The organism is Streptosporangium sp. OZ121 (assembly GCF_051918885.1).
Taxonomy (GTDB): domain Bacteria; phylum Actinomycetota; class Actinomycetes; order Streptosporangiales; family Streptosporangiaceae; genus Streptosporangium.
In genome coordinates this window covers 1-351408 of the sequence record NZ_JBPXMC010000006.1, presented here as the reverse complement: position 1 = coordinate 351408, position 351408 = coordinate 1, and the positions used below count along the sequence as shown (strand labels likewise).

General features: G+C 71.8%; 275 protein-coding genes, 1 tRNA gene, 1 other RNA gene and 3 pseudogenes. 167 read left to right on the top strand and 113 right to left on the bottom strand.

The window, feature by feature from the left end:
- On the bottom strand, positions 1 to 461 hold a 461-nt coding region (locus ACTOQ1_RS15270), incomplete at its 3' end, for a biotin carboxylase N-terminal domain-containing protein (protein WP_440067601.1).
- 556 nt (positions 462 to 1017) lie between these two features.
- Between ACTOQ1_RS15270 and tnpB (ACTOQ1_RS15265) the strand changes: the two genes are divergently transcribed.
- Both tnpB (ACTOQ1_RS15265) and ACTOQ1_RS15260 read left to right on the top strand, forming a co-directional pair.
- Positions 1018 to 2364: an IS607 family element RNA-guided endonuclease TnpB gene (gene tnpB, locus ACTOQ1_RS15265; protein WP_440067599.1), complete on the top strand. Its 1347-nt coding sequence runs from the start codon at positions 1018 to 1020 to the stop codon at positions 2362 to 2364.
- A gap of 254 nt (positions 2365 to 2618) precedes the next feature.
- Positions 2619 to 2891: a WXG100 family type VII secretion target gene (locus ACTOQ1_RS15260; RefSeq protein ID WP_329090315.1), complete on the top strand. Its 273-nt coding sequence runs from the start codon at positions 2619 to 2621 to the stop codon at positions 2889 to 2891.
- A 237-nt stretch (positions 2892 to 3128) separates the two neighbouring features.
- Here ACTOQ1_RS15260 and ACTOQ1_RS15255 read toward each other — a convergent pair whose 3' ends face one another.
- Complete coding sequence (locus ACTOQ1_RS15255; protein ID WP_440067596.1) at positions 3129 to 7769, bottom strand: FtsK/SpoIIIE domain-containing protein; 4641 nt, start codon at positions 7767 to 7769, stop codon at positions 3129 to 3131.
- A gap of 578 nt (positions 7770 to 8347) precedes the next feature.
- On the opposite strand from ACTOQ1_RS15255, the gene ACTOQ1_RS15250 reads away from it, so the two are divergent.
- The 12 genes from ACTOQ1_RS15250 to ACTOQ1_RS15195 all read left to right on the top strand — a co-directional run bounded on the left by ACTOQ1_RS15250 (position 8348) and on the right by ACTOQ1_RS15195 (position 19495).
- Positions 8348 to 9049: a hypothetical protein gene (locus ACTOQ1_RS15250; protein WP_362839076.1), complete on the top strand. Its 702-nt coding sequence runs from the start codon at positions 8348 to 8350 to the stop codon at positions 9047 to 9049.
- Between the two features lies 1 nt (position 9050).
- Positions 9051 to 9893, top strand: a complete 843-nt coding sequence (locus ACTOQ1_RS15245) for a hypothetical protein (RefSeq protein ID WP_440067594.1) — start codon at positions 9051 to 9053, stop codon at positions 9891 to 9893.
- Positions 9890 to 11191, top strand: coding sequence for a CpaF family protein (locus ACTOQ1_RS15240; RefSeq protein WP_440067592.1), 1302 nt, complete (start codon positions 9890 to 9892; stop codon positions 11189 to 11191). Before ACTOQ1_RS15245 ends, ACTOQ1_RS15240 begins: the two co-directional genes overlap by 4 nt.
- A complete protein-coding gene (locus tag ACTOQ1_RS15235; protein ID WP_440067590.1) occupies positions 11188 to 12075 on the top strand; it encodes a type II secretion system F family protein in 888 nt (295 codons plus the stop codon). The genes ACTOQ1_RS15240 and ACTOQ1_RS15235 overlap by 4 nt, the downstream gene beginning before the upstream one ends.
- A complete protein-coding gene (locus tag ACTOQ1_RS15230; RefSeq protein WP_440067588.1) occupies positions 12068 to 13003 on the top strand; it encodes a type II secretion system F family protein in 936 nt (311 codons plus the stop codon). Before ACTOQ1_RS15235 ends, ACTOQ1_RS15230 begins: the two co-directional genes overlap by 8 nt.
- A gap of 2 nt (positions 13004 to 13005) precedes the next feature.
- Positions 13006 to 13260, top strand: a complete 255-nt coding sequence (locus tag ACTOQ1_RS15225) for a Flp family type IVb pilin (RefSeq protein ID WP_440067587.1) — start codon at positions 13006 to 13008, stop codon at positions 13258 to 13260.
- Positions 13247 to 13780: a TadE/TadG family type IV pilus assembly protein gene (locus tag ACTOQ1_RS15220; RefSeq protein ID WP_440067586.1), complete on the top strand. Its 534-nt coding sequence runs from the start codon at positions 13247 to 13249 to the stop codon at positions 13778 to 13780. The genes ACTOQ1_RS15225 and ACTOQ1_RS15220 overlap by 14 nt, the downstream gene beginning before the upstream one ends.
- On the top strand, positions 13771 to 14184 hold the full coding sequence (locus tag ACTOQ1_RS15215; RefSeq protein WP_440067584.1) for a TadE/TadG family type IV pilus assembly protein: 414 nt from the start codon (positions 13771 to 13773) through the stop codon (positions 14182 to 14184). The genes ACTOQ1_RS15220 and ACTOQ1_RS15215 overlap by 10 nt, the downstream gene beginning before the upstream one ends.
- 260 nt (positions 14185 to 14444) lie before the next feature.
- Positions 14445 to 14852, top strand: a complete 408-nt coding sequence (locus tag ACTOQ1_RS15210) for a flp pilus-assembly TadE/G-like family protein (RefSeq protein WP_440067582.1) — start codon at positions 14445 to 14447, stop codon at positions 14850 to 14852.
- 52 nt (positions 14853 to 14904) lie between these two features.
- Positions 14905 to 17832: a BTAD domain-containing putative transcriptional regulator gene (locus ACTOQ1_RS15205; RefSeq protein ID WP_440067580.1), complete on the top strand. Its 2928-nt coding sequence runs from the start codon at positions 14905 to 14907 to the stop codon at positions 17830 to 17832.
- 101 nt (positions 17833 to 17933) lie between these two features.
- Complete coding sequence (locus ACTOQ1_RS15200) at positions 17934 to 18563, top strand: hypothetical protein (protein WP_440067579.1); 630 nt, start codon at positions 17934 to 17936, stop codon at positions 18561 to 18563.
- Complete coding sequence (locus tag ACTOQ1_RS15195; protein WP_440067577.1) at positions 18560 to 19495, top strand: hypothetical protein; 936 nt, start codon at positions 18560 to 18562, stop codon at positions 19493 to 19495. The genes ACTOQ1_RS15200 and ACTOQ1_RS15195 overlap by 4 nt, the downstream gene beginning before the upstream one ends.
- Positions 19496 to 19562: 67 nt before the next feature.
- On the opposite strand, the gene ACTOQ1_RS15190 is transcribed toward ACTOQ1_RS15195, so the two are convergent.
- The 5 genes from ACTOQ1_RS15190 to ACTOQ1_RS15170 all read right to left on the bottom strand — a co-directional run bounded on the left by ACTOQ1_RS15190 (position 19563) and on the right by ACTOQ1_RS15170 (position 24561).
- The gene (locus tag ACTOQ1_RS15190; protein WP_440067576.1) at positions 19563 to 20099 is read right to left on the bottom strand and encodes a methylated-DNA--[protein]-cysteine S-methyltransferase; all 537 of its coding nucleotides are present in this window, start codon (positions 20097 to 20099) and stop codon (positions 19563 to 19565) included.
- A complete protein-coding gene (locus ACTOQ1_RS15185; RefSeq protein ID WP_440067575.1) occupies positions 20096 to 21505 on the bottom strand; it encodes an AlkA N-terminal domain-containing protein in 1410 nt (469 codons plus the stop codon). The genes ACTOQ1_RS15190 and ACTOQ1_RS15185 overlap by 4 nt, the downstream gene beginning before the upstream one ends.
- A 202-nt stretch (positions 21506 to 21707) precedes the next feature.
- Complete coding sequence (locus tag ACTOQ1_RS15180) at positions 21708 to 22652, bottom strand: NYN domain-containing protein (protein ID WP_440067574.1); 945 nt, start codon at positions 22650 to 22652, stop codon at positions 21708 to 21710.
- A gap of 101 nt (positions 22653 to 22753) precedes the next feature.
- Entirely contained in the window at positions 22754 to 22960 is a 207-nt protein-coding gene (locus ACTOQ1_RS15175; RefSeq protein WP_440067573.1) for an acyl-CoA carboxylase subunit epsilon, read from the bottom strand.
- A complete protein-coding gene (locus ACTOQ1_RS15170; protein WP_440067572.1) occupies positions 22957 to 24561 on the bottom strand; it encodes an acyl-CoA carboxylase subunit beta in 1605 nt (534 codons plus the stop codon). The genes ACTOQ1_RS15175 and ACTOQ1_RS15170 overlap by 4 nt, the downstream gene beginning before the upstream one ends.
- A 101-nt stretch (positions 24562 to 24662) precedes the next feature.
- Between ACTOQ1_RS15170 and ACTOQ1_RS15165 the strand changes: the two genes are divergently transcribed.
- The 4 genes from ACTOQ1_RS15165 to ACTOQ1_RS15150 all read left to right on the top strand — a co-directional run bounded on the left by ACTOQ1_RS15165 (position 24663) and on the right by ACTOQ1_RS15150 (position 30377).
- Positions 24663 to 25451, top strand: a complete 789-nt coding sequence (locus tag ACTOQ1_RS15165; RefSeq protein WP_440067570.1) for an ABC transporter ATP-binding protein — start codon at positions 24663 to 24665, stop codon at positions 25449 to 25451.
- A gap of 128 nt (positions 25452 to 25579) precedes the next feature.
- Positions 25580 to 27136: a hypothetical protein gene (locus tag ACTOQ1_RS15160; protein ID WP_440067568.1), complete on the top strand. Its 1557-nt coding sequence runs from the start codon at positions 25580 to 25582 to the stop codon at positions 27134 to 27136.
- Positions 27137 to 27270: 134 nt separating this feature from the next.
- Positions 27271 to 29907 (top strand): phosphoenolpyruvate carboxylase, encoded by a 2637-nt coding sequence (locus ACTOQ1_RS15155; protein ID WP_440067566.1) that lies wholly within the window; start codon positions 27271 to 27273, stop codon positions 29905 to 29907.
- On the top strand, positions 29904 to 30377 hold the full coding sequence (locus ACTOQ1_RS15150) for a GNAT family N-acetyltransferase (protein ID WP_440067565.1): 474 nt from the start codon (positions 29904 to 29906) through the stop codon (positions 30375 to 30377). Before ACTOQ1_RS15155 ends, ACTOQ1_RS15150 begins: the two co-directional genes overlap by 4 nt.
- A 195-nt stretch (positions 30378 to 30572) precedes the next feature.
- Here the strand turns inward: ACTOQ1_RS15150 and fdhD are convergent, their stop codons facing one another.
- Entirely contained in the window at positions 30573 to 31499 is a 927-nt protein-coding gene (gene fdhD / locus ACTOQ1_RS15145; protein WP_440067563.1) for a formate dehydrogenase accessory sulfurtransferase FdhD, read from the bottom strand.
- A 162-nt stretch (positions 31500 to 31661) separates the two neighbouring features.
- Between fdhD and ACTOQ1_RS15140 the strand changes: the two genes are divergently transcribed.
- From ACTOQ1_RS15140 to ACTOQ1_RS15100, 9 genes are all read left to right on the top strand, one after another.
- Positions 31662 to 32486, top strand: a complete 825-nt coding sequence (locus tag ACTOQ1_RS15140) for a biotin--[acetyl-CoA-carboxylase] ligase (RefSeq protein ID WP_440067562.1) — start codon at positions 31662 to 31664, stop codon at positions 32484 to 32486.
- Positions 32487 to 32519: 33 nt separating this feature from the next.
- A complete protein-coding gene (locus ACTOQ1_RS15135) occupies positions 32520 to 33038 on the top strand; it encodes a PH domain-containing protein (RefSeq protein WP_440067560.1) in 519 nt (172 codons plus the stop codon).
- A gap of 3 nt (positions 33039 to 33041) precedes the next feature.
- Entirely contained in the window at positions 33042 to 34079 is a 1038-nt protein-coding gene (locus tag ACTOQ1_RS15130) for an adenylate/guanylate cyclase domain-containing protein (RefSeq protein ID WP_440067558.1), read from the top strand.
- A gap of 76 nt (positions 34080 to 34155) precedes the next feature.
- On the top strand, positions 34156 to 35241 hold the full coding sequence (locus tag ACTOQ1_RS15125; RefSeq protein WP_440067630.1) for an S-(hydroxymethyl)mycothiol dehydrogenase: 1086 nt from the start codon (positions 34156 to 34158) through the stop codon (positions 35239 to 35241).
- Positions 35238 to 35855 (top strand): MBL fold metallo-hydrolase, encoded by a 618-nt coding sequence (locus ACTOQ1_RS15120; RefSeq protein ID WP_440067556.1) that lies wholly within the window; start codon positions 35238 to 35240, stop codon positions 35853 to 35855. The genes ACTOQ1_RS15125 and ACTOQ1_RS15120 overlap by 4 nt, the downstream gene beginning before the upstream one ends.
- 272 nt (positions 35856 to 36127) lie before the next feature.
- Positions 36128 to 36349 (top strand): (2Fe-2S)-binding protein, encoded by a 222-nt coding sequence (locus ACTOQ1_RS15115; protein WP_440067554.1) that lies wholly within the window; start codon positions 36128 to 36130, stop codon positions 36347 to 36349.
- Between the two features lie 15 nt (positions 36350 to 36364).
- The gene (gene bfr / locus ACTOQ1_RS15110; RefSeq protein ID WP_362679010.1) at positions 36365 to 36847 is read left to right on the top strand and encodes a bacterioferritin; all 483 of its coding nucleotides are present in this window, start codon (positions 36365 to 36367) and stop codon (positions 36845 to 36847) included.
- Between the two features lie 251 nt (positions 36848 to 37098).
- Complete coding sequence (locus ACTOQ1_RS15105; protein WP_012888073.1) at positions 37099 to 37767, top strand: response regulator transcription factor; 669 nt, start codon at positions 37099 to 37101, stop codon at positions 37765 to 37767.
- A gap of 3 nt (positions 37768 to 37770) precedes the next feature.
- Complete coding sequence (locus ACTOQ1_RS15100) at positions 37771 to 39048, top strand: ATP-binding protein (protein ID WP_440067551.1); 1278 nt, start codon at positions 37771 to 37773, stop codon at positions 39046 to 39048.
- 135 nt (positions 39049 to 39183) lie between these two features.
- On the opposite strand, the gene ACTOQ1_RS15095 is transcribed toward ACTOQ1_RS15100, so the two are convergent.
- Positions 39184 to 39753, bottom strand: coding sequence for a GtrA family protein (locus ACTOQ1_RS15095; RefSeq protein ID WP_440067549.1), 570 nt, complete (start codon positions 39751 to 39753; stop codon positions 39184 to 39186).
- 296 nt (positions 39754 to 40049) lie between these two features.
- Between ACTOQ1_RS15095 and ACTOQ1_RS15090 the strand changes: the two genes are divergently transcribed.
- The 5 genes from ACTOQ1_RS15090 to ACTOQ1_RS15070 all read left to right on the top strand — a co-directional run bounded on the left by ACTOQ1_RS15090 (position 40050) and on the right by ACTOQ1_RS15070 (position 43891).
- The gene (locus ACTOQ1_RS15090) at positions 40050 to 40994 is read left to right on the top strand and encodes a hypothetical protein (protein WP_440067547.1); all 945 of its coding nucleotides are present in this window, start codon (positions 40050 to 40052) and stop codon (positions 40992 to 40994) included.
- 327 nt (positions 40995 to 41321) lie between these two features.
- The gene (locus tag ACTOQ1_RS15085; protein WP_440067628.1) at positions 41322 to 42407 is read left to right on the top strand and encodes a 5-(carboxyamino)imidazole ribonucleotide synthase; all 1086 of its coding nucleotides are present in this window, start codon (positions 41322 to 41324) and stop codon (positions 42405 to 42407) included.
- 131 nt (positions 42408 to 42538) lie between these two features.
- Entirely contained in the window at positions 42539 to 43042 is a 504-nt protein-coding gene (gene purE, locus ACTOQ1_RS15080) for a 5-(carboxyamino)imidazole ribonucleotide mutase (protein ID WP_440067545.1), read from the top strand.
- Between the two features lie 96 nt (positions 43043 to 43138).
- On the top strand, positions 43139 to 43264 hold the full coding sequence (locus ACTOQ1_RS15075) for a hypothetical protein (RefSeq protein ID WP_440067544.1): 126 nt from the start codon (positions 43139 to 43141) through the stop codon (positions 43262 to 43264).
- Between the two features lie 390 nt (positions 43265 to 43654).
- Positions 43655 to 43891 (top strand): DUF397 domain-containing protein, encoded by a 237-nt coding sequence (locus tag ACTOQ1_RS15070; RefSeq protein WP_440067540.1) that lies wholly within the window; start codon positions 43655 to 43657, stop codon positions 43889 to 43891.
- A 655-nt stretch (positions 43892 to 44546) separates the two neighbouring features.
- Here ACTOQ1_RS15070 and ACTOQ1_RS15065 read toward each other — a convergent pair.
- Positions 44547 to 45848, bottom strand: coding sequence for a UDP-glucose dehydrogenase family protein (locus ACTOQ1_RS15065; protein WP_440067626.1), 1302 nt, complete (start codon positions 45846 to 45848; stop codon positions 44547 to 44549).
- A gap of 163 nt (positions 45849 to 46011) precedes the next feature.
- On the opposite strand from ACTOQ1_RS15065, the gene ACTOQ1_RS15060 reads away from it, so the two are divergent.
- The 5 genes from ACTOQ1_RS15060 to ACTOQ1_RS15040 all read left to right on the top strand — a co-directional run bounded on the left by ACTOQ1_RS15060 (position 46012) and on the right by ACTOQ1_RS15040 (position 51036).
- Positions 46012 to 47175 (top strand): acyl-CoA dehydrogenase family protein, encoded by a 1164-nt coding sequence (locus ACTOQ1_RS15060; protein WP_440067539.1) that lies wholly within the window; start codon positions 46012 to 46014, stop codon positions 47173 to 47175.
- Between the two features lie 158 nt (positions 47176 to 47333).
- Positions 47334 to 47963: a TIGR00725 family protein gene (locus ACTOQ1_RS15055; RefSeq protein ID WP_440067537.1), complete on the top strand. Its 630-nt coding sequence runs from the start codon at positions 47334 to 47336 to the stop codon at positions 47961 to 47963.
- Positions 47964 to 48604: 641 nt separating this feature from the next.
- Positions 48605 to 48892 carry a hypothetical protein gene (locus tag ACTOQ1_RS15050; protein WP_440067535.1) on the top strand — a complete coding sequence of 96 codons (288 nt, stop codon included), beginning with the start codon at positions 48605 to 48607 and terminating at the stop codon, positions 48890 to 48892.
- A 190-nt stretch (positions 48893 to 49082) separates the two neighbouring features.
- On the top strand, positions 49083 to 49496 hold the full coding sequence (locus ACTOQ1_RS15045; RefSeq protein ID WP_440067533.1) for a YchJ family protein: 414 nt from the start codon (positions 49083 to 49085) through the stop codon (positions 49494 to 49496).
- Between the two features lie 313 nt (positions 49497 to 49809).
- On the top strand, positions 49810 to 51036 hold the full coding sequence (locus tag ACTOQ1_RS15040) for a glycosyltransferase (protein ID WP_440067531.1): 1227 nt from the start codon (positions 49810 to 49812) through the stop codon (positions 51034 to 51036).
- 201 nt (positions 51037 to 51237) lie between these two features.
- On the opposite strand, the gene ACTOQ1_RS15035 is transcribed toward ACTOQ1_RS15040, so the two are convergent.
- Complete coding sequence (locus ACTOQ1_RS15035; protein ID WP_440067530.1) at positions 51238 to 54237, bottom strand: galactose-binding domain-containing protein; 3000 nt, start codon at positions 54235 to 54237, stop codon at positions 51238 to 51240.
- A 366-nt stretch (positions 54238 to 54603) separates the two neighbouring features.
- Between ACTOQ1_RS15035 and ACTOQ1_RS15030 the strand changes: the two genes are divergently transcribed.
- The 3 genes from ACTOQ1_RS15030 to ACTOQ1_RS15020 all read left to right on the top strand — a co-directional run bounded on the left by ACTOQ1_RS15030 (position 54604) and on the right by ACTOQ1_RS15020 (position 59792).
- Positions 54604 to 55953, top strand: a complete 1350-nt coding sequence (locus ACTOQ1_RS15030; RefSeq protein ID WP_440067528.1) for a DUF1996 domain-containing protein — start codon at positions 54604 to 54606, stop codon at positions 55951 to 55953.
- 265 nt (positions 55954 to 56218) lie between these two features.
- Complete coding sequence (locus ACTOQ1_RS15025; RefSeq protein WP_440067526.1) at positions 56219 to 58735, top strand: glycoside hydrolase family 3 C-terminal domain-containing protein; 2517 nt, start codon at positions 56219 to 56221, stop codon at positions 58733 to 58735.
- A gap of 7 nt (positions 58736 to 58742) precedes the next feature.
- A complete protein-coding gene (locus tag ACTOQ1_RS15020; protein WP_440067525.1) occupies positions 58743 to 59792 on the top strand; it encodes a LacI family DNA-binding transcriptional regulator in 1050 nt (349 codons plus the stop codon).
- A gap of 50 nt (positions 59793 to 59842) precedes the next feature.
- Here ACTOQ1_RS15020 and ACTOQ1_RS15015 read toward each other — a convergent pair whose 3' ends face one another.
- The 3 genes from ACTOQ1_RS15015 to ACTOQ1_RS15005 all read right to left on the bottom strand — a co-directional run bounded on the left by ACTOQ1_RS15015 (position 59843) and on the right by ACTOQ1_RS15005 (position 62476).
- Positions 59843 to 60238, bottom strand: coding sequence for an STAS domain-containing protein (locus tag ACTOQ1_RS15015; protein ID WP_440067523.1), 396 nt, complete (start codon positions 60236 to 60238; stop codon positions 59843 to 59845).
- A gap of 342 nt (positions 60239 to 60580) precedes the next feature.
- Positions 60581 to 60949 (bottom strand): STAS domain-containing protein, encoded by a 369-nt coding sequence (locus ACTOQ1_RS15010; protein WP_440067521.1) that lies wholly within the window; start codon positions 60947 to 60949, stop codon positions 60581 to 60583.
- Positions 60950 to 61006: 57 nt separating this feature from the next.
- Positions 61007 to 62476 (bottom strand): LCP family protein, encoded by a 1470-nt coding sequence (locus ACTOQ1_RS15005; protein WP_440067519.1) that lies wholly within the window; start codon positions 62474 to 62476, stop codon positions 61007 to 61009.
- A 93-nt stretch (positions 62477 to 62569) separates the two neighbouring features.
- On the opposite strand from ACTOQ1_RS15005, the gene ACTOQ1_RS15000 reads away from it, so the two are divergent.
- On the top strand, positions 62570 to 63601 hold the full coding sequence (locus ACTOQ1_RS15000; protein WP_440067624.1) for an ExoA family glycosyltransferase: 1032 nt from the start codon (positions 62570 to 62572) through the stop codon (positions 63599 to 63601).
- A gap of 135 nt (positions 63602 to 63736) precedes the next feature.
- Here the strand turns inward: ACTOQ1_RS15000 and ACTOQ1_RS14995 are convergent, their stop codons facing one another.
- Positions 63737 to 65269, bottom strand: coding sequence for an SDR family NAD(P)-dependent oxidoreductase (locus ACTOQ1_RS14995; RefSeq protein ID WP_440067517.1), 1533 nt, complete (start codon positions 65267 to 65269; stop codon positions 63737 to 63739).
- A 155-nt stretch (positions 65270 to 65424) separates the two neighbouring features.
- Here ACTOQ1_RS14995 and ACTOQ1_RS14990 point away from each other — a divergent pair, with 155 nt between their 5' ends.
- From ACTOQ1_RS14990 to ACTOQ1_RS14960, 7 genes are all read left to right on the top strand, one after another.
- A complete protein-coding gene (locus tag ACTOQ1_RS14990) occupies positions 65425 to 67038 on the top strand; it encodes a CDP-alcohol phosphatidyltransferase family protein (RefSeq protein WP_440067516.1) in 1614 nt (537 codons plus the stop codon).
- A 71-nt stretch (positions 67039 to 67109) separates the two neighbouring features.
- On the top strand, positions 67110 to 67745 hold the full coding sequence (locus ACTOQ1_RS14985) for a DUF5941 domain-containing protein (RefSeq protein WP_440067514.1): 636 nt from the start codon (positions 67110 to 67112) through the stop codon (positions 67743 to 67745).
- Positions 67746 to 67851: 106 nt separating this feature from the next.
- Positions 67852 to 68586, top strand: a complete 735-nt coding sequence (locus tag ACTOQ1_RS14980; RefSeq protein WP_362679110.1) for a phosphocholine cytidylyltransferase family protein — start codon at positions 67852 to 67854, stop codon at positions 68584 to 68586.
- Positions 68587 to 68591: 5 nt separating this feature from the next.
- A complete protein-coding gene (locus tag ACTOQ1_RS14975; RefSeq protein ID WP_362679113.1) occupies positions 68592 to 69632 on the top strand; it encodes an iron-containing alcohol dehydrogenase family protein in 1041 nt (346 codons plus the stop codon).
- Positions 69610 to 70377: a CDP-alcohol phosphatidyltransferase family protein gene (locus ACTOQ1_RS14970; RefSeq protein ID WP_440067511.1), complete on the top strand. Its 768-nt coding sequence runs from the start codon at positions 69610 to 69612 to the stop codon at positions 70375 to 70377. Before ACTOQ1_RS14975 ends, ACTOQ1_RS14970 begins: the two co-directional genes overlap by 23 nt.
- Positions 70378 to 70572: 195 nt before the next feature.
- Positions 70573 to 71454, top strand: coding sequence for a glycosyltransferase family 2 protein (locus ACTOQ1_RS14965; protein ID WP_440067622.1), 882 nt, complete (start codon positions 70573 to 70575; stop codon positions 71452 to 71454).
- A 13-nt stretch (positions 71455 to 71467) separates the two neighbouring features.
- Positions 71468 to 72343, top strand: coding sequence for a sugar kinase (locus ACTOQ1_RS14960; protein WP_362839252.1), 876 nt, complete (start codon positions 71468 to 71470; stop codon positions 72341 to 72343).
- 36 nt (positions 72344 to 72379) lie between these two features.
- Here the strand turns inward: ACTOQ1_RS14960 and ACTOQ1_RS14955 are convergent, their stop codons facing one another.
- The 5 genes from ACTOQ1_RS14955 to ACTOQ1_RS14935 all read right to left on the bottom strand — a co-directional run bounded on the left by ACTOQ1_RS14955 (position 72380) and on the right by ACTOQ1_RS14935 (position 80127).
- A complete protein-coding gene (locus ACTOQ1_RS14955) occupies positions 72380 to 73117 on the bottom strand; it encodes an acetoacetate decarboxylase family protein (RefSeq protein ID WP_440067509.1) in 738 nt (245 codons plus the stop codon).
- A complete protein-coding gene (locus ACTOQ1_RS14950; protein WP_440067507.1) occupies positions 73102 to 74187 on the bottom strand; it encodes a glycosyltransferase in 1086 nt (361 codons plus the stop codon). Before ACTOQ1_RS14950 ends, ACTOQ1_RS14955 begins: the two co-directional genes overlap by 16 nt.
- Positions 74188 to 74287: 100 nt before the next feature.
- Positions 74288 to 76396 (bottom strand): acyltransferase family protein, encoded by a 2109-nt coding sequence (locus ACTOQ1_RS14945; RefSeq protein ID WP_440067505.1) that lies wholly within the window; start codon positions 76394 to 76396, stop codon positions 74288 to 74290.
- A gap of 440 nt (positions 76397 to 76836) precedes the next feature.
- Positions 76837 to 78456 (bottom strand): LCP family protein, encoded by a 1620-nt coding sequence (locus ACTOQ1_RS14940; RefSeq protein WP_440067503.1) that lies wholly within the window; start codon positions 78454 to 78456, stop codon positions 76837 to 76839.
- A 159-nt stretch (positions 78457 to 78615) separates the two neighbouring features.
- Entirely contained in the window at positions 78616 to 80127 is a 1512-nt protein-coding gene (locus tag ACTOQ1_RS14935) for a hypothetical protein (protein ID WP_440067502.1), read from the bottom strand.
- Positions 80128 to 80324: 197 nt separating this feature from the next.
- On the opposite strand from ACTOQ1_RS14935, the gene ACTOQ1_RS14930 reads away from it, so the two are divergent.
- From ACTOQ1_RS14930 to ACTOQ1_RS14915, 4 genes are all read left to right on the top strand, one after another.
- On the top strand, positions 80325 to 82451 hold the full coding sequence (locus ACTOQ1_RS14930; protein ID WP_440067500.1) for a hypothetical protein: 2127 nt from the start codon (positions 80325 to 80327) through the stop codon (positions 82449 to 82451).
- Positions 82452 to 82781: 330 nt separating this feature from the next.
- The gene (locus ACTOQ1_RS14925; RefSeq protein ID WP_440067498.1) at positions 82782 to 83630 is read left to right on the top strand and encodes a permease-like cell division protein FtsX; all 849 of its coding nucleotides are present in this window, start codon (positions 82782 to 82784) and stop codon (positions 83628 to 83630) included.
- Between the two features lie 105 nt (positions 83631 to 83735).
- Entirely contained in the window at positions 83736 to 84629 is an 894-nt protein-coding gene (locus tag ACTOQ1_RS14920; RefSeq protein WP_350973122.1) for a glycosyltransferase family 2 protein, read from the top strand.
- A complete protein-coding gene (locus tag ACTOQ1_RS14915) occupies positions 84629 to 85708 on the top strand; it encodes a glycosyltransferase family 4 protein (RefSeq protein WP_440067497.1) in 1080 nt (359 codons plus the stop codon). Before ACTOQ1_RS14920 ends, ACTOQ1_RS14915 begins: the two co-directional genes overlap by 1 nt.
- On the opposite strand, the gene ACTOQ1_RS14910 is transcribed toward ACTOQ1_RS14915, so the two are convergent.
- Positions 85672 to 86628 carry a lysylphosphatidylglycerol synthase domain-containing protein gene (locus ACTOQ1_RS14910; RefSeq protein ID WP_440067495.1) on the bottom strand — a complete coding sequence of 319 codons (957 nt, stop codon included), beginning with the start codon at positions 86626 to 86628 and terminating at the stop codon, positions 85672 to 85674. The genes ACTOQ1_RS14915 and ACTOQ1_RS14910 overlap by 37 nt on opposite strands.
- Before the next feature lie 290 nt (positions 86629 to 86918).
- On the opposite strand from ACTOQ1_RS14910, the pseudogene ACTOQ1_RS14905 reads away from it, so the two are divergent.
- From ACTOQ1_RS14905 to ACTOQ1_RS14860, 10 genes and pseudogenes are all read left to right on the top strand, one after another.
- Positions 86919 to 86996, top strand: a pseudogene (locus ACTOQ1_RS14905) (helix-turn-helix domain-containing protein); the annotation flags it as partial.
- A gap of 7 nt (positions 86997 to 87003) precedes the next feature.
- A pseudogene (tnpB, locus tag ACTOQ1_RS14900) lies at positions 87004 to 88260 on the top strand (IS607 family element RNA-guided endonuclease TnpB); the annotation flags it as partial.
- Between the two features lie 161 nt (positions 88261 to 88421).
- The gene (locus ACTOQ1_RS14895) at positions 88422 to 89261 is read left to right on the top strand and encodes a class I SAM-dependent methyltransferase (protein ID WP_440067493.1); all 840 of its coding nucleotides are present in this window, start codon (positions 88422 to 88424) and stop codon (positions 89259 to 89261) included.
- Positions 89262 to 89409: 148 nt separating this feature from the next.
- The gene (locus ACTOQ1_RS14890; protein ID WP_440067491.1) at positions 89410 to 90327 is read left to right on the top strand and encodes a lysylphosphatidylglycerol synthase transmembrane domain-containing protein; all 918 of its coding nucleotides are present in this window, start codon (positions 89410 to 89412) and stop codon (positions 90325 to 90327) included.
- Between the two features lie 91 nt (positions 90328 to 90418).
- Positions 90419 to 91540 (top strand): glycosyltransferase family 4 protein, encoded by a 1122-nt coding sequence (locus tag ACTOQ1_RS14885; protein ID WP_440067489.1) that lies wholly within the window; start codon positions 90419 to 90421, stop codon positions 91538 to 91540.
- Positions 91541 to 91572: 32 nt separating this feature from the next.
- On the top strand, positions 91573 to 92652 hold the full coding sequence (locus ACTOQ1_RS14880; protein ID WP_440067487.1) for a sugar phosphate nucleotidyltransferase: 1080 nt from the start codon (positions 91573 to 91575) through the stop codon (positions 92650 to 92652).
- 23 nt (positions 92653 to 92675) lie between these two features.
- Complete coding sequence (locus ACTOQ1_RS14875) at positions 92676 to 93581, top strand: DNA-3-methyladenine glycosylase family protein (RefSeq protein ID WP_440067485.1); 906 nt, start codon at positions 92676 to 92678, stop codon at positions 93579 to 93581.
- A gap of 379 nt (positions 93582 to 93960) precedes the next feature.
- Positions 93961 to 96570 (top strand): bifunctional FO biosynthesis protein CofGH, encoded by a 2610-nt coding sequence (locus tag ACTOQ1_RS14870; RefSeq protein ID WP_440067483.1) that lies wholly within the window; start codon positions 93961 to 93963, stop codon positions 96568 to 96570.
- A gap of 111 nt (positions 96571 to 96681) precedes the next feature.
- Entirely contained in the window at positions 96682 to 98412 is a 1731-nt protein-coding gene (locus tag ACTOQ1_RS14865) for a substrate-binding and VWA domain-containing protein (RefSeq protein ID WP_440067481.1), read from the top strand.
- A 104-nt stretch (positions 98413 to 98516) separates the two neighbouring features.
- A complete protein-coding gene (locus tag ACTOQ1_RS14860; protein WP_440067480.1) occupies positions 98517 to 99377 on the top strand; it encodes a tetratricopeptide repeat protein in 861 nt (286 codons plus the stop codon).
- 200 nt (positions 99378 to 99577) lie between these two features.
- On the opposite strand, the gene ACTOQ1_RS14855 is transcribed toward ACTOQ1_RS14860, so the two are convergent.
- Positions 99578 to 100897 (bottom strand): coenzyme F420-0:L-glutamate ligase, encoded by a 1320-nt coding sequence (locus tag ACTOQ1_RS14855; RefSeq protein WP_440067478.1) that lies wholly within the window; start codon positions 100895 to 100897, stop codon positions 99578 to 99580.
- Positions 100894 to 101907: a 2-phospho-L-lactate transferase gene (gene cofD, locus ACTOQ1_RS14850; RefSeq protein ID WP_440067477.1), complete on the bottom strand. Its 1014-nt coding sequence runs from the start codon at positions 101905 to 101907 to the stop codon at positions 100894 to 100896. The genes ACTOQ1_RS14855 and cofD overlap by 4 nt, the downstream gene beginning before the upstream one ends.
- Before the next feature lie 251 nt (positions 101908 to 102158).
- Here cofD and ACTOQ1_RS14845 point away from each other — a divergent pair, with 251 nt between their 5' ends.
- The 4 genes from ACTOQ1_RS14845 (at position 102159) to ACTOQ1_RS14830 (ending at position 109735) form a co-directional block, all read left to right on the top strand.
- Entirely contained in the window at positions 102159 to 104648 is a 2490-nt protein-coding gene (locus ACTOQ1_RS14845) for a hypothetical protein (RefSeq protein WP_440067475.1), read from the top strand.
- 228 nt (positions 104649 to 104876) lie between these two features.
- Positions 104877 to 105137: a WhiB family transcriptional regulator gene (locus ACTOQ1_RS14840; RefSeq protein WP_037969494.1), complete on the top strand. Its 261-nt coding sequence runs from the start codon at positions 104877 to 104879 to the stop codon at positions 105135 to 105137.
- A 303-nt stretch (positions 105138 to 105440) separates the two neighbouring features.
- The gene (locus ACTOQ1_RS14835; RefSeq protein WP_440067473.1) at positions 105441 to 108323 is read left to right on the top strand and encodes a glycosyltransferase; all 2883 of its coding nucleotides are present in this window, start codon (positions 105441 to 105443) and stop codon (positions 108321 to 108323) included.
- Positions 108320 to 109735: a DUF5719 family protein gene (locus ACTOQ1_RS14830; protein ID WP_440067471.1), complete on the top strand. Its 1416-nt coding sequence runs from the start codon at positions 108320 to 108322 to the stop codon at positions 109733 to 109735. Before ACTOQ1_RS14835 ends, ACTOQ1_RS14830 begins: the two co-directional genes overlap by 4 nt.
- Before the next feature lie 228 nt (positions 109736 to 109963).
- On the opposite strand, the gene ACTOQ1_RS14825 is transcribed toward ACTOQ1_RS14830, so the two are convergent.
- Positions 109964 to 110419, bottom strand: coding sequence for a metallopeptidase family protein (locus ACTOQ1_RS14825; protein ID WP_440067469.1), 456 nt, complete (start codon positions 110417 to 110419; stop codon positions 109964 to 109966).
- A gap of 240 nt (positions 110420 to 110659) precedes the next feature.
- Between ACTOQ1_RS14825 and ACTOQ1_RS14820 the strand changes: the two genes are divergently transcribed.
- From ACTOQ1_RS14820 to ACTOQ1_RS14800, 5 genes are read left to right on the top strand one after another with little or no spacing between them, the layout of a single operon-like run.
- On the top strand, positions 110660 to 111028 hold the full coding sequence (locus ACTOQ1_RS14820; RefSeq protein WP_329090499.1) for a DUF3499 domain-containing protein: 369 nt from the start codon (positions 110660 to 110662) through the stop codon (positions 111026 to 111028).
- A gap of 48 nt (positions 111029 to 111076) precedes the next feature.
- A complete protein-coding gene (locus ACTOQ1_RS14815; protein ID WP_440067466.1) occupies positions 111077 to 112432 on the top strand; it encodes a phosphomannomutase/phosphoglucomutase in 1356 nt (451 codons plus the stop codon).
- Between the two features lie 4 nt (positions 112433 to 112436).
- A complete protein-coding gene (locus ACTOQ1_RS14810) occupies positions 112437 to 112610 on the top strand; it encodes a Trm112 family protein (RefSeq protein WP_012888128.1) in 174 nt (57 codons plus the stop codon).
- On the top strand, positions 112607 to 113713 hold the full coding sequence (locus ACTOQ1_RS14805) for an SIS domain-containing protein (protein ID WP_440067464.1): 1107 nt from the start codon (positions 112607 to 112609) through the stop codon (positions 113711 to 113713). The genes ACTOQ1_RS14810 and ACTOQ1_RS14805 overlap by 4 nt, the downstream gene beginning before the upstream one ends.
- A 47-nt stretch (positions 113714 to 113760) precedes the next feature.
- Positions 113761 to 114702: a cation diffusion facilitator family transporter gene (locus tag ACTOQ1_RS14800; RefSeq protein WP_440067462.1), complete on the top strand. Its 942-nt coding sequence runs from the start codon at positions 113761 to 113763 to the stop codon at positions 114700 to 114702.
- 237 nt (positions 114703 to 114939) lie between these two features.
- Here ACTOQ1_RS14800 and ACTOQ1_RS14795 read toward each other — a convergent pair whose 3' ends face one another.
- Positions 114940 to 115281 (bottom strand): MerR family transcriptional regulator, encoded by a 342-nt coding sequence (locus tag ACTOQ1_RS14795; RefSeq protein ID WP_440067461.1) that lies wholly within the window; start codon positions 115279 to 115281, stop codon positions 114940 to 114942.
- Positions 115282 to 115502: 221 nt separating this feature from the next.
- Between ACTOQ1_RS14795 and ahcY the strand changes: the two genes are divergently transcribed.
- Positions 115503 to 116930, top strand: a complete 1428-nt coding sequence (ahcY, locus tag ACTOQ1_RS14790) for an adenosylhomocysteinase (RefSeq protein ID WP_440067459.1) — start codon at positions 115503 to 115505, stop codon at positions 116928 to 116930.
- A gap of 145 nt (positions 116931 to 117075) precedes the next feature.
- Positions 117076 to 118317 carry an adenosylhomocysteinase gene (locus ACTOQ1_RS14785; protein WP_440067458.1) on the top strand — a complete coding sequence of 414 codons (1242 nt, stop codon included), beginning with the start codon at positions 117076 to 117078 and terminating at the stop codon, positions 118315 to 118317.
- 155 nt (positions 118318 to 118472) lie between these two features.
- Here the strand turns inward: ACTOQ1_RS14785 and ACTOQ1_RS14780 are convergent, their stop codons facing one another.
- Positions 118473 to 119102: a DUF305 domain-containing protein gene (locus tag ACTOQ1_RS14780; protein WP_440067456.1), complete on the bottom strand. Its 630-nt coding sequence runs from the start codon at positions 119100 to 119102 to the stop codon at positions 118473 to 118475.
- A gap of 182 nt (positions 119103 to 119284) precedes the next feature.
- Here ACTOQ1_RS14780 and ACTOQ1_RS14775 point away from each other — a divergent pair, with 182 nt between their 5' ends.
- Complete coding sequence (locus tag ACTOQ1_RS14775) at positions 119285 to 120718, top strand: LVIVD repeat-containing protein (protein ID WP_440067455.1); 1434 nt, start codon at positions 119285 to 119287, stop codon at positions 120716 to 120718.
- Positions 120719 to 120997: 279 nt separating this feature from the next.
- Positions 120998 to 122392, top strand: coding sequence for an LVIVD repeat-containing protein (locus tag ACTOQ1_RS14770; RefSeq protein ID WP_440067453.1), 1395 nt, complete (start codon positions 120998 to 121000; stop codon positions 122390 to 122392).
- A gap of 168 nt (positions 122393 to 122560) precedes the next feature.
- Here the strand turns inward: ACTOQ1_RS14770 and ACTOQ1_RS14765 are convergent, their stop codons facing one another.
- The gene (locus ACTOQ1_RS14765) at positions 122561 to 123652 is read right to left on the bottom strand and encodes an RDD family protein (protein WP_440067451.1); all 1092 of its coding nucleotides are present in this window, start codon (positions 123650 to 123652) and stop codon (positions 122561 to 122563) included.
- Between the two features lie 37 nt (positions 123653 to 123689).
- Between ACTOQ1_RS14765 and ACTOQ1_RS14760 the strand changes: the two genes are divergently transcribed.
- Positions 123690 to 124685, top strand: coding sequence for a stage II sporulation protein M (locus ACTOQ1_RS14760; protein WP_440067450.1), 996 nt, complete (start codon positions 123690 to 123692; stop codon positions 124683 to 124685).
- 12 nt (positions 124686 to 124697) lie between these two features.
- On the opposite strand, the gene ACTOQ1_RS14755 is transcribed toward ACTOQ1_RS14760, so the two are convergent.
- The 5 genes from ACTOQ1_RS14755 to ACTOQ1_RS14735 all read right to left on the bottom strand — a co-directional run bounded on the left by ACTOQ1_RS14755 (position 124698) and on the right by ACTOQ1_RS14735 (position 130351).
- Entirely contained in the window at positions 124698 to 126062 is a 1365-nt protein-coding gene (locus tag ACTOQ1_RS14755) for a DUF58 domain-containing protein (RefSeq protein ID WP_440067448.1), read from the bottom strand.
- A 2-nt stretch (positions 126063 to 126064) separates the two neighbouring features.
- Positions 126065 to 127027 (bottom strand): AAA family ATPase, encoded by a 963-nt coding sequence (locus tag ACTOQ1_RS14750; protein ID WP_440067620.1) that lies wholly within the window; start codon positions 127025 to 127027, stop codon positions 126065 to 126067.
- A gap of 71 nt (positions 127028 to 127098) precedes the next feature.
- Positions 127099 to 128436, bottom strand: a complete 1338-nt coding sequence (locus ACTOQ1_RS14745; RefSeq protein ID WP_440067446.1) for a DUF4350 domain-containing protein — start codon at positions 128434 to 128436, stop codon at positions 127099 to 127101.
- Entirely contained in the window at positions 128433 to 129074 is a 642-nt protein-coding gene (locus tag ACTOQ1_RS14740; RefSeq protein WP_440067444.1) for a DUF4129 domain-containing protein, read from the bottom strand. Before ACTOQ1_RS14740 ends, ACTOQ1_RS14745 begins: the two co-directional genes overlap by 4 nt.
- Positions 129059 to 130351, bottom strand: coding sequence for a hypothetical protein (locus ACTOQ1_RS14735; protein ID WP_440067443.1), 1293 nt, complete (start codon positions 130349 to 130351; stop codon positions 129059 to 129061). The genes ACTOQ1_RS14740 and ACTOQ1_RS14735 overlap by 16 nt, the downstream gene beginning before the upstream one ends.
- Positions 130352 to 130693: 342 nt before the next feature.
- On the opposite strand from ACTOQ1_RS14735, the gene mtrA reads away from it, so the two are divergent.
- The 6 genes from mtrA to ACTOQ1_RS14705 all read left to right on the top strand — a co-directional run bounded on the left by mtrA (position 130694) and on the right by ACTOQ1_RS14705 (position 137909).
- Positions 130694 to 131371, top strand: coding sequence for an MtrAB system response regulator MtrA (gene mtrA, locus ACTOQ1_RS14730; RefSeq protein WP_030907316.1), 678 nt, complete (start codon positions 130694 to 130696; stop codon positions 131369 to 131371).
- Between the two features lie 25 nt (positions 131372 to 131396).
- Positions 131397 to 133118: an MtrAB system histidine kinase MtrB gene (mtrB, locus tag ACTOQ1_RS14725; RefSeq protein WP_440067440.1), complete on the top strand. Its 1722-nt coding sequence runs from the start codon at positions 131397 to 131399 to the stop codon at positions 133116 to 133118.
- Between the two features lie 172 nt (positions 133119 to 133290).
- Complete coding sequence (locus tag ACTOQ1_RS14720) at positions 133291 to 135039, top strand: LpqB family beta-propeller domain-containing protein (protein ID WP_440067438.1); 1749 nt, start codon at positions 133291 to 133293, stop codon at positions 135037 to 135039.
- A 188-nt stretch (positions 135040 to 135227) separates the two neighbouring features.
- Positions 135228 to 135932 (top strand): ComF family protein, encoded by a 705-nt coding sequence (locus ACTOQ1_RS14715; RefSeq protein ID WP_440067436.1) that lies wholly within the window; start codon positions 135228 to 135230, stop codon positions 135930 to 135932.
- A gap of 518 nt (positions 135933 to 136450) precedes the next feature.
- Positions 136451 to 137110, top strand: a complete 660-nt coding sequence (hpf, locus tag ACTOQ1_RS14710) for a ribosome hibernation-promoting factor, HPF/YfiA family (protein WP_440067434.1) — start codon at positions 136451 to 136453, stop codon at positions 137108 to 137110.
- Between the two features lie 94 nt (positions 137111 to 137204).
- On the top strand, positions 137205 to 137909 hold the full coding sequence (locus ACTOQ1_RS14705) for a response regulator (protein WP_440067432.1): 705 nt from the start codon (positions 137205 to 137207) through the stop codon (positions 137907 to 137909).
- Positions 137910 to 138083: 174 nt separating this feature from the next.
- Here the strand turns inward: ACTOQ1_RS14705 and ACTOQ1_RS14700 are convergent, their stop codons facing one another.
- Both ACTOQ1_RS14700 and ACTOQ1_RS14695 read right to left on the bottom strand, forming a co-directional pair.
- Positions 138084 to 139274 (bottom strand): winged helix-turn-helix domain-containing protein, encoded by a 1191-nt coding sequence (locus ACTOQ1_RS14700; protein WP_440067430.1) that lies wholly within the window; start codon positions 139272 to 139274, stop codon positions 138084 to 138086.
- 182 nt (positions 139275 to 139456) lie between these two features.
- A complete protein-coding gene (locus ACTOQ1_RS14695) occupies positions 139457 to 139774 on the bottom strand; it encodes an HGxxPAAW family protein (protein WP_440067428.1) in 318 nt (105 codons plus the stop codon).
- Positions 139775 to 140026: 252 nt separating this feature from the next.
- On the opposite strand from ACTOQ1_RS14695, the gene secA reads away from it, so the two are divergent.
- Positions 140027 to 142840: a preprotein translocase subunit SecA gene (gene secA / locus ACTOQ1_RS14690; RefSeq protein WP_440067426.1), complete on the top strand. Its 2814-nt coding sequence runs from the start codon at positions 140027 to 140029 to the stop codon at positions 142838 to 142840.
- A gap of 58 nt (positions 142841 to 142898) precedes the next feature.
- Here the strand turns inward: secA and ACTOQ1_RS14685 are convergent, their stop codons facing one another.
- From ACTOQ1_RS14685 to ACTOQ1_RS14675, 3 genes are all read right to left on the bottom strand, one after another.
- Positions 142899 to 143471: an Rv3235 family protein gene (locus tag ACTOQ1_RS14685; protein WP_440067425.1), complete on the bottom strand. Its 573-nt coding sequence runs from the start codon at positions 143469 to 143471 to the stop codon at positions 142899 to 142901.
- A gap of 290 nt (positions 143472 to 143761) precedes the next feature.
- Positions 143762 to 145171 carry a PTS transporter subunit EIIC gene (locus tag ACTOQ1_RS14680; protein WP_440067423.1) on the bottom strand — a complete coding sequence of 470 codons (1410 nt, stop codon included), beginning with the start codon at positions 145169 to 145171 and terminating at the stop codon, positions 143762 to 143764.
- Between the two features lie 252 nt (positions 145172 to 145423).
- On the bottom strand, positions 145424 to 146164 hold the full coding sequence (locus ACTOQ1_RS14675; RefSeq protein ID WP_362837563.1) for a GntR family transcriptional regulator: 741 nt from the start codon (positions 146162 to 146164) through the stop codon (positions 145424 to 145426).
- A 159-nt stretch (positions 146165 to 146323) separates the two neighbouring features.
- On the opposite strand from ACTOQ1_RS14675, the gene ACTOQ1_RS14670 reads away from it, so the two are divergent.
- From ACTOQ1_RS14670 to ACTOQ1_RS14640, 7 genes are all read left to right on the top strand, one after another.
- Positions 146324 to 147358: an SIS domain-containing protein gene (locus ACTOQ1_RS14670; protein ID WP_440067420.1), complete on the top strand. Its 1035-nt coding sequence runs from the start codon at positions 146324 to 146326 to the stop codon at positions 147356 to 147358.
- 62 nt (positions 147359 to 147420) lie between these two features.
- Positions 147421 to 147657, top strand: coding sequence for a PTS glucose/sucrose transporter subunit IIB (locus ACTOQ1_RS14665; protein WP_329090552.1), 237 nt, complete (start codon positions 147421 to 147423; stop codon positions 147655 to 147657).
- Positions 147658 to 147848: 191 nt separating this feature from the next.
- On the top strand, positions 147849 to 148304 hold the full coding sequence (locus ACTOQ1_RS14660; RefSeq protein WP_440067419.1) for a PTS sugar transporter subunit IIA: 456 nt from the start codon (positions 147849 to 147851) through the stop codon (positions 148302 to 148304).
- Between the two features lie 75 nt (positions 148305 to 148379).
- A complete protein-coding gene (locus ACTOQ1_RS14655) occupies positions 148380 to 149090 on the top strand; it encodes an HAD family hydrolase (protein WP_440067417.1) in 711 nt (236 codons plus the stop codon).
- A gap of 28 nt (positions 149091 to 149118) precedes the next feature.
- A complete protein-coding gene (locus ACTOQ1_RS14650) occupies positions 149119 to 149376 on the top strand; it encodes an HPr family phosphocarrier protein (protein WP_440067415.1) in 258 nt (85 codons plus the stop codon).
- The gene (gene ptsP / locus ACTOQ1_RS14645) at positions 149373 to 151073 is read left to right on the top strand and encodes a phosphoenolpyruvate--protein phosphotransferase (protein WP_440067413.1); all 1701 of its coding nucleotides are present in this window, start codon (positions 149373 to 149375) and stop codon (positions 151071 to 151073) included. The genes ACTOQ1_RS14650 and ptsP overlap by 4 nt, the downstream gene beginning before the upstream one ends.
- A gap of 144 nt (positions 151074 to 151217) precedes the next feature.
- A complete protein-coding gene (locus ACTOQ1_RS14640) occupies positions 151218 to 152585 on the top strand; it encodes a glycoside hydrolase family 3 protein (RefSeq protein WP_440067412.1) in 1368 nt (455 codons plus the stop codon).
- A gap of 128 nt (positions 152586 to 152713) precedes the next feature.
- Here the strand turns inward: ACTOQ1_RS14640 and ACTOQ1_RS14635 are convergent, their stop codons facing one another.
- Positions 152714 to 152839, bottom strand: a complete 126-nt coding sequence (locus ACTOQ1_RS14635; protein WP_440067410.1) for a hypothetical protein — start codon at positions 152837 to 152839, stop codon at positions 152714 to 152716.
- A 66-nt stretch (positions 152840 to 152905) separates the two neighbouring features.
- A complete protein-coding gene (locus ACTOQ1_RS14630; RefSeq protein ID WP_440067408.1) occupies positions 152906 to 157546 on the bottom strand; it encodes an HAD-IC family P-type ATPase in 4641 nt (1546 codons plus the stop codon).
- Between the two features lie 81 nt (positions 157547 to 157627).
- On the opposite strand from ACTOQ1_RS14630, the gene ACTOQ1_RS14625 reads away from it, so the two are divergent.
- The gene (locus ACTOQ1_RS14625; protein WP_440067406.1) at positions 157628 to 158839 is read left to right on the top strand and encodes a hypothetical protein; all 1212 of its coding nucleotides are present in this window, start codon (positions 157628 to 157630) and stop codon (positions 158837 to 158839) included.
- 454 nt (positions 158840 to 159293) lie between these two features.
- Here ACTOQ1_RS14625 and ACTOQ1_RS14620 read toward each other — a convergent pair whose 3' ends face one another.
- Positions 159294 to 160496, bottom strand: coding sequence for an acyl-CoA dehydrogenase family protein (locus tag ACTOQ1_RS14620; RefSeq protein WP_440067618.1), 1203 nt, complete (start codon positions 160494 to 160496; stop codon positions 159294 to 159296).
- Between the two features lie 82 nt (positions 160497 to 160578).
- Between ACTOQ1_RS14620 and ACTOQ1_RS14615 the strand changes: the two genes are divergently transcribed.
- The 5 genes from ACTOQ1_RS14615 to ACTOQ1_RS14595 all read left to right on the top strand — a co-directional run bounded on the left by ACTOQ1_RS14615 (position 160579) and on the right by ACTOQ1_RS14595 (position 165985).
- The gene (locus tag ACTOQ1_RS14615; protein ID WP_440067404.1) at positions 160579 to 161232 is read left to right on the top strand and encodes an HAD family hydrolase; all 654 of its coding nucleotides are present in this window, start codon (positions 160579 to 160581) and stop codon (positions 161230 to 161232) included.
- Positions 161233 to 161463: 231 nt separating this feature from the next.
- Positions 161464 to 161970, top strand: coding sequence for a DUF6912 family protein (locus ACTOQ1_RS14610; RefSeq protein WP_440067616.1), 507 nt, complete (start codon positions 161464 to 161466; stop codon positions 161968 to 161970).
- A 141-nt stretch (positions 161971 to 162111) separates the two neighbouring features.
- The gene (locus ACTOQ1_RS14605; protein WP_440067402.1) at positions 162112 to 162744 is read left to right on the top strand and encodes an HAD family hydrolase; all 633 of its coding nucleotides are present in this window, start codon (positions 162112 to 162114) and stop codon (positions 162742 to 162744) included.
- A 246-nt stretch (positions 162745 to 162990) separates the two neighbouring features.
- Positions 162991 to 163725 carry an HAD family hydrolase gene (locus ACTOQ1_RS14600; RefSeq protein WP_440067614.1) on the top strand — a complete coding sequence of 245 codons (735 nt, stop codon included), beginning with the start codon at positions 162991 to 162993 and terminating at the stop codon, positions 163723 to 163725.
- A 265-nt stretch (positions 163726 to 163990) separates the two neighbouring features.
- Positions 163991 to 165985, top strand: a complete 1995-nt coding sequence (locus tag ACTOQ1_RS14595; RefSeq protein WP_440067401.1) for an acetoacetate--CoA ligase — start codon at positions 163991 to 163993, stop codon at positions 165983 to 165985.
- Positions 165986 to 166097: 112 nt separating this feature from the next.
- Here the strand turns inward: ACTOQ1_RS14595 and ACTOQ1_RS14590 are convergent, their stop codons facing one another.
- From ACTOQ1_RS14590 to ACTOQ1_RS14565, 6 genes are all read right to left on the bottom strand, one after another.
- On the bottom strand, positions 166098 to 167630 hold the full coding sequence (locus ACTOQ1_RS14590) for an FAD-binding oxidoreductase (RefSeq protein WP_440067399.1): 1533 nt from the start codon (positions 167628 to 167630) through the stop codon (positions 166098 to 166100).
- A gap of 102 nt (positions 167631 to 167732) precedes the next feature.
- The gene (locus ACTOQ1_RS14585; RefSeq protein ID WP_440067398.1) at positions 167733 to 169190 is read right to left on the bottom strand and encodes an NADH-ubiquinone oxidoreductase-F iron-sulfur binding region domain-containing protein; all 1458 of its coding nucleotides are present in this window, start codon (positions 169188 to 169190) and stop codon (positions 167733 to 167735) included.
- Positions 169187 to 170008, bottom strand: a complete 822-nt coding sequence (locus ACTOQ1_RS14580) for a hypothetical protein (protein WP_440067397.1) — start codon at positions 170006 to 170008, stop codon at positions 169187 to 169189. The genes ACTOQ1_RS14585 and ACTOQ1_RS14580 overlap by 4 nt, the downstream gene beginning before the upstream one ends.
- A gap of 140 nt (positions 170009 to 170148) precedes the next feature.
- Complete coding sequence (locus ACTOQ1_RS14575) at positions 170149 to 171582, bottom strand: DUF1996 domain-containing protein (RefSeq protein WP_440067612.1); 1434 nt, start codon at positions 171580 to 171582, stop codon at positions 170149 to 170151.
- A 5-nt stretch (positions 171583 to 171587) separates the two neighbouring features.
- Complete coding sequence (locus tag ACTOQ1_RS14570) at positions 171588 to 172256, bottom strand: DUF4142 domain-containing protein (protein ID WP_440067395.1); 669 nt, start codon at positions 172254 to 172256, stop codon at positions 171588 to 171590.
- 15 nt (positions 172257 to 172271) lie between these two features.
- Positions 172272 to 172403, bottom strand: coding sequence for a hypothetical protein (locus tag ACTOQ1_RS14565; RefSeq protein WP_440067393.1), 132 nt, complete (start codon positions 172401 to 172403; stop codon positions 172272 to 172274).
- A 159-nt stretch (positions 172404 to 172562) separates the two neighbouring features.
- Between ACTOQ1_RS14565 and ACTOQ1_RS14560 the strand changes: the two genes are divergently transcribed.
- From ACTOQ1_RS14560 to ACTOQ1_RS14550, 3 genes are all read left to right on the top strand, one after another.
- Positions 172563 to 173102 carry a sigma-70 family RNA polymerase sigma factor gene (locus ACTOQ1_RS14560; protein ID WP_329090583.1) on the top strand — a complete coding sequence of 180 codons (540 nt, stop codon included), beginning with the start codon at positions 172563 to 172565 and terminating at the stop codon, positions 173100 to 173102.
- Entirely contained in the window at positions 173102 to 173305 is a 204-nt protein-coding gene (locus ACTOQ1_RS14555; RefSeq protein ID WP_440067391.1) for a zf-HC2 domain-containing protein, read from the top strand. Before ACTOQ1_RS14560 ends, ACTOQ1_RS14555 begins: the two co-directional genes overlap by 1 nt.
- A gap of 548 nt (positions 173306 to 173853) precedes the next feature.
- The gene (locus ACTOQ1_RS14550; protein WP_440067390.1) at positions 173854 to 178734 is read left to right on the top strand and encodes an NAD-glutamate dehydrogenase; all 4881 of its coding nucleotides are present in this window, start codon (positions 173854 to 173856) and stop codon (positions 178732 to 178734) included.
- A gap of 105 nt (positions 178735 to 178839) precedes the next feature.
- Here ACTOQ1_RS14550 and ACTOQ1_RS14545 read toward each other — a convergent pair whose 3' ends face one another.
- A complete protein-coding gene (locus ACTOQ1_RS14545) occupies positions 178840 to 179907 on the bottom strand; it encodes a hypothetical protein (RefSeq protein ID WP_440067389.1) in 1068 nt (355 codons plus the stop codon).
- Between the two features lie 103 nt (positions 179908 to 180010).
- On the opposite strand from ACTOQ1_RS14545, the gene prfB reads away from it, so the two are divergent.
- On the top strand, positions 180011 to 181129 hold the full coding sequence (gene prfB / locus ACTOQ1_RS14540) for a peptide chain release factor 2 (RefSeq protein WP_362837605.1): 1119 nt from the start codon (positions 180011 to 180013) through the stop codon (positions 181127 to 181129).
- Positions 181130 to 181330: 201 nt separating this feature from the next.
- Here the strand turns inward: prfB and ACTOQ1_RS14535 are convergent, their stop codons facing one another.
- A complete protein-coding gene (locus ACTOQ1_RS14535; RefSeq protein WP_440067387.1) occupies positions 181331 to 181522 on the bottom strand; it encodes a hypothetical protein in 192 nt (63 codons plus the stop codon).
- A gap of 236 nt (positions 181523 to 181758) precedes the next feature.
- On the opposite strand from ACTOQ1_RS14535, the gene ftsE reads away from it, so the two are divergent.
- The 5 genes from ftsE to ssrA all read left to right on the top strand — a co-directional run bounded on the left by ftsE (position 181759) and on the right by ssrA (position 186603).
- Positions 181759 to 182448, top strand: coding sequence for a cell division ATP-binding protein FtsE (ftsE, locus tag ACTOQ1_RS14530; RefSeq protein WP_012888192.1), 690 nt, complete (start codon positions 181759 to 181761; stop codon positions 182446 to 182448).
- Positions 182449 to 182479: 31 nt separating this feature from the next.
- Positions 182480 to 183388 (top strand): permease-like cell division protein FtsX, encoded by a 909-nt coding sequence (ftsX, locus tag ACTOQ1_RS14525; RefSeq protein ID WP_440067384.1) that lies wholly within the window; start codon positions 182480 to 182482, stop codon positions 183386 to 183388.
- 124 nt (positions 183389 to 183512) lie between these two features.
- The gene (gene smpB, locus ACTOQ1_RS14520) at positions 183513 to 183980 is read left to right on the top strand and encodes an SsrA-binding protein SmpB (protein WP_362679364.1); all 468 of its coding nucleotides are present in this window, start codon (positions 183513 to 183515) and stop codon (positions 183978 to 183980) included.
- Between the two features lie 2 nt (positions 183981 to 183982).
- Entirely contained in the window at positions 183983 to 185878 is a 1896-nt protein-coding gene (locus ACTOQ1_RS14515; protein ID WP_440067381.1) for a penicillin-binding transpeptidase domain-containing protein, read from the top strand.
- Positions 185879 to 186218: 340 nt separating this feature from the next.
- Positions 186219 to 186603, top strand: a transfer-messenger RNA (tmRNA) gene (gene ssrA / locus ACTOQ1_RS14510).
- A 115-nt stretch (positions 186604 to 186718) separates the two neighbouring features.
- On the opposite strand, the gene glpK is transcribed toward ssrA, so the two are convergent.
- Together glpK and ACTOQ1_RS14500 are read right to left on the bottom strand one after the other, a co-directional pair.
- On the bottom strand, positions 186719 to 188236 hold the full coding sequence (glpK, locus tag ACTOQ1_RS14505) for a glycerol kinase GlpK (RefSeq protein ID WP_440067379.1): 1518 nt from the start codon (positions 188234 to 188236) through the stop codon (positions 186719 to 186721).
- A gap of 86 nt (positions 188237 to 188322) precedes the next feature.
- A complete protein-coding gene (locus tag ACTOQ1_RS14500; RefSeq protein ID WP_440067377.1) occupies positions 188323 to 189153 on the bottom strand; it encodes an MIP/aquaporin family protein in 831 nt (276 codons plus the stop codon).
- A 346-nt stretch (positions 189154 to 189499) separates the two neighbouring features.
- Between ACTOQ1_RS14500 and ACTOQ1_RS14495 the strand changes: the two genes are divergently transcribed.
- A complete protein-coding gene (locus tag ACTOQ1_RS14495; RefSeq protein ID WP_440067375.1) occupies positions 189500 to 190570 on the top strand; it encodes a polysaccharide deacetylase family protein in 1071 nt (356 codons plus the stop codon).
- Positions 190571 to 190651: 81 nt separating this feature from the next.
- Here ACTOQ1_RS14495 and ACTOQ1_RS14490 read toward each other — a convergent pair whose 3' ends face one another.
- Together ACTOQ1_RS14490 and ACTOQ1_RS14485 are read right to left on the bottom strand one after the other, a co-directional pair.
- Positions 190652 to 191773 carry a S1C family serine protease gene (locus ACTOQ1_RS14490; RefSeq protein ID WP_440067373.1) on the bottom strand — a complete coding sequence of 374 codons (1122 nt, stop codon included), beginning with the start codon at positions 191771 to 191773 and terminating at the stop codon, positions 190652 to 190654.
- Positions 191774 to 191792: 19 nt separating this feature from the next.
- Entirely contained in the window at positions 191793 to 193313 is a 1521-nt protein-coding gene (locus ACTOQ1_RS14485; protein ID WP_440067371.1) for an AMP-binding protein, read from the bottom strand.
- 134 nt (positions 193314 to 193447) lie between these two features.
- On the opposite strand from ACTOQ1_RS14485, the gene ACTOQ1_RS14480 reads away from it, so the two are divergent.
- The 8 genes from ACTOQ1_RS14480 (at position 193448) to ACTOQ1_RS14445 (ending at position 206717) form a co-directional block, all read left to right on the top strand.
- Positions 193448 to 194704, top strand: coding sequence for a hypothetical protein (locus ACTOQ1_RS14480; RefSeq protein ID WP_440067369.1), 1257 nt, complete (start codon positions 193448 to 193450; stop codon positions 194702 to 194704).
- A gap of 203 nt (positions 194705 to 194907) precedes the next feature.
- Positions 194908 to 197145 carry an acyl-CoA dehydrogenase gene (locus ACTOQ1_RS14475; RefSeq protein WP_440067367.1) on the top strand — a complete coding sequence of 746 codons (2238 nt, stop codon included), beginning with the start codon at positions 194908 to 194910 and terminating at the stop codon, positions 197143 to 197145.
- A gap of 122 nt (positions 197146 to 197267) precedes the next feature.
- Positions 197268 to 198038: an FkbM family methyltransferase gene (locus tag ACTOQ1_RS14470; RefSeq protein ID WP_440067365.1), complete on the top strand. Its 771-nt coding sequence runs from the start codon at positions 197268 to 197270 to the stop codon at positions 198036 to 198038.
- On the top strand, positions 198038 to 199597 hold the full coding sequence (locus tag ACTOQ1_RS14465) for a hypothetical protein (RefSeq protein ID WP_440067363.1): 1560 nt from the start codon (positions 198038 to 198040) through the stop codon (positions 199595 to 199597). Before ACTOQ1_RS14470 ends, ACTOQ1_RS14465 begins: the two co-directional genes overlap by 1 nt.
- Positions 199598 to 199736: 139 nt before the next feature.
- Positions 199737 to 199868: a hypothetical protein gene (locus tag ACTOQ1_RS14460; RefSeq protein ID WP_344745256.1), complete on the top strand. Its 132-nt coding sequence runs from the start codon at positions 199737 to 199739 to the stop codon at positions 199866 to 199868.
- Between the two features lie 214 nt (positions 199869 to 200082).
- Entirely contained in the window at positions 200083 to 201378 is a 1296-nt protein-coding gene (locus ACTOQ1_RS14455; protein WP_440067361.1) for a glycosyltransferase family 4 protein, read from the top strand.
- Complete coding sequence (locus tag ACTOQ1_RS14450; RefSeq protein ID WP_440067359.1) at positions 201379 to 205731, top strand: alpha-(1->3)-arabinofuranosyltransferase domain-containing protein; 4353 nt, start codon at positions 201379 to 201381, stop codon at positions 205729 to 205731. It abuts the gene before it with no gap.
- Complete coding sequence (locus ACTOQ1_RS14445; RefSeq protein ID WP_440067357.1) at positions 205728 to 206717, top strand: DUF3068 domain-containing protein; 990 nt, start codon at positions 205728 to 205730, stop codon at positions 206715 to 206717. The genes ACTOQ1_RS14450 and ACTOQ1_RS14445 overlap by 4 nt, the downstream gene beginning before the upstream one ends.
- Here the strand turns inward: ACTOQ1_RS14445 and ACTOQ1_RS14440 are convergent.
- The gene (locus ACTOQ1_RS14440; RefSeq protein WP_440067355.1) at positions 206635 to 207840 is read right to left on the bottom strand and encodes an acyltransferase family protein; all 1206 of its coding nucleotides are present in this window, start codon (positions 207838 to 207840) and stop codon (positions 206635 to 206637) included. The two genes, ACTOQ1_RS14445 and ACTOQ1_RS14440, sit on opposite strands and share 83 nt — an antisense overlap.
- Positions 207841 to 208002: 162 nt before the next feature.
- Here ACTOQ1_RS14440 and ACTOQ1_RS14435 point away from each other — a divergent pair, with 162 nt between their 5' ends.
- The 3 genes from ACTOQ1_RS14435 (at position 208003) to ACTOQ1_RS14425 (ending at position 212118) form a co-directional block, all read left to right on the top strand.
- The gene (locus ACTOQ1_RS14435) at positions 208003 to 208917 is read left to right on the top strand and encodes a DUF3068 domain-containing protein (RefSeq protein ID WP_440067353.1); all 915 of its coding nucleotides are present in this window, start codon (positions 208003 to 208005) and stop codon (positions 208915 to 208917) included.
- Between the two features lie 198 nt (positions 208918 to 209115).
- Complete coding sequence (locus ACTOQ1_RS14430; RefSeq protein ID WP_440067351.1) at positions 209116 to 210231, top strand: NAD(P)H-dependent flavin oxidoreductase; 1116 nt, start codon at positions 209116 to 209118, stop codon at positions 210229 to 210231.
- 69 nt (positions 210232 to 210300) lie between these two features.
- On the top strand, positions 210301 to 212118 hold the full coding sequence (locus tag ACTOQ1_RS14425; RefSeq protein WP_440067349.1) for a hypothetical protein: 1818 nt from the start codon (positions 210301 to 210303) through the stop codon (positions 212116 to 212118).
- A 74-nt stretch (positions 212119 to 212192) separates the two neighbouring features.
- Here the strand turns inward: ACTOQ1_RS14425 and ACTOQ1_RS14420 are convergent, their stop codons facing one another.
- Both ACTOQ1_RS14420 and ACTOQ1_RS14415 read right to left on the bottom strand, forming a co-directional pair.
- The gene (locus ACTOQ1_RS14420; protein ID WP_440067348.1) at positions 212193 to 213413 is read right to left on the bottom strand and encodes a cysteine desulfurase-like protein; all 1221 of its coding nucleotides are present in this window, start codon (positions 213411 to 213413) and stop codon (positions 212193 to 212195) included.
- 81 nt (positions 213414 to 213494) lie between these two features.
- Positions 213495 to 214310: a crotonase/enoyl-CoA hydratase family protein gene (locus tag ACTOQ1_RS14415; RefSeq protein WP_440067346.1), complete on the bottom strand. Its 816-nt coding sequence runs from the start codon at positions 214308 to 214310 to the stop codon at positions 213495 to 213497.
- A gap of 367 nt (positions 214311 to 214677) precedes the next feature.
- On the opposite strand from ACTOQ1_RS14415, the gene ACTOQ1_RS14410 reads away from it, so the two are divergent.
- The 8 genes from ACTOQ1_RS14410 (at position 214678) to ACTOQ1_RS14375 (ending at position 224297) form a co-directional block, all read left to right on the top strand.
- Entirely contained in the window at positions 214678 to 216228 is a 1551-nt protein-coding gene (locus ACTOQ1_RS14410; protein WP_440067344.1) for an acyl-CoA synthetase, read from the top strand.
- The gene (locus ACTOQ1_RS14405; protein ID WP_440067342.1) at positions 216218 to 217129 is read left to right on the top strand and encodes a Zn-ribbon domain-containing OB-fold protein; all 912 of its coding nucleotides are present in this window, start codon (positions 216218 to 216220) and stop codon (positions 217127 to 217129) included. Before ACTOQ1_RS14410 ends, ACTOQ1_RS14405 begins: the two co-directional genes overlap by 11 nt.
- Positions 217130 to 218149, top strand: coding sequence for a thiolase domain-containing protein (locus ACTOQ1_RS14400; protein ID WP_440067340.1), 1020 nt, complete (start codon positions 217130 to 217132; stop codon positions 218147 to 218149).
- An 88-nt stretch (positions 218150 to 218237) separates the two neighbouring features.
- Positions 218238 to 219389, top strand: coding sequence for a thiolase domain-containing protein (locus tag ACTOQ1_RS14395; RefSeq protein WP_440067338.1), 1152 nt, complete (start codon positions 218238 to 218240; stop codon positions 219387 to 219389).
- A gap of 19 nt (positions 219390 to 219408) precedes the next feature.
- Positions 219409 to 220995 carry an acyl-CoA synthetase gene (locus ACTOQ1_RS14390; protein WP_440067336.1) on the top strand — a complete coding sequence of 529 codons (1587 nt, stop codon included), beginning with the start codon at positions 219409 to 219411 and terminating at the stop codon, positions 220993 to 220995.
- A gap of 189 nt (positions 220996 to 221184) precedes the next feature.
- Complete coding sequence (locus ACTOQ1_RS14385) at positions 221185 to 221631, top strand: hypothetical protein (RefSeq protein WP_440067334.1); 447 nt, start codon at positions 221185 to 221187, stop codon at positions 221629 to 221631.
- Positions 221632 to 221729: 98 nt separating this feature from the next.
- Positions 221730 to 222461, top strand: coding sequence for a hypothetical protein (locus ACTOQ1_RS14380; protein ID WP_440067333.1), 732 nt, complete (start codon positions 221730 to 221732; stop codon positions 222459 to 222461).
- Between the two features lie 369 nt (positions 222462 to 222830).
- Complete coding sequence (locus ACTOQ1_RS14375) at positions 222831 to 224297, top strand: aldehyde dehydrogenase (NADP(+)) (protein ID WP_440067332.1); 1467 nt, start codon at positions 222831 to 222833, stop codon at positions 224295 to 224297.
- A gap of 293 nt (positions 224298 to 224590) precedes the next feature.
- Here the strand turns inward: ACTOQ1_RS14375 and ACTOQ1_RS14370 are convergent, their stop codons facing one another.
- Both ACTOQ1_RS14370 and ACTOQ1_RS14365 read right to left on the bottom strand, forming a co-directional pair.
- The gene (locus ACTOQ1_RS14370) at positions 224591 to 225919 is read right to left on the bottom strand and encodes a pectate lyase family protein (RefSeq protein ID WP_440067330.1); all 1329 of its coding nucleotides are present in this window, start codon (positions 225917 to 225919) and stop codon (positions 224591 to 224593) included.
- A 118-nt stretch (positions 225920 to 226037) separates the two neighbouring features.
- Positions 226038 to 227174, bottom strand: coding sequence for a Gfo/Idh/MocA family protein (locus tag ACTOQ1_RS14365; protein WP_440067329.1), 1137 nt, complete (start codon positions 227172 to 227174; stop codon positions 226038 to 226040).
- Between the two features lie 264 nt (positions 227175 to 227438).
- On the opposite strand from ACTOQ1_RS14365, the gene ACTOQ1_RS14360 reads away from it, so the two are divergent.
- Positions 227439 to 228410 (top strand): LacI family DNA-binding transcriptional regulator, encoded by a 972-nt coding sequence (locus ACTOQ1_RS14360; protein ID WP_440067327.1) that lies wholly within the window; start codon positions 227439 to 227441, stop codon positions 228408 to 228410.
- Positions 228407 to 229360, top strand: a complete 954-nt coding sequence (locus ACTOQ1_RS14355) for an aldose epimerase family protein (protein ID WP_440067325.1) — start codon at positions 228407 to 228409, stop codon at positions 229358 to 229360. Before ACTOQ1_RS14360 ends, ACTOQ1_RS14355 begins: the two co-directional genes overlap by 4 nt.
- 52 nt (positions 229361 to 229412) lie before the next feature.
- Here the strand turns inward: ACTOQ1_RS14355 and ACTOQ1_RS14350 are convergent, their stop codons facing one another.
- Together ACTOQ1_RS14350 and ACTOQ1_RS14345 are read right to left on the bottom strand one after the other, a co-directional pair.
- Complete coding sequence (locus ACTOQ1_RS14350) at positions 229413 to 230057, bottom strand: LysE family translocator (RefSeq protein ID WP_440067323.1); 645 nt, start codon at positions 230055 to 230057, stop codon at positions 229413 to 229415.
- A gap of 82 nt (positions 230058 to 230139) precedes the next feature.
- On the bottom strand, positions 230140 to 231036 hold the full coding sequence (locus ACTOQ1_RS14345; RefSeq protein ID WP_440067321.1) for a LysR family transcriptional regulator: 897 nt from the start codon (positions 231034 to 231036) through the stop codon (positions 230140 to 230142).
- Between the two features lie 75 nt (positions 231037 to 231111).
- Here ACTOQ1_RS14345 and ACTOQ1_RS14340 point away from each other — a divergent pair, with 75 nt between their 5' ends.
- Positions 231112 to 231636 (top strand): cysteine dioxygenase, encoded by a 525-nt coding sequence (locus tag ACTOQ1_RS14340; protein ID WP_440067319.1) that lies wholly within the window; start codon positions 231112 to 231114, stop codon positions 231634 to 231636.
- 218 nt (positions 231637 to 231854) lie between these two features.
- Here the strand turns inward: ACTOQ1_RS14340 and ACTOQ1_RS14335 are convergent, their stop codons facing one another.
- Entirely contained in the window at positions 231855 to 233201 is a 1347-nt protein-coding gene (locus ACTOQ1_RS14335; RefSeq protein ID WP_362837683.1) for a M20/M25/M40 family metallo-hydrolase, read from the bottom strand.
- Positions 233202 to 233482: 281 nt separating this feature from the next.
- Between ACTOQ1_RS14335 and ACTOQ1_RS14330 the strand changes: the two genes are divergently transcribed.
- Positions 233483 to 234877: an aspartate aminotransferase family protein gene (locus tag ACTOQ1_RS14330; protein WP_440067318.1), complete on the top strand. Its 1395-nt coding sequence runs from the start codon at positions 233483 to 233485 to the stop codon at positions 234875 to 234877.
- 208 nt (positions 234878 to 235085) lie between these two features.
- Positions 235086 to 236201, top strand: coding sequence for an alanine dehydrogenase (ald, locus tag ACTOQ1_RS14325; protein WP_440067317.1), 1116 nt, complete (start codon positions 235086 to 235088; stop codon positions 236199 to 236201).
- 146 nt (positions 236202 to 236347) lie between these two features.
- On the opposite strand, the gene ACTOQ1_RS14320 is transcribed toward ald, so the two are convergent.
- From ACTOQ1_RS14320 to ACTOQ1_RS14290, 7 genes are all read right to left on the bottom strand, one after another.
- Complete coding sequence (locus ACTOQ1_RS14320; RefSeq protein WP_440067315.1) at positions 236348 to 237760, bottom strand: tetratricopeptide repeat protein; 1413 nt, start codon at positions 237758 to 237760, stop codon at positions 236348 to 236350.
- Positions 237761 to 237925: 165 nt separating this feature from the next.
- Positions 237926 to 239083: an urease accessory protein UreH domain-containing protein gene (locus tag ACTOQ1_RS14315; protein ID WP_440067314.1), complete on the bottom strand. Its 1158-nt coding sequence runs from the start codon at positions 239081 to 239083 to the stop codon at positions 237926 to 237928.
- A gap of 227 nt (positions 239084 to 239310) precedes the next feature.
- Entirely contained in the window at positions 239311 to 240513 is a 1203-nt protein-coding gene (locus ACTOQ1_RS14310) for a hypothetical protein (RefSeq protein WP_440067312.1), read from the bottom strand.
- Positions 240510 to 241028, bottom strand: coding sequence for an RNA polymerase sigma factor (locus ACTOQ1_RS14305; protein WP_440067310.1), 519 nt, complete (start codon positions 241026 to 241028; stop codon positions 240510 to 240512). Before ACTOQ1_RS14305 ends, ACTOQ1_RS14310 begins: the two co-directional genes overlap by 4 nt.
- Positions 241029 to 241169: 141 nt before the next feature.
- Positions 241170 to 241793: a Uma2 family endonuclease gene (locus tag ACTOQ1_RS14300; RefSeq protein WP_440067308.1), complete on the bottom strand. Its 624-nt coding sequence runs from the start codon at positions 241791 to 241793 to the stop codon at positions 241170 to 241172.
- A gap of 93 nt (positions 241794 to 241886) precedes the next feature.
- The gene (locus tag ACTOQ1_RS14295; protein WP_440067307.1) at positions 241887 to 242534 is read right to left on the bottom strand and encodes a response regulator; all 648 of its coding nucleotides are present in this window, start codon (positions 242532 to 242534) and stop codon (positions 241887 to 241889) included.
- Complete coding sequence (locus ACTOQ1_RS14290; protein ID WP_440067305.1) at positions 242531 to 243658, bottom strand: sensor histidine kinase; 1128 nt, start codon at positions 243656 to 243658, stop codon at positions 242531 to 242533. The genes ACTOQ1_RS14295 and ACTOQ1_RS14290 overlap by 4 nt, the downstream gene beginning before the upstream one ends.
- A gap of 130 nt (positions 243659 to 243788) precedes the next feature.
- On the opposite strand from ACTOQ1_RS14290, the gene ACTOQ1_RS14285 reads away from it, so the two are divergent.
- Entirely contained in the window at positions 243789 to 245555 is a 1767-nt protein-coding gene (locus ACTOQ1_RS14285; protein WP_440067303.1) for a gamma-glutamyltransferase family protein, read from the top strand.
- A gap of 183 nt (positions 245556 to 245738) precedes the next feature.
- Here ACTOQ1_RS14285 and ACTOQ1_RS14280 read toward each other — a convergent pair whose 3' ends face one another.
- On the bottom strand, positions 245739 to 247196 hold the full coding sequence (locus ACTOQ1_RS14280; protein WP_440067301.1) for a flavin-containing monooxygenase: 1458 nt from the start codon (positions 247194 to 247196) through the stop codon (positions 245739 to 245741).
- Positions 247197 to 247513: 317 nt separating this feature from the next.
- Entirely contained in the window at positions 247514 to 247690 is a 177-nt protein-coding gene (locus ACTOQ1_RS14275) for a hypothetical protein (protein WP_350971244.1), read from the bottom strand.
- A 132-nt stretch (positions 247691 to 247822) separates the two neighbouring features.
- Here ACTOQ1_RS14275 and ACTOQ1_RS14270 point away from each other — a divergent pair, with 132 nt between their 5' ends.
- Positions 247823 to 248701 carry an SURF1 family cytochrome oxidase biogenesis protein gene (locus ACTOQ1_RS14270; protein WP_440067299.1) on the top strand — a complete coding sequence of 293 codons (879 nt, stop codon included), beginning with the start codon at positions 247823 to 247825 and terminating at the stop codon, positions 248699 to 248701.
- 29 nt (positions 248702 to 248730) lie between these two features.
- Positions 248731 to 249042 (top strand): DUF3817 domain-containing protein, encoded by a 312-nt coding sequence (locus tag ACTOQ1_RS14265; protein ID WP_440067297.1) that lies wholly within the window; start codon positions 248731 to 248733, stop codon positions 249040 to 249042.
- Positions 249043 to 249114: 72 nt separating this feature from the next.
- On the opposite strand, the gene ACTOQ1_RS14260 is transcribed toward ACTOQ1_RS14265, so the two are convergent.
- From ACTOQ1_RS14260 to ACTOQ1_RS14245, 4 genes are all read right to left on the bottom strand, one after another.
- On the bottom strand, positions 249115 to 249306 hold the full coding sequence (locus ACTOQ1_RS14260; protein WP_440067296.1) for a hypothetical protein: 192 nt from the start codon (positions 249304 to 249306) through the stop codon (positions 249115 to 249117).
- A gap of 126 nt (positions 249307 to 249432) precedes the next feature.
- Complete coding sequence (locus ACTOQ1_RS14255) at positions 249433 to 250461, bottom strand: LLM class F420-dependent oxidoreductase (protein WP_440067294.1); 1029 nt, start codon at positions 250459 to 250461, stop codon at positions 249433 to 249435.
- Complete coding sequence (locus tag ACTOQ1_RS14250; RefSeq protein WP_440067292.1) at positions 250458 to 251627, bottom strand: acetyl-CoA C-acyltransferase; 1170 nt, start codon at positions 251625 to 251627, stop codon at positions 250458 to 250460. Before ACTOQ1_RS14250 ends, ACTOQ1_RS14255 begins: the two co-directional genes overlap by 4 nt.
- 35 nt (positions 251628 to 251662) lie before the next feature.
- Positions 251663 to 253114 (bottom strand): carotenoid oxygenase family protein, encoded by a 1452-nt coding sequence (locus tag ACTOQ1_RS14245; RefSeq protein WP_440067291.1) that lies wholly within the window; start codon positions 253112 to 253114, stop codon positions 251663 to 251665.
- 258 nt (positions 253115 to 253372) lie between these two features.
- Between ACTOQ1_RS14245 and ACTOQ1_RS14240 the strand changes: the two genes are divergently transcribed.
- Positions 253373 to 254290 (top strand): winged helix-turn-helix transcriptional regulator, encoded by a 918-nt coding sequence (locus ACTOQ1_RS14240; RefSeq protein ID WP_440067289.1) that lies wholly within the window; start codon positions 253373 to 253375, stop codon positions 254288 to 254290.
- 30 nt (positions 254291 to 254320) lie between these two features.
- Here the strand turns inward: ACTOQ1_RS14240 and ACTOQ1_RS14235 are convergent, their stop codons facing one another.
- The 4 genes from ACTOQ1_RS14235 to ACTOQ1_RS14220 form a co-directional block, all read right to left on the bottom strand.
- On the bottom strand, positions 254321 to 255655 hold the full coding sequence (locus ACTOQ1_RS14235; protein WP_440067288.1) for a hypothetical protein: 1335 nt from the start codon (positions 255653 to 255655) through the stop codon (positions 254321 to 254323).
- 174 nt (positions 255656 to 255829) lie between these two features.
- Positions 255830 to 257392 carry a serine/threonine-protein kinase gene (locus ACTOQ1_RS14230; protein ID WP_440067286.1) on the bottom strand — a complete coding sequence of 521 codons (1563 nt, stop codon included), beginning with the start codon at positions 257390 to 257392 and terminating at the stop codon, positions 255830 to 255832.
- Entirely contained in the window at positions 257385 to 259361 is a 1977-nt protein-coding gene (locus ACTOQ1_RS14225; RefSeq protein WP_440067284.1) for a hypothetical protein, read from the bottom strand. The genes ACTOQ1_RS14230 and ACTOQ1_RS14225 overlap by 8 nt, the downstream gene beginning before the upstream one ends.
- Positions 259358 to 260926, bottom strand: coding sequence for a serine/threonine-protein kinase (locus ACTOQ1_RS14220; protein ID WP_440067282.1), 1569 nt, complete (start codon positions 260924 to 260926; stop codon positions 259358 to 259360). Before ACTOQ1_RS14220 ends, ACTOQ1_RS14225 begins: the two co-directional genes overlap by 4 nt.
- Before the next feature lie 144 nt (positions 260927 to 261070).
- Between ACTOQ1_RS14220 and ACTOQ1_RS14215 the strand changes: the two genes are divergently transcribed.
- Positions 261071 to 262744: a class I adenylate-forming enzyme family protein gene (locus ACTOQ1_RS14215; protein ID WP_440067280.1), complete on the top strand. Its 1674-nt coding sequence runs from the start codon at positions 261071 to 261073 to the stop codon at positions 262742 to 262744.
- Positions 262745 to 262846: 102 nt separating this feature from the next.
- On the opposite strand, the gene ACTOQ1_RS14210 is transcribed toward ACTOQ1_RS14215, so the two are convergent.
- Positions 262847 to 263695, bottom strand: a complete 849-nt coding sequence (locus ACTOQ1_RS14210) for an arylamine N-acetyltransferase family protein (RefSeq protein WP_440067278.1) — start codon at positions 263693 to 263695, stop codon at positions 262847 to 262849.
- Between the two features lie 190 nt (positions 263696 to 263885).
- On the opposite strand from ACTOQ1_RS14210, the gene ACTOQ1_RS14205 reads away from it, so the two are divergent.
- From ACTOQ1_RS14205 to ACTOQ1_RS14190, 4 genes are all read left to right on the top strand, one after another.
- Positions 263886 to 264890, top strand: a complete 1005-nt coding sequence (locus tag ACTOQ1_RS14205) for a helix-turn-helix transcriptional regulator (RefSeq protein WP_440067276.1) — start codon at positions 263886 to 263888, stop codon at positions 264888 to 264890.
- A 118-nt stretch (positions 264891 to 265008) separates the two neighbouring features.
- On the top strand, positions 265009 to 265980 hold the full coding sequence (locus tag ACTOQ1_RS14200; protein WP_440067274.1) for a GNAT family N-acetyltransferase: 972 nt from the start codon (positions 265009 to 265011) through the stop codon (positions 265978 to 265980).
- Positions 265981 to 266143: 163 nt separating this feature from the next.
- Complete coding sequence (locus ACTOQ1_RS14195) at positions 266144 to 266833, top strand: response regulator transcription factor (RefSeq protein WP_362837737.1); 690 nt, start codon at positions 266144 to 266146, stop codon at positions 266831 to 266833.
- A 154-nt stretch (positions 266834 to 266987) separates the two neighbouring features.
- A complete protein-coding gene (locus tag ACTOQ1_RS14190) occupies positions 266988 to 270674 on the top strand; it encodes a DUF4153 domain-containing protein (protein ID WP_440067271.1) in 3687 nt (1228 codons plus the stop codon).
- A 734-nt stretch (positions 270675 to 271408) separates the two neighbouring features.
- Here the strand turns inward: ACTOQ1_RS14190 and ACTOQ1_RS14185 are convergent.
- Positions 271409 to 273127 carry a glycosyl hydrolase family 8 gene (locus ACTOQ1_RS14185; RefSeq protein ID WP_440067269.1) on the bottom strand — a complete coding sequence of 573 codons (1719 nt, stop codon included), beginning with the start codon at positions 273125 to 273127 and terminating at the stop codon, positions 271409 to 271411.
- Between the two features lie 205 nt (positions 273128 to 273332).
- Between ACTOQ1_RS14185 and ACTOQ1_RS14180 the strand changes: the two genes are divergently transcribed.
- From ACTOQ1_RS14180 to ACTOQ1_RS14165, 4 genes are all read left to right on the top strand, one after another.
- The gene (locus tag ACTOQ1_RS14180; protein ID WP_440067267.1) at positions 273333 to 274856 is read left to right on the top strand and encodes an N-acyl-D-amino-acid deacylase family protein; all 1524 of its coding nucleotides are present in this window, start codon (positions 273333 to 273335) and stop codon (positions 274854 to 274856) included.
- A gap of 168 nt (positions 274857 to 275024) precedes the next feature.
- A complete protein-coding gene (locus tag ACTOQ1_RS14175; RefSeq protein ID WP_440067266.1) occupies positions 275025 to 276134 on the top strand; it encodes an alanine racemase in 1110 nt (369 codons plus the stop codon).
- Positions 276135 to 276167: 33 nt separating this feature from the next.
- Positions 276168 to 276554 (top strand): Rid family detoxifying hydrolase, encoded by a 387-nt coding sequence (locus ACTOQ1_RS14170; RefSeq protein ID WP_440067264.1) that lies wholly within the window; start codon positions 276168 to 276170, stop codon positions 276552 to 276554.
- A 31-nt stretch (positions 276555 to 276585) separates the two neighbouring features.
- Positions 276586 to 277797 carry a hypothetical protein gene (locus ACTOQ1_RS14165; RefSeq protein ID WP_440067262.1) on the top strand — a complete coding sequence of 404 codons (1212 nt, stop codon included), beginning with the start codon at positions 276586 to 276588 and terminating at the stop codon, positions 277795 to 277797.
- A 150-nt stretch (positions 277798 to 277947) separates the two neighbouring features.
- Here the strand turns inward: ACTOQ1_RS14165 and ACTOQ1_RS14160 are convergent, their stop codons facing one another.
- Positions 277948 to 278502, bottom strand: a complete 555-nt coding sequence (locus ACTOQ1_RS14160; RefSeq protein WP_440067260.1) for a TetR/AcrR family transcriptional regulator — start codon at positions 278500 to 278502, stop codon at positions 277948 to 277950.
- Between the two features lie 100 nt (positions 278503 to 278602).
- Here ACTOQ1_RS14160 and ACTOQ1_RS14155 point away from each other — a divergent pair, with 100 nt between their 5' ends.
- A complete protein-coding gene (locus tag ACTOQ1_RS14155; RefSeq protein ID WP_440067258.1) occupies positions 278603 to 279331 on the top strand; it encodes an alpha/beta fold hydrolase in 729 nt (242 codons plus the stop codon).
- Between the two features lie 59 nt (positions 279332 to 279390).
- Here ACTOQ1_RS14155 and ACTOQ1_RS14150 read toward each other — a convergent pair whose 3' ends face one another.
- Complete coding sequence (locus tag ACTOQ1_RS14150) at positions 279391 to 280011, bottom strand: LysE family translocator (protein WP_440067256.1); 621 nt, start codon at positions 280009 to 280011, stop codon at positions 279391 to 279393.
- Between the two features lie 155 nt (positions 280012 to 280166).
- On the opposite strand from ACTOQ1_RS14150, the gene ACTOQ1_RS14145 reads away from it, so the two are divergent.
- Positions 280167 to 282941: a helix-turn-helix transcriptional regulator gene (locus ACTOQ1_RS14145; RefSeq protein ID WP_440067254.1), complete on the top strand. Its 2775-nt coding sequence runs from the start codon at positions 280167 to 280169 to the stop codon at positions 282939 to 282941.
- Positions 282942 to 283047: 106 nt separating this feature from the next.
- Here the strand turns inward: ACTOQ1_RS14145 and ACTOQ1_RS14140 are convergent, their stop codons facing one another.
- Positions 283048 to 283470 carry a hypothetical protein gene (locus ACTOQ1_RS14140; protein ID WP_440067252.1) on the bottom strand — a complete coding sequence of 141 codons (423 nt, stop codon included), beginning with the start codon at positions 283468 to 283470 and terminating at the stop codon, positions 283048 to 283050.
- A gap of 314 nt (positions 283471 to 283784) precedes the next feature.
- On the opposite strand from ACTOQ1_RS14140, the gene ACTOQ1_RS14135 reads away from it, so the two are divergent.
- Positions 283785 to 284498, top strand: a complete 714-nt coding sequence (locus ACTOQ1_RS14135; protein WP_440067250.1) for a TetR/AcrR family transcriptional regulator — start codon at positions 283785 to 283787, stop codon at positions 284496 to 284498.
- Between the two features lie 23 nt (positions 284499 to 284521).
- Positions 284522 to 284653 (top strand): annotated as a pseudogene (locus ACTOQ1_RS14130) (IS481 family transposase); the annotation flags it as partial.
- Here the strand turns inward: ACTOQ1_RS14130 and ACTOQ1_RS14125 are convergent.
- The 10 genes from ACTOQ1_RS14125 to ACTOQ1_RS14080 form a co-directional block, all read right to left on the bottom strand.
- Positions 284647 to 285864 (bottom strand): Cmx/CmrA family chloramphenicol efflux MFS transporter, encoded by a 1218-nt coding sequence (locus tag ACTOQ1_RS14125; RefSeq protein WP_440067248.1) that lies wholly within the window; start codon positions 285862 to 285864, stop codon positions 284647 to 284649. The pseudogene ACTOQ1_RS14130 and the gene ACTOQ1_RS14125 sit on opposite strands and share 7 nt — an antisense overlap.
- A 350-nt stretch (positions 285865 to 286214) precedes the next feature.
- Positions 286215 to 286595: a response regulator transcription factor gene (locus ACTOQ1_RS14120; RefSeq protein ID WP_440067611.1), complete on the bottom strand. Its 381-nt coding sequence runs from the start codon at positions 286593 to 286595 to the stop codon at positions 286215 to 286217.
- Positions 286596 to 286841: 246 nt separating this feature from the next.
- Entirely contained in the window at positions 286842 to 287843 is a 1002-nt protein-coding gene (locus tag ACTOQ1_RS14115) for a serine hydrolase domain-containing protein (RefSeq protein ID WP_440067247.1), read from the bottom strand.
- A 160-nt stretch (positions 287844 to 288003) separates the two neighbouring features.
- Positions 288004 to 288525 carry a hypothetical protein gene (locus ACTOQ1_RS14110; RefSeq protein WP_440067245.1) on the bottom strand — a complete coding sequence of 174 codons (522 nt, stop codon included), beginning with the start codon at positions 288523 to 288525 and terminating at the stop codon, positions 288004 to 288006.
- Between the two features lie 200 nt (positions 288526 to 288725).
- Positions 288726 to 289532, bottom strand: coding sequence for an SAM-dependent methyltransferase (locus ACTOQ1_RS14105; RefSeq protein ID WP_440067244.1), 807 nt, complete (start codon positions 289530 to 289532; stop codon positions 288726 to 288728).
- Between the two features lie 112 nt (positions 289533 to 289644).
- On the bottom strand, positions 289645 to 289755 hold the full coding sequence (locus tag ACTOQ1_RS14100; RefSeq protein WP_440067242.1) for an RICIN domain-containing protein: 111 nt from the start codon (positions 289753 to 289755) through the stop codon (positions 289645 to 289647).
- Between the two features lie 189 nt (positions 289756 to 289944).
- Complete coding sequence (locus tag ACTOQ1_RS14095) at positions 289945 to 292764, bottom strand: ATP-binding protein (RefSeq protein ID WP_440067240.1); 2820 nt, start codon at positions 292762 to 292764, stop codon at positions 289945 to 289947.
- A gap of 421 nt (positions 292765 to 293185) precedes the next feature.
- The gene (locus ACTOQ1_RS14090; RefSeq protein WP_440067239.1) at positions 293186 to 293386 is read right to left on the bottom strand and encodes a DUF397 domain-containing protein; all 201 of its coding nucleotides are present in this window, start codon (positions 293384 to 293386) and stop codon (positions 293186 to 293188) included.
- Positions 293373 to 294218 carry a helix-turn-helix domain-containing protein gene (locus tag ACTOQ1_RS14085; RefSeq protein WP_440067238.1) on the bottom strand — a complete coding sequence of 282 codons (846 nt, stop codon included), beginning with the start codon at positions 294216 to 294218 and terminating at the stop codon, positions 293373 to 293375. Before ACTOQ1_RS14085 ends, ACTOQ1_RS14090 begins: the two co-directional genes overlap by 14 nt.
- 167 nt (positions 294219 to 294385) lie before the next feature.
- Entirely contained in the window at positions 294386 to 294664 is a 279-nt protein-coding gene (locus ACTOQ1_RS14080; protein ID WP_440067236.1) for a GntR family transcriptional regulator, read from the bottom strand.
- Between the two features lie 870 nt (positions 294665 to 295534).
- Here ACTOQ1_RS14080 and ACTOQ1_RS14075 point away from each other — a divergent pair.
- The 5 genes from ACTOQ1_RS14075 (at position 295535) to ACTOQ1_RS14055 (ending at position 300264) form a co-directional block, all read left to right on the top strand.
- Positions 295535 to 295876, top strand: coding sequence for a hypothetical protein (locus tag ACTOQ1_RS14075; protein WP_440067235.1), 342 nt, complete (start codon positions 295535 to 295537; stop codon positions 295874 to 295876).
- Positions 295873 to 296193, top strand: coding sequence for a hypothetical protein (locus ACTOQ1_RS14070; protein ID WP_440067233.1), 321 nt, complete (start codon positions 295873 to 295875; stop codon positions 296191 to 296193). Before ACTOQ1_RS14075 ends, ACTOQ1_RS14070 begins: the two co-directional genes overlap by 4 nt.
- Before the next feature lie 173 nt (positions 296194 to 296366).
- The gene (locus tag ACTOQ1_RS14065) at positions 296367 to 296561 is read left to right on the top strand and encodes a hypothetical protein (protein ID WP_440067609.1); all 195 of its coding nucleotides are present in this window, start codon (positions 296367 to 296369) and stop codon (positions 296559 to 296561) included.
- Positions 296562 to 296785: 224 nt separating this feature from the next.
- The gene (locus ACTOQ1_RS14060; RefSeq protein ID WP_440067231.1) at positions 296786 to 297532 is read left to right on the top strand and encodes a hypothetical protein; all 747 of its coding nucleotides are present in this window, start codon (positions 296786 to 296788) and stop codon (positions 297530 to 297532) included.
- The gene (locus ACTOQ1_RS14055; RefSeq protein ID WP_440067230.1) at positions 297526 to 300264 is read left to right on the top strand and encodes an outer membrane protein assembly factor BamB family protein; all 2739 of its coding nucleotides are present in this window, start codon (positions 297526 to 297528) and stop codon (positions 300262 to 300264) included. Before ACTOQ1_RS14060 ends, ACTOQ1_RS14055 begins: the two co-directional genes overlap by 7 nt.
- Before the next feature lie 143 nt (positions 300265 to 300407).
- Here the strand turns inward: ACTOQ1_RS14055 and ACTOQ1_RS14050 are convergent, their stop codons facing one another.
- From ACTOQ1_RS14050 to ACTOQ1_RS14040, 3 genes are read right to left on the bottom strand one after another with little or no spacing between them, the layout of a single operon-like run.
- On the bottom strand, positions 300408 to 300710 hold the full coding sequence (locus ACTOQ1_RS14050; protein ID WP_440067228.1) for a hypothetical protein: 303 nt from the start codon (positions 300708 to 300710) through the stop codon (positions 300408 to 300410).
- 4 nt (positions 300711 to 300714) lie between these two features.
- Complete coding sequence (locus tag ACTOQ1_RS14045) at positions 300715 to 301284, bottom strand: hypothetical protein (protein ID WP_440067226.1); 570 nt, start codon at positions 301282 to 301284, stop codon at positions 300715 to 300717.
- A gap of 26 nt (positions 301285 to 301310) precedes the next feature.
- Complete coding sequence (locus tag ACTOQ1_RS14040; protein WP_440067224.1) at positions 301311 to 303263, bottom strand: hypothetical protein; 1953 nt, start codon at positions 303261 to 303263, stop codon at positions 301311 to 301313.
- A gap of 887 nt (positions 303264 to 304150) precedes the next feature.
- On the opposite strand from ACTOQ1_RS14040, the gene ACTOQ1_RS14035 reads away from it, so the two are divergent.
- The 3 genes from ACTOQ1_RS14035 (at position 304151) to ACTOQ1_RS14025 (ending at position 306323) form a co-directional block, all read left to right on the top strand.
- A complete protein-coding gene (locus tag ACTOQ1_RS14035; protein ID WP_440067222.1) occupies positions 304151 to 304846 on the top strand; it encodes a C40 family peptidase in 696 nt (231 codons plus the stop codon).
- A gap of 423 nt (positions 304847 to 305269) precedes the next feature.
- Positions 305270 to 305344 (top strand) — tRNA-Arg (locus ACTOQ1_RS14030).
- A 403-nt stretch (positions 305345 to 305747) separates the two neighbouring features.
- The gene (locus tag ACTOQ1_RS14025; protein ID WP_440067220.1) at positions 305748 to 306323 is read left to right on the top strand and encodes a dihydrofolate reductase family protein; all 576 of its coding nucleotides are present in this window, start codon (positions 305748 to 305750) and stop codon (positions 306321 to 306323) included.
- Here the strand turns inward: ACTOQ1_RS14025 and ACTOQ1_RS14020 are convergent.
- Positions 306305 to 307015, bottom strand: a complete 711-nt coding sequence (locus ACTOQ1_RS14020) for a helix-turn-helix domain-containing protein (RefSeq protein ID WP_440067218.1) — start codon at positions 307013 to 307015, stop codon at positions 306305 to 306307. The genes ACTOQ1_RS14025 and ACTOQ1_RS14020 overlap by 19 nt on opposite strands.
- 296 nt (positions 307016 to 307311) lie before the next feature.
- On the opposite strand from ACTOQ1_RS14020, the gene ACTOQ1_RS14015 reads away from it, so the two are divergent.
- Entirely contained in the window at positions 307312 to 307938 is a 627-nt protein-coding gene (locus tag ACTOQ1_RS14015) for a class I SAM-dependent methyltransferase (protein ID WP_440067217.1), read from the top strand.
- 106 nt (positions 307939 to 308044) lie between these two features.
- Complete coding sequence (locus tag ACTOQ1_RS14010) at positions 308045 to 308194, top strand: hypothetical protein (protein ID WP_440067215.1); 150 nt, start codon at positions 308045 to 308047, stop codon at positions 308192 to 308194.
- On the opposite strand, the gene ACTOQ1_RS14005 is transcribed toward ACTOQ1_RS14010, so the two are convergent.
- The gene (locus ACTOQ1_RS14005; RefSeq protein WP_440067213.1) at positions 308181 to 308966 is read right to left on the bottom strand and encodes a DeoR/GlpR family DNA-binding transcription regulator; all 786 of its coding nucleotides are present in this window, start codon (positions 308964 to 308966) and stop codon (positions 308181 to 308183) included. The two genes, ACTOQ1_RS14010 and ACTOQ1_RS14005, sit on opposite strands and share 14 nt — an antisense overlap.
- A 334-nt stretch (positions 308967 to 309300) precedes the next feature.
- On the opposite strand from ACTOQ1_RS14005, the gene ACTOQ1_RS14000 reads away from it, so the two are divergent.
- Together ACTOQ1_RS14000 and ACTOQ1_RS13995 are read left to right on the top strand one after the other, a co-directional pair.
- Positions 309301 to 310170: an SIS domain-containing protein gene (locus ACTOQ1_RS14000; RefSeq protein ID WP_440067211.1), complete on the top strand. Its 870-nt coding sequence runs from the start codon at positions 309301 to 309303 to the stop codon at positions 310168 to 310170.
- A gap of 64 nt (positions 310171 to 310234) precedes the next feature.
- On the top strand, positions 310235 to 311098 hold the full coding sequence (locus tag ACTOQ1_RS13995; RefSeq protein ID WP_440067210.1) for a class II fructose-bisphosphate aldolase: 864 nt from the start codon (positions 310235 to 310237) through the stop codon (positions 311096 to 311098).
- 130 nt (positions 311099 to 311228) lie between these two features.
- On the opposite strand, the gene ACTOQ1_RS13990 is transcribed toward ACTOQ1_RS13995, so the two are convergent.
- The 3 genes from ACTOQ1_RS13990 to ACTOQ1_RS13980 all read right to left on the bottom strand — a co-directional run bounded on the left by ACTOQ1_RS13990 (position 311229) and on the right by ACTOQ1_RS13980 (position 314931).
- The gene (locus tag ACTOQ1_RS13990; protein ID WP_440067208.1) at positions 311229 to 312377 is read right to left on the bottom strand and encodes an NAD(P)/FAD-dependent oxidoreductase; all 1149 of its coding nucleotides are present in this window, start codon (positions 312375 to 312377) and stop codon (positions 311229 to 311231) included.
- Between the two features lie 69 nt (positions 312378 to 312446).
- Entirely contained in the window at positions 312447 to 313412 is a 966-nt protein-coding gene (locus tag ACTOQ1_RS13985; protein WP_440067207.1) for a TIGR03557 family F420-dependent LLM class oxidoreductase, read from the bottom strand.
- A 130-nt stretch (positions 313413 to 313542) separates the two neighbouring features.
- Positions 313543 to 314931 (bottom strand): NAD(P)/FAD-dependent oxidoreductase, encoded by a 1389-nt coding sequence (locus tag ACTOQ1_RS13980; protein WP_440067205.1) that lies wholly within the window; start codon positions 314929 to 314931, stop codon positions 313543 to 313545.
- Positions 314932 to 315371: 440 nt separating this feature from the next.
- On the opposite strand from ACTOQ1_RS13980, the gene ctaD reads away from it, so the two are divergent.
- Positions 315372 to 317039, top strand: a complete 1668-nt coding sequence (ctaD, locus tag ACTOQ1_RS13975; protein ID WP_440067607.1) for an aa3-type cytochrome oxidase subunit I — start codon at positions 315372 to 315374, stop codon at positions 317037 to 317039.
- A 153-nt stretch (positions 317040 to 317192) separates the two neighbouring features.
- Here the strand turns inward: ctaD and mshB are convergent, their stop codons facing one another.
- The gene (gene mshB, locus ACTOQ1_RS13970; protein ID WP_440067204.1) at positions 317193 to 318044 is read right to left on the bottom strand and encodes an N-acetyl-1-D-myo-inositol-2-amino-2-deoxy-alpha-D-glucopyranoside deacetylase; all 852 of its coding nucleotides are present in this window, start codon (positions 318042 to 318044) and stop codon (positions 317193 to 317195) included.
- 73 nt (positions 318045 to 318117) lie between these two features.
- Entirely contained in the window at positions 318118 to 319128 is a 1011-nt protein-coding gene (locus ACTOQ1_RS13965; protein WP_440067202.1) for a hypothetical protein, read from the bottom strand.
- Positions 319129 to 319725: 597 nt separating this feature from the next.
- Between ACTOQ1_RS13965 and mshA the strand changes: the two genes are divergently transcribed.
- Positions 319726 to 321009, top strand: coding sequence for a D-inositol-3-phosphate glycosyltransferase (gene mshA, locus ACTOQ1_RS13960; protein ID WP_440067200.1), 1284 nt, complete (start codon positions 319726 to 319728; stop codon positions 321007 to 321009).
- A gap of 104 nt (positions 321010 to 321113) precedes the next feature.
- Here the strand turns inward: mshA and ACTOQ1_RS13955 are convergent, their stop codons facing one another.
- Positions 321114 to 321896, bottom strand: coding sequence for a tyrosine-protein phosphatase (locus ACTOQ1_RS13955; protein WP_440067198.1), 783 nt, complete (start codon positions 321894 to 321896; stop codon positions 321114 to 321116).
- A 151-nt stretch (positions 321897 to 322047) separates the two neighbouring features.
- Complete coding sequence (locus ACTOQ1_RS13950) at positions 322048 to 323511, bottom strand: hypothetical protein (RefSeq protein ID WP_440067197.1); 1464 nt, start codon at positions 323509 to 323511, stop codon at positions 322048 to 322050.
- A 480-nt stretch (positions 323512 to 323991) separates the two neighbouring features.
- On the opposite strand from ACTOQ1_RS13950, the gene ACTOQ1_RS13945 reads away from it, so the two are divergent.
- Together ACTOQ1_RS13945 and ACTOQ1_RS13940 are read left to right on the top strand one after the other, a co-directional pair.
- Entirely contained in the window at positions 323992 to 330750 is a 6759-nt protein-coding gene (locus ACTOQ1_RS13945; protein WP_440067195.1) for an amino acid adenylation domain-containing protein, read from the top strand.
- Positions 330751 to 330846: 96 nt separating this feature from the next.
- The gene (locus ACTOQ1_RS13940; protein ID WP_440067193.1) at positions 330847 to 331221 is read left to right on the top strand and encodes a phosphopantetheine-binding protein; all 375 of its coding nucleotides are present in this window, start codon (positions 330847 to 330849) and stop codon (positions 331219 to 331221) included.
- A gap of 83 nt (positions 331222 to 331304) precedes the next feature.
- On the opposite strand, the gene ACTOQ1_RS13935 is transcribed toward ACTOQ1_RS13940, so the two are convergent.
- Both ACTOQ1_RS13935 and ACTOQ1_RS13930 read right to left on the bottom strand, forming a co-directional pair.
- Positions 331305 to 332135, bottom strand: coding sequence for an MBL fold metallo-hydrolase (locus tag ACTOQ1_RS13935; RefSeq protein WP_440067191.1), 831 nt, complete (start codon positions 332133 to 332135; stop codon positions 331305 to 331307).
- 50 nt (positions 332136 to 332185) lie between these two features.
- Positions 332186 to 333034 carry a LysR family transcriptional regulator gene (locus ACTOQ1_RS13930; RefSeq protein WP_440067605.1) on the bottom strand — a complete coding sequence of 283 codons (849 nt, stop codon included), beginning with the start codon at positions 333032 to 333034 and terminating at the stop codon, positions 332186 to 332188.
- Between ACTOQ1_RS13930 and ACTOQ1_RS13925 the strand changes: the two genes are divergently transcribed.
- Entirely contained in the window at positions 332945 to 333901 is a 957-nt protein-coding gene (locus ACTOQ1_RS13925) for a hypothetical protein (RefSeq protein WP_440067631.1), read from the top strand. The genes ACTOQ1_RS13930 and ACTOQ1_RS13925 overlap by 90 nt on opposite strands.
- A 121-nt stretch (positions 333902 to 334022) precedes the next feature.
- Here the strand turns inward: ACTOQ1_RS13925 and ACTOQ1_RS13920 are convergent, their stop codons facing one another.
- Together ACTOQ1_RS13920 and ACTOQ1_RS13915 are read right to left on the bottom strand one after the other, a co-directional pair.
- Positions 334023 to 334916: a serine/threonine-protein kinase gene (locus ACTOQ1_RS13920; protein WP_362849110.1), complete on the bottom strand. Its 894-nt coding sequence runs from the start codon at positions 334914 to 334916 to the stop codon at positions 334023 to 334025.
- A gap of 25 nt (positions 334917 to 334941) precedes the next feature.
- Complete coding sequence (locus ACTOQ1_RS13915; RefSeq protein ID WP_440067188.1) at positions 334942 to 336906, bottom strand: HsdM family class I SAM-dependent methyltransferase; 1965 nt, start codon at positions 336904 to 336906, stop codon at positions 334942 to 334944.
- 84 nt (positions 336907 to 336990) lie between these two features.
- On the opposite strand from ACTOQ1_RS13915, the gene ACTOQ1_RS13910 reads away from it, so the two are divergent.
- Positions 336991 to 337794 (top strand): PP2C family protein-serine/threonine phosphatase, encoded by an 804-nt coding sequence (locus ACTOQ1_RS13910; protein ID WP_362679730.1) that lies wholly within the window; start codon positions 336991 to 336993, stop codon positions 337792 to 337794.
- Between the two features lie 159 nt (positions 337795 to 337953).
- On the opposite strand, the gene ACTOQ1_RS13905 is transcribed toward ACTOQ1_RS13910, so the two are convergent.
- The 5 genes from ACTOQ1_RS13905 to ACTOQ1_RS13885 form a co-directional block, all read right to left on the bottom strand.
- Positions 337954 to 338784 carry a phosphoribosylaminoimidazolesuccinocarboxamide synthase gene (locus tag ACTOQ1_RS13905; RefSeq protein WP_440067187.1) on the bottom strand — a complete coding sequence of 277 codons (831 nt, stop codon included), beginning with the start codon at positions 338782 to 338784 and terminating at the stop codon, positions 337954 to 337956.
- Between the two features lie 182 nt (positions 338785 to 338966).
- Positions 338967 to 344048 (bottom strand): DNA repair ATPase, encoded by a 5082-nt coding sequence (locus tag ACTOQ1_RS13900; protein WP_440067185.1) that lies wholly within the window; start codon positions 344046 to 344048, stop codon positions 338967 to 338969.
- Entirely contained in the window at positions 344045 to 346216 is a 2172-nt protein-coding gene (locus tag ACTOQ1_RS13895; RefSeq protein WP_440067183.1) for an SPFH domain-containing protein, read from the bottom strand. Before ACTOQ1_RS13895 ends, ACTOQ1_RS13900 begins: the two co-directional genes overlap by 4 nt.
- Positions 346217 to 346229: 13 nt before the next feature.
- Positions 346230 to 346844 (bottom strand): hypothetical protein, encoded by a 615-nt coding sequence (locus ACTOQ1_RS13890; RefSeq protein WP_440067182.1) that lies wholly within the window; start codon positions 346842 to 346844, stop codon positions 346230 to 346232.
- Positions 346845 to 347562: 718 nt separating this feature from the next.
- Positions 347563 to 348324 (bottom strand): PP2C family protein-serine/threonine phosphatase, encoded by a 762-nt coding sequence (locus ACTOQ1_RS13885; RefSeq protein WP_440067603.1) that lies wholly within the window; start codon positions 348322 to 348324, stop codon positions 347563 to 347565.
- Positions 348325 to 348577: 253 nt separating this feature from the next.
- On the opposite strand from ACTOQ1_RS13885, the gene ACTOQ1_RS13880 reads away from it, so the two are divergent.
- Positions 348578 to 350161: a peptide chain release factor 3 gene (locus tag ACTOQ1_RS13880; RefSeq protein ID WP_440067180.1), complete on the top strand. Its 1584-nt coding sequence runs from the start codon at positions 348578 to 348580 to the stop codon at positions 350159 to 350161.
- A gap of 114 nt (positions 350162 to 350275) precedes the next feature.
- Positions 350276 to 351256 carry a Gfo/Idh/MocA family protein gene (locus ACTOQ1_RS13875; RefSeq protein WP_440067178.1) on the top strand — a complete coding sequence of 327 codons (981 nt, stop codon included), beginning with the start codon at positions 350276 to 350278 and terminating at the stop codon, positions 351254 to 351256.
- Positions 351257 to 351408: the final 152 nt, after the last annotated feature.

Below are 351408 nucleotides of genomic sequence, written 5' to 3'. Positions count from 1 at the left end.
ATCGGCAGGCCGTGCTCGCGCGCGAAGGCGACGACCTCCTCGCTCCCGGAGACCGGATCCCTGGTGCCCGCCACCAGCGGCGCGCCGACCTTCTGGGCGATGTGGCGGGCCTGCACCTTGTCGCCGAGCGCGGTGATCGCGGCCGGCGGCGGGCCGATCCAGGTCAGGCCCGCGTCGATCACGGCCTGGGCGAAACCGGCGTTCTCGGCCAGGAAGCCGTAGCCGGGATGGACCGCGTCGGCGCCGGCCTCGGCGGCGACGGCGAGCAGCTTGCCGACGTCGAGGTAGGTCTCCGCGGGAGTCCGGCCACCGAGCGCGCGGGCCTCGTCCGCGGCCCGGACATGGAGCGCGTCCAGGTCCTGGTCGGCGTAGACGGCGACGCTGGCCAGCCCCGCGTCCTTGCAGGCGCGGGCGATCCGCACCGCGATCTCACCACGATTGGCGATCAGGACCTTGTGCACGGACGTCGTTCCCTTCAGCTACGTGCCAGTACGTGCGGACGGAGGACTGGCGGGCCTTCAACGGAGTGTAGGCGCCCTTTGATCGTGAGGGTTGGAAGCAGTTGGTGGTGGAGCATGTATCAGGATGTGTGAGTGAACATGAAAGAGTGGGTTAAGGCGCAGGGTGTCCACCCGATCATCGCTTACCGGTGGTTATCGGGAAAACGCCTGGCCCGTGCCCGTTCGTAAGGTGGGACGGCTGATCCTGGTCGCAGACGTCGAGCCCGTCGCCTCGCACGGCGCAACCACCGTGGGGTACGCCTGCGTCTCTTCTGTGGAGGGGTCTTCCTTGGCGTGCCCGCCTGCGCCGGCCCCAGCTCGGCGGTCGCGGGCGGTTGCGAGATCCAGTTCGACGCCACCGCCACCGACACCGCCACCGCTGACAAGGCCGCTGGCGCCCTCTGCGGCTTCCTGCGCTCCCGAGGCAGGCGCATGGCTGTTCGCCGATCGGGGAGTTATTGATCATGACTCCTACGCTACGTTAACCGTCGACGACGTACCGTGACGGGGAGGGTTGATGCGGGTCCACCAGGCCTACCGCTACGCCCTGGACCCCACCCCCGAGCAGGCGCGCCTGCTCGCCTCCCACTGCGGCGCGGCGCGATTCGCCTTCAACTGGGGCCTGGCCCACGTCAAGGCCGCGATGGACCAGCGTGCGGCCGAGCAGTCCTACGGGGTGCCCGATGAACACCTGACCGAGGTGGCGTGGTCGTTGTACGGCCTGCGCCGGGCCTGGAACACCGCCAAGGGCGACGTCGCGCCGTGGTGGGCCGAGCACTCCAAAGAGGCCTACACCACCGGCCTGGACGGTGTGGCACGGGCGCTGAGGAACTGGTTGGCTTCGCGTCACGGCACGCGGGCGGGGCCGAAGATCGGGTTTCCTCGGTTTAAGTCCAAGCACCGCGCCGCCCTTTCGTGCCGGTTCACCACCGGCGCGATCCGGGTGGAGGCCGACCGCCGCCACGTGACGCTGCCCCGCCTGGGCACCATCCGCACCCACGAATCCACCCGGAAACTCGCCCGCCACCTGGAGCGCGGCACGGGGCGGATCCTGTCGGCCACCGTCCGATGCGAGGGAGGGCGCTGGTTCGTCGCGTTCACCTGCGAGCTCGACCGCGCCGACCGCGCCCCGGCCCAACCGGAGGCCGTGGTCGGCGTCGACCTGGGCGTCAAAGAACTCGCGGTGCTGTCCACCGGGGAAGTCGTCGCCAACCCCAGGCATCACCGCTCGGCGCTCAAACGGCTACGCAGGCTGAACAAGCAGCTCGCCCGCCGAACCGGGCCACGCACCCCCGACGGCGGCAGGCGACAGGCCTCCGCCCGCTGGGCCAAGACCAAGGCCGCCCTGGGCACGGCACATGCCCGGGTGGCCAACCAGCGGCGCGACGGCCTGCATAAGCTCACCAGCCGCTTGGCGGCCACCTGGGGCACGGTGGTGGTCGAAGACCTCAACGTGGCCGGGATGGTCCGTAACCGTCGCCTGGCCCGCGCCGTCTCCGACGTCGCCATGGCCGAGGTGCGGCGGCAGCTGTCCTACAAAACCGCATGGAGCGGCGGCAGGCTCGTCGTCGCCGACCGGTGGTTCCCCAGTAGTAAGACCTGTTCGGGTTGCGGCGCGGTGAAAGCCAAGCTCGCCCTGTCCGAACGCACCTACGCCTGCGCCGGGTGCGGCCTGGTCGCCGACCGGGACCTCAATGCCGCGCTGAATCTGGCCGCGCTCGCGGCCGACGTCGCCCAGAGTCGCGGGGAGACGCGAAACGCCCGTGGAGGAGCGGTAGGACCCGGCACCCGTGCCGGGCGCGCACCGGCGAAACGGGAACCCCGGAAACGGGGAACGCTCCGGCGCAAGCCGGAAGCTGCCTGAGAGTGTGCTCACCACAGCACACTCACAAGCAACGGAGTGCTGGGTCCTGCCCGCCCGGGAGCGGGTCGCGGTCTCACTTACCGCTTACCTCTCCCTGAATTACCGAAAATCAAGACAATGGAGAACGTTTAGCCTCTTGGCGACCGAGGGAACGTCCATAGCCGCTCGGCATAACCCGGATACCTCTGTGATCCTTACGCCTATCGTGATTTCGTTTGGCGACTCCCCCCGACACCGATCCAAAGGAGACTGGCATGAGCCAGAACTTGCTCGGCGGCAATCCCGCGGAAATGCAGCAGATGGCCACCCAGTTCACCCAGCAGGCCGACCAGGTCAGGGCCACCGTGGCCGCCCTCGACCGGGAGGCCGCGAAAGTCGGCACCGCCTGGACGGGGCCCGGTGCCCAGCGTTTCAGCGAGGCCTGGCAGAACTATCGGGCCGCTTTCCAGCGCATGTCCGAGGAACTCGCCGAGGCCTCCCGGGTCATCAACACCTATCGCGGCAATATCGAGTCCGCCACGCGATAGGAAACGGTCCGCCGAAATGCCCCGGCCCGCGAGGGCCGGGGCATTTCTCATTGACGGCACGGGGCGGCACGGGGCGGCACGGTCGGTGTGGTCGGCGCGGGGCGCGCGAAGCGCACAAGACGCGGACACACGAGGCGCGGGTACACAAGGCGCGGACGCACAAGACACGCAGGGCGTACAGGACGGCGTGCGGCGGTGGTCCTCATGCGGCGGGCGGCCCTTGCGCGACCACGGCCCTCAGGTGACGGCGGCCTGGACGGGGACCACCGAGCCCAGGGTCACCAGCAGGCCGCGGCCGGGGGGCCCGCCGACCGCGCCCCGCGGCAGGCGGACGGTGAACAGGTCGCCGTCGGCGGGGCTCTGGACCGACAGCAGCAGACCCGTGCGGCCCTTGCGCGCCTCGGCCGCGAAACCGCGGTAGGCGGTGGTCAGGTCCCCGGTGGTGCCACCGATGATCATGCCGTGCTCGCCGTCCCTGCCGCTGCGCAGCACCTGCTCCAGGGCGGTGCCCAGGGGAGAGTCCGCGGAGATCAGCTCCGCGTCGTCGACGATCACGACGTAGCGGTCCTGCCCCGCGACGGCCTCGTGCAGGTCGCCGCCCGCGTCCAGCACGGCCAGCACGCCCGGGGTGTCCACCAGCGTGCACAGCGGGCTGCGCCGGGGGGTCACCAGGACCGCGGGGGTGCCGTGGGAGAGCAGCGAGTGGGTGGCGGTCAGCAGTGCCGTGGACCTGCCCGACCTGGGCGGGCCCGCGACGACCGCGGCGGGACCGTGGGCGAGCAGGTCGACGCCGAGCGGTGCCAGCGAGTCGCCTCCGGCGCCGAGCAGCGCCCACAGCGGGGACGGGGGCCGGAAGGAGGGCACCAGATCCAGGACCTGCGCCGCGGTGACGCGCATCGGCAGCGCGTCCACCCGCAGCGGCGGGTCGGCGGCGATCTCCGGCGCCGAGCGGGCCAGCGCCTGGAGGGCGGCGACCTGCGCGGGCCCCGAGGGGTCGTCGCACAGCAGCGCGATCTGGCTCTCGGTCGTGCCGTGCTCGCCGGTCGACAGCGCGCGGCCCGGCGCGAGGGTCGCCGGCAGGTCCTTGACGGGCAGTCCGGCCAGGCCGTAGTCGGAGGGGTCGGCCAGCCGCAGGATCAGCCGGTCGTCGAAGACCGTGGAGATCTGCCCGATCAGCGCGGACCTGTCGCCGGTCAGCACGGCCCGCAGCCCGACCGCGGGCCCCTCGCGCAGCAGTTGCATCAGCGACTCGATCAGCCGCCCGTAGTCGTACGCCTCGAACGCGGCGACGAACCCCTCCCACCGGTCGAGCATCAGGACCAGCCACGGCAGCCGCGGGCCGTCCGTGGCGGCGCGCAGCTCGGCCAGCGAGGCGTACCCGGCCTCGGCGAGGAGCTGCTGGCGCCGCCCGACCTCCGCGCGCAGCCGGGTCAGCAGCCGCTCCACCCGGTCGAGCTGGTCGCGGGTCACCACCGCTCCGCAGTGCGGCATCGCCATCAGCGGCAGCAGCGATCCCGAGCCGCAGTCGATCGCGTGCACGTGTACGTCGTCGGGGGAGGCCCCGGCGGCGATCGCCCCCGCCAGCGTGCGCAGCGCGGTGGACCGCCCGCTGCGCGAGGCGCCCGCGACGAGCAGGTGCCCCCCGTGGGCGAGGTCGAGTGCCAGCGCCCGCCGGTCCTGCGCCCAGGGAAGGTCGGTGATCCCGAAGGCCAGCGGCGGCACCTCCTCGACCCCCGCCCGGTACGGCAGCCCGCCGGGCGCGTCACCGGGCAGGACGGGCGGCGCCGGGAGAACGGGGACGGTCACGAGGTCGGGAAGCGGATCGAGCCAGGGACTCGGCTGCTCCGCGACCCCGGCGAGGCGGGCCGCCTCGACCATGGCGTCGGCGAGCAGGGACAGGTCGGTGACGTGGCCGCTCTCGGCTCCGGCGTGGACCGTCCTGGGGTGCCCCAGGGCCTGCCAGCCGACCTCCGTCACCCGTACCCTCATCTCGCCGCCCGAGGCGCCGGGGCTCCGGCCGCCGATCCGCGCGGTCTGCACGGCCGTCGCCGCCCCCGCGCCCGACTTCACGTAGCACCGGCCGGGAGCGGACTTGGGGATGTACGAGGCGTCGGGGCGGCCGATGACGTCGGCCGACTCCGACGCCTCGGTGACCCGCAGGGCGATCCGCAGGGAGGTGTTGGCCTGGATGTCGGCGGTCACCACGCCGCCGGGCCGCTGAGTGGCGAGGATGAGGTGGATGCCGAGCGAGCGTCCCCGCCTGGCGATGTCGACCAGCCCGGTCATGAAGTCGGGCAGCTCGCTGACCATGGCCGCGAACTCGTCGATGACCAGCACCAGCCGGGGCAGCGGGGCCGGGGGCTCCAGGGACGCCGAGGACACCGAGGACACCGAGGACGCCGAGGACGCCGAGGACACGGTGGATCCCGGGCGCCCGCGCAGCGGCCTGACCTGCGGGCCGCCCCCGGCGACGAGCAGGTCGCGGGAGGCGCGGGCCGTACGGGCGTCGCGCAGCTCGTGGTAGTCCTCGATGTCCTTCGCCCCCGCGGCCAGCAGCAGGCGCTCGCGGCGGCGGATCTCCGCGGCCAGCGAGGCCAGCGCCCGCTGGGTCAGGTGGCCGTCGAGGTCGCTGACCATGCCCACCGTGTGCGGCAGCCGCACGCACTCCTTGAACGCGGCGCCGCCCTTGTAGTCGATCAGCACGAACGTCATCTCGTCCGGCCGGTTGGCCACCGCCAGCGAGCAGATCAGGGTCTGCAGCAGCTCCGACTTGCCCGCGCCCGTGGTGCCCGCGATGAGCGCGTGCGGCCCGTCCCTGCGCAGGTCGACGGAGAACGGCCCCTCCGGGCCCGCTCCCACCACGGCCTCGGTGGCCCGGCCCCAGCGCTTGGCCAGGGCGGCGCCGGAGACCGACGGCAGCTCCAGCAGGTCCAGCAGCCGCGCGGAGTCCGGCAGGGCGACTCCGGCGTCGTCGCGGCTGACGTCGCGGATCGGCGCCAGCGAGCGGGCCAGCCTGTCGCACCAGGCGGCCGTCACCTGGTCGGCCAGGATCTCCCCGAGGTCGTCCAGGCCGCCGCCGCGCAGCCGCACCGTGCCGTCGGCCTCCACGGCGGCGACGGTGGCGCACTCCTCGGGCAGCAGCCGCTGGTCGCCGTCGATGGCCAGGGTGTAGACGCCCGCCCTGGGGCCCTGGCGCAGCACCTGGGGCATGCCCGGCAGGGCGCGCAGCACCTGCGCGCCGTCGAGCACGACCAGCACGTCGTAGGGGCGCTCGTCGTAGATGGGGGCGGCGTACGGCTGCTCGGCGCCCGTGCCCGTGGCTCCGCCCAGGTCGCCCCAGCCGGCCGGGATGCGGCCCAGCTTGGCCGCGGGGCCCGCGGCGGCGTCGTCGCCGAGGCGCTCGTCGATCAGCGCGGCGAGCTCGCTCACCCGGCGGGCCGCGGTGTCCGGGTCGGCGCCGACCAGGGCCACGCAGTCCTCGCCGCCGCGCGGGGCGCAGTGCGGCAGCCAGCGGACCCAGTTCCAGCGTTCCTCGCCGTCACCGTGCGCGGACAGGACGACGATCGCCAGGTCGCGCGGGCTGTGCAGGGCGGCGGCCTGGCCGACCAGCCAGCGCGCCACCCCGGCCGCCGTGTTCCTGGGCCCGGTCAGGCCGGCGACGCCCAGGCGGCGCATGGCCAGCGCCACCGGCACGGCCTGGCAGGTGGGCGGGACGGGCAGCGGGGCGTCGACCGGCGCGGAGCGCTCGGGGGCGAACTCCAGGTCGGCGGGGAGGTCGGCGAGGCCGACCCGCAGCCGCAGCGCGTCGGGGTCGTGGTCGCGCCGCTCCCAGAGCCGCCGCCGGGGGCCGGTCACGGTGAGCAGCACCTCGGCCGGGTCGGGCGCGGCGGCGCGGCGGGCGGTCTCGTCGTCGGCGCGGGCGCGCTCCACGGCCGCCTCGAAGACCTTCAGCCGCGCTTTGTACTCCTTGAGCTGCTGGCGGTACTGCTTGCGGCCGTGCCGCCTGTCGCTCCACCACTGGCCGATCATGATCAGTGGCGTCATGAACGCGAACAGCAGGAAGTACGGCGATTTGAGGGCGATGGCCAGGCCCACCCCCAGCGCGGCGGGCAGGAAGGCGGTGAGCAGTTGCAGCCGCATGGTCTCGGCCCGCTTGGGCTCGGCCGGGACCTCGAAGCGCCGCGCGCCGCCCGGCGGCCGGAACCTGGGCGGCCGGTTGTAGGCCAGCCCGCCGTCGGGCTGTGCGTCCAGGTGGGCGTCGGGCGGCTCCACCGCCTTGAGGGTGAGCACGGTCCCGCCGCAGCTCAGCAGGGCGTGCTCGGGCCAGGGCAGCGGACCCTCCAGGGGGTCGCGGTCCAGCAGGGGGGTCGTGCCCTCCCCGGGCTCCACGGTGATGGCGTCCGGGGTGAGCCGCACCACCGCGGCGCGCGCGGGCAGCCGGGGGTCGGTCACGGCCACCGAGCAGGCGGGGTCGGAACCGATGGTGTGGACACCCAGGCTGAGGCGGTGCACAGAGCCGGCGGCGGGCCCGCCGACCACCCGGATCTCCACGATCCCGCCGGGCTCCTCGGCCAGCGTGGCCACCGCGAGGGAGCGGTCGAGGGTGACGAGGTCGCCGTCGCGGAGCAGGCCGAGCGCGGGGGCGGCCGGGTCGAGGGGGCGGCCGTCCATCCAGAGCGTCGGAGGTTCGGCCCCGGCGGAGTCGCGATCCAGCCCGTACGGGGCCTTGCTGCGTGTCAGCCGCACCACGTTGCTCGGCCGCTCGCCTCCCTGGCCCGCCAGGGACTCCGCGAGCCGTGCCACCGTGGTCGTTTCGTCGCCCTCGACCACGACATCGCGGTCGGCGTGCTCGTCGAGCACGGTGAGCATGATCCGCATCGCCGCTCTCCTCGGGTCAGGCCCCGGATCCACCGTACAGAGTGAAAACCGTCCCCGAGAGAGTGTTCGCGGCAATGTCCTGACTCGCGACCGGTATGTGGAAAACGGCAAAACCTGTGGATAACTGTCCGGGGGTGTCGACCGGTCATGCCGCCCGAGGTGGGCATTCGGCGGTGCGAGGGCGTGCGGGCGGTGGCCTGCCCGCGACGCCCGGCTGTGGAAAACCTGTTCGGAGAACCGGGGGGAACGGCGGGTTCCGGCCGGCGCCCGGAGCGCGCCGGAGGCGGGGCGGGCGAAGGGAGCGGGCGAGGACGGCCGAAGCCGGACAGGTGAATGAGGTGTGAAAAAGGTGAGGTGATTGGTACGAGAGTTAATTACCGTCCTTATCACCCAGATAAGTCTCCCGTCATCTAGCCAAACAGCCATTTTCTTCTGAAGTGGCGTTGACAGACGTGTTCCTATCAAACGAGCATGGGTCCTGGCTTTTGTCCGACAGCCCGTCGGCATGGTGCGCATAATGGCGTAAATTCGACCAGTAGTTCCCCATATTTATGATCACTCTGGGAGTCCCCCTACCCATGAGGACCAGTGAGAAGCCAACGGGCCGCGTCCCGGTCAACGCCGAGCGTCAGACCTCGGCGGGCACCCTGTCGGGCCCGGCGTCGCGCAAGCTTCCCGTGCCCCCACGCGAGCGCAAACCAGCCCTCGCCGCCCTCGCCGTCCTCCTCATCCTGGGCGGCGCCCTCGCCACCACGCTGCTCGTCCTGCGCAGCGGCGACCGCGTCTCGGCGATCGCCATCTCACAGCAGGTCGGCGCCGGACAGCCCTTCACCGAGGCGATGCTGAGGGAGGTCCAGATCGCCGACACCGGCATCGGCTACGTGGCCTGGTCCCAGCGCGCCCGCGTCACCGAGAACTTCGCCCGCGTCACCCTCATCCCCGGCACGCTCCTCACCCGCGACATGGTGGTCTCCGCAAGCAGGGAGCTCGGCCCCGGCAAGGCGCAGGTCGGCCTGTCGCTCAAACCCGGCCAGACACCGGGCACCCTGGAGCGCGGAGACCGGGTCCAGGTCGTCCACGTGCCGAGCAGGGGCGCCGGGGGCGACCGGGAGAGCCGGGTGCTGGCGCAGAGCGCCCTGGTCCACCAGATCGGCACGCCGGGCAGGACCGGGGCGAACGGCCTGGTCACCATCATCGTGGACAGCACCATCTCGCCGGAGATCGTCGCGTACGCCTCCACCGGCGAGATTGCCCTCGCCGAGCTGCCGGGAGCGCGCTGACGTGGCGCTCATCGTGCTGGCCGCCGACAAGGGCGCACCCGGCGTGACCACGGCGGCGACCGCGCTCGGCGCGATCTGGCCGCGCCCGGTGCTGCTCGCCGAGTGCGACCCGGCGGGCGGCGACCTCGCCTACCGCCTGCCCGCCGCCGACGGCGGCGTGCTCAACCCCGCCAGGGGCCTGCTCACCCTGGGGGCCACGGCCCGCCGGGGCCTGCACCCCGACCAGATCCACGAGCACACCCAGAAGATCATCGGCGGCCTGGACGTGCTGGCCGGGCTGACCCACGGCGAGCAGGCGGCCGGGCTGACCTGGCTCTGGGGCCCGCTCGGCCGGGCGCTGGCCACGATGCCCGACGCCGACGTGCTGGCCGACTGCGGGCGCATCGGCGGGCACCCCCAGCTCGCCGAGCTGACCACCGAGGCCTCGCTGGTCGTGCTGTTCACCAGGGCCAGCCTCGACCACGTCGCCCACCTGCGCGAACGCCTGCAGATCATGCCGCGCGAGCCCCAGGTGGGGGTGGTCGTGATCGCCGACCCCCGCCAGTACCGCACGACCATCGACGAGGTGCGCCGGATCGTCACGGGCACCGGCAGGCACGTCGCCTTCGTGAGCGGGCTCGCGCACGACCCCAAGGGCGCGGAGCTGCTGCGCGGCCAGTGGGGCGGGCGGCTGGACCGCTCCCTGCTGATCCGCACCGCCAGGGAGCTGGGCGGTCGCCTCGACGCCCAGCTCCGCGCCCAGGAGTCGGCGGAGTCGGCCTTCCGCGCCCGGGAGCAGGCAGCCCGCCTGCCCACCGAGCCGTCCCGCTCGCCCGTCGAGCCGTCGGGCGGGGCGAGGCCGTGACCATCGACCACACGCTGGTGAAGCGCTTCCGGCAGGACGTCGGCGACAGGCTGGCCCACCAGCGCCGCCTCGACCAGGCCAGCGGCCTGCCGCCGATGACCGGCGAGGACGAGCGCCAGTTCGCCCGTGCCCTGATCGCCCAGATCCTGGAGGAGTTCGCCCGCGGCGAGATCGGCGTCGGCAGGACGCCGCCGACCGCCGAGGAGGAGGAGGCGCTGGCCGCGGGGATCCACGCCGCCCTGTTCGGCGTCGGCCGCCTCCAGCCGCTGCTCGACGACCCCGAGGTCGAGAACATCGACATCAACGGCTGCGACCGGGTGTTCGTCGGCTACGCCGACGGCCAGGAGCTCATGCGCGACCCGGTGGCCGAGTCCGACGAGGAGCTGGTCGAGCTGATCCAGATCCTCGCCGCCTACAGCGGCCTGTCCAGCAGGCCGTTCGACACCGCCAACCCCCAGCTCGACCTGCGCCTTCCCGACGGCTCCCGTCTCTCGGCCGTGATGGACGTGACGGTGCGCCCGTCCATCTCCATCCGCCGTTCCCGGCTGGGCAAGGTGTTTCTCACCGATCTCGTGGGAAACGGCAGCCTGACCCCGGAATTGGGGCGTTTTCTCTCGGCCGCGGTGGCGGCGAGGAAGAACATCATGATTTCCGGTTCGACCAACGCCGGGAAAACGACGCTGTTGCGCGCCCTCGCCAATGAGATTCCACCGTCCGAGCGGCTCATCACCGTCGAGCGCGCCCTCGAACTCGGCCTCGACCAGTTTCCCGAACTCCATCCCAATGTGGTCGCCTTCGAACAAAGGCTCCCCAACTCCGAGGGGCAGGGCGAGATCACCATGGCGGAGCTGGTCCGCCGCTCCCTGCGCATGAACCCGTCCCGGGTGATCGTCGGAGAGGTCCTCGGCGACGAGATCGTCACCATGCTCAACGCGATGACCCAGGGCAACGACGGCTCGCTGTCGACCATCCACGCCAACTCCTCGATGGAGGTCTTCAACCGCATCGCCACCTACGCGCTCCAGGCCACCGAGCGGCTGCCGATCGAGGCCACCCACATGCTCATCGCGGGCGCGATCGACTTCGTGGTGTTCATCGAGAAGCGCAACGACTACGCGGTGGGCGGCAGGCTGCGCCGCTTCGTGTCGAGCGTGCGCGAGGTGGCCGGAGTCGACGGCCGGGTGCTCTCCTCCGAGGTGTTCGCGATGGCCCCCGACGGCCGGGTGGTGCCGCACGCGCCGCTGTCGTGCCTGGAGGAGCTGGCCCACTTCGGCTACGACCCGGGAGGCTGGGCATGACCTCCCTTCCGCCGGGCCTGTTCGACCCGCTGGTGCTGCTCTCCGGCCTCGCGCTCGGCGCCGGGCTGTTCCTGCTCTTCCTCTCCCTGTACGGGGTGCCCGCCAGGCCGGCCGCCCCCGGCAGGACGGCGGGCAGGCGCGAGTTCCTGCGCGCCCTGTCCACCCGGACCGCGGTGGGGGCGATCGCCGGGGTGGTCGTGCTCGTGGTGACCGGGTGGCCGGTCATGGCGGTGGGAGCCGTGCTCCTCGCGATGGCCTGGCGGGGCCTGTCCGGCGGCGCCGCGGAGGAGCGGACCGCGATGCGGCGGCTGGAGGCCCTGGCCGCCTGGACAGAGTCGCTCCGCGACACCATCGCCGGAGCGGCCGGGCTGGAGCAGGCGATCCCGTCCTCGATCCGGGCGGCGGCCCCCACGCTCCGCCCGCACCTGCGGTCCATGGTCGACCGCCTGCACACCAGGATGGCGCTGCCCGACGCGCTCAGGCTGTTCGCCGACGAGCTCGACGACCCCTCCGCGGACCTGGTCGTGGCCGCCCTCATCCTCAACTCCAAGCTGCGCGGCCCCGGCCTGCGCGACGTCCTCGGCGCGCTGGCGGTGTCGGCGCGCGAGGAGCTCGACATGCGCCGCCGGGTCGAGGCCGAGCGCCGCTCCACCCGCCGCAGCGTGCAGATCGTGGTCGGTACGGCCGTCGCCTTCGCCGTGATGCTCGTCGTGTTCAACCCCTCCTACGTCGAGGAGTACGACAACACGCTCGGCCAGGCCGTGCTCGTGGTGGTCGCCGGGCTCTTCGGCGCCGGGTTCGCCTGGATGCGCCGCCTGGCCCGCTTCGACAAGCCCGCCCGCCTGCTCGGCCTGCCCTCCGGAGGTGAGGTGCGCGATGACTGAGGCGCTGCTCGCCGGCTCGGTGCTCGGGACAGGCCTGTTCCTGCTGCTGCGGGCGTTGTTCCCGGCCCGTCCCGGGCTGGTGACACGACTGCTGGCCCTCGACGCGGCCAGGGAGGGCACCGACGCGCCCCGAGCCCGGCTCATCCTGCCCGACGAGGAGGTCAGCGCGTTCCGGCGCGGCCTGGGCGAGCGGATGGCCCGCTTCTACGCCGCCAGGGGCTGGGAGGCGCGCTCGGCCAGGGCCGACCTCGCACTGCTCGGCAGGTCGTTCGAGGGTTTTTTGGCCACCAAGGTGCTGCTGGCGGTCTCCGGGCTGCTGGCGTTCCCGCTGCTGGTCGGCTGGCTGGTGCTGATGGAGTGGGGCGTCTCCCTCACCGTCCCGCTGTGGGCGGCGCTCGCGGTCGCCGGGGTCTTCTTCGTCCTGCCGGACCTGCAGGTCAAGCGGGACGCCTCGCGGATGCGCCGCGACTTCCGGCACGTCGTCGGCTCCTTCCTCGATCTCGTCGCGATGAACCTGGCGGGCGGGCGTGGGGTGCCGGAGGCGCTGATGATGGCGGTCTCCGTGGGCAGCCCGGGTCCCGACGACGAGGGGGCCAACTGGGCGATGTCCCGCATCCGTGAGGCGCTCGGCAACGCCAGGATCGTCGGCATCACCCCCTGGCAGGCACTCGGCCAGCTCGGTGACGAGATCAACGTCGACGAGCTGCGCGACCTGTCCGCCGCGCTCGGCCTGGTCGCCGACGACGGCGCCAAGGTCCGCTCCTCCCTCACCGCCCGCGCCGCGACCATGCGGCGCCGGGAGCTCGCCGAGATCGAGGGGCAGGCGGGCGAACGCTCCCAGTCGATGCTCGTCGCCCAGCTCCTGCTCTGCGCGGGCTTTGTGATCTTTCTGAGTTTTCCGGCCGCTATGAAGATGTTGGGGTCCTGACCATGCTGAGCCATCCGTGGATCGTCTACGCGGTCGCCGTTCTGAGCGTCCGGATCGAGAAGGCGCGCAGCGCCCCCACCCGGGGGGCCTCCGCCGTCGAATGGGTCATCATCACGGCCATCATCGCCGGGGTGGCGCTCGGACTCGCCACCCTCATCAAGACCCTCGTCGAGGGGAAGCAGGCCGAGATCTCCAACCAGTTCGGCGGGGGCGGCGGAGGCGGCGGGGGCGGGGGCGGCGAACTTGGCGACCCGTGATCGCTCGCGGTACCGCGACCGGGAGAACCGGAAGAACCGGGAGAGGGACGGCGAGCGCGACCGGGCGGGAAGGCCGCGGCGCTGCGGGCGCTGCGGGCGCTCCGGCGCCGGAGACCGGGGCGGCGAGCGCGGCGCCACGGTCGTCGAGCTGGCGATCATCATGCCGGTGCTGCTGGTCGTCATCCTGCTCATCGTGCAGACCGCCCTGTGGTTCCACGGACGCCAGATCGCCGACGCCGCGGCCAGGGAGGGGGCGCGGCTCGCCCGGGTCGACACCGAGTCCTGGCAGCAGGACGCCGAGTCCCGGGCCCAGGAGCTGATCCGGGCCGTCGGCCCGAAACTTCTCGAGGGCGCCACGGTCACGGCCTGGGAGGAGGGCGACCGGCGGGGTGTCGAGGTGACCGCCTCGGCGGTCCAGGTCGTCCCGCTGCTGCCGTCCACCACGTTCACCGTCACCGCGCGCTTCGGCGGTCCCATCGAGTGCTTCCGGCCGGACGACGGGAGCGAAGGGTGCGAGTGATCTCCTTGATCTCCAGGACCGACGGCGACCGCGGGTCGCTCAGCACCGAGACGGTGCTGCTCGCCCCGGTCTTCCTGCTGTTCCTGCTGTTCCTGGTGGGCGCGGGAAGGGTGGTGGAGGCCCAGGGCGAGGTCAACGGCGCCGCCAGGGACGCCGCCAGGGCCGCCTCCGTCGAGCGCACCCTGTCCGACGCCGAGGCCGCCGCGGACGAGGCGGCCCGCGGCGCCCTGTCGGGCGAGTGCGAGCCGGAGGTCAGCCTGTCCGGGGACTGGGAGGAGGGCGGCCAGGTCCACGCCGAGGTGACCTGCTCCCTGGACCTGGAGTTCCTGGGCTTCGGAGCGGCCAAGGAGATGAAGGGCGACTCGGTGGTCCCGCTGGAGCAGTTCCGGAGAGTCGAGGAGTGATCCCCGTGGACCCGCCGCCCCCGGCCGTCAGAGCGCGCCGGAGCCCCGCCCGCCCGGCCGCCGCGCGGAGCGGACCCGTGCGCCCGCCGGCGTGCCGGAGGCTCCCGTGCCCGGCGGCGTGGCGAGGACTCCCGGGCCCGGCGGCGCGACGGAGGCTCCCGCGCTCGCCGATGGCGTGCCGGACGGCCGGGCATCCGGTGTGTTCGGCCGGTGGGAGGGGGCGCCGCGCGCGGCCGGGCGGGCTCGGCGAGCGGGGGTCGATGTCGATCTTCACGGTGATCTTCTCGGTGGTGGTGTTCCTGCTGGCCGGGCTGCTCGTCGACGGAGGGGCCGCGATCAACGCCCGGCTGCGCGCGGCCGACGTCGCCGAGCAGGCCGCCAGGGCCGCCGCCGACCAGATCGACGTCGAGCACCTGCGCGCCACCGGCGAGGCCCGGCTGCTGGGGGAGGGGGAGACCTGCGGGAAGGCCGAGGAGATCGTCTCCGCTCACGGCGGCGGCGACGTACGGCTCACGGAGTGCACGCTCGGCGGCGACCAGACCGAGGTCACCGTGAACGTCTCCGTCACCTGGAAGGCGTTCTTCCTGGCCGCCTTCGGCTTCCCCGGCTCGGACATGGAGGCCGAGGCCACGGCCGGGCCGGACATCGGGGAAGACCAATTGCCGTGAATCGCTGGCCCACCGGTTGACCGACGACGAATCTGGACGGGGAGGGAGACGAATGCCCACGCGACAGCCCGCGCGCATCAAGGCCAGGCGCACACCGGGAGACCTGCTGGCGGGTCTCGGCGCGCTGGCCGTCCTGGTCGCGCTCATCGCGGGGGTCCCCTACGCGCTGTTCCGGCTGGCCGGGCCGCCGCTCCCGCCCGAGCTGCTCAACCTCGACCTGCTGACCAGCCAGGTGGGCACGAGCACGATCATCGCGATCCTCGTGCTGCTGGTCTGGCTCGCGTGGCTGCAGCTGGTCGTCTGCGTGCTGGTCGAGATCTACGCCGGGCTGCGCCGGGTCGGCATGCCGGCCCGGGTTCCGCTCTCCGGCGGCACGCAGATGTTCGCCAACCGGCTGGTCTCGGCGGCCATGCTGCTGTTCACCGTCTCGGCGGTGGCCCTGCCGATCGCGAAGCTGACCAGCCTGCCGCCCGCCGCTCCCGGCATCGTCTCCACCGGGCTCTCCACGACGTCCGGCCCGGCCTCCGACGAGCGGGCCGAGCTGGAGCCGGTGCAGAAGGCCAAGAAGGTCTACGTGGTGCAACCGCCGCACGGGCGCCACCACGAGAGCCTGTGGGAGATCGCCGAGAAGTGCCTCGGCGACGGGCGCCGCTACCCGGAGATCTACCGGCTCAACCAGCACAAGGAACAGCCCGACGGCAGCCGCCTCCACATGGCCGACCTGATCAGGCCCGGCTGGGTCCTGGACATGCCGGACGACGCGCGCAACATCCACCTCGTCCCGGCCTCCCAGCCGCGCGACGACACCCTCAAGGACCACCGGGACAAGCCGGTGGAGTTGGACGGCCGTACCCAGACCTTCACCCCCGGCCGCGCCGACCTTCCTGCGGAGCCCGCGCCCGAGGTCGCCGCCCCCCGCGACAGGGCCGGTGACAGGGCCGTTGACAGGAGCGGCGAAAGGGCCGGCGAGAGGATCGGTGCCGACGGGGCGCGGGAGACCGGTACCGGTAATGGACAGGCGCGCCACGACGCGACCGAGCGCCCGTCGCACACCGTGCCCGACAGCGGGCGGCAGGACCCCGGACAGGTGGAACGGCGAGACCCTGCGGCGGTGGCGGAACCCCCCGGTAGCGGGCAGGACGCGGGGCAGGAGGCCGGGCTGGGGATGCTCGACTACCTGGCGGGGGCCTCGCTCGCGGCGGCCGGGCTGCTGGCGGCGCTCGGACGCAGGCGCAGGCAGCAGCTCTGGCACCGGGCGTTCGGGCACCGGATCACCCGGCCCAGGGACGACGCCGCCCAGGCCGAGCTCGCGCTCAGGCTCGGTGCCGACGCCCCCGGCAGCCGGATGCTCGACGTCGGGCTCCGGCTCCTCGGCAGGTCCCTCGCCGCCCAGAACCGCGTCCCGCCCACGATCTACGCCGCCCACCTGTCGCCACAGACCCTCGACCTGTGGATCCACCCGCCCGACCCCGACGCCCCCGCCCCCTGGACCGCCCACGACGGCGGCCAGGTCTGGCGGCTTCCCGCGCACGAGGGCCGGATGCTCGACGAGCGGGCGCTCGCCGACGCGCCCGCCCCGTACCCGGGGCTGGTCTCGCTCGGCTCCAACGGCGAGGGCCGAGTGCTCGTCGACCTGGAGGCCGCCCACGGGCCGATCAGCATCAACGGCCCGCAGGTCACCGCCGCCCTGGCCGCGCTCGCCGTGGAGCTGGCCACCAACCGCTGGTCGGACCGGATGCGCGTCACCCTGGTCGGCTTCGGCGAGGAGCTGACCGTGATCGCCTCCGACCGGATCAGGTACGTGGGCGGCCTGGCGGAGATCCTGCCCGAGCTGGAGGCCGGGGCCGGGGGGCGCGCTCATGGCGGTGAGGTGCTCACCGGCCGGATCCACGGGCGCGCCGCCGACCCGGTCTGCACCCCGCACTACCTGCTGTCCGCGATCGCCCCCACCCCCGAGGAGGGCCGCCGGCTGGCGCTGCTCGCCAGGAAGGGCGTCAGGACGGCCGCCGGGTACGTCATCGCGGGCGACGTGCCGCACGCCACCTGGAACTGGACGATCACCGAGGAGGGCCGCGCCGAGATCGACGCGCTCGGCTTCGACGTGGCCGCGCAGCTGCTGCCCCGCCGCCAGTACCGGGCGCTGGTCGACCTGTTCCTGGCGACCGAGCGGCTGGAGGGAGAGCCGCTTCCCGACGAGCCGGAGCCGGTCACGCACACGCCCTCGGTCGAGGTGCGCGTCCTCGGCCCCGCGGAGGTCGTCGGCCCCCCGCCCATGGAGGAGGGGCGGGCCGTGATCGCCGTCGAGATGGCCGTCTACCTGGCGACGCACCCCGGCGGCGTCCACCCCGTGGTGCTCGGCGGCATCCTCTGGCCGAGGGGCGTGCAGCCGGTGGTCAGGGACGCCACGATCGCCAGGGTCGTCGCCTGGCTGGGCACCGACAGCCAGGGGCGGCCCAACCTCTACGCCGACGAGTCCGGGCGGCTGCGGTTCGGCCCCGAGGTGCGCACCGACTGGATGCTCTTCCGCGACCTCGTCCGCCAGTCGCACGCCAACCCCGCCGGGCGCCCCGCGCTCCTCGAGCGGGCACTGAGCCTGGTGCGGGGCCCGCTGCTGAACGGCCGCCCGCGTGGCCGCTACGCCTGGCTGGCCGCCGACGACCTGGAGTACAACGTGACCGCGGGCGTCGCGGACGCCGCGCACCGGCTCTGCGAGGTGCGGCTGGCCCGCGGCGAGACCGACCAGGCCGTGGCGGCGGTGCGTGCCGGGCTGCTGCTGGCCGCCGACGACGAGGGGCTCTGGCGCGACCTGCTGCGGGCCACCCACCTCACCGCCGACCCCGTCCGCCTGCGCGCCGTGGTCGACGCCCTGCACCGGCGGGCCGCCTCCCACCCCTACGGCGGCGGGATGGCCCCCGAGACCGAGGCCCTCATCGACGAGCTGCTGCCCTCGTGGCGGATGCGCTCGGCCCCGACGGCATGACGGCCCAGGTGAACCCATCACGCTTGGAGAATGCGCGAGGAACCATGCCGAATCGTTCATACCGGTGGTCCGGCAAGGCGGGCGCTTCTAGCGTCGTCGGTGTGCGTGCCATGATCGCCCTGGCCCTGGTCATGCTGACGGGCTGCGCCTCACCGGAGGCTCAGCCGTTCGTTCCCGCCGACCTCCCCGCGGAGGAGGCCTCACCGGGCACGTCACGGCAGGCGGCGCCGGCTCCGCGGACGGAGACGGTCCGGGTCGCCTCGGGGGTCAAGGTGCTGGTCGAGTGGCCCGCCGCGCCGAACGCGGACACGACCGCGATGATCGAGGTTTTCCGCGACTTCTACGCGGGGTCCCTCAAGGCCGTCGTGAGCGGGGGTGAGGACACCGCCTACCTTGACACGCTGGAGGGCGAGGCGGGCAAGGGCTCACTCTCCTGGGTGCAGGAGTTCCTCGACGAGCGCCGCTCGGTACGCGGAACCGCGCGGCTCTACGCGCCGAACGTCAGCTCGGTCGTCGGGCGTGGTGCCCAGCTGGACGTGTGCGTCGACCAGAGCGGGCTGCGTCTGGTCGACGCGGCGACCGGCAGGAAGGCGCCCCGCCAGTCCAAATGGATGCGCGAGCCCTTCTTCCAGGCCGCGGGCATGCGGCGCGGCGGCGACGGGATCTGGCGCATCAAGGTGTTTCGTCACGCCGTACTTCCCAGCGAACGCGCGAAGGGATGTCTTCGATGATCGCGAATATCGTCATCGCGGGGTTGCTGCTGCTCGATCCCGGGCCACCCAGTGGCGAGGGTTTTCAGGACGGGCCGACCGCCGGAGTCCGTCTGCAGAACTCCCAGATCATCATCACCGGGACCGGGCTCAGCGGCAGGAGCGACGGTTACCGGATCAAGCGTCCCTGCTGGTACGAACCGGGAGCCGACGCCGCCGAGATGCTGGAGAACCAGGAGGCGGTGCGGGAATGGTGGTTCCGCTTCACCAAGGACGCCACCGAGGAGAAGTTCCAGGAGTTCCTCAAGCAGTTCCGGGACAAGGTCGGCCAGGAGGGCCGCTGGTGGACACCCGCCTACAACGGGGCCGATCCGGACGGCATGGCCTGCTGGACCGCCCTGGACGCGTTCGTTTGGGCGCCGCCCGGCACCACCCCGCCCAACGGGATCACCATGGCCGAGCTGGTCGACATAGCCCGCGCCGCGCTGACCGTGCCCGAGCCGAAGGTCGAACTCAACCCGGACGCCAAGAGTTACGTCAACCTGCCGACCTGGGTCTGGCTGGGCGACGTCGGCGAGACCACCAGGTCCGTGACCGCGACGCTGCCCGGGGTCATGAGCGCCACCGTGACCGCCACCCGCGGGCAGATCGAGATCGACCCGGGCACCACCGAGGAACGGGCGGAGGTCAAGGACAGCGGGTGCGAAACGGGCGGCACGCCGTACCAGAAGGGCGCCGCCGACGACGACCTCACCTGCGGGGTGATCTATCGACGGGCCTCGATCGACCAGCCACGCGGCGTCTACGTGCTGGAGGTCACCGCGCTCTGGGACATCGGGGTCGAGGGCGTCGGGGGTGACGTGGCGCCCTTCGTCTACGACCCGGTCGAGGCCGGGGCCACCCGTGACGTCCCGGTGGGCGAGGTGCAGAGCACGGTCAGGAAGACCGGCTAGCCGTCCGGGCCGGTCACGGGTCCGTGACCGGCCACGGCGGCGTGCGGAGCACGGCGGGGAAGGCCGGTCAGCGGCCCTCCCGCCGGGTCCTGAGCCGTTCGGCGGCCGGTGCCCCCTCGTGGGTGAGCAGCCACTGCTTGACCGGGGTGCCGTAGTAGTAGCCGCCGTACCCGCCGGTGGACGGCAGGATGCGGTGGCAGGGGACGAACGGCGCGATCAGGTTCCGCGCGCACGCGCTCCCGGCGGCCCTGGCCGCGGTCCTGGGCAGCCCCGCCCGCTCGGCGAGCTCGGCGTAGCTGATCGTGACGCCCGCGGGCACCTGGCGCAGGGCGGTGAGCAGCCGCTGCCGGACGGGCGTGCCCGGCTGTTCCACCGGCACCGCGTCGAGGGCGGTCAGGTCGCCGTCCAGGTAGTCGCGTACCGCCCGCGCGGGCAGGCCCAGATCGTCGGTGAGGGTCAGCCCCTCGGCGCGCAGCTCCGGGGAGAGCCGGGCGAACATCTCGTCCGGCCCCGTGGTGGTGAAGCCCGCCGCCAGCAGCACGCCCTCGCGGGCGAGCATGGCCAGCGGGCCGACCGGGGTGTCGAGAACCTGTGCCTCTATCATTCCGAGCTCCAAAGGTGCAGCGCGGCGTACGCCCGCCAGGGGCGCCACCGCTCGATGTGATCTTCGGGGATGCCCAGGCAGGCCATGGCCCGCCGCAGGCCGAGGTCTCCGCCCGGCCAGGCGTCCGGGTCGCGCAGCGCCCGCAGCGCGATGTAGCCGGAGGTCCACGGCCCGATCCCGGGAACCTCCAGCAGCCCGGCGACCGCCTCCGCGGGCTCCTGCGCGCCGTCCAGGTCGATCTCGCCGCCCGCCACCCTCGTGGCGAGCGCCTTCAGCGTCGCCACCCGCCGCCCGGTCAGGCCCAGTCCGCCGAGGTCGGCCTCGGCGAGCTCCTCCGCGGACGGGAACAGGTGGGTCAGCCCCTGCCCGCCGGTGGGGCGCCCGGCCCGGGCCGCGACGCGGCCGAGGATGGTACGGGCGCCCGCGACGGAGATCTGCTGGCCGATCACGGCGCGGACGGCCACCTCGAACCCGTCCCAGGCGCCGGGCACGCGCAGTCCGGGGCGGGCGGCGACGAGCGGTCCCAGCGAGGTCTCGCCGAGGGCGGAGGAGATGGCCTCGGGGTCCGCGTCGAGGTCGAGGAGGCGGCGGCAGCGGGCCACGATCCTGGCCAGGCGGCGGGTGTCGTCGACGCTCACGTCCAGCCGTACGTGGCCGGGCCCGGGGGTGAGGGTGATCGTGCCGCCGGGGACGGCCCGGCTGTAGGACGTGTCGTCCGCGCGCTCCAGGCCGGGGATCGCCCTCGCCCCGAGGAACCGCATCAGGGTCGCGGCGTCGTAGGGCTCCCTGCGGTGCAGCCGCAGGGTCAGGGCGTCGCCGCACATCCCGGGCCTGCCTCCCGTCGTCGCCCGCAGCTCGCCGGGGGTGAAGCCGTAGGTGTCCTTCATGGTCGCGTTGAACTGCCGGACGCTGCCGAAGCCCGACGCGAACGCCACGTCGACGATCGGCAGCCCGGTCTCGGTGAGCAGCTGCTTGGCCAGCAGCAGGCGCTTGGTCCTGGCCACGGCGAGCGGACCCACGCCGATCTCCGCGGTGAACAGCCGGTGCAGGTGCCGTCCGGTGATGTGCAGCCGCGCGGCCAGCCGGGTCATCCCGCCGTCGTCCGCCACACCCTCGTCGATCAGCCGCAGTGCCCGGCCGACCAGGTCGCCCCGGTGGTCCCAGCCGGGATCGCCGGGGCTCAGCTCCGGCCGGCAGCGCTTGCACGGCCGGAACCCGGCCGCCTCGGCGGAGGCCGCGTGACGGTAGAACCGCACGTTGCGGGTGGACGGGGTGCGTGCCGGGCAGATGGGCCGGCAGTAGATGCGGGTGGAGGTGACCGCCGTGTAGAACCGCCCGTCGAACCGGGCGTCCCTCGCGGCCACCGCGCGGTAACAGGAGTCGAAGTCGAGCTCTTTCACGGACACGCCGACGACGTTACCCGCGGCGCACGGGGTACGGCTGGCGGGAATCGGACGTGGCCGTGGCGGTCCGTCACGGGGAGGGGGCCGGGAATCGGGCGTGGCCGTGGCTGCCCCGTCACGGAAGGAAAGGCCGGGGACGGGCACGTGGCCGTGGCGGTCCGTCACGGGGAGGGAAAGCCGGGGACGGACGTGGCCGTCACGACCGTCACTTGGAGGAGACGCCGACCCCGATCTCGAACTCCCGGTAGACGCGGGCCCAGAATCCGTCGCGGAGCCAGACGCGTGCCTCGGGGTAGGGGCGCAGGGAGTGGCCCAGCTCCTTCTCCGCCTCGATGAGCAGCTCGGTATCGATCACCGTGGGCAGGATCGGCCCCGGCAGCAGGTCGCGGATGTTGTCGCGGCCGCGGGTGAGGATCCACTTCTGGGCCACGTGCTCGCCGACCTCCTCGACGCGCGGGCGGCTCGGGCCCAGCTTGGTGACCTGGCCCACCGGGGCCTTGGGCTTGGCGGCGGCGGTGCGCCCGGCGAAGACCTGGGCGGGGGAGGGGGCGATCGGGGGGACCGGCACCGGCACCGGCGCGGGGGCGCGGCTGAAGAAGGACCGCAGGAAGTCGGCGCTGATGATCTCGACGGTGTCGGACTCCCAGACCAGGCGCTCGGCCTGGTTGGTGCCGTAGGGGGGCTCCACACCCCACAGGTGGATCCGCACCCCGTAGGCCTGGGCGGCCTCGACGGCGGGGACCATGTCCTCGTCCCCGGCCAGCAGTATCGTGTCGCTCACCGCGTGGTGCCTGGCCAGTGCCTCCAGGTCGCTCCTGATCTGCGCGTCCACGCCCTTCTGCTGGCCCCGCGCGTTCAGGTTGCCCAGGCGCACCTTGACCCAGGGAAGCTGGGCGATGACCCGCTGGTCCACGGTCGGCACCCGGTCGCGGGCGGCGTCGTACCAGTAGATCCGGAGCAGCTCGCCGTGGATGCGCTCCTCCGCGTGCTTCTGCAACGCCTGGATCAGCTCGTCGGCCGCCACCCGGTATTCCTTGCGCTCCTTGGCACTCAGGAGCACCTCCCCTGCCGCCGCGTACAGATAACCGACGTCGACCAGGACGGCGTACTTCGCGGCGATGGGACGTGACGTGAGGTCCAGGATGGTCATGTCGTCCTCCAGGCCTCGGAACTAGCTGATCGGCTGACTATATGCGCCCATTTCTTAGATGGTCCCAACTCTCGCGCAACTTGACACCCTGTTCCCGGGATCTATCTCGGCAGTGCGCTCGATCGCCATGCGCCTTGCCCGACAGGAAGTGCTTTTCGCATGCGATGTGCGTGATTGCTCCAGGATTTCGATGTCTGTGAGGCTTTCGACGCCGGACTCGCCGGTGCGGCACGCGTCGAGAGGGCGATCACCACCGCGGCGATCTCCTCGGGTGTCGCATCTCCTTTAATGATCTTCAAATGTCTCATAGCGGGATGTTCCCGTGCTTCTTCGGAGGCAGGGTCGCGCGCTTGTTGCGCAGGGTCCGCAGCGCCTTGACGATCTGGACCCGGGTGTCGGAAGGGCGGATCACGGCGTCCACATACCCACGTTCGGCCGCGAGATACGGGTTGGCGAGCGTGTCCTCGTACTCGGTGACGAACCTGGCCCGCTGGACGTCCGGATCCTCGGCCGCGGCGAGCTCGCGCCGGTAGAGGATGTTGACCGCGCCCTGCGCGCCCATCACCGCGATCTGCGCGGTCGGCCAGGCCAGGTTGACGTCGGCGCCCAGGTGCTTGGACCCCATGACGTCGTACGCCCCGCCGTACGCCTTGCGGGTGATGACCGTGACCAGGGGCACGGTCGCCTCCGCGTAGGCGTAGAGCAGCTTGGCGCCGCGCCGGATGATCCCGTTCCATTCCTGGTCGGTGCCCGGCAGGAATCCGGGGACGTCGACGAATGTCAGGACGGGAATGTTAAAGGCGTCGCACGTACGGACGAATCTCGCGGCTTTCTCGGAGGCCGCGATGTCCAGCGTGCCGGCGAAACTCATCGGCTGGTTGGCGACGATCCCCACGGAGCGCCCCTCGACCCGGCCGAAACCCACGAGGATGTTGGGCGCGAATTGCGCGTGCACCTCCAGGAATTCGCCGTCGTCCAGGACGTGTTCGAGAACCGTGTGCATGTCGTAGGGCTGGTTCGCCGAGTCGGGGATCAGCGTGTCGAGCTCGCGGTCGGAGTCGGTGGTCTCCAGCGGCGGATCGGCGTCGAACGCCGGGGCCTCGTCCATGTTGTTGGACGGCAGGTAGGACAGCAGCGCCCTGGCGAACTCCAGGCAGTCGGCCTCGTCGGACGCCTCGTAGTGGGCCACGCCCGAGCGGGAGCTGTGCGTGTGCGCCCCGCCGAGTTCCTCGAACGTCACCTCCTCGCCGGTGACCGTCCTGATCACGTCGGGGCCGGTGATGAACATGTGCGACTTCTCCGACACCATCAGCACGAAGTCGGTGAGCGCGGGCGAGTAGACGGCGCCGCCCGCGCAGGGGCCCATGACCAGCGAGATCTGCGGGATCACCCCGGAGGCGTGGACGTTCCGCTTGAAGATCTCGGCGTACAGGCCCAGCGAGACGACGCCCTCCTGGATGCGGGCCCCTCCGGAGTCGTTGATCCCGATCACCGGGCAACCGGTCTTCAGCGCGTGGTCCATGACCTTGACGATCTTCTCGCCGAAGACCTCGCCCAGGGAGCCGCCGAAGACGGTGAAGTCCTGGGCGAACACCGCCACCGGGCGGCCGTCGACCGTGCCGTACCCGGTCACGACCCCGTCGCCGTACGGCCGCTCGCGCTCCAGGCCGAAGCTCGTGGACCGGTGCCTGGCGAGCTTGTCGAACTCCACGAAGCTGTCCTCGTCGAGGAGGGCGAGCACCCGCTCCCTGGCGGTCATCTTCCCCGCGGCGTGCTGCTTCTCGACGGCGCGCGCCGAACCCGCGTGGGCCGCCTCGCCCAGGCGGCGCTCCAGGTCGGCCAGCTTCCCGGCCGTGGTGTGGATGTCGGGTCCGGGATCCAGTGGTTCGGCGCTCAGGGACTCGCTCATCCCAGCAGGGTAACCGTCGTCTCACATCGCGAACTATCGGGGGCGATCGTTCGTTTCCCGTGCGAGGCGGCCGATCGCGCGGGCCGCGGAAGGGAGGCGCCATGCCGGAGGTCACGGAGGCGGTAAGGACGCGGGGGCTGCTCAAGAGGTTCGGGCAGCAGGTGGCCGTGGGAGGTGTCGACCTGGTGGTGCCGCAGGGCAGCTTCGCCGGGCTGGTCGGCCCCAACGGCGCCGGGAAGACCACCACGCTCAGCATGGTCACCGGTCTCCTGCGTCCCGACGGCGGTTCGGCCCACATCGGCGGCGCCGACGTCTGGCGCGACCAGGTCGCGGTCAAGGGCCGCATCGGCGTGCTCCCCGAGGGGCTGCGCCTGTTCGAGCGGCTGTCGGGCAGGGAGTTGCTCTCCTACAACGGCCAGCTCCGCGGCATCCCCAGGGACGAGGTGGGGCGGCGGGCGGAGGAGCTGCTGAAGGTCATGGACCTGACCGAGTCTGCCGACAAGCTCGTCGTCGACTACTCCACCGGCATGCGCAAGAAGATCGGCCTGGCCGCGGCGCTGCTGCACAATCCCGGGGTGCTCTTCCTCGACGAGCCGTTCGAGGGCATCGACCCGGTCAGCGCCAACACGCTCGTCGAGGTGCTCAGGCGCTACACCGCCTCCGGGTCGACGGTGGTCTTCTCCAGTCACGTCATGGAGCTCGTCGAGCGGCTGTGCGACTGGGTCTCGGTGATGGACCGCGGGCTGATCGTCGCCCAGGGGCCGCTGGACGAGGTCAGGGCGGGCCGCGGCCTCAACGAGGCCTTTCTCGGCCTGGTCGGCGCCCGGGGCGGTGGCGACGGCCCGGAGGGACGGGAAGGCCTGTCGTGGCTGGGGGCGAGCCCCTCGTGAGCGCGCCGGACGGGACCGGGCGGCAGGGAGACGGAAGGGGTGACGGAGTGGGCGCGGGCGTGCGGGGAGACGCCGTTGCGAGAGGCGCGGGAGGCGCGGGAGGCACGGGTGCCGTGCGGGTGGGGCCCATGGTGTTCGTGCGGCTCAAGCTGCGGCTCGTCGCCGGGAACCTGAGCGGCAGCACCCAGCGCCTGCTGGGGTTCGTCTTCACGGCGATCGCCGCGTTCCTCTTCGGCACCCTCGGTTTCCTGTCGGTGTCCACGCTGCGCCTGGCGCCCGCCGACATCGCCCTTGAGGTCGTGACCGTGCTGTTCACCGCCTTCCTGGTGGGCTGGGCGGTCGTGCCGCTGCTGGCGTTCGGGCTGGACGACACGCTCGACCCGTCGCGCCTGGCGCTGTTCCCGCTGCGGACCGGCCGGCTGGCCGCCGGCATGTTCGCCGCCTCGGTCACCGGCGTGTGGCCGCTCGCCTCGCTGGCCGTGATGGCCGGGGCCGTGGCCGGCCTGGCCGGCGGGATCGGCGGGGTGGTCCTGGGCGCGGTCGCGGTGCTGCTCCACTTCGCGCTCTGCGTCGTGCTCTCCCGGCTGGTCACCACGTCGCTGTCGGGGATCCTGCGCACCCGCAGGGGCCGCGACGTGCTGGCCGTCTCGATGATCTTTCTCATCCTGGCGGCCCAGCTGCCCAACCTGCTGCTCAACGGCGGCCTGGCGGCCGACCCCAGGGCCGTGCTGCACGGTCTCGCCTCGGTGCTGAGCTGGACCCCCTCCGGCGTCGCGGCCCGCTCCGTCGCCGACGGCGGCCTCCTGGCGGTCGCGGGATCGGCCCTGCTCGCGGTCCTGGTCGCCGGCGCAGGGTGGCTGTGGATCGCGGCGCTGCGCCGCGCCCTGGTCTCCCCCGACGCCTCCACCCAGGGCGCGTCGGTGCGCAACTCCCGGGGCCTGATGGCCAGGATCCTGCCCGACGGCCCGCTCGCCGCGGTCGCGGGCAAGGAGCTCAAGTACGCCCGGCGCGACCCGCGCGGCAGGGTCGGCTGGTTCGCCGCCATCGCGATCACCGGCATCCTGGCCTTCTCGCTGTACGGCAACGACGACACCACGGCGGGGGGCGTCCTGGCGGTCACCCTCGCCTGTGTCGGCGCGCTGATGATCAGCATCCAGTGGTGCAACGCCTTCGGCATCGACGGCCGCTCCCTGTGGATGAACGTCGTCGCCTACGGCAGCGACCGCGACTGGCGCACCGACATCGCCGGTCGGCATCTGGCCGTGGCGACGATCGCGGCCCCGCTGCTGCTCCTGCTCGCCACGGTCGCGGCACTACTGGGCGGGGACGTCCTCTGGGCGGTCCCTGCCGTGCTCACCGCCTGGGGCGTCCTCGGGGCCGGGTTCGCCGTGGGCGCGCTGACCAGCGTGCTGATGCCCTACACCGTGCCCGAACGCCTGAACGCCTTCACCGGCGCGGCCCCCGGGCAGGGCGGCATCGCCTTCGTGGCGTCGCTCGGCGCGCTGATCGGCACCGGCCTGCTCGCGCTGCCGATCGTCCTGCCGGTCCTGTTCGGCCTCACCTGGATCAGCGTGCTGGCGGTGCCGTACGGGCTGCTGCTCTCCTGGGGCGGGCGCAGGGTCGCGGGGAAGATCGCCTTCGCCAGGTATCCGGCCCTCCTGGAGGCGACCTCCGCGGCCACCTGACGATCATCCGGCGGGCCGTCAGGACGGCCCGCCGGAGGCTGTGGGAACGGCCCGCGAACGGTCTCCCGAATGGTCTAGTCCAATGGGTGAGACCGGTCTCCGTTCGACAAAACGGACTGGGTACGCTGGCGGGCATGCCCGCCACCGTGTCCCATCAGGCAGAGCGTTCCTCCGCTGTCACCGAGATGCCCGACGAGCTGCGCGCGGACGTGCGACTGCTCGGTGAGCTCCTGGGGCAGGTCATCGCCGAGCATGGCGGCGATGACCTGCTCGCCGATGTCGAACGGCTGCGCAAGGCCGTCATCGGGGCCCGCAGAAAGCAGGTGTCGGTCGACGAGATCACCGCGATGGTGGCCGAGTGGCCGATCGAGCGCGCGGTGCAGATCGCCCGCGCGTTCACCTGCTACTTCCACCTGGCGAACCTGGCAGAGGAACACTTCAGGATCCGCATCCTCCGGGTCCGCGACACCGGCGAGGAGCCGCTGCCCGAGTCCCTGGCCCAGGCCGTCCAGGAACTCGGCGACGGGAAGGTCGCCGACCTGGTCGAGGGACTGCGCCTGCACCCGGTGCTGACCGCGCACCCCACCGAGGCCCGCAGGCGTGCCGTGGTCACCGCGATCCAGCGCATCAGCGGCCAGCTCGCCGCGTACAACAGCTCCGACAGGGGCGCGGCCGAGCGGGCGGAGACCCGGCGGCGGCTGCTGGAGGAGATCGACCTGCTGTGGCGGACCGCCCAGCTGCGGTCCACCAAGCTCGACCCGCTGGACGAGGTGCGCACCGCGATGGCGGCCTTCGACGAGACCCTCTTCCGGGTGGTCCCGCAGGTCTACCGCGCCCTGGACGCCGCGCTCGGCGGAGGGGCCGGCACCGGCAGGCCCCGGGCCCGCGCCTTCATCAGGTACGGCAGCTGGATCGGCGGCGACCGCGACGGCAACCCGAACGTCACCTCCAAGGTGACCAGGGACGCCGTGCTCATCCAGGCCGAGCACGTGCTGATCGCCCTGGAGAACGCCACGCTCAGGATCGGCCGCTCCCTCACCCTCACCGCCGACTACACCCCCGCCTCCGCCGGGCTGCGGGCCGCGCTGTCGAGCGCCGTTCACGACCACCCCGACGTGGTCTCGGAGATGGCCACCCGCTCCCCGAGGGAGCCGCACCGGCAGTGGCTGATGTTCGTCGCCGCCCGCATCGCGGCCACCCGCCAGCGCGGCCTCGACCTGGCCTACCGCTCGCCGGAGCAGCTCCTGACCGACCTGCGCATCGCCCAGGACTCCCTGGTCGAGGCCGGCGCGAACCGGCAGGCGTACGGGGAGCTGCAGCACCTCATCTGGCAGGTGGAGACGTTCGGCTTCCACCTGGCCGAGCTGGAGGTCCGCCAGCACTCGCAGGTCCACGCCGCCGCGCTGGAGGACATCGCCGCCGGGCGCACCTCCGAGCGGACCGAGGAGGTCCTGGCCACGATCCGCACGATCGCCTGGATCCAGGAGCGGTTCGGGGTGACCGCCTGCTCCCGCTACGTCGTCTCCTTCACCCGCTCGGCCGACGACATCGCCGCCGTCCACGCGCTGGCCGCTCACGCGATGGGCGACCGGGCGCCGCTGCTCGACGTGGTCCCGCTGTTCGAGTCGGGCGCCGACCTGGCCGCCGCCCCCACGGTCCTGTCGGGGATGCTGGAGATCCCGGCCGTGCGGGCCAGGCTCGCCGCCGACCGGCGCCTGGAGGTCATGCTCGGCTACTCCGACTCCGCCAAGGAGCTCGGCCCGGCCGCCGCGACCCTGAAGCTGTACGAGGCACAGGAGGCGCTGGCCGCCTGGTCGGCCGAGCACGACGTGCCGCTGACGCTGTTCCACGGCCGGGGCGGCGCCCTGGGCCGGGGCGGCGGCCCGGCCAACCGGGCCGTGCTCGCGCAGGCCCCCGGCTCGGTCGGCGGCAGGTTCAAGGTCACCGAGCAGGGCGAGGTCATCTTCGCCCGTTACGGCCACGACGCCATCGCCCGCCGCCACATGGAGCAGGTCACCTCGGCGGTGCTGCTCGCCTCCACCCCGTCCATCGAGGCCCGTACGGCCGAGGCGGCGGGGCGCTTCCGCGGCGTGGCCGGGCGGGTCGCCTCCGCCTCGGAGAAGGCCTACCGGCGGCTGACCGAGGCACCGGGCTTCCCCGAGTGGTTCTCCCTGGTCAGCCCGCTGGAGGAGATCGGCTCGCTGCGCCTGGGCTCCCGCCCCGCCCGGCGCGGCCTCGGCGCGCCCCGGTCCCTGGACGACCTGCGGGCCATCCCGTGGGTGTTCGCCTGGGCCCAGACCCGGGTCAACCTTCCGGGCTGGTACGGCCTGGGCAGCGGCCTGGAGGCGGTGATCTCCGAGGCGGGCCTGGACGAGCTGCGCGCCGCCTACCGCGAGTGGCCGCTGTTCGCCTCGCTGCTGGACAACGTGGAGATGTCGCTGGCCAAGACCGACCGCGACATCGCCGCCCGCTACCTCGCGCTCGGTGCCAGGGACGACTTCGTCGAGCAGGTCCTGACCGAGTACGACCTCACGCGCCGGCTGGTCCTGGAGATCACCGGCCACACCCGCCTGCTGGAGGACCGCAGGGTCCTGTCCCGCGCGGTGCAGCTCCGCGACCCGTACGTGGACGCGCTCTCGCACCTGCAGCTGCGCGCCCTGTCCAGGCTCCGCGCGGACGAGGGACTGTCGGAGGACGAGCGCGAGCGGCTGTCCACGCTACTGCTCCTGTCGGTCAACGGCGTCGCCGCGGGCCTGCAGAACACCGGATGATCCGCGAGGCGAGGGCCGGGGACCTCCCGGCCGTGGAGAGCCTGGTCGAGGCGGCCTACCGGCCGTGGGCGGACCTCATCGGGGTCCGCCCCAAGCCGATGGACGACGACTACGCCGCCCACGTGGCGGCCGGCCGCCTGCACGTGCTGGACCTTCCCGGCGGCCTTCCCGGAGAGGGCGGGCACGCGGGGATCGCCGGGCTGATCGTGCTGGTTCCCGAAGAGGGCGTGCTGCTGGTGGACAACGTGGCGGTCGCTCCCGGCCTGCACGGCCGGGGGTTCGGCAGGCGCCTGCTGTCCTTCGCCGAGGAACGGGCCCGCGCCGCGGGCCTCGACGCCCTGCGCCTGTACACCCACGCCCGCATGGAGCCCAACATCGCCCTCTACCGGCGCCTCGGGTACGAGATCACCGAGCGCCGCGAGTCCGGCCCGCGCGATGTCGTCTTCATGGCCAAACGGCTCCCCGGCTGACGGAGACGGCTCCCCAGGATCCAATATGGGTGATTGTGGATGGAAGCGGACTAAGAGTGCCGAGGTGGACGTTCGGGGGCCGGAGCGGGCGGCTCAGGGGCCGCTACGAGGTGTCTCGGGCGGGACGGCCGGGACGGGATCGTTCGAGAAGCGGGGCGGCCGGGACGGGGTCGTTCGAGAAGCGGTGCGGGTGGCTCAGCGGCCGATGCGGTGCGCCCCCGCGTAGACGTTGAAGCGCTCCTCGCGCAGGAACCCGACCAGTGTCATCCCGAACTCCCTGGCGAGGTCGACGGCGAGGGACGACGGCGCGGAGACCGCGCAGACGACCGGCAGGCCCGCGGTGAGGGCCTTCTGCATGATCTCGTAGCTGGTCCGCCCGCTGACCATGAGCACGTGCCCGCCCAGCGGCAGCCTCCCGGTCATCATGGCCCAGCCGACCAGCTTGTCCAGCGCGTTGTGCCGCCCCACGTCCTCGCGGACCGCGAGAGGCTCACCCCCGGCGGTGAACAGGCCGGCCGCGTGCAGCCCGCCGGTCTTGCCGAAGATCCCCTGGGCGCTTCTCAGCCTGCCGGGAAGGCGGTACAGGACCTCGGGGGAGACGGGCACGTCCTCCTGGCCGGGCAGCGGAGAGCAGCGGCCGCGCAGGGCGTCGAGGCTGGCGGTACCGCAGACGCCGCACGCGCTCGACGTCATGAAGTGCCGGTCGAGTGAGGGCAGGTCGGGCAGCCCGCCGCGCAGCCGCACGGTCACCGTGTTGTAGCGCGCCTCCGGCGGCACGTCCTCGTCGGTGCAGTAGGCGATGGAGGCGATGTCCGCCGGTGCCGCGACGCCCTCGCCGTACAGGAATCCGGCGGCCAGCTCGAAGTCGTGGCCGGGGGTGCGCATGGTGATCGCGACCGTGCGGCGTTCCTCGCCCGCCTGGATGCGGATCTCCAGCGGCTCCTCGGTGGCCAGGTCGTCCCGGCGCTCATGGATCGTCCCCGCCCGCATCTGCCCGACCCGCGCCCGGGTGGTGGGCCCCGGCCTCCGCACGACCTCCACCGCCTCGAAGCCCGGACCCGCCTCCGAGCTCGGAGCGTTTTCCACGTCGGCGCCGTTGCGTGCGGGGAGATGTCTGCTCATGCGTTCATCATCTCTTTTCGCCTCTTTTCGCCGCCGCCTGAACAGGTCTCACCCCGGCCGAAAGCCGGACCTTGCCCGCCGCCCCAGACTTCGACAACAGTATTCCCTGGTCATTGGATTAATTCGGTAACAGGGGGTCGTTAGTGGAGGCAAGATGGCTAAGTGCTCGACTCGCCCTTCACTGATCTCGACCGCCCGCCGCTCTCCCAGGCGGCGCTCACCCGCGCGCTGGTCCGTCCCGGTGGACTCTGGTCCGGCATCTCCGTGGTCGAAAGGACCGGATCGACCAACGCCGACCTCGCGCACGCCGTCCGCGACGGCGCGCGGCAGGGCGCCGTCGTCGTCGCCGAGTCCCAGTTCGCCGGACGCGGCAGGCTCGGCCGCGTCTGGAGCGCCCCGCCGCGTTCCGGCCTGACGTTCTCGATCCTCCTGCGTCCCGACCCGCCCATGTCCGAGCAGGGGTGGCTGCCCCTGCTCGTCGGCCTGGCGGTCGCGTCGGCGGTGCGGAAGGTCGCCGAGGTCGACGTACGGCTCAAGTGGCCCAACGACCTGCTGATCGGCGAGCGCAAGCTCGCCGGGGTGCTCGCCGAGCGGATCGACAGCGCGGTGATCGTGGGCGTCGGGCTCAACGTGAGCGTGCGCCCCGAGGAACTCCCGGTGGAGACCGCCACCTCCCTGGCCATCGAGGAGGCCGCCTGCGTCGACCGCGATCCGATCCTGCGCGCGATGCTGCGGGAGATCGAGACCCACTACCGCGAGTGGTCGGAGGCGAACGGCGATGTCGAGGCCTGCGGCCTGCGGGCCGCCTACCTCGCGATCAGTGCCACGGTCGGGCGGGAGGTCCGGGTGGAGCTGCCCGGCGAGCGGGTGCTCACCGGCACCGCCACCGGTGTCGACCGCGCCGGACGCCTGCTCGTCGACGCCAAGGGGGAGGAGCACGCGCTCAGCGCGGGTGACGTCGTGCATGTTCGACCTCACAGCTCATGACGTGGGGCATGAAGGCATGCCACGATTTGCCCCATGGGTCTACCCGATCACCACATGACGGAGGGGGAGCGACGGATCAGGTCGTTCCACCCTCACTGGAAGCGACTTATCGGCCCGTTCCTCGCGTTGATCCTGATCATCGTGGGGTCCGGCGCCGCTCTTTTCTTCATGCCCGACTTCGAGTACCGGTCCCAGGCGCTCGTCGCGGTGGCCGTGGTCGCCGTCGGCCTGCTGACCGTGTGGTCGTTCATCCCGTACCTGCGCTGGAAGAACACCTCGTACGTCCTCACCTCGCACCGGTTCACCATCGGCACGGGGGTGCTGAACACGTCCGTCGACGACATCCCGATGACCAAGGTGAACACGGTCAGCGCCGACCAGACCCTCCTGGAGAGGCTCTTCGGCTGCGGCACGCTGGTCGTCGAGTCGGCGGGCGACCACGGCCGGATCACGCTGCGGGACATCCCCCGGATCCAGGAGGTGCGGGCCGAGCTGTTCCGCGCGATCGACGACGCGGCGGACGGGGAGCCCTCGGAACCCGGCGGGCGGTGACCCATGGGGCCTGACCTCCTGGGCCTGGGTGAGGGCGGGGACGATACGGAGGTTCCCGCCGGACGCCCGACGGCCGAGCAGATCAAGCGCCTCTTCGTCGGCGCCTCTCCCCGCCACACCCGGATCCAGGTGGCGAGCCTGGCCCGGTTGCCGCAGGAGCTCACCGAGCGGATCTGGCGCGCGCTGGGGTTCGCCACGCTCCCCGACGACACCGTGGCCTTCACCGACGCGGACGTGGCCGTGCTGGAACGGGTCCGGGCGATGATGGAGGGCGGCCTGCTGGACGACCAGACCGTCATCCGGATGGCGAGGGCACTGGGCCAGACGACGGCGCGGCTCGCCCAGTGGCAGGCCGAGATCATGATCGGCGCCATGATCGACCCCGGCCGCCGGCCCACCGACGAGGACCTGACGGCGGTCATGGAGACCTCGCGCCGGCTGCTCCCCGACTTCGAGCAGATGCTGGTGCACGTCTGGCGCGCCCAGCTCGCCGCCGCCGGGACCCGCCTGCTGGCGCTCGCCGACATCACCGACGAGATCGTGCCGGCCCGGCTCGCCCTCGCGGTGGGCTTCGCCGACCTGGTCTCCTTCACCCGGGTCTCCCGCGAGCTGGACGAGCGGGGCCTGGCCGAGCTGGTCGAGGGCTTCGAGTCGCGGGCCTCCGACGTCGTCGCCGAGCACGGCGGACGGATGGTCAAGACACTCGGTGACGAGGTGTTCTTCACCGCGGCCGACCCGCGGACGGCCGCGGTGATCGCCCTGGACCTGGTCGGCGCGATCCGCCAGTACGGGCCCGACGTGCGGATCGGGCTGGCGTACGGCCCGGTGCTGCCGATCATGGGCGACGTCTTCGGCACGACGGTGAACCTGGCGGCCAGGCTCACGGCCATCGCCCGCCCCGGCAGCGTCATCGTCGACGACAGGCTGGCCGAGGCGCTGAAGGACGCGCCCGGCGTCGAGGTCGGCCGGATCCGCCGGCGGCCGGCCCGCGGCCTGGGGGTCGTGCAGCCGTACGTGTTGCGCCGGGCTGGTAATCATTGAGGCTGGGCGCCCCAGGACCGTTCAACCGGTAAGCGGGCCCGCGAGGGTCGAAACCATGACAGATGAGGTGCAGGACATGCCGTACACCGTGCAAGGCGTGGTCGCGCGTGGCAAGGGCGAGCCCGTCTCGCTGGAGACCGTTATCGTGCCCGATCCGGGACCCGGCGAGGCCGTGGTGACGGTCCAGGCCTGTGGCGTCTGCCATACGGACCTGCACTACCGCGAGGGCGGCATCAACGACGAGTTCCCCTTCCTGCTCGGCCACGAGGCGGCCGGGGTGGTCGAGGCGGTCGGCGAGGGCGTCACCGAGGTGGCACCCGGTGACTTCGTGATCCTGAACTGGCGGGCCGTGTGCGGCAACTGCCGGGCGTGCCTGCGGGGCCGTCCCTGGTACTGCTTCAACACCCACAACGCCACCCAGAAGATGACCCTGGCCGACGGCACGCCGCTCAGCCCGGCCCTGGGCATCGGCGCCTTCATCGAGAAGACGCTGGTCGCGGCCGGGCAGTGCACCAAGGTCGACCCGGCGGCGCCGGCGCAGGTGGCCGGGCTGCTGGGCTGCGGCGTGATGGCGGGCCTCGGCGCCGCCATCAACACCGGCGGGGTGACCCGCGGTGACAGCGTGGCGGTCATCGGGTGCGGCGGCGTCGGTGACGCGGCCATCCTGGGGGCCCGGCTGGCGGGCGCCTCGAAGATCATCGCGGTGGACGTGGACGACCGCAAGCTCGACTGGGCCAAGGACTTCGGCGCCACCCACACGGTCAACTCCCGCACCTCCGACGTGGTCGAGACGGTCAAGGAGCTCACCGGCGGCAACGGCGCCGACGTGGTCATCGAGGCGGTCGGCCGCCCCGAGACCTACCAGCAGGCCTTCTACGCCCGCGACCTGGCCGGGACCGTGGTCCTGGTCGGGGTGCCGACCCCGGACATGACGCTGGAGCTGCCGCTGCTCGACGTCTTCGGCCGCGGCGGCGCGCTGAAGTCCTCCTGGTACGGCGACTGCCTGCCCAGCCGCGACTTCCCCATGCTCATCGACCTCTACCTCCAGGGGCGGCTCGACCTCGACCGCTTCGTCTCCGAGACGATCGGCCTCGGCGACGTCGAGGAGGCCTTCGCCAAGATGCACCGCGGCGAGGTCCTGCGCTCGGTGGTGATCCTGTGATCGACAGGGTCGTCACCTCCGGCACGTTCTCGCTGGACGGCGGGACGTGGGACGTCGACAACAACGTTTGGATCGTCGGCTCGGCCAGCGAGGTCCTCGTCGTCGACGCCGCGCACGACGCCGCCGCGATCACCGAGCGGGTCGGTGACCGCGAGGTCAAGGCCATCGTCTGCACCCACGCGCACAACGACCACATCGACGCGGCGGCCGATCTCGCCGAGCGGACGGGCGCGCCGATCCTGCTCCACCCGGCCGACCAGGTGCTGTGGGAGATGGTCTACACCGACCTGCCGTACACCCCGATCGAGGACGGGCAGGTGCTCTCGGCCGGGGGGATCGAGCTGACCGTGCTGCACACGCCGGGCCACGCCCCGGGCGCGGTCTGCCTCTACGGGGCGGACATCGGCGCGGTCTTCACCGGCGACACCCTGTTCAACGGCGGTCCCGGCGCGACGGGGAGGTCCTTCTCCTCCTTCGACACGATCATCGAGTCGATCAAGGGGCGGCTGCTCGCCCTGCCGCCGGGGACGGCCGTGCACACCGGTCACGGCGCCTCCACCACCATCGGCGCGGAGGCGGGGCACCTGGAGGAGTGGCTGGCCAGAGGCCACTGACCCACTGACCCGCTGACCCGCGGTTCACCGCACTCGGCCCGATCACGCGCCCCGGCCTTCGCCGGGGCGCGTTCGCGTGTTTCGGCGGGCGTGTCCCGTACTCGCACGGGTCCGTATCCGCGAGGTGTCCGCGGGCGCGGCCTGGGCCGCCGGGGGTGTTTCCGCACGCCGGGACGGGGTTTTCCAGGCAGGAAATTCGTGCTTGTGACGGAGGCATTAAGGCTTTGTGTCCTAGTTCACATAGGCAAGCCTAACCAAATGAGTTAGCTTAGGTGTGCCTAACCTATGGTAGTCTCCAGAAAGGTCACACCCCCGTGTACGTATGCGTCTGCCGCGCGGTCACCGAGAACGAGGTGCACGACTGCATCTCGGCAGGGGCCAGGAGCGCGCGCCAGGTCCGCGATGCCACGGGCGCCGGTGGCGACTGTGCTTCTTGCGTGCGCAAAATCTGTGCGATCCTAAAGCGGTCCGAAGATTTAATGCCGACCGCATAGCACGAGGAGCTCGCCATGCAGGGCGACAAGAAAATCATCGAACTGCTCAACGAGCAGCTGACCGCGGAGCTGACCGCGATCAACCAGTACTTCCTGCACGCCAAGATGCAGGAGAACTGGGGCTACACCAGGCTGGCCAAATACACCCGCGAAGAGTCCATCGACGAGATGCGCCACGCGGAGAAGCTGACCGATCGCATCCTCTTCCTCGAAGGACTGCCCAACTACCAGAAGCTGGGCACCCTGCACATCGGCCAGACCGTCGCCGAGCAGCTTCGCGCAGACATGGACGTCGAGCTCGAGGTGGTCACCCGGCTGAAGCCGGCCATCATCCTGATGCGGGAGAAGGGCGACGCCACCTCGGCCCGCCTGTTCGAGGAGATCCTTGAGGACGAGGAGCGCCACATCGACTACCTGGAGACCGAGCTCGGTCTCATCGGGAGCCTTGGAGAGCAGCTCTACCTCGCTCGCTACGCCGAGCCGCCGTCGGCCTCCTGACGCGAATCGAGCAGAACACGCCCGCCAGATCCCTTCTGGTAGGGCGTGTTGTGTTTTGTCGGTCGATACTTTGGTGAGCCTGTGCTTTCCAGGGACTTCCAATGCGGGAGACCTACTCCGTGGCCCTCGGCCGTTGCGGGATGACTATCCGGGATTTATCAGTGTTTGCCCAGGTCAATGGATAGGTCAACGACGAGTCAAACCGCGCGCTGTACCCGGGAAACGATCCCCTAAGGTCCTACGATCGCAACATGACCTGTGTACTACTCGCCGAGGATGACACCTCGATTTCCGAGCCACTGGCGCGAGCTCTGCGCCGCGAGGGTTATCAAGTAGAGGTGAGCCCTGATGGCCCGCAGGCTCTGGAGCGGGCGCTGTCAGGTGGCATCGACCTGATCGTTCTCGACCTGGGCCTGCCCGAGATGGACGGCCTGGAGGTGGCCCGGCGCATCCGCGCCGAGGGCCACGGAACTCCCGTGCTGATCCTCACCGCCCGTGTCGACGAGGTCGACACGGTGGTGGGCCTCGACGCCGGGGCCGACGACTACGTCACCAAACCGTTCCGCCTGGCCGAGCTGCTGGCGCGCGTCCGCGCGCTGCTGCGGCGCGGCACATCCGAGACGCCCGTTGTCCAGGGCGTGCGCATCGACGCCGACTCCCGTCGCGCGTGGATGGGAGACAAGGAGCTGCATCTGACCACAAAGGAGTTCGACCTGCTGAGGGTCCTGGTCCGCGACGCCGGAAAGGTGGTTACCCGAGAGCAGATCATGCGCGAGGTGTGGGACACCAACTGGTGGGGGTCGACCAAGACCCTGGACATGCACATCTCGTGGCTACGCCGGAAACTCGGTGACGACGCCGCCAAGCCCCGATACATCACCACCGTTCGAGGAGTCGGCTTCAGGTTCGAGCGCGAGTAGGAGATGCGCCGCCGTCTGCTCTCCTCAACTCTCCTCGTCGCGGTCATCGGGGTGTTGCTGCTCGGCATTCCCCTCGGTGTGGCGGTCAACCGGCTCATCGAGGAGGAGGCGACCCAGGAACTCTCCTCCCATGCCAAAAGCCTGCTCGGGGAGGTCGAGTACGCCCGGATCCAGGATCAGCCCGTCGACGAGCAACAGCTGGAACGCAAGTATTCCGATCTCTACATTCAGATCTACGCGAAGGGGACTCCTCCCCAGGTGATAACGGTGGGCACCGAGCCCCCCGAGAGCCAGAAGATGACCGAGGACGCGCAGTCGGAGAACGGCGTGTACGTCGCGGTCAGCCGGGACAAGACGGGAGTGGAGCGTGAGGTCCGCGCGTGGTTGTTCCTCATCCTGGGACTCGCCGCCGCTGCCCTCGCGGTCGCGGTCGGGCTCGCCATCGTGCAGTCGCGCCGCCTGACGTTACCGCTCAGCGACCTTGCGATGATCGCTGAGCGGCTCGGTTCCGGTGACGCCAGACCGAGCAAGCACCGTTACGGCATCCAGGAACTCGATCGGGTGGCCGAGGTGCTCGACCGCAGCGCGACCCGCATCTCCGACCTCCTGGCCAGGGAGCGGGAGTTCGCGACCGACGCCTCCCACCAGCTCCGTACCCCGCTCACCGGCCTGACCATGAGACTTGAGGAGATCGTCGCCGCCGCCGACGAGCCGGGGATCGTCAAGGAGGAGGGCGAGGCCGCCATCGTGCAGGCCGAGCGGCTCACCGCTGTGATCGACGAGCTGCTGGCCACCGCCAGACGGCAGCGTCAGGCGCAGTCCGAGATCGTCGAGCTCGACGTGCTGCTCGATCAGCAGTTCATCGAGTGGGGCCCGGCGTTCCGCAGGGCCGGGCGGCGGCTGAGCCTGGTCGGCACGCGCGGTCTCCAGGCGCTGGGCACCGGCGGCGGCATCGGCCAGGTGGTCTCCACCCTGCTGGAGAACTCGCTGGAGCACGGCGGCGGCACGGTGACGGTGACCACCAGCGCCAGGGACAGGTCCATCGTGATCGAGGTCGCCGACCAGGGGAGCGGCATTCCCGACGACCTGGCTCCCAGGGTCTTCGAACGGAACGTGAGCGGGCGCGGCAGCACGGGTCTCGGCCTGCCCCTCGCCAGGGCGCTGGCCGCCGCCGACGGGGGACGCCTGGAGCTTGTACGGGCGCGCCCGGCGACGTTCGCGTTCTTCCTGCGCCAGGTGGGCGAGCCGGGCAGGAACCGCGTCGTACGCGGGCCCGCCTGAGCGCTCCCGCCGGGGCTCCGGGCGCGATGGCTTCCGGGCACGGTGCCCTCCGGGCACGGTGCCCTCCGGGCACGTGCGGGGGTGCGCCGACCGGGGCCGAGGGCGGTGTGCCGACGCCGGCCGGGGGCGTACGTGCTAACGCGGGCCGGGGGGCGGCGCGTTCTCCTCCGAGGTCTTGTTCAGGAGATACATGTGGCCGTTGACCTGGCTGTTCGGCGTCGCCGGCCGGCTCGGTGGCGCGCCGGGGACGGCTTCGGCGGGTCCGTCCGGCGGCGTGCCGGGCAGGAAGACCCACTTCTTGTACGACCAGAACCTGAACAGGGTCCCGAGGGCGGTGCCGGTGAGCAGGGCGATGTTGTAACTCAGCGCGTCCTGCAGACCCAGGGTGTAGGTCACGAAACCGATCACCAGCAGCGAGATCAGCAGGCCGATGCCGTTGAGGACGAAGAACAGGAAGTACTCGCGGGCCAGGCCGCTCTGCTCCCGGTGCCTGAACGTCCAGTAGCGGTTGCCGAGGTAGGCGAAGGTGGCCGCGACGATCGTGGCGAAGACCTTGGAGCTGAGCGGTCCCAAGCCGACGCCGAACCGCAGCAGGTTGGTGCCGCCGGTGTCGATCACGAAGGCGACCGCGCCGATCGTCCCGAACTTCGCCAGCTCTCGCGCCAGCTCGGCGAGCCGCCGGTAGGCGTGTCGGAGAAACTCCACGTTTCCTGCACGGTCCTTTCGGGGGTCGGCTGCTGATCCGCCGCGTCGGATGACCTCGAACACTCTTCGGGCCAGGCTACCGGTGAGGAGGTGTGATCCGCGCGAGGTTGACCCGTTGATGTCCATAGCCACCAGCTGGGGCCTTTTCGGCAAATGTCGCATAACACCGGATAAATAGGGGGTATTGGCGTTACGCTGATCCCTCTGATCCACGGGAAGTCCCTGAAACTTTCACCTCCCGTGATCGGTCCAGACGGACTGCCGTACGCGATGGCCACTACCCCGGGGATCAACCCTTGCGCCGCCGACTCCTCGCCTCGATCCTCGGTCTGTCGATGATGACCGGCTGCGGCGCGCGGAGCGACACGCCGGGTACCGTCCCCGAGGCCGGCCCGTCGCGCGAGGCGTCCGCCGGGGTGGAGCTCGCCGAGGCGTCCAGGGCCTTCGCGCTGCTGGGAAGGCTCGACAAGGCCTGGCGCGACCGGGACTGCGCGACCGTCGAGAAGCTCACCACCTGGGCGGAGAGAGCGCTGGGCGGTCGTGCCTGCGAGGCGACCCGGAACGGCCGCCCAGCCCCCGCCAGGAAGTCCTACACCGACGTGGAGTTGTACCTGCCCGGCGTCGAGGGCCAGGACCGCTGGTTCGTCGCCCTGGCCCGCGAGCCCGACCCGGCCTACTTCCTGTTCCTCCAGGAGGACGGCGAGTGGCGGCTCGGTGCCGGTCCCATCCCGATCCTGGGCGAGATCCGCGAACCGACCGAGGGCGCGGTACCCGCCGACGACCCCGACGCGGGGGTCAAGGCCCGTCTCGTGCCGCAGCGCTACCTGACCTACCTGACCGACCCGGTGGGAGTGAGCGGGGTGACCTTTCCCAAGGGCGACCCGGTCCGGGATCTCTTCGACGATCTGGTCAGGCGGCCGCTGAGCGTGCGGCCCGACCGCCTCACCGCCGACGTCCGCCTGCTCGTCGGCCCTCAGCGCGCGCTGCTGCTGCCCACCGGGGGCGCCCTGGTCATCCACGCCCTGGAGATCGAATACCGGCAGAGAGCCCGTCAGGGCCGTTCCTCGCTGGCCCGTCCCCTCTACGGCAGGGCCGACCTGCGCGGTTTCACCGGCAGGACCAGAACCGCGAAGCTGACCGGGACCGAGGTCGTGCTCGTCGCCACCGCGATCGGCGGCAGCGGCTCCACGCTCGCCACGACCGGCCTGCGCCGCGGCCTCGCCACCCTCACGGCGGACTGAGCGCCCCCGGACGGCCGTTCCCGGTCGCCGGCGGGTCCCTTCGCGGGTCTCGGCAGGTCGCCCTCGGGTCCAGGCAGGTCGCCCTCGGGTCCAGGCGGGTCCCTTCGCGCGCCCCGGCGGGTCCCTCCGCGAGTCCCGGCAGGTCGCCCTCGGGTCCAGACAGATCCCTTCGCGCGCCCCGGCAGGCCGCCCGCCGGCCGTCTGCCATCCGCCCGCCGCCTGGTCCCGTACCGCGTGACAGTAAACTTAACCGCTGTGAGCAGCCCTTCTTTGGCCAGTCCCATCGGACCCGTCGTCGGCGTGATCGGAGCGGGCCAGCTGGCCCGGATGACACAGCAGGCGGCCATCGCCCTCGGCATCGAGCTGCGGGTGCTGGCGAACTCGCCCGACGAGAGCGCCGCCCGCGTGATCGCCGACGTGCGTCTGGGCGACTACCGGTCCCTGGCCGACCTGCGCGATCTCGCCAAGGGATGTGACGCGGTCACCTTCGACCACGAGCACGTGCCCACCGAGCACGTCAGGGCCCTGGCCGAGGACGGTTTCGCCGTGCACCCCGGGGCCGGCGCGCTCGTCCACGCCCAGGACAAGGCCGTGATGCGCGAGCGGCTGACCGCGATCGGCGTGCCCTGCCCGCCCTGGCGGCGGGTCGAGACGGCCGCCGACGTCGAGGAGTTCGCCGCGGAGAACGGCTGGCCGGTCGTGCTCAAGGCGGTCCGGGGCGGCTACGACGGGCGCGGCGTCTGGGTCTGCCGCTCCGCGGACGACGCGACCGAGGTCCTGGCCTCCGGCGTGCCGCTGATGGCCGAGGGGTTCGTGCCGTTCGAGCGGGAGCTCGCCGTGCTGGTCGCCAGGTCGCCGCACGGGCAGGGCGTCAGCTACCCGGTGGTGGAGACCGTCCAGCGCGACGGCATCTGCGTCGAGGTGCTCGCCCCCGCTCCCGGCCTCGACCCGGAGTGGGCCGCGGTGGCCCAGCGGATCGCCCTGACCATCGCCAAGGAGCTGGGCGTGACCGGGCTGCTGGCCGTGGAGATGTTCGCCACCTCCTCGGGGCTGGTGGTGAACGAGCTGGCCATGCGCCCGCACAACAGCGGCCACTGGACGATCGACGGGGCCCGCACCTCCCAGTACGAGCAGCACCTGCGCGCGGTCCTCGACCTCCCTCTCGGATCGCCCGCGCCGACCGCCCCCGTGGTGGTGATGGCCAACCTCCTGGGCGGTGACGACCCGGACATCTTCTCCCGGTACGAGCACGTGATGGCCCACGACCCGGGAATCAAGGTCCACTTCTACGGCAAGGAGGTGCGGCCGGGGCGCAAGATCGGTCACGTCACCGCCATGGGCACCGACCTGGACGAGGTCCGCGCGCGTGCCCGGCACGCCGCCGTCTACCTCACCGAGGGAAGATACACCTGAGCCCGCGGACCGGCCGGTCCGCCCTTCCGGCGCCTCGAAGGCGCCGCACCGCCGAGAATCCCCGCACCGGCGTGGATCACGGCACCACCGCGAACGCGCGCGGCCCCCGGGCCGCGAGGCAAGGAGAAGTGATGGCCACCGTCGGCATCGTCATGGGCAGCGACTCCGACTGGCCGGTGATGAAACTCGCCGCCGAGGCGCTGGCCGAGTTCGGGGTGGCGTTCGAGGCCGACGTGGTCTCCGCGCACCGCATGCCCGAGGAGATGATCGCGTACGGCGCGGAGGCGGCCGGCCGTGGGCTGAAGGTGATCATCGCGGGTGCCGGGGGAGCCGCTCACCTGCCGGGCATGCTCGCGTCGGTGACCCCGCTGCCGGTGATCGGTGTCCCCGTCCCGCTGAAGTATCTCGACGGCCTCGACTCTCTCCTGTCGATCGTCCAGATGCCCGCGGGGGTCCCGGTCGCGACCGTCGCCGTCGGGGGCGCCCGTAACGCGGGCCTGCTGGCCGTGCGGATCCTCGCCGCCGCCGACGAGGGGCTGCGGAAGAAGATGGAGGCGTTCCAGCTCGCTCTCAAGGATCAAGCCCATGCCAAGGGCGCGAGACTTCGGGCCGAGGCCGCCCAGCTCGGCGCCTGACACCACCACTTTTGACCGACGGCTTGACGGCATCGCGGATAGATGAGGGCGCGAGGGGAAGGGGAAAATCTTCGAATATCTTGGAGGTTGAGAATCATGAGGAACGCTATCCGCGCCATCCTCGGACTCACGATGGCGGTGCTGGCGGTGTGGGGAAGTCTGGGCGCGGGTGAGGGCGGCAAGCCCGTCGACTCCGCGGTGAGTTCCGTGTCGGCGCGCTAGCCCCTGCGCCTTCGGCCCTCGTACGCCCGGAGCCCGGACGAGTTGCGTGGCCGCCTCCGGCCTCGTAGGGCTCGGTCGCCGCTGCCCCCGCGTGGTCTGCCTGACGGGTCGCAGTGCCGGGCACGCGTCCTGCGCTTTTGTCGTTGCGGACGTCGCGGGCGGTCCGGATACTGTCTTCGTGGAGCCGCCGCCGTCCATGGAGCCGGTGCCGTTCATGGAGCCCCGGTGCCGTCCGTGGGGCCTGATGCCGTCCGCGGATCCGTCGCCGGGGGCATCTCACGGGTCACCCCCGGGCCGTGCGGGGCATGCCGGCGTCATGGGGCGATCCACTCGAAGACCTCGAAGACTTCGCCCACCGGGCGACCGCCGACACAGCGAAGGTGAGACGACGTGGAAGCAGACCTCAGCAAGGCCGTCTGGCGCAGGGCGACCCCGGAGGGGGACGACGGCGGCAACTGCGTCGAGGTGGCCGTGGTCGACGCCCCCGCGGAGGGTCACAAGGCCGGTTCGGGCTCTCTTTACGTATTGCGCGATTCCAGGAACCCCGACGGGCCGAAGCTGTTCTTCACCCGCTCGGAGTGGGACGCCTTCGTCGGGGGCGTGAAGCTCGGCGAGTTCGACAACTGACCGGGCGGGACCGGGACGGGCAGAAGGCCTCCCTCGGGTACGGGGGCCTTCTCGCCGGGCGTCTCCGGGGACTTTCCCCGACGGTCGCGATCGGGTCGCGTGCCAGGCCGACCTGGCGAAAGACGCGGCGTCCACGGGGCCCACCCTCCCTGCCGCAGGTTTCTCGCCAGGGTAAAGGTCCTTTTGTCGAACGCACAGGAAGAAGTGGTTTCGCGAGGTGACTCGCATTCGCCACAACGAGAGCGGTCTTACCGTAATAACCCTCAAAAACGTTCTATAGCTAACCTAGAAGTGATTAGTCCGCTTTGTGGCTATATGTCCCATATCGTAGTAATTGTCATATCCGCGAGATTACTGCGAAAGGGGGCGTCCTCATGGGTATCACGATGTTCCCGGGAGGGGGCTGGCCCGCCCACGATCCGGACTGGCGCCGTCGTCGTCGCCGTCGTCGCCGCTGGCGTCGCTGGTATCGCTGGGACTACTGGTGAGGGCTGGCACTGAATGACGCGAGAAGGCCATGGTGACCTATGTGGTCCCTGAGAAGTCGACGCTTACCCGACGGGTTCCCGGTATCGACCGGGAACCCGTTGTCATGTCCGGGGACGCGCGAAAGGCTCGGTGCGCGAAAGGCCCGGCGCGCGAGGGCGGGCCGGGCTCAGGGGCGGCCCAGGGCGCGGTAGTGCCAGCCGGAGGCCCGCCAGGTCTCGGCGTCGAGGGCGTTGCGACCATCGACGATCTTGCGGGAGGCCACCACGGAACCCAGCTCCTCGGGGTCCATGGCGATGAACTCCTGCCACTCGGTCAGCAGCAGCACGACATGGGCGTCCTTGGCCGCGTCGAGGGCGGAGGCGCCGTAGGAGAGCCCGGGATGGGCCTTGCGGGCGTTCTCCTGGGCGACGGGGTCGTAGACGGTGACCCGGCCACCCTGCTCGCTGATCTTGACGGCGACGTCCAGGGCGGGCGAGTCGCGGATGTCGTCGGAGTTGGGCTTGAACGCGGCGCCGAGCACCGCGACCGTGCAGCCCCGGAAGGAGCCCCCGGCCAGCTCGCGGGCCAGGTCGACCATGCGGGCGCGGCGGCGCATGTTGATCGCGTCGACCTCCCGCAGGAAGGTCAGCGCCTGGTCGGCGCCTAGCTCGCCGGCCCTGGCCATGAAGGCCCGGATGTCCTTGGGCAGGCAGCCGCCGCCGAAGCCGAGGCCGGGGTTCAGGAACTTGCCGCCGATGCGGTCGTCGAAGGACAGCGCCAGGGACAGCTGCTTGACGTCGGCGTGCGCGGCCTCGCAGACCTCGGCCATCGCGTTGATGAAGGAGATCTTCGTGGCGAGGAAGGCGTTGGCGGCCACCTTGACCAGCTCGGCCGTGGGGTAGTCGGTGATGACCATTGGGGTGCCCATCTCCAGCATGGAGGCGTACACCTCCCGCATGATCTTCTCGGCCCTGTCGGAGGCGACACCGAGCACGATCCTGTCGGGGTGCAGGGTGTCCTTCACCGCGAAGCCCTCCCGGAGGAACTCCGGGTTCCAGGCCAGCTCGGCGCCCGCGCCGATGGGTGCCAGCCGGGCCAGCTTGTCGGCGAGGCGCTGCGCGGTGCCGACCGGGACGGTCGACTTGCCGACGATCAGGCACTCGCGGTCCAGGTGGGGGGCGAGCGACTCGATCGCGGCGTCCAGGTAGGACACGTCGGCCGCGTACTCTCCCGGTTTCTGGGGGGTGCCCAGGCACAGGAAGTGCACGTCACCGAAGGCCGCGGCCTCCTCGTACGAGGTGGTGAAGCGCAATCGGCCGTTGGCCAGGTTGCGCCGCAGGATCTCCTGCAGGCCCGGCTCGTAGATGGGCAGATCGCCGGCCCGCAGGCGGTCGATCTTCTCCGCGTCCACGTCGAGGCTGAGGACTTCGAAGCCCAGCTCGGCCATGCATGCGGACGTCGTCGCACCGAGGTATCCGGTTCCCACCATCGTCAGGCGGTAGGCCACTGGTGCTCCTTTCGGTTCTGCCCAATTCTTTGCCGACAGGGTACCGGCATCTGGCGCTTCCACTTTGCCACCTGGGCAAACGCCGGAGTACATATCACATGGGGTGGAGCGCTCCAGGTTTTGTTGGACGTCCTAGTATTTGCCCATGAGCTACCCTCTCTACGCACTGCCCGAGGAGCACGAGATGCTCCGCGAGACGGTCCGGGCCCTCGCCGACGAGAAAATCGCCCCTCGCGCCGCCGAGGCCGACGAGAAGGCGGAGTTTCCGGCGGACAGCTACAAGGCGCTCGTCGCGGCGGACCTGCACGCCGTGCACATCCCCGAGGAGTACGGCGGCGCCGGAGCCGACGCCCTCGCGGCGGTGATCGTCATCGAGGAGGTGGCGCGGGCCTGCGCCTCGTCCTCGCTGATCCCCGCCGTCAACAAGCTCGGCACCGTTCCGCTGCTGCTCTCGGCCTCCGAGGAGCTCAAGCAGCGCTATCTCACACCGGTCGCGCGGGGCGACGCGATGTTCTCGTACGCCCTCTCGGAGGCCGAGGCGGGCAGCGACGCCGCCGCCATGAAGACCCGCGCGGTCCTCGACGGCGACCACTACGTGCTCGACGGCGCCAAGATGTGGATCACCAACGCCGGGGTGTCGGAGTACTACACGGTGATGGCCGTCACCGAGCCGGGCGCCGGGGCGAGGGGCATCTCCGCGTTCGTCGTGGAGAAGGGCGACGAGGGCGTCAGCTTCGGGGCCAAGGAGCGCAAGCTCGGCATCAAGGGCTCCCCGACCCGCCAGGTCATCCTGGAGAACGTGCGGATTCCCGCGTCCCGGATGATCGGCGAGCCCGGCACCGGTTTCAAGACCGCCCTGGCCACCCTGGACCACACCCGCATCACCATCGCCGCCCAGGCGCTCGGCATCGCCCAGGGCGCGCTGGACTACGCGATCGGCTACGTCAAGGAGCGCAAGCAGTTCGGCAAGGCCGTCGCCGAGTTCCAGGGCGTCCAGTTCATGGTCGCCGACATGGCCATGAAGCTGGAGGCCGCCCGCCAGCTCACCTACGCCGCCGCGGCCAGGTCCGAGCTGGCCATGCACGGCGAGCCGCAGAAGGACCTCACCTTCCTCTCCAGCGCCGCCAAGTGCGCCGCCTCCGACGCCGCCATGGAGATCACCACCGACGCCGTCCAGCTCCTGGGCGGGTACGGCTACACCAGCGACTACCCGGTCGAGCGCATGATGCGCGACGCGAAGATCACCCAGATCTACGAGGGGACGAACCAGATCCAGCGCATGGTGATGGCGCGGCAGCTCCTGAAGTAGGTCGTCGACCAGCGGAAACCCGGTCCGGATCACGCCCGCGGGCCGGGTTTCGCATGTGGTGGGTGGATCTTGGAGGAGGCTCTGTTCCGTCCCTGTTCCGCGAGAGCCTCACACGCTGCGGACGAGGACGGTCGTGATCTGTACAGGGACGTTCGTGGATGCCACGATCACGCCCCCTGGACGACGAACTTTCCCGGCCCTCGGCCGAGGAGATCGCCGGCTTCACGACGTGGCAGCCGACATCTACCTTGGATTCCGGCACCGGGGATTCCCGGTCGGTGGTCGTCGCCCGCGGGCAGGATCTCCTCGTGACGATTCAGGTGTCGGTGTGCGGCCCGCGCGACTGTACGGGTGAGGACGCGTCCAACGCCCGCGAGGTCGGCAGGCTCCTGGCGGAGCGCGGTGCGGTGGTGATCTGTGGTGGCTACGGCGGGGTCATGGCCGCCGTGGCGGCCGGTGCCCGGTCGGCGGGCGGGACGGTGGTCGGCATCCTGTCCCGGGCGGACAGGGAGGAGGCCAATCCGGATCTCTCCATCGTGCTCCCGACAGGTGTCGGGGAGGCGCGGAACACCGTCATCGTCAACTCGGGTGATGCCGTGATCGTCGTGGGCGGGTCGTGGGGCACCCTCTCCGAGCTGGCGTTCGCGATGCGGTACGGCCGTGTGCCCGTGGTCCAGCTGGGCGGCTGGCGGATCCTCGACCACGAGGGGCATCCGGTCTCCGGCGTCAGGCACGTCTCGTCCCCGCAGGAGGCGCTGGCGGCTACCGGGCTCTGGCCTGACCACTGACCTCTCCGATCGGGATCCGAACGACGACGGGGCAAGGGGTCGTCGACTGTCGGAGGCGGGGGTGGCCGGGTCATGATTTGGGTTTTTCCCTGTTCGGCCGCTGTTTCGTCAAAAGGCGAACTCCTGAGCGGGGCCGGATGCGGTCCGGAATTTCTTGACGGTGCGACAGGAGTGAGCCGGAAAGGGGAAACGGCCCCTCGGCCGGCAGGTGAGCGGCAGGCCCAGCGCTCATGCGGATCTGACCGCCGACGTCCCGCCTCGCATTACGAGAAAGCCACGATGCCAAATCTTCCGGGTCACGGAGACGGCCTTTCCTGTTTCCGGTGCATCCAAGTGGATGAGCGATGCCGCAAAAGGGAGGCTTCATGCGTGGAGAAGCACCATTAGTGGCGACCGGAGTGATCGGGCTGGCGTTACTCGCCCTGGTTTCCGGTTGTGTCACGCCGCCGGCCCCGTCCTCCGCCACTGCCACGGCGGCGACCACACCCGTCGCGGCCGGCACGGCGCCACCGGTCGTGTTGGGAGGCGGGCGGGCGAGCTTCGAACCTCCCGCCGGGTGGACCTGGAGACGCTGCCGGTACCAATCCGCCGATTGTGTCCAGTTGGACCATCCCAGTCGGACCGAATACAACGGACCGATCATGGTCGACATCAGCACTCCGATAGAAGGCATGCCGAGCGACCTCTACCTCACGCGGAAACCTCCTGACCTGCCCGAGGAGATGCGCATGTCATGGCGGCAGACGAGGATCGATGGTCTGCCTGCGCTCAGATTCGAAGACACCGGCGGCATCGACGGCAGCATCTCGGTCTACGGCTACACCCGCGCCGGTGACAGGGTGAGTCTGAGCTGCTTCCTGCGCGAGTATGACGCGATAACCCGGCAGGCCTGTGACCATGTGGCCGCCACCCTCAAGATCAACGATTGACCACGGATGTTCGAGGGTCCCGCCAGGTGCGTCGTGGGGGATGTCTCGAAGGTCGCCGGGCCGAAAGCGAGCACGGCGATCGGCGCCCCCCACATGTGTGAGGTGAGCCCCGGGAACGGGCCCGATCAGGTCACCGGGCAAGGCGAGCGCCGGGAACGGGCCCGGTGGAGTGCACGGGCATACTGGAGACGTGCCACGACGTGATCCACGGTCCCGAGTCCGTTCCGCGCCCGACACCTCGTGCCCGTGCGGGCTGCCCGCGCTGTACGGGGACTGCTGCGGGCGGTCGCACCGGGGCGAGGCGTCCGCGACGACGGCCGAGGCGCTGATGCGGTCGCGGTTCAGTGCCTTCAGCGTCGGTGACGGCGAGTACCTCCTGCGCAGCTGGCATCCGTCGACGCGTCCACCGGTCGTCGAGCTCGACCGCTCGGTCCGGTGGACACGCCTGGAGGTGCTGGAGACGACCGGCGGCAGTTCCTTCCACACCGAGGGCACCGTCCGCTTCCGCGCCCACTACGTCGAGGGCGGTAAGGAAGGCCACATGGAGGAGCACAGCCGCTTCGCCCGGCACGCGGGCGACTGGGTGTACGTCGGGGCGCTCTAGGAACCGCCGTTCATCGGAGTGCTCCGGGAAACGCGTTTCATCACGTCGGGGCGTTCTGGGGGACTTCGGTGCACCACATCGTGGCCACGGTGGTTACGCGAGGCTGTGTCAGGCCTCCGGACATAACCGGTCTCCTCGCCACTTTCAACGTATAGCGGACAGGGGGGCTTGCGGCAAGACCCCGGTGGCGGTCCAGAATTCGGGGCCGTGAGCCGGACGGGCACACGGCGGACGGGGATGGACGCGTGTGCGGGCTCACGTCGACCATGCCCGGCCGACCGTGGCCGCGGCTGCCGTGGGAGGGGGAGTTTCGATGCGTGTTCTGCTGTCGACGATCGGGTCGCGCGGTGACGTCCAGCCGGTGGTGGCGCTGGCGGTGCGGTTGAGGGAGCTCGGCGAGGAGGTCCGGGTGTGCGCGCCCCCCGACTTCCGCGACTGGATCGGCGGTCTCGGGATCTCGTTCACCCCCCTCGGCCCCGAACTGCGCTCGACCGGGAAGGCCGACCCGGCGGCGGCCCCGCCCTCGCCCGAGCAGCGGCGCCGGATGGTGGAGGCCTCGATCGCCGGCCAGTTCGAGACGCTGTCGGCGGCGGCCGAGGGCTGCGACGCCATCCTGGCGGGCGGATACCTGGTGGTGGCCGCCCGCTCGGTGGCCGAGCGGATGGGGGTTCGCTACGTCTTCGCCGGCTACTGCCCGGTGGCCCTGCCCTCCCCGCACCACGCGCCGCCGCCCCTGCCGATGCCGGGAGCCGTACCGGCGGACGGCACGGCCGGCAACCGCGCGCTCTGGGAGCAGGACGCACAACGCTGGAACGGCGTCTTCGGCGCCGCTCTCGACTCCCATCGGGCCTCTGTCGGCCTGGCCCCGGTCGACGACGTGCGAGGCCACCTGTTCACCGACCGGCCCTGGCTGGCCGCCGACCCGACGCTGGGACCCTGGCCCGAGCCGGATGACCCGGATGTGGTCCAGACGGGCGCCTGGATCCTGCCGGACGAGCGTCCGCTCTCCGCGGAGCTGGAGGCCTTCCTCGACGCCGGTGAGCCACCCGTCTATTTCGGCTTCGGCAGCATCCGCGCGCCACAGGACCTCGGCAAGACGATGGTCGAGACGGCCCGCGCGCTCGGTCGCCGCGCGATCGTGCTCCGGGGGTGGGCCGACCTGGCGCCGCCGGCCGGCGAACCCGACTGCCTGTCCATCGGGGAGGTGAACCAGCAGCTGCTCTTCCGGCGGGTCGCCGCGGTCGTGCACCACGGCGGCGCGGGCACCACCACCGCGGCCGCGCGAGCCGGGGCGCCCCAGGTCGTCATCCCCCAGCAGTTCGACCAGCACTACTGGGCGCGGCGGATCGACGACCTCGGAGCCGGGACCGCGCACGCGCCCGGCGCGCCGACCACCGGCTCGCTGACCGAGGCTCTCGGTCACGCTCTACAGCCGGACGTGGCGGCCCGTGCCCGATCCCTCGCCGGCGCGGTGCGCACCGACGGCGCGGACGTCGCCGCGCGGCTGCTGGTGGCCGTGGACGCGCACGGCTCGTCCTGAGAAAGGTTCCGGGAGGTTCTCCGGGTGGATGCCGACCCGGCGGAAGCCCGGAGACCCGGCCAGGAAGTGTGCTTCCTTGCCGGGTCGGGCCGTGCCTCCGCGGGCGGAAGACCCCCGCCTGCCGCCCGCGGAGGCACGGCCGTGCTCGAAACGCGCCTGGCTGACGCGCCGCCGTGCTCGAAGACGTACCGGGCACGGCGCCTAGCTGTAGACGCCGAACTCCCAGAGCGAGTAGCCGTACGCCGTGCCGCGCTGGGTGAGGTTCACCCGGACGTACCTGGCCGACGCGTTGAGGTCGACGGAGTCGAAACCGCCGTCGCCGGTCGTGGTCGAGTGGACGGTGGTCCAGGTCGAGCCGTTGGTCGAGGTCTGGATCTGGTACGCCCTGCCGTACGCGCCCTCCCAGCCGAGCTGGACGTGCCTGATCGCGGTGGTCGCGCCGAGGTCGACCTGGATCCACTGCGGGTCGGCCCACTCGCTGGCCCACCGGGAGGTGAAGCTGCCGTCGGTGGCCCGGTTCGCGGTGAACGGGCCGCCGTCGCCGGTCGCCTGGTAGGAGGAGGCGGTGGTCGGCTTGCCGAGTGCCACGTTGGTCCCGGCGACCGTCGGCGGGACGACGCGGAACGACCGCTGCTCGATGCCCGCGTTGCCGTGCCCGTCGAAGGCGTACACGTACACCTTCCACACGCCCATCTGCTCCGGCGCGGTCACCGTGAACCTGCCGGGGCCGGTCTGGGTGAACCTGACGTTGTCGAAGCCGCGGTTGCCGTTGATGTGCTTGCTGCCGAACATCAGGTTGTAGCGGATCAGGTCGCTGTTCGGGTCGGTCGCGGCGACCTCGACGGTGAAGGTCTTCCCGGCCTGGACGGCGGTCTGCGAGCCGACCGTCATCGAGGTGATCTCCGGAGGGGTGTTCGCCGAGGGCTGCCCGGTGTAGGCCGCCTTTAGCGCGTGGTAGCCGTGCCTGCGCCAGCCGCCGGTGGTGGTGTTGAGCCACACCCCGCCGAAGTCGTTCTCCAGGCCGTAGTGGAACTCGGTCGCGCCGAGCGCGACGCCGGGGTGGCCCTTGATCGCGTTCCAGCTGGCGGTGTACTGGTCCCGCTTCTGCAGGTCGGTCGGCTCGTCGGGGACGCCGTTGACGTCGTTGGGCACCTCCCACTCGCCGTCGGGCCCGGCCTCGGTGACGATGTACGGCTTGGTGTACCCGCCGCTGATCCAGTCCGGCTTGACGGTGTGGATGGCGCCGTAGGAGTTGACCGCGAGCAGGTCGAGGGCGGGGGAGTGGGCCTTGTAGTAGGTCCAGGCGTGGGTGTAGGCGTCGGTGGAGGTGACCGGGTGGTTGGGGTCGGCGGCGTGGATCGCCTGCGCCACCTCGTTGACGAACTTCGCGTACGCCACCCGCCGCTGCTCGACCACGTCGGCCGGCAGGCCGTGGTCCTGCATGGTGAGGATGACCTCGTTGCCGACGTCCCACATGAGCACGCCCTGGCGGCCCTTGAGGGCGTTCACCCTGGCGACGATCTCGTTCTTCACGCTGTTCTTGTACGCGGTGTCGTTGACGTAGTCGGCGCCCTGGTTGAGCCAGTGCCCGACGATGACCTTGATGCCCTGCTGCGCGGCCCTGTCGAGCAGCGCCGGGGTGTGGGTGTCGTCGACGCCCCAGGTGCGGATCGTGTTGATGCCCATCGCCTTGAGGTCGCGCATGTAGCCGTCGGCCGCGGCCTGCGGCGGGCCGTAGGTCAGGCCCTTGACCAGGTACGGGGCGCCGTTCACCTGGAGCTGCCAGTTGCCCTGCGAACCGGTCACCCTGACCGTGCTCGGCCCGGCCGGGGTCGCCGGGTCGGTCATCGCGGTGGGGACGGTGCCGGCCTGCCTGGCGACCGAGATCCGGTCCACGCTGAGCACGCCGCCGGAGGTGGTGGCGGCGGTCGGCGTCGTGGTTCCCGCGAGCGCGTTGGGCAGCGAGCCGCCGATGGCGAGGTCGAGGCGGAGGTAGAAGCCGTGGTGCAGGGCCGCCCGCCACGCGGTGACGCCGACCTGGCTCTGGCGCACGACCCAGGTCTGCCTGCCGTCGAGGTAGAAGCGGATCTCCTCGTCGGTCTTGGTGCGGTCGATGACCTGCGTGTACTCGTGGTAGCCGGTCTGGCAGCCGTCGCAGGTGGCGAAACCGCTGGTGCGGCCGTTGTACTCGTTGCACACGCCCTCGGGCGCGGTGCCGCAGTGCAGGGTGTTGGCCAGCTGGTCGCGGCCGTTGACGCCGGTCATGATGTCGGTCTCGCCGACGGACGGCCAGTTGTTGTAGTTGCCACGGTAGGCGGCGCCGGTCGCGCGGAAGCCGGGCCAGTAGCCCAGGGCGTTCGCGACGTCGGGCTGCTTGAGCCGGGCGCTGAACCTGAGCAGCTCGCCCGGCTGCGGCGCGAAGTCGGTGCGCTGGGTCTCGATCCGGCCGGAGGTCCAGTTGCCCGCGCCGTCCTTGATCGCCTTGATGTTCAGGTTGCCGGTGCCGTCGAGGTGGACGTTGGCCGTCGAGGCGCTCATGGTCTCGACCTCGCCGGTGCCCCAGTTCGCGGCGCCGCCGGGGTAGGAGGTGCCGGTGCGCAGGATCCAGTCGGCGGCCGAGGGGGAGGTGCCGGCCGCTCCGTTGAAGTCGTCCTTCCACACCTCGGTCCAGGTGCCGGGCTCCTCAGGTTCCTGGGAGCCGCCCGTACTGCCGTAGACCTGGAACTCCCACAGCGAGTAGCCGTAGCCGGTGCCCCGGGCGGTGCCGTGCATCCGCACGTACCGGCCCGACCCTGTCACGTCCAGGGTCTGGGTGCCGCCGGTGCCGGTGGTGGTGGAGTAGACGTCGGTCCAGGAGGAGCCGTCGGCCGACGTCTGGATCTTGAAGGCCCTGCCGTACGCGGCCTCCCAGGTCAGCACCACCCGGCTGATCGTGGCCGTCTCGCCGAGGTCGACCTGGAGCCACTGCGGGTCGCTGAACGCGCTGGCCCAGCGGGTGCCCGTCAGGTTCCCGTCGACCGCCAGCGACGCGGCGTAGCCGGCGCCCTCGGACGACGAGGCCGTCGCTGTCTTGCCCTGCGACAGCAGGCCGTCGGCCGCCGCCGCGGGGCCGGTGAATGCCAGCCCGGAAAGGACCAGTGCCGCCAGAGCGGCGATGACCAGGCCCAACCGGAAGCGGCCCGAACTACGAGCTGGATACACGATCTCTCCTCGAAAGGGGGATGCCCGCCAGGGGACGGCGAGGGGGGAGAGCGCTCTCCGTAACCGAGGGTGCTCCCGGGGGTCGAGCGGTGTCAAGGCCCTTCTTCTCGCGAGATCGAAACGCGCTGCTCACGCACCCGAAACTTCACCCCAATGGACATATCCCTTCAAAGCCCACCTTCCCGCACGTCCGTCGAGGCGTACGCGGAGAGAAGGCGGGCGCGTCCCTGTGTCGGTGACGTGAACGGCGGGTTTCGGATTGGGTTGGCTGTCGTCTTGACAATTCGCAACAGGGAGGATCAACCTCGTAGGAGAGCGCTCTCCCTGTGCCGTTCCCAACGGCCACCCCCCACTGAAGGAGAGGCAATGCGCCCATCCCGAAGTCCAGTCAGGTTCCGCCTGGGACTGGTCGCCGCCACCCTCACCGCGCTGGTCGCGGCCGGTCTGGCGATCACCTCCCCCGCCGGCGCGGCGGACGGCCTGATCTCCCAGAGCCGGCCCGCGACCGCCTCCTCCTCGGAAGGGGGCGGTTACGGCGCCGGAGCCGCCTTCGACGGCGACAACGGGACCCGGTGGTCCAGCGCCGCCGCCGACCCGCAGTGGCTCCAGGTCGACCTGGGCGCCACCGCGACGATCTCCCAGGTCGTCCTCAGCTGGGAGGGCGCGTACGGCAGGTCGTTCAAGATCCAGACCTCGGCCGACGGCTCCTCCTGGACCGACGTCTACTCCACCACCACCGGCACCGGCGGCACCCAGACCCTCAACGTGTCGGGCTCGGGCCGGTACGTGCGGATGCACGGCACCGCCCGGGGCACCGGCTACGGCTACTCGCTGTGGGAGTTCAAGGTGTACGGCACCGGCGGCTCCCCGGTCACCCCGAGGCCGAAGCCGACGTTCACCGACGAGGTGACGCACCACGAGTTCCAGGCCAACTGCTCCCCGACGGCGAACCGGCCCGACGACCCGATCATCTACCCCGGCCTGCCCGGCGCCTCGCACATGCACACCTTCGTCGGCAACAGGACGACCAACGCGAACAGCACGCAGTCGTCACTCCTCGGTGGCGCCACCTCGTGCACCAACCCGCACGACAGGTCGGCCTACTGGTTCCCGAGCTTCTACAAGGGCACCCAGCTGATCGAGCCGACCGGCAACCAGGTCATCTACTACAAGTCCGGCATTCTCAACTACTGGGAGGTGCAGCCCTTCCCGCAGGGCCTGCGCTTCGTCGTCGGCAGCCCGACCGCGACGCTGGCCGAGTTCCGCGACTCCCCGGGCGCCGTCGAAGGCTTCGAGTGCGGCGACATCTCCAAGAGCTGGGACATCCCGACGTCCTGCGTGGCGGGCAGCCAGGTGAACGTCCGCTACCAGGCGCCGAGCTGCTGGGACGGCGTCAACCTCGACAGCGCCAACCACAAGAGCCACATGTCCTACCCGGCCGGCGGTTACTGCCCGCCCAGCCACCCGGTGGCGGTGCCGATGCTGGAGTTCAAGATCGCCTTCCCCGCCAGCGGTGACCTGTCGCAGGCGCGATTGGCCAGCGGGCGCGGTTACACCTGGCACTACGACTTCTTCAACGCCTGGGACGACCCCGCCATCCTCGACGCCCTGGTGACCCACTGCATCAACGGTGGCCTCCAGTGCAACCCGCGCGGCTACGACCTGTACAAGCCGCACCGCGGCGCCGCCCTCACGGAGAACTTCGAGCTTCCCTGACCCTCCCTGACCCTCCTCGACCGCATGTGCCCGGCTCCGGCCTCGGGTGCCCCGGACTCCGGCACCCGCGGGCCGGGGCCGGGCACGTGCTTTTCCCGGCCATCTTTTCCGGCAAGGACCCTGCCGGCAGGGGCTCTCACGACAGGGGCTTCCTCGGCAGGGCCTTTCCCGGCGCGGGCCCCGGCGTGTCCGCTGCCGGACATTGACAGCGCGGGACCGCCGTGACGTACTGGAGAGCGCTCTCCGACAGCGAAGGGAAACACACGTGGGCATCGACGAGCTCGACCGGCTGGTGGAGAAGCTGGACCTGGAACGCAAGGTGCGGCTGCTCACCGGGGCGACCGTGTGGTCCACCCACGCGGAGCCCGGCATCGGGCTGCGGGCCATGGTCACCTCCGACGGCCCGGTCGGCGTGCGCGGGGAGGGGTGGGACGAGCGGAGCACCTCCCTGACCCTGCCCTCCGCGACCGCACTGGCCGCCACCTGGGACGACGACCTGGTGGAACTGCTGGGCGGCCTGCTCGCCGGCGAGGCGCGGCGCAAGGGCGTGGACGTCCTGCTCGCCCCGACGCTCAACCTGCACCGCTCGCCGCTCGGCGGGCGCCACTTCGAGTGCTACTCCGAGGACCCCCTGCTGACCGGCAGGATCGGCGCCGCCTGCGTCCGGGGCGTCCAGGCAGGCGGTGTGGCGGCCACCGCCAAGCACTACGTCGCCAACGACTCCGAGACCGAACGGCTCACCCTCGACGCCCGCGTCGACGAGCAGACCCTGCGCGAGCTGTACCTGGCGCCGTTCGAGGCCGCGGTGGAGGCGGGCGTCTGGGTCGTCATGTCCGCCTACAACGGGGTGAACGGGACCACGATGTCGGAGAGCCCTCTCCTGGCCGACCCGCTCAAGGGGGCGTGGGGGTTCGACGGGGTGGTCGTGTCGGACTGGGGCGGCGTCCGCTCCACCGGTCCCGCCGCCCGCGCCGCGCAGGACCTCGCGATGCCGGGGCCGGAGGGCACCTGGGGGGAGGCGCTGGTCGCCGCGGTGCGCGCGGGCGAGGTGCCGGAGGCCGCGATCGACGACAAGGTCCGGCGCCTGCTCCGGCTGGCCTCCCGGGTCGGCGCGCTGGACCTCGACGCCGATGCCGCCGACGCCCCGCCCGCCCTCCCCGGCCCCGCCGAACGGGAGGACGCCGGCGAGCAGGGAGGGTACGGGGCCGCCCGCACGCTGTTGCGCCGGGCCGTCGCCGCGAGCACCGTCCTCCTGCGCAACGAGGACTCGCTGCTCCCCCTGGACCCCGCGCGGCTGCGCAGGGTCGCCGTGCTCGGGCCGAACGCCGCCGCCGCCCGGATCCAGGGAGGCGGCAGCGCGGGCGTGTACCCCGTGTCCGTCGTGTCCCCCCTCGACGGCATCCGCGAGGCGCTGTCCGGTACGGCGGAGGTGCTCCACCGCCCCGGCCCGCACCTCGACGACCGGCCGACCCCGCTGGGCACGGACAACGCCCGCGACCCCCTGACCGGCGAACCCGGCGTCCTGGTCCGGCTGCTGGACGGCACCGGAGCCGAGATCCACGCCGAGCACCGGCTGACCGGCCGCATCCTGGAACCCGCGCGGATCGACGCCGCCGCCACCGTCGAGATCCGCGCCCTGCTGAGCCCGGAGGTGGACGGACTGTGGGAGCTGGCCGTCGCCGGATGGGGGCACGTCCTGCTGGAGGCGGACGGCCACGTCCTGGTCGACGAGGAGGTGGAACGCGACACCGACGACCCCGCCACCGTGCACCTGTCCCCGCCGTACCGGCGCGCCCGGTTCCCCGTGACGGCGGGCCGGGACGTGGAACTCGTCTCCCGGCGGCGGCTCGACCCCGGCAGCGGGATCGCCTCGGTCCTGGCCGCGGACCCACCCCGGCGCGCCGACGAGGTGGAGCTGGCCGCCGCGGTCGAGCTCGCCCGCACCTGCGACGCCGTCGTCGTCGTGGTCGGCTCCACGGAGGAGATCGAGAACGAGGGCGCCGACCGCGCCCACCTGAACCTGCCGGGACGCCAGGACGAGCTGGTCCGGGCAGTGGCCGCGGCCAACCCGGCGACCGTCGTGGTCGTCAACTCCGGCGGCCCGATGGTCCTGCCGTGGCGCGAGGAGGTGCCGGCCGTGCTCCTGAGCTGGTTCCCGGGGCAGGAGGCGGGGCACGGCCTCGCCGACGTCCTGTTCGGCCGGGCAGAACCCGGTGGCCGGCTGCCCACGACCTGGGCCGGCAGGGCGCTCGTCTCCACCGTCCCCGAGGACGGGACGCTCGCCTACACCGAGGGTCTCGACATCGGCTACCGCGCCTGGCTGCGGCGGCCCGAGCCGCCGGCGTACTGGTTCGGGCACGGCCTCGGATACACGTCCTGGTCCTACGAGGACGTCTCCGTGCCCTGGGACGTCTCCCCGGAGAGCCCGCTGCCCGTCCGGGTACGGCTGCGCAACACCGGCGAGCGCGCCGGTCGCGAGGTCGTCCAGGTCTACCTGTCCCGGCCGGAGACGGGCGTGACCCGTCCCGCGCGCTGGCTGGCCGGCTACGCCCTCGCCGACGCGGGGCCGGGCGAGGTCGTCGAGGTCACGGTGGACGTCCCGGCGCGGGCCTTCCGGCACTGGTCGGCCGAGCACCACGCCTGGCGGGCCGAGGAGGGCGCCTTCACGGTGCTCGCCGGACGCTCGGCCGCCGACCTGCCGCTGAGCGCCGAGGTGCTCCTCGGCACGGAGCCGCCGACCTCGGGAGAGTCCTCGGGAGAGCGCTCTCTCGCTGTGCTATAAAAGCCCTATGAGCGAAGGCCTACCGCGAGTGTCGGCGCCCCCGACCTTGGAGGATGTGGCGCGGGCGGCGGGAGTCTCCCGTGCCACGGTCTCGCGCGTGATCAACGGGATCCGCAATGTGGATCTCGCGATCCAGGAGAAGGTCAAGCAGGCGATCGCCCTCACCGGCTACGTGCCCAACCAGGCCGCGCGCTCCCTGGTCACCCGGCGTACGGGGACGATCGCCCTGATCGTCTCCGGGGCGGGCAGCAGCGAGGATGGCCCGTTTCCCGGCCACGTCTTCGCCGATCCGTTCTTCGGGCGCGTGGCCGGAGGTGTCGTCGGGTTCCTGCGCCCGCTGGGCATCTATCCGATCCTGATGTTCGCCGACACCCCGGAGACCCGCGACCAGGTCATCAGCTACCTGCGCCGGGGCAACGTCGACGGGGCCATCCTGGTCTCCATCAGCGCCGAGGACACGTTGCCCAAGCTGCTCGCCGACGCCTCGCTGCCCGCGGTCCTCTTCGCCAGACCGGCCAGGCCGATCCCGATCAGCTACGTGGACGTCGGGCACCGGGCAGGGGGCAAGCTGGCCGCCGACCATCTCGTCGCCCGGGGCTGTCGCAGGCTGGCGACCATCTCCGGCCCGCTCGACGTCCCGGCCGGCCAGGACCGCCTGGCGGGCTTCCAGGAGGCGATGGCCGTGCACGGCCATCCCTACATCCCCTGCGCCGAGGGCAACTTCACCCTCCACAGCGGCGAGGTGGCGATGGAACGGCTGCTCGCCGAGCATCCCGACATCGACGGCGTCTTCGCGGCCAACGACCTGATGGCCCAGGGGGCCCTGCTGGTGCTGCGCCAGCACGGGCGCAGCGTGCCCGGCGACGTGGCCATGGTGGGTTTCGACGACAGCAGCGCGGCGCTGGCCTGCCGCCCGCCGCTCACCACCGTCCGCCACCCCGTCGAGGACATGGCGGCCGAGATGGGACGGCTGCTGCTGACCCACATCGAGCATCCGGATCATCCGGTGACCTCGAGAATCTTCGAACCGACGCTGGTGATCAGGGAGTCCGCCTGATCCGGGCGGGCCGGTCGGTGTGGCCGCTTCGCGGGGTGCGGGCCGGACGCCTAGCGGTCGGCGAAGGGGATGGTCGCCTGGACGTGCGGGGCGACCTCCGAGCAGTCCGGCGGGGGGCCCATCGCCGCCGTGCGGGAGATCACGGTGAAGGACGCGTCGAGGTTGGTCAGCTTCAGAAGCTTCAGGACGACCGGTGGGGCTCCGGCCAGGAGCAGAGGCGTGTCGTGCTCGCGTGCGTACCGTTTGACGGCGATCAGCGCGCTCAGACCGCACGCGTCGATGAAGGTGACACCGGCCAGGTCGATGATGACCGTGCCGGGGCGGGCGTCGATGACGTCCTGGGTGAAGGCCGACAGGTCCGGCCTGGTGGCGAGGTCGAGCTCGCCGGCCACCGTGATGACCACGAAGCCGTTCGCGTGCTCGCTCGTGAGTTGAAGTGCGTTCATCGCCCACTTCCCTGCAGGCTCACGTGAATGTACGTATCCGGCCAGGGGGTGTCGCTCGGACGCCTGGCCTCAGATCGTCGCCTCCCCGGTCGCGTCGTGCGGGCGCGGAGGGGGTGGACCATCTGAAGCCACGATACTCCCTAACGGTGCGAATCATCGCTTTCCGTGATCGTATAGCTTCGAAGCGAAGTGTAGATGCCAACCTGCATATGTGCCAGCTATTCGAGGAAACAGCTTTGTGACCCCGCCCCCGCATGGGTGTGGAGGTGCGGTAAAGCCGGTCCCCGAATGACGGGAGAGAGGCGTGAGCCGGCTGGGAAAGCCGGCCCGACCTGGGAGGGGTCAGCCCGGGGAGTGGCTCGGTGCCATGGCGTCGAGCGCCTCGCGCAGGCTGTCCCGCGTCTCGAAGTGCCGGTCGAGATTGGTGATCGTCAACAGGTGGGTGATCATGCCGGGGCTCACCACAAGCATGAGGCGGCCGTGGGCCTCCTTGAGACGGGTGAGCGTGCCCACGAGGACCCCCAATCCCACCGAGTCGCAGAACGGCACCCCCGTCAGGTCCATCACCAGGTTCGGGGTGCCCGCCTCGCGCAGGACGTGGTCGATTTCCGCGCGCAACCGGGGAGCCACGGCCATGTCGAGCTCGCCCGTCGCCTGCACGACCACACAGGTGCCACTGCGCCATGTCTGAACATCGAATGTTGAGATCACGATCATCACCTCCGTGCCTTTCCAGCTGCCCTGACAGAAGGTTGTTATGCACTTAGCTCACTTTTTGCAGATGTTGTCCGTTGCTGTTCTTGCTGTCGGAGTCGCGGCGGGGGTGGCGCTCGGGGCGGGCGAGGCGGCCGCCTCCTTCACGGTGACCTTCTTCGCCGGGGCGTGTTTCCGGCCGACGACCACCTCGATCTTGTCGCCCAGGCTCTCCAGCGGGCGCAGTTCCGCCCCGGGCAGCGCGGCGGCGACCGTGCGTGCGGAATCCTCGCGGCCGGGGCCGTAGCGGATGACGGTCTTCTCGAAGTCCTTCTGCGGGGTGTTGCCCGGGATCTCGGGCACCAGGAAGCCGACTCTCTGCAGGTCGGCCTTGGTCTGCGCGCCCAGACCGGTGATCGTGGTGCCGTTGAGCACCCTGAGGGCGATCCGCGAGGGCGCGACGGTCAGCGCGGGAGCCGAGGGGGAGGCCGCAGGGGTGGGCGTGGACCTGCCGGGTTTGGCGGGCTTGACCAGCGTCTCGTCGGCGGCGATCCTGCGGAACAGTTCCTTGGCCGCCTCCTTGTCCCAGAGCACGGCGGACTCGCCGGTCGGCGTCTTGTAGTCGACGTCCGCGAGCGGGACCGTGGCGAAGGCCACGTCGTCGGTGGAGACGTCCTTGAGCTGGTCGGCCAGGCCGAGCAGGTCCCCGCGCAGCGCGTCGTCCACCCGGATCGTGTCGAGCGTGGTGTCGACGAACGAGGCGAGCCTGACCGGGTTGGTCAGCGTCTCGCCGCTGAGCGCCTGGTTCAGCAGCGCGGAGATCACCTGCTGCTGGCGGTCGATGCGGTCGAGGTCGGAGCGGGCGGTGGCGCGGGTGCGGGCGTAGGAGAGTGCCTTGACGCCGTCGAAGGAGTAGGTGCCCGGCTGCAGGTCGAGCGCGGTCTTCGGGTCGTTGATCGGGACCGGGGTGCAGACCGAGATGCCGCCGAGGGCGTCGACCACCTCGATGAAGCCCAGCACGTTGACCTCGACGTAGTGGTGCAGGGTCAGGCCCGTGGCGGCCTGCACCGTGCGTGTCGCGAGCTTCGGGCCGCCGAGCTGGTAGGCGGCGTTGATCTTGTGCATGCCCTTGCCGGGGACCGTCGTCCAGGTGTCGCGGGGGAGGCTGACCACGGTGACCTTGCTGTGGTCCTCCGACACGTGGATCACCATCATGGTGTCGGTGCGCTCGCCGGTCTCGCGGCCCAGCTTGAGCTGGTTCTGCTGCTTGCGGGTGAGGTCGTCGCGCTTGTCGACGCCGACCACCAGGATGTTCATGGCGCCGGTGCTCGACCGCGAGCCGGGGACCCCCGCGTCGACCGCCTCGATCTTCGTCGTGGCGTAGTTGGTCAGCGCCCAGGTCACCCCGGAGCTGCCCAGAACCAGGCACGAGAGCGCGCCGGCGATCACGAGACCGCGCCGCCGGGTGCGGGCACCCCTCGCCGACCTGCGATCACGCCTCGGGTTCACCCGAACGCTGCCGTAGGCGTCGCCGCCTACGTGCACACCCGAATCCTCCTCCGGGTCGCGCATGCATGGCCCCCTAGGCTCCAGCTGGGTCGATGAGGTACCCGTTCGTACAGTAGCGTGAGCGACGCCATGAAGCAGTTCCCCGACTCGCCCGCGCCGGCGTCGTCTTCCGAGACACGTGTCTGGCCCCCCATCTCCATCGTCATCCCGGTGCTGAACGAGGAGCGCCATCTGCGGGAGGCGGTGCGTCAGGTGCTCTCGCAGCGGTACGCGGGACCGATCGAGGTCGTTCTCGCGATCGGCCCCTCTCGCGACCGTACCCAGGAGGTCGCCGACGAAATCGCCGCCGACGACCCCCGCGTGGTCGTCGTGCCCAATCCGACCGGCCGCACCCCCAACGCGCTCAACGCCGCCATCGCCGCGTCCGGCAACGCGATCATCGCCAGGGTGGACGGCCACGCGATGCTCCCCGACGACTACCTCCAGGTCGCGGTGGAGACCCTCGAGGAGACCGGCGCCGACAACGTGGGCGGCGTCATGGCGGCCGAGGGCGTCACGCCGTTCGAGCAGGCGGTGGCCCGCGCGATGACGTCCAAGATCGGTGTCGGCGGCGCCCGGTTCCACACCGGCGGCACCGCGGGCCCGGCCGACACGGTCTACCTCGGCGTGTTCCGCCGCTCCGCGCTGGAGCGGGTCGGCGGCTACGACGAGCACTTCCAGCGGGCCCAGGACTGGGAGATGAACCACCGTATCCGCGAGACGGGCGGCCTGGTCTGGTTCCAGCCCCGGATGCGCGTCTCCTACCGGCCCAGGCCCGACCTCAAGGCGCTCGCCAAGCAGTACTTCCACTACGGCCGCTGGCGCAGGGTGGTCGCCCGCACCCACGAGGGCACGATCAACCTGCGCTACCTGGCACCGCCCCTGGCCGTGCTGGCCATCCTCGCGGGCCTGGTGGTCTCCCCGTTCTTCTGGCCGGGACTGCTGATCCCGGGCGGCTACCTGGCGGCGATCCTGGCCGGTTCCGCGGTCACCGGCAGCGGCCTGCCCGCCTCGGCGCTCGTCCGGTTGCCGCTGGTCTACGTCACCATGCACATGTCGTGGGGCTGGGGCTTCCTGACGAGCCCGAGAAGGCTCGGCAAGCCCGGCCGCGCGGGCGGCTGACCCCGCGGGGGCGCGTTCCGGGAGCGTGCGCCCGCCGGGACGGGGCGGAGGGCCGCACCGGCCCGGACGGGTGCCGAGAGAGCGTGCCGGTCAGGACGCGTGCCGGTCGGGGCGGGCATCCGGGGCGGGTGCCGCTCAGGGGCGGGCGTCGACGACCTGACCGGTGACGCCGGAGGCGAGCACGTCCAGCGAGGTGCGGGCGACGGCGGACGGGGCGCGCGGGCCCGGCGGCGCCGTGGTTTCGGCCCGCCCGGGATCCACGCAGTTGACCCGCACCCCGTACCCGGCCCATTCCTCCGCGAGCGCCCGGGTCAGGCCGGCCACGGCGGCTCCCGCGAAGGAGCGCAGGCCGTCTCCCGCCGCGTCCCGGGCGCGGGAGGGGGCGTGGAACAGCAGCTGTCCCCGCGTCTCGCGGAGATGGGGGAGGGCCGCCCTGGCGACGGTGACGGGGCCCAGGTGGTTCAGGCTCACGGTCTCGGCGATCGCGGTGTCGTCCGCCGCGTCGATCCTGCCCGGGGGCGCGCCCGCCGGGCTGACCACGTAGTCGATCCCGCCCGTCTCCTTGACGATCCGGGCGAGCGCGTCGGCCACCGCCCGGAAGTCGTCGACGCGGACCACGTCCGGCGTACCGGTAGGACTCGCCGTACCGGGAGGGTTCCGCGTACCGGGAAGGCTCGCCGCACCGGGGAGGTCCCGCGTACCGGGAAGGTCATGCGCCTCGGAGGAGCCCGGTGCCGCCGAGGGGGGCGGTGACCCGGGGGAGTCCGCCGGCCGCGGGGGGCCCGGTGAACCGAGGAGGGGGAACACGCGGGCGCCGTGGTGCCCGGCCAGTTCCGCCACCTCGGCGCCGGCGCCGTCGTCCGCGCCGAAGACCACCACGGTCCTGCCCTCCAGCGCCTCGCGCAGTGCGGTGCCGGAGCGGGCGGGGACGTCGCTCGCGGCGAGCCGCAGGAGCTTGTCGGCGATGAAGAGGTCCACCGGGTGCGTGACCTTCATGTTCCGCTCGCTGCCCGGCACCACGTGGATCGGCACGTCGGGAAGGTAGCGCAGCACCACCCCGCAGTCGTCGGTGGGCGGCCGGTCGCCGAAGCCGGGATCGGCGAAGGCGCGCTCGTACGCCTCGCGGATCACCGAGAGCCGGAAGCACTGCGGGGTCTGGACGCGGCGCAGGCCGGCGCGGTCGGGGACGTCGCTGACGATCTCCCCGTGCGGCCCCTGCGAGGTCACCACGATCGTGTCGGAACTCGGGATCGCCACCTCGACCGCCGAGAAGGTCCTCAGCGCCTCGACGCAGTCGGCGATGATCCTGGGCTCCGCCAGCGGGCGTACGGCGTCGTGCAGCAGGACGAGGCACTCCCGCGTGCCCAGGGCCCGCAGCGCCCGCCAGGTGGTCTCCGGGCGGCTCGCGCCGCCCTCCAGGATCCTGCCGACCTTCGTGAAGCCGCTGCGCTCGACGATCCGCTCCACCTCGCCGGTGAAGCCGGGCGCCATCATGACCATGATCTCGTCGATCTCCGGCGACCCCTCGAACAGGGCGAGGGTGTGTTCGAGGATCGTCCTTCCGGCTATCTCCAGCAGCTGCTTGGGGGTGTCGTGGCCAACGCGCCGGCCGACGCCGCCTGCCAGGACCACACCGACGGTTCGGGGACGCGGTTCACGTTCGGCCACGATCAGATTCCTTTGACAGTTCGGATATGGCGAGCGTAACGGGTGCGTACCCGATCGTCCGGCGTGCTCCCGTGCTATCCCGTCAAGATCTAGCTACGCTGAGTGCGCACTCCCCGATTCGTACGGTGATCCCGTCGGATACGAAGGAGCCCGGATTGCCCGACCCTCACGCCATCGCCTCGTCCGACGCCTCACAGGCGGTCGCGGTCGTGCTCGCCACCACCGAGACGTCCGGCCTCCGGTGCTCCGGCGGGACCCTGCTCGACAGGCTGACCGGCCAGCTCGCCACCCTTCCCGTACGGGACGTGCACGTGGTGGCCCGTTCCAGCGACATCATCCACGCGCCCGGCGGTACCCACATGATCGGGGCCGAGGGGTCGAGGGGGCTCGCCGACGACCTGCGCAGGATCGCGAAGGTGGCCCGCTCGTCCATCGGCCCGGTGCTGGTGGTCGCCGGCGACCTGGTGGCGCACACCGAGGCGCTGGCCATGCTCGTGGAGCACCCGGCCCGCGACACCGGCGCGCTGGTGGGCGAGACGGGCCGGGCGGGCCAGGTGGGCCGGGCCCCGGGGCCGGCGCGCCCGCCGGTCAGGACCGACGGCAGGTCCGTGGTGGCCGCGGGCACCTCCTTCCACGAGTTCCACGAGGCCGGCGAGGCCAACGGCACTTTCAGGGGCGCCTTCCAGGTCGGCGTGTCCGACCTCGCGGGCTTCGCCGAGACCGCCGAGACGCTCGCCGAGCTCGCCGAGACGGGCGCCTTCGGCCCGATGGACGCCGGCGAGGCCCCCGGCCTGCTCCTGGTCGGCCTGGTCCGCTCCGGCGTCCAGGTGCGCGCGGCCAGGCTCGGCCGCCTGCACGCCGACCGGATGGCCGGGCAGGCGGACGCCGACACGGCCGTGCCCCGGCTGGCCGAGGTCGACGAGGGCGAGGCCCGGCTGGACGCCGCGGTCAAGACCAACGACGGCTTCTTCGCCACGTACGGGGTGAGCTCCTGGTCCAGGCACCTCGTGAAGTCGGTCGCCAGGCTCGGCCTGACGCCGAACGCGGTCACCGGCATCTCCGTCGGCTTCGCCGCGCTCGCCGCGATCTGGTTCTCCGTGGGCACCCGGCCCGGTCTGGTCGCCGGGGCGGTCCTGCTCTACCTGTCGTTCGTGCTCGACTGCGTCGACGGCCAGCTCGCCCGCTACACCCGGACCTTCTCGCCGCTCGGGGCGTGGCTGGACGCCACCTTCGACCGCGTCAAGGAGTACGCCGTCTACCTGGGCCTCGCCATCGGGTACGCGGCAGGGCTGGACGTCGCGGGCGGCGGCCCGGACGGCATCTGGGCGCTGGCGGTGTCCGCGATGATCCTGCAGATGCTCCGTCACACGATCGACTTCTCGTACTCGGGGGCGCGCGCCGACGCGAGCCGGGTGGGCGCGGCCTGGGCCAGGCCGGCGGGTTCGCTGGCCGACCCGGCCGGTGACGCGAGGCGGACGGCGGCGCCGCACCGGCCGGATCGGCGGGCCGCGTTCGCGGGTGCCGACGCGGGACGGACGCCGGGTGCGGGCAACGCGGTCGTGCGGCTCTCGCGGGCGATGGAGAAGGCGTCGCTCACCCGCTGGTTCAAGAAGATCATCGTGTTGCCCATCGGGGAGCGGATGGCCCTGATCGCGGTGACCGCCGCCCTCTTCAACGCCCGGGTGACCTTCGTCGCGCTGCTGGTCTGGGGCGGGATCGCCGCCCTCTACATCCTCTTCGGCCGGATGGGCAGGTCGCTCAGCCGATGACCCGGGGCGGCGGGATCCATGACCGGCGGGACGGATCTTCCGCCAGGCGAGTGGGAAAAACAGGTGCGATCATGATTTCTGTGCATATGGCGCCGGTGCCGCGGAGCGCCGTGGTCGCCTACCGGGACGACGGGGTGCTGTCGAGGGGCATGGGCGCCCTGGTGGCCGGGCAACTCCCGCCGCTGCCGCCCGCGATCGTCGGGATGTTCGTGACCGGGGTGCTGCTGCTGGTCGGGGTGGCCGGCACCGACGGGCCTGCGGTGTTCGCCCCCGCGGTGGCGCTGCTGCTGGCCGGTCTCGGAAGCTCCCACCCGCACGACGGCCGGCTCGACTGGCTGGTGCCGCCGGTCCTGCGCCTCACCGAGTACGGCTTCGTGGCCTCGGTGGGCTTCGCGCACGACGTGCCACCGTGGCTGATCTTCATGCTGCTCGGCGCGATGGCCTTCCACCACTACGACGTCGTCTACCGGCTGAGGCAGCGGGTCTACCCCCCGTCCTGGCTGGCCACGTCCGGCCTCGGCTGGGACGGCCGGATGCTGCTGATCGCCCTCGGCGGGCTCGCCGGGCAGGTCACGCTGGTGTTCGCCCTGCTCGCGCTCTACCTGTGGTGCCTTTTCTCCTGGGAGAGCGTCACCTGCTGGCTGGCCGCCCCGCGGGTCGGGGTGGACACCGGGGTGGACGCGACCGACCTCGGCGCACACGATTGAGAACGTCCGGCGAACCCCGGATTACACGATCAGGGCCCGAAGGCAACTAATCTTTGGGGCCTAGGAGTGCCCGCCGGGAGGCTCTCACCCGAATGAGGAGTGCACGTTGCTGGGAATGGTGCTGGCCGCCGGGGCCGGACGACGCCTGCGGCCGTACACGGACACGCTGCCCAAGGCGCTCGTGCCGGTCGACGGCGACACCACGATCATGGACATCTCGCTGCGCAATCTCGCGGCGGCCGATCTCCGTGACGTCGTGGTCATCGTCGGCTACCAGGCGCAGGCGGTACACGAGCGCAAGGCCGAGCTGGAACGGCGGCACGGCGTGAAGCTCACCCTCGTGCACAACGACAAGGCCGAGGAGTGGAACAACGCCTACTCCCTGTGGTGCGCGCGCGACTACTTCGACCAGGGTGTGCTCCTGGTCAACGGCGACACGGTGCACCCCGTCTCGGTGGAGGAGACGCTGCTCTCCGCGCCGGCGACCACCGACATCCTGCTCGCGGTCGACGACGTCAAGAAGCTCGCCGACGAGGAGATGAAGGTCACCCTGGACGGCGACCGCCACCTGCGGCTGATCACCAAGCTGATGGACCCGGCCGCCGCCGCCGGTGAGTACATCGGCGCCACGCTCATCCGGCCGGGCATCGGCGACCGTCTCGCCGACGCCCTCCAGGCCACCTTCGAGCGCGACCCGCAGCTCTACTACGAGGACGGTTACCAGGAGCTCGTCGCCCGCGGCGAGAAGATCGCCGTCGCTCCGATCGGTGACGTCCCGTGGGTCGAGGTAGACAACCACGACGACCTCGCCAAGGCGCGGGAGATCGCGTGCCGATACTAGCCAGGATGCTCCCGGCCCCCCTGTCCATGGAGGTGCGCCGGGGCGCTGTCGCCCAGTTGGGCTCGTTGCTGGCCGACAGCAGGGTGGCGACCTCGGGGCGGGTGGCGGTGGCCGTGGGCGCGGGCCAGGGAGACCGGATCGCCTCGGTGATCACTCCCTCGCTCGGCGAGGCCCAGGTCTTCCGGGTGCCCGACGGCTCGGTCGACGCGGCGATCTCGCTCGGTGCCGACCTGCGCAAGGGCGCGTACGAGGCGGTCGTGGGCATCGGCGGCGGCAAGACCATCGACGTGACCAAGTACGCCGCGTCGCTGGCCGGGATCCCGATGGTGGCGGTGGCCACCAACCTGTCGCACGACGGGATCTGCTCGCCGGTGGCCTCGCTCACGCACGACGGCGGCAAGGGCTCCTTCGGCGTGCCCATGCCGCTGGCCATCATGGTGGATCTCGATTTCGTACACGACGCGCCCGCCTCGCTGGTCCGGTCCGGGGTCGGCGACGTGGTCAGCAACCTCTCGGCGATCGAGGACTGGCAGCTCGGCGCGAGCGAGCGCGGGGAGCCGATCGACGGCCTGGCCTGCGCGATGTCCAGGACCTCGGCGGAGGCGGTGATCGGCAGATCCGACTCGATCGAGTCCGACGCCTTCCTCACCGTGCTGGCCGAGGCGCTCATCCTGTCGGGCATGTCGATGGTGGTCGCCGGATCCTCACGTCCTTCGAGTGGCGGAGACCATGAGATCCTGCATGCCGTGGATCAGCTCTTTCCCGGCACCTCCAACCACGGCGAGCTCGCCGGGATAGGTGCCGCATTCTGTTTCTTCCTCCGCGAGGACTCGCGGAGGCTCAACCAGGTCGTCGACTGCCTGCGCGGGCACGAGCTGCCGGTCACCCCCATCGACGTGGGGCTGTCCCCGGCCCAGTTCACCGAGGCGGTCATGCTGGCCCCGGCCACGCGCCCCGGCCGCTACACGATCCTTGAGCACCTGCGCCTGTCGGAGCCGGAGATTCACGATCGGGTGGAGGATTATGTCCGGGCCGTCGGTCGCTGAGCTCCGTGCGGTGGCCCAGCCGCACTCGACCATGGATCGCAACAGCGGCGAGCACTGGGCCGGCGCGCTCTACATGCGCAAGCTGTCGATCTACGTCACCTGGTTCCTCGCCAAGACGCCGATCACCCCCAACCAGACCACCTGGCTGATGATCCTCACCGGCCTGCTGGCCGGAGCCGTGCTCGCGCTGCCCGGACTCTGGGCGGCCGTCCTCGCGGCCCTGCTGGTCCAGCTCTACCTGCTGCTCGACTGCTCCGACGGCGAGCTGGCCCGCTGGACCGGCCGCACCTCCATCACCGGCGTCTACCTCGACCGGGTCGGCCACTACTTCGCCGAGGCGGCCATCCTCATCGGGCTGGGGTTCCGGGCGTCGGAGATCCTGCCCGACTGGTACACCGTGATCGGGTTCGCCGCCGCGCTCGGCGCCATCCTGATCAAGGCGGAGACCGACCTGGTCGACGTGGCCCGAGCCCGCTCCGGGCTGGTCGCGGCGAGCGAGGCCTCGGCCGAGCACTTCCGCTCGCGCGGGCTGGGCATGGCGCGCAGGGCGGCCGCCGCGCTGAAATTCCACCGGATCGTGCAGGCGGTCGAGCTGTCCCTCCTCATCGTGGTCGCCGCGATCTGGGACGCCCTCAACGGGGGGCTGGCGGCGACGAGGATCCTCGTGGTGGCCTGCGTGGTCGTCGCCGTGCTGCAGATGATCCTGCATCTGATCAGCATTCTGGCGTCCAGGCGGCTTTCATGAGGAACCGGATGGCGTCCGGGCGCGTCGTAAGTGCGAACACCCCGCTGTTTGGTGGGTGTTCGCCAGCGGTTCCGATACGCTTGTCCCCCGATATACCAGGAAACTCCAGCCCCGCCAGAATTCCCGACCCAGCAGACTCGGTGATCATGAAAGTATGCTCCGTACGTGCTCTCGACGCGTCAGGACGATGACCCGTTGAAGATCTCGTGCGTCATCCTCACCATGGGCAACCGGGTCCCCGAGCTGGACCGGGCGGTCGAGTCCGCGCTGAACCAGGTCGACGGTGACGTCGAGGTGGTCATCGTCGGCAACGGCACGGACGTTCCCGAGCTGTCGGCCACCGTGCCTCAGGGGTCCTCGGCCTCGATCAGGAGCGTACGGCTGAACCACAACGCGGGCATTCCCGCGGGCCGCAACCGCGGCGTCGAGGAGTGCTCGGGCGACGTCGTCCTCTTCCTCGACGACGACGGCTGGTACGCCGACATGGGGCTCGTCTCCCACCTGCGGGAGCGCTTCTCCACCGAGCACGACCTCGCGGTCGTCTCCTTCAGGGTGAAGGACCCCGAAGGCGGCATCGGCCAGCGCCGCCACGTCCCCCGCCTGCGCGCGGGCGACCCCGAGCGGTCCTCCCCGGTCACCACCTTCCTGGGCGGCGCGTGCGCCATCCGCCGCTCTGCCTTCCTCCAGGTCGGCGGTCTCCCCGAGCGTTTCTTCTACGCCCACGAGGAGACCGACCTGGCCTGGCGGCTCCTCGGCGAGGGTTATCGCATCGAGTACGACGCCCAGACGGTCATGTACCACCCGCAGGTCCCCCCGACCCGGCACACCGACTTCTACCGCCTCAACGCCCGCAACCGGGTCTGGCTGGCCCGCCGCAACCTTCCCTGGCCGCTGGCCGGGCTCTACCTCCTCAACTGGATCGTGCTGACCCTGGTCCGCGAGCGCTCCAGGCCGGCCCTGCGCGCCTGGTTCAAGGGCTTCACCGAGGGGCTCCGCGAGCCCGCGGGCGAGCGCCGTCCCATGGGCTGGAACACCGCCTGGCGCATGCTCCGCCTCGGTCGCCCGCCGATCGTCTGATCCCCGATCCGCAGTGGACGTTTACACCCTCGGCGAGGCGTTCGGCGTCGTCACCAGCGGCCGGATCCGCCACGAGCACGAGGCCAGGCTGGACGTCGCCGGGGCCGAGTTCACCGTCGCGGTCGGGCTGTCCCGGCTCGGCCACCGGGTGGGCTGGCTGGGCAAGGTCGGCGGCGACGAGCTGGGGGCCAGGATCCTCACCGCGCTGCGCGGCGAGGGCGTGGACGTCTCCGACGCCCGGGTGGACGAGGGGTCCCCGACCGGGATCCTCCTGAAGGAGTCGCGGCTCGGCCAGGCGTCCAGGGTCACGTACTACCGCACCGGCGTCAGGCTCGCCCAGGGGAACGTTCCGGTGGACCGGATCGCGGCCTCCCGCGTCCTGCACGTCAGCGGGATCACCGCCGCGCTGAGCGCGCGCGACGCCATGCACGCCGCCGTACGCGCCGCGCGGACCGCAGGGGTCGCGGTCTCGGTGGCGATCGACTACCACGACCAGCTCTGGCCCGACCTGCGCGAGGCCGAGGAGATCCTCAGCGTGCTGGCCTGCTCGGCCGACGTGCTGTTCGTCCGGCAGACCGAGCTCGACCTGGTCAAGCCCGCGCTCACCGGGGATCGCGAGGTCATCGTGACCCGCGGCGCCCGGGGGGCGAGCGTGCGGGTCGACGGTGTCCGCCACGACGCCGCGAGCCTCTCCACGCCCGTGGTCGACCCCAACGGCTCCGGGGACGCCTTCGTCGCGGGTTATCTCAGCGCGCTGCTGGAAGGTCTGCACCCGGCCGACCGGTTGCGCCGGGGCGGCCTGCTCGCGGCCTTCGCCTCGTCGGGGCCCAGCGACTGGCAGGGCCTGCCGACGAGGGCCGAGCTGCCCCTCCTGGAACTCGACGCCTGATCCCGCACGCGGCTCCTACCCGGGCCCTCAGGGCTGTCAGGGCTCCTTGGCCTCGCCGAGCGTCATGGCCAGGTGGGAGACCGTGCTCGTCACCAGGGCGCGCTTGGGCAGGCCGAGCTCGCTCAGCTCCTTGGCGATCGGATGATTGCCCAGGCGGATGAGAGCGCCGCCGGGACGCGTGCGGATCCCCCGGGGGGACAGCGACCAGGGGATGCGGCGGGTGACGCCGTCCAGGTGGCTGTAGGCGTCGAGGGGGGTCATCATGCCGGTGCCCGGCACCGGGACGCCCGGTTTGATCAGCAGGTCCAGCACCAGGCGGCCGTCCTTGCGCACGATGCACCGTTTGTAGGGGGAGGACAGGCGCAGATCGATGTCGGCGAGTTCCTTGGGGAAGCCCCAGATGGCGCGACCCGCCTCCAGGGTGAAGCCCTGGTCGACCGGGAGCCAGTGGACGAACGCCCCGGCGCCGGTGCGGTGCAGCTCGGCCAGGTTCGCTCGCAGCCCCCCGCCGGGAACGTGGCCGGAGCCGGGAGGCCTGGCCAGGAAGGCGACGCCGAACTCGTGGTAGCAGCCCAGGTCACCGTCGAGGTAGTCGGCGAACACCAGCGTGCACAGGGCCTTGCGGGGCAGCACCTCGGCGACGTCCAGGTGCGAGTAGGCGATCACCGCCCGCGCGGCGTCCGCCCTGACCAGGTAGGACGCGCTGCAGACCATGACGTCGCGGACGCGGACCGGCATGGTGACCTCGCGCCCCTGAATCAGATGGCGTGCCATGCCTCCAGTACACCAATCTCCAGGCCGGACGTCACTGGTTTGCCCGCCCATTCCTCCAGCCGCCCGACGAACGCGCCCGCGTGGTCCGGCCAGTTGTGGTGGGCAAGGGCCTCGGCGTGGCCGCGCGCGCCCGTCGCGGCCGCCCCTTCCGGGTCGTCCCGCAACGCCAGCACCGCGCGTACCACCGCCTGCGCGTCCCCGAAGGGGACGACGACACCGCACCCGACGCTCTCGACCATGGACGCCGCGGCGGGCAGGGGGGTGGTGACCACCGGGACTCCCCGGGACATGTAATCGATGATCTTGGCCGGTACGGGCCGGGGGCCGGGAGCGTCGTGCGGGAGCGACAGGCCCGCGATCGCCCCCTCGGCCATCCGCAGCGCGTGCCGGTTGGGCACATAGCCGTACCAGTCGAGCAGGCCCTCCCGCTGCGCGTCCCGCAGCAGCGGCCTGATCCGGACGTCGGCGGAGCCGATCAGGTCGAGCCTGATCCCGTACGGGAGCAGCAGCCGGGCCGTTTCCACCAGCTCGGCCACGCCACCGGCCTCGGAGAGGTGACCCACGTGGACCACCCGGTTCCGGCCGGGCGGCGCGGGCGGCACAGGGGGCACGTAGGCGGCGTTGGGCACGACCGGGTGGGTGCCGGAGAACCGCTCCCGGTAGGAGTCCTCGGCCAGGATCAGGTGCAGGCGGTGCTCCGCGCGGGCCTCGACCCGGCGTACCAGCGCGGGCAGGGCCCGGCGCAGGTGGCCGGGGAGGCCGGTGGCCGTGCTCCAGGCGCCCATGGCGGTCCCGACGTCGTCGCGCACGTCCCAGACGGTGACGGGGCGGCGCCTGGGCAGGCGGAACAGCAGTTCCGTGTCGTGCACGACCAGCAGGTCGGCGCCCTCCACCCCGCGTTCGAGTGCCCCCCGGGCGGCCTTCAGCGCCCGCCTGCGGCGCCCGGCGGTCGCCCGGGGCACGTCGATCGCCCGGATCCCGGGATCCGGGGTGACGTTGCAGTCGGTGAAGGGGGCGACGTAGGTGATCTCATGCCCGGCGTCGAGGAGCGACCGGATCTGCCGATGCATGATCCGGGCGTCCTCTGGGTGATGAGCGATTGTCGCGACGCATACCCGCATATCCCGATGCTGAGCGTTCGTTCCGTCATCACCGGATGTGTGGGGTTAATTACCGGGTAACTGACGCTGAACTCTCCTTGGCGGCGGGGGCGGCGCCGGCCGGTGCGGTGGTAGCGGCAGTGGTGTCGGCGGGGGGCGGGGACGGGCGGCGGTAGAGCCAGACCAGGCGGGGTTCGAGCATCCACTTGAAGAGTCTGCGGGTCTCCGGCAGGCACAGCACGATGGCGAGGGCGAGCGAGCTGCACGCGATCGCCGCCACGCCCAGCGGGCCGTACAGCCAGGGGAAGCTCAGCCAGCCCTGGTCCTTGGCGATGACCACCACGACGCCGTGGAGCAGGTAGGCGTACAGGGTGCGGGTGCCGAGGTCGGAGAACCAGGTCTCGCCCCGGGGAACCAGCGCGAGCACCGCGATCGTCATGACCAGCGCGGCGACCAGCACGGCGCCGCGCACGCCGAGGCCCAGCCACCAGGACATGTCCATGCCCTTGAAGCTGTAGCGGAAGTAGATCGGGTCGCGAGGGACGTGGGGCGCGATGACGATCGCCACCCCGGCGGCGCCGATGAGGACGACCGCTGAGGTGATCTTGACCCAGAGGGGCTTGAGCAGGTCGAAGTGCTCCGGCTTGAGCAGCAGGCCGAGCACGTAGAACGGCAGCAGGCCGAAGAAGCGGTCGATGCTGAAGTCGCCGGAGATCTCCGAGAAGCCCGCGGCCATGTAGATGACCACCGCGACCAGCAGCGGCTGCCGCATCCGCGTCCAGATGGGCGTGGAGATCCGCCAGAGGACCAGGGCCAGCAAATACCAGTTCAGCCAGGCCGGATCAATTATCGTCAGCGTCCACTTCTGGCCAAGCCCGTAGCGGAGCAGCGCGTAACCGATCTCCACGACCACGTACGGGATCAGCAGGGTGTCGACCAGCTTGTTGATCTTCGCGTTGGAGTTCCAGAAGTTGCGGCCCAGGTAGCCGCTGATCAGCACGAACGCCGGCATGTGGAACATGTAGATGAACAGGTACGCGGCCTCCGCCGAGTGCGCCTTCAGGGTGGGGACCAGCGAGTGGCCCGTCACCACCAGGGCGATCAGGACGAACTTCACGTTGTCGAGGTAGGGCTCGCGCTTCTTCCTGGCCGCGGGGGCCGGGGCCTCCTCCTCGGCGATCGGCTCGCGCTCGCGCTCGGCCCGCAGCTCCTGCTCGGCCTGCGGGCCCTGGCTCCAGAACGACGGCTCGCTCTCCCGGCTGGTGTTCTCCCAGTAGGAGAAGGGACGCTCGCCGGTCGGCCGCGGCTCCTGGCGGGGCCGCGGGGCGGACGGCGGTCGTCCCGGGTCCGGGAACCGCACGGGAGCCTGCGGCTCTCCGGGCAGCCGTGGCCGTCCGGGAAGCTGGGAGTCTCCGGGGACCCCGGGATATCCGGGGGCGGGTGCCTGGCCGGGGGCCCGAGGGGGTACGGCTCCCCCGGACGGGGGGACGCGCGGCGACGTGGGCGGCGGAGCCCAGTCGGGCCGGGGGGCCGGCACCTGGGGGGCGCCCTGCGGGGGAGTGGGGCCGTCCTGCGCCCACGACGGGGGGAAGTCCTCACGCGCCCGCGGCGGGACCGGCGGGGCGAACCCCTCGCGCCCTCGCGGCGGGACCGGCGGGGCGAACCCCTCGCGCCCTCGCGGCGGGACCGGCGGGGAGGAGTCCTCCCGCGGCGGGACCGAGGGGGAGGAATCCTCCTGTGCCCACGACGCCTGCGCCCACGACGAGTCCTGCGCCCACGCCGGCCCTTCCTGGGACCACGCGGGCTCCTCGCGGATCCACGAGGGCTCCTGGGGGGCCGGCTCGGCGTTCAGAGGCCTGGACAGGTCGAGCGGGTCGTGGGAGTCGTGGGGGCCACCGGCGTGCGGCTCGCGGTACGCCGGGTAGGCCCCCCACTCGGTGACCTCGCCGGGGCTCTCCTCCCGGTCGTCCCCGGCGTCGCGCCGGGACGCCCGGCCGGAGGCGGCCGGACCCGGGGACGGCGGCTCCGGCCATGAGGGCTGGGACCCGCCGGACGCCTGCGCGTGGCCGGGCCACGGGGCGGATCTCCGGCCCTGCCCGCCGGTGGACCCGCCGGAGCCGGGTTCGGAACCGCCGTCGTCCTGGGGGGCCGGCACCTGGAAGGATCGGATGTCGCTCACGAGGGGAAGGCTCAGCTATCTGTCGGAGACCGGGGAGTAGTCGGGCAGACTGGCGGGGTGCCCGGGGGCGGGCCGGAAGTGCGGGCAGGCGTTCGCCTCGCGGCCTTGACCAACCCTAAACCGACTGTGCGCCCTCTGTCGCACGCACGCACTCTGATTCGGGCGGTTCTCGGGTAATCGTGACTGTCCACGGCCCGATGAACGGCCGGTTCCCGGCGCTTCCCCGGACGGTGACTCCCGGCCGCCCGAGCATGATGTCCGGTTCGCCGGGCTCCGCCGCCGCCTCCGTCCGCGCGGTCCGGTTCCGCCCGGCCGTGTCCGGCCACGGCGGCCGGCCGCACGGCCGCACGGCTCCGCCCGATCGCACGGCCACGTCCGGCCACGGCGGCCGGTCCGGCCGTCCTGCCGGTGGTTCGGCCGGGCCGCCGCGAAAAGGGACGTCAGGTGCAGGGGTTGGTCTTGCTGTCGACGACCTTGTCCGTGAGGGCGTCGGGGATCTTCGGGAGGGCACGGACGCCCGGCCAGTCGGCGCCGATGATCAGCTGGATGACCGGCCCGGTCGGGGCCTTGCCCCCCGGGGTGGGCGGGGGCGCCACGGACGGGACGTACTTCTCGGTGGTGACCGGCCTGACCTTGCCCGCGACCGGGGCGCGCTTGTCGCCGGAGAGCCTGGCGGCCAGCGCGTCGCCGTACGAGATGCCGTCGGCGGCGTCCTTCTTGGCGTAGCGCACCGTGGTGGTGGGCACGTTGCCGGTCGCCGGGCGGGCGTTGCCGACGTGGGTGACCACGAAGCCCTGGTCGGCCAGCTCGGCGGCGACCTCCCTGGCCCGGTTCGGGGTGTCGGTGCCGTTGAACACCTGGATCCTGACCTGCTCGCGCTTGACGGCCGGCTTGGCCTTGGGGTCCGGGGGCGGGGTGACCTCGGTGTCGTTCTTGATCGCGGCGAACAGCTGGTTCGCGTACGGCTGCACCCAGGCGACCCGGTTGGGGTCGTCGGGATGGGGGCCCCACGGGACGGTGATCAGCTTGACGCCGCCCGCGGTCAGCTTCTGGGCGCTCTGCCCGATCTGCAGCAGGGTGCCGGTGTCCTTGGCCAGCTCCTCGTCCATCCGGACGGACTTGGCGGCGGTGTTGATGAAGTTCAGCATCTTGCCGGGATCGGTCAGCAGCTCGCTGCTGGTGGCCTTCTTCACCACCTGGCTGAGGAAGACCTGCTGGCGCTTGATGCGGCCGATGTCGCTGCCGTCGCCGTAGCCGCGCAGCCGGACGTAGCCCAGGGCCTTCTCGCCCGCCAGGAGGTGCCAGCCCGCCGCGAGCTTGAGCTTGGCCTTCTTGTCGTCGACCGGTTTGGTCAGGCAGACCCTGACGCCGCCGAGGGCGTCCACGATGTTCTTGAAACCGGTGAAGTCGACCTCGACGAAGTGGTCGATGCGGATGTCGGTGAGCGCCTCGATCGTGGTGATCGTGCAGGTGATGCCGCCCTCGTTGTAGGCGGCGTTGATCATCTCGGTGCGGGCCGCCACCGGTGCGCCCGTCTCGGACTGGCAGGCGGGCATGTCGACCACCGAGTCGCGGGGGAAGCTGACGAACGTCGCCTTGTCGCGGTCGGGGGCGATGTGCATGAGGATGATCGTGTCGGTGCGCTTGCCCGCGTCGGCCATCTTCTGGCCGTACTTGAGGTTGTCGCCCTCGCGGGTGTCGGAACCCACGATCAGCACGTTGAGCGCGCCCTTGACGGGCGCCGGGCGGTTGTTGCCGAGCTTGTCGGTGATCGCGACACCGCTGATGTTGCCGACCGTGTTGCGGTAGACCCCGTAGCCGCCCAGGGTGCCGAGCACCAGCAGGCCGGTCGCCGCGATGCCGGCCCAGGCGCCGCCGGTGAGCCGCCGCTGCTTGCGGCCCCTGCCCCTCGGCGTCGCCTCCTCCGGCTGTGCCGGGAGGTTTCTCGGCGGGTTCTCCTGAGGGGGACCGTCTCCCCCCGCGCGCCGCGCGCCCCGGCGGCCGTGGGAGGCGGGTTCGCTCCGGCGGTCCCTGACGGCCGCCTGCCGGTGGTCGCTCATACGAGCCTCCCGCTGGGCGGCGGCGTCGTCGTCCGGTGCTCGTGCTCGATCATCGAGCCCAAAGGGTAGATCACGAGGTGCGCGCCAGGAGTCGTGATGATGCGAACTTGGCCAAGACCGCCCCCTGACACCGCCATGATGATTCGGCGGCCAGCATACTCAAATGCGGACATTAGTAGGAATGTTACTGAAATTAGGTTTACGTACGACAAGTGCCGCCGCCAGGCAGGCGGCGGGCACGGCCGGCAGGACGTACCGGTAGTCGAACTCCGCCACCGCCGCCGGCATCACCAGCAGCACCACCGCCACCGACCAGGGCAGCGCCCACGCCGTGGAGTCCGGGCGGAAGCGCCGGACGCACGCCGCCGCGGGCGGCAGCAGCAGGATCACCAGGACCGCCGCGCCAGGCAGTCCGGCGATTCCCTGGTAGGTACGGATCCAGCCCGCGTACGGTTCGACGATCCGGGTGGAGATCGGGCCCCGCTCGTAGCGCTTCGCGGCCTCGGCGCCCACCGTCGCCGGATAGCGCCCCGGCGGCGCGGGCGGGGTCGCCGGGAATCGGTAGTAGTCGTAGATCTCCTGGTCCGGGTAGACCGGGCGGCCCACCGTGAACGAGCGGGCCAGCTCCGAGGCGACCGAGCCGAGATAGTCCAGCGGCTGGCTCAGGATCGCCAGCGACGCGAACCGCCCGGCCAGCGTGTCGTTCGCCCGGGTGAAGGTGATGCCGGGCAGCCTGACCAGCGGCGAGTCCTGCGCCCAGACGTACTCCTGCGCGGGAGGCCGCCGCGCCGCCGGGCGGGGGTCGCAGAGCACCGCCAGGTCGGGCGGCGGGCGCATCACGCCGCAGTCGGCGAAGGTCATCGTCTTGCCGTACAGGAAGACGCCGTTCGCGCCCACGATGCCGATCCGCTGGTACGTCGCGTGGAACCAGGCCCCGTACCCGAGGACGGGCACCGTCGCGGCGGCGAGCATCACCCCCGCCGCGAGCACCCTGCCCCGCTCCCTGAAGATCAACCACGCCGCGAAGAGGGCCACCAGCGGCAGCCCGACCGTCCTGGTCAGCGTCGCCGCCGCGAGCAGCAGCCCGATCCCGCACGCCGTACGCCATCCGACGGACCCGCGCACGGCCAGGCAGGCCGCCGACATGACCAGGGCCGCGAACAGGGTGTCGGAGACCAGCAGGTGCTCCAGCTGGATCTGGTAGGCGTCCAGGAGGGAGGGGACGGACGCGAGCGCGGCGGCCCAGCCGGGCGCCCGCAGCCGCCGCGCGGTGAGATAGACCAGCACGCCGATCAGCAGCCCGAGCAGGTGCTGGGCGAGCGCGACGACGGCGAACTCGTGGAACGGCTCGAGCAGCCGCATGAACATCGGGTACCCGGCGGGGCGGACCAGGTCGGGCCGGGGTTTCAGCGCGGTGACGACGTACGTGTAGGAGTCGGGGAACCAGAGCGCGGGCCGGTAGCCGAGCATGGTGATCACCCGCAGCGCGATCCCCGCGGCCAGCACGCCCAGGAACCAGCGATGCTCCAGGAGCAGGCGGCGGCCCCGGAGCCGAACGTGGTCCCGGTCCCGGTCCCGGAGCTGGAACCGGAGGCGGTCCCGGAGCCCGCGGCGGTCAGGAAATTCGCGGTCGCCCCGAAACCCGCGATACCGCCGCACCCACCCGATCACTCGTCCCCCTCCTCGAATGCTGCGCGTACGCTACCGGCTTCGACCTGGCCCCGCGCTCGCGCCGGTCCCGTGTCCGCGCCCCTGGGTCCCGCTCGGCTCCCGGCCCCGCCTGAACCCGGCCCCGCCTGAACCCGGCCCCGGTCCAGGCCCGGCGTGCCAGGTGCGGGCCGGAAGTGGCACTACGCTCGGTTCGCATCATGACCACCGGCTGGCTGGACCGTACGCGCAGGCCCTCGGCGGGCAGGGTGCTCGCCGTGGTCTCCGTCGTGCCCGCGCTCGTCCTGGCGGGCTGGCTGCTGGCCGGGCTGCCGCTGCTGCTGCTCGGCTGGTTCCGGCCGCCCGTCGCGGTCCCGCTGGGGCTGGCGGCCGTCGCGCTGCTGTGCCGGTACGGCCTGCGCCGCCTGCCGGAGACCGTCGAGGCGACCGCCTGGCAGGTCACCGGGGTGGTCGCCGCCGCCCTGGCCTCCGGGATCTTCAACGGCCTGCTGCACGGCGAGCAGCTGATCGTCCGCCGCGACCCCGCCACCTACGCGCAGTACGGCGTCTGGCTGGCCCGGCACGGCTCGCTGCCGATCCCCTCCCAGGAATGGGCCTTCGGCGGCACCGACCCGGCGCTCCACTTCGACAGCGTGGGCTTCTACGCCTCCGGCGGCGCGGTCGTGCCGCAGTTCATGCCGGGGACGCCGATGCTCCACGCGGTGGGCGCCTGGCTGGGTGACGTCGCGGGGCTGCTGCTGGTGCCGCCGGTGCTGGGGGCGGCGGCCGTGCTGGTCCTCGCGGGGGTCGTCGCCCGGCTCGTCGGGGCTCGCTGGGCACTCCTCGCCGCGCCGGCCTTCGCCGTCTGCCTTCCGATCCTCTACACCTCGCGGACGACCTTCAGCGAGATCCCGTCCCTGGTCCTGCTCTTCGGCGGCCTCGCCCTGCTGTACGACGCCGAGGCCAGGCTCCGCTCCGGGTCCGGGTCCGGGTCCGGGTCCGGGTCCGGCTTCGGCTCCGGTGAGGGGGCGGCGCGGGCGGGGGCCGCCCTGGCGGGGCTGGTGTTCGGGCTGGCCGTCCTGGTCAGGATCGACGGGCTGCGCGACGTGCTCCCCGTGCTCGTCTACGCCGGGCTGCTCATCGCCCTGAGCCGGGCGGGGGACCGCGACGGGGGACGGCTGGGCGTGCCGCTGCTCGGCGGGCTGGTGGCGGGGGCCGGGCTGGGCCTGGCCGCCGCCTACCTGCTGTCCAGGCCGTACCTGGACTACCTGTCGGACTCGGTCGTCCCGCTGCTGGCCATCTGCGGCGCGGTCGGGATCCTCACCGTGGCGGCGGCGGCGCTCGCCCCGCGGCTCGCGGCCCCGCTGCGGCGGGTGGCCGGTGTCCCGAGGCTGCCCGAGATCGCCGCCGGTCTGGTCGCGCTGGTCGCGGCGGCCTTCGCCGCCCGGCCGTGGCTGGAGACCGTGGTCCGGCACCCCGTCACGTCGGACGACCGGGTGACCGCGGAGTTCATCAAGGGCGTCCAGCGGATCAACCGCCTGCCGCTCGACGGCTCCCGGCTCTACTACGAGAACTCGGCGCACTGGGTGATCTGGTACATCGGCCTTCCCGCGGCGCTCCTGGCCACCCTCGCCGCGGTCCTGCTCACGCGCAGGCTGGTCAGGGGAACGGCCCCCGGCTGGCTGCTTCCGCTCGCCGTCATCGGCTGGACCACGGTCACCACGCTCTACCGGCCCGGCATCACCCCCGACCACCCGTGGGCCGCCCGGCGGCTGGTCCCCGTCGTCATCCCCGGCCTGATCCTGCTCGCCGTCTGGGGCCTGCGCTGGACGCGCGACAGGGCGCGGAGGTCGGGGTACGGCCAGGGCACGCGCAGGGGCCTCGTCGCGGCCGGCGCGGCCCTCCTCCTCGTCCCCCCGGTGATCACCTCGGGGGGGACGGCGTTCAGCCCGGTCGACCGCGGCGAGCTCGCCGCGGTCGAGACCATGTGCGCGGCCCTCCCGCCGCGCGCCTCGGTGCTCGTCGTCGAGCGCGTCACCGCCGCCCGCTTCACCCAGGTCGTCCGGGGCGTCTGCGGTCTCCCGGCCGCCAGGCTCACCATCTACCGCTCCGACATCCCCAGGTCCGCCGACGTCGCCCGCCTGGCCGCCCGCGTCCGCGCCGCCGGTCGCACCCCGGTCCTGCTCGCCGCCGAGTCCCGGCAGCTGTCCGGGTACGGCACCCCCGTCCACATCATGAACCTCCGCACCCGCCAGGACGACCGTTCCCTCGTCGACGCCCCCAACGGCACCTGGTCCCTGGCCGCCGACGTCTGGATGACCGTTCCGCGTGCGAACATCGACACGTGAGAGATATCGCGAACCAGGTGCGGGTCCACGTGTCGTCCCATTGGTCGTCCCATTGAAGGACCCCTCGCGCGGGAGGGTGTCTGGGCGGAGCCGGCCGGTTTCCGGAGCACCGCGTCACTGGTGATCGAAATCTGGAGAGGTGTGTAACGATATTTACCCAAATACCAGATCATTTCTGGGGGTAACACGGTGGATGCGATGGATTCGGCTCCTCGTTCGGGCGATGGGAACGAGATCCCCGTAGTCGAGGAGCTGTCCTTCGGAGACCCCGAGCAGGAGGCCCCCGCCAGAAAAGGCCTCAGGATCCGACATGTCCTGCTGGCCGGTGCGGTGGCGGTCCTGCTGCTCGGTGTGGCGGGAACCGCGGGGTGGTACGCCTACCAGAACTCCGTCCGGGTGCTTCCGCCGCCGGACGGCCCCTGGCCTGAGGGCGGGACGTTCACTGTCTCTCTTTGCAAGGACGACGACGTCTACGAGCAGTGCCGCAAGCGGGCGGTCACCCCGGAGCAGCGGCGGTCGATCGAGGAGAGACTGCGAGCGATGCCCGAGGTGGCGGAAATGGAGTTCGAATCCCAGGAGACGGCATGGGCGAAACTCGTGGATCAGTTCGCCGACGACTGGAGGATGGCCTCGATCTTCGAAGTCGATGACCTGCCCGAGTCGTTCAAGGGCAGGCTTCACCGGCGAGCCGACTTCGAGTCCTTCGGAACGATCATGGGCGGCACGCCGGGCGTTTCCAATATCGCCGCTTTCGGGTACCACTTCTGGGAGGGCAAGGTCGACGTCTCCATCGTGCTGTGCCCACCCGAGGACCCCGAGGACCCCAAGGGCGCGGAGTCCGACGAGACGGAGGAGAAGCCCGGAGAGACGAAAGAGGAGCCCGATCCTTGCGCGGGCCGGGGAGCGGCGACGGCGGAGGAGAAGAAGGCCGTCGAGGCCGGACTCATGGCGCTCGAAGGGATCGAGCACGTCTATTTCGAGAACGCCGCGCATGCTCGCCGGGTTCTGGAGCATCTGGTGGTGAGCCGTGACTCGTTCCTCATCGGTTTCGCCGCGGCGCGCCCCTTGCCGGAGAGCTATTTCGTCAAGCTCGCGGATCCGGGAGCCGCGCGGGCGGTCGTCGACGTGGTAAAGGGCATGCCGGGTGTCGGTGAGGTCGAACCCCTGGATGTCGACTGAGAGAGCCGGACCGTGTCCGAAGAGGTGATGTGCGCTCGGGTCCCGTCCGGGCAGAGTATCCTCGCCCGTCGAGAGCATGCCCGAGAGCCCGAGAGTGGATCAGCCGTGGACGCAACGCCGTACGTGACCATCGTCCTGCCGTGTTACAACGAGCAGGACCACGTCATCGCCGAGGTCGAGCGCATCTGCGAGGCCATGGACCACAGCGGATACACCTACGAGCTCGTGGCCGTGGACGACTTCTCCACCGACGAGACCCTGGCCAGGCTGCAGGAGGCCGCGCCCAGGTTCCCGAACATGCGGATCAGGGCCTTCCACCGCAACGGCGGCTCCGGCACGGTGCGCAGGATCGGCACCCAGGAGGCGAACGGCGAGATCGTCGTGTGGACCGACGCCGACATGACGTACCCGAACGAGCGCATCCCCGAGCTCATCCAGATCCTGGAGAAGGACCCGGCGATCGACCAGGTCGTGGGCGCGCGGACCAGTGAGGAGGGCTCGCACAAGTTCCTGCGGGTCCCGGCCAAGTGGTTCATCCGCAAGGTGGCCGAGCGGCTGGCCGGGCAGAAGATCCCCGACCTCAACAGCGGGCTGCGGGCGTTCCGCAAGTCGGTCGCCAAGCCCTACCTGAGGCTGCTGCCGCCCGGGTTCTCCTGCGTCACGACGATCACGCTGTCGTTCCTGTCGAACCAGCACGACGTCTACTACCTGCCGATCGGCTACAGCAAGCGGGCGGGCAAGTCCAAGTTCAGCTTCGTCTCCGACGCCTACCGCTACATCCTGCAGGTGCTGCGGATGGTCATGTACTTCAACCCGCTCAAGGTCCTCATGCCGCCCGCGCTCTGGCTGGTCGGCATCGGCCTGGTCAAGGGCGTCGTCGACATCGTCCGCTACGGCTTCTACCTGACCAGCAACACCATCGTGATCTTCCTGTCCGGCCTGCTCATCGGCTCGCTGGCGCTGCTGGCCGACCTCATCGTGCGCTCCAGGAGCGAGTAGTGCGGATCGCCGTCGTCGGGCCGACGTACCCCTACAAGGGCGGCGGGGCCGCGCACACCACCGAGCTCGCCCACCGGCTGCGGGCCGCCGGGCACGACGTGGTGATCGAGTCGTGGCGTGCGCAGTACCCCTCCTTCCTGTACCCGGGGAAGCAGACCGCCGACACGCCCGACGGCGAGCCGTTCCCGCACGTCCGGCGCGACCTCGACTGGCGCCGCCCGGACGGCTGGGTCCGCGCCGGGAGGCGGCTCAGGAGCGCCGACCTGGTCGTCCTGACCGTCCTCAGTCCGGTGCAGGTCCCGCCGTACCTGGGCATCCTGTACGGCCTGCGCCGCCGGACCCGGGTCGTGGCGCTGTGCCACAACGTCCTGCCGCACGAGCGCAAGCCGTACGACACGCCGCTGATGAAGGCGCTGCTGCGCCGGGTGGACGCGGTGCTCGTCCACTCGGAGGGACAGGCGGGCAAGGCCCGCGACCTGGCGGCCACGCCCGTGCGGGTGGCCGAGATGGCGCCGCACCTCCCGTCGGGGGCCGATCGCCGCGGACCGGAGGAGGGCGTGCACCACAGGCTGCTGTTCTTCGGCCTCGTCCGGCCGTACAAGGGGCTGGACCTGCTGCTGCGCGCGTTGCCCGAGGGCGTGTCGCTGCGGGTCGCCGGGGAGTTCTGGGGCGGCCTGGAGGAGACGACCAGGGCGCTCGCCGCCGAGCTGGGGCTGGACGGGCGGGTGGAGCTGCGGCCGGGGTACGTGGCCTCGGCCGACGTGCCGGGGCTGTTCGCGGACGTGGACGCGCTGGTCCTGCCCTACCGGAGCGGGACGGCCAGCCAGCAGGTGTGGCTCGGCCACGAGCACGGGGTGCCGGTCATCGCCAGCCGGGCGGGCACGCTCGGCGACCACGTCACCGACGGGGTGGACGGGCTGCTGGTCGAGCCGGGCTCGGTGGAGGGGCTGCGCGCCGCGCTGGCCGCGTTCTACCGGCCGGGCGAGCCCGAGCGGCTGCGCGCCGGGGTCAAGGCCGTCGACCCCGAGCCGTACTGGACCTCCTACGTCGAGACGCTGGTCTCGGACCCCTCACGCTGACGGTCCGCGGGGCCGGAGACGCGTCCCCACAGGAAGCCGATCCCGGCCCAGCTCAGGTCGGCCAGGGTGAACATCACCCTCGACACCACCGCGGCCACCAGCGCCCTGGGGGAGTCGAGCACCGGCGCCAGGGCGAGCACCAGCGCCCCCTCGCGGACGCCGATCCCGGCGGGGACGATCACCGTGACGATGCCCGTCGCCCAGGCCAGCGCGTAGGCGCCGACCGCCACCGGATAGAGGGAGGCGCCCGAGGCGCCCAGGTCGGCCATCGGGAGCAGAAGGTGGGGGCCGTACACCAGCCAGCCGGTGACCGTGAGGGCGACCGCGGCGAGCACGGCCCTGCCGCTGAGCAGCCGGCCCTGGCCGAGGGGCTCCTGGCGGGCGACCCGCAGGGCCAGGTTGAGCCCGAAGGTGAGCACCGCCGGGTGCAGGCAGACGGCGATGACGGGGATCAGCGCCAGCAGGTACCACGCCTGGGTCGTCCGGGTCAGAGTCTCGCGCAGGGTCACCGCCGCGACGAGCAGGGCGCAGCCCAGGGAGACCAGCAGGGCGAGGGAGACGGAGCCGAACATGCGCCGGGGCGGGACGTCGTGGTCGCGGCCGAGCTCGATCATCGCGGCGTACGCCCAGACGCTGCCCGGCACGTACTTGCCGAGCTGGCCGACGAAGAACACCCTCGCGGTGCTCCCGAGGGGGAGCGGCGAGCCCATCCCGGCCAGCACCGCCCGCCAGGCCAGCACCATGACGCCGATCCCGGCCATCACCGACAGGTAGGAGCCGCCGAGCGACCACCACGACAGCTGCGAGATCGCGGCCGCCGTCTCGTCACGGTTGCTGACCAGGCCGTAGCCGAGGAAACCCACCGCGACCAGCGCGAGCAGCACCCGCAGGAGGCGGCTTGACCGCAGTCGGCTGAGCATCCGCCCAGGGTAACGAACCGCTCGGCTTTTCATCGGCGTTCGTCAGCCCTTGATGTCCTTCTTCTGCCTTGGGGGGACGGCGCGTCAGACGTGGAGGTGACCGGCGGCCCAGAGGTAAGTCGGGCCGATCGTGATGGGCTGCGGGAACCCTTCGGAGTGTTTGGACGAGGTGTCCAGGGTGCGCCAGGTGATACCGGGCAGGCGTATGTTTCTTCGCCGGGCGGGTGGTCATCGATCATGACTCCTACGGTAAGTTCATGGTCAATGACTTACCGTGACGGGGAGGGTTGATGCGGGTCCATCAGGCCTACCGCTACGCCCTGGATCCCACCCCCGAGCAGGCGCGCCTGCTCGCCTCCCACTGCGGCGCGGTTCGCGTTCAACTGGGGCCTGGCCCGCATCAAGGCCGCGATGGATCAGCGTGCGGCCGAGCAGTCCTACGGCATCGCGGAAGCGGTGCTGACCGAGGTGCCGTGGTCGCTGTATGGCCTGCGCCGCGCCTGGAACGCCTCCAAAGAGGAGATCGCCCCGTGGTGGGCGGACAACTCCAAGGAGGCCTACAACACCGGCCTGGACGGTGTGGCGCGGGCGGTGAAGAACTGGGTCGCCTCCCGTAAGGGCGCGCGGGCGGGCAAGAAGATCGGTTTCCCCCGCTTCAAGTCCAAGCGCCGCGTCACCGTGTCGTGCCGGTTCACCACCGGCACCATCCGGGTGGAGGCCGATCGCCGTCATGTGACGCTGCCCCGGCTCGGCACCATCCGCACCCACGAATCGACCCGCAAGCTGGCCCGCCACCTTCAGCGCCGGACCGGGCGCATCCTGTCGGCCACCGTCCGTTGTGAGGGTGGTCGCTGGTTCGTGGCGTTCACCTGCGAGATAGACCGCCCCGACCGCACTCCGGCCACACCGGACGCCGTCGTCGGTGTCGATCTGGGGGTGAAGGATCTCGCGGTGTTGTCCACCGGAGAGGTCATCGCCAACCCCAGGCATCACCGCTCGGCGCTGAAGCGGCTACGCAGGCTGAACAAACAGCTCGCCCGCCGCGTCGGCCCCCGCACCCCGGAAGGCGCCCGGCGGCCGGCCTCGGCCCGCTGGGCCAAGGCCAAAGCCGCGCTCGGCAGGGCGCACGCCCGCGTCGCCAACCAGCGCCGTGACGGCCTGCACAAGCTCACCACCCGGTTGGCGGTCACCTACGGCACGGTCGTGGTCGAGGACCTGAACGTGTCCGGGATGCTCGCCAACCGCGGCCTGGCCCGTGCGGTCGCGGATGTCGGGATGGCCGAGGTGCGGCGGCAGCTGTCCTACAAGACCGGGTGGAGCGGCGGGCGGCTCGTGGTCGCCGACCGCTGGTATCCCTCCAGTAAGACGTGTTCGGGATGCGGCGCGGTGAAAGCCAAACTCGCCCTGTCCGAGCGTGAATACAACTGCGCCGGGTGCGGCCTGGTCCTGGACCGGGATCTCAACGCCGCACGCAATCTGGCCGCGCTCGCGGCCGACGTCGCCCAGAGTCGCGGGGAGACGATAAACGCTCGTGGAGGAGTGGTAAGCCCTGCCGTTCGCGCCAGGCTCGCCCCGGTGAAACGGGAACTCCCGCAGGGAGAACGCTGCCCCGGCAACGAGGCAGCTCGCTGATCCTCACAGAGAAACGCTGAGAGCCAGCGAACGGTACGACGGTCTCCTTACCCGACGGTAAGGCCGCGGGCCACCGGTACTCTTGGGCGGCGTGGCGGAGTGGTGGCAGACCGCGTCATGCGGAGGCTGGGCGACGGAGGAAGAGGAACGGTGAGCGAGTGATGAGCGCCGAGCGGGTCGCGCAGCTTGAGTACTCCGAGTTCCAGGCGGCGATGCTGGACGAGGAGAAGCGCCGCAGGAAGGCCGCGAAGATCGTCGCGGTGCTCGGGCACTTCCTCGGCAGGGACAAGGACGTCCTCGCCGGTCTGACGGTCGCCGACATCGGCTGCTCGGCGGGCTTCATCGCCGACGAGCTCGCCGCGGCGGGCGCGCGCCACACCTTCGGCGTCGACATCGACGTGCCGGGCCTGCGCAAGGCGTCCCAGAGGTTCGGCGAGCGGGTCGAGTTCGTGTGCGCCGACGGCACCGCGCTGCCCTTCCCCGACGGCTCGGTCGACGTGCTGGTCTTCAACCACATCTACGAGCACGTGGTCGACCCGGACGCGATCATGGCCGAGATGCGCCGGGTGCTCTCCGACGACGGCGTCCTCTACCTGGGGCTGGGCAACCGGCTCGGGGTGATGGAGCCGCACTACAAGCTGCCGTTCCTGTCCTACCTGCCGCCCGCGCTGGCCGACCGCTACGTGCGGCTCTCCGGCCGGGCCGACAGCTACTACGAGCGCTACCGGACCCGCCGGGGCCTGCGGAGGATGGTGCGCGGCCTGCGGGTGTGGGACTACACCTTCCCCGTGCTCGCCACCCCGGCCGCTTTCGCCGGGAACGAGCTCTTCCCCGGCCTGGTGGGACGGGTGGCCGGCGGGGTGCTTTCGAGGCTGCCCCGCCCGGTGCTGCGGGCCCTGCTGCCGGTGGTGCCCACCTACCTGTGGGTGGCGACCAAGGGCGACCGCCGCCCGGCCGGCCCCTCCCTGCCCCGGCCGCCAGAGCCGGTACGTCCCCTGTGAGCTCTCCACGGGCCTCCGGCGGGCCTTTCCGCGGTCATCGCGCCGGGAGCCGCGCCGTGACCGCCGGATCCGGTACGGCCCCGGCCCCGACTCCGGCGGGTCCTCGGTGACCGCGGGCACCGGATCCGGCAGGTCCACCCTGAGGCGGGTGGTCCGTGTCGCCTTCCTGCTCGTCGCGCTCGGGTTCGGCGCGTGGGTGGTGGCAGGCCAGTGGGAGGAGATCCGCGCGGGGTTCGCCCGGTTGTCGTGGACGTCGCTCGCGCTGTCGCTGGTCGCGGTGCTCGCCGCGCTGTGCGGCGGGATGATGACGTGGCGGGCGTTGCTGGCCGACCTGGGCTCGCCGCTGCCCCTGCGCGACGGGGCGAAGGTCTTCTTCGTGGGCCAGCTGGGCAAGTACATCCCGGGCTCGCTGTGGCCGGTGATCGCCCAGATGGAGATGGGCCGGGAGCTGGGCGTGCCCCGGTCGCGGAGCGCGGCGGCGTTCTTCCTGACGCTGCCGGTGCAGCTCGGCAGCGGGCTGGTTGTCTCGGGGGTGACCCTGCTGGCGGCGCTGCCGGGGTCGGTGGCGCCGTACGCGTGGGTGTTCCTGCTGATCCCGGTGCTCGCGGTGGCCTTCGAGCCGAGGGTGGTCAACGCGGTCCTCGGGTTCGGGCTGCGGAAGCTCAGGCGCGAGCCGCTGGAGCGCCCGCTCACTCGCAGGGGCATGCTCACCGCGCTTGGCTGGGCACTGCTCGGCTGGATCGCGTACGGGCTGCACCTGGCGGCGATCGTCCACGATCTCGGATCCTCCGGGTTGCCCGCGGTCCTGTTCTCGATCGGCGCGTTCGCGCTGTCGTGGTGCCTGGGGATCATGACGTTCGTCGTCCCGGCGGGGGCGGGGGTGCGCGAGGTGGCGATGGTGGCCGTCCTGGCGCCGGTTCTGGACCGGGGATCGGCCATCGCGGCGGCGCTCTGCTCCCGGATCGTGATCATCCTCGGTGATCTCCTCTGCGCGGGTCTCGCGGGTCTGGTCGCGCGCCGCGCCGAGGGGTCCCGGAAGGACCACGCTTCGGGAAAAGCAGTGTGATTTCCCCCACGGTTCCGGAGAGTCTGGCAATAGAGTAAACAGAGGAAGGGGACGGTCGTCCCGCCGTGGATCATGAGGGGAGCGATCCTTCTTGCCGCCGAGAGTGCTCGTCGACGCGGCCGCGGTTCCGGCCGATCGCGGTGCGCTGATCAGGTATGTCGACGGACTCGTCGCCGCACTGGACAGGGCGGGCGCCGACCTCGCGGTCGTCTGCCAGCGCGCCGACGCCGCCAGATACGCCGGCCTGGCACCTTCCGCGCGGATCGTGCCGGGGCCTCACGGGATCACCAACCGGGCCGCGCGCCTGACGTGGGAGCAGACGGGTCTGCCGTTCCTCGCCCGGCAGGTCGGCGCCCAGGTCATCCACGCCCCTTACTACTCGATACCGCTGAGCTCGGGTCTGCCGACCGTGGCGACCGTCCACGACCTCACCTGCTTCACCGAGCCACTGCAGCACGACGCGGTCAAGGCGGCGTTCTTCCGCGCCGCGACCCGCACCGCGGTCCGGCACGCCACCCGGGTGATCGTGCCCTCCAAGGCGACCAGGGACGAGCTGATCAGGATCCTCTCGGCCGATCCGACCCGCATCGACGTCGCCTACCACGGTGTCGACCCGGCGCTGTTCCATCCGCCGTCCGAGCGTGAGATCACGCACGCCTCCGACCGGCTCGGCCTGCACGGCACCCCGTACGTGGCCTTCCTCGGCCCGCTGGAGCCGCGTAAGAACGTGCCAAACCTGATCCGCGGCTTCGTCCGCGCCGTCGAGAACATCCCGGAGCCGCCCGCTCTGGTGCTCGCCGGGGGCATCCGCGACGCCGAGGTGGACGCCGCGGTGGAGGAGGTCCCCTCGACCGTGCGGGTGCTCCGTCCCGGTTTCCTGTCGTTCGCCGACCTGTGCGGCTTCCTCGGCGGGGCGGTGGTCGCGGCCTTCCCGTCGCGGGGCGAGGGTTTCGGGCTGCCGGTGCTGGAGGCCATGGCCTGCGGCGCGCCGGTGCTCACCACCCACCGCACCTCATTGCCCGAGGTGGGCGGCGACGCGGTCGCCTACACCGAGCCCGACGCCGAGAGCATCGCCGAGGCGCTGCGCACGCTGCTCTCGTCGCCCGAGCGCAGGGGGACGCTGTCCGTGGCCGGGATCGCCCGCGCCAAGGAGTTCACCTGGGACGCCTCGGCCGAGGCGCACCTGCTCTCCTACCAGCGCGCGGCCGAGTAGTGAGCTAACCTCGCGGAATGATGGAGACCCCCTTGCCCGATCTAGAGGCGATCCTCCTTGTCGGTGGACGAGGGACGCGCCTGCGCCCGATGACGCTCGGCACCCCGAAACCCCTGCTGCCCACGGCCGGGGTTCCCTTCCTGGCGCACCAGCTCGCCAAGGCGAGGGCCTTCGGCGTGCGGCGCATCGTGTTCGCCACCTCCTACCGGGCGGAGATGTTCTCCGAGGCCTTCGGGGACGGTGAGGCGTTCGGCCTCTCGCTCGAATACATGACGGAGGAGGTCCCGCTCGGCACCGGCGGGGCCATCCGCAACGCGGCCGAGGCGCTGACCTGCGGCCCCGACGCCCCGGTACTGGTGCTCAACGGTGACATCCTGTCAGGTCACGACATCGGCGAGCAGGTCGCGGCGCACGTCGCCAGGAAGGCCGCCGTCACTCTGCACCTGACCGAGGTGGAGGATCCCTCGCGCTTCGGGTGCGTGCCGACCGACGAGGACGGGCGGGTGACCGCCTTCCTGGAGAAGACCCCCACCCCGGTCACCAACCGGATCAACGCCGGGTGTTACGTCTTCACCCGCTCGGTGATCGACACGATCCCGGCGGGCGAGGTCGTCTCGGTCGAGCGCGAGACCTTCCCCGGCCTGATCGAGGACGGCTCCCTGGTGCTCGGCTACGCCGACGCCTCCTACTGGCTCGACGTGGGCACGCCCGCCGCCTTCGTGAAGGGCTCCCGCGACCTGGTGCTCGGCCGTCTCGCCTCGCCCGCCCTGCCGGGGCCCACCGGTGACTTCCTCGCCCTGCCCGGTGCCATGATCTCGCCCGCGGCCAAGGTCTCCGGCGGTTCCGTGATCGGCGCCCGCGCGATCGTGGAGTCGGAGGCGCAGATCAGCGGCAGCGTGCTCGGAGACGACTGCGTCGTGCACTCGGGCGCGGTCGTGGTCGACTCGGTGGTCGGCATCGGCGCGCGGGTCAACGCTGGAGCGGTCCTGAGGGACGTGGTCCTCGGCGACGGCGCCGTGGTCGGTTCGGGGAACGAGCTGATCGCGGGCAGCCGGGTCTGGCCGGGCGTCGTGCTCCCCGAGTTCGCGATCCGCTTCTCCAGCGACATCTGACCGTTCGCGGCGCGGGCACCTTCGTGAGGGAACGTGAGTGGTGCCCGCCGTGGCCGGTCGACCTGGCGCTGGCCCTCGACCCGCACCGGCGCGGGACCGGCGACCCCACCCTGAGGACGGCGCCCCGCGGGGTCTTCTGGCGGACCTCGCGCACACCCGACGGGCCGGGGACGCTGCGCGTGGCCTCAACGGGCGGACGGGTGGCGGCCGCCGCGTGGGGGCCGGGGGCGGAGTGGATGCTGGAGACGCTTCCCGCGCTGCTCGGCGCCGGTGACGACGTGTCGGGGTTCGTTCCGGGCCACGATTGGCCGAGGGTGCTGCGGGACGCGGCGAGACGCTATCCGGGGCTCAGGATCGGCAGGACGTCGCGGGTGTTCGAGGCGCTGGTCCCGGCCGTGCTGGAGCAGAAGGTGGTCTCCACCGAGGCGTGGCGGGCGTGGCGGTGGCTGCTGGGCCGCTACGGCGAGCCCGCGCCGGGTCCCGCGCCCGAGGGGATGAGGGTCTTCCCCGAGCCCGAGGTGTGGCGGTCGATCCCGTCGTGGGACTGGCACCGCGCGGGGGCGGAGGCGGTGCGGGCCCGTACGATCGCGAACGCCGCCCGGCACGCGGGGAAGCTGGAGGCGATCGAGGGCAGCGCCGACGCCGATCGGCTGTTGAGGGCGCTGCCCGGGATCGGGGTGTGGACGTCCGCCGAGGTGCGCCAGCGCTCGCACGGCGACGCGGACGCCGTCTCGGTGGGCGACTTCCACCTGCCGTCGCTGGTCGGCTGGTCGCTCAGCGGCGAGCGGGTGGACGACGCGCGGATGCTGCGGCTGCTCGCTCCCTACCGGGGGCACCGGCACCGGGTCAGCCGGCTGCTGGGGTTGGGCGGTGTGCGGCCACCCGCTCGCGGGCCGAGAACGCCCGTGCGCGACTACCGGTCGTTCTGAGCGCTCCCTCGTCGGGGGAAGGTTCGTCGCGATGCCAGTCGAGGCTGTCGCGCGTGTCGGCGCCGATCAGCGGGGCGAGGACGGCGACGGCGACGAGGACGATGAGCAATGCGATCATTTTCGGCTCCTGCCGGGTGGGGTCCGAGGGGGTTTCCTCGGAGGATCCGGGGGGATTCCCCGCGAATGCGGGGTTTCTGTGGACATCTCTAATTTATGCACCTGCAAGTATTTACGTCTATCGAGACTTGCTTGACCGTATGCTTTAGGAGATCTGAAGTGTCGGGTCCCCGGTCCGGCGGCCGACGCCCGAGGCGGGTTCCGGGCCCGCGAGGGGGCACCCGCCGCCCCACACGTTCGTCTCGCGCCGTACTGTGCCGTCATGAGCGCTAACCCCACCGACAACGCGATGCGCCGGGCTCTGGCCAGGGCCCGCGACGGCAAAGCTCTCGATACCGCCGAAGCCACCGTCCTGCTGCACGCACGGGACGAACATCTGGAGACCCTCCTCGACCACGCCGGGAGGGTGCGGGACGCGGGCCTGGAGGCGGTCGGGCGGCAAGGGATCATCACCTACAGCCGCAAGGTCTTCATCCCCCTGACCCGGCTCTGCCGCGACCGCTGCGGCTACTGCACGTTCGCCACCGCGCCGCACAAGCTGGAAAGCCTGTTCCTGAGCCCCGACGAGGTGCTGGAGATCGCCAGGCAGGGTGCGGCGATGGGGTGCAAGGAGGCGCTGTTCACCCTGGGCGACCGGCCGGAGGACCGCTGGCACCAGGCCCGCGAGTGGCTGGACGCGCACGGCTACGACGACACGCTGTCCTACGTCCGCGCGATGGCCGTGCGGGTGCTGGAGGAGACCGGGCTGCTGCCGCACCTGAACCCGGGCGTGATGACCTGGCAGGACCTGCAGCGGCTCAAGCCGGTCGCGCCCTCCATGGGCATGATGCTGGAGACGACCTCGCGGCGGCTCTTCGAGGAGAAGGGGCAGGCGCACCACGGCTCGCCCGACAAGGACCCCGCCGTGCGGCTGCGCGTGCTGGAGGACGCCGGGCGGACGAACGTGCCGTTCACCAGCGGCATCCTCATCGGCATCGGGGAGACGATCGAGGACCGCGCCGAGTCGCTGTTCGCGCTGCGCAGGGTGGCGCGTGAGTACGGCGGCATCCAGGAGATCATCGTCCAGAACTTCCGCGCCAAGCCGGACACCGCGATGCGCGGCATGCCGGACGCGGACCTGCAGGAGCTGGCCGCGACCATCGCGGTGACCCGGCTGGTGCTGGGGCCGAAGATGAGGGTGCAGGCCCCGCCGAACCTGGTCGACTCCGAGTACGAGCTGATGATCAGGGCGGGCATCGACGACTGGGGCGGCGTCTCGCCGCTCACGCCCGACCACGTCAACCCCGAGCGTCCCTGGCCGCAGATCGACGACCTCGCCGCCCGTACGGCCGCCGCCGGGTTCGCGCTGCGCGAGCGGCTCACCATCTACCCCGAGTTCGTGCTGGCGGGGGAGCCCTGGCTCGACCCGAGGCTCAACGCGCACGTGGCCGCCCTGGCGGACCCGGAGACCGGGCTCGCCCGCGAGGACGCGGTCCTGACCGGCCGCCCCTGGCAGGAGCCGGACGGCGGTTTCGTCTCGGTGGGCCGCGTCGACCTGCACACGGCCGTCGACACCGAGGGTCGCAGCGCCGACCGCCGCGACGACTTCGACAACGTGTACGGCGACTGGGAGGCGCTCAGGGAGCGTCTGCCCGCCGCCTCCTCGATCGTGCGGGGCGACGTGCGGGAGGCGCTGAGGCAGGCCGAGAGCGACCCGGCGGGGCTGAGCGACGCCCAGGCGCTCGTCCTGCTGGACCTCGCCGGGGACCAGAACGGGGTGGGCGCCGACGACGCGGCGCTGGACGAGCTGTGCCGGATCGCCGACGGCCTGCGCCGGGAGGCGGCCGGCGACGACGTCACCTACGTGGTGAACCGGAACATCAACTTCACCAACGTCTGCTACACCGGCTGCCGCTTCTGCGCCTTCGCGCAGCGCCGTACCGACGCCGACGCCTACACCCTCTCGCTGGAGCAGGTCGCCGACCGCGCCTGGGAGGGGTGGCAGGCAGGGGCGACCGAGGTGTGCATGCAGGGCGGCATCCACCCCGACATGCCCGGCACCGCGTACTTCGACATCGCCAGGGCGGTCAAGGCCAGGGTGCCGGAGATGCACGTCCACGCGTTCTCGCCGATGGAGGTGATCAACGGCGCCAGCCGCACCAACCTGTCCATCGAGGACTGGCTGGTCGCCGCGAGGGAGGCGGGCGTCGACTCGCTCCCGGGCACCGCGGCCGAGATCCTCGACGACGACGTCCGCTGGGTGCTGACCAAGGGCAAGCTTCCCACCAGGGAGTGGGTCGAGGTGATCTCCACCGCGCACCGGGTCGGCATCCCGACGACCTCCACGATGATGTACGGCCACGTCGACAACCACGCGCACTGGGTGCAGCACATCCGGCTGATCCGCCGCATCCAGGAGGAGACCGGCGGGTTCTCCGAGTTCGTGCTGCTGCCGTTCGTCCACCACAGCGCGCCCATCTACCTGGCGGGGATCGCCCGCCCCGGGCCGACGGCGCGGGAGAACCGGGCCGTGCACGCACTGGCCCGCGTCCTGCTGCACGGCGCGATCGCCAACATCCAGTGCTCATGGGTGAAGCTCCAGGACGGGCTCTGCCGCGAGGTGCTGCTGGGCGGGGTCAACGACCTCGGCGGCACGCTGATGGAGGAGACGATCAGCAGGATGGCCGGGTCGGAGAACGGTTCGTTCAAGACGATCAGCGAGATCGAGGCCATGGTCGCCCCGACCGGGAGGCCGGTCCGGCAGCGGACCACCTCCTACGGCGTGCCGGACGCCGAGCGGGTGGCCGCGGCCAGGGCGAGCGACGGCGTCTGCCGCAGCGTCCGCCCCAACGCCCTCCCGCTCCTCTCCCTGGAGCCGTCGGCAAAATTATAACGAGTTCTACATCTGTCCGTCTTTCGTGAGAGGTTCGTGGGCACAATCATCATTCCCTTGTAGGCATATGTAGGGAGAGGTGCGGGTTTGTCCTCCTCCGGTCGACACCGTGTGGCCGCCGGCATCGAGCGGCGCCGGCGGCAGGCTCGCCTGCGCCTGTCGCTGGCGGCGGTCGCGATCGCGGTCGCCCTGGTGGGCGGTGCCGCCCTGGTGTCCGGCCGGGTGGGGGACTCGTGCTCGGCCCGCGACCCGGTGCTGGTCGGCGTCGCCGCCGCCATCGACATCGCCCCGGCCGTCATGGAGGCGGCGGGGCGGTTCAACCGGAGCCGGACGGGCGTCGACGGCCGGTGCGTGCTGGTGCAGGTGACCGAGCAGCCGCCCGCCACCGTGCTGCGGACCCTGCTCGGCGGCACCGCGGGGGTGCTCAGCCGCCGCCCCGACGGCTGGATCTCCGACTCCTCGGCCTGGATCCGCCTCGCCCGCAAGCAGGGGGCCGCGAACCTGGCCGGAACCGAGACCGTCGTGGCGACCTCGCCCCTGGTCTTCGCGACCCGCAAGTCCCTCGCCCGGCGCTTCGCCATGGGCAGGACCGACATGAACTGGCGGATGGTCTTCCCCTCGACCACCCGCGGCCGGATCCGGCCGAACGAGAACGAGCCCGACGTGGTCCGCGTCCCCGACCCGTCGCTCGCGGGGGCCGGGATCGCCACCGTGGCCGCGGCCAGGGACGTGGTCGGCAGCGGCCCCGAGGCCGACCGGGCGCTCACCGCGTTCGTCCGCTGGGCGCAGGCGGGGTCGGCGCCCGACTACCGGAGCATGCTCGCCACCGTCGACGACCGCTCCTTCTGGAAGCGGCCGGTGGTGATCGTGCCGGAGTCGGCGGTGTGGGCGCACAACCGCCTGCCCTCCGACGACCCGGTGGTCGCCCTGCATCCCCGCGAAGGGACGATCAACCTCGACTACCCGTACGTGGTCACCTCCTCCGACGAGGCGAAGGCGAGCGGGTCGCGGGCCTTCGCCGCCTGGCTGCGCTCCCCGGAGACCCAGGAGGGGGCCCGCAGGGCGGGGTTCCGCTCGGCCGACGGTTCCCTGGGCCCGTACTCACCCGGTCCCGAGATCCCCACCGAGGCACCCCGCACCCGCCCGACCATCCTGCCCGCCATGATCGACGAGGCGCTGGAGGCGTGGAGCAGGCTCGCACCGCCGACCAACATCCTGGTCATGACCGACACCGGCAGGCACATGGCGGAGCCGATCAGGGGACAGAAGGGGAAGACCAGGCTGACCGTCGCCCTGGAGGCCGCCAGGCTCGGCCTGCAGCTGTTCCCCGACTCCACCCACATGGGCCTGTGGGACTTCTCCTCGGCCAAGGGCAGGGACCAGCGCGAGCGGGTGCGCATCGGCCCGGTCGTCGAGCCCGACGGCGGGCAGGTCGTCCGGCGCGGCCGCCTGGAGGAGCTGACCCGCACACTGCGCGCCGCCCCCAAGGAGCCCAGCGCCCTGTACGACTCGATCCTCGCCGGGTTCCGGGAGATGACCAAGGTCTACGACGAGGACATGAACAACACCCTCGTCGTCATCACGGCGGGAAAGGACGACGGCAAGGGCGTCTCGGGCACCGACCTGGTGCGGGCGCTGCGCGAGGAGTGGGACCCCGAGGCGCCGGTCCAGGTCGTCGTCCTCGCCTTCGGCGCCGACCTCGACCGCGCCGCCCTCACCCAGGTCACCTCCGTCACCAACGGCTCCCTGCACGTCGCCCAGGGCCCGGAGGAGATCATCGACGTCTTCCTGTCCGCCCTCGCCAGGCGGCTGTGCCACCCCACCTGCCGCACCCCCGCCTGAGCGTCTTTCGCTTCGCCTACGACCAGGTGGACGTGGTGAAATGTGCTGATTTATCGGGGCATACCGCCTACGATCGCTGATGATCTAGAGAGAGGGCCGGGCGAGTGAGCGAGGCGAGTTCAGGGGGCGGCGGGCAGCGGCGGAGGCTGCTCATCGAGCGTGCCAAGACCTACACGGAGATGGAGCGCTTCGAGGAGGCCGCCGCGGACCTGACCGAGGTGCTCCGGCTCGACCCCGCCGACGACATCGCGTGGGCCAACCGGGGCGAGCTGTACCGGAGGATGGAGCGGTTCGAGGAGGCCGTCGCCGACTTCGACCGTGCGATCGAGATCGATCCGGAGTACGCGTTCGCGATCGGCAGCCGGGGGCAGGCCCACGCGGCGCTCCACCGGTCCGCCGAGGCCCTGGCCGACTTCGACCGTGCGATCGAGCTGACCCCGGACCAGGTCTGGATCCTCGGCGACAGGGCGAGGCTGCTGCGCGGGCTCGAGCGGTACGACGACGCGGAGACCGACCTGATGCGGGCCATAATGCTCGCTCCCGAGGACGCCGACCTGTACAACGCGCGCGGCGACCTGTACTACCAGATGGACCGCTACGCGGACGCGATCACGGATTTCTCCCACGCCCTGAGCCTGGAGCCGAACAGCGTCTGGGCGCTCGTCTCGCGCGGGGAGACGCACCGCATGATGGACGCGTTCGACGAGGCGCTCGGCGACCTGAACCACGCCCTCCAGCTGGAGCCCGACAACGACCGTGCCCTGGCGAGCCGCGGCGCGGTCCTGCACGAGATCGGGCGGAACGAGGAGTCGGTGGCCGATCTCAGCAGGGCGATCGAGATCGACCCCGAGTACACCTGGGCCTACATCCGCAGGGGCGAGGTCCTGCGCTCCCTGGGCCGCTACGAGGACTCGCTCGTCGACATCAACCGGGCGATGGAACTCGACGGGGACGCGGAGGGCTGACCCGCCGAAACCGGGTCCCGAGCGGGTCCCGAACGGGTCCGAACGGGGAAGACCCGGCCCCGCCGGGACCGGCCCCGGGCGGGCCCGGACGGGTCCGAACGGGGAAGACCCGGCCCCGCCGGGACCGGCCCCGGGCGGGCCCGGACGGGGAGAGCCGGCCCCGGGCGGGGCCGGCGGACGACGACGAAGTCGACGAAGTCCTAGCGGACGACGATGAAGTCCGCCGCCCGCCTGGGGGCGCGATCCCTGGGCGGGGCGGCGGGGTGGCCGATGGCGACGGCGCCCATCGGGTCCCAGCCCGCGGGCAGGTCGAGGACCTCGCGGACCACGTCGCGGCAGAACATGGTGGACGACACCCAGGCCGAGCCCAGGCCCTCCACCGCGAGCTGGACCAGGAAGTTCTGCACTCCCGCACCGGTCGCGACCACGAACATCTCCCGCTCGGCCGCGTTACGCCGACCGTCGCGGTAGGTGTGCGAGCCGTCCATCACCAGGCAGGGCACCGCCAGGTACGGGGCCGCGCGCAGCACGTCACCCCGCCTGACCCGTTTGACGATCGACTCCTCCGAGAAGCCGTCACCGCGCAGGTCGGCGATCCAGGCCTCCCGCATGGCGTCGAGCAGCTTCTCGCGGGTCCCGGCGGACTCCAGCAGGACGAACCGCCACGGGGTGGTGTGGTGCGGGGCGGGCGCGGCGATCGCGGCGTCGACCGCCCTGCGGACCTTGTCGCCGTCCACGGGGTCCGCGGAGAACTCGCGGACGGTCCTGCGGGCGAAGACCACGTCGCGCGAACCGTACCGGAACATGTCGTCGGCGGACGGGCGGAGCAGCTCGCCGACCCCCGGCCCGTCATCCTCGGTGGTGTACTCCGCCAGACCTCTGATCACCGCCACCGGGGTCTGCGCGACCTTCCCCTTGACCAGGTCCGCGGCGGCCGCGAACTCGTCGGCGACGGCGGTCAGGGTGACCTCGAGCGCGTTGCCGTGGTCGTCGGACATGCCCCGGTAGTCGAGCGCGGGGGTCACCCCCGCGAGGCCGACGGCCATGTCGGTCTGGCCGTTGCGCCACGGGCGGCCGAAGGTGTCGGAGACGACCACGCCGACCGACACGCCGAGCAGCTCCCTGACGCGCGCCCGCACGGCCGAGGCGGAGGCGTCCGGGTCGGCGGGCAGCAGGACGACCGTGCCGGGGCGGGTGTTGGAGGCGTCGACCCCGGCGGCGGCCATGACGAACCCGTGCGCCGTCTCGGCGATCACGGTCTCACCCCTGCGGGCCACCACCCGTCTCGTCTCCGTGCCGACCGCCTCGGCGCGGCTCACGCCGCGCAGCACCCGGCCCTCGGCCTTGCTGGAGATCTTCGAGGTGACCACGAGGATGTCGCCGTCGCGCAGGTCGGGCATGGCCGTGGCGATCAGCTCCCCGACGTCGTCGCCCTCGCGGACCTCGGGGATGCCGGGGACGGCGAAGATCTCCAGCCTGACGTCGGCGGGCTCCTCCCGCCCGCGCCTGAGCCTGCTCATCGCGAACCCTCCTCACGGGCCGAGGTCTCGTCCGCGACGGGGGAGCGCTCGTACGGCGGAGGGCCGGTGTCCCGGCCCGCGAGCCGCACGGCCATGTCCAGGGCGGCGCGGGCGATGGCGGCGGCGGACTCGACGTCGTGCATGATCAGCGGACGGGCCTCGACCTCGACGCCGCCGAGGGCCACCCCGGCGTCCTCCTCCGCGACCAGCCAGCCGTCCACCAGCGGCGATCCGTACAGTTCGAGGACCGCCTGCGCGGTGGTCTCCACGCCGATCGCGGTCAGGCAGGCGTCGGCCATGCCCCGGACGGGGGCGCCGCCGACGATGGGCGAGACGCCGACGACGGTCTTGCCCTCCAGGGCCTCGCGGACGCCCTTGATCTGCAGGATCGTGCCGATGCTGACGACCGGGTTGGACGGCGGGAGGACGACCGCGTCGGCGGCGGCGATCGCCTCCAGCACGCCGGGGGCGGGGGAGGCCTCATCCGCGCCGACCAGGATGATCTGCTCGGCCGGGACCGAGGCGCGCAGTCGCACCCACCACTCCTGGAAGTGGACGGCGCGGCGGCCCCGCTCGTCGGAGATGACCACGTGGGTCTCGGTCCTGTCGTCGCTCATCGGGATCAGGCGTACGCCCGGCCGCCAGCGGGCGCACAGCGCCTCGGTGACCGCGGACAGGGGATATCCGGCGTCGAGCATCTGGGTGCGCACGATGTGGGTGGCGAAGTCGCGGTCGCCGAGGCCGAACCACTGCGGTTCGACGCCGTAGGCGGCCAGCTCCTCCTTGACGACGTGCGACTCCTGCCGCCGTCCCCAGCCCTGCTCCTCGTCGATGCCGCCGCCCAGCGTGTACATCACGGTGTCGAGGTCGGGGCAGACCCGCAGGCCGTAGAGGCTGATGTCGTCACCGGTGTTGCCGATGACGGTGATCTCGGAATCGGGGGCCGCGGTGAGGAGGCCCCGCAGGAAACGGGCGCCGCCGATGCCGCCGGCGAGGGACACGATGCGCATGCCGTCCAGTGTTCCACTAGGTCACCGAGCCTGTCGGCGGGGTGTCCGCGGGCGGTGCACAGTAGTCTTTTCATGATCGTTATGAGGGGCGTCCACCCTGGCCGGATCGCCTGATTGGCCGCCCGAAATGTGGGCTTATAGGGTGTAATGGAGCACTTATGGGGTTGGTGGGCTTCCTGGGACCACCGGCAACAAAGTCAGCCATGTGCAAAACTGACCCGGGTTTACCTAAAGACCCTATGGGGGTAGTTGTGATCAATGTCGAGGCAGTCCGGCTCCGGGAACCGGCGGCGTGGCTCATGGTCGCCGTCGCGTCCGCGAGCGTTCTCGTCGGCATCGAACGCCTGTTGTTCGGGAGCGGATCGTTCTCCTTCGCCGAGCGCGCGGCGGCCTCCCTGGGGCAGCTCGCCTCGCCGGTCGCCACCGCGCTGCTCGTCGGCGGCGTGCTGCTGGCGACCAACCTCGGCCCGGTGATCCAGCGGCTGAAGGTGATGGCCCTCGTGGTGGCCGGCACGCTCGGGCTCTCCGTGCTGTTCGGCCTGATCGGCCTGTTCGGCGGGCTGTTCGGCGGCGTGGAGGGTTTCCTGGGGAAGGTCGAGTTCCTTCTCGTCAACCTGCCCGCCCTCGCGCTGGCCGCGGTCGCGCTGCTGTACGTGCTGCCGAAGGCGGTCCCCGCGGGTTCACGCGACGGCGCGTTCCGCGCGGACGGCGGCTTCGGCCGCTCCCCGGAGCACCCGCAGGACCAGCGGTACGCCGCCTACGGCCAGCCGCCCGCTCCCGCGCAGGGGCAGGTCCCCTTCCAGGAGCACCCCCAGGGTCCTCAGGGTCCTCAGGGTCCCGGCCCTCAGGGACAGGGCGTTCCGCAGGGCGCGTACCCCCACGCCCAGGGTTTCCAGGGGCCGCAGGGTCCCGGTCCCCAGGGTCCCCAGGGTCCTCAGGGGCAGATGCCCCAGCAGGGTGCTCACCACCCGCAGGACCAGGGCCCGCAGGGTGGCCACGGTTACCCGCAGGAGGCCCCGCCCGCCCCCGCCCCGCAGCCCCCGTACAACCGCCCCGCGCTTCCGCCCGCGCCCGAGCACGGCTCCGCCGGGGCCTCGGAGGGGTACGGCCGGCAGGCGCCCTCCCACGCGGCGTCCGTGCCGCCGGCGTCCCCCGCGCCGCAGGCCGGTGACGGATACGCCCAGGCCCCCTACGCGCCGCCCGCCGAGAACCAGCAGTACGCCCCCCAGGGCGAGCCCTACCCGCAGCCGGAGCCCCAGGGGCAGGGGTACGCGCAGCCGGAGCCGCAGAGCTACCCGCAGGCGCCGCAGCCCGCCGCCCCGGCCGCGGGCTACACCCCGAGCCCGTACGTCGCGGCGGACGTCCAGCCCCCGGCCCCGGCCAAGCCGTACGACCCGCCGGCCGCGGCCTACGACCCGCCGGTCTACGCCGCCCCGGTGGAGCCGCAGGCCCAGACGGAACCCCGGCTGCCGAGCTATCCCCAGTTCCCTGACTCCTCGTCGTACGGGCAGCCCGACTCGTCGTACGGGCAGCCGGAGTCGTCGTACGGGCAGCCGGAGTCGCAGGGCTTCGGCCAGCAGGCCGAGCCGCCGACCTCCCCGGTCTCTCCGGTTTCCCCGGCGTACGGGCAGGAGCCGCAGTCGTCGGGTTCCGGGCGGCACTCCAGCCCCAACCTGCCGAGCTACTCCCAGTACTCGGACTCCTCGTCGTACGGGCAGCCCGACGCGCAGGGCTTCGGCCAGCAGGCCGACTCCTCCGACTCCTCCGCGTACGGCCGGCGCTCGGACCGGTCGCAGTCCGACTACGGGCAGTCCGACCCGCTCTTCGGCCAGCAGGCCGAGCCGCCGACCTCCCCGGTGTCCCCGGTTTCCCCGGCGTACGGGCAGGAGCCGCAGTCGTCGGGTTCCCGGCGGCAGCCCGAGCAGCAGGGTTACCAGCAGCCCGATCCGCAGGGGTACCCGCAGGCCGACTCCCAGGGCTACCAGCGGTCCGAGGCCCAGGGCTTCGGCGGGCAGCAGGAGCCGCAGGGCTTCGGGCAGCAGGAGTCGCAGTCGCCCGGGTACGGTCACCAGCCCGAGCAGCAGGCCCCCGCGTCCTACCCGCCGGCCGACGGACGCCAGGACCAGCCGCTCGACGCCCAGCCGCGCCCGCCGTTCGACGGCCGGCCGCCGCAGTCCTTCCCGCAGCCTCCGGAGAACTACGGCCAGCCGTTCAGCGGCTACTCGGGCGCGGAGTTCGGCCGCCAGGCCGAGCAGGGCCCGTCCTACCCCGCGCCCGACCCTGTGGATCTCAGGTCTCAGCAGATGGCCCAGGCCTACCAGCAGGCGGAGAGCTACCAGCAGCAGGCCCAGCAGGGCGGCACCGAGCCTCAGCTGCGCGTCCCCGAGTACGGCTCCCCGGGCTACGAGGGCCCGTTCGGGCACCCGCAGACCCCGCAGAATCCCCAGCCCGCGCCGGCCCCCCAGGCTCCCCAGACGCCGCCCTACCAGTCCCACCAGTGGGACCCCCAGTCGGAGTCGACGCTCCGGTTCGACCCGAACGCCTACCAGGGAGACCCGCTGAGCGACCCCGCGCCCGCCGCCAGGACGTGGGACTCGCAGCCGATAGACCCCACGGCGATCTACAAGCCCGAACAACGCCCAGGTCAGGTCACGGATGAGGAAACCCCGGATAGAGAGAGGGTGGGCCCCGGTCAGGATCAGAACATGTCCTGGTACGGTTCCGACCGCCGAGAGCACTGAGCCCCTGGCGGTCGAAGCGATCACCTGGTGCAATTGCCGTCGTGGCAGGCACACGACCCACAACCGGGGAGAGCAGGTCTTTCCCCGGATACCAGCATGCCGCTTGACGCCACACCGACCACGCGCGTGTAATTACACACGTGTTGTTACGCCTTCCTCTGGGTGGGTAAGGGGGAGGCGTTCATAGGGGGGCTCCAATTTTGCGGGCGTGCGGCAGGGAGGTGTGCAGTGGCCGACCTGGTCATCGCACAGGAGAGCATCGCTGAAGAGCAGCTTGGCTGGCAGGAGCGCGCCTTGTGCGCGCAGACCGACCCGGAGGCGTTCTTCCCGGAGAAGGGAGGGTCCACCCGCGAGGCCAAGAAGGTTTGCCGCTCCTGCGAGGTGCGTGCCGAGTGTCTTGAGTACGCGCTCGAGCATGACGAGCGGTTTGGAATCTGGGGTGGGTTGTCGGAGCGTGAGCGCCGCCGGATCAAGCGTGAGGCCGTCTGAGCCGTCCGCGAGCCGGATGGCGGGAAGGTTCGAGCGCTCTGGGATCCGGACGGTTCGGACGTCCGAGCACCGATGAACACTATGAACACCGATCGACACCGAAGAAGTGCCGAAGACGGTCGAGCGGTCTGACAGAAGTATGTGACGCCTCTCCGAGGCGCTTGACGAATATGTCCATGGGGTCACGTGACCGTCGGTCGCGTGACCCTTTTTTCATGCGCGCGACCAGGTGTAAGACATAGCCAGACAGAGGGTGCCGTATCGTTGTCGCGCCGATCACCACCACTCCTGAACACGGGACGTATGTCCATCACCGACCCCCCTCACCCCCCGCGCCCCCAGCACACCGTCACCGCGATCGTCGTCTCCCACGACGGATCCCGCTGGCTGGGGGAGACCCTGGAAGCCCTGCTCAGGCAGACCCGCCCGGTGGACCGGGTCGTCGGGGTCGACAACGGCAGCAGGGACGGCAGCGCCGCGCTGCTGACCGGCGCCCTCGGCTCCAGGGCGGTGCTCACCCTGCCGCGCTCGACCGGTTTCGGCGAGGCCGTCGCCGAGGTCCTCGACCGGCTCGGCCCCGGCGGCGGCCGGGAGTGGATCTGGCTGCTGCACGACGACTGCGCCCCGGACGTCCACGCCCTGCGGCTCCTGCTGGAGGCCGCCGACGAGGATCCCAAGGCGGCGGTTCTCGGCCCCAAGCTCCGCGACTGGCTCGACCGGCGGCTCCTGCTGGAGGTCGGCGTCACCGTCGACCGTACCGGCCGCAGGGACACCGGGCTGGAGGCCCGCGAGTTCGACCAGGGGCAGTACGACGGGACCAGGGACGTGCTCTCGGTCTCCACCGCGGGCATGCTGATCCGCAGGGACGTCTGGGAGGAGGTCGGCGGGCTCGACCCCGCGCTGCCGCTGTTCCGCGACGACCTCGACCTGTGCTGGCGCGTCAGGACCGCCGGGTACCGCGTGCAGAACGTCACCCGGGCGATCGCCTGGCACGCCGAGGCGGCCACCCGGCGGCGGCGCCGCATCACCGCCAGCGGCGACCACCCCCGCCGCCTGGACCGCCGCAACGCCCTCTTCGTCGTGATGGCGAACCTGCCCGCCCGCCCGCTGCTGTGGGCGCTGGTGCGCAACGCGTTCGGGTCGCTCTTCCGCACGGTGCTGTTCCTGGTGGCCAAGCAGCCCGCCAACGCGCTGGACGAGTTCCTCGCGTTCGGCTCGGTCTTCGGCCACCCCATCCGGATGATCAAGGCCAGGCGGGTGCGGGCCAAGGGCAGGAGGCAGGGGTACGCGGCGGTCAGCCGGCTGCTCACCCCGCCCGGCGCCGGTTACCGGCGGCTCGTCGACCGGGCGCAGAGCTACCTGGCCGGGGGCGGGTTCGTGGAGTCCGCGGGACGCCACCACGCCATGGCCGCCTCGCCGCACGCGCAGGAGGACGGCGAGGAACTGCTCACCGACGCCGGGGTGATGCAGCGGTTCTTCGGCAACCCCGGCGTCCTGCTCTTCCTGGCGCTCACCGTGGTCACGCTGGTCGCCGAGCGCGCGGTGACGGGCGGCGCCAGGCTGGGCGGCGGAGCGCTCGTCCCGGTGATCGGCGGGGCCTCCGACCTGTGGAACCTCTACCGCGAGAGCTACCACCAGGTGGGCCTGGGCACCGACGCGTGGGCCCCTCCCTACGTGGCGGTGCTGGCCGTGCTCTCCACGGTGCTGTTCGGCAAGACGTGGCTCGCGGTGTCGCTGCTGCTGCTCGGCTGCGTTCCGCTGGCCGGGATCTCCGCGTACGCGGCCACCCGGTCGATGGTCCCCGGCCGCTGGACCAGGGTCTGGCTGGCCTCCTCGTACGCCCTCCTGCCGGTCGCCACCGGCGCGGTCGCCGCGGGGCGGCTCGGCACCGCGGTGGTCTTCGTGCTGCTGCCCGTCTACGCGGCGCTCGCCACCACGGTGCTCGCCGGGGAGCGCCGCCGCGCCCGCCGCGCCGCCTGGGGGCTGGGGCTCCTGCTGGCCGTCGGCACGGCCTTCGCCCCGCTGGTCTACCCGCTGACCGCGATCCTCGGCGCGCTGGCGGCGCTGGCCTTCCCGCGCAGGGGCGTCGCGGTCTCGATGCTCGTCGCGTTCGCCGTCCCCGTGGTCCTGCTGTTCCCCTGGCTGGCCCAGGTGGTCGCCGACCCGGGGCAGCTCCTGCTGGAGGCCGGGCTGCACCAGCCCGCGCTGGTCGACCCCGGGCTGCCGGCCGGTTCGCTGCTGCTGCTCAGCCCCGGCGGTCCCGGCATGCCGCCGCTCTGGGTGACCGGCGGCCTCCTCGCCGCCTGCCTGGCCGCGCTGCTGATGCGCCGCAACCGGATGGTCATCGCGGTCGGCTGGGGCGTCGCGCTCTTCGGCGTGCTGGTGGCGATCCTGGTGAGCAGGACCACCGTCACCTCGATCAACGGCGACGTCGAGGCCCCCGCCTGGCCGGGCGTGCCGCTGGCCTTCGCCGCCACCGGCATGCTCGTGGTGGCCGCCCTCACCGCCGACAGGGTCGTGGAGTTCCGGGCGGCCGGGGGAGCGCGCAGGCTCGCCGCGTTCGGCGTCGTGCTGGTCGCGTTCTCCACGCCGCTGCTCGCGGCGGGCATGTGGATCGCCAAGGGAGTGGACGGCCCGCTCCGCGGGACGGTACGCGACGTCGTGCCCGCCCTCGCCGCGGAGAACTCCGCGGGCGGCGAGCGGACCCTGCTGCTGCGCGCCTCGCCGGGCGGCCTGCTCTTCACCGTGCTGCGCGGGCGCACCCCGGTGATCGGCGAGGCCGACATCCCGGTCCCCGACGGTCCCAGGGAGCAGGTCCGGATCGCCGCGGCCGGGCTGGTGTCCGGCAGGGGCGGTGACGACGCCCGGGTCCTCGCCGCCCACGGCGTGCGGTTCGTCGTGGTGACCGCGCCCGTCGGCCCGGAGATCAGCCACGCGCTCGACTCGCAGCCCTCGCTGGCGAGGATGAGCCTGTCCCGCTCGGTCGGCGTGTGGCGGCTCACCCAGCCGATCGCCCTCCCCGCGACCCCGCCCGGCGACCCCTGGCACGGCCGCTGGCTCTGGGCCCAGGCCGTGCTGGTGCTGATCGTCTCGGTCCTGGCCGCGCCGGGCTCGCGTACCGAGCCCGACGAGCCCGCCGTCCCCCAGGACCTGCCCGAACCTCGCAGAGAGCTGGCCGCCCGGTGAAATCCCTGATCGAGAACCGGTTCAGCCTGCTGGTGCTGGTCCTGGTGGCACTGCTCGCCCTGTACGGGGTGGCCTACGCCACCCAGCCGCCGGCCGTCGCCACCCCCGCACCGGGGTTCGAGAAGGTGCCCGTCGCCTCGGTGACGGCCGTCTGCCCGTCGCCAGGCGACACCTCCGTCGGCGTGGTCGCCCCGCCCGTCAGCCGGGAGCCGGGCTCCGCGACACTCGTCACCGGGGACAAGACCCTGGCCACCGTCGACATCCCCGGCCGTCTCTGGCACGACGAGGTGCCGGCCTCGTCGCCGCCCCTCGTCGTCGCGGCCGACGGGAGCATGGCCGCGGGCCTTGAGGTGGCGCAGACCCGCCGGGAGAAGTCGGGAAAGCAGCGGGGACTGGCCGGGACGCGCTGTGCCGAGCCGGCGGGGAGCACCTGGCTGGTCGGGCCGGGGCCGGCCGCGGCGGACGTCACGCTGTACCTGACCAACGCCGACCTCGCCCCGGCCATCGCGGAGATCATGGTCTACACGGGTGAGGGCCCGGTGTTCGACGACACCGGTGGCGTGTTCACCCTCAAGCCGGGGCAGAGCCGCACGATCAAGGTCCTGGATCTCGCGCCCTCGGCGCTCGTCCTGGCGATCCAGGTCCGTACCAGTTCGGGGCGGGTCACCGCCGCGGCGCGGGCGATCATGAACGACGGGCGCGGCGTGGACTGGCTGCCGGTCGCCGCGCCCCCCGCCACCCGGGTCGTCGTGCCGGGCATCCCCGGCGGCGGCGGGAGGCGCGAGCTGCTCGTCGCCTCCGCCGAGGAGGTCGACACGCTGGTGGAGGTCAAGGCACTCACCCCCGAAGGGACGTACGAGCTCCAGGGCCGCGAGCTCGTCGAGGTGCCCGCGGGTTCCGTCGCCTCCGTCGACCTGTCCAGCGGGATCGGCGGCCAGCCGTCCGCGCTGGTGCTCACCTCGGACACCCCGATCGTCGCCGGGCTCGTCGCCACCGGCACCGGTTCGAGGACCGACGTGGCCTTCACCGCCGGAGCGGTCCCCATCGACCTGGGCAGCGTCGTCGCCGACAACCGTACGGGCGGCAAGGTGAGCTCCCGGCTGCTGCTGACCGCGCCGGACGCGGCGGGAACGGTGAGCGTGCAGGTGGTCCCGCGCGAGGGCGAGCCGCGCGAGCCGTTCCAGGTGGAGATCCCCGCCTCGCGGACCAAGCAGGTCGCGCTCACCAAGGTCGACGGGCCCTTCGCGGTGGTCGTACAGCCGCTGCCCGGCTCAGGACCGGTCTACGGCGGGCGCGTCCTGGACGAGCGGCTCAAGGACGGGCTGGCGCTGACCGTGCAGCCGCTGGCCCCCGCCCGCATGTGGGCGCTGGTCCCGCCGATCGCCGAGTCCGCGGCGACCGTCCTGCCCTGAGAGCGACCGTCCTGCTTTGAGAACCGTCCTGTCCTGGGAGGCGGCGGGAGCGTCGGACCGCCCTGGGCCGCGGTGGACCGGCCGTGGTCGCCTCGGAAGGGGTAGCGCCGGTCGTGGTCCGTACCGGACGGCGCCGGGCCGGTCGTGGCCGCCTTGGAGGGGGTCGGGCCGGTCGTGGTCGCCCCGGGCCGCGGCGGGCCGGTCGTGGTCGCCTGGGGAGGGGTCGGGTCAGTCGTGGTCGTCGAAGCCGGGGTCGACCGACTCGGGGGAGAGGCCGAACAGGCCCGCGACCTGCTCCACCACCGCCTCGTGCACCATCGCGCCCAGGTGGTCGCGGTCGCGTGCCCTGCTCTCCAGGGGGCGGCGGTAGATGATCACGACGGCCGGGCGGTTTCCCGCGGCGGGCTCCGCCCGCCCGAACGGGATGGGCTCGCCGGTCAGCAGTCCGGGGCCGTCGCCCAGCTCGTTGATCGGCGGGACCTCCTCGACCGCGAACTCCACGGCCGACAACTGCTTGGCCCATCGGGGCTTGAGCCGGTCGACGGCGTCCAGGACGAGATCGTCGAACCGCTCGCTGCGGGCCTTGGCGATCGGCACGTGCGAGGGCGCCAGCGGGCCGCGCAGGCCGCGACCGTGCCTGTCGCGCCTGCGGGGAGAACGGGGTCTGCCGGGTGCCGGGCTCACGGCCCCAGCTTAGACGTGACCCGGACGGGGGCGGGAGGTGCCGTGATGGGAGCGCGGAGGGGCGGGAACCGTGACGGCGGGTGCGCGGGAGAGAGGAGATGCCACCGGGAGGCGTGCGGACAGGGGGTGTAAGCCGTACAGGCGGGTGGAACCCGGGACACGTGTCCGAATTGTGGCGACACGCTCGTTAAGAGCGCTCAGATAGTGGCGCCCCGGACGCTTACCGGATACGGTCCCACCGTGAGCCCCGTCCGCCGCTGTTCCCGCACCGCGTGCAGTCAGCCTGCCGTTTTCACGCTCACGTACGTCTACGCCGATTCGACCGCTGTTCTCGGGCCCTTGGCGACGTACGCCGAGCCGCACTGTTACGACCTGTGTGCCGAGCACGCCGAGCGGCTCACCGCCCCCCGCGGCTGGGAGGTGGTCCGCCTGCCGACCGACGGCGCCCCGCCGAGCACGGACGACCTGGAGGCCCTCGCCAACGCGGTCCGCGAGGCGGCCAGACCCGCGCCGAGCGGTGGCACCGAGCCCGTCGGCCAGGGGGTCGAGGTCGGCCGCCGAGGCCATCTGCGCGTGCTGCGCTCCGCTCAGCCTCAGCGTGACCGCTGACCCTACTAGGCTGGGGGGCACGAACACGACGTAAAGGGTGGAGCTGGAGTGGGCGACCTCGCCAAGATCTTCAAGGCGTACGACGTTCGTGGCGTCGTGCCGGACGAGTTCGACGAGGCGACCGCCGAGGCGGTCGGCGCCGCCTTCGTGGAGGTGACCGGGGCCGGGACCGTCGTCGTGGCACACGACATGCGCGAGTCGTCGGTGCCGCTGGCCGCGGCCTTCACCCGGGGGGCGACCTCGCGGGGGGCCGACGTGATCAACGCGGGCCTGGGCTCCACGGACCTGCTCTACTACGCGAGCGGCAGCCTCGGCCTGCCCGGGGTGATGTTCACCGCCAGCCACAACCCGGCCCGCTACAACGGCATGAAGATGTGCAGGGCGGGCGCCGTGCCGATCGGCGGCGGCACCGGGCTCCTCGAGATCCGCGACCGGGCCGCCGCGATCCTGGCCTCGGGCACCCTCGGCGGCCAGGGAGGCGGGACGGTCTCCGAGCGCGACCTGCTGCGCGGCTACGCCGACCACCTGCGCACCCTGGTCGACCTGTCCGGCATCCGGCCGCTGCGGGTCGTGGTCGACGCGGGCAACGGGATGGGCGGGCACACGGTCCCGACGGTGTTCGAGGGACTGCCCGTCGAGCTGACCGCCCTCTACTTCGAGCTCGACGGCACCTTCCCCAACCACGAGGCCAACCCCATCGAGCCCGACAACCTGCGCGACCTGCAGAAGGCCGTGCTCGACGTGGGCGCCGACATCGGGCTGGCCTTCGACGGCGACGCCGACCGCTGCTGGGTGGTCGACGAGCACGGCGAGTCCGTCTCCCCGTCCACGATCACCGCGCTGGTCGCGGTCCGCGAGCTGGGCAGGCACCCCGGGGCCGCGATCATCCATAACCTGATCACCTCCAGGGGCGTCCCGGAGATCGTCGCCGAGCACGGCGGCCGCCCGGTCCGCACCCGCGTGGGCCACTCGTTCATCAAGGCCGAGATGGCCGGGACCGGCGCGGTCTTCGGCGGCGAGCACTCCGCTCACTACTACTTCAAGGACTTCTGGTTCGCCGACTCCGGCATGCTGGCCGCGCTGCACGTGCTGGCGGCGCTGGGCGAGCAGGAGAAGCCGCTCTCGGACATCCTCGCCGAATACACTCGTTACGCGGCCTCCGGGGAGATCAACAGCACGGTCGCCGACCAGGGTGCGGCGACGGAGCGGGTCCGGGAGACCTTCGCCGCCCGCGACGGCGTCACCTTCGACGAGCTGGACGGCCTGACCGTCTCCGGCCCCGGATGGTGGTTCAACCTTCGTCCGTCCAACACAGAGCCGCTGCTCAGGCTGAACGCCGAGGCGGCCGACGAGATTCAGATGGCAGCGATCAGGGACGAGGTCCTTGCTGTCGTGAGGAGCTGAACGAGTGAAGATCGACGACTGGCTGCTGGAGATCCTGGCCTGCCCCAACTGCAAGTCCCCCCTGCGAGCCGAACCCGAGGTGGACGAGCTGTCCTGCACCTCCGCCTCGTGCGGCCTGGTCTACCCGGTCCGGGACGACATCCCGGTCCTGCTGGTCGACGAGGCCCGGAAGTCGTGAACTGGGAGCCCGATCGGCTCGACGACCAGAAAGGGCTGACCGAGGGCGACCCGGCGGGCATGCTGCGGGCGGTGGCCGACTCGGCCGCGCAGGTCCGCACCTCCCACAGGGCCGCCCTGGAGTCGGGCCTGTCCTCGCTCGCCAGGGACGGCCGGCCCCGGGCGGTCGTGGTCGCCGGCGTGGGCGGTTCGGGCATCGCCGGTGACATCCTCAACGTGGTGTGCGGCCACGGCGCCCCGCTGCCGATCGTGACCGTCAGGTCCCACCGGCTGCCCGGCTGGGTCGGCGCGACCGATCTGGTGATCGCGGTGTCGCGCTCGGGCAGGACCGAGGAGACGCTCGCGGCGGCCACCGAGGCCGTCCGCCGGGGCTGCCGTCTGCTCGCCGTCGGCGGGCCCGACTCGCCGCTCCACGCGATCGCCCGGCAGGCGGGAGCTCCGTTCGTGCCCGTCGCGGGCGGCGGGCAGGCGCGCGCCGCGGTGTGGGCGCTGTCGGTCCCGCTGGTCGTCGCCGCCGCCGAGCTCGGCCTGGTCGAGGCCGGCGAGAAGGTGTTCGAGGAGGTGGCCAAGCGCCTCGAGGACCTCGCCCACCGCTGCCGCCCGGCGAGCGAGTCGTTCATCAACCCGGGCAAGTCGCTCGCCATGGAGCTCGCCGAGACCGTGCCGATGATCTGGGGCTCCTCCCCGGTGGCGGCCGTCGCGGCCCGCAGGTGGGCCGGCCGGCTCAACACGAACGGCAAGTACCCGGCGATGTGGGGGGAGCTTCCCGAGGCCGGTCACGACCAGGTGGCCGCTCTCGACGGCCCGCTCGCCCAGCGCGACATCTTCGCCGACGAGAGCGGCAGGTCGCTCCGGCTGTTCGTGCTGCGCGACGTGGAGGAGCACCCCCGGGTGGCGCGGCAGCGGGAGGCGTCGGTGCGGCTGGCGGAGGATCGCGGCGTCCCGGTCACGCAGATCGCCGCCGAGGGGGCGCACCCGCTGGAGCGGCTCGCCACGCTGATCGCGCTCGGGGACTTCGCGAGTACGTACCTCGCTCTCGGGTACGGGATCGACCCGGCCACTGTGTCGGCGATCACAGAACTCAAGGCAAGGGTTTCGCAATAGGATCCTTGTCTCGTCTTTCCTGACCAACGAGCTGAGCGGAGGCTGCCGTGAGCGCGGGCGGCGGTACTAAGGCAATCATCGCGGCGTTGACGGCCAACCTGGCGATCGCCGTGGCCAAATTCGTGGCGTTTCTCTTCACGGGTTCGTCATCGATGATCGCCGAGTCGGTCCACTCGGTGGCCGACTCGGGCAACCAGGCGCTGCTGCTCCTGGGCGGCAAGCGCGCCCAGCGGGCGCGCACGCCCCAGCATCCCTTCGGGTACGGCCGGGAGCGCTACTTCTACGCGTTCGTGGTGGCGGTGGTGCTGTTCACCATCGGCGCGGTGTTCTCGCTCTACGAGGGCTGGCACAAGCTCTCCCACCCGGAGGCCCTGAGGAGCCCCGAATGGGCCTTCGGCGTGCTGATCTTCGCGATCATCGCCGAGGCGTTCTCGTTCAGGACGGCGATCATCGAGTCCAACCACGTCCGGGGAAACCAGTCGTGGGTGCAGTTCATCCGCCGCTCCAAGTCGCCGGAGCTGCCGGTCATCGTCCTCGAGGACCTGGGCGCGCTGCTCGGCCTGATCTTCGCGCTCTTCGGCGTGACCATGGCCGTGGTGACCGGGAACCCCATCTGGGACGGCATCGGCACCATCATGATCGGTGTCCTGCTCGCGGTGATCGCGGTCGTCCTGGCGATCGAGACCAAGTCGCTGCTGATCGGCGAGGGCGCCGGGCCCGAGGTCGAGACCCGCATCGCGGACGCCCTGGAGAGCGCGCCCGAGGTGAGCCGGGTCATCCACATGCGCACGCTCCACCTGGGGCCCGAGGAGATCCTGGTCGCCGCCAAGATCGCGGTGGACCACGACGACACGGCCGCCGACGTGGCCCGCGGCATCGACGAGGCCGAGCAGCGCATCCGCGCGGCCGTCCCGGAGGCCCGCGTCATCTACCTGGAGCCCGACCTCGACAGGAGCAGCGTCAACGGTCCCGTCTCTGACCGGACGTGATCGATCACGCGTAGGGTCCCGACGGCCGTACCCCACGGTGCGGATCCGGGCCCGGACCCGGGACCCCGGCGCACGCCGCCGGGGTCCTCCGTTTTCCCGGACCGCGGGGTGGCCGGGTTCTCCCGGACCGCGGGGTGATCGGGTTTCCCCGGACCGCGGGGTGATCGGGAGGGTGGGACGCGGTGTCCGCGGAGCGGGCCGAGCGCACCGCGAGGGCGGGGTCGCCGGCCCGGGGCGTCACCCCTGGGAGCGGCGTTGGAGCAGGCGCAGCGCCTTCTCCTTCTCGAAGTCCAGTGCCCTGCGGGGTGCCTGCAGGCGGCCGATCCGCAGCCCCAGGTCCCGTACGGCCTGCGCGACCGCGGGCTCGCTCAGCGCCCGCAGCGCGAAGGCCAGCTCGGCGGGGGAGATGTCGAACCGCTTCTCCAGCTCGAGGCTCTGGGCGACGGCCGAGAGCTCGTCGGGGCCGAACCGCCGGTGCGCGCCCTGGTTCCTGACCGGGGGGAGCAGGCCGAGCGCCTCGCGGTAGCGAAGCATCCGGGGGGACATGCCCAGCCTGCCGGCGGCCTCGGTGATCCGCATCGGTGACCTCTTTCCAGCGGTTTTGCGGGAAAACTTACATTCTTGTGTCAGGTTACCCGTTCAGAAGGTGCGCGGAGGTGCTTCAGCCGCCTAAACTCGCAGGCGTCGACTGTTCCGATGGAACGGCGAGCCCGGCCCCGGAACGAAGCACGATCGCGAGACGAGCGCGACGGGCGAGGGTGTGAGGCGAACGCCGCCATCAACCAGAGGGGTAACCACACATGGACTTCAAGGTCGCCGACCTTTCTCTTGCGGCCTTCGGGCGCAAGGAGATCCAGCTCGCCGAGCACGAGATGCCGGGCCTGATGGCCATCCGCGAGGAGTACGCCGCGGCCCAGCCGCTGGCCGGTGCGAAGATCATGGGCTCGCTGCACATGACCATCCAGACCGCCGTGCTCATCGAGACCCTCGTCGCGCTCGGCGCGGAGGTTCGCTGGGTGAGCTGCAACATCTTCTCCACCCAGGACCACGCCGCCGCCGCCGTGGTCGTCGGCCCGGAGGGCACCCCGGAGAACCCCCAGGGCGTCCCGGTCTTCGCCTGGAAGGGCGAGACCCTGGAGGAGTACTGGTGGTGCACCGAGCAGGCCCTGACGTGGCCCGGTGACGACGGCCCCAACATGATCCTCGACGACGGCGGCGACGCCACCATGCTCGTCCACAAGGGCAGCGAGTACGAGAAGGCCGGCGCCGTGCCCAGCGCGGGCGAGAACGACCCCGAGGAGTGGGGCGTCGTCCTCGACCTGCTCCGCCGCACGGTCACCGACGAGGGCCGCTGGACCCAGGTCGCCTCGCGCATCAAGGGCGTCACCGAGGAGACCACCACCGGCGTGCACCGCCTGTACGAGATGTTCAAGAGCGGCACGCTGCTCTTCCCGGCGATCAACGTCAACGACTCGGTGACCAAGTCGAAGTTCGACAACAAGTACGGCTGCCGCCACTCGGTGATCGACGGCCTCAACCGCGCCACCGACGTGCTGATCGGCGGCAAGGTCGCGGTCATCGCCGGATACGGTGATGTCGGCAAGGGCTGTGCCGAGGCGCTCAAGGGCCAGGGCGCCCGCGTCATCGTCACCGAGATCGACCCGATCTGCGCGCTCCAGGCCGCCATGGACGGCTTCCAGGTCACCACCCTGGAGGAGGTCGTCGGCATCGCCGACATCTTCGTCACGACGACCGGCAACTTCAACATCATCACGGCCGACCACATGGCCCAGATGAAGCACAACGCGATCGTGTCCAACATCGGTCACTTCGACAACGAGATCGACATGACCGGCCTGGCGCGGATTCCGGGCATCGAGAAGACCGAGGTCAAGCCGCAGGTCCACACCTGGCGCTTCCCCGACGGCAAGCAGATCATCGTGCTCGCCGAGGGCCGCCTGATGAACCTGGGCTGCGCCACCGGCCACCCCTCGTTCGTCATGTCCAACTCCTTCACCAACCAGGTGATCGCGCAGATCGAGCTGTTCACCAAGACCGAGGACTACCCGGTCGGCGTCTACGTGCTGCCCAAGCACCTGGACGAGAAGGTCGCCCGCCTCCACCTCGACGCCCTGGGCGTGAAGCTCACCACGCTCACCAAGGCCCAGGCCGAGTACATCGGCGTGAACGTCGAGGGCCCCTACAAGTCCGACCACTACCGTTACTGACACCTTCGGTCGAGTTCCACCGGCCCCCGCGGCTTCGCGGGGGCCTTCGGGCGATCCGGGGTTTCGGATTTCGGAATTCGAGGTTTCGGGTTTCGGATGATCCGGAGTTCCGGCAATCTGAGGTTCCGGCAATCTGGGGAGAGACGTGGACAGCGCTCTGGTGGCCGAGGGGGAGCTGAGGATCGGGTGGGCGGCGCGGTCGATGCCGGTGCTCACCGCCCTCGGCGAGCGGTTCGCCGCCGAACGGCCCTTCGAGGGGCTGCGGATCGCCGCGTGCCTGCACGTCACCGCCGAGACCGCCGTGCTCATGGGCACCCTCAAGGCGGGCGGGGCCGAGATCGCCCTGGCCGCGTCGAACCCCCTGTCCACCCAGGACGACGTCGCCGAGGCGCTCCGTGACTACGGCGTCGTCGTGTACGCGCAGGCCGGGGTGACCATGGACGCCTACTACCGCCACATCCACCAGGCGCTCGACATCGTCCCGGACATCGTCCTGGACGACGGCTGCGACCTCGTCAACATCCTGCACACGGAGCGGACCGAGTTGCTGGAGACGGTCTCCGGCGGGTGTGAGGAGACCACCACCGGGATCATCAGGCTCCGCCAGATGGCCGCGGAGAATGCGCTCAGGTTCCCCGTGGTGGCGGTCAACGACACGCGGACCAAGCGGATGTTCGACAACCGCTACGGCACCGGCCAGTCGACCATGGACGGGATCATGCGCGCCACGAACACCCTGCTCGCGGGCAAGACCGTGGTGGTCGCCGGATTCGGCTACTGCGGCCGGGGCGTCGCCGAGCGGGCCAGGGGCCTGGGGGCGCGGGTCGTGGTGACCGAGATCGACCCCGTCAAGGCGCTGGACGCCTCGCTGCAGGGCTACGACGTACGTTCGATGGCGGCGGCGGCCCGCATCGGGGACGTGTTCGTCACGGTCACCGGCAACCGCGACGTGATCAGGGGCGAGCACCTGGCCGAGATGAAGGACGGCGCGATCCTCGCCAACGCCGGGCACTTCGACGTCGAGATCGACGTCCGCGCCCTGGACGACCTGGCGCACGCCGTCCACCGGGGGGTGCGCCCCAACACCGACGAGTACGTCCTCGCCGACGGCCGCAGGCTCCTGCTGCTCGCCGAGGGCCGCCTGGTGAACCTGACCGCCGCCGAGGGGCATCCGGCCGCCGTCATGGACATGTCCTTCTCCGCGCAGGTGCTCTCGGTGGCGTGGCTGGTCCGCGAGCGGGCACGGCTGGAGCCGGGGGTCTACGACGTGCCGGGGGAGGTCGACGTGGAGGTGGCGCGGCTCAAGCTGGCCGCGGCCGGGATCGAGACGGACGAGCTCACCTCCGACCAGGAGGAGTATCTCCACTCCTGGCGGCTCGGCTCGTAGTCACGCTCTCGGGCGTCGTCACGGGCGTCGCCGCCCGAGCCTCGCCGTCGCGCTCCCGAGCGTCGCGGTCAGGGCCTCGCCGTCGCGCCCGCCGTCGTCGGGGTCTCGTGGTGACGGTCTTCGCCGCCTGAGCCCGCCGCCTGAGCCCGCCGTCGTCAGAGCTCGGCCAGCATCTCCTGCATCCTGCGGATCTCGGCGCTCTGGCCGGCCGAGACGTCGTTGGCCAGCTCCTCGATCCGCTGGTGCGAGCCGGAGATCAGGACCTGCTCGGACATCTTGAGCGCGCCCTGGTGGTGCGCGGTCATGAGCTGGATGAAGAGCCGGTCGAAGTCCTTGCCCGAGGCGGCCTTGAGCGCCTCCATCTGCTCGGGCGAGGCCATGCCGGGCATGGCGTCGTGCTCGGCGTGGTGCTCGGGGGCCCGCAGGCCCTGCTGCTGGAGCCAGGAGATCATGAACTGGATCTCCGGCCCCTGCGAGTCCTTGATGCGCGAGGCGAGGCTCTTCAACCTGACGTGCTCGCCCCGGGTCGGGGCCAGGGAGGCCATGTCGAGGGCCTGGCGATGGTGGACGACCATTTTCTGGACGTACGTCACGTCGGCCGCGTTGGGGGTGGGCGTGGGCACGAGCGTGGCGGCCTCGCTCGGGCCGACGGTCCTGGCGACCTCACCCGGCCTGCCGGGAACGATGATCGGCGCCGACGCCTGCGGGGAGGGGGCAGGCTCGGGCTCGGAGCTGCACGCGCTGAGGGACAGGGCGGCGAGCACGACGATGAGCGCGACGCGCACCCGGCCTCCTTCGTGATTGTCCAGTGACGAAAGACCGTAACCCCTGCGGGGCCGGTCCGTAAAGACCACATACCGGCAACAGTTGCTGACACTGTGACGGCTTGCCGGATGACCGTACACCATGAACCATTTAAGCATTTATGCACCTTTTATTTGGGTGCATGTGTCAAGGAGGTTCACGAGTGTCCACCCCCCTCGGGAAGGGCCTGACCGGCCGCTTCCTGTTTGTGGCCGGGGTTGCCGTCGCGACGGCGCTGGCTGCGTTCCCCGCGCAGGCCGCCGATATCCCGGCTCCCGGCGAGATCGCCAAGAGCGCGAACATCGAGCATGTCCTGAACGTGCCCAAGCCCGGTCCGCTGACGGACATCAACACCGACATGGCGTTCCAGGGCGACTACGCCTACGTCGGCAACTACACCGGTTTCTCGATCTACGACATCAGGAAGCCGAGCAAGACCTCGCTGGTCAGCTCGGTGGTCTGCCCCGGCGGGCAGATGGACGTGTCGGTCTACGGCGACCTGCTCTTCGGCGCGGTCGACTCCTCCCGCAACAACGACTCCTGCAGCAGCGTCGGCCAGAGCGCGGCGACCAAGGAGTCGTGGGAGGGCATCCGGATCTTCGACATCAGCGACAAGAAGAACCCCAAGTACATCAAGGCCGTCGAGACCAACTGCGGCTCGCACACCCTGACGCTCGTCCCGGGCAAGGGGAGGGACCGCAAGAACGTCTACGTGTACGTCTCCTCCTACAGCCCGAACGCGTCGTTCCCCGACTGCCAGCCGCCGCACGACAAGATCTCGATCATCAAGGTGCCGCTGCGCGACCCGGCGTCCGCCTCGGTCGTCGCCACCCCGGTCCTGTTCCCCGACGGCGGCAACCCGGGTGAGACCCTGCCCTACCCCGAGCGCACCTCGGCCACGACCGGCTGCCACGACATCACCGCGTACCCGGAGAAGAACATCGCCGCCGGAGCCTGCATGGGCGAGGGCGTCCTGATGGACATCTCCAAGCCGCTCGAGCCGAAGGTCATCACCACGGTCCGCGACGACGAGAACTTCGCGTTCTGGCACTCGGCGACGTTCAACAACGAGGGCACCAAGGTCATCTTCACCGACGAGCTCGGCGGCGGCACCCAGGCCACCTGCAACGAGGCGATCGGCCCGAACCGCGGCGCCAACGCCTACTACGACCTCAAGGACGGGCAGCTCACCTTCAAGAGCTACTTCAAGATTGCCCGCCACCAGGCCGACACCGAGAACTGCGTCGCGCACAACGGCTCGCTGATCCCGGTCAAGGGCAAGGACATCATGGTCCAGGCCTGGTACCAGGGCGGCATCTCGGTCGTCGACTTCACCGACTCGGCCAACCCGCAGGAGATCGCGTTCTTCGAGCGCGGCCCCGACAACACCGCCCCCGCGCTCAGCGGCGGCTTCTGGTCCGCGTACTACTACAACGGCCACATCTACGGCAGCGACTTCAACCTCGGCCTTGACGTCCTGAAGATCCACGACCGGCGTACGGACAAGGCGGAGAAGGTCAAGTTCGACATCCTGAACGCGCAGACCCAGGCGTCCTACCGCGGTGGCCACGGCCACGGCCACGGCCACGGTCACTGACATCTGAGGGCGGTCACGGCCATCGACCTCTGACGACGGCCACGGCCACCACCCGGTGACGGCCACCGGGCGCTCGACGAGCGTCCGGTGGCCGTTCTGCGTGTCAGGAAAAGCCCAAAAGCTACAGAAGGGGCATAAACCATAAGCTTTTCTCGGGCTCTCGTAAAGAGTTAATCTCATATTTTATTGTGACAAAGACACGCTGTGTCGATCCGGCTGTCAGGAGGGGCGATTTGCTAATTTATGCATGCCTTATGTCTGCTCCAAGGAGGCACCCGAGTGTTCGCTCCCCGAAGGACCGTCCGGGCGTTGGTAGTGGCGGCGACGGCCGCCGCGATGCTGATGTCCACGGTCTCGGCCCAGGCCGCCGACATTCCCCCGCCCGGTGAGGTCGTCACCAGCCCCAACGTGACGCACGTGGGCACCTTGCCCAAGCTCCCCGGCCTTGAGGCCACCACCAACAGCGACATCGCCTTCCAGGGCGACTACGCCTACGTCGGCAACTACGGCGGTTTCTCGATCTACGACATCAGGAACCCGAGGCGCGCCAAGCTCGTCAGCGGCGTCCTGTGCCCGGGCTCCCAGATGGACGTGTCGGTCCACGGCGACCTGCTGTTCGCCGCGGTCGACAACTCCCGCAACGACGACTCCTGCAACAGCGTCGCCCAGCCCGCCAGCGTCAAGGAGTCGTGGGAAGGGGTTCGGATCTTCGACATCAGCGACAAGAAGAACCCCAAATACATCAAGTCGGTCGAGACCAACTGCGGTTCCCACACCCTGACACTCGTTCCCGGCAAGTCCAGGGACCGGCGTAACGTCTACCTCTACGTCTCCTCCTACAACCCGAACGCCACGTTCCCCGACTGCCTGCCGCCGCACGACAAGATCTCGGTCATCAAGGTGCCGCTGCGCAACCCGACCGCCGCGGCCGTGGTCAAGACGCCGGTCGTCTTCCCCGACGGCGGCAACGAGACGCAGCCGGGCCTGCTGCTGCCGACCAGCGGTTGCCACGACATCACCGTCTACGCGGAGAAGGACATCGCGGCCGGAGCCTGCATGGGTGACGGAGTCCTGTTCGACATCTCCGACCGGGAGAACCCGGTGATCACCGCGCGGGTCACCGACCCGAACTTCGCCTTCTGGCACTCGGCGACGTTCAACAACAAGGGCACCAAGGTCGTCTTCACCGACGAGCTCGGCGGTGGCGGCCAGGCCACCTGCAACGAGGCGATCGGCCCGAACCGCGGCGCCAACGCCTACTACGACATCGTCCGCGGCAAGCTGGTCTTCAAGAGCTACTTCAAGATCGCTCGCCACCAGGCCGACACCGAGAACTGTGTCGCGCACAACGGCTCGCTGATCCCGGTCAAGGGCAAGGACATCATGGTCCAGGCCTGGTACCAGGGCGGCGTCTCCTTCGTGGACTTCACCGACTCCTCCAAGCCGCAGGAGTTCGGCTTCTTCGAGCGCGGCCCCGAGCCCGACGGCGGAGGCGGCGGCATCTGGTCCGCGTACTACTACAACGGCTACGTCTACGCCAGCGACTTCCGCAGGGGACTGGACGTTCTCAAGATCGACGACCGCCGCACCGACCCGGCCAGGAGCGTCCGCCTGGACCGGCTGAACGTGCAGACCCAGGCCTCCTACGGCCACGGTCACGGCCACGGTCACTGACGCGCGGTCGCCCGCGAGGGCGAGCGGCACCGATGAGACACCCGTAGCGGGTTCGCGGGTCTCATGAGAGGGACGGCGGGTCTCCCGCCGTCCCTCTTCGCGTTACCGCGCCGCCGCCGACGTCACGCCCGTACGCCGGCGCGCCGGCGGGGGATCCGACGGAGGAGGTCAGGCGGGAGGGACGAATCCGCCGGGTGTGGGGCCGGGCTCCCGCGTGGAGGGCCCGGCCGCGGGCGGCGGGGGTGCCGGGTGCGGCGGGTCCACCGGGGGAGGCAGCGGGATCCGCGGCTGCGGCGGCCGGTGGTCGGGCCGGGCCTGAGGCAGGGGCACCGACCCGGGAGGCGCGTACGGCCCGCCCCCGTTCCCCGAGGGCGCGTACGGCGGCGGGGGCGGCGGGGGCGGCGCGGCCGGGTAGGGCTGGAGCGACGGCGGGTGAGCCCGGTGGGGCGGGGGCGCGCCGTGACCGGACCACCGCTGACCGGCCCCCTGCTCGCCGGGCCGCTGCCGGTCGGGCCACTGCTGGGCCAGACGAGCCTGCTCGCGGCGGCGGCGCTCGGCCAGCACGGCGGTCAGGTAGGCGAACGGCGGCACGCCGGGCGGGGCCGGCGGGGACACGAAGGCCGACATCTCGGTGGCGATGCGCACGCCCATCTCGTGCTGGACGGCGGGGGCCAGGTCGTGCCAGCGCATGAGGTACTGTCTCGCGGTGGCCGCGACCTGCTCGGGCAGCCGTGACAGCTCCAGCGTCGCCGCCCACGGTGCGAGCGGCGGCGGCATGTCCAGCGGCGGCCCGTACTGCCGCGGGACGCGTTCGGAGATCACCATGGTGCCGGAGAAGACGTCGCCGAGCCGCTTGCCCTTCTCCGAGATCAGCGAGCTGATCAGCGCGGGGGCACCGCTGAGCATCCAGAACTCCAGGACCCCCGCCAGCCCGCGGAACAGGGCCTGCCGGAACCGCTCGGGGCCGCCGTCGTCGCTGACGACCCGGAGCCCCAGCGCGAGCTTGCCCAGGCTGCGCCCGCGCGTGAGCGTCTCGAAGGCCACCGGGTAGCCGACGACCACGAGCACGGTGAGCACGATGTAGACCATCGCCGTCAGTGCCGAATCGTTCAGGAATCCAAGGCTGCCGACCAGCAGGGAGGCGCCGAACAGCGTCACGACCTGGACCGTCATGTCGATCAGCAGCGCCGCGGCCCTGCTCGGAAGCTGGGCGACACGGACCTCGACGACGACGGCCTCGCCGGTTACGACATCGGACACACTCAGCACCCTACCTTCGACTGGATAGGCTGCCCGCGTGGACATCGACGCCTTCGTCACCGCGCACCGGCCCGCCTGGGACCGTCTAGAGGACCTGGTCCGGCGGCGCGGCTCGCTGGACGGCGCCGAGGTCGACGAGCTGGTCGACCTCTACCAGCGGGTCGCCACGCACCTCTCCCTCGTCCGCTCGGCCTCCGCCGACCCGATCCTGGTGGGCCGCCTGTCGGCGCTCGTCGCCCGCGCCCGTTCCGCCGTGACCGGGGCGCACACCCCGGCCTGGCGGGAGTTCGTCCGCTTCTTCACGGTCTCCTTCCCGGTGGTCGCCTACCGGGCCCGCTGGTGGTGGCTGGCCACGAGCGTCGCGTTCCTGCTGGTCTCCACGGTCGTCGCCGTCTGGGTGGGGCAGAACCCCGACGTCCAGGGGGCGATCGCCACCCCCGAAGAGATCACCCAGCTCGTCGAACACGACTTCGCCGACTACTACTCGGAGAACCCGGCGACCTCCTTCGCCGGGCAGGTCTGGGTCAACAACGCCTGGGTCTCGATGCAGGTCATCATCATGTCGATCTTTCTGGGCCTGCCGATCCCGTACGTCCTGTGGGAGAACGCGCTCAACGTGGCCGTCTCCGCCGGGCTGATGGCCTCGCGCGGCAAGCTCGACATCTTCTTCGGGCTGATCACCCCGCACGGCCTGCTGGAGCTCACCGCGGTGTTCCTCGCCGCGGCCGCCGGCATGCGCCTCGGCTGGACGGTCGTCGACCCCGGCCCGCGCAGGCGTGCCGAGGCCCTGGCCGAGCAGGGCAGGGCCGTGATGAGCGTGGCCCTCGGCCTGGTCGTGGTGCTGCTCGTCTCGGGGCTCATCGAGGGCCTGGTCACCCCCTCGGGGCTGCCCACCTGGGCGCGGATCGGCATCGGGGTGGTCGCGGAGGCCGCCTTCCTCGCCTACGTGATCTTCTTCGGCCGCCGGGCCGTGGCCGCGGGCGAGAGCGGCGACGTGGAGCGCGCCCCCGACCTGGCCCCCAGCGCCGGCTGAGCGCCACGCGGCTCAGAGCCGCCCGGCCGCCTTCAGCGCCAGGTAGGCGTCGGCCAGGGCCGGGGCGATCTGCTCGGGGGCGGTGTCCACGACCTCCACGCCCTGGCGGCGCAGCAGGGCGGTGATCCTGCGCCGTCCCGCGCTCAGGTGCTCGGCCGCCGCCGCGCCGTAGACCAGCTCGGAGGTGCCGCGCCCGGCGGCCATCTCGGCCACCTGCGGGTCGGAGACGGCGGCCAGGAGCACCAGGTGCCGCGAGGAGAGGCGGGGCAGGACCGGCAGGAGGCCCTCCTCCAGTGCCGCCGGATTGAGGTCGGTCAGCACGACGACCAGGCAGCGCCGCCTGGCCCGCGACATGACGGCCGCGACCATCCCCGCGGAGTCGGCCTCGACCAGCTCGGCCTCGATCGGGGCCATGGTGTTGACCAGCGACGACAGCAGCTCCGTGCGGCCGGTGCCGGACACCCAGGCGCGCACCCCCCGGTCGTGGGCCATGAAGTCGACCCGGTCGCCCGCGCGGGAGGCCAGGGCGGCCAGCAGCAGCGCCGCGTCCATCGACCAGTCCAGGCGGGGCCAGCCGGGCACGACCCGCGACCGCCCGCGCCCGGCGGTCCCCGGCACCTCGCCGGCCAGCGGGATCGGGGCGGTGCCCACCCGGCCGGCCGAGGTGCGCCCGGTGTCGAGCACGATCAGCACCCGGCGGTCGCGCTCGGGCCGCCAGGTGCGGACCACGACGTCGTTGCGGCGCGCGGTGGCCCGCCAGTCGATCGAGCGGACGTCGTCACCCACCACGTACTCCCGCAGCGAGTCGAACTCGGTGCCCTGCCCCCGGATCATCGACGGGTGCCGGCCCTCCAGCTCCCTGAGCCTGGACAGCTTGGCAGGCAGGTGCTTGCGGCTGAGGAAGGGCGGCAGCACCCGGACCGACCAGGGCACCCGGTGCGAGCCCTGGCGGGCCGCCACGCCCAGCGGGCCCAGCGACCGCACCGTCACCGTGACCGCCTCGCGGTCGCCCCTGCGGGTGGGAGTGAGCGTCGTGACCAGCCGGCGGCGCTCGCCCGGGGGCACGTCCAACGGCAGGTGCCGGGGCGTGGCACCGGCGGACGGCGGCCAGGCGTCCCTGAGCACGCCGCGCGCCCGGCGGGGGCCGGGGTTCTCCACGATCAGCTCGACCGTGACCGACTCGCCGAGCCGTACCAGCCGCTCGCCCGAGCGGGTGAAGCGCAGCGGGCGCACGCTCCCGGCCAGCAGCAGGTCGACCACGACCAGCGCCACGATCAACAGTGCCACCCCGGCCACGGCCGGCCCCGGCCGGGGGGCGAGCAGCACGGCCAGGGTGCCCAGCAGTGCCAGCAGCGCGGCCCGTCCCGTCAGCGCCATGGTCAGCGGGGGACGGGGACGGAGGCGAGGATGGCGTCGATGAGGCCGTCGGCGGTCGCGCCCTCCAGCTCGGCCTCGGGGCGTATCTGGATCCGGTGCCGCATCGCGGGCCTGGCCAGCGCCTTGACGTCGTCGGGCGTCACGTAGGCGCGGCCGGACAGCCACGCCCAGGCCCGCGCCCCGGCCAGCAGCGCGGTGGCGCCGCGCGGGGAGACCCCGAGCTGGAGCGAGGGCGACTGGCGGGTGGCCCTGGCGACGTCCACGATGTAGCCGAGCACCTCGGGGCCCACGTGCACCTGGCCGACCGCCGCGCGTCCCGCGGCGAGGTCGGCGGCGGTGGCCACGGCCTTGACGTACGACAGGTCGCGCGGGTCGAAGCCGAGCGCGTGCCGCTCCAGCACCGCGATCTCCTGATCGCGGGGCGGCAGCGGGACGGTCAGCTTGAGCAGGAACCGGTCGAGCTGCGCCTCGGGCAGTTGGTAGGTGCCCTCGTACTCGACGGGGTTCTGGGTGGCGGCCACGATGAACGGGTCGGGCAGCCCGCGCGCCGACCCCTCCACGCTGACCTGGCGCTCCTCCATCGCCTCCAGCAGCGCGGCCTGCGTCTTCGGGGGCGTGCGGTTGATCTCGTCGGCGAGCAGGAGGTTGGTGAAGACCGGCCCCTCGCGGAACTCGAACTCCGACGTCTTCGCGTCGTAGATCAGCGAGCCGGTGATGTCGCCCGGCATGAGGTCGGGGGTGAACTGCACCCGCTTGAAATCGAGGGAGAGCGCCGCCGCCAGCGTCCTGACGAGCAGGGTCTTGGCGACGCCGGGCACGCCCTCGAGCAGCACGTGTCCCCGGCAGAGCAGCGCGATCACCAGCCCGGTGACCACGGCGTCCTGGCCGACGACCGCCTTGGAGACCTCGGCGCGCAGGGCTCCCAGTGCCTCCCTGGCGCGGTCCGCGCTCTGCGCGGCGGGCACGGCGGATGCGCCGGGCGCGGTCCTGACGACGGAGGTCGCCTCGGTGAGACCGCCGTTCCCCGGTGGTGTGGTCACGACTTTCCGACCTGCCTTTCCACGATGTCCATGTATTCGGCGAGGGCTACCAGCCCCGCCTCGTCGACCGGCGGCGGTCCGTACAGGGCGGCGCCCACGTGCGACGCCGCCTGGCCGGTCCGCTCGGCGATCGCGTTCACCAGCGCGTCGGGTCCCGTCCCCGAGGGCAGCCCGAGGCGGGGGGTGACCCGGTCGGTGAAGCCCGCCCGCAACGCCGCGGCGGCCCGGTCGCGGGCCCGCCGCGCGCGGTAGAGCCTGGCACGTCCCTCGACGGTCTCGGCCGCCCGCACGACGACGGGCAGCCGCTCGGACACCACGGGGCCGAGCCTGCGGCCCCGCCAGAGTGCCAGCAGCAGCACCGCGACGAGCACCTGTACCACGGCCCATTTGACCCCCTCGGGGACCAGGTCGTAGAAGCCCGCCTTGCCGCCGCCCGCGGGGGAGGCGGTCTCGGGGGCGGTCAGCCAGATCAGGGTGGGCCGCCCGCCGGCGAGGTTCGCCGCCAGCGCGGCGTTGCCGTCCTCGGCGAGCCGCAGGTTGGTCATGAACTTCCCGTCGCCCGCGACGGTGACCGTCCGGCCCGCGCCGCTGTGGGAGACCAGGGTGGGCACCCCGTCCGCGGGGTAGCAGCCGATCGACCCGGGGGGCGGGGTGAGGGCCACGCCGCCGGTGTAGGCGCTGCCCGCCCTCGCCGCGGCCGGCAGCCCGCACCGGGGCTCGCGGGAGCGCGCCCGCGCCTCCCGCATCGGGACCACTCCCGGCGCGAGCACGTTCAGGTGGGTTCGCACCCCCGCCACCAGCAGGTCCGAGGGCAGCGCGGCGAGCCGCTCCGCCTCGTCCTCGTCGAGCGGGAAGTCCGGGCTCACCAGCAGGGTGCTGCCCGCGGGACCCGCCCGCCCGGCCAGCGCCACGGCCTCGGAGACCGAGGTGACCCGCTCGATCCGCACGCCCCGCGCCTGCAGCAGTCTGGCCAGGCCCTTGCCTCCCGACAGCGAGGTGCCGGCGGGGTCGAGGGTACTGCCCGGTCCGCCGGAGCCGCCGAGCAGCACGCCGACGACGGCGACGGCGACCACGAGGAGCGCCACCAGGAGGGCGCCCCTGCCGCCGCGCCAGAGGCCGGCGGCGGTCGGCGAGGTGGAGGTCGGCGAGGTGGAGGTCGTCGCGGAGTCCCGTGCGGCGGCCTGTCCGGCGGCCCGTGAGCCGGCCCGCGCGCCGGTCCGCCCGGAGGTCTCGGGGACGGCCTCGGCGGAGGTCTCGGCAGCAGCCTCGGAGGTGGCCTCGGAGGTGGCCTCGGGGGCGGTCGACCCCGGCTGCCCGGGCGCGGCGGGGTTCACGGCGCGTCCGACCGTACGACGGGCGCCGGGCGGGCCGCGCGCAGGTGATCGTCGAGATCGCGCATGATCCCGTACGCCTCGGGCGTGCCGGGTATCTCGCCGTAGGTCACGTCGTCGAACACCCGGGCCGCGGAGGCCAGCTCGGCGGCGAGCGAGGGCAGCGCGCGGCCGGCCTCGACGGCCAGCTCATCGGCGGTACGGCCGGGCGTGTAGTCGATGATCACGCGGTCCTCCAGATCGCGGGCGACGGCCCGGAGCCGCTCGCGGACCGCCTCGGCCCACCGGCTCTCCGCCGCCAGCCGCTCGGCGGCCTCGCGGTGCTCGGCGGCGGTGAGGCGGCGGTCTCCGAAGATCCCCTCCGCGCGGGAGGTGCCGCCCCCGGCGGTCCTGCGGGCGATCAGGAGCAGCGCGACGACGATCCCGATCACGATGACCAGGAGGGCCGCCCGCGCCGCCACGCTGCCGGCGGCGCCCAGGGACTCCTGGTCGAGCAGGTCGCCGAGGAACTGGTTGACGTTCCGCCAGAGGCGGTCGACCAGGGACTCCTTGGCGTACTCGGGTCTGAGCAGCTCCTGGATCGCCTGGCGCCGCGCCTCCTCGCGCTCGACGTCGATCGGGGACGTCAGGAGTGGGACCACGGGGCTCCCTGGTCGGGGGACCCGTGCCGGGTGGGGCCTCCGGGCGTGACGGAGGGATCCCACAGGTCGTCGGCCGACGCGTGGACCCATCCCTGCCGCCGCTGCTCGATCGCCGCGGTCTGGAGCACCAGGTCGAACGCCTCGGAGCGCATCCGCCGGTCGGCGTAGAGCAGGCCGTTCACCCCCGCCTGGAAGGGATAGGTGATCATCGAGCCGAGGGTGACGCCCACGGCGATGAGGACCGCCGAGGCGATCTGCGCGCCGGTGGAGCCCCCGCCGAGGATGGCGAAGAAACTTCCGCCCAGGACGAAGGGGAAGGCGAGCACCTGGCCGACCAGGAAGGCGATGATCTGGGTGAGGATCATGATGCCGAGCGTCCGCCAGAAGCCGCCCGAGACCAGGTGCCAGGACCTGCGCAGGGAGTCGACGACGCCGCGCCGCTCCAGCACCGCGGCCGCCGGGGCGAGCAGCAGCCGGGTGGTGACGAAGAAGGCGTAGACCACGTAGGCCAGCAGCGCCACCACGCCCACGACCGCCACCGCGGAGACCCCGGCCCCGGCCGCGCCGAGCGCGAGGAACAGGCCGACGATCAGGGCCATCGGGACGAACAGGACCACGAGGTTGACGACGACCAGCCCGAACAGGGTGGGCACCCGGTTGCGGGTCAGCGTCCAGGCCTCGCCGGCCGTCATCTTGCCGCCGAACACCGCGCGGCCCAGGATGCGGGTCAGCACGCCGGTCAGCAGCGTCACCGCGACGAACTGGACCGCGAAGGAGAGCAGGCTGCCGCCGTACTGGGTGAGGAAACTCTCCTCGGGAGGGGCCGCGTTCGGGTTCTCCACGATCGGGGCGAGAGAGGTGAGCATGATCGCCTGCCCGACCGCCAGGGGGATCGCGCCCAGCGCGGCGGCGATCGCCGACAGGCCCAGGACGCTTTTGGGGTTGGAGCGCATCAGCTTGATCGCGCCGTCGAGGATGTCGCCCAGGCCGAGCGGGCGCAGCGGGATGATGCCGGGGCGCATCGCGGGGGGCGGCGCGCCCATGCCGTAGGGGCCCTGCTGGTACGGCTGCTGGTACGGCGCCTGGCCGTAGGGCTGCCCGGGGCCCGGCGGAGGGCCCGGCGGGAACCCCTGGGGCGGGCTCTGGGGAGTGCCGGACGCCGGTCCGGGCGCGGTCCACGGCGATCCCGGGGCGTTTCCGTACGGCGGAGGTTGGTTGGACGCCCAGCCGGGGGGCGTGTCGGGAGCGCCGGGAGTGGAGCCGTGACCGTCTGACATATCCCAATCCTGACATGTGGACCCGCCATCCGTCGTGATCGGGCGATCACGCGAACGTTTCATCCTTCAGGAGAGCGGCGGAGATGGCGGAGGGATGGCCGAGACGCCGTGGTTTACCGCAGACTGTGACCGTGGTCATCATCGCCCGGCGTCCGCAGTCGCCGGGGCCGGCGGCGGCCGTAGGGGGCACCACTGCGCGTTTCACGTTGCGTGCGCCTAAAATTCGTCATTTGGACGCCCGGTCGTCGACCGGTGTCATCCAGTAGGCGGACAAGGGTAATCTTCGACGATCGAGCGGTTTATCCCAATAACTCCCGAACTGCGTAAACCGAATGAGGGGCCATGAAAGGACGCGTGCTGGTCGTCGACGACGACGCCGCTCTCGCCGAGATGCTCGGTATCGTGCTGCGCGGGGAGGGCTTCGAGCCCTCCTTCGTCTCCGACGGTGACAAGGCGCTCGACGCGTTCCGCGACACCCGGCCGGACCTGGTCCTGCTCGACCTGATGCTGCCCGGCGCCGACGGGATCGACGTCTGCCGGCGCATCAGGGCCGAGTCCGGGGTGCCGATCGTCATGCTGACGGCCAAGAGCGACACCATCGACGTGGTGCTCGGGCTGGAGTCGGGGGCCGACGACTACATCGTCAAGCCCTTCAAGCCCAAGGAGCTCGTCGCCAGGGTCCGCGCCCGGCTGCGCCGCACCGACGAGCCGACGCCGGAGATCCTGCAGATCGGCGACATCACGATCGACGTCGCCGGGCACTCGGTCAAGCGGGAGGAGGAGACCATCAACCTCACCCCGCTGGAGTTCGACCTGCTGGTCGCCCTCGCCAGGAAGCCGCGCCAGGTCTTCACCCGCGAGGTCCTGCTCGAACAGGTCTGGGGCTACCGCCACGCGGCCGACACCCGCCTGGTCAACGTGCACGTCCAGCGGCTCCGGGCGAAGATCGAGAAGGACCCCGAGCACCCCGAGATCGTCGTGACGGTCCGCGGGGTCGGCTACAAGGCCGGGCCGGCCTAGCCGCCGACCTCCCCCGGACCCCGAGATGCCTCCCGCACCGAAGAAACGCCGTCGCACCCCGCGCCAGCTGCTGCGGGGTGTGCGGCGCCGCACCCGGCGCGTGGCCGGCCGGGCGCGCCGCGTCTTCTGGCGTTCGCTCCAGCTGCGCGTGGTCACCAGCACGATGGTCATCTCCATCGTGGTCGTCGCCGTGCTCGGCGTCTTCCTCATGCAGCAGATCATCAGGACCACCCTGGAGACCAGGGAGAGCGCGGCCAAGAGCGAGGCGCAGGCCGACAGGAACGCGGTGCTCGGTTATCTCAGCCAGCCGGCGGCCGAGGCCGCCAAGCAGCCCGTCGAGCCGGGCCAGGCGCCGCAGGCGGCGGGAGGCAGCCCGCTCGGCCAGGCCACGGAGGCGCTCGCGCGGCGCGCGGGCTCGGCCAGCCGCTACTCGGTGATCATCCGGAACGAGGAGCTGCCCGGGGCGTTCTACGGGACCACGGACATCGACCCCCGCAGCATCCCGCCCAGGCAGCGCGAGGAGCTGTTCAAGAAGGAGGCGGGCGAGGACAGCACCTGGTACACCCCGCTGTACTACAAGGGGCAGCCCGAGCAGCCGGTGCCCGGAATGATCATCGGCACCCGCCTCGACTCGTCGTACGAGATCTACCACCTGGTCCCGCTGGACAGGGAGGAGCAGACTCTCGCCTCGGTGCAGCAAATGATCATCCTCGTCGGCGCCGGGCTCGTGCTGCTGCTGGCCGCGATCTCCTCCCTGGTCACCCGCCAGGTCGTCACGCCGGTGCGGCTGGCCAGGCAGGCCGCCGAGCGGCTCGCCGCAGGGCGCCTGGACGAGCGGCTGAAGGTGCGAGGAGAGGACGACCTGGCCCGCCTGGCGACCTCCTTCAACGAGATGGCCGCCAACCTGGCACTGAAGATCCATCAGCTGGAGGAGCTCTCCCAGGTGCAGCGCCAGTTCGTCTCGGACGTCTCGCACGAGCTGCGCACCCCGCTGACCACCGTGCGGATGGCCGCCGACCTGCTCTTCGACGCCCGCGAGGACTTCGACCCGATGGCCGCCAGGTCGGCCGAGCTGATGCAGAACCAGCTCAACCGGTTCGAGGCGATGCTCGCCGACCTCCTGGAGATCAGCCGCTACGACGCGGGCGCGGCCGACCTCGACGTCGACCCGGTGGACGTCAGGGACGTGGTGCTCCGCGCCGTCGCCGACTCCGAGGCGCTGGCCGAGCGCCACTCCACCCGCTTCGACCTGCGCCTTCCCGGCGAGCCGTGCATGGCGGAGATGGACAGCCGCCGGGTCGAGCGCATCCTGCGCAACCTGCTGTTCAACGCGATCGAGCACGGCGAGGGACGCGACGTCATCGTCTCGGTCGCCGCCGACAGGGACGCGGTGGCGGTGGCCGTACGGGACCACGGGGTGGGGTTGAAACCCGGCGAGGAGAACCTGGTGTTCGACCGGTTCTGGCGGGCCGACCCGTCCCGGGCGCGCACGATCGGCGGTACGGGCCTGGGGCTGGCCATCTCCCGCGAGGACGCCATCCTGCACGGCGGCTGGCTCCAGGCGTGGGGCTCGCACGGCGAGGGGTCGCAGTTCCGGCTCTCGCTGCCCAGGGTGGCCGGGGCGGTGCTCAGGGGCTCGCCCCTGCCGCTCGTACCCCCGGAGGTCGAGATGCGACGCACGTGGCGAGGGCACGTGACGCCGGTGCTGTCGCCGGCGGTGGCCGACGGGGGACGCGATGCGGACTAGAACCGAACGGGCGCGACGCCGGCCGGAGCCGGCGAGGGGCGCCGCGCGGCCCGGAACCCGCGAGGCGCGGTACGGGCCGGTGCCGGGAGGAGGCGCGGCGCGGTCCCGGACCGGCGGGAGGCGACCCGGGCGCGGGCCGGCGCTGAGGGCGGGCGCGCGGAACGCGGGGACGGTGCTCCTGGCGATCGCCCTGGTCTGCGGGATGACCGCCTGCTCGGTCATCCCCACCGGTGGCAAGTCCGTCGTCGCGGTGGACAACGAGCGCAAGGGCAGCCCGCTGGGCGACCCGTACGCGCGGGTCATCGCCATGCCGCCGAAGGCCGGCTGGTCGCCCGAGGAGGTCGTCACCGGCTTCCGCGCGGCCATGGCGAGCCCCGACGACCCCGGCTTCCAGGTGGCCCGCAAATACCTCACCGGCGACTTCGCCGCCAAGTGGAACCCGCGCAGCGGCGTCACGGTCTACCGGCAGGGCGACTACGAGGAGTTCGCTCCCCCCACGGACGAGGACAAGCAGGCTCAGGTCACGCTTAAGGGCACCAAAACCGCCATCATTGACCAGGATGGTCGATACCGTCCGAGCGGTGGCCCGCTGAACCAGTCCTTCACGCTCGCCAGGGGAGCGGACGGCGAGTGGCGCATCAGCATGGCCCCCGACGGCCTCCTGCTGTCCGAGGCCGACGTCGCCCGCGGCTACCTGCCCGTGGACCTGTACTTCCTCGACTCCCAGTGGAAGGGACTGGTGGTCGACCAGGTACGGGTGCCGATCGACCCGGGCTCCAACTTCGCCAAGACGACGGTCGAGCGGCTGCTGCGGGGACCGAGCAGCTCCCTCAAGGACGCGGTGCGCACCGCGTTCACCGACACCGAGCTCATCGACGTCACCATCGAGAACAACAGGGTCGTCGTCGACCTCACCAGGCGGGTGGACTCCGACCTGATCGACCCGATGTCGGCCCAGCTCGCCGCGACCCTCGCCGCGCTCACCAAGGGCGGCTGGGGCTTCGAGGTCACGGTGAACGGCGAGCCGTACCATCCCGACGCGCCTCTCCAGATCGACGCCCAGGAGCAGTCGAACTTCGACCCCTGGACGACCCCCGACGCCGTCCACCCGTTCTATCTCGCCGACGGCGCGCTGCGGCTGCTCGACAAGGAGAACGTCGGACGGATCGTGCCGGGCAGGGCCGGCCAGAAGGGGGTCGGGCTCACCCGCCCCGCGATCAGCGGCCAGCCCCTGCAGCAGGTGGCGGCGCTCTCCGAGGGGGGCAGGAGCGTCTCCGTCGCGCCGCTCGCCGCGGGCGGCGAGTGGCGGGTGTGGGCCACGGGGGTCTCCCTCGCCCCGCCGGCCTGGGACCGCTACCACACGCTCTGGACGGTCGACCGGCCCAACGACCACACCTCGATCATCACCAGGCACGACGGCGACAACAAGCACCGGTACCGGGTGTCCGCCCCCGACCTGGAGACGTTCCACATCGAGTCGCTCAAGGTCGCGCGGGACGGCGTGCACGTCGCGGTGGTCGTCAGGGACGGGCTGGGCGAGCAGGTCCAGGTCGGCACCGTCATCGGGGATCGGGAGAGCACCCGCATCACCAACCTCCAGACCGTGGTCGACACCGACGGCAACCGGACGATCAAGGACATCGCCTGGAAGGACGGCAAGACCCTGTACGCGCTCACCGGCAAGTCGGAGCTGCTCGAGGCCTCGGTCACCGCCGAGCCCAAGTCCCTGCCCTTCGACTCGCGGATCGAGAGCATCACCGCCCTGGACGGCACGCTGCTCGCCGGGGCCAGGGACGAGCAGGGCGACCGGCAGGTCCTGTTCTGGAACTCCACCAAGTGGGAGCCGCTGATCAAGAACGAGACCGGGACCACGGACTTCACCGAGAACGGCCCCTCCTCCCCGGCCTTCCCCCTGGGCTGAGCCCCGGCGGGTTGGGCTGAGCCCCGGTGGGCTCGTCGGTGCGCGGCCTTCGCCCTGGGTCGAGGCGTTTTCCGGGAGGACCACCCCGGCGCCGGGCGGGGCCGGCCGCCGCCGCCCCACGGGCGCCGAACCCCCCTCCGGTACTCTGGGCTGGGCTTTTTGTCGGTGCCATCTGAAACCTTGGATCCGTGACGACCGCCATGCTCGACCTGATCCTGCCGCCCCGCTGCGCCGGATGCGACGCGCCGGGCGCCCTCGTCTGTCCCCGATGCGCGGCGGAGCTTCACGGAGCGCCCGCCCTCCGGATGCCCGATCCCGTCCCGCCCGGCCTGCCCGAGTGCTGGTCGGCGGCCGAATACACCCCCGCCGTGCGGCGGGCGATCATCGCCTACAAGGAGCGCGGTCGCACGGCCCTCGCCCCTCCCCTGGCCGGGGCCCTCGCCCTCGCGGTCGCCACGGCGGCCGGCGAGCGGCCGGTGCTGCTGGTGCCGGTGCCCAGCGCCCGGCCGGCCCTGAGGCGCCGCGGGCACGATCCGGTGGCCAGGCTCGCGGGGCTGGCGGCCGGTTACCTCCGCCAGGCCGGCTGGCCCGCGAGCGTGGCGAGGGTTCTCGCCCAGCGCCGCCGCGTCGCCGACCAGGCGGGGCTGAGCTCCCTCCAGCGGGCCGCGAATCTGTCCACCGCCTTCACGGTCACGGTCGGCCGCAACGCGCCCGTGCCGCGCTCCTGGGGCGGTACGGAGGCGATTGTGCTGGTCGACGACATCGTCACCACCGGTGCGACGCTCGCGGAGGCCGCCAGGGCGATGCGCGAGGCGGGGGTGACCCCGTCCCTCGCCGCCACGGTCGCCGCGACACGCCGAAGATCCAAAACCGGTGACCGTGACGGAGGGTGAGACGGCGCCCCGTTTCCGGCCTCACCTGGAAGCCACATCTCACTGTCCTGCGGTGCCTTCCGGCTGTTCAACGAACGCGAGAAGCCTTCGCCTGTGATGTCGCTCACCCACGGGCACGGGAGACCTGGGGGCCGGCCACCCGGCTGTGAATTACGCAAAGTGATCCTTTGGCCGATCGTCAGGCTGACATTCGGCCAGGATGCGGATAGCGTCTGAGCCATGGCACCCGCTCGGGTCCGTGGTTGCGCCGGACCGACCTCCGCGAGGAGGCCGGCCCGGCTAGCCGATGCCAGCCGCAGGCCAAACGGTCCACGTAAGACGACTTTTCGTCGATCGATCACGGTGCGGCTTAGAGGTAAGTCCTGCCTTCCCAAGGAGCCAGATGTTCCTTGCCAGAAGAGAAGGGCATGTAGTGGCAAAGAGCTGCGAAACCCTCAGCAGGCGGATGTGGGGACGAAGACCAGGTCGGCCGAGCGGGTGTCGCAATACCACCGTCGAGATTCGAAGGGGGGCTGTGCATGGAGATCATCGTCAAGGGTCGGCACACCGGAGTGAGTGACCGATTCCGTGACCACGTGAACACCAAGCTGGCCAGGATCGAGCGTTTGGACCACAAGCTCATTCGCGTTGACGTGGAGGTGTCCAAGGAACGTAATCCCCGTATCGTCGACCAGCGAGAGCGAGTCGAGCTCACGATCCACTCACGTGGTCCCGCGGTCCGGGCGGAGGCTTCGGCCGACGACCGTTTCGCCGCCCTTGACATCGCACTCGGCAAACTCGAAGGACGGCTGCGGCGTCTCGCCGATCGCAGGAAGATCCATCACGGAAACCACTGCCCTCCGTCGGTCGCGGAGCTGACGGCCACCGCGCTCGCCGAATCGTTCGAGAGCGCCCCGGCCAACCTGCTCACCGAACAGTCGCCGGCCGAGTCCCAGGCCGAGACCGATGTTCCGGAGGACGAGACCATCATCCCGATCCAGATGGATGGAGACGGGCCGCTGATGGTCAGGGAGAAGTTCCACGAGGCCGATCCGATCACGATCGATCAGGCACTTCTTGAGATGGAACTGGTGGGACACGATTTCTATCTCTTCCGTGACAAGGAGAGCGGGCAGCCAAGCGTCGTATACCTCCGACAGGGGTACAACTACGGCGTGCTGCGGCTCGTTGAGCCCTGACGAACGCATTCGAAGATCCTCTCCGACCAACCGAGGACCATGAAACCCGTGTAATCATGGCGGTCCACCGGCTCTGGCCCCCCGAGGAGGAGGCGTGACGGAACCCGACGACGCGACCGGCCCGACCGGACGCGGCGAACCGATCCGCGTGCTGATCGTTGACGATCACGCGCTGATCCGCCGCAGTCTGGAGATGGCGCTGGCAGCGGAGACGGACATCGAGGTTGTCGGCGAGGCGAGCGACGGACAGGAAGCGGTCGAGCTCGCCGACCGCCTCACTCCGGATGTCATGCTCATGGACGTCCGGATGCCACGGAGGAGCGGTATCGAGGCCACTCGTGAGATCAAGGCCTCGGTGCCGAGCACGCGGATCATCATGTTGACGGTGAGTGACGAGGAGGAGGATCTCTTCGAGGCGATCAAGGCGGGTGCCACCGGCTACCTGCTGAAGAACGTCCAGCTCGACGAGGTCCCGGAAGCCGTCCGCGGCGTCCACGAAGGACAGTCGCTGATCAACCCGGCGATGGCCGCCAAACTGATCAGCGAGTTCGCCAGCATGAGCCGCAAGGAGGCCGAGCGGCCCCCGCAGCTCCCCGTTCCACGCCTGACCGAACGGGAGATGGAGGTGCTCCGCCTCGTCGCGAAGGGGATGAACAACCGCGAGATCGCCAAGCAGCTGTTCATCTCGGAGAACACCGTGAAGAACCACGTCAGAAACATCCTGGACAAGCTTCAGCTTCACTCCAGGATGGAGGCGGTGGTCTACGCGGTCCGCGAGCGGATGCTCGAGATCACCTGACACGCGGCCGGTGCGGTGACCGCCCGGCGGTCACCGCACTCCGGCTCGGGACAGGTGCCCCGAGCCGATGTCGCGGCCCGGCCCTCCGACCCGGCGTTCCGGCTCCGGGGGCGGCTCCGCCGGACAGGTCGTCCCGGGTCGGGAAACGACCCGGTCAGGCGGGACTCCTCCCGCTCAGGGAGCGTTCCGGCGCAGGGCGTCCTGGAGAGGGCCGGCCAGGAGGGGATCGACGCGCTCGACCCGGACGGCCTCGCAGCCGACCCAGCTCGCGGCCTCCCAGAGGGCGTCGGCCAGCGAGACGGCCCCCCTGCCCGGCGCGACACCGGGTTCGAGGCTCACCTGGCGGGCCACCAGCGTCGCCCCCTCGCGGGCCGGGTCGATCCGCCCGACCAGCCTGCCCCCGGCCAGCACCGGCATCGTGAAGTAACCGTGGACGCGCTTCTCCTTGGGCACGTACGCCTCGAGGCGGTGGTTGAAGCCGAACACGCGGGCGGTGCGGGCACGGTCCCAGACAAGGGAGTCGAAAGGGGAGAGCGGGGTCGTGCGGTGGCGGCCCCTGGGCTCGGTCTCCAGCGCGGCCGGGTCGGCCCAGGCGTCGGCGGCCCGCTCGGGCCACCCGGCGACGCGGACGGGCACCAGCCCGGTGGAACCGTCGAGCAGGCACGCGTCGAGCAGCCGCGCCTCGGGTGCCTTCAGGCGCAGGAAGTCGACGAGGTCGGCGCGGGTGGCCACGCCGAGCGCGACCCCGGCGATCCCGGCGAGGCGGGTGACGCACTCGGCGTCGGAGAGCTCCTCGGCCAGCAGGTCCGCGGGGACCGCGCGTTCGGCCAGGTCGTAGACGCGTCGCCAGCCCACCCTGCGCGTGCAGACGACCTCGCCGGTGTCGAGCAGCCACTCGATGGCGATCTTGGAGTCGGACCAGTCCCACCACGGGCCGCCCTTCTTGGCGCCGCCGATGTCGGCGGTGGTCACCGGGCCGCTCTCGCGGACCAGGTTCAGCACCTTGCCGACACTGTCGGGCACCTCGTGCCAGCGGAACTTCCTGGCGCGGAAATATCTCCGCCTGAAGGCGTACAGCGCCCAGTCGCCGATCGGCAGGATGCACGCGGCGTGACACCAGTATTCGAAGGCCCGCGCTGGCTCGTCCCAGTAGGCCCGCTCGACCTCCTGCCTGCCGACGGCGCCGAGGCGGGCGTACGCGACCAGCTCGTGGGAGCGGGCCAGCACGGAGATCGTGTCCAGCTGGACGGCCCCGAGGCGGCGCAGGGTCGCGGGAGCGCCGCCTCGCCGGGCCTCCGCGCCCAGGAACCCCTGGGCGCGGAGGATGACACGGCGGGCCTCGTCGGAGGAAAGGGATAATTGCATGACCGCCCCAGGGGGAGACAACACGTCGTGGGCCGAGGCTAGCGTCTGACACCGACGAAAAGGCTACGCCGGTGTCAGGGCGTCCGTGATCAGGGCGAATCAGGGCAAGTCACGTCGAGCGAGGTGTCCCCGCCGAGCGGCCGGTCGGTTCAGGAAAGGCGGCGCCTCCGCCGAGCGGCCGGTCAGTCCAGGACGCCCTGGCCGCTTGCGCCGCTCATCGAGCGAGGGGCCTCGACGACGATGTCCTGGAAGACGCGGAAGACCAGCATGAGGATGCCGCCCATGACGCAGACCGCCGTGCCCATCCAGAGGAGGGGCCAGTTCGGGCCCAGGCAGAGGGCGACCCCCGCGATGGTGAAGCCCAGCAGGATGACGGTCACCGCCAGCCAGGACGACGCCCGGCCGCCGTGGCCCCCGGAGCCCTGGTGGACCGCGGGACCGCCGTCACCCCCCTGGCCCTCGTGGGTTCCGCCAGTCGCCTGACGCGCGTCCTCCGCCATCACGGCTCCTCCCTCCAGGCACGGCGACGCGCCCGCGCGGATTCATCGCGGACGTGACAAAGAGCGGCATACCCTCTGAAGCTGGTCGTACTCTCTCAAAGAAGCGGGCAAGGAACTCCCTGGGCCACAAGAGCGTCTTTCAGGGTGGCTGTGTCTGGTGGCGGAACCGCCTACGATGGCAGCGGAGAACCATGTCTCGTCCTCAGCCGGGCCGGTCCGGCCGCGGAAGACCTGCGAGGAGCTTTACCTAAAGTGCCAGCCTTTCTCGATAGAATTCTTCGCGCCGGCGAAGGCAAGCTTCTGCGCAAGCTCAAGCGGATCGCCGACCAGGTCAACTCCATTGAAGACGACTTCACGAGCTTGACCGACGCCGAGCTTCGCGCGCTCACCGACGACTACAAGCAGCGCTACGCCGAGGGCGAGTCCCTCGACGACCTGCTTCCCGAGGCCTTCGCCACCGTCCGCGAGGCGTCCCGGCGCGTGCTGGGCAAGCGTCACTTCGACGTGCAGATCATGGGCGGGGCCAACCTGCACATGGGCAACATCTCGGAGATGCGCACCGGTGAGGGCAAGACCCTCACCTGCACGCTGCCCACCTACCTCAACGCCCTCTCGGGCAAGGGCGTCCACGTCATCACGGTCAACGACTACCTGGCCAAGCGTGACGGCGACGAGATGGGCCGGATCCACCGGTTCCTCGGTCTCGAGGTCGGCGTGATCCTGGCCAACATGCCCGCCGACGAGCGCCGCAAGCAGTACAACGCCGACATCACGTACGGCACGAACAACGAGTTCGGCTTCGACTACCTGCGTGACAACATGGCGTGGTCGCTCGAGGAGTGCGTCCAGCGCGGCCACCACTTCGCCGTGGTCGACGAGGTCGACTCGATCCTCATCGACGAGGCCAGGACGCCGCTGATCATCTCCGGTCCCGGCGAGCAGTCCGGCAAGTGGTACGCCGAGTTCTCCAAGATCGTTCCCCGGCTCCGCAGGGGCACCGAGGGCAAGGACGGCGAGGAGAACACCGGCGACTACGCCGTCGACGAGAAGAAGCGCACGGTCGGCATCTTCGAGTCCGGCGTGGAGAAGGTCGAGGACTGGCTCGGCATCGAGAACCTCTACAAGCCCGAGCACACCCACCTGGTCGGCTTCCTCAACAACGCGCTGAAGGCCAAGGAGCTCTACAAGAAGGACAAGGACTACATCGTCGTCGACGGCGAGGTCCTGATCGTCGACGAGTTCACCGGTCGCGTCCTGCACGGCCGCCGCTACAACGAGGGCATGCACCAGGCCATCGAGGCGAAGGAAGGCGTCAAGATCAAGGACGAGAACCAGACTCTCGCCACGATCACGCTGCAGAACTACTTCCGCCTCTACGAGACGCTCTCCGGCATGACCGGCACCGCGGCGACCGAGGCCAACGAGTTCCACCAGACCTACAAGCTCGGCGTCGTCCCGATCCCGACGAACCGGCCGATGATCCGCAAGGACCAGGCCGACGTGGTCTACAAGACCGAGGACGCCAAGTTCATGGCGACCGTCGAGGACATCAAGGAGCGCTACGAGCGCGGTCAGCCGGTCCTGGTCGGCACCACGAGCGTCGCCAAGTCCGAGCGCCTCGCCAAGGAGCTCAAGCGCAAGGGCGTCAAGCACGAGGTCCTCAACGCCAAGAACCACGCCCGTGAGGCGGCGATCATCGCCGAGGCGGGCCGCAAGCACGCCGTCACCGTGGCCACCAACATGGCCGGTCGAGGCACCGACATCATGCTCGGCGGCAACCCCGACTTCCGCGCCGACCTGGAGCTGCGCAGCCGCGGCCTCGACCCGGTCGAGACCCCGGAGGAGTACGACAAGGCCTGGGGCGAGGCGCTGGAGAAGGCCAAGGCCGCCGTGCAGGCCGAGCACGACGAGGTCACCGAGCTCGGCGGCCTGTACGTGCTGGGCACCGAGCGGCACGAGTCGCGGCGCATCGACAACCAGCTCCGCGGCCGTTCCGGCCGTCAGGGCGACCCGGGCGAGTCGCGCTTCTACCTCTCGCTCGAGGACGACCTCATGCGCCTGTTCAACTCGGCCAGGGTCGAGATGATCATGACGCGCCTCAACATCCCCGACGACGTCCCGATCGAGTCGGGCATCGTCTCCAAGGCCATCGCCTCCGCCCAGCACCAGGTCGAGCAGCAGAACTTCGAGATCCGCAAGAACGTTCTGAAGTACGACGAGGTCATGAACCGGCAGCGCAAGGTGATCTACGCCGAGCGCCACCGGGTGCTGGAGGGCGCGGACCTGCACGAGCAGATCCGCGGCTTCGTCAACGACGTGATCGACGAGTACATCGCGGGCGCCACCGCCGAGGGCTTCGCCGAGGAGTGGGACCTCGACAAGCTGTGGAAGGCGCTCGGCCAGCTGTACCCCATCAGCATCACCGCCGAGCAGCTCATCGAGGAGGCCGGGGGTCGCGAGGAGCTGACCGCACAGTTCCTCGACGAGCGGATCAAGGCCGACGCGATGGCCGCCTACGACCGTCGCGAGGAGGAGATCAACGCCCAGGCCATGGACCCGGAGGGCATGCGGGTGCTGGAGCGCCGCGTCATCCTGTCGGTCCTCGACCGCAAGTGGCGCGAGCACCTCTACGAGATGGACTATCTCCAGGAGGGCATCGGCCTGCGCGCGATGGCCCAGCGCGACCCGCTGATCGAGTACCAGCGCGAGGGCTTCGAGATGTTCTCCCAGATGCTCGAGGGCATCAAGGAGGAGTCGGTCGGCTACCTGTTCAACCTCGAGGTCGAGGTGCAGAGCAACCCGATCGTCGAGGAGCACGACCACTCCGAGGACGCCGCGATCGCGGAGACCCGCTCGATCATCGCTCGCGGCCTGCGCGGCCCGCAGCGTCCCACCGAGCTGGAGTACACGGCTCCGGGCGAGAGCGGCGAGGTGGAGCACACCCGGATCAGCACCAAGGCCGAGCGTGACGCGTACGGCAACGTCGAGCGCAACGCCCCGTGCCCCTGCGGTTCCGGCAAGAAGTACAAGCGCTGCCACGGCGACCCCAAGCACGTCGAGGTCTGACCGTCCCCGGAGGGCCCGCACCACGCACGGTGCGGGCCCTCCGGCGTGTCCGGGCACCTCAGGCGAGCGCGGGCCGGTGGCCGGGCGGCGCGTCGCGAGCCGTTCCCCGCACGGGACGCGGGTCAGGGGTCGTCTCGAACTCGGTGCACAGCCACCGCACGCCCCTGCGTTCCAGCCTCAGCGCCAGGACGCGCGAGCGGTCGCCGCAGTCGACCACGGCGCACATCTCCACCACCCCGTCCTCCGGCTGGGAGACGTGGGCCCGGCCCACCCGGGGCGGCCGCGCGCTGGTGATGATCTTCCCGCTCCGCGCCAGCTCGGCCTGGGCCCTGCCGGTCATGTGGCAGGAGACGCTCGCCGGAGGGCGCCTGCCGGACAGGATCTCGGCGACCGCCTGCGCGAGGGCCCGCAGCCGGCGCTCGTCGGGAACCGCGCCGGGCGAGCCCCAGACCAGCGGTTTCCCGGGCGGGAGGCGCGGCGTTCCCGGATCGAGGGCGAGGGCGAGGGTGCCCTGCACGTACGGCGGCATGGCCGGGGTGTCACCGGCGGGGCGGTCGTCGTCGTAGGGCGGCTCGGCGGCGGGGGAGGGCGCGATCCTGGGGAACGAGGCCGGGCGTCGTGGGGGCGACATGGGAACTCCGATGTGCTCGGCTGGGGCGAAGAAACTGACATATCAGGGAGTTTCCGGTCCGCCGCGCAGATACGCCGTCCGCCAACTTCCGGGGAATCCCGGTCGCTTCGCCCTGTTGGGCGGAGAAGGTGACCTCGGGTTGGAGTGGTCGGTCCTCGCGAGGGGCGGGTTGCGGCCAGCGGCGTGATCTCCGGTGGACGGCCGAAACCGCCCGGCGCGCCTCTCCGGCGGGGATCGGCTCAGGTTCAGGCTCAGGAGGAGCCGTCGCGCCTCCTCGGGCGGAGGTCGCGTCAGGTGGAGGTCGGGTCAGGGGAGGGCGGCTCGGGGGGAGGGCGGTGCGCCTCCCGGGTGGCGGGAGGGCCGGTGTCCGCCCTGCCCCGCGCCGGGGCCGAGGGCTCGCCGGAGTCGACGTCGGGCTCGGGCTCGCGGCCGGGGGTCATGATGTTCATCTTCCTGATCAGGAAGCTGAACACGGTGTAGTAGATCACCGCGTAGACCAGCCCCATCACGATGATGATCGGTACTCCCCGGGCGTTGGGCGCGGTCCCGTACAGGCCGAGGTCGATCAGCCCGGAGGAGAAGCTGAAGGCGAGTTTGACGCCCAGGGCGGAGGCGAGGGCCATGGAGATGCCGGTCAGCACGATGTGGATGACGAACAGGACCGGCGCCACGAAGATGAAGGTGAACTCGATCGGCTCGGTGATCCCGGTGAGGAACGCGGTGAGCGCCGCGGAGATCATGATCGAGCCGACCGCGGTGCGGCGGTGCGGTGGCGCGGCCCGCCAGATGGCGATCGCGGCGGCGGGCAGGCCGAACATGAGGACCGGGTAGAAGCCGGCCTCGAAGCCGCCGTAGCCGACGGCGCCGTTGTTGAAGCAGATCAGGTCCCCGGCGAGCTTCTTGCCGTCGACCACGCACTCGGGGACCTGGGTCCAGATCACGTTGTTGACGATGTGGTGCATGCCGAGCGGGAGCAGGGCGCGGTTGATCATGCCGTAGACCCCGGCGCCGAGCTCGCTGTTGGAGGCGAGCCAGGTCCCCGAGGCGCGGACCCAGCCGCCCAGCACCGGCCAGACGAGGCCGAGGAGCACGCCGATCACCAGCCCGGCGAAGGCGGTGAGGATCGGCACCAGGCGGCGCCCCCCGAAGAAGGCCAGCCAGGTCGGCAGCTTGGTGCGGTGGTAGCGCTGCCAGAGCAGCGCGGAGACCAGGCCCATCACGATGCCGCCGAGCACCCGGGTCGGGTTCTGCGCGCCGAGGTTCAGGACCGCCTCGGGAACGCCGGGGTTGGCCCTGTCGAACACCTCCGTGGTGATGGACTCCCTCAGGTCGGCGTCGAAGAGGATGAAGAACATGTTCATGCTGACGGCGTGGAAGACCAGGTAGCCGACGAGCGCGGCCAGGGCGGTGGAGCCGTCGGCCTTGCGGGCGAACCCGATGGCGACGCCGATCGCGAACAGGATGGGCAGGTTGTCGAACAGGGCGCCGCCCGCGGTGCCGACGACGCGGGCCACGTCGTCGAGCAGGGCGCTGTCGGTCCGGCCGAGGAGGTCGTCCTGCCCGAGCCTGAGCAGCAGGCCCGCGGCCGGCAGGACCGCGATCGGCAGCATCAGGGAACGTCCCAGGCGCTGGAGCACGCTCATCACGGCGGCCCCCGGGTGGGCGGCGGGCGGGCCCGCGTCCGCCGGGAGAGAGCTCATCGGGCTTTCCTCCAAGGGCTGGAAGGGAGGAGGGCGGCGAAGGGGCGGTCGCGCGGGACAGGACGGGGTGTGACGGCGGCGGTGCGGGGCCGGAAGGCTGCGGGAGCGGGTGGGCCGGGGGTGCGGTCGGAGCGGGCGTGGCGGGTGGGACGTGCTCTGGATGTGGTCGGGACGGGCGTGGCGGGTGGGACGTGCTCTGGATGTGGTCGGGACGGGCGTGGCGGGTGGGCCGTGGTCGGGCGGGCATCGGGATCAGGCGCGGCGGGCAGGTATCTCCAGGATCGTACGGAGCTGGTAGCGGTCGGCGCGATAGGTGGACACCCCGAGTTCGGCGCAGACGCCTCCCGCGAAGGAGCGACGCTGGAGCAGCAGCACGGCCCCGCCGCGCGGTAACTTCAGCAGGTCGGCGTCCCCGGGATCGGCGATGCCGCCGTCGATGGTGAGCTCACCGGCGTCGAGCACCAGGCCGTAGCGGGTCTCCAGGAGGGCGTAGAGGGAGCGGCCCGTCAGGTCGTGGGTGTCGAGGTCGGGCGCGAGGGAGACGGGGATGTGGGCCCGCTCGATGCACATGGGCTCGTCGGCCGCGGTCCGCAACCGCTCGATGAAGTGAACCTCGTCACCCGGCTGGATGCCGAGCTCCCTGGCCAGGTGCGCGCTGGCCCTGACCACCCGCCGGTCCAGGTCGCGGGAGCCGGGCTCCATGCCCCTGGCGCGCATCTCGTCGCTGAAGGAGGTGAGCCGCAGGGACATCTCGATCTTGGGGCGGGCCACGAAGGTGCCCTTGCCCGCCACCCGCTGCAGCCTGCCCTCGGAGACCAGGTGGTCCACGGCCTGCCGTACGGTCATGCGGGACAGCCCGAAGCGCTGGCAGAGCTCGCGTTCGGACGGGATCGCCGTGCCGATCGCCAGCTCGTTGTTCTCGATCAGATCGAGCAGGATCTCCCGGAGCTGGAAGTATTTGGGCACCGGGCTGTCCGGATCGATCTGGGCCACAGGATCCTCCCCCCTCGATCTGAGATGTCGCATGAGTTATGGTTCGTACTGGTCTAGTCCGGACTAGACCACAGGCCGGAAAAGGGTGTCAACGTACGGACCGGAGACGGATCGATAACGGCCCGGTCTCGTCCGTCCGAAGCGAAGGATGAGCGCGAGATGACGACCAAGATGCGCAGCGAGATCGCCGAGCAGCCCGCCGCGCTGCGAGCCACGCTCGACGCCCTCCTTCCCCGGATCGGGGAGGTGGAGCGGCTCGCGGGGCAGACCCGCCAGCTGCTGTTCATCGCCCGCGGCACCTCCGACAACGCCGCAGTCTACGGTCGCTACCTGGCCGAGACCCACACGGGCAGGCTCTCCACTCTCGCCGCTCCCTCGATCGCCACGACCTACCGGCGCAGGCTGGACCTCGACGGCGTGCTGGCCGTCGCCCTCTCCCAGTCGGGCAGGACCGAGGAGATCGTCGAGACCCTCGCCTGGGCGAAGGACTGCGGCGCCAGGACCGTGGCCATCACCAACGGCGGCGAGCAGAGCCCCCTGGCCCAGGCCGCCGACCTCGCCCTGTGCACGGTCGCGGGCGAGGAGAAGGCCGTCCCGGCCACCAAGACCTACACCACCCAGCTCGCCGCGCTCGCCGTGCTCGCCCTCGGTCTCGGCGCGGACGTCGACGCCGCCGACCTGCGGCGGGTGCCGGACGCGGTCGAGAAGCTGGTCGGCGACCCGGGTGACCTGGAGGCGATCGTCGAGGGCCTGGCCGACAAGCCGGGCGTCGTGGTCTCCGGCCGGGGGCTCGCCTTCTCCACCGCGCTGGAGCTGGCGCTCAAGCTCAAGGAGGCGTGCTACCTGCACGCCATGGGCCTGTCGTACGCCGACCTGCTGCACGGCCCGATCGCCGTGGTGGACGAGGACACCCCGGCCATCCTGGTCGCGGCGGGCGAGGGCCCGACCCTGGCCGGCACCGTGGCGCTCGCCGAGCGGGTGACCGGTGCGGGCGCCTCGGCCTACACGGTCGGCGGCGGTACCGCGCTCTCCTCGGTCTCCACCGCCGCGCTGCACGGCCCCGACCTTCCCGAGTGGGTCGCCCCGCTGGGCCTCATCGTCCCCGGTCAGCTGCTCACCGAGGCGCTCGCGCGCAGGCTGGGGATCGACCCCGACGCCCCCCGCGGTCTCAACAAGGTGACCCAGACCGACTGATCGCGGTATGTCCTTTAGCCTGGATAGCCCTGGGAACAGGGTGATCACATCTGGAGGGCGACATGGCGGCCGACGCCGACGCGATCATCGCTGGACTCGGTGGTGCGGACAACATCATCGAGATCGAACCGTGCATCACCCGGCTCCGCACCGAGGTGCGCGACGCCTCCAAGGTCGACCAGGCGGCCCTGCGGGCGGCCGGCGCGCACGGTGTGATGGCGGCGGGCAACGTCGTCCAGGTGGTGGTGGGTCCCGAGGCCGACACGATCGCCAGCGACATCGAGGACATCATGGGCTGAGCAGAGCCGTCATCGGCCGTCATCGGCCGTCATCGGCTGGCATCGGCCGGCACCGGCTGAGCAGGGCCGGCGGGAGCCGGCAGGGGCTGACAAGGACGCTCTCGCGGGCGGGGCGTGCCCGGACGCACGCGTGGGCGGCCGGGGCGCGGACGGGCCGTCCTCGCGGGCGGCGGCATGCCGAGGGGGGTGCGGTGACCACAGTTCTGGCACCGGTCGCGGGGGTGGCCGTGAGGCTCGGCTCGGTGCCCGACCCGGTCTTCTCCGAGGGGCTGGTCGGGCCCGGCATGGCGATCGAGCCGGACAGGGCGCCCGGCCGGGTGCTCTCCCCCATCGCGGGCACCATCGTCAAGCTGCACCCGCACGCGTTCGTGGTCGTCGGCGACGACGGCCGGGGGGTCCTCGTCCACCTGGGCATCGACACGGTCGAGCTCAGGGGGGAGGGCTTCGAGCCGCTCGCCGCCGAGGGCGACCGGGTGAGCGCCGGGCAGCCGGTGGTGGCGTGGGACCCGGCCGGGATCGAGGCGGGCGGGCGCTACCCGATCTGCCCGGTCGTGGCGCTGGACGCCGCCGCGAACTCCGTCACCGGCCTCGCCGCGGGGCCCGTCGGCGCCGGTGACGAGCTTTTCGAGTGGAGCGATCCCGCCTGAGGGCTCGCGGGACGGGGAAAGGGCGAGGAACGTGGAACACGGACACGGGCGCGGACACGGACGCGGGCGACGTCCGTGCGGACGAAAACGGAGCCGGGAGTGGTGACGGGAATGGGGACGACGGCGAGACCGCCGATGAGGGCGGCGCTCTTCGATCTCGACGGGACGCTGATCAACAGCGAACGACGGAGCATGGCCATGTGGTCGATGCTGCTCGACAGCCACGGAGTGGTCCACGACGAGGTCGTGCTGCGCGGGTTCATGGGGCGGCGCGGGCGCGACGTCCTGACGGAGAGCGCACACCTCTTCCCCGGCAAGCGGATCGACGACCTGATCGAGGAGGTCTTCTCCTTCCAGGACCATCCCGGCCTGCCGGACATCGTGCCGGTGCCCGGCGCCGCCGAACTGGTCCGCAGGGTCTCGGCGCACGGTTCGCCGATCGCGGTCGTCACCTCCGCCGGCCGTGACTGGGCGGAGGAGCGGCTGACGCAGGTCGGCATCCGCGACCTGCTGGAGACGATCGTGTCCGCCCACGACGTGGCCGTGGGCAAGCCCGACCCCGAGGGGTTCCTCCTCGCCGCCGCACGCCTGTCGGTCGATCCGGCACACTGTGTGGCGTTCGAGGACTCGATCGCCGGGATCGCGGCGGCCAAGGCGGCCGGTATGGCGTGCGTGGGCATAGCGACCACGCACCCGGGCACTGAGCTGGCCGAGGCCGATCTCGTGGTCACGGACCTGACGGGGGTCGACTGGCCCCTGTCGAGCATCAATGATCTCGCGGTCTAGACCGCGGGCGAATTTCTTGGAGGAACACGTGGCCGAGCGCCAAGTCACCGTCAAGGCGGAGGTCGGCCTGCACGCCCGGCCCGCCGCGACGTTCGTCCAGACGGCGGCGAAGTCGTCTTTGGACATCACCGTCGCCAAGGGGTCCGGCGAGCCGGTGAACGCCAAGAGCATCCTGGCGGTCCTCGCGCTCGACGTCAGGGAGGGCGACACGGTGACGATCAGAGCGGAGGGCGAGGGGGCCGACGAGCTTCTCGACCGGCTGGCCGGCATCGCGTCGGCGCCGTGAGCACCCTCACCGGGGTGGGGGTGAGCCCCGGGGTCGGTGTCGGTCCCGCCTACGTGCTCGCGTACGAGGCGACCGTCCCGGACCCGGGCTCCCGGCACGGCGGGGGCGCCGGGGACGCGGCCGCGGAGCTGGCCGTGGCCGGGCGGGCGCTGGAACGGGTCGCCGCCGACCTGGAGGCGCGGGGGGCCCGCGCCGGTGGCCAGGCCAGGGAGATCCTGGAGGCGCAGGCCATGATGGCCCGCGACCCCGGCCTGGCGGACGGGGTGGCCACGCTGGTCGAGGCGGGCACCGCCGCGGCCCGCGCGGTCTACGAGGCGTTCGGCCACTACCGCGACCTGCTCGCCGCCGCCGGGGGATACCTCGGCGAGCGCGTCGCCGACCTGGACGACGTCAGGGACCGCGCCGTCGCGGTGATCGAGGGCCGGGCCGTGCCCGGCGTGCCCGGCGTTCCCACGGACACCGGGCAGCCGTACGTCCTCGTCGCCCGCGACCTGGCGCCCGCCGACACGGCGCTGCTGTCCCCGGACGTGGTGGCGGCCTTCGTCACCGAGCAGGGCGGCCCGACCAGCCACACCGCGATCCTCGCCCGCGCCATGGGGGTGCCGGCCGTGGTGGCCTGCCCGGGGGCGACCTCGATCGCGCCGGGGACACCGGTGCTGGTCGACGGGGCCTCCGGTCTCGTGCGGCCCGCGCCCTCCGGCGACGAGGTCCTCGGGGCGCGCGACGCCGCCGCCGCGCGGGAGGCCGTGCTGGCCTCCGCCACGGGGCCGGGGACGACCGCCGACGGGTACGCCGTGCCGCTGCTCGCCAACATCGGCGGGCCTCGCGACGTGGCCGCCGCGCTGGAGCACGGGGCCGAGGGGATCGGGCTCTACCGGACCGAGTTCCTCTTCCTCGACCGGGCGGAGGCGCCCTCCGCGGCGGAACAGGAGGCCGCCTACCTGGAGGTGCTGGACGCCTTCCCCGGCGGCAGGGTGATCGTGCGGACCCTCGACGCGGGAGCCGACAAGCCCCTCGCCTTCCTGCCGCCGGGAGCGTACGAGCCCAATCCCGCGCTGGGGGAGCGGGGGGTGCGGCTGTTCAGGACGCATCCGGAGATCATGGGCACCCAGCTCGCCGCCCTGGCCGCGGCGGCCGCGCGCTCGTCGGCGAGGCTCCAGGTGATGGCGCCGATGGTGGCCACCGCCGAGGAGGCCGCCTGGTTCGCCGACGCCTGCGACGCGGCCGGGCTGCCGTCGTCGGGAGTGATGGTCGAGATACCGTCGGCGGCCCTGCGCGCCTCCGACCTGGCCGTACGGGCGGGCTTCCTCTCCATCGGCACCAACGACCTGGCCCAGTACGCCCTCGCCGCCGACCGGCAGCTGGGCGCGCTGACCGGGCTCCAGGACGCCTGGCAACCCGCCCTGCTCGACCTGGTCGCCCTGGCCGCGGCGGGCGCCGCCGAGCGCGGCAGGCAGTGCGGGGCCTGCGGTGAGGCCGCGGCCGACCCGGCCCTGGCCTGCGTGCTCGTCGGGCTCGGGGTCACCTCGCTGTCGATGTCCGCCCCGGCGCTGCCCGCCGTACGGGCCGCGCTGTCGCGCCACACGCGGCAGCAGTGCCATCTCGCCGCCGCGGCCGCGCGGGCCGCCGCCTCCCCGGAGGAGGCGCGTGCCGAGGCGCGCTCGCACCTGCCCGGCCTGGCCGGTCTGGCCCTGTGACGTGGGCGGACTTCCTTCATGGGTGACGTACGGACCGGAAGGCACCGGTTGGTGGGAGGCGTGTGGCCGATGGTGACCGGGTGGATGGGCGGGCACCGGGGCGCGGGCCCGGATAGCGTGAGCGGCATGGCTGGGTGGAGACGTGTGACGGGTATCGCGGTGATCGCGACGATGGTGGCCGGATGCGCGGAGGCGGGCAGGACCGCTCCGCCCGCGTCCGGCGCGACGCGGGCGGGCGAGGCCTCCGCGAGCGCCGACGCGGCGGCGCCCGGCGCCACCACGGCCGTCACCCCGGGGTCCTCGGGATTCTCGGGATCCTCAGAGGCGGCCGTTCCCCCCGCGGCCTCCGCGACGGCGGAGGTGGCGGGGGTGGAGGGCGTGCTCGCCTCGATGAGCGTGGAGGAGAAGGTCGGCCAGCTGTTCATGCCCGTGCTGTACGGCCCGTCGGCCGACACGGCGTCGGGGGAGAACCAGGCGCGGTTCGGCGTGGACACCCCGGCGAAGATGATCGCCCGTTACCGCCCCGGCGGGGTGATCCTCTTTCCCTGGGCGGGCAACGTCAAGAGCGTCCGGCAGGTCGTGGCGCTCACCAACGGCCTGCAGAAGGCGTCCCCCGAGATCCCGCTGCTGATCGGCACCGACCAGGAGAACGGCAAGGTCTCCCGCCTCGCCCCGCTGGTCACCCCCCTCCCCGGGGCGTCGGTCATCGGCTCGACCCGCGACCTCTCGCTGGCCCGCCGGGCCGCCGAGGTGACGGGCACCGAACTGCGGGCCCTGGGCGTCAACCTCGACTTCGCGCCCGTCGCCGACGTCAACCTCAACCCGCGCAACCCGGTGATCGGCCCGCGCGCGTACGGCTCGGACCCGAAGAAGGTCGCGCCGATGGTCGCCGCCGCCGTCCAGGGCTTCCACGACGCGGGGATCGGGGCCACGGCCAAGCACTTTCCCGGCCACGGCGACACCGGCGTCGACAGCCACACCGGCCTGCCGGTGATCGGGCACTCCCGCTCCCAATGGAACAGACTGGACGCCCCGCCGTTCGCCGCCGCCATCGGCAAGGACGTCGACGCGATCATGAGCGCGCACGTCGTGATGCCGAAGCTCGACCCCTCGGGTGACCCGGCCACCCTCTCCAAGCCGATCCTGACCGGGCTGCTCCGGGAGAAACTCGGCTTCGACGGGGTCGTCTCGACCGACGCGCTGGACATGGCGGGGGTACGCAAGAAGTACGGGGACGGGGAGGTCGCGGTACGGGCGATCCAGGCCGGGGTCGACCTGCTGCTCATGCCGCCGGACTACCGCGAGGCCCACCGGGCGCTGCTGGCCGCCGTGGCGTCCGGGAAGATCTCCAAGGCGCGACTCGACCAGTCCGTCCGGCGACTGCTGACGCTGAAGGCCGCCCGCGGCCTGCTGGACGGGGCGCCGGTCGCCGACCCGGCCGAAGCCGAGCGGGTGCTGCGCTCGGCCGAGCACCTCAAGGTCGCCCGGCTCATCACCTCACGGGCCCGCTGAAGTCACCTCACGGGCCCGCTGAAGTCACCTCACGGGCCCGCTGAAGTCACCTCAACCTCACGGGTCTGCCGAAGTCACCTCACGGGCCCGTTGGAGGAGGATCCAGGGGCCCCTGCCGCGAGGCCGGATCAGGCGAACTGGAGGTTGCCGGTCCTGGCCAGCGAGACGACGAGCGACTGGACGATGCGCGTGAGCAGGGCCTCGATCAGCATGACGGCGGCCTTCGCGAGCACGGTGGAGATGAATCCGGACATAGCAACCTCACAGGGAGAAAGGGGTCTTAAGGCGATAATTCATACCAAAGGAGTCTAAGTCACCAGTCATGAGGTTGCTATTTGGTGAACGTTCGGTGACGTTCCCTGCCTCGACGCCTGGAAGGCCACCCCCGCGGCCGTCGTGGTGGCGGCGCTCCCCAGGGCGACGGTCCACCCCACGGGCCCCAGGAAGTGACAGCCGAAGAACCGGCAGAGCCCCGGAACCGAGACGGCCATGCCCAGGACCCCCAGGGACAGAAGCGAGGCCAGCACCACCAGGCGGTCCCGGCTGCCCAGGGCCAGGGTCTGCAGCAACTGCGACGCCACGAGCGCGACCAGCCCCATGGAGTCCGCCCGCCCGCGCGTACCGGTCACCCGGCCGATCGCCCAGGCCAGGCCCGCCGCGCTCGCCGTGGTCGCGGCGCGCAGGTAGATGTCCCGGGTCAGGGAGGCGCCCAGCGAGGCCTCCGGACCCTCGTCCAGCAGCTTCTCCGGGCTGGTGGCCGCGGGCGGCCGGGAGGCCACTGCCATCGCGGGCAGCATGTCGGTGAGCAGGTTGACCAGCAGCAGCTGCCGGGCGTTCAGCACGTTCCCGCCGCTGATCAGGCTGGATCCGACCGCGAAGACGATCTCACCGATGTTGCCGCCGAGCAGGATGCTGAGGGCGTCGCGGACCGAGCCCCACATCGCCCTGCCCTCGATGATCGCGTCGACGATCGTCTCGATGCGGTCGTCGGTCACCACGATGTCGGCCGCCGCCCGCGCCGCCGGGGTGGCGCGGGACCCGAGGGCGATCCCCACGTCCGCGACCCGGATCGCGGGGGCGTCGTTGGCGCCGTCGCCGGTGACCGCGACGACCTTGCCGGTCCGGCGCAGGCAGCCGACGATCCGCGCCTTGTGCGCCGGGGTGGTCCTGGCGAAGACCGTCACGTCAGGCAACGCCTCCACCAGGGTGTCGTCGTCCATCTCGTCCAGCTCGGGCCCCGTCATGATCCGCCCGCCGTTCAGCACGTTCAGCTCGGCGCCGATCGCCTCCGCCGTGCTCGGATGGTCACCGGTGATCATGACGATGCGCACGCCCGCCCGCGTGAGGCGGCCGACGCTCTCCGCGGCCGTGGGCCGCACGGGGTCGGCCAGGCCGAGGAACCCGAGGAAGCACAGGTCCTGGATGCGGGACTCGTCGAGGTCGCGGCGGTCGGAGGCGGGGCGCTCCGCGACCGCGAGCACCCGGTAGCCCTGCCGGGCGAGCTGGTCGAGCTCCTTCTCGACCTCCGCCACGAGGTGGTCCGCGAGAGGGACCACCTGGCCGTCACGGAGGATGGACGCGCAACGAGTGACCACGATCTCGGGGGCGCCCTTGACGCTCAGCAGCGGGCCGGAGTCGCCCTTGCCGAGCACGGCGTGGTAGCCGCGTCCCGGCTCGAAGGGAAGCTCGTCGACCCGTTCCCAGCTCCCGGTCCCCTTCTCGGTCACTCCCAGCCGCTCGGCCCCCTTCAGCACGGCGCGGTCGGTGGGATGCGGGACGGGGCGCCCCTCGTCGTGCCGGGGGCACGCGCGCATCCCGGCGGTCACGATGTGCCGCAGTTCGGGCGTCAGGTCCTCCACGGTGCGCTCGTCCTGCACGTCCGAGACGCACCGCAGGCTGATGCGCCCCTCGGTGAGGGTTCCCGTCTTGTCGAAGCACAGGACGTTGACCCGGCCGAGGGCCTCGATCGTGGAGGGGTTGGGCACCAGGGTGTTGCGGGTCGACAGCCGCCGCGCGGAGGCGAGCTCCGCGACCGAGGCGACGAACGGCAGTCCCTCGGGTACGGCGGCGACGGCGAGGCTCACCGCCGGCGCGAGCGCCTGCGGCGCCGAACTGCCGCGCAGCAGGTCGGCGGCGAGCAGGACGACGCCGGACCCGACCGCGACCGGGAGGACCCGCCGGCTCAGCTCCCGCAGCCGCAGCCGCACGCCCGTGACCGGAGGCTGCTCCGCGGCGAGCCTGGCGGTCCTGGCCGTCTCGGTCGCCTCGCCCGCCGCGACCACCACGGCCAGCCCGCTGCCGGCCGCCACCGTCGTCCCCTCGTAGACCATCGAGGTCCGGTCGGCGATGGCGTGCGCGTTGACGGGCTCCGGTGACTTGGTGACGAGCTGCGACTCGCCGGTGAGGGCGGCCTCGTCGACCTCCAGGCCCACGGCCTTGAGCACGCGGCAGTCGGCCGGCACGGTGTCGCCCGCGCGCAGCTCGACCACGTCGCCGGGTACGAGGTCCTCGACGGTCGCGTTCGCCTGCTCGTGAGGGCGGGAGCCCGACTTCTCCTGAGGACCACGCCCGGGAGAGTGAGTCGCGCTCGCCTTCTCCTTCGCGCCCGCCTTCTCCCGGGGGCGGCGCAGCCGCACGGGAACCGCCACCGCCTCGGTCAGGCGGTGCAGTGCCCGGTCGGCGCTGTAGCGCTGGCCCCCTCCGATGAGCGCGTTGGCGAGGACGACCGTGCCTATCATCACCGAGTCCGACACCGAGCCGACCAGGGCCGACAGGCCCGCTCCGGCCGCCAGGACGGGGGTCAGCGGGTTGGCCAGTTCCGCGACGGACACGTGGAGCAGCGAATCGGGGCCCTGCGGTTCTCCCGATCCGGTGGCGGACCTGCGCCGCGCGGCCTCGGCCTCGCTGATCCCGCCGGCCGACGAGCCCAGCAGGGCCAGGACCTCCTTGGCGGGCATCGCGTGCCAGGGGGTCCGGTCGACCTGGGTCGGCGGAGCCTCTCGCCCGGCGTGCCAGCCCGCCCACCCGCCCGTGACGAGGGTGGCCAACGACGTGCAGCTGCTCGCGAGCTGCGCCTTGTGCTGTGACTCCTCCGCCGGGCCGAGGGTCGTCAACACGCCTCCGGCGGCGGTTCCCGCGGCGGTGAGCCACACGCAGCGCTCGCTCGTCTTCCTCGCCGGTCCCAGGCAGCTCAGGAGCAGGTGGACCTCCTCGAGCTCGGCGATCACGTCCGCGTCCCAGGGCACCCGGCCCGAGCCGCGCAGCACGCCTATGCCCAGGTCGGCCTGGGCCAGCGCGGCCATCCGGCGCGCCGACACCACGGCGACCCCGTGGCCGGCGGCCTGGAGCGTGCGGATCGACCGGGCCAGCCGGGAACCGCCCGGCACGGTCTCGTCGATGCCGAGCCGCAGGCCGAGTTCCGCGCCGCCCCCCGCGAGCGCCACGGCGCACGCGCCCTTGGCCGCGGCGACGATCGCGTCGGCCAGCGGGTCGACGCGCGGCGCCAGGCCGACCAGGGCGGCCGGAACGCCCTCCCTCGTCACGCGGACGGCCCGGATCCCCCGGGCCTCCCAATCCTCGGCGTCCTCCGTGACGAGCCCGGCCGGGCCCGCGAGGGGCTCGGCCTTCCACGTGTCGCGTTCCCGCCGCGCGCCGGGGTCGTCGACGTCGATCAGCGTGAGGAGCCGCGCGCGCAGCCCGTCGAGGCCCTCGCCGTTCGCGGAGTCCTCGTCGCCGAGGGGAACGATGCGGTCGATCTCCCACGAACCGGTGCCGAGCACGTCGGCGTCGAGGATGACCGTGTCGACGCCGTCCATGTGGCGCAGGGCGCGATCGTCGAGAACGATCGCGCCGCGTTTCGCCATGGCACGCCCGATCGCGGCGGCGAAGAACTCGCGGCCCAGTTTCGCGGCCCTGGGCGTCGTCGCGGTGAGCATGGCGACGGCACGCGCGTGGCCGTCGCTGAGAAGGTACGTCAGCCCGGACGCGCCGGCCGCCACCGGACTCGCGACGCGCTCCATCCGGTCCACGGGGCTGTGGGCCAGGGGCGCGGGACGTGGTTTCCCGGCCGCGCGGATGTGGCGGTAGGAACCCTTCCGCGACGCCAGTTCGTGCTGGCGCGCCTCCCAGGCCCGCCGCGTGTCGCGCGCCTCGATGTAGCGGCCGGCGGCGGTGGCCGACTGGATGAGCATCCCCATCCGGCGCAGCGCCAGCGTGTGGGTGATGATGCTCGCCGTCGTGAACAGGGTGACGGTGGCCGGGCCGCCGAGGTGGCGTTCCACCTCGTGGCGGACTCTCGGGGTGGACTCGGCCAGGCCGAGCAGGGCGGGAAAGATCGGCGGGATCGACGGTGCGCGCACCGCCTGCCCGGCGAACGCCATGCCCGCCCCGATCAGGCTCGCGCCGAGCCGGATGCCGGCGCGGGTCTGCCGTTCCACCAGCCTGGCGGTGTGGTGCTGCACCAGCATGGAAACGAGGGACCCCGGCTCCGGAGACGAGGCCTCGCCGGATTCGGCGTCCTCGTCCTCGTCCTCGTCCTCGGCGTCCGCGTCCTCTACGTCTTCTACGTCCTCGTCCAGCTCGTCGTAGCCGTCGGTCAGATCGTCGTCATCGTCGTCGTCCCCCAGGTCCCCGCCGTCGAGCGCGTCGACGATCGCCAGCAGCTTCTCCAGATCGATCGCCCCGGGGTCACCCCCCACGAAGACGGAGCTGAGTATCCCGTTGACCTCCGCCCGCTCGACCCCCTCGATCTTCAGCAGGGCGTTCTCCAGCCGCCGGGCCTTCGGTTCGCTGCCAGGCGAGCCGATCACGCGCAGATCGACATGGAGCCCTCCGGGACAGACCCGTTTGCCGCGCGAACGCGGCAGGGCGTTCATGACCGCGGCGGGCACGACCTTGATCGCACCGGGCACGACGTTCCAGAGGGTTTCCGCGGGCACGGACAGCAGGCGAGGCACGAACATTCAGATCTCCGGCAGGCAAGATGACGGGGCCGATCAGGCCGTGGTTACGCGCGGCCTGATCGGCCCCGTCGCTGCGATTACTTGGACGATTTCCCGCGGGCCGAACTCCTCGCCCGGGAGGCGGAGCCCGCGGTGCGGGAAGTGGACGCCGAAGATCGTGACGCGGACGTCGTGGCCCGGGACGCGGGCCTCGCGGTCCGCGGCGCGGGCTTCGTGGCCCGGGACGCGGGCTTCGTGGCCCGTGAACGCGAGGTGGACGTGGTGGTCCGGGAGCCGGTGCTCGCGGTCCGTGAGGTGGGGCTCTTCGCCCGGGACGTCGTGCCGGGCGTCCGGGATGTGGAGCTCTTGGTGCGTGGTGTGGCGCCGGTCGCCCGGGAGGCGACGGTGCCCGCCGCGCGGGTGGCGGTGCTCGCGGCGCGGTTCGCGGTGCCCGCGGCGCGGGTGGCGGTGCCCGCGGCCCGGTTCGCGGTGCCCGCGGCGCGGGTCGCGGTGCCGGCCGCCCGGGTCGCGGTGCGTGCCGCGGGTCTCGTGGTCCGTGAGGTGGTGCCTCCCGTGCGGGAGGTGGTGCTCCGGGTCCGTGAGGTGGGGCTCTTCGCCCGGGACGTCGTGCCGGTCGTCCGGGATGTGGAGCTCTTGGTGCGTGGTGTGGCGCCGGTCGCCCGGGAGGCGGCGGTGCCGGCCGCGCGGGTCGCGGCACCTACGGCGCGAGATGCGGTGCCGGCCGCCCGGGTCGCGGTGCGTGCCGCGGGTCTCGTGGTCCGTGAGGTGGTGCCTCCCGTGCGGGAGGTGGTGCTCCGGGTCCGTGAGGTGGGGCTCTTCGCCCGGGACGTCGTGCCGGTCGTCCGGGATGTGGAGCTCTTGGTGCGTGGTGTGGCGCCGGTCGCCCGGGAGGCGGCGGTGCCGGCCGCGCGGGTCGCGGCGCCCACGGTGCGAGATGCGGTGCCGGCCGCGCGGGTCGCGGCACCCGCGGTGCGTGACGCGGCGGTGCCCGCGGCCCGGGACACGGTGCTCGCGGCCTTGGAGGCGGTGCGTGACGCGGATGCCGCCGTACGGGACGCGGGTGTGGTCCGGGAGGTGGTGCCTCCCGCCCGGGACCTGGATGTCGAACCCGTCCTCCGGGACGCGGAGGTGGCCGTCGAAGACCCGGAAGCGGAGCTCGCGGGCCTGGAGACCGGACTCGACGACCGGTTCTTCCCGCGCGCACGCTGCGCGATCAACGTCCCGACCCCGATGGCCGCCGCTACCGGCCATTCGAGCAACCCCGCCACCGCGAGCGCGCCGAGCCCCCCGTAGTAGACGATGCGCTCAGCCGGAGGAAGGAACGACTTGGCCGTGTCAACGGCCTGTCCCGCCTCCTGCCTGCTGACGTGCGGCATGTGAACATGCGGTGGCCGCAGCTGCACGGTCAGCATCGGAAGTTTGAGCGTTAGCGAGTTGCCGTCCTGTTTCCTGCTTGCCTGGGCATGCGTGGTGGACGTTGCGGGTGTGGTCGGTCTCTGCGCCGTACGGGCGCGTGACCGGCTCGTCTGAGCTACTGCCATGATCCCTCCTCATGGGAACCGAGGGAAGGTGCAAATGGAGCCCGCAGGAGGTCGATCATGCCTTCTACGTGCGGTTATATGGCCCGAGTGCCATTCTCGTAATCTTCCTCGTATTGTGGCCGCGAAACGCGTAACGGCCGTTGAATCGGATGTTAGGGGATGAATCTCCAGCAGCCCGGACCGCTCGCTGTCCGTTTGGGGATGTTTTAGGAGAGGTACGGCTTGAGCTCGCGGCGGGCGACGGTACGGATGTGGACCTCGTCCGGGCCGTCGAATATGCGCATCGCGCGGGCCTGCGCGTACATCGTCGCGAGCGGGACGTCGTCGGACAGTCCCATGCCGCCGTGAACCTGGATGGCGCGGTCGATGACGTCGCACGCCATCCTCGGGGCGACCACCTTGATGGCGGATATCTCCGAGGCGGCCGCCTTCACGCCGACCGTGTCGATCATCCAGGCGGCCTTCAGGGTGAGCAGCCTGGCCTGCTCGATGGCGAGCCGCGACTCGGCGATCTGCTGCTGCACCACACCCTGCTGCGCCAGCGTCTGGCCGAAGGCCACCCGGTTGGCGGCGCGGGTGCACATCAGTTCCAGAGCGCGCTCGGCCATCCCGATGGCGCGCATGCAGTGATGGATGCGGCCCGGACCGAGCCTGGCCTGGGCGATGCGGAAGCCGTCCCCCTCCTCCGCGATGAGGTTCGCCGAGGGCACCCGGACGTCGGTGAAGACGATTTCCGAATGGCCGTGCTGCTCCTGGTAGCCGAAGAGCGGCAGGTGACGTACGACCTCGACGCCCGGGGTGTCCACCGGGACCAGGATCATCGACTGCTGGCGGTGCGGGGGTCCTTCGGGGTCGGTCTTGCCCATCACGATCAGGATCTCGCAGCGCGGGTCGGCCACCCCGGTGATGAACCACTTGCGGCCGTCGACGACGTACTCGGAGCCGTCGCGCCTGATGGAGGTGGCGATGTTGGTGGCGTCGCTGGAGGCCACCGCGGGCTCGGTCATCGCGAACGCCGAACGGATCTCGCCGGACAGCAGGGGCTTGAGCCACCGGTCCCGCTGCTCGGGCGAGCCGAACATGTGCAGGACCTCCATGTTCCCGGTGTCGGGGGCCGCGCAGTTCAGTGCCTCGGGGGCGAGGTCGATGGAGCGGCCGGTGACCTCGGCCAGGCTGGCGTAGTCGAGCACCGACATGCCCGACTCGGCGGGAAGGAACAGGTTCCAGAGGCCGCGTGAGCGTGCCTCGGACTTGAGCTCCTCCACCACCGGCGGCAGCTCGTGGTCGTCGTGCCCTCTGGTCCGGCGCCACGCGTGGTAGACCGGCTCCGCCGGATAGACGTGGGTAGCCATAAAATCGGTCAGATTGGCGAGGTATTCCTGCGCCGTGTCGCTGAGCGCGAAGTCCATGGCGGCCAGTTTGGCACCACCCCTTCTTCGGTCGTCCATCGGTCCGCACCTAACCTGGAACCCGTTCCATCAAGGAGGACAGATGCTGAAGGGCGTGCTGATCGACTGGGGTGGCGTGCTCACCGTCGATCTTGCCGAGGCGACCGCCGAATGGATCGTCGCCGAGAGCCTCGACGAGGCCCACTACCGGAAGGTGATGCGCGAGCTCATCGTGCACGCGTACGAGAACGGCGAGAACGCTGCGAACGGCGAGAACACGATCCACGCCCTGGAGCGCGGAGAGATATCCGCCCTGGACTTCGAACGCGACCTGGCGGCCAGGCTGATCACGACGGACGGCGTGCCGCCGGTCGCCGAGGGGCTGCTGAACAGGATGTTCTCCCGCTTCCACCGGGTCGAGCCGATGTACGCGATGCTCCGTGAGGCACGTGCCGCGGGGCTGCGCACCTGCCTGCTCTCCAACTCCTGGGCGAACGAGTATCCCCGCGACGGCTGGGAGGACTTCTTCGACGAGGTCGTCATCTCGGGAGAGATCGGCATGCGCAAGCCCGAGCCGAGGATCTTCGAGCACGCGCTCGGCAGGATCGGCCTGGCCGGGGAGGAGTGCGTGTTCGTCGACGACATCGAGGCCAACATCGAGGCCGCCCGGCGGCTCGGCATCGTCGGCGTGCACCACCGCGACCCCGAGCTGACCATCACCGAACTGGAGACCCTGTTCCGGGTCACGCTCCGCTGACTCCCGGCCCGTCCGCCCGTCTCCCCGCTTTCTCGCTTTCCTCGCTCCGTCCACCGGGGCCGCTCGTCTCTCCGCTCCCCACCGGGTGCCGCCCGGTGGGGAGCGCGGCCGGGCCCCGGATCGTGTCGCTCCGCGCGGGTGGTATCACCGGGGGTCGCGGGTACTGGCACACTCGATGCGTGAATCGGCGCCGGAGCGGCGCCGATGTCGGAGAGACAGATCGAGGCATGGATGCGCGTCTACCTGCCGTGTACGCTCCCGGCGCTGGCCCGCGTGGCCACCGTGGGGGAGCTCGGCCCGGCCCCGCTGACCGGCTACGCGGTGACCCCCGCGTTGATCGAGTGGTACGTCTCGGGTGACACCGAGGAACTGGAGTACGTCGCCCTGACCGAGGCCGCCAGGGACTCCCTGCGGATGCTGGCCGCGGACCGCGCCGACGGGGTGGAGGTCGCCGCGCGGCGGGTGGTCGTCGCCGTCGACGTACCGGAGGATGACGTGAGCGCGAGCGCCGACCTGGAGGAGCGCGCCCGGGTGCGGCTCGCCGCGGCGGTCCCGCTGGGGCTGATCGCCGCGGTCCACGTGGACGACCCGTCGGCGGTGAAGGATGTCGAGGCCGCTCTCGCCGCGCTGCCCGCGGCCGACGGCGGCGACGACGACGCCCGCTTCACCGTGGACGGCGCCGAGGCCAACGAGCTCCTGTGGTACGCCACCCAGGAGATCCCCGACCTGGTCGGCTGACCTCCGCGCCGTGTCCTGAGCCCGGCGCCCTCACCCCCCTGGGCCTGGGGCGGTATCCCCGCGCCGCGAGCGCCCCGCGCGGGCCGGTCCCCCTGTCGCGGCGCCGCTCCGGCGGGGATTTTCGCTATTCTGGACGGCAATATGAGACACATTGTTTGGGATTGGAACGGCACGCTGTTTCACGACATCGACGCCGTCGTTGGTGCGACGAACGCGGTGTTCGAGCCGTACGGGCTGGGTTCCTATGACGCCGATCGCTTCCGCGCGGTCTACACGCGCCCGATCTGGGCCGCCTACGAGCGCATGCTCGGCCGTGCTCTCGAGGACGGCGAGTGGGAGAGGCTCGACCTCGGTTTCCACGAGAGCTACCACCGGCTGATGCTGGAGTGCGGGCTGGCCGCCGACGCCCTCTCCACCCTGCAGAGCTGGGAGCGCGCGGGAGGCAGGCAGTCGCTGCTGTCCATGTGGGCGCACGAGCGGCTGGTTCCCAAGATCGCGGAATTCGGCATCGACCACCACTTCACCCGGATCGACGGCCTGCGCAGCGCCTCCGGCGGGCACAAGGCCGAGTCGATGGTGGCCCACCTCGCCGCGCTCGGCGTCGACCCGGCCGACGTCCTGGTGATCGGCGACAGCCTGGACGACGCGCACGCCGCCCAGCACGTCGGGGCGCACGCGGTCCTCTACACCGGTGGCATGACCAGCCGGGCCGATCTGCTGGCCTGCGGAGTCCCCGTCGTCGACACCCTGGAGAACGCGCTCGACCACGCCTGACGGCCCGTCACGCGACCTCGCGGGAACGGCCCGTCACACGACGTGGTGAGTACGGCCCGTCACGCGATTCCGTGAGCACGACCCGTCATGTGACTCCGCGGGAACGGCCTGTCACGCGCTCTCGCGGGAACGGCCCGTCACGCGACCTCGGGAGAACCGGCAAACGGATCCTTTCGGTATCGAAGGCGGTCGCCGTGCGCTCAGGGCCTTACCCTGGGCATCCGCACCCATTCCGGGAGGCCCCCGATCAATCGCCTCGTCCTCTGGAACATCGACCTCACGCTGGTCGACGTGTCGATCGTCACCCGCGAGGCATACGCGGAGGCCTTCCGCGCTGTCACCGGAAGGCCCCTGGTCAAACTGACCCAGGCCAACGGGCGTCCCGATTCGGAGATCGTCTTCGAGATGCTCGCCATCAACGGGATCGTCGCCGGGGACGACCACCTTCCCCGGTTCCTCGACGCGCTGGCCGGGGCCTTCGGGGCGCGGCGCAAACGCCTGGCCAAGGACGGCCGGATGATGCCCGGTGCCCGCGACGCGCTGAAGGCCGTGGCGAGGCTCGACGGCGTGGTCCAGTCGGTGCTCACCGGCACGATCAAGAGCAACGCGGTGCACAAGCTGACCGCGTTCAGCCTCGACAAGCACATCGACTTCGAGATCGGCGGCTACGGCGAGGAGGTCTATCCCAAGGCCACCCTCCTGCAGGTCGCGCAGGGCCGCGCCAAGCGGAAGTACGGAGCGGTCTTCGACGGGCACAACACCGTGCTGATCGGCGACTCGGCCAGGGACGTCCAGGCCGCCAGGATCGCCGGAGCCGCGATCATCGGGGTCGCCTCGGGACGCTCCCTCCCGGCCGAGTTGCACGAGGCGGGGGCCGACGTGGTCCTGCCCGACCTCTCCAACCCCTCCGAGGTCGTCGCCGCCGTCGCCGGCCTCACCTCCCAGGCCCGGCGCGCCGGCCGTTTCCCGGCGGGCCGCTGACCTCCGGCCCTCGGCGGCCGTGCGAGGTGAGCCGTACGGGATGAGCCGTACGCGGTGAATAGTGTGAGGTGGCGCGAGGTAAATCGTGGCGAGCCGGGCCCGTCGCCGCTGATCGGTCCCACATGTCCGGCCGGGTTTCATGTCCGTGCTCGGCCGCCGCCGGTTCCCGGCGAGGGGCGCGTACGTGGCCGTCCCACACGGGGCGGCCGGAGGGTGTGTGGCCACGGGGGATGACATTCGGGTGGGGCGCCGAGAGGATGGGGCCATGGTTGAGGAAGGTGCGCCGCTCTGGGAGCCGTCCCCGGAGATCGTGAGGAACGCCAAGGTCACCCGTTACGCGGAGTGGCTGGGCCGGGCCGGTGACTACGAGTCCCTGTGGCAGTGGTCGGTCGACGCCCCGGAGGAGTTCTGGACGTCGATCTGGGACTACTTCGAGGTGGTGGGAGAGCGCGGTGAGGGGCCCGTCATGTCGGGGGAGATGCCCGGCACCGAGTGGTTCGCCGGGTCGACGCTGAACTACGCGGCCAACGCGCTGCGCCGGGCCGCCGCCGACCCCGGGCGGCTCGCGGTGATCTCCCGCGACGAGACGGGCGGGCGCGGGACGCTCACCCTGGGAGAGCTGGCCGAGGAGGTGGCGCGGGTCCGCACCGGGCTGGCCGCGCTGGGCGTCGGGCGGGGTGACCGGGTCGCGGCCTACGTGCCGAACGTCCCCGAGGCGCTGATCGCCTTCCTGGCGACCGCGTCCCTGGGCGCCATCTGGTCCTCCTGCTCGCCCGACTTCGGCGCGCCCAGCGTGATCGACCGTTTCACCCAGATCGAGCCGAAGGTGCTCGTCGCGGTCGACGGCTACGGCTACAACGGCAGGCGCTTCGACCGGAGCGAGGTCGTCCAGGACATCGCCGCCAAGCTGCCGACCCTGGTGGCGCGGGTCCGCATCCCGGCCCGAGACGCGCCCGGCGCGGACACCCCCGGCGCGGCGGACGCCCCGGAGCCCCGGGACGCGGCCGTGACCGGAGGCGGAGTCCGCACGGTGAGCTGGGCGGAGGTGCGCGCCGTCGCGGGACCGCTCGCCTTCGAGCCGGTGCCGTTCGGGCACCCGCTCTGGATCGTCTACTCCTCGGGCACCACCGGGCTGCCCAAGCCGATCGTGCACGGTCACGGCGGCGTGGTGCTGGAGCACCTCAAGGCGCTCTCCTTCCACCAGGACCTGGGCGAGGACGACGTCTTCTTCTGGTACACCACCACCGGCTGGATGATGTGGAACTACCTCGTCGGCGGCCTGCTGGTCGGCTCGACGGTGGTGCTCCACGACGGGGCGGCGACCTACCCGGAGACCGGCGCGCTCTGGCGGCTGGCCGCAGAGGAGGGCGTCACCTACTTCGGCACGGGGGCTCCGTACGTGATCGCGTCCATGAAGGCCGGCCTCGAGCCGTCCGGCCTCGAACGGCTGCGGGGGCTCGGGTCCACCGGCTCGCCGCTGCCGCCCGAGGGGTTCGCCTGGGTGCACGACGCGCTGCCGGAGGTCCAGCTCGGCTCGTTCTCCGGCGGCACCGACGTGTGCACCGGTTTCGTGGGCGCCGTACCGCTGCTCCCGGTCCGGGCGGGGGTGATCCCGTGCCGCTGCCTGGGCGCGAGGGTCGAGTCCTTCGACCCGTCGGGCGCGCCGGTGGTCGGCGAGGTGGGCGAGCTGGTGCTGACCCTGCCGATGCCGTCGATGCCGGTGATGTTCTGGAACGACCCCGACGGGTCCCGCTACCGCGACAGTTACTTCTCCGAGTATCCCGGCGTCTGGCGGCACGGCGACTGGATCAAGATCCTTCCCGACGGCGGCTGCGTGATCTACGGCCGCTCCGACTCGACCCTGAACCGGGGAGGTGTCCGGATGGGCACCAGCGAGTTCTACCGCGTGGTGGAGCGCTTCGAGGAGATCACCGACAGCCTGGTGATCGACACCGGCCAGCTCGGGCAGGAGGGCCGCCTGCTGCTGTACGTCACCATGGCCGAGGGGGCGACCCTGGACGACGACCTCGTCGCGCGCCTGCGCCGGGAGCTGCGGGAAGGTCTCTCCCCGCGTCACGTGCCGAACGAGATCATCGAGGTCCCGGGCATCCCTCGCACCCTCAGCGGCAAGAAGCTGGAGGTCCCCGTCCGCAAGATCCTCCTCGGGGTCGCTCCTACGATGGCCGCCAACCTCGACGCCATGGCCAACCCCGAGGTCCTCTCCCACTTCGTCCCGGGAGCCGACGTCACGCGGCACTGACCCCTCGTGGCCCGGCGGTCCCGGGGCGCCGGCCGCTCATGGGCCGGGGCCCCGGGACCGCCGTCCCGGGGAACCGCGTCCCGCGGACCCCGGCGGCCCGCGGCCTTTGGGGTCAGATCCCCTGGGGGAGGCGGAACAGGCGGCCGGGGTCGCGGGCGGCCTTGATCTGGGCGAGCCTGGTGGCGTTGCCCCCGTAGTAGGCCGCGCGCCAGCCGCCGAGCTCCGGGTCGACGTAGTTGACGTACGCGTGGTCGCCGAAGTGGGGCCGCATCGCCGCGTGCGCGGTCCTGGCCCAGCCGGCCGCTCCGGAGCGGTGGGCGTAGTACTGCACGCTGTAGAGGGCGGCCCGGTGCGGGAAGGCCGTGGCGTCGGGGCGGACCCTGGCGACCGCGCCGCCGAGGGCGTCCAGCAGCACGGTGTGCTCGCCGGGCCGGGCGACCTGGGCGACCAGGGCCCTGGCCCCGGCCTCGGAGAGCGGGCGGTAGGCCATGTGCGACTTGGCCTTGAAGGTGTCCCTGGACAGCCGCCCGCCCCGGGTCTGCCCCGGCAGGGAGCCGCCCAGGTGGCACTGGGTGACCGACAGCGAGCCGCAGCCCGCCATGGTCAGCATGGCCTGGCGGTAGGAGGTCTGCCGGACGGAGCTCGACGACGGCGACCCGGCCGCGTCGGCCAGCCTGTCGAGCAGTCGCTCGCAACCGGCCCTGCCGCCGAGGTAGAGCCCGACGACCTCCACGTCCGTCCCGCCGTCGCGGCTCAGGTGCATGCCCGACCACATGGCGTCGGGGGCCGAGGGCCCCCACGCCTGCCAGGCGCGCAGCGCCCTGACCGCTCTCGACCACGGCCAGTGCAGGAAGAACACCGTGACCTCGCGGGTGGGGTGGGTGCGGAACCCGAAGGAGACCGCGACGCCGAGGTTGCCCCCGCCGCCGCCCCGCGAGGCCCAGTACAGGTCGGCGTTGTGGTTCGCGTCGCAGGTCAGCAGCCGCCCGTCGGCCGTGACGATCTGGACCGACTCCATCACGTCGCAGGTCAGGCCGTACTTCCTGGAGACCACGCCGATCCCGCCGCCCAGCGCGAGCCCGCTCACCCCGACCGTGGCGCAGGTCCCGGCGGGGATGCTGACCCCGCTCGCGGCCAGCCTGTCGTAGACGTCGATCAGCTTGGCGCCCGCCCCGACGGTCGCCCGCCCCGAGGCGTGGCTCACCTTGCTCATCCGGGAGACGTCCAGGACCAGGCCGGTCCCGGTGGACCAGCCCGCGTAGGAGTGGCCGCCGGACCGTACGGCCAGCGGCAGCTTCAGCCGGCGCGCGAAGGCGACGCACTCGGCGACGTCGGAGGGGTTGGCGCAGTAGGCCACCCCCGAGGGCCGGACCGCGTCGAAGGCGGGGTTGAACAGCTTCCTGGCGCCGTCGTACGCGGCGTCGCCCGGCCGGACGAGCCTGCCCTCCAGCCCGCCGGCCAGGGCCCGCCAGTCGGCGGGCCGTGGCGCGCTCGCGGCGCCCCGGCCGGTCGCGCCGGTGATACCGGTGGCGTCGTGGCCGGTCGTGCCGGCGGCGCCCAGGGCGGGTGTGCCCTGAGCGCCCAGTGCGAGGGCGGCCAGGCCGCCGGTCCGAAGGAATGCCCGCCTGTCCGGAGGGGTCCGCATGTCTTCACTCCCCGAGGTTCGGTGTCACCTTCCCGATAGGACGACCGCACCACCCTTCCGGTTGGTCACATTCACATCACTCCTGGAGCGGCGAGAGACGGCTCACGCCCCCTGCGCCACGCGCAGCGCGAGGGCCGGGCACATCTCGACGGCCCTGCGGGCCATCCGCCGGAACTGGGCGGGTACGGTGTCGCGGCCGAACACCGGGTAGCCGTGCTCGTCGAGGTGAACGAGGTCGGGGGCGAGCTGGGCGCACAGGCCGTGGCCCTGGCAGCGGGTCCAGTCCACGGTGAGCTTCACCTCGGGCTCGTTCTCCTGCGGGGGCAGGGGGAGTACGCCGAGCACCGGGCGCCCGCAGCTGCCGCGCAGCAGGTGCTCCTCGATGTCCTCGGGGAAGGCGTCCAGCGCCGACAGCACGAATCTGGACGTTCCGTCGGGGTGGAAGCACGCGCCCCTGCCCTTGACGCTCGCGGCCCTGCTCCGCAGCTCGTCCAGGGCGGAGGCCGACCCGTTCACGAGCTCGGCCATCGACTGCGCGACGTCCGGGAGTCCGAGACGGCAGGGACCGCACTGCCCCGACGACTGGGCGGCCAGGTACTTCGCGACCCTGACCGTCTCGCCCAGCGGGCAGGTCTCCCCGCCGAGCGGCACGATGATCCCGGCGCCGAGCTGGCCGCCCGCCTCCGCGATGCCCTGGCGGGAGACGGTCGCCACGGCCGCCGCGTCCGCGTGCAGCCACGCGCCGTGGTACCCGCCGACCAGCACCCCGTCGCCGGTGGAGGCCTGGCAGGCGTCCAGGACGGCGTACAGCGGGGTGCCGGTCGCGACCTCGACCACGGCCGGGGCCTTGGCGGAGCCTCCCACCGTGAGCAGGACCGTCCCCGGCTCGCGCGCCGTGCCGACGTCGGCGTACCGCTCCGCGCCCAGGGTCGCGAGGACCGCGAGCTGGGCGTACGTCTCGGCGTTGGACAGCAGGGTGGGCAGCCCGTTCACGCCGCTCTCCACGGCCCTGACCTTGCGGCCCGGCGGCTCCCCGACCTGGCCGTTCACCGAACGGACCAGCGCGCCGCCCTCGCCGGAGATGAACCTCTCGACGATGCCGACCACCCGGACCTGGCCGCTGATGCCCCGTTCCTCGACCGCGGCGGCCACGGACGCCTGGCCCATGCCGCCCTCGACGGTCGCGATCACGACCTGCTTGGCGCCGATCGCGCCCGCCGCGAGCAGCGCGCCCTCGATGACGAGGTGGGGGGTCCTGGTGAGCAGCATCGTGTCCTTGCTGCTCGCGGGCTCGCCCTCGGCCGCGTTGACCAGGACGATCTTGTCCGCCTTCTTGTCCATCACCGCGCGGACCTTGCGGGCGAAGGGGAACGCGGCCCCGCCCCGCCCGCGCATGTCCACCTCGTCGGCGAGCGCCGCCAGCTCCTCGCCGGACATGCTCGGCGCCGTGCCGTGCATGTCGCGGTGTTCCGCGAGGTCCATCCTGCGGCAGTCCTCGAGCCCGGCGGTCAGCCGGGCGGGCCCTAACTGGCGGACCGGGGGAACGCGGTAGGGAATCATCCGACATCTCCGATACGACGAAGCTCCGGCGGGTCCTCACGGACGATGCGCGGGATGCGGCCGACGATGCTCGTGGGCGGGGTCAGCTCCACGGCGACGGGCACCTCCACGGGCACCTCCTCGCGCACGACGATCGGCTGGGGCTGCAGCTCGGAGATCACCCTGATCAGCAGGGCGGCTCCCACCGCGACCAGGCAGACCACGTAACTCCAGGTCACCCACTCCGCGGGCGCGCGGCCCGCGGTCAGCCCGTGCAGGACCGCCATCGGCCACGCCAGGTAGGCGGAGCCGTGCAGCATGCGCCAGAGCCACGGCCTGCGGTTCTCCGCGAACCTGGCCCGGGCGACCCCGGTGAGGAAGACAAGGATCATCAGGTCGGAGGCGATGGCGCCGAAGCCGACGTACAGGCTCTGGCCGCTCGCGCCCAGCGGGACCACGACGGACGCGAGAGAGGTCCTGCTTTCGATGATCTTCATGATGACGTGGATGGCGAGGAAGCCCATGCCGAGCATGGCGGCGGCCCGGTGGGCGAGCTGCGACCGGATCCTGCCCAGGACCGGCAGCACGATCCGGTCGGCGGAGAGCAGGCCGAGTGCCACGGTCGCGGTGAGCGAAACGAGGGCGATCACGCCCGAGAAGAACGAGAAGACGCCACGGACGGCGGCTGCCACCTCCATGCCGGGCGCTGTCCGCCCGAGCATGAGGAGGCCGACCACGGAGATCGTGATCGTGACACCGAGGCCGATCCTGGCGGGCCTCTGGTCGAGACTTATCCCGGCCTCCGACCGGGTGTGTCTCGGAGTCCGTCTGTTACCCACCTATGGCTCCTGTCTGCGAAGCGGCTCGGACGTCTGCGTCCGAGGGTGATGGACTCTGATATCGCGAGATGCCGCCCCCCGTCTCCGCGGGGTGTGGAAGAGGCGCGGAGACGGGGGGCGGCGGTCCCGGAAGGAAGCCGTCAGCAGCGACGGTTCCTGTTGATGCAGTCGACGACGAGCCTCATGAGCCGGTCGGGCATCACATTCGCGAAGTCGGCGTGGTCGGTGACGGGGTTGTGCCGTTGCTCGGGGAAGGCGTCCAGCGCGAAGGACGGCGTACGCGGCGTGGAGTAGACCAAGGTCATCCGCAGCTGCGGGATGGCCCTGGTGCCGGACGGGCAGGCGCCGTTCGCGTCGGGGAACAGCACGTGCGTGCGGTGGTTGGCGCTGTCGGTGTTCTGGCCGTCCCAGCAGCTGGGGAAGTCCAGGATCCGGACGAGCTGGCTGCCGCGGGGGCAGAGCGGGTACTTGGTGGTGATCCGGTTGGTGAAGCCGGTGCAGCTCCACTTGGCGAGGGCGTTCGCGCCGCCGTTGGTGGCGGCCTTGGCGTCACCGGTGATCATCCTGATGAAGCGCGGCATCGGGCTCACCCTGGAGACCGCGTTCCCGCGGAACTGCAGGCTCACCTGGCGCGCCTGCATGATGGTGCCGACGTTGCCGTCCGGGTCATCGGCGTTGGCGTCGCTCGTACGGTCGCGAAGGACCGGCCAGAAGTAGGTCGAGCGGTCGTTGAGCGCGCACGTGGTGCCCGCGGCGGCCAGGGACTGGTCCGTGGAGAACGCGTCGGTCGACAGGTTGCCGACGTAGTCGTGGATGTGGTGGGCGCCGTTGGTCACACCGGGGGCCACGATGAAGTTGTCGGAGTTGCGGTGGCCGTTCCTGTTCGTGCCGCACCGGGAGGTGAAGAGGCCGGCGGAGCCGCTGCGCCGCGGCCGGATCTCCTGGACGTTCCGCGGGACCTGCCGGATGTCGATGAAGTCCTCGGGGAACGGCCCGAGGTCGGCGCACTCGGCCTCCTCGTCGTCCTCGTCGTCCTGCGGGGGAGCGGGGGTCTCGCTGGGAGCCGGCGTCTCCGCGGGCGGGTCGTTCGGCGGGGCGTCGGTCGGCGGTGCCTGGGTGGGGCTCTGCGAGGGCGCCTGGGTGGGCCTGCGACGGGCGTTGCCGTTGTCGGCGTTCTCCTGCTCAGGGGCCTGCTGCTGGTCGGCCGACTCCTCGGGGGCGGGCGGCTCCGTGGGAGACGCCTGGATGAGGCTTCCGCCCGCGAGAGGCGCGTCGGCGGGCTGGTCCTGGGCCGGCTGGTCCTGAGGGGGCTGGTCCTGCGCGGGGGGTGCCTGGTCCTGGTTCTGACCCTGCTGGTTCTGGTCCTGCTGGTTCTGACCCTGTTGGTCCTGCGCGGGCTGGTCCTGCGCGGGCTGGTCCTGCTGGCTGCGCTGGTTCTGCTGGTTCTGGCCCTGCTCGGCGGGGTCGCAGTGGTCACCGTAGGCGGGGGCCGTGACCGCCACGGTGAACGTGACGGTGGTGAGCGTGCTGGCGGCCAGCGCCAGCGCCGACAGGGAGACGAGCGAGCGTTTCATGATTTTCAAGCGTTTTCTCTCCTCACAGGTGTGTCGAGAGCGGAGACGGGCGGCGCCGGGGAGGGCATCGGAGGCTCGGGCAGGTCCGAGTGGTCGACCAGCCCCGTGCTCTCCAGCAGGGTCATGTGCTTCATGACCACCTCGACCGCCCGCTGGGCGAATGTCCTGACCAGGTCGTTTCGGGTGCCGGACCGTACGCCGGCGACCGTCACGAAGACCTTTCCGTGGGCCGCCCGCAGCAGCTGGGCGAACAGGAGGTCGTACTCGGCGCCCGGCTCCACCGCCGCCAGCTGCGCCATCCAGCCCTGCTGGTCGGCGTTGGGCTGGTCGGGCAGCGGCACGTTCAGCTTCGCCGCGAGGGCGCGAACCTCCTCGTCGAGCTTGAGGTGGTCGGTCATCAGGTGCATGCCGACCTCCTTCACCCGCTTGCTCGCGGCCTTCTGCTGGGCCTGCTGACCGCTGGGAATCTCCCAGAGACCGGCCAGCCGGACCTTGACCAGCAGGTCGCGGTCGGCCGCGCCCAGCGGCCCCTGCGGGGTCTGGACCCAGCCTTGCGCGGCAGCCCCGCCGCCGGGCGGGGTGATCAGGACGACCGCCACGGCGGCGATCGCGATGAAGGCCCCGAACAGCAGGGGTTCGCCGTTCTTGAAGCGGCGGAACAGTGATCTGAACATGGCCCGGTTCCGCTCTCAGAGACTGGCCGCTACCAGGGCCTTCTCGGCGCCCGGCGTGGTGTCGAACGTGCCGCCCGGCCCGTGGGGGACCGGGTGCGTGAGGAGGAGGACAGCTCCGACCGGCCACGGAATGTGCCGCACTGCCATGTCGTTTCCTTTCCCCGAGGCCCGCCGGTGCGGGCGCACTTGGTGGGAGGTACGCGGTGCCGCTCGGGGTGGTTCAGAAGAAGTGATGAGATAGTTAGAAATGACTGGAGTTGCCAGAGTTGCAGACGGGACTCATAACGAAGGTGTAAAGATGTGCCCGTGCGTCAACTCGACAGTCGGTTCGAGAGCGCGGACACCGATGTCCTCTTGGTAGAAGATCTGTATCGGGAGTTCGGTGTACCCCTGCTCCGCCATGTGCGTAAGGCCACCGGTAACGATCTGCAATGGGCGGAGGACGTCGTCCAGGAGACGCTCGTCCGAGCCTGGCGCAATGCAGGAAGGTTGCAACGAGAGCCCGGCCTTTTGTGGGCCTGGCTCCTGACCGTCGCCCGGCGTATCGTCATCGACGGTCGTCGCAGGCGAGGGACTAGACCACAGGAGGTCGAGCCCGCCGACGCGAACGCTGTGCCCGTTCCCGACGGGGCCGATCGCGCGCTGGAGGCGATGATCGTCGCCGAGGCGTTGCGAGAACTGTCCCCAGAACACCGCGAAGTCATCGAGCAGACTTACCTACGGGACCGTACGATTAACGAGGCGGCGGAAATCCTCGGGATACCGCCGGGTACGGTCAAGTCCCGGCTTTACTACGGGATCCGGGCTCTCCGAAAGGTCCTGAAGGAGAGAGGTGTCGCGAGCTGATGGTCCCCTCCCCGCATCATGACGTGGCGGCGTACGCGCTCGGGGTTCTCGACGAAGAGGATCACGAGGTGTTCCAACGTCACCTCATGACGTGCGAGGAGTGCCAGGTCGAGCTCCGGGAACTCAGTGAGGTTCCCGGACTCCTCGACGGGGTCAAGCGGGACCGCTCCAATGCCCTGGACGACGACCGGATGCCACATTGACGTTTGGTCGGTTTTGGGGTGATATCAGAAGCGGTGGTGTGTCCCGGTCAACGAGGATCGGGACAGGCGGCCACTGGAGGTGTCGTGCCACGGGCCATGCCCGATGGGCGGAGTGCGGGCCGATCGGCCCAGCCCGCCGGGCGAGGTGCCCGGAGCGAGGTCGGACTCGCCCGGCGGCGCCGTAGCCGTTCCGAGGCGACCCTGTGGGATGATTGCCCTACCGCCACCTCGCAGGGAGAACCCGCCGTCTCCGACCAGGAGCCCTTCCGTTCCCCGCCGGCAGCGGCGAGAGACCGTGGCTCCCATGACGAGCCGTGGCGCCTGGCCGAGATCCCGATCATCCGTGACGAGACGACCGCCCCGCGGCGGGCGTTCCGGGCCCGGATCTCCCGGGAACGGAGCCGGTGGCCGGGCGGGGGCACCGCATCCCGGCGGGCGCGCGCGACATCACTTCCGCTCCGCTGGGCAACATTTCTCCGGGAATCATGACTTTCGCCATGGAATCCCGTCCAACCATGCACAACCCCTCACAAAGGAGTGAGAGCGACATGCCGCTCGACGAGGCCAAGGACGAGCTGCTGAGGAGTGCCGCGGAGACGTACGCGCGCACACCGGGCGGCGATCACGTGAGCGTGGAGGAGGCGCTCGCCTTCCTGCGGCTCTACTACCGGCATGTCGCCCCGGAGGACCTGCTCGGCCGGGACCTGACGGACGTGTACGGCCCGGCGATGGCCCAGCGGCGGCTCGCCGAGAGCCGTCCCCAGGGCCGCGCCCTGGTGCGGGCCTACACCCCCACCACGGAGGAGCACCACTGGGATCCCGGGTTCTCCGTCGTGGAGATCGTCACCGACGACATGCCCTTCCTCGTCGACTCGGTGACGATGGAGCTCGACCGGCACGGCATCGGCACCCACCTGGTCATCCACCCGCAGATGCGGGTGCGCAGGGACATGACCGGCAAGCTGCTCGGGGCCGGCGAGGAGGACGTCACCGGGCAGGTGCTGGCCGAGTCCTGGATGCACTTCGAGATCGACAGGCAGGCCGGCGAGGCCGCGCTCAAGGCGATCGAGACCGACCTGCAGCGCGTCCTGGAGGACGTGCGCGGCGCCGTCGAGGACTTCGTCAAGATGCGGGCCCTCGCCCTGCGGACCGCCGAGGACGTCTCGGCCAACCCGCCGCCCCTCGATCCCGCCGGGGTGGAGGACAGCCTGGAGCTGCTGCGCTGGCTGGCCGACGGGCACTTCACCTTCCTCGGCTACCGCGAGTACCGCCTGGAGGAGGGCGAGCAGGGCGACAGGCTGCACCCGATGCCCGGGACCGGGCTGGGCATCCTCCGCAACGACAGCGCCGACTCCGGCAGCTTCGCCGCGCTCCCCCCGGAGCTGCGCGCCAAGGCCCGTGAGAAGCAGCAGATGCTGATCATCACCAAGGCCAACACCCGGGCCACCGTCCACCGCCCCGCCTACCTCGACTACGTGGGCGTCAAGCTCTTCGACGCCTCGGGCGAGGTCGTGGGCGAGCGGCGTTTCCTCGGCCTCTTCACCCACGTCGCCTACAGCGAGTCGATCTCTCGTATCCCGGTGCTCAGGCGGAAGCTGGCCGCGGTGATGGCGCTCGCCGGGCTGACCGCCGACAGCCACGACGGCGGGGACCTCATCGAGATCCTGGAGACCTTCCCCCGCGACGAGCTCTTCCAGACCTCCGTGGACCAGCTGCTGCCGATCGCCCTCGGCGTGCTCAGGCTCCGCGAGCGCAAGCAGGTGAAGCTCTTCCTGCGCCCGGACGACTACGGCCGCTACGTCTCGTGCCTCGTCTACCTCCCGCGCGACCGCTACACCACCAAGATCCGCATCAAGATGCAGGAGATCCTGCTCAAGGCGCTCGGCGGCACCTCCTTCGACTACAGCGCGATGATCGGCGAGTCGGCCCTCGCCAGGCTGCACGTGGTGGTGCGCGGCGAGCGCGGCAGGCCGCTGCGCGCCGACACGGTGAACGTCGAGGAGCTGGAGGCGAGGCTGGCCGCCGCCACCAGGTCCTGGGAGGACGACCTGGCCTCCGCGATCGCCGAGCTGAGCCCCGAGGACGAGGCGCCCACGCTCATCCGCCGCTACGCCACGGCGTTCCCCGAGGGCTACAAGGCCGACTTCCCCGCCCGGATGGCGGTCGCCGACCTGCGCCGCCTGGAGGTGCTGGCCTCCTCCACCGACGAGATCGGGATGAACCTCTACGAGCCGTACGACGCCTCGGAGGGCGAGCGCCGCTTCAAGCTCTACCGTCTCGGCGCGCCCGTCTCCCTGTCGCGCGTGCTTCCGCTGCTCCAGCGGATGGGCGTGGAGGTGGTCGACGAGCGGCCGTACGAGATCGACCGCGACAACGACCCGGCGACCAAGGACGCCTGGATCTACGACTTCGGCCTGCGCTACACGCCCTCGCCCGAGGTCGACAGGGACGAGTTCAAACGGCTCTTCCAGGACGCGTTCGGCGCCCTGTGGGCCGGGCGGGTGGAGAGCGACGGGTTCAACGGGCTCGTCCTGGCCGCCGGGCTGACCTGGGAGCAGGCCGAGATCCTGCGCGTCTACGCCAGGTATCTGCGCCAGGCGGGCACCACGTTCAGCCAGGAGTACATCGAGCGGGTGCTGATGGGCAACGTGCGGCTCGCCCGGCTGCTGGTGCGCCTGTTCGAGGCCAGGCTCAACCCCCGGCGCCCGGCCGAGGTCCGCTCCGACCTGTCCGACGCGCTGCACGAGGAGATCCTCGCCGCCCTGGACGAGGTGGCCTCGCTGGACGAGGACCGGATCCTGCGGGCCTACCTGGAGATGATCCGCGCCACCCTGCGGACCAACTACTTCCAGCGGGCCGACGGCGAGCGCAAGCCGTACGTCAGCCTGAAGCTCGACTCGCCGTCGATCAGCGTGCTGCCGCTGCCCCGGCCCAGGTTCGAGGTGTTCGTCTACTCGCCCCGGGTCGAGGGCGTGCACCTGCGCTTCGGCAAGGTCGCGCGGGGCGGGCTGCGCTGGTCGGACCGGATGGAGGACTTCCGTACGGAGGTGCTCGGCCTGGTGAAGGCGCAGATGGTGAAAAACACTGTCATCGTTCCCACCGGCTCCAAGGGCGGCTTTGTCGTAAAAAATCCGCCAAAGTCGGGGTCGCGGGAGGACACCCTGGTCGAGGGCATCGCCTGCTACCGGATGTTCATCTCCGGTCTGCTCGACCTCACCGACAACCTCGTCGACGGTGAGGTGGTCCCGCCCGCCGACGTCGTCAGGCACGACGGTGACGACACCTACCTGGTGGTCGCCGCCGACAAGGGCACCGCGACGTTCTCCGACATCGCCAACGCGGTGGCCAAGGAGTACGGCTTCTGGCTGGGCGACGCCTTCGCCTCCGGCGGCTCGATCGGCTACGACCACAAGGCCATGGGCATCACCGCCAGGGGCGCCTGGGAGTCGGTCAAGTACCACTTCCGCACGACCGGCGTCGACATCCAGAGCACCGACTTCACCGTGGTCGGAGTCGGCGACATGTCCGGTGACGTCTTCGGTAACGGCATGCTGCTCTCCCAGCACATCCGGCTGGTCGCGGCGTTCGACCACCGGCACATCTTCGTCGACCCCCAGCCGGACGTCGCCAGGAGCTACGCCGAGCGCGCCAGACTGTTCGCGCTGCCCCGCAGCTCCTGGGAGGACTACGACGCCTCGCTCATCTCGAAGGGGGGCGGCGTCTGGTCCCGTACGGCCAAGTCGGTCCCCGTCTCCGCGCAGATGCGCGCCGCGCTCGGCATCGACGGCGACGTGACGTCGCTGGCTCCCAACGACCTGATCAGCGCCATCCTGCGGGCCCCGGTCGACCTGCTGTGGAACGGCGGCATCGGCACCTACGTCCGGGCGTCGAGCGAGTCCAACGCCGACGTCGGCGACAAGGCCAACGACGCCCTGCGGGTCACCGCCGCCGAGCTGCGCTGCAAGGTGATCGGCGAGGGCGGCAACCTGGGCTTCACCCAGCTCGCCCGGATAGAGTTCGCGCTCAACGGCGGCCTGGTCAACACCGACTTCATCGACAACTCCGCCGGGGTGGACACCTCCGACCACGAGGTCAACATCAAGATCCTGCTGGACCGGGCCGTCCGCGACGGGGAGCTCACCGACAAGCAGCGCAACCAGCTCTTCCTCGACATGACCGACGAGGTGGCCGGGCTGGTCCTGCGCGACAACTACGACCAGAACGTGGTGCTGGCCGCCGCCCGCGAGCAGGCTCCCGAGATGCTGCACATCCACTCGCGCCAGCTGCGCAGGCTGGAGCGGGCCGGGCTGCTCAACCGGCAGCTGGAGTTCCTGCCGTCGGACAAGATGCTCGCGGAGCGGCGCCAGGCACGGCTCGGGCTGACCGCGCCGGAGTTCTCGGTGCTGCTCGCCTACACCAAGCTGGTGGCCGACGCGGAGATCCTCGCCTCCGACCTGCCCGACGACCCCTACCTGGAGTCCTGGCTGGTGTCCTACTTCCCGTCGGCGCTGCGCGACCCCGGGCTCCGCGCCTACATGGGCACCCACCCGCTCCGCAAGGAGATCATCACCACCGGTGTGGTGAACGACCTGGTCAACTCCAGCGGGACCACCTTCATGTTCCGCCTCGGCGAGGAGAGCGGCGCGTCCACCCCGGACATCGCCCGCGCCTACCTGGTCACGCGGGAGGTCTTCGACATGCCCAGCCTCTGGCGCCAGATCGAGGAGCTGGACAACAAGGTCGACACCTCCACCCAGATCGCGATGGAGCTGGAGGCCCGCAAGCTCGTCGAGCGGGGCACCCGCTGGCTGCTGGGCAACCGGCGCCCGCCGCTCGACCTGGCCTCCACCGTCGGCTTCTTCGCCAAGGGCATGAACGGCCTGCTGCCGCACCTGCCCAAGCTGCTGACCGGGTCCGACCTGTCGGCGTTCGAGGAGCGGCGCGACGCCTTCGTCTCCCGGGGCGTGCCGTCCGAGCTGGCCGAGCGCGTCGCCGCCATGGTGCCCGCCTACTCCACGTTCGACCTGGTCGAGGTGGCCTGGCGCACCGGCCGTCCCGTGCACGACGTCGCCGAGGTCTACTTCGACCTCGCCGACCGGCTCCAGCTCTCCAGGCTGCGCGAGCGCGTCGTCGCGCTGCCCAGGGACAGCCGCTGGAACTCCATGGCGCGGGCCGCGCTCCGCGACGACCTCTACGCCGCGCACGCCGCGCTCACCCACGACGTCCTGACGCACAGCACGCCCGGGCTGTCGCCCGAGGAGCGCCTGGCGCGCTGGACCGAGGCCAACTCGGCGGCGGTCTCGCGGGCGCGGCAGACCCTGTCGGAGATCTGGGAGAGCGACAACTTCGATCTCGCGACGCTGTCGGTGGCGCTGCGCGCGATCCGCACGCTGGTGGCCACCATCAACCTCCCGCACGTCGACGCCTGACCCGCCCGGCGCCCGGCCGGGTCCCTCACCGGGGCCCGGCCGCGCGGCAGTTCCCGGTGCGGCGGGTCCGGTCGCGGAAGGGGTGGGGAGGGACTGTCGCGCGGGTTACGCCACGGTGACCTTGGTGAGGCCGCCGAGATAGCCGATGACCTTGGCCGATCGGCCGCTGCCCTTGGCCGGGACCGTGCTCACGTACAGCTGTGTCTCCACCGTGCGCAGTTCCTTGGGGATGAACCGCTCCTTCGTCAGCTTCCTGGCCTCGGGCGGGATCTGGATGTCCGACCCGCACGGTGTGATCTTGATCGTCCGCGTCGTCGTCCTGATCAGGGAGTAGAGGACGAGCGCGCCGCCGTCGGCGGTGCGCAGCGCGTGCACCGGGTAGTCGCTCGCGGCGAAGATCGAGTCGTAGCTCAGGCAGTCGTCCGCCTTCCCGTCCGCCCGCCTCCTCGTGATCTCGTCGGCGAAGCCGGTGGTGTGCGGGCCCGCCTCGATGAGCCCCGCCGCGAACCCCCGCTCGCCCTCCTCGGCCGAGGTCGCGTGCAGCGGGGCCATCAGCCGCGGGCTGATGGCCAGCGTCGCGTCCTCCTCGCCCAGCGCCGTCGCGTAGCCCTCCGCGTCCGTGGCGACCACCGGGGGCCGGACGCCCTCGTCGAGCAGCGAGGTCGAGCTGACCTGCCAGTCCTCGCCGTCGTCCCGCATCAGGGTCAGCACGGCGGTGCGGACCCGGCCCGAGGGCTCCTTACGGTCCACGACCGCGGCGAACCAGAGCGGGCCCCGCTGATCGCGCGGGACCAGCAGCCGGGAGGGACCCCACGTGTAGGGGGGGAGGGCCTTGGCGGAACCGTCGAACGCCGCGGAGGTGAGGGCTCTCTGCCCGTCGCGGGTCTGCTCCCGCATGAGCCTGCGATCGGCCTCCAGGTGCGGCACCGCCGCTCCCAGCACCCCGTCGGCGCCCACGACGCCCGCCAGCGCCTTCTCCGCCTCGGCGAGCGTGACCGGGGGCGGTGAGGGGACGGACGCGGCGGAGGTGGCCGGCGTGACACCGCCGGCGGGGGAGCTCCGCTCCGGCGGGGCGTCGCCGGAACCGGAGCACGCCGCGGTCGCGGCGGTCACGGTGATCAACACCAGCGCGAGTGCGAGCGCACCCCGTCGCCCGTGTTCGCGCACGTCCACCTCCCGATGCTCCCCGATGCTCCCCCGATGCGGGCCATGCTAGCCATGGTGGGGGAGCGCGCCGTACACGATGGGGTTCGGAGGTCGCGTACCCTTTACAGACGTGGCACTCATCGATCCGGCAGAACAGATCAACGAGCTTACCGGGACGCTGAACAGCATCCAGGACGTGCTCGACCTCGGCGCGATGCGCAAGCAGATCGAGGAGCTGGAGGATCAGGCCGCCGCGCCCGACCTGTGGAACGACCAGGATCGCGCCCAGAAGGTCACCAGCAGGCTCTCCTACCTCCAGGGCGAGGTCAACAGGATCGAGTCGCTGGGGCAGCGGCTGGACGACCTCTCCGTGCTGTACGAGCTGGCCGCCGACGAGGAGGACGACGACACGCGGGAGGAGGCCGACCGCGAGCTGGAGTCCCTGAAGAGCGACATCGGCGCCCTGGAGGTCCGCACCCTCCTGTCCGGCGAGTACGACGCCCGCGAGGCGGTCGTCACGATCCAGTCCCAGGCGGGCGGCGTGGACGCCGCCGACTGGGCCCAGATGCTCCAGCGGATGTACCTGCGGTGGGCCGAGCGCAAGGGCTACCCGACCGACGTCTACGAGACCTCCTACGCGGAGGAGGCCGGGATCAAGTCGACGACCTTCACGGTCAAGGCCCCCTACGCCTACGGCACGCTCCGCGGCGAGCACGGCACCCACCGCCTGGTCCGCATCAGCCCGTTCGACAACCAGGGGCGCCGCCAGACCTCCTTCGCGGGCGTCGACGTGGTGCCGGTCGTGGAGACGACCGACCACATCGACATCAACGAGGACGACCTGCGCGTCGACGTCTACCGCTCCTCTGGACCCGGCGGCCAGGGCGTCAACACGACCGACTCCGCGGTCCGCCTGACCCACCTGCCCACCGGCATCGTGGTCTCCTGCCAGAACGAGCGCTCGCAGCTGCAGAACAAGGCGACCGCGATGGCGGTCCTGCAGGCCAAGCTGCTGGAGCGCAAGCGCCAGGAGGAGAAGGCGGCGCTGAACGAGATCCGGGGCGAGTCGACCACGTCGTGGGGCACCCAGATCCGTAACTACGTCCTCCACCCGTACCAGATCGTCAAGGACCTGCGGACGGGCGCCGAGGAGGGCAACCCGAGCGGGGTGCTCGACGGCGACCTGGACAGCTTCATCGAGGCCGAGATCCGCTGGACCCGCCGCCAGGAGTCGGGCGCCGACGAGTAGAGCGTCATCTCCCGGTTCCCGGGAGGGGAACGCGCGGCACCGGGGGCCGGCGGGGAGCGATGGAGACCGTCCTCTCCCGCCGCCTTCGTCTCGTCCCCGGGTGCCTGTTCCCCGGGCCTGCCGAAGAGCTCGCTCACGGGCGCCCCTGAGCGCCCGTGACGCGATCTCCGCCCGCGACCCCGGGAGCCCCCGGGAGGGCGGTCAGGTGCCGCTGAGGTGCTTCAGGGCCAGGGTGAGGAAGAAGAGCGCGATCAGCACCAGCGACAGGAGCGCGGGGGTCATGCCTCCGAAGCCGTTGTTGTGCATCCGGTCGCGGTACGCGCGGCAGCGGGGGCAGCGGCCTTCCGCCACGGGGTGAGCGCACCCCGCGCAGACCAGGTCTTCACAGCTCATGACGTCCTCCCTCTTCGAGGTCAGAACTACTTTATGCGGTCGTTACCGGGCGCCGAATCGTTTTGTTTCCGTTATGGGCTTTCCATGCCAGTCTTCCCCCTAGACTGGGCTCCGGCCAACCGGAACGTCGATCGAGAGTAAAAGACCGGCGCCCCCCGGCCGGCGAGAGGCGGAAGTGGCCCTCTGCCACTCCTGCGACCGTCCTAACCCCTAGACTGGCATGCCGTGATGCGCCCGTGATCCATTTTGATAATGTCACCAAGGTCTACGCGAACCAGAACCGGCCCGCGCTGGACCACGTCAGCGTCGACGTCGACAAGGGCGAGTTCGTGTTCCTCGTCGGCCCCTCGGGGTCCGGGAAGTCGACCTTTCTCCGGCTGGTCCTGAAGGAGGAGCGCCCCAACTCGGGTGCGATCCACGTGGCCGGCAAGGACCTCGCCCGACTGTCCAACTTCAAGATCCCGCACCTGCGCCGCCGGATCGGATGTGTCTTCCAGGACTTCCGGCTGCTCCCGAACAAGAACGTGTACGAAAACGTCGCGTTCGCTCTGGAGGTCATCGGCAAGCCCCGGCGTTTCATCCGTAAGGTGGTCCCGGAGGTCGTCGAACTGGTCGGCCTCGAGGGCAAGGCACACCGGATGCCCGACGAGTTGTCCGGTGGCGAGCAGCAGCGGGTCGCGATGGCCCGGGCGTTCGTCAACCGGCCGATGATCCTGCTGGCCGACGAGCCGACCGGAAACATCGACCCCGCGACGAGCATCGGCATCATGAAGGTGCTCGACCGGATCAACCGGACCGGCACCACGGTCGTCATGGCCACGCACGACGCGGCCATCGTCGACTCCATGCGCAAGCGGGTGGTGGAACTGGAGGACGGAAAGATCGTCCGTGACCAGTCGCGAGGCGTGTACGGCCAGGCGTACTGACACCAGGACCGGATAGAGCGACAGGAAGAGCATGCGGGCAAACTTCATCTTCTCCGAGGTCTGGATCGGCCTCCGCCGCAACCTCACGATGACCATCGCGGTCATCGTGACCGTGGCGATCGGCATGGCGTTGCTGGGCGTCGGTCTGATGATCAACTCCCAGATCAACAGCATGAAGGACTTCTGGGCGGACAAGGTCGAGGTCTCGGTCTTCCTGTGCAAGAAGAACGATCCCTTCCCGCAGTGCAAGGGCAGCGGCGGTGTGAACGCCCAGGAGCAGGCCGAGCTGAAGGCGACCATCGAGGGCATGTCCCAGGTCGAGTCCGTCGCCGTCGAGAACGCGACCGAGGCCTACAAGAACTTCCGGGACCAGAACGCCAACAACACCGTGCTGCTCTCGGCCATCCAGGTCGAGGACATGCCCGAGTCGCTGCGGGTCAAGCTCAAGGACCCCGAGGCGTACGGGCCGGTGATCGAGGCGGTCAAGGGCGCCCCGGGGGTCTCCAACGTGGTCAACCAGAAGGAGCTCCTGGAGAAGTTCTTCGGGCTGCTGGAGAAGCTCCGCTGGGCCGCCCTGGTGGTGGCGATCATCCTGGTCTTCGCGGCCACGCTCCTGATCGGCAACACCGTCCGGCTCTCGGCGTACAACCGCAGGCGGGAGACCGGCATCATGCGGCTGGTGGGTGCCTCCAACCTCTACATCCAGCTTCCGTTCGTGATGGAGGGCGTCATCGCCGGCCTGATCGGCGGTGTGCTGGCCGCGATGCTGCTGATCGTCAGCAAGGTCTTCCTCTTCGACGGGGTGCAGCTCTACCTCTCTCCCAACAGCCAGCTGTCCTGGGAGACGGTCGCCTCGGTGATCAGTGTCACCATGGTCTTCGGCGTGCTCATCTGTGTGCTGGCCTCCTTCGTCACCCTCCGCCGCTACCTGCGTGTGTGACGATCCCGTGCCTCCCTCGTCCGCTGTGACCGTCCCGCGAGCGTGGCGCCTCCGCGCGCCGATCCAGGTCCCGCCCGCGCTCGCGGGCGCGGTCCGCGGTTCCGGTCACCGGTAGGCTCCAGGCATGCCACGTGAGACCGGGCGTAAGGTAATCGCCCAGAACAAGCGTGCCTGGCACGACTACCACATCGAGGACACCTACGAGGCTGGTCTCGTGCTCCAGGGCACGGAGGTCAAGTCGCTGCGGCTCGGCCGTGCCTCCCTCCTCGACGGGTACGCCGTCATCAAGGACGGCGAGGCCTGGCTGATCAACGTCCACATCCCCGAATACACCATGGGGACCTGGACCAACCACGCCGCGCGCCGCACCCGCAAGCTCCTGCTTCACCGCAAGGAGATCGACAAGCTGGTCTCCAAGACCAAGGAGGGCGGCCTGACCCTGGTGCCGCTCGCCATCTACTTCAAGGACGGCAAGGCCAAGATAGAGATCGGCCTCGCCAAGGGAAAGAAGGACTGGGACAAGCGGCAGACGCTGGCCGAGAACCAGGCCAAGCGGGAGATGGCGCGCGCGCTCAGGCACAGGAACAGGTGATCGTGAGGGGCAGGGCCCGGCGAACCGCCGCCGCCGCGCTCGCGCTGGTGGCGACGGCTCCCATGCTGTCCGCCTGCTTCGAGGAGCCCTCGGCCCACGAGGCGGTGCGTGACTTCCTGATCGGCTGGCAGACGGGCGACTACGCCGCCGCGGCCAGACGCACGGACGGTGACCAGAAGGTGGTCAGCCGGGCGCTGGAGAACGCCAAGCTCCAGCTCGACGCGGCCTCGTTCCGCTTCAACGTCAAGAGCATGCGGCGCGCGGCGGACGAGGTCGAGGCCGACTTCGACGCCGAGGTCGACCTGGGGGAGAACAACCCCCTGTGGGAGTACGAGGGCAAGCTGCCGCTCCACCTGGTCGACGGCCAGTGGCGGGTGCGCTGGTCGCCCAGCGTCCTGCACCCCCAGCTGCGCGAGGGTGAGCGGTTCGCCGTGAAGGTCACCCCCGAGGGCCGCCAGCCGATCCTCGACCGCAACCGCGACCCGCTGCAGGAGAAGGCCGTCCTGCACGTGGCGAGCGTGGTCCCGTCCAACCTGAAGAGCGGCGAGGCGGACGATCTCTGCGAGAAACTCTCCAAGATCACCGGTTTCCCGCAGGACCGCCTGCTGAGCCGGATCCGCTCCGCGCCGCCCAACCTCCAGGTGCCGCTGGTCACCTTCGGCCGTACGAAGTTCCGGCAGCTGCAGGGGCAGTTGGAGGCGATCCCCGGCCTCACCCTCTCCGCGCAGGAGCAGGCGGTGGCCCCCGCCTCGCCCACCCAGATCGTCGGCACCGTCACCGCCGTCACCCCGGAGAGCGAGCAGCAGCTCGGCGGGCCGCAGCGGGCCGGGGACACGGTCGGCAGAGCCGGTCTGCAGAAGGCGTACCAGGAGCATCTGACCGGTTCGACCGACACCCGGGTGATCACCGTCGACCTCAAGACGCTCAAGGTGACCGAGCTCAAGAAGTGGCGGCCCGACCGCTCCACCTCACCGGTCCGCACCACGCTCGATCGCTCCCACCAGAAGGCGGCCGACAGCGCGCTGCTGGGCGGGACTCCCGGCATGCTGGTCGCGGTCCAGGCCTCGACCGGTGACATCCTGGCGGTGTCGAGCACCGAGCAGTACAACCAGGAGAGGCACGCCCTCGCCGGGAGGTTCCCCGCCGGGACCGCTTTCTCGATCATGACCGTCGAGGGCATGCTCAGGGCGAAGATCGACCCCAAGCAGAAGGTGGCCTGCCCGGCCGACAGGTCCGTCGGGGGTGCCGCGTTCCACCAGGAGGGCGGGTCCGCAGGGGGCTCGCCGACCCTCCAGGCCAACTTCGCCACCGGCTGCGTGACCGCGCTCGCCGCGCTGGCCCGCAGGATCAACGGCGCGGAGCTGACGGCCGACGCCGCGAAGTTCGGCATCGGGGTGCCCTGGAGCCTCCCGCTGAAGTCGTTCAGCGGTTCCGTGAACTCCAAGAAACCGCTGAAGAGCGACGCGGCCACGGCCAAGGCCATCACCGGGCAGAACGTCCTGGTCAGCCCGCTGTCCATGGCGCTGGTCGCGGGGGCCGTCGCCTCCGGCACCTGGCGCCCGCCGGTCCTGGTCACCGAGCCCCAGACGGCCGACCCCACGACTGACGCCAAGCCCTCCAAGGCGCCCGACCCGGTCCAGCTGGACGACAAGACGGTCGAGACCCTCCGCGCCTTCATGCGCAGCGGAGTGACCGGGGGCTCCGCGCGGGCCGCCGCGGCCCCCGGCGACCCCGTCCACGGCATCACCGCCTCCGCCTCGCAGAACCGCAAGCCGCTCTCCTGGTTCGTCGGGTGGCAGGGGGACGTGGCCGTCGCCGTGCTGACGCAGAGCTCGGACGCCACGGCGGGAGCGACCGTCGCCGGGCGCTTCTTCCAGGGGCTGCACGCCGGTCTGTGACGCTGCGGAATATTCTTTTCACCCTGAGCAACCATGGAGTGTCTTGTTTGCGTCCTTCTAAGTGACCGGGCTCCGCTTGGGGGGTTGCGGACCCGGTCGCTGTGATGAGATCAGGGCTTCATCTCGGGGGAAGCCCTGCCGTCAGGACCGGCTCGACCCTGCCGGTCGACCCCGGGGACGCTCGCGATTCGCGGGTGTCCCCGGGGTTTCGGCGTTCCCGGGGTGCCGGCGTCCCCGGCCCGCCGTGGCGCGCCCGGCGGGAATTCGATTCGCTTCAGCCGTGTTGTAAGAGGTATCTTCGGATAGCTCGGCCCCTCGGGGTCGCGTTGAAAACTCAACAGGGGGTGACTGGTTTCGACTTTGGCTTTTCAAGTCAGGTGAAGCGGGTCGAGGACTGCGGACATAACCTCGTTAACACTGTGACCGCGACCAACAAGTGCCAATAAGACGCACTCCGAAGTCAGCCAGGGCAACCTGGCACTCGCCGCCTAAGCAGCGAGTGACTTCTGCCGGCCCGGGAGTGCCTCCGGCCCGGATCCGGCATCGCTAGGAGGCTCAACCGATCGACCCGGCCACGGGGAAGATCGGGAAATCTTACAGTGGCTGAGCCCGTCGGCGACTTGCCTGCGTGATTGCCGGGGCTGAGAAAAGCACAGCAGGCTCCACCCGGAGAAGCCCTGTCTTGGAGTTGAAGGACGCGGGTTCGATTCCCGCCACCTCCACCCCCGTTCCGCATCGAACCGTGCGGAACAGATCGCCGAAGGGCGGTCGGGCCGGCCCCGTGCCGCCCCGGCCGCCTTTTCGTCTTCCGCGGGCCCTCTCCGGCGTGGTTTCCGCGGGTCAGGACACGTCGACCCAGTCGAGGGTGCGTTCGACCGCCTTCTTCCAGCCGGCGTAGCCGGCGGCCCGCTGCTCGTCCGACCACTGGGGCTCCCAGCGGCGGCCCTCCTGCCAGTTCTGCTTGAGCTCGTCGGTCGACTTCCAGAAGCCGACCGCCAGCCCCGCCGCGTACGCGGCCCCCAGGGCGGTCGTCTCGGCCACGACGGGCCGGGAGACGGACACGCCGAGGATGTCGGCCTGGATCTGCATGCACAGGTCGTTCGCGGTGACGCCGCCGTCGACGCGCAGCACGTCGAGGGCGACGCCGGAGTCCTGCCGCATCGCCTCGACCACGTCGCGGCTCTGGTAGCAGATGGACTCCAGGGTGGCCCGCGCGAGGTGGGCGTTGTTGTTGAAGCGCGACAGGCCGACGATGGCGCCCCGGGCGTCGGACCGCCAGTACGGGGCGAAGAGGCCGGAGAAGGCGGGGACGAAGTAGACGCCGCCGTTGTCCTCGACCTGCCGGGCGAGCGCCTCGCTCTGCGCCGCTCCCGAGATGATGCCGAGCTGGTCGCGCAGCCACTGCACGGCGGAGCCGGTCACCGCGATGGAGCCCTCCAGCGCGTACACCGGCGGCTCCTCGCCGAAGCGGTAGCAGACGGTGGTGAGCAGGCCGTTCTGGGACCGTACGAGCTCGGTGCCGGTGTTGAGCAGCAGGAAGTTGCCGGTGCCGTAGGTGTTCTTGGCCTCGCCGACGCCGAAGCAGACCTGCCCGACGGTGGCGGCCTGCTGGTCGCCGAGGTCGCCGGAGAGCGGGACCTCCCCCTTCAGCGGGCCGGTCGCCCGGGTGGTGCCGTACAGGCCGGGGTGGGAGGAGGGGGCGATGGACGGCAGCATCCGACGGGGGATGCCGAAGAACGACAGCAGCTCGTCGTCCCAGTCGAGGGTCTCCAGGTCCATCAGCATCGTGCGGCTGGCGTTGGTCGGATCGGTGACGTGCACGCCGCCGTCGGTGCCGCCGGTCAGGTTCCACAGCAGCCACGTGTCGGTGTTGCCGAAGATCGCCTCTCCCGCCTCGGCGGCCTCGCGCACGCCGTCGACGTTCTCCAGGATCCACTGGATCTTGCCGCCGGAGAAGTACGTCGCCGGGGGCAGGCCCGCCTTGCGGCGGATGACGTCGCCCCTGCCGTCGCGGTCCAGGGCGGAGGCGATCCGGTCGGTGCGGGTGTCCTGCCAGACGATCGCGTTGTGGTACGGGCGCCCGGTCCTGCGGTTCCAGACCACCGCGGTCTCGCGCTGGTTGGTGACGCCGAGCGCGGCCAGGTCGGAGGCGGCGAGGCCCGCCCTGTTCATCGCGGTCTCGATCACCGCCCTCGTGCGCTCCCAGATCTCCGTGGGGTTGTGCTCCACCCATCCGGCCCGGGGCAGGATCTGCTCGTGTTCGAGCTGGTGGCGGCCTATCTCGTTACCGCCATGATCGAAGATCATGAATCGGGTGCTCGTCGTTCCCTGGTCGATCGCTCCGACGAAGTCAGGCATGGATGGTGCCTCCTCTGTGAGACTCTCCGGGAGATCTGCCGCTCTCCCCGTAACGGTTCCCGGCCCCGCCTGGACGAGACCCTCGTTCAGGCGGGGGTGGCCCCCTCGTCGGACGGCATCCGCCCCACCTCGGGCTCGGCGTCCTCGGGGGGAAGGAACCTGGCGATCAGGACCTGGTACAGGAACGCCCCGATCAGGGCCCCGATGACGGGCGCCACGATCGGGACCCAGAAGTAGAGCTGGCCGTACTGATCCTGCCAGGCGGTCTCGTATCCGGTGAGGTACGAGGCGAGTCGCGGCCCGAAGTCGCGGGCGGGGTTGATGGCGTACCCGGCGTTGGTGCCCCAGGCCATCCCGATGGCCACCACGATCAGGCCGACCACGAAGGGGGCCAGGTTGGCCATGGGCGCCGAGTTGCGCGCGTCGGAGACGGCGAGGACGAGCAGGAGCAGGATCGCGGTGCCGATCACCTGGTCGCGGAAGGCGCCCCAGGTGCCGATGGGCAGGCTCCCGTTGCCGGGCAGGGTCGAGAAGACGCCCTGGGTCTTGATCGTGAGCCCGGGGTCGGCCTTCTGCAGCACCTCGCTGTAGTTGAAGCGGACGATGAGCGCCGCCACGAACGCGCCCGCCGTCTGCGCCAGGGAGTACGGCAGGACCTTGCGCCAGGAGAACCCCTTGAAGGCGGCGAGCGCGATGGTGACGGCGGGGTTGAGGTGGGCTCCGCTGGTGCGGGCGGCGACGTAGATGCCCAGGGTCACTCCGAGTCCCCACGCCCACGCGATGCTGTCGTGGTCGCCGATCTCGGCCGCCACGACCTGGGCCACCACCGCCACCCCGAACAGAATCAGGATCATGGTGCCCGCGAACTCGGCCGCCAGCTCGCCGACAAGCCCCCGGTTCTTCAGGCGTTCCGCCATCTTTCCCCCTCACGACGCCGCTCGGATGCCCGGACGGTAAGCGGGAATTTCAGGGCAGTCAACGGTAACGTGACGAAATTGTCGAATTTTGGTCAACAATCTAAGTCGTCGGTAACGAGACCGAAATGTGGTCCTACGTCCGCACTTGCGATGTCTCCGCTGAGTGAGAACCCTGTCACCGTCCGGCGTCCCCGGGTGTGGAGGCCCCCGTCCCCGGCGGAGTCGCGCGGTGCCGCCCGGTGCCGCCGAGAGCCGCTCCGGCGGGAACCTTTGCCGGGCGTGGAGGTCAACCCGCAGGTCAGAGGGGGATGAGAAGCGTATCGTCAGTGCGCTTTGGAGGAATTCGATGGGCCGTCTCAGAGTGGGCAGGGCCGGTATCGCCGTCGTCGCGACGGGAGCCGTGCTGGCCGGATGCGGATCGACGGGGTCGAACGAGGGCGACGAACAGAAGGCCAAGGTGGCGGCCTCGGCGAAGGCGTCGGCCGCCGCCGCCTCGCAGGCCAACCAACTCAAGGCCAAGACGCAGGCCGCCGCCAAGGTCAAGGCCAACGAGCTCGGGCAGGTGCCCGTCCTCATGTACCACCGGGTGATCGACAAGCCCTCCACCCAGGACGACCGCACCCCCAAGCAGTTCCGCACCGAGCTGGAGCGGCTGGCCAAGGAGGACTACGTCGCGGTCACCGCGGCCGAGTTCGTCACCGGGCGCATGGACATCCCGGCGGGCAAGCATCCCGTCGTCCTCACCTTCGACGACTCCTCACCCTCGCAGTTCGAGCTGGACGGGATGGGGCTGCCCAAGCCGAACACCGCGGTCGCGATCCTCCAGGACGTCGCCAAGACCTATCCGGGCTTCCGCGGCGTTGGAACGTTCTACGTCACGCGCGACATGTTCGGCAAGGCGACGCCCGAGGAGGGAGCGCAGATGCTCCTCTGGCTCACCGACAAGGGCTTCGACATCGGCAACCACACCCGCGACCACCTCAGCCTGGGCGGCAAGCCGAAGAAGGCGGTCAACGCGGAGGTGGCGGCGGGCCACCGGCTCATCACCGGCCTGATCAAGGTGCCGCCGGTCACGCTGGCCCTGCCGTACGGCATCCAGCCCGACGGCAAGGCGTGGGGTCGCAAGGGCTCCTCGGGGGACGTCTCCTACGACTACGGCGGCGTGTTCCTCGCGGGTTACACCCCGGCGCTGTCCCCGTTCAACAAGAAGTTCGACCCGCTCGGCATCCCGCGCATCCGCTCGATGGACAAGAAGGGCGACTGCGCCAAGTTCTGCTCGGTGGCCTGGCTCGACTGGCTGAAGACGAACGCCGACGAGCGCTACACCTCCGACGGCGACGTCAAGACGGTCGCCTTCCCCAAGTTCAAGGCGCCCTTCGTGGCCAAGTCCTTCGCCGACCGCGTCCTGCCCTACTGACCGCCCCGGCCCGCCCGGCCGCCCGGTCACGCCGGCCGGGCGGCCACGGTGGTCCCGGCGTGATCGGGCGGGGCGCCGGCGTCAGCCGCCCGGGAGCTCCGTGAGGGGGACGACCACGGTGGTCGTCGAGCCGTCGGGGCGCAGGACCTCGACCTTCGCGTCCTGGCCGGGCCTGAGCTGGGAGAGGACCGCCGCCAGCTCCTGGGTCGACGGGGTGGGCATGCCGTCGACCGAGACGATCAGGTTCCCGGCCTTGAGTCCCGCCCGCTCCGCGCCGCTGTTGCGCTGCACCCGTACGACGCTGACACCCGCGGGCTGCCCGTTCATGTCGATCACGGTTCGTACGACGACGCCGAGCGCGGCCCTGCGGGTGTTGGTGACCCTGCCGTCCCTGATGATCTGCGTGGCGACGTCCTTGACGGTGTTGGCCGGGATCGCGAAGCCGATGCCCGGGGCCTGGGCGTTGCCGAGCTCGGGGTTGACGGCGGTCAGGGTCGGCACGCCGACGACCTCGCCCCTGAGGTTGACCAGGGCGCCGCCGCTGTTGCCCGGGTTGATGGGCGCGGAGGTCTGGATGGCCCCGCTGATCGTCGCGCCCGGCGAGCCCTCGCCCCCGGGCTCGGTGACCGTGCGGCCCAGTGCCGAGATGATCCCCTCGGTGACGCTGCCCGACAGGCCCAGCGGGTTTCCCATGGCCATCACGATCTCGCCGACCCTCAGCTTGGAGGAGTCGCCGAAGACGGCGGGTTTCAGCCCGGCCGGATCGTCCACCTTGATCACCGCCAGGTCGCCCAGCTCGAACGAGTCGACCAGCCTCGCGGTGCGCGGGGTGCCGCCGTTGGCGAGCGTGACCTTGAAGGTCCTGGCGCCCCCGACCACGTGGGCGTTGGTGATGACGTGCCCGGCGGTGTCGTACACGATCCCCGAGCCGAGGCCGTCCCCCGTGGTGATCTGCACGATGGACGGCAGCACCCTGGCGATGGTCCGCTCGTAGGCGGCCTCCAGGGCGTCCGGGACGGGGCCGGGGGTGGCGGGTGAGCCCCTCGGGGAGGCCGCGGCGGAGGTGCTCGCCGACGCGCCGGGTGTGGGGACGCCCGGCGAGCCGGCCGTCCCGGGTGTTTGCAGTTGCAGGCCCTGACCGCAGCCCGCGAGCGTCATGACGGCGGCCGCCAGTAGCGCGGCGCCTGTCGTTGATCCCCCCATGCAAGGGTATTTGCCCAGCTCAGGAAGGAAGATACGTATTGCGCAGGTTGCTCCGGCTGAGCTTGCCCGTGGGAGTACGCGGCAGCGGGTCGCGGTACTCGATCACCCGGGGGTGCTTGAGGCGGGCCAGCCGGGAGTCGCAGTGGGCCAGCAGCTCGCCGGTGAGCTCCGCGCCGGGGGTGACGCCCGCCGCGGGCTGGACCAGCGCGACGACGCGCTGGCCCCACTCCGGGTCGGGGACGCCGATCACCGCCACGTCCGCGACCGAGGGGTGTTCCTGGAGCACGGCCTCGATCTCGGCCGGGTAGATGTTGACCCCGCCGGAGATGATCAGGTCTGTGCGCCGGTCACAGAGGAACAGGTAGCCGTCCTCGTCCAGGTAGCCGATGTCGCCGGGGGTGTAGAGGTGGCCGCGCATCGTGGAGGCGGTCTTGGACGGGTCGCGGTGGTACTCGAAGCGGTTGATTCCGCCGATGTAGACCATGCCGGGCTCGCCGGGCGGGAGCTCCGCGCCGTCGTCGCCGATGATCGTGAACGTGATGCCGTCGATCGCCCGGCCGACGGTGCCCGGCCGCTCCAGCCACTCCGCCGAGGAGACCATCGTGGCCACGGCGGCCTCGGTCGAGCCGTAGTACTCCCACAGCACGGGGCCGAGCCATTCGATCATCGCCTGCTTGGTGGCGGGCGGGCAGGGGGCGGCGCCGTGATAGAGGTGCGTCAATGACGATAAATCGTACTTTGTCCTGATGGAAGCGGGCAGGGCCAGCAGCCGGTGGAACATGGTCGGCACCATGAACGCGTTGGTCACCCGGTGCCGCTCGACCAGCTCCAGCGTCTCCGCGGCGTCGAACCGCTCGGTCACCACGAGGGTGTGTCCGAACTGCAGGGCCATCATCGCCTGCCCGTACGGCGCCGAGTGGTAGAGCTGCGAAAGTAACAGGTGCACCCCGTCGGGCGGCAGCCCGAAGTGCCGCCAGCCCTTGCGCATCAGGATCGGGTAGAGGTCCTCGGGGCTCAGCTCGATCAGCCGCCGCCGCACGCCCTTGGGCCTGCCGGTGGTCCCCGAGGTGTAGAGCATCATCGACCCGGCCCTGCGCCCCTCGGGGGGTGCGGCCGGCCGCCCCTCGGCGAGGGCGCCGGTCTCCACGAACCCGCCCGGCACCGCGTGCCCGTACCGCTCGGAGCTCACCGTCACCCGCGCCGCGCAGTCGGTGACGATGTAACCGACCTCGTCGGCCGTGTAATGCCAGTTGACCGGGACGTGATAGGCGCCGATCTGGTACGTCGCCAGCATCATCGTGATCGCGTCGACCCCGTTGGGCAGGACCGTCACGACGGTGTCCCCCGGCCGGGTGCCGCGCGCCAGAAGGCCGTGCGAGACCTGGTTGACCCGCTCGTACAGCTCGCCGTAGGTCGTGGTCACCGTCGCGGTGGCGTCCCCGGTCGCGCCCGCGCCGGTGGTCGTGGTCGCGTCCGCGACGACGGCGACGCGTCCGGGATCGGCCGCCGCGATCTCGTAGAAGCCCCTCGTAGCCCTCATGGCGCGACCATACAGAACGACATTCTGTTCATGGAAGGGGAAAGGCGGTTACCTGGGCTGATGCACACCTCGTGGCCGAAGCGTAATAAACGACGATGCGTCGAATCTTTCCGAGGTGACATAACCTGGCGCGTATGGCGGACGTCGGCGGCAACTCCTCCGGGCGCTCTCACGAGAGATACATCCCCTCATATGACGCGCCCACGGCTCCCATACCCGCCATTCCCGCCGAGGACGGTTCGATCATCAGCCCCCGGGTGCCCCGGAGGTTCCCCATCGGTGACGGCGAGGAGACCGCTCTGGTCTCCAGGCCCCCTGGATCGTTCCCTCGCCCCGTGGCCGCGCCCGGCGACCGGCGGGACGAGCCGGAGGCGGACGCCGGCCAGGCGCGCGAGCCGGGTGGGCTCGGGACGATCCCGGTCAGGCAGGTAGGCGGATCCGCGAGACCCTGGAGTCCCGACAGGACCGGGATGCCCGGCCGGCCGGGCACCGGCGCCTCGGCGGGCGCCGGCGACGGACACGGCGACGGACACGGTGGCGTGGCGGCGGGATGGCCCGGCGCGGCGCAGCGGCCCGAGGCGTTCGCGGAGCCCGGTCTCCAGGGCCGGCCCGGCGGCGCGCGGGGCGGCCCGGAGGTGAAGGGCGGGGCGAAGAGGCCCGGCGGCCTGCTGATGCGGATCGGCGACATCCCGATCCGGGTCGCCTACAGCCTGGGTGCCGCCGTCCTCACCGGTGTCATCGTGGTCCTGATCTTCGTGCTGTTCTCCGGTGACGAGCCCGGTGATCCGGCCGGGGTCGGCCGGGCCGTGCTGCCCACCGCGAAGCCCTCGCCGACCGTCTCGCCGATCACGCTGCCCGCCCTGCCGGGCGCGACCGCCCTGCGGGTCCTGCCGGGCAGGCCGAGCGTGGTGCTGGGCGCGGTGACCGACACCAGGTCCGCGCTGACCTACGCCAGCCTGGGCGCGCCCTGGGAGACCAGGGCGGTGCCGTCGTTCTCCGTCGGCCAGCAGGTCGGCACGGCCAGGTTGCCGCGCACGGTCATCGCCTCGGGGCCGCTTCCCGGCGCCACCCCGGCCAAGGCGCTCAAGAGCGACGCCGACTACCGCAGGGCGGCGCTGAACGCGGTGCGGTGGACGATCCGCAACCACCACCCCGCGGGTGGAAAGGTCGCGTGGACCGCCTCGCAGCGGCCCGCCGGAGGCAAGGGGTGGATGCTCGGCTACCGGGTCACCTACCAGGTCAAGGGCGTGAGACACACCTCCCAGGCGGCGCTCGCGGTGATCGACGTCGGCCGCCGCAAGCCCTCCGTGCTCTTCGTGACCGTGCCCGACTCGCGCAAGCGGCTCTGGGCCGACATCGCCCCCCTGATGGCGAGCGTCCGCGCCCTCTGACGTTCTCCGGCGCCCGCCCGGTTCGCCGGGGGCCGGGATCTCCGGCGAGCGGGTTCTCCCCGGCCGTCCACGGAGCAAGCCGGTGCGGGGCGGCAGGTGCGGGGCGGCAGGGGGCGGCGTACCCGGTGATGAGGGTTCGCGCGTTGTGATGGAAGCACCTTCTAGAATATGGTTCTGGCATTGAATCCTGTCTGGAGGCTGTCATGGCGATCGGGTTGAGCGAGGAGCACGAGGCGCTCCGGGAGTCGGTGACCAGGTGGGCGGAGCGCAACGTCCCGTCCGAGGTCGTGCGCGCCGCCGTCGAGGCCGAGAGCGCGGAGCGCCCCGGTTTCTGGGCGGCACTGGCCGACCAGGGACTGCTCGGCCTGCACGTCCCCGAGGAGCACGGCGGCAGCGGCTACGGCCTGCTGGAGACCGCCGTCGCCGTCGAGGCCCTCGGCGAGCGCGTCGCCCCCGGCCCGTACGTTCCCACGGTGCTCGCCAGCGCCGTGATCCTCGCCTCCGACGGCAAGGCCCACGCCGAGCTCCTGCCCGGCCTCGCGGACGGCACGCTGACCGGCGCGGTCGCGCTGGGCGCCTCGATCACCGGCAGCCGGGGCGAGGACGGCGCCCTGACGATCGGCGGCACCGCCGACCTGGTCCTGGGCGGCGCGTCGGCCGACATCCTGGTGCTCCCGGTGAGCACCGACCGCGGTGAGGAGTGGGTCGCGGTGGACGCCTCCGCGGCGACCGTCACCCCGGTCAGGGCGCTCGACCTCACCCGGGGGGTGGCCAGGGTCGAGCTGGACGCGGTCACCGTACCGGCGGGACGGGTCCTCGACGGGCTGCAGGGGCCCGGGGTCCTCAACCTGGCCGCGATCCTGCTCGGCGCGGAGGCCGCGGGCCTCGCGTCGTGGTGCGTGACCGCGGCCGCCGGATACGCCAAGGTCCGCGTGCAGTTCGGCCGCCCGATCGGGCAGTTCCAGGGCGTCAAGCACAAGGCCTCCCGGATGCTCGTCGCCCTGGAGCAGGCCCGCGCGACCGTGTGGGACGCCGCCCGCGCGACGGACGGCACGGGCACCGAAGCCGAGGTCGCCGAGGTCTCTGCCGACGAGCTCGCCTACGCCGCCGCGATCGCGGGAGTGGTCGCCCCCGACGCGGCCGTGCTCTGCGCCAAGGACGCCATCCAGATCTTCGGCGGCATCGGCTACACCTACGAGCACGACGCCCACCTGTACTACCGCCGCGCGCTCACCCTGCGCGCCCTGCTCGGTTCCTCGGGGGAGTGGGCCGAGTCGGTCGCCGAGCTCGCCCTGAACGGCGTGAGCCGGGAGCTGGAGATCGAGCTGCCCGAGGAGGCCGCCGAGCTGCGCGAGAGCATCCGCTCCGAGATCGCCGGGTTCGCCGCGCTGGAGGGCAAGGAGCAGAAGCGGGCGCTGGCGAGCGCCGGGTACGTCATGCCGCACCTGGCCAGGCCCTGGGGCCGCGACGCCAAGCCGCTGGAGCAGGTCCTCATCTTCCAGGAGCTCAAGGCCGCGAAGGTCAAGCTGCCCCAGATGATCATCGGTGCCTGGGTGGTGCCCTCGCTCGTCTCGTACGGCACCCCCGAGCAGCAGGAGCGCTTCCTGCCGCCCACGCTGAGCGGCGAGATGATCTGGTGCCAGCTCTTCTCCGAGCCCGGCGCGGGCTCCGACCTGGCGAACGTGCAGATGAAGGCCGAGAAGGTCGAGGGCGGCTGGCGGCTCAACGGCCAGAAGATCTGGACCTCCGTGGCGCACTTCGCCGAGTGGGGCATCTGCATCGCCCGCAACTCCTCGGAGGGGTCCAAGCACGAGGGCATCACCTACTTCCTGGTCGACATGAAGGGCCCCGGCGTCACGGTCAGGCCGCTCACCGAGATGACCGGGGAGAACCTGTTCAACGAGGTCTTCCTCGACGACGTGTTCGTCCCGGACGACCTGGTCGTCGGCGAGGTGGGCCAGGGCTGGAAGGTCGCCAGGAACACGCTGTCCAACGAGCGGGTCTCGCTCTCCTCGGGTTCCGGCGGCACCGGCTCGTCCGTCCCCGACCTGCTCGGCCTGGCCGGGCGTCTCGGCCGGGAGCTCACCCCCGCCGAGCGTCAGGAGCTGGCGCGCGTCGTCTGCGAGGGCCACTCGATCGCCGCGCTCGGGCTGCGGGTGACCCTGAAGCAGCTGACCGGCCTGGAGCCCGGTGCCGACGCGTCGGTCCGCAAGCTGCTGTCCACCTCGCACGCCCAGCACGTCTCGGAGTGCGCGGTCTCGCTGCTCGGTTCCTCGGCCGTCATCGCCGCCGATATGAAGCTCGGCGACGCGGGCTACTGGAACCGCGCGGTGCTCTCCACCCGGGCCATGACGATCTACGGCGGCACCACCGAGGTGCAGCTCAACATCATCGCCGAGCGCATGCTCGGGCTGCCCCGCGACCCCGAGCCGGGCAAGTGAGCCGCCTCCCGTCGTGAGAAGGGCCGTTCCCGCCCGCCCGTGATCCCGCGGGCGGGCGCCGCCGGTCAGCGCCCGCTACGTCTGGTACGGGCGAGTTTTGACCCTTCGGTTAGGCTTCGCGCATGTCGATGCGGTTCCGGCCCGGTGTGGTCGTGCGGAGCGCCGTCGCCGGTGCGATCCCGTTGCGCTGGTTCGGCGCCGCGATCCGCCGGGTCTACCCCCGGCTGGACGCCGAGCTGGCCCGTGCCGAGGAGTTCGTGCCGCGCGGCGGTACCGCCGTCGACGTGGGCGTCTGGTACGGGCCGTGGACCGCGGAACTGCGGCGGCTCGGCTGTGACGTCGTCTCGATCGAGGCGAACCCCCGCCTGGCCGCCATGCTCGGGCGGACCTTTCCCGACGTCCGGGTGATCGCGGCGGGTGCCTCTGACCGCTCGGGTACGGCGCGGCTGTGGATACCCGGCGGCGGGCGGGGGGCGGAGGCCACGGCCTCGCTCGTCCACGGGGAGGGGAAGGGCGTGCCGGTGGACGTCCCGACCGTCACCATCGACGAGCTGGACCTGAGGGACGTCCGGTTCGTCAAGGTCGACGTGGAGGGCCACGAGCTCGCCGCCCTGCGCGGCGCCGAGCGGACCGTCCGCCGGGACCGGCCCGTCCTGCTCGTCGAGCTGGAGACCCGGCACCAGGACATCGAGCCGGTCGTCGACCAGCTCGCCGAGTGGGGCTACACCGGCTCCGTGCTCACCGGCGGAACCTGGGTGCCGCTGGACGGCTTCGACCTGGCCGCCCACCAGAAGGCGGCGGTCGGCGAGGTGGAGCGGAGCTTCGTCTCCCGCCTTCTCAGACCCGGCGGCGAGTACGTGAACATGGTGCTGTTCCGCCCAGCGACCCGCTAGTGCGCCCCCTTCGCGCTCCCACCCCGCGCCCGGCTCTCGCCCCGCTCCTGGCTCCCGCCCTGGTGGGGCTGGTCCTCGGGGTGCTCGCGCTCTGGCCCGCGCTCAGTCCCGGTTTCGTGCTCCGCTACGACATGGTGTTCGTGCCCGACCCGCCGCTCCCGCCGGACGGCGGCGGCTTCCCCCGCGCGGTGCCGAGCGACCTCGTGGTGGCCCTGCTCTCGTCGGTCCTTCCCGCCCAGATCACGCAGAAGGCGATCCTGCTGGGGATCTTCGTGCTCGCCGCGACGGGCGCCGCGGCCCTGGTGCCCGGGGAGCGCCGGGTCGCCCGGCTGGCCGCCGCGGCGTTCTACGCCTGGAACGTCTACCTCGCCCAGCGGCTGCTGCTCGGCCAGTGGGCGCTGCTGCTCGGGTACGCGGGCCTGCCGTGGGCGGTGCGCGCGGTCACCCGCGAGGGGAGCCGGCGCACGGTCCTCGCCCTGCTCCCCGCGGCGATCGGGGGTTTCCAGGCGATGCTCGTCTCGGCGATGACCGTGCTGCCCGTGGCGGGCCGCCGGGCCCCGCGCACCCTGCTGGTCGTCGCCGTGCTGAGCCTGCCGTGGCTGGTCCCGGCGCTGGGCAGCGCCGCCGTCACCGACCCCGCCGGGGTGCGGGCCTTCGCGCCGCGCGCGGACGGGCCGCTGGGCACCCTCGGCAGCCTGCTCACCCTCGGCGGCGTGTGGAACTCCGGAGCCGCCGTACCGGGACAGGAGACCTGGTGGTCGGCCCTGGTCCGGCTGGCGGTGGCCGTGGCGGCGGTGGCGGGGTACGTCCTGCTCGAAGGGGGGTGGCGCGGCCGGGGCTCCGGCGAGGGGGGAGAAGGCGGGCGGCCCGCGTACTGGGGCGGGCTGGCGGTCGCGTCGGCGGCGGGGCTGGCGGTGGGGTGTGCCGGCGCCTTCCTGCCGGGGGTGGTGGAGGCGATGATCGGGCTGTGGCCCGGCTTCGGGCCGCTCCGCGACGGGCAGCTCTACCTCGCCCCCTTCGCGCTGCTGCAGGCGGTCGGCCTGGCCGCGGTGACCGCGCGGCTGTCCCCGGCGGTCCGCCCCGGCATGCTCGTGCTGCCCCTGCTGGTGCTGCCCACCTTCGCGCTGGGGGCGTTCGGCCGGCTGGTCGCGGTCGACTACCCCTCGGACTGGTCCAGGGTGCAGCGGATCGTGGACGCGGATCCCGCGCCGGGGGCGCTGCTGACGCTGCCGTGGGGGGCCTACCGGGCGTTCGGCTGGAACGGGGGCCGGGTGGTGCTCGACCCGGCGGTCAAGCTCTTCGAGCGCAGGGTCGTCTGGAACGACGGCCTGCCGGTCGGGCTGGGAGACGGCCGCACGCTCACCCTCGCCACCGAGGACCCGCTGGCGCGCAGGGTCGGCGCGGTCCTCGCGGGGGCCGGTCCGCTGACCGGGCCGCTGGCCGCGGAGGGGATCGGCCACGTGCTGATCCAGAGATCGAACGAGAACCTGTTCCGTGCCAGGCTTCCCGGCGCGAGGCTGATCTTCGCTGGTCAGGACCTGCTTCTCTTCCGCCTGTGATCCGTTGAGATGCAACTATGTCGCGATTTACCAGCTGGTAACATTATTTATCACATTTTTATCGATTGACTAGCTGAAGACCTGTATCAGGTTCTACTGTCGGGCAGACCGCACGACCAGCGTTGGAGGGAGAACTCGAGTGTTGCGAGTGATTGCCGCTCTGGCGGTAGGGGCGGTGCTGGCGGTCGGAGCCTCGGTGGCCGTCACGAACGTCGCGGCGCCCACCCCCGAGCCGCCCAACAGACCGCTCTACAACTACGGCACCAGGTGACGGCCCGGGGCCGCGGGCCGGCCCCGGCAGCCGCCTGAGCGCCGGTACCCCCGACGCGAGGGAAACCCGTTCCGGATCACGTCGACGCGACAGGGCCTGGCCGCCGCATGCGCGCATTCCCCCCGGCGCCGTTCTCGCGTGCCGTACGGCTGTCGTACGGCGAGTTCACGTGGACACCCGTCGTGCGGGGACATGCCGCACGGCGTCACAGGAGATGCAGGAGATAGGAGTGGTCGTGGCCGGACAGGGCGCCAGGGCGACCTCCCGGGCCTCGGGCCCGCCGCCCGCCGCGGGCCTGGTGGCCGCGACGGCGCGGCAGCGGCCGTCCATGCGCGGGGTGCGCGTCGCCGTCCTGAACTTCCGCGAGCCGCTGCAGTCCGTGGCGGGCGGCGCCGAGGAGTACGCCTGGCAGGTCAGCCGCTACCTGGTCGGGCAGGGGGCGTCGGTCACCTTCGTCACCTCCAGGGAGGCCGGGCAGCCCGCGGCTGAGGTGCGCGACGGCATCGCGCTGCGGCGGATGGGCAACCCGTTCCTGGTCTATCTCCTGGTCCCGCTCTGGCTGCTGTGGCGGCGCCGGCGCTTCGACGCCGTCATCGACTGCATGAACGGCATCCCCTTCTTCGCCCCTTTGGTCGTGAGGCGGCGCACGGCGGTCGTCTCCCTGGTGCACCACGTGCACGACCGCCAGTTCCACGCCTTCTTCCCGCGCTGGCTGGCCAGGATCGGCTGCTTCATCGAGGGGCCGGTCGCCCGGCTCGTCTACCGGCGTCGCGCGACCGTCACGGTCTCGGAGTCCTCCAGGAACGAGCTGCGCGAGCGGCTCGGCTGGCTCGCGCCGATCCAGGTCATCCCGAACGGCAGCCCGGTGGCGCGCCCGGTCGCGAGCGGCGAGGAGACGGCGGGGGATCCCGCCGTGGTCTACCTCGGCAGGCTCGTGGGCCACAAGCGCGTCGAGCGGGTGGTGGACCTCGCCGGTGACCTCGAAGAGGCCTGGCCCGGCGTCCACGTGCACGTCATCGGGCGCGGCGGCGAGCGGGAGCGGCTCGCCGCCCACGCCGCCCGCCGCGGGCTGGAGGGCCGGGTCCACCTGCACGGTTTCCTCCCCGAGGCCGCCAAGAACGCGATCCTGGGAGCGGCGCGGGTCAACGTCACCGCCTCGGAGTTCGAGGGCTGGGGGCTGACCGTGATCGAGGCCGCCGCGCTCGGCGTCCCGACGGTCGCCTTCGACGTCGCGGGACTGCGCGACTCGGTACGCGACGGTGTCACGGGCTGGCTGGTCAGGGAGGGTGAGGAGCTGGCCGACGTGGTGGACCGCGCGCTGCGGGAACTGTCGGACCCGGCCAGGCGCGAGGAGATCCAGCAGGCGTGCAGGCTCTGGGCCGCCGAGTTCACCTGGGGAAGAACGGGCGCTACGATGACCGGACTAATCACCACAGAACTATCTAAAAACGGTCGCCACCTCCATGTATCCGATCCCTGTCTCGCCACGGGTGAGACCGACCCGCCATAAGTGTCCGTGACCTCTCAGGCGTGGATCACCCGCCTGGCCGCGCCCCCCGCCACGTTCGGGGCCTCCGACACCGTGCTCCGCCTCCGGCTCAGGTTGCTCGCCGGATGCCTCTTCCTCGCGGCCGTCGCCTTCAACATGGCGCCGGGCATGCTCATCGCCGAGACGAAGCTGGACATGCCGATCAACCCGATCGGCTTCCTGTCCCAGGCGCTGAACATGTGGGACCAGGACTACCTGGGACACCTGCAGAACCAGGCGTACGGTTACGCCTTCCCGATGGGCCCCTTCTACACCCTCCTGATCAACGCGGGCATGCCCCCGTGGGTGGTGCAGCGGCTCTGGGTGGCGCTCATCCTGTGCGCGGCCTTCGTCGGCGTCGCCCAGGTGGCGAGGGCGCTGCGGATCGGCGGGCAGCTCGCCGGGGTGCTGGCCGGTCTCGCCTACGCGCTCGCCCCGCACGCGCAGGCGCTCATGGGGTTCAACTCGGTGGAGTTCGCCCCCAGCGCGGTCCTGCCCTGGGTGCTGCTCTTCCTCATCAGGGGAGCGCGGGGCGAGACGAGCCCGCGCAGGGCCGCCTGCCTGTCGGCGCTGGCGTTCCTGTTCGCGGGCGGCATCAACGCCGCCGCAGAGCTGGCCGTGCTCGTCGTACCGATGATCTACCTGCTGACCCGGGCGCGCGGCCCGCGCAAGCGGCGGCTGATCGCCTGGTGGCTCGGCGCGATCGCCGCGGTGTCGTTCTGGTGGATCGTCCCCCTGGTGATGCTGGGCAGGTACGTCTTCTCCTTCATGCCCTTCACCGAGAACGCCAGGACGACCACGCTGGTCGGTTCCCTGACCAACGTGCTGCGCGGCGTGAACAACTGGGTGGCCTTCCTGCCCGTCGACGGGCGGCCGTACCTTCCCGCGGCCTACGAGCACGCGACCGTTCCCTGGCTGGTGCTGGTGACCGCGCTGGTCGCGGCGCTCGGGCTGGCCGGGCTCACGCTCCCCTCCACCCCCGAACACCTCTTCCTCGTCGCCACGGCGCTCGTCGGCGTGGCCGTCCTCGTCGTGGGGTACGCCGGGCCGCTGGCCGAGCCGATGCGGGCACTGCTCGACGGGCCGCTCTCGCCGTTCCGCAACCTCCACAAGTTCAACGCCCTCGTCAGGCTGCCGCTCGTCCTCGGGTTCGCGGCGCTCGTGTCCTACGTGGGGGCGCGCCGCGCGAGGGTCCGCGTTCCCGCCGCCGCGGCGTGCGCCGGGCTGGTCGGGCTCACCCTCGTCCCGGTCGCCACCGCGGGCATCGCCCCGAGCGGGGCCTTCGCCGACGTCCCCGGGTACTGGCGGGAGGCGGCGGCCTGGCTGGACCAGCGGGCCGACCGGGGGACGGTGCTGATCCTGCCGGGCTCCCGCAGGGGCGAGTACACCTGGGGGCGGCCCATCGACGAGCCGTTCCAGCCGCTGCTGAGGAAGGCCCGGTGGGTGAGCAACACCATCGTGCCCTGGGGTACGGCCGGCTCCTCGCGCCTCGTGGACGCGATCGACGACCGCTTCGCCAACGGCCAGGGCTCCGCCGGCCTCGCCGCGACGCTGCGCCGCGTCGGCATCCGCTATCTCGTGATCCGCAACGACCTGGACCGCGTCACCTTCGGCGGCGCCTGGCCCGCCCGGGTGCACCAGGCGCTGGAGAACTCTCCCGGTCTCGTCCGGGTGAGCGGGTACGGCCCGGCGGTCGGCTTCTCGGAGTCGGCGACCGGGGCCGGCTGGCTGGACCAGCCGTACACCGCCCTGGAGATCTACGAGGTGACGGGCGCGAGGCCGCCGGTCGGCACGGTGAGCGCGCGGAGCCCGCTGCGAGTGTCCGGCGGCCCCGAGGCGCTGCTCACGATGGCCGAGGAGGGCGTGCTCGACGACGACAGGCCCGTCATCCTGGGGGACGACCCCGGGGCGGAGACCGTGCCCGCCGCCGACACCGTGCTCACCGACACCATGCGCCGGCGGGAGCTGGGGGTCAGCGACCTGCGCAGGTCGCTGACCGAGACGCTCACCGCCGACGAGCCCTTCGAGACGGAGAGGCCGGTCAGCGACCTCACCGACCCCGCGTGGGAGGAGCCGAAGACCGTTGCCGTCCTGAGCGGTGCCGACGGCGTGACCGCCTCCTCCTCGGAGTCCCGGCTGGGCGCCCCGTGGAACGTCCGGGATCCCGGACGGCAGCCGTACGCCGCCCTGGACGGCGACGCGCGCACCGGGTGGCGCTCCACGGGGTGGCGGCCGCCGGCCGAGGAGTGGCTGGAGGTGCGGTTCGCCGAGCCCACGGCCGTCCCCTCGCTCCAGGCGGCCTTCGACCGCTCCGGCGAGACCGCGCCGGTCTCCGAGGTGTCGGTGGAGACGGACGCGGGCGCGGTGCGCACCCGGGTGGACCCGGTGGCCTTCTGGCAGAAACTGAACGTCAGGCAGGGCAAGACCTCCCGGCTCCGCGTGCGGATCACCAGGGTGGCCTCGGAGCGGAGCAACAAGGTCGGGATCCTGGACCTGTCGATCCCCGGCCTCCAGCCCGGCCGCTCGCTCCTCGTGCCCACCGTGCCCACGGCACCGGACGCCGCGTCGGACACCGCACCGAATGCCGCACCGAATGCCGCATCGAATGCCGCGTCGAATGCCGCGCCGGGTGCGGCGTCGCTTTCGGCGCGGGACGCGCGGCCGGGCGCGGCGGGGCCCACGGTCGTGACGAGCCGCACCGACCGGGCCTCGGCCTGCATGCGCGGCTCCTACGCGTGGACCTGCGCCGATGAGCTGGGCATCGTGGGCGAGGACGGCTACGGCTTCGACCGCACGGTGCTGCTGGAGAACCCCGGCAGGCGCGTGATCAGCGGCAGGGTGGCGCTGACCGACGGGAACCTGGCGGTCGGCCTGCTGACGCCCCCGGCCCTCCACCCGAAGGTCACCGCGTCCTCCACCAAGAGCGACATTCCCGCGACCGGCCCCTGGGCGGCGTTCGACGACGACCGGAGCACGATCTGGTACGCCCACGACGACGACCTCGCCCCCTCCCTCAGCGCGGACCTGGGCAGGACCGTCAAGCTCTCGCGCCTGCGCGTCGACTTCCCCGACGTCCGCGCGGGCGCGCCGCCCGTGCGGGTGACGATCACCACCGACGGCGGCACCCGGTACGCGTGGGCCTCCGCCGACGGCTGGATCGACTTCAAGCCGCTCAGCGCGAGCCGGATCACGCTGACCTTCGGCGTGCTCGGCGCGTGGAAGACCGAGGTGGTCGGCGTGTCCATCCCCGGGGTGAAGCCGCTGCCCTCCTACCCCGACCAGCCGGGCCGGCCGCTGCGGATCCCCTGCGGCTACGGCCCGACCCTGAGGGTGAACGGCACCGCCGTGAGCACCGAGATCGTTTCTGGGACCTACGCCGACCTGCTGAACGGCCGCCCGCTCGGCTACCGGGGCTGCGCGTCGCTCCCGCTGGGAGAGGGCGTCGCGCGGTTCACCGCCCCCTCCTCGCAGGGCTACCGGGTCGACTCGCTGGTCGTCGCGGACGCGGGGAGCGGCCGGAGCGGACGGCCCACGAGGACCGGCGGCGAGGGAACCGGGGAGCCCGCCCGCACCGGACAGGCCGTGGAGGCCGCGAAGGCCGCGGAGGCCGTCATGCGGCCGGTCGGGATCGAGAGCTGGAACGCCTCGCAGCGGCGGGTCAGGGTCAGCACGACCGAGCCCTCCTACCTGGTGGTCAACGAGAACCACAACCGGGGCTGGCAGGCCTCGATCGACGGCCGCCGCCTCCAGCCCGCCCGGCTGGACGGCTGGCGGCAGGCCTGGTCGCTCCCGCCGTCCACCGGGGTCGTGGTGATCACCTACGAGCCCGACGGGCCGTACCGGGCCTCGCTCGTCGCCGGGGGGATCCTCGTCGCGCTGGTCGCCGCGCTCGCGCTGTTCCGTTCCCGTTCCCGCCCCCGTCCCCAGCGGCCGCTTCCCGAGGCGCGGCCCGCGACGGTGCGCGCCGCCCGGCTCTGGCCCCTCGCCCCGCTGCTCGGCTTCTGGGTCCAGGGCTGGCCCGGCGCGCTGCTCGTCGGGGTGGTCGCCGCCCTGGCCCTCTGGCTGCGCGAGGTCGCCGCCGCCGAGCACAGCGCGGGCGGCCTGCCGTACCGGGCGGGCAGGGTGCTGAGGTCGCCCCTGCCGGTGGTGGTCGTCCTGGGGGCGGCCGGGGCCGCGCTGGGGTACGGCGGCGACACCGGGCAGACCGTGGCGCAGTATCTCTGCCTGGCCGTGCTCGGCCTGCTGTTCGCCGCGCTCGGCGCCCGTCCCCTTCCCCGGTCGTGGCTGCCCGCGCCGGCGGTGCCCCGGCCCGTCCAGCCCGCGGAGAAGCCATGATCGACCGTCGCCTGCACGGTGTCGTCGCGATCGCCGTGGGAGCGTTTCTCGTCACGCTCGCGGCGCTGGTCCGCCTGTACGTCTATCCGAGCGCCATGCTCCTGCCCGCCGAGCACGACCGGATCACCAGGATGAGCTCCGAGTCCGGCACCTACTTCGACACCGCGGCCCTGCGCACGCGGCGGGGGGTGCCGATCGACGTGGCCATCGCCCGGTACGGCGACTTGGTCAGGTCGACGGCGGACGTCGCCGTCTGGACCGAGTTCGTGTCGGTCCAGACGCGCACGGGCGACCGCGTCGACTACCACGAGCGGCGGGCCGCCTTCGACCGCCGTACCGGGCAGGCGGTCGACTGCTGTGACGGCTACGAGGACGCCGATCCCCGGCCGCGACCCCGGGGGCTGGTCTTCCGCTGGCCGCTGGACACGCGGCCGATCTCCTACCCGGTCTACGACCCGCTGGCCCGGCGCGCGGTGACCGCCAGGTTCGAGGCCATCGAGACCCTGTACGGCGTGCGGGTCCAGCGCTACACCCAGCGCCTGGTCAACGAGCGGCTCCGGCAGCCCGCGATGAACCTGCCGGGCACCGTGTTCGGCCTGAAGGAGTCCGGGGAGGTGCCGGCCACCGCCTACCTGGACGGCACCCGCACCTTCTGGGTGGAACCCGCGAGCGGCATGGTGATCGGGGTCAGGGAGAACCTCGTCAAGACCCTGCGCGCGGACGACGGCCGGGGCAGCCTGGTGCTCTTCTCCGCCGACCTGCGGACGTCCTCGGGCGACGAGCGGTGGAACGCCGGGGAGGCCGGGCATTTCCGCTCCTGGTCGGTCGTCGTCGGCACGGTGGTGCCGCTCAGCCTGGCCCTGCCGGGCCTGGTCGCCCTGCTGCTGGGACTGCGCCGGCAGTTCAGGCCCGGCGACCCCCGCCCAGAGCCCGGGGAATCAGCCGGTACAGCCGCTGGGCGGGAGCCTCTACCAGCCGATGCGTGAGGTCGGCGATCGCGACGGTCAGCGCGGTGCACACCACCAGCGTGGTCACCAGGTCGCCGCTGAAGACGGCCTGCCCGGTCAGCTCGTACCAGCCCACGATCACCACGAACTGCCACAGGAAGACGCCGTAGGAGATCCGGCCGAGATAGCGCATCACGCGGTTGCCGAGCAGCGAGCGCGGCGGCGAGGGGTCGGCGGTGAGCAGGGCGACGGGGGACAGGAAGGCGAGGACGAAGGCGGTGTAGAGGACGATCTCGAAGACGTCCGTCCACAGGTCCTGCAGCTCGAAGAGGCGGCCTCCGGCGATCGGGGTGGCGGCGATGGCGAGGACGAAGGCGGCGATGACCCAGCAGGTGAACCACGACTCGCGGATCCCGCGTGTCAGGCGCCGCACCGGCGCCTCGGGGTCGGGTTCGGCGTTGGCCCACAGCGAGACGATCGCCAGGGCCATGCCCGCGCAGAAGTAGACGAGCATCCGGGGTAGCCACAGTCCCAGCTCCGGCCGGTGGACCGGCACGTGCATGAGGATCGTCCAGATGAACGAGACCGAGGCCAGCGCCCCGACGCAGAACAGGAGCCGCACGGCACGCGCCCGCGGGGACGCGCCCCGTCCCGCGACGGCCCGCAGCACCAGGGCGATCACCGGCAGGGCGAGGTAGAACGACATCTCCACCGACAGGCTCCACATCTGCCCGAGCCCCACCGGGCTCGCCCCCTCCCACCAGGGGTCGGTGACGTAGTTCTGCCCGAGGAGCAGCAGCGGGAGCCATTTCAGCGGGTCGCCGGCCGCCTGCGGCGCCCACAGCACCATGGCCACGACCACGACGAGCCAGTAGGCGGGCAGGATGCGCAGGGCGCGTCTCCACAGGTAGCCCGGCGTGCCGGGAGCCGGCGTGCCCTCGACGACCTGCCGGGCCCAGGGGCGGTAGAGCAGCAGCCCCGACAGCAGGAAGAAGATGGGCACCCCGATGTCGCCGCGGGCGATCAGGCCGCTGACGAACCCCTCCCGCAGGGACGCGCCCGTCTGGGCCGCCACATGATAAAAGAGCACGGAGAAGGACGCCACCGCCCGGATTCCGTCCAGCGCGTCGAGGTGGCCGTCGACCGCCGGAAGGTCCCGCACGTCCGAGGGGGTTACCGGTCGGTATATCGGCGGAGAGCCTGCTTCGGTCACTTTTTGGCATCCCTCGTGACGTAGGTCATCACCCGCACTAACATATCGCGAAATGGAACTTGTTATAGCGCGATCGGGATCCCTGAACAGCGGACGGCCCCTGGAGGAGCGATGCGTCGCGTCATCGGCTTGGTATTGATCGGTATCGGGGCGTTTCTCATCGTTCTCGCACCACTCGTGCGGTTCCAGGTCGCGACCGGCCTCATCGCCGCCCCCGCCGACCAGTACGGCATCAGCAAGCTGGAGGCCGTCGACGCCCAGTACTTCAGTCCCGGGGACCTGAAGGTGATGACGGGTGACCTCGACATCACCGTCACCACCAGGGGCGACGTCGCCGCGGCCGAGGGCGACCGGGTCGTCTGGGAGGAGGCGATGGCGGTCAACGACGTCACCAACCAGAACCCCCTCATCTCGTTCGTCGAGCGCCGCAGCGCGTTCAACAAGTACACCGGCGAGGGCGTCAACTGCTGCGACGTCAACATCGACAAGAACCCGGTGCGGCTCCAGGGGCAGATCTACAAGTGGCCCTTCGACGTCGAGAAGAAGACCTACAGCGTGTTCAACTCGACCACCGGCAAGGCGTTCGACGCCAAGTTCGTCGGCGAGGAGCAGGTCGGGGGGCTGAAGGTCTACCGGTTCGAGCAGGCCATCCCGCCGACCAAGACCGACACCATCACCGCCCCGGCCTCCGTCCTCGGCATGGACGACCCCGGCGACGTGCAGGTGGACCGCGTCTACGACGGCGTCAACACCTTCTGGATCGAGCCCGCCACCGGCTCGCCGGTCCGGCAGGAGCAGCAGCGTCATGAGGTGCTCAAGACCCAGGACGGAATCGAGCGCTCGCTGGCCTTCGTCGCCACCGCGAAGATGACCCAGGACACCGAGAACGAACTGGTCAAGAACGCGACCGAGGGCAGGAACACCATCACCATGCTGAGGACCACGATCCCGCTGGTGTCCCTGCTGCTGGGAGTGGTCCTGGTCGTCGTCGGCGCCGTGCTTTTGAGGCGCCGCACGCACGGCTGAGGTTCTCGGCGGGGGCGGTCCGACCGGAAGGCGCGGGAGGCCGCCTTTCCCGCCGAAGCGTTCACCGGGCCATTACTGCAACGTGTTTCACCCATTTTACCGGTTGATTACTCGCGAGTAGCTTTGAGTTCCGGCCGAAAGAAAGGTTCTAGACTAGAACGCGTTGCAGTTAGTTTCCGACGGTCGTACAGTCGACGCATGCGGACACGTGTCACCGACATGCTCGGGATAGAGTTGCCGATCTTCGCCTTCAGCCACTGCCGTGACGTCGTCGCCGAGGTCAGCCGCGCCGGTGGGATGGGCGTGCTCGGCGCCCTCTACTTCACCCCCGAAGAGCTCGAGATGGAGCTCAAGTGGATCGACGACCACGTCGACGGCAAGCCGTACGGCGTCGACGTGGTCATGCCCGCCTCGTACGCGGGCTCCGACCTCGGCGTCGACTCTCCTGAGGACCTCGTGGGACGGCTCCAGGGGATGATCCCCCAGGGGCACCGGGAGTTCGTCGACGGCCTGCTCGCCGCCCACGGCGTGCCGCCGCTGTCGGCCGACGCGGACGCGGGGAGGGTGCTGCTCGGCTGGACCGACGCCACCGCCCGGCCGCAGGTCGAGGTGGCGCTGAGACACCCGATCGCGCTGCTCGCCAACGCGCTGGGCCCGCCCCCCGCCGACGTGGTCGACCAGGCCCACGCCAAGGGGGTGAAGGTCGCCGCGCTCGCCTCCACCCCCCGGCACGCGATCAAGCAGGTCGAGGTCGGCGTGGACATCGTGGTGGCCCAGGGCACCGAGGCGGGCGGGCACACCGGGGAGATCTCCACGATGGTCCTCATCCCGCAGGTCGTGGACGCCGTCGACGTCCCCGTGCTGGCCGCGGGCGGCATCGGCGACGGCCGCCAGATGGCGGCCGGGCTCGCGCTCGGCGCCGAGGGCGTGTGGACGGGGTCGATCTGGCTCGCCGTGGAGGAGGCCGACACCTCCGAGGTGGTCAAGCGCCGCATCCTGGACGCCACCTCGCGCGACACCGTGCGCTCGCGGTCCTGGACCGGCAAGCCCGCCCGGCTGCTCAAGAACGAGTGGACCGACGCCTGGGAGTCCCAGGAGTCGCCCGGCACGCTCCCGATGCCGCTGCAGTTCATGCTGATCTCCGACGCGCTCCGCCGGATCGGCCGCTCCGACGCGACCGAGCTGGCGACCTTCCCCGCTGGGCAGATCATCGGCGCGATGAACCAGGTCAGGTCGACCCGCGATGTGGTGTTCAGCCTGGTAGAAGAGTATGTGGCGGCTATGGAACGGTTGGATCGCATAACGGGTGACTGAGTGGCACAGACGTTCGGATGTGCGCTAGAACCTCATCAGCGGTGATGTGGTTGACGAGGTTGGAGAGAGATGGCGCACCCCGAGGTCGACGAGGCCCCCGGCGTGGAGACGGCGATCGAGCCGCGTCCCCGCCGGAGGTGGGTTCCGGCCGTCGCCCTGGCGCTCATCGCCGCCCAGCTGGCCTGGCACGGAGTCCTCCTCGGCCGCGGCTACTTCTTCCTCGACGACCTCACGCTCACCGGCAGGGCGGCCTGGCAGGGGTTCGGCTGGGAGTTCCTCACCCAGATCTACGGCGCTCACCTGATGCCGGTCCCGATGGCGATCGTCGGGATCGTCACGGCCGTCCACCCCTACGGCTGGGGCCTGGCCGCCGCCTCGCTGCTCCTGCTGCAGCTCGGCGCGTCGCTGGCCGTGTTCCGCATGCTCAGGGTGCTCTTCGGCGAGCGCGCGGCCGTCCTGCTCCCGCTGGCGTTCTACCTGATCACGCCGATGGCCTTCACCGCCTCGTGGTGGTGGGCGGCGGGCCTGCAGGCGCTCCCGCTGCAGATCGCCGTCGCGATGGCGCTGGGCAGCCACGTCCTCTACCTGCGCGACGGCAGGTTCTCGCACGTCCTCGCGGCGGCCGGGTGGACCCTCCTCGGGCTCCTGTCGTTCCAGCTGAAGGCCACCGTCGCGATCCCGCTCCTGCTGCTGCTGGTCACGGTCCTCTACTTCCCCGAGCGGCCCCGCTCGCGGGTCCTCACCCGGCACGCGCGGGCCTGGGGGGTGTACGCCGGGCTGATCGCCGTCTACTCGGTCTACGTGCTCACCAAGCTCGGCGAGCTGCAGCAGTCGGCCAGGCTCCCCACGCCCGCCGAGGGGACGACGTTCGTCGCGCGGTTCTTCGGCGTCACCATGCCGACCTCCATCATCGGCGGTCCCGGCTGGTGGAGGGGAGAGCTGTCCGACCCCCCGGTCGCGGTGATCGCGCTCGCCTGGGCCGTCATCGTCGCCGCCATGGTGATCACCCTCCTCTGGCGGCGGGGGGCGTGGCGGGCCTGGACGATCCTGTTCCTGACCCCCGCGGTGCTGATGGTCCCGGTCTTCCTGGGACGCGGCCACCTGTTCTTCTCGGCGCAGGACACCCGCTACCTGGCCGACAGCGCCCTGGTCGTGACGCTCGCGCTCGGCCTCGCGACGCTTCCGCTGCTCGGCGAGAAGCGCCCCTACCGCCGCCGTGTCCCCCGGGGCCGGTCCGTCCGCGTGGCGGTGGGCGCGTCGGCCTGTGCCTTCCTGGCCTTCTCCGTCGTGTCGGTCGAGGGCTTCGTCGCCGGGCAGGAGGGCCACCGCGCCAGGACCGAGCGGTATCTGGAGTCCGTACGGGCCACCCTCGCCTCGGCGCCCGAGACGACCGACCTCTACCCGCACTTCCTCCCCGAGGACCTGATGTGGCTCTCCTTCGGCGAGGAGAACCTCAGCTCGCACCTGCTGAGCCCGCTGGCGCCGCCCGGCCTGGCCGCCCTCATGCGCCACCCGAGGCCGGCCGCGAGCCCGCGGGTCATCGACCCCCGGGGCGCGCTGGCCCCCGCCGGAGTCTTCGGCGGGTACGCCGTGCCCGAGTCCGGCGAGTGCTTCCCCCGCGCCGGTGGCGTCGTCACGATCCCGTTGCGGCACCGGGCCGAGACGGAGACGGAGACGCTCAGCCTCTCCTACGTCCGCGCGGAGGAGACCGCGGCCTACGTGCGGGTCGGCCCGGAGGAGACCGAGGTCGTCTTCGGCAGGGGAGCGGGGAAGATCTTCCTGCCGGTGAGCGCCGCCGCGCCCTCGATCCAGATCGAGATCCTGTCCCCCGACGCGGAGCTGTGCGTCACCCTCGCCGCCCTCGGCGGCGTCGTCCCCGCGAAGTGAGACCCGCGCATCTCCGCCGGGGACGGGCCGTCGCCGATCGGGACGGCTCGCACGCGGCGGGGTGACAGGATCGCCTACGCCCCCGGGCCGGACGTCCCGGCCAGCTCGCGGACGCCTTTCAGCAGCCTGTCCACGTCCGACTCGTCGGTGTACGGGGCGATCCCGGCCCGGATCGCCCCGGTGTCGCCGAGGCCCAGGCGCCGGGAGCACTCCAGCGCGTAGAAGCTGCTCGCGGGAGCGTTGACGCCGCGCTCGGCCAGGAAGCGGTAGGCGTCGGCGGGCCTGACGCGGTCGACGGAGAACAGCGTCGTGGGGGTACGGCGGCGCGACGCCGCGCCGTGGAAGGTCACCCCGGCGATCTCGGCCAGACCGGCGTCGAGCCGGTCGAGCATCGCCCGCTCGTGCTCCTCCAGCGCGGTCATCGAGCGGGCCAGGCGTTCGCGCCGGGTCCCCTCGCCGGGCACGAGAGCGGCGAGGAAGTCGACCGCCGCCGTCGTGCCGGCGAGCAGCTCGTACGGCAGCGTGCCCAGCTCGAAGCGCTCGGGCACCGCGTCGCTGGAGGGCAGCAGCTTGTCGGGGTGGACGGTCTCCAGCAGGCCGGGGTCGGCGGCGAGCACGCCCAGGTGCGGGCCGAGGAACTTGTACGGTGAGCAGGCGTAGAAGTCGGCTCCCAGCCGTCCGACGTCGACCAGGCTGTGCGGCGTCAGGTGCACGCCGTCGACGTAGAGCAGCGCCCCGGCCTCGTGCACCCGCTCGGCGATCGCCGGGACGTCCGGGCGGGTGCCCAGCAGGTTCGACGCGGCCGTGACGGCCACCAGCCGGGTGCGCCCGGTGAGCAGGCTCGCGATCGCGTCGACGGCCAGCTCGCCGCTCGCCGGGTCGAAGTCGGCCCGGCGCACCGTGACCCCGCGCGCCTCGGCGGCCTGGACCCAGGGCCGGATGTTCGCGTCGTGGTCCAGGGTGGTGACCACGACCTCGTCACCGGGACCCCACTCCTTGGCGAGCGCGCGGGCCATGTCGTAGGTGAGCTGCGTCATGCTGCGGCCGAACACGATGCCGCCCGGCGTACCGCCGAGCAGGTCGGCCATCGCCCGGCGCGCCCCGGTCACGATCCCGTCGGCGCGCCGCTCGGCGGCGGTCTCCACCCCCCGGTTGGAGACGGCGGACCGCAGCGCCCCGGCCACGGCCTCCGCGACCGCCTCGGGCACCTGCGAGCCTCCCGGCCCGTCGAAGTGCGCCGCGCCCTCGTCAAGCGCGGGAAAGCATGCCCGCACGGCCGCCACGTCGTATGCCATGAAACCTCCCAGGTCGCTCTCGACCCTACGGAAGCGTCCCGTTCTCCGCGGAAGCGGGGCACGGAAACCGGGCACGTCACATCATTCACCCCGGTAGGCGGCCGGGCGCTTCTCGCGGAAGGCCCGGGAGCCCTCCTTGGCGTCCTCGGAGCCGATGACCGGCCAGCCGATGGCGTCGGAGACCTTCAGCGCCTCGGCCTCGGGCAGGCCCAGGGTCTCGCGGTAGGCGCGGAGGATGGCCTGGACGGCGAGGGGGCCGCACTCGGCGATCTGGGCGGCGATCCCCAGGGCGGTCGTCAGCGCCTCGCCGTCGGGGACGACCCGGTTGACCAGGCCCATGGCCAGCGCCTCCCGCGCGGTGACGGCGCGGCCGGTGAGCAGGATGTCCATGGCGAAGGCGTACGGGATCTGGCGGGGCAGGCGGATCGCGGAACCGCCCATGGGGAAGAGGGCGCGGCGGGCCTCGAACAGGCCGAGGGTGGCGGACTCGGCGACCACCCGCATGTCGGTGCCGACGAGCAGCTCGGTGCCCCCCGCCACGGCGTACCCCTCGACCGCGCAGACGATCGGCTTCGTCGGCAGCGCGCCGGAGTCGCGGAGCAGGCCCTTCCAGTGGAAGTCGGGGATGGCCGCGGCCCGTTCCCTGACCCGGGCGTCCTGCGACGGGCTGCCCATGGCCTTCAGGTCGGCGCCCGCGCAGAACGTCCCGTGCGCGCCGGTCAGCACGGCGACGCGGACCTCGGGCTCCTCCGAGACGTACGCCCAGGCGTCGGCCAGGCCGACCAGCATGTCGGTGGAGAGCGCGTTCCTCGCCTCGGGCCGGTCCATGGTGACGACCACGACGTGACCGTCGCGCTCGACCCGGCAGTGCGGCGTGCTGATCGGCAGGAGTTCCACGGGACGACCTCCGTTGATTCACCAGGTGCTGATGGGAAATTCTGGATGCGTATCGTTCCCGCGCGGCCTCTGGCCGCCCGGGGGTGGGACCGGGGTTCCGGCAACCTCGGGCGGGGCACCGCCCGGGGTGGGACCGGGGTTCCGGCACCGCCGGGCGAGACGCCTCCCGGGGACACCGGTCCCGTATCGAAAGGGCGGGGCCCGTGCTCAGTCAAGCGCTTGCTAGGCGTACCTCGCGGGGTTAGTCTGCCCATGCGTACAAGAACAGATTCTTGTTCTAAATACCCCGTTCCGCCAGGGCTTGTCGCGATAAAGAGAACGTGATTCACTCCGGCGTGCCGGGGCCTTTCCACCGAGAGGATTTCCGATGGGTACGCTCGGTTTCTGGAGATTGGCACAGGCGGACCCCGAGTGGGTGGCCGCCGTCGACCCGGACGGCACCGAACACCGCGCCGGCGACCTGCTCGCCCGTGCCAACCGCCTCGTCCACGGCCTGAGGGAACTCGGCCTCAAGGCGGGCGACGGCATCTGCGGGCTCGTGCCCAACGGCTCCGACGGGCTCACCCTCTACCTCGCCGCCCTGCAGGCCGGCTGGTACTACACGCCGATCAACTGGCACCTCACCGGACCCGAGATCGGCTACATCGTCGCCGACAGCGAGGCGCGCGCCTTCTTCGTCCACGAGCGCTACGCCGAGGAGGGCCTGCGCGGCGCCGCCGAGTCGGGCATTCCCGCCGAGCGCGTCTTCGCGTTCGGGCGGGTGGAAGGTGCGCGGCCCGTCTCCGAGCTGACCGACGGGCAGCCGGACACCGCCCCCGCCGACCGTACGGCGGGCGCCACCATGCACTACACCTCCGGCACCACCGGCAAGCCCAAGGGCGTGCGCCGCCCGCTCAGCGGCCTGGACCCGGACGACGCCGCCGAGCTGATGTCGTTCCTGCTCACCCTGTTCGGCATCACCCCGGGCAAGGAGAACGTCCACCTGGTCACCTCGCCGAACTACCACACCGCCGTCACCCAGTTCGGGGGGACGGCCCTGCAGATGGGGCACACGCTCGTCTACATGGACAGGTGGGACGCCGAGGAGACGCTCCGGCTCTGCGAGAGGTACCGGGTCACCAACTCGCACATGGTCCCCACCCACTTCAAGCGCCTGCTCGCGCTCCCCGCCGACGTGCGGTCCAAGTACGACCTCTCCTCGCTCAGGTGGATGATCCACGCCGCCGCCCCCTGTCCGGTCCCCGTCAAGTGGGCCATGTTGGAGTGGTGGGGCGACTGCATCTACGAGTACTACGCGGCCACCGAGGGCGGCGGCACCCTCGCCACCCCGGAGGGCTGGAGGAGCCATCCCGGCACCGTCGGCACCGCCTGGCCGATCAGCGAGCTGCTCATCGTGGACGAGAACCTGGAGCCCGTGCCGACGGGGACTCCCGGAACCATCTACATGAAGATGATGGGCGTCCAGTTCGAGTACAAGGGCGACCCGGCGAAGACCGCGGCCAACCGGCTGCGCGACCACTTCACCGTCGGCGACATCGGCTACCTGGACGAGGAGGGCTTCCTCTTCCTCTGCGACCGCAAGGCCGACATGATCATCTCCGGCGGGACCAACATCTACCCGGCCGAGATCGAGAACGAGCTGATGGTCCACCCCAAGATCGCCGATGTGGCCGTGTTCGGCATCCCCGACGAGGAGTGGGGCGAGCAGATCAAGGCCGTGGTCGAGCCCGCGGCCGGTGTCGTCCCCTCGCCCGAGCTGGCGGCCGAGCTCGTCGAGTCGCTGCGGGGCCGCCTGTCGAGGATGAAGTGGCCGAAATCCGTCGACTTCATCGCGGAGATGCCCCGCGAGCCCAACGGCAAGCTCCTCAAACGCAAGCTGCGTGACCCGTACTGGGAGGGACACGAACGTGCCATCTAGCGAAGACACCCGGGCGCCGCTGCGGGCGCGGCACGTGCTGGAGTTCCCCGGCGGATACACGCGCACGACCGGACCGGTGATCGGGCGCTTCCTCACCGAGCTGCGGGACGGGCGGCTCGTCGGGGTCCGCACGGCGGGCGGGCGCACGCTGGTGCCGCCGCTGGAGTACGACCCGGAGACCGGCGACGCCGTGACCGGCGAGTTCGTCGAGGTCGGCCCGGCCGGCACCGTGGAGAGCTGGGCGTGGGTGACCACCCCGAGGAAGAACCATCCGCTGGACCGGCCGTTCGCCTGGGCCCTCATCCGGCTGGACGGCGCCGACACCGCGCTGGTGCACGCGGTGGACGCCGGCGACGTCAGGGCGATGCGACCCGGGCTGCGGGTGCGCCCGCGCTGGCGGGCCGGGCGCACCGGGCACATCACCGACATCGAGAGCTTCGTCCCCGAGGTCACCAGGATCGTCTCCGAGGTGAGCGCCGAGTACACCGTGACGCCCGGCCGGGCGCTGACCCGCTTCCTGGAGGGGGTCGCCGAGGGCGTCCTCATCGGCTGCCGGTGCGGCACCTGCCGCAAGGTCTACGTGCCCTACCGGCTGTCCTGCCCCGAGTGCGGGGTGGCGGTCACCGAGGAGGTGGTCGTCCCGGACACCGGCACGATCACCACCTTCGCCATCAACAACCTGCCCGACCCGCGGGCCCCCGAGGTGCCGTTCGTCTCGGCGTACATCCAGCTCGACGGCACCGACATCCCGATGATCGCCCTGGTCGGCGGGATCCCGGCCCACGAGGTGCGCCAGGGCATGCGGGTGCGGGCCGTGTGGGTGCCCGAGGAGGAGCGGACGACGTCCATGTCGAACATCAAGTGGTTCGCCCCCACCGGCGAGCCGGACGCGGAGCTGTAGATGCGGGAGATAGCGGTCGTCGCGTTCGCGCAGACCCGGCACAGCGCCGTCGACGAGGGACAGAGCGAGGCCGAGCTCATCCTGCCCCCGCTGGAGGAGGTGAGGGCGGCCACCGGGCTGCGGAAATTCGGCTTCACCTGCTCGGGGTCGTGCGACTACCTGGCGGGGGCGCCGTTCTCGTTCGTCTCCGCGCTCGACGCGCTCGGCGCCTGGCCGCCGATCTCGGAGAGCCACGTCGAGATGGACGCGGCCTGGGCGCTGTACGAGGCCTGGGTCAGGCTCCAGCACGGCGACGTCGACTCTGCCCTGGTCTACGGCTTCGGCAAGTCGTCCCAGGGGGACCTGCGGGAGATCATGACGCTCCAGCTGGACCCGTACTACCTCGCCCCCCTCGGGCTGGACCAGGTCTCCTTCGCCGCGCTGCAGGCGTCGGCCACCGGGGCGGACCGGGCCGAGCTGGACGAGATCGTGCGGCGCAGCCGCGCCGACGGCAGGGCCAACCCGTACGCCCTCGACCTGCCGGACCCCACGGGCGAGGATGCGGAGGTCGCGCCGCTGCGGCCGTACGACATCGCCCCGATCACCGACGGCGCCGCCGCGGTGGTGCTGGCGGCCGGTGACCTGGCCAGGGAGCTGTGCGAGCGCCCCGCGTGGATAACGGGGATCGCCCACCGGATAGAGCCGCACTACCTGGGCATGAGGGACCTCGCCCGGTCGGCCTCCGCCGCCGACGCCGCACGCGCGGCGGGGGCCGGTAAGGGTGACGTCGACGTGGCAGAGCTGCACGTCCAGTTCAGCCACGAGGAGATCGTCCTGCGCGAGGCGCTGGAGCTTCCCGGGGGCACCCGCGTCAACCCGAGCGGCGGCCCCCTCGCCGCGAACCCGGTGATGGCCACCGGCCTCATCAGGATCGGCGAGGCGGCCGGGCGCGTCATGGACGGCACCGCGGGCCGCGCCCTCGGGCACGCCACGAGCGGCCCCTGCCTCCAGCACAACCTCGTCACCGTGATGGAGGCATGAGAAATGGAGCGAACCCGACGCAGCGAGCGGAGTGGGCCGCGCAGCGGAGCAAGCGGTCCGCGTAGTGAGCGAGGAGCGGTGAGCGACCATGGGTAACCCCTGCGCCGTCATCGGTGTCGGCCAGACTCACTACACGACCAAGCGGCGCGACGTCTCCCTCGCCGGGCTGGTCCGCGAGGCGGCCCTGCGCGCGCTGGAGGACGCGGGCCTGACCTGGAAGGACATCGACGCGGTCGTCATCGGCAAGGCGCCCGACCTCTTCGAGGGCGTGATGATGCCCGAGGCCTACCTCGCCGACGCGCTGGGCGCCGCGGGCAAGCCGATGATGCGGGTCCACACGGCCGGCTCGGTCGGCGGGTCCACCGCGCTCGTCGGCGCCTCGCTCATCCAGGGCGGCGTGCACGACCGGGTGCTGGTGGTGGCGTTCGAGAAGCAGTCGGAGTCCAACGCCACCTGGGCCCTGTCCACCCACCTGCCGTTCAGCGCCTCGCTGGTCGTCGGCGCGGGCGGCTACTTCGCCCCGCACATCCGCGAGTACATCCGCCGCTCCGGCGCCCCCGAGCACGTCGGCCACCTGGTGGCCGTCAAGGACCGGCTCAACGCGCTGAAGAACCCGTACGCGCACCTCAAGATCCCCGGAATCGACCGGAAGATGGTCGAGTCGACCCCGATGCTCTGGGAGCCGATCCGCTACCTCGACACCTGCCCGTCCTCCGACGGCGCCTGCGCGATGGTGCTGGCCGCGGAGGACAAGCTCACCGGCGGCACCCCCGCCTGGGTCCTCGGCACCGCGATGCGCTCCGAGCCGATCTTCCGCGCGGGCCGCGACACCGTGAACCCGCAGGGCGGCAAGGACTGCGCGGCCGACGTCTACCGGCAGGCCGGGATCACCGACCCGCGCCGGGAGATCGACGTGGCGGAGGTGTACGTGCCCTTCTCCTGGTACGAGCCGATGTGGCTGGAGAACCTCGGCTTCGCCGCCGAGGGGGAGGGCTGGAAGCTCACCGAGTCCGGGGCCACCGCCCTGGACGGCGACATCCCGTGGAACGCCTCGGGCGGCGTGCTGTCGAGCAACCCGATCGGCGCCTCCGGGCTGATCCGGTTCGCCGAGGCGGCGCTCCAGGTGCGGGGGATGGCGGGGGAGCACCAGGTGGACGGCGCCAGGCGGGCCCTCGGGCACGCGTACGGGGGAGGCGCGCAGTTCTTCGCGATGTGGATGGTCGGCAGCGACAAACCCTGATCCCCCAGGAGGGGTGCGAATGGAGTTCAACCACGCGGATCTTTTCGAAGGGGTCGCCGACGCGGTCGGGCACCGTACGGCCGTCATCTGCGGCGACCGCCGCATGACCTACGCCGAGCTGGACGCGCACGCCAACCGGCTCGCCCACTTCCTCCAGAGCAGGGGCGTGCGCCCCGGGCAGCACGTCGGGATCCACCTGTACAACGGCATCGAGTACGTGGCCGGGCTGCTGGCCGCCCTCAAGATCCGGGCGGTGCCGGTCAACGTGAACTACCGCTACGTCGAGGCGGAGCTGCTCTACCTCTACCGGGACTCCGACATCGTGGCCCTGCTGTTCGACGTGGAGTTCGACGCCCGGGTGGCGGCCACCGCCCCGGACGCCCCCGCTCTGGAACACCTGATCGCGGTGGGGGGACCGTCCCAGGTCGAGGGCGCGGTGCCGTACGAGGAGGCGCTGGCCGGGCAGCCGGAGACGCGCGGGTTCCCCGAGCGGTCTGGCGACGACCTCTACATCATCTACACCGGCGGCACGACCGGCATGCCCAAGGGCGTGATGTGGCGCACCGAGGACCTGTTCTTCGCCTTCGGCGGCGGCAACCCCTACGGCGAGCCGCGCGCCACCCCGGGCGAGGTGGTCGAGGCGGCCGTCGCGGCAGGCGAGATGACCATGATGGCCGCGGCCCCGCTGATGCACGGCGCCGCCCAGATGGGCACGTTCATCACCTGGTGCATGGGCGGCACGATCGCGTACGTCCGCAAGTTCGACGCGGCCGACGTGCTGCGGACGATCGAGCGGGAGAAGGTCCTGACGCTCAACATCACCGGGGACGCGATGGCCCGCCCGCTGGTCGAGGAGATCGCCACCGGCGCCTACGACCTGTCCTCGCTGTTCGTGCTGAGCTCCACCGGCGCGATCCTCAGCGGTTCGGTGCGCGAGCGCCTGGAGGAACTGCTGCCCGGCAAGATGATCGTCGACAGCTTCGGCTCCACCGAGTCCGGCTACACCGCCTCGGCGGTGCCCGGTTCCTCTCCCGAGTCCGGGCTGCGCTACCAGGCGAACCCCCAGGCCACCATGGCCGTGCTCAACGAGGTCCTGGAACCGGTCAAACCCGGCTCGGACGAGCTGGGCACCGTGGCCAGGAGCGGGCGCATCGCCTCCGGCTACTACAAGGACGAGGCCAAGACGGCCCGCACCTTCGTGACGGACAAGGACGGGGTCCGCTGGCTGCTCACCGGCGACATGGCCAAGGTCGAGGAGGACGGCACCATCGCGATCTTCGGCCGGGGTTCCGCCTGCATCAACACCGGCGGGGAGAAGGTCTTCCCCGAGGAGGTCGAGGCGGTGCTCAAGGGCCACCCGGCGGTCTTCGACGCGGTCGTGACCGGCATCCCGGACGAGCGCTGGGGCAACCGGGTGGCTGCGGTCATCGAGCCGCGCCCCGGAACGTCGCCGACGGCCGAGGAACTCCAGGCCCACTGCCGGGAGAAGATCTCCGGCTACAAGGTGCCCAGGACCTTCGCCTTCGTCGAGCAGATGGTCCGCTCCCCGGCGGGCAAGGCCGACTACCGCTGGGCCAGGACGACCGCCGAGGCCGCCCGTTCCTGACGGCCCTTCTGATGTCACCCGGCGAGCTGATCCGGCCCGCCGGGTGAGCCGGAGTGATTCTCCTCTCGTTTTCTATTTATACAATTACATATTGTATAAACTAACGACCATGACCTACGTGATCGGACGACCGCGCCTGGACGCGCCTTACCGGGCCCGCGTGGAGGAACGGCCGGTGGAGGGCACGTCATGACCGAGACGCAGGCGCTCGCCATCGGTGCCGCCGTGACGTTCGTCTGGCTCGGCATGGTGCTGGCGATCTCCTTTCTGGAGGCACCGCTGAAGTTCCGTGCCCCCGGCGTGACCACGAGGATCGGGCTCGGCATCGGGCGGCTGGTCTTCCGCGCCCTCAACACGGTCGAGGCCGTCCTCGCCACCGTGCTCCTGAGCGTGCTGGCCGTCGAGACCGTCGTCTCCGGCCTCCCGCCGGCCGGCACCGTCACCCCGGCGGCGGTCGCGGTCGTGACCCTGGCCGTGCAACTGGCGGTGGTACGTCCACGACTGGCGCGCAGATCCGACCGAATTCTCGCCGGGCGGGACGCGCCGCGTTCGAAGGGCCACCACGCCTACGTCGCCCTGGAGGTGGTCAAGGTCGTCGCCCTGGTCGTCACCGGGGTCATGCTCCTGGCGAGCTGAACACCCCCGGCGTACGGTCCGGAGGGGCCCGGCGGGGGAGGTCGCGTGGTCCGGTGAGGTGTGAACCGCCCGGGTGGCCGATCCGTTCCTGAGGTGTGATGCGTTTTCTGCGGACCGCCGTCCTGCTCCCGCTCCTCCTCGTGATCGGCTGCTCAGGGAACGGCACCACCGCCACCGTCGAGACCACCGCGCCCGCCGGGGAACGGCCGGGTGCCGTCGTCGTCCGGTACGTCAGCTGCGGCGGGATGACGTGCGAGGGCGGGGACAGCATGAGCGTCACCGCAGACGGCCGGGCCGTCTCGCTGCGCGACGCGGAACTCGTCGTCGTCCCGCTCCCGGCGGCCGAACTGCGCGACCTGCGGGCCGGGCTCGTCGAATCCCTGGCCGGGCGGGAGGGCACGCTCGACCGTACGGGAGGGGCCACCGACCAGCCCTTCGCCGTCGTCACCGTCGTGGACTCCGGCGGGAAGGCCCACGAGACCCGGCTGGAGGGGACGCCGACGCCGGAGGACGCGCCGATCGTCGCCGCGACCGGGCGCCTCTCGAAGCTGACCGCCAGGATCCGCTCCACCGGCACGCCCGACGTCACCGCGCCGATCACGGTGACGATGTACGAGGACCCGAGCGCCCGGCCCAGGCGGCAGGCGACCTGGCCCGAGGGCATCACCACGCCGATCGAGGCCGCGACCGGCGGCAACTTCGGCACCCGGACCTACCGGGGACGCGAGGCGACGACACTGCGCGCCGCCCTGGGCAAGGCGGGGGACAACGTGACGGTGACCGCCGGGGGCAAGACCCTGATCGCCCGCTGGGAGGCGATGCTTCCTTGACGTCGATGGGGGAGCCCGCGTACCGGTCCTGTAGCGGGACGGGGTGTGTTCAGGGGCGAGCCGGTGCCAAGGCCGGGACAGGCGGCCCTGGTCGTGCGAAGGAGAGTGAGGCGTGCACGAGCTGAGAAGGTTGTTCGAGGATGTCGCCCGTGGGGTCTTTCCCGATGCCGACGCTCCACGCTTCGAGCACTTCTACCTGTGCCGACCCTGACAACGCCAACCACCGCCGAGACACACCGGCCAACCGGACAGGCCCGCCGGCGACACGGACCCGAGTGAGGGCTGCGCCGGTTGGTCCCTGGCAAGGAAAGCGCTTACCTTAGGAGGATGGTCCGGCGTGGCAGGATCCGTTGAGGAAAGGCTTTCGTTTTGATCCACTCAATCGACCCCAGGACCGGCGAGTCCGTCGGGGATCCCTTCCCGCTGACCTCGGACGACGAGGTGGACGCGATCGTCGGGGCGGCTCTCGCGGCCGGCACCGCCTGGCGTACGGCGGACCGGGCGGCGGCGCTGGAGGCGGTCGCGGCGGCGCTGGAGGCGAACGTCGAGGAGCTCTGGCGGGCGGCCGACGCGGAGACCGCGCTCGGGGAGACCCGGCTGCGCGGGGAGGTGGGGCGGGCCGCCGGGCAGTTCCGGCTCTTCGCCCAGGTGCTGCGGGACGGCGGGCACGTGGAGGCGGTGATCGACCACGCGACGGCCCAGCCGCCGGTGCCCGACCTGCGGCGGATGAACCACCCGCTGCCCGGCGTGGCCGGGGTCTTCGCGGCGAGCAACTTCCCGTTCGCCTTCTCGGTCGCGGGCGGTGACACGGCCTCGGCGCTGGCCGCCGGATGCCCGGTGGTGGTCAAGGTCCACGACGGGCATCCGGCCACCTCGGAGCTGTCGTGGCAGATCATCCGGCGCGCCCTGCCCGACCCGGACCTGCTCGGCCTGGTCCGCGGGCTCGACGCGGGGAAGCGGCTGGCCGGGCACCCGTCCGTGGCGGCCGTCGGGTTCACCGGCTCCATCCCCGGGGGCAAGGCGATCCAGGCGCTCATCGCCGAGCGTCCCGACCCCATCCCGTTCTACGGCGAGCTGGGCAGCGTCAACCCCGTCGTCGTGCTGCCCTCGGCCGCCCGCGAGGGCCTCGCCCAGGGGTTCGCCGCCTCGCTCACCCTCGGCGTCGGCCAGTTCTGCACCAACCCCGGGCTGGTGTTCGTCCCCGACGACGCCGAGCTCCTGGTGTCCGTCTCCGAGGCGGTCTCCGAGACCGTGGGCGGGCCGATGCTCACCGAGCGGATGCAGGGCGGCTACCTGCGCGGGCTGGCCAGGCTCGGCAAGCTCACCCCCCTCGCCGAGGGGCGGCCGGGCGAGGGGGCCTTCGCGGTGACCCCGCAGGTGTTCGTCACCGACCTGGCGACGTTCGCCGCCGACCTGCCCGACCTCGTGGAGGAGTGTTTCGGCCCGGCCGCCCTCGTGGTGGTCTACGCCGACCCCGCGGACCTGCCTCCCGTACTGGAGAGGCTGGACGGCTCGCTGACCGCGACGATCCACGCGACCGACCCCGCCGAGGCGCGCGGGAGCGCGGAAGTGCTGCTCAAGAAGGCGGGGCGGCTGATCTGGAACGGCTGGCCGACCGGGGTGGCGGTCCGCTGGGCCATGCACCACGGCGGTCCCTGGCCCGCCAGCACGGCCGCCGCCCACACCTCGGTCGGCGCCGCCGCGATCCGCAGGTGGCTGGTGCCGGCCGCCTACCAGGACTGGCCGGCCGAGCTCCTGCCGCCCGAGCTGCGCGACGACAACCCGCTGGGCATCCCGCGCCGGGTCGACGGGGTCCTCGTCGAGGGACGCGCCTGACGTTTCCGCCGACCTCCGGAGTGCTCTCCGGAGATCGGCCCGGTGGACGCCGCCGCCCCGGTCGGGCTCGCCGGGGTCGGCTGGCTCTGGTCCCCCGGCGAGGACGCGCGGCAGTCCCCCCGCCGGTACCCGCCACCTGTGGCGCACCTTCACGGCGCCCGCCTGACACGCGGGAACACCCGAGGGCCGGCCGGGCCCCGGGGAGCCGGAGCCCGGCAGGGGCGGACCGAGGTGCCGCCCGGGGACGTGCGGCGGTCCTCAGCGGATCGCCGCACGCTCGCGTGCGGTGGCCGTCAGCGGATCTCGCCCACGCCCGCGTGCCGGGAGACCGAACGGTCCACCGCCTGGGCCGGGTCGATCCCGGTGTGCAGGGTCGGGGTCCAGCCCGCGTCCGCGCCGAGGTCGGGGTCGTTGGCGGCGTTGTGGACGGCGACGAGGTCGACGGGGGCGACCCGGCCGCCGACGCGGAGCAGGTTCCCCCGCGCGGTGAGGGCGGTACCGCCCCAGTTGTAGAGGAGGTCCGCCGGGTCGACCGCCCGGCTCAGCCGGAAGAAGTTGTTCTCCGCGAAGATCTGTGACTGCACGCCCACGCCGAGGGCGTACTGGAAGGTCGAGGCGTCGGGGATCTCGTAGTAGTTGTTGTAGACGTGCACCTGGCCGAAGCGCACGCGCGGGAGCCGCTGCAGCACGTCGTCGAAGTGGTTGTGGTGGACGGTGACGTTCAGCTTGCCCGTGTCGTTCGCCGGGTTGTTGGTGGAGCCGATCAGCATCGTCTTGTCGTGGCCGGAGAACCGGTTCCAGGAGGCCGTGACGAAGTTGGACGCGTGGGTGATGTCGAGCTGCCCGTCGTGCACCTGGTAGGGCCTGCCGAAGTACCGCGGCTGCCCCGAGTCCGGGTTGCCGCCGTCGGTGAAGGTGTTGTGGTCCACCCACACGTGGGTCGAGCCGGTCACCGAGATGTTGTCGTAGAGGGAGTTCCAGTTGCCCTCGGCGCCGTCGGTCGGGGTCCACTTCGGGAAGCAGTCGGCGGTGTCCTCGAAGAGGATGTTGCGGATGATGACGTTGTCGACCTTGTCGACGTGCAGGTTGACGCCGCGGATCCGCGCGTTCCCGCCGAGGCCGACGATGGTGGTGTCGGAACCGACCTTGAGCCTGATGTGGGCGGTCTGCCTGGCGGCCGAGGCGACGCGCGCGTCCTCCAGCGGGCCGGAGGGGTCGGTCTCCCTGCCCCACACCGCGGGGTCGTAGGCGGCGAGGTAGGCCTCCAGGGTGTAGCCGCCGGTGGCGTAGTCGGCGCAGGTCCTGTCGGTGTCGATCGTCCCCTTCACATAGATGATCTTCGGTGAGGGGGCGGCGAGCGCGGTGGCCAGCTCGGTGCGGGTGGAGACGGTGTGCACGTTCGACGCGGGCGCGGCGGCGCCACCGGTGGTGCCGGGGCCCTCGGCGGCCCAGCCGTCGTTCGCGGGCAGGGTCCGGCGGCCCAGGTCCGGCCTGTGCCCGGCGGGTTTCGGCGAGGTGGTCTCCGGGGTGCGGGCCCCGGCCCTCAGGGCGGCGGCGGACGCGGGCGGGGCGGCGAGGACCGCCAGGGACAGCAGGGCGGTGAGCGCGACGGCTCGTTTCACGGGAATTCCTCCGCGGGTCAGGTGGGAGGGAGGCTCCGTACGGCCCCCGAGAGCCTTCCGGATGGTGGAGGCGGGCGCGCCCAGGTCAGGGATGGACGCGCCCGCCGGCTTTGACGGCTCAGTCGCCGTCGCGTCGCGGGGCTTGGCCGGAGGGCGGCCGCCCCGTCCCGGGACGGCGCCCGCTCCAGGGCACCCGGAGTTCCGAGTAGAGCGCCAGCCGTTCCGCGCTCGTCGCCGTCACCTCGGCGATCCTGGGCAGCACCCGGCGCTCGTCGCCGATCTCCTGGAACACGTCAGGTATGGCCAGGGGCTCGGGCGCCAGCCGCACCGCGTCGAGGACGCGCATGAAACCGGCCGTCCTCTCCAGCGGTACGAGCAGGCCGGTGCCGTCGCGGATGTGCGCGACGAGGTTCTCCAGCAGGTCGGCCCTGGGGTGGACGACCGAGGTCCCGTCGAACTCGACCCGGTCCTCGGTGTAGGCCAGCCGGATCCGCCCGCTCTCGCCGTGCACGATCAGGTACGGCTCGTGCCGCCGGTCCGCGCACAGCGAGACCGCGACCGTCACGACCGTCCCGTCGTCCATCCGCATCCGCGCGCACGAGGTGTCGTCCGCCTCGATCACGTTGGCCCGGTAGAGCTCGACCTCGACGTCCTCGACCTCCGCGCCGGAGACGGCCAGCGCGGTCGCGGTCGCGTGCGCGAGCGGGTTGGTGAGGACGCCGTCCATCACGGGAACGCCGCCGGCCTCGCGCCTCCCGGCCCACGGCGTCCGGCCGTAGTAGGAGTAGGGGCGCTCCCAGGCGCCCGCCGCGCCGATCCCGGTGACCCGGCCGATCGTCCCTTCCGCGACCATCCGCCGGACGGCCGGGATCGCCTCCGAGCCCAGGCTCTGGAACCCCACCTGGCAGGCGAGCCCGGTCTCTCCGGCCACCGCGACGATCCGGAGGTAGTCCGCGTACGTGGCGGCGGGCGGCTTCTCCAGCAGCACGTGCGAGCCGGCGCGCAGCGCCTTCTCCGCCAGCTCGGCGTGGGTGTGGACGGGCGTGCACAGGATGGTCACCTCGGCGCCGGTGCGCCCGATCAGCCCGGCCAGGTCGCCGGAGAACTCCGCCCCCTCGGGCAGGTCGCCGACGGGCCGCACGTCGCACACCCCGGCCAGGTCCACCAGCCCGGCCTCGGCCAGCCGCCGGACGTTCGACAGGTGCCACCAGCCGTGCCCGTGCGCCCCGGCGAGCACCACGCGAACCGGTTCCATCACGCCACCTCCCATCGCGGTCCCGGACTCCGGTGTCCTGCAACCGGTTGCAAGAAACATTGAGGACATCTTCCGGCAACGTCAAGGGCCCAATTTTGTACATCGCTCCTCATCTGCGGATTTTTCGATATTTCGGATAGCCAGGGGTGTGCAACCGATCCCGTACCGCTTCGCAAAGCATCTGATTCCGGCGTTGACAGTCACGCAACCGCTTGCACTAATGTGCTTCAGGGCCCCGGTGCAGGGTCAGGGCGAAGGAGCATGGTGGCAGCGACGATCAGGGACGTGGCGCGGGCGTCGGGAGTGCACGTCTCGACGGTGTCCCGCACCTTCTCGGCGCCGCATCTGGTGAACACCGAGACCCGCAACCGCGTGCTCGCGGTCGCCGAGGATCTCGGCTACCGTCCCAACCGTGCCGCGCGGGCCCTCACCACCGGCAGGACCCACAACATCGGCCTCATCGTCGCCGACATCTCCAACCCGTTCTTCCCACCGCTGATCAAGGCCGCCCAGGCGCACGCCAGGGCCCGCGACTACCACGTGTTCGTGGCCGACACCGACGAGGACCCGCAGGTCGAGGAGGAGCTGATCCAGACCCTCGCCAAGCAGGTCGACGGGGTCCTGCTCTGCAGCCCCCGGCTGTCCAACCGGGCCATAGAGCGGCTGCACGCCGACGTGCCGTTCGTGGTGGTCAACCGGCGGATGAGGGGCCTGCCGACGATACTGATGGACGTCGGCCAGGGCGCCCGCCTCGCGATCGAGCACCTGACCGGCCTCGGTCACCGCAGGATCGCCCTGCTCTCCGGGCCGAGCGGCTCGTGGACCAGCGGTGAGATGCGTGCCGCCGCGACCGCGATGGACGGCGTCGATCTGGTCACCCTCGGCCCGAACGCGCCCACCGAGCAGGGCGGCCTCGCCGTCGCCGGCGAGGTGGTCGCCTCCGGGGTGACGGGCGTGCTCGCCTACAACGACCTGGTGGCCATCGGGCTCATCGAGGGCCTGTACGAGCGCGGCGTGCGCGTCCCCGACGACATCAGCGTGGTCGGCGTCGACGACATCGTGTCAGGGCGGCTGAACCGGCCCAAGCTGACCACCGTGGCCATGCCCACGGCCGCCGCCGGGCGGATGGCGGTGGACCTGCTGCTGCAGTCGTTCGGCGACGGCGCCACCACTACCCTGGCCACCCTGGACACCAGCCTGGTCGTCCGTGAATCCACCGGAGAGGTGCGCACATGAGCTTCGGAACCACCCCGTCGGGCGAGCGGGTCGAGCGGCACGTGCTGTCGAACGGGCGGATGCGCGCCGCGATCCTCAGCTACGGGGCGATCCTGCAGTCGCTGGAGGTCTCCGGCGTCGACGTCGTCCTCGGCTACGACAACCTCGGCGACTACCTGACGCGCAGCCGCTACTTCGGCGCCGTGGTCGGCCGGTACGGCAACCGCATCGCGGGAGGGCGTTTCACCCTCGACGGGCGCGACCACGAACTGCCGGTCAACAACGGCCCCAACAGCCTGCACGGCGGGACGCACGGCTTCGACACCCGGGTCTGGCGGATCACCGACGCCTCCGACACCGCCGTCACCCTGGAGCACGTGAGCCCGGACGGCGAGCAGGGCTACCCCGGCACGCTCACCGCGTCGGTCACCTACACGCTGACCGGCGACGCGATCCGGCTCGACTACCACGCGGTCACCGACGCGCCGACCGTGCTGAACCTCACCAACCACTCCTACTTCAACCTCGCCGGGGGCGGTGACGTCCTCAAGCACGTGGTCCGCATCGACGCCGACCACTACTTGCCGGTCGACGCCACGCAGATCCCGACGGGGGAGCTCGCCCCGGTCACCGGCACCCCGTTCGACTTCACCTCGCCGTACGAGATCGGCGAGCGGATCGCCGACCCCCGGCTGGGGGACGGCTACGACCACTGCTACGTCCTGCGCGGCGGCATCGAGGTCCGCGAGCCGGTCGGAGGGCTCACCATGGAGGTCACCACCACCGAGCCGGGCGTGCAGTTCTACACGGGCAACTTCCTGGACGGCGTCGCCACCGCGTACGAGAAGCACGCGGGCCTGTGCCTGGAGACCCAGCACTTCCCCGACTCGCCGAACCGGCCCCACTTCCCCTCGACGGTCCTGCGCCCCGGCGAGCGGTTCGCCTCCACCACCACCTACCGCTTCACCTGACGGCCCCGGGAGGGCCCCGGGGCGTGATCCGCGCTCCGGCCGCTCGGGCCGCTCAGGCCCTGGCCGTGGCGTGCTCGCCGCTGAGGGCCGCGACGGCTCCCAGGCCGAGATAGACGACACCGCTGGTGACGTCCAGGCGGCGGCGGGCGCGGGCCGAGCGGCGCAGGCGGCCGGCCATGGCCGAGGCGAGCAGGGCGAAGGCGCCGTCGCTGGCCACGCCGAGCACCGTCCAGATCAGGCCGAGCAGCACGATCTGCGGGGCGATCGGCCCGGCCTCCGGATCGGCGAACTGCGGCAGGAAAGCGAGGAAGAAGATCGCGGTCTTCGGGTTGAGCACGTTGACCACGAAGCCCTCCCAGAACATCCGGGATCCGGTCGCGGTCCGCGGCTCGAAGGACTCCTCCCCGTCCGAGCGGGTCATGAGCTTGCGCACGCCCAGCCAGATCAGGTAGGCGGCGCCGAGATACTTCACGATCGTGAACCCGGTCGCCGAGGCCGCGAGCAGGGCGCTGATGCCCAGGGCGGCGGCGGCCACGTGGACCAGCGAGCCGAGGTGGATGCCGAGCACCGAAACCAGCCCGGCGGACCGGCCCTGGGCGACGCTGCGGGTCACGATGTAGAGCACCGCGGGCCCCGGGACGAGCAGCAGGGTGAGGGTCGCCGCGGCGAAGAGCGCGAGAGCGGGCAGGTCTGGCATGTCCGGATCATAGGGTGACCGGTTTCCCCGGCGCCTCGCATTTTCGCCGCCGGGCGGCTCCCGCCCGCGGCGTCCGTACCGCTCAGGGCCCGGACGGGCGTTCCACCGTGGTCCGCGAAGCCGTCGCCGAGGTCAGGGCGGCCAGCAGGGCGGTGGTGGCCGGGGGGTCGGGGGGCTCGCCGTAGGTGGCGGCGTAGACGTGGCGGGTCGAGCGGGGAAGCTCGATCGCGTTGATCCTCGGGTGCCGGTGGGCGTGCAGGGCGAGCCCCGGCAGGGCGCTCACCCCGATCCCGGCGGCGACCAGGGCCTGGACGGCGACGACGTCGTCGGTGGTGAAGGCGATCTCCGGCTCGAAGCCGGCCCTGGCGCACAGCTCCAGCAGGTGGGTGCGGCACCGGTCGCAGCCACCGATCCACCGGGAGTCGCGGTAGGAGGTCAGCTCGCCGACCGGCCCGGAGGTGACCAGGTAGCTGGGGTCGTCCAGCAGGTGGAGCAGCCGGATCCCGTCGGCCTCGGGGGCGGTGTCGTCGTAGCGGAAGATGACCGCCACGTCCACGTAGCCGGCCTTGAGCATCCGCAGCGCGTCGGGCGGCTCCGTCTCGGTCAGCCGCAGCTCCAGGCCGGGGTGCCCCCCGGCGAGGACGGCGGCGGCCTCCGGCACGAACGTCCCCAGGGCGGAGGGGAAGGCGGCCAGCCTGACCCGGCCGGCACGCAGGCCCACGTGCGCCGACAGCTCCGCGGACGCGGAGTCGAGACGGCCGATGATCTCGACGGCCCGCTCGGCGAGCAGCCGGCCGGCCTCGGTCAGCCGGATGCCCCGGCCGACCCGCTGGATCAGCTTGGCCCCGGTCTCGGCCTCGAGCTTCGCGAGGTGGTGGCTCACCGAGGGCTGGGAGTAGTGCAGCTCCCTCGCCGCCGCGGTCACCGAGCCGTGCCGGGACACCGAGGCGAGGACGCGAAGTCGCACGATATCGAGCATGTATTAACTTTATCTATGGATGAACGGAAAGATAGGCATTGGACGCTATGTATCTCCTCGCCGCATCCTTGAGGCATGACAACCTTGACGCTCACCCGCCCGGGCCTGGCCGAACTGGTCGCGGGGGTCCGAGACCTCGTCGACCCGTCCGCCGACGCTCGGACCACGGCCTTCGCCGTGGCCGGGCTGCTGCGTGAGAGGCTGCCGTCCCCCGAGATCCTCACCGAGGAGGAGCGCCTCGGCGACCCCGACCGCTATGTCGGCCACACCCTCCACGCAGAGGAGGACTTCTCGATCGTGGCCGTGGTCTGGCGGCCCGGACAGAAGACCGTGATCCACGACCACATCGCGTGGTGCGTGTTCGGCGTGCTGCAGGGCGTGGAGTACGAGACCCTCTACCGCGACCACGGCGACCACCTGACCGAGATCGGCAGGGCCGCCAACCAGACCGGTGACGTGAGCGGTTTCGCCCCGCCCGGTGACATCCACCGCGTCCACAACACGGGCGACGAGACGGCCATCTCGCTCCACATCTACGGGGCCGACCTCGGCGCCGCCCCCACCAGCGTCCGCCGCGTCTACGAGCTGCCCGTTCGCTGAACGGGTCGTCCCGCGCCCCGCCCGTCCGGTGAGGCGGGGATCACGGGTCCGGCTTCCCCATCGAGATCGAGCCGGGCCCACCCCCGACCACCCGCCGCGGGTGCCGGAACCGGCGTGCTCCGAGGCCGCCCCCGCGGCCGGGTGAGCGTCGCGGGTGAGCGCACGCCAAGGGCCCTCCCGGCGATCGCCGGGAGGGCCCGATCGTCAGACCTGGGGCGTCAGACCGCCGTGGAGCCGTACTCCTGCAGGAAGAGCGCCTCGGCGGTGGCGGTGCGGCGGAGTTCCTCGATGTTCACGCGCTCGTTGGGGGCGTGGATCGCCGCGTCGTCGTCCTCGGCGCCGAAGAGCAGGATCGTGGCGGCGGGGAACTGCCTGACGAAGGTGGAGACGAGCGGGATCGAGCCACCGGCGCCGACGTCGCGCGGGGGACGGCCGAAGGCCCGTTCCATCGCCCGGTTCAGCGCGGAGCGGGCCGCGCCGCCGGTGTCGGCCAGGTAGCCGGAGCCCATGGTGTAGTCGCCGACGTCCACCTGGACGCCCCAGGGGGCGACCTGCCGCAGGAAGTCGACGACGGCCTCGACGGTGGTCTTCGGGTCGCCGGCCGGGGGCACCCGCACGGTCACCCGGGCCCTGGCGACGGCCTGGACGGCGTTGATCGCGCCGGAGACCGTCGGCACGTCCAGGCCGGTGACCGTGATCGCGTACGAGGCCCACAGGCGGTCGGCCAGCGAGCCGGAGCCGACCGTGGAGACGCCGTCGAGCACGCCCGCGGTGGCACGGAAGTCCTCCTCGGACGGGCCGGAGCCGAGGAAGCTGCCGCGCGGCAGGCCGGGGACGCGGATGTCGCCGTGGTCGTCGTGCAGGGCGGCCAGCATCCGGATCAGCGCCGCGAGGGCGTCGGGGGCGGCGCCGCCGAACGAGCCGCTGTGCAGCGACTCCTTGAGGGTGCGCACCTCGATGGTGAAGGCGCCCATGCCGCGCAGCGAGGTCGTCACCGCGGGGTCGCCCACCCGGGGGTTGCCGGTGTCGGCGACCACGATCGCGTCGGCGCGGAACAGCTCGGGGTTGTGCTCGACGAAGGATTCCAGGCGCTCGCCCGCGTACTCCTCCTGGCCCTCGACGATGACCTTGACGCCGACCGGGAAACGCCCCTGGAAGGCGCGGAGCGCCGCGACGTGGGAGATGACGCCCGACTTGTCGTCGGCCGCGCCGCGGCCGTGGATCGCGCCGTCGATCTCGGTCGGCTCGAAGGGCGGGGTGCGCCAGAGCGCGAGGTCTCCGGTGGGCTGCACGTCGTAGTGCGCGTACAGCAGCACGGTCGGCGCGCCGGGCGGGGCGGGGGCCTCCGCGTAGACGGCGGGAAAACTGCCCTCGACGGGGATCTGCTGGACACGCGGCAGGCCGGTGCTCCGCAGCAGTTCCTCGGTCACCGCGGCGGCCGCGTGCACGGGCTCCTCGGGATGGCCGGGGAAGGCCACCGAGGGGATGGCGACGAGCCTTCTGAGGTCCGCTATCGCCTGGGGCATGCCGGCGGTGACGGCGTTCTCGATCTCGTCAGGAGTCACGACTTTCCCCCGCATCTCAATATCTGGTGCGTCCTATTGGATCACAGCCGCAGGTACGGCCGCTCTCGTGCACGATTCCAGCACACCAGGGTTCCGCCAAGTGGAACCGGGGTTTGGGCAATGGTCTGGCGACCTTCTTGCCTGATCGCGGATTTCGTCGTTGTTACATAGGCGTTTTGCGGATTCCGAGGTTCTCGCACTTTAATGCCACGTTTTCACTTGGCAAGAGCTGTTCTGGCAGGCAGACTGTTGGAAGCTCAGCTCAACGAGGGAAGATCGTGATGACGCACCCTGAAAACACCGACGTGACCTCGCTCATGAAGGCCGCGCAGGACAACCTGTGGATGCACTTCACCCGGCACAGCTCGTACGAGGGCGCCGAGGTGCCGATGATCGTGCGCGGTGAGGGCTCCTACATCTACGACGTGCACGGCAAGCGCTACCTCGACGGCCTCGCGGGTCTCTTCGTGGTCCAGGCGGGTCACGGCCGCAGCGAGCTGGCCGAGGCCGCCGCCAAGCAGGCCCAGGAGCTGGCGTTCTTCCCGCTCTGGTCGTACGCGCACCCCAAGGCCGTCGAGCTGGCCCAGCGTCTCGCCGCCGAGACCCCCGGCGACCTCAACCGTGTCTTCTTCACCACCGGCGGCGGCGAGGCCGTCGAGAGCGCGTGGAAGCTCGCCAAGCAGTACTTCAAGATCACCGGCAGGCCGCTCAAGCACAAGGTCATCAGCCGCCAGATCGCCTACCACGGCACCCCGCAGGGCGCCCTGTCGATCACCGGCATCCCGGCCTTCAAGCAGATGTTCGAGCCGCTGGTCCCGGGTTCCGTCAGGGTGCCCAACACCAACCACTACCGCGCCGACGAGATCACCGGCGTGCCGGGCATGACGCCCGAGCAGTACGGCTACTGGGCCGCCGAGCGCGTCGCCCGCGCCATCGAGATGGAGGGGCCCGACACCGTGGCCGCCGTCTTCGTCGAGCCGGTGCAGAACGCGGGCGGCTGCTTCCCGCCGCCCCCCGGATACTTCAAGCGCCTGCGCGAGATCTGCGACGAGTACGACGTCCTGCTCGTCTCGGACGAGGTCATCTGCGCCTTCGGCCGCCTCGGCACCATGTTCGGCGGGCAGAAGTTCGACTACGTCCCCGACATCATCACCTGCGCCAAGGGCATGACCAGCGGCTACTCGCCGATCGGCGCCATGATCGCCTCCGATCGCCTCTTCGAGCCGTTCAAGAACGGCACCGAGATGTTCGCCCACGGCTACACCTTCGGCGGCCACCCGGTCTCCTCGGCCGTCGCGCTGGCCAACCTCGACCTGTTCGAGCGGGAGGACCTGCTCGGCCACGTCACTCGCAACGAGCCGGTCTTCCGCTCCACCCTGGAGCGGCTGCGCGACCTGCCGATCGTCGGGGACGTGCGCGGCTCCGGCTACTTCTGGGGCATCGAGCTCGTCAAGGACAAGGTCACCAAGGAGACCTTCGACTTCGAGGAGTCCGAGCGCCTCATCAGGGGCTTCCTCTCCGGCGCCCTCTACGAGGCGGGCCTGTACTGCCGCGCCGACGACCGGGGCGACCCGGTCATCCAGCTCGCCCCGCCGCTCATCTGCGGCCCCAAGGAGTTCGACGAGATCGAGTCCATCCTCCGCTCGGTGCTGACGGAGGCATGGAGCCGCCTCTGAGCGCGCACGGCCGCGCCCCCTCCGGACCGCCACGCGCGGCCCGGAGAGACGCGCCGCACCCGCCGGCGGTCGCGCCGTCCGGGCCTTCCCGGCCCGCCGCGCCCTCGCCGGCGTCCGCCGTCCGGCGCCATGTCCGCCGGAGTGAGACCGCACCGCACCCGCGGAAGCCTCGCTGTGCCACTCCGTCGAAACAACGAAAGGAAATCCCATGAAGATCGGCGTGCCTGCCGAGGTCAAGAACCACGAGTACCGCGTCGCCGCGACCCCGGCGGGCGTGCACGAGCTCGTCCGTCACGGCCACGACGTCTACATCCAGCGCGGCGCGGGCCTCGGCTCGCACCTCACCGACGAGGAGTACCTCTTCGCCGGGGCCAAGATCCTCGACAGCGCCGACGAGGTGTGGGACCAGGCCGAGATGATCCTCAAGGTGAAGGAGCCCATCGCGGAGGAGTACCACCGCATGCGCCCCGGCCAGGTGCTCTTCACCTACCTGCACCTCGCGGCCGGCCGCGAGTGCACCGACGCCCTCCTCGACCGCCAGGTCACCGGCATCGCGTACGAGACCGTCCAGGTGGGCAACACCCTGCCGCTGCTCGCCCCGATGTCCGAGGTCGCGGGCCGGCTGGCCCCGCAGGTCGGCGCCTACAACCTGATGCGCTTCAACGGCGGGCGCGGCGTGCTGCCCGGTGGCGTGCCCGGCGTGGCCCCCGCCAAGGTCGTCGTCATCGGCGCGGGCGTCTCCGGGCTCAACGCCGCGCAGATCGCGGTCGGCATGGGCGCGGACGTCACCGTCCTCGACCTCAACATCGACCGCCTGCGCTTCGTCGACGCCATTTACCAGGGCCGTCTCAAGACCCTCGTCTCGACCTCGTACGCGATCGAGAAGGAGGTCCTGGAGGCCGACCTGGTCATCGGCGCCGTGCTGATCCCCGGGGCCAAGGCCCCGACCCTCGTCTCCAACGAGCTGGTCTCCCGCATGAAGCCGGGCTCCGTGCTCGTCGACATCGCCATCGACCAGGGCGGCTGCTTCGAGGACTCCCGCCCGACCACGCACGCCGAGCCGACCTACCAGGTCCACAACTCGATCTTCTACTGCGTGGCCAACATGCCGGGGTCCGTCGCCAACACCTCCACCTACGCGCTGACCAACGCCACGCTGCCCTACGCGGTCAAGCTGGCCGGTCTCGGCTGGAAGACCGCGCTCCAGCGGGACGCCTCCCTCGCGCTGGGCCTCAACACCCACGCGGGACGGCTCACCAACGAGCAGGTCGCCATCGCCCTCGGCCTGCCGCACGTGCCGGTCTCCGAGGTCATCGCCGCCTGAGACCGGGGCCGTACGTCCCGCGCCGGCCGGGCGCGGGACGCGTGGCCCCGCCGGGACGCGGGGGCCGGTTCGCGAGGGGCGCGGCGCCGGTCACGGTCTCGCTCCCTCCTCGCCCGCGCCTCGTGCACGCCTCGCGCACGCCTCGTTCACGGCGACCAGCCGGAACGCAGGGCGCGTGCGGTGACCAGGACGTGCTCGATCTCCACCGGGGTCGGCCAGGGGGCGCCGCCGGGGCGCAACAGCGTGGCCCGTACGGACGCCAGGTGCTCGATCGCGCCCGACGGCAGCCCGCTCCGCTCGGTCAGCCACGCCGTGACGTCGGTGTGGTCGCGCAGCGGCCGGGTGACGAGCTCCCAGGTGCCGAGGATCTCGGTCAGGTCGGCGACCCTCAGGGGGGCGCCGCCCCGCCGGGCGACGGCGGCCGCGGCCAGCTCGGCGCGGGCGACGAGCTCGGGTTCGGTGGTCCGGCTCCACGGGGGAGAGGGCGGATCGGACAGCCACCGCTCCGCCTCGCGGGAGAAGCCCGCGGCCGACAGCAGCGCGGCCAGCTCGACCGCGGCCCGGTGGTGTCCCGCCTGTGCCGCCTGGCGGAACCAGTGCTGCCCGCCCTGCAGGTCGCTGTGCTCGGCGATGAGCAGCAGGCCGAAATTGAAGGCCGCCTCCGGGTCGCCCCCCGCCGCGGCCCGGCTGAACCAGTGGCCGGCCCCCCGCGCGTCGCTCATCTCCACGCACACGAACCCGGCCGTCCGCTGGTCGTCGATCCTGCCGGTGCAGGCCGCCCGCTCGAACCAGGCGCGCGCGGTGCGCAGGTCTCCGAGGGACAGCGCGATCCCGCCGAGCTGGGACGCGGCGCCGGGGTGCTCGTTCCTGGCGGCCAGCCGGAAGAACGTCTCCGCCCCCTCGGGGTCGCGGTTGGCCTGCAGGAACAGCCCGAGGTGGTAGGCCGCGTCGGCATGGCCGCTCCGGGCGGCCAGCTCCCACCAGCGCAGCGTCTCGTCCTCCTCGCCGGAGGCGTAGGCGAGGAATCCGAGGTCGTGGGCCGAGGCCAGGTCGCCGTCCATCGCGGCCCTGCGATGCCACTCCCCGGCCGCCTTCACCTCGCCGCCGTCCTCGCAGAGCAGCGCGAGCCGCCTGGTCGCCGCGCGGGAGCCCGCCCTGGCCGCCGTCTCGAACCACCGCCGGGCGGCGGGGACGTCGCCGTGCTGGTCCAGCAGGAGGGTCGCCAGGTTCACCGCGGCCTCGACGTCTCCGGCGTTCGCCGCCAGCTCGTACCATCGCGCGGCCTCCGCGGGAGTGCCGTGCTTCTCGTGCCAGATCCCCAGGTTGTAGGCGCTGTCGAGGTTTCCGGCGGCCGCCGCGCGCTCCCACCAGTGCCGCGCCGCCGAGCGGTCGCCCCGCTGCGCGAAGTGGCGGCCCAGCTGGTGGGCGGCCTGCACGTCACCGCCGTGCGCGGCGAGCAGCAGCGCCGTCTCGCCGTCCGTGTCGTTCTCGTGCTCGGTGCTCCGGGGGGTGGGTATCAACCCCGCGGTCGCCTCCGGGTCGTCAGGCCACCACCCCATGTCACCCTCCTCGCCGACGTCGCGCAGCCGACAGGTCACAGGGTGGCACGTAACCGACCGGTGGCGGAGGGTAATCGCGACTTCCGTCCGCCGGTCCGCCGCCGATCCGCCCATCGATCCGATCGTCGTGTCCGGCCCGGTGTCACGGCGCTCGGCTCCCGATGCTCAGACGAAGCGCACGAACCCCACGTACATGCCCATCGAGCAGACGTAGCGCAGGGAACCCGGCTCTCGCGCGCCCAGCCGTACCGTGGCGGGCAGTGCCACGTCGCGGCCGTCGATCGTGAGCGTCCGGGTGCAGCCGGGGACGCCCTCGAGACGGAAGACGAGGTCGGTGGGAACTCCCGCGCGGGCGGTCACCACGCCCGGCCGGTAGCCGTGGCCGGTGGCCCGGACCTCGACCCGCTGGACGTCGCCGGCGCGGACGGCCGTTCCCGCCGGGACGGCCGCGGTATCGCCCCCCTGATCGTCCGCCGCCGTCCCCGTCCTTCCCGCCGGGGCGCCCATCGGCCGTGCCGGGCCGTCCGCCGCCGTCGCCGGGCCGCCGGACCCGGGGAGCCACCCCCCGAGACTCAGCCCCGAGGAGATCGTCCACAGGCCCGCCGCCAGCGCGACGACCCCCGCCAGCGCCGCCAGCCTGGTCGTCGCGGCCCGCCGCAGGACCAGCCCGAGCAGGGCGAACGCGGGAGCCGTCCCCGTCACGAAGCCCGCCATCACCGCGGCCCCGCCCAGCGCCGACCCGCTGGAGACCGCCACCATCTCGGTGCTGAGCGTCACCCCGCACGGCAGCAGGATCGTCGCGGCACCGAGCGCCAGCGCCCTGGGCGCGGGGGCGGCGATCCCGGACACGCCGCCGCGCCGGGACGTGCGCCCCTCCGGCGAGGCGTCCGGGCGGCATCCGTCCTCCGGTTCGCGGCCGAACATGCGGATTCCGAAGAACACGACCGCGATCCCGGCCGCGACGAGCAACGCGGCCCTGACCTGAGGACCCAGCCGCGCCGCGGACCCGGCGAGCCCGAGCAGGGCTCCGGCCGCCGTGTGGGAGCCGAGGCGCCCGGCGAGGAACAGCGCGACGACTCTGGGGCCCGAGGGACCCGCCCCGGTCCCGCCGTGCCCGCCGGAGCCGGCCGGGCGGCCGCGGGAGGTGAGCCCGCCGGAGCCGGCCGGGCGGCGGGAGGTGAGCCCGGTGAGCAGGCCGCCCTGCACGGCCGCGCACGAGGCCGTACCCGCGACCAGTCCCGCGGCGAGCCCCCCGGCGAACAGCGCGGCCGGTCCCGCGCTCAGCGGACATCCCCGATGACCATCCAGATCCCCACGGACCAAACGTAATCTCGCCGGAGGGCGACCGACGGTGACATTTCCTTACCGAGCGCGCACGTCGTCCTCACCGGGCGTCCAGGTTTCGGGCCTTCTCGCCGGCTTACCGGAGGTCCCGGTTTCCGGACTCCTCGCCGGGCGTCCGGCTTTCCGGCGGCCGGGGGCGCACCCCGGGGCGTTCCCCCAGGGCGCGCGCCGCTTCGCGCGACGAATTCCGCCGGCGGCGGCGGGGCTCATCGGCCGGCGGCGTTCAGGTTGACGAGAACCTGCCTGCCCGGTCCCGACCGGAACCGGAACATGCCCTCGTGCACGTACAGGGTGGGAGCCGCCTTGTCCCCCCGGCGCGTCGGAACCGGGAACAGCAGGCCGGTACGTCCCGTGGCGACGTCGTGCAGGGAGCTCGCCCCCCCGCCGTCGCGGCCCCTCTGGTGGAGCAGGACGAAGCGGCCCGAGTAGAGGGTCCCGCGGGCCGTCCCCGGCAGCCCGTGCCGGTCCGTGCCGTCGCGTCGCCACGCCTCTGCGCCGTTGAGGCACCACGTCACCCCGCAGTCGCTCCAGGACGTCAGCCCCGCCGGAGGGGCCGCGTCCCTGGTCTCGCCGGTGAGCACGTTCTTCAGGAACTCCATCGGGCGAACGCTGGGACGCTCCGCCATCATGTCCCGCTCGGGCCGTCCGGCCCACGGCCAGTCGACCAGGTGGAAGCCTCTCGTGCCGTCGACCAAGGACGCCTTCCCGCCCGTCAGCGGAGCCCGGTGGACGCCGCCGCCGTCGAGCGGCGACCACACGGCCATGCCGTCGGCGATGGCCAGGCCGATCCCGCTGTAGGTGTTGTCGACGAGCACGGCCGTGACCGAGGCGATCCGCCGCGGGACGCCGCCCGTGACCGGCACCGCCCATATCTCCGTCAGACGGCCGCGGAGCGTGGACCACGCCAGGTGACCGTCGCCGAAGACCAGCGGCGCGTTCATCACGTTCGGGTTCTTGAGCGGCGCGATCCGGGTGAACCTCCGCCTGCCGATGTCGTACGACCAGATCCCGTCGAGCCGGTTCCTGGTGAGCCCCCGCCCCACCACGACCCGGTCGGTGACGAACACGTCCGGGGTGAACACCCGGCCGCCGGGCCCCTTCGCCGGGATCTCGTGCACCGCGCCCGGCCACACCTGCCTGATCGGCGGTGCGAGGGAGCCGGCGCGGGGCGTCGGCCGCACCGTCGGGACCGCCGGGACCGCCGGGGAGGGCGGCGTGACCGTACGCGTTCCCACGACGGTCGCGGCCGCCACGGTCACGATGGCGGCCGCCACCGCGATCGGGGCCCACCACCTGGCGCCGGACGACGTCCCGCGTGCCACGGGCAGGGCCCGGGGCCGCCCGTCGTCCCGCACGCTCCCGGCCTTGGCGGCCAGCGCGTCCCTGAGCCGGTCCTCGATCTCGGTCATGCCTTGCCTCCCAGTTCGCGTTCGAGCCGCTCCAGGGCCCTGAAGGCGGTGGACCGCACGGTGCTCTCCCTGAGGCGCGTCGCCCGGGCGATGTCGGCGTTGGACATGTCCAGGTAGTAGCGCAGGACGAGGACCTCGCGCTGCCGCCTGGGCAGCCGGCCGAGCGCGGTCAGCATCTCCTGCCGCGACTCGCCCAGCAGCGCGGCCGTCTCCGCGGAGTCCACCGGCTCTTCCGGCCGTCCCGGCACCGCCCTGGCGGCGACGCCGCGCCTGCGCAGGACCGAGCGCGAGGCGTTCAGCACGCAGACGCGGACGTATGTCAGGGTGAGCGTCCCGGGACCCTTGCCGTGCAGCCTGGAGAAGACGTCCTGCACGACGTCCTCCGCGCACTCCCGGTCCCCGACGAGCAGCACGGCCAGGCGCACCAGGGCGAGCCGGTGCTCGCGGTAGAGGCCGGCCAGTACCGCCTCGGCGTCGGGTGGCGTGGCGGGGAGAGCGACTATCTCACCGTTCATGCCCTAAGAACGCGCACCGGCCCCGATTCGCTGCTTGGGACGGGCATGAGTGTTCGCGCGCCCGCCCGACCGGCCGGGGCCGCCGGGAGGGGGCGTCGACCGCAGGGGACGCGCGGACCGGCCCGCCGCCCGGCCTCCCGCTTACGGCGTGGTCCGGGTGTCCGCGAAGATCGAGGTGTCGAGGGTGAAGCCGACCGGCTCGGGGAGGTGGAGACGCGAACCCATCTCGACCCGGGTGGAGGTCCGGTACTCGCCCTCCTTGGGGTCGCTGAGGACCGTCACGGTGGCGGGCGCGGCCACGGGGTCGACGAGGAGCATCACGGGGACGCCACCGGAGGCGTAGACGGCGGGCTTGCGGTCGCGGTCGTCGACGGCGCTCCCCGGAGACACGATCTCGGCGACCATGAGAAGCCCGGAGGAGAGCAGCTCGCGGGCGCCCCGGCGCGGGCAGTCGGCGGGCGCCAGGACGAAGTCGGGCTCGACCGGATCACGTGGTCCTTCTATGCAGACGTCGACGTTCCCGCTGAAGCCGTCCCACTCCTTCTCCTCGATGAGCGGAAGGAGCGCGCGATACAGGCGCATCGCGATCCTGGCGTGTTCGGGGGTGCCCACCGGGCTCACTATCAGTCTCCCGTCGATGATTTCGGTCCGCAGCCCTGGAAGCTGCGGAAGCGCGTCGAAGAGCTCGCGCGCCGTTCCTGGCAGAGGCTGGGACGAGGTCTCGGGGGAGGGGCGCAGATTGGCGTGGCTCCGTCGCGATGTCATGACCATGACGATATGTCCCTTCGTGTTCTGGTGAACACGTTGAGTATCGCAAGTGGGGCGGGTGGGTGCGAGCCTTTACCGGGATACGGGGCGTCAGACCCAGCCGGGGCGGACGAGGCCGGATTCGTAGGCGATGACGACCAGCTGGGCGCGGTCGCGGGCGTGGAGTTTCATCATGGTCCGGCTGACGTGGGTCTTGGCGGTGGCGGGGCTCATGAAGAGCTCGCCCGCGATCTCGTCGTTGGTCATGCCGGTGCCGACCAGGGCGAGGACCTCGCGCTCGCGGTCGGTGAGCAGGCCGAGGTCACGGGCGTGGTGCGGCTCCTTGGCGCGGCTCGCGTACTCGGCGATGAGGCGGCGGGTCACGCCGGGGGAGAGCAGGGCGTCGCCTCCGGCCACCACCCGGACGGCCTGGATGAGCTCGGCCGGTTCGGTGTCCTTGACCAGGAAGCCGCTGGCGCCGCCGCGGAGGGCCTCGAAGACGTACTCGTCCAGCTCGAAGGTCGTCAGGATGATGATCCTCGGTCCGGCGGGCATCTCGCGGGTGGCGGTCAGCCCGTCCATGCCGGGCATGCGGATGTCCATCAGGACCACGTCCGGCTCGTGCTCGGCGACCAGCCGCAGGGCCTCCGCCCCGTCGGAGGCCTCGGCCACCACGGTCATCCCCGGCTGCGCGTCCAGCAGGGCACGGAACCCGGCCCTGACGAGGGCCTGGTCGTCGGCGAGCACGATTCTGATCATCGGGGTTCCTCCGGGATCGGCAGCCGGGCCTCGACGCGGAAGCCCCGGCCGTGGTGCGTGGCGGTCAGCGTTCCCCCCAGGGCCGAGGCCCGCTCCCGCATGCCGGGAACGCCGTTCCCGCTGCCCAGGCTCTCCCCGGGGGTGCCGCCGCCCGAGTCGGTGACCTGGACGGTCAGCGCGCGGGGGTCGTAGCCGAGCACGACCGTGACCGACGCGCCGGGGGCGTGCCGGGTGACGTTGGTGAGGGCCTCCTGCACGATGCGGTACCCGGCCCGGTCGACGCCGGGAGGCAGCGGCCCGGCCACGCCGACGATCTTCTTGGTGACCGGCAGCCCGCTGCGCTCGATGAGCTCGTCGAGCCGGTCCAGCCCGGCGGTGGGGGAGCGGGGCGCGCCGTCGCGCAGGACGTTGAGCACCGACCGCATCTCGGTCAGCACGTCCTTGGACGCCTGCTTGATCGTGGTGAGCGCGGTCCGCGCCTGCTCGGGATGCTCCTCGATGAGGTGCAGGGCGGTGGACGCCTGGACGTGGATGAGGGAGATGTTGTGCGCGAGCACGTCGTGCAGCTCCTGCGCCATGGTCAGCCGCTCCTCGCTGGCCCGCCGCCGCAACTCCTCCTCCTCCACCCGCTCGCGCTCGGCCTGCCGTTCCCTCCTGGCCCGCGAGAACTCCGCCACCACCAGGACCAGGCCCATCAGCGCGCCCACCGTGAGGTCGTGGAACCAGCCGGCCGGGCGGACGGGGGCGAGCCAGGACGTGTAGACCACGAGGAACACGTAGGCCAGGCCCCACATCGACCAGGCCGCCCGGCGGTGGCCGCGCGCCACGGCGGTGTGCAGCGCGACGATCGGGCTGAGGAAGACCGGGCCGTAGGGGTGGCCGAGGCCGATGAAGATCGCGGTCGAGCCCACCGCGACCGCCAGGCAGGCCACCGGGTGGCGGCGGCGTACGATCAGGGCCAGGGGTCCGGCCAGCACGAGCGCCCAGCCCAGCGGGTCGAGCGGGACCCTGAGCATGCCGGGGTCGTGGACCTGCCACCACTGCACGCCGCGGGTGACCGTGCCCTGGAAGACCCCCGCGAACAGCGGGAGCAGGAACTCGGTCCAGCGGGGTTTGGCGTGCACGCTCAGCACTGTACGTGCGCCCGCCCGAAGCTCGCGTCCACCTCGTGAGGCATGAGGTACTACATCCCCTGCGGTAGGGAAGGGGCTGACAAGGCTCACGGGCTGAGTCAAGCTGTCTGCGGGAGGTCTCATGATCAATCGTCGATTCGCCATCCCCCTGGCGGGGATCCTGGTGGGAAGTTCCTTACTGCTCGTCCAACCCGCCGCCGCCGCTCCGCAGGCGTCGCCGGTGTGGCCGCAGGCGGAGAAGAAACCCGTCGCGGAGGGGTACGGGGGCGCGGTCTCGACCGTCGACCTCGACGCCAGCAAGGTCGCGCTGGGCGTGCTGCGCGGGGGCGGCAACGCCATGGACGCGGCGGTCGCCGCGGCGGCCGCCCTGGGCGTGACCGAGCCCTACTCGGCCGGACTGGCCGGGGGCGGGTTCATCGTCTACTACGACGCGCGCCGCAAGAAGATCCACACGATCGACGGCCGGGAGACCGCGCCGAAGGCGATGGGGCCGGCCTCTCTGGAGGGCATCCCGTTCGAAGAGGCCGTGACCAGCGGGCTGTCCGCGGGGGTGCCCGGCAGCGTCGCCCAGTGGGAGCTGGCGCTGCGCAGGTTCGGCACGCTCTCGCTGCGCCAGGCCCTGAAGCCCGCGATCGAGGTCGCGTCCAAGGGTTTCAAGGTCGACCAGACCTTCTACGACCAGACCGCCGCCAACGCGGCCCGTTTCAAGGACTTCACCTCCACCGCCAAGCTCTACCTGCCGGGCGGTGCCCCGCCGCCGGTCGGCTCCACCTTCCGCAACCCCGAGCTGGCCGACACCTACCGCAGGCTCGGCAGGCAGGGCGGCGAGTGGCTGTACGGCGGCTCCCTGGGCGCCGAGGTCGTGGCCACCGTCAAGAAGCCGCCGGTCAGCCCGGGCTCCACCCGCAACGTGCGGCCGGGGCTGATGGAGCTGTCCGACCTGAAGGCCTACCGGGCGCTCGAACGGCCGCCCACGAAGGTGACGTACAAGGGCATGGACGTGTACGGCATGGCGCCGCCGTCCTCGGGGGGCTCGACGGTCGGCGAGGCGCTCAACATCCTCGAGGCCCTGCCGGAGGTCGGCGAGCACGAGTACCTGGAGGCCTCCAGGCTCTCCTTCGCCGACCGGGGCAGGTACGTCGGCGACATCCCGGGCGTCCCGCTCGATGAGCTGCTGTCCGACGGGTTCGCCAAGGAGCGCGCCTGCCTGATCGGCGAGCGGGCCATGACGAGCCCGGCCGCGCCGGGCAACCCCGACGGGACGTACGGGCCGTGCGCGCCCGCGCCCTCCGCGGAGGCCACCCCGTCGGCCCCCGAGGGGCCGGAGACCACGCACCTGGTGGTCACGGACCGGTGGGGCAACGTGGTCGCCTACAACATCACCATCGAGTCGACCGGCGGCAACGGCATCGTCGTCCCCGGCCGTGGCTTCCTGCTCAACAACGAGCTGACCGACTTCACCTTCGGGCCGGCCCCGGGCGACCCGAACCTGCCCGCGCCGGGCAAGCGGCCCCGTTCCTCGATGGCGCCGACGATCGTCCTGAAGGACGGCCGGCCGCTGATCGCGCTGGGTTCCCCCGGTGGCTCGACGATCATCACCACCGTGCTGCAGATCCTGGTCAACCGCTGGGACTTCGGCATGTCGCTCCCCGAGGCGCTCGCGGCGCCCCGGGCCACCCAGCGCAACACCGCCCAGACCCAGGCCGAGCAGGGCTTCATCGACCGCTACGGCGCCGAGCTCACCGGCCGGGGCCACAGCCTCGTGCTGAACCCCGAGATCGGCGCGGCCACGGCGGTCGAGTTCCTGCGGAACGGGAAGCTCCAGGCGGTGGCGGAGCCGACCCGTCGCGGCGGCGGCAGCGCGCTGGTGGTGAGCGGGCGCAGGTAGGGTTCCCGTCCGCCGCGGCAGGCGCGGCGGCAGGTGTGATGACGGTACGAACGGATGCCGACCCCGGCGGCGCGGTCCTGACCGCGCCGCCGGGGCGTCGGCGGGGCCGGTGCGAACGTCGACGGCGGCGACAGCGGCGGCGGCGGGAACGTCGGTGGCGGCGGCGGGGCGCAGGGGAGGCGGTCAGGGGATCAGCTCGTAGGCCTCGCGTCTCGGCGTCCGGGTGCGTGCCCAGTACTCGAAGGTGAAGCCCGGCCAGAGGGTCCTGTTGACGCCGTGCTCGTCGAGATACCAGCTGTCGCAGCCGCCCCTGTTCCAGACGCGGCGGTTCAGGCGGTCCTGGAGGCGGTCGTTGTGGGCGCGCTGCGCCTCGGGGCGGACGTCGAGGGCCCTGGCCTTCGTCCTGGACAGCAGGCGCAGGCAGCCCAGGACGTACCGGACCTGCGATTCGATCATGAAGACGACCGAGTTGTGGCCCAGGCCGGTGTTGGGGCCGAGCAGGAGGAACAGGTTCGGGAACCCGGCGACGGTGATGCCGTAGTAGGCCTGCACGCCGTCCTGCCAGGCGTCCTGGATCTTCCTGCCGTTCCTGCCGACGATCCGCCGCTCGTTCAGCGCGGAGGTGACCTTGAAACCGGTGCCGTAGACGAGCACGTCGACCTCGGTCTCCCTGCCGGTGGAGTCGACGATCGAGCCCTCCCTGATCTCCCGCACCTCGTCGGTGATCACCTCGACGTTGTCCCTGCCCAGCGCCGGGTAGTAGTCGCTGGAGATCAGGACGCGCTTGCAGCCGATCGTGTAGCCGGGGGTGAGCCTGGCGCGCAGCGCCGGGTCGGGGACCTGGTCGGCCAGGTGGCGCAGGGCCAGCTTGCGGTGGGCCCCCATCAGGCGCGGGTCGACGGCGAAGCCCAGCGCCCGGCTCTCCAGCGCCCAGTAGATCGCGGCGCGCAGCGCGCGGGTGGTGCCGGGCAGGCCGAGGAGCCGTCTCGCCCGGGAGGAGAAGGGGAAGTCGGGCTTGGGGTGGATCCAGGGGGGCGTGCGCTGGAAGACGTGCAGGCGGGAGACCCGCCCGGCGATCCGCGGGACGAACTGGACCGCCGACGCCCCGGTGCCGATGACCGCGACCCGCTTCCCGGCCAGGTCCACCGAGTGGTCCCACTCGGCCGAGTGGAAGGACGGGCCCGCGAAGCTCTCGCGGCCGGGGATCGCGGGCAGCGACGGCACGTGCAGCGCGCCGGTGCCCGAGACCACCGCGTTGGTGGTGAAGGTCTCGCCCCCGGCGACGTCCACCCGCCAGCGGCGCGCCGCGTCGTCGTACTCCAGCCCGGCGACCTCCGCGCCGAACCGCAGGTGGGGGCCGAGGCCGTACTTCTCGACGCAGGCCCGCAGGTAGTCGCGGATCTCGGCCTGGGGGGAGAACATCCGCGACCAGCCGGGGCCGGGCTCGTACGAGAAGGAGTACAGGGGCGAGGGGACGTCGCAGGCACAGCCGGGGTAGGTGTTGTCACGCCAGGTCCCGCCCAGGTCGCCGGCCTTCTCCAGGATGACGAAGTCGTGGTATCCGGCTTCCTTGAGCTTGATCGCCATGCCCAGCCCGGCGAAGCCGGAGCCGATGATCGTGATCCCGGGGCGCGTGCTCATCGGGCCTCCTCGCTCCCCTTCGCTCTCTCCGGCTCCTCGCCGGTGACGGCTCCCGGGCGGCGCCGGCCGACTCCGGCCGTGCGGTGAGAGCGGTCCGTGCTCGTTTCTATTGGATTATTCGTCCAATGTAATGAGCGGGGGAGCGGGTCGTCCACCCTCGCGGCAGGGCGGGTCGTTCCAGACCGCCCGGTCGGTATGTTCTCGTCCCCGGAGACGCCCGGCCGGTTCGGCATGTTCCCGTCCCGGGAGCTCCCGACCGTTCGGTAACGCGAAAAGCGCCGAGGGCGATGCCGTCGGCGCTGTGGACCCCCCGGTCGTCAGAGCAGCAGGTACGCGGCCACGGCGACGACGACCAGCACCGCCACCACCACCGCCGCCGTGATCGGCAGGGCGAGCGACCGCTTCTCGGGAGCGGCCTCCGGGTCCTTGCGCTGGGCGAACGCACGGAACGCCTGGGTGTTGCCCGCGGGGTCAATCGGCTGAGGATCAGACATGGGGATGACTTTAGCGATACGGGATACCCTCCAACACGGATTTGTCCACTTTCACGGGAAGGATGTCCCGGCGCCCGGCCATGGGCGGGTGCTGGGGGCCGGACCGCCGACCGGGGCGGATAGCGTGGTGCCATGCTCCGCATCCTGTTCTCCGCCCGCGTGGTGGCGCTCCACCTGCTCGCGGTCGGAGCCCTCGTCGTGTGCGGTCTGCTGGGCAGGTGGCAGCTCGGTGTCTTCGAGGAGTCCGGCAGGCCCCAGTCGCTGCTCGACCCCGCCCCCGTGGCGGTGGCCACGCTCACCGCGCCCGGAGAGCACCTGACGGCCGACAAGGTCAGCCGCCGGGTGACCGCCGAGGGCACCTTCGACGCCTCGAAGCAGCTCCTGGTGGCCGAGCGCGACGGAGGCCTGTGGCTGCTCGCGCCGCTCGACCTCGGCGACGGCACCTCCATCCCGGTCGTGCGCGGCTGGGTGGCCACGGCCGGGGACCCCGCCGTCACGGCTCCCTCCGGGGGCAGGGTGACCGTCAGCGGGCGCCTGCGGCCCTCGGAGGCCACCGACAGCGTCCAGCGCAGGGTTCGGCAGCTACCGCCGGGACAGGTGCTGACCGTCTCGTCGGCCGAACTGATCAACGTCTGGCGGGGTACGAAGCTGCGCGACGGGTTCCTGGTCGCCGCCACCCAGTCACCGCCCCCCGAGGTCGCGGCCAGGCCGGTGAGCGTTCCCCCGCCGACCGAGCGGGGCGGGCTCACCTGGCGCAACCTCGCCTACGCCGCCCAGTGGTGGATCTTCGGGCTGTTCGCGGTCTTCATGTGGTGGCACTTCGTCCGCGACGCGCTGCGCGGCCGCACCCGGGAGCGCGACTCCGGCGTCCCTCCCGCCTCCGGTTCCGGCCCTGACCCCGGTCCCGGAGCCGCTCCCGGGGACGCCGGTCCCGGGAGCGGCGCCGAGTCCGCGCCCGATCCGGGGGCCGAGCCGGAAACCCCCGCCCTACCAGCCCGCACCGCCCCGTGAACCGAACCCCAAGACCGAGGTAACCGACCGTGGAATCCGCTCTCAAGCCCTTTCGCATCCTGGCCTACATCGTCGGCGTGATGCTGCTCGTCCTGGTCACCTGCATCGTGCTCAGGTACGGCTTCGGCATCGAGGAGCCCTCGAAGATCGTCTCTCCGATCCACGGCTTCCTCTACATGCTCTATCTCGTGGCCACGATGAACCTGGGCATGAAGGCGCGCTGGACGTGGCCGTACATCCTCGGGGTGATGCTCGCGGGCACCGTGCCGCTGCTCTCGTTCGTGTTCGAGCGCAGGGTCACCCGCCGGGTGGAATCGGAGCTCGCGACCGCCGCCGCCTGACCGGCCCGGCCCGGAGACGCGGGTTCGCGTGGCCGGGCCGTGCCGTGGCGAGGTGGGCGGTCACGTGCCGGGTCAGCGGCCGAGACCCCGGCGGCGCGAGCGCTTGAGACGCTCGCGCTGTGACGGGTCGAGCATCAGGTAGCCGACGACCGGGGCGGCGACGACGCCCAGGAGGATCAGCAGCGTCACGAAACCTGGCAGGAACAGCCACGACAGGAACACCACTGCTCCGGCGCCGATCGCGTACTTCTGGACGGGCGACATCCTCAACATCCTCCGAACGCGGGGCGGACGCCCCGTCTGTAGTTCATTCTGCGTCGCCGGTCCAACGTGTGGAGCTACCGAGGTGGTTCCAACCGAGATATATCGTGATTTTTCCTTCGGGTTTCGCTACTGAGCCAGCGCCCTGAGCGCCTTGAGCGTCGCCATGCCGCCGGGGTCTGCGTCCGTGCCGACCGGGACCAGGGCCACCTCGTCCACGCCCGCGTCGGCGTACGCGCGCAGGCGCTCGCGGGCCGCGTCCACGTCGCCGATCAGGGCGACCGCCTCCAGCAGGCCGTCGGGGACGGCGGCCAGCAGCTCGCGGGGGTGCGGGCGGGTCCTGGCGAACGCGACCACGTCCCCGAATCCGGCCTCGGCGAACATCTCGCCGTACCCGGGCGCGGCGAGATATCCCACGACGGCGCGCCGTATCCGGTCGACCGCCTCGCGCCCAGGGTCGACCGCGGCGGTCACCCAGGCCGCCACCCTCGGTGCCGGTGCCGCACCCTGCCCCTGCCCCTGCGCCAAGGCCGCACCCTGCGCCTGCGCCGGTGTCCGTGCCGTCCCCTCCCGCGCCGCCGCGCGGAGGTCGGCGGTCAGGCGGGCGGCGGAGGCGGGGGTGATCAGGTTGAGCACCATCCGGTCGGCCGTCGCGGCGGTCCGCACGGCGGAGGCGCCGAAGGCGGCCACGGTCAGCTCGGCGCGGGGCGCGGGGAGCCGGAGCCGATAGCCGCGACTCTTCACGCATTCACCTGAAAAATCGGATTTGTCGCCATCGAGCAGTGGCCTGAGCGCCCGTACCGTCTCCCGCAGCACGGCGGCCGACCGCGCCCGTGACCTGCCGTGCCACTCCTCGACGACGAGCGGGCTCGACGTGCCGACCGCCACGTTCACCGGCCTCCCGACGAGGCCCGCCACCGACGCCACCCCCATCGCGATCATCATGGGGTCCCGTACGGCCACCGCCAGCGGCCCGACGGTGAGCCCGATCCGGCCGGTGGACAGCCCGATCGCGGTGGCCAGCGCGAAGGCGTCGTAGGTGGCCATCTCGCCCACCCACAGCTCGTCGTAGCCCAGCTCGTCGGCGGCCCTCGCGGTCAGCAGGGCCTCCTCGGCCGGCCGGTCCTGCCAGAGTCCCAGGGAGACGCCCAGCCTCACGCGACACGCTCCAGCAGCACGGCGGAACCGCTGCCCGCGGCCCCGCTGACCGCGGCGACGCCGTACCGGGCCCCGCGGCGTTCGAGCTCGTCCGCGCAGGCGGCGACGAGGATGGCCCCGGTGGCGCCGAAGGCGTGGCCCATCGCGATGGTGCCGCCGTTGACGTTGAAGCGGTCCTCGCCGACCTTCAGGTCCCGCTGGAACTTCAGGCACAGTGCGGCGAACGCCTCGGCGAACTCGTAGACCTCGACGTCGTCGGGGGTGAGCCCGGCCCTGGCGATGACCCGCTCGACCGCGAGCTGGCCCGCGGTGAGCATGGTGACCGGGTCGACGGAGGCGGTCGCGGTGCCCACGATCCTGGCCCTGGGCCGCAGGCCGAGCTGCGCGCCGGCCGTCCCGGAGCCGATCAGGAGCAGGCCCGCCGCGTCGCACAGGCCGGGGGAGGTGCCCCGGGTGTGCAGGTGGCGCAGCTCGCCGACCTCGGGGCGGTGCCTGCGGACGAGGGCGTCCTGGTCGTCCTGGCCGGCGAAGGCGGGTTCCATCGCGGCGAGCGCCTCCAGGGTCACGCCCGGCCGCACGTGCTCGTCGCGCCGCAGGTCGTTGACCGGCACCAGGGAGCGGTCGTGGCGTCCGGCGGCCCACGCCTCGGCGGCCAGGGTCTGGGTGCGCAGGCCGTACGCGTCGAGTTCCTCGCGTTCGAAGCCCTCGATCGTCGCGACCAGGTCCGCCGCGGTGCCCATGTGGATCGACCCGACCCGGTCCACCACCGCGGGGTCGCTCCACAGCGGCCCGCCGTCGGAGAACATCGGCACCCGGGAGACCGACTCGACCCCTCCGGCGACCACGGTGCGGCTCTGCCCGGACTGCACGAGCGCGAAGGCCGTGCGGACCGCGTCGATGCCCGAGGTGCAGTAGCGGTTGACGGTCATGCCGGGCGCGTCGAAGCCCGAGGTCAGCGCCGCGGTCCTGGCCAGGTTGCCGCCCTGGTCGGCGTTCTGCGAGGCGCAGCCGACGATCATGTCGTCCGCCCGCTCGACGCCGGTCCGCTCGCGCAGGGCGTCCAGGAGCCTCTCCAGCATGGTCAGCGGCGTCACGTCCGCCAGCCCCCCGCCGGGCCTCGCCTTGCCCCGGGGGGTCCTGACGGTCTCGTAGATGTATGTCGTCATCTGTTCCGGCTCCCTTCGGAGGTCGTACGCGGGCCTCACGTGGTCGAGCCCCTCAGCTGGTCGGCGCGTACCCAGGTGGCGTGGAAGCCGAGCGGCACCCGCTGGGGCAGGACGATCCGGGCGATCGGCCCGGCGCCCAGGTTCGCCGCGTGCAGGACCTGCACCTCGGAGGTGCCCTCGCGCTCGTCGGTGACGAAGCTGACGAGGTAGCCGTCCTCCTCGTCCGTCGCGCCGTCGCGCGGCGCGAACGGGGCCTCGCTGCCGTAGCGGTGCTCGCCGTAGTAGTACGTCTCCTTGGCGCCGCTCACGTTGTCGTAGCGGACCAGGCCGTCGAAGAGGTTGGTCGCGGCGTCCTTGACCGACACGTTGTAGGCGTAGCGCGACCGCAGACCCGTCAGCCTGGCGTCCACCGAGGGGAACTCGGTGTTGTGGTCCGGGTCCACGAACCCCTCGGAGGTGCGGCCGGTGCTCAGGTCGAAGCGGTAGCGGTACATCCGCGCGTCGAGCTTGAGGTAGGAGATCATGCGGGCCAGCGGGCTGCCGCCCCCGGCGGGCGCGGGCCGGCTCACCCGGCAGACGTCCAGGACGATCTCCCCGTCCTCCTCCCAGGAGTTGACGACGTGGTAGATGTAGCAGGGTTTCGCGTCGAACCAGCGGATCTCGTGCGCCTGCCCGCGCCGGGGGATGACGCCGAAGCGCGAGGGCAGCTCCCGGTTGAACGTCAGCTTGTAGCGGCCCTGGCGGGCGGCGTCCATGTCCTGGTAGAGCGGAAGGTCCATGAGGATCGCGTGGTTCTCGGTGATCGCCATGTCGTGCGGCAGCCGCGCCCCCGGCAGCTCCAGCTCCACGCAGTGCTCGACCTGCCCGACCGCGCCGACCACCCCGTAGCGCAGGTAGGGCCTGCGGGGCCCGTAGTCGAACCAGAACAGCTCCCCGGTCCGCTCGTCGACCTTGGGGTGGGCCATGAAGTCGCCGGTCAGCGTGTCGAGGAAGGTCTCGACGCCGAGCGTCTCCAGGCTGAGGGGGTCCATGCCGTACGGGGAGCCGCACAGGTACCAGGTGGTGAGGACCTGGCCGCGGTGGAAGATCACGTCGGTGTTGGCGGAGTCCTTGAGGCCGAGCCCGCGGGTGTTGCCGAACGGGTTGCCCTTCGGGTTCTCCATCACGCCGGTCCACAGGGACCGCCCGGCCGCCGACTCGGCCTCGAACGCCCTGGTCCTGACGTAGCGGTTGCGGTAACGGGCCCTGCCGTTCTCGAAGTGCATCGCGTGCACCATGCCGTCGCCGTCGAACCAGTGGTAGCGCCCCTTCATCGGGAACCGCGCGTTGGGCCCGTTGCGCAGGTAGACGCCGTTGAGGTCCTTCGGGATCTCGCCGATGACCTTGAGGTTCTCGGCCGTGATCTCGTCCTGGACCGGCGCGTAGACGCCCAGCAGGTACGGATTCGGCTCGCCCGACTCGTCCATGACCATCACAGGTTCCGCCATGCTTTGACGCTATGATAAAAGAAGTCAGCTCGTCAATGACCGTCCTCCGCCGACGCGTGGCCAGGAGGGGCGCCGAGCCGTCCGGGGGGTGCCGGGTTGGTAGTTTGGCGGTTTCGCCGGAAGTGGGAACGACCGTGCTCGCCGGAAACGGGCGCGATCATGCTTGATGACGACGAACATCGCCGTGTTCGCCGAAAACGGGTACGGCCCCGCCCTCCGGCGACGAGCACGACCACGCGACCATCGGGAGGACAGGCTGTGAACGGCACTGGGCGGGAGCCGCGAGCCGAGCTCAGTGCGATCGGGCAGGCGCTGGTGATCCTGGGAGACCGGTGGGTGCTGCTGATCCTGCAGCGGGCGTTCCTGCTGCGGATCAGGACCTTCGCCGGCTGGCGCGACGCGCTGGGCATCTCCGAGTCGGTTCTCGCCGCCAGGCTCAGGGAACTGGTCGACCACGGCATCTTCGAGCTGTCGGCGTACCGCGACGGACGCACCCGCTACGAGTACCGGCTGACGGAGCGCGGGCTCCAGCTGTGGGCCCTGCTGGTGGCCATCCAGGCGTGGGAGCGCGACTGGGTCGATCCGGGGCGGCTCCCGCCGCTGCTGCACGAGCAGTGCGGCCAGGACGCCAAACCGTACCTGGGGTGCGGTTCCTGCCTGGAGCCGACGAGCGCGCGCGACACCCGGACCGAGCCCGGCCCGCTGGCCACGTTCTCCAGGATCGGCCCGCCGCGGCGGCACCGCCGCACGGTCCGCTCCGACGCCCCGGCCGACCTGATCGGCTACTGCCCGGCGTCGATGGAGATCCTCGGCGACCGGTGGAGCACCAGCGTGCTGGCCGGGGCGTTCCTGGGCATCCGCCGCTTCGTCGACTTCCAGTCCGGTCTCGGCATCGCGCCCTCGGTGCTCACCGACCGGCTGCGCCGCTTCGTCGAGCTGCGCGTCTTCGACGCCCGGCCCGACGGCTCGTACCGGCTCACCGACAAGGGGCTGGCCTTCTTCGAGGTCTTCGCCTTCCTGGTCGACTGGGCCCAGCGCGAGCTCCCCGCCCCCGAGGGCTCGGCCCTGTCGATCACCCACGCGCCCTGCGGCGCCGCCTTCCAGCCGGTCCTGCTGTGCCGGGCGTGCGGCCGGCCGCTCCAGCGGCGCGAGGTCCGTTTCGTCCTACCGGGGTGACGGCGCTCCGGGGCTCGTCCCCGGCCGCGCTCATCTCCGGCCGCGCAGCGACTCGACCGCCCAGCGGGCCGCCTGGAGCGCTCCGGCGTACCCTCTGCCGCCGGCGTCCGGAACGGTGAACCGGTGATACTGCAGGGCCGTCACGACGTTTCCCGCCCGGAGGACGACCACCGAGTTGACGCTCGAATGGCCGTTGCTGAGCTGGTAGACGTAGGCCTCGTCGCCGAGACCGGGCACGTCGGCCGGAGCGCTCACGATCCGCGTGTCCTTCGCGTCCCTTGAGCGGAGGCGAAGGTAGGTGGCGTGCGCGAGCGCCGCTTTCGGCTCGCGGACGACGGTGATCTCCAGCGTGTTCCGGAGGCTGTCGGGCGCGGTCGGGTCCGCCGCCGTCCAGTGGCACGCCTTTTCCTTTCTCGACGGGGAAGGAGTGAGGTAGAGACGTCCGGCGTGTTCCCCCGAGATCAGGGAGCACGGGTCAGGAGCCTTCGCGAAGAAGGTGGGCAGCGGCGCCGGAACCGCGCTCCGCGGCTGGGCCGCGGGGCGGGGCCAGAGCCAGAACGCCGTACCGCCGACGGCCAGGAGGGCGAGCGCGGCGGCCACGAGAGGCAGGCGGCCGGGGCGGGACCTCGCGGGGCGGGACCTCGCGGGGCGGGAGGTGAGTCCCAGCAGGACCGTGCGGGTCGTGGTGGCGTCCGGGCGGTGGGCGGGGTCGGCCGCCAGCAGGCCCTCCAGCAGCGGAGCCAGCGGGCCGGAGTCCGTCGCGCCGGTGTCCCCCGCGGCGGGGCCGGACTCGCCGACGTCCCCGAAGGCGGGGGCGGTGCCGTCCGCCGGGCGCGGGCCGGTCCCCGGGGCCTGTCCCTCGACGGCGGTGAACAGGACGGCGCCCAGGTCGCGCAGCTCGTCGGTGGCGTCGAAGATGGCGAAGTCGGTGACCACGACCCTGTCGTCCGGGGTGAGAAGCACGCTCTCCGGGCCGGCCAGGAGATGAACGCCTCGCCCGTGGGCGGCGGTCTGCGCGTCCAGTACGCGCAGCCCGACCTCGGCCGCCCGCTCGGAGGTGAGCGGTCCTTCGGCCCGGACGGTCCGCAGCACCGAGCGGCCTTCGACCGACTCCAGGATCAGCCACACCCGGTCGGGGAAGGAGACGACGTCGTGCAGGGTGATGACGTTCGGATGCCTGAAGTCGGCCGCGGCGCGGATGCGGCCGAGAAGCCGGTCGCGGTGCGGGCCGGGCGACGGGAGCGATATCCCGGTGATCGTGACGTCGCGCTGGAGCAGCTCGTCGCGGGAGCGCCAGCTGGTCCCGGCCCGGTCGCGGCGCTCCAGCAGCCGGTAGCGACCGGCCAGCAGGTTCGGATCGGTCATGTCGGTCGTCCGGGGGAGGTGGGGGCGAACCGTGCCTGTCGTGCGGGCGCGGCAGGGCTGAGCCGTGTGGGTCGTCCGGGTGCGGTGTCGAAGCGTGGGGGCCGTGCGGGTGCGGCGGCGCCGAGCGGTGTGGGTCGTTCGGGTGTGGCGGCGCCGAGCGCGGGCCGGGGGTGCTCAGTCACGGCTGTTCAGCCTCTCGGCGGCCTGGCGGGCGACGCGGAGGGCCTGCCCGCGCAGCGCGGCGTCCGGACGCTCGCCCTCCCGCGACACGTCGACCTCGACCAGCAGGTTGCTGATCCGGAAACGAACCGTGGAGTTGACCCGGTCCAGCACGATCACGTCGTAGGCGAAGGCCTCCGCGCCCAGCCGGCCGACGTTCCGGAGGGCGCCGGTCTCGCCGAGGAGGCCTTCCCCCCGATCGGCGACGATCCTGGTGCGTTCGGAGGCGAAGAACTCGTGGGCCACCTCCGGGGCGGTCTTCGCCCTCACGGGTTCCTTGCGGGTCAGTGAGAGCCGTAACCAGCGCGCCTCCGTCGGGCCGCCCCAGGTGCAGCGGGCCTCCCCTTCCTTCAGCCCTTCCGCGGGTTCCGGAGTGGAGCCGGGCGCCACGGCCCGGCTCTGGGCGGCGGACAGCAGCGAGCAGGCGTCGGGCACGGTGGCGAACCGCCCGGCGCCGGCCGCAGGCGGCGCCGGGGACTGGGAACCGGACGCCTCGGGGTCGCTCGCGGTCGTCGTCAGCAGTACCGCCCCGGTCGCCAGCACCGCCACCGCGGCCAGCGCGGCCCCGGCGATCAGGCCGGTACGACGGCGCGAGGCCACCCGCCTCCCGGGCACGGTCTCCTGCGCGGAGAGGGGCGAGACGGGCGGGCCGGGCAGGGCGGGCGCGAGCTGGGAGAGCGGCTGCGCGGGCAGTCCCTGGGAGACCTGCCGCAGGGCGGCGCGCAGCCCGGCCTCTCCCGGGCGCTGCCGGGGATCCTTGGCCAGCGCCGCGACGAGCACCGGAGCCAGGTCCCCCGCCCGGCGGGGTGGGGGCGCCTCCTGGGTGAGGATCGCGCCGATGGTCGCGGCCGAGGTGTCGCGACGGAAGGGGCTGCGGCCCTCGACGGCCGTGTACAGGGTCGCCCCCAGGGACCACAGGTCGGTGGCCGGGCCGTCGCCGCCGCGCAGCCGTTCGGGGGCCATGTACGCGGGGGAGCCGACCAGGGCGTCCGGGGAGGTGAGCTGGACGTCCCCCTCCAGGGTGGCGATGCCGAAGTCGGTCAGCAGCACCCCGCCGTTCCTGTCGAGCATGATGTTGGCCGGCTTCACGTCGCGGTGCACGATGCCCCGGCTGTGCGCGAGGGCCAGCGCGTCCAGGACGGCCAGGCCGATCATGGCCACCCGCCGGGGCGGCAGCGGTCCCTCGGACTGGACCGCCTGTTCCAGCGAACGGCCGTCGACCAGGTCCATCACGATCCACGGGCGGCCGTCCTGCGCCACGACGTCGTGTACGGCCACGATGGACGGGTGCCCCAGCCTGGCCGCGGCGCGCGCCTCGCGCAGGGTGCGCTCCCGCGCCTCGGCGCGCTGCGCCTCGGGCAGGTTCGGGTCGAGCTTGACCTCCTTGATCGCCACTTCGCGGTGGAGCAGCTCGTCGCGAGCCCGCCACACCACGCCCATCCCTCCCGCGCCCAGCCTCGCGAGCGCCCGGTAGCGGCCCGCCAGCACGGGCAGCGGGCCCGCCATCCGATCAGTCATCGGTCTTCAGGGACTCGGTGAGCCAGCGGGCCACCTTCAGCGCGCCTTCGGAGATCTTGCCGTCGGGGTCCTCCTTGACACCGCCCCGCTCGTAGTCGACCTCGGCGATCAGGTTGCTGATCCGGAAGACCACGGTCGCCTTGTAGGAGCCGCCGTACAGGTTGATGGAGTTGTACGCGCCGGAGGTGAACGCCTCCTCGCCGATGCCCCGCAGGTCCTTGGGCGGCAGGGGCTTGGGAGTGGTGAACTGGCCCTTGTCGACGAGGTCCTTCTTCTTGCCCGCCAGATACTCCCTGGCCCTCGCGACCTCCGACCCGTCCTGCTTCTGGGCGATCAGCCGGACCCGCAGGTCGTACTTCTCGACGTTGGGCTTGCGCCAGTCGTGCTGGTTGAGCCAGTTGCAGACGGAGCGCTCGACCTCGGAGCTCTTGAAGCCCGGCACGACCTCGTTCACCTGCTTGTCGTCGAGCAGGCTGCAGGCCCGGGGGGCCGTGGCGAAGCGGCCCTTGGCGCCGGAGGGCTCGGCGGCGGAGAGGCCGTCGTCCGAGTTCGCGACCACCGAGGTGAGAAGGACGCCGATGGTGACCGCCATGCCGAAGAGCAGCACACCGGTCAGCGCCACGACCGGCCGGGGTACGAGCACCCCCGCCGGCCGTGTCGTCCGCTCGGTGGGCCCGTCCCCCGCCGCCGGGGAGGGGTGACGGGCGGGCTCGCGTGAGGCGGGGGCGTCCGGCGGGTTCGGGTGCGGTGGCGTGGAGCCGGGCGCGCCGGAGTGGGATCGTCCCCCCTGGGGCGTCACCTGCCGGGGCGGCCCCTGCGGGGGTGATTCCTGATGAGGCGGCCCCTGCTGGGGGGAGCCGGGGTGGGGCGGGCCCTGGTGGACGGCGTCCTGCTGCGGCGGGATCGAGGGCGGGGCCTGCCAGACGATCGGCGTTCCCGGGGAGGAGGAGAGCGCGACCTGCGAGGGGACGGGGACGTCCTGAGGGGGGAGCTTCGCCGTGATGGCGGACATCTGCTCGGTCAGGTTCTTCCTGAAGGGCGCGGTCACCTCGCCCTCGGCGACCGGGGTGTCGCCCCCCTCCCGTCCTCCGAGGGGTCCGAGGACCCCGGGACTCCCGGGCAGCGCGGTCGTGTCGAGCCCCTGGGGTCCGGCCGCGCCCGGCCCTGTCGTTCCGGGTCCGGTCGTTCCGGGTCCCGGCGCGGTGTGCGGCCCCGGCGCGCCGGGTGCTCCGGGACCCTGGAGGGGCCCCTGCCCGAAGGCGGCCGGGCCTCCGGGGGCAGGGGCTCCGGGGGCAGAGGCTCCGGGCGCGGAGGAAGGGAAGGGAACGGAGGGGACGGACGCTCCCGGATCGGGGGCTCCCGGAACCTGGGGGAGCGAACTCCCCGGGGGCGGCGGGAACGCGCCCGAGAGGGGTGGCGCGGCCGGAGGTTCGGGACGGTACTGGGAGACGTCGATCAGGGCGCCGCGCAGGACGCCCGGGTCGGGCCGCTGGGCGGGGTCGCCCGCGAGCAGGTGGAACAGGACGGGTGCGATCGGGCCCGCGTTGTCCAGGGAGCCGCCGGGCGACGGCGGACGGCCCTCGACGGCGGTGTAGAGGGTCGCGCCGAGCGACCACAGGTCGGCGGCCGGGCTGGTCACCCCCTCGGGAGAGGTGAAGAGCGAGGAGGGCAGGGACGGCGCGGCGAGGACGATCTGCTCGTACGGGCCGAGCAGCACCGAACCCGGCCGCACGTCGCCGTGCAGCATGCCCTGCCTGTGCATCGCCACGAGCTGGTCCAGCACGGCCACCCCGACCACCGCGGCCTGCTGCGGGGACATCGGCCCGAACCGGGCGATCACCTGTTCCAGGGAGCTCTGCTCAAGCATCGGCGGGCCCTCGGCTCCGGCGATCCCGGGCCCCGGCGCGGGGGGAGCGGTGTGCCCGCCCGCGTGCCTGCCCTGCGATCGAGGGACGTCTGGATGGTTCATCCGCTCGCTTTCTGCTTGTTCAACGCGTTCGCGATCCACGTCGCGGTGGTGTGGGCGCCCGCCTGGATCGCCGGGCCGTCCTTGCTGCCGTCCACCACGGTGTAACCGACGTCGAGGACGAGGTTGTCCACGCGTATGACCACGTAGCTCTGCTCCAGCCTGCCGGTCTTGCGGTTCTCGTAGACGTCGTAGCCGAACGCCTCGTCCCCGACGGGTTTCACCGTCGTCGGCGCGGTGGAGCGGGAGGAGCGGATGCCGGCCTGGATCTCCGGCCAGCTCCAGGCGTTCTCCCCGCTCGGTATGACGCTCTGGCGCCGGTTCACGAACAGCTCGTGGGCCTGCCGGGGGCTCTTGCCCCACTGGTCGGGGCCGGAGAGACGCACCTCCAGCCCCATGCCCGGTGCCGGCCACTGGCAGCCGCCGTCGTTGGTCGGCTTGCCCTCGCCCGCCAGCGCGGGCAGCAGCTGTCTGGCCGTGGCGCCGGGGATGAGCTTGCACACGTCCACCGGCGTGGCGAAGGCGCCGGGACTCTCGCTGAGCCTGACCCGCTTCTCGGCGGCCGTGGGGTTCGAGGTCAGCAGGAACGTCACCCCGAAGGTGACCCCGATGACCACCGCGATCCCGGCCGTCTCGGCGGCGGCCCACAGCGCCGTGCGGCTCCGGCGCGGCTCGGGGGGCCGGGCGGGGACGGGGGCCGGGGACTGCGAGGGGGCGGGAGGCGCGGCCGGGATCCCGGTGACCGTACGACCGGCGGCCAGCTCTCCCAGCGAGCGGGCGACGGCCTCGAAGGACGGCCGGGCCTCGGGGACCGGGTCGAGCATGCGCGTCAGCAGCGGGCCCAGCTCGCCGGCGCGCTCCGGCGGCCTCGGCGGCTCGGTGAGCACCCGGCTGATCGCCGCGATGGGGGTCTCCGCCGGGTGCGGGGGTACCCCCTCGACGGCGAAGTAGAGCGTGGCACCGAGGGACCACAGGTCGGAGGCGGGGCCGCCGCGCTCGCCGCGCAGCCGTTCGGGCGCGATGTAGTTGGGCGAGCCGACCAGGTGGCCGGTCCGGCCCGAGGTGGCCTCGCCGTCGGCGACCGCGAAGCCGAAGTCGGTGAGGACGGCCTTGCCGGTCCTGGTGAGGAAGACGTTGCCCGGCTTGACGTCGCGGTGGACCACCCCGGCGGCGTGGGCGGCGCCGAGCGCGCTGAGGATGCCCACGCCGATCCTGGCCGCCTGGTGCGCGGGAAGCGGACTCCGGTCGCGGACGGTCTGCTCCAGGGACGAGCCCGACAGCAGCTCCATGACGAGCCAGGGCCGTTCCTGGTCGATGACCACGTCGTGGACGGTCACGATCGAGGGGTGTTTGAGCCGGGCGGCGAGGTTGGCCTCGCGGATCGCCGAGGCGAAGACCTCCTGCCGTCTGACGGGGTCGAGGTCAGGCGGGAGCCGTACCTCTTTCACCGCCACGTCGCGGCCGAGCGTCTCGTCGGCGGCGAGCCAGACCGTGCCCGCCCCGCCCTCGGCGAGAGGGTTGAGCAGCCGGTAACGGCCTGCCAGCACTCGAGTGTCGATCCCGCTCACCCCGTTCGCTTATCCCATCGCGGACAGCAACATAGTCACTTACCGGCACATGAACCAATGAACGATGATTCCGCCTCATCCATTGACCCCTGGCTTCTGTTTTCGTAGTGTCACGAGCATCCTCACGACGCCCCTGGAGCCGCGATGAAGCGCCTGCACACGCAAGAGCGGATCGACCACTACACCGCCGGCGGCTGGTGGACCGGAGACACGATCGACCAGCTGCTCCGTGCCCAGGTGAGCGCCCGCCCCGGCGCTCTCGCGATCGCCGACCCGCCCAACAAGGCCGACCTGCTGCCCGGCGGGGTCAAGAGGCTCACCTGGTCCGAGCTGGACGCCGAGGTCGACCGGGTGGCGGGGGTGCTGCGCGGCCGGGGCGCCGGACCCGGGGACGTGGTCGCCGTCCAGCTGCCCAACAGCGTGGAGCTCGCGGTCACCTTCCTGGCCGCGATCAGGGTGGGCGCGGTGGTCACCCCGTTCCCCGTGCAGTACCGCGAGTACGAGCTGAACCAGCTCTGCGCCCTCGCCGGGGCCATGATCTTCGTCACCTCGACGACCGCCGCCGCCCGCGTGCCTGCGATCGTCCCGGCCCTCACCTGGGGCGCCGACCTCGACGCCGCCTCCCCTCCGGGTGCCCCCTCCGGCGAGTCCGACCCCTCCCCGCACGAGCCGCAGTCGCACCCGCATCCCCAGGCGCAGTCGTACGAGGCCCACCCCGCCGACCCCGTCACGATCTGCTGGACCTCCGGTACCGAGGCCACTCCCAAAGGTGTGCCGAGGTGCCACTACGACTGGCTCGCGGTCGCGTCCACCTGCGCCGCGGCTCCCGGGCTCACCGAGGACGACGTCATCCTCAACCCCTTCCCCATGGTCAACATGGCGGGGATCGGCGGGGTCTTCCTGCCCTGGCTGAAGACCGGTGCGGTGCTCGTCCAGCACCACCCGTTCGACCTGCCGACCTACCTCGGGCAGATCGCGGCCGAGGGCGTCACCTACACCCTGGCCCCGCCCGCGCTGCTGACGATGCTGCTCCAGCAGGAGGCCATCCTCGCCAGGACCGACCTCACCACGCTGACCCGGATCGGTTCGGGCTCGGCGCCGCTGCCACCGTCGATGGTGAAGGGCTGGCAGGACAGGTACGGCATCGCGATCATCAATTTCTTCGGTTCCAACGAGGGCGTCGCGCTCCTCTCGGACCCGGTGCACATGCCCGACCCCGAGGACAGGGCCCGCTTCTTCCCCCGGCCCGACGCCCCGGGTACCAGCCGGCCCGGCACCCTCGGCGCGACCAGGACCAAGCTGGTCGACCCCCTCGGCGAGGAGATCGTCGAGGCCGGGGTCCCCGGTGAGCTCCGTCTGTCGGGGCCGACCGTCTTCTCCGGCTACCTGCCGGGCACGGCCGCCGCCGACCCGTTCGACAAGGACGGCTACCTGATGACCGGCGACGTGTTCGAGATCGCCGGGGACCAGGGGCAGTACCTGCGCTACGTCGACCGGGCCAAGGACCTGGTCATCCGGGGCGGCATGAACATCGCCCCGGCCGAGCTGGAGGCGCTGGTCTCCGGGCACCCGGCGGTGGCCGAGGTGGCGGTGGTCGGCTACGCCGACGAGGTCCTCGGCGAGCGGGTCTGCGTCGTTCTCGTCCCCAAGCCCGATCAGGCCGTGGACCTCGCCTCGGTCGTGGAGCACCTGCGGGGCAAGGGCATCGCCTCGTACAAGCTCCCCGAACGCCTGGAGATCGTCGAGGCGCTGCCCCGCAACCCGCTGGGCAAGATCCTCAAGCGGGAGCTGAAGGAGTCGCTGGCGGCGAACGGCTGAATCCCCCGACCCCCACCCCGGCGGCCGTGGTCCTCCGCGACCGGGCCGCCGGGAGGACCGGCCCGCGCGGGCCGTCGCGCGGGCCGTGCCGTGTCCGAGGAGTCAGTACGAGTCGGACCACTCCTCGTGGGCGGTCCACAGGCGCTGCCACAGTTTGGCGCGTTCGGCGGGGGTGACGTCGGGCAGGGACAGGCCGAAGACGTCGGCCAGGATCTCGAAGTACTCGCGTTCGCTCCGCGCGGTCAGGGTGTGCTCGCGGTCGCCGAGACGGGTCAGGACCAGACCCCGCATGATGTCGACACCGTTCGCGTCGCGCCGCTGGACCGTGGCCACGCGGACGAAGCCCGACTCGGGTGAGGTGGAGAGGAACCGGTGCATCGCGGCGAACTCCGGCATCCCGGCGGGCCCGGCGCGGAAGTCCATGCCGAGGAAGTCGCCGCGCGGGTCGTGGTCGAACCGCCACCCGCCGGGTGCCACCTCGGAGGGGCGCAGGCCGTAGGTGAAGGGGCCCTGCCGGTACGTGCCCTCGACGAGCGGGAGCGGGTCGTGGATCGCGTCGCCCAGGCCCTGGTCGACCAGCCACTCCCCGCCGGGATTGCCCGGAGCGGGAAGTCCCGAGACCGTGAGCACGAGGTGGCCTCCGTCCACGTTCGCCGGACCCCCGGCGCGGCCCTGCACCCCGCCGAGGTGCCGGGTCACCCGGTAGCCGAGCGCCTTCAGCAGCAGGGAGAAGGCCCCGTTCAGGTGGTAGCAGTAGCCGCCCCGGCCCCGCACGATCCGCGCGGCCGACTCCACCGGGTCGACGGTCGTCGGGCGGCCCAGCCAGATCTCCAGGCATTCGTAGGGCACACGTTCCACGTGTGCCCGGTGCAGCACATGCAGCGACTCCGCGCTCGGAGGTCCGTCGACCTTCACACCGATCCTGCGCAGGTACGCGGTGACATCGATCACTCCGTCACGGTAACGCCGAGGTGGGCGCGGCCCGGCGTCGGACATGCGCTTTCCCGGGAACGGCCGCGAACAGCGCCAGGAAGAACAGCGCCAGGAAGAACAGCGCCAGGAAGAACAGCGGCTGTCCATGGGAGTCACGTCACATTTATTCAGGTCACTTTCTGACCGGAATCAGCGGGAAACTGGGCTCATGGCGAACACGAGTGCGCGGATGCTGAGGTTGCTGTCCCTGCTGCAGACCCATCGGTACTGGCCGGGCGGAGAGCTCGCCGACCGGCTGGACGTGAGCGAGCGGACGCTGCGGCGCGACGTCGACAGGCTGCGCGAGCTGGGTTACCCGGTCGACGCCAACCGGGGTGTCGCGGGCGGCTACCAGTTGCAGACCGGCGCGACCATGCCGCCCCTGCTGCTCGACGACGAGGAGGCGGTGGCCATCGCCGTCGGGTTGCGGACGGCGGCCGGCGGCGCCGTGGCCGGTATCGAGGAGACGTCGGTACGGGCGCTGACCAAGGTCGTCCAGGTGATGCCGCCCCGGTTGCGGCGGAGGGTCGACGCGCTGCGGGCCTACACCGTGCCAGCCGTCGCCGGCGGGGGGCCCACGGTCGACCCTCTCGCCCTGACGGTGATCGCCCAGGCGTGCCGGGACGACGAGCGGCTGCGGTTCGAGTACACGGCGCGCGACGGCGACCGGACGACCCGGCTGGTCGAGCCGCACCGGCTCGTGTCGCTGGGACGCCGCTGGTATCTCGTCGCCTGGGACGTCGAGCGCCACGGCTGGCGGACCTTCCGCGTCGACCGGCTGGCCGGCGCGGAGCCGACCGGCGCCCGGTTCCGCCCGCGCGAGCTGCCCGGCGGCGACGCCGGGGCGTTCGTCCGCGACAGCATCACGTCGATGCCGGCGCAGTATCAGATCGTGGTCGTCATACAGGCGGCGGTCGCCGACGTCGAGCGGGTCGCGACACCCCTGGGCGGGGTGGTCGAGGCCGTCGACGACCGGTCGTGCCGGCTGCTGATGAACGCCGACGGGATGGAGTGGCCGGTCCTGGTCCTCGCCGCGCTGGGCGCCGACGTCGAGGTGGTCCGGCCGGCCGAGTTCCGGGACTACCTGCGCGCGACCGGCGAACGGTTCACCCGCGCGGCGAGCGGAAGTCCGGTTTATTCGGTTGAGCCCGAGCCGGACACGCCGGTAGCCTGACCGTCCCTTCGAGTGTGAGGAGGTGAGGAGCAGATGTTCGCCAACCTGGTCACGCGCTCCCGCCTCGGGCGACAGGCCGCCTGAGCCCGGGAAGCGCACCCGCTTTCTGGAGTTTCGCTTGTCTGAGCTGTCCCTGCCCGACCGTTCCATGTCCGATCTGCGGTTCCGTCCGCTCGAAGCGGGCGAGTTCGACCTGTTCCACCGCTACGGCCCGCTCCCCGCCTCCGGCGTCGGCGCCCGCCACCTGCCCTTCGACGAGCTCGGCTACCGGCCCGAATGGGTCTGGGTCGCGCTGCGCGGCGACGAGGTCGTCGCCAGGGCCGCCTTCTGGGGTCCGCCGGGCTCCGAGCACCCCTTCAGCCTCGACTGGCTCGACCCCGGGTTCGGCCCCGACCGGATCGAGGTGGGGGCCGCCCTGCTGCGGGCCGCGTACGCCACCCTGGTCACGCCCGGGTACGCCACGCCGTCCGGGGCGCGGCCCGACTACCACCTGTTCCTGCCCGCCGACTGGCGAGAGCGCCCCGACGCGTTCGCGGACGCCTCCGACCGGATCGCCGCCGCCGAGAAGGCCGGGCTGCGGCGGTCCGTCGAGCGGCTCAACCTGCACTGGCTCCCCGAGTACGGCCTGCCGCCCAGGTCGGCCCGGCTCACCTTCGCCCCGGCCGACGACGACGAGGTGGTGGTGAACCTGCTGGCCCGCGTCGCCGAGGGCAGCCTCGACGACTGGGACCGGCGCAACCTCGCCGGCAGCGGCGCGAGGGCGACGGCCGAGAAGACCGTGGCCGAGGTCGCGGACATGCCCGGCGGGCGTCGGCGGTGGCGGCTCGCCTACGACGCGTCGGGGGAGCTCGTCGGCATCGTGATGGCGACGCGCAACTCCAGGAACGCCACGATCGGCTACCTCGGGGTCGACCCGGCCCACCGGGGCCACGGTTACGCCGACGACCTGGTCACCGAGGCGCTGCACATCTTCGTCGCCGAGGGCGAGCCCGAGGTGAAGGACAACACCGACGTGGGCAACGCGCCCATGGCGGCCTCGTTCGCCCGGATCGGCTACCGGATCACCGGCCGTCGCCTGATCCTCACCTGATTCCCGTCTGATCCCGGCCTGATCCCGGCCTCTCCGGCCCGGCCGGGCAGGGCCCTCGTCCGCGCGAGAGCCCTGCTCGGTGGGCCGCCTCCGCCACCGGGTGCGCAGAATCTGCACAATTCACCACAGGTCTTCTGCACGGCTCCGGTCTACGCTGCCGGACATGGCAACCCCTCAACAACGACGTGTCCTCGTGGTCGAGGACGACGAGACGATCGCGCGGGCCGTACGCCACAGGCTGGCCGCCGAGGGTTTCGACGTGCAGGTCGTCGGGGACGGGCAGGCGGCGCTGGCCGCCTACGCGAGGACGGGGCCCGACGTGGTGGTGCTCGACCGGCTGCTGCCCGGCCTCGACGGGCTGGAGGTGTGCCGGCGCATGCAGGCGGCCAGGCCGGTGCCGGTCCTCATGCTCACCGCGCTGGGCGAGGAGACCGACCTGCTCGTGGGACTCGGGGTCGGGGCCGACGACTACATGGCCAAGCCGTTCAGCATGCGCGAGCTGGTCGCCCGGGTGCACGCCCTGCTGCGCAGGGTCGAGCGGGCCTCCCAGCTGGCCGTGGCCGACACGGTCATCCGCCTCGCCGACGTCGAGATCGACACCGCGGAGCGCCGCGTCTACGTGCGGGGCGCCGAGGCCCAGCTCACCAGGACCGAGTTCGACCTGCTCTGCCGCCTCGCCGAGCGCCCCGGCCAGGTCTTCGAGCGCGAGCGGCTGCTCGCCGACATCTGGGGTTTCTCCGAGGCCGCGGCCACCCGCACGGTCGACAGCCACGTGCGGGCCCTGCGCCGAAAGCTCGGCCCCGGCGTCGTCCGTACCGTCCACGGGGTCGGTTACGCCCTCGTCAAACCGTGAGCGGGCATTCCGGCGCGGCCGGTGGACACGTGCTCGGGTACGGCCGCGAGGAGGCGTGCCGGCACGCCCCGGAAACGGCGCTCGCGTCCGGACGAGAACCGATCGCCCTCTCCGTCACTCAGACACTCATGTGCCCTTCACCTCCAACACCGGGATGCGCCGACCATTGAGACCTCTCGACTTCCTGGGCCGGATCAAGATAAAGCTCGGCATGGTGATCCTGCTGGCCGTGGTGGCGGCGTTCGTCGTCAACGAGGTCGGCATCAACGCCGGATACTCGCGCAACGTGCGCGTCGCGGTGGCCGCGGTGTTCGCACTGATCATGGTGCAGCTGCTCGCGCGGGGGATGACCAAACCGCTGCGCGAGATGGCCGCCGCCGCGCAGACCATCGCCAAGGGCCGGTACGGCCTGCGGGTCACCGCGTCCTCCCGTGACGAGGTCGGCGAGCTCGCCCGCGCCTTCAACGCGATGGCCGCCGACCTGGGCGAGGTGGACCGGCAGCGCCGGGAGCTGGTGGCCAACGTCAGTCACGAGCTCCGTACGCCGATCACCGCGCTCCGGGCGGTGCTGGAGAACGTGGTCGACGGGGTCTCCGACCCCGATCCCGTCACCCTCGGCACCGCGCTCGCCCAGACCGAGCGGCTGGGCCGGCTGGTCGCGCAGCTGCTCGACCTGTCCCGCCTGGAGTCCGGGGCCCGGCTGATCGAGCGCGAGGACGTCGAGCTGCGCCAGCTGTGCGAGCAGGCCCTGCGGGAGGCCGTCATGGCCAGGGAGGGGGTGGTGGCGCGCTGCGAGGTCCCGGAGGGGCTGAGCGTGCGCGCCGATCCCGACCTGCTCGCGCAGGTCCTCGCCAACCTGCTGGACAACGCGGTGCGGCACAGCCCCGCCGGAGGGCTGGTGGTGCTGACGGCCACGGCCAGGGGAGAGGGCGTCCGGCTGCGGGTGAGCGACCAGGGGCCGGGGATCGCGGCCGAGGACCGGGCGCGGGCGTTCGAGCGCTTCTCGCGCCTGGACGCGGGCCGGGCCGCCGACGACGGCGGCGCCGGGCTGGGCCTGGCCATCACCAAGGAGATCGTCGAGCTCCACGGCGGCTCCATTCACTTCGACGACGGTGTCGGCTGCCACGTCGTGGCCGACCTTCCGGAAAGGATCGAGATGAACCCCCCGTCTCTCCCCGCCAAGGGCTCCCTCCCCGCGGAGGCGGACGCCGTCGCCCCGGGCGAGGCCCCTCCCGGCGAAGCCCCCACGGGGCCGGCGGCTCCCGCGCCCTTCGTCCCGTCCGCGGCCGGTACGCCGTCCGGACGTCGCGAGGCAGCCGGGGTCTCCGGGGGTTCCGGATCCGACGAACCGGTGGAAGCCGGTCGGGTGTCCGGGGCCGATCAGGGTTCCGGATCCGCTCAGGGTTTCGGATCCGTTCAGGGCGCTGGACCCTACGAACCGGGTGAACCGCTGGAAACCGGCCGGGAGCCCGGGGTCCGCGAGATGGCCGGGGCCGGGCAGGCGTCCCGGCCGCGAGAGGTCGCGGCGACCGCTTCCGCGTCCGGATCGGTGAGCGGTCCGGTGACCGCTTCCGTGGCCGACCCGGCGGCCGGTCCGGTGACCGGTTCGCCGGACGGCCCGGTGAGCGGCTCGGTGACCGGTCCGGGGTCCGGCCCCGGCGAACCGGGCGAACCGGGCGGGGCCGTTCAGGCCGCCGGACCCGTTCGGGTGCCCGAACCTCGGGAGACCGGCGAGGCGCCCGGTACCTCCGCCGACCCGGTCACGGCCACGGGCGAACCCGGGCACGGCGTGACGTCCGGGCCGGTGCCCGCCGCTCCGGCCCCCGGAGCCACCCCCGGAACGGCCCCCGGAGCCGCCGTCCCCGACGTCGCCGCCACATCCTCTCCTCCCGTACGGCCCTCCCCGCAGCCGTACCCCCCGAGGCCCGTTCTCGCCCAGGGGGGGAGCGCGCGTCAGAAGCCGGTCGTGATGCGGAACTGGGCGGGGGCGGTCATCGGGGTGTTCGTCGGCGGCGTCGGCGGGCTGGTGTGCGCCGTGATCGTGGGCATCGGCCTCTCGAGCATCGCCCCGCTGCTGGCCGCGTTCGCCGGGGCCGCCATCTTGACCGTCGGCGCGTTCGTCGGCACGGTCATCGGCGCCACCACGCCCACCGACGACATCCTGGCCCCCGCCGAGCAGCCCCCGCCCAGTTCCCCGGCGCGGGGACCCGTCGCGCAGCGCGTCACCGTGGCGGGTCCGGAAGCTTCGCGGCGGGAAGGCGGGGCACCGCCGGTAGGCGCCCGGGAAGGGGCGACGGGCTCGTCGGCGGTCTCCCGGCCGGGCGGGGGACGGGGCCCGGGGGATCCCGGCGGATACGAGGCACCGCCGATCTTCCCCCGGCCCGAGCTGCCGGACACGCCCCGCTGGGTGCTGCCGGTCTCGGCCGCCGTCGGGGCGCTCGCCGCGGTCGCGGTGCCGTACAGCAGGGCGGGGCTGGGGCTCGTGCTGGTGGCCGCGGCGATGGGGCTGGCGGCGATCCCCGCGGCGCGCAGGAGGATCAACCCCTGGTCGGCCGGGATGGGGGCGATCGCCTACGGGCTGGTCGCGACGGTGATGTTCAGGGACGCGGACTGGTTGGTCGGGATCCTTCTGCTGGCCGGGTTCCTGACGGCCGCGCTCGCTCTGTCGGGGGCCGGGCGCGGCTGGCTCGGGGTGATCAGGGGCGCCGCGTCGGTGGTCCTGGGCCTGCTGCCGGTGCCGTGGTTCCTCGGCGCGAGGTTGAAGGGCCTCGCGTCCCGCCGCCGCGTGATGCCGCTGCTGCTGGGGGGCGGGCTCACCGTCGTGCTGCTGGTGGTGTTCGGGGCGCTGTTCGCCTCGGCGGACGCGGTCTTCGCCGAGGCCGTCGAGCGGGTGTTCAGCGCGCAGGAGTGGGCGGAGTCGATGCCGCTGCGGATCCTCCTCTTCGTCGTCTTCGCGATCGTGGTCGCCTCCGCCGTGCTGGTGGGGCTGCGGCCCGTGGCCGAGCCGAAGGCCCCCGACCTGAAGGTCACGGTCGGGCGCGGTCTCTGGGTGACCCCGCTGACGGCGCTCAACCTGCTGTTCGCCACGTTCGTGGGGATGCAGCTGACTGTGCTGTTCGGCGGTACCCGGTGGGTGCTGTCCGCGACCGGGCTGACCTACGCCGAGTACGCGCGCTCCGGGTTCTTCCAGCTCGTCGTCGTCAGCGTGTTCGTGCTGGCCATCGTGGCGGTCGCCTCGGGGACGCTGGAGCTCAAGGGAGCCGACCGCTGGCTGATGGCCGGGCTGCTCGGCGTGCTCTGCGTGCTGACCCTGGTGATCCTGTTCTCCGCGCTGCACCGCCTGGACCTGTACGCCGACGCCTACGGCCTGTCCCGGCTGCGGGCCTCGGTGTCGGCGACGGTGCTGTGGCTGGGCGGGATCTTCGCGCTGGTCCTCGTCGCGGGCGCGGCCCGGCTCACCGGACGCGGGCACGCGCGCTGGCTGCCCAGGACCGTCGTCATCATGACGAGCGCCTCCCTGCTGGCGTTCGCGGTCTGGAACCCCGACCTGCGGGTCGCGGAGACCCAGATCGCGGTACGGGGCGTGGAGCGGGTCGACCTCGAATACCTCGGCGACCTCGGCGCGGAGGCCGTGCCCGCCCTGGACAGGCTGCCGGAGCCGGCCCGCAGCTGCGTCCTGCGAGACGTGATCGCGGCCAACGAGCTCGTCGGGCCCGACCCGTGGAACGGCTGGAACCTGGCCCGTCGCGAGGCGAGGGAACTGCTGGAACGGCGCCCGGTCGACAGGGGCGCCTCATGCCCGCAGACGCTCTCCCGCCTGGAGATTCCGGACCAGGACTGATCCCAACATTCCGGCAGGCAGCGGAGCCGACGTACGCGATCGCGGCGTCGGCTCCGCGCCGAAGTGATCGCCCGGGTGAGAGGCGAGGCCGAAGTCGGTGAGCCCCGCGGACCGAGGCCGCACCGGGGTGGTGAGCGGGCCGGGAAGAAGGACGGGCCGAACGGTTTCGAAGCCCGCGGCACTTTCACTGGCGGCGCGTGCGGATCCCCGCCGGATTCTTAATCAAAGGCATCAAGGGCATCAAGGTCGCGGTCACGCCGACTGAAACACGATGACGGGAGGATCGGCCGGGTGAGAAATGTTCGAGGTCGCACGGTCGTCAATTCTTTCTCCTGTGCGGCACCGTGAGAGCGTGCCGGTCAAGGACCGCTCTCGCGTCAGCCCGGCGTTTCGGATCGGAATGCAGAAGTGCCATTAGAACGGCTGCCGCGTACGTTCCCACCAGACAGCAGACGAGGGCACAGGTGAGCCAGGGAATCGCTGCCAGGAGAGCAGCCAGAAAAGCGGGCACGACAAACTACCTCTCGGGGGAGCGGTGCTCGTCGCTGAAATCTGTGATACGTCGTTCTCCTGCATGGGGATCGACGCAAGGACGGACGTCAGCGCTGACCTAAAATTACATGAAACCGGCATGCTGTCAACGCGTGAGCATTGAGGCCGGAATCCGAGGCCGGGAAGAAATGAAAAGCGCGACCCCCGTCCGAAGACGGGGGTCGCGTTGGTTCGGGCGGGTATCAGGGGACCCAGTGGTTGCCGGTCACGGTGATCATGACCTGAAGCTGGATGCTGGTGGAGTAGTAGTCGCTCGCCGTGAACGGGGTGCTGAGCATTTTGTTCCACAGGGCGTCCAGCCAGGCCTGGCTGCCGGAGTCGGTCATCGCCGCCACCGCGAACGGGGCGAAGTAGGCCGGTTCGCTGCCGCCGGAGATCTGGGTGCCGTTGAGGGAGTAGCCGACCGCGATGTTGTTCGGGTTGCCGCCGGTCTTGGCCTTGATCCAGGTGTTGAGCTTGCGCGCGGCGGCGAGCGACTTTGCGTCGCCGCTGGTCACCGCGTCGTTGCCGATCCGCCACGGGTCGCGGCAGGCGTTCCACCAGAACTTGCCGTCGTTGGCGTCCTCCAGCACCTGGCCCGGCGCGGGCTTCGGGGTGGTGTTGGTGTTGACCACGAAGTCGGCGAGCAGGCCCGTGTTCGGGGCGTAGGCCGACTGCTGGGAGGCGATCAGGTTCTGGTGGTTGGTACGGACGGTGTCCCAGGTCGTGTCGCCGGTGGCCTTGCGGAACGCCCTGAAGTGGTCGATCATCCAGTCGGAGGAACGGCTGATCCAGTAGTACTGGTCGCCCGCGCTGCTCCAGTCGCCGAGCTTCATGAGCTTGGTGGTCGCGTTGACCTCACCGGCCTTGATGGCGTTGATGTGATTGATCGCGAGCTGCCGGTAGTTGTAGGTGCCCGAGCTGCCCCACTGCCGGTCGGCGAGCAGCAGCCCGTAGGCCACGTCCAGGTCGCCGTCGGTGGCGGAGTCGCCGCCGTTGACGCTCTGGCAGGAGGTGTTCTGCTCGGCGGCGAGCAGTCCGGGGGTGATCGACGACGGGTGGGCCAGGACGTACTTCACCAGGCCGTCGAAGATCTTCTTCGCGTCGGGGTCGGCCCCGGCCATCGTGGCGGTGATGACCATGCCGTAGCCCTGCGCCTCGGCCACGTACGGGTGGTCGGCGTCGGGGGAGATGATCTGGTACCAGCCGTTGCCGCAGTTCTGCTTGACGAACGCGGCCTTCCAGCGCTGGTAGTAGTCGACCACCTTCTGGTCGAGCGTGGCCTGGGCGCCGGTCGGGCGCAGCATCCCGGCCGCGTAGGGGATCTTGTGGGAGCCGAACGGCACGCCGGGGCCGCCGGGGGACGGGGTGATCGTCGGAGTGGGCGTCGGGGTCGTGCCCCCCGTGCTGCCGTAGACCTCCATCTCGTACAGCGAGTAGCCGTAGGAGGTGCCTCGCGCGGTCCCGTACATCCGCACGTAGCGGCCGGTGCCCGACAGGGCCAGGTCGTCGACGCCGCCGTCGCCGGTGGTGGTCGAGTAGGCGGTGGTCCAGGTGGAGCCGTCGGGCGAGACCTCGACGCGGTACGACTTCCCGTACGCCGCCTCCCAGGTCAGCCTGACCCGGGAGATCGTGGCGGAGGCGCCGAGGTCGACGCGGATCCACTCGGGGTCGTGGCCCTCGGCGGAGGCCCAGCGGGTGGCGGTGTCGCCGTCGAAGGCGGCGCCGGGGAGCAGCGTGGCGTCCTCGTCGGAGGACGAGGTGGCCGGGCGGCCCTGGGAGAGCAGGGAGTCCACGGCGAAGCCGGGCGGCGCCGCCAGCACGAACACCGATGCGATCAGTGCCGACGCCAGTGCCAGGACGAGGACGGTCGAGGGGCGTGGGGGGCGCTGGAGGCGTTGGAGGCACAATCTCGCATGCACAGGGGGTGCCCTCTCTGCGATCATCTAGTTAGGAAAGGTTCCTAACTAGTGAAAGATGGCACCATCCCTGACACGCTACGGTCAAGGGGGGTGGGGGGCCCAAATTCCCCCACTCCGTGATCGAGGGGAAATCCAGGACATGGGCAGGGAGAACGAAGGTGAGCGCTGGATGTGGCGAACACCTTCCGGGTGATTGAATCCCCGCATGTCGTTCGATGTATTGATCAGGGATGGCTGGGTGCTCGACGGCACCGGAGCCCCCGCCTGCCGCGCCGACGTCGGTGTCGACGGTGACCGGATCACCGCCGTGGGCCGGCTCGACGGCGCGGACGCCACGACCGTCGTCGAGGCCGCGGGGCGCCACGTCATGCCCGGCCTCGTCGACTGCCACGCCCACGGCGACGCCCTCGTCCTCGACAAGGAGGTACAGCTCGCCGCGCTCCGGCAGGGCGTGACCACGTTCGTCCTCGGCCAGGACGGGCTCTCCTTCGCCCCCTCCACCACCCCGGAGACCTTCGCCTACGCCACCCGCTACTTCGCGGCGATCAACGGTGTCCACCCCTCGGCGGACGGGCCGATCGGCGTCGGGGAGCTGCTCGCGGGCTACGACCGGGCGACCGCCCTGAACACCGCGTACCTGCTGCCGCACGGCACGATCCGCCACGACGTGATGGGCGCCGCCGAGCGGGCCGCCACCGCCGGCGAGCTGGCCGCGATGCTGGCCCGCGTCGAGCGCGGCCTGTCGGAGGGGGCCTGCGGCCTCTCCACCGGCCTTGAGTACGCCCCGGGCCGCTACGCCGACGCCGCCGAGATCGCCGCGCTCTGCGCGCCGCTGGACCACCTGCCGTACGTGACGCACATGCGCGGGTACGGCGCCGCGGCCCCCGCGGGGATGGCCGAGGTGACGGACATCGCCCGGCGCTCGGGCGCCGCCGTGCACGTCTCGCACTACCACGGCCCGGCCGCCACGCTCCTGCCGCTGGTCGACGAGGCCCGGCTCATGGGGATCGACCTCACCTTCGACACCTACCCCTACCTGCGGGGCAGCACGATCCTCGCGATGCTCGCCCTGCCCGCGTGGGTCCCGGCCGCCGACACCGGCCGCGCGCTGGAGATCCTGGAGTCCGAGCCGATCGAGTGGGACGAGACGCTCTGGCCGAGGATCACCTTCTCCCACGCGCCCGGCGCCGAGTGGGCCGAGGGGATGACGCTGCCCGACGCCGCCGCCGAGGCGGGACTGGAGCCGGGGGAGTTCTGCCGCAGGATCCTGGTCGACACCCGGCTGGAGGCCGGATGCGTGTCGGCCCGCCCCGACGAGGGCCCCGAGGGCGAGGCGTCGGTCCGCGCGATCCTGCGCCACCCGGCCCACACCGGCGGCTCCGACGGCATCTACGTGGGCGGCCACCCCCACCCCCGGGGCTACGGGGCGTTCGCCAGGATGCTCGGCCACCACGTCCGCGAGACCGGCGACTGGACCCTGGAGCAGGCCGTCGTCCACCTCGCCTCGCACCCGGCCCGCCGCTTCGGCCTCGAAGGGCGGGGCCTCGTCCGCCCCGGGCAGGTCGCCGACCTGGTCGTCCTCGACGCCACCGCGGTCGCCGACCTGGCCACGTACGCCGTCCCGCGCACCCCGGCCACCGGGATCGGCGACGTTCTCGTCTCCGGGGTCCCGGTCCTCGCCGGAGGAGGGCTCACCGGCGCCACCCCCGGCAGGGCGCTGCGCCCCTGAGCCCTCAAGAAGCCACGAGGGCCACGAGGGCCACGAGGGTACGGCCCTGGAGAGGTCGCCGTGAGGATAGGGTCCTCAGGGCGGCCGGTGGGGACGCGATCTCCCACGCCCGGATCCGGCGGCCGGCGAGCCGGCGGACCCGCCGAGGCGACCAGAGGGGGACGGGACGTGAAGGGGATCGTGGATCCCGGGGCGGCGCTGGGGGCCTCGCTGTTCGGCGGGGCGTTCACCTTCCCCGTGATGGTGGCCCACCGCGCCGCGCTGGAGCACAACATCGCGACCCTCGCGGCCTTCACCCGGGAGTACGGGCTCACCTTCGCCCCGCACGCCAAGACCACCATGTCGCCCGAACTGGTCAGGGCGCAGCTCGACGCGGGCGCGTGGGGGCTCACGGTCGCCACCCCCAGCCAGGCGCTCACCCTGCGCGAGTTCGGCGTCTCCCGCATCGTCCTCGCCAACCAGGTCTTCGACCCGGCCGGGCTGTCCGCCCTCGCCGCCCAGCTGGCCTCAGATCCCGCGTTCGAGTTCCTCTGCTTCGTCGACTCGGTGGCCGGGGTCGAGGCGCTCTCCCGGTACGCCGGGGCCAGGCCGTTCCGCGTGCTGGCCGAGCTCGGCCACGAGGGCGGGCGGGGCGGCAGCCGTACCCTCGCCCAGCTGTTGGAGGTCGCCTCGGCGGCGCAGGCCGCGAAGGGCGTGGAACTGGCGGGCGTCGCCGGGTACGAGGGGTCGCTGGGTTCGGCGGAGGAGGTGCGGACCTACCTGCGCCGGCTGCTGGAGGCGCTGGAGCACCTGCGGGTGCGCGACCCGATCCTGTCGGTGGGCGGCAGCCAGTGGTTCGACGTGATCGGCCGCGAGCTCGCCGCCTGCCAGGCCAGGGTGATGCTGCGCAGCGGCGCCTACGTCTCCCACGACGACGGCTACTACCGCGAGCGCACCCCGTACACCCGGATCGACGGGGAGCTGCGCGCGGCGCTGGAGATCTGGGCGCACGTGCTGAGCGTCCCCGAGCCCGGTCTGGCCGTGGTCGGGTTCGGCAAGCGCGACGCCCCCTTCGACGAGGGGCCGCCGATCCCGCGCGGAGCCGTCGCGGACGCGACGGTGCTCAAGGTCCAGGACCAGCACACCGTCCTGAGGCTGGCGCCGGGCTCGCCGGTGAAGCCGGGGGACCTGGTGTCGTTCGGCATCTCCCACCCGTGCACCGCCTTCGACAAGTGGCGGACCATGCCGGTGGTCGACGAGGAGTATGTCGTCGTCGATCTGATAAACACCTTTTTCTAATGTCGTGTTTTTTCCGTTGTGAGGAATGCTGAGATGAGCGGCAAGCAGGAACTGAGGACCGACGAGGGCGCGGCGCCCGTCGGGGCGTACTCGCAGGGCCTCGTGGTCGGCGACTTCGTCTACACCTCGGGCATGGGGCCGCTCAGCCCCGAGACCGGCGAGGTCGTCGGGACCGACGTGGCCGAGCAGACCCACCAGGTGATGCGCAACCTCGGCGCGATCCTCGCGGCACACGGGCTCGGCTTCGACGACGTGGTGAAGTCGACCGTGCACCTGGAGCACCTCAAGCGTGACTTCGCCGCCTACAACGAGGCGTACAAGTCGTATTTCACCCGCCCGTACCCGGTCCGCACGACCGTCGGCTCTGACCTGATGGACATCCTCGTCGAGATCGACTTCGTGGCCTACAAGCCGCGTTAGAGTCTGACCGACTTCGTGGGAGGGCGGTGGCTTGGACAGCTCGCTATACGTCTACGTCGAGGACGTGCGAGGGGAGGGCCTCGACGCGGTCCTCGACCGGATCACCGGATACGGCGTGACGGGCGTGACCGTGGCCGCGGCCTACCACCGTGCCCGTGACGTCACCCCGCACGGCCGCTCCCGGGTGACGCTCCGCAGGGACGGCGCGCACTTCACGCCGCCCGCCGACCTGTTCGGCGGGCTGCGGCTGGTCCCGCCCGTCCAGGACGGTGCCGGGGACGAGCCGCTGGCCGCCCTGCGCCGGGCCACCGCTGAGCGCGGGCTCGCGCTGCACGGCTGGACCGTCTTCCTGCAGAACACCACGCTCGGCCTGGCCGACCCGGACGTGACCGTACGCAACTGCTTCGGCGACCGCGGCTCGCCCGCCGACCTGTGCCCCTCCCACCCCGACGTGCGCCTGTACGCGGTCGCGCTGGGGCGGGCGGTGGCCAGGCAGGGCGTCGACAGCGTGGTGGCCGAGGCGCTGCACTTCGGCACCTTCGGCCACGGCTACCACCACGAGCGCAGCTTCGTCCCGCTCGGGCCGATGGACGCGTTCCTGCTCGGCCTGTGCTTCTGCGGCTTCTGCATGTGCCGCGCCGCCGACCTGGGCGTCAACGCGGAGGTGGCGCGCGAGGAGTGCTCCAGGATCGTGGGCGCCGTGCTCGACGGCGACCCTCCCGCCCAGGGCGAGGTGACCCGCGCCGCGCTGACCGCGTACGCGGGGCCCGAGGTGGTCGCCTACGCGCGGGCCCGCTCCGAGGTGGTGACCTCGCTGGTCTCCGAGGTCTCCACCGCCGTCACCGCGGAGGGCTCGCGCCTCGTCTTCCTCGACGCCACCGGCGCCGTCAAGGGCTACACCGACGGCCTGCCCTCACCGGGGCTCGCCGCGCACGACTCCTGGCAGCTCGGCGTCGACCTGGTCGCCCTCGGCGACCTGGTGCCCTCGCTGGGCGTGCTCGCCTACGCCCGCGACGCGGCCAGGGTGGCCGACGACGTGGTCGCCTATCGCCGCTCGACGGGCAAGGACAAGGAACTGCGGGTCGTCCTTCGGCCGGGCCTGCCGGACACCGACTCGGCCGACCGCCTCGCCGCCAAGGTCCGCGCCGTGCGGGCCTCGGGAGCCGACGCGGTCGACTTCTACGCGTACGGGCTCATGCCCTACCCGATCCTGGACCGCATCCCGGGCGCCCTCTCCGCCTGACGCCGGCCCGGTCTCGCGGGGCCGGTCGGCGAGTCGAGGTCGATTCGCGGGCCGGGGCCGATCCGTGAGCCGAGGTCGACCGGCGGGCCCGGGCCGACCGGCGGGCCCGGGCCGATCAGCGGGCCTCGGTCTGTTGGCCGGGCGAGGTCGTCACGGGGCGAGCGCGCCGTCCAGGACGGTGCTCACGGCGTGGGCGGCGAAGTCGTCGTCGAGGGGCAGGCCGCGGAAGACCGCGCGCAGCCAGACCGCTCCGGCGAGCAGGTCGACGATCAGCATGGGGTCGGCCTCGGCGGACAGCTCGCCGCGCCGCCGCGCGCGCTCGAAGACGACCTCCTCCCGCGCGAACCGGTCGGCGAAGAAGTGCCGGACCGCCTCGGCGAGCTCGGGATGGTGGACGGCGGCGCCGAGGGCCGCCACCGCGACGTCCGCGGCGGGAGGGCGGGTGAGCAGGGTGGCCATCCCGCGTACCAGAGCCTCCAGATCCCCCCTGAGGCCGCCGGTGTCCGGCGGTTCCATCGCGAGCAGGTCGGCCTCCACCAAGGCGGCGGCCAGCAACGCCGGCTTCGACGGCCACCACCGGTAGATCGTGGTCTTGTTGACTCCCGACCGCTCGGCCACCCCCTCCACCGTGAGACCCCCATAGCCCTTGGCGGCGAGCAGTTCGAGCGTCGCCTGGAAGATCTGCTGTTCCTTGCGCGGTGCCATGCGGGCGACTATAGCAACGCAACGGTGCGTTGTGTTTTAATCGAGGCAGTTCCCTGGCCGGAGTACCCCTCCAACCAGGACGACCTTTTGGAGGCGTGCCATGCTCCCCGTCGTTCTCATCCACGGCATCCGGCTCAGCGCGACCATGTGGGACCCCGTCGCCTCCCACCTCTCCCATCTCGGCCGCCCGGTGACGGCCGCGGACCTGCCCGGCCACGGCACCCGCGCGGGCGAGCCGTTCACGATGGACGCGGCCACCTCGGCGGTCGCGGACGCCGTCGACGCGCTGGGCGGCAGGGCTCTCGTGGCGGGGCTCTCCCTCGGCGGATACGTCGGCATCGCCGTCGCCGAGCGCTTCCCCGAGCGGGTGGCCGGGCTGATGGCCATTGGATGCACCGCCCTCGGCTCGGCGGCCGGGCCCCACCGGTTCGCCGCCTCGCTCGCCGCGCGGAAGCCGTCGCTCGCGAACCGGATCAGCGCCTACGGCCTCCGCCGCCTCCTGCCGGGTCCCGCCGGGGAGGCGATGGTGGCGGGAGGGCTCTTCTGCGAGGTGATGCCCCAGGTCGTCGACGCCGTCGCCGGTCACGACCAGCTCGCCGCGCTGGCCGCGTACCCGGGACGCGTGTGGCTGGTCAACGGCACCCGGGACCCGTTCCGGGTGCACGAACGCGACTTCCTCCGCGCCTGCCGGAACGGGCGGCTGATCCTCGTCCCCCGCCGGGGGCACCTGGGCGTGATGGCGGCCCCGAGACCGCTGGCCAGGCTGGTGGGCGACCTGTGCGACCAGGCGGACCGCCTCCCGTACGCCCAGGCGGACCCGCGCGTCTAGACGGGCCGCCGCCTCCCGTACGTCCGGGCGGAACGGCTGGTCTCGGTGGAGAGGCTGGTTCAGGTGGAGCGGCCGGAGAGCGCGGTCGCGACGCCCAGGCCCAGGTAGACGACCCCGCTGAACTGGCCGATCAGCGGTGCCCTGGTCCTCAGCCGCGTGCCGACGGCGCCCGCCGCCATGGCGTAGATCATGTCGGAGAGCAGGCCCAGGAGCAGCAGGGTTCCCCCCAGGACGGCGATCTGCAGCGGCACCGCGCCCGCCTCGGGCTCCACGAACTGGGGCAGGAACGCGAGGAAGAAGAGGATCACCTTGGGGTTGAGCACGTTGACGACCACCCCCTCAAGGAAGATCGCCCGAAGCGGCTGCGGCGCGGCCTCCCGGCTCGCGAACTCCTGCCTGCTCGTCAGCGCCCGGACGCCCAGGTAGACCAGATAGGCCACGCCCGCCCACTTGATCACGTTGAACAGGGTCGCCGACCGCGCGATCACGTACGAGAGACCGGCCGCCGCCGCGGCGATGTGCACCAGCGTGCCCACCTCGACGCCGAACGCGCTCGCCACACCGGCGGCCCGGCCCTGCGAGACGGCGCGGGTGATGATGTAGATGTGGTTCGGGCCCGGTACCAGGACCAGGGCCAGCGAGGCGAGCGAGAAGATCAGCAATGTGGACGGCGAGATCATGCCCCGACCCTAGAGTCGTCCCGGTCCTCGCCGTCAGGGCCAATGCCCGGACCCTTTGGTGTACCAATCGGTCCATGTTCGTCCCCTGACGGGGCCGATGGGTCCCCCCAGTCGGAATGTCGATTCCGTCGGTACCGCGTGCGATACTCGCCGACGTGGGGTGGCAAAGCACGCGGGGTGTTCTGATCGGGCGGTCGGTCGAGCTCGATCGCCTCACCGTCGTGCTCGACACCGCGGCCACGGGGCAGGCCGGGGTGGCCCTCGTGGGAGGTGACGCGGGCATCGGCAAGACCCGTCTGATCACCGAGCTGGCCGAGCGGGCCGAGGCCGCCGGATTCGCCGTGCTCATCGGCCAGTGCGCCGAACTCGGCGACGCCCTCCCCTACCTCCCGCTCGCCGACGCCCTGCGTTCGGCACGCGGGGAGCTGCGCGCGGCGCTCGACGCGAGGCCGGTCCTCGGCAGGCTGTTGCCCGGCGGCACCGACTCCGGCAGGGAGAGCACGTCGGGCCTGACGCAGCAGCAGCTCTTCGGCTCGGTGCTCGGCTTCCTGGCCACGCGGCCCGTGCTGCTCGTCCTCGAGGACCTGCACTGGGCCGACCAGTCCACCCGCGACCTGCTGGTCTTCCTCAGCCGGATGCTGCAGACCGAGCGCGTCTGCCTCGTCGGCACCTACCGCACCGACGACCTCCACCGCCGCCATCCGCTGCGCCGGGTCCTCGCCGAGCTCAAGCGCCTCCCCTCGGTGACGCCGGTGGAGCTGGAGCCTCTCGACCGCCACGAGATGACCGACTACCTGGCCGCGCTCGGCGGCACCGACGCCGGGGTGATGCGGAAGGTCGTCGACCGGGCCGAGGGCAATCCCTTCTACGCCCAGGAGCTGCTGGAGGCCGCCTCCAAGGGCTCCTCGATGCCCGACGGCCTGGCCGGCCTGCTGCTCTCCCGGGCGGAGCTGCTCTCCGACCCCGCGCAGCGAGTGCTCGGCGGCGCGGCCGTCGCGGGCCGCCGAGCCGACCACGACCTGCTCCAGCAGGCCTCCGGCCTCGACGACCTGGCCTTCGAGGAGGGCATGCGGGAGATCGTCTCGCGCGGCCTGCTCCGCCCCGACGGGGAGTACGGCTACGCCTTCCGGCACGCGCTTCTCCAGGAGGTCGTCTACAACGACCTGCTGCCCGGCGAGCGGACCAGGATGCACGCCGAGTTCGCCCGCCTGCTGACCGCCCGAGGGGGGTCGGCGGCCGAGCTCGCCCACCACTACCTGGCCGGTCACGACCTGCCAGGGGCGCTGGCCGCGTCCGTGGAGGCCGGGCGGAGGGCCGAGCGGCTGGGGGCTCCCGCCGAGGCGCACCGTCACTTCGACCGGGCGCTCGGGCTCTGGGACCGGGTTCCCGACGCCGAGCGGCTGGCCGGGATCGACCACGTCGCCCTCGCCGCGCGCAGCGCCGCCGCGGCGGCCGACAGCGGCGACAACCACCGGGCGATCTCCCAGCTCCGGCGCCTCCCGCCCTCCGCCGAGATCAACGAGCGGCTGTCGTACTACCTCATCGACACCGATGATGTCGAGGGCTCTATCGCCGCCGCGTACGCGGCCGTCGAGGCGGCGCCGGAGGGGCCGGTGCTCGCCCGCGCGCTCGCGACCTACGCCCGCTCGCTCTACTGGACCGAGCGGCACGACGAGGTCGAGGCCCTGGCCCGCCGCGCCCTGGAGCAGGCCCGCGCGAGCGGCGCCGCCGACGCGGAGACCAGCGCGCTGATCACCCTCGCCGCCCTCGCCGCGCTCGCCGACGACATCTCCCGGGCCAAGGAGCTGCTCGCCTGCGCGAGCGCCGAGAGCTCGGGCAACCTCGCCATCGACCTGCGGGCCATGTTCACCTACGCCCGGGTCCAGTACGAGAGCGGCGACCTCGCCGAGGCGGCGACCACCACCGACCGGGGGCTGCGGCTCGCACGCGAGAGCGGCCTCAACTGGAGCACCTACGGCACCGACCTGCGCTTCCTGCGCCTTCTGATCCACTACGTCGCGGGGGAGTGGGACCTGGCGGAGAAGGTCGCCTCCGGGTTCGCCGTCCGCGTCGGCACCCCGCCGGAGGCGCTCCTGTCGTCCTTCGCGCTCTTCGTCGAGGTGGCCAGGGGCCTTCCCGTCGTCGAGGACCGCCTGTCGTGGCTGGAGTCCTTCTGGTCCGGCGACGTCACGCTCATCGCCATGGGCCGCGGCCTGGCCGCCGAGCACGCCCTGTGGCACGGCGACCCGGAGGCGGCGCTCGAACACGCTCGCGCGGGGCTCGACGCCATGCTTCCCAACGACCCCGCCGTGATCCGGCTCAGCAGCACCGCCCTGTGGGCGCTGACGGACCTGGGACGCACGGAGGAGGCCGACGCCTTCCTGGAGCGGGCCAGGGTGCCCGCCGCCGTCGGCCCCGGCTCCGTGCGGCGCGGCCCGCTCGGCCCCGAGGGACTGGCCTGGCTGGCCAGGGCCGAGGCCGAATGGCACCGCGCGCACGGCCGTCTCGACGTCGTGGCGTGGCGCGCGGTGGTCAGGGCCTTCGACTTCGGATTCGTCTACGAGGTCGCGCGCTCGCGGTGGCGGCTGGCCGAGGCGCTGCTCGTCGAGGGCGACCGTGCCGCCGCCCTGAAGGAATGGAAGCTCGCCGTCGAGGCCGCCGAGTCACTGGGCGCCCAGCCGCTCGGCGCGGCCCTGGCGGAGCTGGGACGCAGGGCGCGCTTCACCTCCGCGCCGCCGACCGTGCTCACCTCCCGCGAGCGGGAGGTGCTCGCCCTGGTCGCCGAGGGCCTCCCCAACCGCGAGATCGGCGAGCGGCTGTTCATCGCGCAGAAGACGGTGAGCGTGCACGTCTCCAACATCTTGGGCAAGCTGGGCGTCTCCTCCCGCACCCAGGCGGCCGCCGTGGCCCACCGGGACGGCCTGCTCTGACCGCCGCGCCCCGTCGCGGCCGGGCGGGCGGGCCGCGTGGCCGGGTGAGCCGTTCGCGTGGCCGGGTGAGCCGTTCGCGTGGCCGGGTGGGCGGGCCGTCCGCCGCTCACCGGTTCGGGGCATCGGTTCGCCATGCGTACCAGCCGCGGCACAGCACGTAGGCCGCCGCGGTCGTCACCGTCACGGCGAGGTCGATGAGGGCGGTACTCGACGCGTCGGGCATGTCCCACATCGCGAAGGAGTACACGGTGATCGCGCCTTTCTGGAGGAGCAGGAGCTCCCACAGGCCCCACTGCCGGCGCGGTGCGACGGCGAGGATGGCCCACAGTCCCGCGAAGACGATGTAGGCGAACGTCCGCCACGCCTCGGTGATGACGCGGTCGTCGGACACGCTGGTCATGATCATGACTCCGCCCGCGAACGCGACGAGGGTCGCGACGGCGTTGAGGGCCATCAGCGTGCGCCCGATCCGATCCGCCCAGGGGGTCGGGTGCCTGACGGCGGTGGGGGCATCGGTTCCACCATTCATGAGAACTCCTTGTATCGAGGGGGCGTTCAGGGGTGGGTGCCGCGGGCACATCGCGAGCGCACGACATCCGGGTCCGGCCGGCTGCCTGGGGAGGCGCGTCCGGTCGCGTCGAGACCGCCGGACGGCCACCGCGTTCCACGAGCGCTGACTGACCGTGAGCGCCGACCGGCTGTCAGCGCTGCCCGGCCGCCTCACCGTCGCGGACCGGGACCCACCGCCGGTGGCGGGCTTATCTGCGAGGGCTAGTAATTCTTGTTACGATCATTAACTGTAGTGTCGGATCGTATTCAGCGCAACGGGATTACACTTTGTTCATGTCCACAAGCGCCAGCACCGAAGGTCCGACCCGCCGCGAGCGGCTCCGCCGGCAGACCATCGAGGAGATCAAGCAGCGCGCCTTCGAACTCCTCGACGCCGGCGGGACGAACGACGTGTCGATCGCATCGGTCGGCAAGGCCATGGGCATGAGCCCGCCGGCGCTCTACCGCTACTTCCCCTCACGCGAGGCGCTGCTGGAAGCGCTCGTCGTCGACGCCTACACCGACCTCGGGTCCGCCGTCGCGTCGGCCGCGCGAGGCGGGGCGGGGCAGGACGCCCGGTCCAGGGTCACCCTCATGGTCCAGGCCTGGCGGCGCTGGGCACTGGCCCTCCCGCGCCGGTACGCGATGCTCTTCTCCGACCGCGCACCCGCCGCGCAGGATCCCCCCGAGGGGGTCGCCGCGGTCAACGAGGGCATGCTCCCGCTGGTCATCGCCCTACAGGAGATCGCGTCGCCGTCCTCCGCCGGCGGCACCCCGCTCGACGAGTCGCTGCTGCGGTGGGGCCAGGCGATCGGCGCGCCCGCGGGCATCACCCCGGCGGCGCTGCGGCTCGGCGTGCTCTGCTGGTCGCGCGTCCACGGACTCGTCTCGCTCGAAATCGCCGGCGCCTTCGACAGCATGGGCATGGACGCCGGTCTCCTGCTGGCCGAGGAGATCGAGGCCGTGGTCGACACTGCGGGCGGCCGGAGTTCCGGCGGGGGAGGATGACGGCCGCGGAGGACTCCGGGGTCCCGTACGCCGGCAACGCCGAACGCACCGAGGCCCCGGCGGACTTCCTGCACACCTGCGGCCACCACCAATGTCACACCGCACTCGACGGCCAGCCGCCCGTCAGCCGCGTCGGCAACGCTCGTGGTCAATACGCCTGGCGAACGTCGAGGCCGTCAGGGACCTCTCTCCCGGGGCCGGCCTGGGGCGCGATCACTCGAAGCAGGGGCAGCGCGACGAGCACCGCGAGCACGGTAAGGAGTGCGCTCACCCATATCGGGCCTAGATCGCCGGCACCGGCTCCGAGGGTCGCCGCCGCGACGGCGGGGCCACCCGCCGCGCCGATGTTGAGCGCCGCGGTCGCGTATGCCCCGCCCATGGTGGGGGCGCCCGCCGACTCGTGGAGCACCCTGGCGATCAAGGTGCTGCCCACGGCGAAGGACAGCGCACCCTGTACGAACACGAGGGCGAGAAGCGCCACCGGCTGGGCGGCGACGATCGCCGACGTGGTCCAGCCGAGCAGCAACGCCGGGCCGCCGACTCCGATCACGATGCCGGGGTGCCGATCGGACAGCCGGCCCGCGAGAGTGACGCCGGCGAAGGACCCCGTACCGAAGAGCACCAGCGCCACCGGGACCCAGAGCTCGTCCAGGCCCGCGGTGCCGGTCACGATCGGGGCCAGGAAGGTGAACGTGGCGAAGGTGGCGGCGTTGACCAGGGCGCCCAGCGACATGACCAGGATCAGCCTGGGCGTCGCGAGCTGGGCGATCTCGGTCCGTAGAGAGGGGCCGGCCGGAGCGTCGTCCCGCGTAGAGCCCTCGGCGTGGTCCGGGATGCCTCTCACGATGCCGAAGGCGGCGGGGAGGCAGAGCAGTGCGATCGCCCAGAAGGTCGCCCGCCAGCCGAGCAGCGTTCCGAGCACCGCGCCGCCCGGAACCCCGGCGATGGTGGCCACCGTCGTGCCTGAGAGCAGCACCGCCAGCGCACGTCCCTTCCGGGCGGCTGTGACGAGCGTGGTCGCCGTGCTCAGCGCGACCGCCAGAAAGCCCGCGTTGGCCAGGGCGGCGATCACGCGGGTGGACAGGAGAACCGGGAAACTCGGCGTGAGGGCACCCGCGACATGGGCGGCGGCGAACACCAGCACGAAGCCCAGCAGACCGGCACGGGCGGGCCACCGGCGTGCGAGCACCGCCATCAGCGGCGCTCCGAGGACCATTCCGACCGCGAAGGCCGAGGTCAGAAACCCGGCATCGCCGACCGGCACCTTCAGGTCGGTGGCGATGTCCGGTACCAGGCCGGAGAGCATGAACTCCGAGGTGCCCATGGCGAAGACCGCCACGGCGAGCAGGTAGAGCGGGAGAGGCATCGAGAGCTCCGAGGTGAGAGGACGAGAGGAAGACGTCTCGTCACCGCGGCCAGCACCCAGGGGCGCGCGCACCCGCCCCGCTCAGCGAAGCCGGCGGGGAGTGGACTGCGAACTCAGTGGTTCAGGGAGCTGACGGCGTGACCGAAAGCCCCCACCTTGGATGCCTCGGGGCTCGACATGCCCCGAACACTACTTGAACCGATCGGTCGTCACGCAAACGAATTCCGCCCGCAGGGAGTGTCGTCGACGTCCTGCCCCGCACCAACCGGTCGTGATCGGCTTCGCGGGTCAGGCGTCGCCCCGATCGGCATCTGAGGGCATCTGAGGGCGGTCCGATCGGCCCCGCGAGGTCACGCCTTGCCGTGGCCGCTGCGCGCGGTCAGGGCCAGCTCGCGGACGACCTGGATCAGCTCCGCCGGGTCGAAGGGTTTCGTGAGGTAGGCGTCGACCCCGATTCCGAGGCCCCGCCGCTTGTCGTCCTCCTGCGCCCGCGCGGTGATCAGGACCACCTTGATATGGCGGGTCCCCTCGTCGTTGCGCAGCCTGGTGGCGGTCATCCAGCCGTCCAGCCTGGGCATCATGACGTCCAGCGTGATGACGTCGGGCATCACGTCCAGCACCCGGTCCAGGCAATCCTGCCCGTCGGAGGCCGTATCCACCTGAAACCCCTCCAGGGTCAGGTTGACCGCGATGAGCTGCCGGATGACGTCGTCGTCATCCACTACCAACACCCTGCCCAGAACCTCTCCCACGGCGTGAGGCTAACTCCTCTCTCCCGCGCCCGCGCGCGTTTCCGAAGATGTGTGCGCACGGTTATCCACAGGCGACAGGTGTTTCCCGTTTTTCCCCGAGAACTCCGGGCGCGGCGGACACACCGCCGGAGAGGGCCGTAAAGGTGGGGAGGCGGTCTTGGGCGCCGGGAAGCGGGAGGTCCCCGGGCGCAGGCTCTGGCGGTCGGGGTGGCCGACGCACGGCGATCATCGGCCTTCCTCCCCGGTGAGCCGTGCCAGCAGGGCGAACCCGTGGCGGTCCACCGAGACCGAGGTCGCGGACATGACGACCACACCGGTGCCCGCCGCGCGGTCGACTCCGAGCCACGTACGGAACCCGCCGGTGCCGCCGTTGTGCCAGGTGATGGGGCGCTTCTTCACTTCGACGGTGATCCACGCGGCGCCGACGCGCGCCGCGGGCCCGGAGAGGTTCGCCACGGGGTCGAGGGCCGCGATGCCGGGGGCCGTGCCGTCGAGCAGGGCGGACGTCAGGCGCGCCATGTCCTCGATCGACGCCCGGATGCCACCCGCCGGTCCAATCGCCTCACCCGTCCACGGCTGCCGTACCCGTCCCGACCTGCTCCTGCCGATGACCGCGCCGGGCAGCAGTTCGTCCGGGCTTGAAGGCGTGTAGAACACGCCGAGCCCCAAAGGCCCGGCGACCCGCGTGCGGACGAGATCGCGGTAGCTCGTCCCGGCCGCGTGCGCGATCGCGTGGCCTAGCAATTCGAACCCGAAGTTGGAGTATCGAGCCCGTGGTTTCCCGACTCTCACCCCCCGCGCCTGGGCGAGGAGCTGCTCAAGGTCCTCACCGTAGGGATTCGTCCCGTGCCGCCACAGCGCGAGGGTACGCCGCCACGGCTCCGCCGACCTGGGCAGCCCTGGCAGCCCCGAACGGTGCGTGCTGACCGACGCCAGTGTCACCCCCGCCACCGCCGTCCCGTCGAGCCGCAGGAACTCGCCGAGGGTCGACGTCGTACGGATCTCTCCGCGCGCGAGCGCGTCGGCGTAGAGCAGGCCGGTAACCCCCTTCGAGATCGAGCCGATCTCGAAGTCCGCGCTCAGGGGCGCGCCCACACTCGCCACCGTCGTCCCCTTGGGCGAGACCGTCGCGACCGCGATCACTGGGTGCCGGTCGCCCACGAGCTCACGGAGCCGCGCCGCGAGGTTTTCGTCACCGTAGGAATCTGTTGGCCGCCTGTCGTCCATGCGTCAACCATAGTTGACGCACATCTCAGCGGCAATCTTGGTCGGAACTTGTCAAGCTCGGTGAGACATGGTTGCTTCAGCTGTTCTGTGCCTGCGGGGGGACCTCACTCTCGCGGTTGTACGGGTCGTTGATCCATGCCGCGGCGAGAGTGGGTCCGGATCAGGCCTCGCAGGAGTTCTCGGTTTCGGCGGTGCAGGTGTCGAAGCCGCTGACGCCGTTGGCGACATCGATGCCGCCGTTGCCGTTCAGCGTGTCGTCTCCGCCGCCGCCGTTGAGCCCGTCGCGGCCTGAACCGCCGGTCAGGGTGTCATCGTCACTCCCGCCCAAGATCGACGACTGCAACGAGGTGTTGTTGGTCACGCTGTCCTTGCCGCCGCCGGTGGCCGCGTCGATGAACTGGATCGTGCTGCCGGTCCCGGCGCACTGCACCACGTTGGGACCTGACGTGACGCATCCGGCGCCGGCGCTCACCCCTGATGTGCTGTCCACGGTGACCTTGCCCTCAAGGATGTCGATCTTGATGGTGTCAGCGCCGGACGTGCCCGTGATGAACACCGTGCGGCTGCTGACATGGACGGTGGTGACGGCCGCGGCCTGCACGGGCGAGGCGGAGGCGGCGATAGTGATCAAGCTGGTCCCCGCCAGCGCCAGAGCGGTGAGGGAGCGGTGGATGAGTGACATGGTGATATCCCGTCTGATCGTTGAGGTTTGTACGTGCGTGAGCGTGTGGTGCGAGTGAGCAGGTGGTGTCACGGTCCGGCGATCGGTCATCGCGATCGGTCATCGCGATCGGTCATCGCGATCGGTCATCGCGATCGGTCATCGCGAACGGTCATCGCGAACGGGCGAGATCCGTTGGGTCTCTCCTCTGCCCTCGCCGTTCAGGCGCGATACAGGGGCTGCTTCGTATAGGTCACGGGGATGGAGGAGATGGGTTCGTCGAGTGCGGTGTCCGCTCGACGCCGGGCGACCGCGCGTACGTACCCGAGGTAGCGGCCGCGGTCGGCGGTGATGGCGTTGATTTCCGGCTCGTTGTCAGGTGCTACCGCCCGTTGCCATTCCAGCCAGTGCTTCCAGCCGTCCGTCATGGTGTCGGTGAGGTCCACGGAGGCGATGCCGCTGCGTTCCCAGTGGCGGTGCCACCAGTGGGCCGAGTGGAGGCAGGCCATGCTCGGCTCCCACCAGCCCCGCAGATGCTCGGGAACCGGCCCGTCGATCTCCTGGGTCAGTCCCGCGCCCGCGATGCCGATCTGGCCGCCCGGCCGGACGAAGCGGGCCAGGTAGTTGAGGTAAAGGTCGTCGGTGCCGTAGTAGACGAAGGAGTCGATGCTGATGACGGCGTCGAAGAAGCCCGCCGCGAACGGCAGGGATCGGGCGTCGGCGTGGATCGGGAAAACCGCGTGGCCGGCGCCGGCGTCGCGGATGCGGTGCAGTCGCTCGTCCGCACCGAACCACAGGTCCGTCGCCCAGACCTGGACGTCGAACTCGCGGTGCAGGAAGATCGACGACGCGCCACGGCCGCAGCCCAGATCCAGCACCCGCATCCCGGGCTCCAGCGTCATCGCATGGGTGAGCCATTCGGTCAGCCAGAGTGAGTTGGCTCCGCCGCTGACGCCGGAGCGGATCCAGTCGGGGTGGTACCGCGAGGTTCGCGGGAACAGCGGGCTCGCCAAGGGGTCTTGTGGCATGGGTGTCGTTCTCCTCATGGCCGGGAGGGATGGTTGCGCCGTGCCCACATCGCCCGCTCCCTGCCGCCCGGGTAGGTCTGGGGGTCGACGCGGTGCTCGTCCGCGATCGTTGTCACAGCGTCGGCAGGAACTCGAACAGCTGGTTGCGGGCCCCGCCCTTGCAGGTGAACTGGATGATGTTCACGCTGTTCGCGGTGCCGGCGCTCGGAACGTCGAAGCACATGTTGAAGACGTGCCGCGGCCTGATGCTGTTCAGCGACGACCCGCCGTTGTCGAGCGCGAGCCGCTGGTTCGAAGCGCCGGTGCGGCGGCAGGAGCAATGTTGCGCAGCCGGGGAAGGGCGGTGCTGTCGGGTGTCGTGGTCATGTCCTCCAGGGTCGCCGGGTCAGGGCCGGCTACGCGTCCGTGCCGACTACTGATGTTGGCCGGGCGCGTACGTACGCAACCGGGTCCGGTCGGCCGCGCCGGTCTTGGCCAGAAGCCGGCTGACGTGGGTTTCGACCGTGCGCACGGACAGGTGCAGCCGTGCTGCGATCTGCGCGTTGCCCAGCCCCTCGGCCACCAGGGCGAGCACCTCGGCCTCCCTGCCGGTGACCCCGGCGGCGCGTAGCCGGGGCGGCACGGTCGTGCCCCTGCTGCGGCGGGACGGCGCACCTGCCCGCCTCAGCAGGTCCCGGCACTGCCGTGCCGGCGCCTCGTCACCGTTGAGCTCGTGCCAGGCCAGGTCGGCGCGCAGTCCGGGTACGGGATCGCCCCATCCCTCGCTCACCGCCGCAGTCCACACCGGCAGCCGCAGCAGTCGATGCCACCACGGATGCTCCTCAAGCGCAGCGTCCCCGCGGGCCAGCACCCGCATCGACTCCTCCGCGCTGCCCTCGCGCCCCGCGGCGACGGCGTCGGCATAGAGCAGCGCGCCCCGGTTGACCCGCCGGCGGCCCGCCCGGGCGCGGTGGAACACCGCGCGGGCGTCCTGCGGCTCGTGACCGGTCACTTCGCGCAGCAGCAACCACAGCCCCCACCAGTGGGTGGGGGCCGCCGAGGCGTGACCGGCCAGGATCGCGGCGCCGTCATCCGCCCGCGTGGCCGCGCCCGGCAGGTCTCCGGTCACCACTGAGCAGATCGCGCGTACCAGGTCAAGGCCTGCTCGCACCTCCCGAGGCGCGTTGGGTCGGGCTCCGGCCCGGCGCAGCCATCGCTCCGCGCCGTCGCGGTCTCCGGCGCCTGCGCGGGCGGCGGCGACGAACAGCTCGGCGACCGCCTGGACGCTCGTCAGCCGAAGCCGTGCCGACAGTTCGGCGCAGCCGCGGGCCACCGGCTCACCCGCGCGGGGACCGTGCGCCACCAGCGCCAGGTCGGCCACCAGCAGGTCGATCGACGCCAGCTGCCCCAGCAGCCCGGCGGACTCGGCGATCTCGCGGGCCTCGGCCAGCGCGGGCGGGTCCGGCTGGCCACGCTGAACGGCGGCCAGGTGGAAAAGGGCGGACACGCGCAGCGGGGTCAGGCCGCGCTCGGCGGCCACCTGCACCGCCCGCCCGAACGCCACCCGCGCCGCAGCCGCATCACGATGGGCCAGGCAGCGCCCCTGCACCAGCAGCGCCCCCGCCAGAGACTCGCCGTCACCTGCGCGCTCGGCCTCGCGGACCGCGTCGGCGGCGAGGGAGCCGGCGCGGTGCGGATCCCCCTCCCCGTAGGCGGCGTCGGCCCGCACGATGGCGAAACGCGGATCGTGCGGCCGGCCGGCTCGCTCGGCGTACTCGATCGCCGCCGCCCGGCGTCCGCCCACCACGCAGCCACGGGCCAGCTGCAGGCACAGCTCGACGTACTCGTCCCCGGTCGCGGTGCCGATGGCCTGTTCCCCGATACGCAACGCCGCTTCCACCTCGCCGGCCAGCGTCAGCAGCCGGACCTGCTCGATGGCCCACGCGGTGCGGATCGCACCGGCGGCCTCCACCCGGGCCAGCAGCGCCCGCGCGCTGCGTAACGCCCCTCGGGCGAGATCGTGGCGGGCCAGCCGGAGCAGGATCCGGCCGGCCCGCTCACGCTCTCCCACCGCGGCCAGCAGTTCTGTGGCCCGTACGTCAGCCTCGCCAACGCCGCCGCCGTCAAGCAGATCCGCGGCGCGCCGTGCTATCGCGGCCCGCTCCGGCGGCAGCAATCCCGCCAGCACCGCCTCCCGGGTGAGCGCGTGCCGCCAGGTCAGCTCCTCGGCCTCGGCCCGCAGCAGATGCGCGTGGGTGGCGGCGCGCAGGCCCGCCAGCAACACCGCCTCGTCCACTCGCGCCACCGAGGCCACCACGTCCCAGCCCAGGTCGACCCCCACCACCGCGGCTACGTGCAGCAACCGGCGGTGCTCACCGGCCAGGGCCGCCATCCGCTCACCGACGAGCGCCCGCAACGTCGGCGGCACCGCGATGTCGTTCAACGCCTCCCGCGGGGCGGCCAGATCCACGCCCGTCTCGCGCAGCCCCGCCGTCAGCTCCTCCACCAGCAGCGGCAGCCCGTCGCAGCGCTCCACCACGAACGAGGCGGTCGCCGCCGCGAGCGGCACACCGGCCCGATCGCCGGCCAGCTCGGCCACCTGGGCCGCGTCCAACCGAGCCGGCCGCAGCACCCGCACGCCCGGCCGCCGGCCGATCCGCTCGATCTGATCGGCGGTACGCGGTTCCTCACGCGCCGCCCCACAGATCATGATCCGCTGGTCGACCACCTGGTCGACCAGGTATTCCAGGACCGCGAGCGTGTCGAGGTCTGCCCAGTGCAGGTCATCCAGAACCAGCAGGCAGCCGCGTCCGGCGCCGACCACGCGCAGCAGCCGCAGCACGCCCTCCCCCACCACCACGGCGGGATCCACCATCGTGTCGGCCTTCTCGGCATCGCCGGCCGACCCGAAATCGGGAATGATCCGCCCCAGCGCCGCCCGATACGGCCGCAGCTCGGCGTCCCCCGCGAGCGCGGCGTCCCGCAACCGCCCGACCAACGCGGTGGCCAGTGCCCGGTACGTGCCCCCCGCCAGCACCGCCCGGCCCGTCAGCACCTCCATGCCCGCCGCCGACGCCCGGACCGACGCCTCCGCCAGCAACCGCGATTTGCCGATGCCCGCCTCGCCGACGATCATCACGGCCGCACCACGGCCATCGGCCGAAGCCGCGACGAGCTCCTCGATCACCGCGATGTCCGTGGCCCGCCCCACGATCCGCTCCCCTGGCGGCTCCATCAATCCCACCAACTCCATATCTCCCTACCGCGAGCCCTGGATCACCTGGGTTGACGGCGGACAAAACCGATGCGAGGCACCCGTTCACCGTAAGACGGAAGAGAGCGTAGGGAACCTTCATGTGATCCTGCCGTGTTCGGCGCGCGTAAGCCCGGTGGCCTTCTCGCCCAAGACGCCGAACCTCTGGATCAAGTCCCTCCGCCCGGGCCGATGCCACCAGCCCCAGGTAACGAGAAAGACCAGGTCAGAGCCTCCTGGAAGCCTTGATCAAGACGCGAGGCCATGACATTCCGCAGCCGTCTGGGACACCGGTCTTCTCACGGGGCCGATGAACGGTCACAACGCGGCCCAGGCTCTCCGTCAGCTGATCCTCGGCTCGTGTTGTCGCGCGGCCAGACCGCTTCGCAGCGGTTCTGGCCGCGCGGCACCCGTGGCCGGGTCAGATTTCTCCGTTGCGGAGGCCTGTCAGGAAGGTGTTCCAGGCAGTGGGGGAGAAGGTCAGCGCGGGGCCGGCTGGGTCCTTGCTGTCGCGGACGGCGACGAGACCGGGCAGGTTGGTGGCGACCTCTACGCAGTCGTTGCCGCCGCCGCTGAGGCTGGACTTGCGGAACTCGGCACCGGACAGGTCAGGGGAGATCATGGCTGCTCCTCACCGCGGCTATGAATGCCGCAGAATCCTCGGGGGACAGGCAGACGTCGCGAAGGCGCTCAAACTTTAGGGTAAGTCGGAGCACCTGGTCGGCCGCTTCGACGTAAACGTCTCCGCTGGAGCATTCGGTATAGCCCACTTCCGGGTCCTCGTCGCCGAAACCCAGCACGGAGAAGGCGCCTTCCAGGCCACTGTGTGCGCCGACTGCAGTGGGGAGGACCTGGATCGTGATGCTGGGCCAATCGGAGACCTGGAGGATGTTGTTGAGCTGGCGGGCCATGAGGCTAGGCGATCCGACCGGACGACGTAGCGCGGCCTCGTCTATGAGGGCGTGCAGCGTTGGCGCACCTGGTCCGAGCAGGTTGATTTTCCGGGTCATGCGGGCGCTGACGTGCCGGTCGAGCTGGGTTTCGGTCAGCTCGGGCCTCGCTGCACGGATGACCTCATAGGCGTACTCTTCGCTCTGGAGCAGGCCCGGGATCAGGATCGGCTCCCACTTGCGGATAGTCGCCGCCTCGGTTTCGAGCGCGATGTAATAGCCGGTGAAGACATCCGAGTAGGCGGTCCACCAGCCACGTACGGCGGCGTCCTTGCAGAGCTGGATCAGCTCGGTCTTCGTCGCGAAGTCCGAGCGGTACAGGTCACAGGCGTTGGCGACGTCCGAGGGGGTCACTGTGATCCGTGCGTTCTCAACCCTGTTGAGCTTGGATCGGCTCCACCCAAGCGGGCGAGCTGCCGCCTCGGGCGTGAGCTCGGCTTGCTCCCGAAGTCGTCGTAGTTCACGGCCCAGACGACGCTGCCGGACTGTGGGGCTCTTCGTCATGCCGCTCAGTGTGCTAGGGATCCGGTAAAAAATCTATACGCACAGCGCTTGCGTGCTCGCGCAGTGTAACTACATGATGGCTCGACAGCATCGCTACTTTGAATGGGGTGTCGTGGCGCTAGACCGCCGCTCCGTGAGCGGAGTCGACCATGGTAGTTGAGTCTCTGTTAGGACTTCGCGGTTCGCGTGCCTCGAGGAGGCTCTTTCCTGCTGTGCTCCGGGGGCAACACGAAGGTTCCGAGGCTGGGGACGAGCTTCACGAGCCCCAGGTCGTGCAAGTATCGGAGGACGTGGCGAGCAGTGTTGTTTCCAACGTGGTAGTCGCCCATGATCGCCACGATGCTCGGGACCTTGTGGCCGGGCGGCCACTTGCCGCTGTGGATGTGCTGCTCAAACGTCTCGGCGATCTGCTCCCACTTAGGTCGGCCAGGCTCGAAATCGATCATGTTAGCGACCATATTTGTTACCAGCATGCCTGGGCGATATCGGGCACGCCTAGACGTGCCTAAGCGTGCATGGACACGCATGGACATGCCCTATCCATGGGACGTCCGCTTTAACTGCCCGCTAACAAACGGACCCGCCCGACGATGCAAGCGTCTGGACGGGTCCTTGACCAGGAAGTGAGTCCTGATCCGTGAGCAACCCTAGTGCTCCCGTTCTTGACAGACAGGCGGTCGGTGGCTGCGGCTGTTTCGCCGAGGTGCCGCCCATGCCGATGGGGTGTGCCACCTGCGGGCATGCCCCCTACGCGCACGGCTGTCCCGATCGGCCCGCCGATCACGAGTACGTCCAGCCTTCCGGCGACCTGCTGGACATCCGGCTGCGGGCCCGTCGTACCGGAGACCGTTCCCTGTCGTTCTTCGAGCCTGCCCCCCGTGGCCCCGGCCGGTGCGATCCCCGCGCAGCGGCCCGCCGAGGTGGTCGCGCCGGTATCCGTTCAGCGGTGTGCCGGGTCGGCCACGGCCGAGGGGATTCCGGCGACAACCGGGCAGCGTCGTCCCGGGCGGAGCGTGGCCGTCGAGCCGCCCGTACCGGCGTCGTCGCTTGGGCGGATGCCCTGTCGCCCGCGCCCGGCATCGCCGCCGGGGGCCGCTCTCACCGGGCCGCACTGGCTCGGAGGCGGACACCACCTCGTGTCCCGCTCCGGGCGAAGAACCACCTGCGCACCGAACCGCTCGGCGGTCACCCCATCTTCGTACCGGTCACCCGACCGGTACGGCGTACCCCTCCAGATTTTTCCCTGCTCAACAGAGCGGGCCCGTCCCACGCTGCAAACGACCGGACGGGCCCTTGATCGGATCGAGGTCCAATCAGTGAGAGATGGTAGTTCCACCCACCCGGAGCCCACCAGCCCCAACGCGACGATTCCCGGCTGGCGGTTGATCCTCAGCGACGCCGGACGGCTGTGGGCCAGCCGGGAGCGGCCCTTCTCCCCGGTGGCCACTCAGGCCGGGGCAGAGCGGACTGTCGACGCCGACAACCTGGAGGCGTTGCGGGCCGAGACCGACCGGCAGGAGACTTTCGCCCGCGAGGCGGACGAGCAGATGGCACGCGAACAGGAGACGTGGGAGGCTCCTGCCCCGGAAGAGCGGGAACGGAAGACGCGAAAGCGGGAGACGTCGGAGCGGGAGCAGAGCGGGCAGGTGATCTCATGATCCGCCGCTGTCTGGCCGCCGCCCGGGGCCGTCACCGCGACGGCCAGGCCGTTGCCCAGGTCCCGCGCTACACCTGGGACCACGAGGCACGGGCCGAGGCCGCGATGCTGGAGATCACCTGGCCGGGATGGTCGGTGCTGTACGGCACCGGCAGCCGTCTCTTCCACGCCATCGCCACCTGGCCCACCCCCGAACCGCTGATCATCTGTGACCGGACCGTCGACGGGTTGAAGACCCAGATGCGCGAGGCCGAGATGTCCGCGCTCCTGCACCGCTGGGCACTCACCTCCGGCTCGGTCAGGAGCGGCCACTTCTGACGAGCTTCTGAGGAGCGGGCACGGCGGCCCCATCCCTTCCCCGGTCCGGGGTCGCCGTCCCGTCCAGGACGTACCGTCCGAAGGCGAGAGATCGCCGTATGGAAGCCGTGTGGAAGCCGTATGGAACAGGCCCGGCAGGAACTCAAGAGCGCTGAGAGTGAACTCGCCCTCCGCTGTACGCGTGCGTCGAGCTGAGCGTGTCGGACAACGACTTCTTCGAGCGCAGAGCGATCAGGTGGACGTCGCGCGAACACGCCAAGACTAATCCCGGCGAGGTCATTGGGCGTGTAGAGGCGAAGGGGATTTCGGGCCTGAGCCGCCGCGAGACACTCGAGAACTCGCCCGTAGCACAGGAAATTCCTCGATAACTCAACACTGTGGCCGTCCAGCACTATATAGCTGTGTAGCGCAGGGGAGTCAGCTGCCGTTCGCCGTTCATAGGGGGCGTCTCATGGCCAAAGCGCGCCAGAACAGGCGTGCCAAACCCAGTCGAGCCAATGCGGCTCCCGCCCCTCGGGCCGAGGAGGCCGAGCCGGCCGGGCCCGGGCGATGGAAAGCCATGTGGACGTGGCTGGCGGGAATCCTCAGCGCTGTGATCATCGCAGTAATCGGTGTCGTGTTCACCGCTTGGTTCAACGCACGCGGACCCGACGCGGTCGACCGGATCAGCGGGGAGCCTCCGATCAAGGTCGGCCACGTGGCCGTCGACTACTCCACGCAGGACACCGCCCTGAGGGAGCCGGTGACCGATCCTGGAGAACGAGCGGTTCTGCTGAGCAGCACGTCCGGCTCGCGCCATGACGCCGTCATGGCACGCCATCACCGGGCCCCCCTCGAAAAGACGGACGTCACCGTCGTCCTCATCGGGAACCGCAGCAGCCTGCGCATTGTCGACATCAAGCCGCGCGTCCTCGACCGCAAGCCGGTCTCGGACGGCGCGCTGCTGGTCTACACCCCCGCCGGAGAGGTCAATACCATCGAACTCTCCGCCGATCTCGATGAGCCGGCTCCCCGCTTTGCTACCGCCAAGGACCTGGATACCTCGTATTTCAGAAAGAAGCAGATAGACCTGAAACGGGGTGAGCGGGTCACGCTCTCCATGTCGGTCAAGGGCACGGCGGCGTACTACGAGTTCGATCTCCTGGTCACCGTGCTCGCGGAGGACCGAACCGAGCAAATTACGATCGAGGGCCCGGACAAGAACCCGTTCCGGGTAACCGGCACTGCCGACGCCTACCGCACCTATTACGCCGTCTCGCCGCTCCGTGGCTGGCAGCCGATCTCTAGTGGCCAGGCGTGCTTGATCGAGCGGAAGATCCAAAAGAGCAAAGGGTGCTGACCGTGCACGGGCGCCGCTCGGTCGCGGTCCTGTTCGCGGTGGTCCTGACGGCCTGCTCGACCGCGGTGGCGGACGCTCCGCGGCTCCCGCTCGTGCCCGTCGAGTGGCGTGCGGTGTGGTCGGTGCCTGCGGACGCCGACACCGGTGAGTCGTTCTTCGAGACTCCGCGCTACGCCGTGTCCGACCACGCGGTCGCCGTGGCGACGCGCCAGGACACCGTGCGGATCCACGATCCGCGCACAGGTGAGCTCCGGCGTACCATCCCCGCCGACCCGGCTCTCACCGCGCCCATCACCGGCGTGTGGATCGCGGCGGACACGCTGGTCGTGTCGAGAGGAACGCCGGACGTCGTCGACCACGCCCTGAACGGCCATGACCTGACCACGGGCGCTGCGCTGTGGCGGCGCACGATCGCCGTCTCCAGCGATCGCTCCGGGACGGAAGGCATCGGTGTGTACCGGGGCCCGCAGATCATGGTGACCGAGCGCGGCATCGTGGTGTTCGAGCGACCGGCTGAGCCCTTCGACATCCATGCCCTTGACCTCCGGACCGGGGCGACCACGGCACGGATGACGTATCCGCGAGGCTGCCACCTGCGAAGCGCGGCAACCGCCCGATCGGTGGCGCTGCTCAGCTCTTGCGCGGGAGATGAGCAGCGGCTCACCTCGATGGACCCGCGCACACTGCGGAACGGTTGGACGCATCCGCTGTCGTCATCCCCCTCGCCACCGGGCGAAGACGCTGCGATTCGCGTTACGGCCAATGCGGAAGGATACGTTCACGCCTCGGTGGGGAACGATGATTTCTTCTACAGGACGGACGGCCGCCTGCTGTCCACCGGTCCGGAAGCTGTGGGGGTCATGAACCCGAGCAGTTGGAGCCCGCCCTTGTTCGCCGGCTCGTACTCCGCGGCAGCCGACCCTGGCGGGGGCCTCCCGGGAAACGAATGGCCGTTGCCCGCCTACCTGTTCTCCGTTGACCCCGGCACCGGACAGCTCGGCGGATTGCCGCTCGACATGCCCCACCATCGTGTGTCCCTTGTCGGGTCGATCAGGGGTATGGCCTTCGTGCACAGCGATGTCCCCGGTGACGGCCGGATCACCGCGTACAAGCTGATCTACGGACTTTCGCGCGAGCCTGCCCGCTTCGACGGTGTCCCGGCGAGCGCCTGGCCGGATGCCTGCGCCCTGCTTACCGGCCATGATCTGTCCGTCCTCGCGGACGGCTACCGCGCGGTTCCCAGAGCGGGCGATGTGGCGGGAACGGCGCCGCCGAAGCCGACGAAATGCGACTGGATACCGCTCACGGACGATGGCGCCGTCGTCTCGCTCTCCGTGGAATGGGTGTCCTCGTCGAACGCCGGCGCGCGAAAGCTGTTCACCGCCGAGGTCGGCGCCCTTAAAAAGGCCAACGCCTTCGATCCCACCACTGAGAGCCCGGGCTTCCTCTCCTATACCGTGGCCGAGACGAACGGGTTCTATGGCGCGACGATCATCAACGTGGGCCCCGTCATCGTCCGGCTGAGCTCGCTCTCCCGACAGGCGGTGCGGCTCATCTCCCCGTCGCTGCAGGGCAATCTGCTCGCACGTCATCAGCCAGGCGTCCGCGCTCCCGGCCCCGCGCGCGAGAGCGGCTGGAACCATCCGACCGACGCGGTCGTCTACGCCGAGCCGGTGGTGGTCGACGGTGTCGTCTACGCCACGAGTCGCGATGGCACGGTGTCCGCGCTGGACGCCGCCACCGGCGCGATGCGGTGGCGTTTCCAGACGGGTGGTCCCCTGCTGCTCGATCACATGGTGATGGATGGCACCGTGTTCGCGGCGAACACTTCCGGCAGGCTGGTCGCGCTGGACGCCGCCACCGGCCGCATGAGGTGGAGCCGCAGGATCGATGCGATCAGCGACCTCGTGGTCGCAGCCGGCCGCCTCTACGTCTGGACCAGGAAGTCCCCGTCTTCGATGAATGCCGAGGTCGTCGCACTGAACGGCGCCTCCGGCAAGAGGCTGTGGAGCTTCCAGCCGAAGGGCTATGTCGTCAACCCCGACCCCGTGCTGGTCGGCGAAGTCGTCCATGTCGGCAGCGACCATGGCATGGTGTACGCGCTGGACGCCGCCTCGGGAGCCCAGAAGTGGCGCTTCCGGGTTGGCGGAGGACGAGATCACACTCATCTGGTGCGAGCCGGGGGGGTCGTCTATGCCGCGAGCCCCGATGGCAAGGTGCATGCGCTGGAAGGCTCCTCAGGGAAAGTCCGATGGAGCTCAGGGATCGACGGTCTTGTCGATTTCCGTCCGGTGGTGGCCGGCGGGGCCGTGTACCTCGACAACAAGGACGGCACGATATACGCACTGGACGCCGGCTCCGGTACGCGGCTGTGGAGCTTCCAGACCGAGGGCGACAGGCCCGGCTTCCGGTGGGACATCGCGGTGGCCCAGGGACTCGTATACGCCGGCGACGACGGCAGGCTGTACGCGCTCGACGCCGCCACCGGCACGGTGCGATGGAGTTTCTCGTTGGGTAAGGGCTTCACCTCCGGCCCCGTGGCGGAAGGCGGGACCATTTACGTCGGACACGACGGGGGAACGCTTCACGCGCTCGACGCCGCCACCGGCACGGTGCGATGGAGCTTTCAGACCGGCGGCACCATCGAAACCAGACCTGTCGTGACAGGTGGCTTCGTGTACGTCGGCAGTGCGAACGGCAACGTGTACGCATTGCCCGCGGCAGGCGGCTAGATCTTGAGGGACTCAGAACCAGTCCTCTCACCAGGCGCGGTTACGGCCCACGTCGAGCCCGCGCACCCGATCTGGTTCCGCGGTGGCGAGTCAGCGGGTTGCGGCTCGGTTGCGGAACCGTTCCCGGAGCTTTTTGGGCCTCGTCAGGGGATGCCGTACCGCTGCTTGATTGTTTTGGCCTCCTCCTCGCTCACCTGGCGAGGGGTGATGGCCAGGGTCCTTCGCAGGTCGGAGATGATCTTCTCGCCCGCGCCCCGGACCCGGGTGCGGTGCTGGACGAGCTGGGCGTCGAACTTCTTGGCGGCCGGTCCCGTCCATACCGTGCCCTCGTGGAAGTCCCGAAACGGGGTCTCGATGCCGCTCTCGATCTCCTGGACCAGCGGCTCGACCGTTCGGAGGGCATCCCCCAACGCCGCGTGGAGCGGATTGGGCACCAGCTCGGCCATGGGGTCAGTCCTTCTTGGGGGTGGGGGAGGGGGTCTTCGGTGTTGGGGACGGCGCGCTGGCATCGGTGAGAAGCTTCGGCGCGATCAGCTTCATCAACGCCAGCACATCGGCGGCGTTGTCCCGTCCCTCGGCACCGATCTCCATCTGGATGCTTATCTCAGCTTTGCCGCGTACAAGCAGCGCGTATGCGTCGTTGGTTTCGCTGTCCGAGGGCTTGAAGTAAGAGCCGATAACCCCGGGAAGTATCTCTGGTAACGGCAAGGCGCCATCTTCTATCTGCTCCTCAACCACCCCTGGGTATCCTCCCGGCGTAAGATTGATCAACAGCACCTTCAGCCGCTCGCCCTCTTTCTGATAGATCGCGCAACTCCCGTCCCCCAGACCTCCCGCACTCGTAAGGTCGAAGAAGCCACGTACCAGTGGATCGCGTACCCCGGTCATCAACTCCACCGCCCTTAACGGGATGTGCTCACAGAGGTACGGAGGTGCGGCCGCCGTCGGCATCGGACTGCGATCGACCGGCACCTCATCGTTCTGACAGGCCGTTAACGTGACTAGGACGCAGGTCAGCACAGTAGCTACGGTGAACACTCTTCGCATCACGAGCCGTACTGAGCGAAGCCGTTGGTAAATCCCTGGTGCAGACGACTCTCCACATCCAGCCAGGGTTTTCCTGCCGGGCCTCCATAGAGCCAGCGGTCGTAGGCCTCGACCCGCCGATACTTGTCGGTGCTGTTGGTAGCCGTTTTGTCGATCATCTCGTCCATGGTCATGAGGGTGCGGCCGTCGTCCTTGAGGAAGTTGTTGGGGCTGTCGCGGGGGTCGTCCCCCTTCTCCAGACCCTCCAGGGTGGCCCAGGGATGGTTTCGGGCGGCGGGCTCGGCGGAGCCGAAGAGCCCGTTTTTGAGCATGGCCTGAGCGGCGAGATCGTGCACGAGCCCTCGGGTCTTGTCGACGGCGGCATTAGCGTCAACGCGGGCGTTGTCCTCCTCCCTCCCTTTGGCTATCTCTTCCGCCATTCCGGTCCAGGCTCCGATGACACCGGTGGTAATCGGCCATGTCCCCGACTGGGGCAAGGCGAGACCGGTATTGACCCCCGCTATGAGCATCTTCATGTTGCGCTTCTGCGCCTCGTCCAGATCCTTGCCTTCTTCGATCTTCGCCAAGCCCGCCGCATCGGTGATCATTCCGAAGCCTGCCCCGACCACTTTTGCATTGGTCAGGAATGTTTCGCTGCCCCGTCCAGCGGCCATCTCAGCAGCACCGTGATTAAGGAGTAAGCCCGTGAACGCCGTTTGAGCGGCCAGAACAGGAGCGAATGCCTTGGTGTCTGTGAACGCCTCTTTCATCACCTGGCGTAGTTCTCCCGTGTTGAACTCGGCGCCCCAGGGGTCAGGTCCCGGTGTGGCGAGGTTGTCGGCACTTCGCACGCCGAACGACTCGGGGTCGCGGCCTCGTTGAGCGATGTGGTTGATGTCGCTGATGTAGCCGGCCAGGATTCGGCCCGTCGAGGCCGCGTTCACCAAGGAATCGGAGAGCTTGCCGTCCTTGATCCGTACGGCTTCCAGGTGGACGGTCTCCGAGGCGAGCTTGGCTGACAGGAAGCCGCGTGAGGGGTTCTGCGGTGAGCCGTCGTGGTCGCGGAAGGTGAGCGTCGCTGCCTCCAGCGCCTTGCCCAGGGCCACGCCGTCGTCGCCGAGGCGCCGTTGGGTCAGGAAGCGTTTCAGCATGGTCGGGTCACCCGCGAAGAAGTCCTGGGCGGCCACCGGATCACGGCTGAGCCCTTCCAGCAGGGCCGCCATGACACGCGGATCCAACATCACCCTCCCGCGATCGGCGGCCTCGATCTTCCTTGCGGTGGCGAGGAGGAAGGCGGTGCTGAAGGTGCCGTGCTTGAGGGCCGCCGCCGTGGCGTAGCCCTTCTCCCAGCCGATGTAGCCGGTCGTCCGGCCGACTTCGAGGTCGGACAGAAGCTCCTTGTGCCAGGCGTCGCCCAGTCGGGGCGTCGCCGTGCCGAGGGTTTTTCCGAGGGCGGCCTGCAGGCGCTGTGCCTTCTTGTCGTCCTTGCGGTTCGCGGTCTTGACCATCAGTTCGCGAAATCTCGCCGTGCCCAGCGTGTTCATCAACGTGGCGGCGAACGTCGCGTCCCCCGTCCGCTTCTCCAGCCCTTTCAGGAGCTTCTCGTCGATCTCGCCGTCTTCGGCGGTCCTGCCGAGGCCGAGGGTCGCCGCGTAGACGTCCGGGTCCTGGCCGGCCTTGCCGTACAGCGTCTCGTCGAAGGCGGCCAGCCCACTGGGCGTCTTGGTGGCGGCGCCCCACTCGGTGAGTTTGGTGCTGATCGTCTCGTTGCGGCGTCGCAGGTCGGGGCGGCTGGTCTCGATCCAGCTTTGCATCTCGCGTAGCGCGCTCAGCCCTGAGGCGTCCAGGTCGAACCGTTGCAGGGTACGGCGGATCTGCGGTTCGTTGCGGCCGAGCGCGTCCTGTGCGCGGCCGAGCCCTCGCTCGAAGTCGTTCATCCGCTCGGGGTCGATCCCCGAATACTCGCCGTTCACGCTCCGCGCCGGAGCCGCCGGGGAGATCTGCGGCGCGGGGGAGGGTGCGGTGGGGGCCGGCTGAGCGGTGCCGGTCGGTGGGGCGGAGGGTCGCGGGTCAGGGGCAGCCTGGGGGGAGGGCGAGGGGGCGGGATACGGATGGGTCATGAGGACGCTGGACTCCAGCTCGGTCCGTGAAGGTGACAGCTCCAGCGAATATATTAATTTCAACCTGTCTATCTCGTAAAGATATTCATTGAAATAAGCATAATCGATAATTATGTCGCTTTGAAATAGGTGCTCACCTGGGCGTAAGTGCCTCAGCTCATCGGTCTGTGTCGCCATATGAGGGACTGCTTCAGGCCATCTCTGGATAGGTGGCGTTTGGGCTGGATGGTCCACGCGTTATCCACAGAATCGCGTTCGGCTCGTTGGCGATCACCCCATCCCGCCGATCCTGGGGCCTCGATCCTTCATCGAGCCCAAGGAGGGCGTGCGTGATCACGGCACTCGTCACCGTCACCATCCTCTCGGCGGCCATCGCGGGAAGCTCCCCGTTTCCCGCGCCCCGCCTGTCCCCGGAAGCCTGCGACGCCTGGGGCCGCCTCCTCTCCCTCTCCCCGGCAGCCCCGCCGGACGGCACCCCTCACTGGCTGCCGGAGGAGATCCGCGCCGCCCTCTCCGCCGCCTGCGAGCCACGGTCCCCGTTCTCGCCGGACGCGGGCGGCGGCCGATCGACGTCCTCATGGGGCTCCTTCCCGGCCCCGGCCACGGCCGCATTCCTAGCCCCGTCCCCATTCCTGGCCCCGCCCCCGCCCCTGGCTCCGGTCGGCGAATGGCCGCCCAAACCCTCGAAAGCGGACGACGAATGGGTGTTTGACTCTTCCGGTCCGGAGACGGGAGGGCCGGTGGAGCCCTCAGGCACCTCGGACGTGTGGGCCGGCTCGTCCTCTTTGGCGGAGCGGAGGGATCCCCGGGCCCTCTCCGTGCCGGAGTCCTCGCGGGCGGGCGCCAAGCGGTCGCAGCGCCCCTCTGAAGGGTGGAAAGCGCCCTCCGGCCGAGGATCGGTCTCTTCCCGAGGGAGAGCCTCCTCCCGGGGGAAGTCCTTACCCGGCGGGAGGGCGGTCTCTTCCCCGGGGAAGGCCTTCTCCGGCAGGCGGGCGGCACCTTCGCGAGAGAGGGCGCTGTCCTCGCGCGAAGGCGCCCTGGCCCTGCGGGGCCGGATCGCGGCCGCCACGGCGCTCCGCCAGGTCGGCAGGCCATACGTATGGGGCGGCGGTTCGAGCGCGGGCCCGACCGGTGGGGGCTTCGACTGCTCGGGGCTCGCCCTGCACGCCTGGGCCAAGGCCGGGGCCAGGCTCACCCACTACACCGGCACCCAGTTCAGGCAGGGCGGCCGGGTGCCCTTCTCCCGGCTGCGTCCGGGAGATCTCGTCTTCTTCGGCGGAGGCAGCGGAGACCCCACCCACGTGGGCGTCTACGTCAAAGACGGTGTCATGGTCCACGCCCCCAAGACCGGCGACGTCGTCAGGACGGCCGACTTCGCCGCCTCGCCCTACTACCTCTCCCGCTACCGAGGCGCCGTCCGCCCCACCCCGCGCTGACTCGCCCCACCCCGCGCTGACTCGCCCCACCCCGCGCTGACTCGCCCGACCCCGCGCTGACTCGCCCGACCCCGCGCTGACTCGCCCGACCCCGCGCTGACTCGCCCGACCCCGCGCTGACTCGCCCGACCCCGCGCTGACTCGCCCGACCCCGCGCTGACTCGCCCGACCCCGCGCTGACTCGCCCGACCCCGCGCACTCGCCTTGCCCCGCTGACCCGCCTCGCCTGGCGCCGTCTCGACCCCGTCCGGCGGCGCCCCGTCCCGCGCGGCGCGGGCCTGTGCCGCCCCGCCAACGCCCGGCCGTCTCGATGACCTCTCACCCTCGGCTCTCCCGCCGCCCCCGGGCCTGCTCCGGAGATCACTTGCTTCCCTAACCGAGTGTCGGTTTCCCTCAGGATGCTGGTAATGTAATCACGCGTTGGCCCCCTTAGCTCAGGGGATAGAGCACCGGCCTCCGGAGCCGGGAGCGCAAGTTCGAATCTTGCAGGGGGCACCAAGCCCTAGTCGGCGGATCCAGTCGCTGACCAGGCTGAACGACAGAGGAACGGGCGGGTCTCCAGTCTCACGGAGTCCCGCCCGTTCTCGTTTGCGCTCATTGGCTGTGGACCGGCTGTGGACCGGATCTCATGGGGTCGGCGCGGCCCCTGTACGGCGGTTATTCTGATCTTGGTGGCCATCCGGGCACGTGGCGTGGCGCTCGATCGAAAATCTTGCACGTTCCGGCGTAACAGAGGCGGAACAGAGCCGTACCGCAGTCGTTTCTGTACAAGACGGCCGCGGTGGCCGCTTCCTAGCATGCATGGGCGTGGGCGCTCCGCCGCAGTGCGTCGGCATGGCGCCGCGGCCCGCTTGTCGATCTATCTGGCGACCTCGTCGCCTGACCATGGAGAGAACAGTACATGCGTGATCTGGTCTATACGGGCTTCGTTTCGCTCGACGGTGTTTTGGACTCTCCGGGCGGTGGGCCGAGCGAGGAGCACCGCAGCGGTGGCTGGGTGATGGACGTCGAGTTCCTGCCCGAGGCCTTCTCGCTCAAGGGCGAGGAGCTTGAGGATACGACGGCGCTGATGTTCGGCCGCCGGAGCTACGAGGTGTTCGCGCCGGTCTGGCGCGACTCGGATGACCACGCCGCCTACAAGGATCTGCCCAAGTACGTGGTCTCGACCACGCTGTCCGACGACGCCCTCGTCGAGGGATGGGGCCAGACGACGATCCTGCGCTCGGTCGATGACATCGCCGCGCTCAAGAAGAGTGAGGGCGGTGCGATCTTCATCCACGGGAGTGCGGAGCTTGCCCGACGGCTGTCGGACGCAGGCCTGATCGACCGGTACAACCTGCTCGTCTTCCCCGTGCTGCTCGGAGCCGGGAAGAGCCTGTTCAGCAGGGAGGACAAGGCCAAGCGGACACTGACCCTCCGGGAGTCCGCGGCCTACCCGAACGGCATCGTGAAGCTGATCTACGACGTCGTCAGCTGATCCAGGTTCAGGGCGATCGCACCGACGGCGCCCTGGCGGAGTTGTCGCGCCGTACGGCCGACGTACCGGCGCAGCGCGCGGGCCAGGTGCGGCTCGTCGAAGTACGCGAGCCCGGAGACGACATCGGCGATCGGGGCGCCGGCGGCCAGGAGTGCCGAGCCCTCGCGTGCGCGTTCGATCTGCCGTACGGCGCCCTGGGTGAACCCTGTCGCCGCACGGAACCGGCGTTCGACGGTGCGTTCCGAGACCACCGGACGGTGACCTCGGCGCACCTCGGTGACGAGCGGGTCACGGATCACGACTCCGGAGCGGGCAAGACGGTCGACCAAGGCCTCGGCGTCGTCCGGACCAGGCGTCTCCCAGCGGACGCCGTCCAGCCGGAAGGTCCTGCGCGTGGTGTCGGGGAGCTCGGCGCCCCCGTCGACCAGGGTCGGCGTGGGCACGGCCCGGAGCGACGTGCCCACGGCGAACTCGATACCGACGAAGGTCGCGCCCTCCGGCACCGGCGCGGTGCCGGTCCCGGTCTCGGGGCCGGAAATGCTCGCGTACGCCGTGCCCTCAAGCTCCCAGAACACCAGGCCCCAGCACACCGCCGCGACGGAGGTCATCTCCGTGACCCGCTCGCTCGTGCAGGTCCACACGGTGTCGACCCAGGGTGAGTCGGACGCGCGAGTCTCGAACCGCAACGGCACGGGAGAAGGAGACGACCTACGCGCTGCGATCTCCCTGTCCATCCCGTTTTCTGCCGCCGTATGTCGACGCTCGACAGGCCGGGCAGGTGGATGCCAGGGCGCCGGAACGGTACCGGGGGCCGGTTCGTTACAGGGAGACCAGACATCCGGCCGATGTGGCAGGGCGTGACGACAGGCGGACAGAGACTCGGCAGGATGACGGCGGATGCGCGGTCGTCGTCTCGGTAAGGACGATCTTTCACCGTCTCACGGCGGTGAATGATTTTGCGGAGTTCCCGTTCCGGAAAGGTTGCTCGATGCGTGCTACCACGGATGCCGACGTGCGGCGGGTGTTCGACCGGATGGCGGATCGGTACGACGACCAGATGCGGGTCTGGGAGCGGCGCCTGTTTCCGGGGAGCCGGGAGTGGGCCGTCGGGCAGGCGCGCGGACGCACCGTGGAGATCGCCGTCGGCACCGGGCTCAACCTGCCGCTGTACGGCGCCGACGTCACGGTCGTCGGGATCGAGCTGTCCGAGCGCATGCTGGAACTCGCGCGGCGCCGGGTGGTGCGGGAAGGTCTCGGCGAGCGGGTGGAACTGCGGCAGGGCGATGTGCAGCGCCTGGAGTTGCCCGACGGCTTCGCGGACACCGTGCTGTCCACGTTCACGATGTGCACCATCCCTGATCCGGCGGCCGCGGCGCGCGAGGCCTACCGCGTGCTCAAGCCGGGTGGGCGGTTCGTGCTGGCCGAGCACGGGCCGTCGAGCAACCCGGTCATCCGGGCCGGGATGCGGCTGGTGGAACCGGTGTTCGTACGGTTCGAGGCCGACTACCTCACCCGCGATCCCCGCCCGTTCCTGGAGCAGGCAGGTTTCCGGATCGAGTCGGTGTCCCGGATGGCACGCGGTGTCAGCTTCCGGGTGCTGGCCGTCCGGCCGTGACCTGCCGCCCGTCCGCGGGCCGTATACCCGGAACGGCACGCCGGCTGCTCGCGGCCCGTTTCGGGCGCGGAAGAGCCCGTGGCCGGCACATCTGCGTCCCGTCGCCGTGGAGGGCCGCCCCGAGCACGTGCGGCACGCGGTGATGGCCGACCCCAACGCCGCCTCCTCCCTGACCGTCGAGCGGATCTGGGAGCTCTGCGACGACCTGGTCCGCGCCGACGGCGACCTGCTCCCCGAACCCCTCAGGCCTGGATGACCTCGATCCCGGCGTCCTCGAAGCGCCGGACCGTCACGGCGGGGGCGTCGTCGTCGGTGACGAGGACGTCGATGTCGTCGCAGGGGCAGATCCTGGCGAACGCCCGCATGCCGAGCTTGGAGGAGTCGGCCACGACGACCACCCGCCGGGCGCGGGAGGCCATCAGCCGGTTGGTCCCGGCCTCGCCCTCGTGGTGGGCGAAGGCGCCCAGCTCGGGGTCGAGCGCGTCCACGCCGAGGATCGCGATGTCGAGCGAGACCTCCCGCAGCACGCCGTCCGCGAGCGGCCCGATCAGCTCGTACGACGCGGGCATGGCGACGCCCCCGACGACCACCAGCTTGACGTGCCTGCGCACGACGAGCTCGTTGGCGATGTTGAGCGCGTTGGTGACCAGGGTGAGGCTCGGCTCGCCGCCCTGCAGGTGCAGGTCGGCGCTCGTCGCCAGGGAACGGGCGACCTCGGTGGTCGTGGTGCCGCCGTTCAGCCCGACGACGGTGCCCGCCGACACCAGCGCCGCCGCGGCCGTGGCGATCCGGTGCTTCTCCGGCGCGTGCCGCGCCGCCTTGTACTGCAGCGGCAGGTCGTAGGAGATCGCGTTGACGACCGCGCCGCCGCGGGTCCTGGTCAGCATCTGCTGGCGGTCGAGATGGTCGAGGTCGCGGCGGATGGTGGCCGCCGACACCCCCAGCTCACCGGCCACGGCGTCCACCTCGACCCTGCCGTCCCTCGCCAGGATCGCGAGCAGCGCGTTCCACCGGTCGTGGCTCGTCATGAGAGCTTCCTCCTCGCCGTCCCCGTGCGTCCCCCGCACGCCTCTGGCCGTTCTCGGTCGTCGCGGGCCGTCCAGCGAGCCCCTGGCCGTTCCGGCGAGGTCGCGGCCGTCGTCGGCCGTTACCACCGTCCCGCCCGGTCCCGCCGTCGCGCCCGGTCCCGCCGTCCCGCCCGGTCCCGCCGTCGCGCCCGGTCCCGCCGTCCCGCCCGGTCCCGTCTGTTCCTGCCTGTGCCGCTCCGCGAAGCGTATCGAGCGTTGAAACAATCACTCTTGCTCATAGATGCTCAAATATGGCATGTTGCAAGCATAAATAAGCATCCACGAGGAGGCGCGCGTGACGTACGTCCTGCGGGAGATCGCCAGCCAGCCCGCGTGCTGGCGGCAGGCGCTGGATCTCGGCGCGGCGAACCCGGCGGGCCTGCCGGAGGCGGGTGAGCGCGTCGCCGTGATCGGCTGCGGCACCTCTTACCACATGGCGCAGGCCTACGCGGTCCTGCGCGAGCGGTCGGGGCAGGGGGAGACCGACGCGTTCCCCGCCTCCGAGCTGCCCGCGCGCCGCTACGACCGGCTGGTGGCGATCACCAGATCCGGGACCACGACGGAGGTGCTGCACGCCCTCGGCGCGGCCGGCGACGTCCCGACGGTCGCCGTCACCGCCGACCCCGCGACCCCGGTGACCGGCCTGGCCGGGACGGTGATCGCGCTGGAGTTCGCCGACGAGCGCTCCGTGGTGCAGACCCGGTTCGCCACCAGCGGGCTCGTCCTGCTCCGCGCGCACCTCGGGGAGGCCCCCGCCGACCTGGCGGCCCAGGCCGAGACCGCGCTCACCGCGCCGCTCCCCGAGGGGGCGGTCTCGCGGCGGCAGTTCACCTTCCTGGGCGGCGGCTGGACCAACGGCCTGGCCCAGGAGGCGGCCCTGAAGCTCAGGGAGGCCGCGCTGGCCTGGTCGGAGGCGTACCCCGCGATGGAGTACCGGCACGGGCCGATCAGCATCGCCGACGAGAACAGCCTGGTGTGGTTCTTCGGCGGCCAGGAGGAGCTGCTCGACGACGTCGCCCGCACCGGCGCCCTGACCACGGCCACCGCCCTCGACCCGCTGGCCGACCTGATCCGGGCCCAGCGGCTCGCGGTGGAGCTGGCCCGCTCGCGCGGCCTCGACCCGGACAGCCCGCGCAACCTGACCCGCTCGGTGATCCTCCAGTAGTCATGGGCGAGATCGTCACCGTCACCCTCATGCCGCGCTGGACGTCACCGTCCCAGGAGACGCAATGCCGCTCGTCACGACAGCCTCGATCGTCGCCTCCGCCCCCGGCGGGGCGTGCGCCTTCAACATCGTCACCCTGGAGCACGCCGAGGCCGTCGTGGTCGCCGCCGGGCGGGAAGGGCTGCCGGTGATCCTCCAGATCAGCGAGAACGCCGTACGGTTCCGTCTCGGCCGCCCGCGTCCCCTCGCCGCCGCGGCGCGCGCCCTGGCGGAGGCCGCCCCGGTGCCGGTCGCCCTCCACCTCGACCACGTCACCGACGACGCGCTCCTGTACGAGGCCGCCGAGGCGGGGTTCGGCTCGGTCATGTACGACGCGTCGCGGGATCCGTACGAGACGAACCTCGCCCGGACGGAGGCCGCCGCGCGCTGGGCGCACGAGAACGGGCTGTGGCTGGAGGCCGAGCTGGGCGAGGTGGGCGGGAAGGACGGGGCGCACGCTCCCGGCGCGCGCACCGATCCCGCCGAGGCCGCCGCGTTCGTCGCCGCGACCGGTGTCGACGCCCTCGCGGTGGCGGTGGGCAGCTCTCACGCCATGACCTCGCGCAGCGCCAGGCTCGACCACGACCTGATCGCGGCGCTGCGCGCGGCGCTCCCGGCCGCCGTCCCGATGGTCCTGCACGGCTCCTCAGGCGTGCCCGACGACGAGCTTCGCCGGGCCGTCGCCGCCGGGCTCAAGAAGATCAACATCGGAACCGCGCTGAACGTCGCGTTCACCGGGGCGCTCCGCGACTCCTTCGCCGGCGGGTCCTCCGGCGCCGACCCCCGGCCCCGCCTGGAGACCGCGAGGGAGGCGATGGCCGCCGAGTCCGCCCACCTGCTCCGCGTCGTCTCCGGCCGGGACCAGCCTCCCGGCGTCCGCCCGGCGTGATCGGACGTCCCGCTCGCCGCCGGCCGGGCATCGTGCCCGGTGCCGGCGGGCGTCATGGCCGCGCCCACCGGAGCCCACCGGAGCCCACCGGAGCCCGCAGGGGCCTGCTGGAGCCCGCCGGGGCCCGTGTTCAACGTCGCCGGACGGCGTTCAGGAGCCAGCGGCGGACCACGGCCAGCGCCAGCGGCACCGGCACCGTGCCCGCGCCGAGCCCCACGTCGACCAGCAGGTCGAACACCTCCTTGCGGCGGGCGGCGGTGTCGATCGCGGCGTCGATGAAGCCGGGGGACTGGGAGGCGAGGGCGAGCACGTCGGTGGTGCGCAGGTGCCGCCCGAGGGCCTTCCCCAGCCCGCGCCGGTACGCGGGCAGCGGGTCGCCCGCCGCCTGGACGGCGGCCTCCCCGGCGAGCCGGCCGGAGAGCAGCGCGTAGAAGATGCCCTCGCCCGTGAGCGGGTTGATGAGACCGGCGGCGTCACCGGCGAGCAACACCCGCCCGGAACCCGGCCTCGGACGGCCGGGGGACAGGGGCAGGTGGTGGGCGCGCAGGTCGCGGGCGCTCACGTGGGGCAGCAGCTCGGCGAGCCGCCCGTGCAGCACCTGGCGGCCCGGCAGGCCGGTGGCGTGCAGCCGGGGCAGCAGCATGCCGTAGCCGACGTTGGCGGTGCCGTCACCGATCGGGAACGACCACGCGTACGCGGGCCACCCGTCCCGCTGCATGAAGATGGACTGGACGTCGTCGCCGGCGGCCACGTCGGCGTAGCCGCGCACGGCGATCGCGGTGTGCCTCTCGGGGGAGGGGGCGACGCCGATGAGGCGCCGCACGGTCGAGTTGGCCCCGTCCGCGGCGACGACGGCGCGGGCGGTGACGGTGCCGTCGAGAACCACGCGATCGCCGAGGACGGCGAGCGCGCGGACCTGGTGTCGGCGGACCTCGACGCCCCGGGCGCGGGCGGCGTCGACGAGGCGGGCGTCGAAGACCCTGCGGGGGACGACGTGGTTGGGCCGGGCGGAGGTGGCCGAGACCCGCGAGCCACCGGGGGAGACCACCGCCAGGCGCTGCGTCGGCCGGTAGTCGGCGATGAGGTCGGGGACGCCCAGCAGGGCGAGCTCGTCGCGCCCGTGGGCGGCGATGCCGTCGCCGCAGGCCTTGTCGCGCGGGAAGTCGGCCCTGTCGAGCAGCAGGACCCGCGCCTCGGGTCTGAGCTGTCTCGCGCGCAGGGCCGCGGCCGCCCCCGCGGGCCCGCCGCCGACGACCACCAGATCCCACACGTCATCCACCCCGGTGAGCCTTCCCCCGTACGTCCGGGGGAACCGCCGCCGCCGCGGATCCCCCGGCGGTGGCGGTGGCTAGAGGCCGCTCAGGGCGGGGAGCAGTTCCTTCTCCGACCAGTCGAAGAACGCATCCTGGTGCTCGTGGCCGATCTGGACCAGGGCGACGTGGGTGAAACCGGCGTCGGTGTAGGCGCGTACCGCCTCCACCACGGCGTCCACGTCGGAGCCGCACGGCACCTTCGCCGCGACGTCCTCGGGCCGCACGGTCTCGGCGGCGGCGGCGAAGTTGACGGGCCCGGGAAGCTCGGCCATGACCTTCCACCCTGCCACCGACCAGCGCCACAGCCGGTGCGCCCGCTCCTTGGCGGCCTCCGCGTCGGGGTCGTAGCAGATGGCGAGCTGGCCGTAGACGGGCTTGCCCGTGCCGCCCTCCCCGGAGAACAGGCGCACCAGCTTCGAGTCGGGGTCGGTCGCGACCAGCGCGTCGCCGTGCTCGGCGGCGATCTTCCCCGACTGGCCGCCGGAGGCGGCGATCGCCAGCGGGACGGGCCGGTCCGGCAGGTCGAACAGCTTGGCCGAGTCGACGTCGAAGAACTCGCCGCGGTAGGTGACGTACCCGCCCTCGAACAGCTCCCTGATGATCTGCACGGCCTCGCGGAACATCCCGTGCCGGGTGTCGGCCGAAGGCCAGCCCTGGCCTGTCACGTGCTCGTTGAGGTTCTCCCCGGCGCCCAGTCCCAGGGTGAAGCGGCCCTCGCTCAGCACGCCCATGGTCGCCGCCTTCTGCGCCACCACCGCCGGGTGGTAGCGCATGATCGGGCAGGTCACGTACGTCATCAGGGGCAGGTTCCGGGTCGCCTGCGCCGCCGCGCCGAGCACCGACCAGGCGTACGGGGAGTGGCCCATCTCCTCCAGCCACGGGAAGTAGTGGTCGGAGATGACCGCGTAGTCGAAGCCGACCTGCTCGGCGGTGGTGACGTCCTTGACCAGCTGCCTGGCGGGCGTCTGCTCGCACATCATCGTGTAACCGATCTTTGCCATACCCCGCCCCTTACCCGGCTCTCCGGAAGCATCGCCGGAGGAGCCGAAAATCTCGCGGTCCTTTACGAACCGCCGTCCTTCACGAGCCGCGGTGCTTCACGAGCCGCCGTGCTTCATGAATCGCGGTGTCCTACGAATCGCCCGCCGGCGACGAGACCCCCGCCCTGGACGCCACATCCGCCTTCCGCGAGGCGTCCGTCTCCGGCGGTTCCCCGCCCGGGCCGTGGGGGTGCTCTGGGGTGGCGTGGGCGAGCGGGATCTCCGGGCCGCGGATCAGGTCCAGCTGGACGGTCTGACGGGGCACCACGAGGTCCAGCAACCAGCTTCCCGCGATGCGCGCCCGGTTGCGGGGGATGGCCAGCAGGTGGTAGCCCCGGGTGACCGCCTTGGCCACCACGCCCGACAGCGGCACGCCCAGCGGGTTCGCGGCGGCGCCGGTCCCGCCGAGGTCGACGACGAACCCCAGGTCGTGGTGCCTGTAGGGCTGGAGCTCTCCGTGACCGTAGGAGGCGGCGATGTTGCGGGCGGCGCGCTTGCCCTGGCGGGTGGCGTGCTGGGCGGTCATCGCCGTGTACTCGCCCGGCCGGGTGAGGTCGGGAACCGCGGCCGCGTCGCCGCAGGCGAAGATCTCCGGGTGGCCGGGCACCCTCAGGTACTCGTCGACGAGCAGGCACCCCTTCTCGGTCGGCAGCCCCAGGGACTCCACCATCGGGTCGGGGCGCACCCCGACGCACCAGATCAGGGATCTGGTCGCCACGAACTCCCCGTCGGAGAGCTCGACCCCCTCCGCCGTCGCCTCGGCCACGCTCGTCCCGGTGCGGATCTCCATGCCTCGCTCGGACAGCGTCCGGTGCGCGATCCGGGACAGGCGCTCGTCCAGCTCGGGGAGGATGCGCGGGGCGATGTCGGCGAGGATCCAGCGCACCGGCTGGTCGCGCAGCCCCGGCCGCCGGCCGCGGATGTCGCGGGTGAGCAGCTGGCCCTGCGCCGCCACCTCGGTCCCGGTGTACCCGGCCCCCACGACCACGAACGTGCACCTGGCCCTGCGCTCCTCGGGGTCGTCGGACGCGTCGGCGAGCTCGACCTGGCGGATCAGGTGATCGCGCAGGTAGAGGGCCTCGGCGATGCTGCGGAAGCCGTGGGCGTACTCGGCGACGCCGGGTACGGGCAGCAGCTTGTTGACGCTGCCGACCGCGATCACCAGGCGGTCGTAGCCCAGCTCGCGGTGGTTGCCCTCGGTGTCGGTGCACTTCACGCGGCGCGCCTCGACGTCGACGGTGTCCACCGTGGCGAGCAGGTGCCGCACCCCGGGATGGTCGCCCGCCAGCGGGACCGCCACCTTGCGCGGATCGAGGATGCCCGCCGCGACCTCCGGCAGCAGTGGCAGGTAGAGGAAGTAGTCGGTCGGGTTGATCAGGACGATCTCGACCGCGCCTTTCGCGATCCGGGAAAGGGTGCGGACCGCGGTGAAACCCGCGAACCCTCCTCCGATCACGACGACTCGTTGTCGCTGGACCATGACGTCGCTCCTTTCCGTACTCCGTTTCCAGCGGCGTGCCCTGTCTGCCCCCGGGTCAAGCGCGACGGGCCGTCCCATGTTGCCCCGGACGGCGCGTACGGCGCGTGATGCCGGACGGTGGGGCTGGGGTTGCCAGAAGGCGGATAAGAGGGATTAATCGCCAGGTCATCGCGCGGGCAAGATGGCGGCGCGGGCGAGTGGGAGCCGCTTTCCCTGGGGATGGCCGGGGGAAGGCGGTGGGAATCGGATGCCGCGCCGGTTCGGGAACGGCCCGGTTCGTGGACGGGCCGACTCCGTGGCCGGGCCGGTTCGTTGACGGGCCGCTTCCGGGGACGTCCGGTTCGTGGACGGGCCGGTTCGCGGGAACGGGCCGGTTCGGGGGCGAGCCGGTTCGAAGGGGGTGGGTCGTGACGACCTTCGAACAGTCGCGCGAGGAGCCGCTGACCTCACCGCTGGCACCGCGCAGGAAGGCGCCGGGCTCGATCGTCGTACGCTGGCTCACGAGCACGGACCACAAGGTCATCGGCTACATGTACCTGATAACGTCGTTCGTCTTCTTCCTGTTCGCCGGGCTGATGGCCATGGTCATCCGGGCGGAGCTCGCCCATCCCGGGCTGCAGGTGGTGAGCCAGGCGCAGTACAACCAGATGTTCACCATGCACGGCACCCTCATGCTGCTGCTGTTCGCCACCCCGCTGTTCGCCGGGTTCGCCAACGTGGTCATGCCGCTGCAGATCGGGGCGCCCGACGTGGCCTTCCCCCGGCTCAACATGGTGAGCTTCTGGCTCTTCCTGTTCGGCGGCCTCATCGCGAGCTTCGGTTTCCTCACCGACGGGGGCGCGGCCGACTTCGGCTGGACGGGGTACGCGCCGCTCTCCCGCGCCACCTTCTCCCCGCAGCTCGGCGGCGACCTGTGGATCGCGGGCCTGACGATGTCCGGTCTGGGGACGATCCTGGGCTCGGTGAACTTCATCACCACGATCATCTGCATGCGGGCCCCCGGGATGACGATGTTCCGCATGCCGATCTTCACCTGGAACACGCTGCTGACCGGCGTGCTCGTGCTGATGGCCTTCCCGGTGCTGGCCGCCGCGCTGCTCGCCCTGCTGGCCGACCGCCGGTTGGGCACCCACATCTACGACCCGCAGACCGGCGGGCCGATCCTGTGGCAGCACCTGTTCTGGTTCTTCGGCCATCCGGAGGTCTACGTCATCGCGTTGCCGTTCTTCGGCATCATCACCGAGGTCATCCCGGTCTTCAGCCGCAAGCCGATCTTCGGCTACATCGGCCTGGTCGGCGCGACCATCGCCATCGCGGGCCTGTCGATGACGGTGTGGGCGCACCACATGTTCGCCACCGGCCAGGTGCTGCTGCCGTTCTTCTCCTTCATGTCGTTCCTGATCGCGATCCCGACCGGGGTGAAGTTCTTCAACTGGACCGGCACCATGTGGCGCGGGCACATAGTGCTCGCCACACCGATGCTGTTCGCCGTGGGGTTCCTGGTCACCTTCCTGCTCGGCGGGCTGACCGGCGTCATCCTGGCCTCCCCGCCGCTGGACTTCCACGTGACCGACTCGTACTTCGTGGTCGCGCACTTCCATTACGTGGTCTTCGGCACCGTGGTGTTCGCGATGTTCGCGGGCTTCTACTTCTGGTGGCCGAAGATGACCGGCAAGATGCTGCACGAGGGGCTGGGCAAGCTGCACTTCTGGACGCTGTTCATCGGTTTTCACACCACCTTCCTCGTCCAGCACCTGCTGGGCGCGCAGGGCATGCCGCGCCGCTACGCCGACTACAGCGCGCTCGACGGGTTCACCGGCCTCAACCTGCTCTCCTCGGTCGGCGCGTTCCTGCTGGGCGCCTCCACGCTGCCGTTCATCTACAACCTCTGGCGCACCGCGCGCCACGCTCCGCGCGTGACGGTGGACGACCCGTGGGGCTTCGGCAACTCGCTGGAGTGGGCCACCTCCTGCCCGCCGCCCCGGCACAACTTCACCTCGATCCCGACCATCCGCTCGGAGCGACCGGCCTTCGACCTGCACCACCCGAGGACGGCGATGCAGCCGCGCCAGCTCGACCCGGCGGCGAAGCTCAAGGAGGAGATCTGACCGCCCGCGCCGCACCGGCGCGGCCGGTTGTCACGCCCCGGGGGCGGCCGGACGATCGTCCCGGGCCGGACGTGGCCGGCGGCGGCGCCGAACGGGGACCGGACGATCGTCCCGGACCGGGTGCGGGCGGCGGCGGCACGCGGGCCGGGCGGGTCAGCCGAAGAGGCCGGTCTCGCGGCCGTCCTCGCCGGGCGGGCCCGGCTCTCCCGCCAGCAGCGTGTAGTACTCCACGCCCAGGGCGGGCTGTCCCACGTGGTCGGAGAGCGCGAAGAAGGAGCCGTCCACGCTCAGCTGCGTGCGGTGCGCGCGCAACGCGGTGATCTTGGCACCCAGGTGCGCCCTCGCGTCGACCCGCGTCGTCACCTGCTCGCCGGGGACGCCGAAACCGAACTCCTCGACGGAGCCGACCCGCTTGAACGGCCCGGTGCCCACCGCGCGCTCCAGCTCGTCCAGCGGCATGGCGGTGACGTAGAACCGGGAGGGCCGCCACGGCTCGCCCTCGCCGAAGGACGGGTCGGAGGCCTTCTCGAACGCCCGCCACGCCACCCGGTGGGCCTGGATGTGGTCGGGATGGCCGTAGTAGCCGTTGTCGTCGTAGGTGACGACGACCTGGGGCCTGACCTCCCTGACGATCCGGACCAGCTCCGCGGCGGCCTCGTCGAGGTCGGCGCGGAAGAAGCAGCCCGGGTGGTCGTTGGACGGCGAGCCCATCATGCCGGAGTCGCGCCAGCGTCCCGGCCCGCCGAGGAGGCGGTGGTCGTCCACTCCGAGGGCCGCGCACGCCACCGCCAGTTCGCCCTCGCGGTACGGGCCCAGCCGGTCCTCCCGACCGGCGGCGAGGTGGCCCAGCTCGGGAGGGACCACGTCACCCTCCTCGCCCAGGGTGCACGTCACCAGGCAGACGTACGCGCCCTCGGCGACGTACCTCGCCATCGTGGCACCCGTCCCGATGGACTCGTCGTCGGGATGGGCGTGGACGAGGAGAACGCGACGGTCGTACGGCATGGCTCCGCTCCGCCCTCTCTGTTTCCGTGGTGATCGCTGCGCCGGGTTCCCGCCACCGGGCCTTTGGCGGGGGTCACCGCGCGTCGACGTACCCGCTCGCGGCGGCCCGGATCCCGGCCTGGAACCGGCTCACCGCGCTCAGGTTCTGCAGCAGCGCGCCGATGTGGCGGCGGCAGGTGCGCACGGACATTCCCAGCCTGCGGGCGACGGCCTCGTCGGTGAAACCCTGGGCCAGCAAGGTGACGATGGCGTGCTGTATCTCGTCCGTCGCGCCCTGGTAGCCCAGGTCGGAGGCGGAGTAGGGGGTCGCGGAGTTCCACAGGTGCTCGAAGACCTCCGACAGGAACCCGACGACGGACAGGTCGCGTGCGGCGACCGCCCCCGGCGCCGCACCCGCCTCGCCCGGCCGGGACATGAAGGCGACCTCCCCATCGAAGATCACGAGATGGTTCGGCAGCTGGGGCGTGGTGCGCACGCTGGCACCGGCCGCGACGAGCTTCTTGATGTGTCCCCTGGTGGGCAGGTCGGCGCGGGCGCTGTGCTGGTAGAGCATCCGCATCCGCACCCCCCGCTCCAGCATGGCGAGGTTGCGCGTCAGCGTGTCGTCGAGGTCGGCCCAGGAGGGCGCGTTCGGCTCGACGCTCAGCATCTCGCGTTCGCACGCCTCCGCCGCCAGGTGCAGCGATCCGCGCACGGCCGCGCCGTCGGGCAGCGCCTCCACCGGGTTCGCCGGTTTCCTGGTGCGCTGCACCTCGTCGTATCCGTGCATCAGGGAGTGCATCCGCGTACGGATACCGGTGATCAGGTCGCGACGGTGGTGGATCTCCGTTTCCATCGGCGATATCAGCGACGCGGCGGCGATCTCCGGGTTCACCGGCACGAGGTTGGTCAGATGTCCCGGCTCCGGCCGGAGCAGGTGCAGACGGGTCAGCCGTTCTATCGCGTCCTCGACGGTGCGGGGGTCGAGGCCGAGCTCTTCGGCGACGTCGCGGGCCGTACCGATACGGCCCCTGTGAAGCGCCCTGAAGTAGACGGAGGCGGTGTCCTCGTCCAGGGCACGTAATTGGTCAGATAGTCCACCCACAAGCCTTATCCCCCTTGCGGCTATTTTTGCCAGAGTGTGCCAGAAAATTGCACAACATTGCTAGATAGTTGTGAAGAACTGTCTGGATTGCTTTCTTGATTGCCGTGAGGGGCCGACGGGCCGCGGTGGTCGCCGCCGGACCTCTCCCTGAGGCCGCGGACGTAACCGCACATCAGAGCGCCGGCACCATCGGGGTGGCCAATTGTTGCCAGTGCCCTGCGCCGTGACACCCCCGGCAACAGGTTGACGACGCCGCGGGCGAGAGTGTCTGATCATTCACAGTTCGCGACCGGCGCGTCCCGCCGGATCGCGACGACCACTCCCGGCCCCCGTGATCCCACGACGGCCGGGCACGACTTTTCAGGATTCCGTCCCGGGAGAACGGCGGGGGCGCCGCGTGCGGCAGCCGTACCTCGCCGGACTTCTCCACGCCTCCGCCGAGATCCCTGACGGCGCGGTCGCCCGGGAGGCGGGACGGCTCGCGCCGCGCCGCCCGGGACCCGGCACCGGTGCCGGGTCCCGGTCACCGGAGATTCCCAGCCGCGGGAGCGGAGATCGACGCGCCCCGGGCGAATGCTCGAGCGGAGGTGAATGCCCGTGCCGCGACGCCTTCCCCTTCCCCTTCCCCTTCCCCGGAGGATCGCGACCGTCAGCGTCCTGACTTCCCCGTTCGCCCAGCCGGGCGGGGGCGACGCGGGGGGACTCAACGTCTACATCGTCGAGGTCGCCCGGCGGATGGCGGCGCTGGGCGTCGAGGTGGACATCTTCACGCGCGCCGGCGCGCCCGGCGCGCCGCCGCTGGCCGAGCTCTTCCCCGGTGTGCTGGTCAGGCACCTGGCCGCGGGACCGCCCAGGGAACTCGACAAGAACGACCTGCCGGACACCCTCGGCCCGTTCACCGCCGAGATGCTGCGCGCGGGGGCCGCCCGGGACCAGGACGGCGGGTACGACCTCGTGCACGCCCACCACTGGCTGGCCGGACGGGTGGGGGCGGTCGCCAAGGCGCGCTGGGGCGTTCCCCTCGTGCAGTCCATGCACTCGCTCGGCGCGGTGAAGAACGCGTCGCTCGCGGCGGGCGACGAGCCCGAGCCCGCCGGGCGCATCGCGGGGGAGACGGAGGTGGTGGCCGCCGCCGACCGGCTCGTCGCCAACACCGTGCAGGAGGCCGACCAGCTGGTCACGTTGTACGGGGCCGACCCGGCCAGGGTGCGGACCGTCAATCCCGGCGTCGACCTGTCCCTGTTCCGCCCCGGTTCGCGGGCCGAGGCCCGGCGCGCGCTCGGCCTCCCCCCGGACGCAGTCGTGCTGCTGTTCGCAGGGAGGGTGCAGCCGCTCAAGGCGCCGGACGTCCTGCTGCACGCCGCGGCCATGATGATCCGGCGCGACCCCGGCCTCGCCGGGAACCTCGTCGTGGCGGTCGTGGGCGGGCCCAGCGGAGCCGGTTGGGGCCGCCCCGACCACCTGGGCAAGCTCGCCGCCACCCTCGGCATCACCGGCCAGGTACGGCTGGAGCCGCCCTGCCCGCAGCGCCGGCTCGCCGACTGGTACCGGGCGGCGACCGCCGTCGTGGTGCCCTCCCACGCCGAGACGTTCGGCCTGGTGGCCGTCGAGGCCCAGGCGTGCGGCACCCCCGTGGTCGCCGCGGCCGTCGGCGGCCTTCGCACCGCGGTGCGGGACGGGATCTCCGGCGTGCTCGTGGACGGGCACGACCCGGCCGCGTACGCCCGGGTGCTCGGCGACCTCGTGGCCGCGCCCCGGCTGCTGCGGGCACTCGGCGCCGGCGCGCTCGCCCACGCGTCCCGGTTCGGCTGGGACCAGGCGGTCGGCAGGCTGACGGAGGTGTACGCCGACGCCGCCCGGGTGGCGTCGGCGTCCAGGTAGCCGCCCGGATGGCGTCGGCGTGGCGGGTCGTGCCGTGCGGGTGACGGCGGTCGTGGCGTCCGCGAGGCGGCGGGCGCGGTGGACGGCGCGGTGGACGGCGCCGCTCAGGTGGCGGGGCCGACGAGCCGGGCGCGGGCGGCGGCCAGGTCGGCCTCGCCGAGCCCGGCGCCGCGCAGGTAGGACTCGACGTCGAGCGACTCCACCGTGGCCACGATGACCTCGCGGGCCGTGGTGTTCGCGCGGGCGAGCGCCGCCTGGATCATGGGACTCTCGTCGGCCTCGCCGAGCTTGACGAAGAGGGGGCGCAGCCGTTCCGCGCTCAGCTCGTAGTCGGCGGCGATGTCGGCGGCGGGCACGCCCGCGAGGGCGAGCATCAGCAGGGTGACGAGCCCGGTGCGGTCGCGGCCCGCCATGCAGTGCACGACGACCCCGCCGGGCTCGGCACGGGCGATCGCCGATATGGCGGCGACGCACCGCTCCGCCTTCCGCTCCAGGAAGGGCCGGTAGTACAGGGGGGTGCCGTACAGGTCGGTGAGCCCGGACCAGAACTCGGTGTCCCCCTGGTCGTCCAGCGGCACGCGCACGGTGGTCAGGCCGGCGGGACGGCGTACCGCCCCGCCCCGCCAGTCGCCGTCGTTGCGCAGGTCGACGACCGTGCGGACGCCGTGGTCCGCGAGCGCCCGCCATCCGGCGGGGCTGAGGCGCTCGGGGGCGTCGGAACGGATGAGGGCGCCCCAGCGCGTCTCGCGTCCGTCGGCGGTGCGCATGCCGCCCAGGTCGCGGACGTTGTGGCAGCCGTCCCAGTCGAGGTGCCGGTCCCGCGGGACGACGGCGCCGCCGGAGACCGCCGGCCCTCCGTGACCTCGTTCATCACGTTGAGCGTCCACGTGAGGGCCTCCCGGTGTCTCGTCGTGTCACAGCCGCGTTCACGGCGATCGTGTCCACGGCGATCGTGCCACCGCCGCGTTCGTGGTGATCATGTCACCGCCGTGTCCGCGGCGATCGTGCCACCGCCGTGTCCGCGGCGGCTGTCTCGCCTCAGGTCGCCGGTCCCGCGCCGCCGAGCGCCGGAGGGCTCCCCGCGCACTCCGACGCGGCCCAGACCATCAGGTCCTCGACGTACAGGAGCATGTCCTCCGCGGTCGCCCCCCAGCCGGTCGCGTCACTCCACTGGAGGCTGAACACGGCGCCCGCGGGTCGGTGCAGGACGGTCATCATGTAGCGGGCGCCCAGCGGGCGGGGTGGTGAGAAGGTGACGACCCGGTCGTCCGCGTCGCCGGGGAACCCGTCGTCACCCGCCGGCCACAGCGTGTTGAGGTCGTCCGCGACCCCCTCGTCCATGTAGCTGAACCGGGGATAGGCCACCCCGGTCCTGTACAGGCCGCCGAGGACCTCCTCGCACATCCGTTCCGTGGCGTACGGGTCGGCGTTGGCGAACCGGTGGCCGGACAGCTGCTGGGCGGCGCAGTCCGCCAGCGCCCCGCGGTACGCGGCCCCCGGCGAGTCGGGGGACACGGCGGGCAGGAGCACGGGCATCGTCATGGTGGCCTTGCGCACCGACCGCCCCGCCGCGGCGGAGAAGCGGTTCGCCGAGATCGCGAAGATCCCGGCCCGCGACGACCGTTCCACCGCGCAGACGGCGGTGCCGAAGGCGAGGAGGAAGGCGGCGGAGGGGGAGACGCCCGTCGCCCGCGCTATGGCGCCGGCCGCCGACCCCGCGCGGCGGGACGTCAGCCAGCAGGAGCGGAACTCCCCCTGACCGGACGCGCCGGGCTGTGACGCGCCGGGCTGTGCGGCGCCGGGTCGCCCGAGGGGGGCTCGCGAGGGCGCGAAGGGCACGTGGCCGTCGAGGGCCTTGCCGATCTCGCCCAGCCGCCGCTCCCAGTAGCCCAGGGCCCGCCGCTGGTAGGCCCGCCCGGCGGGGGAGTTCTCGGAGAGGGCGACGTCGATCGGCTGCTCGGCGGCGGGGCCGGGGAACGACGTGCGGCCCGTGGCACGCGTGCGGAGGGCGTACCTCAGGTCGTCGCAGAGGACCCGCATCCCCCACGGGTCGATCGCGACGTGGTCGACGACGAGGTCGATCCGGCGCACGCGCCCGCCCGCCGCGTCCAGGACGGCCTTGACGGGCCACTGCTCGCCGATCCTGAAGCAGGTGCGCCGCCACGGGGTGTCGAACCGCCGCCTGAAGGACGCCTCGTCCTCCATCACCTGGATCACGTCGTCCAGCCGGTCGTCGACCGGGCAGACGTACTGGAGGCTGTCCTCGCGGCCCGCGCGGCGGACCAGCGACCGCAGTCCCTCGTGCCGGGCGAGGACGTCGCGTACCGCCGCGACGACCTGGCCGACGGGCAGGTTCCGCCCCGGTACGGCGGCGCAGATGTTGTCCTCGTAGGAGGTGTCCGTGTCGGTGGGGATCCACTGGATCCACTCGTGCTGGGCCCAGGTGAGCGGCCCGTCGCGCACCACCCTCGTGTCCGGAGACCGGCCGGGTCCGATCAACAAAGCCCCGCCTTCGAATATCGGAAATCTCTCCCGAGGCCGGACGCCGACAATGACTCGGACGCAACGGCGAGCGGAGGGAGAGAACGTCGTGGGCGAACGCCCGGACCGGGTCCGGCGCGATTCCGCGAGCCGCGCGACCCGCCCGTGAAGCCGCTCGCCGACAATGATCAGACACTCCCGGTGGCGGCGCGGTCAACCTCCCGCCCCCCGCCTTCACGGCGCGGGCACGGGCAACTAGTGTCAGGCAACATGATGTCAGCGCTATCCCCGGCGGTGGCGCGGACGGACCGGAGCGAAGTCAGCGCCTTCTTCGAAGGCGGCACGATATCCGGCGCTAAATGTTTACTCCTTGCGGATTTATGTTTTTATCTGACAGTCTTTTGTCGTGATTATGAAGGATCTCCTTTCGGGCTCGCGATCTGCCAGTAGGGAGGCCGTCATGAGAACGGTTCCCGCGCCTCTCCGGCGGGAGGTCTAGGGATGGACATGCTCGCGCGGGGGGACGCGCGGGACGGGATCACGCCCCGGCCCGATGGCATCCGCGAGCTGCCGCTCTCGTACGGCCAGGAGCGCATGTGGTTCCTCGACCGGCTGGAACGGGCCGGAGGCGGCGGCGCCCACAACGTCTTCATCGCCGAACGGCTCCGGGGACCGCTCGACCCGGACGCCCTGGAGCGGGCGCTCGCCGAGATCGTGGCGAGGCACGAGATCCTGCGGACCCGCTTTCCGAGCAGGGACGGCGCTCCCGTCCAGGTCGTCGACGGGCCGCACCCGGCCGGTGACCGGCCGTACCTGAGGTTGCTGGACCTGTCGGATCTTCCCGAGGCGGAACGTGAGGCGCGGACCGCGCGGCTCGTCCGGGAGCAGATCGAGCGGCGGTTCGACCTGGCGGGCGAGCCGCCGCTCCGGGCGGGCCTGTTGCGCCTGTCCGAGCGGGAGCACGGGATCTATGTCGTGTTCCACCACATCGCCGTGGACGGCTGGTCGGTCGGCGTGTTCGCGCGCGAGCTGGCCACGCTGTACGGGGCGTTCCTGGCCGGTGAACGGCCGTCGCGGGAGCCGCTGCCGATCCAGTACGCGGACTTCGCGCTGTGGCAGCGCGAGCGTCCGGACGACCTGGCGGACGAGCAACTCGGCCACTGGCGGCGAAGGCTGGCCGACCCGCCGACGCTGGAGCTCCCGACGGACCGGCCGCGTCCCCCGGTCCGGTCCTCCGAGGGCGGCTGCGCCCTGCTCCGGCTCCCCGCCGAGCTGGCCGACGGCGTCGACGGGCTCGCCCGGCGCACCCGCACCACGCCGTTCATGGTGCTGCTCGCCGTGTACCTGGTCCTGCTGTCGCGCCGCTCCGGCCAGGAGGACATCTGCGTCGGCACGCCGATCGCCGGACGGGACAGGGACGAGCTGGAGCCGCTCATCGGGCTCTTCCTCAACACGCTGGTGATCCGCGGGGACCTGTCGGGCGACCCGACCTTCGGGGAACTGCTCGTCAGGGTCCGCCGCGTGGCCCTGCAGGCGTACACCAACGCGGCCCTGCCCTTCGACCGGCTGGTGAGCGAGCTGAACGTCCCCAGGGACCTCAGCCGCACGCCCCTCTTCCAGGCCCAGCTCGTCCTGCACGACTATCAGGACACCGCTCTCACCCTGCCCGGCGTCACCGCCGAGGCGCTCGACCTGGGCGACGCGCGGTCGGCGAAGTTCGACCTGTCGCTGGAGTTCGGGCGGCGGGACGGCGACCTCGAACTCTCCCTGGTCTACAGCACCGCCCTGTTCGACCACGGCACGGCGGAGCGCATGGCGGAGCACGTCGCGGCCATGCTGCGCAGGGCCGTCGAGGACCCCGGCGCGCGACTGTCGGAGCTGGGCCTTCCCCCGGAGGCCGAACGCGAGCTGACCCTCACCGCGTGGAACGACACCGCCGCCCCGCGCCCGGAGGCCACCCTCCACGACCTGGTCGCGGGGGAGCCCGGGACGGTCGCGGCCACGTGCGGGGGGCGGAGCCTGACGTACGCGGAACTGGAGACGAGCGTCAACCGGCTGGCCAACCGGCTGCGGCGCGAGGGCGTGCGGCCCGGCGCCGTCGTGGCCGTGTGCGCCACCCGCTCGCTGGAGACGCTGGTCGCGCTGCTGGCCGTGATGAGGGCGGGCGGCGCCTACCTGCCCCTCGACCCGGACTACCCCGCCGAGCGCCTCGCCTTCGTCCTGCGCGACTCGGGCGCGGAACTTCTCCTCACCGAGGAGCGCGTGCTCGGACGGCTTCCCGAGGACGCCTGGAGCGGCGGGAACGGCGGGAACGGCGGGAACACAGCCCGGGTCCTGTTCATCGAGGACCCCCTGGCGTTCGCCGGTGAACCCGGCACGCCCCCCGCGCCGCTCGCGACGCCGGACGACCTCGCGTACGTGATCTACACGTCGGGCTCGACGGGCCGCCCCAAGGGGGTCGCGATCGAGCACCGCGCCGTGGTCAACCTGCTGCTGGCCATGCGGGACCTGCTCGGCGCCGGCCCCGGCCACGTCTGGCTGGCGCTCACCTCCCTGTCGTTCGACATCTCCGTGCTGGAGTTCTTCCTCCCGCTGGTCAGTGGCGGCCGGGTGGTCGTCGCGGGCGGCGCGGAGGCGTCGGACGCGCTCGCGCTGGTGAGGCTCGCCGCCGCGCACGGCGTGACGCACGTCCAGGCCACGCCGTCGGGCTGGCGGGCGCTCCTCGACGCGGGATTCGACGGGCCGGGGATGACCGCCCTGGCCGGGGGCGAGGCGCTGCCGCCCGCCCTCGCCCGCGCGCTGCGAGGGCGCGTGCGAGCGATGTGGAACGTGTACGGGCCCACCGAGACGACGATCTGGTCCACCTACGAGCCGGTGCCCGCCGAGCCCGGGACGGTGGCGATCGGCAGGCCGCTGGCCAACACCCGTGTCCACGTGCTCGACGAGAGGCTCGACCCGGTACCCGTCGGGGTGGTCGGCGAGCTGTTCATCGCGGGGACGGGACTGGCACGGGGCTACCTGAAGCGGCCGGGCCTGACCGCGGAGCGCTTCCTGCCCGACCCGTTCGGCCCGCCGGGGTCGCGGCTGTACCGGACCGGCGACCGGGTGAGATGGCTGGCGGACGGGCGGCTGGAGTTCCTCGGCCGGGCCGACGGCCAGGTGAAGCTGCGGGGCCACCGTATCGAGCTGGGCGAGGTCGAGGCCGTCCTGGAGACCCATCCCGAGGTCTCCCGCGCGGTCGCCGCGATCGTCGACGACACCCTGGTGGCGTACGTGGTCGGGGTCTCACCCGTCGCCGGAGAGGACCGTGCCGCCGAAGCCGGAACAGGAACCCGGGCCGAAACCGGAGCGGGAACCGGAACAGGAACCCGGGCCGAGACCGGAGCGGGAACCGGAGCCGCGGCCGGAGGCGTCGCGGTCACCGGTGAGGTGGACATCGCGAGGCTCCGGGAGCACGTCGCGCGGTCGCTGCCCGCGATCATGGTGCCCGCGGTCGTGGTGCCGCTGTCCGCGCTGCCCCTCACCCCGAACGGCAAGGTCGACCGCAAGGCGCTCCCCGCGCCCGGCAGGCCGTCCGCCGGGCACGGCCGCCCGCCGGAGACCCCCCTGGAACGGCGGGTGGCCGGGATCTTCGCCGAGGTGCTGGGCGTGACCGCCGACCGGCTCGGCGCCGACGACGACTTCTTCGGCCTGGGCGGGCACTCGCTGCTCGCGGTCAAGGTCACCGCGCGGATCGCGGCGCTGCTCGACGTGGAGGTTCCCGTCAGGGAGCTGTTCGGCCGGCCGACGATCGCCGGGTTCGCCGAGGCCGTCGGCAGCGCCGTGTCCGGCCCCGCGGACGACCACGACGGTCGTGCCGTCCCGTTGCGTCCGCGCCCCGACGGCGCGCCGCTCACGCTCTCGCCCGCGCAGGAGCGGCTCTGGCTCCTGCACCGGCTGGATCCGGACGACGCGGCGTACAACATGTTCAACGTCTGGCGCCTGCGCGGCGATCTCGACACCGCCGCGCTGGAACACGCTCTCCGGGACCTGGCGGCGCGGCACGAGACCCTGCGCACCCGCTACCCGGAGGTGGACGGCGGGCCGGTCGCGATCACCGACCCCGCGACCGGTCCGCTGATCGAGCACATCGACCTCACCGGCGGGGAACCGGCGGGCGGTGTGCCCTCCGGCGGGGAACCGGCGGGCGGCGGGCGGGGAGAGCGGCCCGCGGGCGGTGCCGGCCACGGAACCGCCGGAGGAGAGGACGGCGAGGGACTCGCCGGGAGGGAGCGGGAGGCACGGCGGCTGGTCGCGGAGCGGACCAACGCCCCCTTCGACCTCACGGGCCCGCCCCCGTTCCGGGTCAGCCTGCTGCGCCTGGCCGAGCACGACCACGTGCTCTGCCTCGTCCTCCACCACATCGCGGGCGACGGCTGGTCGCTCAACGTCCTGGCCGACGATCTGGCCGCCCTGTACGCCGCGCACCGGAACGGGACGGAACCCGGTCTCGCCGAGCCGCCGGTGACGTACGGGGACGTCGCGTTCTGGCAGCGGAGCCGCGACGACGGGGCGGCGTTCGGCTACTGGCGCGAGCGGCTCGCCGACCCTCCCGTGCTGGAGCTGCCGCTCGACCACCCCCGCCCGCCGATCTCCTCCCACACCGGGGGGTTCCACTCCTTCCGCCTGCCCGCCGATCTCGCCGCGCGGCTGGAGGAGGTGGCCCAGGAGCGCGGGGCGACCCTCTTCATGGTGCTGCTCGCCGCGTACCAGGTGCTGCTGGCCCGCCACACCGGCCAGGACGACATCATGGTCGGCTCCTCCTACGCGGGGCGGGACCGCGTCGAGCTGGAGCCGGTCGTCGGCTATCTCGCCGGCACCCTGGTCCTGCGGGGTGACCTGTCGGGAGACCCCTCCTTCACCGACCTCGTGGACCGTACGCGGACGATCGTGCTGGAGGCGATGGCGCACCAGGAGGTGCCGTTCGAGAGGCTCGTGACGGAGCTGGAGGTGGAGCGCGGCCTGAGCCGCACGCCGCTCTTCCGGACCATGGCCATCCTGCACAGCCAGGACGACGGCACCAGGGACTCCCTCGCCGACCTGGACCTGGAGTTCTTCGACGCCGGATACCGGCAGGCCAAGTTCGACCTGATGCTGGAGATGTGGCGGGACGACGACGGGCTCTTCCTGGTGCTCGGCTACGACGCCGAGCTGTTCGAGGCCGAGACCGCCGCCCGCCTCGCGGGCCGGTTCGGCGTCCTGTGCCGCGCGATCGCCGCCGACCCCCGCCGGGCCCTCTCCGCGCTGCCGCTGCGCACCGACGAGGACGACGCTCGGCTGCGCGTCCACGAGGAGGCGACGGCCCTCCTCCCGGGTCCCCTCGTGCCGGACCTCGTCCGGGAGGCGACCGCCCTGCACGCGGACGCGACCGCGGTGGGCTGCGGCGACGAGACGCTGACCTACGCGGGCCTGGAGCACCGCGTCGCCGCGCTGGCCGCGCTGCTCCGGGGCCGCGGTGTCGTACGGGAGACGGTCGTCGCGGTCGTGGCGGACCGGTCGATCGACGTCGTCGCGGCGATGCTCGCCGTGTGGCGGGCCGGTGGCGCCTACCTGCCCGTCGACCCCGAACTCCCGGAGGAACGGGTGGGGACGCTCCTGTCCGGCAGCGGAGCCGCCCTCCTGGTGACGGCCCGCCGCCTCGGCGGCCCGCCGCCGGGGGACGTCCCGGTGCTGGTTCTGGACGGACTGGAGCCCGAGAGGTCCGAGGAGACCGCGCATCGCGTCGACGGGGGCGACGCCGCGTACGTCATCTACACCTCGGGGTCCACCGGGCAGCCCAAGGGCGTGGTGGTGGAGCACAGGGCCCTGGCAGACCGGGTGGCCTGGATGAGGGAGGCGTACGGGCTGGGGCCGGGGGACCGGGTGGTCCAGTTCGCCGCGCTCGGCTTCGACGCGCACGCCGAGGAGATCTACCCCGCGCTGGCCTCGGGAGCGGCCCTCGAACTCCTGCCGGGCGGCGCGGTCACCCTTCCCGAGGTGCTCGCCGAACCCCGGGGGCGCGAGGTGACCGTGCTGGACCTGCCGACCGCCTACTGGCACCGGCTGGTCGACCAGATCGACGACGTGGCCTGGCCGGAACGGCTGCGGCTGGTCATCCTCGGTGGCGAGCAGGTGCACGCCGGAGCCGTGGCCCGCTGGCGGGAGCGGTTCGGCGACCGGGTCCGGCTGGTCAACACCTACGGGCCCACCGAGGCCACGATCATCGCCACCGCGGCCGATCTCGGCTCCGCCGACACCGAGGGACGCCCGCCGATCGGGCGGCCGATCGGCGGCACCCGGGCGGTCGTCGTCGATCCCCGCGACCTCCGCGATTCCCGCGACCTCCGCGATCCCCGCGATCCCCGTGTACCGCCCGGCGCCTCCGGAGCGCCTCCGCACCGCACGCCGTCCGAGCTTCCGCACCGCGCGCCGCCCGGCGCCCCGGGAGGGACCCTCCGCCGGATGCCGCCCGGCGCCCCGGGGGAACTGCTCCTCGGCGGCGCGGGGCTCGCCAGGGGATACCTCGGCCGTCCGGACCTGACCGCAGGGCGTTTCCTCGACGACCCGGAGCTGGGGCGGCTCTACCGCACCGGAGACCTGGTCCGGTGGCGCGCGGACGGCCTGCTGGAGTTCCTGGGCCGCGTCGACGACCAGATGAAGGTCCGCGGGTTCAGGATCGAGCCCGCCGAGATCGAGGGACGCCTCCTCGCCCGTCCCGGCGTGCGGCAGGCGGCGGTGACCGCCCGCGAGGACAGGCTGGTCGCCTACGTCGCGGGCCCCGCCGACCCGGCGGAGCTCCGGCGCGACCTCGCCGCGGCGCTCCCGCCGTACATGGTTCCCGACGTCTGGGTGAACCTGGACGAGCTGCCGGTGACCACCGGAGGGAAGATCGACCGCCGCGCGCTGCCCGCGCCCGGCTCCGACCTCGACGAGGACCGGCCCTTCGTGGAGCCGAGGACCGACGCGGAGTTCCTCGTGGCGGGCGTCTGGCAGGAGGTGCTGGGTGTCGGCAAGGTCGGCGCGCTCGACGACTTCTTCGCGCTGGGCGGCCACTCCCTGCTCGCCGTGCGGGTCGGCTCCCGCCTGCGCACGGCCGCGGGGATCGACGTTCCCGTCCGCGAGCTCTTCAGGAACCGCACGGTGGCCGATCTCGCGGTCGTGGTGGAGCGGATCCTGATGGAGGAGCTGTCCGCGCTGACGGACGAGGAGGTCGCCCGGATGCTCGGCACGGACGGTTCCTGAACACGCTCCCCCCTTCCCCCGTGACGGCCGGCGGGCCGGGGGAGAACCCGACACCCTCCCGGGACCGGAACCCGGGTCTCCCACTGGAGGTATCGAATGAGTCACCCAGACGGCGCCGGTCCGGCGGGTCCGGCCGAACCGGTGGAGCCCGCCGGCCCCGCCGGGCAGACCGCGCCGGCCGGGCGAGCGGGGGGAACGACGGGGACGGGCGTCCCCCTTTCCTGGGACTCCCTCCGGACGTGGCTGGCCGGAGCGCTGTCCACGGCGTGCGACGGGGAACTCTCCGCCCGGGAGATCCTCGATTCCGACAGCTCGTTCGTCGCCATGGGGATCACCTCCATCGCCACGATCCGCCTGGTCGACGCCATCGAGGCGGAGCTGGACATCATGATCGACTTTGGCGGTGACACCTGGTTCCTCCAGGATCTGAACGCCCTCACCGCCTACCTGACCGGCCTCACCCGCTCCTGAGGGACCGTCGGGCATCGGTCCGGCACCGCGCCGGGACCGCCCCGCCCGCATGCTCTTCCGGGGCCGGCGCGACCCGGCCGCCGTCAGGGGCGACCCGCACGGCCGAGAGCGATCCTGGTCGTCTCCTCGGGGTACGGCGACCGGCGTACGGCGTCGGCGGGGGACAGGAGACCCGCGCTCACCAGCTCGCAGAGACGGGCCAGAGCGGATATCTCCGCGTGCTGGGCGACGACGAACGCGCGGCCGGCCGGGTCACCGTGACCGGGAACGACGACCGCGCCACCGGGGCCGGGGGAGGGAGTCCCGTCGAGCAGGTCGAGCAGCCCGGCGACCGTGGCGGGCCATTCGAGGGGGTAGGCGTCCTCGTAGGCGGGCGGCGCGCCGTTCTCCACGAGGTCCCCGGCGAAGATCACCCCGGCGTCCGGCACGTGGACGACCATGTCGTTGCCGGAGTGGCCGCGGCCGAGGTGGGCCAGGACGACCGGGCGGCCCCCGACGACCAGCCGGATCCGGTCGGTCACGAGATGGTCCGGCGGCACGATCTCGGTCCTCGCGATGTCGCCGGCGATGTCCGGGCGCCCCAGATCCCGGTAGTACCGTGCCCACTCGTCCCTGGCCCGGCCGCCGTTCTCGACCAGGTCGGCGCGGCAGCCCTCGTGCGCCCAGACGGGACAGTCGAGGAACGGCCGGGTGCCGAAGCTGTGGTCGAAGTGCGAGTGGGTGATCGCCACCGTCCACGGGTCGCGGGTGATCCGTCTCACCTCCGCGAGCAGTTCCGCCCCCTGCCGCTCGTCCCCCCGCGTGTCGATCACCAGGCAGCCGCCGTCGCCCATGACCAGCCCCACCGACAGGTCCAGCTCGGCGTACCGCCGCACGAGCACCCGGTCCGCCACCTCGACCCATCGACCTTCCACGGGCCGTATTCTCCCCGATCTCCGGAACCGGCCGGTGAACGACCTCCGGCTCACCGCCCGAGGGGACCGGTCTCCAGGATGGCCTCGGCCAGGGCGGCGATCAGGGGGGAGTGCCGGGTGCTGTCCCAGGCCAGAACGACCCCGCCCAGCGGGGCGTCGGCGACCGGAACGTAGGTGACGCGGGGCCGCGGGAACAAGGAGGTGATCGCGGGAGGGAGGAACGCCACACCGCGCCCCGCCCGGACGTACTCCACGATCTCCTCTATGTCGTGCACGACGGGCCCGGAGCGGGGCCGGGTCCCGTCGGGGCGTGGGTCGATTCTCCAGAAGGCGTTCCACGCCGGGTCGGCCTCGGCGTCGGCGTAGTGCAGGACGGGCTCGTCGGCGATGTCGTCGATGCTCAGCGAGGTCTTGCCCGCCAGAGGGTGGTCGGCGGGCAGCGCGACGGTGAACGGCTCGTTGTACAGGAACATCGTGCTCAGCCCATCGGAGGCCAGGGGGAGCCGGACGAAGCCGACATCGACGCGGCCGTCGAGCAGAGCCCGGCCGTAGTCCTTCCAGCGCAGGCGTTTGAGGTGGATGATCACGTCGGGGTGGCGCTCGGCGAAGCACCGCAGGGCCGGGGCGGTGTCTATGCCGAGCATGAACCCGACGGTCAGGTGGCGTCCGTCCTCGCCGGCGCGGCGCGCCCTGTCCCGGGCCGCGTGGCTGGCGGCGAGCAGCCGCCCCGCGTCATGCAGGAGCTGCTCGCCCGCGGGAGTGAGGGTGACCTCCCGGCTGGTACGGACGAAGAGGTCGACGCCCACGTCATGTTCCAGTTGCCTGATCTGCCGGGAGAGCGCGGGTTGGGTGATGTGCAGCGCTTCGGCCGCCTGGCCGAAATGCAGCCGCTCCGCCACCGCGATGAAGTAGCGAAGCTTGCGCAGATCAAGATCCATTCGAGCACCACCCCCGCCCTGATCGCGTTCGTCGATGTCTGGAGGGCATCGATGACGTCAGAACAAGCCTTGGACGTATGGCGAAATCTGATTAAAGATTGGTCCAGACGGTATGAGCGGCGCGATGACCAGCTAAAAGCCGTCACGCCTGACCTGTGCCACCTCATTCTCCTCGAGCCTGTCGTGCACGCCGGCGCCGTCGCGGTGAACGCCCCGCTGCCGCCGATCGAGCTCGACGCTCGCGAGGCCGGCCCGGTCGAGGTCATCGGAGTCGTCGCACGTGGGACCCGGCCGTCCGGCCTCGGTTCACTGCTCGGCCTTTACCCCTTCGCCCGCCGCCCAACCGTCCCCGGCCGCGGGACCACGGAGGCGGTCACCGCCCCCGATCAGGGTGCCGTCCGGCCGGAGCGTGGTGTCCGCGCGGCTCCGCGGACACCGCGACGGTGCGGTCGGAATCATCCAGATCACGTGGAGAAAGGGATGCTCGTGAAGAAGGGAAATCTCGCTCGGGTGATCGCGCTCGCTCGTACGAGTGTCACGCTGTGGCTCGGCCTGAGCGTGCTGGGCGCGTCAGGATGCGCGGCCGCGGTCGGTGACGACGCCATGCGGGAATCGACGCCGATCACGGTGAACAGCTGCAACTTCCCGACTTTCGTCCGCCCTGACAGCACGTACGTCACAAGCCTCACCAATTGCTACATCTGCCTGTACGAAGGGATCAGCGCGCACGCCAAATACCCCTGGCGCGACTACTACTGCACCTACAACCCCGGCAGCGACCTGAACGAACTGCATTACGTACCGAAAATACCGGTAAAGGGTGCCTGAGACGTGGGAACAGCACCGGGGGAGCGCCGCCCGGCGCCCTCGGCGGGAAACGCGGGCGAGGACCCGTTCCCGGCCCGCCCGGCGGCGCCACGGGGCCGCGAACCCGTCAGCCCAGGACCCGTCAGCCCAGGACCCGGCCGACCATCCGCGCGTACATCCGTCCCGGGCTCGGCACCGACGACGGGTGCAGGAAGCCGGGAAGCATCGGCAGGTCCACCGCGAAGGGCTGCAGCCGCTCGTAGAGGACGTCGGCGCCCGAGGGGCGGTTGTCGGGATCCTTCTCCAGCAGGTCGGCGACGAGGCGGTTCAGCTCGTCCGGGACGCCGGGCACCTCCGGCGGGCGTTCCTTCACCTGGCGCTCGAACACGGCGTACTCGGTGGGGCCGGTGAACAGCTGGCGGCCCGTCAACATCTCGTGGATCACGCACCCGAGGGCGTAGAGGTCGCTGCGGGGACCGGACAGGCCGCGCTGGATCTGCTCGGGCGCCATGTACGACGGGGTGCCGAGGATCTGGCCCACCCGGGTGAACTGGGTCGAACCGGACTCGCGGAGCACGGCCAGGCCGAAGTCGAGGACCTTCACGCTCCCGTCGGGGCAGAGCATCAGGTTGGTCGGCTTCAGATCGCGATGGTAGATCGACAGCGCGTGGGCGGCCGTCAGCACCGCGCAGGCCTGCGCGGCGATCGCCGCCGCCCACGGCACCGGGAGCGGGCCGTGCTCGCTGACCACGTCGGCCACGGTGACGCCCTCGATGAACTGCATCACCTGGAACAGCCGCTGGTCGAAGGTGCCGAAGTCGTACAGGACCGGAGCGCCGGGGTGCTCCAGCCTGGCCAGGATGCGGGCCTCGCGCAGGAAGCGCCGCTTCAGCTCCTCGTCGGGGCCGGTGAGGAACTTCAGGAACTTGACGGCCACCCTGCGGTCGAGATGCTTGTCGTGGCCGCCGTAGACGGCCCCCATGCCCCCCTGGCCGAGAGGAAGGTCGTCGAGCACGTATCGGTCGCCGATGACCATCGACCCTCCCATGGACCTGCGGGCGTCACGCCCCTTGGTCGCACGGCCGGAGATGGCCGTCGACCAGTCCGTCAAAGCCTAGCCGGAGCAGCGTTTCCCCCAGCGTCCGCGTTTCGCGCAGTCTGTCCTCCAGGTCGAACAGCTCGCGGAAGACCGTACCGTACATCCGCTGGTCGGACAGGGGCAGCATGGGCACCCGCGCCCGTCGCACGTCGAGGCGGCTGGAGCTGGGATGGATCCTCGCCGCGTCGGCCGAGCGCAGGAACCCGGCCAGGAATCCGGAGTCGAGCCGCTGCGGGTCGACCCGGTAGAGGGTGAGCTGCGGGCCGAGCGCCGCGCCACCGTGGGTGATCACCCTGACCGCGCCCAGCGCGGTGGTCACCACGTCGCCCGGCCTGATCATGACCAGGGCCGGGTCGAGGGTGGTGCGGCCCGAGGGCGGCACGCCCGCCGCGGTGTCGTCGGCGGTCAGCACCGGAAGCGGGCCCTCGTCCGCGGACATCCTCGCCGGCGCCTGCAGGATCGTGATCAGCCCGGCCTTGGCCAGCTCGCCGACCGTGGTGGTCGGCAGGTCCTGCCGCTCGGCGAGCGGCTGGAGGGCGGGAGTGGCGTCCGGCAGCAGGGCCGAGGTCTCCTTGAACCTGGTCAGGGCGTCGGTGAAGTCGCGCAGGAAGTCGAGGCCGCCGTGCTGGGGGCGGTGCCTGGACGGGGCGAGGTCGACCTCGTCGTCGAGCAGGTCGATGATGCGCACCGTCCGGCTCTCCCCGGACAGCTCGGCCTCCGGGTCCTCCACGTACGCGCGCCAGGCGGGTTCCACGATCGACAGGTCCTCGGCGGCGTCCACCACCAGCAGCTGCGACGGCGGACGCCCGCCGTCGGGCCTGCGGAGCATCCACAGGTCGGGGCCGCCGGGCGCCAGCGTCACCACGGCCCGCAGCGCCCCCGTCCTGAGCAGGTTGCCGCGGATCCGCTTGCCGGGACGGCGGCTGGCGGCGGCGGTGGGCATCAGGATCGCCACCAGGCCGCCCGGCCTCACCCGGGCCAGGCAGTGCTGCACCCAGGCCAGCTCCGACTCCCCGCGCGGCGGCAGCCCGTACTCCCAGCGCGGGTCGCCGGCGAGCTCCTCGTGTCCCCAGACCCGCTCGTTGAACGGCGGGTCGCAGACCACGGCGTCGGCGGGCTCACCGGCCAGGCGGTCCTCGCGCAGGGAGTCACCGGCGACGATCCGCGCCTCGGCCCCGCGCAGCAGCAGGCGTACGGCGGTGAGCAGCGCGTTCGTCTCGTTGATCTCCTGCCCCATCAGGACGGTCCCGCGTCCCGCCCGGGCGCTCGTCCCCCCGCCCGCCGAGGCGCCGCCCCGACCGGCCAGGGAGTCCGCGCCCAGCAGCAGTGTCCCGACGCCGCACGCGGGGTCGAGGACGACGCCCCCGTTCCCGGCCGCCAGCCGGACCATGAGCGCGGCCACGTCGTCCCTGGTGACCGGGAGCTGGCGGGAGTGGGCCTCGGCGTAGCGCCCGAACAGGAACTCGAAGACCTCCAGGGGGCCGCGCTCTGCGGCCAGCTCGGCGACCAGCCGGACGAGGGCCAGGTCGTCCAGGCGGAGATCGGCGGAGCCGGGGAGGTCCGTCGTCACCTCGGCCACGCGGGTGAGAGACTTCGTGCCATGATCACGCCAGGCGGTGGGCTCGCGGCGCAGGAACAGCAGGAACGCGCCGACCTTGGCCACCAGCTCGCCCAGCCTGAGGTCGTCGACCGAGGTGCGCATCCGCTGCCAGACCAGGTCGCCGAGCGAGACCTCGAAGGACTTGCCGTTCGCGCGCAACCACACGGCGATCTCGGGCAGGGAGAACAGCGGGCTGGAGGCGGTGCCGCCCACCGGCTGGGGAAAGTCCTCATGGCGGCGGCGCCAGTTGCTCACCGCTGCCCTGCCGACCCCGGCGAGCCGGGCGATGTCGCCCGCGTTCACGGTGATCTCCTGGCTCTCCTCCATGGTGGGCCACAGTAGTTGACTGTGCCGCAACGGTCTACAACGACTTTGCTTGTGAAGTGCTTCAACCAATGATTTACTGCCCTCATGGCACTGAACCAACCACTTGCACTGCGCTACGCGGCCCGCTCGGACGTGGGTGTCCGCCGTGAGGCGAACGAGGACTCGGGCTACGCGAGCGCCCGCCTGCTTGCCATAGCCGACGGCATGGGTGGTCATGCGGGTGGAGAGGTCGCCAGCTCACTTGCCGTCACCGCCATGGCGAAGCTGGACGACACCCTGCCCGCCGGCGGTGTCGACCTGCTCGCCGCGCTCAAGGGCGCCGCCAGGGACGTGAACCACACGCTGCGCGACATGAGCGAGCAGGACCCCACGCTGCGCGGCATGGGCACCACCTTGACCGCCATGCTCTGGGACGGCGCCACCTTCGCCCTGGCCCACGTCGGGGACTCCCGGGCCTACATGTTGCGTGACGGCGCCCTTTACCAGATCACCCACGACCACACCCTGGTCCAGTCACTGGTGGACGAGGGGCGGATCACCCCGGAGCAGGCCGCCGAGCACCCGCGCCGGTCGATGGTGCTGCGGGTCCTCGAAGGCACCGGCGACGGCGAGCTGGACCTGTCGCTGCGCGAGGCCTATCCCGAGGACCGCTACCTGCTCTGCTCCGACGGCCTGACCGCCGTGGTCGGCCCCGAGACCCTGTTCAACACGCTGACCGAGATCTCCGACCCCGACGAGGCCGCCCGCTGGCTCATCGACCTGGCCAACCGGGGCGGCGGCCCCGACAACATCACCTGCGTCGTGGCCGACTTCGGGACGCCCACCGACGCGGCTCCGGCGGGCCCGACCATCGTGGGCGCCGCGGTCGAGCGGAGGCTCTCCCTCTGACCCCCGGCCCCGCGGCCCCGCGGGCCCGATCCCCGGGTCCCGGGGCTCCGGCTCTCCCGGCCTGGCGGGGCCCGAGATGGCTCTCCCGGCCTGGCGGGGCCCGAGAGCCGACCCCCGTCGGCGGGCCTCCTCGCCGGGCGGGCTACGAGCCCGGGGAACTCACCAGGTCTTGCCGGTGATGCGCTCGTACGCCTCGATGTAGCGCGCCCGGGTGACCTCCACGATCTCGGCGGGCACCTCCGGGGCGGGTTCCCGCTTGTCCCAGCCCGTGCCGGTGGCCCAGTCGCGCACGTACTGCTTGTCGAAGGAGAACTGCGGGTGGCCGGGCTCCCACCGGTCGGCGGGCCAGAAGCGGGAGGAGTCGGAGGTCAGCACCTCGTCGCCGAGCACGAGCGTGCCGTCGGCGGCCCGGCCCAGCTCGATCTTGGTGTCGGCGATGATGACGCCCCGCTCCGCGGCGAGCTCGGAGCCGCGCCGGTAGACCTCCAGCGTGATCCGCCTGAACTCCTCGGCGGCCTCCGCGCCCTCCCGGGAGACGACGTCCTCGAAGGAGATGGGCTCGTCGTGCTGCCCGAGCGGCGCCTTGGTGCTCGGGGTGAAGATCGGCTCGGGGAGTTTGGAGCCGTCGACCAGCCCGGGCGGCAGCGGCACGCCCGAGACCGACCCGTGCGCCTGGTACTCCTTCAGCCCGCTGCCGGTCAGGTAACCGCGCGCGATGCACTCGACCTGCACCATCTCCAGCCTCCGGCACCGCACCGCACGCCCCTCGAACTCGGCGGGCACGTCGGTCGCCGAGATCACGTGGTTGGGCACGATGTCGGCGAGCTGCTCGAACCACCACAGCGACAGCCGCGTGAGGATCTTCCCCTTGTCGGGGATCGGGGTGGGCAGGATCACGTCGTACACCGACACCCGGTCGGACGCCACGAGGACGATGTCCCCGCGATCCTCGTAGACGTCGCGGACCTTCCCGGAATGAAGAAGCTTCACTGCGTTCCTTGCTCTCGCTCGACCCGGCGGCCGTCTGCGGGCCGCCGGTCGCTGACCGACACCTGCTCACCGTATTCGACACCCGGCGGAGACCCGCGCCCGCCCTGCCGGACGACCGCCCCCGCCCTCGGGACCGGGGCCGGCCCACCTCGCGGATCTCGGAGGTGGGCCGACCCCGGGTCTCACGGTTCGGGGGACAGACGGTCGGCGGCGTGTTCGATGGCGGTGCTCACCCGGTCGGCCAGCAGGCCGACCGCGCCGACCGCGCGGGTCATCGGGTCGTCCTCGGCGCCGCCGAGGGCCTGGGCGCGAAGGTAGGCGGCCTTCACCTCGGCCCACCGCGCGGCCTGTACGGGGGTCATGGTGCCGCGCAGCTCGGCCAGTTTGAGCAGGTTGGCCTCCGCGCCCGAGGTGAGGGTCTGAGCCTCGCCGAGGTAGTGGTCGTCGATCACGGCCTCCAGTTCGGCGTCGTTCATCACCGGGACGACCCGGGCCGCGAGCTTGTTCATGTTGCGGTACGAGCCCTGGAGCTGGAACGGCGGCTCGGTCCGCGACGCGTCCGCCTGGGCGGCCGAGGCGATGTAGGCCTGGTTGTTGGCCAGCACCACCCGCTGGATCCGCAGCAGCTTGCGCAGCACCGCGAGGACCTGTTCCAGCTCCACCGAGGAGTACGGGTGGGAGAGCTGGTCGGCCCGGACCCCCGAGTCGCCGCGCGCCAGCCGCACCAGGAGGCGGATGTCGCCCCGGTCGCGGGTGGAGAGCGGAGACAGGACCGGATTGGAGGTGAGCGCGTTGTCGATGTAGCTCAGCGCGAACAGTTCGTCGCGCCCCGACAGCACGTCGCCCAGGTTCCACACGTCGGCGCGGTTGGCGAGCATGTCGGGGATGCGGAAGCGCCTTCCCGCCTCGGTGTACGGGTTGCCCGCCATGCAGACCGCGAAGCGCTTGCCCCGCAGGTCGTAGGTGCGGGTCCTCCCCTCCCAGACGCCCTCCATCCGGCGCTGGCCGTCGCACAGGGAGATGAACTTCTGCAGCAGCTCGGGGGAGGTGTGCTGGATGTCGTCCAGGTAGAGCAGGACGTTGTTGCCCATCTCCAGCGCGAAGGAGATCTTCTCGATCTCCTGCCGCGCCGTCGCGTCGGGCGCCTGCGCCGGGTCCACCGAGGTCACCAGGTGGCCCAGGGCCGGGCCGTTGACCTTGACGAAGATCAGCCCGAGCCGGTTGGCCACGTACTCCATGAGGGTGGTCTTGCCGTAGCCCGGCGGGGAGATGAGCAGCAGCATGCCCATCTGGTCGGTCCGCTTGGCGTCCCCCGCCGCGCCGAGCTGCTTGGCCAGGTTGTCGCCGATCAGCGGCAGGTAGACCTCGTCGAGCAGCTGGTTGCGGACGAAGGCGGTCATCACCTTCGGCCGGAACTCCTCCAGCCTCAGCCGCTCGCGCTCGGCCGCGACCAGCTCGTTGCGCCGCCGCTGGTAGGCGCGGTAGGCGGGGACGCGGTGATCGCGGAAGTGCCGGGTCCTGGCGAGGAACTCGTCCAGGCGCAGCTCCATCGCGCGCCCGGAGACGCGGGGGTGCGCGCCGAGCAGCCCCTCGACCGTGGCGGTCAGCGCCGCCGAGGAGTCGTGCCGCGCCACCTCGCACAGCAGTACGGCCACCGCCTCCACCAGCTCCGCCGATCCGGCGCCCGAAGCCCGTCCCGCGCCCGAGGCTCCCGGTTCCGGCACGGAGCCCGTACCCGCTCCCGGGCCTGAACCCGGAGCGGACCCCGAGCCCGAGCCCGAGGTCGAGACGTCGAAGGCGGAGAGCCACGCCTCGGCCAGGCGGTGGCGTGCGGCGAGGTCGTCGCCGAGCGCCCGCAGGTCGTCCTCGAACTCCGCGCGCGCGGGCCCCAGCGCCCGGTCGAACCGGTCGAGCAGCGACCGCGCCCCCGCGCTCGTCACGAACCCGAACGGCTTGCCCGGCAGCTCCTCGAAGAGATACTCCCCGGCCAGCTCGAAGACGTCCGTGTCTCCAGCGTCTCCAGCGTCTCCCGTGTCGCCGTGCAGACCCCTGCTGAAGGACGCGATCGCGGAGCCGAGGGCGGCGCGGGTCTCCTCCACCGCCTCCACCCTGCCGAACAGGGTCCGTGCCCGTACGAGCGACGTCGCCCGGGTGGTCCACGCGGCCCGGGCGGCCTCGTCGGTGCCGAAGGCCCAGAAGAGCTGGGCGGCGGCCCTCGCGGCGGGCGGGTAGCGCAGCAGCCCCGCGCCCGCGTGCAGGCGGAGCGCGGCCTGGAGGATCGCGGTGGCGTCGTGGTCGTGGACGCCGCGCTCGTAGCCCTCGTCGTACCGGGCCTCCGCCACCCGGCGGACGATCTCCAGCAGCTCCCCGCCGGTCACCGCGGCCTCGTGCAGCGCGTCCAGGGACACCGGGGCCCCGCCGGTGCCGGGGGACAGCGGCGTTCCGGCCTCGGCGGCGGCAAGGATCGAGGCGGCCAGGTGCTCGCCCCGGTAGACCTCGGGCGACTCCGAGACCGTCAGCTGGTTCCAGAACGGCCGGGTGTCCTCGAAGGCCGCGTCGCGCACCGGGGAGCGGTAGTCGGTCCCGGTGACGGCGAACGCCATCCGGTCCTCGTGCGGGACCAGGGTGAGGTCGGCGGGCTGGGTGTTGACCGCGAACAGGTGACGGCCGAGCCGGATCGTCTCCCCGCCGTCGGTGTAGAGGTCGAGCCGGTCGCGCAGGGCGCGGCCCGCCTCCTGGCGGGCGGACTTGATCCGGCCCTCGAGCTCCTCCGCGCGGACCTGGTCGCCCAGCGCGCGCAGCTCCCCGGCCACGCCCCTCAGCTTGAGCACCATCGGGTCGGACCCGAAGTAGGTGTTGACCTCGTCCAGCGACGCCAGCCCGGCCACCCGCCGCCGTACGCTCGACAGGATCCGCGTGGCGGAGTCGGCGAGCCGGTCGGCGCGGCGGGCCCGCTCGTCGAGCAGCGCCTGGCGGCGCGAGGAGAACGCCTCGTAGACGTCCTCCCGTTTGGCGGCCAGCTGCCCCAGGAAGTCGTCGAACTCGGCGAAGCGCGACTCCAGGTTCTCCAGCTGGAGCATCAGGCGGCCCAGCTGCTCGTCGCAGCGCTCGGGGGTGTCGGACATCGCCAGCGCCCCGGTGATCGCCTGCCCCAGCAGGGCGTACTCTGCCGCGAAGGCCGCCCGCCCCTCACCGGCCAGCAGCTCCCCGCGCCGGGCCTCCAGCGTGGCGCGGGCGCGGTTGACCCCACCGAGCACCTCGCCGACCCGTTCCAGGATGGCGGTCCGCACGGTGGCGTCGGCGATGTCGAGCGTGCCGACCACCTCGACCACGATCTCCAGGCCCCGGGCCTGCCGCTCCAGCCGCTCGCCGATCGGCCCGGCCTCGGCCACGGTCGCGATGGCGCCCGCGTCGGAGACCAGCCGCTCGACCTCCGCGTGGTATCCGGCGAAGGCGTCGTCGCCCCGCAGGAATCCCGCCGCGCGCTGCGCGCTGCTGTCCAGCTCGGCCGCCAGCTCCGTGTCGAGCGCGTCGATCCTGGCCGTGTCGACGTGGCGCAGCTCGCGCAGGGTCACCAGGTGTCCCTGCGACCGCCGCAGCTCCGACAGCCGGTCGACCCAGCCCTGCGCGGACCTGGGCGCCTCGCCGCGCGCGTGCCGTACGAGCGCGGTGACCTCGGCGGCGGCGCCCTCCAGCGCCTCGGCGGCCTGCCGGGTGAGCGACTGGACCTTCTCGAACTCGTCCAGCACCTGCTCGGCGGTGGCCCGCAGGTCGGCGAGCGGGCCGCGCAGCCGGTGCTCGCCCAGCCAGTGGTAGTGGTCGAAGACCCGGGCGCAGGAGGCGATCAGCGCCTCGAAGACCGGGACGGACGGCGCCATCTCCTCGACCATCCGCGCCACCGACAGGCAGTCGGAGATGCCCCGTACCAGCTCCGCGTTGCCGATCCGCTCCAGCGGCCCGGTGCCGACCGGACGCCCGGCGGCGTGGAGGTCCGACTGGTAGGCCGTCTGCCAGACCTGCATGGGGTGGACGCGGGTGGGCTCGTCGGAGGTGGCCCTGAAGACGACCAGCGTGCCGTCGTCGAACAGCGAGTACCCGTGGCAGGACAGCGGCGTCTCCACCTGCTTGCGGATCACGTTGTACGGCAGCAGCAGCGACCGCCCCTCGACGCGGGCGTGGAAGACGTACAGCACGTCCTCGCCGTTGGGGGAGCGGATGACCCGCTCGAACTCCAGCTCGGACACGTCGGTGTCGAACGTCTTGCTGACCCCGGTGGACAGGTAGTAGCCGCCGGGGAAGATGATCCCCTGGTCCTCGGGCAGGCGCTGGCAGGCCTGTCCGATGCCGTCGAGGCGGACCACGCCCTTGGTCCGGGTGTTGAACACCAGGTGCCGCCACTCGGGCTCCTTGTACGGCCGCACCCGCAGCAGGATCAGCGGGCCGATCCTGGCGTGGTGGACCTCCGCGTCGGCGAGGCTCTGCAGCGGCTCCGCGACGGGTTCGCGGTAGACGCCCTCCCCGGTCTCGGTGTTGTTCTCGATCTTGATGGTGAGGTCGCCGCCGACGGTCTCGACGAACACCTCGCCCTCGATCGAGATGTGCGGGTGGCGGCCCGTCACGTGGTCGTCGCGGGTGGCCGGGATCCACTCGAAGTCGTGCGAGGGCGGGAACGTGTGGTCGCGCTCCCCCCGGTCGTCGATGTAGGAGAGCGTGCCGTCCGTTCCGACCTGCCAGCGCAGCACGCGGGTGTCCTGCGGGCCGGTCTGGAAGACGGCCAGCATCTTGCCCTCGACACGGCGGAGCTGGAGCAGCCGGGTCTCCCGGTAGTACCGGTAGAGCTCGGCGAAGTCCCGCTCGAAGCGCGGGTCGCGGAACATCGGCGCTGGGTCGAACCGGAACGCGTTCCCGCTCTCCCCGCCGTCCCCGCCGTCCCGGACGAACGTGTGCACGGAGAAGACGTCCTCGACGGTCGTCTCCGGCTTCATCCCGATGAACACGTTGTAGCCGAAGAGCATGAGCCCGCCGACCGACACGATGTCGCGCGGCACGCAGTTGTTCTCGGTGCGTATCCGCTCGGTGCCGACCAGGCGCAGCTCGGTCCCGCCGAACACCGCCAGGCGCTCGGCGTTGAGCGCGTCGGACTGCCGGGCCAGCTCGGCGGCCTGCTCGGCCAGCCGGGCGCGGAGCACCTCGTAGGTGCCCGCGTCCAGCCCCGCCCCCTCGCCGGGGGCGCCGGTGACGGCCTCCGCCGTGGAGGACGTCACTGCTTGGCGGAACCGGCGGAGTTACCGGCGGAGTTGCCGGTTGAGTTGCCGGTTGAGTTGCCGGAGCCGGCGGCGCCGAGCGCGGCGACGGGGACCTCGGTCGTGGTGGCCGCCTGGGCCTCGCCCAGCAGGCCGCGCAGCCTGTCCGCGTCGGGACCGCCTTCCTTGATCATTTTCATCAGCAGCGCGGACAGCGAGAGGTTGCGCACGTCGGCGGTGTCGATCGAGCCGAGGACCCTGCCCAGGTCGGCGGGGAGGCTCGCCGAGCCGTCCAGGTACGGCCCGGCCAGCGTGCGGGCGACGTCGGAGTTCTCCACGAAGCCGTCCACGGCCTTGCCCATGGTGATCGAGCTCATCAGCCGGTCGAAGAACACGGTGTCGCCGCCGACGATGTCGATGTTGGCCTTGGACAGCCCGGCCGACACCACGGAGGCCTGCGCCTCGGCGATCTTGAGCTGGACGTTCACCCCTGCGAGGCGGATCTCCTTCTCGGCCTCCAGCCGCAGGCGGTACTCCTCGTGGGCACGGGTCGCGTCGGTGAGCGCGGCCATCGCCGCGGCCTTCTCGGTGAGACCCTCGGCCTCGGCCTTGAGCTTCTCGCCGACCGTCGCGGCGGCGGCCAGCGCCATCGCCTGCTCGCCCTCGGCCTCGGCCTTCAGCTTCTCGCGCACCGCGGTGGCCGCGGCGTGGGCCCTGGCCTGCTCGCCCTCGGCGACCGCCAGCGCCTTCTCCCGCTCGACGGCGGCCTCGGCGCGGCCGACCTTCTCGATCGCCGCGGCGTCCCGCTCGCGTACCTGGACCTCGGCCAGACCGGCGGCGGCCGTCTCGGCCTGGACACCCTCGGCAAGACGGATCTTGGCGCGAGCGTCGAGCTCGGCCGCCTGCTGCCGCGACTCGGCCAGCACCAGCGCCTCGCGCGCCCGGTGCTTGGACGCGGCCTCGGAGGCCTCGGCCGCCTTGATGTCCTTGACCAGGCTCTCCTGCGCCTCGGCCTCGGCCTGGATGATCACGGCCTGGCGGGTCCGCTCGGCCTCCTCGACCACGCGCAGGCGCTTGATGCTCTCCTCCTGCTCGGCGACCGTCTTCTCCACCACGATCCGCTCGCGGATCACCTCGGCGATGGAGCGCTTCTCGCCCTCCAGCTCCTTGTCCTTGGAGATGCGCGACAGCTCGGTCTCGCGCTCGCGGGCGATGACCTCCAGCAGCCGGTCCTTCTCGATCCGCTCGGTCTCGATGGCGAGGACCCGCTCGCGGTTCTTCGCCGCCACCGCGATCTCGCGGGCCTGGTTCTCCTGCTGGACGCCGAGCTGCTCGTCGGTACGCAGGTGGGCGGCGTGCGCCTTGAGCCGCTCCTCGGCCTGGACCTTGGCGGTCTCCGCCTCCTCGCGGGCGCGCATGGTCTCGACCTCGCGCTTCTGCTTGGTCTCCGCGTCGGCCTGGCGGCGCTCCAGCTCCAGGATGGCCTCCCGCGCGTCCACGTTCTGGCGGGTGATCTCCTTCTCCTCGCGCCGCTGGAACTCGTTGGTCCGCACGTGCTCGATGGCGGTCAGCTCGGTGATCTTCCTGATGCCCTGCGCGTCGAGGATGTTGTTCTTGTCCAGGGAGAGCAGCGAGGTCTGCTCCAGGTAGTCGATGGCCGCGTCCTCGAGGCTGTAGCCGTTGAGGTCGGTGCCGATGACCTGGATGATCTGGTCGCGGAACTGGTCGCGCTGGGTGTAGAGGTCCACGAAGTCGAGCTGCTTGCCGACCGTCTTGAGCGCCTCGGAGAACTTGGCGTTGAACAGCTCCTGCAGCGTCTCCTGGTCGCTCGCCCGCGCGGTGCCGATGGCCTGGGCGACCTTCACCACGTCCTCGACGGTCTTGTTGACCCGGACGAAGAAGGTGATGCGGATGTCGGCGCGGATGTTGTCGCGGCAGATCAGGCCCTCACGGCCGGTACGCGCGATCTCGATGGTCTTCACCGAGATGTCCATCAGCTCGGCCTTGTTGAAGACGGGCAGCACGACGGCCCCGGTGAAGGTGACGTCGACCTTGTTGATCTTCGAGATGATCAGGGCCTTGCCCTGCTCCACCTTGTGGAACAGCCGGCTGATCATGAAGAGCACGGCGATGACGACGAGGAGGACGACGGCGAGGAGAATGCCGAGCCCGGTGGAGATGACGTCCAATGTGGTCCCTCGGTTAAATAGGACGATCAGGGTCGAGTTCCGCGTCGTACGGCATCACCCAGAAGAATTCGCCGGGGGAGTCATAGGCGAATATCAGGGCGACGCTGCCGGCTGCGAAAACCTCGTCGCCGGTCTGCCGTACTTGAACGAGAGCGGAGGAGCCGTCGGCGGACGTGACCTCGGCCTGGCCGAAGGTGCGGCCGACGCGGCTCGTGCGGACGACGCACACGCGGCCCACGAAGTCGGCGCGGGAGGGGACGCGCTCCTTCGGGACGAGACGCCGAAGTGACAGGACGACGAGGCGGGTACACGCCCAGGCGCAGACCAGTGCCGCGACCAGTACCGCGACCAGGGCGGGGGTGCTCGTGAACAGCGTGCCGCCCACGAGGCTCGCGAACCACGCGACGACGACCAGTAGGGAGACGGCCACCGCGGCGGGGACTCCGCCGAGTCCCAGACCGCTCAGGAGGCCGGTGGCCCCCGTCGCCTCGGACCCGTCACCGTCGCCACCGCCGTCGAACCCGAACACCCCGGACACGACGAGCACCCAGTACGCGATGATCACCAGGAGCAGGAACGTGAACAGGACGGTCGGAAAAGACAGCGCGGCATCGACGAACTGGCCCATCGGCGTGTGAGATCCCCCTGCCGGCATACCGGAACGTGCTCCCCCGAGCACGTGTAGGTGACTATATACAGATAAAGTTCTGTTAAAGGGAATAGTTCCCAAAGCGGGAAAATATCCGCATGGATTTCTCGCCCGCAGGGGCTGTCGGCGCGCGGAACTCACCCGGCCACCACCCGAGGCGCGAAGGCAGGGCGCGGCGGGGCATGGAGAAGCTAGGGCCCGGAGAACACGGAGAAGCGGAGGAGCGGGAGCGGGGCTCCGCGTCCTCGGCCCTGTCCCGGAGAGCCGCCCCGGGAGGTCAGGCGGGGCGGGTGATCATGTAGGCGAGACCGACGAGGATCACGACGGGAATGAGCCACACGATCGCCTCGATGGCGAACTCCTTGTACATGAGGAACATCCCTCCGGAGCGGTGATCGGCGAGGAGCGCTGATTTCCGACGATAGCCGCTGTCTCCGGCGGCGACCAGAACCCGGCGCGCACCGGGTCGCCCGCGACGAGAGACCGGTCCCTCACAGAGACCGGTCCCTCACAGAGGCCGGTCCTTCACAGAGGCCGGTCCTTCACAGAGGCCGGTCCTTCACAGAGGCCGGTCCTTCACAGAGGCCGGTCCTTCACAGAGGCCGGTCCTTCACAGAGGCCGGTCCTTCACAGAGGCCGGTCCTTCACAGAGGCCGGTTCCCGCGAGGAGCCCCGGTTCCCGCGAGGGGGGCGGCCGTTACGAGGGGGCGGCCGAGCCGACCACCACCGGGGTGTCCGAGAGTTCCCCCTCGACCACGTCGGCGACCACGCAGGTGATGTTGTCGGGACCTCCCGCGTCGCAGGCGAGCGCGATCAGCTGACGCGTCACCTCGTCGAGGTCGTCGACCTCGGCGAGCACCTGGCGGAGCCGCTCGGCGTCGACCACCCCCGACAGCCCGTCGGAGCAGAGCAGGTAGCGGTCGCCCAGCTCGGCGTCCCGGAGGGAGAGGTCGAGCTCGAGGTTGTCGCCGCCGTCGAGGACCTGCAGCAGGATCGACCGGTGCGGGTGGCGGGCGGCCTCCTCGGCGGTGATCCGGCCGTCGTCCATCAGCGTCTGGACCAGGGTGTGGTCGTAGGTGATCTGGTAAAGATCGCCGTTGCGCAGGAGGTAGGCGCGGGAGTCGCCGATGTGGGCCAGGGCGACGCGGGAGCCGTTCCAGAGCATCAGGGTCAGGGTGGTGCCCATGCCGGTGAGCGACGGGTCTTCCTCGACCAGCTCGCGCAGGCGCTGGTTGGCCTTGCGGACCCCGGCCTCGGCGGCGGCGGCGAGGTCGCCGGGGCACTCCTGGTCCAGGGACGCGACGGTGGCGATCGCCGCCGAGCTGGCGACCTCCCCGCCCACGTGGCCGCCCATCCCGTCGGCGACGGCGAGAAGCCGGGCGCCCGCGTAGGCGGCGTCCTCGTTGCCTTGCCGGATCCGGCCGACGTCGGAGCCTGCCGTATAGCGCAGCGTGATCATCTGCACATCACTAGATCGTCGAGTTGCACGAGCTGAGCCGCTTTCGGACAGTTGGGATGGGCATAGGGCGAACCGAGATGTTCCACGATCCACTTAACACCATGGTGGCGCAAGCGGCCTGGGGAAGTGTTGCCACATCTGTTGACACCTGTGGTGGCGCGTAAGCTGGTTTCGGTGCCACCCGACCGCCCCTTCAGTGCCCCCCGCACTGTGCCCGAAGTACCCCACCTTACGCATCGCTAGGAGATCAGTAATGGCCGCGATCCTTCAGGAGGCGGCTCGTCGCCGCACGTTCGCGGTGATCAGCCACCCTGACGCGGGTAAGTCGACCATGACCGAGGCGCTGGCGCTGCACGCCTCCGCGATCAGCCAGGCGGGCGCGGTGCACGGCAAGTCCGGGCGGCGCGGGGTCACCTCCGACTGGATGGAGATGGAGAAGGCCAGGGGCATCTCCATCACCTCGGCCGCGCTCCGGTTCGAGTACCGCGGCCACATGTTCAACCTGGTCGACACCCCCGGCCACGCCGACTTCTCCGAGGACACCTACCGGGTGCTCGCCGCCGTCGACTGCGCGGTCATGCTGCTCGACGCGGCCAAGGGCATGGAGCCGCAGACCCTGAAGCTGTTCGAGGTCTGCCGGCACCGCCGCATCCCGGTGATCACTTTCGTCAACAAGTGGGACCGGCCGGGGCGCGAGGCACTGGAGCTGCTGGACGAGATCGAGGAGCGCACCGGCCTGAAGCCCACGCCGATCACCTGGCCGATCGGCACCGGCGGCTTCTTCCACGGGGTCGCCGACCGCACCGCCGACCGGATCGTCCGCTACACCCGCACCCCCGGCGGCGCCACCAAGGCCATCGAGACCGACCTGAGCGCCGAGCAGGCCCTGGCGGAGCTGGGCGGCGACTGGGAGCGGGCCAAGGACGAGATCGACCTGCTCTCCGCGATCGGCGCCGACCACGACCAGAAGACCTTCGAGGCGCACGAGTCGACCCCGGTGCTGTTCGGGGCCGCGCTGTCCAACTTCGGCGTCGGCCGCCTGCTGGACGCCATGGTCGACATCGCCCCCGCCCCCACGCCCCGCCCGGACGTCGCCGACGACCCGCGCCCGCTGGAGGAGCCGTTCTCCGGCCTGGTCTTCAAGGTGCAGGCCAACATGGACCCCTCGCACCGTGACCGCATCGCCTTCGTCCGGGTCTGCTCGGGCAGGTTCGAGCGCGGCATGGTGCTCGTCCACGCGGCCACCGCCCGCCCGTTCGCGACCAAGTACGCCCAGTCGGTCTTCGGCCAGGAGCGCGCCACGATCGACGAGGCGTACCCCGGCGACGTCGTCGGCCTGGTCAACGCCAGCGCCCTGCGTCCCGGCGACACGCTCTACGACGGCCCGCCCGTCGAGTTCCCGAGGATCCCGAGCTTCGCCCCCGAGCACTTCTCCACGGCCAGGGTCCGCGACTCCAGCCGGTCCAAGCAGTTCCGCAAGGGGATCGAGCAGCTCGACGCCGAGGGCGTGGTCCAGGTGCTCCGCTCCGACGTCCGCGGCGACCAGTCGCCGGTGCTCGCGGCGGTGGGCCCGATGCAGTTCGACGTGGTCAAGCACCGGATGGCCGCCGAGTTCAACACCGAGATCCTGATGGACCGGCTCGACTTCGGCATCGCCAGGCTCACCGACGCCGAGTCGGCGCCGCTCCTGGCCCGCCAGCGCGGGGTGGAGGTCTTCACCCGCTCGCTCGACGGTGCCCTGCTGGCGCTGTTCACCGACGAGTGGCGCATGCGCGGCGTGATGCGTGACAACCCCGACCTGGTGCTGAACGCCCTGCTCGCCGACACGCGCGGCTGACCTCCCCGCGGGGAGCGCGGGTCGCGTGAGGTGAGGCGGGTCGCGTGACGTGAGACGGGGAGGTCCGGGTACCGGGGGCCTCCCCGTCAGGCTTTCGTGGTGAGATATGTCGTTATGAGCGCGATTAAGTGGGGAATTCTGGCGACCGGCGGCATCGCCGCGTCCTTCACCGAGGACCTGAAGCTCCTGCCGGACGCCGAGGTGGCCGCGGTGGGATCGCGGTCGAAGGAGTCCGCGCGGGCCTTCGCCGACCGGCACGCCATCCCGCGGGCCCACGGGAGCTGGGCGGAGCTGGCCGCCGACCCCGACGTGGACATCGTCTACGTCGCCAACACCCAGAACGCCCACTACGACGCCGTACGGACCTGCCTCGAAGGAGGCAAGGCCGTACTGTGCGAGAAGGCGTTCACCCTCAACCGGGCCGAGGCCGCCAAACTGGTCGACCTCGCGCGGGAGCGGGGCCTGTTCCTGATGGAGGCCATGTGGACGCGCTGCATCCCGGCCGTCCGCAAGATCATGGAGCTGGTCGAGGGCGGCGCCGTCGGCCCGGTCCAGACCGTCCACGCCGACTTCGGGTTCTCCGTCTCCGTCCCGCCCGAGCACCGGCTCCGCAACCCGGCGCTGGGCGGCGGCGCCCTGCTCGACGTGGGCGTCTACCCGATCTCCTTCGCCCACATGCTGCTCGGCGCTCCCGCCGGGGTGCGATCCTGGGCGCGGCTGACCCCCGAGGGGGTGGACGAGAACACCGGCGTGCTGCTCGGCTACGACAGCGGGGCGGTCGCCCTGCTGTCCTGCGGCATCACCACGCACAGCCCGGTCGCCGCGTCCATCTCCGGCACGCTCGGCCGGATCGAGCTGCCGGGCCCGTTCTTCCGCCCCGACACCTTCACCCTGCACCCGACGGAGGGTGAGCCGGAGACCTTCCACGTCCCCTTCGAGGGGAAGGGCATGCTGCACGAGGCGACCGAGGCCATGCGCTGCCTGCGCGAGGGCCTGCTGGAGAGTCCGCTGATGCCCTGGCAGGCGACTCTCGACGTGATGGGCGTCATGGACGAGGTCCGCTCGCAGGTGGGTGTCCGTTTTCCCGGTGAATAACTGATCCGGGTGCGTGAGACGTTTCCCTTCCCGCTTGCCGTGAACGATTCCCTTCCCGCACATCTGAGGTGTTTCCCGGGGGTGCGGGTGGGGCGTTTTCCGGGTGTGCTCGGTGTGGTTGTTGTCGGTGCTCGCTGCGGTGGGCGGGTGTT

What these genes read in the sequence shown, in the direction of transcription:
- tnpB (WP_440067599.1), top strand. Translation starts at nt 1,018, where the DNA reads ATGCGGGTCCACCAGGCCTACCGCTACGCCCTGGACCCCACCCCCGAG.
- ACTOQ1_RS15260 (WP_329090315.1), top strand. Translation starts at nt 2,619, where the DNA reads ATGAGCCAGAACTTGCTCGGCGGCAATCCCGCGGAAATGCAGCAGATG.
- ACTOQ1_RS15255 (WP_440067596.1), bottom strand. Translation starts at nt 7,769, where the DNA reads ATGCGGATCATGCTCACCGTGCTCGACGAGCACGCCGACCGCGATGTC.
- ACTOQ1_RS15250 (WP_362839076.1), top strand. Translation starts at nt 8,348, where the DNA reads ATGAGGACCAGTGAGAAGCCAACGGGCCGCGTCCCGGTCAACGCCGAG.
- ACTOQ1_RS15235 (WP_440067590.1), top strand. Translation starts at nt 11,188, where the DNA reads ATGACCTCCCTTCCGCCGGGCCTGTTCGACCCGCTGGTGCTGCTCTCC.
- ACTOQ1_RS15230 (WP_440067588.1), top strand. Translation starts at nt 12,068, where the DNA reads ATGACTGAGGCGCTGCTCGCCGGCTCGGTGCTCGGGACAGGCCTGTTC.
- ACTOQ1_RS15225 (WP_440067587.1), top strand. Translation starts at nt 13,006, where the DNA reads ATGCTGAGCCATCCGTGGATCGTCTACGCGGTCGCCGTTCTGAGCGTC.
- ACTOQ1_RS15210 (WP_440067582.1), top strand. Translation starts at nt 14,445, where the DNA reads ATGTCGATCTTCACGGTGATCTTCTCGGTGGTGGTGTTCCTGCTGGCC.
- ACTOQ1_RS15205 (WP_440067580.1), top strand. Translation starts at nt 14,905, where the DNA reads ATGCCCACGCGACAGCCCGCGCGCATCAAGGCCAGGCGCACACCGGGA.
- ACTOQ1_RS15195 (WP_440067577.1), top strand. Translation starts at nt 18,560, where the DNA reads ATGATCGCGAATATCGTCATCGCGGGGTTGCTGCTGCTCGATCCCGGG.
- ACTOQ1_RS15190 (WP_440067576.1), bottom strand. Translation starts at nt 20,099, where the DNA reads ATGATAGAGGCACAGGTTCTCGACACCCCGGTCGGCCCGCTGGCCATG.
- ACTOQ1_RS15180 (WP_440067574.1), bottom strand. Translation starts at nt 22,652, where the DNA reads ATGACCATCCTGGACCTCACGTCACGTCCCATCGCCGCGAAGTACGCC.
- ACTOQ1_RS15175 (WP_440067573.1), bottom strand. Translation starts at nt 22,960, where the DNA reads ATGAGACATTTGAAGATCATTAAAGGAGATGCGACACCCGAGGAGATC.
- ACTOQ1_RS15170 (WP_440067572.1), bottom strand. Translation starts at nt 24,561, where the DNA reads ATGAGCGAGTCCCTGAGCGCCGAACCACTGGATCCCGGACCCGACATC.
- ACTOQ1_RS15165 (WP_440067570.1), top strand. Translation starts at nt 24,663, where the DNA reads ATGCCGGAGGTCACGGAGGCGGTAAGGACGCGGGGGCTGCTCAAGAGG.
- ACTOQ1_RS15160 (WP_440067568.1), top strand. Translation starts at nt 25,580, where the DNA reads ATGGTGTTCGTGCGGCTCAAGCTGCGGCTCGTCGCCGGGAACCTGAGC.
- ACTOQ1_RS15155 (WP_440067566.1), top strand. Translation starts at nt 27,271, where the DNA reads ATGCCCGCCACCGTGTCCCATCAGGCAGAGCGTTCCTCCGCTGTCACC.
- ACTOQ1_RS15150 (WP_440067565.1), top strand. Translation starts at nt 29,904, where the DNA reads ATGATCCGCGAGGCGAGGGCCGGGGACCTCCCGGCCGTGGAGAGCCTG.
- fdhD (WP_440067563.1), bottom strand. Translation starts at nt 31,499, where the DNA reads ATGAGCAGACATCTCCCCGCACGCAACGGCGCCGACGTGGAAAACGCT.
- ACTOQ1_RS15135 (WP_440067560.1), top strand. Translation starts at nt 32,520, where the DNA reads ATGGGTCTACCCGATCACCACATGACGGAGGGGGAGCGACGGATCAGG.
- ACTOQ1_RS15130 (WP_440067558.1), top strand. Translation starts at nt 33,042, where the DNA reads ATGGGGCCTGACCTCCTGGGCCTGGGTGAGGGCGGGGACGATACGGAG.
- ACTOQ1_RS15125 (WP_440067630.1), top strand. Translation starts at nt 34,156, where the DNA reads ATGCCGTACACCGTGCAAGGCGTGGTCGCGCGTGGCAAGGGCGAGCCC.
- bfr (WP_362679010.1), top strand. Translation starts at nt 36,365, where the DNA reads ATGCAGGGCGACAAGAAAATCATCGAACTGCTCAACGAGCAGCTGACC.
- ACTOQ1_RS15105 (WP_012888073.1), top strand. Translation starts at nt 37,099, where the DNA reads ATGACCTGTGTACTACTCGCCGAGGATGACACCTCGATTTCCGAGCCA.
- ACTOQ1_RS15100 (WP_440067551.1), top strand. Translation starts at nt 37,771, where the DNA reads ATGCGCCGCCGTCTGCTCTCCTCAACTCTCCTCGTCGCGGTCATCGGG.
- ACTOQ1_RS15085 (WP_440067628.1), top strand. Translation starts at nt 41,322, where the DNA reads ATGACACAGCAGGCGGCCATCGCCCTCGGCATCGAGCTGCGGGTGCTG.
- purE (WP_440067545.1), top strand. Translation starts at nt 42,539, where the DNA reads ATGGCCACCGTCGGCATCGTCATGGGCAGCGACTCCGACTGGCCGGTG.
- ACTOQ1_RS15075 (WP_440067544.1), top strand. Translation starts at nt 43,139, where the DNA reads ATGAGGAACGCTATCCGCGCCATCCTCGGACTCACGATGGCGGTGCTG.
- ACTOQ1_RS15065 (WP_440067626.1), bottom strand. Translation starts at nt 45,848, where the DNA reads ATGGTGGGAACCGGATACCTCGGTGCGACGACGTCCGCATGCATGGCC.
- ACTOQ1_RS15060 (WP_440067539.1), top strand. Translation starts at nt 46,012, where the DNA reads ATGAGCTACCCTCTCTACGCACTGCCCGAGGAGCACGAGATGCTCCGC.
- ACTOQ1_RS15055 (WP_440067537.1), top strand. Translation starts at nt 47,334, where the DNA reads ATGCCACGATCACGCCCCCTGGACGACGAACTTTCCCGGCCCTCGGCC.
- ACTOQ1_RS15050 (WP_440067535.1), top strand. Translation starts at nt 48,605, where the DNA reads ATGGTCGACATCAGCACTCCGATAGAAGGCATGCCGAGCGACCTCTAC.
- ACTOQ1_RS15040 (WP_440067531.1), top strand. Translation starts at nt 49,810, where the DNA reads ATGCGTGTTCTGCTGTCGACGATCGGGTCGCGCGGTGACGTCCAGCCG.
- ACTOQ1_RS15030 (WP_440067528.1), top strand. Translation starts at nt 54,604, where the DNA reads ATGCGCCCATCCCGAAGTCCAGTCAGGTTCCGCCTGGGACTGGTCGCC.
- ACTOQ1_RS15020 (WP_440067525.1), top strand. Translation starts at nt 58,743, where the DNA reads ATGAGCGAAGGCCTACCGCGAGTGTCGGCGCCCCCGACCTTGGAGGAT.
- ACTOQ1_RS15015 (WP_440067523.1), bottom strand. Translation starts at nt 60,238, where the DNA reads ATGAACGCACTTCAACTCACGAGCGAGCACGCGAACGGCTTCGTGGTC.
- ACTOQ1_RS15000 (WP_440067624.1), top strand. Translation starts at nt 62,570, where the DNA reads ATGAAGCAGTTCCCCGACTCGCCCGCGCCGGCGTCGTCTTCCGAGACA.
- ACTOQ1_RS14985 (WP_440067514.1), top strand. Translation starts at nt 67,110, where the DNA reads ATGATTTCTGTGCATATGGCGCCGGTGCCGCGGAGCGCCGTGGTCGCC.
- ACTOQ1_RS14975 (WP_362679113.1), top strand. Translation starts at nt 68,592, where the DNA reads ATGCTCCCGGCCCCCCTGTCCATGGAGGTGCGCCGGGGCGCTGTCGCC.
- ACTOQ1_RS14970 (WP_440067511.1), top strand. Translation starts at nt 69,610, where the DNA reads ATGTCCGGGCCGTCGGTCGCTGAGCTCCGTGCGGTGGCCCAGCCGCAC.
- ACTOQ1_RS14955 (WP_440067509.1), bottom strand. Translation starts at nt 73,117, where the DNA reads ATGGCACGCCATCTGATTCAGGGGCGCGAGGTCACCATGCCGGTCCGC.
- ACTOQ1_RS14950 (WP_440067507.1), bottom strand. Translation starts at nt 74,187, where the DNA reads ATGCATCGGCAGATCCGGTCGCTCCTCGACGCCGGGCATGAGATCACC.
- ACTOQ1_RS14940 (WP_440067503.1), bottom strand. Translation starts at nt 78,456, where the DNA reads ATGAGCGACCACCGGCAGGCGGCCGTCAGGGACCGCCGGAGCGAACCC.
- ACTOQ1_RS14930 (WP_440067500.1), top strand. Translation starts at nt 80,325, where the DNA reads ATGACCACCGGCTGGCTGGACCGTACGCGCAGGCCCTCGGCGGGCAGG.
- ACTOQ1_RS14910 (WP_440067495.1), bottom strand. Translation starts at nt 86,628, where the DNA reads ATGCTCAGCCGACTGCGGTCAAGCCGCCTCCTGCGGGTGCTGCTCGCG.
- ACTOQ1_RS14895 (WP_440067493.1), top strand. Translation starts at nt 88,422, where the DNA reads ATGAGCGCCGAGCGGGTCGCGCAGCTTGAGTACTCCGAGTTCCAGGCG.
- ACTOQ1_RS14870 (WP_440067483.1), top strand. Translation starts at nt 93,961, where the DNA reads ATGAGCGCTAACCCCACCGACAACGCGATGCGCCGGGCTCTGGCCAGG.
- ACTOQ1_RS14855 (WP_440067478.1), bottom strand. Translation starts at nt 100,897, where the DNA reads ATGAGCAGGCTCAGGCGCGGGCGGGAGGAGCCCGCCGACGTCAGGCTG.
- cofD (WP_440067477.1), bottom strand. Translation starts at nt 101,907, where the DNA reads ATGCGCATCGTGTCCCTCGCCGGCGGCATCGGCGGCGCCCGTTTCCTG.
- ACTOQ1_RS14835 (WP_440067473.1), top strand. Translation starts at nt 105,441, where the DNA reads ATGTCCATCACCGACCCCCCTCACCCCCCGCGCCCCCAGCACACCGTC.
- ACTOQ1_RS14795 (WP_440067461.1), bottom strand. Translation starts at nt 115,281, where the DNA reads ATGCGGATCACCGAGGCCGCCGGCAGGCTGGGCATGTCCCCCCGGATG.
- ahcY (WP_440067459.1), top strand. Translation starts at nt 115,503, where the DNA reads ATGGACTTCAAGGTCGCCGACCTTTCTCTTGCGGCCTTCGGGCGCAAG.
- ACTOQ1_RS14755 (WP_440067448.1), bottom strand. Translation starts at nt 126,062, where the DNA reads ATGGCGCTGACGGGACGGGCCGCGCTGCTGGCACTGCTGGGCACCCTG.
- ACTOQ1_RS14735 (WP_440067443.1), bottom strand. Translation starts at nt 130,351, where the DNA reads ATGTCAGACGGTCACGGCTCCACTCCCGGCGCTCCCGACACGCCCCCC.
- mtrA (WP_030907316.1), top strand. Translation starts at nt 130,694, where the DNA reads ATGAAAGGACGCGTGCTGGTCGTCGACGACGACGCCGCTCTCGCCGAG.
- mtrB (WP_440067440.1), top strand. Translation starts at nt 131,397, where the DNA reads ATGCCTCCCGCACCGAAGAAACGCCGTCGCACCCCGCGCCAGCTGCTG.
- hpf (WP_440067434.1), top strand. Translation starts at nt 136,451, where the DNA reads ATGGAGATCATCGTCAAGGGTCGGCACACCGGAGTGAGTGACCGATTC.
- ACTOQ1_RS14700 (WP_440067430.1), bottom strand. Translation starts at nt 139,274, where the DNA reads ATGCAATTATCCCTTTCCTCCGACGAGGCCCGCCGTGTCATCCTCCGC.
- ACTOQ1_RS14695 (WP_440067428.1), bottom strand. Translation starts at nt 139,774, where the DNA reads ATGGCGGAGGACGCGCGTCAGGCGACTGGCGGAACCCACGAGGGCCAG.
- ACTOQ1_RS14685 (WP_440067425.1), bottom strand. Translation starts at nt 143,471, where the DNA reads ATGTCGCCCCCACGACGCCCGGCCTCGTTCCCCAGGATCGCGCCCTCC.
- ACTOQ1_RS14680 (WP_440067423.1), bottom strand. Translation starts at nt 145,171, where the DNA reads ATGAGCTCTCTCCCGGCGGACGCGGGCCCGCCCGCCGCCCACCCGGGG.
- ACTOQ1_RS14670 (WP_440067420.1), top strand. Translation starts at nt 146,324, where the DNA reads ATGACGACCAAGATGCGCAGCGAGATCGCCGAGCAGCCCGCCGCGCTG.
- ACTOQ1_RS14665 (WP_329090552.1), top strand. Translation starts at nt 147,421, where the DNA reads ATGGCGGCCGACGCCGACGCGATCATCGCTGGACTCGGTGGTGCGGAC.
- ACTOQ1_RS14635 (WP_440067410.1), bottom strand. Translation starts at nt 152,839, where the DNA reads ATGTCCGGATTCATCTCCACCGTGCTCGCGAAGGCCGCCGTCATGCTG.
- ACTOQ1_RS14630 (WP_440067408.1), bottom strand. Translation starts at nt 157,546, where the DNA reads ATGTTCGTGCCTCGCCTGCTGTCCGTGCCCGCGGAAACCCTCTGGAAC.
- ACTOQ1_RS14620 (WP_440067618.1), bottom strand. Translation starts at nt 160,496, where the DNA reads ATGGACTTCGCGCTCAGCGACACGGCGCAGGAATACCTCGCCAATCTG.
- ACTOQ1_RS14615 (WP_440067404.1), top strand. Translation starts at nt 160,579, where the DNA reads ATGCTGAAGGGCGTGCTGATCGACTGGGGTGGCGTGCTCACCGTCGAT.
- ACTOQ1_RS14610 (WP_440067616.1), top strand. Translation starts at nt 161,464, where the DNA reads ATGCGCGTCTACCTGCCGTGTACGCTCCCGGCGCTGGCCCGCGTGGCC.
- ACTOQ1_RS14605 (WP_440067402.1), top strand. Translation starts at nt 162,112, where the DNA reads ATGAGACACATTGTTTGGGATTGGAACGGCACGCTGTTTCACGACATC.
- ACTOQ1_RS14595 (WP_440067401.1), top strand. Translation starts at nt 163,991, where the DNA reads ATGGTTGAGGAAGGTGCGCCGCTCTGGGAGCCGTCCCCGGAGATCGTG.
- ACTOQ1_RS14590 (WP_440067399.1), bottom strand. Translation starts at nt 167,630, where the DNA reads ATGCGGACCCCTCCGGACAGGCGGGCATTCCTTCGGACCGGCGGCCTG.
- ACTOQ1_RS14585 (WP_440067398.1), bottom strand. Translation starts at nt 169,190, where the DNA reads ATGATTCCCTACCGCGTTCCCCCGGTCCGCCAGTTAGGGCCCGCCCGG.
- ACTOQ1_RS14575 (WP_440067612.1), bottom strand. Translation starts at nt 171,582, where the DNA reads ATGAAACGCTCGCTCGTCTCCCTGTCGGCGCTGGCGCTGGCCGCCAGC.
- ACTOQ1_RS14570 (WP_440067395.1), bottom strand. Translation starts at nt 172,256, where the DNA reads ATGTTCAGATCACTGTTCCGCCGCTTCAAGAACGGCGAACCCCTGCTG.
- ACTOQ1_RS14565 (WP_440067393.1), bottom strand. Translation starts at nt 172,403, where the DNA reads ATGGCAGTGCGGCACATTCCGTGGCCGGTCGGAGCTGTCCTCCTCCTC.
- ACTOQ1_RS14555 (WP_440067391.1), top strand. Translation starts at nt 173,102, where the DNA reads ATGGTCCCCTCCCCGCATCATGACGTGGCGGCGTACGCGCTCGGGGTT.
- ACTOQ1_RS14550 (WP_440067390.1), top strand. Translation starts at nt 173,854, where the DNA reads ATGCCGCTCGACGAGGCCAAGGACGAGCTGCTGAGGAGTGCCGCGGAG.
- ACTOQ1_RS14535 (WP_440067387.1), bottom strand. Translation starts at nt 181,522, where the DNA reads ATGAGCTGTGAAGACCTGGTCTGCGCGGGGTGCGCTCACCCCGTGGCG.
- ftsX (WP_440067384.1), top strand. Translation starts at nt 182,480, where the DNA reads ATGCGGGCAAACTTCATCTTCTCCGAGGTCTGGATCGGCCTCCGCCGC.
- smpB (WP_362679364.1), top strand. Translation starts at nt 183,513, where the DNA reads ATGCCACGTGAGACCGGGCGTAAGGTAATCGCCCAGAACAAGCGTGCC.
- glpK (WP_440067379.1), bottom strand. Translation starts at nt 188,236, where the DNA reads ATGCCTGACTTCGTCGGAGCGATCGACCAGGGAACGACGAGCACCCGA.
- ACTOQ1_RS14500 (WP_440067377.1), bottom strand. Translation starts at nt 189,153, where the DNA reads ATGGCGGAACGCCTGAAGAACCGGGGGCTTGTCGGCGAGCTGGCGGCC.
- ACTOQ1_RS14495 (WP_440067375.1), top strand. Translation starts at nt 189,500, where the DNA reads ATGGGCCGTCTCAGAGTGGGCAGGGCCGGTATCGCCGTCGTCGCGACG.
- ACTOQ1_RS14490 (WP_440067373.1), bottom strand. Translation starts at nt 191,773, where the DNA reads ATGGGGGGATCAACGACAGGCGCCGCGCTACTGGCGGCCGCCGTCATG.
- ACTOQ1_RS14485 (WP_440067371.1), bottom strand. Translation starts at nt 193,313, where the DNA reads ATGAGGGCTACGAGGGGCTTCTACGAGATCGCGGCGGCCGATCCCGGA.
- ACTOQ1_RS14480 (WP_440067369.1), top strand. Translation starts at nt 193,448, where the DNA reads ATGGCGGACGTCGGCGGCAACTCCTCCGGGCGCTCTCACGAGAGATAC.
- ACTOQ1_RS14475 (WP_440067367.1), top strand. Translation starts at nt 194,908, where the DNA reads ATGGCGATCGGGTTGAGCGAGGAGCACGAGGCGCTCCGGGAGTCGGTG.
- ACTOQ1_RS14470 (WP_440067365.1), top strand. Translation starts at nt 197,268, where the DNA reads ATGTCGATGCGGTTCCGGCCCGGTGTGGTCGTGCGGAGCGCCGTCGCC.
- ACTOQ1_RS14455 (WP_440067361.1), top strand. Translation starts at nt 200,083, where the DNA reads ATGCAGGAGATAGGAGTGGTCGTGGCCGGACAGGGCGCCAGGGCGACC.
- ACTOQ1_RS14445 (WP_440067357.1), top strand. Translation starts at nt 205,728, where the DNA reads ATGATCGACCGTCGCCTGCACGGTGTCGTCGCGATCGCCGTGGGAGCG.
- ACTOQ1_RS14435 (WP_440067353.1), top strand. Translation starts at nt 208,003, where the DNA reads ATGCGTCGCGTCATCGGCTTGGTATTGATCGGTATCGGGGCGTTTCTC.
- ACTOQ1_RS14430 (WP_440067351.1), top strand. Translation starts at nt 209,116, where the DNA reads ATGCGGACACGTGTCACCGACATGCTCGGGATAGAGTTGCCGATCTTC.
- ACTOQ1_RS14425 (WP_440067349.1), top strand. Translation starts at nt 210,301, where the DNA reads ATGGCGCACCCCGAGGTCGACGAGGCCCCCGGCGTGGAGACGGCGATC.
- ACTOQ1_RS14420 (WP_440067348.1), bottom strand. Translation starts at nt 213,413, where the DNA reads ATGGCATACGACGTGGCGGCCGTGCGGGCATGCTTTCCCGCGCTTGAC.
- ACTOQ1_RS14410 (WP_440067344.1), top strand. Translation starts at nt 214,678, where the DNA reads ATGGGTACGCTCGGTTTCTGGAGATTGGCACAGGCGGACCCCGAGTGG.
- ACTOQ1_RS14400 (WP_440067340.1), top strand. Translation starts at nt 217,130, where the DNA reads ATGCGGGAGATAGCGGTCGTCGCGTTCGCGCAGACCCGGCACAGCGCC.
- ACTOQ1_RS14395 (WP_440067338.1), top strand. Translation starts at nt 218,238, where the DNA reads ATGGGTAACCCCTGCGCCGTCATCGGTGTCGGCCAGACTCACTACACG.
- ACTOQ1_RS14390 (WP_440067336.1), top strand. Translation starts at nt 219,409, where the DNA reads ATGGAGTTCAACCACGCGGATCTTTTCGAAGGGGTCGCCGACGCGGTC.
- ACTOQ1_RS14385 (WP_440067334.1), top strand. Translation starts at nt 221,185, where the DNA reads ATGACCGAGACGCAGGCGCTCGCCATCGGTGCCGCCGTGACGTTCGTC.
- ACTOQ1_RS14380 (WP_440067333.1), top strand. Translation starts at nt 221,730, where the DNA reads ATGCGTTTTCTGCGGACCGCCGTCCTGCTCCCGCTCCTCCTCGTGATC.
- ACTOQ1_RS14365 (WP_440067329.1), bottom strand. Translation starts at nt 227,174, where the DNA reads ATGGAACCGGTTCGCGTGGTGCTCGCCGGGGCGCACGGGCACGGCTGG.
- ACTOQ1_RS14355 (WP_440067325.1), top strand. Translation starts at nt 228,407, where the DNA reads ATGAGCTTCGGAACCACCCCGTCGGGCGAGCGGGTCGAGCGGCACGTG.
- ACTOQ1_RS14350 (WP_440067323.1), bottom strand. Translation starts at nt 230,057, where the DNA reads ATGCCAGACCTGCCCGCTCTCGCGCTCTTCGCCGCGGCGACCCTCACC.
- ACTOQ1_RS14345 (WP_440067321.1), bottom strand. Translation starts at nt 231,036, where the DNA reads ATGCTCGATATCGTGCGACTTCGCGTCCTCGCCTCGGTGTCCCGGCAC.
- ACTOQ1_RS14340 (WP_440067319.1), top strand. Translation starts at nt 231,112, where the DNA reads ATGACAACCTTGACGCTCACCCGCCCGGGCCTGGCCGAACTGGTCGCG.
- ACTOQ1_RS14330 (WP_440067318.1), top strand. Translation starts at nt 233,483, where the DNA reads ATGACGCACCCTGAAAACACCGACGTGACCTCGCTCATGAAGGCCGCG.
- ald (WP_440067317.1), top strand. Translation starts at nt 235,086, where the DNA reads ATGAAGATCGGCGTGCCTGCCGAGGTCAAGAACCACGAGTACCGCGTC.
- ACTOQ1_RS14320 (WP_440067315.1), bottom strand. Translation starts at nt 237,760, where the DNA reads ATGGGGTGGTGGCCTGACGACCCGGAGGCGACCGCGGGGTTGATACCC.
- ACTOQ1_RS14310 (WP_440067312.1), bottom strand. Translation starts at nt 240,513, where the DNA reads ATGACCGAGATCGAGGACCGGCTCAGGGACGCGCTGGCCGCCAAGGCC.
- ACTOQ1_RS14305 (WP_440067310.1), bottom strand. Translation starts at nt 241,028, where the DNA reads ATGAACGGTGAGATAGTCGCTCTCCCCGCCACGCCACCCGACGCCGAG.
- ACTOQ1_RS14300 (WP_440067308.1), bottom strand. Translation starts at nt 241,793, where the DNA reads ATGACATCGCGACGGAGCCACGCCAATCTGCGCCCCTCCCCCGAGACC.
- ACTOQ1_RS14295 (WP_440067307.1), bottom strand. Translation starts at nt 242,534, where the DNA reads ATGATCAGAATCGTGCTCGCCGACGACCAGGCCCTCGTCAGGGCCGGG.
- ACTOQ1_RS14285 (WP_440067303.1), top strand. Translation starts at nt 243,789, where the DNA reads ATGATCAATCGTCGATTCGCCATCCCCCTGGCGGGGATCCTGGTGGGA.
- ACTOQ1_RS14280 (WP_440067301.1), bottom strand. Translation starts at nt 247,196, where the DNA reads ATGAGCACGCGCCCCGGGATCACGATCATCGGCTCCGGCTTCGCCGGG.
- ACTOQ1_RS14275 (WP_350971244.1), bottom strand. Translation starts at nt 247,690, where the DNA reads ATGTCTGATCCTCAGCCGATTGACCCCGCGGGCAACACCCAGGCGTTC.
- ACTOQ1_RS14270 (WP_440067299.1), top strand. Translation starts at nt 247,823, where the DNA reads ATGCTCCGCATCCTGTTCTCCGCCCGCGTGGTGGCGCTCCACCTGCTC.
- ACTOQ1_RS14260 (WP_440067296.1), bottom strand. Translation starts at nt 249,306, where the DNA reads ATGTCGCCCGTCCAGAAGTACGCGATCGGCGCCGGAGCAGTGGTGTTC.
- ACTOQ1_RS14250 (WP_440067292.1), bottom strand. Translation starts at nt 251,627, where the DNA reads ATGACGACATACATCTACGAGACCGTCAGGACCCCCCGGGGCAAGGCG.
- ACTOQ1_RS14245 (WP_440067291.1), bottom strand. Translation starts at nt 253,114, where the DNA reads ATGGCGGAACCTGTGATGGTCATGGACGAGTCGGGCGAGCCGAATCCG.
- ACTOQ1_RS14235 (WP_440067288.1), bottom strand. Translation starts at nt 255,655, where the DNA reads ATGACCGATCCGAACCTGCTGGCCGGTCGCTACCGGCTGCTGGAGCGC.
- ACTOQ1_RS14230 (WP_440067286.1), bottom strand. Translation starts at nt 257,392, where the DNA reads ATGACTGATCGGATGGCGGGCCCGCTGCCCGTGCTGGCGGGCCGCTAC.
- ACTOQ1_RS14225 (WP_440067284.1), bottom strand. Translation starts at nt 259,361, where the DNA reads ATGAACCATCCAGACGTCCCTCGATCGCAGGGCAGGCACGCGGGCGGG.
- ACTOQ1_RS14215 (WP_440067280.1), top strand. Translation starts at nt 261,071, where the DNA reads ATGAAGCGCCTGCACACGCAAGAGCGGATCGACCACTACACCGCCGGC.
- ACTOQ1_RS14205 (WP_440067276.1), top strand. Translation starts at nt 263,886, where the DNA reads ATGGCGAACACGAGTGCGCGGATGCTGAGGTTGCTGTCCCTGCTGCAG.
- ACTOQ1_RS14195 (WP_362837737.1), top strand. Translation starts at nt 266,144, where the DNA reads ATGGCAACCCCTCAACAACGACGTGTCCTCGTGGTCGAGGACGACGAG.
- ACTOQ1_RS14190 (WP_440067271.1), top strand. Translation starts at nt 266,988, where the DNA reads ATGCGCCGACCATTGAGACCTCTCGACTTCCTGGGCCGGATCAAGATA.
- ACTOQ1_RS14180 (WP_440067267.1), top strand. Translation starts at nt 273,333, where the DNA reads ATGTCGTTCGATGTATTGATCAGGGATGGCTGGGTGCTCGACGGCACC.
- ACTOQ1_RS14170 (WP_440067264.1), top strand. Translation starts at nt 276,168, where the DNA reads ATGAGCGGCAAGCAGGAACTGAGGACCGACGAGGGCGCGGCGCCCGTC.
- ACTOQ1_RS14160 (WP_440067260.1), bottom strand. Translation starts at nt 278,502, where the DNA reads ATGGCACCGCGCAAGGAACAGCAGATCTTCCAGGCGACGCTCGAACTG.
- ACTOQ1_RS14155 (WP_440067258.1), top strand. Translation starts at nt 278,603, where the DNA reads ATGCTCCCCGTCGTTCTCATCCACGGCATCCGGCTCAGCGCGACCATG.
- ACTOQ1_RS14150 (WP_440067256.1), bottom strand. Translation starts at nt 280,011, where the DNA reads ATGATCTCGCCGTCCACATTGCTGATCTTCTCGCTCGCCTCGCTGGCC.
- ACTOQ1_RS14140 (WP_440067252.1), bottom strand. Translation starts at nt 283,470, where the DNA reads ATGAATGGTGGAACCGATGCCCCCACCGCCGTCAGGCACCCGACCCCC.
- ACTOQ1_RS14135 (WP_440067250.1), top strand. Translation starts at nt 283,785, where the DNA reads ATGTCCACAAGCGCCAGCACCGAAGGTCCGACCCGCCGCGAGCGGCTC.
- ACTOQ1_RS14125 (WP_440067248.1), bottom strand. Translation starts at nt 285,864, where the DNA reads ATGCCTCTCCCGCTCTACCTGCTCGCCGTGGCGGTCTTCGCCATGGGC.
- ACTOQ1_RS14115 (WP_440067247.1), bottom strand. Translation starts at nt 287,843, where the DNA reads ATGGACGACAGGCGGCCAACAGATTCCTACGGTGACGAAAACCTCGCG.
- ACTOQ1_RS14110 (WP_440067245.1), bottom strand. Translation starts at nt 288,525, where the DNA reads ATGTCACTCATCCACCGCTCCCTCACCGCTCTGGCGCTGGCGGGGACC.
- ACTOQ1_RS14105 (WP_440067244.1), bottom strand. Translation starts at nt 289,532, where the DNA reads ATGCCACAAGACCCCTTGGCGAGCCCGCTGTTCCCGCGAACCTCGCGG.
- ACTOQ1_RS14100 (WP_440067242.1), bottom strand. Translation starts at nt 289,755, where the DNA reads ATGTGCTTCGACGTTCCGAGCGCCGGCACCGCGAACAGCGTGAACATC.
- ACTOQ1_RS14095 (WP_440067240.1), bottom strand. Translation starts at nt 292,764, where the DNA reads ATGGAGTTGGTGGGATTGATGGAGCCGCCAGGGGAGCGGATCGTGGGG.
- ACTOQ1_RS14090 (WP_440067239.1), bottom strand. Translation starts at nt 293,386, where the DNA reads ATGATCTCCCCTGACCTGTCCGGTGCCGAGTTCCGCAAGTCCAGCCTC.
- ACTOQ1_RS14085 (WP_440067238.1), bottom strand. Translation starts at nt 294,218, where the DNA reads ATGACGAAGAGCCCCACAGTCCGGCAGCGTCGTCTGGGCCGTGAACTA.
- ACTOQ1_RS14080 (WP_440067236.1), bottom strand. Translation starts at nt 294,664, where the DNA reads ATGATCGATTTCGAGCCTGGCCGACCTAAGTGGGAGCAGATCGCCGAG.
- ACTOQ1_RS14070 (WP_440067233.1), top strand. Translation starts at nt 295,873, where the DNA reads ATGATCCGCCGCTGTCTGGCCGCCGCCCGGGGCCGTCACCGCGACGGC.
- ACTOQ1_RS14050 (WP_440067228.1), bottom strand. Translation starts at nt 300,710, where the DNA reads ATGGCCGAGCTGGTGCCCAATCCGCTCCACGCGGCGTTGGGGGATGCC.
- ACTOQ1_RS14025 (WP_440067220.1), top strand. Translation starts at nt 305,748, where the DNA reads ATGCGTGATCTGGTCTATACGGGCTTCGTTTCGCTCGACGGTGTTTTG.
- ACTOQ1_RS14015 (WP_440067217.1), top strand. Translation starts at nt 307,312, where the DNA reads ATGCGTGCTACCACGGATGCCGACGTGCGGCGGGTGTTCGACCGGATG.
- ACTOQ1_RS14005 (WP_440067213.1), bottom strand. Translation starts at nt 308,966, where the DNA reads ATGACGAGCCACGACCGGTGGAACGCGCTGCTCGCGATCCTGGCGAGG.
- ACTOQ1_RS13995 (WP_440067210.1), top strand. Translation starts at nt 310,235, where the DNA reads ATGCCGCTCGTCACGACAGCCTCGATCGTCGCCTCCGCCCCCGGCGGG.
- ACTOQ1_RS13985 (WP_440067207.1), bottom strand. Translation starts at nt 313,412, where the DNA reads ATGGCAAAGATCGGTTACACGATGATGTGCGAGCAGACGCCCGCCAGG.
- ACTOQ1_RS13980 (WP_440067205.1), bottom strand. Translation starts at nt 314,931, where the DNA reads ATGGTCCAGCGACAACGAGTCGTCGTGATCGGAGGAGGGTTCGCGGGT.
- mshB (WP_440067204.1), bottom strand. Translation starts at nt 318,044, where the DNA reads ATGCCGTACGACCGTCGCGTTCTCCTCGTCCACGCCCATCCCGACGAC.
- ACTOQ1_RS13945 (WP_440067195.1), top strand. Translation starts at nt 323,992, where the DNA reads ATGGACATGCTCGCGCGGGGGGACGCGCGGGACGGGATCACGCCCCGG.
- ACTOQ1_RS13940 (WP_440067193.1), top strand. Translation starts at nt 330,847, where the DNA reads ATGAGTCACCCAGACGGCGCCGGTCCGGCGGGTCCGGCCGAACCGGTG.
- ACTOQ1_RS13925 (WP_440067631.1), top strand. Translation starts at nt 332,945, where the DNA reads ATGTTCCAGTTGCCTGATCTGCCGGGAGAGCGCGGGTTGGGTGATGTG.
- ACTOQ1_RS13920 (WP_362849110.1), bottom strand. Translation starts at nt 334,916, where the DNA reads ATGGTCATCGGCGACCGATACGTGCTCGACGACCTTCCTCTCGGCCAG.
- ACTOQ1_RS13915 (WP_440067188.1), bottom strand. Translation starts at nt 336,906, where the DNA reads ATGGAGGAGAGCCAGGAGATCACCGTGAACGCGGGCGACATCGCCCGG.
- ACTOQ1_RS13910 (WP_362679730.1), top strand. Translation starts at nt 336,991, where the DNA reads ATGGCACTGAACCAACCACTTGCACTGCGCTACGCGGCCCGCTCGGAC.
- ACTOQ1_RS13890 (WP_440067182.1), bottom strand. Translation starts at nt 346,844, where the DNA reads ATGGGCCAGTTCGTCGATGCCGCGCTGTCTTTTCCGACCGTCCTGTTC.
- ACTOQ1_RS13885 (WP_440067603.1), bottom strand. Translation starts at nt 348,324, where the DNA reads ATGATCACGCTGCGCTATACGGCAGGCTCCGACGTCGGCCGGATCCGG.
- ACTOQ1_RS13880 (WP_440067180.1), top strand. Translation starts at nt 348,578, where the DNA reads ATGGCCGCGATCCTTCAGGAGGCGGCTCGTCGCCGCACGTTCGCGGTG.
- ACTOQ1_RS13875 (WP_440067178.1), top strand. Translation starts at nt 350,276, where the DNA reads ATGAGCGCGATTAAGTGGGGAATTCTGGCGACCGGCGGCATCGCCGCG.